The organism is Streptomyces aurantiacus (assembly GCF_027107535.1).
GTDB lineage: Bacteria > Actinomycetota > Actinomycetes > Streptomycetales > Streptomycetaceae > Streptomyces.
Genome location: NZ_CP114283.1, coordinates 8,469,449 through 8,928,706, shown reverse-complemented (window position 1 = coordinate 8,928,706; position 459,258 = coordinate 8,469,449). Strand labels below are relative to the sequence as shown.

Genomic DNA, 459,258 nt, shown 5'->3' with positions numbered 1-459,258 from the left:
GCCGGCCTCCTCGCAGGCGGCCAGGAGCCCGGCGTCGTCGCGCCGACCGGCGTGGAAGTGGTTCTGGACGGCCGCGACGGGTGTGATCGCACGGGCCTCGGTGAGATGGCCCGCGTCGACGTTGCTCAGGCCGAGGTGGCGGATCAGGCCCTCCTCGCGCATCGCGGCCAGCGCCTCGAAGCGGGCGGACACGGACTCCCCCTGCGGCGGGTCCATGAGGCCGATGCGCAGATAGACGAGATCGAGGCTGTCCAGGCCGAGGGTTTCGAGGTTCTCCTCGACCAACGGCCGCAGCGCCGCCGGGTCGTTGGTCTGTGTCACGCCTCCGTCAGGGGTACGGGCCGGGCCGACCTTCGTGGCGAGGACCAGGCCGGCCGGGTAGGGGTGGAGGGCCTCGCGGATCAGGGCGTTGGCACGGACTGTGCCGTCGTCGCTGGTGTAGAAGGCGGCCGTGTCGATGTGGTTCACGCCGAGTTCGACGGCACGGCGCAGGACGGCGCGACCGGTTTGCGGATCGCGGGCCGGCCCCCGGAAGCCGTTCGCGGACAGGCGCATGGCTCCGAAGCCGATGCGGTCGACCGGGAGATCGTCACCGAGAAGGAAGTCGTTGCTCATGAGCCACAGCCTGGGCAGTCAGGCACCCCGGCCGCCAACCCGTGGCAGCTTGCTGCCAGCGGGCACAACGCTCGCAGCAAGGCGTCATGTGCTCACGAGACGGGCCGAGGGCGGTGCCTGTTCTCGCGATCCGACGGGTCATACCAGGGTCTGACCCCGCGATTCAGCTCCTGGTCCGACGCCCCGCAAGGACGCTGAAGGCATCGTCGTCAGCATGACGAACCCGACGACATCCGTGGCCGCCCCGGTCACCCCAACCACCCCGGTCACCCCGATCGGTGTCCGACTGCGTGGCGCGCTGCCTGTGGAGCGGTGGGAGGCCACCGGCTTTCCCGGACGTTGGGTGGGCGGCACCTCCATGGTGCTCGGCCCACTCCTGATGCTGACCGGCGCGCTGCTGCGGGCCCGCTTCCCCTTCTTCTTCCCGGACCAACTCGCCGCGTACGAACACCATCCCGCCCTGATGGCCACCGCGTACGGCCTTTTCGCCGCAGGCAGCCTGATGCTCTGGCCCGCCGTGGCCGTCGTGGCCGCACGGATCGGGGCGCGAAGTGCCGGCTGGGGCCTGTGGGGCGGCGTCCTGGTGATGTTCGGGCTCTTCGCCCGCGCCTTCCACGCCGGGGTGGACCATCTCGCCTTTCAGCTGGTGCGTTCCGAGGGGGCCGGTCCCGCCACCGAGGCGGTCTCCGCCGGCTACGGCGCCTTCCACGTCTTCGCCACGCTGAACCTCGCCGTTCTCGCCGGATGGATCGTCCTCGCCCTCGGCGCCTGGCGCACCCGGGTGCTCGGCCCGGTCCGCGCTGCCGCACTCGCCCTCACCGCGGCACTGCCCCTCGGAGTGCTCAAGGGGACCACACCGCTGTCGCTGCTGGCGCTGGCCGGACTGTGCGCCGCACTGGTGCCGCTGGGCCTGGCGCTGCTGCGCGAGGCGCCCCGCCCCGGCCGGGCGGCGGTGCTGCGCTGGGTGCCGCTGACGCTGGTGACGTTCGCACTGATGCTGCTGCTCGGACAGGCTGGTTGAGTGCGCACGTCCCAGTACGGTCGGACCATGACGCCCAAGCGGCAGCGCCACCTCCAGGCCCTCGACCTCGGCGCGGCCCTGGCCCTGACCGCCGTGTACATCGGCTTCGCCCGGCCGAACACCGACGACGGCCAGCCCGTCTTCGAGGGACCGTTCTGGCTCGGCTGTCTGATCGCCGTCGCGGTCGGCCTGCCGATCGCCGTACGCCGCCGATGGCCCCTCGCGGTCCTGGCAGTCGTCCTGACCGCACTGGCCACGGCATCGCTCCTCGACATCACTCGTGAGCCGTACGCCGCCGCCGGGCTCGCGGCCTACCTCGTAGGACTGGCCGAGCCCGCCCGCCGCTCCGTACCGGCGCTCGCGGTGACGCTGACGCTGGCGTGCGGTGCCGTGTACCTCGGTGAGGCGGTGGTCACCCCCGCCGACGACGGGCGAGGCGCCTTCGGGGTGGCCGGGCTCGTGGCCCTGGTGATCGGCGGGGCCTGGGGCGCGGGGTTCACCGTGCGGGGCCGTCGGGACGAGGCCGCCCGGAAGCAGCGGCGCCGGTCGGAGCGCGCACTGGACGAGGAGCGCCTGCGGATCGCCCGTGAGCTGCACGACATCGTCTCCCACAACCTCAGCCTCATCGCCGTCACGGCCGGTGTCGCCGGGCACGTGGCGGAGGCCGACCCACGAGAGGCGCGGGCCGCCCTCAAGGTCATCGAGGAGACCAGCCGTTCCGCGCTGGCCGAGATGCGGCGCACGCTCGGTGTGCTGCGTACCGAGGGTGCGCCTCTGGGACCCGTACCGGATCTCGACGGACTCGAATCGCTGGCCGCGGAGGCACACCGGGCGGGCGTGGACGTCGACTTGAGGGTGCACGCCGTGGAGGGCCTGGCCGAGGGGACACGGCTGACGGTCTACCGGATCGTCCAGGAGGCCATCACCAACGTGGTCCGGCACGCGGCCCCGACCCGTTGCCGGGTGACGGTCGAGGCGGACGCGCGAGAGGTCCGCATCGACATCGTGGACGAGGGGCCACCGTCCGTACCCAGGCAAACGGCCCGGCAACTACCAGGAGGACACGGTCTTTTGGGGATGCGGGAGCGCGCGATGATGTACGACGGCAGCTTCGAGGCGGGCCCCCGGCCGGAGGGCGGCTTCGCGGTGTCCGTCCGCCTGCCGGCCGAAGGGAACCGACGACCATGACCGACGTGACCCCGGTCCGGGTACTTATCGCCGACGACCAGGCCATGGTGCGCGGCAGCTTCCGCGTCCTCGTCGACCACACGCCCGGCATGACGGCCGTCGGCGAGGCCGCGAACGGAGCGGAAGCCGTCCAACTGGCCCGCCGCGAACGGCCGGACGTCGTACTGATGGACATCCGCATGCCGGACCTCGACGGCATCGAGGCGACCCGGCAGATCTGCCTCGACCCGGCCCTGCCCGGCGTCCGCGTCCTGATCCTCACCACCTTCGACCTGGACGAGTACGTCTACGCCGCCCTGCGCGCCGGCGCCGCGGGCTTTCTCCTCAAGGACACCCCGCCGACCGAGGTCCTCACCGCCATCGGCGTCGTCGCCGCGGGCGAAGCGCTGCTCGCTCCGTCGGTGACCCGCCGCCTGATCGCGGAGTTCGCCCGCCGCCCGGAGCCCGCGCGTCCACCCAGCCGCACGCTGGACGGCGTCACCGAACGGGAGTTGGAGGTACTCGGCCTGATCGCACGGGGCCTGTCCAACACGGAGATCGCAGAACACCTCCACCTGAGCCTGGCCACGGTCAAAACCCACATCGGACGCCTGCTCGCCAAGCTGCACGCACGCGACCGCGCCCAACTCGTGATCGTCGCCTACGAGACCGGGCTCGCGGGCGACCGCGGACGCGGAATGTGAGGAACGGGCTGCGGCATCGCGGGCGTTCACCGCAATCCGGACCGGCGGCCGGCCGGTCATGCCGCTCGGAGCCTCTCCGACACACGACGACGCCGAAGGGCGGCCGGTTTCGGCGGTCCTGGCGTGAACGGATCGGGCCGCCGCTCCGTATCCTTATCCGATCGAGGTGCGTATCGGACGAATCACTCGATCTTCATGGGTTTTGTCCATTACGGGTCGCGCGTGCGGCGGCCACGGGGGATGTGAGGCGACCATGGCGACGGCTGGTGACGCGGTGCGCAGAGGCACCGTTCTTCCGGTGGACGCGGCACGCTGGGCGATGTGGACCTTCGTCATCGTCAACGCGGTGATCGTCGAGACGCTGTTCCTCAGCGCCGGTTCGGGCAAGAACGGGGTGCTCACGGTCGCCAAGTTCTTCGGACTGCACGCGGCCCTGCTGATGGCGTTCCAACTGCTGCTGGTGGCCCGGCTGCCCTGGCTGGACCGCCGCATCGGGATGGACAGGCTCACGGTGTGGCACCGCTGGCTCGGCTTCACCTTGCTCTGGACGGTCCTCACCCACGCCACCCTGGTGATCCTCGGTTACGCGACACTCGACGACGCCTCCATGGGGAAGACGTTCGTCGCGCTGAGCGGGGTGCCGGCCTCCCTGCTGGGCATGCTCGCCGCGGCCGTCATCGTCGTGATCGCCACGATCTCCACCCGGCCCCTGCGCCGGCGCCTGCGGTACGAGGTCTGGCACGGTCTGCACCTGCTGCTCTACGTGGCCCTCGGCCTGTCGTTCGTCCACCAACTGCAGGAGACCACGACGTTCACGTCCTCCGCGTTCGCCGAGGCCTACTGGTGGCTCCTGTGGCTGTTCGCCTTCGGCGCCCTGCTGACGGGGCGCGTCGTCATGCCGCTGTGGCGCAACGCCTACCACCGGTTCCGCGTCACGGCCGTGGTGCCGGAGTCGGACGACGTGGTGTCCGTCTACGTCACCGGCCGACACCTCGACAAACTCCCGGCCCGGGCAGGCCAGTTCTGCATCTGGCGGTTCCCCGGACACCATCACTGGTGGCTGGCCAACCCCTTCTCCCTGTCGGCGGCGCCGGGCCCACAGGGGCTGCGCCTCACGGCCAAGGCGGTGGGCAGCACGAGCGCCGGACTACGGAACGTCCCGGTCGGCAGCCGTGCCTTCGTCGAGGGACCGTACGGGGCGTTCACCTCGCTGCACCGGGCCCGGCCCGGCACCCTCCTGATCGCGGGAGGCGTGGGGATCACACCCGTACGGGCCATGCTGGAGGAGGAGACGACCGGCGACGTCGTCGTGCTGTACCGGGTACGCAGCGAGACCGACGCCGTGCTGCTGAACGAGGTGCGCCACCTGGTCGCGCTCCGGGGCGGACGGCTGCACCTCCTCACCGGCAGAACCGGCGAGGGCGGCGCCCCGTCGTTCGGCCCGGACAGCCTGCACCGGCTGGTCCCCGACATCACCGAACGCGACGTGTACGTCTGCGGCCCGCCCGCCATGACCGCGGCCGTGCTCTCCGGCCTGCGAGACCTACGGGTCCCCGCGCGACAGGTGCACGCAGAGAAGTTCGGCCTGGCTTGACCTGGCCTGGCCTGGCCTGGCCTGGCCTGACAGGGCGGGGCAAGGGACCTGAGGCCGGAGAGAGCGCTTCGACCGCGAGGTCGCCAGGTGCCGGGGACGGCGAAGGGTTGGCGCTCTCGAGTCGCCAGCCGTCCTCCGTGGCGGCCTGACGACAGAAGGTCAGCACGTCGGCTCGCGACGTCGTGAACCGGTAGGACTGCCCGGTGTAGGCGAATCCGTCATCCTCGTCGCATCCGGAGTACCGCTCGTCCTGCGGCCGGGTCCGGCTCGGGTGCGCGTTGAGGATGGACGAGGACGCCAGTGTGGGGGCGAGCCCTTCGTCAGCCTCTAACGTGTCACCAGAGGCAGGCCGGCCGCGGTGGCCGCCACCATGCGCTTCAGTGTCGGGCGAAACGGCGGGAACGCCCCCGCAATTTCCGGCTCGCGCGCATACAGTTCACGCAGCGCCTCGGGCGGGCGGGTGAGGGGAAACAGCTTCGCCACGAAAGCGCTGGCCGTCATCACCAGCGCGGCGCCGTCGGCGGGGGCCAGTTCGGGGCAGGCGACGGAGATGCGCCGGCCGATCGCCCAGTAGGTGTCGATCGCCCACCTCTTGAAGACCTTCAGCACCTCCACGGACACGTTGTGCTCGAGCATCGTCTCCGCGTGTGTGGTCAGATCACAGTAGAGCGGCCGGTCCACGAAGGCATCCGCGAGAACGCCCGCCGTTGCCTCCGTCCCGCTCACCTCCTGCAAGCGGGCATCTACCTCGCTCGCCCACTCAGAGCCTGCGCTCATCAGCAGATGCAGGTAGATCTCCTCGCGCGTGCCGAAGTAGCGCAACACGTTGGACTTGGCGAGTCCGACCGCGGTGGCGATGTCCTGCAGGCTGACCCTGGCCACGCCGGAGCGCTCGGCGAGTTCCCGAGCGGCGGTGAGGATGGCCTCACGGCGCTGGTCCTTCTGATCAGGGCGTCGAGCCCGCTGGAATGGCGCTGACATGAGCGTTCATCCTAGTCCAGAGCTATTAGAACACCCATCTCTTGTTAAGGAACGGGTGTTCTGTTAATGTCCCGGCATCCGCTGACTCCATCGCACTCTGGGAGTGAAAGACCATCTCCGCCACCTCGACCAACCTCAGTCAGACCGTCGACGACTTCGTTGCCGCCTTCAACGAGCCGAACCCCGATCTCGACAAGGTCATGTCCTTCTTCGCCGACGACGCCGTGTACCTGCCCGGCCACCTCCCGGAGCGGCGCGGCACAGAGGCGATCCGCAAAGAGTTCGAACCGCACTTCGCCGGGCGGTACGGCGCCATGCACTTCGCCGTGTACGACAAGATCATCGACGAGCCGAACCGCCGCGCCACGATCCGCTGGGCCTGCCGGCTCGACATGCGCGGAGAGTTCGGCCGCCGTGTACCGCTGCCGCTGCGCCTGTTCGCCCGTGCACGCTACGGCGGCTGCATGCAATGGCACGGCGTGGACGTGTTCCACTTCGACACCGCAGGACGCATCAGCGGCAAGTTCACCTACGCCATGTTCCGGCTGCCGCTGTGGGAGCGAGGCTGACACGGCTCCCCTCGGTGAACCGGCGGAAGGCTGCCACACCCGACAGGCCAAAGCCCGTTGGCAGTTGGTTCCATGTGCAGCCTGAGGTGGCCACAAAGATGATGGCGGCCAGCACCTCACGGTCCCCTCGCCGGCGATGCCCTCCGCCCGGCGGGCGAACCGGCGCCGGCGGCACCACACGCTGGAACAACATCCATGGGTCTTCCGGCGCCATCCGCTCGACAAGCGCAGCAGTCGTCACCCCAGATCGCCGCAAGATCACGCCAACTGAAATGCCGCCTTAGGGGAGCGGCTGGGGAGTGGGGGCGCTGACCTGGAGCTTCGATAGTGGTCAAGCCATCGAGAACTCGACCGCGAGACACCCCCGTTGACCGTGACTGACTCTTGTATCTGGCACGACTGTGGCACGCGGCGAGTAGACGGCTCGGAACCTGGCTGGCTCCGCCGGTGGCCGGTGATCAACCGCCGTAACGGCTGCGCAAATCCTCGGTGACTCGCGACATCAGCCCAATCGAGTCGTCCGGTGGCGTCTCCACCAGCGGACGTTCTGTCTGGGGATCGTAGGCAGTCAGCCCGGTCTCTTTCTCGATGATGGCCGCGAGGGCGGAGACCTGGCCGAGCACGACTGCAGCGTCGTCCCCCGCATGCCAGTAGGGCACAGTGATGGTCACCTCGTCACCGAAGACGGACAGGTCGATGCCGGTGCCCGAGTGGCTCAGGTCCCGTGACTCCTGCTCGTACTCCGTGATCTCTACTTCACCCAGCAAGGTCCGAGCCTGCGGCACTATTTGCTCCCAAGCTTCAAGGAGGTGCGTGGGGATCGGCTCGCTCTCCACGGCTGCGTCCTCCATCACCCCCAGGACCTCATCCCAGGACTGCCCGTCGCGCCGGCTCAAGAAGTAGATGTCGTAGCTCACCGCGCGATCGTAGGCACTTTGAACCTCGCGAGGACGACGAAGGGCCAGCCTGGGAGGAAACCCTCCTGAGCTGGCCCTTTCTCTGTGCCCCCGGCAGGATTCGAACCTGCGACACCCGCTTTAGGAGTTCGATCCGAGCCCGCTGCGGCGGCTGTCGTCGAGTGGTGCGACGGCCGGACAGGGGCGCTGGTGTACGCCCCCGTCCGGCGTCGTTGATGTCAGCCGTGGATGTCAGAAACCTTCTGAACGGTAGGATCGGGCGGACCGTTGAGCGGGAGCTCCGTCTTCCTTCCGACTGCTGACTGATGGTCGTAATCAATGGCCTCTACGTGTCGTCGTTGCCGTCAGGGTTGCCATCAGCTCGAACCAGAGGCAGGCGGCCCAACGAAGGTTGGTAATGGCAGTTCGCGTCAAGGCGGCCCGATCCAGCTGAGCCGGCGCCCCTGCCGCGCGCATAGCGAACAGCCACCGGAGGAAGGTGCAGGTATGTCGCATTTGGGGTGACGCTGCCGCTCACGACTGTGACTGATTGGCCAGGCTCCCGAGAGTGGATCGATTACCTTTGCCAGTCTTCGACTACACGCACGAACTGCACGTCGTGCCAAGGCTTAATCCACTCCGCCATGTACCTGACGTCACTTGACGAGGGGGCCGGGCGCGCCTGCTCCATTACCACTTTCGACGGCATGACCGCAGCGTCCCCCAACAAAAGGGCCTCACCCGAGCTCAATACGGGAAGCGACTCCGTTAGGGGCCCCAGAGAATCCGGCAAGAGACGTTTAACGTAATTTTGATCCTCGGGGTTCGTAAGCCGCATGGCAAGAAAGTTGCTGCATTGGGAGAAAATCGTTTCCGAAATCTCGGCTGGCCTCTGACTCACAATGGCAGCCGTGATTCCATACTTCCTCCCCTCCTTAGCGATCCTTTCGATGGAATTTCTAGATGCACTGAACTTGGCCAATCCGCTCTTCGGTACGTATTTGTGAGCTTCCTCGTAAACGAGCAGGAGTGGCGTCTCCACCAGGGATGAGGCGTTGTTCTTCTTGAAGTAGTACGAGTAGTCAAAGAGCAATCGCGACACCAGCGAAACCGTAATGCTCAAAACCTCAAACGGGACGCCGCTGAGGTCAATCACCGTTACATTGGCGAGCGAGTTCGGGTCATATCCGGTGAACTGGCGAAGAACGGTTTCAAGATTCACCTGCTTCGCTCGGGCCCCCAGCAGAAAATCCATTCTCCTGTCGAGCACGCGATTTTCAAGGCGTGTAATAAAGTTGTCGAGCTTACCAAAAAGCGGACCTGCCCGGTCTGTGGTCTTCCCTGGTGTACCAATGCGCTCGGCGTTTTTCGCCTTAATCGCATCGAGCACTTCTTGGATCTCAAAGAAGATTGGGGACTCGTAGTGGATCAGGTCACGCTTCTCCTCTGACCCCTTGAAGTGCAGCCGCTTGTTCTCCGTAATGGATTTCTTCAAGGTAGCGATCTGATTGTGTGATTGCTCCTCATTACTTTCGATGAAGAGATCCTGAAGTTCCTCCGCATTGAGCAACCAATAGGGCAGAATTAGTGATTCAACGGAAAGGTGATTCGCCTCCGGGAAGGCGGTTTTGTACTCTGAGTGGATGTCGAAAATTACAACATGCGCATTGTTTAGATGATACTCACCATAAGAATCATCTCGAATCTGAGTAGCAGTCTGGATGATCCTCGCAATAGCATGAGACTTCCCAGATCCCGTGGATCCCACGACCGCGATGTGGCGGCTGAAAAACTTGTCTCCGTCAACCGGAACGTCAACAGAAATGTCTTGAGCCAATTGAGCAAAGTGAAATCGCTTCTCGGTTTCCACCGTGTCGTAGATGCGCTGAACTTCATCCTTCACAGCGACTGACACCTTCTTAGGTGGAATAGCGATTCCGCCCCCACCGCGAGAGAATCTCCCATCACCATCAACGAACCCAAGCGGCACCGCTTCGATGACGTATACCTTTTGCCGATCCTCCGCCGCATCTTTGCTCGGTCGGAGCTCAATCGAATAGCTTTCAATAATCGCCACAATGGCGCCCTGAATGCTGTCATAGATTTTAAGATAGGAGCCGACTTCAACAGGATCGCCGCCGGCGAGTTCACCGATGTCGTGAACTGCAATCTTGATGCGGTTTGGGTAAACAGCAACTACTTCCGCACTGGACACTGAAATTCTCCTTATCGGAATACTTCGATCAGGTCACCATGAGATTGCAGAAATACGTGACTGGGACGCGAAACCAGGACCGGAGGCTCATCCTTCTCAACGAGGAAGAAGTCGTGGAACTCCTTGACAGCCACGCTGGTCATCAGCTCCTGCAGCCGCTCCGGCTCCACGATCTTAATGCGAGCGGCACCGAAGGGAGGATTGGTCAGAATGTTCATCCTGAAGGCTCCACCATGATACCCGCGGCCGTCATTGAAATATGCGCCTGCCTCCCACAGGCTTGCCTTTATGGAGCTATCTTCAAATTCGCCGCGGAACGTGAAATAAGGGACCGGAGAGTTTTCTTCGATACGATATCTATCACAGATACTCAGTACCGCCTCCGCAATTTCCTGGGGGTCGGTCTCTTGCGTGCACTCAAAAGAGAAAACCCGTTCGATATTCGGGATGTTCACGCGTCGTGGGAGGTACTGCCTCCTAACCATTTTCAGATATTTCTCGTACCCACAATGGGCCACATAGATCGACGTGAAGATGGCACTCTGTGCCTCCTTAACGGCCTTCTTCAAGTCGTTGAGTCCCACCCAGCGAGAACCCGGGATCTCTGTTAGAACCAAGTTTCTCAGGTATGCGTGAAGAATGGCGTGATAGGAGAGCGCCTCTACAGAATCCCTAGCGGAAAGTTCATCAGCGACACACTTCAAAACATTTTTGAACTGCGATTCATAGTCCTCGGAAAAGCTGATGTAGAAGGACTTCAAGAACTGCAACTTCAATTCTTTCTCAGCCTGATCAAATTGGCCAGCGAGCAAACCGTCCAATTCCTCGGCAGTGAGCGATCTGCAAGTCCCCGGAGCCTGGTCTGCAAAATGACAGTGCAAGATGTAGGAAGCAGAACGACTGCTCGTGAATTGAAGAAACATCTTGCGAACCGCTTTACCTACCACTGATAGGTAGAACCGTCCGGACCGATTCTTGATTTGCATGTGATAGTGCTCGCCACTCAAATCTTGCGCGCCTTCAATCTGAAGCCTCTGCCGCGGGCTCTGAAAGATCTCAATAAGGGTTTTGTCGAATTGGTAAGCAAACCCTTTGATGGCGTCGTGCCCACCGTCGTCCACGGGAAGGGGGCTACTCGCAAGATCGGTCAACAACTGCTCCGTGGTCGAGATAGAGCTGTGGCGCCTGAGGGGTCAACTACTCACAGCGCGCACCCTGGTGCACTTCATGCTAAGTGGTGCAGGTGTCGCCACAGGGGAAAATGATCCGATTGCTCCGACCTCAGTCAACCGCGCTGTCTCCCAACCGGACAGGGACTCCGCGGTGCGTGGCACTCGTACCGCGTCGAGCTACCGCCTGCCTGACCCGGGAGGTTTCGGCGCCCCCATGAGGCAAGCCTCCCGCAGCATCTCGTCAGTGTGACGTAAAAAGACCCGAACTTGCGCTGCCCTCTGCGGCGGTCTGAGATCCTGGAGACCGATCGAGAGGGGCCGCAGGTATGGAGTGGAAGACCCACGGTGAGCGACAGATCTACACCAACCCTTGGGTGAATCTGTGTCTGGTCGACGTCCAACAGCCTGACGGGCGCAGGTGGGAGTACCACGTCGTTCGCCTGCGGCACCTGGCCGTGGCGGCCGTGGTCAACGACCGCCAAGAGGTGCTGATGATGTGGCGGCACCGCTTCATCACGGACTCCTGGGCCTGGGAGTTGCCCATGGGCCTGGTGGAGGAGGGCGAGACTCCTGAAGAGGCGGCGGCCCGCGAAGTCTTGGAGGAGACGGGGTGGCGGCCTGGGCCCATCAAGCCCCTGATCTACGCCGAGCCGGCCAATGGAATCACCGACTCACAGCACCACGTCTTCCGTGCGGACGGGGCGACTTACGAGGGTCCGCCCTCGGAGAAGAACGAGTCCGACCGCATCGAGTGGATACCCCTCAGCGAGATACGGGGGATGATCGACCGCCGCGAGATCGTGAGCAGCGGATCCCTCGTCGGCCTGCTGTACGTGCTCATGGATGAAGCGATCCGCTGACCGGCGGCAGGAGCTCCCGTAGCCGCGCCTCGAAGGCCAGGGCTACGGGCTCCTGCCTGTGTGGGGCCAACTGGTCGTAGAACTCCCTGAGGTGGCCCGACACTCGTTCCGAAGCCACCGCCGATGCGGGCTCCAGGGCTTGCGTGGCCGTGTGGCACGCCTGGTCGAGCTTGCCTTGGTCCAGCTGCGTACGAGCCAGCCAGAACGCGTGAAACGCTCGGCCGCGCTGATTGGTGTGGGCTTCCCGACGCAAGGCGTCCGCGATCAACGGTTCAGCGGTCGCTGCTTCGCCGAGTCGGCCGTGGGCAATGCCGGTGTCCACGATGAGCTTCGGTTCGTTGAAGTAGGCCACCCACGACGGGTCCGGGTCGCTCGCCTGGATCTGCTCGAACTGGCGGTGCGCTTCCGTGATCGCCCGGTGCGTGGACGTCTGGCTGCCGAGCGTGGCATGGGCGAACGCTTCCCGCATGGACAGCATCGACAGAACGCGCGGGGTGGTGTCGATGGCTGAGCGGGCCTGGTCCTGGGCGGCGGTCACGAGTGCCAGGGAATCCGCGGGCTTGTCCTGGTAGGTCGCCTGCAAGCTCATGCAGGCAAGGACGTTGGCCATGAACTGGCGGTCGTCGATCGCCTTGGCGAGTTGCAGGGCCTCGGTGAAGTAGGCGCGGGCCTGGTTGTACTGGCGGGCGTCGAAGTAGATCCAGCCGGTGAGGCGTGCGAGCTCGGCCGCGATTCCGTACAGGCCGTTCTGGATGGCCGGCGGTCGGCTTTCCTTCAGAAGTCCGGCCACATACCGGAGCTGTCCGACGACGGCCGGCCTGAGAGCTTCCCCGCCGTGTTGGTCGTCTCGTCGCCAGTAGTCCTCGATGGATGACCGGAAGGCTGCAAGTGTGGCTGCGCTGAGGTTGGTTCGCGTGGTCAGCGCAAGGATGCTGTCCACGTCGGGGCCCGGCAGAGACGCGGGGGCCTGCTGTTCCGGCTCCGCCCCCTGGGATACCTCGCGCTCGGTGACGACGAGAGCCTGAGGCGTCTCCCACGTGCGCCGGGCAAGTCCGAGCATGTGCCCTGGGATGCGCAGCCCGTCGGCAATGCGCTCGACGACGTCCATGTGGAGCAACTGGCGCCGTCCCGCGATGACTTCACCGACACGGCTCGGCGTCAGCTCGCAGCGCCTCGCGATCATCGAGGGGTAGATGCCCGCTCTGGTTTTCACCAGCCGGAAGACTCTGCCGAAGTCCCGTACCCGGCACGCATTGATCATCTCGGGATCGGTGAGCAGCCGGGCAGGCAACTCCTGCGGCCGGTCGGCGTCGGGCATTGGGCAAGCTCCCACACTGCGAGGGCTACGCAACGTCGCGGATTCTCTACTTGCCGCGATGTTACCCAAGTTGGGTAATCAGCCTGACCTTTTGGCGGGGGTACCCGGCTCGCGATGCTCGTGTGCATGGCGAGCAATCAGCAGACCAGACCAGACATCGGTGAACTGGCGAAAGACAGTGTCACCGGGCATATCGGTGTCGTCATGGGTGAGATCGGTGGCCGAGTGCAGATGCGGCCGGTCCGTGGCGGCAAGGAGTGGGATGCCCTGCCCAGCAATGTGGTGGCACCCAGTGCGCGGGAAGAGCTGAGCGCACGTCTGGCCGCCCGGAACGGCAACAGTCAGGTCCCGCTGTGAAGCGCGTCATCGGCTTATGTGCCAGGGCCTTGTTCTTCCTCGGCGCCAGCCAGTAGACCGGCCGCCCCGAACGGGTGCCGATTTCCCGGCTCCCCGACCCGTTCGGGGCCGGCCTTCAAGCCCGCTTCCCGATCGTCCGCGCGCCGAGCTCGGCGATCAGGACGGGATGTAAGCGCCACGCACCACCTCACCTCAGGAGATGGCACATGACGGCAACGGCGAGCGATCAGAAGACCGGTCGCGCGGTGGCTGGTGAAGAGCTGTTCGAGAGCCTTGCCCGCTTCGTGGCGGTCCACGACGGGCAGTCCCCCGAGCGCGCTGAACGGATCGCGGACCAGGCGGTCGCGTTCCTCGTCGCGGCGGCCACGGCCACCGTGCCCATGGTTCCGTCTGACGACGTGGACCTCGGGCTGCACGCGCTCATCCTGCACACGAAGGAGTACGCCGAGCTGTGCACACAGCACGCGGGCCGCTTCCTGCACCACAACCCGAAGCCGGGCGGAGGAGCGCGCGACCCGGAGAAGGTCGCCGCCTCGGCGCGCGCCATGAAGGCGGCCGGGTTCGTGGTCTTCGATGACCTGTGGACCGTGGACGGCACGAACCTCGCACAGTGCGACTCGGACTGCGGCCGACCGTACGGTCAGGCGTAACCCTCGACAACAGCAACGCGGCCGGCCTCGCCTCGAGGTCGGCCGCGCTCGCCCGGAAGGAGAACAGACCTTGTCCGGCCCAACCCCTGAACTGCCGATCGTGGTGCTCGATGCGCTCATGCCCACGATTCAGCGCCTGGTCATCAACCGCCGGGGCTCCACGGTGTGGGAGGTGGAGAGCCATAGGGGCCACTTCGCCGTGAAGCTGGGCTATCCGATCGAGGCAACGGCCGAGTGGCCTGCCCAGCCCTGGACCGCGCTCGCGCCCGCACGTGAGGGCGCTGTCCTGCATCGCCTCGGCCTCGACGAGATCGCGTACGGCGAATGGGAACACGGCACGTGGAACTTCCAGCCGTGGCACGACGGGCCGGATCTCCACAAGCTGTGGGAGCCCTGCCGCAAGCAGGGCTCGTCCATCAAAGCCAGCACCAGCGTGGCGCTGGGATGCGTCGAAGCCCTGGCCGATCTCCACGTGAGGGGCTGGGCACACGGCGACGTGCAACCCGCCCACTTCATCGTCGGCCCGGAACGAACGCACCTCATCGACCTCGCCCTTGCCCGGGGCGGCCAGGTACCCCAGGGGTACGACTTCCCGTTCCGCGGCTGCCTCGTCCACTACGAGGCACCGGAGATCGCGCGCAGCGTGCTGGACACCGGAGAAGCGGAGCCGACGCAGGAAGCCGACATCTACGCGCTCGGGGCGTCGCTGCTCATCTCCGCCACGGGCTGGCGGGCGGTCGAGTACCCGGACGACGCTCCGCGCCCCGTGCAGCGAGAGGCAGTGGCCAACGGTCGGCGTCGGCCCGTGAAGGTGCCCGGTGAGCTGGGCGACCTGGTCGAAGCGATGCTCAGCCACGCGCCGGGGGACCGGCCCACCATCTACGAGGTGGGCAAAGCCCTGATCTGACCCCGAACCCCAACGGACCCGTCTGGCGCCACCTTCGCGCGGACGCCAACAGCAAAAGACCGGACCACCCCTCAGCCTCGACAGCATTCCGGGTGGTCCGGTCGCGGAAGCCCTGATCAGGACCCCGGTGCCGATGGTACCGGGGCGGTCGGCGTGCTCGGATTCGGGTGCGACTACAACCCCTGTCGGCTGTCGCAGAGTTGGAGAGGAGAGCAGTTGAAGCCCATTCATTGGCAGCGCAGTTCTGGCCTGCGCCACCGAAAGTCAGCCACGGCGGCGAGTGCGCCGAACGAGCACCCGTCACGTGTGTCTCCAGCAACCCCGTTCCGGTATCAGCCACGTCTCCCGCTTTGGGAACGGCGGCCATCTGGACGGCGGGGGCGTGCTGGCGCGGGCTCGGCCTGGACCTGGTCGTGCTCCTGGTGCTCGGGCTGGGCGAGTCACTTCCTGGCCTGGCTGTCTGGCTTGGCGGTACTGCGCGCTGAGTGGCCGGGGGCCGGCGCAGCGGTGGCGGAGACAGGGAGCGGCGGCGGCCCGTGGCCGCCAGCGCGCGCGGACCGCCGTAGGCGGGCCGCCTTGATCCAGTAAAGAAACTCTGAACAGCACCGCAGCGCAGTAGTCGATCAACCTGGGAGAGAAGCGGATGCCGTGGGCAAGTCCCGGCGGTTCGAGCAAGTGCGGCACGGAACGGCGGCACGGCAGCAAGCAGGGAGCGATGACCGAGCACATACCGGACAACGAAATGGGGTCGACCAGCATTCACGTCGGGGACACGGATCAGGTAGTCGCGCTGATCGAGGAGATGCGGGCCATGGTCGTCCGCCTCAGCAGGGAGACCAGGGAGCTGCGAGAGGAAGTGGCCCAGATCAGGACTACGGCTTCGGCTGCTGAGCTGTCTTCAGCTCCTCGACCTCACGTCGCAGTTCCTGATGATCAGCACTGAGAACACGGATCTCGTCACGTAGCGCGGTGAGTGCTTCAGCAAGGGTGGTCCCGGCGCCTTCGGCCGCTTCGGTGGCGTCGGGACCACCCTCCCCCTGCCCTGCCTGGCCGGGCTTCTCGTCCTGGTTCGCCAGGTACCAAGCTGGAGCGGTGTAGTTCGCCGAGAGCTCCCCGCCAGCGCTGTGGTCTGCGACGAAGCTGCCACGTCCATGGATCGTGTAGATCAAGCCCTCATCGCGCAGCACATTGAGTGCGGACCTCGCGGTCATGTTGGCCACGCCGAAGCGTTCTTGCAGCTCGCGAATGGACGGCATCTGCTCGCCCGGCTTGATCCGCCCTTGCAAGATGTCGCGCCGAAGCTCGTCGGCAGCGTGCTGATACGGCGGCCGACGGTCCTGCTTGCTCTCTGGCGCGGGGCTCATGGCCCAAGAGTAGCGATTTCTAGCACCCCTAGCACACCCCACTGACATAGGTGGCCTATGTCAGCTGACACCTAGCTCACCCGATTCACTTGACAGTGCTAGGTCAGCTATGTTCAATGGTGATCACGCCCCACCGCTCCGGTGGAGCGCAACCGAAAGGAATCAACTCCCATGGCACGCATCCGTGTTGGCCTGCTCCCCACCTCGTCGTTCATGGTCGGCACCCTGCCGGTGCCGAAGTACGCGGACCAGGAGAAGACGCAGTTCGCCACCGACCGTGAGACCGGCGCGAAGCTCTACACGATCACCCTCTTCTTCATGGAGGAGGACCGTGCCGAAGCTCTGAAGATCACCGTTCCGGAGACCGGACTGCCCAACGGCCTCCGGCCGGGTGTCCCGGTCATGCCGGTGGAACTGTTCGCCACCCCGTGGGCGCGGATCTTCAACGGCTCGCTCTCGGACGGCATCGCCTACCGCGCGGCTCGCCTGGACCTGGCGGCCCCGGCCGCTGAGGCGGCGTGAGCGTCACCACCTCCCGGTCCGGCGCTGAGCGCAGCTACCCGCTGCCTCACGCCGGGCCGGATGCCCGGTTCACCGAATCACTCGTGAACTCGGTGGCGGCCGTGCTCGTCGGCTACGGCTATCCCCGCCTCGACGTGTCGGCGGATCGGGCGGCCCTCGAATCGGCCCTGGCGGCCTTCCTCTATAACCCGTTGGAGAGCCACACATGAAGGACTCGAACTCCCCGGCGGAAGGGATCTTCGGTCAAGTCCCGCTCGCCGTCGCCCTGCCGCTCGTCGTGCTCGTCGGATGGGCGGCCTGGTGGGTGGTCCGCTACGTTCGCGCCGACGCCATGACCCGGCAGTCCATACGGCAGGCCGTACGCGTGCGTTGGGGCTGGAAGCGGCTCGCACCGATGCTCAAGCTGTCGGCCACGGACAAGACCCCGACCGCCCTGGCGTCGCTGGCGAACACGAACGGCAAGCCCATCAAGCCGCGCGTCCTCATCCCCTCCCTGAAGGTGAAGCACGACGCGTACGGAGTGATCGCGCGGGCCCAGTGCCTGCCTGGTGTTGGACTCCAGCAGTTCCAGAAAGCGGGCCCGCACCTCGCGGACGCCTGGCGGTGCACACGAGTGGCGGTCACCCAGGACAAGCCTGGGCAGGTCCTCATCCGGGGTGTGCGACTGGATCCGCTGAAGTTCCCCACCGAGCACCACCCCACAGGTGAGCCACCGGAGGAGACAGCCCGGTGGGATCTGGGCCTGGACGAGTACGCGCAGCCCGTCTCGGTGAACCTCACGCAGGTACCCGGCGTCACCGTGGCCGGCCTCCCTGGCTTTGGCAAGACCAGCCTGATCAACCGGCTTCTCTCCGACTGGGCACCGTCGCCCGCGGTGCAGTTCGCCTGCGCGGACGGCAAGGTGTCGGCTGCGTACGAAGGCGACTACGCCGACTGGGTCCAACGCATGTTCGCCTTCGTGGGCGATGACCTGGAAGAGGCCAACAAGCTGTTCCGTCACCTGGTGGAGCTCCGCCGCGTCCGCTCGGCTTCGGTGCGCCAGGTGCTCGGGGTGAAGTCGATGTGGGACGTCGGCCCGTCCGAGCATTGGCCCCTGGTCGTGCTGATCGTCGACGAAGCCCACACCTACTTCCGCGACCACAAGGGCAGCGACCAGCAGACGAAGAAACTGGCCGCGCTCGCCGCCGAGAACGCCCGGCTTGTGGAAGACCTGGTGAAGAAGGGCCGGTCCGTGGGACTGCTCGTCATCCTCACCACTCAGAAGTCCACCGGTGACGCGATCCCCACCTTCATCCGCGACGTGTGCCCCGTCGGCCTGAGCTTCGCCCAGAAGACCGCCGAAGCCGCTGTGGCCGCACTCGGCGACGAGATCCGGGAATGGCCGGACGCCAACCCGATCAACCTCCAGGACCCCACCTACGTCGGCGTCGCATCGATGAACCACCAGTCGCAACCCGGCTTCACCCGCATCCGTACGCCCTACGTGCCCGACGCGGAAGCGGCTCGCGTCGCCGAAGAGACGGCAAGTCTCACCGCTGACCCGAACGTCCTCCTGGAAGCCTTCCTCGGCCTTCGTCTGACGGACGTGGACCTCACCAAGCTCGACGCCTGAGCAGCCTGACCCACCGCGCTCGCACGTTCCCGACACCCCAGGAGAGGAGGTGAACACCCATGACAGAGGACCGGATCACTCAGCGCACCATTACCGCCGTCATGATCGTCATTGCCGCGCTGGCGTTCGTCTTCTCCTTCGGCAACGTCTGGTCGCTCGCCCTGCGCCTGGGCGTCCCCGGCCCGATCGCACCGCTCATCGCCCCGATGGTGGACCTGTCCGTGGTCGGCCTCCTGGTCGCCCTGCGCTACCTCTCCCTGCGCGGCCTGCCCGCCGACCAGATGACGGCTGCCACGCGCCTCATGCACTTCTCCGGGCTGCTGACCCTCGCCCTCAACGTCGCCGAACCGATCGTCGCCGGACACTACGGCCGCGCCGCCGTTGACGCGGTGGCTCCACTGCTCCTCCTCGGCTGGGGATCCGTCGGCCCGCAGCTCCTGCGCGCCTTCCACACGGTTGCGCGCCCCGCCGTACCGGCCTTCGTGCCGGACGAGATCGAGTCGGTGCCTGAGACGGCTTCCGACGCCATCCGCCCTGCGGCGCCGCCCACCCTTCCGGCCCCGGCCCCCGTCGCTCCTCACATCGCCCAGGCTGCCCCGGCTCCCGCTTCGCCTGCGGTCAAGGTGCCTGAGCCTCTGCTGACCGAAGCACGCTCCATCGCAACGTCCCACCGCACCGAGCATGGCGAACCGATCACAGCGGCCCAGCTCAAGACGCGACTCGGGATCGGCCTGCCCATGGCCACCGCGCTGCACGCCGCTCTGTAGGGCCACACCTTTCGCCGGCCTCTCCGGCACTTCCCACCACTGCCCACCCCTGGGCCCGCCCTGCCATGCCTGCGGGCAGCAGCCCGAGCGCACTGAATCGCTGCTGCCCGCAGGCTCCCCACCCTCGCGCCAGAAGGGACACCCCGCCACACATGCGCCGCCCCCTCGACCTGCGCCACGTCATCAGTCCCGGCCTGCGGGACCTGGTCGAACTGGCCAACACCGACGACTTCGACCGCGTGACGGAGCAGGTGCGCGACCTTCGAGGCTGCACCAGCCCCGTCAACCTGCACGGCTGGACCGTCACCACCGACCAGGCCACCAAGCAGGTGGTCCGCTCCTACCGCTCCGAAGACGAACCCACCGGCCGCCTTCTCACCACTTGCGGCAACCGCCGCGCCTCCCGCTGCCCGGCCTGCTCCCGCCTCTACGCCGCTGACACCTACCACCTGATCAAGGCCGGACTGTCCGGCGGCAAGAACGTCGCCGAAGCCGTCCGCGACCACCCCCGCGCCTTCGTCACCCTCACCGCCCCGTCCTTCGGCCCCGTCCACAACCGCCCTACCACCGAGATGGGCAAGCCCCGCCCCTGCGCGTGCGGCGAGAGCCACCCCCAGGACGCTCCCGAACTCGGAACCCCACTCCGCCCGGCAAGCTACGACTACACCGGCGCCGTTCTGTGGAACGCCCACGCCGGGGCCCTCTGGGCACGCTTCACCACCTACCTGCGCCGCGCCCTCGCCGAGCACCTCGGCATGACACAGAAGGCCCTCAACGCTGCCCTCCGCGTCTCCTTCGCCAAAGTCGCTGAGTACCAACAACGCGGCCTGGTCCACTTCCACGCGGTCGTCCGCTTCGACGGTCCCGACGGCCACACCACCTCGCCCCCGGCCTGGGCCACCTTCGACGCCCTGCGTGTCGCCGTCGGCCTGGCGGTCGAGCGTGCCCGGCTCTTCGTCGAGTCGGACGCGGTCGGCGAACGCGTCATCCGGTGGGGCGACCGCTTCAAGGTGGACCAGATCTCCGCCTTGGGGGACGGCGAACTCACGGACGCCAAGGTCGCCGGATACGTCGCCAAGTACGCCACCAAGAACGCCGAGGGCGCGGGCACCGTGGACCGCACCCTCATCTGCCGCCCCTGCGCCGGACGCGGCTACGTACGCGGCCCGGACAGCTTTCGCGACCTGTGCGACGACTGCGACGGCACCGGCCAGGCCGAGCCCCTCACGGATCTCCCCGTGCAGCAGCACGCCCGCCAGATGATCCGTACGGCCTGGGTGCTCGGCCACCTCCCCGAGTTCGCCGACCTGAAGCTCTGGAAGTGGGCCCACATGCTCGGCTTCCGCGGCCACTTCTCCAGCAAATCGCGCGCCTACTCGACCACCCTCGGCGCGCTCCGCGACGTACGCCGTGCCTGGCGCACCGCCCAGGCCGAAGCCGCCCGCATCCGCGCCGGCCTGCCCGTGGACGACGAGAACACCACCCTCGTCACCGCCTCCTCGTGGACCTACCTCAGCAGCGGCTACCGCCCCGGCGAAGAACTCCTGGCCGCCCAGGTCCGCCACGACATCGCCCACACCCAACGCGCCAAACAAGAAGGGCTGCTGCCTGCATGACGACGGCCTGGCTTGCCGCATCGCTCGAACCCGCACCGAAACGGAAGGAGGGCCCACCCATGCATGACGAAGAGCTGCTGACGGTCCCGGACGTCATGGCCCGGCTCAAGCTCGGCCGCTCCACGGTCTACGACCTGATCCGATCCCGTCGCCTGCCCTCGCTCACGATCGGCCGGTGCCGTCGTATCCCGGCGCGTGCTGTCCGCGACTACATCACCAACGAACTGGAGGCGGCGGCCTGATGGCCCAGCAACGCAAGCGCAACCCGAACGGCGCGGGCACCATCACGAAGCGCAAGGACGGTCGCTTCCATTGCGCGGTCTACGTGCTCCAGCCGGACGGTACCCGCGCCCGGAAGTTCGCCTACGGCAAGACGTGGGCCGAGTGCGACGCCAAGCGCCGGGAGCTGCTCGACAAGGTGGACCAGGGCGTGCCCGTGCCCACCAAGTCGGCCAAGCTCTCCGAGTGGCTGCCGTACTGGCTGGACAACGTCATCAAGCCCCGGCGGAAGCTCAGCACCTTCGACAAGTACGAGGCGCACGTCCGGCTGTACCTGGTGCCCCTCCTCGGTGCCAAGCGGCTCGAATCCCTCGGCGTCGCCGACGTCCGTCGCTTCCTCGTCCGTCTGGAAAAGGAGACCACTGCCGCAACCGCCAAGGAGTCGCATCGAGTTCTGCGCTCGGCGCTGACGTCGGCCTGCCGCGAGGAGCTCATCGCGCGCAACGTCGCCAAGCTCGTCGAGCCGCCGCGCACGGACACGCCCGAGCTTCATCCCTGGACCCTCGACGAGACGCTCGATTTTCTCGCTGTCTCCCGTAAGGACCCGCTCTACGCGGCCTTCGTCCTCGCCATCGCCATGGGGCTGCGGCGCGGTGAGATCGTCGGTCTCCGCTGGGCAGACCTCGACCTGGAAAACCGTGTCCTCTACGTCCGCCATCAGGTCCAGCGTCGGCGTGGCCTCCTCTACGACGACGACCCGAAGAGCCGTCGTCGTCGAGCCGTCCCGCTGCCCGCCCTCTGCATCGCGCCCCTGCGCTGGCACCGCATGCGGCAGACGGACGCTCGGGTCAAGGCGGGGGAGAGGTGGCAGGAGTCTGACTATGTCTTCGCCACCCGCAACGGTCGTCCCATCGAGCCACGGAACCTGTACCGCTCCTTCACGCGTGTCGCCCAGTCCGCCGGCCTCCGCGTGATCCGGCTGCACGATGCTCGCCATGGCACGGCCACGCTCCTCACAGCGGCCGGGGTCGCGCCCCGCGTCGTGATGGAGATCCTGGGGCACTCGCAGATCAGCATCACCATGAACGTCTACACGCACGTCGTGCAGGACACGCAGCGCGAGGCCATGAGCCACATGGATCGGCTGCTCAGGAGGCGTTCCGGTCGGCAGTAGCTGTCGCCGTTGATGTCAGATCTGGATGTCAGAAGGGGGTCACCTACCGAAATCGGTAGGTGACCCCCTTCTGAACTGGTGCCCCCGGCAGGATTCGAACCTGCGACACCCGCTTTAGGAGAGCGGTGCTCTATCCCCTGAGCTACGAAGGCGGAGCTTGAGCGGGCCCGTGGTGGTTGCTGCGGTGTGGGTGGTGTCGAATTGTGCGTACGCCGCAGCGTCTGCCAGGGACGCTCGGATCACAGCGTACCGGATCAGGGGTGGGGCGGTGAGGCCCCCGTGGGCCGGGCCGGCGGGGGTCGGTGTTCGTGAGGTGCCGGGGTCGGATCGGGCCTGTTCCGCGTGGCGTCCGGGGCGCTGTGCGTCGCCGGGGCCCGGGGCGTCGCGGCCCGGCTCTCCGGCGTCCTTCTGCCTGTCTGCCTGGCCTCCGGCGGTGAGGGCAAGGGCTCGGGGTCGTGTCGGTCAGCGCCAGTCCGGGGTGCCCGATGTCGACGGGAGCACGCTTTCGATCTTCGTGCGCATCTCCCGCATGACCGCGATCACCCGGGTCTCGTGCGCCTCGCTGAGCCTGGCCACCGGTACCGAGCAGCTGATGGCGTCCGTGGCCGGTGTGCCGTACCGCAGGGCGAAGCCGAAGCCCGCGATGCCGGTCACCGTCTCCTCGCGGTCGATCGAGTAGCCGCGCTCGCGTACCTCCGCCAGGTCGGCGAGCAGCGTGCTGCGAGTGGTATGCGTGTTCTCCGTGAGGGCCGCCAACGGGCCCTCGGCGAGGGGGAGTTCGTCGTCGGCGCGTTCGGCCAGCAGTGCCTTGCCGAGGGCGCCCGCGTGGGCGGGGATCCGGCGGCCGACCCTGCTGATCGTGCGCAGGTACTCGTGGGACTCGCGGGTCGCGAGGTAGACGACGTCCGGGCCGTCGAGCCGGGCCAGGTGGATCGTCTCGCCGAGTGCGTCCGAGGCCTCGTCGAGGTACGGGCGCACCACGCGGACGTGGGGATCGCTGTCGAGGTAGCTCGTGCCCGTGAGCAGGGCGCGGATCCCGATGCCGTAGAGGGACCCCGTCGTGTCGGAGCGCACCCAGCCGCACTCGATGAGGGTCTGCAGCAGCTGGTACATGCTGCTGCGCGGTACGCCCAGTTCCTCGGCCAGTTCGTCCAGGCGGGCGGGCCGGTCGCCGCGCGTGGCGAGCAGTTCCAGCAGCGCGACCGTGCGGGCCGCCGACTTCACTCCGCGGACTCCGCTGCTCTCCGGCATGCCCTCATCGTAAATCCGCGGTGCCGCACCCATTGACCATGCCGGTTCACCGACCTAACCTCCGTTCTCATACATGTACGCCATCTGCATATGGAGATGAGATTCGGAATGCGGTTCAGCGCGGATACCGAAGCCGTGGCCCAGCGGCTGCGCGACGGCATGGCGGGCGGAGTGCTGTCCTTCCCCCTGACGAGCTTCCGTGACGACGGCGGACTCGACCTGCCGGCGTACCGGGCCTACCTGACCGCCCAGTTGGCCGGCGGGCCTGACGCGGGAGCCCCGGGCGCCGTCTTCCCCGCCTGCGGAACCGGGGAGTTCTTCTCGCTCGACGAGGACGAGTACCGCGCCGTGGTCCGGGCCACGGTCGAGATCGTCGGCGGCCGCCTGCCCGTCGTCGCCGGCGTCGGCTACGGCTGGGCACAGGCCCTGCGGTTCGCCCGGATCGCCGAGGAGGCCGGCGCGGACGCCCTGCTCGTACTGCCCCACTACCTCGTCGGCGCCCCGCAGGACGGACTGGTCGAGCAGGTGCGCCGGATCGCCGCCGGCACCCGTCTGCCGCTCATCGCGTACCAGCGCGGGCAGGTCACCTTCACCGCCGACGGCCTGCGCCGCATCGCGGAGATCCCCACGGTCATCGGCCTCAAGGACGGGCACAGCGACCTCGACCGCCTGCAGCGCCTCACGCTCGCCGCCCCCGACGGCTTCCTCTTCTTCAACGGTGCCTCCACCGCCGAGATCCAGGCCCGCGCGTACGCCACCGTCGGCGTCCCCGCCTACTCGTCGGCCGTCCACGCCTTCGCCCCCGAGATCGCGGGCGCCTTCTTCACCGCCCTGTGCGAGGACGACGACGCCACGCTCACCAAGCTCCTGCGCGACTTCTACGTTCCGCTGGTCGAGTTGCGCGACCGCGTGCCCGGGTACGCCGTCTCGCTCGTCAAGGCCGCCGCCCGGCTGCGGGGGCTGCCGGTCGGCCTCGTACGGGCCCCGCTCACCGATCCCGGCGACGACGACCTCGCCGAGCTGGAGAGGATCCTCGACGCCGGCCTGGCACTGGTCGGAGCAGTGCGCCGACGCAGCGACGCCTGACACACGGCACCTGCCCCCCGGCACCAGTCACTGCCCCCCCGGCACCTGTCACTGCCGCACGGCACCTGACACGCGGCGCCTCACACACCGCTCGGGGTGCGTTGCGCAACCGTGCCCGCGCCCCCGCCCCGCCCATATCGGAACTCAGCAGCTCAGTACTCAGTAACGGCACAGCTCAACAGTTCAAAGGGGAACTGCCATGCCTCTGCTCGTAGTCGGGATCAGCGTTCTGGTGCTGCTGTTCCTCATGACCCGGACCAAACTCAACGGCTTCGCCGCGCTCCTGCTCGTGGCGGTGGGTGTCGCCCTGGTCAGGGGCATACCGGTGGCCGACATCCCGGACGTCCTCGCGGAGGGCATCGGGGGCCAGATCGGCGACACGATGCTCACCATCGGGCTCGGCGCCATGGTCGGCCGGGTCATGGGGGACTCCGGCGCCGCCCAGCGGATAGCCGGCAAGCTGCTGGACGCCTTCGGACCGCGCTGGGTCCAGGTGGCCATGGTGGTCACGTCCATGCTGATCGGCGTGACCATGTTCTACGAGGTCGCGTTCATCATCATCGTGCCCATCGCGTTCACGCTCGTCAGGGTCACCGGGGCCAATCTGCTGTGGGTCGGCCTGCCGATGTCGATCGCCCTGTCCACGATGCACAGCTTCCTGCCGCCGCACCCCGGCCCCACCGCCGTCGCCGCGACCTTCCACGCCTCCGTCGGACACACCCTGTTCTACGGCCTGTTCATCGCCGTCCCGGCCGGCGCGCTCATCGCCCTGCTGTGGCCGCGGCTGCCGTTCATCAGGGCCATGAACCCGTCCATCCCCAAGGGCCTGGTCAGCGACCGCGAGTTCGAGGACGAGGAGATGCCCGGCCTGGGCTGGTCGCTGTTCGTGGCGCTCTTCCCCGTGGTGCTGATCGCCGGCGCGGCCGTCATCGACATGGCGACCTCGGGCCACAGCCCGCTCCTGAACTTCGTCGCCTTCATCGGCTCGGCGCCGATCGCGCTCATGCTGACCCTGCTCCTGGCGATCTGGGCCTTCGGACCACGTATCGGCCGCAGCCTCTCCGACGTCAACGCGTCGTGCACCTCGGCGGCCCAGTCGATGGCGATGATCCTTCTGGTCATCGGCGCGGGTGGCGCCTTCAAGAACGTCCTCGTCGAAGGCGGGATCTCCGACTACATCAAGGACGCCACCGACAGCTGGTCCATCTCGCCGATCGTCCTGGCGTGGCTCATCGCGGTCATCCTGCGGGTGGCGCTCGGCTCGGCGACCGTCGCCGTCGTCACCGCCTCCGGCGTGGTGCTGCCGCTCCTCGCGGGCAGCGGGATCCACCCCGAGATCATGGTCCTCGCCGTGTCCTGCGGATCGATCGCCTTCTCCCACGTCAACGACCCGGGATTCTGGCTGTTCAAGGAGTACTTCAACCTCTCGGTCATCGAGGCGATCAAGGTACGGACCACCTATACGACGGTGCTCGCGATCCTGGGGCTGGGCGGCGTCCTGGCACTGGAGTGGACCCTCGACGTCCTCAGCCTGTGACGACCCGACCCGACCCGACATGACCGACCCGACATGACCGACCCGCCTCCGGCCGCCACCGCCACCGCCACCGACGCCGACGCCGATTCCGATTCCGGCCCCGCTCCCGCCCTCTCCGACTCCTCCCTGTCTCCCTCCCCGGGGTCTCCCCTCGCCTCCCCTCGCAGCCAAGGACTTCGATACGCATGAATCAGCCGACCGTCACCGAGTTCGCCGTCTACCCCGTCGCCGGCCGCGACTGCATGGAGCTGAACCTCTCCGGCGCGCACGGCCCCTACTTCACCCGCAACATCGTGGTCCTCAGGGACTCCGAGGGCCGTACGGGACTGGGCGAGGTACCCGGTGGCGAGAAGATCACCCGGACGCTGCGGGATGCCGAACCCCTGGTCGTCGGCGCGAAGTTGGGCGACTACAAGCGGGTCCTGCGCGGGATCGGGGACCGTTTCGCCGACCGTGACTCGGGTGGCCGCGGTGCCCAGACCTTCGATCTGAGGACCACCGTGCACGCCGTCACGGCCGTCGAGTCGGCGCTGCTCGACCTCCTCGGCCAACACCTCGGCGTACCGGTCGCGGCGCTCCTCGGAGACGGTCAACAGCGGGACTCCGTACGGGTCCTGGGCTACCTCTTCTACGTCGGCGACCCGGACCGCACCGATCTGGAGTACGTCCGTGAGCCCGACTCGGACGTCGACTGGTACCGCGTCCGGCACGAGGAGGCCCTCACGCCCGAGGCGATCGTCCGGCAGGCCGAGACCGCCTACGACCTGTACGGCTTCCGGGACTTCAAGCTCAAGGGCGGTGTCCTGGCCGGCCCGGCGGAGGTCGAGGCCGTACGGGCGCTGAAGGACCGCTTCCCCGGGGCGCGGATCACCCTGGATCCGAACGGCGCGTGGTCGCTGCGTGAGGCCGTCGAGCTGTGCGGGCCTCTGGTCGGCACGCTCGCCTATGCCGAGGACCCCTGCGGGGCCGAGGGCGGTTACTCCGGGCGCGAGATCCTGGCGGAGTTCCGCCGCGCGACCGGGCTTCCGACGGCCACCAACATGATCGCCACCGACTGGCGGCAGATGACACACGCGCTGGCGCTCCAGTCGGTGTCCATCCCGCTGGCCGACCCGCACTTCTGGACGATGCAGGGCTCGGTGCGGGTGGCGCAGCTCTGCAACGCGATGGGGCTGACCTGGGGCTGCCACTCGAACAACCACTTCGACATCTCGCTCGCCATGGTCACCCACTGCGGGGCCGCGGCGCCGGGGGAGTACAACGCCCTGGACACGCACTGGATCTGGCAGGAGGGGCTGGAGCGGCTCACCGTCGCGCCGCCGCGGATCGTCGACGGAGAGATCGCCGTCCCCGAGGCGCCGGGTCTGGGCGTCGAGCTGGACATGGACCGGCTTCTCGCCGCCCACGACCTCTACCGCGAGAAGGCGTTGGGCGCCCGGGACGACGCCGCCGGGATGCGGTACCTCGTCCCCGACTGGCAGTTCGACGCGAAGCGGCCCTGCCTGGTTCGTTGACCCTCACAGGGAGGGGAGGGGCAGTTCTGGTTCCGATTCCGGCTCCCGTCCCCCCCGTCTGTCGCGCAGCCGATGCGAGGAGGGCCGTTCGGCCGACGGTCAGGTGACCGGAACCCGGGTGAACCGCCCGGCCACACGCAGGTCCGCCTCGATGCGCCCGGCCGTCGCGGCCAGCTCCGGCAGTACTTCGCCGACGCACTGCTCGGCCGTGCGGCGCGAGCTGTGCATCGCCACGTTCACGGCCGCCACGACCCTCCCCGTACGGTCGCGCACCGGGACCGCGATGGATCGCAGACCCTCCTCCAACTCCCCGTCCACCAGGGCGTATCCGGCTTCCCGTACGTGGTCCAGGGTGGCCCCGAGGGCGGCCGGGTCCGTAACCGTGTGCGGGGTCAGCGGGTGGAGGCCGGTCAGGAACGGGGCCCGCTCGGCCGGGGTGAGGTCCGCGAGCATCACCCGGCCCAAGGAGGTCGGGCAGGCGGGCAGCCGTGTGCCGACCGTGATGTTGACGCTCATGATGCGGCTGGTGGCGACGCGGGCCGTGTACTGGATCTCGTCGCCGGCCAGGACCGCCAGGGACGCCGAGTCGTGCAGCAGGTCCGCGAGTTCGGCCAGATGCGGGGCCGCGAGCTGCGGCAACGTCGTACGGGACAGCGGCGGGAAGCCGAGGGACAGGACCCGGGGTGTCAGGGAGAAGGTCCGCCCGTGGGCCGTGACGTGGCCCAGGTGTTCCAGAGTGATCAGCGCTCGCCGGGCCGTCGCCCGCGCGAGGCCCGTCGCCTGCGCCACCTCCGTGAGCGTGAGCGCGGCGCGGCCCTCGCCGAACGCCGTGATCACGGTCAGTCCGCGGGCCAGCGACTCGACGAACTCCCGGCCCAGTTCCTGCTTCGAGGCCCCGGTCCAGGTGGCGAGCCCGGCGGGGGCGGCGGGCGGCTGGGCGGGGGCCTCGCGCAGATCCCGTTCCATCGCCTGTACGGTCGCCCGCAGCCGGGGCAGCAGGGTGTCCCGCAAGGAGTCGGCGGTGTGCCGGCTGGTGTGGCTCACCACGCTCACCACGCAGGCGACGCGTCCACCGCGGTCCCGTACGGGCACCGAGACCGCGACGAGGCCCGGTTCGATCAACTGGTCGTCGAGGGACCAGCCCCGGGCATCCGCCTCCCGTGTGCGCTCCTCGAACTCCTCGTCCCCGACGGGGTGTTCACGTGGGGGCAGTGTCGGGAACCCCAGGTCGTGCGGGTCGGCGGCCCGCCGGTCCCGCCATCCCGCCCAGTCCTCGGGAGTCCACTCGGTGGCGAACAGGGGGCCGGGCGCTGTCCGTTCGGCCGGGAGCAGGTCGCCGATGCGGAAGCTCAGGGACATCGCGCGGCGGCGGGTGGCCTGGTGGATGAAACGGATGCCGTCCCGGTCCGCGACGGCCAGTGACACCGACTCGTCCAGCTCGTCCGCGAGCGCGTCGGCCCGCGTGTCCAGCAGACGGGGCAGCCGCAGGGCGGCCAGGTAGGCGTTGCCCAGCTCCATCAGCCTCGGCGCGAGTACGGCGTCCCGGCCGTCGAGGCGCAGGTATCCCATGCGGGCCAGCGTCGCCGCGATGCGGTCCACCGTGGATCTGGCGAGGCCCGTGGTCCGCTCCAGGCCGCTGAGGCTCGAGGTTCCGCCCGCCTCGGTGAGCCGGCTCAGCACGGTGATGCCGCGCATCAGCGGGATGACGGCCTCGACGGGGACGACTGCGTCGGGCTGGGCGGGGACGACTGCGTCGGGCTCGGCGGGTGTGCGGTGGGTCGGTGGCATGGCTCCCCATTACGGTGTCCGCACCACGGTAATGAATGCGGCGGGGCGGTCGCGGGGTGACGTCGCGGTCCTGTGGCGTGGCCGCGACCGTGTCGGCGCCGGGCCACTGAAGGATTGCGCCGTTCCCCGCGCCCCTCAGAGGGACACGGTCGTATCCGAGCCGCGGGTCCGCTGTGGCTGGTCGCGCAGTTCCCCGCGCCCCTGCACATGTTCGGGGCGCGTCCCGGGGTTGTGGTTCATGATGTTGCCGGGCGGCCGCGGGTTACGTACACTTGGTGGTTTCCCTTGGCGTCGGTGCCCGCGATCGTGATGCGGATGCCGGTTCTCAGGTCCTTGAAGTACTGGCCGGGGGAGAAGGTGGCGTCGGAGAGTTCCGCGTGGACGTTCGGGCTGCGGGTGCAGCCGCCGCTGTCCTTCGTGGAGTCGATCACGGCGACCGGGCCGTGGCCGGTGTCGACGTCCGCGGCCACCTTGTAGATGAGCACGCCCGTCTTGCAGACCGCCTCGTCGTTGCCGGCCTGGGTGCGCAGTTCCACCGCGTACCCCGTCTTCGAGTCGACCGGGACGAAGACCAGTTTGCCGCCGGTGCCGGGCTCGGCCAGCGGGGTCAGTACGTGCTCGGTCGTACCGGGCGCCGAGGCGCAGCCGACCTGCGAGTCGTCGAGCCAGCCGAGCTTCCACTTGTGCCAGCCCAGCAGGTCGTTGTCGGCCCCCCAGTCCTCGCTCATGATGTCCCAGTGCCCGACCGAGCCGCCCCCTTCCTGGGTGTAGAGGTCGGGCAGCCCGAAGACGTGGCCGTTCTCGTGGGGGAGTACGCGGTAGCCGGTCTCCGCGTACGAGCCGGAACCGTCGTCCTGGCGGCTGTAGACGAAGGACGCGTTCGCGACGGGCACTCCGTCCGCGACCGGCGCCTCGGTGTTGCCTGCGAAGGTCACCGACAGGACCGTGTCGAGCGCGGAGGGGCCGGCGTTCGGGGTGATCAGGACGTTCAGCAGGTCGTACTCCCGGAAGTCCACCTTCGGGTCGGCGGTGGCCACGATGTCCTGGACCAGCTCGCGGTAGCCGGGGTCGAAGGGGGCGCCGCGTTCTATCCCGTACGCCTTGAAGGACTTGGGCATCCGCAGCCAGCGGTCCATCGGGGCCTGCGGGCGGTAGTCGAGGCGGCCGTACGAACTGGTGCGGAACCAGTCGGTGGTCTGCGGGAAGAACTCGCCGAAGCGGTCGAGCGCGCTGCCCTGGCCGGGCGCGTCGGAGAAGTCGATCATCAGGTTCAGGGCGCGGACGGTGCCGGTGGAGCGCGCGTAGCCCGCGGGGGTGGGGATGCCCTCCGACATCTGCACACCCAGCGGGCCACTGATCATGCAGGGGCTGAGCGGGGAGGACCGGGCCAGCGCGACGGGTCCCGCCGCCGTCGGCGCGCCTGCCATCAGATGTCCGGACCCGGCGGAGGTGCTGACCGCCAGGGTGAGGAGGGTGACCGATGCGAGGGCTGCGGCGCGGCGGCGCGGGCGTATCCGACAGCGGGTCGGCTGCATGCAGGGGCCTTTCGCTCCAGGCAGCCGGCCGTTCTGGCTGCACCCTGTTCGATCACCCTCTGCCGCCGAATGCGCGGGCGCGCGCTGGAGGAGACCGATCGTGTGGAGGCGGGCCGAACCCTGCCCGAAGCATGTGACTCAGGTCACATGGAATCTTTCCCGGGTCGGGAAATAACCGGGGACCGTTTCCCCGTTTAGCCCTGTGTCCGCAACGAAACGGGGAAAGGGTCCCCGGATCGCGTGGACGTCAGGACCACCGAGAGATCTTCGAAGGAGTACGCCGTGGAGACCGCAACCGCCGCACAGCGCAAGGTGCCCCGCCCGCGGGCCGATGCTCTGCGCAACCGGGAGCGGATCGTCGCCGCCGGGCGAGAGATGTTCGTCGAGTTCGGCGCCGAGGTGCCGCTGGACGAGATCGCCCGCCGGGCCGGCATCGGCAACGCCACGCTGTACCGCAACTTCCCCGACCGGGCATCCCTCCAGCGCGAGGTCGTCTGCTCGGTCATGGACCGTGTCTCCGAACAGGTGGAGCAGATGCTCGCGGAGACCGGGGACGCTTTCGAGGCGCTCTCGCGGTTCGTGCACGCGTCGGCCGACGAGCGGATCGGCGCACTGTGCCCGATGCTCTCCGAGGCCTTCGACAGGGACCACCCGGACCTGGTCGCCTCCCGCGAGCGGGTCGAGAGTCTGGTCGAGGAACTCATGGAGCGTGCCCGGCACGCCGGCCAGCTCCGCTCCGACGTCGCCGTCGGGGACCTCATGGTCGCCGTCAGCCAGCTCACCCGGCCCCTGCCCGGCACCGCGTGCCCGAACATGGACCGCTTCGTACACCGTCACCTGCAGCTCTTCCTGGACGGTCTGCGGGCACCCGCCCGCTCCGTGCTGCCCGGCGAGGCCGCGACCATGGAGGACCTGCGACGAGCGTGACCCACCAGCCCGACCGGACCGACCAGCCCGACCGGACCGCAGAGCGCCGGGCCGACTAAATACTCAGACCTCAGCCACCACCGTCACCACCGTCACCACAGCCACCGGTCGTCACCGACAGGGACGTCGAGGAGGGCGTCGACAACGAAGTCGACGAAGACGTCACCGGCGACGAGCCGTCCCCTTCCGTCACCTTTTTTCGCTACGAAGTCCTGAAGTGGGTATTCCCATGTCTGAAACAGCCCAGGCCACCGCCGCCAAGGCGTCGGCTCCCGACTCCAACCGCTGGAAAGCGCTGACCTTCATCGCGCTCGCCCAGCTGATGGTCGTGCTCGACGCGACCATCGTGAACATCGCACTGCCCTCGGCCCAGCAGGACCTGGGGATCTCCGACGGCAACCGGCAGTGGGTCATCACGGCCTACGCCCTCGCCTTCGGCGGACTCCTCCTGTTCGGCGGCCGCATAGCCGACCTGTGGGGCCGCAAGCGCACCTTCGTCACCGGCCTGATCGGCTTCGCCGGCGCCTCCGCCCTCGGCGGCGCGGCCACCAACGAGGCGATGCTGCTCGGCTCCCGTGCCCTGCAGGGCGCGTTCGGTGCCCTCCTGGCGCCTGCCGCGCTCTCCCTCCTCGCGGTGATGTTCACCGACGCCAAGGAGCGCGCCAAGGCGTTCGGCATCTACGGTGCGATCGCCGGTGGCGGTGGCGCCGTCGGCCTCATCCTCGGCGGTGTCCTCACCGAGTACATGGACTGGCGCTGGACGTTCTTCGTGAACATCCCGTTCGCGATCGTCGCGGCCCTCGGCGCGTACTTCGTCATCCGTGAGCCGCAGGGCGGCCGCAACCGCTCGCCGCTCGACATCCCGGGTGTCGTCCTGTCCACCCTCGGTCTGGTCGCCCTGGTCTACGGCTTCACGCGTGCCGAGTCCGAGGGCTGGAGCGACTCCGTGACCATCGGCATGTTCGTCGCCTCGGTCGTGCTGCTCGCCGCGTTCGTCGTCACCGAGTCCAAGGTCAAGGCCCCGCTGCTGCCGCTGCGCGTCATCACCGAGCGCAACCGCGGAGGCATCTACCTCTCCCTCGGCCTCGCGATCATCGCGATGTTCGGCCTGTTCCTCTTCCTCACCTACTACCTGCAGATCGTGAAGGGCTTCTCGCCGGTCAAGACGGGCTTCGCCTTCCTGCCGATGATCGCCGGCATGATCGTGGGCTCCACGCAGATCGGCACCCGGCTGATGACGCGGGTCCCCCCGCGCATGCTGATGGCTCCGGGCTTCCTGGTCGCCGCGGTCGGCATGCTGCTCCTGACCCAGCTGGAGATCGGCACCTCGTACGCCGGTGTGATCCTGCCGGCGATGGTGCTGCTCGGCCTCGGTATGGGTACGGCGTTCATGCCCGCCATGTCACTGGCCACCCAGGGTGTCGAGCCGCGTGACGCCGGTGTCGCCTCCGCGATGGTCAACACCTCGCAGCAGGTGGGCGGCGCGATCGGCACGGCTCTGCTGAACACGATCGCCGCGTCGGCCACCACGTCGTACATCAAGGACCACATCGGCGGGGCCACCTCCCAGTCCCAGCAGCAGCTCGTCCAGCTGCAGGGCCAGGTGCACGGCTACGCCAACGCGATCTGGTTCGCCGTCGGCATCCTCGTCGTCGCCGCGGCGATCGCCGCGACCTTCGTCAACGCCGGCCGCCCCGACATGAGCGCGTCCGCCGACTCGCTCGACGGGGCCGAGGACGACCTCCGGGTCCCGGTGGTCGCCCACTGACGGCGCCGCCGGAGGTGGGGTCCGAGACCGCGGGTCCGCCCGCGCCCCTTGAGGGCGCGGGACCCCGCCCCACCTCCACCGGCACACCTGACGGGAACACCCACTGACCTCGTACGTACGCGGGGGTGGGGACGCCTTCGTACGTACGGCCGGGATCTGCCCCGACTCCAGAACACCGGAGCCGGGGCAGATCCATGTCCCCCGGGCACCTCGGCGCCTGCTGACCCGCGCCCCGACCCCGCCTCGCACCTGCCGCCCCTCAGCCCAGCGCCCCGGTGGCCAACGGCGCAATCTTTTTAGGGGCGCGGGGAACTGCGCGACCAGCCCCCGCGAACCGGCACCTGAAAACTGCCCCACACCCCGGCGAAGCCAGCCCCCCCCGGGCGCCACCCCCCGGACCAAGCCACCCCGGCCAAGCCACCCCCGGCGGAGCCACCCGGCGGAGCCGACCGTCACCGAAGCCAGGGAAGATCCGCCCCCGCCTCCTCCGGCTGAAGCCCTTCGGCAATGACAAGCATGGCCTGCCCGAGAGCCCTCTGCTGCTCAGGAGTGAGCCGGTCGAACACGGCCTGACGCACGGCGGCCACATGCCCGGGAGCCGCCTGCTTCAGTACCTCCTCGCCCTCGTCCGTCAGCACGGCGAACTGCCCGCGCTTGTCCGAAGGGCAGTCCTCCCGCCGCACCCACCCGTTCTTCTCCAGGCGTGCGATCGCGTGCGACAGCCGAGACCTGGTGATCTTCGCCTGCATCGCCAGTTCGGTCATCCGCAGCCGCCGGCGCGGGGCCTCGGCCAGCTTCACCAGCAGGCCGTAGTAGACGTGCGGCATGCCCGCGTCACGCTGCAACTGGCGGTCGAGATGGTCCTCGAGAAGAGTGGTGGCGTGCATGAACGCACGCCAGGTGCGCTGTTCCTCGTCACTGAGCCAGCGCGGCTCGTCAGCGGATGCCTTGTTCATACACCTACTGTACGAGGCCCCTCCTTGAATCTTAAACAAGTAGGGAGTAAGCTCTGCGACATAAAGCTTGATACTTCAAGCAACAGCTTCGGGCCGAGCCGCCCGGGTCCTCGTCAGACAGGGAGCCGCAGTCATGTCCGCCGCCACCGAGGAACGTGCCGTCGTGGAGCGCATGCCCGCCCTCTACCTCTCGCACGGCGCCCCACCGCTGGCCGACGACCCGCTGTGGCCCGGCCAGCTCGCCGCCTGGTCCGCCGACCTCCCGCGCCCCAAGGCCGTCCTCATGGTCTCCGCGCACTGGGAGGAGGCCCCGCTCGCCCTCGGCGCGACCGCGACCGTCCCGCTGGTCTACGACTTCTGGGGCTTCCCCGAGCACTACTACAAGGTGCGGTACGAGGCTCCGGGCGCCCCCGAACTCGCCGAGTCCGTCCGCAAGTTGCTGCGCGCCCCCGGTATGCCGGTCCAGGACATCCCCGACCGCGGCCTCGACCACGGCGCGTACGTCCCGCTCGTGGAGATGTTCCCCGCGGCCGACATCCCGGTCCTGCAGATCTCCATGCCCACGCTCGACCCGGTCCGCCTCATGGACATCGGCCGCAAGCTGGCCCCGCTGCGCGACGAGGGCGTCCTCATCGTGGGCTCCGGCTTCTTCACCCACAACCTGGCGGCTCTGCGTCAGAGCGGCGTTCCCGGCTGGTCGTCCGAGTTCGACGCGTGGGGCCACCAGGCGCTCGACTCCGCCGACGTGGACGGCCTTCTCGACTTCCTCCGCAAGTCCCCGGCGGGCCGGCTCGCGCACCCGCGCACGGAACACTTCGCCCCGCTGTTCGTGACCATGGGGGCGGCGGACGCCTCCGGCGAACTGGACGCGCAGCGATCGGTGATCGACGGCTTCTGGATGGGACTGGCCAAACGCTCGGTGCAGTTCGGCTGACGGCCGACTGCCGACCTGGCCGGGGTACCGACGGCACTCCGGCCGGCGGTATTCCGGCCGGCGCCCGACGCGCCCCGCTGGCGCGGCGGACGTGCACCCGCTGACGCGACCGGCGGGCGCCGCCCCTCAGAGCTCTTTCTCGTACCAGGCCACGTCCCAGTACCGTCCGAACTTCCGCCCCACCTCCCGGTACGTGCCGACGTGCCGGAAGCCGAACCGCTCGTGCAGTCGCGCCGACGCCTCGTTCGGCTGGGCGATCCCCGCGTAGACGCGGTGGAGGTCCTCGTCCGCGAGCGCCTCGAACAGGGACTTGTAGAGGAGCGTGCCGACACCCCGGCCGCCCGCGTCGGGGGCGAGGTAGATCGCCACCTCCACGGACGTCCCGTACGCGGGCTTCGGACGGAACGCGCTCGACGTGGCATACCCCAGAATCCGTTGTGAGTCCCTGGTCACGGCAACCATCAGCCGGTGCGGGCCGTCTTCAGGGTGGGAGAGCAGCCAGGGGCGGCGCTCCTCGGGAGTGAAGATCACGGTGTCAAATGTGATCGGCGTCTCACGTACATAGTGGTTGTAGATGTCCGTGAGGGCGTCGAGGTCGCCTTCAACTCCCGGCCTGACCTGCACCTCTGTGCGTTCCGACGGCACCATGCCTCCTTTTACGGCGGCACAGGGTACTGCAAGATCAGAAAAATCGAGGGACCCGCCGGGAATTCTGTCCGGATTCCAGTCGTTGTTTCCATCGGAAGCAGGGCACTCGGGAGGGTGTCCGAGCGACCACCAGGACCCGCAAGCCCACCATCGCAAGGGAGCACGCATGGCAACCCGTGCCGTCGCCCGTCGTAAGTCCGCCTCAGGCCGGACCGACGCGGCGCGCAGTGTTCGCGTCGTAGGCGGCGAGATCGCCGACCGCGACCTGGTCGGCATGTATCTCGACGAGATCGCGCGCACACCGCTGCTCGACGCCGCCAAGGAAGTGGACCTGTCCCAGACCATCGAGGCCGGGGTGTACGCCCAGCAGATCCTGGACGGTGACGTCACCGACACCCAGGTGAAGGCCTCCCGTGAGGAGCTCGAAGCGCTGGTCGCCGACTCCGAGCGGGCCAAGGACGTCTTCATCCGGTCGAATCTCCGCCTGGTCGTCGCGGTGGCGCGACGCTACCCCCGCAGTGGCCTGCCGCTGCTGGACCTGATCCAGGAGGGGAACGCAGGCCTGGTCCGCGCGGTCGAGAAGTTCGACTACCGCAAGGGCTTCAAGTTCTCGACGTACGCGACCTGGTGGATCCGTCAGGCCATCACCCGCTCCATAGCCGACCAGTCCCGCACCATCCGCCTCCCCGTCCACCTGGTGGAGGAGCTGGGCCGGATCCGCCGCGTGCAGCGCGAGTTCAACCGCGAGCACGGCCGCGAGCCGGAGCCCACGGAGATCGCCAAGGAGCTCGGCTCGACGCCGGAGCGTGTGGTCGACGTGCTCGACTGGGCCCGCGACCCGGTCTCGCTGAACATGGCTGTCGACGACGACGGCGACACCCAGTTCGGTGATCTGCTGGAGGACACCTCGGCCGTGTCGCCCGAGCAGTCCGTGCTCACGCTGCTGCGCAGCGAGGAGCTGGACGACCTCATAGGCCGGCTCGACCAGCGCACCGCCTCGATCATCAAGATGCGGTACGGAATCGAGGACGGCCGGGAGCGCACGCTCACCGAGGTCGGCAAGGAGCACGGCCTCACCCGCGAGCGCATCCGCCAGATCGAGAAGCACGCGTTGCTGGAGCTGAAGAAGCTGGCCCGGTCCACGGGGTTCGACGCCGCAGCGTAGGCCCTCCGGGCGGCTGCCCGACCCGGCTCACCGGTCCCTTCCGGGGCCGCGCCACAGCTCGGTACGCGGTTTCGTGCCCGCGCCGCCCGCCCGTTACGGCGCGGGGCACCGAGGCCGTGTCACCGCGGCCACGAGGCCGCTTCCGCGGCGTTCCGGCGTCAGGGGCACCCCGTCCGGTGGCCCGGCCCGTGAGGGCTCCGGCTCCGGGAAGTCCGGCTCCGGGCTCCGGCGGCGCCCGTACTCCCTCGCGTGCTTCAGGGCGAGAAAAACTGGTCCTCGTGAGCAGGATTGGGTTCGCATTTCCGGGGCAGCCGACCCTACCCGGGGACGTACCGATGGGGTCGTAGTCGGCCATGCTGCACGGCATGGCTGGTCAGGGCCTCGCACCGGGTCGCACAGAAGTCCGTTTACAGCCGCTTCAACCTGCCGGACCCGGGGCACAAAACTCCAGGGTCCCCCCGGAGCCGAGTCCCGACGCGCTCCCCCCCAGCGCCGGGACTCTTCCAGAGCCGAGCTCCGGCGCCTCCCCCCCTGGCGCCGGAGCTCGGCTCCATCTGTATGGCTGTGTGCTGTGCGGCTGCGCCTTCGCGCGGGCACGGCTGCTGGGCCACCCCGAACCTGAACCCCGGGGTGACCCAGGTGGCACATTGTGCCATGGGGGCACATCCTGCCGAAGCGGCCCGGCAGCACCCCATGCGTCCCGATGCGGTCCGGTCCGGTGCGGCAGGTCAGCGCCCCAACGGGACGCGGGGAACCGCGTGCCGGCCACGGCGGGCCCGCAGTCGAGGCACCGGACGTCCAGCGGAGCGCTCAGCCCCCGGCGGCACGGCTCAGACGGCTGCCCAACCTGCCTACGCAGTCGACGAGTTCGGCCGGCCCGTGCACGGTGAACTCACAGTCCAGCATCGCGAGCCGCACCGCCAGCCACTCCACCGCGTCCCCAACCGAAGCACGCAACCGGCACCGCTCGTCGTCGATCGGCTCGGGCGCCCCGAGCCACCCGGGCAGCCGCGCCGCGACGAACTCCGCGGACGCGGCGAACGTCACCTCGAACTCGTACGTGTCCTGCCGCCGGTACATCGACTGCCGCAGGTACTCGGCCGCGTCCCCCGTCGGCAGCTCGCGCGGCGTGAAACGGGCCCCGGTCGCGAAGGGGTCGGCCACCCGGTCGACCCGGAACGTCCGCCAGTCCGCCCGGTCGAGGTCGTACGCGACGAGATACCAGCGGCGGCCGGTCGACACGAGCCGGTACGGCTCGATCTGACGCCGGCTCTCGGCCCCGTCCTTCGCCCGGTACGCGAACCTCAGCCGCTCCCGGCCCGCGATCGTCGAGGCCATCACCGTCAGAGTCTCGGGCGCGATGCTGGCGCCGTCACCCGTGGTCAGAGGAGTGGTGGCGGCCTGCAGTGTGGAGACCCGGTGGCGCAGGCGGCTCGGCAGGACCTGTTCGAGCTTGGCCAGCGCCCGTACCGAGGCCTCGTCGACGCCCTCGACGGCGTGCCCCGCACCGGCCCGCAGGCCCACCGCGATCGCCACCGCCTCCTCGTCGTCCAGGACCAGCGGTGGCATGGCCTTTCCGGCGACCAGCCGGTAGCCGCCGTCCGCGCCCTTCGTCGCCTGCACCGGATAGCCCAGCTCGCGGAGCCGGTCGACGTCCCGCCGCACGGTCCGCCGCGAGACACCGAGCCTGTCCGAGAGCTCGCCGCCCGGCCATTCACGCGGGGTCTGCAGAAGGGAGAGGAGCTGAAGGAGCCGTGCCGGGGTGTCGGTACTCATGGGGTCTCCCTCTCGTAAGGCTCCCGAGCCCCGTGGGGGGCGCGGGGAACTGCGCGACCGGCCACCACGCGCCCGCACCCTCCGAACGCGCCACGGCCTCTGCCAACGACTTCGAGGATGCCCCAGATGTAGGACACGATCTGACCTACATCCCTCCTACCTTACGAACATGACCTCGCCAAACAGCACCCCCGCACCCCTCGGCCCGGAGGCCGCCCCGACGGCGGACCGCCGCCGCTGGTACGCGCTCGCCATCGTGATGACCGCGGCCTTCATGGACCTGGTCGACGTCACGATCGTCAACATCGCGATCCCGTCGATCCAGCGGGACGCGGGCGCGTCCTTCAGCCAGATCCAGTGGATCACGGCGGGTTACGCGCTCGCCTTCGCCGCGGGACTGATCACCGGAGGGCGGCTCGGTGACATCCACGGCCGCAAGCGCCTCTTCCTCGTCGGCATCGGCGGCTTCACCCTCGCGTCGGCGCTCTGCGGCTTCGCGGTGAACCCGGACATGCTGGTCGCCTCCCGGATCCTCCAGGGCGCCATGGCCGCGCTGATGGTGCCGCAGGTCCTGTCGATCGTGCACGCCACGTTCCCGGCGCACGAGCGCGGCAAGGTCTTCGGACTGTTCGGCGCGGTCGTGGGTCTGGGCGCGGTCTCCGGCCCCCTCTTCGGCGCGCTGCTCACGGAGTGGAACCTGTTCGGTCTCGAATGGCGGCCGATCTTCCTCATCAACCTGCCGGTGGGCATCGCGGGCCTGATCCTGGGCCGGAAGTTCATCACCGAGTCCAAGGCCCCGCACGCCCTGAAGCTCGACCTGGTCGGCGTCGCGCTGGTCACGCTCGGTCTGCTGATGCTGCTCTACCCGCTCATCCGCGGCCGTGAGCTGGGCTGGCCGGCGTGGGGGTACGTCTCGATGGGCGGCGCCCTCGTGGTCTTCGGGGCCCTGGTGGCGTACGAGAAGAGGAAGGCCGCGCGCGACGGGTCGCCTCTCGTCGAACTGTCCCTGTTCAAGGTGAAGAGCTTCGCAGCCGGCATCGCCGTACAGACCGTCTTCGGGATCGGCCTCGGCATCTTCTTCCTGGTCTGGACGCTCTACATGCAGACCGGCCTCGGCTGGTCCCCGCTGCGGGCGGGTCTGACGGGCGTCCCCTTCTCGATCGCGGTCTCGCTGGCGGCCGGGCTGTCGGTGCAGCAGCTGGTGCCCCGGTTCGGCCGGAAGGTGCTCCAGGCGGGCGCGCTCACCATGGCCGCCGGCGTCCTGCTCTACATCTGGGAGTCGGAGCGGTACGGCATGTCCATCGCCTCCTGGCAGATGGCCCTTCCGCTGGTCGTCATGGGCCTGGGCATGGGCCTGATCGTCGCCCCGCTGACGGACGCGATCCTCTCCGAGGTACCGCGTGAGCACTCCGGCTCGGCGTCCGGCCTGATCAACACCGTCCAGCAGATGGGCAACGCCCTCGGCCTCGGTCTGGTCTCCGTCGTCTTCTTCGGCACGATGTCCGACCACCTGGCCGCCCCCGAGGTGGGTCCCGCGTTCGTCGACGCCTTCCAGTACGCGCTGGTCTGGGTCGCCGTGGTGATGACGGCCATCTTCCTCCTGATGTTCGCCCTCCCGAAGCGTCCCGCCCAGCACGTGGAGGGGGCGGAGACCGCCGAGGTCCTGCCCGCCAAGGAGCCCGAACTCGTCGGCTGAGCAGAGCGGTTCACCGACCCGGCGCTTCGAGGCCCGGCCCCTTCCGGGGCCGGGCCTCGCGTCACCTCAGGGCCCGGCTTCGCACTCCGCGGTCAAGCGGCAACCGTCTGATGTCCGTTCATGCCCACTCAATGCCCGAACCTGTTTACTTTCCCGAAATCCGAGCGTAGCCTCCGAGTGAAACCACAGGTTCGGGCACATGGTGGAGGCGAACGGGCATGTACGCACCTGAGCGGCAGCAGGAGATCCTCCGGCTCGCGCGTGACGGTGGCCGCGTGGACGTGGTGTCACTGGCGGAGGAGTTCCAGGTCACGGCCGAGACCATCCGGCGGGACCTGAAGGCCCTCGACCGCGCGGGACTGCTGCGCCGGGTCCACGGGGGCGCCATACCGGCCGGACGGCTCGACTTCGAGCCCGACCTCGCCGAGCGCGAGACCACCGCCGCCGACGAGAAGGACCGCATCGCCAAGGCGGCCCTCGCCGAGCTGCCCGACAAGGGCACGATGATCCTTGACGCGGGCACGACCACGGCCCGCCTCGCCGGGGCCCTCCCGCTGGAGGCCACGCTCACCGTCGTGACCCACAGCCTGCCCATCGCGGCCCGCCTCGCCGACCACCCCGGCATGCAGCTCCACCTCATCGGGGGCCGCGTCCGGCACCGTACGCGCGCAGCCGTCGACGCCTGGGCGCTTCGGGCCTACGGCGAGATCCGCGCGGACGTCGTCTTCCTCGCGGCGAACGGCTTCTCCGCCGAGCACGGCCTGACCACCCCGGACCTCGCCGAGGCCGCCGTGAAGCGCGCCGCCCTCGCCGCCGCACGCCGCGTCGTGCTGCTCGTCGACTCGGCCAAGCACGGACAGGAACACTTCGCACGCTTCGGCGACCTCAGCGAAGTGGACCTGCTGATCACCGACAGCGGGCTGAGCCCCGAAGACGCCACCGCCATCGAGCGCGGCGGCACGGAAGTAGTGCGCGCATGATCCTGACCGTCACCCCGAACCCCTCCCTGGACCGCACGTACGAGGTCCCCTCGCTCGACCGGGGCGAGGTCATCCGGGCCACCGGAGAGCGCATGGACCCGGGCGGCAAGGGCGTCAACGTCTCGCGGGCGGTCGCCGCGGCCGGCCGGCGCACCGTCGCGGTCCTGCCGCTCGGCGGAGCCCCGGGCGCGCTCGTCGCCGACCTCCTCGACGCACAGGGCATAGAGGTCGCGCCGGTCCCGGTCGCCGGGGCCACCCGCTCGAACATCGCGCTCGCCGAGGCGGACGGCGTCCTCACGAAGATCAACGCCCCCGGACCCGAACTGACCCCCGCCGAGGAGGAGTCCCTCCTGGAGGCCGTGCGCGAGCAGTCCCGCGACGCCGACTGGATCGCCTGCTGCGGCAGCCTGCCGCGCGGCCTCGCACCCTCCTGGTACGCGGAACTCGTCGCCCGTGCCCACCAGGCGGGCGCCCGCATCGCGCTGGACACCTCGGGACCGGCACTGCTCGCGGCACTGCGCGAGCGCCCCGACGTCGTCAAGCCGAACATCGAGGAGCTCGCCGAGGCGGTCGGCCGCCCGCTCGCCACGGTCGGCGACGCGGTCAAGGCCGCCGAAGAACTACGGGAGTTGGGCGCGCGCGCCGTGCTCGCCTCCCTCGGCGCGGACGGACAGCTGCTCGTCGGCGAGGACGGCGTGTGGTTCGCGAGCGCACGCGTCGACGTCGTACGCAGCAACGTGGGCGCCGGTGACTCCTCGCTCGCCGGATTCCTCATCGCCGGGGGAAGCGGGCCCCACGCGCTCGCCTCCGCCGTGGCCCACGGCGCGGCCGCCGTCCAGCTGCCGGGCAGCGAGATGCCGAGCCCGTCGGACCTGGACCCGGCCGCGGTGACGATCACCTCGGAAATCCCGGTGGACCGTGTACTGACGGAGCCCGCGCCATGAGAGCCGACGGCGTGAGAGCCGGCGTCGCGGAGAGCCCCCTCGCGAGAAACCGCGACGCGGAGGCCCACCGTCCGGCCGGCGCGAGCGGTTCACGTACAGCCGGCTCGCCGCCGACGACTCTCCAGGTGGACGTGCCGCGTACCGCCCTCCGCCGGAGCACCTCGCGAGTGCCTCTCGGCACCGTCCCGACGCGACGGGGACTCCCCTTACCCGCCGCGACCTCGACCGCGGTGACCGCAGAGGCAACAGCGGTAACAACGGCAACAGCAACAACGACAGCAGCGACCACGGCCGCGCGGGGGAAGGGCCACTCCGGCCCCGCCATATCCACCCACCCCGTATCCCCGCACCCCGCAGCCACCGCAGTCCACGACCGCAGCCTCGGCTGCGGCACCCCCGTCCCCACCCCCACCCCCGTCCCCACCCTCGCCCACAATTCTCCCCGGGCGACACGCGTGCGAAGGAGCCCGCGATGAGCGAGATGATCACCGCGGACCTGGTCGATCTCGACCTGTCCGCCGATACGAAGGAAGCGGCGGCGCGCGCCCTCGCCGAGCGCATGGTGTCCCTCGGGCGGGTGACCGACCTGGACGGATTCCTCGCCGACGTCGCCGCCCGCGAGGCCCAGATGCCGACCGGCCTCGACGGCGGCATCGGCATCCCGCACTGCCGCAGCGAACACGTCACCGAGCCGACCCTGGCCTTCGGACGCAGCGCGGCCGGGATCGACTTCGGCGCCCCCGACGGCCCGGCCGACCTGATCTTCCTGATCGCCGCACCGGCCGGGGCGGACGACGCCCACCTCACCATCCTGTCGTCGCTGGCCCGCCAGCTGATGAACGCCGAGTTCACGTCCGCCCTGCGGTCGGTGGGCGACGCGACGGCCGCGGCGGCCCTCATCCGCGGCGACGAAACCTCCGCAACCGAGGCCGGGACCGGCGCCGAGCCCGACACGGCAGAGGCCGCCAGCGCGGCTGGGACCGGGCCCGAACCCGCCTCGGCCGACGCGGAGCCGACTCCCCCCGCGTCCCCGGCCGCAGCTGCGCCTGCGGCACCGGCGGCACCGGCGGCCACGCACGACGCCCCCACCGCGGCCTCCACCTCCCCAGCCGCGCCCGCCGCATCCGCCGAGCAAAGCGGCGGCAGGCCCTTCCGCATCGTCGCCGTCACCTCCTGCCCCACCGGCATCGCGCACACCTACATGGCGGCCGAGTCGCTGGAGAACGCGGGCCGCGCCGCCGGTGACGTCGAGGTCGTCGTCGAGACCCAGGGCTCGGCCGGCTTCACCCGGCTCGACCCGGCGGTCATCGCCGCCGCGGACGGCGTGATCTTCGCGCACGACATGCCCGTACGGGAGAAGGACCGGTTCGCCGGGAAGCCCACCGTGGACGTCGGCGTGAAGGCGGGCATCAGCAAGGCCGCCGAGCTGATCGCGCAGGTCCGCGACAAGGCCGACCGCGGCGAGGTCACCGCGGCCGCCCGGCCCGGCGGCGGTACGCCCGTGCAGCGCGCCGGCGAACCCGGTGAGGGCTACGGCACGAAGCTCCGCAAGTGGCTGATGTCCGGCGTGAGTTACATGGTCCCCTTCGTGGCCGCGGGCGGTCTGCTCATCGCCCTCGGGTTCGCGATCGGCGGCTACCAGATCAACGAGGCCAAGCCGGTCACCGAAGTGTTCAACTGGGGCCAGATCGACAGCTGGGCCGCGCTGCTCTTCCAGATCGGCGGCGTCGCCTTCGGCTTCCTGATCCCCGTCCTCGCCGGATACATCGCCTACGGCATGGCCGACCGTCCCGGCCTGGTGCCCGGCTTCGTCGGCGGAATGATCTCGGCCAACATCGCCGCCGGCTTCCTCGGCGGCCTGGCCGCAGGTCTGCTGGCCGGCGGGGTCGTCCTCGCCATCCAACGGATCAAGATCCCACCGGTGCTGCGCGGCATCATGCCGGTGGTCGTGATCCCGCTGGTCTCCTCGATCATCGTCGGCTTCCTGATGTTCATCGTGATCGGCAAGCCCATCGCCGAGGCACAGAAGGCCATGACGGACTGGCTCTCCGGCCTCTCCGGCACCAACGCCGTCCTCCTCGGCGTGCTGCTCGGCCTGATGATGTGCTTCGACCTCGGCGGCCCGGTCAACAAGGTCGCGTACGCCTTCGCCACCGGCGGCATCGCGGTCCAGGACCCGAGCGGGTCCGCGATGAAGATCATGGCGACGGTCATGGCGGCCGGCATGGTCCCGCCGCTGGGCATGGCCCTGGCCACCACGATCCGCAAGAAGCTGTTCACCACGGCCGAGCGGGAGAACGGCAAGGCCGCCTGGGTCCTCGGCGCCTCCTTCATCTCCGAGGGCGCGATCCCCTTCGCGGCCGCCGACCCGCTGCGGGTCATCCCGGCCTCGATGGCGGGCGGCGCGGTCACCGGCGCCCTGACCATGACCTTCGGCTCGACGCTGCGCGCCCCGCACGGCGGCATCTGGGTCACCTTCCTGATCGGCAAGCCGTTCCTGTACCTGCTGGCCATCGCGGTCGGTACGGCGGTCACGGCCGGCCTGGTCATCGTCCTGAAGGGCATGCGAAAGCAGGCGCCGGGCGACGGCACGGAGAAGAACCCCGAGGCCCCCACGGCGCCCCAGGCGAAGGAGCCGGTCGCGGCCTGAACGCTCGCTGAGCGCTCAGCGAGGAGCAAGAAACGACTGTGGCCCGGGACTGCGAAGTCCCGGGCCACAGCGGCGCCCCGACAAGGAGAGCGGGGCCCTCCGGCGGAGTCCCGCCTAACCGCCGGAGGCCCTGCGCTCCATGGCCTGCCGTGCGTCCTCCTCCGAGGGATACACCTCGCACATGTGCCGCCCGTCGGGCGTGGCCGTGTGCTCGACCTCCCACAGGGACAGCTCACGGCCGTCGCGGAGCAGGAAGGCGTGCTCGTAGAGCGAGTAGCACAGCCCTCGCCGACCGGCCCGGCACGGCCGCCCGAAAGCCTGCGTGATCTGGTGCGCGAACGCCAGCCGAAGCAGCTCGGCCGTGTCCTCGCCCGGCCGGTCCGTGTTCTCCGCGCGGCGCAGCAGCCGCCGGCCGTGGTCCGCCGAGCCGTCCGCGACATACGAGTGCAGTGGCTCGGCGACGGCCGACAACCGCACCATCACGGGCAGCTCGAAGTCGGGCGCATCCGACGGCAGCGGCAGACGCGCCGTCGCGGTACGCAGCTCTTCCTCGTCCTCGTACACCTCGTGCTGGGTGTCACGGCCCGGCGCGGTGTTGTGGACCAGCTCCCAGAGCGTGGACGCGCTCCCATCGGCGAGCAGCCAGGTATGGCGGTACGTCTCGCGGTGCAGCCCCGCACTGTGGTGCGCGGAGTGCAGTGAACTGTCGTGGGCCAGCGCCCGGTCGAGCCGCCGTATGGTGTCGTCCGACAGCTCGAAGGAGTTCAGGGCGCGACCTAGGAGTCGCGCGAGATGCTCCTCCGGAGACTCGGGCGACTCGGGTGGCTCGTACGCTGCCGTCTCGTACGGAACGCTCAAGGCTTCTCCCGGCGTTGCTGCATGTCACCTTGTGGGTGCATACCGTAGCCCCTCGGTCGGACATCATGCCCGGGAACCGAGAAAACATACGCCCAGAAAACGCCGGGGCCGCGCGACAAGTTCCTACGCGGCCCGACGGAACCTCAAAACCCTGTGGTCAGAGGGCACTTCCGGCGGTCCAGGCACTCCATGCCATGTTCCAGCCGTTGAGGCCGTTGTCCGGCGCCACCGTCTTGTCGGGTGAATTCCTGACCGTCACGACGTCCCCGACGAGCGAGTTGTCGAAGAACCACTTGGCGGTCGTGTCGCCACCGGCCCCCCGCACATCCGCGAGCCCGACGCAGCCGTGGCTGGTGCCCTGCTTCCCGAAGGGCGGATTGCCCTTGTTGTACCAGTAGTTGCCGTGAATGAACGTCCCCGAGGTCGTCAGCCGCATCGCGTTCGGCACATCCGAGATGTCGTACTCCCCGCCGTAGCCGACCGTGGACCCGTTCATCCGCGTCTGCCGGAACTTCTCGGAGATCACCATCTGCCCGTTGTACGTGCTGCTCTCCGGGCTCCCCGCCGAGATGGGGATCGTCCTGACGGCCTTCCCGTCGCGTACGACCTTCATGGTCTGTGTGGCGACGTCGACCGTGGACACCTGCGAGCGGCCGACCGTGAACGTGACCGTCTTGTCCTGCACGCCGTAGACGCCGTTCGCACCCTCCACCCCGTCCAGGTCGACCTTCATCGTGACCTTGGAACCGGCCTTCCAGTACGCCTCGGGCCGGAAGTCCAGCCGCTGCGTGCCGAACCAGTGCCCGACCACCTTCTGGCCGCTGCTGGACGTGACCCGGATGTGCGACTGCACGTCCTTCCTGTTGCTGATCGCCTTGTCGAACGTGAAGGACACCGGCATCCCGACCCCGACCTTCGTCCCGTCGTCGGGCGTGTACGTCCCGATGAAGCTGTTGTCCGTCGACACGGTGGTGAAGATGGAGTTGGCCGCCGCCGTCTCCCCGTCCGCATCCTTGGCGGTGGCGGATATCTGGTACTTCGTCCCCCGCTCCAGCTGCTCCTCGGGCTTCCAGCTCTTCCCGTTCGCCGCGATGGTCCCCGGTACCGCCGTGCCCGTCGCCGACGCCGTCATCTTCACCTCGGTCAGCTTCCCGTCGCTGACCTTCACCCCGGTCGAGTTGATCGACGCCCCGGTCGAACCGTCCTTCGCGGAGATCACGACCTCGGGCGCGGAGGCCCCGGCCCCGCCGGACTTGTCGTCGGTCCTGTTGTCGGCCTTGGCGTCGCCGCCGCACGCGGTGAGGGCCAGGGCGCCGACCATCAGGGCGGCACATGCCGCCAGCGTGCGCCTCGCTGTTGTGTCCGGCGTTGTCACGGGCTGCTCCAGGAAGTTGCGGTTGGGGACGATCCGCTCCGGTCCGTGGAGAAGATTCGTGGAGAAGGAGGGCCACACGCACCGCCCGGGTTCCCTCAACCCGCCCCGAACGCCCTCACGTGACAGAGTCGGGACAATCCCACACCCGGCAACCACCTTGGCCCGGCAGCCCTGCAGCTACGTCTGCCAGCCGGCGCGGCGGCCGGTAGGTCAGCCGGGCAGCCGGCCAACCCGCCCTGTACCTTTCCCCGCCCCGCCCCGCCCCGCCCCCTCTCCTCCCCTTCCCTCCTCCCCTTCCTCCGCCTACTCCCTCCCGTACAAGTCGCGGTGGGCCCTCCACACCCCTCCCGGCCCTTCGGCCGACTCTGCGGCCAGCACCGCTCGCACGATCGCGCGCGTCACCAGGTCCGCGCCCGCCGCGAGGATCTCGTTCAACGCGAGAGGGTCCTCCGCCGCGAGCGGACGCACGCCCGTGGCGAGCGCGAACACCGTGTCGCCGTCATTGAGCAGATGCACCGGCCGGACGGCTCGCGCGATGCCGTCGTGGGCCGTGCCCGCGACCTTCTGCGCCTGCGCCTTCGACAGGTCGGCATCGGTGGCGACCACCGCCAGCGTGGTGTTGAGCGGCGGAACCGTGTTTCTCTTCATGGCCTCGGCCAGCCGCACCTGAGCCGCCCGGTGTACCTCCGTGGCGGGACAGTTGATCCGCCCCTGGACCAACTCCCCGTACAGTGCTCCTGTCTCCGGCTCCACCACCGATCCGGCCGCGTTGGCCACCACGAGCACCGCCACCGTGACGCCCGAGTCGAGCACGGCGCTCGCGGTGCCGACCCCGCCCTTCATCATTCCGACGGCCGCCCCGGTCCCCGCGCCCACGCACCCCTGCGGGACGGGCGCACCCAGCTCGCCGACCGCCGCGGCCTCCACGGCCTCGCGGCCCATCGCCGCGTCGGGCCGGGCCCGGAAGTCGCCGCCCCGGCCCAGGTCGAAGACGCAGGCAGCCGGTACGACCGGCACGACATGGCGCGGATCGGGCCCGACCCGTACCCCACGCCCCCGCTCCTCCAGCCAGGCCATCACGCCCGTCGCCGAGTCCAGCCCGAACGCGCTTCCGCCGGTCAGGACGAGTGCCTCGATCTTCCGCACCACGTTGCGTGGGTCGAGCGCGTCGGTCTCCTTGGTGCCGGGCCCGCCGCCGCGCACGTCCACGGCCGCGACCGCGCCACCTTCGGGAGCCAGGACGACTGTCGTGCCGGTGAGCCAACCGTCGCCGATCCGCGTGGCATGCCCCACGCGCAGCCCGGTCACATCGGTCAGAGCGTCAACTGTCATGCGCCCAGTGTCGACCCCCGGGGCTCCCGAGAACGGGACCCGGGGACGCGGCCCGGGGACTTGGAGGACTGCGGAAACGTGGAGGACTGCGGGAACGTGGAGGGCTCCGGACATCGGGTCTCCGGACATCGGGTCTCCGGCGGGGCCGCCATACTGTGGCAGTGTCCAGGCCCGCGGTCCGCGGCCGAAGCACCGCGATTCGCTGCGCGTACCCTGGAGGTATGAGCGAAGCGCCCACCCCTGAACCGCGTGACCCCAAAACCGCGCTGGTCTTCGACGACCCGCTGAGCCGGCCGTCCGCGGACGACACGGACCGCGGATGGAGCGAGCGGCCGACCGGCGACAGCGCCGCGGACCTGGCCCGCTTCCTCGACGAGAAGCCGCCCCACCACATCTGAGAAGGCCACCGGCCCCACCGCGCAGGCGGCTGCCACCACGCCTGCAGCCCCCACCGCCCAAGAGCCTCGCGCACCCGACGGACAGCGTCCCCTCCTGCTCCTGCCGCTGCTCCCGCTCCAGCTAGTGCTCGTCGTGTCCGGAGCCGCGCTGGGCCACCAGGGCGTCGCGGATCTCCTTCAGAACCTCCAGCTCGGTCACCTCGATGATCTCCTGGGTGCCTTCCTTCGCCTTCTGGCGGGCCACCTGCCGCGCGAGGTACTTGGACATCGGCAGCACCATCAGGAAGTAGACGACGGCCGCGGTGATCAGGAAGGTCAGCGTCGCGCTGAGAACGCTGCCCCACATGATCGGGATGCCGCTCGTCGCGGTCCCCGTCGCCTCGTCGAAGGTGCAGGGGTCCTTCAGACACGAGCTGTACTTGTCGAGGTCCTTGGTGCCGAAGGCGCCGACCAGCGGGTTGATCACGCCCTTCACCACGGAGTTGACGATGTTGGTGAAGGCGGCGCCGATGACCACCGCGACAGCCAGATCGACGACGTTCCCGCGCATCAGGAAGGCCTTGAAACCGTCCCAGAGGCTCGGGCCCTTCTTCTTCTCGCTCACCAGGGAGACCCTTCTCGGTCGCACAGACTGTGGAATGAACAGCTCCGCAACCTACGTCAGGGTGTGGCGGCCCTGTCCAATTCCCTGACTCCGACGAGGGACTTGACAGCCTGACGGCGACTGTCCTGGCCAAGCTCAGCACAGGGTCACCGCCAGGTGAGGTCGCGCCCGCACCGGCCAGGCGCGTCGCCGTCCGACGCGGGACGGACAGGACGACCAGCGCACCACCCTCGGAGACGCTGTCCAGGGACTCGGGAACCTTCGTCACCCGCGCTCCACGCGCCACCACTCGTGCGTCCCCCGCCGCCGACTGCTCCGCCGCGACCACGTCGACCCGGTCACCGGGCCTGAGCAGCCGCACCGTCGCCCCGTCGGCGATCCGCACCGGCGCCGTCACCATCTGGACCGGTGGCCGCTCCCGCACCGAATCCACCACCGGTCGGGCCCGCGGAGGCCCTGTGTCCCGCGCCACGGTGTCCGCCGGCCCCGCCGCGACAAGAGCCGCCGCGGTCACCGCCAAGCCCGCGGCCAGGGCCCGCCTTCGGTGCCGTACCAGCCGCCGCAGCCCGTACCGCCCGCCGCGCACCCGCACGGGAGCGAAGTGCGGCACCTCGCACGTGCCGGGAACGTCCGTGCCCAACGGACGCGGGAAGGAGGAGAGCTGCGACACGGGTACCACCGCCTGGAGTCGAAGACCGGCTTGCACCCCCAGACTGCGCCCTCACACCGATCCCCACCGCGCCCAGTGGACAGCCGCCCGATTGTGGACAACTCACTCACCCGAAGGGGAAGTTCCCCCCCACATACCAAGAGCGGCACCCAACCCAAAACAGGATTACCCCCTGCGACGGGACCGGCGCCTCGCACAACGGGACCGGGCGCCCCCGCACAACGGGACCGGGCGCCCCCGCACAACGGGAGCGGGCCGTGCCGGTACGTCGAAGCCCGCCGCGTAGGGCTCCTCCAGGAAACGACACGTACAAAACCAACAGCAGGACACCCGGCAGCGGCGGGCTCGACGTACCGGCACGGCCCCGACCCCGACGGCACGGCCCCGACCCCGACCCCGACGGGAGACCCCAACCCGACGGGACACCCGACCCCGACCCCGACCGGACCCCTCGACCCCGACCGGCCGCGCGCCCCCTACGGCAGCTCGATCCCCGGATCCATCCCGCCCAACGCCGACGCACACAGACAATCCCGCGCCCCACCGACGGGCAGCCCCGCCACCGCGTCGAACAACACCCCTCGCAACCGGTCCACATTCGCCGCGAACACCTTCAGCACCTCCTCGTGGGAGACGCCCTCCCCGGTCTCGGCGCCCGCGTCGAGGTCGGTGACCAGCGTCATCGACGTGTAGCAGAGCTCCAGCTCACGGGCGAGCGCCGCCTCGGGATGACCGGTCATGCCCACCACGGACCAGCCCTGCGCCTGGTACCAGAGGGACTCCGCACGGGTGGAGAACCGCGGCCCCTCGATCACGACCAGCGTCCCGCCGTCCACCGGCTCCCAGTCGCGCCCGCGTGCGGCCCGGAGTGCGACCTCGCGGCCGACGGGGCAGTAGGGGTCGGCCAGCGAGACGTGGACGACGTTCGGCGTGCTGCCGCCGGCCACCGGCAGCCCGTCGAAGTACGACTGCACCCGGGACTGCGTACGGTCCACGAACTGGTCCGGCACGAGCAGCGTCCCGGGCCCGTACTCGGGGCGAAGCCCGCCCACGGCGCACGGACCGAGCACCTGGCGGGCGCCGACGGAGCGCAGTGCCCACAGGTTGGCGCGGTAGTTGATGCGGTGCGGCGGCAGATGGTGGCCGCGGCCGTGCCGGGGCAGGAAGGCGACCCGCCGCCCGGCGATCTCGCCGAGGAAGAGGGAGTCACTGGGCGGCCCGTAGGGGGTGTCGACCTGTATCTCGGTCACGTCGTCGAGGAACGAGTAGAAGCCCGACCCGCCGATGACGCCGATCTCGACGTGCTCCGTGTTCGCCCCGACGTTCTCAGTGTTCGCCATGAACGGCACCCTAGCCGGGCCGGGAAACGCCGAAGACCCTGCCGTCCGCGACGACAGGGTCTCGTAAGAAAGAGGCGCGAGGAAGCCTTAGGCGGCGTTGCTGCCGGAGGACGAACTCGTGGACGACTTGGAGTCCGAGGACGACTTCGACCCCGAAGACGACTTGGAGTCCGAGGACGGCTTGGAGTCCGACGTGGACGATTTCGAGTCGGACGACGAACCCGACTTCGAGGCCGGGCTGCTGCTCGACGACGAGCCGCGGCTGTCGTTCCGGTAGAAACCGGAGCCCTTGAAGACGATGCCCACGGCGGAGAACACCTTCTTCAGGCGGCCACTGCAGCTGGGGCACTCGGTCAGGGCGTCGTCGGTGAACTTCTGCACCGCCTCGAGGCCCTCGCCGCACTCGGTGCACTGGTACTGGTAGGTCGGCACTTGTCTTCCTCCTGGCACTCTCACTCAATGAGTGCTAACGACGGTCCATAGTGACGTATTCCTCGGGATCAGTCCACTGTCACCGGCACGCGGTGACCCACGCCACGTGCGACGGTCCGGTTCACCACCGGTGGAACGAGCCGCGAGCGCAGGGCGAGCAGGGTCGCGAGGGCGAGCAGGGTGCCGCCCATCGGGACGAGGAAACCGGCGCCGTCCCAGAAGCGGTCCTCCAGCTGTCCGGCGATGGTGACCGCCGCCGCCTGGCCCAGCGCGACCGCGCCGGTCAGCCAGGTGAAGGCCTCCGTGCGGGCGCCCGCCGGAACCAGTCCGTCGACCAGCGTGTAGCCGGTGATCAGGGTCGGCGCGATGCACATGCCGACGAGGAGGCCGACCCCGGCGAGGACGACCACCGACTGCGCGGCCCACAGTCCGGAGGCGGCCAGGGCCAAAGCCGCGTACCCGATGACGAGGCGGCGGCGCGGGGCCACCTTCCAGGCGATCGCGCCGCAGACGATGCCGGAGAGCATGTTGCCCGCAGCGAACGTCCCGTACAGAACGCCGTTCAGGCCGGGCTCGCCGATCGACTCACTGAACGCGGCGAGCGAGACCTGCATGCCGCCGAAGACGGCGCCGATGCCGAGGAAGGCCACGATCAGAACGCGTACGCCGGGGACCGACAGCGCGGAGGCGTGCTTCACGCGCGCGTGCCCGCCGACACCGACGGACGGCTGACTGCCGCGCTGGGCGGCGAACAGCAGGCCGCCCACGAGGGTCAGCGCGGCCTCGGTGAGCAGTCCGGCTGCCGGGTCCACGGCGGTGCACAGGGCGGTCGCCAGAAGCGGGCCGAACACGAAGGTCAGCTCGTCCGTGACGGACTCGAAGGCCGCCGCGGTCGTCATGAGGGGGGAGCCCTGGAGCTTGACGCCCCAGCGGGCACGCACCATGGGCCCGACCTGCGGCACCGAGGCGCCGGTCGGCACGGCGGCGGCGAACAGCGCCCACAGGGGGGCGTCCGCGAGGGCCAGTGCGGTCAGGGAGAGGCCTGCCAGCGAGTGGACGACGACGCCGGGGAGCAGCACGGCTCGCTGGCCGTGGCGGTCGGCGAGGCGGCCGGTGAGCGGCGCGAACAGCGCCATGGAGACACCGGTCGCGGCGGCGACGGCGCCTGCGGTGCCGTACGAGCCGGTGGTGTGCTGCACGAGCAGCACGATGGAGATGGTCAGCATCGCGAACGGCTGTCGCGCGGCGAAGCCGGGGAGCAGGAACGCCCAGACGCCGCGCGTACGCAGCAGCCGGCCGTATCCCGGGCGGGAGGAGACCGGAGTCCTGGCGGACTCCGAGGTGACCGTGGATGCCACGGCCCGTGCCTTTCTGCCGCCTGGTAGCGCGGCCCCATTCGTGGGGCGCGGGGCGCCGAGAGCTGTCCTCTTGCGCGGAACTGCGGTAGATACCGGGCCGCCCACTGCGAGGGGCACCGCGGCCGCCATACGGTCGCGCCAGCACTGCGTCAGGCAGAGTTGGTCGATCAGTGTGCCTTGATGATACAGGGGCGAACGCCAGCCCACCTGTGAAAACCAGCACTCTTTCACCCCCTGCCTGCGTTTTCTCGCCGCTGCCGCTGCCGCTGCCGCTGCCGCTGCCGCTGCCGCTGCCGCTGCCGCTGCCGCTGCCGCTGCCGCTGCCGCTGCCGGCCGGGGTCGCCGGGGCTGCGGCTCAGTCCTCGGCGTCGTTGCCGCCCGTCCCCAGCCAGCCCGCCAGCTTGCCACCCTGCCCGACCGCGCGCAGCCGTCGCTCGGCGGCGTCCCGGACCGGGTCCGTCGCCACGACGAGCAATTCGTCCCCGCGTCTGAGCACGGTCTCAGGAAGCGGAACGAACGATTCTCCGCCGCGTACGACCAGCGTGACCGCGGCGCCCGCGGGCAGCCTCAGCTCGTTGATCTCGACGCCGTGCATCTTCGACCCCTCCGGGATCGCGACGGACAGCAGGTGCCCGCGCAGCCGCTCCAGCGGCGCGGACTCGATCCCCAGGTCGGCGGTCTCCGAGGACTTGGCCAGGCCCAGCTGCCGGGCCAGCCAGGGCAGCGTCGGGCCCTGGACGAGGGTGTAGGCGACCACCAGGACGAAGACGATGTTGAAGATGCGACGGCTGTCCTCGATGCCGCTCACCATCGGGATGGTGGCCAAAATGATGGGCACGGCGCCGCGCAGCCCGGCCCAGGACATCAGGGCCTGCTCCTGCCAGGGCATACGGAACGGCAGCAGGGCCAGGACGACGCTCAGTGGCCGCGCCACCATCGTCAGCACCAGACCGATGACGAGCGCCGGCCAGACGTCGTCGCCCATCTCGTGCGGTGTGACCAGCAGGCCGAGCAGCACGAACATGCCGATCTGCGCGATCCAGCCCAGCCCGTCGGCGAAGCCGCGCGTGGCGGGCCAGTGCGGCAGCCTCGCGTTGCCCAGCACCATCGACGCCAGGTACACGGCGAGGAAGCCGCTGCCGTGGGCGAGGGCCCCGGCCGCGTACGCCGCGACCGCGATCGCCATCACCGCGATCGGGTAGAGGCCGGAGGCGGGCAGCGCCACATGCCGCAGCCCGTACGCCCCCAGGAAGCCCACCGCGAGACCGATGGCCGCTCCGATGGCCAGCTCCAGCGCTATCACGCCGAGCAGGTGGTACCAGTGATCCACCGGACCCGCCGTGGAGAACGCGACGACGAGAATGACCACCGGGGCGTCGTTGAAGCCCGACTCGGCTTCCAGGATGCCCGTCACGCGGGAGGGCAGGGGCACCTTGCGGAGCACCGAGAAGACCGCCGCCGCGTCCGTCGAGGACACCACCGCGCCGATGATCAGCGCCTGCCGCCACTCCAGCCCGATCAGGTAGTGGGCTGCCGTCGCCGTGACGCCGACGCTCACCGAGACGCCGACGATCGCCAGTGAGGAGGCGGCCGCCAGCCCCGGCTTGACCTCTTTCCACTGCGTGCCCAGACCGCCCTCGGCGAGGATCACGACCAGGGCCGCGTATCCGATGACCTGGGTCAGTTCGGCGTTGTCGAAGTGGATGTCGCCGATGCCGTCCTGGCCCATGGCGACGCCGATGCCCAGGTAGACGAGCAGGCTGGGGAGCCCGCTGCGCGAGGAGATCCGAACCGCCGCCACCGCGACGAGCAGAACGAGCGAGCAGACGAGCAAGAGCTGGTTGAGGTGGTGGACAGTCAGCGGCTGTTCCCTTCTCGCCGTTCCTGGTGGATCAGTCTGACCAGTCGGATCACTGTGGCCGATCGGGCCGGTGGCACCGTCGGGTCACCGTGGGAATTCAACTGTGGCCGATTCAGCTGCTCCGATGCTTCAACTACTTCGTTACCTTACCTAACTCTTGACGCTTTCTTGACACTCGGCAAGGCAAGATCGAACTCCCGTCCGCCCGGGTTGCCGACTCCGCGTCAAGTCCGGGTTGGCCCTGCGCCTATGGTTGCTCCAGCGCTCAGTCAAATGGACAAGCCCGCCTGCCGCTCGCGTGAGGACAGCAAGGACAGCGATGCCCCCCAACACCACCGCATCTTCCGGTCAAAAGCCCGGCAAGTCCGGCAGGAAGAAGGGGCGCAGAGCCCGTCTGATCCTGATCGTCCTGGTTCTGGCCATCATCGGCGGCGTCGCCTACGGGGCGTTCTGGAGCATCAGCACCGTCCGTGCCTCCTTCCCGCAGACCAAGGGTTCCCTCACGCTCGACGCCCTGTCGGGCCCCGTGGACGTGAAGCGGGACGGCCACGGGATCCCGCAGATCTACGCCTCGACCGACGAGGACCTGTTCATGGCGCAGGGCTACGTCCAGGCGCAGGACCGGTTCTACGAGATGGACGTCCGCCGCCACATGACCGCGGGCAAGCTCTCCGAGATGTTCGGCGAGAGCCAGGTCGACGAGGACGAGTTCCTGCGCACGCTCGGCTGGGAGCGGGTGGCGGAGAAGGAGTACAGGACCAAGCTGTCCGCGGAGACGAAGAAGTACCTCCAGGCCTACGCCAAGGGGGTCAACGCCTACCTGAAGGGCAAGGACGGCGCGGACATCTCCCTGGAGTACGCGGCTCTGGGCTTCTCCAACGACTACAAGCCCAAGGCGTGGACCCCGGTCGACTCCGTGGCCTGGCTCAAGGCGATGGCCTGGGACCTGCGCGGCAACATGCAGGACGAGATCGACCGCTCCCTGATGACCAGCCGCCTCGGCCCGAAGCAGATCGCCGACCTGTACCCGGACTACCCGTACGACCGGAACAAGCCGATCGTGCAGGAGGGCCAGTACAACAGCGTCACCGAGGAGTACGAGCAGAGCAGCGGCACCGGAACCGGAACCGCTGCGGGCTCCGCGGCCGGCACCGGGCTGGCGAACGGCACCACGGCCCCCTCGGGACTCCAGAGCCAGCTGTCGGGTCTCTACAACGTGCTCGACGACGTCCCCGAGGCCGTCGGCGTGAACGGCAACGGCATCGGATCCAACTCCTGGGTCGTCGGCGGCGAGCACACCATCAGCGGCAAGCCCCTGCTGGCCAACGACCCGCACCTGTCGCCCTCGCTCCCGTCGGTCTGGTACCAGATGGGCCTGCACTGCAAGAGCGTCTCGGAGAAGTGCCGGTACGACGTCTCGGGGTACACCTTCGCCGGCATGCCGGGTGTGGTGATCGGCCACAACGAGAACATCTCCTGGGGCATGACCAACTCCGGCGCCGACGTCACCGACCTGTACCTGGAGAAGCTCACCGGGGACGGCTACGAGTACGACGACAAGGTGCTGCCCTTCACCACCCGCAAGGAGAAGATCGACGTCGCGGGCGGTGAGAGCAAGTCCATCGTCGTCCGGGAGACCAACAACGGCCCGCTGCTGTCCGACCGCTACGACGAGCTCGTGAAGGTCGGCAAGAAGGCCGGTGTCGACAGCGCGGCCCCCGACCGCGGCGACGGCTACGCGATCGCCCTGCGCTGGACCGCCCTGGATCCGGGCACGTCCATGGACGCCGTCTTCGCGATGAACAGGGCCGCGAACTGGACGGACTTCCGCAAGGCCGCCGCCCTCTTCGACGTGCCGTCGCAGAACCTGGTCTACGCGGACACCGAGAACCACATCGGCTACCAGCTGCCCGGCCGGATCCCGATCCGCGGCGAGGGCGACGGCTCGCTGCCGTCGCCCGGCTGGGACTCCGAGTACCGCTGGACCGGTTACATCGATCAGGACGAGCTGCCGTACGAGTACGACCCGAAGCGCGGATACATCGTGACCGCCAACCAGGCCGTCGTCGACAAGGACAAGTACCCGTACACGCTCACCACGGATTGGGGCTACGGCACGCGCAGCCAGCGGATCGCCGATCTGATCGAGTCGAAGATCAAGAACGGCGGCAAGGTCTCGACGGACGACATGCGCCAGATGCAGCTCGACAACAGCAGCGAGATCGCCAAGCTGCTGGTGCCCAAGCTGCTCAAGATCGACGTGGACGACAAGTACGTCCGCGAGGCGCAGAAGCTCCTGGAGGGCTGGAACTACACCCAGGACGCCGACTCGGCCGCGGCCGCGTACTTCAACGCGACCTGGCGCAACATCCTCAAGCTCGCCTTCGGCAACAAGCTGCCCAAGGAGCTGCGGGTCAAGGGCCAGTGCCTGTACGTCGAGCCGACCGACTCCACGGGCCCGGTCGACAACGAGGACGACAAGGTGCGCGAGTGCGGCCAGCGCGACGCGGACAGCGCGCAGCCGGACGGCGGTGACCGCTGGTTCGAGGTGGTCCGCAAGATCCTCGACGACGAGGACAACGACTGGTGGTCGGCGCCCAAGACGCGCACCGACCAGACCGTCGTGGACACGCGTGACGAGCTGTTCGCGCGGGCCCTCACGGACGCGCGCTGGGAGCTCACCGCCAAGCTCGGCAAGGACATCGACACCTGGAGCTGGGGCCGGCTGCACCGGCTGTACCTGAAGAACCAGACGATGGGCATCGAGGGTCCCGGCTTCCTGCAGTACATGCTCAACCGCGGCCCGTACAACATGGGCGGCGGCGAGGCGGCGGTGAACGCCACCGGCTGGAACGCGGCGGGCGGCTACTCGGTGGTCTGGGTGCCGTCGATGCGCATGGTGGTGAACCTCGACGACTTCGACAAGTCCAAGTGGATCAACCTCACCGGTGCCTCCGGCCATGCCTACAGCGCCCACTACATCGACCAGACGGGCAAGTGGGTCAAGGGCGAACTGCTGCCGTGGGTCTCCTCGGACCGGGCGGTCGACAAGGCCACGTCGGACACACTGGTGCTGCAGCCCTAGACGGCAGGTGAAACGGCCCTCCACGCGCGCGTGGAGGGCCGTTCGCGTACCCGGCCGCTCCAGGAGGGTCAGCGGAAGCGGTGTACTGCCGAAGGCGTCACCGCCGCGTGCACCGGCCGGTCGTGCGGCTCCTCGGGGACGCGGCCGACCACTTCGGAGTCGTACAGCAGCACCACCAGGGCCGGATCGGCGGCCGCCCGCTCCAGACGGGTGAGCACCCGGTCGTACGATCCGCCGCCGCGGCCGAGCCGCATTCCGCGCGCGTCCACGGCGAGGCCCGGCAGCAGCACGGCGTCGGCCGCGAGCACGGCCTCCGGGCCCAGCCGGTCGCCCGCGGGCTCCAGGAGCGTCATCCTGCCCCCGTGCCGGACGCCGACGAGCGAGTCCGGTCCGTCGTACGCGCCCCAGTCGAGGTCGTTGTCGGCCAGCAGCGCCGGGAGCAGGACGTGCACTCCGCGCGCGTGGAGCGCGTCGAGGAGCGCGCGGGTGCCCGGTTCACTCCCCACGGACACGTAGGCTGCCACCGTGCGCGCGTGCGCCAGTTCGGGCAGCTCCAGGGCGCGGGCGGCGAGTGCGGCCCCGGTTTCCCGCACGTCACCGGCCGTCAACCGGCTCCTCACCGCGAGGAGCTCCCGCCGCAACCATCGCTTGCCAGACTCGTCTTCGGGTCCCAGGCCGCTCATAGACTTGTTCCGTACCCTTCATAATGCGCTCATATGAGAGCGAATTAACCGGAGCCACAGATTCCCTACAAAGGCACCGGATATGGTGGCGTGCATGACTCAGGCACACCCAAGGATCAGCAAGGCTGTCATCCCCGCAGCAGGTCTCGGCACCCGGTTCCTGCCGGCCACCAAGGCCACTCCCAAAGAGATGCTGCCGGTCGTCGACAAGCCGGCGATCCAGTACGTGGTCGAGGAGGCCGCCTCCGCGGGCCTCGATGACGTCCTCATGATCACGGGACGCAACAAGCGCCCCCTCGAGGACCACTTCGACCGCAACTACGAGCTGGAATCCGCCCTTCAGAAGAAGGGCGACGCCAACCGGCTCGCCAAGGTGCAGGAGTCAAGCGACCTCGCCACCATGCACTACGTCCGCCAGGGCGACCCCAAGGGCCTCGGCCACGCCGTGCTCTGCGCCGCCCCGCACGTCGGCGACGAGCCCTTCGCCGTGCTCCTCGGTGACGACCTCATCGACCCGCGCGACCCGCTGCTCAAGCGCATGGTCGACGTCCAGGAGCAGCACGGCGGCAGCGTCGTCGCGCTCATGGAGGTCGAGCCCGAGCAGATCCACCTCTACGGATGCGCGGCCGTCGAGGCCACCGAGGACGGCGACGTCGTCAGGGTGACCGGCCTCGTCGAGAAGCCCGACCCGGCCGACGCCCCCAGCAACTACGCGATCATCGGCCGCTACGTCCTCGACCCGCACATCTTCGACATACTCCGCAAGACCGAGCCCGGCCGCGGCGGCGAGATCCAGCTCACCGACGCCCTCCAGCAGCTCGCGGACGACGAGAAGGTCGGCGGCCCCGTGCACGGCGTCGTCTTCAAGGGCCGCCGCTATGACACCGGCGACCGCGGCGACTACCTGCGTGCCATTGTCAGACTCGCGTGCGAACGTGAAGACCTGGGCCCGGACTTCCGGACCTGGCTTCGCAGTTACGTCACCGAGGAGATGTAGGAACTTGAGCAGTGCCGCGACCCGTGTCACCGGCCAGGACCACCTCTGGTCGGTGACGGAGCACCTGGAGGACATCCTCGCGACCGTGCGCCCCCTCGAACCGATCGAGCTGCAGCTCCTCGACGCCCAGGGCTGCGTGCTGGTCGAGGACGTCACGGTGCCGGTCTCCCTGCCGCCGTTCGACAACAGCTCGATGGACGGGTACGCGGTCCGGGTCGCCGATGTCGCGGGCGCCAGCGAGGAGTACCCGGCGGTCCTCACGGTCGTGGGCGACGTGGCGGCGGGCCAGTCCGAGCTGCTCCACGTGGGCCCCGGCCAGGCCGCCCGCATCATGACGGGCGCCCCGCTGCCGCCCGGCGCCGAGGCCGTCGTCCCCGTCGAGTGGACCGATGGGGGCCTCGGCGAGGGACCCGTCTTCGGCATGCGCGCCCGCAGCGCGTCCCCCGAGGGCGCGTCGGGACAGGTGCACGTCCACCGCCCGGCGCAGGCACGCGCGCACGTGCGCGCCAAGGGCAGCGACGTGAAGGCCGGCGACCGCGCGCTCTCCGCGGGCACCGTGCTCGGCCCGCCGCAGATCGGGCTGCTCGCCGCGATCGGCCGGGGGACCGTCCGCGTGCACCCGCGCCCCCGCGTGGTGGTCCTGTCCACCGGCAGCGAACTCGTCCAGCCCGACACGGAGTTGGCCACCGGCCAGATCTACGACTCCAACAGCTTCGCGCTGTGCGCCGCGGCCAGGGACGCCGGAGCGATCGCCTACCGGGTGGGCGCGGTCGCCGACGACGCCGACACACTCCGCGCCACCATCGAGGACCAGCTCATCCGCGCCGACCTCGTGGTCACCACGGGCGGCGTCAGCGTCGGCGCGTACGACGTCGTCAAGGAGGCGCTCTCCTCGGTCGGCGACGAGGACGAGGAGGGCGGCGGCATCGACTTCCGCAAGCTCGCCATGCAGCCCGGCAAGCCCCAGGGCTTCGGCTCCATCGGCCCCGACCACACCCCGCTGCTCGCGCTCCCGGGCAACCCCGTCTCGTCGTACGTGTCCTTCGAGCTGTTCGTGCGCCCCGCGATCCGCGCCCTGATGGGCGTCGACGACATCCACCGGCCCACCACCAGGGCGAAGCTCCGCACGGACAAGGCACTCACCTCACCCGCCGGACGCCGTCAATTCCTGCGCGGACAGTACGCGAACGGGGAGGTGACGCCCGTCGGCGGCGCCGGATCCCACCTGATCGCGGCCCTCGCACAAGCCGACGCGCTGATCGTCGTCCCGGAGTCCGTCGAGTCCGTGGAGCCCGGCACCGAGGTCGAGGTGGTCCTGCTCGGCTGAGAGCGCCGACTTGGGGGTACCGTGTCGCGCACAACAGGCCCGACCGGGAGCGCCGCCACAGCATGAGTACGCAGGACCGACTGACCCACATCGACGAGGCGGGCGCCGCCCGCATGGTCGACGTGTCCGAGAAGGACGTGACCGCACGCACGGCTCGCGCGAGCGGCCGCGTGCTGGTCTCGCCCCGTGTGATCGAGTTGCTGCGCGGCGAGGGAGTGCCCAAGGGCGACGCCCTCGCCACCGCGCGCATCGCGGGCATCATGGGCGCCAAGCGCACACCGGATCTGATCCCGCTCTGCCACCCGTTGTCGGTGTCGGGTGTCAAGCTTGACCTGTCGGTCGCGGACGACGCCGTCGAGATCCTGGCCACCGTGAAGACCACCGACCGCACGGGCGTCGAGATGGAGGCCCTCACCGCGGTCACCGTGGCGGCGCTCACCGTGATCGACATGGTCAAGGCGGTCGACAAGGGGGCGGTCATCACGGACGTGCGTGTGGAGGAGAAGACGGGCGGCAAGTCGGGCGACTGGAGCCGGGCATGACGGCGCAGCCCGGGCCGGCGGCCGAAGGCGCGCCGGCCGCCCCGTACAGCGCCCTCGTCGTGACGGCCTCGAACCGCGCGGCGGCCGGTGTCTACGAGGACAGGGGCGGGCCCCTGATCGCTGAGGGACTCACGAAGTTCGGCTTCGCCGTCGACGGGCCTCGGGTGGTTCCCGACGGGGACCCCGTCGAGAGCGCGCTGCTCAGCGGCGTCGAGGCGGGATACGACGTCATCGTGACCACCGGCGGCACGGGCATCTCGCCCACCGACCGCACCCCGGAGGCCACGCGCAAGGTGATCGCCTACGAGGTGCCGGGCATTCCCGAGGCCATCAGAGCGTTCGGAAGGGACAAGGTCCCGACGGCCGCGCTCTCCCGCGGTCTCGCCGGCGTCGCGGAGAGGACGCTGATCGTGAACCTGCCGGGCTCCACCGGCGGGGTCCGGGACGGCCTGGCCGTCCTCGAACCCCTGCTGGCCCATGCCGTCGACCAGATCCGCGGCGGCGACCACCCCAGACCCGGCGGCAGCGGGGGTGCGAGCTGAACACCCCATCCTGGCCGGTCGAGCTGGTGGACGGCGATGTGGTCCTCAGGCCCATAAAGCTGCGCGACCAGCGAGCCTGGCGTGACGTCAACCGGCGCAACCGCGACTGGCTGCGCCCCTGGGAGGCGACCATCCCGCCGCCCACGCCGAGCGGGCCGATCGCCCACCGGCCGACGTACCGCCAGATGGTCCGGCATCTGCGCACCGAGGCGAACTCCGGGCGGATGCTGCCGTTCGTCATCGAGTACCAGGGGCGGCTCGTCGGGCAGTTGACGGTTGCCGGAATCACCTGGGGCTCCATGTGTTCGGGTCATATCGGCTACTGGGTGGACGAGGCGGTCGCCGGTCGCGGAGTGATGCCGACGGCCGTCGCTCTGGCGTCCGACCACTGCTTCCGGACCGTTGGTCTGCACCGCATCGAGGTCTGTATTCGGCCCGAGAACGGACCGAGCCGGAGGGTCGTGGAGAAACTCGGATTCCGCGACGAAGGCCTTCGTCCCCGTTATCTGCACATCGACGGCGCCTGGCGTGACCACCTCGTCTTCGCGCTCACGGCCGAAGAGGTACCCGAAGGACTGCTGGCCCGCTGGCGGCGCACACGGTCGCGGAACACGTCTGAAAACTCACCGCGGGACACGCCCCGGAACACCGCGTAAATGAAATAGGTGTTCGAAAGTGATCGGTGATCGACCATCCTCAGGCATTGATTTCGCACTCCCGGTGGCCTGCTGATCGCATCGGTCACAAAAAAAGCTCGAAATATCAGCCAGATCGTGCGACACACCGGCTCAATTGGCAGATGGCCTCACGCAAACCCCTCTACCGTGTGAGGCGTGAGCAGCAGCGGCCTCATCTACGCAGTCATTGTCGGGGCCTGGGCCGCCTACTTGGTGCCGATGTGGCTCCGTAGGCAGGACGAGCTGAACGAAGCCCGTCCGACGGAACGCTTCAGCACCGCCATCCGGCTTCTCTCCGGACGGGCGGGCATGGAGCGCCGGTACGCCAAGGACCTGCGGGCGCGCTCCACCGAGGAGGGGGAGCAGCGTGCCGACCCGGACGGCGTCACCGACTCGGTGGACGTCCGGGCCTTCGCCATGCCTCCGACCCGCCGTGAAGTACGGGCCGATGTCGGCGATGCCCGGGACGCACGCGATGCCCGGGACGCACGCGATGCCCGGGACGCACGCGATGCCCGGGACGCCCGGGAGGACGCGCGGTCCGAGGCGCAGGCCCAGCAGGCGCAGGCCCAGCAGGCGTCGCGCCAGGCGTCTCGGCAGGCGTCCACGACGGCGCCGAAACCCGGCTCCCAGGCCTCGGCCCACCCGGCGCCGAAGCAGAGCCGTACGACGGGCGGCCGGCCCGTGCCCCAGCAGGGCGCCAAGTCCTCGCCGAACGGATCACCCGCGTCGTCTCCCGCGCGGCGGGCCGCCGCGGCGGAGGCCGCGGCCCGCGCCCGGCGTTCGAAGGTGCTCGCACGCAGGCGGCGTACGACCGTCCTCCTCTTCGCCGCCTTCACGCTCGGCGCGATCGTCGCTGCCGTCGGCGGGCTCGCGTTCTTGTGGGCGCCCGGCGTTCCCGCGGTGATGCTGAGCATCTACATCGCGTACCTGCGCTCCCAGGAGCGCCGGCGCTTCACCTACGTGATGGACCGCAGGCGCGCCGAGGTCGCCGCCCAGCGGCTGCGCGAGCGGCAGCCCCGGAGGCGGCCGCCCGTCGAGCCCGGCACCGCCGACGAACCGGAGGACGGACCCGAGCCCCGGACCGACCCCGGCCTGTCCGCGCTCGCCGCCGACCGCCGTGCCCTCGTCGAGCAGACCGACCATGCCGAGTGGGTCGACCAGCAGCGCGAGCGCCGCCACGGCCCGGCCCGGGGCGAGAGCTGGGACCCCGTCCCGGTGCCCCTGCCGACGTACGTGACGGCCCCGGTCGCCCCGCGCGCCACCTCCGACGTCGACCTCGGCGGGCCCGACGCGTGGAGCTCGGCCCGGTCCAGCACGGTCGAGCCGAACGCGGACTGCCCGACGGACGAGGCACCCGGTGCGGAGGAGGAGCTGGGCGAGCCCGACGAGGACGACAACTCGGACAGCGCCGCGGACGCCCGGCGCGCGGCCTCGGCCCGCCGCGCCCGCGAACGGGGCCGCACCCCCCTCTTCGACCAGTACGAGGACGGCGACCGGCCGCGCGCGGCCAACGAGTGACGACGCCTCAGAAGTCCCCCGGAAGCCCTGCCCCTGACCAGCGGGAGAGCGCCCGGGAACGGATTTCCAAGCACCCGGACGGGGATGCTAGAGTTTCACTCGTTGCAAGGGCCTGTGGCGCAGTCTGGTAGCGCACCTCGTTCGCATCGAGGGGGTCTGGGGTTCAAATCCCCACAGGTCCACGCAGCTCAGAGCCCCAGTCGGTTTCACCGACTGGGGCTCTGACGTGTGTGCGGCTAGTGCGCGTCGACCATCTGCAGGTGGTAGCCGGTGACGCGGACGTTCTTGCCGGAGGGCGGGACGACGGCCGTGGTGATCAGGGAGTTCGTGCGGGTGAGGCCGCTCGTGGTGGACCTGCCGTCGAGGTAGATGTCCGTGACCTCGGGCATGTCCTTGATGTTCAGCTGGGTCGAGCAGCGGGGGCCCTCGGCCTTCGGCCAGTTCCGGTAGTCCACCCCGAAGTCGTACAGGGCGATCGCGCCGCCGTCGGTGGTCCTCAGGCCGTACGCCGTCTCGGCCGCGGTGAAGCCCGTCTCGTACCGCCCGTCGACGCAGCCGTCGTCGAAGGCGGCGCGGTTCGCGTAGGACTTCTTCCAGGCCTTCACCGAGCGGGTGTCCGTGAAGACGGCGTCGGCCTTCCTGCCGCCCGTGACGTAGACGTCCTTCGAGAGGTCGCGCAGGTCGTCGAGCTTTGTCCCGCCCACGGAGTCCGAGGCCTTGAGGATCGTCGCGAAGCCGTCGTCGTCGAGCTTCACGGCCGGCAGTTTGCCGTCGGACTCGCCGACGGACACGGCCTTCCAGACGGCGCCCTTGTTCTTCGCCTTCTCGTAGTCCTTCACGTGCTCGAAGACCAGGAGCCGGCGGCGGTCCTTGCCGATGTCCTCGCCGGTGACCCGGGTGTCGACCATGAAGACCTGCGGCGAGCCCTTGCGGGGGATGTAGAAGCGCGCGCCCTCGACCGGGTAGTGGAAGGGGGTTCCGAAACCGGCCCGCTCCTTCTTCGGCAGGGCCTTGAACTGCGTGAAGGACGCCTGGCTCTGCTGGAGCAGGGCGCCGCCCTCCACCTCGGCGGTCCTGTCCGGGTTCTGCGTGGCGTTGGCCGCGTTGTTGACCTTCGTGTAGTTGCGCAGGACGGTCTGCGCCGACTTGAGGGAGATCACCCCGGCCGTCGCCGGGGACCCGCCCCGGGCGTTCGCGCCGGAGGTGTCCGAGCCGCCCTCGGAGCACGCGGTGAGGGCGAGTGCGAGGGCGGTGGCGGGCACGGCGGCTCGTACGAGTCCGGACGTGCGGTGGCGCGAAGTCATGAGTCCCCTGTCGTGGTTCCGGAGCCGTGCTCCGGTGCCGTGGTGCCGGTGGCGGAGGCGCGGGTCTCGTTCCGGTGTTCCGGTCCCGGCCGATGATCACGACAGGCTAGTGGCCCGGTCCGTGCCGGACCGGCGTCCTCACAGAAGCTTCGCGAAGCAGCGGCTGTCCTCGTGGAAGCGGTAGTGGCCGAACTTGACGCAGGGTTCGTAACCGCTGGACGCGTACAGGGCGATGGCCTCGGGCTGCTTGTTGCCGGTCTCCAGGACCATGCGGGTGCGGCCCGCCGCGCGGGCGTCGTCCTCCAGAGCGGCCAGGATGCGGCGGGCGAGGCCGTTGCCGCGGACCTCGTCGACCACGTACATGCGCTTCAGCTCCGCGTCACCGTCCGAGTAGCCCTCGTCGTTCTCGTCCTGGGTGCGCCAGCCGCCGGTGGCCACGGGGCGGCCCTCGGGGTCGTAGGCGATCAGGTACAGGCCGAAAGGCGGTTCGAACATCGACGCGTCGAGCGGGGTGACGTCGCCCTCGTCGCCGTAGCGCACGGCGTACTCGGCCTGCACCTGGTCGTTGAGCTTGACGGCGTCGGGGTGGTCGAAGGCGACCCGGCGTATATTCATGCTAGTCATCGTACTTCTATGCGTCCGGTGGGATGGAGCGGTTCGGTGTGCTCGTCCAGTGTGCCGGTATCGTGCCCGGGTGCTGACTGTGACCTCTGTGAATGTGAACGGGCTCCGGGCCGCGGCCAAGAAGGGCTTCGTGGAGTGGCTGGCGGGAACGTCCGCCGACGTGCTGTGTCTTCAGGAGGTGCGGGCCGAGCCCCAGCAGCTTCCCGAGGGCGTACGGCAGCCGGAGGGATGGCATGCCGTGCACGCGCCCGCCGCCGCGAAGGGGCGGGCCGGTGTCTCCCTCTACACGCGCCGCGAGCCCGACCGCGTCCAGGTCGGCTTCGGGTCCGCCGAGTTCGACGGCAGCGGGCGTTACGTCGAGGCCGACCTGCCCGGTGTCACCGTCGCCAGTCTGTATCTGCCCTCCGGCGAGGTCGGCACCGAGCGGCAGGACGAGAAGGTCCGGTTCATGGACGAGTTCCTCGCCCACCTGAAGGAACTGCGGGTGCGGGCCGCCGCCGACGGTCGCGAGGTCGTGGTGTGCGGCGACTGGAACATCGCCCACCAGCCGGCCGACCTCAAGAACTGGCGAGGGAACCGGAAGAACTCCGGGTTCCTGCCGGAGGAGCGGGAATGGCTCGGCCGCGTCTTCGACGAGGCGGACGGCGGGTACGTGGACGTCGTACGGGCGCTGCACCCGGATACGGAGGGGCCGTACTCGTGGTGGTCCTACCGCGGGCGGGCCTTCGACAACGACACCGGATGGCGCATCGACTACCAGGTGGCCACGCCCGGGCTCGCGGCCCGGGCCGTCAAGGGGTTCGTGGAGCGGGCGGCGACCCATGAGGAGCGCTGGTCGGACCATGCCCCGGTGACCGTCGTCTTCGACATGTGACGCGGCCCGGACGCGTGACAGGGCCGGGGGCCCGCGGCCTGGCCGGAGGGCTACGGCCGCTTCTGCAGGCGCCGGTCCAGGGCCATCGAGAGTTCCGCCTCCACCACGCTCTTCGCCAGGGGCCTCAGGCGCTGGAGGTCCTCCGGGGTGCGCTCCGGGGTGAGGACGAGACCGGTGAACAACTCGGCCAGGGCGTCGGCGTGTTCGCGCACGCGATGGGCGGCGGCGAGGATGTCCGTGAGGGGGACGCCCTCGCGGACGAGGGCCGCCGAGGTCTCCAGGAGCCGGCGGCTGATGTGGACGAGGTCCGTGCCGTCGGTGGCGAGATAGCCGAGGTCCAGGGACGCGGCGAGGTTCTCCGGTGTCGCCTGGCCCGCGAAGAAGTCGGCCAGTTCCTCGGGGGAGAGGCGGACCGGGGTCTCCTCGGTGGGCGCGCCGAGTCCGAGGAGTTCGCCCACGTCGCGGCCGTGGTCGAAGGCCTCGGCGAGCTCGGCGATGCCGTTGAGGGTGTGGCCGCGCTCCAGGAGTGCGGCGATGGTGCGCAGGCGGGCGAGATGGTCCTCGTCGTACCAGGCGATCCGGCCCTCGCGGCGCGGTGGCGGGATCAGCTTGCGCTCGCGGTAGAAGCGCAGTGTGCGCAAGGTGATGCCGGCCTCCCTGGCCAGCTCCTCCATCCGGTACTCCCGCTTGTCCGCCACACCGGCACCCTATGTCGTACCACCGGTAACTTTCGTGGGCGCAACCCCTACCCATCGGTACGGAGCTGCTCTACGCTCCCCATTGCGCCAGTGTTCACTGGCGCGGTCGTACGCGGCATGGAGGCATCGGGATGACCGAGCACGAGCATGTACGGGTGGCGGTGATCGGCTCGGGTTTCGGCGGCCTGGGCGCCGCCGTACGGTTGCGCCGCGAGGGCGTCACCGACTTCGTCGTCCTGGAACGGGCCGACAGCGTGGGCGGGACCTGGCGCGACAACAGCTATCCGGGCTGCGCCTGCGACGTGCCCTCCCACCTCTACTCGTTCTCGTTCGCGCCCAACCCCGACTGGCCGCGCACCTTCTCCGGGCAGGAGCACATCCGCGCCTATCTGGAGCACGTCACCGACGTCTTCGGGCTGCGGCCGCACCTGCGCCTCAACTCCGAGGTCAAGCGGATGACATGGGACGGCGAGCGGCTGCGCTGGGTGATCGAGACCAGCAGCGGGACCCTCTCCGCCGACATCGTCGTGTCCGCCACGGGGCCGCTCTCCGACCCCAAGGTGCCGGACATCCCGGGGATCGACACCTTCCCGGGCAAGGTCTTCCACTCGGCCCGCTGGGACCACGACTACGACCTGCGCGGCAAGCGGGTCGCGATGATCGGCACCGGCGCCTCGGCCGCCCAGATCGTGCCGGCGATCCAGCCGGACGTCGTGAAGCTCACCCTCTTCCAGCGCACCCCGCCCTGGGTGATGCCCCGCGTCGACCGGGCCATCAGCGGGGCCGAGCGCCTGCTGCACCGGGCGCTTCCCGTCACCGCGCAGCTGCGGCGCGGACTCCTGTGGGGCATCCGGGAGCTCCAGGTCCAGGCGTTCACGAAGCGGCCGGGCGAGCTGGGCCTCGTCGAGCAGCTGGCCAAGCGGAACATGTTCCGCGCCGTCAAGGACCCGGAGCTCAGGGCCAAACTGACCCCGGACTACCGCATCGGCTGCAAGCGCATCCTGCTGTCCAGCACGTACTACCCGGCCCTCGCCCAGCCCAATGTGGACGTGGTCGCGAGCGGGCTCGGCGAGATCCGCGGGTCCACCCTCGTCGCCGACGACGGCAGCGAGGCCGAGGTCGACGCGATCGTCTTCGGTACGGGCTTCCACGTCACCGACATGCCCATCGCCGACCGGGTCGTCGGCGTGGGCGGCAGGACGCTCGCCGAGGCATGGGCGCCCGGCATGAAGTCGCTGCGCGGCGCGACCGCGGCGGGATTCCCCAACTGGATGACGATCATCGGGCCCAACACGGGCCTCGGGAACTCCAGCATGATCCTGATGATCGAGTCCCAGCTGAACTACATGGCCGACTACGTACGCCAGTTGGACGTGCTCGGCGACCGCGCCGCCCTCGACGCGCGGCCCGCCGCGGTCGACGCCTGGAACCACCGGGTCCAGGAACGCATGAAGCGCACGGTCTGGTCCACCGGCGGCTGCAACAGCTGGTACCTCGACGAGAACGGCGTCAACACGACGGTCTGGCCGGGCACCACCACGGAGTTCCGCGGCGCCACACGGCGCGTGGACCTGGCGGAGTACGACCTGCTCCGCGCACCCGCCCCGGCACCGCCCGTGTCGTCCGAGCCGTCCGCCCGCGGTACGAAGAAGAAGGCCGAGGCAGGAGCATGAGCAGGCTGACACGGGTGGCCTTTGGCCCCTACGCCCCGCCCGTCCCCGCGCGCGAGCTGACGGCGGTCTCCGCCGACGGGGCGCGGCTGCACGTCGAGGTGCACGGAACCGTGGACGACGCCACGGCCCCGGCAGTGGTGCTCGCGCACGGATGGACGTGCTCGACCGCCTTCTGGGCGGCGCAGATACGGGACCTCGCCGCCGACCACCGGGTGATCGTGTACGACCAGCGCGGGCACGGCCGGAGCGCCGCGAGCCCCGTGTGCAGTACGGACGGGCTCGCCGACGACCTGGAGGCGGTGCTCGCGGCCACCCTCGCGCCGGGCGAGAAGGCGGTCCTGGCCGGGCACTCCATGGGCGGGATGACGCTGATGGCGGCGGCCGGACGCGCCGGGTTCCGGGAGCACGCGGCCGCCGTGCTGCTGTGCAGTACGGGCAGTTCGCGGCTGGTCGCCGAGTCGCTGGTGGTGCCGATGCGGGCCGGACGGCCGCGGACCTGGCTCACGAAGAGGATCCTCGGGTCCCGGGCGCCCCTCGGGCCGGTCACGCCGCTCGCCCGGCGCATCCTCAAGTACGGGACGATGGGGCCGGGTTCGGCGCCCGAGATGGTCGAGGCGTGCGCGCGGATCGTGCACGCCTGCCCCCGGCGGGTGCGGTACTCCTGGTCGAAGGTGCTCGACCTGCTCGATCTCGACCACGCGGTACGGGAGTTGGCCGTGCCGACCGCGGTCGTCGTCGGCACGGCCGACCGGCTGACGCCCGCCGTGCACGCGCGCGCCCTGGTCGCCGCGCTGCCCCAGTGCGTCGGCGTCACCGAACTGCCCGGGATCGGGCACATGACTCCGGTGGAGGCCCCCGAACAGGTCACCGCCCGGATACGGGAACTCGTCTCCACGTACGCAGTGATCAAGGAGGGCGCATGAGCCGGATCGGTCTGGAAGGGCAGGTCGCCGTCGTCACGGGGGCCGCGCGGGGCGTCGGAGAGCTGCTCGCCCGCAAGCTCTCCGCCCGTGGCGCCACCGTCGCGCTCGTCGGCCTGGAGGAGGAGGCGCTCAAGGGCGTCTCCGAGCGGCTGCACGGCGAGAGCGGCCACTGGTACGCCGACGTCACCGACCACGAGGCGATGGCGGAGGTCGCGCGGGAGGTGAAGGCGCGGTTCGGGAAGGTCGACATCGTCGTCGCCAACGCGGGGGTCGCGAGCGGCGGGCCGTTCGTCGACTCCGACCCGCTGGCCTGGCGGCGGGTCATCGAGGTGAACCTCATCGGGTCGGCCGTCACCGCCCGGGCCTTCCTGCCGGTCCTCATGGAGAGCCGCGGGTACCTGCTCCAGATCGCCTCTCTCGCGGCGATCACGCCCGCGCCGATGATGAGCGCGTACTGCGCGTCCAAGTCGGGCGTCGAGGCGTTCGCGCACAGTCTGCGGGCCGAGGTCGGTTACAAGGGCGTACGCGTCGGGGTCGGGTACCTGTCGTGGACCGACACCGACATGGTCCGCGGAGCCGATCAGGACGACGTCATGCGGGAGTTGCGCCAGCGGCTGCCGTGGCCCGCCAACAAGACGTATCCGCTGGGACCGGCCGTCGACCGGATCGTCGCCGGCATCGAGCGGCGGGCCGGCCACGTGTACGGGCAGTGGTGGCTGCGGGGGATGCAGGGGGTGCGCGGGTACCTTCCGGCGCTCATCGGGACGGTCGGACAGCGGGAGATGCGCCGGTTCGCGCCGCGGCTGGGGAGCGTGGGGACGGGGCTCGTCGGGGCCGGGGGAGCGGCTGACGAGTCGGCGCGCGACACCGTGCGTCACCGACCGTAACTGATCGAAATGCGCGCAATGTCCGTGCGTGTAAGTCTGGTCGAGCCCCGATCCCCTCACCCACAAACGGGAGTGAACCTCATGGGCATGAAGGACCAGTTCCAGGACAAGGCCGAGCGGCTTCAGCAGAACGCGAAGCAGAAGTCCGGCGAGCGGCGCGACGAGGCGAGCGAGCGCGGGCAGCAGATGCCCGAGCGCGAGCGGCCCGAGCGTGACCGTCCGGACCGTGAGCGCCCGGACCGTGAGCGTCCCGAGCGCGAGCGCACGGAGCGGGAGCGTCGGATGCCTGAGGAGTCGCAGCGGACTCAGCAGGACGCGCAGGGTCGGTTCGACCAGGACTTCGACATCTGACGAACGCGCCTGAAGCTCGGCCTTGGCCGGACTTGACGTGGGGTGCCCCTCTTCTCTGAGGGCGCCCCGCGTCTTTTTGTTGCCGCCGCTGCCGCTGCTGCTCCTGCTGCTCCCTGTCCCCTGCTCCCTGCTCCTGCTCCCGCTTCCTCGTTCTCGGGTGCGGGTCGGGTGTGGCTGGTCGCGCGGAACCCCCGCGCCCCTGACGGGGCGCGGGGGTTGGCCTCAGGCGCGTGGGGGGAGTTTCGGGCGGCTTCTGTCCGGGAGGCAGGTGTAGTCCGGTGGGGTGGCCGCCGGGTGGGCCGTCAGGAGGTCCAGGGCCAGGCGGACCGCGTCGTCCAGCTGGGCGTGGCGGCCTTCCGCCCAGTCCAGGGGCGTGCGCAGGACCTCCAGGTCCGGGACGACACCGTGGTTCTCGACCGACCAGCCGTACGCGCCGAACCAGGCCGCGTTCATCGGGACCGTGATGACCGAACCGTCGCCCAGACGGTGGCGGCCGGTCATGCCGACGACCCCGCCCCAGGTGCGCTGGCCCACCACCGGCCCCAGGCCGAGCAGTTTGAAGGCCGCCGTGATCATGTCGCCGTCCGACGAGGTCATCTCGTCGGCCAGGGCGACCACCGGACCGCGCGGCGCGTTCGACGTGTACGACACCGGTTCGGCGTTGCGGGTCAGGTCCCAGCCCATGATCGTCCGGGTGAGCTTCTCGATGACCAGCTCGCTGATGTGGCCGCCCGCGTTGCCGCGTACGTCGACGATGAGGGCCGGGCGCGACACCTCCATGCGGAGGTCGCGGTTGAACTGCGCCCAGCCCGAGCCGCCCATGTCCGGGATGTGCAGGTACCCGCACCGGCCGCCGCTCAGCTCCCGCACGACCTCGCGGCGTTTGGCCACCCAGTCCTGGTAGCGCAGGGGGCGTTCGTCGACGAGCGGGACCACGGCGACCCGGCGGGAGCGGCCCTCGCCGCCGGCCGGGGTGAAGGTGAGTTCCACGGTCGTGCCGCCCGCCGCCGCGAGCAGCGGGTACGGGCCGGTGACGGGGTCCACCGGACGGCCGTCCACATGAGTGAGCCGCGCGCCCTCACGGATGCCCGTACCGGCCAGCGGGGAACGCGCCTTCGAGTCGGAGGAGTCGCCGGGCAGGATGCGCTTGACGACCCAACCCCCGTCCCGGCACACGAAGTTGGCGCCCAGAAGGCCCTGGGGCCGCTGGTAGTGGGGCGGGCCCTCGTTGCGGCGCGCGGCGGAGACGTACGCGTGCGAGGTGCCCAGCTCGCCCAGCACCTCGCGGAGCAGGTCGGCGAACTCGTCGGGGGACGCGACCCGTTCGACCAGTGGACGGTACTGGTCGAGGACGCCGTCCCAGTCGATGCCGCACATGTCGGGTGCCCAGAAGTAGGCGCGGATGAGGCGGCCCGCCTCGGCGTACGCCTGGCGCCACTCGGCGGCGGGGTCGGCCTCGTGCAGGATGCGGCGCAGGTCGATCCAGACCGTCGTGTCGCCGTCACCGGACTCCGTGGAGGGGACCGCGCGCAGGTCGCCCTCGTCGACCACGACCAGCCGGCTGCCGTCACCGCTGAGCGCGAACCAGTCGAGATGGTCGACGAGTTCGGACTTCTTCGCCTTGGTGATGTTGAAGTACTCGAGGGTCGGACGGCCCGACGTGTCGTCGGGGTTGGCGAAGGTCTCCCCGAGCGCGCCCGAGATCGGCCACCGCAGCCAGACGAGGCCGCCGCCCGCGACCGGGTACAGGGCCGAGTACTTGGAGGCCGTGACCGGGAAGGGCGTCACGCGGCTCTCCAGGCCCTCGGTCTCGACGGTCGTCGCGCCCGCCCGGCCGCCCGTCTCGCCGTCACCCGGGCGGGAGGTGCCCGCGTCCGGGTCGTTCTCCGCCGGGTCCAGGCCCCCGGCCGCCGGGCGGCCCTCGGGGGTCAGGGCGAACGGGGACGGCGTCGCGGAGGACAGCGGCACGAGGTACGGGCGGCAGCCCAGCGGGAAGGACAGGTCGCCGGTGTGGACGTCGTACACGGGGTCGAAGCCGCGCCAGGACAGGAAGGCGAGATAGCGGCCGTCCCGGGTGAAGACCGGGTTCTCGTCCTCGAAGCGGCCGTTGGTGACGTCGACGACCGTGCGCGCGCCCGGCCCCTCGATCCGCGCCATCTTGATCTGCCGGAGCGTACGGCCGATGCCCGGGTGCGACCACGTCAGCCACGTCCCGTCGGGGGAGAAGGCGAGGTCGCGGACCGGCCCGTTGGCGGACCGGACGAGCTCGGTGACCTCAGCGTCCGCGGGCCCGGACGCGTCCGCGCCCCCTCCCGGGCCCCCGTCCGAGGCCCCTCCCGCGTCCCCGTCCGCCGTCGCGTCGATGAGGAGGAGCCGGCCGTCGTTGGAGGCGATCGCGAGCCGCTCGCCCTTCGGGTCCGAGACGAGTTCCAGGACGCGGCCGAGCTTCCCCGAGGCCAGCCGGCGCGGCTCGCGCGAGCCCGTCGCGCGCGGCAGGTACGCGATCTCGACGGCGTCCTCGCCGTCCGCGTCCGTCACGTACGCCACCTGCCCGCCCGAGCCGAGCATCTCGGGCAGCCGGACGCGGACTCCCGGGGTGTCCGCGATCGTGCGCGCCGGGCCGTCGCGGTGCGTGAGCCAGTACAGACTGCCGCGTACGACGACGGCGCTGGCCCGGCCCGTCTCGTCCACGGAGATCCCGTCGACGTGCTGGGCGGCCGGCACCTGGTACGGGCGGCGCCCCGCGCGCGGCCCGCCGAGCCGGACGTCGAGGTGGCGGGGCGGCGAGTCCCGGGCCAGGTCCTCGACGATCCACAGGTCGCCCGCGCACTGGTAGACGACGCGGGTGCCGTCGCTCGACGCGTGCCGGGCGTAGAAGGAGTCGTGGTCGGTGTGGCGCCGCAGGCCGGAGCCGTCGTGCAGGCACGAGTACAGGTTGCCGATGCCCTCGTGGTCGGAGAGGAAGGCGATCCGGTCGCCCACGAACATCGGCGAGTCCAGGTGGCCGTCGAGGTCGGCGAGGATGCGCTGCCCGTGCAGCCAGAGCCGCCCGGTGGCGCCGCCCCGGTAGCGCTTCCAGGCGGCGGGCTCGTGCGGGGGTGTGCCGGTGAGCAGCAGCGTCCTGCGTTCGCCGTGGAGGTTCGCGACGGCGATGTCGGAGACCGGGCCCCAGGGGAGCTTTCCGCCGGGGCCGCCGTTCACCGGCACGCTGTAGGCCCAGGTGAAGTACGAGAAGGGCTCGCCGTGCGAGGCGACGGCGAGGATGTCGCAGTTGCCCTCCTTGTCGGGGGGCGACCAGCCGCAGACCTGGGTGTCGGCGTTGCCCCAGTAGGTGAGCCGCCGGGCCGGGCCGCCGTCCACCGGCGCCAGATGGATCTCCGGCACGAGGCTGCGCCAGGTCGTGTACGCGATGTGCCGCCCGTCGGGGGAGAAGCGCGGGTGGCTCACCTTCGTGCGGTCGACGGTGAGCCGCCAGGCGCGGCCGGGCCCGTCCAGGGGTGCCACCCACAGGTCGTCCTCGGCCGCGAAGCAGAGGTGGCCGCCGCCGATATGGGGGAAGCGCAGGTAGGCGGCCGCCCCGCTGTCACCTCCGGCCTCTCCCGGCAGGGGCCCGTTCCCGTTCCTGGTCGCGTTCTCGTGCCTGTCCTCGTCCTGGTAGCTCACCCACCCATGCTTTTCCGGTGGGCGGGGCCCGGCAACTCGTGGTCCGGGGCACGGGAGCGCGCGGTCCGGGGGAGAGCCCGGTGGGAACTCGTGACCTGGAACACGTACGAAACGGTTTCGTTTCGCTTAGTGGTGCGGTACCTTCGTAGACGTACGAGACAGTTTCGTTCGAGTGGAAGAGGTGAGCGGGATGGCTGAGACAGTGACGACGCGTCGCAGCCGGATCACGCCCGAGCGCGAGGCCGAGCTGTACGAGGCCGTGCTCGACCTGCTCCGGGAGGTCGGTTACGACTCCCTGACCATGGACGCCGTGGCCGCCCGCACCCGGTCCAGCAAGGCCACCCTCTACCGCCAGTGGGGCGGCAAGGCCGAACTGGTCGCGAGGGCGATCCGGCACCACAAGCCGGTCGATCTCGCCCAGGTGGACACCGGTTCCCTGCGGGGCGACTTCCAGGCGCTGACGACCCGCCAGGACGACTGCCAGATGGAACAGGACTCCGCCCTGATGCGGGTCCTGGGCACGGCGGCCCACACCAACCCCGAGCTGCTGCGGGCCCTGCGCGAATGGCTGATCGAGCCGGAGCTGGCGGAGATGCGCCAGTTGGTGCAGCGTGCCGTCGACCGGGGCGAGGTCCGTGCGGACAACCCCGCGATCGACTTCGTGCTGCACATGATCATCGGTGCCTTCGTGGCCCGGACGATGATCGACGAAGAGCCACCGACCCAGGCCTTCCTGACCTCGTACATCGACGCTGTGGTCATCCCCGCCCTCGTCGCCTGACCCCCGTACCCGAGCCCGCCCCCGATCCTGACCCCTGGCCCCACCCCTCGAGCCTCCAGCCCCGGGGCTCGACACTCTGCGCACCCCTCCCCAGCTGCACCTGACGCGAACGCTCACGTCGTCGGGCCGATGACCCCTGCCCTGATGCCATCACCGACCTGATCGGGAGTACGCCCTCGTGGCCACGTTCCTCTACAAACTCGGCCGACTCGCCTTCCGGCGACGGCACTTCGTCGCACTGATATGGGTGGCGCTGCTGACGCTCGCGGGCGTCGGTGCGGCGAGCGCCCCCGCCGCCGGCACCACCTCCTTCTCGATCCCCGGCACCGAGGCGCAGAAGGCGTTCGACCTGCTGGAGCAGCGTTTCCCCGGCGCCAGCGCCGACGGAGCGACCGGGCGCATCGTCTTCAAGGCGCCCGAGGGGCAGAAGATGACGGACGCCGGCAACAAGGCGACCGTCGAGAAGACCGTCAGGGAACTGGGCGACGGCTCCGAAGTCGTCTCCGTCACCGACCCGTTCACCACGAACGCCGTGAGCAGGGACGGGACGGTCGCCTACACCTCGGTCAGGTACGACCTCCCCGGCATGGAGCTCGCGGACTCGACCAGGACCGCCCTGGAGAAGGCCGGGGACGAGGCCCGGGCCACCGGTCTGACCGTCGACGTCGGAGGTGACGCGCTGCAGGCCGCGTCCGACCCCGGGGCCGTCGGCGAGATCATCGGCCTCGCCCTCGCCGCGGTCGTCCTCGTCATCACCCTGGGCTCGCTGGTCGCGGCCGGACTGCCGCTGCTGACCGCGATCATCGGCGTCGGCATCGGCGTCTCCACCATCACCGCCCTCGCCAGCGCCCTCGACCTCGGCGACACCACCTCGACGCTCGCGCTGATGATCGGTCTCGCGGTCGGCATCGACTACGCGCTGTTCATCGTCTCCCGCTACCGGGGCGAGCTGGCCGAGGGCCGCGACCGTGAGGAAGCGGCAGGCCGCGCCACCGGCACCGCCGGCTCGGCGGTCGTCTTCGCCGGACTCACGGTCGTCATCGCCCTGGCGGGCCTCGCGGTCGTCAACGTCCCGATGCTGACCAAGATGGGCCTCGCCGCGGCCGGCACGGTCGTGGTCGCCGTACTCATCGCACTGACCATGATCCCCGCACTGCTCGGGTACGCGGGCAAGAAGATCCGGCCCGCGGGCGAGAAGCGCGGCGGCAAGCGCCTCGGCCGTGACAGGCCCGCGCAGGCCGGCACGGCGGGCAAGCCCGCCAAGCCCAACATGGGCACCCGCTGGGCGAGCTTCGTCATCCGCCGCCCGGTCGCCGTACTGCTGCTCGGCGTGGTCGGCCTGGGCGTCATCGCCGTCCCGGCCACCCAGCTGGAACTGGGCCTGCCCGACGACGGCTCGCAGCCGACGTCCACGACACAGCGCCGCGCCTACGACCTGCTGTCGGAGGGCTTCGGCCCCGGTTTCAACGGCCCTCTGATGGTCGTCTACGACGCCGAGGGCAGCGACGACGCCAAGGCCGGCGCCACCGTGGTGACCGACCGGATCAAGGATCTGAAGGACGTCGTGACGGTGACCCCGGCGACGTTCAACAAGGCCGGCGACACCGCGATGATCACCGTGATCCCGGGCTCCAAGCCGTCCTCGGCACAGACCGAGGACCTGGTGCACGCCATCCGTGACGCGGGCCCCGGCATCAAGGCCGACACGGGCGGCCAGGTGCTGGTCTCCGGCACCACCGCCATGAACATCGACTTCTCGCAGAAGCTCAACGACGCGCTGGTCCCGTACCTGGCCCTGGTGGTCGGCCTGGCCTTCCTCCTCCTGATCGTCGTCTTCCGCTCCGTCCTGGTCCCGCTGAAGGCGGCCCTCGGCTTCCTCCTCAGCGTGCTGGCCGCGCTCGGCGCCGTGGTCGCGGTCTTCCAGTGGGGCTGGCTCGCCGGCCTGATCGGCGTCGAGGAGACCGGCCCGATCATGTCGATGATGCCGATCTTCATGGTGGGCGTGGTCTTCGGCCTCGCGATGGACTACGAGGTGTTCCTCGTGACCCGCATGCGGGAGGCGTACGTCCACGGCGAGACGCCGAGCCAGGCGGTGGTGACCGGCTTCCGGCACAGCGCCCGGGTCGTCGTCGCGGCCGCGATCATCATGATGGCCGTCTTCGGAGGCTTCATCGGCGCCAGCGACGCGATGATCAAGATGATCGGCTTCGGTCTCGCGATCGCCGTCTTCTTCGACGCCTTCGTCGTCCGCATGGCGATCGTCCCGGCCGTCCTGGCGCTGCTCGGCAAGAAGGCCTGGTGGCTGCCGAAGTGGCTGGACCGCGCCCTGCCGAACGTGGACGTCGAGGGCGAGGGCCTGCGGGCGCTCGACGACCGGCCGAAGGACTCGGACGCCGACGAGGACCGGGAGCTGGTACGGGTCTGACGTACGCGTCCGACCTGACGGCCGTGCTCGCGCGGCCGCAATGAGAACCAGCCGGTGAGGGCTCCGTGGGGACGGGCGGCCCTCACCGGCTTCGTACGTACGGCGGGTGTGCGCGGGCCGCGACGCCGGAGCGGTGGCCGGCGGGGCGCCCCGGCCAGGGCGCCCCGCCGGGAACGGCGTGCGGCGACCGAGCTCGCCGGTCCGGCCGGGCGGCGGCCGGCCTCGACGCGCAGGGCGCTGTCCGGCGCGCCGCTCGGCTCGCCATCCGGAACCCGCTCGCGTGCCCCGTACACGCACCGCTAGCGTGCCGTGCATGACGACGACCGACGCGCACGACGCCCAGCAGGCCGGCGACTCCGGAGCCCATCCCCGTTTCGCCGAGGCCGTGCGGGAGCTGGGCCTCGACGACCTGCTGCCGCGCATCCGCCGCTTCCCGGACGCGACCAGGACCGCCGCGGAGGCGGCCGCCGCGCTCGGCTGTGAACTCAGTGAGATCTGCAAGTCGCTGATCTTCGCGGCGGACGGTGTCCCGGTTCTGGTGCTGATGGACGGGGCGTCCCGGGTCGATGTCGACCTCGTACGCCGGGAGCTGGGGGCCGAGAAGGTCACGCGGGCCAGGGCCGAGCTGGTCCGGGAGACGACCGGGTACGCGATCGGCGGCGTCCCGCCCTTCGGACACCGCACCAGGACCCGTGTCCTGGCCGACCGTTCGCTCCTGGACCACGACACCGTGTGGGCCGCCGCCGGCACCCCGTACACCGTCTTCCCCATGGCCCCGAAGACCCTGGTCGCCCACGCGGGCGGCACGCTGGTGGACGTACGCGAGCAGAGCGCGTGACGCCCCTGGTCGCCGCGGCGGTCCTGCTCGCCGCGGTGACGCACGCCAGCTGGAACGCCATCGCCCACCGGATCACCGACAAGCTGGTCGGCTTCACGCTCATCGCGGGCGGCGGGATGCTCATCGGCCTGGCGATGGTCCCGTTCGTGCCGGTCCCGGCGGCGGACGCCTGGCCCTACCTGATCGCCTCGGCGGTCATCCACGTCGTCTACTACGTGCTGCTGATGAAGTCCTTCCGGCTGGGGGACTTCGGTCAGGCGTACCCGATCGCGCGCGGCACCGCCCCGCTGGTCGTGACCCTGCTCGCCGCCGTCTTCGCCCACGAGGTGCCGGGCGGCTGGGCGGCGGCGGGCATCGCGGTGTCCTGCGCCGGTCTGACCGGCGTCGCGCTGTGGGGCCTGCGCGGACACCGGCCCAACTGGGCGGCGATCGGCGCCGCGTTGGCGACGGGCCTGTCGATCGCCGCGTACACGGTCGTCGACGGCCTGGGCGTCCGGGCCTCCGGCTCCTCCCTCGGGTACATCGCCTGGCTGATGGCGCTGGAGGGGGTGGCGGTCCCGGCGTACGCGCTGTACCGCTGGCGCGGTGAACTGCTGACCGTACTCAGGCCGTTCGCCGGAGTGGGGCTCCTCGGGGCCACGCTGTCCGTCGCCGCGTACGGCCTGGTCCTGTGGGCACAGACCCGGGCCGAACTGGCTCCGGTCGCGGCGTTGCGTGAGTCGTCGATCATCGTCGGCGCCGCCATCGGAGCCGTGTTCTTCAAGGAGCGGTTCGGGGCGCCGCGCATCGCCGCCGCGGGGCTGCTCGTGGTCGGGATCGGGCTGATGCTGCACGCGGGTTAGGCGCTCGGGTCACCCGGGGGCCGTACCGCCATCGCGTCGACCTCGAACAGCATGCCGGGCAGCGCGAGGGAGGCGACACCGCTCAGGGTCTGCGCCGGCAGACGGTCCCCGAAGCGGGCGTGCAGGGCCTTGCCGAGGACCTCCAGCTTGGCGAGGTCGTGGTCGACGATGAACGTGCCGAGCCGGACGACGTGTTCGAAGCCGAGTCCCACGCCCTCCAGCGCCGACCGCAGCCGCTCGAAGGACAGCTCCACCTGGGCGGCGAAGTCGCCGGGCACGGGGGCGCCGGTGACGTCCGAGGCGTACTGGCCGCCGATGACGACGAGTTCGCCGGGTGCGGAGACGGCGTGGCTGTAGCCGAACGGCGTCGGGTCGTGGAGGGCGGGCGGGTTGGTGATCGTGCGCTGATCGGACGTCATGCCATGGCGAACATCCCCCGCGGGGCGGATCATTCCGCGCGCCCCTGAGCCCCGGTCGCGGGCCCGGCGGGTCCCGCGAACCCCGTGTGATTGACTACGTGTGTGCTGCACGAGTCGGTCCTGCGAACCGTGGATCTGCCGGTGACCGACCGATTCGACGCCTGGACGCAGCAGTTGGGCCGCACGCACGCGCCCATGCAGCTCGCCAGCGACCGCGCGGCGGACTACCGCGGACACCAGCGCCTGATCGGGCTGGGGGACGTGACGGTGTGGCCGGCGACCTTCGACCACCTGGTCTTCCGCCGGACCCCGAAGCTGGTCCGCCAGTCCGACCCCGAGGTCTTCCACCTCTCCCTGCTGCTGCGCGGCGAGGGAGCGGCCGTCTGGGGCGGACAGCAGGCCGCGTACGGGACCAGCGACTTCCACGTCAACGGCTCCTCGCGGTCGTACGAGATAGTCACCGGCCCCGACCCGGTCACCATCGTCGGGGTCGAGATCCCGCGGGAACTGGTGGCACTGCCCGCGGGCCGCGCCGAGCGGGTCATCGGGCGCCGGATATCGGGCCGCGAGGGTATGGGCGCGCTGCTGGCGCAGTTCCTCGTCCAGCTGGCGTCGGACACGGGCCCGTACCGGCCGTCGGACGCGCCCCGCCTCGGCACGGTCGTCACCGACCTGGTCACCGCCGTCTTCGCCCACGCCGTGGACGACGACCTCCGCCTGCCGCCGGACACCCACGACCGGACCCTGGTCCTGCGAGCCAAGGCGTTCGTGCACCGGCATCTGCCCGACCCGGAGCTGACACCCGCCCGGATCGCCGCCGCGCACCACATCTCGCGCAGCCACCTGTACCGCCTCTTCCGGGCCGAGGGCATCTCCGTGGCCGCCTACGTCCGCGACCAGCGGCTGGCGAACGTCCGGCGCGACCTCGCCGACCCGGCCCTGCGCGCGATGCCGGTCCGCGCCGTCGCGGCCCGCTGGGGCTTCCCCCGCGCCGCGGAGTTCACGCGGGCCTTCCGCACCGCCTACGGCGTCCCGCCGGGCGAGTTCCGCCGGCAGGCACTGTCCGCCGGCTCCGGGGCGGCTGCGCGAGGCCGTGGACGCTCCGCCAAGTAGGTGTGGACTGTCGGCCAACGACAGACCCCGCCCCGCCGGGCATCCTTGTGTTCTCCGCGGATGTCGTACGAGCGGGCCGGGGAGCCGGAGGCGAGGTGTGCCAGGACCGTGGGGGAGTCCTGGCACACCTTTGCCATGGCCGGCTCCGGGACCGGAGCGCCCGAACGGCGCGGCGGCTAGGAGGACAGCGCGGTCCGTAGCGCCCGCACCAGTGCCTGTGCCCGTGGGTCCGCCGTCACCGTCTTGCGGAAGCCGTTCGTGACGTAGCCGAAGGCGATGCCCGACTCGGGATCGGCGAAGCCGAGGGAACCGCCGCGGCCCGGGTGGCCGAAGGAACCGGTGCCCAGGAACGGCGAGGCCGATCCGTGGAGCATGTGGCCGAGGCCGAACCGGGTGTTGATCACCAGGACGCGGTCCGGGCCCGCGGACTCCTCGGCGCGGGCCGCCGTCAGCGTCCCGGGTGTGAACAGGCGTGGCCCGCCGTCGGGTTCGCCGATCAGGGACGCGTAGAAGCGGGCCAGTCCGTCGGCCGTCGCGATGCCGTTCGTCGCCGGGAGCGCAGCCGCCCGGTACGCCGGGTCGTTCTGGTCGGGGAACGGGGTGATCGCGGCGAAGGCCCGGCGGGTGAGGGAGGCCGGGTCGTCGTAGGCCTCGGTGACCGACCGCTTCGGGCGGGACCGCAGACCCCCGGAGTTGCCCGGTGTCTCGACGCGGCCCACCCGGCCCACCCGGCCCGCCTCCTCGGCGGGCAGCCCGACCCACAGATCGGCGCCCACCGGCCCGGCGATCTCCTCGGCGATCCAGTCACCGATGCCACGGCCGGTGACGCGCCGTACCAGCTCGCCGACCAGCCAGCCGTAGGTCAGCGCGTGGTATCCGTGATCGGTGCCCGGCTCCCACACGAGGGCCTGGCGCGCGACCGCCTCGGCACCGAGCAGGGGGTCCAGCGCCTCCTCGGGCGTCAGCGGCCGGTCCAGGACCGGCAGTCCCGCCCGGTGCGACAGCACGTGCCGCACCCGCACCCGCTCCTTGCCCGCCGCCTTGAACTCGGGCCAGTACTCGGCCACCGGTGCGTCCAGGTCCAGCCGCCCGCGTTGATGCAGGAGAAGCAGTGCGGCCGCGGCGACACCCTTCGTCGCCGAGCGCACGATCTGGGCGGTGCCCCGCTCCCAGGGTGCCGAATCCGCCGTCCCGTCGACGTCCTTGACGCCGGCCCACAGGTCCACGACCCTGCGCCCGTCCCGGTACACGGCGACGGCCGCGCCCCGGTCCCCGAGCGTCTCGAAGTTCCGTACGAACGCCGCCCCGACCGGCTCGAAGCCCTCGGCCACTGTGCCGTTCACGTCCACGTCCGTGCTCCCGTTCCGCCTGTGCCTGCGACAGGCGGTGCAACAGTCGTGCAGCGCCTGCGATTCCAGGGCTGGGCTAGCCCAGCAGGATCGTGACCTCGATGTTGCCCCGGGTCGCGTTCGAGTACGGGCAGACCTGGTGGGCCGCGTCCACGAGCTTCGAGGCCACGTCCTGGTCGAGGACGGGGAGCGAGACGCTCAGGGCGACCGCGAGGCCGTACCCGCGCTGCTTGTTGGGGCCGATTCCGACCTTCGCCGCCACCGTGGAACCGGTCAGGTCGAAGCCCTCGCGGCGCCCGACCAGGACCAGGGCGTTGTGGAAGCAGGAGCTGAAGCCGGCCGCGAAGAGCTGCTCGGGGTTGGTGCCGTTGCCGTCGCCGCCCAGCGCCGGAGGCATCGCGACCTTCAGTTCGAGCTGGCCGTCCTGGCTGGTCACATAGCCCTCGCGGCCTCCGTGAGCGGTGGCCTCGGCCACGTACATGATCTTCGTGGGACGGCTGTCGAGTTCAACAGCGGCCTCGTTCATGGAACGCCTCACCCCCAGGCTCACGGAAACGCAGAAACAGCGTGCACAAACACATCGCACACAATGTATCCATGGATTCCGGCCACTTATTACCTGGGGGTAGAAACCGCCGGTAACATCGAGGTCAGCCGCCGGAGGTCCTCGCGCAGCCGCTCCGCCTCCGCCCCCGTCAGCCGCGTCCCGGCCAGCAGGGCCGACGGCACGCACTCCGCGCGCTCGCGCAGCTCCTCGCCCCGCCCGGTGACCGCGACGAGCACCGACCGCTCGTCCCGCGCCGAGCGCTCCCGGCGGACGAGCCCGGCCGACTCCAGCCGCTTGAGCAGCGGCGACACCGTCCCGTAGTCGAGCCGCAGGGCCCCGGCCAGCTCCTTGACGGTGAGCTCGCCGCGCTCCCACAGGACGAGCATGACCAGGTACTGCGGATAGGTGAGCCCGAGCGCGTCGAGGAGCGGACGGTACGCGGCGGTCAGGGCGCGCTGGGCCGCGTACAGCGCGAAGCACAGCTGGTCGTCGAGCAGCAGCGAACCGGTCGGCGCGCCCCCTTCGGGCGATCCCGCCGGAAGGTCCTCGGTCCCGTGGTCGTCGTTCGTCACGCGCCCATTGTCACGGAGCGCGGGTCGAAGCCGAAGGGCAACTCGAGACGGTGCTCCCGCATCAGCTCGTCGTCCGACAGCAGGTCGCCGGTCCTGCCGTCCGCCGCGATCACGCCCTCGCCGAGGATCAGCGCGCGGGGGCACAGTTCGAGGGCGTACGGCAGGTCGTGGGTGACCATGAGCACGGTCACGTCCAACGAGCGCAGGATGTCCGCGAGTTCGCGGCGCGAGGCAGGGTCGAGGTTGGAGGACGGCTCGTCGAGGACGAGGATCTCCGGCTCCATCGCCAGGACGGTCGCGACGGCCACCCGGCGCCGCTGGCCGAAGGAGAGGTGGTGCGGCGGGCGGTCGGCGAAGGCCTCCATCCCGACCTGTTCCAGGGCCGTGCGCACCCGTGCCTCCAGCTCCGGACCCTTCAGCCCGGCGGCCGCGGGCCCGAAGGCCACGTCCTCGCGCACGCTCGGCATGAAGAGCTGGTCGTCCGGGTCCTGGAAGACGATGCCGACCTTCCGCCGGATCTCCGCCATGTGCTTGCGGCCGACGGGCAGCCCGGCGACGGTCACGGTCCCCGCGCCGCCGGTCAGGATGCCGTTCAGGTGCAGTACGAGGGTCGTCTTGCCGGCGCCGTTCGGGCCGAGCAGTGCGACCCGCTCGCCGCGGGCGACGGAGAAGTCCACGCCGAACAGGGCCTGATGGCCGTCCGGGTAGGCGAAGGCCAGTCCGGCCACTTCCAGGGACGGGGGCGGGGCCGGGTTCGGCGCCGAGGGTGAGGGCGAGGGCGAGGTCACAGGGTCCATCCCAACAGGCATACGACGAGTGCGGCGAACGGCAGGGTGAAGGCGTACGACCACTGGGCCCGGGACGCCGTCACCTCGTCGATGACCGGCATCGAACCGGCGTACCCCCGGCTGACCATGGCGAGGTGCACCCGCTCCCCGCGCTCGTAGGAGCGGATGAAGAGCGCGCCCGCCGACTTGGCGAGGACGCCCCAGGAGCGGACGCCGCGGGCCTCGAAGCCGCGTGACTCCCGCGCGATCTTCATCCGCCGCATCTCGTCCGCGATGACGTCCCCGTAGCGGATCATGAAGGACGCGATCTGCACGAGGAGCGGCGGCAGCTTCAGCCGCTGGAGTCCGAGGAGCAGTTCCCGCAGCTCGGTCGTCGAGGCGAGCAGGACCGACGCGGCGACGCCGATGGTGCCCTTCGCCAGCACGTTCCAGGCGCCCCACAGGCCGTTCACGCTCAGGGACATGCCGAGTACGTCCACCCGCTCGCCCTGCGCCACGAACGGCATCAGCACGGCGAAGGCCACGAACGGCACCTCGATCAGCAGCCGCTTCAGCAGGAAGCCCGCCGGGACGCGGGCCGCGTACGCGACGGTCGCCAGCAGCAGTGCGTACAGCCCGAACGCCCACATCGCCTCGCGCGGGGTCGACACCACGACGAGCACGAAGGCGAAGACGGCGGCGAGCTTGGTGTGCGGCGGCAGGGCGTGCACGGGTGAGTGCCCGTGCCGGTAGAGCCTGTGCGCGTGGCCGGCGCCCATGTCAGACGGAGTCCCCGACCTGGGACGGCGAGGTCTCGGCCGTACGGCGCCTGCGGACGGCCCAGAAGACGCCGGTGCCCGCGACGACCGTGACGCCCACGCCGATCACGCCCGCGAGGCCGCCGGACATCCGGGCGTCGGTGAGGCCCTCGACGCCGTAGTCGGCGAGCGGGGAGTCGGCGGCGGCGTGGTCCTCGGCCTTGGCGTCGAATCCCTTGTCGGCGGCGACCTTCTCCAGGCCGTCGGGGTTCGCGGAGGCGTAGAAGCTCACGACGCCCGCGAGCACCAGGGAGGTCGCGAGACCCGCCAGCCACACCGTGCGGTGGGACCGGGCGGCGACCGGGACGGGCTCGGCGGCGGGCGTGTCGACCAGCTCGCCGCCGACGCGCAGCTTGAGCGGGGCGCTCAGGCCGCGGGCCCCGTACACGAGGTCCGGCCGCACCGCGATGACGGCGCCGACCGTGAGCGCGGTGATCGTGGCCTCGCCGATGCCGATGAGGGCGTGGACGCCGACCATCGCGGTGAGGACCTGCCCGATCGGGACGTCCGTGGTGCCGCCGATCGCGTAGACGAAGGTGAAGGCCGCGGCGGCGGCCGGCACGGAGAGCACGGCGGCGACGAAGGCCGAGACGGTAATGGACCGGCGCTTGCGGGGCAGGAGTTTTACGAGGCCGCGAAATACGGCGTACGCGACGACCGTGGTGACCACCGCCATGACCGTGATGTTCACGCCGAGCGCGGTGAGACCGCCGTCCGCGAAGAGGATGCCCTGCATGAGGAGCACGACCGAGACACACAGGACCCCGGTGAAGGGGCCCACGAGTATCGCGGCCAGCGCGCCTCCGAGCAGATGTCCGCTGGTCCCGGCCGCCACCGGGAAGTTCAGCATCTGCACGGCGAAGATGAACGCGGCGACCAGACCCGCGAGCGGGGCGGTGCGTTCGTCCAGCTCACGGCGGGCGCCGCGCAGGCTGACCGCGACAGCCGCGGCGGCTACGACGCCGGTGGCCAAGGAGACCGGGGCGTTGATGAATCCGTCGGGCACGTGCATGGAGGGCTCCGCTTCCGGGGGCAGGCCGGCTGGCTATAACCGTTCGATGATAGTGGCTTAATGCGAACGGCTTGCAAGAGCAAGACGACCTCGAACAATCCGGGAGCGCATTGCGGGAAATATGCGACATTGGAGAGGAATCATTTCAAAGAGGGAGCGATCGATGTCCGCCGTCGAGCAGTACGCGCGCGCCCACATCGTGACGGACGAGGCGCAGGATCCGCCCGCCGTTCCGGTGGCCCTTCGCTACGACCCCGAGGCCGACCCCCTCAGCGTGCACATCATGCTGCCCGGTCACCACGAGTGGGTCTTCACCCGCGACCTGCTCGAACAGGGCCTGCGGGCTCCGGCCGCCGCCGGTGACGTACGCATCTGGCCGTGCGGGCGGGTCCAGGCCGTCATGGAGTTCCACTCGCCGCAGGGGGTGGATGTGGTGCAGTTCGAGTCGAAGACCCTGATCCGCTTCCTGCGGCGCACGTACACGGCCACCCCGGTGAGCAACTGACCCGGCTGCCCGCCGTCAGCTGCCCGCCTTCAGCAGCGCGGCCACGATCGGACCGGCAGTCTCGCCGCCGTGGCCGCCCTGCTGCACCACTCCCGCGGCCGCCAGGTCGCCCTTCCAGGCCGTGAACCAGCCGTTCGGCTTCTTCTGGTTGTCGACCTCCGCGGAACCGGTCTTGGCGCCGAAGTCGGGGCCGAGCCCGGCCATCGCCTCGGCCGCCGTACCCGCCGCCGCCGTGTACTGGAGAAGCTCCTTGAGCTGGGCCTGCGTGTCGGCCGACAGCGAGCGGGACGCCTTCGCGAGGGTGCGGTCGTCGACGGTCGGCGAGACCAGATAGGGCTGGTGGAACGTGCCCGTCTTGGCCGTGGCGACGACCGAGGCCATGTTCAGCGGGTTCATCCTGACCCCGCCCTGGCCGATCAACGAGGCCGCCATCTGGGCCTGCGACTGCACCGGCACCGAGCCGTCGAAGGTCGGCACCCCGATGGCCCAGTTGTCCATGCCGAGCCCGAACACCTGCTGGGCCTGCTTGGTCAGGTCGTCGTTGCTCAGCTTCTTGGCCTGGCTGATGAAGGCCGTGTTGCAGGAGCGCGCGAAGCTCGCCTTGAACGTGCCGCCCTTGATCAGGAACTTGTCGTCGTTCTGGAACTTCCAGCCGCCGTACGTCGAGTACTTGGGGCAGGGATGCACCTTGTTCGTCGACGCGAGCCCCTTGTCGATGAGCAGCGAGGCCGTGACGATCTTCATGGTCGAACCGGGGGCCAAGGACCCCTGGAACGCGGTGTTGAAACCGTGCCCGGAGTTCGCTGCGGCCAGGATCTCGCCGGTGGACGGCCGGATGACGACGGCCGAGGACTTCTCCTTCGTGGACACCTGCTGCTCGGCGGCCGCCTGAAGGCTGGGGCTCAGCGTCGTACGCACCGTGCCCGGCGTGCCCTCGCTCAGCGCGAGGAGCGTCTTGTCGGGGTTCTTGTCGGAGGCATTCGCCCGGTCGGTCTTCTTGGTGTTCTTGCCGTCCCCGGCGTCCTCGGACCCGGCGCGGACGACCCGCAGCTCGACGCCCGCCTTGCCGCCGGCCTTCTTGCCGTACTTCTCCCGCAGGCCGTCCAGCACTGTCCCGAGAGAGGGGTACTTGGCCGTGGTCAGCTCGCCGCCGTCCCGGTCCAGGGCCTTGACCGGGGGAGTCCCGGCCGCCCCGGTGACCAGCTTGTCGCCGTCCTCCAGTTCCGGGTGCACGACCGCCGAACGCCAGTCGACCAGCGGTCTCCCGTCCTTGGCGCGGCGCACGACGGTGAGCTCGGACTCGTACGCCAGGGGCTTGGTGAGGCCCTTGTACGCGACCGTGCCCTTGACGGAGAACGGGACGGCGTCGCCCGCGCGCTTCCTGGCGGTGAGCTTCACGTCCTTGACGTGCGCGTCCTTGCCGTAACCGGTCAGCAGGGTGCGCGCCGCCGCGGTGTCGTTCGTCGCGGCGGCGGCCGCCTTGACGTCACCGCTCTGCCAGGCCGTGAGGAACGCCGTGGCCGTGGACCGCACCTCGGTCGCCGACAGAGGGCCGGTCTTCACGGGCTTCGCGTCGGAGGCCGAACCCTTGTCGTCGGCCGCGGCCCCGCCCCCGTACAGCGCGTAGACGCCGAACCCCGCACCGCCGACGACAACGGCGATCATCCCGCCGATGACAGCGGGCCTCGTCCTGCCGCGCTCAGGTGCGCGCCTTCTGTTCCCCACGGCTTCCGTTCCTTCGCTGCTACCCCGATGCCCTCGCGGTCCTCTTCGAGAACGACAGCACCACCCTAGAGTCCCGCCCTGTGAGGGTGAGCTCAGCCACCTGTCCGTAGCACAGCTGCGACAATCGGGCCCGCCGCGTCGCCGCCGTGGCCGCCCTCCTCGGTCATGGCCGCGGCCGCGACATCGCCCCGGAATCCCGTGAACCAGCTGTTGGACGTCTCCTGGCCGTCGACCTCGGCGGAGCCGGTCTTCGCGCCGATGTCGCCGCCGAGCGAGGACATGGCCCGCGCGGCGGTGCCGCCGGTCGCGGTCAGCCGCATCATCTGCTTCAGCTGGGCGACGGTGCCGCCCGGCAGGCCGCGCGCGGTGGCCAGCCGGCGGTCGTCGAGTTTCGGCGACACGAGATAGGGCTGCCGGAACGTGCCGGTGATCGCGGTCGCCGTGACCGACGCCACGTTCAGCGGGTTCATCTGGACGTCGCCCTGGCCGATGGCGTTGGCCGCGCGCTTCGGGCCGCCGGACGCGGGGACGCTCCCGTCGAAGGAGACGATGCCCGTCTTCCAGTCCTTGCCGAGACCGAACCGCTCCTGCGCCTCGGTGGTGAGCGACTCATCGGTGAGCGGGCGCTCGTCGGTGCCGTCGATGAGCTTCACGAAGGCCGTGTTGCACGAACGCATGAAGCTGTTGGCGAGCGTGGCGCCCTCGTCGGGTTCCATGCCTGTGAGGTTCTTGAATGGCACGCTCTGCCAGGTGGCGGTCGCCGGGCAGGGCGCCGGGCTGTTCATCGCGGTCACGCCATTGTCGATGAACATCGCCGCGGTGATGATCTTCATCGTGGAACCGGGTGCGGCCTTGCCCAGGAACGCCGCGTTGAACCCGTCCTCGCGGTGGTTCGCGACCGCCAGCACCTCCCCGGAGCTCGGCTTCACGGCGACCACCGACGACTCCGCGTACTGCTTGACCGCCTTCTCCGCCGCCGCCTGTGCGGTCGCGGAGATGGTGGTGCGCAGCTGTCCCGCCCTGCCCTTGGCGAGGGTCACCAGCGGGGTGTCGCCCGCGCTCTCGCTCTCGTGCCGGATCGCGAGCTCGACGCCGGGCGTGCCGCCCGCCTTGTCGCCGTACCGGTCGCGCAGCGTGTCCAGGACCGGGCCGAGCGAGGGGTACTTTCCCTTGGTCAAGGCGACGCCGTCGCGGTCCACCGCCTCGATGGGCGGGCTCGCCGACTCACCCGTGACCAGCGTGTCACCCGTTTTGAGGTCCGGGTGGACGACGGACGGCCGCCAGTCGACCAGCGCCCTGCCCGTGGTCTTCCCCCGTACGACGGTCAGTTCGCTCCGGTACGAGAGAGGCTTGCTCCTTCCCTCGTACGACACCGTGGCCGACACGGTGAAGGGCACGGTCGTGCCCGACGCCGTACCGGGCTCGATCTTCACCTTGCCGATGTGCGCCCGGCCGGAGTAGTCGGCCAGCAGGGCCTTGGCGACCGTCGCGTTGTTCGTCCGGTCCGCGGCCGTGGCGGCCTGGCCCTTCGCCCAGGCCGCGAGGAACTTCTCGCTGGTCTCCCGGACCTCGTCGTCCGAGGGCGGCCCGGTCTTCGCCGAGGTCGTCCGCGCCGAACCGCCGTCCCCGTTGACCGCGCTCACTATGTTGTACGCGCCGTACCCGGCGCCCCCCACCATCACAGCGAACACCCCGCCCACAATGGCGGCCTTGGCCCCGTTGCGCATCGCGCGCTCCCCTCCCCGTGAACCTTTCTGAACGCGTTCAGAATCTGTCCATCCATCGCACTGTATGCGGGAGGGGTGACGGATGGGGGTGGTGTTCCCTGATTGTTAGACCGAGCCGAACCGTCGGGCGGGGGAGTTACGGCACACGAAACGTTTCGCCGTACATCTCCCACCGCAGCGGCGTGCTCAGGTCGACATTGCCGTCATCGAGGAACTTCCGCAGTGTCGTGTCGATGCGCGTGGTGTCGCGCCGCGGCTCCTTGTACGTCATCGCCTCGCGGTGGACGTCCAGGAAGACGTCGAGGTAGGCCGCCTGCTTGCCACCCTCGGCCGGGGTGTCCGCCTTGGCCATGGCGGTCTCACGCAGGCCGTAGAAGCCACGCGGTCCGGTGCCGGGGCCGTGCAGCACCATCGCGTCGTAGTAGACGAACTGGCCGAGTGTGCCGAGCCCGTCGAGCTTCGCCAGGCGCACGGCGGGGTCGAAGTAGTCGCGGTCGCGCTGGGTGTCCTGGGCCTTGCGGAAGTCTGCCTTCTGCGCCTCCTTCACCCACGCCTCGGTGAAGCCCGGGTCCAGACCCTCGTGGGAGTCGGTGCCGTCGACCTTGCGCAGAGCGGGCAGATAGCGTGCGAGACCGTTGTCCGGATGGCTCTTCGTGTAGCGCTCGACCAGCGTGAGCAGGTCGCTGGTGCCGGTGCAGAAGCCGGCGATGCCTGCCGTGTAGCCGTTGCCGTCGCCGAGGTCCTCGATGTAGTCGTACTGGCCGCGCCAGTCGAGCGTGGAGTGCTCGGCCGTCGCCACGATCTGCTGCGCCAGTTCCTTCTTGCCGGGGGCGGCGAGGCCGGCCGGCAACGTGGCGATCAGCGCGTCGTCCTTCGCACGCTCCGACTCCGACGACGGACCGGCTCCCGGGCGGGACGACCCGGACGACAGGGACCCGTCGCTGCCCGGCGGGTCCGTCAGACCGCAGCCGGTCACGGTGAGGAAAGCGGCCGTCGTGGCCACCGGGGCGACGGCGCGAAGGAGACGACCAGGACGTTTCATGCCGCACAGGTTACGGGCGACCGGAAGCGGTTCGACTGCGGGATGCCCGGTCAGGCCGTGATCCCGGCCGCGGACGTACCCGGCTCGGGCGCCGGTCGGGCGCCGGTCGGGCGCCTGCCCGGCGTGCGGGCCGGGAGCGGGCCTGCCGACTACGACCACGACGGCACGGCGGACTCCCGGGCCGAGCGGGACGAACTCCCGCGCCGGCCCGCTGCGTCCGCCCAGCTAGACCCAGGTGTCCAGCCACATCCGCGACCGCCACGAGTCGATGGGGATCGCCTGGCCCGTGTAGATGGGCCAGAAGTAGATGAAGTTCCAGGCGATGAGGAGGACCAGGACGCCCGCCGTGGCCGCGCCCACCACTCGGCGGCGTTCGTCGGAGCCCGGGGAGCCGAGGATGGCGCCGATCATCATCGTCACCGCAAGGCACAGGAAGGGGAGGAAGACGACCGCGTAGAAGAAGAAGATCGTCCGTTCCTGGTAGAGGAACCACGGGAGGTAGCCGGCCGCGATGCCGCAGGCGATCGCGCCCGCGCGCCAGTCGCGGCGGAAGAGCCAGCGCCACAGGACGTAGAGGACCGCGAAGGCGGCCGCCCACCACAGGAGCGGGGTGCCGAGGGCCAGGACCTCGCGGGCGCACTTCTCGCCCGCGTCCGTGGGACAGCCGTCCTTGCCGGGCAGCGGGGACTCGTAGAAGTACGACACCGGGCGGCCGGTGACGATCCAGCTCCACGGGTTCGACTCGTACGTGTGCGGGGAGTGCAGGCCGACGTGGAACTCGTACACCTGGGTCTCGTAGTGCCACAGGCTGCGCCACCAGTCGGGGAACAGCCACGACCAGTCGCTGGTGCGGCCGTCGGCCGTGGCCCAGTTGCGGTAGTAGCCGCCCTTGCCGTCGGTGGCCGACAGGAACCAGCCGGTCCACGACACGATGTACGTGCCGATCGCGACCGGGACGGTGGAGAGGAACGCCCAGCCCACGTCGTGCTTGAGGACCGCCAGGTGGGGGCGGCGGGCACCCGCCACCCGCCGGGAGCCGACGTCCCACAGGACCGTCATCAGACCGAACGCGACGAGGACGTACAGGCCGTTCCACTTGGTGCCGATGGCGAGGCCGAGCATCAGTCCGGCCGCCAGGCGCCAGGGGCGGCGGCCCAGGAGGGTGTGCTCCGCGATGCGTGCGTCCGGGCGCACGATCCCGTCCGCGTCCGGCGGCAGCGCGGCCGCCAGGCGTTCGCGGGTCTTGTCCCGGTCGATGAGCAGGCAGCCGAAGGCCGCCAGGACGAAGAACATCAGCACCTGGTCGAGCAGCGCGGCGCGGCTCATCACGAAGTGCAGACCGTCCACGGCCATCAGCGCGCCCGCCAGGCAGCCGAGGAACGTCGAGCGGAACAGCCGGCGGCCGATCCGGCACAGCATCAGGATCGACAGCGTGCCGAGCAGGGCCGTCATGAACCGCCAGCCGAACGGCGTGAACCCGAACATCCACTCGCCGAGCCCGATGACGTACTTGCCGACCGGCGGGTGGACGACATAGGCGGCGTCCGCAGGGATTCTGACGTCCCCGCCGTTCTGCAGGATCAGCTCGTTGGCGTCCTTCGCCCAGTTGACCTCGAAACCGCGGTTGATGAGTGCCCACGCGTCCTTGGCGTAGTACGTCTCGTCGAATATCACCGCCTTCGGGCCGCCCAGGTTCCAGAAGCGCATCAGCCCCGCCATCAGCGTGATGAGCAGCGGGCCGCCCCACGCCGACCAGCGGACGACGCGCCCCGCGGCCTCCTGCCGGAGTCCGATCGCCGCCCACAGCCGTGGGCCGGGCTCGGTGTACGCGGGCACGAGGCGGTCGCGGACGTCGTCTCTGGGGCCGGCCGACCAGCCGAACCTGCGCAGTCGCTGCTGCCACGACGGCCGCTGCTCTTCGACGCCCTGTCCCTGCCGGGTGTCCGTGGAGGACGCGGTACTTGTCACCGCGCCATCGTAGGGAACAGGTCTGTGTGAGTCCCGTGGACCGCCCCTGCGAGGATGGAACCGTGACAGGAACCCTTGTACTCGCAGGCACGCCCATCGGGGACATCGCGGACGCCCCGCCCCGGCTGGCGGCGGAGCTGGCGGGGGCCGACGTCATCGCCGCCGAGGACACCAGGCGGCTGCGGCGGCTGACCCAGGCACTGGACGTACAGACGTCCGGGCGGGTCGTGTCGTACTTCGAGGGCAACGAGTCGGCGCGTACGCCCGAGCTGGTCGAGGCGCTGGTGGGCGGGGCGCGCGTGCTGCTCGTCACGGACGCCGGGATGCCGTCCGTGTCCGATCCCGGATACCGGCTGGTCGCCGCGGCCGTGGAGAAGGACATCAAGGTCACGGCCGTCCCGGGGCCCTCCGCGGTGCTCACCGCGCTCGCGCTGTCCGGGCTGCCCGTCGACCGGTTCTGCTTCGAGGGGTTCCTGCCGAGGAAGGCCGGCGAGCGGCTGTCGCGGCTGCGGGAGAACGAGGGCGAGCGGCGCACGCTCGTGTACTTCGAGGCGCCGCACCGGCTCGACGACACGCTCGCCGCGATGGCCGAGGTGTTCGGGACCCAGCGGCGGGCCGCCGTCTGCCGGGAGCTGACCAAGACGTACGAGGAGGTCAGGCGGGGCCCCCTCGGGGAGCTCGCCGCCTGGGCCGCCGAAGGGGTGCGCGGGGAGATCACCGTCGTCGTCGAGGGCGCTCCCGAGAAGGGCGCCGAAGGCCTGGACGCCGACGAGCTGGTGCGCAGGGTGCGGGTGCGCGAGGAGGCGGGGGAGCGGCGCAAGGAGGCGATCGCCGCCGTCGCCGCCGACGCGGGTCTGCCCAAGCGGGAGGTCTTCGACGCGGTCGTCGCGGCGAAGAACGCGACGCGCACGACCCCATGAGCGGGTAAAGGACCGTCTCGAAAAGCAAAGCGCGGACCGCGAACCGAGGGCCGTCCGACAAGGAACTCCCAAGACGGCTCCAACACTCGACAGGTCTGGTGCATTCACGCCCGCGGAGGCGTCCACTGGACACAGGACGTACCCGTCCTCGTCCAGCGGACAAGAGGAGCCGGCATGAGTGAGATCGCAGGGCAGAGCGGCCGGACCACCGGCGCAATCGCCCACCGCACCACGGCGACCGACACAGTCCACGAGTCCTACTCCTTCGCCTGCATGCGCTGCGGGCACGGCTGGGAGCAGTCGTACGAGATCGAGCACCACTTCGACGCCGAGGGCGCCGAGTTCGTGACGTACGTGGCCGACGGCGTGGTCGTGCCGTCGCCGCTGAGCCGGCCCACGTGCCTGAACTGCGACGGCCACGTCGTGCGCATCATGCGCGCCGGCCAGGTGTCATCGGTGCAGAACTCGATGCGTCGGCCGGTCGCCGTACAGCCGAGGAAGACCACCGAAGCCCTTGCGGGGGTGGAGGCGGCGGGGCCGGAGACAACGGCGGTGCCCGAGGAACACCACCACTGGCACCTCTCCGACCTGCTGCACCCGTTCCACCACCGCAAGGCGGGGTGACCTCCGGGCCCCCAGCGCCGGGTCTCACGCCCCACGGCTCCCCCGCTTCCCCGCGGTGACGTGAGACCCGGCGTTCTCGGTCCCCAGAAGCACCTTCGTAGGATCGGGGCATGCCTTCCAACGCCGAAGCCCCGCCCCCGCCGACCCCCCTGCGGGTGCCGGTCGCCGACTCGCACACCCATCTCGACATGCAGTCCGGCACGGTCGAGGAGGCCCTCGCCAAGGCCGCGTCGGTCGGCGTGACGACCGTCGTGCAGGTGGGCTGCGACGTGAAGGGCTCCCGCTGGGCGGCCGAGACGGCCGCCGCCCACGACGCCGTCCACGCGACCGTCGCACTCCACCCGAACGAGGCTCCGCGGATCGTGCACGGCGACCCGGACGGATGGTCCCGGCAGGGGGCCCGGACGGCCGGCGGTTCCGGCGCGCTGGACGAGGCGCTCTCCGAGATCGACCGGCTCGCCGCCCTTCCCCAGGTCAGGGGTGTCGGCGAGACCGGCCTCGACCACTTCCGTACGGGGCCCGAGGGCAAGGACGCCCAGGAGCGGTCCTTCCGCGCCCACATCGAGATGGCCAAGCGGCACGGCAAGGCCCTGGTCATCCACGACCGGGACGCCCACGCCGACGTGCTGCGGATCCTGAAGGAGGAGGGCGCGCCCGAGCGGACCGTGTTCCACTGCTACTCCGGTGACGCGGCGATGGCGGAGATCTGCGCACGGGCCGGCTACTACATGTCGTTCGCCGGGAACATGACCTTCAAGAACGCGCAGCCGCTGCGCGACGCCCTCGCCGTGGCGCCGCTGGAACTCGTCCTCGTCGAGACCGACGCGCCCTTCCTGACCCCCGCGCCGTACCGCGGACGGCCCAACGCCCCTTATCTCATTCCGGTCACGGTCCGTGCCATGGCCGCCGTACGGGGCGTGGACGAGGACGTGCTGGCGACGGCGATCTCGGCGAACACTGCCCGCGCGTTCGATTACTGAGCCATAACGGCCGACGCGCTCCGAGAGGTCCGGCCGGGACCGTTTCGCGACACTGCGTAGCCGCGATGCTTTGGAGAGTGACGAACGCTCCGCTAGGTTCTGTGCGCCCACCCGCCTCCTGCCACCCATCGAAAGAGCCCCGCGGGCGCACCTCTCTCCACCGGCCTTCTGGAGCGTGTCGTCGTGAGCAGTCCGCAGTACGAGACGTACGGCCCGACATACGAGCATCCCGAGCCGTACGGTCACGGACACCCGGACACGTACCGGCCCGCCTACGAGCACCAGCCCGCCCACGAGCACGACCGCGAGCCCGCGTACGGCCACGAGCCCGGGTACAGCCACGAGCCCGGGTACAGCCACGAGCCCGGGTACGGCCACGACTCCGCGTACGGCCACGACTGCGCGTACGAGGGTGAACGCGGCCACGGACGCGGGCACGAGCCCGTCCACGAGGCCTGGCCCCCGGACGCGCCGACCCTCCCGCGGCAGGCGGTGCCCCTCGCCCCGACCGCCGAGCTGCCTCTGCCGGGGGGCCGCGCCGAGGCCCGGCGGGCCGCCCGTCGCCGCAGGAGCGCCGAGCGGCCCGACGTACGGAAACTGTTGCCGCAGGCGCTGGTCGTGGCCTTCCTCGCGGGCGGCACCTCCGCGTTCGTCGCCGACGACAAGGCGATCGAGCTGACCGTCGACGGAAAGCCGCGCACACTGCACACCTTCGCGGACGACGTGAGCGAGCTGCTCGCCGAGGAGGGCGTCCCGCTGGGCGCCCACGACGTGGTGGCACCCGGCCCGGAAGCCGCGCTGGCCAGCGGCGACGAGATCGACGTCCGGTACGGGCGTCCCGTGCGCCTCACCCTCGACGGCCGGCGCAGCCAGGTGTGGACGACCGCCCACACCGTGGACGAGGCACTGCGGGAGCTCGGAGTGCGAGCGGAGGGCGCGTACGTGTCGGCGCCGCGCACCCGGCGGATCGGGCGGGCGGGGCTCGCGCTCGACGTCCGGACCGAGCGGACCGTGACGGTCATGGCGGACGGACGGGCACGGACGGTCCGGACGAACGCGGCGACGGTCCGCGAGACCGTGGAGGAGGCCGGGATCACGCTGCGCGGGCAGGACACCACGTCCGTGCCGCCCGGCAGCTTCCCGCGCGACGGGCAGACGGTGACGGTCCTGCGGATCACCGGTACGAAGGAGGTCCGCGAGGAGCCGATCCCCTTCGACGTGCGGCGGACACCGGACCCCGCGCTCTTCCGGGGCACCGAGGTCGTCGAGCAGGCGGGCCAGGCCGGGCTGCGGCGCGTCACGTACTCCCTGCGGACCGTCAACGGGGTCAAGCAGAAGCCGCGCCGGCTCAGGTCGGAGGTGGTGCACGAGCCGCGGACGCAGGTGGTGAAGGTGGGGACACAGCCACTCCCCACGTCCGTGCAGGGCGCGGACGGCCTGAACTGGCAGGGGCTCGCCCGCTGCGAGTCCGGCGGGCGGCCCGGAGCGGTGGATCCCTCCGGGACGTACGGAGGGCTCTACCAGTTCGACACGCAGACCTGGCAGAGCCTCGGCGGGGCGGGGCGCCCGCAGGAGGCGTCCGCCGCCGAGCAGACCCTCCGGGCCAAGAAGCTGTACGTGCGGCGGGGGGCGAGTCCCTGGCCGCACTGCGGGGGGCGGCTGCACGGGTGAGGGCTGCTCCGGGGCGCCGCTCCGGAGCAGCCGCGGAAGCGTCGGGCAGTGACGGCAGTGACGGGCAGGGCAGGCGCGGCGGGGGTGAGAAGAAGGTGCGGGGCGCGCCACCCGTACCCTTGGGGCGTGACCAGCCCCGCCTCCGACGCCCTCCTGGGCCCCGCCGACATCCGCGAGCTCGCGGCAGCCCTCGGCGTACGGCCCACCAAGCAGCGCGGTCAGAACTTCGTCATCGACGCCAACACCGTGCGGCGCATCGTCCGGACCGCCGGTGTCCGCCTCGAGGACGTGGTCGTCGAGGTCGGACCGGGCCTCGGGTCGCTGACCCTGGGGCTCCTGGAGGCGGCCGACCGGGTCGTCGCCGTCGAGATCGACGACGTCCTCGCGGGCGCCCTCCCCGCCACGATCGACGCCCGGATGCCGGCCCGCGCCGAACGCTTCGCGCTCGTCCACTGCGACGCCATGCAGGTGACCGAGCTGCCCGGGCCCGCCCCGACCGCCCTCGTCGCGAACCTCCCGTACAACGTCGCCGTCCCGGTCCTGCTGCACATGCTCGACACCTTCCCCACCATCGAGCGCACGCTCGTGATGGTGCAGGCGGAGGTCGCCGACCGGCTCGCCGCGCCGCCCGGCTCGAAGGTGTACGGCGTGCCCTCCGTGAAGGCGAACTGGCACGCCGAGGTCAAGCGCGCCGGGTCGATCGGCCGCAACGTCTTCTGGCCCGCGCCGAACGTGGACAGCGGGCTCGTCTCGCTGGTCCGCCGCGCGGAGCCGGTCCGGACGACCGCCTCCCAGCGCGAGGTGTTCGCCGTCGTGGACGCCGCCTTCGCCCAGCGCCGCAAGACCCTGCGGGCGGCGCTGTCCGGCTGGGCCGGCTCGGCGCCGGCCGCCGAGGCCGCCCTCGTCGCGGCGGGCGTCTCGCCCCAGGCGCGCGGCGAGTCCCTCACGGTGGAGGAGTTCGCACGGATCGCGGAGGCTGCGCCATCCCGGGGGGCGACCCCCGAACCCCCGAAGGAGCGGCAGTGAGCGTCACGGTACGGGTTCCGGCCAAGGTCAACGTCCAGCTGGCCGTGGGAGGCGCCCGCCCCGACGGGTTCCACGACCTGGCCAACGTCTTCCTCGCGGTCGGCCTGTACGACGAGGTGACGGTGACCCCCGCCGACTCGCTCCGGGTGACCTGCGAGGGGCCCGACGCCTCCCAGGTGCCGCTGGACCGTACGAACCTGGCGGCCAGGGCCGTGGAGAAACTGGCGGCACGGTACGGGCGCCGGGCCGACGTCCACCTCCACATCGCCAAGGACATCCCCGTCGCCGGAGGGATGGCGGGCGGCTCCGCCGACGGCGCGGGCGCGCTGCTCGCCTGCGACACCCTCTGGGGTACGGGGGCCTCGCAGGAAGAACTGCTCGACATCTGCGCCGAGTTGGGCAGCGACGTGCCGTTCAGCCTGGTCGGCGGGGCGGCGCTCGGCACCGGGCGGGGTGAGAAGCTGCGGATCCTGGAGGTCGGCGGGACCTTCCACTGGGTGTTCGCCGTCGCCGACGGCGGCTTGTCGACGCCGGCCGTGTACGGGGAGTTCGACCGGCTCAACGCCGGAATCGACGTGCCGGAGCCGGTGGCCTCCGGCGGGCTGCTCGGGGCGCTGGCGGCGGGGGACGCCACGGGTCTTGCCGCCGCGCTCTCCAACGACCTCCAGGCCGCCGCGCTCTCGTTGCGTCCGTCACTGGCCGCGACCCTGGCCGCGGGCACCTCCGCGGGGGCGCTGGCCGCGCTGGTGTCCGGGTCCGGGCCCACCACCGCGTTCCTCGTCCCCGACGCGGAGGCCGCGGAGAAGGTCGCCGACGCGCTGGCGGGTTCCGGGACGTGTCGCGCCGCGCGCGTGGCTGCGGGGCCTGTGCCGGGGGCTGTCGTGCTCTGACCGGAGCCGTGTCCGGCCCCCGCTGCCCTGTGCGGCCCACGGCGCACGGCGCCTGCGGCGCGGGGCCTGTTCCCGGGTGCGGGTCGGTGGGGGCTGGTCGCGCAGTTCCCCGCGCCCCTGTCGGGGCGCTGGTCCGTTTTGGGCCGTTGAAAGGATCACCTTTCCGGACGACTACCCTGGAAGGTCGATCGATCCCCCTTGTCAGGAGTGCGATGGCCGTCAATCTGGTCAATGTCGAGGCAGTCAGCAAGGTGTACGGAACCCGTGCGCTGCTCGACGGAGTCTCCCTCGGCGTGTCCGAAGGGGACCGGATCGGGGTGGTCGGCCGCAACGGTGACGGCAAGACCACGCTGATCCGGATGCTCGCCAAGCTCGAGGAGGCCGACACCGGGCGCGTCACGCACTCGGGCGGCCTGCACGTCGGCGTGCTCACCCAGCACGACTCCCTCGACCCGAAGGCCACCGTCCGCCACGAGGTCATCCGGGACATGGCCGACCACGAGTGGGCGGGCAACGCCAAGATCAGGGACGTCCTGACGGGCCTGTTCGGCGGGCTCGACCTGCCCGGCTTCCCGCAGGGCCTCGACACCGTGATCGAACCGCTCTCCGGCGGCGAACGGCGGCGCATCGCGCTGGCCAAGCTGCTCATCGACGAGCAGGACCTGATCGTCCTCGACGAGCCCACCAACCACCTCGACGTCGAGGGCATCTCCTGGCTGGCCCAGCACCTGCGCGAGCGCCGCTCGGCCCTCGTGTGCGTCACCCACGACCGCTGGTTCCTCGACCAGGTCTGCACGCGCATGTGGGACGTGCAGAAGGGAGACGTGTACGAGTACGAGGGCGGCTACACCGACTACGTCTTCGCGCGGGCCGAGCGGGAGCGCATCGCCGCCACCGAGGAGACCAAGCGGCAGAACCTCGTCCGCAAGGAGCTGGCCTGGCTGCGCCGCGGTGCCCCCGCCCGTACGTCCAAGCCGCGCTTCCGCGTCGAGGCCGCCAACGAACTGATCGCCGACGTGCCGCCGCCCCGGGACAGCAGCGAACTGATGAAGTTCGCCTCGACCCGGCTCGGCAAGACCGTCTTCGAACTGGAGGACGTCACCGTCCAGGCCGGGCCCAAGGTGCTCCTCAAGCACCTGACCTGGCAGCTCGGACCGGGGGACCGGATCGGCCTCGTCGGCGTGAACGGCGCCGGCAAGACCTCGCTGCTGCGCGCCATGGCCGACGCCGCCCGCTCCGACGGCGAGAAGCAGCCCGTCGCGGGCCGGGTCGTCACCGGCAGGACCGTCAAGCTCGCCTACCTCTCCCAGGAGGTCTCCGAACTCGACCCGAACCTGCGGGTGCTGCAGGCCGTCCAGGCGGTCCGCGACCGGGTCGACCTCGGCAAGGGCCGCGAGATGACGGCGGGCCAGCTCTGCGAGACCTTCGGCTTCAACAAGGAGAAGCAGTGGACGCCCGTCGGTGACCTGTCCGGCGGTGAGCGCCGCCGGCTCCAGCTGCTGCGGCTGCTGATGGACGAGCCGAACGTCCTGTTCCTCGACGAGCCGACGAACGACCTCGACATCGAGACCCTCACCCAGCTGGAGGACCTCCTCGACGGCTGGCCGGGGTCCATGGTCGTGATCTCCCACGACCGGTTCTTCATCGAGCGGACCACCGACCGGGTCTTCGCGCTCCTCGGCGACGCGACGCTGCGCATGCTGCCGCGCGGGATCGACGAGTACCTGGAGCGGCGGCGCCGCATGGAGGAGACCGCCGCGGCCTCGGCCCCGGCACCCGTCGCGGAGAAGAGCGCCTCCTCCGCCGACGCCCGCGCCGCGAAGAAGGAACTCCAGAAGATCGAGCGGCAGCTGGACAAGATCTCCGACAAGGAGAGCAGGCTGCACACCCAAATCGCCGACAATGCCACGGACTTCGGGAAAGTGGCGAAACTGGACTCCGACCTGCGTGAACTGGCCACTGAGCGCGAGGAGTTGGAGATGCGCTGGCTGGAGCTCGCAGACGACGCGTGAAGAGCGCGTGAAGGAGCGTAACGAGGGCATCACGGGCCGGTCCTCCCTTGGGAACAGGGGAGAACCGGCCCGCTGTTCGAATGCCGCAGGGTGATAGAAAGAGCCGTCTGGGAACAGTCCCAGGCCGTCTGACAACCACTGTGAGTGCATCGCCTGGTGCGGTGCGTACTGCAGGGCATGGCTAAAAATCAGTGAAGAGGGGGAACGCGCTGATGACTCAGCCGCCCAAGGAGCCGCCGCAGGGCGGGTTCGGAGCGCCGCAGGACCAGCCGCCGCAGGGCGGCTTCGGCCCGCCGCAGGACCCGCCGGCGGCCACGCCTGCGCCGCCCGCCCAGCCGCCGGCGGCCCCGCCGCCCCCGCAGGGTGCTCCGCAGACCCCACCGGGATCCGGTTACGGCTACCCGCAGCAGCCGGGCCCGTACGGTCAGCCGCAGCAGCCCGGGCCGTACGCCCCGCAGGGGCCCTACGGCCAGCAGCCGGGCCCGTACACACAGCCCGGCCCGTACGGACAGCCGCAGCAGCCGGGGCCCTACGGACAGCAGCCCGGATACGGGTACCCGACGCAGCCGCAGTTCCCGGGCGGACCCGGCACTCCGCCGGGGGGCGGCTCGCGCAGCCCCTTCAAGGGGAAGCCCGCCGTGATCATCGGGGCGGCGCTGGCCGCGGTGCTCGTCATCGGCGGCACCGTGTGGGCCGTCGCCGGCAACGGCGACGACGACAAGAAGAAGCCCGTCGCCGACAAGAGCCAGGACGCCAAGCCCTCCGGCTCGGACGCGCCGGTCAACCCCGGTGACGGCAACGGTGACGGCAACGCCGGGACCGAGGACCTCAACGAGGGCCGCCAAGCGGGCGAGTCGAAGGTGCTCTGGTACAAGGAGGCGCCCGACGCCCCCGGTTCCGGAGCCGACGCCCCCGGCATGTGGATCACGGACAAGGTCGCCGCGAAGGCCGCGTACAAGCAGCTCTTCGCCTACAACGTCGGTGACGGCGAGGTCAGCTGGCCCGCGATCACCTTCCCGCAGCCGATCTGTGCCGCCTCCAAGCAGAAGACCTCCGACGACAAGGTCTTCGTGGCGTACAAGGAAGGCACCAAGGACGCCGCCGAGTGCAACCAGCTCGTGGAGGTCGACCTCGCGACCGGTGAGAAGGGCTGGACCAAGGAGATCCCGGAGGGGGACCTGTTCGACAGCTCCCTCACCCTCAGCCTGAACATCGTCGGGGACACCCTGATGGTCGGCCGCTCCATGTCCGGCGTCGGCTACGACACGGGCAGCGGCGACAAGCTCTTCGACAAGAAGAAGTATGGTTCCGCCTGCTTCCCGTCGGCGTTCACCGGCGGCTCCAGGCTGCTCTCCCTCGCATCCTGCGGTGCGGGCGGCGACGACGAGCACGACGAGGTGCAGGAGCTCGACCCGGCGACCGGCAAGGCCAAGTGGACCAAGAAGATCCCCAAGGGCTGGCGCGTCGAGCGCGCGTACTCCGTCGACCCCGTCGTCCTCTACCTCACCAACGAGGACAAGAAGCAGTGGAACGTCACCGCGCTGAAGAACGACGGCACGGCCCGTTCGCAGCTCGACGTGGACGAGTCGTTCGCGCCGGAGTGCGGCTGGGCGATCCTCTCGCGCGACCTCCAGGGCTGTGAGGGCGTGACGGCCGACGCCAACACCCTCTATCTGCCGACCGAGGCGAAGAGCGGCGCCAACGAGATCGTCGCGGTCAGCCTGGACACCGGCAAGGAGAAGTGGCGCGCCAAGTCCCCGGCGGCCGAGTCGATGGTGCCGCTGAAGCTCGACGGCACGAACCTCGTCGCGTACGTGCAGCCCTCGTACGACGCGGGCGGGCGGATCGTCTCGATCCCGACCGGCGGCGGCTCGCACACACCGAAGACGCTGTTGCAGAACCCGCAGGGTGCGGCGGACATCGAGAACGGTTTCTTCTCGAAGGCCGTCGACTTCGTGGACGGGCGCTTCTTCCTCTCCACCACCCGGCTGACGGGCAACGACGAGTCGAAGGAGAAGTTGATGCTGGCCTACGGCAAGTGACCGGGCCCGCTCTTCCTCCTCTCCTTCGCGCGCGCCGCGTGCCCGTCCACCCGACCTTCGTCCCCTTCGCATCCGAGGTACTCACGCCATGAGCCAGCCGCCGCCCCCGCCGCCCAACCAGCCGCCCCAGGGAGGCGGTTTCGGCGCCCCGCAGGACCCGCCTCCCGGCGGGTTCGGCCCGCCCACACCGCCGGCCGGTCCGCCCGCCGGGCCCCCGCAGCAACCGCAGCCGGGCTACGGCTATCCGCAGGCCCCGCCGCAGGCGCCCCAGACCCCGCCCCCGGCCGCGCCGGCCGGCCCGCCGCAGCAGCCGTACGGATACCCGCAGGGCCCCGGGGCGCCGCAGGGTGCCCCGCAGCAGCCGCCGGCCCAGCCCGGCTACGGCTACCCGGGCCAGCAGCCCGCGCAGCCCGGCTACGGCTATCCGGGGCAGCAGCCCCCGTACGGCTACCCGCAGCCGAGCACCATGCCGATGCAGCCGCAGGCTCCGCAGGGCAGGCGGAAGCTCAACGCCCAGGCGGCCATCATCGTCGCGGCCGTCGTGGCGATCGCGCTCATCGTCGGCGGCGGCGTCATGTACGCGAAGTCGTCCGACAAGGGCGACGACAAGGACACGTCCGCGGGCTCCGGCGGCACCGAGGGCAAGAACGACAACGAGGGCGGCGAAGACGTCGGCGGAGGCGGCGGGACGGAGAAGGTGCCGTCCAGCACCAGCGCCAAGGTCCTCTTCCAGGTCCCGGCGGCCGAGGTCCCCAAGAAGGACGTCTGGAGCGTCGCGGGCTCCTGGCTGACGGACAAGGTGTACGCCAAGTCGGGCGTCAGCGAGGTCGTCGGCTACGACCCGGACAGCGGCAAGGAGTCCTGGACGCTGCCGCTCTCCGGCCTGACCTGCGCCGGGTCCCCCGAGATCACCAAGGACGGCGTCGCCGTGGTGGTCGCCGAGGACGCCAAGCGCACCAAGGCCAACCCGTACCCGGACTGCACCGAGGTCACCGCCTTCGACCTGGACACCGGCAAGGAGCTCTGGACGAAGTCCGTCGCTCCGGGCGGCGGTGAGAAGACGGCATTCAAGGAAGTCAGCATCACCGGCACCACCGTCGCGGCGGGCTCCGGCCTCAACGGCGGCGCCGCCTTCGACATCAGCAACGGCAAGATCCTGTGGCAGCCGAAGGTCGGCAGCTGCGAGGACGTCGGCTACGCCGGCGGCGAGCAGCTGGTCGCCGTCCGCAAGTGCGGTGACTACGGCAACGAGAAGTACGAGGTCCAGCAGCTGGACCCGAAGTCGGGCACCGTCAAGTGGAGCTACAAGCTCCCCGACGGCATCGACAACGCCAAGGTCATCTCCACCAAGCCGGTCGTCTTCGGCGTGGACTCGGGCGAGATCACCGCGTCCGGCGCGACGGACGTCTTCTCGCTGGACGACAGCGGCAAGCTGCGCGCGAAGATCACGCTGGAGGACGGCAAGTACGAGCACGACTGCGGCGTGAACGCCGTCCACAACTGCAAGGCCATCGCGGTCGGCAACGACAAGCTGTACGTGCCGACCAAGCAGCACGAGGGCGCCAAGCAGTACAGCAGGGTCAACGAGATCGTGTCCTTCTCGCTGGCCACGGGCAAGCCCACGAGCGACCGGGCCGACGCCGGCGAGGGCTACGAGATCTTCCCGATCCGTATGGACGGCAGCAACGTCATCGCGTACAAGAACGGCCCCTACGACAAGGGTTCGCAGGTCGTCTCCATCGATGGCAAGTCCTTCAAGGAGACCAAGCTCCTGGAGACCCCGGCCACCGACCAGGTCCGCAGCGCCATCAGCGGCATGGTGCCGAAGTCCTCGGAGATGCGGTACACCGGCGGCCGGCTCTTCATGGCCGAGGATCTGATCAGCGCCCCGTACTCCGCAGACGAGAAGGACTACGCGGCGATCGGGTTCGGCGCCAAGTAGTCCCGCCGAGGCGCGCGCCGATCAGGCGTTCGTCCGTCGATCACGGCTCCGTCCCTGCTCAGGGGCGGAGCCGTTCTCGTACCCCCCATCACTCGCGAATGCGAGGAATTTCGGTAATCCGGGGCACTTCTCTCCAGTAGGGGAAGCGCAACGTCGAACAAGCGTGTAGCTTCCGGGGGATGGAGAGCCGGGGGGCTCCGATTCCATGGGGTTTCCAGTGGGGAACCGTGGGGGGACTGGGGGGTTGGGCTCGATGGGAGTGCGGCTCATGGTGGTCGACGACCACCGACTGCTCGCCGAGGCACTGGCCTCGGCCCTGAAGCTGCGCGGGCACCGGGTGCTGGCAGCGGCCGCGCCCGCCGCGGGGGCGGCGGAGCTGGTGATCACCAGGGCGCCGGAGGTGTGCCTGCTGGGCACGGCTTCGCCCGCCGAACCGGGCATCTTCGATCCGATCGTGAAGATCAAGCGGGAGCGGCCGCAGGTCGCGGTGCTGGTCCTCGGACCGGTGCCCAACCCGCGGGGCATCGCCGCCGCGTTCGCCGCCGGTGCCTCCGGTTACGTACGGCACGACGAGCGGATAGAAGGGGTCGAGCGGGCCATCATGAAGGCCCGCGCGGGGGAGGCGGCCGTGGCGCCCCAGCTCCTGCAGGGTGCCTTCAGCGAGCTCCTCAACCCGGCCGCGCAGCCCGACGACGAGGGCCAGCGGCTGCTCCAGATGCTGACGCCGCGGGAGGTGGAGGTACTGGTGCGGGTGGCCGACGGCGAGGACACACGGCTCATCGCGGCGGGCATGGGCATAGCTCCCAGCACCGCGCGCACCCACGTACAGCGCGTGCTGATGAAGCTGGGCGTCGGGTCCCGGCTGGAGGCCGCCGCGCTGGCGGCCCGGACCGGCCTGCTCGACCGGGCGGGCCCGGTGCCTTCGCACTCGGTGCCGGAAGCGGGGCCGGGGCAGGACGCCTAGCGCACTCCTGCCCGCGGGGACTGTTCACCGCGGGGCGGGCGTACGTACGGTGCGGGTGATCGGTCGCTCGCTCGCTTCACGCGTGCCCCGACGCGGGCCGAGGGGCCTCGCGCTGTTCGCTGTTCGGTGGTGCCTGCTTCGGTCGGCCGGCGTCGGGCCCCGGCCCGCCCCGGCCCGTCGGCGACCGTTGTCGACACGCTCCGGTCCACGCGGGCCGGCACCGGACGCGGTGGTCCCGGCGACCCTCGCGACGACCCTGGAGACCGCGACACCACCACCCACCTCATTTGGTGTTCTTTGTTTGGTTGTGGTGATGACGGGCGTGGGGATTTGTGGTTTGATGTGTTCGGTTCTGTTTGTTGGTTTGATCGGGTACGGATGGGGAGTCCGGCGTGAAGAAGACCTCGACCCGGCTGGCCGACGGTCGCGAGCTCATCTACTACGACTCGCGCGACGACACGGTGCGCGACGCGGTGGACCGGCGCCCGCTCGACCGGACGGTCACCACCTCGGAGGTACGGCGCGACCCGCTCCTCGGTGACGCGGTGGCCATCGCCTCGCACCGTCAGGGCCGCACCTACCACCCGCCGGCGGACGAGTGCCCGCTGTGCCCCTCCGAAGGCGACCGGCTCAGCGAGATCCCGGACTCCTCGTACGACGTCGCGGTGTTCGAGAACCGCTTCCCGTCGCTGGCCGGGGACTCCGGCCGGTGCGAGGTCGTCTGCTTCACCTCGGACCACGACGTCTCCTTCGCCGGTCTCACCGAGGAGCAGGCGGGCCTGGTCCTGGAGGCGTGGACCGACCGCACGGCCGAGCTGTCCAACCTCCCCTCCGTGGAGCAGGTGTTCTGCTTCGAGAACCGCGGCGCCGAGATCGGCGTGACCCTCGGCCACCCGCACGGCCAGATCTACGCGTACCCCTTCACCACGCCGCGGACGGCCCTGATGCTCCGCTCGCTGGCGGCGCACAAGGAGGCCACGGGCGGGGAGAACCTCTTCGACGCCGTGCTGGAGCGGGAGCTGGCCGGCGAGCGGGTCGTGCTGGAGACCGAGCACTGGGTGGCCTTCGTGCCGTACACCGCGCACTGGCCGTACGAGGTGCACCTCTACCCGCGCCGCCGGGTCGCGGACCTGCTGGGCCTCGACGAGGACGCGCGCACAGAGTTCCCCAAGGTCTATCTGGAACTGTTGAGGCGCTTCGACCGGATCTTCGGCGAAGGTGAGCCTCCGACGCCGTACATCTCGGCCTGGCACCAGGCGCCGTTCGGCACGCTGGAGGAGTTCGACGGTGTGGTGCGTGAGGACTTCGCCCTCCACCTCGAGCTTTTCACCATCCGCCGTACGTCCGGCAAGCTGAAGTTCCTCGCGGGTTCCGAGTCCGGCATGAGTGTGTTCATCAACGACGTGCCGCCGGAGTCCGCGGCCCAGCGACTGCGAGAGGTAGCGAGTTCATGAGCGGGAAGTACCTGGTCACCGGCGGTGCGGGCTATGTGGGCAGTGTGGTCGCCCAGCACCTGCTGGAGGCGGGCCACGAGGTGACCGTCCTCGACAACCTCTCCACCGGATTCCGCGAGGGCGTCCCGGCGGGCGCCTCGTTCGTCGAGGGCGACATCCGCGACGCCGCCAAGTGGCTGGACGACTCCTTCGACGCCGTGCTGCACTTCGCCGCGTTCTCGCAGGTCGGCGAGTCGGTCGTGAAGCCCGAGAAGTACTGGGACAACAACGTCGGCGGCACGATGGCACTGCTCGCCGCCATGCGCGAGACGGGCGTCCGCAAGCTGGTCTTCTCCTCCACGGCGGCGACGTACGGCGAGCCGGAGACGACCCCGATCGTCGAGTCCGCGCCGACGTCCCCGACGAACCCATACGGCGCCTCGAAGCTCGCCGTCGACCACATGATCACGGGTGAGGCGGCCGCGCACGGCCTGGCCGCCGTCTCGCTGCGCTACTTCAACGTGGCGGGCGCGTACGGCTCCTGCGGTGAGCGGCACGACCCCGAGTCGCACCTCATCCCGCTCGTCCTCCAGGTCGCCCAGGGCCGCCGCGACGCCATCTCCGTCTACGGCGACGACTACCCGACGCCCGACGGCACCTGCGTCCGCGACTACATCCACGTGGCCGACCTCGCGGAGGCCCACCTGCTGGCGGTCGCCGCCGCGCAGCCGGGCGAGCACCTGATCTGCAACCTCGGCAACGGCAACGGCTTCTCGGTCCGCGAGGTCGTCGAGACGGTCCGCAAGGTGACCGGGCACGCGATCCCCGAGGTCGCGGCCCCGCGCAGGGCCGGCGACCCGGCGGTCCTCGTCGCCTCCGCGGCCACGGCCCGCGAGCGACTCGGCTGGAACCCGTCCCGCGCGGACCTCGCGGGAATCGTCGCGGACGCATGGGAGTTCGCGCAGCACGTCGCGCAGCAGAGCACCGCGAAGTCGAAGGAGCAGTAGTGGCGGCAGAGCAGGCGGAGCAGCAGGTCCGTGACGGCTTCGAGAAGCTGTACGGTACGGCCCCCGACGGGATCTGGGCGGCCCCCGGCCGGGTCAACCTGATCGGCGAGTACACCGACTTCAACGAGGGCTTCGTCATGCCGCTCGCGCTGCCGCACACCGCGGTCGCGGCGGTCTCGCGACGCGACGACGGCGTGCTGCGCATCCACTCGGCGGACATCGAGGGCCCCGTCGTCGAACTGCACGTCGACGAGCTGGCGCCACTGACGAACACGAGCTGGGCGGCCTACCCCGCGGGTGTCGTCTGGGTCCTGCGCGAGGCGGGTCACGCCGTCACCGGCGCGGACATCCACCTCGCGTCGACGGTCCCGACGGGCGCCGGCCTGTCCTCCTCGGCGGCGCTCGAGGTGGTCACGGCACTGGCCCTGAACGACCTGTTCGGCCTCGGGCTCACCGGCCCCGAGCTGGCCCGCGCCGCGCAGCGCGCGGAGAACGACTTCGTGGGCGTGCCCTGCGGGGTCATGGACCAGACGGCGTCCGCCTGCTGCACGGAGGGCAACGCCCTGCACCTAGACTGCCGCGACCTGTCGATCCGGCAGGTCCCGTTCGACCTGCCGGCCCAGGGGCTGCAACTGCTGGTCGTCGACAGCCGGGTGAAGCACGCGCTGGGCGACGGCGCGTACGCGGAGCGGCGGGAGGGCTGCGAGGAGGGGGCGCGACAGCTCGGCGTCCCCTTCCTGCGGGACCTTCCCCACGAGGACCTCGACGCGGCCCTCGCCCGTCTCTCCGACGAGCGGGTACGGCGATACGTGCGGCACGTGGTCTCGGACGACCACCGGGTCGAGCAGGTCATCGCGCTCCTCGACGCGGGGGACGTCCGTGCGATCGGGCCCGTCCTGACGGCCGGCCACGCCTCACTGCGCGACGATCTGCGCATCTCGTGCCCGGAGCTGGACCTCGTCGTCTCCACGGCGAACCAGGCCGGGGCTCTCGGGGCCCGTATGACGGGCGGCGGTTTCGGGGGCTCGGCGGTCGTGCTGGTCGAGGCCGCGGACGCGGACACGGTCACCAAGGCGGTCGAGGAAGCGTTCGCGGCGGCGGGGTACACCGCGCCGCGGGTGTTCCCCGCGGTGCCGTCCGCGGGGGCCCGGCGGGTGGCCTGACGGGCCGAAGGGTCAGCCCGTCAGTCTCAGGGCAGCCGCTTCGTCAGCGTGTACTCCGTGATCCCCGGCGGATAGTCGGGGACCACGCACACCACCTCGTAGCCCTGTTTGCGGTAGAAGTCCGGCGCCTGGAAGTCCCACGTCTCCAGGCGCACGGCCCGGCAACCCCGTGACGAGTGCGCCAGATCTTCCGCCCGGGACAGCAGATGCGACCCGAGCCCGGACCCGCGATGGCGTTCGTCGACCCACAGGTAGGCGACATGGAGCCACGTCGCCCAGGTGTGCCCGACCAGCCCGCCGGCGACCCGGCCGTCCTCCTCCAACGCCCAGACCTGGAGCGGAACTTCCCGTTCACCAGGCGTTCCGCGCAGCGAACGCAGCACGGGAGAAGCGGCCGTATTGCCCTCCCGCAGCCGTGATCGCAGGAATTGGCTACGCTCTTTGTCGACTTCTGTCTCAATACGAAACATACGGCTCACCATAAACGCGCTGGCCAATCAGTTCTGCAAATCACCTTCCGCTCCCGGCGCCCAGCCGTACTCTGATGAGCAGCACCGGTGGGGGCCGGTGCTGCTCAGGGGGCGAGACAGTCGGGTACGACGCCCGGAGTGGGGGTAGCAGTTCCAGCACGGCGGCGGCCGTGCGGACTGTGCGGTACCCCGTTTTCCGAGTCGACAGGAGGCTCGGGATCACCTCGGGCGCCGTACCCGCGACGGTCCGTCCCCCGACCAGTGGGGGTTTCAGTGGTTCGCATCCGTGTCCTGGTCGTCGACGACCACCGTATCTTCGCCGAGTCGCTCGCAGCCGCCCTGGCGGCGGAGCCCGACGTCGACGTCTCCGCGGCCGGCAGCGGCCCCGCCGCGCTGCGCTGCCTGGAGCGGGCGGTCGCGGAAGGCCGCAGATTCGACGTGCTGCTCGTCGACGCCGACCTCGGCGGCAACGTGCCGGGCGCCCGCCCTGCCGTGCCCGTGCACGACAGCAACGAAGAAGGCCTGGTCGACGGCATCTCGCTGGTGGCGGGCGTCCGTTCGGGCCAGCCCGGCGTCCGTACCGTCGTGCTCGCCGAGAAGGACGATTCGCGCCGAGCGGCACTCGCGCTCCAGGCGGGCGCCTCGGGCTGGGTCGCCAAGGACTGTTCGCTGTCCCGGCTGCTGACCGTCATCCGGGGTGTGCTGCGGGACGAGACGCACCTGCCGCCCGCCCTGCTCACCGGCGTCCTGCGTGAACTGACCGCCGCCCGCAAGCACCGCACCGAGAGCGAGCGGCTGGTGGAGTCGCTGACCCCGCGCGAGCGCGAGGTGCTGCGCTGCATGGTGGCCGGACTCGGGCGCAAGGCCGTAGCCGAGCGGCTGTTCCTCTCCCCGCACACGGTCCGCACCCACATGCAGAACGTGCTGGGGAAACTGGGCGTGCACTCGACGCTGGCGGCCGTGGCGCTGGCCCGCCGTGCCGGGGTCGGTCCGGTCGACCTAACCCGGGATGTTGTCGAACGGGGCGGTCAACTGGCGTAGCAGCCCGGCCAGTTCGCCGCGCTGGCCGCGGCTCAGTTCCGCGAGGATCGCCCGCTCCTGGTCGAGGAGTCCGGCGAGCGCCTGGTCGGCGCGGTCGCGGCCCTCCTCGGTGAGGCGCACGAGCACGCCCCGCCGGTCGCTGGGGTCGGGGAGCCGCTCGACCAGGCCCTTCTTCGCGAGCCGGTCGATACGGTTCGTCATCGTGCCCGAGGTGACGAGGGTCTGGGTGAGGAGCTGGCCGGGGGAGAGCTGGTACGGGGCCCCCGCCCGCCGCAGCGAGGTGAGCACGTCGAACTCCCAGGGCTCCAGGGCGTGCTCGGCGAACGCGATCCGCCGTGCGCGGTCCAGATGCCGGGCGAGCCTGCTCACGCGGCTGAGCACCTCGAGCGGTTCCACGTCGAGGTCAGGGCGCTCCCGGCGCCACGCAGCGACCAGCCGATCGACCTCGTCCTCCATGACGATCAGTGTAGTGGTTGTGTCGACATGAAGTCTCTTGATGTGAAGTCTCTTGACGTCGAGAGAGTTACGGTGTGAGGGTGGACGCATCCCGGCAGGCGCCTGCCCGCCTCACCGGTGGCCGCCGCCGGGACCGCGACCTCGAGGAGGACCCGATGCCCGCCACCACTCCCACCTGGGACCCGGGCCAGTACCTGCGCCACGCGGAGCACCGCGCCCGGCCCTTCGCCGAGTTGCTCGACCGCGTCCCCGTCCTGCCCGGCGATCCGGCCCGCATCGCCGACCTGGGCTGCGGTCCCGGCAACGTCACCGTCCAGCTCGCCGGGCGCTGGCCGGGCGCGCACATCACCGGATACGACAACTCCCCGCAGATGCTGGCAGGGACAGGCGCGTACGCGGGCCCCACGGCCGGCGGCGGACAGCTGGACTTCGCCCACGCGGACCTCACGGACTGGACGCCCACGCAGACGTACGACCTGATCGTCTCCAACGCGGCGCTGCAGTGGGTGCCGGGGCATCTGGACGCCTTTCCCGGCTGGCTGGACGCACTGGCCCCCGGCGGGACCTTCGCCTTCCAGGTCCCGAACAACATCGACGCGCCCCTGCATGCCCTGATGCGCGAACTCGCCGCGTCCGCCCGCTGGCAGGACCGCCTGGCCGGAGTCCTCCGCCGCGAGGACTCGGTCCACGCCCCGCTCGTCTACCTGGACCGGCTGGCGCGCCTCGGCTGCGAGGTGGACGTGTGGGAGACGACGTACCTGCAGCTCCTGGGGGGCGAGGACGCGGTCCTCGACTGGTCCAAGGGTACGGGGATGCGCCCCGTCCTCACGGCTCTCGCCGACGACCCGGAGGCCGCGGACGCCTTCACCGCCGAGTACCGCGACCTGCTCCGCACGGCCTACCCGGCGGCCCCGTACGGCACGGTCCTCCCGTTCCGCCGCCTGTTCGCGGTCGCACGGAAGGCGGCGTGACGCCATGCTCGCTGCCGTCGACCATGTCCAGCTCGCCGCCCCGCCGGGCTCCGAGGACGCTCTGCGCACGTACTACGTCGATGTCCTCGGCATGACGGAGGTCCCCAAGCCGCCGGTGCTCGCGGCGCGCGGGTGTTGGTTCCGGGCGGGAGCGATCCAGCTCCACCTGGGCGTCGAACCCGACTTCAGACCCGCGAAGAAGGCCCACCCGGGGCTGCGGGTCACGGGCATCGAGGCGTACGCGGCCCGCCTCACCGCCTGCGGAGCGGCGGTGACCTGGGACGGTGGGCTCCCGGGGCACCGCCGCTTCTCCTCCGAGGACCCCGTGGGCAACCGGCTGGAGTTCCTGGAGCCGGTCCTCAGGGCGTGCGGCCCAGGTGAGTGATGAGGATGCGGATCACGTCGTTGTCGATGACGTACAGACCCCGGTAGTCACCGATGTGTAGGCGGCCGAGGTCGGGAGAGCCGTATGGAATCGAACCTGCCGGACGAGGATCGTCAGCCAGCTTGTCGATGGTGTCCAGGAGAAGGGCGAGGCCGCTGGGGTCCTCCTTGAGGGACCTGGCTGCGGAGTTGAGGGCGTGCGGGTCGAAGCTGATCTCGTAGGTCACTGCTGTTCGAGCCCCAGCTGCTTGCGTACCTCTGCCATGGGGATGCCGGGTCCAAGCGTCCCCTCGGCCTTGCGCCGCTGGTAGTCGGCGACCGCGAGTGCGTCTTCGAGATCCTCTATCACCTGGGGCGAGACCAGGAGCGCGGCCACATGGCCGTGATCGGTGAGGGCGATGGTCTCGCGGCCGTGCGCCGCGCGCCGGACGAGGTCGCCGAGCTGGGAACGGGCCGCGCTGATCGCAATCTCGGTCTGGGAAGGTGCGCGGACCCGCGCATTCCCGCCGTAGCGCCTGCTAGGCCTTCCGGCGTCCTATCAGCCGCGGCTTCGCCTCCAGGCCGTCCAGGCCGTGCCACGCCAGGTTCACCAGATGGGCCGCCACCTCCGCCTTCTTCGGGCGGCGGACGTCCAGCCACCACTGGCCGGTCAGCGCGACCATGCCGACCAGGGCCTGGGCGTAGAGCGGCGCGAGCTTCGGGTCGAAGCCGCGGCGCTTGAACTCACGGCCCAGGATGTCCTCCACCTGTGTCGCGATGTCCGAGATCAGGGATGCGAAGGAGCCTGTGGACTGCGGGATGGGGGAGTCGCGGACCAGGATGCGGAAACCGTCCGTGTACTCCTCGATGTAGTCGAGGAGGGCGAAGGCCGCCTGCTCGCAGAGCTCACGCGGGTGGCCTGCTGTCAGTGAGCTCGTCACGCCGTCCAGCAGGCGGCGCATCTCACGGTCCACCACCACCGCGTACAGCCCCTCCTTGCCGCCGAAGTGCTCGTACACGACCGGCTTGGAGACGCCCGCCTTCGCCGCGATCTCCTCCACCGACGTCGCCTCGAAGCCCTTCTGGGCGAAGAGCGTACGGCCGATCTCCAGCAACTGGGCCCGCCGCTCCGCACCGGTCATCCGGGTGCGGCGGACGCGCCGCGGCTTTTCATTGCTGGGTGTGCTGGAGTCGGCCACGCCGTCAATCATGCCGCGTCGGCGGCCTCCGCCTTGCGTCGGGCGCCCTTCCCGTCCGGGTTGCGACGGGAATCGATACGCGAGCGTGACGGCCAGCGCACGTCGTACGCCCAGCCGAGCTTCTCGAACCAGCGGATGAGCCGGGCCGAGGAGTCCACCTGTCCGCGCTCCACACCGTGCCGCGCCGACGTCGGATCCGCGTGATGCAGGTTGTGCCACGACTCGCCGCAGGACAGCACCGCCAGCCACCACACGTTGCCCGAACGGTCACGCGACTTGAAGGGGCGCTTGCCGACCGCGTGGCAGATCGAGTTGATCGACCAGGTCACATGGTGCAGCAGCGCCACACGCACGAGCGAGCCCCAGAAGAAGCCCGTGAACGCACCCCACCAGGACATCGTCACCAGGCCGCCGATCAGTGCCGGGAGCATGAGGGACAGTCCCGCCCACAGGAGGAACTGGCGCGAGATCGTACGGATCGTCCGGTCCTTGATCAGGTCCGGCGCGTACTTCTCCTGCGGCGTCTGCTCCTCGTCGAACATCCAGGCGATGTGCGCCCACCACAGGCCCTTCATCAGGGCCGGCACCGTCTCACCGAAGCGCCACGGCGAGTGGGGGTCGCCCTCGGCGTCGGAGAACTTGTGGTGCTTGCGATGGTCGGCCACCCAGCGGACCACGGGCCCCTCGACGGCCATCGAACCGGCGATCGCCAGGGCGATGCGCAGCGGACGCTTCGCCTTGAAGGCACCGTGCGTGAAATACCGGTGGAAACCGATCGTGATGCCGTGGCATCCCAGGTAGTAGAAGAACACCAGCAGGCCGAGGTCCAGCCAGCTCACACCCCAGCCCCAGGCCAGCGGAACCGCCGCGAGGACGGCCAGGAACGGGACGGTGATGAAGAGGAGAAGGGTGATCTGCTCGATCGAACGCTTCTGCTCGCCGCCCAGTGTGGCGGAGGCGAGCGCGGAGTCGTCGTGCGCCTTCGGGGCGTCATCGATCACATCGGAACTCGTGGTCATGGGGCGTCCCCTGTGGGGTCGAGGATTGAGAGAGTGGCCGGTAATCGCACCCGTGGGTAGCCGAAAACAGCACCTACGGGTCCGTAACCTACGGCATCGTAAGTATGGCAGCGCGCCGCCCGGGGGCAAGAGCCCCAGAAACCGCGCGTCCGCACGGACACCTATCCTTGGTCTCGGTCGGACAGCGCGGTCCGCTCTGTTTCATTCCCGGATGCCCGGCCGCTGATGCGGCACTCGCCGCCTCGGGCCGACGGGTTCCCCTCCAGACGAGCTTCAACACTGCAAGGAGCCGCACCTGTGAGCAGTGCCGACGACCAGACCACGACCACCAGCAGTGAGCTGCGCGCCGACATCCGCCGCCTGGGCGATCTGCTGGGCGAGACCCTCGTACGCCAGGAGGGACCCGAACTCCTCGAACTGGTCGAGAAGGTCCGCCGCCTCACCCGCGAGGACGGTGAGGCCGCCGCCGAGCTGCTGCGCGGCACCGAACTGGAGACCGCGGCCAAGCTGGTCCGCGCCTTCTCCACCTACTTCCACCTGGCCAACGTCACCGAGCAGGTGCACCGCGGCCGCGAGCTGCGCGCCAGACGCGCCGCCGAGGGCGGACTCCTCGCCCGTACGGCGGACCGCCTGAAGGACGCCGACCCCGAGCACCTGCGCGCGACCGTGCAGCACCTCAACGTCCGCCCGGTCTTCACCGCGCATCCCACCGAGGCGGCCCGGCGCTCGGTCCTCAACAAGCTGCGCCGCATCGCCGCCCTGCTGGAGACCCCGGTCATCGAAGCCGACCGGCGCCGCTACGACACCCGTCTGGCAGAGAACATCGACCTCGTCTGGCAGACGGACGAGCTGCGGGTCGTGCGCCCCGAACCGGCCGACGAGGCCCGCAACGCCATCTACTACCTCGACGAGCTGCACGCCGGCGCCGTCGGGGACGTCCTGGAGGACCTCACCGCCGAGCTGGAGCGCGTGGGCGTCCGGCTCCCCGACGAGACCCGCCCCCTCACCTTCGGCACCTGGATCGGCGGCGACCGCGACGGCAACCCGAACGTGACACCCCAGGTCACCTGGGACGTCCTGATCCTCCAGCACGAGCACGGCATCAACGACGCGCTGGAACTGATCGACGAACTGCGCGGCTTCCTGTCGAACTCGATCCGCTACACGGGCGCCACCGAAGAGCTGCTCGGCTCCCTCCAGGCCGACCTGGAGCGACTGCCCGAGATCAGCCCCCGCTACAAGCGCCTCAACGCCGAGGAGCCCTACCGCCTCAAGGCCACCTGCATCCGGCAGAAGCTGGAGAACACCAAGCAGCGCCTGGCCCGGGGCACCGCCCACGAGGACGGCCGCGACTACCTCGGCACCGCCGAGCTGCTGCAGGACCTCACCCTCATCCAGACCTCACTGCGTGAGCACCGCGGCGCCCTGTTCGCCGACGGCCGCATGAACCGCACGATCCGCACGCTCGCCGCCTTCGGCCTGCAGCTCGCCACCATGGACGTACGGGAACACGCCGACGCCCACCACCACGCCCTCGGCCAGCTCTTCGACCGGCTCGGCGAAGAGTCCTGGCGTTACGAGGACATGCCCCGCGAGTACCGGCACAAGCTGCTCGCCAAGGAACTGCGCTCCCGCCGGCCCCTCGCGCCGACCCCGGCGCCGCTGGACGCGGCAGGACAGAAGACCCTCGGCGTCTTCGAGACGGTCAAGAAGGCGCTCCGGGTCTTCGGGCCCGAGGTGATCGAGTCGTACATCATCTCGATGTGCCAGGGCGCCGACGACGTGTTCGCCGCCGCCGTCCTGGCCCGCGAGGCCGGGCTCCTCGACCTGCACGCCGGCTGGGCGAAGATCGGCATCGTGCCGCTCCTGGAGACGACCGACGAGCTCAAGGCAGCCGACACCATCCTCGAGGACATGCTGTCCGACCCGTCCTACCGGCGGCTCGTGGCGCTGCGCGGGGACGTGCAGGAGGTCATGCTCGGCTACTCCGACTCCTCGAAGTTCGGCGGCATCACCACCTCGCAGTGGGAGATCCACCGGGCCCAGCGCCGCCTGCGCGACGTCGCCCACCGGTACGGCGTACGGCTGCGGCTCTTCCACGGCCGCGGCGGCACCGTCGGCCGCGGCGGCGGCCCCTCGCACGACGCGATCCTCGCCCAGCCCTGGGGCACCCTGGAGGGCGAGATCAAGGTCACCGAACAGGGCGAGGTCATCTCCGACAAGTACCTCGTACCGTCGCTGGCCCGGGAGAACCTGGAGCTGACCGTCGCGGCCACCCTCCAGGCCTCCGCGCTGCACACCGCCCCGCGCCAGTCCGACGAGGCACTCGCCCGCTGGGACGCCGCCATGGACGTCGTCTCGGAGGCCGCCGAGGCCGCCTACCGCCGGCTGGTCGAGGACCCGGACCTGCCGACGTACTTCCTCGCCTCCACGCCGGTCGACCAGCTCGCCGACCTGCACCTGGGCTCGCGACCCTCCCGCCGCCCCGGCTCGGGCGTCTCGCTCGACGGCCTGCGCGCCATCCCGTGGGTCTTCGGCTGGACCCAGTCGCGGCAGATCGTGCCCGGCTGGTTCGGCGTCGGCGCCGGCCTCAAGGCACTGCGCGAGGCCGGTCTCGACAGCGTCCTGGACGAGATGCACGAGCAGTGGCACTTCTTCCGCAACTTCATCTCCAACGTCGAGATGACGCTCGCCAAGACCGATCTCAGGATCGCCCGCCACTACGTCGAGACCCTCGTCCCCGAGGAGCTCCAGCACGTCTTCGCCACCATCGAGGCCGAGCACGAGCTGACCGTCCGCGAGGTGCTGCGCATCACCGGTGAGGCCGAACTCCTCGACGCCCACCCGGTGCTCAAGCAGACCTTCACCGTCCGCGACGCCTACCTGGACCCGATCTCCTACCTCCAGGTCGCCCTCCTCAAGCGCCAGCGCGACGCCGCCGCGGCCGGCTCCGAGCCGGACCCGCTGCTGTCCCGGGCCCTGCTCCTCACCGTCAACGGCGTGGCGGCGGGCCTGCGCAACACCGGCTGACCCGCACCGCCACGGCGCACGAAGGCGCCTGTCCGGCCCGTACGCAACCGTACGAGCCGGACAGGCGCCTTCGCGTGCGGGGAGAAAACCTCAGAGCGCCAGGAACGCGGCCGTCACCAGCGTCAGACCCGCACCGCCCAGCACCCATGCCGGCCGGCTCAGCCGCAGCCCGCCCGCCACCACCATCGAAGCGAGCATCAGCGCGCCTCCGAGCGGCACCCAGGCATAGAGAAGACCACCGGTGCCCGTGCGGACGACATCGTCACTGCCGGGCTTCACCACCACCGTGTACGTGCGGCCCTTCTCGACGGCCACCTCACTGTCGAGCACGACCAGGTCCCGCGCCGTGGACCCCGCCGACACCGGCCGGTACGGACCCGTGCACCGGTCCTCGGCACACCGGGTGACCGTCATCGTGCCGCGCTCGCGCCCCTTGGTGAGCATCACGTGCTGGGCAGTGCCCCAGGACGCCCAGACACCCGCGATCAAAATCAGCACCGCGACCGTACCCATCGCCGCGAGCCGCCCGAACCGCAGCGCCACGGACGCGTTCCGACGGGAGGCATGGGCAGGCATGGCGGCGATCCTTGGCCATGGCCCCGCGCCCGGTCAACTCCGGTGGGGGACAAGTCCCGCGTTGTACGGACCTTTCAACTGCCCCGGGGCACCCGCCGGGCCCACCCGGGAAGCCGCACGTCACACCTCACGAGTTGTACGTCGACTGCGCCCGCTCCAACCCCTCGATGACCAGCGCCTCCACCGCGTCCGCGGCCCGGTCCACGAAGTAGTCGAGTTCCTTGCGCTCGGCCGAGGAGAAGTCCTTCAGCACGAAATCGGCGACCTGCATACGCCCCGGCGGACGACCGATGCCGAACCGGACCCGGTGGTAGTCCGGGCCCATCGCCTTCGTCATCGACTTCAGACCGTTGTGGCCGTTGTCGCCGCCGCCCAGCTTGAGCCGCAGCACCCCGTAGTCGATGTCCAGCTCGTCGTGCATGGCCACGATGTTCGCCGTCGGCACCTTGTAGAAGTCACGCAGACCCGTCACCGGCCCGCCCGACAGGTTCATGTACGACATCGGCTTCGCCAGGATCACCCGGCGGTTCGCCGGACCCGGCGGGCCGATCCGCCCCTCGATCACCTGCGCCTGGGCCTTGCCCGCCCTCTTGAACTTCCCGCCGATCCGCCCGGCGAGGAGGTCGGCCACCATGAAGCCCACGTTGTGGCGGTTCATGGCGTAGTCGGGGCCGGGGTTGCCGAGCCCCACGATCAGCCAGGGGGCGCCTGGTTCCGTGGTCACGTCCGTGTCTCCCAAGGGTCCTTGACCAGCTGCTCTCGACCAGCGGTCGTCGATCGGCGGATACGCGCAGGCCGCCGCCCCCGGGCCCCGTCGTGACGACAGGGCCTACAGGAGCGGCGGCCGGCGAACAGTGATCCGGTGCGGGATCAGGCCTCGGCGGACTCGTCACCTGCGGACTCGTCCGCGGGCTCCTCGGCCTGGGCGGCCAGAACCTGCAGCACGACCGCGTCCTCGTCGATGGCCAGCGTGGTGCCCTCGGGCAGCGGGATGTCCTTGGCGAGGATGGCGGCACCGGCCTCCAGGCCCTCGATGGAGACGGTGACCGACTCGGGGATGTGCGTGGCCTCGGCCTCGACGGTCAGCGTGCTGAGCACGTGCTCGAGAAGGAAGGCGCCGGGGGCCAGGTCGCCCTCGGTGTGCACGTACACCTCGACGTTGACCTTCTCGCCGCTCTTCACCAGCAGCAGGTCGACGTGCTCGAGGAAGCCCTTGATGGCGTCACGCTGGACGGCCTTCGGGATCGCCAGCTGGGACTTGCCCTCGATGTCCAGGGTCAGCAGGACGTTCGGGGTACGCAGGGCGAGCTGGAGCTCGTGGCCCGGCAGCGTGATGTGGACCGGGTCGCCACCGTGGCCGTACACGACGGCGGGAACCTTGCTCTCACGGCGGATGCGGCGCGCGGCACCCTTGCCGAACTCGGTGCGGGTCTCGGCGGCGAGCTTGACCTCGGACATGTCACTCCTCGTAGTACAGGGGGAAGAAAGTCACCCGGCCACACAATCGGCCTGCTACGAAGAGCGCGTCGATAACGGACCGCCGCACCAAAAGAGTGCGGCCTCCCTCGCCGAGCAACTGTGACAGCTTACGCGGCGGGGAGGCCGTACAAGAAATCGATCTACGCGGACCCCGAGGAGGCCGCGGCCGGACTTGTTACTCGTCGAAGAGGCTGGTCACGGAACCGTCCTCGAAGACCTCACGCACCGCGTTCGCGATCGTCGGCGCGATCGACAGCACCGTGATCTTGTCGAGCTCCAGCTCGCCCGGGGTGGGCAGCGTGTCCGTGAAGATGAACTCACTGACCTTCGAGTTCTTCAGACGGTCCGCGGCCGGACCGGACAGCACACCGTGCGTCGCCGTCACGATGACGTCCTCCGCGCCGTGCGCGAACAGCGCGTCCGCGGCGGCACAGATCGTGCCACCGGTGTCGATCATGTCGTCGACCAGGACACAGACCCGGCCCTCGACGTCACCGACGACCTCGTGGACCGTCACCTGGTTCGCGACGTCCTTGTCGCGCCGCTTGTGCACGATCGCGAGCGGGGCGCCCAGCCGGTCGCACCAGCGGTCGGCGACGCGCACGCGGCCGGCGTCCGGCGAGACGACCGTGAGCTTCGTACGGTCCACCTTGTGACCCACGTAGTCCGCGAGCAGCGGCAGCGAGAACAGGTGGTCCACCGGGCCGTCGAAGAAGCCCTGGATCTGGTCCGTGTGCAGATCGACCGTCAGGAGGCGGTCCGCGCCCGCCGTCTTCATCATGTCGGCGATCAGACGGGCCGAGATCGGCTCACGTCCACGGTGCTTCTTGTCCTGACGGGCGTAACCGTAGAACGGCATGATCACCGTGATGCTCCGGGCGGAGGCCCGCTTCAGAGCATCGATCATGATCAGCTGCTCCATGATCCATTTGTTGATCGGAGCCGTGTGGCTCTGGATCAGGAAGCAGTCGGCGCCGCGGGCCGACTCCTCGTAGCGGACGTAGATCTCACCGTTGGCGAAGTCGAAGGCCTTCGTCGGGACGACCCCGACACCCAGCTGGTGGGCGACCTCCTCGGCAAGCTCGGGGTGGGCGCGGCCGGAGAAGAACATCATCTTCTTCTCGCCGGTCGTCTTGATCCCGGTCACAGCACTGTCTCCTCAGAGGTGTCTCAGCTGGATGTCGAGTCAGTTCTCAGATGCGGTCTCAGCTGGGTGTGCGGGTGTTCGTCTATCACGGTACGCCGAGTCCGGCCCGACGCTTTCCGGTCAGCTTTCGCCGCCCGCCTCCCGGGCGCTCGCCTCCGCGGCCTTCGCAGCCGCGCTCCCCGGACGCTTGCGGGCCACCCAGCCCTCGATATTCCGCTGCTGGCCCCGGGCCACGGCCAGCGAACCGGGCGGCACGTCCTTCGTGATCACGGACCCCGCGGCGGTGTAGGCACCGTCCCCGATGGTGACAGGCGCCACAAACATGTTGTCCGAACCCGTCTTGCAGTGCGACCCCACCGTCGTGTGGTGCTTGGCCTCGCCGTCGTAGTTCACGAAGACGCTCGCGGCCCCGATGTTGGAGTGGTCGCCGATCGTCGCGTCACCCACGTACGAGAGGTGCGGGACCTTCGTGCCCTCGCCGATCGAGGCGTTCTTCGTCTCCACGTACGTACCCACCTTGGCCTTCAGTCCGAGGCGGGTGCCGGGGCGGAGATACGCGTAGGGGCCCACGTTCGCCTGGGGACCGACCTCCGCGCCGTCCGCGACCGTGTTGTCGATCCTCGCGCCCGCGCCCACCCTGGTGTCCTTCAGGCGGGTGTTGGGGCCCACCTCGGCGCCCTCGCCCAGGTGCGTGGCGCCCTGGAGCTGGGTGCCGGGGTGCACGATCGCGTCCTGCTCGAAGGTGACGGTGGCGTCGACCCACGTCGAGGCCGGGTCGACGACGGTCACGCCCGCGAGCATCGCGCGCTCCAGCAGACGGTCGTTCAGGGTGCGGCGGGCCTCCGCCAGCTGCACGCGGTTGTTGATGCCGGCGATCTCGCGGTGGTCGCCCGCCACGGCGGCGCCGACGCGGTGCCCAGCCTCCCGGAGGATGCCGAGGACGTCCGTCAGGTACTCCTCGCCCTGGCTGTTGTCCGTGCGGACCTTGCCGAGCGCGTCCGCGAGCAGCTGTCCGTCGAAGGCGAAGACGCCGGAGTTGATCTCACGGATCGCGCGCTGGGACTCGGAGGCGTCCTTGTGCTCGACGATCGCCGTCACCGCACCCGAGGCGCCGTCCCGGACGATACGTCCGTAACCGGTGGCGTCCGGGACCTCGGCGGTGAGCACGGTGACCGCGTTGCCGTCGTCCGTGTGCGTCGAGGCGAGCTTCTGGAGGGTCTCGCCGGTGAGCAGGGGCGTGTCCCCGCAGACGACCACGACGGTGCCGTCGACGACGCCGCCCAGTTCCTCCAGGCCCATCCGCACGGCGTGCCCCGTGCCGTTCTGCTCGGCCTGCACCGCCGTCCGTACGCCCGGAGCGGTCCCGGCGAGGTGCGCCGTGACCTTCTCACGGGCGTGGCCCACGACGACGACCAGGTTCTCGGGCTCCAACTCGCCCGCCGCGGCGAGTACATGGCCGACGAGGGAACGGCCGCAGATGTCGTGCAGGACCTTGGGCGTGGCCGACTTCATACGGGTGCCCTCACCCGCTGCGAGGACGACGACGGCTGCGAGCGGGGTTCCCCCTGCTCGAGCGGAGCCGAAAGCTTGGGGAAGGTTGGCGCTCACGGGTGTGCCCTTCGGCTTCGGATGACTGGGGTTGCCCTTTGGGGTGTGGACATCCGCAGGATACCGGGGCGTTTCGGGGACGACATGAGAGCGGGCCCTGACAGGGATGTCAGGGCCCGGGGGTGCACGGCTCCCCCATCAGGATTCGAACCTGAACATACGGTACCAAAAACCGCAGTGCTGCCTGATTACACCATGGGGGATGGAACTAGGCTAAACCGGACATCAGGTCAGGTCGCCGAGTCGGCACCCAACACTATGCCGTACCAAGACCCTTCGATGCGACGGTACAAGTCGCCGAAGGCTGTGGCCCTCGCTTCGCAGAGCGATCGCCTGCTCCCGCGACCCTTCGAAGTCCGCGTACTTGCCACATGAATGTTCCATGGGCATACCGTCCGGGCGGAATGAGGCCTTCCGGGGTCGAACGGTCAGCGATTCAGCAGTTCGAGGGATTCCGGGCTGTTTCGCTTCTGTTCGATTGCGCGGAGTGGTGTAGGCCAGTCCGGGAAACTCACCGGAAAAGGGGCGGGGGGCAAACGTAGGCTGGAGTCATGACCACGACGGGGGAAGACCACACCGCGGCCCTGACCGGCCCGTGGTGGTGGGGGAGGTGGCGCAGTGCGGTGCTCGACGGGAGCCTCGCGCTGGTGTCGTCGGTGGAGTGCGCGATCGAGGGGTTCCCGTTCGCGGACGCGGCCGGGATACCGGTACCGGCGGGGATGCTCTTCGGGGCGGTCGCCGGGTCGGTGCTGCTGTTCCGGCGGCGGTGGCCCATCGCCGTCGTCCTGGTGTCGATCGCCATCACACCTGCCCAGATGGGGTTCCTCATGGGGCTCGTCGGGCTGTACACACTGTCGGCGTCCGAGTTGCCCAGGCGGATCATCGGGGCCCTCGCGGGCATGTCGATGGTGGGGATGCTCATCGTCACGTATGTGAGGGCGCACCAGGGGATGGTGCGGGGGGATGTGGCCCTGGGGGACTGGTTCGTGCCCTTCGTGTCGATCACCACCTCCTTGGGGATGACCGCGCCGCCGTTACTGCTCGGGTTGTACGTGGGGGCGCGGCGGCGGTTGATGGAGAGTCTGCGGGAGCGGGCCGACTCCCTGGAGCGGGAGCTGCAGCTGCTCGCGGAGCGGGCCGAGGAGCGGGCCGAGTGGGCGCGCAACGAGGAGCGGACCCGGATCGCCCGTGAGATGCACGACGTCGTCGCGCACCGGGTGTCCCTGATGGTCGTGCACGCGGCCGCGTTGCAGGCGGTGGCCCGCAAGGACCCGGAGAAGGCCGTGAAGAACGCCTCGCTCGTGGGTGACATGGGGCGTCAGGCGTTGACCGAGCTGCGGGAGATGCTCGGGGTTCTGCGTACGAAGGAGGGTGTGGTGCGGGGCGCGGGGGCCTCGTCCGCGTCGAGCGTGCCCCTGGCGGCCGTGGGTGCGGCCGCGGCGGCGGCCGCGTCCCGGGCCGTCGACGACGAGTCGGGGGACGGGCCCTGCATCGATGATCTCGACGAGCTGGTGGGGCAGTCCGCCGCCGCGGGAATGGTCGTCGACCTCTCCGTGGAGGGGGACCCGCGGGCGTACGCGGCTGTGGTGGAGCAGACCGCCTATCGCGTGGTGCAGGAGGCGTTGACGAACGTCCACAAGCACGCGGCGGGGGCGAAGACCCGGGTGCGGCTGGCGCACCGGGGGGCGGAGATCGCGATGCAGGTGGAGAACGGGGCGCCGCCGGAGCCGGGAGCCGCGTCCGACGCCAGGCTGCCGAGCGGGGGCAACGGACTGCTGGGGATGAAGGAGCGGGTCGTCGGCCTCGGCGGGGTGTTCGTGTCCGGGCCGACGGACGCCGGTGGGTTCCGGGTGTCGGCGGTCATTCCCGCCGAGGGGTGAGCCGCGGCTCACCGCTTGCGGCGCCGGACGGGTCCGCTCAGCCGGCCGTCAGGCGTACCGGTTCCCGGCCCGAGATGAGGGTGGTCAGGGCCTGGTCGATGTCCGTGCCCAGGTACCAGTCGCCCGTGTGGTCCAGGGTGTAGACGCGGCCTTCGGCGTCGATGGCCAGCAGGGCTCTGGTGTCGGTCTCCTCGCCGAGGGGGGCCACTTCGGTGCCCAGGGCCCTGCCGAGGTCGGCGAGGGTGCGGGCCATGTGCAGGCCGTGCAGGGGGTCCAGGTGCAGGGGGCACGGGGCGATCTGGCGGCCGGCGACGGTCGTGGTGATGTGGAGGCCGCCGAACTCCGCCCATGCCTCCACGGCCGCCGGGAACACGGCGTGGCGGTGGCCCGCGGGGGACTCGTGGCTGCGCAGGGCGTCGGCCCAGAACTCGGCCTGCCTTATGTCCCACCGGCCCGGTTGCCATCCGGAGGCGCGCAGTACGGCGTCGACCTGCACGGAGAAGCGGGTGGTGGAGGTGGCGGTGCGTTCGGTGTGCATCTGCCCTTCGCGATCGGTCTGAGCTGCCGCTGGGTTTATCGGCCGGCTGCTTCGGGTGGCGCCGGTGGCGCCTTCGTGCGGGTGGGAGGCGGCTGTCAGTTCTCCTGTGCTGTCGGGTCGACGACGCGGACGCCGAAGTGGGCGCTGAGCGCCGTGCAGGAGCGGCAGGGTGGCGCGAAGCTGCCGTGCAGAGGGTCGCCGTCCTCGCGGATGCGGCGGGCGGTGAGTTTGGCCTGCTTGAGGGATTTGCGTGCCTCGCCGTTGGTCATGGGTTTGCGGGCGGCCCGTTTGGAGCGGGCCGCGTCGGCCGCGCTGAGATGGCGGGAGATGAGGATCGCCTCGGCGCAGCGGCCCGTGAAGCGGTCGCGCTGGGCGCTCGTCAGTGTGTCGAGGAAGTCCCGTACCAGGGGGTGGAGGGGCGGCGGCTGGTCGCCGCGGCCCGCCGTGCCCGTGAGGGTGGCGCCTCGTACGGAGAGGGCGGCGGCGATGGTGGGCAGTATGCCGTCGCGGCGGTGGAGGAGGGCCGGGGCGGCGGGCGCCTCGGTGCTGCTCCAGCCGACCCGTGGATCTCCGGACGTACCCGTCTGTGTCGCGCTCATTGTCCTGTTCCCTCCCCTGTAGAGCCTGTGTCTGCACCCCGGCCGGGCGCACGCCGCCCGGCCGGGGTGCAGACACAGGCTCTTACCGCATCCCCCGGTGCTCGGACAGAGTGCCAAACTCCGTGGCTGGTGCGGAAGCTGGGGCGGTGCGACACGCGCGGTCTTCGTCGTACCGTCACGGCGCGATGACGGCAGGTCACGGAACCGGAGGGCCCTTGGCCGGTACGGAACCGGAGGCCCGGTGACCGGTGTCGTTCCACCGCATAGGCTGTCGACATCCGCGATCCATCAGAACGCCGCAGGGGGCAACCGCCATGACGACAGGTCGGCTCGGGCAGCAAGCCGCGCCGCCGAACGCGGCCTATGCCGGGCAGGTGGTGCACTTCCCGGATCCGGTCCGGGCAGCCCGTCACCCGAGAGGGGTACGCGTCGACGACGCCGGCCTTCCCGACTTCGCGCTCTACGCACGGGCGGCCGCGGAGATCGCGGAGCCGCCCGAGGGGTTCGGCGTCGACGAGTTGCGGCTGACCGACTACGTGTCCGCGAACGCCGCCATGGCGGCTTCCGGCCACGACCTGTGGGACACCATCCCGGCGGTCGCCACTCCGCACGGCTGGACCTGGCACCACGTGCCGGCGACGCGGCGGCTGGAGCTCGTGCCGGTCGAGGTGAAGGCGTTGCTGCGGCACCACGGCGGGCTCGCCACCGCGGCGGTCGACCAGGAGAAGCGGGGTACCCGGCCGCTGCAGGAGACCCGGCCCGCGCACTTCGGGCTGCCGAAGGCGGCGGTCGCCGTGACCGAGCAGCAGGTGGTGGGGGTCGAGGAGGATCTCGGGTACCGGCTGCCGGGGGCGTACCGGTCCTTCCTGAAGGCCGCCGGCGGGTGCGCGCCCGTCGGGGCCGCGCTGGACGCCGAGCTGGGGCTGCTGGTCGACCAGCCGTTCTTCACCGTGCGGGACGAGGCCGCCGTCAACGACCTCGTCTACGTCAACAAGTGCCTGCGGGACCATCTCACCAAGGACTATCTGGGAGTCGGGTTCGTGCAGGGCGGGCTGCTCGCCGTGAAGGTGAAGGGCGAGCGGATCGGCTCCGTGTGGTTCTGCGCGTACGACGACGCCCGTGACCAGGACGCGTGGCCGCCCGCGGAGCGCGTACAGCGGCTGCTGTTGCCCTGTGGTGACGACTTCGATCAGTTCCTGTCCCGGCTCGCGGGCAATCCGCCCGAGCTGGAGACGGTGGCGAACCTGATGGTGGACGGCGGCTTCGCGCGGGCCGTGCCGGTGTCCGCCGTGTCTTCGGTGGGGGAGTGAGCGTCCGATGGTGACCTTCGCGCAGGCGCAGGAGCGCGCGGAAGAGTGGATCAACGGGGACCTGCCCGGCTACCAGCACCGTGAGGTGCGGGTCCGGGAGTTCGACCTCGGGTTCGTGGTGTGGGCGGAGGACCGGGCCGACGGTCCGCGTTCCGACGGCGGGGCCCAGCGGCTCGTCATCGCCCGCGACAGCGGGGAGGCCACGCTGTGGCCCTCGCTGCCGGTCGGCGAGGTGATCCGCCGTTACGAGGAGGAGTACGGGTTGTCCGACTCCGTGTCCGACGCGACGCCCGCGCCTCCCGCGCGCGTCGACCTCAACCAGACGTCGTTCCTGCTCACGCCGCCGGAGTGGCTGCAGGAGGCCGCGGACCGGATGGGCATCCCGGATCGCCGGGACAGGACGTCCGGCGGGGCGTCCGAGGGGGCCGGGTCCCGGCCCGCTGCCGCCGTCAGCGACGCCGTCCCCTCCGCGGGCGCCACCCCACCCGTGGATGCCACTCCGCCTGTCCACGCCACCCCGCCCGTCGACGCGGCCCGTGCCGGTCGGGGCGGCGCCGGGGGCGGGAGCTCGATGCCCGAGACGCTGCCGGGACCTCCCGCCGGTCCGGTGGCCTCGTCCGGTGCGGCGGCACCCGCGGCTCCGGGCGGGAGTACGGCATGGCCCGCCGCCGCCGGTGACGCGTCCGCCGGATCCGGTGTGCCCGCCGACGCGACTCCGTGGGCCGGTACCGACACCAACGCGGAGCCGGAGGACGACCGTTCCGTTCCGTTGCCCACGACGGTGTACGCGCCGCAGATACGGGACGTGGGGGACGACACCACGCCGCCCGCGCCCGAGACGGCACCCGAGGCCAGGACCAAGCTGATCTCCGGAGGGAGCCGGCTGCCGAGCACGGCCGTCGCGCCCGCGGTGGACGGGCAGGCCCCGCCCGCCTTCCCGCAGGGTCCGGGGGCACAGGGCCCCGCGCCGCAGGGGGCGGGTGCGCCGGGCACGCCGCCGCCCGCGCACTCCTCGTACGGCCATCCGCAGAACGCCGGGCCCGGCACGCCGCCTCCCGGTGCCCCCGCCTACGGCTATCCGCAGGGCGCCCCGCAGCCGCCCGCCGCTCCCGACGCACCGCAGCAGCCGGCCCCTTCGGGTGCGGCAGGCCGGCCGCTGCCGCCCAACGCCGGTGACATCGCCGACGCCGCGACCAGCAAGGCGCAGGCTCCGCCGCGTGGCGCGCGGGGTGCGGTGTCGCCCGGTACGCCGCCGCCTCCCGGCGCCCCCGGTACGCCGGGCGCGCGGCCCGGCGGCCCGGCTCCGGCGTCCGGTCCGGGTGCGCCCGGCGCTCCGGCCGGCGGGTACGTGCCGACGCAACTCGTCTCGCAGCTCGGCCCCGACGGGCCCGAGGGATCCGCGGGTCCGGGCGCACCGGGTCAGCCGGCCGGCCCCGGCACACCGCAGCCTCCGGGTGCTCCGGGTGGTACGCCGCCCGGGGGTGTTCACCACGCGGCGACGATGTTGGCCGGTCCGGCGGTGGGTGGTCCCGCTGCTCCGCAGCCCCCCGGCGCTCCGGGTGCGCCCGGTGGTCCTCCCGGTGCTCCGGGTGGTACGCCGCCCGGGGGAGTTCACCATGCCGCGACGATGTTGGCCGGTCCGTCGGTCGGTGGTCCGGGCACGGCGCCTCCGCCGCCGCCCCCGGCCCCCGGTGCGCCGGGGATGCCGCCCGGCGCTCACGGAGCTCCCGGCATGCCGCCCCCCGCTCCGCGCGCGCCCGGGCAGCAGCCCTTCCCCGGCCAGTCGATGCCGGGCCGGCCCTTCCCCGGTCAGCCGGTGCCGGGTCAGCAGCCCCCGGCCTACGGCTACCCCCAGCAGGCCCCGCCCACGGTCGGTCCCGGCTACCAGGCGGTTCTGCGCTACCGCGCCCAGGACGGCAGCGAGCAGCAGCTGATCCGGCGGTCCGCGCCGGGCACCCCGCACCCGGAGTGGCAGATCCTGCACGAGCTGCGCGCGATGAACGTGCCGCCGCAGCAGGTGCTGGAGCTGCACACGGAGCTGGAGTCCTGCGAGCTGCCGGGCGCGTACTGCGCCCGGATGATCCGGGAGAGCTGGCCGCAGGCGCGGATCACGAGCATCGCCTCGTACGGCACGGACCATGCGAGCCGTCAGCAGGGCATGGCCCAACTGCTCGCGCACCAGGGCGAGTTGCATCAGGTCGCGGACGGCCCGGCGAGGCCCGGCCCCGTACGGGCGCCGTTGCCGCCGGTGCAGTCCGCGCCGCCGATCCCGCCGGAGGCGATCGCGCAGGAGCTGGCGGCGGCGTTCGGGCCGGGCCTGTTCCGGTTCGACCAGGCCGCCGTGTCCCGGCAGGGCGTGCCGCCGATCGTGGCGCACACCCTGGTGGTGGCCGGGCTGCCCGTCGACATGAACCCGTTCTTCTGGGCGCAGGCCCAGCCGGGCCGTCCGGTGCCGACGCTCGCCGAACTGGCGCAGGAGCGTGGCGTGCAGCCGGGCGCGGACGCGGGCTCGTACCTCGTCATGGGCAGTGACTTCGGCAAGGCGATCTGTGTCCAGTACGGGACGGCGAACATCGTGGCCGTGCCGGTGGAGGCGGGGCCGGGCGGTGCTTCCGTACCGCCGCAGTTCGTGAACACGGGGCTGCCCGAGTTCGCGCGCAGCCTCGCCCTGCTGGGCCGGATGTGGCGTCTGCGCTTCGGGCTCAACCAGGAGCAGGCGGGCCGCTGGACCGTCGACTTCCAGGCGCAGCTGGCCGCGATCGACCCGGCGGCCCTCGGGTCGCCGGAGAGCTGGTGGTCGGTCCTGCTGGAGCAGATGTGGGACGGCCTGCTCTGACGGGGCGTCAGAGCGCTGAGCCCGTGCGGCAGCGACGCGTGTGAGGGCCCGGCCCGGTCGACAGACCGGGCCGGGCCCTTTCCGTCGTGCCCCGGCCGGATGCCCTCCGGGAGGAATGCGCGGAGTGTCGCGTTATGAACACTTCCGTCTGATCCACCAAGATGTGCGGCACATCATGGCGTACGTCGTACGCCGTAGTCGTACGCCAGAGGGGATTCGAGGATGAGCAGCGCATCGGTGTCGTCTCATGGCTTCGAGGCGGTACGGGGGCGTGGTTACCGTCCCGAGCAGGTCGACGCGTACGCCTCGGCGCTCTCGGCGGGGCGTGACGCCGCGTGGGAGCGGGCCGCCCGGCTGACCGTGCTGGCCAGGGAGATGGAGTCCGAGGCGCTGCGGCTGCGCGAGGTCGTGCAGGGGCTCGCCCCCCAGACGTACGAGTCGCTCGGCGACCGGGCTCGCCGGCTGTTCGAGCTGGGCGAGGAGGAGGCCGCGGCGGTGCGCGAGAGCGCACGCCGGGAGGCGCGCCTGGTCGTGGAGGAGGCGGAGGCGGCGGCCGGGCGGGTGCGTGCGGACGCGCGTGCGGCCGCCGACGAGGTGCGCGGTGAGGCCGACGAGCGGGCCCGGCACCGGCTGCTGGCCGCGCAGGCCGAGGCCGACGAGATGCGGATCTCCGCGCGGTGCGACGTGAAGGAGGGCCGCGGTGAGGCGCTGGCCGCGCTGCGCGAGACGCGGCGGCGCGCAGAGGCCCTGCTCGCCGAGCAGGAGAAGGAGCACACCGAGCGCTGGGAGAGGGCCGGGTGCGAGGCCGCCGAGCGTGAGGCCGCGCTCGACGCGCGCCACGAGGAACTCGTCGCGCGCGCCGAGGAGGATCTGGCCGAGGCCGGGCGGGCCCTGGCCGAGGCCCAGGAGTCGACCCGCCACCTCCAGGAGGACGCGGAGGCCCGCGCCGCCGAACTCCTCGCCGAGGCCGGGGTCCGCGAGGAACGCGTCGCCCGCGAGACCGAACGCGTCCTGCGCGAACACAGCGAGGAGTGGGACGAGGTACAGGCCCACATGGACCACGTACGCAGCAGTCTCGCTGCGCTGACGGGGCGGGCGGCGGCGGAGTAGTCCGTGCGGGCCGTCCCCACCGGCCCGCACGTCACCAGTGCCCGCTCACTCCTTGCGCACCGCCCCCGCGAGGATCCAGCCCTCCACGGCCTCGTACTGCTTGCGGTGTTCCTCCGCCTTCTCCCGGCCCGAGGCCACCGTGCCGAGCCAGCCGAGGGCGAAGCCCAGCGGGATGGAGACGAGGCCGGTCGTGGTGAAGGGGAACCAGGTGAAGTCGTGGTCGGGGAACGCGGAGATGGGGGAGCCCGAGACGAGGTTCGTGCCGGTCATCAGGATGAGCGTGCTCAGCGAGCCGCCGATGAGCGTGCACATGAGACCGGCCCGGGTGTAGCGGCGCCAGAAGAGGCTGTAGACCAGCGCGGGCGCTATGGCCGAAGCACCCAGGCAGAACGACAGCGTGACCAGGGGCTGCAGACTGTGGTGCTGGACGAGGGTGGCCAGCACGATCGCCGGGATGCCGACCGCCGCCGCCGACGCCCGGGCCAGCGTCATCTCGCGGCGCGGCGAGAGCTGCTTCCTGCCGTGCGCGAAGACGTCGTGGGCGAGGGAGTTGGCGCAGGCGAGGATCATTCCGGCGACGGACGCGAGCACCGTCAGGAAGATCGCCGCGGTGACGGTGGTGAAGAGGAACGTCTCCGCCGTCGAGACGTCCGCCCCGAACGCGGCCCGCGCGCCCAGCAGGTACGCGGTGTTGCCCTGCGGGTCGGCGACCGCGATGGCCTCCCGCCCGATCAGTGCCGTCGCCCCGAATCCGACGACCGTGATGATGAGGACGAAGAGCGCCACGGCCGGCACCGCCCACGACAGCGACCGGCGCACCTGAGGGGCACTGCCCGCCGTGTACATGCGCATGGTGATGTGGGGCAGGCAGGCCCCGCCGAGCACGACCGTCAGCTCCGAACTGATCATGTCCAGGCGCGGACTGGGCCCGCTGGTGAACTGCAGACCGGAGCTCAGGAACGCGGAGCCGGCCCCGCTGTTTTGAGCGGCCTGGCCGAACAGGCCGCCGAGGTCCCAGTCGAACTTGTTCAGGATGAGCACGGCGATGACGGCGCCCGAGCCGAGCAGCATCACGATCTTCAGGATCTGGATCAGCGCGGTGCCCTTCATGCCGCCGATCGCCGCGTAGCTGATCATCAGGATGCCGAGACCGATGATGCAGCCCGTCTTCAGCCCGTCGCTGGAGAAGCCGAGGATGAACGCCAGCAGGTCGCCGGTGCCGGCCAGCTGTACGAGCATCAGGGGGAGCAGCGCGGTCAGCGTCGCCGCGCACGCCGTGATCCGCACCGCCCGGCCCGGCATCCGCCGGGCCAGTGCGTCGCCCATGGTGAACCGGCCCGCGTTCCGCAGGGGTTCGGCCAGCAGGAACATCAGGAGCATGAGGGACAGCGCGGTGCTCAGGGCGAGTACGACGCCGTCGTACCCGAAGAGCGCGATCACGCCGCCGGTGCCGAGGACCGTCGCGGCGGAGATGTAGTCCCCCGCTATGGCAAGGCCGTTGCGCATCGGGGACAGGCTGCTGTAGCCGGTGTAGAACTCGTCGAGGTCGTCCCGGTCGGGGCCGGTCATCACACAGAGCAGCAGGGTGATGGTGGCCACGACGGTGAACGCCACGAGTGACATCGCCTGGGCGGAACTGCTGAATCCGGTCACCGGCGTGCCTCCGCCCGCTTGGTGTCCAGCTCGGCCTGCTTCCTGATGCGCTCGGCGATCGGGTCCACGCCCCGGCGGGCGGTGTACTCGTACAGCGCGATGGCCCCGCAGGTCACGGGGACCTGGAGCAGGCCGAGGAGGAGTCCGACGGTCAGGCCCCCGGTCACCTCGCCCGCCATCATCGAGGGCGCGGACGCCGACAGGGCGAGGAACAGCGTGAAGTAGCCGAGCGCCGCCAGGGTGGCCACGCGCCGCTGCCACCGGTACGCGGTGCGCAGGACACGGAGGTCGCTGTGCCGGCCGAGAGCGGCGTGGCGGTGGCGCTGCGGCCCGGCGGATTCGGGTTCCGCCTGCTGCGGCGCCCAGGGGTACGTCGGCTGGGTGGGCTCGTTCGGATAGGTGGGGTACGACGGTGAGGAGTTGCGGGGCGGATGGTGCGGTGGAACGGGGTACGACGGGGACGTGTCGTAGGACATCCCGGTTCTCCTTGCGTGGTTCGGGCCCGGGTGCGGACCGCAGGGAGCGGGGGGTGAGCGAGCACGCACGCTACTCGGGGGTAGCCGGGATGCGCGAGGGTTTCGACAAACTGGTTGGTCGGTACGCGCTTGCTTCGTTGACCTGGGGTGTTACCCGCGTTAACCCATGCGTCTGCGTCTCGTACGACCCCTTGTGATCGAAGAGTGAGCAACTTGCTTGCCCCGGTGTGCCGTTGGGGTCGGTACTCTTCGTGTCGACCAAGAAATCGGCACCAAAAACACAAAACCCCTTGCCGCGCGGCCTCGTCGCCGACGGCCGCTCCGTCCGCGGCCGCCGCGCCCGTTGTGGTCGCTTCGACCGGGACAACGGCCAAAGCCGGCGCTGCGGAAGCGACGGTCATCGCTCCGCGCGGCCACCTGCCCCGACGGCGACATCGAGTTCGGCCTACGTCCGCCGTCGCATATGCCGCGAAGGCGAAGCCCGGAATCTGGAGGTGAGCCGGTCTCTTTGATCTGCGGCGGCCGACGCGACGATTTTGAAAGGTCCGATATGGCGGAACGTGACGCCGCGATCGGTGCGATCCGGAAATTCCTCGACGGGTCTCCGCGCGGCTTCGGTCCCGCGTGGGTAATCGAGTAGAGGGAGATGCCACTGTGGGACCCGGCACTGGCGGGGCCCACGGCGGCGACGCGGCGGACAGGTGAAGTTCGTCAGGTTCGCAAGGGCATATTCAGGTGGCCGAGAGCCTCTTGAGCGCCGTCGATCACGCTCACTCCGGTAAGTACAATGACGCGTCGAACTGTCCGGGGCCGGGGAGCTGCTGATGAGGGACGACATCCGTTTTCTGGAGGAACTCGTCGCCACTGTCCCTGAGTTCGCCGAACTCTACGAGATCCATGTCGAGAACAACGGCGAGCCGCTGCCGCACGTCTTCTTCGGGCCCGTCGTGGCGGCTGCGTTCCGGCGGGCCGGCCAGGGGGCGCGGTGAGCATAGGGAGCCGACGGCTGGCGGAACTCATCAGGGAACTGGTGAGCGCCGACGAGCGAGTTCGAGAGTCTGGAAGCGATCGCGTCGCGGACTGGACGAGAAGCTACTCGGCGCGGGAGGGCCACGTCATCGCCGAAGTACTGGCGGTGATGGCGTCTTTCGAGGAGTCCCGAGTATGCCTGGAGGCCCAACTGCACGCGCTGTCCGAACTGGACACCGAGGACAAGATAGGCAATGCGGACCTGGCTCCCCTGCGGGACATCGACGGTGCGGTCATCGGCGCGGAGCGCAGGGAATACCTGGAGTATCTTGAGCTCCGTCTCTGAATCAGTCGGAGTGAAACTATGGGCGTCGATATCCTTCTTGTGAAGGTCCGCAAAGACGGGACAAGTTCCAGGCGCCACCATCGGTCGGTTCTGGAAAATTCTGCCGACCACTCCGATGTCTTTGCCGAGCTTTGTGAGAGCAGTGGCAAGCCGATGCTGAGCAGGGTGGACCGATACGGGTCGCTGCTGCTGACGTCGCTGGACATGCCGCAGTTCATCACCGAGATCGGCCAGGTGCGAAGTGGTGCCGAATCGGCGGAGCAAGTGGCGATGCTGGACGAGATCGGGCGTCTCGCGCGGCAGTGCGGCGAGCACGGAGATCTTGAGCTCCATCTGGAGGGCGACTGACTGTCACTCAGATCGATGCCTCGTCCCCTGAAGCACTGGATGGCCGACGAGGCCAGAAGACAAGGAAGACCGTGAACTCTCCTGCAAGGACCACCGCCACGATGCCCCGGCAGGCGCGTGCCGCGCAACTGCTGTTGTTCGCGCTGGCGTTCTCGGGGCTCGTCGTCATGCTCGCCCTGTCGGACGGGCTGACGTCCTACGGGGTGGGCAACATGATCGCCCCGTGGATGCTGGTCTGGGTGTGCGCTCTGCTCGCCCTGACGTACGACGGCGGCGCGCGCAACGGCGTCCGGCTCACGACGTTCGTGGTGATGCTGTTCGTCCTCGTGGGGTCGTTCAACCAGGCCTTCGACGCCGCGGCGCCCGGAGAGTTCCTGGACGCCGCCCTGCGTATCGCACTCGGGGCACCCGTGATGGTGCTGCTGTTCCTGCCGGAGACCGTGGCCTGGTTCGACCGGGAGAAGTGACCAAGCCGTCGGGGCGGGCCGTTGGTCGTGCTCCGCTGTCGGCCCCTACTTGAGCTGGACCAGCGACACCGATGGCGGTACCTCCTCACCGTCGAGCGTCGCCGTGAACCTCAGGCGCTGGTCGGTCCGGCGGGTGACCCCGCTTGCCGCCGTGATCGAGAACTCCACCGTCGTACGGCCCCGGGGCGGGACCCCGACCCGCGTCGGGCCCTCCGCCCGTACCGACCAGCCTCCGCCGGGGCGTGGCACCCGCACCGTCACCGTCCGCGGGGCGGAGCCGAAGTTGTAGACGTCCAGGGACATCCGGGTGCGGCGCGACAGGCGGTAGCCCAGCGGGGGTTCCGCGTCGCCGTTGTCCTTGTTGGGGGCGGCGTTCCGGGCCGGGTAGCGCTGGCTCAGGACGATGTGTTCGGCGGGGGAGAGAGGGGCTCGGGGGTGAGGGGCCGGGCGGGTCTCAGGGCGGGCGGCCCGGGTGACCGCGTACACCGGGTCGAGGGAGACCGTCACGGCACCCCCGGACGTCGGCACCGGCCCGCCCATGACGTCGTACACGGTCGCCCCCGGCACGGGAACCCGCACCGGCTGTGCCGCCCAGAGCACCCGGACCGACTCGCCCCGGCCCGAGTCGAACTCGAAGCCGGCCGCCCCGGCGGGCAGCCCGCTCACCGGTCCGGCGAAGTGCGCCTCGCCCAGCAGTGATGTCAGTGCCGCGCACGCGCTGTACGCCGGCAACGGATGGAAGTCCCGGGTCAGCAGGCCGAAGTACACGCCGTCGTCGTGCAGCGGCGGGCCCGCGAACCAGAACTGGCGGCTGTTCCCCGCCGCCAGCCCCTCCACCATCGAGCGGACCAAGTAGCGGGCCTGGACCGCCTGTTGGGCGGGCGTGAGATCGACCCCGGGGCGTACCGCGAAGAACGCGCCGCATTCCGTCATCCACCGCGGCACGTCACCCGCGCCGAGCCGCTCGGCCAGTTCGCGCTGCTCGTCGGCCGCTCCGGGGAAGGCCGGCTCACCCTGCTCGGCCGGGTCCGGGTAGCCGTGGAAGGCCCACACGTCCGCGTACCGCACCACGCCGTTCGCCAGCATCAGGTCCTGGAAGTGGCCCGCCTGCGCGATGCCCGGCAGGACGACCAGCGGGCCGCCCGGGGTGTCCGCGATGCCGAGGGCCGCCGCCTTCACGAACGCCGCGTGCGCGTCGCCGGTGCTGCTGGTGACGTCCACATCGGGTTCGTTCGAGAGCTGGATCGCGGCGGGGTGGCGGGAGGCGATGCGGCGGGCGTAGCGGTACGCGTGCCGCAGGTCCGCAGGGAGGGGGAGCGAGGCGTCCGTCATGGCCCACTCGGGGGCCGGCGAGAGGACCTCCACGGGGGAGAGGCCGTGGCGGCGCATCGCCTGCGTGACCCGGTCGTGGTGGGCCGTGTCGTACGCGCCCGGTGCCGGCTCGGCGGCGGGCCAGGACCGGCCGTCCCGTGTCCAGCCCGCGCCCATGTCCTTCATCGCCGCGGCGAAGGTGTCCAGGCGGGAGGGCGGCACGAGGGAGGTGGCCCAGACGTTGACGCCGAAGCGGTTCGCGGGGCCGGACACGGCGGGGAGCGCGGGCAGGCACGCGAAGTGGCCCGTCACAGCGGCGACGGCGCCGACGCCGTCGACGCAGGCCGTCACGCGGTAGTTGCCGGGCGGGAGTTGGGGCAGCGGCACCTTCGTCGCCGTCTCTCCGGCCGGGATCGTCACGTGGCCCGATGACACCTGCTTCCCTACGTGGTCGACGACGGTGTAGCGCACGCTCCGCGGGCGGCCGGGGCGCCCGTCGAGGGTGAGGGTCAGGCTCGCGGTCCCGCCGTGGCGGTACGTGTTCAGCGTCCCGTCGCCCACGGACACCTCGCGCACCTCCACCCCGGCCCGCCGCTTCAGCGTGAAGCGGTCCAGCGCGAGCGCGTACGCCGTCCCGGACTCCAGGACCGCCGGCTCCGTCACGCGGAACGTCAACGTGTTCTCTCCGAGCCGGAGTTCGAGCTCACCGAGGTCGAGTACGGAGAGCTCGCCCCAGGCCGGCTTCGACTCGTACCAGTAGGGCTGGGAGCGGGCGAGCTCGCGGAAGGGGCCGTCGTTCAGGGCGAGTTGGAGATACGAGGCCGTCGCCTCGGTGTGCGGGGTCTCTACCGGGGCCGTAGCGACGGCGGTCAGCGCGTACACGCCCGCCTCGGGGGCCCGGACCGCGTACGTGGCGTACCAGCAGCCCTCCCGGCCGGGCCTCTTCCCTGTCCTCAGGGCCAGGTATCTGCCCCCGGACGCGCGGCGGTCCCGTACGACCGGGATGTTCGTCCGGGCCGCCGCCTCGCCCTGGACCGTGAGTGCCGGGGACGGCGAACTGCCCTGTGGACGCGCCGAGTTCAGGCCCAGTGCCGACACCGCGGCCGTCAAGAGGCCGGCCTTCATCGCCGTACGCCTGTTCAGTCCCATGGGTCCAGGACACCCGGGCGGGGCGGTGCCGGGCGTCCGCCGCGAGGAGGGCTGCACCCCTGACATGGTGTCCGGGATGTCCCTTCGGGGTCAGTCCTCGGGGTTCTTGAGCACCGGGAAGCGGCGTGGTGCGAGCAACAGCAGGACCAGGAAGGCGAGTCCGGCCGCGCAGGCCGCGCCGAAGTAGACGGAGTGCACGGCGTCGGCGACCGCGCGGCGCACGTGTTCGCCGGCGGTGCCGGAGTCGAGGGCCCGGGTCACCGAGTCCAGGTCGCCCGCGCCGCCGAGCCGGGCGGCCAGCACCGAGTTCGCGACCGCGCCGAAGAGGGCGGCGCCGAGCGTCTGGCCGGTCTGGCGGCAGAAGAGGACGGAGGCCGTGGCCGTGCCGCGTTCGGACCAGCCGACGGTCGACTGGACGCCGACGATCAGCGGGAGCTGGAAGAGGCCGAGCGCCGCGCCGAGCAGGAGCATCAAGGCCGTGGGCTGCCAGGCCTCGCCGGGATAGGGGAGGAAGGGGAAGGCGAGCAGGACGAGCGTGGCCGCGCCGATGCCGAGCATCGCGGTGTTGCGGAAGCCGATGCGGCGGTAGACGTGCTGGCTGAGCGCGGCGGACACCGGCCAGCTCAGCGTCCAGACCGACAGCACGAAGCCCGCGGCCGTCGGAGCCAGGCCGAGCACCGACTGCGCGTACATCGGGAGGAAGACCGTGGGGGCGACCATCAGCAGGCCCAGGGCGCCGAGTGCCAGGTTCACGGCGGCGATGGTGCGGCGCCGCCAGACCCAGCCGGGGATGATCGGTTCGGCGGCCCGGCGTTCGATGACGACGAGAGCGGCGACCAGGGCAAGTCCCGTACCGAACAAGGCGATTGAGGGGAGCGAAAGCCATGGCCAGGCCACCCCTCCCTGCACCAGGGCCATGAGGAGTACGCCGCCGCAGGCGAAGACCGTGAGCGCGCCCGCCCAGTCGACGCGGTGGCGCCCGCCGGTCCCGCGGTCGCTTTCGCGCCGGGGTTCGTGGAGGTGACGGACCAGGAGCCAGAGCGCGACCGCGCCGAGCGGCAGGTTGATGAGGAAGATCCAGCGCCAGTCGGCGTAGGCGGCGATCACTCCGCCGAGCGCCGGGCCCGCGACCGCCGACACGACCCACACCGTGGACAACCTGGCCTGGATCCTGGGGCGTTGTTCGAGCGGATAGAGGTCGGCGGCGAGTGTTTGGACCGTGCCCTGGAGGGCGCCGCCGCCGAGACCCTGGACGATACGGAACGCGATCAGCGCGGCCATGTTCCAGGCGAGCGCGCAGAGCAGGGAGCCGACGAGGAAGAGGATCGAGCCGGCGATCAGCACCGGCTTGCGGCCGAAGGTGTCGGAGAGCTTGCCGTACACGGGCAGCGTGACCGTCACGGCGAGCAGATAGCCGGAGAACAGCCACGAGAAGACGGAGAAGCCGCCGAGGTCGCCGACGATCTGCGGGACGGCCGTCGACACGATCGTGGAGTCGAGCGCGGCCAGTCCCATGCAGAGCATGAGGGAGGCGACGACGGCCCGGCGTCCACGAGGGGTCCGGGAGCGGTCCGCCGTCGCCTTCCGTATGCCGGGTGTCGCGCCGTCCACCGGATGCCTCCCCCTGTGTCCCGGACCCGGGTCCTGATTCGTTCCCCTTGCATCTATCTGCCGGTGGACACTCTCCCACTTGAGCCTCACGTGGGGGGAGGGTGGACGCTGACTGGACTCAAGGGTGGAGGTGCCCCTGAGAGGGCCTCCACCGTGGGGTGGACAGCCCCTAGGGGGACCTCCGTACTACGGCTCGGGGAGGGTTCGTACCGCCGGAGGACGAGAAGGCACCTGGGCCGTCCTTAACCTGGCTTTATGCCGCTGAGGGCGGTGTCCCGCACCTTCGGGGGTGGGGTTTTCCCCAGCAGAAGACTGCGCTGAGCACCAGCGCGGGGACAGCCCTCGGCCGCGAGACTTGTGGTCATCACTGCACCGCACGACCGCACCGCTCGGCCGCACGACGTAACCGCACGGCACGACCGCACTCCCGCACGACGCAGGCAACCGCACACCGTCGCTGTCTTTTCAGTGACCGACTTAGGAGACATACCGTGACATCGGCTGTAACCATTCCCAGGCACGGGGGCACTGGAGAGCGTACGGCCGTTGCCGCACGGGCACGGCAGGTCGTGAAGGCGTACGGCTCCGGTGAGACCCGCGTCGTCGCCCTGGACCATGTCGACGTGGACATCGCGCGGGGCCAGTTCACCGCGATCATGGGCCCCTCGGGGTCCGGCAAGTCCACTCTGATGCACTGCCTCGCCGGCCTCGACACGGTCTCCTCCGGGCAGATCCACCTGGACGAGACCGAGATCACCGGCCTCAAGGACAAGAAGCTCACGAAGCTGCGCCGGGACCGGATCGGCTTCATATTCCAGGCGTTCAACCTGCTGCCGACGCTGAACGCGCTGGAGAACATCACGCTCCCGATGGACATCGCGGGGCGCAAGCCGGACAAGGCGTGGCTGGCCCAGGTCATCGAGACCGTCGGGCTCGTCGACCGGCTGAAGCACCGGCCGAACCAGCTCTCCGGCGGTCAGCAGCAGCGCGTGGCCGTGGCCCGCGCCCTCGCCGCCCGCCCCGAGATCATTTTCGGTGACGAGCCGACCGGAAACCTCGACTCCCGCGCCGGCGCCGAGGTGCTGGGCTTCCTGCGCCGGTCGGTCACCGAGCTCGGCCAGACCATTGTGATGGTGACGCACGACCCGGTCGCCGCCTCGTACGCGGACCGCGTGCTGTACCTGGCCGACGGACGGATCGTCGACGAGATGCTCCGGCCGACGGCCGACGCCGTCCTCGACCGCATGAAGGACTTCGACGCCCGGGGGCGCACGTCATGACCGTCTTCAAGACCTCGCGGCGCAACTTCTTCGCGCACAAGGGGCGCATGGCCCTGTCGGCCGTGGCGGTCATGCTGTCGGTGGCGTTCGTGTGCGGCACGCTCGTCTTCACCGACACCATGAACACGACCTTCGACAAGCTCTTCGCCACGACCTCCTCCGACGTCACGGTCACCCCGAAGGCCGCCTCGAACAACGACGATCCGCAGAACGGCAAGCCGGAGTCGCTGCCCGCCTCGGTCATCGACCGCACGCAGAAGGCGGACGGCGTCAAGTCCGCCGAGGGCGCGGTCAGTTCGCTGAACGTGACCGTCGTCAACAGCGACAACAAGAACATGGGGTCCACCACCGGAGCCCCGACGATCGCGGGCAACTGGACGAAGAACGACCTGCGTTCGATGGAGATCACCTCCGGGCACGCCCCGCGCGGGCCCACCGAGGTGATGGTCGACGCCGACACCGCGGACAAGCACGACCTCAAGATGGGTGACGAGCTGCGCACCATCGCCGTCACCGGTGACTTCAAGGCGAAGATCGTCGGCATCGCCACCTTCAAGGTGACCAACCCCGGCGCCGCCGTCGTCTACTACGACACCGCCACCGCGCAGCGCGAACTGCTCGGCGCCACCGGCCGGTTCACACAGATCAACGTCACGGCGGCCGCCGGTGTGACGGACACCCAGCTCAAGCGGAACGTCTCCACGGTCCTCACGGGATCCGACGAGGCGCTCAAGGTCCAGACGCAGAAGGAGCTCTCGGACGAGAACCGCGAGGGCATCGGCGAGTTCATGAACGTCATCAAGTACGCCATGCTCGGCTTCGCCGGGATCGCCTTCCTCGTCGGCATCTTCCTGATCATCAACACCTTCTCGATGCTGGTCGCCCAGCGCACCCGCGAGATCGGCCTGATGAGGGCCATCGGCTCGTCCCGCAAGCAGGTCAACCGGTCCGTGCTCGTCGAGGCCCTGTTCCTCGGCGTCGTCGGCTCCGTCCTCGGGGTCGCCGCGGGCGTCGGCATCGCGATCGGCCTGATGAAGCTCATGTCGGGCATGGGTATGAACCTCTCCACGGCCGACCTGACCGTGAAGACCATGACCCCCGTGGTCGGCCTGGTCCTCGGCATCGTCGTCACCGTCCTTGCCGCCTACCTCCCCGCCCGCCGCGCGGGCAAGGTCTCCCCGATGGCCGCGCTGCGCGACGCCGGGACACCGGCCGACGGCAGGGCCGGCTGGATCCGGGGCATCATCGGCCTCCTCCTCACCGGCGCCGGCACCGCCGCCCTCCTCACGGCGGCGGGAGCGGACAAGGCGAGCGACGGCTCGATGATGCTGGGCGCCGGTGTGGTGCTCACGCTGATCGGGTTCGTCATCATCGGCCCGCTGCTCGCGGGCGGCGTGGTCCGGGCCCTCAGCGCGGTCCTGCTGCGCGGCTTCGGTCCCGTCGGGCGCCTCGCCGAACGGAACGCACTGCGCAACCCGCGGCGCACCGGGGCCACCGGAGCGGCCCTCATGATCGGCCTCGCGCTGGTCGCCTGCCTCTCCGTGGTCGGCTCCTCGATGGTGGCCTCCGCGACCGAGGAACTCGACAAGTCGGTCGGCACGGACTTCATCGTCCAGGGCAACCAGCGGATCGTGCCCCAGGCCCAGAAGGCCATCGAGTCGACACCGGGCATGGCGCACGTCACCAGCTACAAGCAGGTCGAGGCCGAGCTGACCTCGCCCGACGGCAAGACCGAGGACAGCGACGTCACGGCCGCCGACCCGACGTACGCGAGCGATCTGCGCCGCGAGACGATCGCCGGCCGGCTGTCGGCGGCGTACGGCAAGGACGCGATGTCGGTCGGCTCCGACTACGCCAAGAAGCACGGGGTGAAGGTCGGCGACACGATGACCGTCGCCTTCAAGGGCGGACAGACCGCCAAGCTGAAGGTCGCGGCGATCACGGACGACGACGTGGCCATCGACAAGGGCTCGCGCTACATGAGCATCGCCACGATGAAGCGGTACGTCCCGGCCGACAGGATTCCGCCGAACGACATCATGTTCGCCACCGCCGAGGAAGGCCAGGAGAAGACGGCGTACGCGGCCCTGAAGAAGTCGCTGGATCCGTACCCGCAGTACCAGGTCCGCGACCAGACCGACTACAAGCAGGAGCTCAAGGACCAGATCGGCCAGCTCCTGAACATGGTCTACGGCCTGCTGGCCCTCGCGATCATCGTGGCGGTCCTGGGCGTCGTGAACACCCTGGCCCTCTCGGTCGTCGAGCGGACCCGCGAGATCGGCCTGATGCGCGCCATCGGCCTCTCCCGCCGCCAGCTCCGCCGCATGATCCGTCTGGAGTCGGTCGTCATCGCCCTCTTCGGAGCGCTGCTCGGCCTCGGCCTGGGCATGGGCTGGGGCGCCACCGCCCAGCAGCTCCTCGCCCTGGAGGGCCTGAAGGTCCTCGACATCCCCTGGCCGACGATCATCGGGGTCTTCATCGGCTCGGCCTTCGTGGGCCTGTTCGCCGCACTGGTGCCGGCGTTCCGGGCGGGGCGGATGAACGTACTGAACGCCATCGCGACCGACTAGCCGCGCGGGCTGAGCGTCCACCACGGACGGGGGTCGTGGTGGGACGGGGGACGGGGAGCCCGGTGCCGGAGAGTCTGCGGACTCTCCGGCACCGGGCTGTTTGTCGGCTGCGGGCCGGTGGGGGCTGATCGCGCAGTTCCCCGCGCCCCTGAAGACCCAGGAGCGGCGGGGAACTGCGCAACGGGGGTTCGGGGGCGGAGCCCCCGAGTAGTGAAGGGAAGGGCAGGGGCGGCGGGGGCGTCGGAACCCTCGCTGTCCACAGGCGCGGGCGGCGAGGACCCCGGCGTCGTACCCTGGACACCCCCGGCCCGTCAGACGTGTCGGGCGGCTCGCGTTGCCCACCGGCCTCGCCCACCCCGCACCCACTCCTTCAGATCCTCGGACGGAAACCCCTTCATGAGCCTGCACGGTCTGCTCGACGCCGTCGTCAAGGACGCCGCACTCACCGAAGCGGTGAAGGCCGCCGGCGACGGCAACCGCATGCACGTCGACCTGGTCGGACCGCCCGCCGCCAGGCCGTTCGCGGTCGCGGCACTGGCCCGGGAGGCGGGCCGCACGGTGCTCGCGGTGACGGCCACCGGCCGCGAGGCCGAGGACCTGGCGGCCGCTCTGCGGTCGCTGCTGCCGGCCGACACGATCGTGGAGTACCCGTCCTGGGAGACGCTGCCGCACGAGCGGTTGTCCCCGCGCAGCGACACCGTGGGCCGCAGGCTCGCCGTCCTGCGCAGGCTCACCCACCCGCGCCCCGACGACCCGGAGACCGGCCCCGTCTCCGTGGTGGTCGCCCCCGTGCGGTCGGTCCTCCAGCCGCAGGTCAAGGGCCTGGGAGAGCTGGAACCGGTGGCACTGCGGACCGGCCAGAGCGCCGACCTCGGCGACATCGTGACGGCCCTGGCGGCAGCCGCGTACGCCCGGGTGGAGCTGGTCGAGAAGCGCGGCGAGTTCGCCGTACGGGGCGGGATCCTGGACGTCTTCCCGCCCACCGAGGAGCACCCGCTGCGCGTGGAGTTCTGGGGCGACGACGTCGAGGAGATCCGCTACTTCAAGGTCGCCGACCAGCGGTCCCTGGAGGTCGCCGAGCACGGGCTGTGGGCGCCGCCCTGCCGCGAGCTGCTGCTCACGGACGACGTACGGGAGCGGGCCGCCCGGCTCGCCGAGGAACACCCGGAGCTGGGCGAACTGCTCGGCAAGATCGCCGAGGGCATCGCGGTCGAGGGCATGGAGTCCCTCGCGCCGGTCCTCGTCGACGACATGGAACTGCTGATCGACGTACTGCCCAAGGGGTCCATGGCCCTCGTGTGCGACCCGGAGCGGGTGCGCACACGCGCCGCGGACCTGGTGGCGACCTCGCAGGAGTTCCTCCAGGCGTCCTGGGCGGCGACGGCGGGCGGCGGCGAGGCCCCCATCGACGTCGACGCGGCGTCGCTGTGGTCCATCGCGGACGTCCGGGAGCGGGCCCGCGAGCTGGACATGATGTGGTGGTCGGTGTCGCCGTTCGCCGCCGACGAGGCGCTCGCGGAGACGTTCGCCGGTGACGCGGCGGGGGACACGCTGAAGCTCGGGATGCACGCGCCCGAGACCTACCGCGGGGACACCGCGAAGGCGCTCGCCGACACCAAGGGCTGGCTCGCGGAGGGCTGGCGCACGGTCTTCGTCACCGAGGCGCACGGCCCCGCGGCCCGTACCGTCGAGGTGCTCGGCGGCGAGGGCATCGCGGCCCGGCTGGAGTCGGACCTCGGCGCGCTGACCCCCTCGGTCGTCCAGGTGGCCTGCGGCTCGATCGACTACGGGTTCGTCGACCCGGCGCTCGGACTCGCCGTGCTGACCGAGACCGACCTCACCGGACAGAAGGCCGCCGGCAAGGACGGCGCGCGGATGCCGGCCCGCCGCCGCAAGACCGTCGACCCGCTGACCCTGGAAATGGGCGACTACATCGTCCACGAGCAGCACGGCGTCGGCCGCTACATCGAGATGGTCCAGCGGACCGTGCAGGGCGCGACCCGCGAGTACCTCGTCGTCGAGTACGCGCCGGCCAAGCGCGGCCAGCCCGGCGACCGCCTCTACATCCCGACCGACCAGCTGGAACAGATCACGAAGTACGTGGGCGGCGAGGCCCCGACGCTCCACCGCCTCGGCGGCGCCGACTGGACGAAGACCAAGGCGCGCGCGAAGAAGGCCGTCAAGGAGATCGCGGCGGACCTGATCAAGCTGTACTCCGCCCGGATGGCGGCGCCCGGGCACGCCTTCGGCGGCGACACGCCCTGGCAGCGCGAGCTGGAGGACGCGTTCCCCTACACGGAGACGCCCGACCAGCTCACGACCATCGCCGAGGTCAAGGAGGACATGGAGAAGACGGTTCCGATGGACCGGCTGATCTGCGGCGACGTCGGTTACGGCAAGACGGAGATCGCGGTCCGCGCCGCCTTCAAGGCGGTGCAGGACGGCAAGCAGGTCGCCGTCCTCGTGCCCACCACCCTGCTGGTGCAGCAGCACTTCGGGACGTTCGGCGAGCGCTACTCGCAGTTCCCGGTCAACGTACGGGCCCTGTCGCGCTTCCAGTCCGACACCGAGGCGAAGGCGACCCTGGAGGGCCTGCGGGAGGGCTCGGTGGACGTGGTCATCGGCACCCACCGCCTGTTCTCCTCGGAGACCAAGTTCAAGGACCTCGGCCTCGTCATCGTCGACGAGGAGCAGCGCTTCGGCGTCGAGCACAAGGAGCAGCTGAAGAAGCTCCGCGCGAACGTGGACGTCCTGACCATGTCCGCGACCCCGATCCCGCGCACGCTGGAGATGGCGGTGACCGGGATCAGGGAGATGTCGACGATCACGACACCCCCGGAGGAGCGGCACCCGGTCCTGACCTTCGTCGGCCCGTACGAGGAGAAGCAGATCGGCGCGGCGGTCCGCAGGGAGCTGCTGCGCGAGGGTCAGGTCTTCTACATCCACAACCGCGTCGAGTCGATCGACCGGGCCGCGGCCCGGCTGCGCGAGATCGTGCCGGAGGCGCGCATCGCGACGGCCCACGGCCAGATGTCCGAACAGGCCCTGGAACAGGTGGTAGTCGACTTCTGGGAGAAGAAGTTCGACGTCCTCGTCTCCACGACCATCGTGGAGTCGGGCATCGACATCTCGAACGCGAACACGCTGATCGTCGAGCGCGGCGACAACTTCGGCCTCTCCCAGCTGCACCAGCTGCGCGGCCGGGTGGGCCGCGGACGGGAACGGGGTTACGCGTACTTCCTGTACCCGCCGGAGAAGCCGCTGACGGAGACGGCCCACGAGCGGCTCGCGACCATCGCCCAGCACACGGAGATGGGCGCGGGCATGTACGTGGCGATGAAGGACCTGGAGATCCGCGGAGCCGGAAACCTGCTGGGCGGCGAACAGTCGGGCCACATCGCCGGAGTCGGCTTCGACCTGTACGTACGCATGGTGGGTGAGGCGGTGGCGGACTACCGGGCCCAGATGGAGGGCGGGGTCGAGGAGGAGCCGCCGCTGGAGGTCAAGATCGAGCTCCCGGTCGACGCGCACGTCCCGCACGACTACGCGCCGGGCGAGCGGCTGCGCCTGCAGGCCTACCGGTCCATCGCCTCCGTGAACTCCGAGGAGGACGTCAAGGCGGTACGCGAGGAGCTCGTCGACCGCTACGGCAAGCTGCCCGAGCCGGTGGAGAACCTGCTGCTGGTGGCGGGGCTGCGGATGCTCGCGCGCGCCTGCGGTGTCGGCGACATCGTCCTCCAGGGGAACAACATCCGCTTCGCGCCGGTGGAGTTGAGGGAGTCGCAGGAGCTGCGGCTCAAGCGGCTGTATCCGGGAACCGTGATCAAGCCGGCCGCACACCAGGTGCTGGTCCCCCGCCCGAAGACGGCGAGGGTCGGCGGCAAGCCGTTGGTCGGACGGGAGTTGCTGGGGTGGACGGGGGAGTTCCTGGCCTCGATCCTGGGGTCGTGAGACCCCGGCGGGGCGGCGCACCACCGTGGTCACGCCGGTGGTGCTTCACTTGCCCGCCGAAGTCCATGTGACTCGGCCCGCCTGCTGTTCTTGCGCCGATCCCCGGCCAGTACGGTGAGTTCCAGGAATCCGCCCGCTCGGGGCGGCCATGGGCATGCAAGGGGAGGGAGCGCCTGTGACGCTCTGGACCAGGGTCGCCGGTGCCGCGTGCCTGCTGCTCGCCGCGACCGGCTGCACCGCGGAGACGGTCGGATCCGCCGGACCGGAGAAGACCGCGGGCGCGGGCGCGGGCGGGACCGCCCTCACCGCGGTCGACTCACTGACCGTCAAGGGACGGGCCCCGAAGACGGGATACGACCGGGACGAGTTCGGCAGCCCCTGGGCCGACACCGACTCGAACGGCTGCGACACCCGCGACGACATCCTCAAGCGGGACCTGAAAGAGGTGAAGTTCAGCGACGGCGACTGCAGTGTGAGGTCGGGGACGCTCGATCCGGACCCGTACACCGACAAGGACGTCACCTTCGTGCGCGGTGGCCGCAGCGAGGTCGACATAGACCATCTCGTCGCGTTGTCGGACGCCTGGCAGAAGGGCGCTCAGAAGTGGGACGCGAGCAAGCGGATCGCGCTGGCCAACGACCCGCTGAACCTCCTCGCCGTCGACGCCGGCCGCAACCGCAGCAAGGGCGACGGCGACACCGCGACGTGGCTTCCGCCCCACAAGGCGTATCGCTGCACGTACGTGGCCCGGCAGGTGGCCGTGAAGAAGAAGTACGGGCTGTGGGTCACCGCCGCGGAGAAGACCGCGATGAAGCGGGTGCTGTCCGCCTGCCCCGGGCAGCAACTCCCCTCGGGCGGGACCTCCACGCGGGCTCCGAGCCGGTTCCACGCGGGCTGAGCGGGCCGCGCCGCCCGGGCCCGGGCAAAAGCGGTTCGACGGAGGCCGGGTCGGTGCCTACGGTGTCCGGCATGGTGCTGAGAATCGCGAGCCTCGCCGAGTGTCCGGAGATGCACGGCCGGGTGACGGGGATGGCCGACACCTGGCCCGAGTTCCTGCGCAACGACCTCGTCGGCAACGCCCACTACGGCCGGATCGCCAGGGAACTGCCGGAGCATGTGCTGTTCGCGGAGGACGAGCGCGGCGAGGTGGTCGCGCACGCCTACAGCGTGCCGTTCGCGCTCGGGGACGAGGACCGGGGCGAGCTGCCCGCGCGGGGCTGGGACGAGGTGTTGCTGTGGGCGTTCGCCGACCGGCGCTGCGGCATCGCACCCGACACGGTGAGCGCCATCTCGATCGTCGTCGCCCCGCACGCCCAGGGCACCGGTCTGTCGGCCCGGATGCTCTCGGCGCTGCGGGACTCCGCCAGGGCGCAGGGTTTCGACGAGGTCGTCGCGCCGGTGCGGCCGAGCGCGAAGCATCTGGAGCCGCGTACGGCGATGGCGGAGTACGCGTTCCGCACCCGCGGGGACGGGCTGCCGCACGACCCGTGGCTGCGTGTCCATGTCCGGGCGGGCGCACGCGTCGTGGCGGTGGCCCCGGCGTCGATGACCGTCGCCGCGTCGCTCGACGAGTGGCGGGCATGGACGGGGCTGCCGTTCGACGAGGAGGGCCAGGTCGAGGTGCCCGGCGCACTGGTGCCGGTGCACTGCGAGCCCACGCGCGGGTACGCGGTGTATGTGGAGCCCAACGTGTGGGTGAGACACGCCCTGTGAGCCACGCCGTTCGGGAAGCGCCGTTCGAGACGCGTCCTTCGGCGCACGCCGTTCGCGACGGATCCTGGACGGTACGGTCCGGCGGGGAGCGCCCCGCCGGACCGTACCGTCCAGGATCCGCCCTGGCCCGTCAGCCGCCCATCGCGTCCAGGTCTATGACCTCGCCCTTGGGCTTCTGGACCGGGACCGGAGTGTCGAAGTCGCTGAAGGTGACCGTGCCCGGGTCCTTGGCGGACTTGCTCACGACCTTCAGCAGGTAGGGCTTGCCCTCGGTGGCGACGTACAGCGTGTACGTGTCCTTGCCGTCCTTCTCGTGCAGGACGATCGCCGGGGTTCCGTCGACCGTGGTCGCCTTGCCGCGGGTCGCGTCCGAGCTGACGTCCTCGAAGTCCGCGAGGACGGTGTCGAGGTCGCAGAAGCCCGCGACGTCCTTGGCGTCCGAGCCGGTCGCCGACATCTTGGTCCACTTGCCGGCCAGCATGGCCACCACTCCGTCGGTCTCCTCCTTGGGCGCACCGTCGCCCTGGGCGCGCAGGAACTTCTCGTCGTACTTCATGTAGAGGGTGTCGCCGGTCATGAGGAGGTCGGCCCTGCCCTCGCCGTCCGCGCTCATCGTGCCCGCGCACCGGCCCTTCTTGTCGAGGGCCATGTCCAGGTCGATGCGGCTGCCGTCGTCCTGGATGCCGCCCTTCATGCGCAGCGACGAGGCGTTCGACGTGGCCTCCACGGCCCGGTCGGCGATCTCGCCGCCGGTCAGCCCGGCGAACGGGTCCTTCGGCTTGCTCTGGGACGGCTTGCTGTCCGCCTTGCTGTCCGCCTTGTCGTCGCCGGGCAGACAGCCGGTGAGCGAGACGGTGGCGGCGGCGAGGCAGAGAGCGGCAAGTGCGGTACGGCGCATGACAGTTCCTTGGATGTCTAGGTGGAGAAGAGCGGTGGTGGTGGGGGAGGGGACGGTCACGACGATGCTCGCCACGCCCCCGGCGCGGCCTTTCCCTTGGCGCCCATGACGTCTCCTCCCCCGAAGGGCGACGGCCGCCTGCTCCCGGCGGCTGCTCACCCGGTGGGTCAATCACAGCAGAGGCTGTGAACCGAGTCAACACGGTTCACGGGGAAGGTTGCGTACACGGCCGTGAATGGGTAGATCTTGAGTGCGTCGCTATGCTCGGCGTCACATGACAGGACGAAAGGAGCCGGGGCCGGTGCAGGAGAACGGGACAGAGGTCACCGCGGCCGGAATCGCCAGGCTCGCCGGAGTCGGCCGCGCCGCCGTCAGCAACTGGCGCCGCCGGCACGCCGACTTCCCCAAACCCGTCGGCGGCACCGAGACCAGCCCCTCCTTCGCGCTCGCGGAGGTCGAGGACTGGCTGAGCGCTCAGGGCAAGCTGGCCGAGGTCCCCCTGCGCGAGCGCGTCTGGCAGCAGCTCGCCGGGCATCCGCAGGGCCCGGTCACCGCCCTGGTCCACGTCGGCTGCGCTCTCCTGCTCGTCCACGACCGCCCCCCGGTCTGGCTGGAACTGAGCGCGGGCTCCGACGACCGCCTCGCCGAACTGCTGCCCGCCTCCCTCGATCAGGTCCTCACCCCACGCTTCGGCGCGATCCGCAGGCGGGCCGTCGACACACCGGCCGCCGACCGACTGCGGCCGTCCGTACCGCTGTTGCGCGCCGCCGCCGACCTCGCCGCCGAGCTGGGCGCCCGCAAGGCGTACGAGTTCCTGCTCGGCCGGCACCTCGACGCGAACCCGCGCCAGTACACACTGACGCCGACCGGCCTCGCCGCCCTCATGGCCGACCTGGCCGGACCCGCCGTGACCGTCCTCGACCCGGCGTGCGGCACCGGCGCCCTGCTGCGCGCGGTGGCCGCCGCGCAGGACACCAAGGCCACCGGGGAACAGCACCTCCACGGTCAGGACAGCGCTCCCGAGCTGGCGGCCCTGACGGCACTGCGCCTCGCCCTCCACACCCGGGCCACCGTGCGCACCACCGCCGCCGACACCCTGCGCGCGGACGCCCACGGCAGCCTCCGGGCCGACGCCGTCCTGTGCCACCCGCCGTTCAACGAGCGCAACTGGGGCCATGACGAGCTCGCCTACGACCCCCGCTGGGAGTACGGCTTCCCGGCCCGCACCGAATCCGAACTGGCCTGGGTCCAGCACGCGTTGGCCCGTCTCAAGGAGGGCGGCGTCGCCGTCCTCCTGATGCCCCCCGCCGTCGCCTCCCGCCGCTCGGGCCGCCGCATCCGCGCCGACCTGCTGCGCCGCGGGGCCCTGCGCGCCGTGATCGCCCTGCCGCCGGGCGCGGCACCCCCGTACAGCATTCCGCTGCATCTGTGGGTGCTGCGCAGGCCCGCCGTGACGGCCCAGCCCACCCAGCCCGAGGTGCTGCTCGCCGACACCGGCGCCTTTACCGCGGACACCCGCGGCGGCCTCGACTGGCAGGCCGTGCGCACCGCCGTCCTCGACGCCTGGCGCCCGTTCGACCGGACCGGCACCGCGCCGGAGCAGCCGGGCCTCAGCCGCTCGGTACCGGTCATCGAACTCCTCGACGACGACGTCGACCTGGCCCCGGCCCGCCATCTGCCGCCCTCCGAGGCCGGTGGTGCCGAACGGCTCGCGGACGTGCGCGACCGACTGGGCGAGACCCTCCGGCTGACCGGCCGCCTCACCCCGCCTCCCGCCGACCCGCGCGGGCCCACCCGCTGGCCTCTCACCACGATCGGCGAACTCGCGCGCGGGGGCGCACTCCAGCTGCGTACGGGAGGAAACGGCGGCCACGCGCGCGTGCCCGTCCTCACCGACCACGACGTCCTCGCCGGAGCGGCACCGTCCGGAACGCTGCCCGAGAGCGACGAGGAACCCGTGCTCACCGAGCCGGGCGACGTCGTCGTGCCCGTGCTCGGCGGCGGCTCCGTCGCGCGTGTGGTCGACGGGGCGACCGCGGGCGCGGCCCTCGGCCGCAACCTCGCGCTGCTGCGGCCCGACCCGGCCGCGCTCGACCCGTGGTTCCTCGCCGGGTTCCTGCGCGGCACCGCCAACAACCGCCAGGCCAGCAGCTACGCGTCCACCGCGACCCGGCTCGACGTACGCCGTCTCCAACTGCCCAGGCTGCCGCTGGAACAGCAGCGCACGTACGGCGAACGGTTCCGCGCGCTCGCCGAGTTCGAGGAGGCGCTGCGGCTCGCGGGACGCCTCGGGGAGCAGCTGGTGCGCGGCATGTACGACGGCCTGACGGACGGCACCGTCGAGCCCGGCTGAGACCGGTGGGGCGGGCCGGGTGATCAGCACGACAACGGTTCGGTACAACCCGGGACCAGTTGTCCTTGTCGGCCTATACGCTCGGACTCCGCACTCGTACGTCCGTACCTCCGTCCGTCCCCATCAGGCCTCCAGGAGCAACCATGCAAGGCCACGGCCAGGCGCAGCCGGTGAAGCCGCCACCCCCGACCGGGTTGCTGGTCTTCCTGCGCGTGTTCTTCGTGGTGATCTCCGTGTGCAGCTTCGGCCTGCTGGGCTGGACGATGATGCTGCGCCTGGCGCTCGTGACCCGCAAGTCCCTCGACTGGGGCCTGTTCGTGGCCACCTTCGCGGCCGAGGTCCTCGGTCTCGTCCTGATCGGCACCGAGCCCGGCGAGGAGATCCACACGGTGGGCGGCTGGCTGGGTCTCGCCCTGCTCCTGGGCTCGCTCGTGGTCGTGATCTCGTACTACCTCGCGGCGGACATCCGCCACTTCCACCAGCTCGGCTACGCGGCAGCGGGATACGCCCCGCACCAGCAGACCCCGACGTCCACGTACGGCTACCCGCAGTCGCCGTACGCCTCCACGACCGGCCCGCACACGCCGGTGCCGCCGATGGCGCCGGTACCCCAGCCCCAGCCGGCCGCGCCGACCCCGCCGCCGCAGCGCCCCGCGCCCGCCCGTATCGACCAGGTGCGCGCCGAGCTCGACGAGCTGAGCGACTATCTGCGCAAGCACGAGGACGGCAGGTGACCGCGGCACCGGGACGCGTGATCACCGACCGCTACGAACTGTCCACGCTCATCGGGCAGGGCGGCATGGGCCAGGTGTGGACGGCGTACGACCAGCGCCTCGACCGGCGCGTCGCGGTCAAGCTGCTGCGGCCGGACAAGGTCGCGGGCCAGGAGGCCGACGAGCTGCGCCGCCGCTTCGTGCGCGAGTGCCGCGTCACCGCGCAGGTCGACCACCCGGGCCTGGTCACGGTCCACGACGCGGGCAGCGAGGGCGAGGAACTGTTCCTCGTCATGCAGTACGTCGACGGGGCCGACCTCTCCGACCACCTCGCCGAACACGACCCGTACCCCTGGCAGTGGGCCGTCTCGGTCGCCGCGCAGCTGTGTGCCGTGCTCTCCGCGGTGCACGCCGTGCCGATCGTCCACCGCGACCTCAAGCCACGCAACGTGATGATCAAGCAGGACGGCACGGTCACCGTCCTCGACCTCGGCGTCGCGTCGGTGATGGACACGGACACGACCCGCCTCACGCACACCGGTTCGCCCATCGGATCGCCCGCCTACATGGCCCCCGAACAGGCGATGGGCGGCGCGGTCGGCCCGTACACCGACCTGTACGCGCTCGGGGTGCTGCTGCACGAACTCCTCAGCGGGGACGTGCCGTTCTCGGGCTCCACGGCTCTCGGCGTGCTGCACCGGCACCTCTACGAGCCGCCCCTGCCGGTCCGCCGACTGCGCCCCGAGGTACCCGAAGCGCTCGAGGCCCTAGTGCTGCGGCTGCTCTCCAAGGACCCCCAGCACCGCCCGGACTCCGCGCAGGAGACGTACGAGCAGTTGTTGCCGCTGCTCCCCGCGCGCGGGGTCCCGACCGGCGGCCCGCTCGATCCCACCCGCCCCTTCCTGCGCCCGCACGCCCCCTGGCCGGACCGCGCCCGCACGCCCGCGGCGCAGCCGCAGGCCGCGCCCGCCGTCGACAAACCCGATGTCGCGGGAGCCGTCGACGAGGTCAAGCGCCTCCTCGGCGAGGGCCGCATCACCCAGGCCGTCGACATCCTCGGCCAGATCCTCCCGGCCGCCGCCGCCCAGCACGGCGAGCACTCACCGGTCGTCCGCACCCTGCGCAAGCAGTACGCGGCCACGCTCATGGACGACGGCCAGTACCGCCGCGCCCTGCCCGAGCTGCGCCGCCTCGCCGACGAGCGGGCCACCGAGGCCGGCCAGGCCGACCCCCAGTCCCTGCGCTTCCGCTACGAGGCCGCCCAGTGCCTCGAACAGCTCGGCGAACCCGCCGCGGCGCTCGCCGAGTACCGCGCCCTGCTGCCGTACTACGAGAACCAGTACGTCGCCCAGGACGCCGAACTGTCCTTCGAGGTGCGCCGCCGCATCGGACACCTGCTCCTCGCCCTCGGCGACCGGGCCGCCGCCCACGACACCCTGGCCCGGCTCCAGTACGACGTCGAAAGGCTGCGGGGCCCCGGCCATCCACTGGTCGCGGAGATCAGCCGGACCCTCCAGTGGCTTGGCCAGGTCCGGGGCTGACGCCTTCCGCCGGGGCGAGCGGCCCGATCCCGGCCCACGGGGACGCGCCGGTCGAGGTCACCGCCCGCAACCGCCGTGGCGCGTGAGGATGGAGACGACTCCGCAACGGTGCCCGAAGTCCAGGCGAATCGTTGGGTCGAATGGGTGGCCGAGAGCCGGTCCCCTGCCTACCATCGATCACCGCAAGACTTTGTGCACCGCCGCACAATCTCCTACAGGAGGTTCTCCTTGCACCGCCGCCGTCGCACCGCGCTCCTCCTCTCCGCCGCACTCGTCACCGCGGCCCCCCTCCTCGCCGCCTGCGGCAACGACGCGCACCCCGGTGCCGCGGCCGTCGTCGGCGCCGACCGCATCACGGTCTCCCAGCTGGAGAACCGGGTGAACGAGGTACGGACCGCACAGCGGGCCGCCACCACGGGCGAGGCGCAGTACGAGCAGGCCATCGCCAAGTCCGGCGGCCTCACCCGCGACACCCTGCACGGCATGGTCCTCGACCGCGTCCTGCACCGGGCGGCCAAGGACGCCGGTGTGACCGTCACCCGCAAGGAGATCCAGCAGGCCCGCGCGGGTCTGGAACAGCAGGCGGGCGACGCCAAGGCACTGGAGGTGGCCTGGCTCCAGCAGTACGGGGTCCCGCCGGAGCGGCTCGACGACAACCTCCGCGTCCAGATCGAGGCCCAGAAGCTGGCCACCGCGCTCGGCACGGAAACCAGCCGGCCCGCCTTCTGGAAGGCGCTGTCGGAGGCGTCCAAGAAGCTGGGCGTCGACCTGAACCCCCGCTACGGCACCTGGGACGTCGAGAAGAGCAGCCGCGTCGACGCCAAGCTGCCGTGGCTGCGCGAGGTCACGTCGGCGGGAAGCCGGGAATCGGCCTAGCCCCGGGGCGCCCCCGCGCCGTCCACAGTCATGACCATGTTGTCGGCGGCGTGGGTTACGTTCGGGGTGTGAACGCATCCAGCCCGGGGCGCATCGTCCTGCTCACCACCAGCCACCGCGTCGCGCCCGGACTGCTGTCCTGGCCCGCATGGCAGGCGCTGCACGGCGCCGACCGCGTCCTGTGCGCGGACGGCGCGCACCCCCAGCTGCCGTACCTGCGCGAGGCAGGCGTCCAAGTCGACGAAGTCGCGCCGGACGCCCAGGAGCTGGTCGACGCCTGCGCCGGAGGGCACACGGTCGCGGTGGTCGCCACCGGTGAGGGCGAACCGCGCCTGACCGACGGCCTGGCCCGCCTCGCCGGTACGGGCCGCGTCCCGATGCCCGACCTCGAACTGCTCCCCGCCTCCTACGACCTGCCGGGCGCCCGGCTCCTCGACCTCGTCCAGGTCATGGACCGCATCCGCGTCGAGTGCCCCTGGTCGTCCCAGCAGACCCACAAGGGCCTCGCCAAGTACGGCATCGAGGAGGCGTACGAACTCGTCGAGGCCATCGAGGAGGGCGACCGGCACGAGCTGCGCGAGGAGCTCGGCGACGTACTGCTCCAGGTCGTCTTCCACGCCCGGATCGCCGAGGAGGGCAGCCCGGAGGACGGATCGGAGCCCTTCTCCATCGACGACGTGGCGGCCGGCATCGTCACCAAGCTGATCCACCGCCATCCGCACGTGTTCGGCGACGAGAGCGCCTCGACCCCCGAAGAGGTCAAGGAGCACTGGCTGCGCACCAAGGCGGTGGAGAAGCAGCGGACGTCCGTCACGGAAGGCGTCCCCCTCGGCCAGCCCGGCCTCGCGCTCGCCGCCAAGCTGGCGTCCCGCGCCCGCACGGCGGGCCTCGAGGTCGCCCTGCCCCGGGGCGAGGGCGTCGGCTACGAACTGCTGGCCCTGGCGGTGCGGGCCGAGGAACAGGGCGTGGACCCGGAGGCGGCACTGCGCGCGGCGGCGCGGGTCTACCGGGACGCGATACGGGCCGGCGAGGCCTGACCGTCCGGCCCCGGAGGGCGGGCGCGGGCCGTGCAGACGCCGGGCGGGCTCACGTCACCCCTGCCGATACCGTCGAGGGGTGACCGAAACACCTGCCGAGCCGCCCGCGGGGGATCCCGCCCCCGAACTCTTCACCTGGGAGTTCGCCACCGACCCCTACCCGGCGTACGCGTGGCTGCGCGAACACGCGCCCGTGCACAGGACGAAGCTGCCCAGCGGAGTGGAGGCCTGGCTGGTCACCCGGTACGCGGACGCCAAGCAGGCCCTCGCCGACGCCCGGCTCAGCAAGAACCCCGCGCATCATGCCGAGCCGGCGCACGCGAAGGGCAAGACGGGCATTCCGGGGGAGCGGAAGGCCGAGCTGATGACGCATCTGCTCAATATCGATCCTCCGGACCACACCCGTCTCCGGCGGCTCGTCAGCAAGGCGTTCACGCCCCGGCGGGTCGCCGAGTTCGCGCCCCGGGTCCAGGAGTTGACGGACCGGCTGATCGACGGGTTCGCGGAGAAGGGGGAGGCCGACCTCATCCACGAGTTCGCCTTCCCGCTCCCCATCTACGCCATCTGCGATCTCCTCGGCGTCCCGCGCGAGGACCAGGACGACTTCCGGGACTGGGCCGGGATGATGATCCGGCACGGGGGAGGACCGAGAGGCGGCGTCGCCCGGTCGGTCAAGAAGATGCGTGGCTATCTCGCCGAGCTCATCCACCGCAAGCGCGAGGAACTCACGGACCGGCCCGCCCCGGGCGAGGACCTCATCTCCGGTCTCATCCGGTCCTCGGACCACGGCGAGCACCTCACCGAGAACGAGGCCGCGGCGATGGCCTTCATCCTTCTGTTCGCTGGTTTTGAGACAACCGTGAACTTGATCGGGAACGGCACGTACGCGCTGCTCACCCACCCCGAGCAGCGCCGACGGCTGCAGGGCTCACTGGCGGCCGGGCACACGGACCTCCTGGAGACGGGCGTCGAGGAACTGCTTCGCTACGACGGGCCCGTGGAGCTGGCCACCTGGCGTTTCGCCACCGAACGGCTCAGCATCGGCGGGCAGGACATCGCCGCCGGAGACCCCGTACTCGTCGTGCTCGCGGCGGCCGACCGCGATCCCGAGCGGTTCGGGGATCCCGACACCCTCGACCTCTCCCGCCGTGACAACCAGCACCTCGGTTACGGCCACGGCATTCACTACTGCCTCGGCGCGCCCCTGGCCCGGCTGGAGGGCCAGACCGCGCTGAACACGCTCCTGACCCGCCTCCCCGACCTGCAACTCGCGGTGGATTCGGCAGATTTGAGGTGGCGTGGGGGGCTCATCATGCGGGGATTGCGCACGCTTCCGGTGGAGTTCACCCCGGTCGCGAAGTCCTGAGAGGGCCGTCACCGAGCCTGACGAAACATGAGACGCCGTCAACTTTGTGATCTTCACGTTATCCGCCCTGCATCGACTTGTGACAAGAGTTCGAGTGCCTATACGTTCACCCATCAATGCGGCTGGTCCCACCCGTCGCAGCAGTCGCAAACGGCAGCATCCGCTTGCCCTTTGCGCATTCCCTGCTGTCACCTGAAAGGCCATCGCATGCTCTCCGGGAACGGTCGTCACCGTCGCCCCCGCCAGGCTCCGGCGCTCCTCGTCGCGGCGGGCGTGACCGGATCGGCCATCGCGATCCCCCTGCTCGGCGCGTCCGGTGCGAGTGCCGCCAGCGGTACGACCTGGGACGCGGTCGCGGAGTGCGAGAGCGGCGGCTCGTGGAGCGCCGACTCCGGCAACGGCCTCTACGGCGGACTCCAGATGAGCCAGGAGACGTGGGAGGGGCACGGCGGTCTCGACTACGCGCCGAGCGCCGACCAGGCCAGCCGCTCGCAGCAGATAGCCGTCGCCGAGAAGGTCCTCGCGGCCAAGGGGACGAGCGCCTGGGCGACCTGCGGTCTCGTCGCCGGCCTGACGCAGGGCTCCGACTCGGCCGACGTCGACACGGGCCTCGCCGAGGACTCCGCCAGTCCGTCGCCCGACCCGGACGCGACAAAGAGTGACAACAGTACGAAGTCCGACTCGTCCGCCGACAACGGTACGAGTTCCTCGAACGACTCCGGTAGCGACGCCGACGCGGACGCACAGGATTCGGACAGCTCTTCCAAGGGCAGCGCGGCGAACGGTGACGATTCGGACAAGTCGTCCCGCAGCGGCGACGCTTCGGCGGACGCGGGCGGATCCGGCCGCCATCGCGGCGGCAGCGCCGACGACGCCGCCGGTGCCCGCGGGGGCGACTCCACCGGCCGGCACGCCTCCCGCGGGGACAGCACCTCGCGCGTCGCGACCGAGGACGGCTCGTACGGGGTCCACTCCGGGGACAGTCTCTGGAGCATCGCCGACTCCCTTGACCTCAAGGGCGGGTGGCGCGCGCTCTATGCCGCGAACGAGGAGACCATCGGCTCCGACCCGGACCTCATCCTTCCCGGTCAGAGGCTCGACCTCGGCAGTGAGCCCGCGGCGAGCAAGTAGTGACCAAGGCGCCGAATCGGGCGAAAACCAGCGGTAGTTCGCGCTGAATGTCCGGTTTGGTGAAAGTGAGACATGGATCTCAAGAGCCTGATCGTCTTTGAAATCCGGTGGATTCCGTGTCTACGGTCGTGACCGCTCGCCACTCGTGAGCCCCGACGGTCGCAACGCCGAATCCTGCCAACGGCCGTACGGGAACAGTCGTCGCGTCAAGCGCCGTAGGCAGGAGCGGGGGACCCAAGGTAAGTGCCGGGCCCGGTCGTCGAGACCAGGTACGGCTTGGGGTTAAGCCGCGTGACAGCAGTGTCGCGCGGCCGGGCAACTCACTCGGCCCGAACCCGACAGCTCACCTCGCAGGCGTCGGTGAGGGGATCACTTCATGCTGCTTTACCGCAAGGGCAAGCACCGCCGCCCGTCCAAGGCCACCCGCATCGCCACGCTGGCCGGTGTCACCACCGCCGCCGTCGCCGTCCCGCTGATGGGCGCCACGGGAGCCTCCGCCGCCACCGCCTCCGAGTGGGACGCCGTCGCCCAGTGCGAGTCCGGTGGCAACTGGTCGATCAACACCGGCAACGGCTACTACGGCGGCCTGCAGTTCTCGGCCTCCACCTGGGCCGCGTACGGCGGCACCTCGTACGCCTCCACCGCCGACCAGGCCTCCAAGTCCCAGCAGATAGCCGTCGCCGAGAAGGTCCTCGCGGGCCAGGGCAAGGGTGCCTGGCCGAGCTGTGGCGTGGGCCTCTCGGGTGCCTCGACCGGCGGTGGCGCGGCCCCCTCCGGCTCGGGCGACTCCGGCCAGAGCACCTCGCAGTCGCAGCAGCAGGACTCGCAGTCCTCCGAGCAGCGTGCCTCGCGCTCCCAGGAGCGTTCGACCGCGAAGAAGACCGTCGAGACCCCGACCGGCAAGAAGGTCGAGAAGGGCGACGGCGAGTACAAGGTCGTCAAGGGCGACACCCTCAGCGAGATCGCCACGAAGGAGAAGGTCAAGGGCGGCTGGCAGAAGCTGTACAAGCTGAACGACGACATCGTCGACGACGCCGACTTCATCTTCCCGGGTCAGCAGCTCCACCTCAGCTGACATCCGGCGGCCGCGACCCCCACTTCGACCGTGCGGGCGCCCTGTCCCGGCCGAGGCCCTGGCCGCTCAGCCTCGGCCGGAACTGAGGCCCGCCGTCGAATCGCGGCTGAACCACAGCGCCCTCACATCCGTGTCCCCCATAGTGGAGGTCTCGTGAGGGCCACCCCCGTCCCCCACGGGCTCCCCGCCCCGGTGCGTGTTCCCCCGTACGCACCGGGGCGGGGCTTTTTTCGTTCTCGCTTTGTTCCGTTCGGAAACAATTTACTCTCGGTTCTGTCCAGGGGACGGTCGAAGGCCGGTCGATCCCCGGCGGCCGGTTAGGCTCGTCCCGCAGGGCCACCCCAGGCCTGCGCCCAACCGGGCCCCTTCGGCCCGGCGTAGCTTGCGTCACATCCCAGAAGGAGATGCTCGTGCCGTCCATCGACGTCGTCGTAGCCCGGGAAATCCTGGACTCCCGAGGCAATCCCACGGTCGAGGTCGAGGTCGGCCTCGACGACGGCAGCACGGGTCGTGCCGCCGTCCCGTCCGGCGCCTCCACCGGTGCCTTCGAGGCTGTTGAGCTCCGTGACGGAGACCCCAACCGCTACCTCGGCAAGGGTGTCGAGAAGGCCGTCCTCGCCGTCATCGAGCAGATCGGCCCGGAGCTCGTCGGTTACGACGCCACCGAGCAGCGCCTCATCGACCAGGCGATGATCGACCTGGACGCCACCGACAACAAGGGCTCGCTCGGCGCCAACGCCATCCTCGGCGTCTCCCTCGCCGTCGCCCACGCGGCCTCCGAGGCCAGCGACCTGCCGCTCTTCCGCTACCTGGGCGGACCGAACGCGCACCTGCTGCCGGTCCCGATGATGAACATCCTCAACGGTGGGTCGCACGCCGACTCCAACGTCGACATCCAGGAGTTCATGATCGCCCCGATCGGCGCGGAGTCCTTCTCCGAGGCCGTGCGCTGGGGCGCCGAGGTCTACCACACCCTCAAGAAGGTGCTGAAGACCAAGGGCCTGTCCACCGGTCTCGGTGACGAGGGCGGCTTCGCCCCGAACCTGGGCTCCAACCGCGAGGCCCTCGACCTCATCGTCGAGGCCATCAAGGAAGCCGGCTACACCCCCGGCACGCAGGTCGCCCTCGCGCTGGACGTCGCCGCGTCCGAGTTCTACAAGGACGGCAAGTACGAGTTCGAGGGCAAGTCCCGCTCGGCCGCCGAGATGACCGAGTACTACGAGGAGCTCGTCTCCGCGTACCCGCTGGTCTCCATCGAGGACCCGCTGTACGAGGACGACTGGGCCGGCTGGAACGTCATCACCGAGAAGCTGGGCGACAAGGTCCAGATCGTCGGCGACGACCTCTTCGTCACCAACCCCGAGCGCCTCGCCCGCGGCATCGAGGAGGGCTCCGCCAACGCCCTGCTCGTCAAGGTCAACCAGATCGGCTCGCTCACCGAGACGCTGGACGCCGTCGAGATGGCCCAGCGCAACGGCTTCAAGTGCATGATGTCCCACCGCTCCGGCGAGACCGAGGACGTCACCATCGCCGACCTCGCCGTCGCGGTGAACTGCGGCCAGATCAAGACCGGTGCCCCGGCCCGCTCGGACCGCGTCGCCAAGTACAACCAGCTGCTGCGCATCGAGGAGATCCTCGACGACGCCGCGGTGTACGCGGGCCGCTCCGCGTTCCCCCGCTACAAGGGCTGAGTCCGGCCCCGCGACATGGGGTGACAGCCCCGTCGTACGTACGTCCCCGTACCCGGTCCCGTACCGTGTGCGGGGACGTACGTACGTATCGGGGAGGCGGGACAGATGGCTGTGAAGGACCGTGACCGGTTCTCCACCGCGACCAGGCTGCGGGCGCTCGGTGAGCAGACCGCAGCCCGTGTCTACCGCTCCCAGACCAAACGGCAGGCGCACCGCTCACGGCTGACCGGCCGCGCGGCGCTCCTCGCCCTGGTCCTCTGCTCGCTCGTCGTGGCCCTCGCCTATCCCATAAGGCAGTACGTCTCCCAGCGTGCCGAGGTCGCCGACCTCCAGCGGCAGCGCGAGCAGGCCCGTGAGCGGGTCGAGCAGCTGCGTGACCTGAAGGCGCGGTGGCAGGACGACGCGTACGCCGAGCAGCGCATCCGGGAACGGCTGCACTACGTGATGCCGGGTGAGACCGGCTACATCGTGATCGACCCCGACGCGGCGAAGAAGACGCGTACGGATCAGACGGCGGCCGACCGGGCCTGGTACGCCAACGTCTGGGACGGCGTCGACAAGGCCGACGCCTCCGACCAGTGAACTGACCAGAAGGACACAGACCCCACAGCATGGAAACGCCCCCGCAGCCCACTCCGCGCACCGAGCCCACCGACGCGGACGTCGAGGCCTTCAAGCAGCAGCTCGGGCGGCCGCCGCGCGGGCTGCGCGCGATCGCGCACCGCTGCCCCTGCGGGCAGCCCGACGTCGTCGAGACGGCTCCCCGCCTCCCCGACGGCACGCCGTTCCCGACGACCTACTACCTGACGTGCCCGCGTGCGGCCTCCGCCATCGGCACGCTGGAGGCGAACGGGGTCATGAAGGAGATGACGGACCGCCTCGCCACGGACCCCGGGCTGGCCGCCGCCTACCGGGCCGCTCACGACGACTACGTCGCCCGCCGTGACTCCATCGAGGTGCTCGAAGGGTTCCCGAGCGCGGGCGGGATGCCGGACCGGGTGAAGTGCCTGCATGTCCTCGTCGCGCACTCGCTGGCCGCGGGGCCGGGGGTCAACCCCCTGGGCGACGAGGCCATCGCGATGCTGCCGCAGTGGTGGCGCAAGGGCGCGTGCGTGGTGCCGCCGGCGGAGTGAACGCCGGGCCGGGCGGGGCTGGGTGTGCCGGGTGCGGGTCCGCCGTGGCCGGTCGCGCGGTTCCCCGCCCCCCTGGAAAAGGCCGTGCAGCGGGGGGTCGGGGCGGAGCCCTCGACAGGGACGAACGATCGCAACAGGAGACCACGTCATGACACGCGTCGCTGCCGTCGACTGCGGTACCAACTCCATCCGGCTGCTCGTCGCGGACGCGGACCCGGAGACCGGCGAACTCGTCGATCTGGACCGGCGGATGACGATCGTCCGGCTCGGGCAGGGCGTCGACCGGACGGGACGGCTCGCCCCCGAGGCCCTGGAGCGCACCTTCGCGGCCTGCCGGGAGTACGCGGCGGTGATCAAGGAGCACGGCGCGGAGCGGCTGCGCTTCGTGGCGACCTCGGCCTCCCGGGACGCCGAGAACCGGGACGAGTTCGTCCGCGGTGTCCTCGACATCCTGGGAGTGGAACCCGAGGTCATCTCCGGCGACCAGGAGGCCGAGTTCTCTTTCACGGGCGCCACCAAGGAGCTGACGGGCCGCGACGACCTCGCCAGGCCCTACCTCGTGGTCGACATCGGCGGCGGCTCCACCGAGTTCGTCGTGGGCGACGACCACGTGCGGGGCGCCCGCTCGGTGGACATCGGCTGCGTACGGATGACGGAACGGCACCTCGTCCGGGACGGGGTGGTCACCGACCCGCCGACCCAGGAGCAGATCCGGGCGATCCGCGCCGACATCGAGGCGGCCCTCGACCTCGCCGAGGAGTCCGTGCCCCTGCGCGAGGCCCGCACTCTCGTCGGCCTCGCCGGATCCGTCACCACCGTCTCGGCGATCGCCCTGGACCTTCCGGAGTACGACTCCGAGGCCATCCACCACTCCCGGATCTCGCGCGAGCGCGTCCGCGAGATCACCGAGGGGCTGCTCGCCTCCACGCACACCGAACGGGCCGCGATCCCCTCGATGCACCCGGGTCGCGTCGACGTCATCGGGGCCGGCGCCCTCGTCCTGCTCGCGGTCATGGAGAGGACCGGCGCGCACGAGGTCGTCGTGAGCGAGCACGACATCCTCGACGGGATCGCGTTCCATACGGCACTCAAGTCGTGATGATGCGGTAAGTGGCGATCCTCGGTGGAGTCGGGTGGCTCAAGGCGCGCGGGCCCGTGAGGACCCGCGTGCCTCACAAGTTGCGGTAGATGTCGCGGCGGTTGCCCACCTTGACGACGAGGATGACGAGTTCACCGTCTTCCACCTGGTAAGCGACCCGGTAGTTGCCGACCCGGAGCCGGTAGAGCCCCGATGTGCCAGTGAGTTTCTTGACGTCGCCACCCTCACGGTACGGGTCGTCGCCGAGCGCGGTCAGCGCGGTCAGGATGCGCATGGCGTCGAGCCGAGCGATGTCCCTCAGCTGCCGCTGCGCCGCCGCGGTGAACCGGAACGCGTACTTCACGCGGTGCCTTCACCGCGCTCGGTGAACAGATCTGCCAGCAGCTCGGCCATGGTCACGGTGGGGCCGTTCTCGGCCAGGACTGCTTCGGCCTCTCGGGCCAACATGACGTCGGCCGCCTCTTCCAAGGCTTCGAAATCCGCGATCGGTACCACGGCCGCCACCGGAGTGCCGTTGCGAGTGATGACCGTCGGGGTGCCTTCCTCGGCCAGGTTGATGCGGTCCGCGAGATGGGCGCGGGCTTCCCGTATGGTCACGGTGTCCTCGGTCATGACGTCAGTGTACGCGCATGTGTGTACACATGGTCGGGATGAGTCGCGTTCGTGGGACACCCTCGACGGGATCGCCTGGTCCGTCGCCGCTGAGGTCTGAGCAGGTCCGGGCCGGTCTGAGCCGGGCCCTCTTTACTACCCGCTGGTAGCCTCGGCTGAGCAGGTCGGATAACGCATGAGCGCCCCCGGAAGGCCCTGAGAGCACTTCCGGACGCCCCCGGCAACACCCCGCCGGAAAACTTCGTGAAGTTCTTCACAAGAGAATCGGCCCTGATGGGCGATGTTTTCACCCCCGTAGGCCCCATGGGTGGCGCGGGCGGGCCCGGAGCATGATCAACAGGGCGTTCCGCGGGTGCTGCGATCGTATGAAAAAGGGGACTGGTTCAGGGGGTTCGAAGAGGCGGAGCGGCAGCTCACGCGGCATTGACAACGGCCCGAACCGGGCACTGGTTCCCCCGCTTACGCATGACCTGGGTCACGTGAGCGGCGGAGTGTAGCAGATGCTGTGAAGGAGCTTGTGAAGGGGCGCACGAGCGACCCCCCTGAGGCGGGTGGATACTCGATGGCATGAGCACCACGGAGCGTCCCAGGATCCTCGTAGTAGGCGGTGGGTACGTAGGCCTGTACGCAGCTCGGCGCATCCTCAAGAAGATGCGCTACGGCGAGGCGACCGTCACGGTCGTCGACCCCCGGTCGTACATGACCTACCAGCCCTTCCTCCCCGAAGCCGCCGCCGGCAGCATTTCGCCCCGGCACGTCGTCGTCCCGCTGCGACGCGTACTGCCGAAGGCGGAAGTCCTCACCGGCCGGGTCACCACCATCGACCAGGACCGCAAGGTCGCCACGATCTCCCCCCTCGTGGGCGAGGCGTACGAGCTGCCTTTCGACTACCTCGTCATCGCGATGGGCGCGGTCTCCCGCACCTTCCCGATCCCCGGCCTCGCCGAGCAGGGCATCGGCATGAAGGGCATCGAGGAGGCCATCGGCCTGCGCAACCACGTGCTGGAGCAGCTCGACAAGGCTGACTCCACGACGGACGAAGAGGTCCGGCGCAAGGCGCTGACCTTCGTCTTCGTCGGCGGTGGCTTCGCGGGCGCGGAAACCATCGGTGAGGTCGAGGACATGGCCCGCGACGCGGCCAAGTACTACACCAGCGTGTCCCGCGAGGACATGCGCTTCATCCTCGTCGACGCCGCGGACAAGATCCTTCCCGAGGTCGGCCCGAAGCTCGGCCAGTACGGCAAGGAGCACCTCGAAGGACGTGGGGTCGAGGTCTACCTCTCCACCTCCATGGACTCCTGCGTCGACGGCCACGTGGTCCTGAAGAACGGCCTTGAGGTCGACTCCAGCACCATCGTGTGGACGGCCGGCGTCAAGCCCAACCCGGTGCTCTCCCGCTTCGGTCTGCCGCTCGGCCCGCGCGGTCACGTGGACACGCGGACCACGCTCCAGGTGCAGGGCACGGACTACGTCTGGGCCGCCGGCGACAACGCCCAGGTGCCGGACCTCGTCGGCCGCAAGGCCGGCAACGAGAACGCCTGGTGCCCGCCGAACGCCCAGCACGCGCTGCGTCAGGCGCGGGTCCTCGGCGACAACGTGATCTCCGGTATGCGGGGCTTCCCGCAGAAGGAGTACAGCCACGCCAACAAGGGTGCGGTCGCCGGTCTCGGCCTGCACAAGGGCGTCGCGATGATCGTCATGGGCAAGATGAAGATCAAGCTCAAGGGGCGGCTGGCCTGGTACATGCATCGTGGTTACCACGGGCTGGCCATGCCGACCTGGAACCGGAAGATCCGGGTCTTCGCCGACTGGACGCTGGCCGTGTTCCTCAAGCGTGAGGTCGTCTCGCTCGGGGCCATGGAGACTCCTCGCGAGGAGTTCTACGAGGCCGCCAAGCCCGCGCCCGCTCCGGCCGTCGCGAAGACGGAGGAGAGGGCCAAGGCCTCCTGACCCTCCGGTCGCCGCACGCTTCTCCCGAAGGGGTCCCCGCCATCCGTGGTGCGGGGGCCCCTTCGGCGTTCCCAGGAGCGGCAACACGTCCTTTTGCCCAGACATAACCCTTTGGTGGGACTGCGCTCCGGGCCCGTTGGTGTTTACGTGGTGTTGGAGTCTGTGGGTTTCCCCGTCACGGAGGTGTGCCTCATGCAGGACGCGGCGCTGCGGCTCAAGGCGCTGACGGAGCAGTTGCTGGGAGCCCCGCTCCCGGTCCGGATCCGTGCCTGGGACGGCTCGGAATCAGGACCGCCGGGCAGCCCCGTGCTCGTCGTACGGAACCGGCGTGCCCTGCGCCGACTTCTGTGGAAGCCCGGAGAGTTGGGACTGGCCAGAGCCTGGGTCGCCGGGGACCTGACGGTGGACGGCGACCTGTACGCCGTTCTGGAGGTGGTGGCCGGGCTGGTGTGGGAGCGCGGCGAGGACACCAGGAGCCTGGGGGAGGCCCTGCGGGATCCCGGCGTACGGGCCGCCGTGCGCGGGCTCGTCCGGATGGCGGGGTCGCCGCTGCCGCCCGCCCCGCCCCGCGAGGAGGTCCGCGGACGCTCCCATCTGCACACCAAGCGCAGTGACAGACGCGCGATCAGCCATCACTACGACGTCGGCAACGACTTCTACGAGATCGTCCTCGGGCCGTCCATGGTCTACTCGTGCGCCTACTGGGAGTCCCCGGACGGCACACTGGAGGACGCCCAGCGCGACAAGCTCGGGCTCATCGCCCGCAAGCTGGACCTGAAGCCGGGCATGCGGCTGCTCGACGTGGGCTGCGGCTGGGGCTCGATGGCCGTCCACGCGGCCCGCGAGCACGGGGTGAGCGTCGTCGGCGTGACGCTGTCGCAGGAACAGGCCGCGTACGCCCGCAAGCGCGTCGCCGAGGAGGGGCTCACCGACCGGGTCGAGATCCGCGTCCAGGACTACCGCGACGTCACGGACGGGCCCTACGACGCGATCTCCTCCGTGGGTATGGCCGAACACGTCGGCAGTGAGCGCTACCTGGAGTACGCCCGGGTGCTGTTCGGTCTCCTCGGGCCGGGCGGGCGGCTCCTGAACCACCAGATCGCGCGCCGGCCGTGGCGGGACGAGTCGGGGTACGAACTCGACGCGTTCATGGACAGATACGTCTTCCCGGACGGGGAACTGGAGCCGGTCGGCGGGACCGTGAGCCAGTTGGAGAACGCCGGGTTCGAGGTCCGTGACGTCGAGTCGATCCGTGAGCACTACGGGCTGACGCTGCGCCGGTGGGTGGCCAACCTGGAGGCCGACTGGCCGACCGCGGTCCGTCTCACCAGCCCCGGCCGGGCCCGCGTCTGGCGCCTCTACATGGCCGCCTCTGCGCTCGCCTTCGAGCGCAACCGCATCGGCGTGAACCAGGTGCTGGCGGTGAAGACCCGGGACACCGGCACCTCGGGGATGCCGCTGCGCGCCCGCTCCTGGCGGTAGGCCGTACGTGAGTGGGGCCCCGGACGACGCTCGTCCGGGGCCCCAACTCCTGTGCGCACCGCCAGGAACTACTCGCTCTTGATCGCCATCAGCGGGTTCAGCTTCGCCGCGCTGCGCGCCGGCCACATCGCCGCGAGGACGCCGACCAGGCCCGCGATGCAGAGGAAGAGGGCGATCCGGCCGAACGGGATCTCCATGGTGTACGTCTTCACCGTGCCGGAGATGCTGTCGCCCGCCACCCAGCCCATGAAGAGGCCGAGACCGATGCCGAGCACCGCACCGAACAGGGAGATGATGATCGCCTCCAGGCGCACCATCTGCTTGACCTTCGCGCGGTCGAGACCGATGGCCCGCATCATGCCGATCTCGTGCTTCCGCTCGAAGACCGACATGGCCAGGGTGTTGATGACACCGAGGACCGCGATCAGGATGGCCATCGCCAGGAGGCCGTAGAGCATGTTCAGCATCAGGTTGATCGCGCCGGCGATCTCGTTGTTGATCGCATTCTTGTCCTGGATCTTGATGGCGGGGTTGTCGCCCAGGGCCTTGACGATGGCGTCCTCGGCCCGGTCGGAGACACCGTCCTTCATCTTCACCATGACCTGCTGATCGGTGACCTTCGACAGGTGTGGGTCGACCACGGCGAGCGGCGCGAACAGACCGTTGATCATCTCGTTCTGCTCGTAGACGCCGGCGACCTTCAGCCGGGCCGTCTCGCCGTCGTCGAACTTCACGGGGACGGTGTCACCCGTCTTCAGGCCCTCGTCGTCCGCGATCTCCTTGTCGACCAGGGTGGAGGCGCCGGTCAGGTTCGCGAGGGAGCCGCTGGTGAAGTCGAGGTTCACCAGCTTGCCGAAGGCCTTCTCGTCGACGCCGGAGACCTCGATGTACGAGTTGCCGAGCTCGCCGTAGGCCGGGCGCAACGGGCTGCTCGCCTCGACGTCGGAGAGCTTGTCCAGCTTCTCGCGGACCTCGGGGGCCAGCGGCTGGTAGTTCGCCATGGAGACGGTGTAGTCGGCCTTCAGGGAGTCCGAGGCCATCTTGTTGATGGCGCTGCCCATGGAGGTCGCGACCACCGTCATCGCCGTGATGAGGGTCAGGCCGATCATCAGGGCCGAGGCGGTGGAGGCCGTACGGCGCGGGTTGCGCACCGCGTTGAGCCGGGACAGCTTGCCCGTGACGCCGAACGGCTTCAGGAGCGGGGCCGACGCGGCGATGAACGGGCGCGACAGGAGCGGCGTGAGGACGATGACCCCGACGAGGATCACTCCGGCGCCGCCGGCCTTCACGTAGTTGTCGTCCATGAACAGCATGACCGCGCCGAGGGCGACGATGACCGAGCCGAGGGTGTTGCGGACGACGAGACCGCGCGTGGTCGGCGTCGCGTGGACGCTGTTCATCGCGGCGACCGGCGGGATCTTCGCGGCGCGGCGGCCCGGCAGCCAGGCGGCCAGCATGGTCACGACCACACCGATGACCAGCGCGACGACGATCGTGGTCGGGGCGATGACGATCGGCCCGTCGGGCAGGGAGGCGCCCGCGGAGTTCATCAGGGACTCCAGGCCCATGGCCACGCCGATGCCGAGCGCGAAGCCGGTCACCGCGGCCAGCAGGCCCACGAGGAACGCCTCGATGAGCACGGAGCGCGTCACCTGGCGGCGCGAGGCGCCGACGGCGCGCATCAGGGCCAGCTCCCTGGTCCGCTGGGCGACCAGCATGGTGAAGGTGTTGGCGATGATGAAGATGCCGACGAACAGGGCGATTCCCGCGAAGATCAGCAGGACCTGGGCCATCGCACTGGTCTCGTCCTCGATCATCGCCGCCTGGTCGGCGGAGAGCTGGGCACCGGAGAGGGCGACCGTCTCCTTCGGCAGGATCTTCTCGACCGAGCTCTTCAGCGCCGTCTCGGAGGTGCCCGCGGCGGCCTTCACGTCGATCTCGTCGTACTGGCTCTTGCCGAGGACCTTCATGGCGGTGTCGTTGTCGAACACCACCAGGCTGCCGCCCGCGAGGACGCTGCCGTCCTCGGTGTCGAAGACGCCGCTGATCCTCGCCTGCCGCACCGGTCCGTCGGTGGAGTAGCGGACCGTGTCACCGACCTTGTAGCCGGTGCGTCCGGCGGTCCTGGAGTCGAGCGCGATGTCACCGGCGGACTTGGGTGCCGCGCCCTCGGTGAAGTCGTAGCGGGGGTCCTTGCCGTCCTTGCCGGGGTAGTAGTTGGCGCCGGAGGTGCCCCAGTCGCCGCCGACGAGCTTGCCGTCCTTGTCGGCGAGCGCGGTGAAGTCCATGACGCCGCCGATCGCCGAGTCGGCGCCGGGCAGGTTCTCGGTCTTCTTCAGGAGGGCGTCGGTCAGCCGCGGCGGCTTCTTGGCCTCGCCGTCGTCACCGGACTCGTAGTAGGAGCCGCCTTCGGGCTGTATGGCGACCGAGACGTGGTCGAAGCTCTTCGCCGACTTGTTCTTGTAGGCGTTGCCGAAGGTGTCGGTGAAGACCAGGGTGCCGGAGACGAAGGCGACGCCGAGCATGACGGCGAGCACGGTCATCAACAGCCTGGCCTTGTGCGCGAGGACGTTGCGCAGGGCGGTACGGAACATGGGTTTCTGTCCTGGTGGAGGAGGAGGCGGGACGAGACGCGGCGGGGTGCGAGGGCGCGGTGGCGGCTAGCTCGTACGGCCCTTGGCGTCGAAGTCCTTCATCCGGTCGAGGACGCCGTCGGCGGTCGGCGAGAGCATCTCGTCGACGATCCGCCCGTCGGCCAGGAAGATCACGCGGTCCGCGTACGCCGCGGCCACCGGGTCGTGGGTGACCATGACGACGGTCTGCCCCATCTCCCGTACGGAGTTGCGGAGGAAGCCCAGCACCTCGGCACCCGAGCGCGAGTCCAGGTTTCCGGTGGGCTCGTCGCCGAAGATGATGTCCGGGCGGGACGCCAGCGCACGGGCCACGGCGACGCGCTGCTGCTGGCCGCCGGAGAGCTCGGTGGGACGGTGGGAGAGCCGGTCGGCCAGACCCACCATGCCGATCACCCTGTTCAGCCACTCCTTGTCCGGCTTGCGGCCCGCGATGTCCATGGGGAGGGTGATGTTCTCCAGGGCGGTGAGGGTCGGCAGGAGGTTGAACGCCTGGAAGATGAAGCCGATCTTGTCCCGGCGCAGCTTGGTGAGCTGCTTGTCCTTGAGGGAGCCGAGCTCGGTGTCACCGATGCGGACCGATCCGGAGGAGAAGGAGTCCAGCCCCGCGACGCAGTGCATCAGCGTGGACTTGCCGGAGCCGGAGGGACCCATGATCGCGGTGAACTCGGCCTGCCGGAAGTCGACGGAGACCTGGTCCAGAGCGACCACCTGGGTTTCCCCCTGTCCGTAGACCTTCGACAGTTCCGTGGCGCGGGCGGCGACCAGGGTGGTCCGGTCGGCGAGGGGAGTGGTGGTCACGGAAGGGTGCTCCTTGTCGGTACGACGACGAGTGGACGACAGGTTCCATCGTCGACGCTGATCCGCGCCGTGTAGTCACCCGCTGTTCCGGTTCCGAGGGGCGACTCCGGTCGGACCACGCGACGCCGAGTCATACCTGGGGATGACACCCACCCCTGAGTGGGAATCGGCGACGGTTCGTCAGGTCCCGCTCGTTCGGGCGGTGAAATCACGTCATTCCACATAGGCCGTCCGACGTTCGTCGAAGGGCATGTGGCAAGTGCGGATGGCTCGTACCGTGGGCTGATGCACCCTCAGACGTCAATAAAATAAGACAACATCGGTCCGACCTTCCGCTGTTCGGGGGATCTGTCCCGATAGGCTCGGAACACTCGACGCGGAGCCCATGGCCTGCCCGGATGGTGGAATGCAGACACGGCGAGCTTAAACCTCGCTGCCCCTCGCGGGCGTACCGGTTCAAGTCCGGTTCCGGGCACCTCCGACACTTCCGTTCTCCCGGCGTCTCCCGATGAAGGGTGCATCCTTCATTGAAGACTTCACTGCGTGACCGTTGACAGCGGGTCCCACCCGTCGGAAACTCACGTGAGCTAAATGGTGAAAATAACTTCACTCAGCGAACAACGCTGGCGGCGCTCACGGGAGTCGTCGGAGCGCGAAGGAGCGTGTCGATGCGTACCACCGTCGGGATCATCGGGGCCGGACCGGCCGGCCTGCTGCTGGCGAGGCTGCTGCACAACGCGGGGATCGACTCCGTCGTACTGGAGAGCCGCGACCGGGCCTACGTGGAGCAGCGGCAGCGCGCCGGGATCCTCGAGCAGGGGACCGTGGACGTGCTGCGGGCCGCGGGCGCCGGTGAGCGCATGGACCGGGAAGGGCTCCGCCACGACGGCATCGAGCTGCGGTTCGCGCGCAGGCGCCACCGGATCGACTTCCCCGCACTCACCGGCGGGCGGTCCGTGATGGTCTACGCCCAGACCGAGGTGTGCAAGGACCTCATCGCGCTGCAGCTCAAGGAGGGCGGACCGGTGCTCTTCGGGGCGGAGGCGCTGGCCGTCGAGGGGGCCGGCACCGACAGCCCCCGGGTGCGCTTCCGGCACGAGGGGCGCGAGGACGTCCTGGAGTGCGCGTACGTCGTCGGGTGCGACGGTTTCTGGGGTGTGGCCCGCAAGGCGATCCCCGAGGAGCTCACACGGGTCTTCGAGCGGACCTACCCCTTCGGCTGGCTGGGGATCCTCGCCGACGTGCCCCCCTCGCACGACGAGCTCGTCTACGCCCGCCACGACCGTGGTTTCGCCCTGCTGTCCATGCGGTCGCCGACCGTCTCGCGGCTCTACCTCCAGGTGCCCGAGGGCACGGACGCGCAGGAGTGGGGCGACGAGGAGATCTGGGACGAGCTGGAGCGCCGGTTCGAGACCGACGACGACTGGCGGCTCCGCAGGGGCCCCGTCACCGCCAAGTCCGTCACGCCCATGCGCAGCCACGTGCACGAGCCGATGCGCCACGGACGGCTCTTCCTGGCCGGTGACGCCGCCCACATCGTGCCGCCGACGGGCGCCAAGGGGCTGAACCTCGCAGTGGGGGACGTCGTGACCTTCGCGCGGGCGCTGGCGCACGAGAGGGAGACCGGGTCCGGCGAGCTCCTCGACGCCTACTCCGAGACCTGCCTGCGGCGGGTGTGGCAGGCCGAGCGGTTCTCGTACGAGATGACGACCCTGCTGCACCGCTCGCCCGACGCGACGCCCTTCGACGACCGCATCCAGCTGGCCCGGCTGGAGCGGCTCGCCTCCGCGCGCGGCGCCGAGCAGGACCTCGCCGAGGGGTACACGGGCTTCGCCCTGGACTGAACGCCACGGACGGGGGAACCGGAGGGGCCCGTACCGGCGTTGTAACGGTGCGGGGAATGCCAGGTCGAACCCTGGTGTTCCCGGTCACAAGAGGGGAAAGATCCTCCCCAGGCACTAGAGGCTTTCTTTTGCCTACCCATTACTCTTGAGCCAAGGCCACGCACGGTGGCTATGGAGGAGTGAAATGAGGAGCAGCAACCCGGTCTTCTCGCGACGGGGGTTCAGCCGCGACAACGGCCACGCGGGCTTCAACGCCCAGCCGCAGGCCGGGGGCCCCGCTGTCGGAACGCAGGGAAACCCGTACGCACAGGGCACCCCGCAGGGCGGCAGCCCGTACGCGCAGAATCCTTACGCTCAGAACCCGTACGCCCCGCAGGACCTGCAGCACGGCGCACCGCCGCAGGCCCCGCCCGCCGCCGGCCGCATGACGATGGACGACGTCGTCGCGCGCACGGCCATGACGCTCGGCACCGTCACCGTCGGCGCCGTCCTCGCCTGGGTCCTGCTGCCGGTCACGTCGAGCAGCTTCGGCCTGGCGATCGGCTCCGCGCTCATCGCGATGGTCTTCGCGCTGGTGCAGTCGTTCAAGCGCAAGGCCTCGCCCGCGCTGATCCTGGCGTACGCCGCCTTCGAGGGCGTCTTCCTCGGCGTGATCAGCGAGATGTTCAACAGCCGGTGGAGCGGAGCGCCCTTCCAGGCCGTGCTCGGCACCATGGCGGTGTCCGGCGCCACCCTGCTGATCTACAAGGCGGGCTGGATCCGCGTCACCGCTCGGTACGCGCGCATCGGTATGGCCATCGCGATCGCCTTCGTGCTGGTCATGGCGGTCAACCTGCTGCTGGTCGTCTTCGGTGTCGCCGATGACGGCGGCCTGCGCAGCATGGGCCCGCTGGGCGCGATCGTCGGCATCCTCGCGATCGTCCTGGGCGCGTTCTTCCTGACGCTCGACTTCAAGCAGATCGAGGACGGCATCGCCTACGGCGCGCCGCGCGAGGAAGCCTGGCTGGCCGCGTTCGGCCTGACCATGAGCCTCGTGTGGATCTACCTCGAGATGCTGCGTCTGGTCGCCATCTTCAGCGGCAACGACTAGCGGCGGCAACGATCTGCGTCGCTCCGGCGAGGGGCACCCCCTGAGGGGCGCGGGGAACCGCGCGAGCAGCCCCCACCGGCCGGTGGCGCAGTGACAACCGCTCAAGCACGACCGAAGGGCCCGCGAACCAAGGTTCGCGGGCCCTTCGGTATTTTCGGGTGGAGGAGCGGAGCGAAACCGCTCAGAGCAGTTTGCGCGCGGCCCTCCTCAGGTCGTACTCGTGAATGATGGCCTTGGCGTGGCCGTACGCGAGGTCGTGCTCGGCGCGGAGCCAGCTGACCTTCTCCTCGAAGCGGAAGAGAGCGGGGCCTTCGTCGACGGTGCGCAGCCAGTCGGAGATCTCACGACCGGTGCAGTGGGGGATGCGGGCGAGCAGATTGCGATGGGTCTCCGCGGAGAAGACTTGGGACATCGGCGCCTCCGGACGCATGGGATGTAAGCCGGTCCTTCAAATCACCGTGCCTGAGGGGCGGCCCGTTGGCAACAGTCCAGATGAGGCGCGTAGGGTCGGCGCGTGCTTGATACGACGCCTTTGACGCGGGCCGTGGAACATTTCGCCGACCGGTTGCGCGCCGCCCCGCAGAGCCGGCTTCAGCGGGGAGCCGCCGCCGAGGCGCTGGGGCTGGCCAGGGATTTGTCACTGCGTGCCCAGCGGCTGGAGGACCCCACGCGGGACCCCCTGGAGATGCCCGACGCGGGAATGTTCGCCGCGGCGGACCAGGTCACCGTGGCCGGGAACGATCTGGCCGAGGTGCTGACGGCCGAGGACGAGGTCGTGGAGGCGGTGAGCCTCGTGGAGGAGGCGCAGAAGAGGGCGGGGATCTGAAGGCTTCGCGGTCCGGCCGTGGGCGGTCGCGCCCACGCGGCGGAGCCGCGGACGACCGGAAAAAGCGCCCCTCGAAGGGGGCGCTTTCTGTCGGGGCGTGCCGTTACGACGAGGCCGTGACCCTCACAACGAGGCTATGACCCTGTCCGCCAGGACGTAGACGCTCTCCTTGCCGCACTCGAAAGTGAGGGCGTAGGCGCCCGAGACCCCCGAGCCGCCGAGCAGGACCGGCGGGTGGCCGGTGCGCAGCGACTCGGCGAGGCGTTCGGCGGTCTCGCGATGACCCGGGGTCATGCAGAGCGTGGTGCCGTCGGCGAAGACGTACACGTCGAGGGTGCCGAGCGGGCCGGGACGGACGTCCGCCAGCTCCGTGCGGGAGCCGGCGAGGTCCTCCAGGCAGGCCACCGTACGTTCGTGGTCGTTCGCCACGGGTGACTGGACCGGTACGAAGTCGGGGTGCGAGGGGTGGCGTCGGCGGGCCGCGGCCAGCTCGGGGGAGTCCCCGGCGAACTCGTCGGCGTCGGCGGCGGGCTCGGTCACCGGCTCCAGGTGTTCGAGACCCGCGAAGTCCGACTGGCGGGGCAGGAACAGCTCACTGTCGGGCAGACCGAGCAGGGTCGGCGCGTCGGTGACGTCACGCGCCTCCTGGGCGGCCCAGAACGCCCGGGCCTCGGCGAGCTCACGCTCGCGCTCCTCGGCGAGGGCCTCGGCCACGGCCGCGCGTATCTCGTCGGCGTCCGCGGTCCCGCGGGCGGCCGGCGCGAGGCCGCGTACGGCCGTGGCACGGCTCCGGGCGAGCTCGGTGTGCAGGGCGGCCACCTGTCGGCGCAGTGCCAGCAGGGTGCGCAGAACGGCGACGCCCACGGCCGTGGTGGTGGCTGTGGCGAGCAGCAGAGCAAGAGACGTGGTGCTCACTGACGTACTCCCGGTTCAAAGTCGACCCCCGACTTCCTACATCAGCTTGAAGGGCGGACTAACCAGCTGTCAGTGCGTAACGTCACGAAAGGGGCAGGACTTTCGGCCTGGTGTTTAGTCGCGTAACCGCCCTGACCTGCGTAAATCCCTTTCCGGAGGGAGATAGGTCACATCCTGGGGGAGATTGGATCACAAAACGACCCGGAGTCCCGGCGATTGCGGGACTTCGGGTCGTTTCGGTGACTGTGTGTTCAACTCCCGTCACGGAGCGGGGTCTTCGGCTCGGACGTGTTCCCGGGAACTAGCTCAGGCGCTCGATGACCATCGCCATGCCCTGGCCGCCGCCCACGCACATCGTCTCCAGGCCGAACTGCTTGTCGTGGAACTGGAGCGAGTTGATGAGCGTGCCGGTGATGCGGGCGCCGGTCATGCCGAAGGGGTGGCCGACCGCGATGGCGCCGCCGTTCACGTTCAGCTTCTCCAGCGGGATGTCCAGGTCGCGGTAGGAGGGGATCACCTGGGCGGCGAACGCCTCGTTGATCTCGAACAGGTCGATGTCGCCGACGGTCAGACCGGCGCGGGACAGGGCCTGCTTCGACGCCTCCACCGGGCCGAGGCCCATGATCTCGGGGGAGAGCCCGGTGACGCCGGTCGAGACGATCCGGGCCAGCGGGGTCAGGCCGAGCTCGCGGGCCTTCGTGTCGGACATGATCACGAGGGCGGCGGCGCCGTCGTTGAGGGGGCAGCAGTTGGCCGCCGTGACCATGCCGTCGGGGCGGAAGACCGGCTTGAGGCCCTGGACGCCGTCGAGCGTGACGCCGGCGCGCGGGCCGTCGTCCTTGCTGACGACCGTGCCGTCCGGCGTGGTCACCGGGGTGATCTCGCGCTCCCAGAAGCCGTTCTTGACGGCTTCCTCGGCGAGGTTCTGCGAGCGGACGCCGAACTCGTCCATGTCCTGGCGGGTGACGCCCTTGATGCGGGCGAGGTTCTCCGCGGTCTGGCCCATCGCGATGTACGCGTCCGGGACGACGCCGTCCTCGCGCGGGTCGTGCCAGGAGGCGCCCTCGCTCGCGGCGACCTCCGCGGTGCGGGCCTCCGCCTCCGCGAAGAACGGGTTGTGCGTGTCGGGCAGGCTGTCGGAGTTGCCCTTCGTGAAGCGGGAGACCAGCTCGACGCCCGCCGAGATGAAGACGTCGCCCTCGCCGGCCTTGATGGCGTGCAGGGCCATACGGCTCGTCTGGAGCGACGAGGAACAGTAACGGGTGATCGTGCAGCCGGGGAGGTGGTCCATGCCCATCTGCACGGCGACGATGCGGCCGAGGTTGTTGCCCTGCTCGCCGCCGGGGAGGCCGCAGCCGAGCATCAGGTCGTCGATGTCCCTCGGGTCGAGCTCCGGGACCTTGGCGAGGGCCGCCTGGATGATGGTCGCGGTCAGGTCGTCGGGGCGCAGGTCCTTGAGGGAACCCTTGAAGGCGCGGCCGATGGGGGAGCGGGCGGTCGAGACGATCACGGCTTCGGGCATCACGGCTCCATTGGCGTTACGAGGGTGTAGGCGGACCTGACTGGGAAGCTACCCGTAGGTATGGGCGGGGTCACGGGGGTGGGGGTGTGACTCGGGACGCACTTTCCAAGCGCTTGCTTTTTCCTCGCTGCAAGTCCCAGCCCCGGGGGCTTCGCCCCCCCCAGTCCCCCTTGGGCTTTGCCCCAGACCCCTTTGGGCTTCGCCCCGTGAGCCACCTGGGGGTTTGGCCCCAGGCCCCCTTGGGTTTTGGCTGCGGGTTCGGTGGGGGCTGGGCGCGCAGTTCCCCGCGCCCCTGGCGGGGCGGGGTCCCGGGCCCCTGGCGGGGCGGGGTCCCGGGCCCCTGGCCGCCACGCGGTTCCCGCGCCCCTGACGGGGCGGGGGAGCGTGGGGTCAGGCTGATGTGGGGGCCGGGTCTGTGGCTGGGACGCGCCGGCGGCGGCGGCGTTTGAGGAGGGCCCAGGGGCCGCGCGGGCCCGTGGGCATCGCGGCCGCCACCTCCGTGCCCGGCTCCGAAGCCGCCTCCGCGGCGGCTCGTGCCACGGGCAGGAAGCCCTCGCGGCGGGAGACGTCCGGGCGCTCCTCGTCCGCGGGCCACAGGCCCAGCGCGGCACAGACCGAGGGCAGCACGGCCATCGCCGCCGTCGCGTACCCCTCCGCCGAGGGGTGGTAGTTGTCGGGGCCGAACAGCTCCCGCGGGTTCGCCGCGAACTCCGGCCCCAGCAGGTCGCCCAGCGACACCGTCCGCCCGCCCTGCTCGACCGTGCCGATGGTCTGCGCGGCCGCCAGCTGACGGGAGGCGCGCTTCGCCAGCCACCGCAACGGCTGCTGGACCGGCTCGATGGAGCCCAGGTCGGGACAGGTGCCGACGACCACCTCGGCACCCGCCGTGCGGAGTCTGCGTACCGCCGCCGAGAGGTGCCGGACCGACCGCGTCGGCGGCATCCGGTGCGTCACGTCGTTCGCGCCGACCATGATCACGCATACCTCGGGCACCCCGTCCGGGTCCCCGAGAGCCAGGACGACCTGGCGGTCGAGGTCGTCGGACTGGGCGCCCGGCAGAGCCACGTTCCGCAGCCGCACCGGCCGTTCCGCCACCGCGGCGAGCCCGGACGCGATCAGCGCTCCCGGTGTCTGCCGGGCCCGGTGCACGCCCTGCCCGGCCGCCGTCGAATCACCGAGCATCGTCAGGCGCAACGGGCCCTGCGAGCCGGCGTACACATACCCGTACAGTCCGTCCGCGCTCGGCGGACGGGGGCTGTGCCCGTTTCCCACCTGCCGCTTCGCCAGCTGCACCTCGGCCAGCACCACGCCGACCGTCGCCGCGCCCAGCAGCCCGATCCCGCCGCCGCCGTACGCCGCGCCCGCGGCGATCCGCCGTGCCACCCTCGCTCTCGACAAACTCGTCATGCGAAGCCGCCACCTCCTTCTAGCCGTACACCCACTCCTTGCCCCGTACAGACCGTCGGCCAATCTCAACGCGACGTGAACGCCCAGGAGGGGGCTTAGGCTGACGACACCACCCCGACCACTTCTTTTCCAGCTCCGGAGACAACGGTGCAATTCCACGACTCGATGATCAGTCTCGTCGGCAACACCCCGCTGGTGAGGCTCAACAGCGTGACCGCCGGCATCCAGGCGACCGTCCTCGCGAAGGTCGAGTACTTCAACCCCGGCGGCTCCGTGAAGGACCGCATCGCCGTGCGCATGATCGAGGCCGCCGAGAAGAGCGGCGCGCTCCAGCCGGGTGGCACGATCGTCGAGCCGACCAGCGGCAACACGGGTGTGGGCCTCGCCATCGTGGCCCAGCAGAAGGGCTACAAGTGCATCTTCGTGTGCCCCGACAAGGTGAGCACCGACAAGATCAACGTGCTGCGGGCCTACGGGGCCGAGGTCGTCGTCTGCCCCACCGCCGTCGACCCCGAGCACCCCGACTCGTACTACAACGTCTCCGACCGGCTCGTGAAGGAGACGCCCGGAGCCTGGAAGCCCGACCAGTACTCCAACCCCCACAATCCCCTCTCGCACTATCACTCCACCGGCCCCGAGCTGTGGGAGCAGACGGAGGGGCGCATCACCCACTTCGTCACGGGCGTGGGGACCGGCGGCACCATCTCCGGCACCGGGCGCTACCTCAAGGACGCCAGTGACGGGAAGGTCCAGGTCGTCGGCGCCGACCCCGAGGGGTCCGTCTACTCCGGCGGGTCCGGGCGGCCGTATCTCGTCGAGGGCGTCGGCGAGGACTTCTGGCCGACGGCGTACGACCGGACGGTCGCCGACGAGATCGTCGCGGTCTCGGACAAGGACTCCTTCCAGATGACCCGGCGGCTGGCCAAGGAGGAGGGCCTCCTCGTCGGCGGCTCCTGCGGCATGGCCGTCGTCGCCGCGCTGCGGGTGGCCGAGCGGCTCGGGCCCGACGACGTCGTGGTCGTCCTCCTCCCCGACAGCGGGCGCGGCTACCTCAGCAAGATCTTCAACGACGAGTGGATGGCCGACTACGGCTTCCTGGAGGACGAGGGCCCCAGCGCGCGGGTCGCCGACGTCCTCAGCGACAAGGTGCACGGCGCCATGCCCTCCCTCGTCCACATGCACCCGGACGAGACGGTCGGCGAGGCGATCGAGGTGCTGCGCGAGTACGGCGTCTCGCAGATGCCCATCGTCAAGCCGGGCGCCGGACACCCGGACGTGATGGCCGCCGAGGTCGTGGGCTCCGTCGTCGAACGGGAACTGCTCGACGCCCTGTTCACCCAGCGGGCCTCGCTCTCCGACCCGCTGGAGAAGCACATGTCGGCGCCGCTGCCCCAGGTCGGCTCCGGTGAGCCGGTCGGCGACCTGATGACCGTGCTCGGCGGGGCCGACGCGGCGATCGTCCTGGTCGAGGGCAAGCCCACCGGAGTCGTCAGCCGACAGGACCTGCTGTCCTTCCTGGCCAAGGGTGGTCGACAGTAGGAAGTTCCGGTGAACTGCAGGCGTCGGAGGGGAACTTGCGGCGTGAGCGATCACGGTGGAACTTCGCGGAAGTGGTACGAGCACGTCACGTCCGCGCAGCACACGCTTAACACGCGTACGGCAGATTGACGATGTCGGCAAGGGCGGGAGCGGCTCCCCGCCCCGGCCGGCACCGAAACGGCGTCAAGGACCCTCCGGAGCGGCTCCCGGATCTCCATCGACGCCACGGACGCGCAAGCCCGGCCCTGACCCGGCCCGCGTCCCTCGCGGGGACCGCCGTCGTCCCGCCCCCCGGCAACGGGGGTGCGGCGGTTCCCGCGCAAGCTTCACGAAGGGCCCGGTACCCGACTGGTACCGGGCCCTTCGTCACGCCTGGACCGGCGCCGCTCCCGCGGGCGTGGCCGCCCGCCGCCGTGGTTCCTCGGCCGGGGGTTGCGCCGTCATCGCTTCGGGCGGATCAGCCCTCCCACTCGCTGTCCTTGGAGGACTTGCGGCGCCTGCTGAAGAAGTCCGGCGAGAGGCGCGCGGCCTGGACCACGTTGACCCCCACGATGCCCGCCCAGGCGACCAGGAGGCCGGGCAGCTCGGCGACACCGCCGCCGATGGCGGACAGGGGGATCGCGAGGACGAGGGAGACGATGCCGAAGCCGAAGCGCTCGCCCCAGGAGTCCGAGGACCCCTGGGGGGACCGTGCGTCGCGGGCCACCGCCATCTGCTGTTCCGCGAGCTGGCGGCGCACGCGGCGGTCGACCGTGCCGTCCAGGCGCTGCTCGACCTTTTCCAGGAACGAGTCGATCAGCGCGGACTCGTACTCCTCGCCCAGTTCCTTGCGTGCGTGCAAGGTGGCGTCGAGTTCCTTCTTGAGTTCGGCGTCGCGGGCTTCCATACCGGTCATGGTGTCCAAGGTAGGGAGCCGGAGCGCGATTGGCACGGGGGTTAGCCCCCCGGTCCGCACTGGGCTGTTCCCCACCGGGCCGGGCCGCGGCCGACGGGCCCTACGTGATCAGGCCCTTCTCCTTCGCGTACGCGTTCGCCACGTCCTCCGGGTCCTTCTTGTCCTTGTCGACCTTGCGGTTGAGCTCGGTCAGGTCCGCCGTGGTGAGGATGTTGCCGAGCTCGGCCAGGGCCTTGCGGACCGTCGAGTCGGCCTTGCGGTCCGCGATGAGGGGGACGACGTGCTGGCCGGGGATGAGGTTCCTGGGGTCGGTGAGAACGACCCACTTGTTGGCCACGATGTCGGTGTCGGTGGTGAAGAGGTTCGCCACGTCCACGTCACCCTTCTTCAGGGCGCCCTTCACCAGCGGGCCCGAGGAGTCGAGGGACTTGAACTCCTTGAACTCGACCCCGTAGACGTCCTTCAGGCCCACCGCGCCGACCTCGCGCTTCTTCACCTCGGGCGCGGCGCCGATGACGAGCTTCCCGTTCTGCTTCCTCAGGTCGGCGAGGGAGGCCAGGCCGTACCTGTCGGCCGTCTCCCGGGTGACGACGAAGGCGTCCGAGTCCTCGGCCATGCCGTACGGCAGCACCTGGAGTCCGGCGGGCAGTGCCATCGCGAGGGCGTTCTGCATCTCGCCCTCCTCCGTCGCCTTCGCCTTGGGGGAGACGTAGTGCAGGAGGGCGCCCTGGTACTCGGGGAGCAGGTCGATGTCGCCGCCCCTGAGCGCGGGTATGAGGATCTCCCGGGTGCCGAGGTTCGGGCGGACCTTCGTCTTCACACCGGCGGCTTCCAGGACGGCCGCGTAGAGGAACCCGAGGACCTGGTTCTCGGTGAAGTTGGCGGTACCGATGGTGACGCCGTCCTTGCTGGACCCGCCGCCACCGCCACCACCGCCCTCGCCGTCGAGCGAGGTGATCCCGCTGCTGCACGCGGCGAGCGCGGGCACGGACGCGGCGGCGAAGAGCCCGCCGAGGAGGGTACGTCGGTTCATGGGGGAAGCTCCTGAGGGGAGTTGCAGAGGTCTAGGGGGCGCCCTTTCAGGGGCGTGGGGAACCGCGCGGCCGCCACGGCCGGCCCGCAGATCCACGGCTGCACCGGCGAGCGGCGACGCTCACGCGGGGCGGTGCCGGAAGAGGACCCGTTGCAGGCCGCTCAAGGCCAGGTCGAGCACCACGGCAACCCCGGCCACGAGCACCGCCCCGCCGAGCACCTGCACAAGGTCCCGCTGGGCGAGCCCGTCGAACACGTACCGCCCGAGCCCGCCGAAGGACACGTACGCGGCGATCGTGGCCGTAGCCACCACCTGGATCAGCGCGAGCCGCAGGCCCGTCATGATCAAGGGGAGCGCGAGGGGCAGCTCGACCTGGAGGAGGACCTGGTGCCAGCGCATGCCCTGGCCGCGCGCCGCGTCCTTCACGTCCGGGTCGACGGCGGTCATGCCGGCGTACGTGTTCGTCACGATCGACGGGACCGCGAGGGCGACCAGTGCCACGTACACCGGCCACATCGACAGTCCGCTGGCCAGGAAGACGAGCACCACCAGGCCGACGGTCGGCAGGGCACGGCCGAAGGACGCGAGGTTGATGGCGAGGAACGCGCCGCGGCCGGTGTGGCCGATCAGCAGGCCCAGGGGGAGGGCGATCACGGTCGCCACGAGGGTGGCGAGCAGCGAGTACTGGAGGTGCTCGGCGAGGCGGTGGCCGATGCCGTCGGGGCCGGTCCACTGCTCGCCGCTGACCAGCCAGCCGCCGAGGTCCTTGAAGAGTTCGTACATGTCAGGCTCGCCGCCTCTTCCACGGGGTGAGTACGTACTGGACGCCGACCAGCAGCGCGTCCGCGACCAGGGCCAGCAGGAGCGTCAGGACGACGCCGACGACGACCGGGGTCGGGAAGTTGCGCTGGAAGCCGTCGGTGAAGAGCTGGCCGAGGCCGCCGTCGCCGATGTACGTGGCCACGGAGACCAGGGAGATCGACATGACCGTGGCGATCCGGACACCCGCCATGATCACCGGGAGCGCGAGGGGGAGCTCGACGGTGAGGAGGGTGCGCAGGGGGCGCGTGCCCATGGCCTTCGCGGCCTCCTTCGTCTTCGCGGGGACCGAGTCGAGGCCTTCGACCGTGTTCCGCAGGAGGACGACGAGGGTGTAGATCGTCAGGCCGACGACCGTGGTGGTGCGGGTCAGGCCGGAGACCGGAAGGAGGAGTACGAAGACCGCGATCGACGGGATCGTGAAGAGGACGTTCGAGAGGCCGAGGAGCAGGCCCCGCAGTGGGCGGATCCGGTGCGCCACCACGGCCAGCGGGAGAGAGACCAGCAGGCCGAGGAAGACGGCGGACAGGGCCGCCTGGAGGTGGGAGACCGTGAGGGTGGTGAGGTCGTCGGTGTGGTCGCCTATCCACGACCAGTCGATGGTCATGAGGCCACCCTGGCTTCCGTGTGGGCCCGGCCCGCGTGCTGGTGGATCTCGTCGCGCGAGGTCACCCCGGTGAGGGCGCCGTCGGTGTCGACCCGGGCCACGAGTCCGGTCGGGGAGGCGATGGACTCATTGAGGGCGGCGAGCAGGGAGTCGGTGTCGCGCAGGGGGCGTACGGGGAGTTCGGTGTCCCCGGTGCGCCAGTGCAGGGGTGTGCGGGCGCCGTCCAGGACCAGTTCCCAGGTGCCGCCCTCGGGGGCGGGGGCCTGCGGTATGCCCTTGAGCGACGTCAGGGACAGGAGCTTCAGGCCGCGCTCCGCGCCGAGGAAGTCCGCGACGAAGTCGTCCGCCGGCCGGGCCAGCAGTTCGGCCGGAGTGGCGCACTGGACGAGGTGGCCGCCGGTGCGGAAGACGGCTATCCGGTCGCCGAGCCGGACCGCCTCGTCGATGTCGTGCGTGACGAAGACGATCGTCTTGCTCAACTCCTTCTGGAGGCGGAGCAGTTCGTCCTGGAGTTGTGCGCGGACGACCGGGTCGACGGCTCCGAAGGGCTCGTCCATCAGGAGGACGGGAGGGTCGGCGGCGAGAGCGCGGGCCACGCCGACCCGCTGCTGCTGGCCGCCGGAGAGCTGGTGCGGAAAACGCTTCCCGGACTCCGCGGTCAGGCCGACCGTCTCCAGGAGCTCCGCGGCCCGGGCCCGCGCCCTGCGGCGGCCCCAGCCGAGGAGCAGTGGCACGGTCGCGATGTTGTCGAGGACCGTGCGGTGCGGGAAGAGGCCCGACTGCTGGATGACGTAACCGATGGAGCGGCGCAGGTCGGCGGCGTCCTGGTCCAGGACGTCGCGGCCGCCGACCCGGATGGTGCCGGAGGTGGGGTCGACCATCCGGTTGACCATCCGCAGGGTGGTCGTCTTGCCACAACCGGAAGATCCCACGAGGACGGTCACGCCCCCTTCCGGCATCTCCAGGGAGAGGTCGTGGACCGCTGTGGTGCCATTCGGGAAACGCTTGTGGACCGCGTCGAACTGGATCATGAGGTGTCCCTTGCCCGGCTGTATATAGTCATGCAGAGTTCTCTGTACTTGAATGGCTTGTCAACGGTGCGGTGTTAATCGCTGGTTACTTGTGGCCGCCAGGCAAGATCCGATGCCCGGATTGAGGGGAGTTTGCGCTCTATGTCGTCTCGGGATGTGGACCCGCCGCGTGCGGCAGCGACCGGCCTCGTGGTGCTGGACGGCCACAGCACCGGTGTCACCGACGTCGTACGACTCGCCGACGGGTCCGCGCGGCCCGTGCCCGCCGCCGATGCGATGAAGCGTGTCGAGGAGTCCTGGGACGCGGCCCGGCGCATCGCCGCGACCGGCCGCGTGTACGGCCGGTCCACCGGAGTCGGCGCCAACCGGAACGAGGACGTGCCCACCGAGGCGGCCGCCGAGCACGGCCTGCGTCTGCTGCGCAGCCACGCCGGGGCCATCGGGGAGGAACTGCCCGCGCGGCAGGTCCGGGCGATGCTCGCCGTGCGCGCCAACCAGCTCCTCGCGGGCGGGGCAGGCCTGCGCCCCACCGTCGTCACCGCGTTGTGCGAGGCGCTGGAGACCGGGGCGTACCCCGTCGTGAACGAGTTCGGCTCGGTGGGGACCGGGGACATCGCGGCGCTGGCCCAGCTGGGGCTGGCGCTGGCGGGGGAGCACCCCTGGCGGGGGGCGGAGGCGCCGACCGGTGTGCGCGAGGTCGTGGGCGCGGGCGCGTCGGCGGGAGCGGGCGGCGGTGTGCCCGCGGTCGCGCTCACGGGCCCGGCCACGGCCGCGCTCGCCGGTGTGCCGCGCCACGTGGGCGCGCCCGAGCCGCAACCGCTCGACAACAACGACGCCCTCGCGCTCATCAGCAGCAACGCCCTCACCCTCGGCCAGTCGGCGCTCGCCCTGCACGAACTGCGCGGGCTCATCGGGGCCACACAGGTCGTCGCCGCGCTGTCCCTGGTCGCGGTGGACGGCTCGCACGAGGCGTACGCGGCGCCCGTGCACGCCGCCCGCCCGCATCGCGGGTCCACCGAAGTGGCCCGCCGGATGCGGGAGCTGATCGGCGCGGCGGACCGTCCGACACCGCCGCTCGGGCGGATCCAGGACCCGTACGGTTTCCGGTGCCTGCCCCAGATCCACGGTCCCGCGCACGACGCGGCCGACGCCCTGGAGGACGTCCTCGCCGTCGAGATCAACGCGGCCGCCGAGAACCCGCTGATCCGCGCCGAGGACATGGCCGCCTACCACCACGGCGGCTTCTACCAGGCCCAGCTCGCTCTCGCCCTCGACCACTTCAGGCTCGCCCTCACCCAGGTGGCCCGGCTGTCGACCTCGCGCCTGTCCACTCTGAACGAACCCGTCTACACCCGGCTGCGCCCCTTCCTCGCCGACCACGAGCCCGCCTCCTCCGGCGTGATGATCCTGGAGTACGCCGCCGGGGCCGCCCTCGGTGACCTGCGGGCCTTCTCCGCGCCCGCCTCGCTCGGCCACGCTGTACTCTCCCGGGGCGTCGAGGAGCAGGCGAGCTTCGCCTCGCTCGCCGCTCGCCAGACCCTGCGCGCGTGCGACGCGTACCGTCTCGTCGTCGGCTGCGAACTCGTCGCCGCCGTACGGGCGTTGCGCCAGCGCGAGCTGCGTCCCGACCCGGAGCTGCCGGTGGGCCGGGCGCTGGAGATCGCCGAGTCGGTGCTCGACGCGGACCCGGCCGACCGGCCGCTCACGGACGACGTGACGGCGGCGGCCGCACTGCTCGACCGGTTCACGGACATCTGGAGGGGGAGCACGGCATGAGCGTGGACGGGAACACGAGCGTGAATATGGGCATGGACAGGGACATGGACACGGGCCCGGACGGCACAGCGCACACCGACAACGGCGGCACGGGCGGGGCGGACGGCCCCGCCGGACGCCTCCAGGCACTCTTCGAGGGGCACCGGCTGACCCCCACCCAGCGGCGCATCGCGCACAGCATGGTGCGGCGGGCCGCCGAGGTGCCCTTCCTGTCGAGCGTGGAGCTGGCCGAGCTCGCCGGCGTCAGCCAGCCCTCCGTCACCCGCTTCGCCGTCGCCCTCGGCTTCGACGGCTACCCGGCGCTGCGCAAGCACCTGCGCGAGGTCGCACCGGCCGGGCCCGCCGCGCACACCGGCTCGTACAACGAGTACCAGCAGGCCGTCGAGGCCGAGATCGAGAACCTCCGGCATCTTGCCTCCGTGCTGGCCGACCCGCGCCCCGTCGAGCGCGCGGGCCGGCTCCTCGCCGCTTCGCGTCCGCTGCCGGTGCTCGGGCTGCGGGCCGCCGCCGCCCAGGCGTACGGCTTCGCGTACTTCGCGGCCAAGGTCCATCCCGACGTGCGGCTGCTGGACGAGGGCGGGACCATGGCGCACGACCGGATCGACGCGGCGGTGCGGGCCGGGGCCACGACCTTGCTGTGCTTCGCGCTGCCCCGCCACCCGCGGGAGGTCGTGGACACCCTCGCGTACGCGAAGGAGGCCGGGCTGACCGTCGTCACGGTCGCGGACTCCGCGTTCGCGCCCGTCGCCAAGGTGTCCGACCTGCTGCTGCCCGCCGCCGTCGGAACCGGACTCGCCTTCGACACGGCCTGTGCGCCGATGCTGCTGGGGCGCGTCCTGCTGGAGGCGATGTGCGACGGGCTGCCGGACGCCCAGTCGCGGCTGGAGGAGTTCGACGCGCGGGCCGCCGCGCGAAACCTGTTCGTGGAGTAGCGGAGTGGCGGAGTAGCGGAGTGGCAGAGCGGCCGGATTTCTGCGGCGTTCTCAGACGTGTCTCACCTTCGGCCGCTAATCTGCGCGCCACAACAGGCGTCTGGTGAGGAGGCGGATCGTGGCGCGCGGAGGACAGGGACTGGCTCGGGTGGCCGTCGTCGTACGGGCCGGAGCGGCCCCGCTGGGGTGGCTCGGAGTCGTCGCGGCGGGGGTGGGCGCGCTGGTGCCCGGGTTCACGGGACGGCGGATCGGAGTGCTGGCGGGAGCCGCGCTCTTCCTGATCACGGCGGCGGCCGTGCTGCTCGCACGGCGGAAGCGGTACGCGGCGCTCGCCGCCGACGCCGTCCGCGCGAGCAAGCAGGACGTGCTCCAGGACCGCGCCGTGACCGTACGCAACTGGCGCCGGGGACACCGGTGGTGGGTGCTGCTCGCCTTCGCCGTGGCGCTCGGTTCGGCGTTCGCCGTGCCGGCCGCCGGCGGGATGCTCCTCGCGGGCGCCGGGGTGGGACTGCGCCTCAAGGCGGCCTGGATCGGACGGCTGGAGCGGACGGCCGAGTCGCTCCTGTGGGTGCGGGTCGACTGGCTCGGGCGTGGTGCGGGTCCCGCGGGCAAACGCGTCCGGGGCTACCGCGCCACCGGGATCGCCGCGGGCGACGCCGCGCCCGGTGGGGCGCGGCGTCGGGGCGGTGTCCTGGTCTGATCCCTCCCGGACCGCCGGGGTCCCGCTCTCAGACCTCCAGGTCGCTCTCGATCTTCTTCAACTGGTGGCGCGCCATCGCCAGGTTGGACCGCTTGGCGTCGAGCACCAGATAGAGGAAGAGCCCGTTGCCGCCGCGGCCCTTGATCAGCCGGATCAGGTGGTACTGGTCGGAGAGCGTGATCAGGATGTCCTCGATGTCGCTCTTCAGGCCCAGGTGCTCCATCGTGCGGATCTTGGCGCGTACGACGTCGGTGTTGCCGGCCGCCGCGACCGTGAGGTCGAAGCCCTTGCTGCCGCCGATCGTGCCCAGTGCCATACCGCTGGTGTAGTCGACGAGGGCCGCCCCGGTGGCGCCCTCGATGGAGGCCAGGGTCTCTTTGAGTGCGGTCTCGGTGTTGGTCATGGTCGTGCCTGTCCTTTCGTTCGGTGGATCCGGGCTCAACGGCTTTCGCCGGTCGGCCCGGTGGTGGTGCGCGCGGTGCGCGCGGTTCTGGTGCGGGGCGCGGTGGGCTTCGCGGTGGTCCGCGCCACCGGGGCCGGCTGGGCCTCGGCGGCGGCCTCGACGAGCTGACCGATCCGGGTGCCGGAGCGGCGTCCTTCGAGATGCAGCCGGCCGACGTTCGCCCGGTCACCGGCCAGCAGCGTCAGCACGGCGGACGGTCCCGCCACGTAGGTCGCCACGTAGCCGTGTTCGCCGTGCACCAGCAGTTCGCGGAAGTCGCCCTGTCCGGTCGCGTCCGCCATGCGCAGGGCGACTCCCAGTGCGGCGGCGGTGAGCGCGGCCAGCCCCTCCGGCTCCACGCCCGGAGTGTCCTGGGCCAGCACCAGGCCGTCGACGCTGGCCGCGAGCGCGCCCGTCAGCTGGGGCACCCGCGCCCGCAACCGGTGCAGTTCGTCGAGGACTTCGGCCTCGGCCGCCATCAGTTGTCTCCTCTCGGCACGCTGTCGGAGCGCGCGGATCACAAGGCCTCCAAGGCGTCTCTGAGCCGACGCAGCAGGGCGACGTCGGGATCGGCCGACGCCTGCGCGGCCTCCGCGGCCTGCGCGGTCACGGCGGAAACGGGGGGCGCGGGGGCCACGGGGGTCTCCGGAGTCCGGAGTTCGACGGTCCGCGCGCGCGTCGACACGATCCCGGCGGCCGCCAGCCGGCGGACGTCGACCAGGGTGTGGAACCCCGGGCGGCCGAGGACCAGCGAGATGTCGGAGGCCGTCCGCTCCCCGTCCACCTGGTCGAGCACCGTGCGCTGACGCGGCGGGAGGGCCGCGTCCACGGCACGGCCGGTCCGGACGAGTTCCCCGGTGTCGGTGTCCGGCTCCGGCCAGATGCGGTGCAGCAGGGCGCGGCGCCGCAGGGTCTCGCGCTCCACCGCGTCCACGGTCACCGGCCGTACGGGGCCGATCCAGTGCGCGACCCCGTATCGGAACCGGGCCGGGCCGCTGCTCGTGCCGAGGGTGAAGAACGCCGCGTCGTACAGCGCTCCCAGATGGCACAGCTCCAGGGCGCCCGCCGTCAGCCGCCCGCTGTCCACCAGGAACCGTCCGACGCGGCGCTCCGCCCCCGCCTCCGAGACCGCCTCCCACCAGCCCTCGGAACCCAGCGCCCCACGGCTGGTGAGCAGCACGTCGAGGCCGGGCGTCGCGGGGCTCTCGGCATGCACCACCTGCCCCTCCACCAGGTACAGCACGCCGCGTTCCCGCGTCAGGACGCCGGTGGCGCGCTCCTCCGCGAGACGGCTGAGCATGGGGCTGAGCACGGACGGGGCGCCGGACCGCGGGTCCGCGGGGTCCGACGGGCCGCGGTCGGGTCTGTCCGGTCTCGGCAGCGGGCGAGCCTCCATCGTGGTCACCCCACCACCAGCCGTTCCGCCATCTCGCCCAGGCGGATGCGGGCCAGCGCGAGATTGCCGTCCGAACGCCCCAGCCACAGATGCAGGAACACACTGCTGTCGAAGGTCGTCCGGACGAAACGCAGGACGTGATAGCTGTCCTTGTTGCAGATGATGAGGTCCTCCACCGGCGGCTGTCCGCCGGACCAGTCGGCTCCTTCCTCGGGGGCGAAGGCCTTGTGTTCCGCGGCGAGCCGGGCGAGTTCCGCCGCCTCGGCCGCGGTGGCCTCGTGGTCCCCGTTGGGTGAGTCCCCGACCGTGCCCAGAGCCAGTCCGCTGGTCCAGTCGACCACCGAGGCTCCCCGGGCTCCGGGCAGTCTCATGGCCTCCAGCAGGCACTCGTCGATTCCGGGCACGGTGCTTCCCTCCCGCCCGTCGGTTCAGCTGAGTGACGCCGAAGCTACGCAACGTGTGCGCGAGGGGTGAGGGATCCGGCATTTTCCTGAGGAACATGCCAACGGCTGGCTAGAGTTGGTTGATTGGCCTGTCGCTCCCCGGTCCTGCCAACCCTGTCAGGTCCGTGCTCCCGGAGCGGGTCTTCTCAGTCCTCGCCCCGTACACGGAGCACCACTTTGTTCACCGCCCACAGGGCCACGCCGATCGCCAGCAGCACGCCCGCGCGTATGTAGACGTCGGCCGGGCGGTCCGCCAGCGGACTGGCGAGGATCAGCGCCGTGAGGGCGCCGAGCACCGGGAGCACGGTCGGCGCCCGGAAGTGCCGGTGGTCGACGGGGTCGCGGCGCAGCACGAGAACGGCGATGTTGACCACCGCGAACACACACAGCAGCAGGAACGCCGTGGTGTCGCCGAGCCCTTCGATCTCACCGGTGGAGACCAGCCCGATCGCCAGGAGCGTCACGAAGGCGATGCCGACGACGGGGGTGCGGCGGCGGGGCAGGACGCGGCTCATGGCGCGCGGCAGGATGCGTTCGTTGGCCATGCCGTAGCAGAGCCGCGAGGCCATCATGATGTTGATCAGCGCGGAGTTGGTGACGGCGAACAGGGCGATGAGCGCGAAGAGTTCGTGCGGGAAGCCGACGCCGCCCGCCTTCACGACCTCGAGCAGCGGACCGCTCGACCCCTCCAGCACCCGGTGGTCGACCAGGAGCGACGAGATGAGCGCCACGAGGACGTAGATCGTGCCCGTCACCGCCACACCGACGAAGATCGCCCGCGGGAAGGTGCGGACGGGATCCTTCGTCTCCTCGGCCATGTTCACCGAGTCCTCGAAGCCCACGAAGGCGAAGAACCCCAGGGCGGTCGCGCCCAGGATGCCGGTGATCAGGGCGTAGCCGGTGCCGCTCGACTCGAACTCGCCCAGCCGGGACGGCTCCCCGTCACCCGTCAGGACCGCGTACGCGCCGATCGCGAGGATGATCAGCAGGCCCAGCAGTTCGACGAGCGTCAGGACCACGTTCGTCTTCACCGATTCCGACACGCCCCGCAGGTTCAGGGCGGCCAGCAGCACGATGAAGCAGATCGCCACGAGGGTGGGCGGCAGCGCGTCGCCCGTCAGCTCCGCCAGGTAGTCGCCGCTGAACGCGCGGGCCGCGGCGCTCGCGGACGACAGGCCCGAGCACATCACCATGAACGCGACGATGAAGGTCAGGAAGGGGACCTTGAACGCCTTCTGCGTGTAGAGGGCCGCTCCGGCCGCCTTCGGGTACTTGCCGACGAGCTCGACGTACGAGGCCGCGGTCAGGATCGCCACGACGAAGCCGATGACGAACGGCAGCCACAGGGCGCCGCCGACCTTTCCGGCGACCTTGCCCGTGGTGGCGTAGATGCCGGTTCCCAGGATGTCGCCGATCACGAAGAGGATCAGCAGCCTGGGGCCGAGGACGCGCTTGAGCCCCGGGTCCTCGGCCGGTGCCGGTGTACCCGCGGCGGTTTCTGCGGTGGACAAGGGAACCTCCCCCGATCGGTGACCCGACGGTGACCCGTCCGGGGGAGTTCTTCCCGCCGCCGCGCTCCGGATGCCTGTGCGGTTCAGCCCCGCCGCCCTGCCGCCCCGCCGCTCATCCGGTCCGGGCCCGGCGCGGGCGCCTCAGAACGTGCGGGTCAGCGCCTCCGCGTGTGCTCCTCCCGACTCCGCCACGATCTCGTCGAGCGTCTGCGCCGCGCGGACCAGCGCGAACCGCACCCCGCCCGACCCGTCCGGACCGAAGCCGTGGATGCCGGGCCGCGCGAGGGAGTTGTACCCGTAGTGGTGCGCGAAGTAGTACGCCCCCGTGTCCAGGGCGGCCGCGTGGTCGCCCTGTTCGAGCAGCGGCATCGACCGGCCCTCCGCCAGCAGGTCGCCCGCGAAGCAGGCGGGCCCCGCCACGTCCTGCACCACGTCGGGCCCCGTCTTCGGCCGTCCCTCGGCGTCGTACGCGGCCACCCGCAGCGGCCAGGACTCCGGCGCGTACACCGTGCGGGCCGCCACCTGCACCCCCGCGTGCGTCACCGCGATCGCTCGCCCGCCCGCCGACTTCGCGTACTCGACCCGCGCCAGCACCACCCCGTGCTTGGCGAGCAGCGATCGCCCGAACTCCGTGACCAGGCCGTACCGCCCGTCGAACAGTCCCGGCACCGTCGCCGCCAGGAGCCGCGCGTACTCCTCGTACGCCGGGGTGTGGTCGTCCGAGCCGAAGTTCACCGGCAGTCCGCCGCCGATGTCGAGCGTGTCGATCTGCCGCCGCCCGGCACGCTCGTTGATCTCCTCCGCGAGCCCGTACGTCTCGGCCACCCCGCGTGCCATCAGGTCCAGCGGCATCCCCTGCGAACCGGAGTGCGTGTGCAGCCGGGTCAGCCACGGCCGGTCCAGACAGGCCCGTACCACCCACTCGCGGGCTCCTTCGTCCCGCAGTGCGACTCCGAACTTCGAGGTCGCCGTCGCCGTGGACAGCGCGCCGATCGAACCCCCGCCGACCTGTGGATTCACCCGCAGTCCCACGGGCGAGCGGGTCGACGCCGACCTGATCAGCGCGTCGAGGCGCGCCAGCTCCTGGGGGTTGTCCGCGTTGACCGCGATGCCCAGCGCGAGTGCCTCCCGCAGCTCGGAGGGGGTCTTCGCGGGCGAGTCGAGGACCGTGCGGGACGGCGGCACCCCGGCCGCCCGGGCGAGGGCCAGCTCGCCCGGGCTCGCGACCTCCATGCCGATGCCCTCCCGGTGCAGCAGCCGCAGTACCGGCACGAGGGGGGTCGCCTTCACCGCGAACGCGTGCAGGACCGGCGTACCGGGCGCGGTCACCGCGTCGAAGGCGGCCCGCAGGCCGGCCGCGGAGTCGCGGATGCCGGTGATGTCGAGGAGCCCGACGATGGGAGTTGCGGGACCCACCAGTCCTTGTTCCACGGCCGCGCGCACGGCGGCGTCGCGCCGCACGGCCGTGGCCGCGCCCTCGTCCGTCCCCCCGTCCGCACTCCTGCCCGTACTCCCGCCGGTGCCTTCGGCCGTACCCAGGCCTGGATCAACGCTCGGGGTCCCGTGCGGATCCCCGCCCGGCTGTCCGTCCCCCGGATCCGCGTCCCCCGCGCCTGTGTATGCACCCATCCATCAAGCCAAACACCCGTCCGCCGCCCCCGCTGGCCCACGAAGGTATTGACTAGTTCTATTCAGGAGCCCAGGATGTGAATATCCACTGTATGAGTGGCACCGTCCGGAGTGCTCACCAGTCGCCAGGAGGCAGACCATGTCAGGACCCCGCCCCGTCCGAGCACCACGCGGCACGGAACTGAGCGCCCTGGGATGGCAGCAGGAAGCCGCCCTGCGGATGCTGCAGAACAACCTCGACCCCGAGGTCGCCGAGCACCCCGACAAGCTCGTCGTCTACGGCGGCACCGGCAAGGCCGCCCGCGACTGGCGCTCCTTCGACGCCATGGTCCGTACGCTGCGGACGCTGAAGCAGGACGAGACGATGCTCGTCCAGTCCGGCCGGCCGGTCGGCGTCATGCAGACCCACGAGTGGGCGCCGCGCGTCCTCATCGCCAACTCCAACCTGGTCGGCGACTGGGCGAACTGGGAGGAGTTCCGGCGCCTCGAAGCCCTCGGCCTCACCATGTACGGGCAGATGACCGCCGGTTCGTGGATCTACATCGGCACCCAGGGCATCCTCCAGGGCACCTACGAGACCTTCTCCGCCGTCGCCGCGAAGAAGTTCGGCGGGACGCTCGCCGGGACCATCACCCTGACGGCCGGTCTCGGCGGCATGGGCGGCGCCCAGCCGCTCGCCGTCACGATGAACGACGGCGTCGCGATCTGCGTCGATGTCGACCCGCGCGCCATCGAGCGCCGTATCGAGCACCGGTACCTGGACGTGCGCGCCGACTCCCTGGAGCACGCCCTCCAACTCGCCGTCGAGGCCCGCGACGCCCGCCGCCCGCTGTCCATCGGCCTGCTCGGCAACGCCGCGGAACTGCTGCCGCGCATGCTCGCCGAGGGCGCCCCCGTCGACATCGTCACCGACCAGACCTCGGCCCACGACCCGCTGGCCTACCTGCCCGTGGGCGTCGACTTCGACGACATGGCCTCGTACGCCGCCAAGGACCCGGCCGGCTTCACCACCAGGGCCCGTGAGTCGATGGCCCGGCACGTGGAGGCCATGGTGGGCTTCATGGACGCCGGCGCCGAGGTCTTCGACTACGGCAACTCCATCCGGGGCGAGGCCCAACTCGCCGGATACGAGCGGGCGTTCGCCTTCCCGGGATTCGTGCCCGCCTACATCCGGCCGCTGTTCTCCGAGGGCAAGGGCCCCTTCCGCTGGGCCGCACTGTCCGGCGAGGCGTCCGACATCGCCAAGACGGACAAGGCGATCCTCGACCTCTTCCCGGAGAACGAGTCCCTCCACCGCTGGATCAAACTGGCCGGCGAGCGGGTGCACTTCCAGGGACTGCCGGCCCGCATCTGCTGGCTCGGCTACGGGGAGCGGGACAAGGCGGGCGAGCGCTTCAACGACATGGTGGCCAGTGGAGAGCTGCAGGCTCCCCTCGCCATCGGGCGCGACCACCTCGACTGCGGTTCCGTCGCCTCTCCCTACCGCGAGACCGAGGCCATGCTCGACGGCTCGGACGCGATCGCCGACTGGCCCCTGCTGAACGCCATGGTGAACGTGGCGTCCGGGGCGTCCTGGGTCTCCATCCACCACGGCGGCGGGGTGGGAATGGGCAGGTCCATCCATGCCGGGCAGGTGTCGGTGGCCGACGGGACGAAGCTCGCCGGGGAGAAGATCCGGCGCGTGCTGACCAACGACCCCGGGATGGGCGTCATCCGGCACGTCGACGCCGGGTACGACATCGCGGAGTCCGTCGCCGACGAGCGCGGCGTGCGCATTCCCATGCGGGAGGGCGAGTGAACCAGCCGTCGCCCGGCGCGGGCGCTGCCCCCGGCCCCAGCGGGAGCATCCAGCCCCAGACCCCCGACGGGCCCGATCGGCCTCGTCCGCAGACGCCGGACGGGCTGAAGGGGGACTCCTTCCACGAGATGTGGCGGCAGCTGGCGCCCGTCGGACGGCACCCCGGCTCCGGCGGCTACCGCCGGTTCGCCTGGACCGGGGCCGACGCCGACTGCCGGGCCTGGTTCCGCGAGCAGGCCGAGGCGCGCGGGCTCGTCCACGAACTGGACCGCAACGGCAACCAGTGGGCCTGGCTGGGCGACCCCACGGCGGGGGACGCCGTCGTCACCGGGTCCCACCTCGACTCGGTGCCCGACGGCGGTGCCTTCGACGGACCCCTCGGAGTCGTGTCCTCCTTCGCCGCGCTCGACGAACTGCGCGGCAGGAACGCGCGGTTCACCAGGCCCCTCGCCATCGTGAACTTCGGCGACGAGGAAGGCGCCCGCTTCGGACTGGCCTGCGTGGGGTCACGGCTCGCGGCCGGGGAACTCACCGCCGAGCAGGCCCACCGGCTCAGGGACGCGGACGGCACCAGCCTCCCGCAGGCCATGGAGGCCGCCGGCCACGACCCGGACGCCATCGGGGCGGACCCCGAGCGCCTGGCCCGGATCGGCGCGTTCGTCGAACTGCACGTCGAGCAGGGCCGCGCCCTCGACCTGACCGGCGACCGGGTCGGCATCGCCAGCGCCATCTGGCCGCACGGGCGGTGGCGGTTCGACTTCCGGGGCGAGGCCAACCACGCGGGCACCACCCGCCTCGTGGACCGCCGCGACCCCATGCTGTCGTACGCGCAGACCGTGCTCGCCGCCCGCCGCGAGGCACAGCTCGCGGGTGCCGTGGCCACCTTCGGCAAGATCTCGGTCGAGCCGAACGGCGTCAACGCCATCCCCTCCCTCGTGCGCGGCTGGCTCGACTCCCGCGCCGCCGACCAGACGACCCTCGACACGGTCGTCCACGGCGTCGAGAAGGCCGCCCGCGAGTACGCCGACGCGCACGGCGTCCACCTCGACGTCGTCCGCGAGTCGTTCACCCCGGTCGTCGAGTTCGAGCACGCCCTGCGGGACGAGATCGCCCGCATCCTGGGCAGGGAGAAGGACACGGACCTGAGGATCCCCGTCCTGGGGACCGGCGCCGGACACGACGCCGGAATCCTCTCCGCCACGATCCCCACCGCCATGCTGTTCGTACGCAACCCGACGGGCGTCTCGCACTCACCGGCCGAGTACGCCGCCGAGGACGACTGCGTGGCCGGGGTGACCGCACTCGCCGACGTACTGGAAGGGCTGGCCTGCAAGTGAGCTCGCGAGGCACGACGTACTGGCTGGAGCACGCCTGGCTCGACTCCTACGTGGAGCCGGGCGTGGCCCTCGACGTGGACACGGACGGACGGATCGCCGCCGTCCGCACCGGCGCCGAGAGCCCACCGCCCGGCGCGGAGATCCTGCGCGGCCTGACCCTCCCGGGCCTCGCCGACACCCACAGCCATGCCTTCCACCGCGCCCTGCGCGGCACCGTCCAGGTCGGCTCCGGCACCTTCTGGACCTGGCGCGAGATCATGTACTCCGTGGCGGACCGGCTGACGCCGGACACCTACCACGCGCTGGCCCGCGCGGTGTACGCCGAGATGGCCCTCGCGGGCGTCACGGCCGTCGGCGAGTTCCACTACGTGCACCACGCGCCGGGCGGCACCCCCTACGCCGACCCGAACGCCATGGGCGAGGCGCTCGTCGAGGCCGCCGCGGAGGCGGGCATCCGCATCACGCTCCTCGACACCGCCTACCTCGCGGGCGGCCTTCTCGACGCCCGCAGGGGGCAGCCCCCGAACCGCCACCAGCTCCGCTTCTCCGACGGCACCGCCGAGGCCTGGGCGACACGCTGTTCACTTCTCAAGGACCGGGATCACGCGCGGATCGGGGCGGCCATCCACTCCGTACGGGCCGTGCCCGCCGAGCAGTTGGGCACGGTGGCGCGGTGGGCCGAGGAGCGGCGGGCCCCACTCCACGTGCACCTGTCCGAGCAGACGGCGGAGAACGACGCCTGCCTGGCGGCCCACGGCCGCACCCCCACCCGGCTGCTCGCCGACCACGGAGTGCTCGGCCCGCGCACCACGGGCGTGCACAACACCCACCTCACCGACGAGGACATCGCGCTGCTCGGCCGTTCGTCGACCGGCACCTGCATGTGCCCGACCACCGAGCGCGACCTCGCCGACGGCATCGGCCCGGCCGTCGCGCTCCAGCAGGCGGGCTCACCGCTGTCCCTCGGCTCCGACAGCCACGCCGTCATCGACCTGTTCGAGGAGGCGCGCGCCATGGAGCTGAACGAGCGCCTGCGCACCCGCACCCGCGGCCACTGGACCGCGGCGGCGCTCCTTCGCGCCGCCTCCGCCGACGGCCACGCGGCCCTGGGCTGGGCCGACGCGGGCACCCTCGAAGCGGGCGCGCTCGCCGACTTCACGACGATCGCGCTCGACTCGGTCAGAACCGCGGGGCCGGTGCCGCGGCTCGGCGCCGAGACGGCCGTATTCGCCGCGACAGCGGCGGACGTGCGTCACACGGTCGTGGGCGGCCGGCACATCGTGCGCGACGGGGCACACACCCTCGTCCCGAACGTGCCGCGGGCCCTCGCGGACGCCGTCGACGCCCTCCGCGCCTGAACCCCGGCCGGGACCCCGCCCCCGGGCCCGGCCTCGCCCCCGTCGCCCCGATCGCCCCCGAGGACGCCATGAGCAGCACGACCGGCACCACCAGCGGCAGCAACCCCGGCAGCACGACCCTCATCACCAACATCGCCAGTCTGGTCACCAACGACCCCTCCCTGGGTGACGGCTCTCCCCTCGGTCTGATCCAGGACGCGGCCGTCGTCATCGACGGCGACCGCATCGCGTGGACCGGTGAATCAAGAGAAGCACCCGCCACTGACAACCGGGTCGACGCCGGTGGCCGCGCGGTGATCCCCGGCTTCGTCGACTCCCACTCGCACCTCCTCTTCGCGGGCGACCGCACCCAGGAGTTCAACGCCCGCATGTCCGGCCGGGCCTACAGCGCGGGCGGCATCCGCACGACCGTCGCCGCCACCCGGGCCGCGAGCGACGAGGAACTGGAGCGCAACCTCACCCGCTACCTCCACGAGGCCCTCCGCCAGGGCACGACCACGTTCGAGACGAAGTCCGGCTACGGGCTGACGGTCGAGGACGAGGCGCGGGCCCTGCGCATCGCCTCCGCGCACACCGACGAGGTCACCTACCTCGGCGCGCACATCGTCTCCCCGGACCACGCCGACGACCCCACCGGGCCCGCGGAGTACGTCGCGCTCGTCACCGGCGAGATGCTCGACGCCTGTGCCCCGTACGCCCGGTGGATCGACGTCTTCTGCGAGAAGGGCGCCTTCGACGGGGACCAGGCCCGCGCGATCCTCACGGCGGGAAAGACGAAGGGCCTGCACCCGCGCATCCACGCCAACCAGCTCTCGTACGGCCCCGGAGTGCTGCTGGCCGTCGAACTCGACGCGGCCTCGGCGGACCACTGCACCCACCTGACGGACGCGGACGTGGACGCCCTCGCGAGCGGCGACACGGTGGCCACGCTCCTCCCCGGCGCCGAGTTCTCCACCCGCGCCGAATGGCCCGACGCCCGCCGCCTCCTCGACGCGGGCGTCACGGTCGCCCTCTCCACGGACTGCAACCCGGGCTCGTCCTTCACGTCGTCCGTGCCGTTCTGCATCGCGCTGGCGGTACGGGACATGGGGATGACACCCGACGAGGCGCTCTGGTCGGCGACGGCGGGCGGAGCGCGGGCCCTGCGCCGCACGGACATCGGCCGCCTCACCCCCGGCGCCTACGCGGACCTCGCCCTCCTCGACGCCCCCAGCCACGTGCACCTGGCCTACCGGCCGGGCGTACCGCTGGTCGGCCCCGTGTGGCGTCGGGGCGTACGCGTGGCCTGACCCGCCGGGGCACCCCGGGCCGAGCCCGCACCGGTGGCACCAGGACGCGGCCGCGCGGGTGAGGTCACGCAGGCCCCGCGCCCGCCCGCCACCGCTGCTCCGTGCGGCCCGTGTCCGGGGCCAGGTCCAGGCCGTCGTCGCCAAACGGCGTCAGCGCGTGGTCCGGGGCGACGGCCGGGCGGAGCACGCCGGAGGCGGTCACCGCGAACCGCAGGTTCGCGCCGTTGCGGCCGTCGAGCGAGTCGCACTCCCAGACGCCCACGCCGTCGTCGGTCGCGCCGCGGCTGTCCAGGCAGAAGTCGGGGTCCGCGTACGACTGCAGGGCTCCCCGGCCGGCGTCGACGCGCCAGCGCTGGGTGCGGGACGAGGTACAGGGGGCCGTGACGACGTCCGTGCCCTTCTCCAGGCCGTCGTCCGCGATGTCCAGGCAGCGGCCCGTGCCGAGGTTGACCACCTGGGCGTAGCCGTGGCCGGGAGGCGGCGGGGGAGGGGCGGGCTTCGTGCGGGACGGGCTCGGGGACGCCGGCCTCGACGGGCTCGGGCTCCTCGTCGGCTTCGGCGGCCCGGTCGTGCCGGCCGTGGCGGAGGGGGACGGCGCCGTGGGAACCGTGGCCGTCACCGTGACCGGCGGACGCACCGGGGGTCTCGTGCCGGCCGCCCCCTGAGGCCGTGAGCCGTCCGAGGCCACGAGGAGGAGCAGCAGAGGGGCGAGGGCGACTCCGAGAGCCGCCGAGGCCAGCACGAAGCGGCGGGACGGCGGCCAGGTGCCCAGCACCGCCCGGGGCCGCGACGCGGCGGGCGGGTGCGCGTGCGCCCGGCCCGCACCGGCCGTGCCTGCCATGGCGTACGCCGTGCCGCCCCACGGCAGCAGACCCTCGGCCAGTGCCGTGCGACGGTCGTCCCGCAGCGCGGAGAGCTGCCCGTACGCGAGGGCGCAGTGCCCGCACTCGGCCATGTGGGCGCGCAGGTCCGCGCTGTGGCGGGGGCTGTCGGGATGGACCGACTCCTCGATCAGCCGGCGGAAGTCCTGGCAGCGCGGATCACCGGAGGCGGCGAGGTGGGACTGCAGGAAGGCCGTGCGCAACGCCTGGAGGGCCGGCTCCGTCCCGTACGTCACGTCCTCGCGGGTGACGCCCAGGGCTCCGGCCGTCTCGTCCTCGGACTCCCGCTCGACGATCCCGTACCAGAGGAGGCCCTGGACCCGGGCGGGCAGCGACCGGAACGCGTCGAGCATCGGTGGGAGCGGCCCGCCGGGATGGCTCTCGCGCAGCCGCGCGAGCAGCCCGGGGTCGAGCCCGCCCGACCGCTCGTCCCCGGCCCACGCGAGGGCCACCCGCCCGGCCAGCAGCAGGAGTTGATGCCGCCAGGGCCCGCGGGGGTCGACACCGCGCACGGTCTCCTGGGCGGCGAGGGTGAAGGCGTGGGCGGTCAGCTCCCGGGCGGCCGCGTCACCGGTGGTGCACAGCCGGGCGTACGCGAGGACCGCGGGCCGGTGGCGTGCGCGCAGTTCCCGCAGCGCCGCGTAGCCGGTCGAGGCGTCGGCGCGCAGCAGTTCCGTCAGGCGTGCGTCGGACGCCCCCGTGTGCACGCCGCTCCCGGTCCCGCCGTCGTCGCCGACCCCTCTGCCCTCGCCCCGAGCCATGCGTCCGCCTTCCCCGCGCCCCGCGCCGTCACTCGAACACTCCTGACGTACCAGCCAGTTTGCCGGGTGACCATAGTGAGGGAAGGCAACCAGCGGGGAAAGGGGGTTGCCACCGGTAACCCGAGGCGGTCCCGCGGGCGGACCGGGAGTGAATCAAGGGGCCGCAAGGCCAGGGGCGACGAGCGGCCGACGGGCGAAACGCGAGGGGCCGAACCGGACAGTCCGGTTCGGCCCCTCGCATTCACCCGCGCCTGTGTGCGACGGAGGTGTCACTCCTCCACGGTCAGTCCCCTGCGCAGTCGCACCAGCGTCCGCGACAGCAGCCGCGACACGTGCATCTGCGAGATGCCGAGCTCGTCACCGATCTCCGACTGGGTCATGTTGGCGACGAAACGCAGGGACAGGATCTGCCGGTCGCGCTGCGGAAGTTCGGCGATCAGCGGCTTCAGCGACTCGACGTACTCGATGCCCTCGAGGCCGTGGTCCTCGTAGCCGATGCGGTCCGCCAGCGCGCCCTCGGAGTCGTCCTCCTCGGGCTGGGCGTCCAGCGAGCTGGCCGTGTAGGCGTTGGACGCCGCCATGCCCTCGACGACCTCGTCGTTCGACAGCCCCAGACGCTCCGCCAGCTCTCCCACCGTCGGAGCGCGGTCCAGCTGCTGTGCGAGTTCGTCGCCGGCCTTGGCCAGGTCGAGACGGAGTTCCTGAAGGCGGCGCGGCACGCGCACCGACCACGACGTGTCGCGGAAGAAGCGCTTGATCTCGCCGACGATGGTTGGCATCGCGAAGGTCGGGAACTCGACGCCACGGCTGAGTTCGAAGCGGTCGATCGCCTTGATCAGGCCGATGGTGCCGACCTGGATGATGTCCTCCATCGGCTCACTGCGCGAGCGGAACCGGGAGGCGGCGAACTTCACCAGGGCGAGGTTCAGTTCGACCAGGGTGTTACGGACGTACGAGTACTCGTACGTCCCTTCCTCCAGCGACTCGAGCCGCTCGAAGAGGGTCTTGGACAGGGCCCTCGCGTCCACCGGTCCCACCTCGGCGAAGGGGGGTATCTCCGGAAGACCGGCGAGGCCGGGATTCTCGTCGGCGGACTCGTCCGCCAGTTTTTCCGGAGGGCGCGTCGACGTCGCCCTCTGGGTCTGCGATGCGTCGAGCCGGGGTGACATGATGTCCTCCATCGTTCTCGGCATATGGCTGCCGATGCCAATACGTGCACTGCGGTGTGCGGCGCCTCCAAAGCCGGCCGTGTCGAAAACTGTCTCTCCTAGCCCTACCCGCTTTTGTGACTCTCTCGCAAGTGAGATTCACGGTGAAATGTCCGTTTCTTGGCGGTTGTTCGGGTGTCAGAGTGTGCAGGGAAGGCGTAGGGTTCGGGGGCGTCAGGCAACAACGTCAAAAAGCAATCACGACGGTCGGAAGAGAGAGACGGCATGGACCGCGGGACGGTCGGCAGCGCACAGTCGGGCCGGCTTCTGGTCGAGGTGCGGGAAGAGGGCACTAGTGCCGTCATCACCCCGGCGGGTGAGCTGGATCACCATACGGCGGACCTTCTGCGCGAACCGGTCGAGGACTGCCTCGACCGCGGGTTCGCGCGACTCGTCGTGGACTGTTCACGGCTGGAGTTCTGTGACTCCACCGGACTGAACGTCCTGCTCGGTGCCCGGCTTCGGGCCGAGGCAGCGGGCGGTGGGGTCCATCTGGCGGGAATGCTGCCGGTGGTGGCCCGGGTCTTCGAGATCACCGGGGCGGAGGCCGTCTTCACCGTGCACGACACGCTCGAGGCGGCGCTGGCCGGCAAGAGCGGAGCGGACGGCGCCGAGGCGGGTGAATCCGGGGCCACGGAACCCGGGGCCGACTCGTCCGGGTCCGCGCGACCCGCCGTCGACCCGGGTGACTAGTCGACTCGGAGCGGTGTGCTGCGGCACAGTTATGCCTCGGTTGCCTCTGTGTGATCAACGCGTTATCAGAGTCACGACATCCGTGGCGAATAAGTGGGTGTTCTGACGGTTCGGTCGGGCAGGAGACATCCTGAATATGTCAACAGACCGAACGGCAAGCGCGCGGCAGTCCAGGCCGACTCCTGATCCGGAGTGTCCTGAACCTTCCGAGTGTGCTGAATGTGCTGAGAACTGAGTCTTGAATCGTGAACTGGTGAATCGGTGAGGTGAAGCGCTGATGAGCACCACCCGGCCTTGTTCGCCGGGCGACCGCGGCCCGGAACCGGGCGACGGCGGCGCTTCCGGGACGCCTCCGGGCGGTACACCCGCCGGGCGTCGGGCCCGCCGGCTGAACTTCGACGGCGAGAGCGGTGTCGTCCCGATGGCCCGTGACTTCGCGCGGCAGGCGCTGTACGAGTGGGGCTGGCTGCCCGCGGCCTCCGCCGACCAGCGGGCGGCGGCGGAGGACGTACTGCTGGTCGTCTCCGAACTCGTCACCAACGCCTGTCTGCACGCGGAGGGCCCGGACGAACTCCGGATCGCCTACGACAAGAAGGTGCTCCGGGTGGAGGTCTCCGACCGGGGTACGGGCCAGCCCGCCCCGCGGACCCCGCACAGAGCCGGCCGCCCCGGTGGTCACGGCATGTTCATCGTGCAGCGGCTGTGCCTGGACTGGGGCGTGATCCGCACGGCCGGGGTCGCCGGCAAGACCGTCTGGGCGGAGCTCGGAGCACCCGCGTAACACCCGCGGGACGCGCCCTTCGACCCTCATCTCGGGTTACCCGCGGTTCGAACCCTTCTTCGCACATCACTCGACGCGCGTCGGATCCCCACGGATCCGGCGCGCACTTTGTCTTCCCTCGGCAAGGCCCCGGGCGTACCTTGACGGCCGATCTGATGTTCCGTCAGGAACTGTGTCGCGAACGTCTTCAGGAACGCCTTCAGGAATGAGGGGACCGTGTCATACCGGACGTACCAGAAACGAACCGCCGCGCTCGCGTCCGCCGCGGCCCTGGCCGGCTCGGCGGTGCTGATGGCCGCCCCCGCAGCCAGGGCCGACGTGGTGGACGTCAACTACCAGTGCAAGACCCCCATCGGTGACAAGTCCGCCGTCTCGCCCATCGACATCAAGGGCGTCAAGAGCGGCAGCGGCTACCAGCTCACGATGACCTTCCAGAAGGGCGTCTCGTCCAGCCCCGTGGAACTGGGCAAGGGCGCGATGAACCCGAGCGCGGTCATCAAACTCGGCGGCGCCGACAGCGGCACCGTGTCGGTCAAGGGCCCCGCCAACCCGGAGGCGGTTCCCGCCAACACCCCCATCAAGATCACCGACCTGACCGGGACGTACACCCCGAAGAAGACCGGCAAGGTCACCTTCACCCCGGGCGTGCTGACCATCAAGGCCCTCGGTACGACGACCACCTGCACGCCCAGCAACAGCCCGAAGGCCTCGCTGACCCTGGATGTCACGGCGGCCGGCGGCGGCACCACGGGCGGCTCCACGGGTGGCTCCTCGCAGGACACCCCGGCGGGCGGCGAGGAACTGCCGCAGACCGGTCCCGAGGACTCCGCGATCGCACTCGGCACCCTCGGCGGCACGGTGCTGCTGGCCGGCGCGGCCGGCGTGCTGTGGCTGACCAGGAGGAACCAGGCCCGCCACTGAGCCCCCGGCCCGCACACCGGCAGGCCGACCACCGCCCCTCGGCACGGCTCCCCACAGCCGCAAGCCCGGGGGCTCCAGCGCACCGCCCCTACAGCTTCGGAGCCGCCGATGCCGTTCGTCGTCCGTGCCCTCTGTCTCGCCTCCGTGACCGCGCTCGGCGTCGCCCCGGTCTCCGCCGCCGCCGACGACTGGTCCGTCGCGCCCTCGGCAGGCGGCCGGGACGGGCGGCCGTACTTCTACGCGGAAGGCGCGCCGGGCACGGTCCTTCAGGACAAGGTGTCCGTGCTGAACCCGGGCGGGCAGCCGCTGACGGTACGGCTCCGGGGCGCCGACGCCGACAACGGCGGGAGGGGCGCGCTGTCCGTACGGGCGAAGGCGAAGGACACCGGGGCCTGGATCACGTTCGCCGACCGGACGGTGCGGATCCCGGCGCGAACCCGCGCGGACGTGCCCTTCACCGTGAGCGTCCCGCCGGGCACCACACCCGGCGACCACCCCGGCGCGATCCTCGCGAGCGCCGGGAGCCGGACCGCGGCCGTACGGGTCCACCTGCGGGTCGGCGGACCGGCCCTCTCGGCGCTCACCGTCGAGCACGTGAAGGTCCGCGACGGCCGGATCTCCTACGAACTGGTCAACCGCGGCACCACCGTGCTGGCCCCGAAGCTCGCCGTACGCGCCGAGGGCCTGTTCGGAGAGGTGCTCGACCGGGCCCCGCGCGCCCTGCCCGTCGAACTGCTCCCCGGCCGCCGCGTCGCGCTCGACGAACCCTGGCCCGACCCGCCCGCCCTCGACGGGGTCGACGTCGAACTGGCGGTCACGGCGGCGGGCGGGGCGCGGGCCGAGGCGGCGGCCACGGCGTGGTTCGTGCCGTGGACGGCGGTGGCGGGTGCGGTGTCCGGGCTCGTGGTGTGCGCGGGCGGTGCCCACTGGTCCGTACGGCGCCGGCGGCGGTCCCGGCAGGCCGGGCGCACCGGACAGCCGCACAGGGAAGCCGAGTTGACGGGAGCGGTGACGTGAGCGGCAAGGTACGAGTCCCGGCGGTCCTGGTGGTGCTCGCGCTCGTCCTGTTCCCGCTGGCGGGGACGACCGCCTCGGCGGCGGACAAACCGGCGGTCGAGCTGTCCGGATCCCAGGCGGGGACCGGCGGTTCGATCACCGTGAGCGGCACCGGATGGCGGGCGAACGCCCTGCTGATGATGCTGATCTGCGGCCGGTCCTCGACCGACCGGGGCGTGATCGGCGGCACCAACTCCTGTGCCAACGCGGACGGGCGGGCCGTCACCGCCGACGCCAAGGGCAGGTTCACCAGGAAACTGCCGGTCTCCGAACCGCCCGTGCCGTGCCCCTGCGTGGTGCACGTCGCGACGGTCACCGGGGAGAAGGCGGAGGCGGACGCCGCGTTCCTGGTCGCGGGACACGACGTCGAGCCGCTGCCGAAACAGGACAGCGGCGGGCGGCTCTCGGTGCTCACCGACACCCGGCTCGACGGGTCGGGCGGACTGCTCACCTGGTTCGGCGCGCCACCGTCCCGCCGACTCGTCTTCACCGTCGGCAACGTCGGTACCGCCCCCGTGAAGGACCCGGTCTTCCAGGTCGGCACCTCCCACGGCGTGTTCGCCCCGCAGTGGGAGGAACAGCAGTGGCGCGGCACCATCGGGCCCGGCAAGAAGGCACGCATCAGCCTGCCGGTCGAGCTGACCGCCGGTGCGCACGGCGACTACACGGTCTCGCTCAAGTTCGGCGGCAAGGTGCTCGCCGAGCAGCCGTGGGGCGTGGGCCGCCCCTGGGGTGTGACGCTCTTCTGGATCCTGGTCTGTGTCGTCGTACCGGCCGCCCTGTTCCGGATCGGCATGGCCGTGGTGGACCGGATCAGGCCGCGCGGGCCCGCCGGCCGTGTCGGGCGCTTCGGCGCCGGCCGTCCCGGGCGGCCGACGCGTCCCGGGCGTGGCGCGCACGGCGTGCGGCGCGGCGGGCTGCGGCTGCCCGACGTCACCCTGCGGATGCCGAGGCCCGGCCCGGCGCCGGCGCCCCCCGAGTCCGGCGCCGACGACGCCGCGCGCACGGACTCCCGTACGAACCCGGCCCTGCCCTGGTTCACCCCCGACACCGATCCGGGGGCCGCCGAGGCCGACCGGCTCTCCGCACCGCACGAGAACACTCCGACGACCCCCACCAGAAAGGGAAACACGTGAGCACGCAACGGAGAGTCCGGCCGAGAGGCGGCCGGAGAGCGAGCGCGGCCGGAGTCGCGATGATGCTCGGTGGTGCGGGAGTCCTGCTGGGCGTGGCCGCGGCGCCCGCCCAGGCCGCCGAGGTGTCCTACGCGACCGACTGCGTACCGCCTCCGGTCGCCGGGCTGCCGACGGTCAAGGGCACCACCAAGGTGGAGATCACCGCGCCCGCCACGGCGAAGGTCGGCGACGAGGTCGAGGTGGTGTGGAAGTTCACGCAGGCCGCGTCGAAGAATCCCGACCTCATCGATCTGCCCGCCAACTCCGTCCAGCCGTCCGGCACCCTGAAGGCGGCCGGCGCGCAGACCACGTCCGTCGCGATGCAGGGGACGCGCCAGAACCCGGCGATCCCCAAGGGCGGGGCGATGATCCTGTCCGACATGAAGGGCAAACTGAAACTGACGACGGCGGGCGCGGTGACGCTGACGCCGGACGCGTACGCCATCAACGTCATGTCGACGGACACCAAGTGCGCGCCGACGGAGACGGTGCAGTCCGCTGCGACCATCAACGTCACGGCGGGCGGGGGCACTCCGCCCACCAGTCCGCCGCCCACCGGTACCGATCCGACGCCGACCCCGACCCCCACCCCGACGCCGACCGGGAGCGACAGCGGGGGCAGTGACACGGGAGGCTCCACCGGTGGCGGCGGGGAGACCGACTTCACGGGCAAGGCGGTCGAGATCGCCTACGCGTGCAAGACACCGATCGGGGACAAGAACGCGACCTCGCCGGTCCAGATCAACGCCAAGAAGAACGGCGGGAGTTACGACCTCACCGTCCAGTTCAAGGGGTCCGTGATGGACAGCCCCGCCGACATCCCGGCGGACTCGGTCAAGCCGTCGATGGAGGTCGTGCTGGGCGGCGCCGACACCGGAACGGTCCACGTCGAGGGAGCGACGAACGCCGAGGCGATCAAGTCCGGGGATCCCATGGTGATCTCCGACATGAAGGGCACGTACAAACCGGGGGCGGACGGGGAGTCGACGCTGTCACCGGGTGTGCTGACCGTGAAGGCGCTCGGTACGACGACGACGTGCACGCCGACGAAGTCCGCGGTGTCGTTGACGCTGGACACGTCGGCGCAGCCGGGCGGTGCCGCGGGCGGGAGCGGCTCCGCCGGGGGGACCGGTACGTCGGGCTCCGGCTCGGCCGGTGGTACCGGTGGAGGGCTGGCGGACACCGGGGCCGACGACAGTGGAGGGCTGCGGGCGCTCGGGCTCGTCGCCGGCACCGCGATCCTGCTCGGCGGGGCGGTGTTCACGTTCATGCCTCGACGGCAGGGGCGCGCTTCGCGTCGGATGCCGTAGCACTTGGCGGAGGGCGCCGCAGGGGAGGAGCGGCGCGGGGAACCGCGGGTCCGTCGTGGACGGTCGCGCGGTTCCCCGCGCCCCTGAAGAACGGCCTCCGGCCCTTCGGGGGAGCCTTACCGGACGTCGCCCATCAGTGACTTGACCTTGTTGCGGTACATGTAGACCGCGAAGCCGGCGACCACGGCGAGGGTGGCCTCCAGGGCGACGACGCCCATGCCGTTCAGGTCGACGCCCGCGATGGAGAGCAGGCCCGTCGTGGCGTCGCCGGCGGTGACGGCCAGGAACCAGACGCCCATCATCTGGGAGGCGTACTTCGCGGGCGCCATCTTCGTGGTGACGGAGAGGCCGACCGGGGAGACGGTCAGTTCACCGACGGTCTGCACGAAGTAGATGGCGACCAGCCACATCGCGGCGGCCTTGTGACCGCCCTCGGCGATCGACAGGGGAGCCAGGAAGAGGAAGAACGACGCACCCACCAGGACCAGACCCGAGGAGAACTTCACGATCGTGCTCGGTTCCCTGCCGGCGCGGTTCAGCGCCAGCCACGCCCAGGCGAAGACCGGGGCGAGGGCCATGATCAGCACCGGGTTCACCGACTGGTACCAGGAGACCGGGAAGTCCCAGCCGAACACGCTGTTCTCGGCCGACGACTCGGCGAAGATCGACAGCGTGGAACCGCCCTGGTCGTAGATCATCCAGAACACGGCCGCGGCGACGAAGAACCAGATGTACGCGGACATCTTCGACTGCTCGACGCTGTCCAGCGACTTGTCCCGCTTGATACGGGCGATGACCCAGACCGGGATGACCAGGCCGAGGACCGTGAGCGGAATCAGGACCCAGTTCAGCGTGTAGTGGCCGGAGAAGCCGACGACGGCGTAGAAGAACGCGGCGACGGCCAGCCACAGCAGGCCCTTGCGCAGGGTCGTGGCCTTCTCCTGGGCGGACATCGGCGTCGGGACGACGTCGGAGCGCGCGTCGAGGTGGCGGCGGCCCAGGAGGAACTGCGCCAGACCCAGCGCCATGCCGAGCGCGGCGAGCGCGAAGCCGAGGTGCCAGTCGACGTTCTCGCCGATGGTGCCGATGACCAGCGGGGCGGCGAAGGCACCGAGGTTGATGCCGATGTAGAAGACGGTGAAGCCGCCGTCACGCCGCGGGTCGTCCGGGCCGTCGTAGAGGTGGCCGACCATCGTCGAGATGTTGGCCTTCAGCAGACCCGAGCCGATCGCGACGAGACCGAGGCCCGCGTAGAAGGTGCCGGACGAGGGCAGCGCCAGCGTCAGGTGGCCGAGCATGATGACCAGGCCGGCGACGGCGACGGTCTTGCGGGGGCCGAGCACACGGTCCGCGAACCAGCCGCCGGGCAGGGTGAGCAGGTACACGAGCGACAGGTACACCGAGTAGATCGCGGTCGCGGCGGTCGCGCTCAGGTGCAGGCCGCCGGGGGCGACCAGGTACAGCGGGAGCAGTGCCCTCATGCCGTAGTAGGAGAACCGCTCCCACATCTCGGTCATGAAGAGAGTGGCCAGTCCGCGGGGGTGGCCGAAGAAGGTCTTCTCGGAACCGGGGGTGCCCGGAGAGACCGAGTCCTTCGTCAGGCTGGACGCCATGGTCGTTCCTTGCTGGTCGGGACGCGCTTCGAGAGCGAGTGCGCGCCCGGTGGGGGAGGCGGCCGGCACCGGCGGGAGAGCCGTCCCGCCCCACGCCCACGGGGAGTCCGCTCCGGAACTCGGAGCGGCGGACGACGACCACCGGGATCCACGCCCCTCGCGCGTCCTCGCGCTCGGGGCCCGGCCACAGGTCATTCCTTTCAAGGCTGGTGGGCACCAGCCCGCACACAAAAGAGACCTTCAGCATCGAACTCCCGCCAAAGGTCCCCGTGTGGTGCTACAGGCGTCCGGTCACCATAAGGCCCCACGTCATGGCAATGCCGCATATGACCCGACTTGAGAGATGGATCACAGGTATGGATGGAACTATGCATCTGAATCGAAGGTCGTTCATAGATTTACATCCGCAACCCACAGGGTGGCACGGTCCTTTCCCCGCCGGACCATCACGGAGGTCGATCACCCTCACTGCACTGGTCCGCGGCGGACTACCATCACTTCATGACCCGAGTACTGCTCGCCGAGGACGACGCGTCCATCTCGGAACCCCTGGCCCGCGCCCTGCGCCGGGAGGGGTACGAGGTTGAGGTACGCGAGGACGGACCCACCGCGCTCGACGCCGGCATCCAGGGCGGCATCGATCTCGTGGTGCTCGACCTCGGGCTGCCCGGTATGGACGGCCTGGAGGTGGCCCGGCGGCTGCGCGCCGAGGGTCTCACCGTGCCGATCCTCATCCTGACCGCGCGCGCCGACGAGGTGGACACCGTCGTCGGTCTGGACGCGGGCGCCGACGACTACGTCACCAAGCCGTTCCGCCTGGCCGAGCTGCTGGCCCGGGTCCGGGCCCTGCTGCGGCGCGGCGCGGCCGAGCCCCAGCAGCCGCCCGCCACGCACGGCGTGCGTATCGACGTCGAGTCGCACCGGGCGTGGATGGGCGACGAGGAGCTTCAGCTCACGGCCAAGGAGTTCGACCTGCTCCGGGTGCTCGTCAGGGACGCCGGCCGGGTCGTCACACGCGACCAGCTGATGCGTGAGGTCTGGGACACCACGTGGTGGTCGTCCACGAAGACGCTGGACATGCACATCTCGTGGCTGCGCAAGAAGCTGGGCGACGACGCCGCGAATCCGCGGTACATCGCGACGGTACGAGGCGTCGGGTTCCGCTTCGAGAAGAGCTAGCCGTTCCGCTCCGCGGAGTTGGCCGGGGTCGCCCTGTCGCCGGTGTGCCGCGGGCTGCGGGGCGGCTGCGGGCTGATGGGGGCTGGCCGCGCAGTTCCCCGCGCCCCTGAAAGGCGCCCCTCGGGGCGCCTCCCCCGGGCCACACTGGTCCGTCCAAGTTGTCTGCCGGAGGGCCCTGTGCGTCGCCGTCTCATCAACTCCACGCTGGCCGTCGTGCTGGTCGTGATCGCCGTGTTCGGGGTCTCGCTCGTCATCGTCGAGACCCGCACGATCAGCAACAGCGCCCAGGAGCGGGTGGACTCCGAGGCGGTGCGGCTGGTGAGCATCGTCGACAGCCGCATCCTCGGCGACGAGCTCATCAGCGCCGGTGTCCTCAAGGACCAGGTCACGGGCGACCGGTACGCGCGCATCGAGATCCCCGGCCGCGCCGACATCCACATCGGCACCAAGCCCACCGGTGACGTCATCAAGTCCACCCGCAAGGGCGAGCAGCGCGAGACGGTCACCGTCGAGGAGGCCCGCTCCGCGGTCACCCGCGAGGTCGGCCGCACGCTCCTGATCATCGCGGCGGTGGCCCTGCTCGCGGTGGTCGCCGCCGTGCTCCTCGCGGTCCGCCAGGCCAACCGGCTCACCTCCCCGCTGACCGACCTCGCGGAGACCGCCGAGCGGCTCGGTTCGGGGGACCCGAGGCCGCGCCACAAGCGGTACGGGGTCGCGGAGCTGGACCGGGTCGCGGACGTGCTGGACGGCTCCGCCGAGCGCATCGCCCGCATGCTGACGGCGGAGCGGCGCCTCGCCGCCGACGCCTCGCACCAGCTGCGTACACCGCTGACCGCGCTGTCGATGCGGCTGGAGGAGATCACGCTCACCGACGACCCGCACACGGTGAAGGAGGAGGCGACGATCGCGCTGGGACAGGTCGAGCGCCTCACCGACGTGGTGGAACGGCTGCTGACGAACTCCCGCGACCCGCGCACCGGCTCCGCCGTCACCTTCGATCTCGACGAGGTCATCAAGCAGCAGCTCGCGGAGTGGCGCCCCGCCTACCGCAACGCGGGCCGCGCCATCGTCAGCTCGGGCAAGCACCATCTGCAGGCCGTCGGGACGCCCGGAGCCGTGGCCCAGGTCCTCGCCGCGCTGATCGAGAACTCGCTGATGCACGGCGGCGGCACGGTCGCCCTGCGCACCCGCGTCACCGGCAACCAGGCTGTGATCGAGGTCACCGACGAGGGAGCCGGTGTTCCCGCGGACCTGGGCGCCCGGATCTTCGAGCGGGCGATCAGCGGCCGCAACTCCACGGGTATCGGCCTCGCCGTGGCCCGCGACCTCGCCGAGGCCGACGGGGGACGCCTGGAGATGCTCCAGGCGCAGCCTCCGGTGTTCGGGCTGTTCCTGTCGCGTACGCAGCTGCAGCGGTCGCGGGACGGCGGGGAGCCGACGGTGCGCTGAGTGCCCTCGGCCCCCGGCCGACCTCAGCGCACGCGCTGGACCTGGCGGAACTGGCGGGTCGGGATGTCCTCGTCCGGCAGGTAGGCCTGCGGGTGCTCCAGGAACGATTCGGCGCTGGCCACGGCCTCGCGGGCCGGGGCCGCCCGGAAGACCCAGGTGCGGTAGGACCAGAAGCGGAACAGCGTCGCGATACCGATGCCGACGAACTTGAAGACGTTGCTCGCCAGGGCGCTGTCGAGGCCCAGGCCGTACGTGGTGGCGAAGAGGAAGCCGTTCTCGATGACGAGGCCGATCGCGCTGAACAGCGCGAACAGGGTCAGCTCCTTGGTCCGGCCACTCTTGTCGCGGTCACGGTATGTGAAGTACCGGAAACCGATGTAGTTCGAGACGATCGCGACGACCGTGGCGATCACACTGGCCCGGACGACCTGGAGGTCGGTGGTGCTGCGCACCAGGTTGAACGTGATCAGGTTGACGAGCAGGCCGGCTCCGCCGACCGCGCCGAACTTGGCGACTTCCCTGGTCAGCCGGTCGATTCGCATGCGAACGGCGCTCGGTGGCCTGGCATGAGCCCTGCGTTTACCACCTTTGCCCATGGTGTCGCCCAGCCCCCGTCTCGTCGGATACGTCATTTTCGTCAACCTTCGTCGACTCCGCCATGCTAACCAGCGGTTCCCTTCCGTGCCTGGTCCGGACTCGAATATGTGGCCGGGATGTGACGAACATGCGGAACTTTCGATGATCATGCGCGCGACAGGAGTGGCCCGATATGGCCGATACCCTGGGGGTGTGACGTTCCCGGTAGTCGGCATGGTCGGCGGGGGGCAGCTCGCTCGTATGACACACGAGGCGGGCATCCCGCTCGGCATCAGGTTCAAGCTCCTCAGTGACACCCCCCAGGATTCTGCGGCGCAGGTGGTCAGCGATGTCGTCGTCGGCGACTATCGCGATCTCGCCACGCTGCGGGCCTTCGCGCGGGGTTGCGACGTGATCACTTTCGATCACGAACACGTACCCACCGAGCATCTGCGGGCACTGGAGGCGGACGGCATTCCCGTGCGCCCCGGGCCCGACGCGCTCGTGCACGCCCAGGACAAGGGGGTGATGCGCGCGAAGCTCGACGAGATCGGCGTGCCGTGTCCGCGGCACCGGATCGTGAGCGGCCCCGAGGACGTGGCGGCCTTCGCGGCGGAGGGGGACGGCTTCCCGGTCGTCCTCAAGACCGTCCGCGGCGGCTACGACGGCAAGGGCGTGTGGGTCGTACGGTCCGCGGCGGACGCCGAGGACCCCTTCCGCGCGGGCGTCCCGGTCCTCGCCGAGGAGAAGGTCGACTTCGTACGCGAGCTGGCCGCCAACGTCGTACGGTCCCCGCACGGCCAGGCCGTGGCCTACCCCGTGGTCGAGTCCCAGCAGGTCGACGGGGTCTGCGACACGGTGATCGCGCCGGCGCCCGGCATCTCCGAGGGGCTCGCGCTCCGGGCGGAGGAGCTGGCCCTGAGCATCGCGAAGGAACTCGGCGTGGTCGGCCACCTCGCCGTGGAGCTCTTCGAGACCCGTGACGGCCGCATCCTCGTGAACGAGCTGGCCATGCGCCCGCACAACTCCGGCCACTGGACCCAGGACGGCGCGATCACCTCCCAGTTCGCCAACCACGTCCGAGCGGTCCTGGACCTGCCCCTCGGCGACCCGCGCCCGCGCGCGCCCTGGACGGTCATGGTGAACGTCCTGGGGGGCGACTACCCCGACATGTACTCCGCGTACCTGCACTGCATGGCCCGCGACCCGAAGCTCAAGATCCACATGTACGGAAAGGACGTGAAGCCCGGCCGCAAGGTGGGCCACGTCAACACCTACGGCGACGACCTGGACGACGTGCTGGAGCGCGCCCGTCACGCAGCCGGCTATCTCAGAGGAACGATCACCGAATGAGCCCTGTCGTAGGCATTGTCATGGGATCCGACTCCGACTGGCCCGTCATGGAAGCGGCCGCCCAGGCCCTCGACGAGTTCGATATCGCGTACGAGGTCGACGTGGTCTCCGCGCACCGCATGCCGCGCGAGATGATCGCGTACGGCGAGGAGGCGGCCGGGCGCGGCCTGAAGGTGATCATCGCGGGGGCGGGCGGCGCGGCCCATCTGCCCGGCATGCTCGCCTCGGTCAGCCCGCTGCCCGTGATCGGCGTGCCGGTCCCGCTCAAGTACCTGGACGGCATGGACTCGCTGCTGTCGATCGTCCAGATGCCGGCAGGCGTCCCCGTCGCCACGGTCTCGGTGGGCGGCGCGCGCAACGCGGGTCTGCTGGCCGCCCGCATCCTCGCCACGCAGGACGAGGAACTCCTCGGCCGGATGCGCGAATTCCAGCAGGAGCTGAACGACCAGGCCACCGAGAAGGGCAAGCGGCTGCGCTCCAAGGTCGAGTCCGGCACGGGCAACGGCTTCGGCTTCGGGAAGTGACGCGCATGTCCTCCGCCGACGACGCCCGAGCACTTCTCGCCGAGTTCCCCGTGGTCGACGGGCACAACGACCTCCCCTGGGCGCTGCGCGAGCAGGTCCGCTACGACCTCGGCGCCCGCGACATCGCCGGCGACCAGAGCGCCCACCTGCACACCGACCTGGCGCGGCTGCGCGCGGGCGGCGTCGGCGCGCAGTACTGGTCGGTGTACGTGCGCTCGGACCTGCCCGGCGCGGTCACGGCGACACTCGAACAGATCGACTGCGTACGGCAGTTGATCGCGAGGTATCCGGCGGACCTGCGCAGCGCGCTGACCGCCGCCGACATGGAGGCGGCGCGCGGAGAGGGCCGTATCGCCTCGCTGATGGGCGCCGAGGGCGGTCACTCGATCGACAACTCCCTCGCCACGCTGCGGGGGTTGTACGAACTGGGGGTCCGCTACATGACCCTCACCCACAACGACAACATCGCGTGGGCGGACTCGGCGACGGACGAGCCGGCGGTCGGCGGCCTGTCGCCCTTCGGTCACGAGGTCGTCCGCGAGATGAACCGCCTGGGCATGCTGGTGGACCTCTCCCACGTGGCCGCCACGACCATGCGGGACGCGCTGGACACGTCCGTCGCGCCGGTGATCTTCTCCCACTCGTCCTCGCGGGCGGTCTGCGACCATCCGCGCAACATCCCGGACGACGTACTGGAGCGCCTGCCCGCCAACGGCGGTGTGGCGATGGTGACGTTCGTGCCGAAGTTCGTCCTCCAGGCCGCGGTCGACTGGACGGCGGCCGCGGACGAGAACATGCGCGAGCAGGGCTTCCACCACCTCGACACGACCGCCGAGGCGATGAAGGTCCACCGGGTGTTCGAGGAGTCCAACCCCCGCCCCGTCGCGACCGTTTCGACGGTCGCCGACCACCTCGACCACATGCGTGAGGTGGCGGGCGTCGACCACCTCGGCATCGGCGGCGACTACGACGGCACGGCGTTCACCCCCGAGGGCCTGAACGACGTATCCGGCTACCCGAACCTGATCGCGGAGCTGTTGGACCGCGGCTGGTCGAAGCCGGACCTCGCCAAGGTGACCTGGCAGAACTCGGTCCGGGTGCTGGGCGCGGCGGAGGACGTGGCCCGCGACGAGCAGTCCCGCAGGGGCCCGTCCAACGCGACCCCCGAGCAACTGGACGGTTAGTCCTTCGGCATGGCGGGGTGCCCCACGAGCATGGTCGGGGCACCCTGCACCCGGGTGAGGAACACGGTCGCCGAGTTCCGGCCCTGGGGCTTCACCTTGCGCCGCAGTTCCTCCGGCTCGACCGCCGACCCGCGCTTCTTGACGGTCAGGATGCCCACCTCGCGCTGCCGCAGGAGGGCCTTCAGCTTCTTGACGTTGAAGGGAAGCCGGTCGGTGATCTCGTAGGCGGTGGCGTACGGGGTGGCCGTCACCGAGTCCGCGGTGATGTAGGCGATCGTCTCGTCGACCAGCCCTCCGCCGTCCAGTTCCCCGGCGACCTCCGCGACGAGATGCGAGCGGATGACGGCCCCGTCGGGCTCGTACAGATAGCGCCCCACGGGCCGCACCGCGGGATCGGGCAGTCCACGGCCGACCAGGGTGCGCGGCCCGGGCAGCAGGGTCGCGCGGACCGATCCGGCCTCCCGCGTGCCGAACCACAGCACGGCTTCCTTCACGTCCCCGGAGTCCGAGATCCACTCGGCGCCGGCCTCGGCGGGGACGGCCTCGTGCGGAATGCCGGGCGCGATCTTCAGCGCGGCCAGGGGCGCCTCGAGTGCGGCCCGGACGGCCCACGACAGCGGCGGTGAGTACGCCTCGGGATCGAAGACGCGCCCACGGCCACCGCGCCGGGCGGGATCGACGAAGACGGCGTCGTACGCGGACGTGTCGACCTCCGTGACATCCGCCTCGCGCACCTCGATGAGCCCGCCGAGCCCGAGCGCGTGCGCGTTCGCCCGCGCCACGGCCGCCGTCAGCGGGTCCCGGTCGACGGCGAGGACCCGGATCCCGGCCCGGGCGAGCGCGATCGCGTCGCCGCCGATCCCGCAGCACAGGTCGGCCACGGACCGCACGCCGAGCTCCTGGAAACGCGCGGCACGGTAGGCGGCGACCGTCGCCCGGGTCGACTGCTCCACCCCGTTCGGCGTGAAGAACATCCGCTCCGCGTCCACCGCGCCGAACTTCACCGCGGCCCGCTGCCGCAGCCGGGCCTGCCCGAGCGCCGCGGAGACGAGCTCCGCGGGGTGCTCGCGCCGCAGCCGGGTGGCGACGGCCAACTCGCGGGCGGGTTCCGTACCGCGCACCTCGTCGAGCAGGGCGCGCCCGCGGTCGGTGAGCAGGGCGGCGAAGGACGACACAGGAGTGCCGGGCGCATCCCGTAGGTCAGGGACGGGGTCGGCATGGCGGGCGGGAGGATCCAGGTCGTTCACCGCCCCATTGTGGGCCAGTCGGTGGACGGCACGCGCGCGACGGCGGTGTCGGGGCGGGGAGAGGGCCTTGTCCTGGGAGTATCCGGCTCCATGCGACTTGTACGACAAAATGACAGCAACGACGGAGAAAGGGACAGGGGAGACGCCCTCGGGAGGGCCGGGGGAACCGCCGCGCGACCAGCCTTCGCCGGCCCGCGGGTGGGCGGCCGCCCGGCCCACGCGAAGCGGACCGCGCTCCTCCTGCTGACAGCCACCGCACTGGCCGCCGGCTGCTCCGGACCGGGGCCCGGCGCCGGCACCGCCCCGGCCGCGGGCCAGCAGCTCCGCAAGGCCGCCGAGCTCCGTCAGGCACAGCGCGCCCGGGCCGTCGCGGCGAAGAAGTGGGGGCTGGCGAAGGTCCCCCTGCCCGCACCGCCCGCCCCGGCGAAGAAGCCGCGCATCAGCACCCGCAAGGGCTTCGAGGTGGGCGACCACGAGGGCCTGCCCCCCGTCTTCACGACCGTCCCCACCAAGGACAAGGTCGTCTTCCTCACCATCGACGACGGCGCCGAGAAGGACCCCGCGTTCCTGCGCATGACGAGCGACCTGAAGATCCCGTACACCGCCTTCCTCAGTGACTACCTGGTCAAGGACGACTACGGATATTTCAAGAAGATGCAGGCCACCGGCGTGGTCCTGAACAACCACACGCTCCGCCACCGCTACCTGCCACACCTGTCGTACGCCGCCCAGAAGCGCGAGATCTGCGGCATGCAGGACGTGATCGAAGAGCGGTACGGCAGGCGCCCGACGCTCTTCCGCCCGCCCTTCGGCAACTACGACGAGGACACCCTGCGCGCGGCCGGAGCCTGCGGCATCAAGGCGGTCCCACTGTGGAACGAGGAGGTCTTCGTCGACCGCTGGGACTACCGGGAATGGGATCGGGACCTGCGGCCCGGAGACATCGTTCTCAGCCACTTCCGCGGCAGGGAGCACTGGAAGGGCACGATGCCCGACATGATCCGCCGCTTCCTGAAGCTGGTCACCGACAAGGGGTACGCGGTGGCACGTCTGGAGGACTACCTGTGAGGCGGCGGGGGGCCGCGGCGCTGCTCGCCGGCGTGCTCTGCCTCTCCGGCTGTGCCCAGTCCGTCGACCCCATCGAGAGGCTCGGCAAGAAGGCCGCGCAGAAGGTGCGCACGCACGCGCCCGCCGCGGACGCGTACCGGCGCTGGGGCCTGACCGCTCCGCTCGCACCGGCGCCGGCACCGGGCCCGCCCGGCCGGCGGCCCGCCGCACGCGCGGCCGAAGCCGGCCTGCCGCCCGTCGTGGACCGCGTCCCGACCCGCGACAAGGTCGTCTTCCTGACCTTCGACGACGGCGCCGAGAAGGATCCGCGGTTCGTCGACATGGTGCGTGAACTACGGCTGCCGGTCAGCGTGTTCCTCACGGACAGTGTCGTCGGACCGGGGTACGCGCACTTCGGGCGGCTGCGCGCGGTCGGCGCGAGCGTGCAGAACCACACCCTCGACCATCCGTACCTGCCGAGCCTCCCGTACGCGGGTCAGCGGGCCGAGATCTGCGGCCAGCAGGAGAAGATCAAGCAGCGCTTCGGCATCCGCCCCACGCTCTTCCGCCCGCCCTACGGCGCCTACAACGACGACACCCTGCGCGCGGCGGCCGGCTGCGGAGTCGCCGCGGTCGTCCTCTGGCGTGACGAGGGTCCGCTCCGCCCGGGCGACATCCTCCACTGCCCCGAGGGCCGGGGCGGGGCGAGCCTGACACGGACGACGGCCGACATCCTGAAGCGCGTCCAGAGGGCGGGCTTCACCGTGGCGCGCCTGGAGGACTACCTGTAGAGGGCTGCCGGGAGAAGGGCCGATGGCACGGTTCTCAGGGGTGCGCTCCCTGCGTTCCGACCCGCCGAGGACCCCCTGTCCGCCGACGTCGACTGGCACTCCGCTTGACCGAGTGCTAATCGCAGTCATAGTCTCGGCTCTGGCACTCACCACAGGAGAGTGCCAATAGCGACGGGCAGGTCCGGCACCCGCGACGACGGATCCACCTGGTCGCCACCTCAGACAGTTAACCCCGTGAGATCTCCGAAGGGGGAGGTCGGATCGTGACGACCACCAGCTCCAAGGTTGCCATCAAGCCGCTCGAGGACCGCATTGTGGTCCAGCCGCTGGATGCCGAGCAGACCACGGCCTCTGGCCTGGTCATCCCGGACACGGCGAAGGAGAAGCCCCAGGAGGGCGTCGTCCTTGCCGTGGGCCCGGGCCGCTTCGAGAACGGCGAGCGCCTGCCGCTCGACGTGAACACCGGCGACATCGTGCTGTACAGCAAGTACGGCGGCACCGAGGTGAAGTACAACGGCGAGGAGTACCTCGTCCTCTCGGCTCGCGACGTGCTCGCGATCATCGAGAAGTAATTCACCCGGTTTTACCAGCATTGCAGTGAACTGCGCCCCTGGCCCCAGCGAAGCATGAAGCCGGGCGCCGGGGGCGCAGTTCGTTTCACCCACGTTTTCCGAGAGGGCTGAACCGCTCCCATGGCGAAGATCCTGAAGTTCGACGAGGACGCCCGTCGCGCCCTCGAGCGCGGCGTCAACAAGCTTGCCGACACGGTCAAGGTGACGATCGGCCCCAAGGGCCGCAACGTCGTCATCGACAAGAAGTTCGGCGCCCCCACCATCACCAACGACGGTGTCACCATCGCCCGTGAGGTCGAGGTCGACGACCCGTACGAGAACCTCGGCGTCCAGCTGGTGAAGGAGGTGGCGACCAAGACCAACGACGTAGCGGGCGACGGTACGACCACCGCCACCGTGCTGGCCCAGGCGCTCGTACGCGAAGGCCTGAGGAACGTGGCCGCCGGTGCGTCCCCCGCCCTCCTGAAGCGGGGCATCGACGCCGCCGTCGCCGCGGTCTCCGAGGAGCTCCTCGCGACCGCGCGCCCGATCGACGAGAAGTCCGACATCGCCGCCGTCGCCGGTCTGTCCGCCCAGGACAGCCAGGTCGGCGAGCTCATCGCCGAGGCGATGGACAAGGTCGGCAAGGACGGTGTCATCACCGTCGAGGAGTCCAACACCTTCGGTCTGGAGCTGGACTTCACCGAGGGCATGGCCTTCGACAAGGGCTACCTGTCGCCCTACATGGTGTCCGACCAGGAGCGTATGGAGGCCGTCCTCGACGACCCGTACATCCTGATCCACCAGGGCAAGATCGCCTCGATCCAGGACCTGCTGCCCCTCCTCGAGAAGGTCATCCAGTCCAACGCCTCGAAGCCGCTGCTGATCATCGCCGAGGACGTCGAGGGCGAGGCCCTGTCGACCCTGGTCGTGAACAAGATCCGCGGCACGTTCAACGCGGTGGCCGTCAAGGCCCCGGGCTTCGGCGACCGCCGCAAGGCCATGCTCGGTGACATCGCCACGCTCACCGGCGCCACGGTCATCGCCGAGGAGGTCGGCCTCAAGCTCGACCAGGTCGGCCTGGACGTGCTGGGCTCCGCCCGCCGCGTGACGGTCACCAAGGACGACACGACGATCGTCGACGGCGGCGGCGACAGCGCCGACGTGGCCGGCCGTGTCAACCAGATCAAGGCCGAGATCGAGTCCACGGACTCCGACTGGGACCGCGAGAAGCTCCAGGAGCGCCTCGCGAAGCTGGCCGGCGGCGTGTGCGTGATCAAGGTCGGCGCCGCCACCGAGGTGGAGCTGAAGGAGAAGAAGCACCGTCTCGAGGACGCCATCTCCGCGACCCGCGCCGCGGTCGAGGAGGGCATCGTCTCCGGTGGTGGCTCCGCGCTCGTCCACGCCGTGAAGGTCCTCGAGGGCAACCTCGGCAAGACCGGCGACGAGGCCACCGGTGTCGCCGTCGTCCGCAAGGCCGCCGTCGAGCCGCTGCGCTGGATCGCCGAGAACGCCGGCCTGGAGGGTTACGTCATCACCTCCAAGGTCGCCGAGCTCGACAAGGGCCAGGGCTTCAACGCCGCGACCGGCGAGTACGGCGACCTGGTCAAGCAGGGCGTCATCGACCCGGTCAAGGTCACCCGCTCCGCCCTGGAGAACGCGGCCTCCATCGCCTCCCTGCTCCTGACGACCGAGACCCTGGTCGTCGAGAAGCCGGCCGAGGAGGAGTCCGACGCGGGCCACGGCGGCCACGGCCACTCCCACTAAGAGCATCTGCCCGGGCGGTACGTCCGGGCAGGCGCCCCGCGAAGGCCCGGCACCCCGTCTCGGGGTGCCGGGCCTTCGTGCTGCCGGGACCCGCCCGCTCAGACCTCCAGCTGGTCCAGCACCCCGAGCTGGGCCATCAGCCCCAGCCGGTCGTACTGCCACCAGCCCTCGGCGATCCTGCCGTTCTCGTCGAACCGGTGGATGTTCGTGCCGGTCATGGTGACCTGCCTGCCGGTGGCCGGGATCCCCATGAAGTCGCCCTTGTGGGTGCCGCTCCAGGTCCAGCGCGTACAGACCCGGTCGCCGTCGGCGATCTGGTCCTCGATGGTGAACGCGAGGTCGAATCCGGCCTGCCACATCTCCACCTGGCGGCGCATGGCGTCCCTGCCGATCACGTCCTGCTCGCTGGACGGATCGTGGTCGTGGTAGTTCTCCGCGACGATCTCGTCCCACGACGGCAGTGCGCCCTTGCCGGAGATCAGCCCGTAGAGATTGCGTACACCGGCCCGGTAGAGCCGCTCGTCGCGTACCACGTCCAGATCCGTGAACGTCGGCATCTCGTCGCAGAGCGCCACCATGTTGCGGAAGATCCTGTCCGTCTCGGGAAGGTTCGAGTTCCGCATCGCGTCCTCGTACGACGGGAACTCCACGATCTCGATGAAGTGCGACGCGTCCGAGCGGTCCTTGCCGATCACACTGTGCGTCGCGGTCCGCTTGCCCTTGGTCTGCTCGACCCAGGTGTCCATCAGCCGGTTCATCTCGTCGAACCGACTGGTCTTACAGTCGATCAACTGTACGAATGTCATGGCGCCGCCCTCCGACCCCCCAGGTCCGGTAGAATACGACCATATTAGTGAAAATCCCCTCCACCTGTCGGGCGAAGGGGATTCACCGGGGCCACCGCCGGACAGGGCCTAACGGCACCGCCGGGTTCACTTCGGCCCGTACTTCCGGCCCGTCCTCGAACTGATCCCGCCGAGCAGCCCCCGCGGGGTCACCTTCACCACGCCCATCATGACCTTGTAGCGCGGGTCCGGAACGGACAGCGTCCTGCCCCGCGCCAGGTCGGCGAGCGCGGACGTGACCAGCTTGTCGGCGTCCAGCCACATCCAGTTGGGGATGTTGTCCGTGCCCATCCCGGCCCGCTCGTGGAACTCCGTCCGCACGAAGCCGGGGCACAGCGCCATCAGCCGCACACCACTGCCGGCCAGGTCCTTCGCCGCACCCTGCGTGAACTGCACGACCCACGCCTTGGACGCCCCGTACGTGCCGCGGGGCAGGAACGCGGCCACCGACGCCACGTTGACGACACCCCCGCGCCCGCGGGCCCGCATGGAATCGGTCGCCGCCGAGGTCAGCCGCAGCACCGCCTCGCAGTGCACCTTGAGCATCTTCAGCTCGTCCGCCATCGGTACGTCCAGATAGACGCCCTTGTTGGCGAAGCCCGCGTTGTTGATCAGCAGGTCGACCGCGTGCTTGCGGTCCGAGAGGCGGGCGGCCACCGCCTCGATGCCGTCGTCCGTCGCCAGATCCGCGGTCAGCACCTCCGCCTCGATGCCGTGCCGGTCGTGCAGTTCCGTCGCCTGCTCGCCGAGCCGCTTGGTGTCACGCGCCACCAGCACGAGGTTGTGGCCGTCGGAGGCCAGCCGCCGCGCGAAGGCGGCACCGATGCCCGCGGTCGATCCCGTAATCAGAGCCGTTGTCATGGCCCAAGGTTAGTGACCTGGCCCATGCTCTCCGTGCGGCGAGTGACCCGAAAGAGCACCCGTCCGTTGTCCCTTCCCCACAACCGCGAACTGCCCCGCGGCCCCCGGCTCTCGGGGCAGGGCACGGGGCGGGCACAGTGGGGAAGCCTCCGGACCGGCTTCGCCGCCGAGGCGGAACACCGGTGTCACCGCCGCCCGTTCAGCTTTCGCCCCCGCCGTACTTCTCGACGTACTTCCGCGCCACCTCCCGCGCCTCCGGGTGCAGGGCGTCCCCCGCCGCCAACACCCTTGGCAGCAGCGTCCGTTCGAGCGTCACCGCGCGGAACTGGAAGGCGGCCGTCACCTCGTGGTCCGGCCGGTGCACGATCTCGACCGGATCGCCCGCCCGTATCTCCCCGGGCTCGACGACCCGCAGATACGCGCCGGACGCGCCCTTCCGCGTGAACCGCCTGACCCACCCCTTCTCACCCAGGTGGCCCTGGAAGGTGAGGCAGGGAATCCGCCCGGACGTGACCTCGAGCACGACCTCGGAGCCGACCCGCCAGCGCTCCCCGATTTTCGCGCCGGACACGTCGATGCCCTCCGTCGTGAGGTTCTCGCCGAACATGCCGCTGGTCAGAGGCCGTCCCAGCTCGCGCTCCCAGTCGTCCAGGTCCTCGCGCGCGAAGGCGTAGACCGCCTGGTCGTTCCCGCCGTGGTGCCGCAGCTCGCACACGGCGTCCCCGGCGAGACCGCTTCCGCCGACGCCCTTGGGTCCGGGCGCCGCCACCCGCACCGGGCCGTTCACCGGCCGCTTGTCGATCCCGGTCACGCCCTCGGCCTGGTCCGTGTAGCCGACGGTCTTGGGCCGCCCCAGATTCACAGAGAGAAGCTTCATGACGGCACGCTAGGCGATGCGGGCCAAAGCGTCGATGCAGTATTCATCGCCACATCCAAGAATCGCTTATGCTCGAAGGGTGATCGAGGCCCGCCATCTGCGCGTCCTGCGCGCCGTCGCCGCCACCGGCTCCTTCTCGGCGGCGGGGCGCGAACTGGGCTGTACCCAGCCCGCCGTCAGCCAGCAGATGAAGGCTCTCGAAGCCTCCGTCGGCACCCCGCTCCTGATCCGCACGGGCCGCGAGATGCGCCTGACCCAGGCCGGTGAAGCCCTCGTCCGGCATGCCGCGGGCATCATCGCCGGCCTCACCGCCGCGGAGGAGGAGGTCGCCGCGATCGCGGGCCTGCGCGCGGGCCGGGTGCGCCTGGTCTCGTTCCCCAGCGGAAGCTCCACGCTCGTACCGACCGCGCTCGCCGCCCTGCGCGCCGCGCACCCCGGCACACGCGTCTCCCTGGAGGAGGCCGAGCCGCCGCGCTCCGTCGGGATGCTGCGCGAGGGCGACTGCGACGTGACGCTCGCCTTCCGGTACGAGGGCGCGGCGGGCGCCGAGGAATGGGACGACCTGGTGGTCCGCCCGCTGCTCACGGACCGGCTCGTCGGTCTGGTCCCGGAAGGGCACCGACTGGCCCGGGCGGGATCGGTGGCCATCGGCGAGCTCGCCGACGAGCCGTGGATCGCCGGCTGCCCCCGCTGCCGGGGCCAGCTGGTCGAGGTCTGCGAGAGCGCGGGCTTCACACCACGCATCGACTTCGCGACCGACGACTATCCGGCGGTGGTCGGTCTGGTCGGCGCCGGTCTCGGCGTCGCCGTCCTGCCGGAGCTGGCCATCGAGTCCGTACGCCCCAAGGGTGCACGCACAGTGACGGTGGAGCCCGCGCTGCGACGGGAGATCGTCGCGCTCACGCTGCCGGACCTGGCCCAGGTGCCCGCGGTGGCGGCCACGCTGGACCAGCTGGCCAGGGCCGCGGCCCGCTGAGCGCTGTACGGATCCGGCGCGCGGGCGATCGTGCTCCGTCGGGGTCTTCGGGGCCCCTGCGGGGCGAGGGGTATGCCGTGGGGGACGAGAAATAGCCGCACGCGTGCGCGTGCCTGTTCGCAGGAACGTTCCTTCAGCTGTGGGACGGGTCGCCCCCGCTCGACGCCGAGACCAGGCGGTTGCGCGCCCGTCCCATGAGTTCCTCGCGCTCGTCCTCGGTCAGCCCGCCCCACACGCCGTACGGCTCGCGCACCGCCAGGGCATGGGCCGCGCACTCGGCTCGCACCGGACACCTCATGCAGACCTCTTTGGCCGAGTTCTCACGAGCGCTCCGTGCCGCACCGCGCTCGCCCTCCGGGTGGAAGAAGAGCGAGCTGTCGACCCCGCGGCAGGCCGCGAGGAGCTGCCAGTCCCACAGATCCGCGTTCGGTCCGGGAAGGCGGGAGAAATCTGCCATTGCGTTGTCCCCTTGTAGCCGTTTTGGTCGGTTACGTGCCCATGACCGTACATCTACGATCTAAGGAGATGAAAATATGACTCATTGCGAATCTAGCCTCAGACACCAGGAAAGGGGAAGAAAAGCGGCTAAATGGGGCATGGCTTGTGATGAAACCTTGAGGGTCTGTTGTGGGTGTCTGCACCGTGTCCGCCCCCTCACGTAGAGTGCCGAACGTGGCTCGCGGCCCCGTAACTCTTTCGAGTGACCGTCGTTGAGAGTGCGAGGCGGTTGAAAGAACAAGCGCTCGGGCAAACGTCCGAGGCGGTCGACCGCACAGGTGACGATTTCGTACCAGCCTGGAGGCTCAAGGTGACGCGCATCAGCTGCGGAGGACGGCCATGACATCCGTCCTCGTCTGCGACGACTCCCCGCTTGCCCGAGAGGCGCTCCGCCGCGCGGTGGCGACCGTGCCCGGCGTAGAGCGCGTGACCACGGCGGCCAACGGCGAGGAAGTCCTCCGCCGCTGGGGTGCCGACCGTTCGGACCTGATTCTGATGGACGTACGCATGCCCGGTCTGGGCGGCGTGGAGACGGTCCGGCGGCTGCTGTCCGCCGACCCCGGTGCGCGCATCATCATGCTCACCGTTGCCGAGGACCTGGACGGTGTCGCACTCGCGGTCGCCGCCGGTGCCCGCGGCTATCTCCACAAGGACGCCTCCCGCGCGGAGCTGCGTGCCACCGTCACCCAGGCCCTCGCCGACCCGACCTGGCGGCTCGCCCCGCGCAGACTGAGGTCGGCCGAGATGGGCGCGGCGCCAACGCTCACCGCGCGTGAGATCCAGGTCCTGGAGGGCATGAGCCACGGACGGTCGAACGCGGAGATCGGCCGTGAGCTGTTCCTCTCCGAGGACACCGTCAAGACGCACGCCCGGCGGCTCTTCAAGAAACTCGGCGCCTCGGACCGCGCGCACGCGGTGGCGCTCGGGTTCCGATGGGGCCTGGTCCGCTAGGTGAACCGCCGCGGGGGTACGGGTGTCCCCGCCCGCCGGAGGGCGGGCGGGGCCGGGCCCGACGGGAGATCGAATGCGGCCTTTCGGGCGTCCGATCCCCTTTTCCCGGCGGATGCCGCATCCTTGAGGTGTGGAGTTCCTCGGGAACGAGTCGGTCGAGCGGGAGGGGAGGGCGCAGGAGATGAGTTCCGGCGCACCTGCTCATAACGCTTCGGTGCACAACTACGGACGCGGTGCCACGGACAGGACGACGCCAAGGCACCATGGACCGATGCGTGACGACGATGCGGCTCATGCCCAAGGGGCGATCGGTTCGCTCGTTCATCGCGCGGTCGACGGAGACGAGCAGGCCACGCACGATCTGCTCGCGCATGTCCATCCCCTCGCGCTGCGCTACTGCCGCACCCGGCTGTCCCGACTTCCGGGTGACGCACGGCACTTCGTGGAGGACCTGGCGCAGGAGGTCTGCGTAGCGGTGCTGCTCGCACTGCCGCGCTACAAGGACACCGGGCGTCCCTTCGAAGCCTTCGTCTTCGCCATCGCCGCACACAAGGTCGCTGATCTGCAGCGTGCCGCGATGCGCCATCCCGGCTCGACGGCCGTGCCGTCGGACGAGATGCCCGAGCGGCCGGACGACTCGCTCGGGCCCGAGGAGCGTGCCCTCCTCAGCAGTGACGCCGAGTGGGCGAAGAAGCTCATGGCCAACCTCCCCGAGAACCAGCGGGAACTCCTCCTGCTGAGGATCGCGGTGGGGCTCACGGCCGAGGAGACCGGACAGATGTTGGGAATGTCACCCGGCGCGGTCCGGGTCGCCCAGCACCGGGCGCTCAGCCGTCTCAGGGCGCTGGCCGAGCAGTAGCAGGGTCTCCCTCGCGGATGCCGTTCCCTCGCGGGGCGGTGTTCCGCCGGGGCCCCGGACGAGGCGGCACCCGCCGGACGGCGACGAGTCGCCGTCCGCCCTGTCACCCCGCACTCTCACCTCTGCCGGGACGACGCACGATGCCCGGGCCGGACCGCCGGCAGGACATCTTCCGTCAAAGTTTTCCTCCCCCGCGGGCGACCTGCGAGAGGCTGAGGGAGGTGGCGGTGGCGGACGGAGAGCCGGTCGCGGCCCCGCCTCCTGGGGGCTCGGCGCGGGATGAACGGCGAAGGCCGTCCGCCCGTACGAACCTACGAAGCCCAGGGGTGCCCGTAACCGTGGAATGAGAGAGCCATGCTTCCCGTTAGCATGGACATCCGCACCGATCAAGGCCATTTGGGGAAGGTGTCATGACTGCAAACGTCGACGGAGTGCCCGAGAAGTTCGCGACACTCGGGCTGACCTACGACGACGTGCTGCTGCTGCCGGGCGCATCGGAAGTGCTGCCGGGCGCGGTCGACACCTCGTCCCGCATCTCCCGCAACGTGCGGGTGAACATTCCGCTGCTCTCGGCGGCCATGGACAAGGTCACCGAGTCGCGCATGGCGATCGCCATGGCCCGTCAGGGCGGCGTCGGCGTGCTGCACCGGAACCTGTCCATCGAGGATCAGGTCAACCAGGTCGACCTCGTCAAGCGCTCCGAGTCCGGCATGGTCACCGACCCGATCACGGTCAATCCCGACGCCACGCTCGCCGACGCCGACGCGCTGTGCGCCAAGTTCCGCATCAGCGGCGTCCCCGTCACCGACGGCAAGGGCAAGCTCCTCGGCATCGTCACCAACCGCGACATGGCCTTCGAGAGCGACCGCTCCCGCCAGGTGCGCGAGGTCATGACCCCGATGCCGCTGGTCACCGGCAAGGTCGGCATCTCCGGGAACGACGCCATGGAGCTGCTCCGCCGCCACAAGATCGAGAAGCTTCCGCTGGTCGACGACGCGGGCATCCTCAAGGGCCTCATCACGGTCAAGGACTTCGTCAAGGCCGAGAAGTACCCGAACGCGGCGAAGGACGCCGAGGGCCGTCTCCTCGTGGGTGCCGCCGTCGGCGCCAGCCCCGAGGCGCTGGAGCGGGCCCAGGCGCTCGCCGAGGCCGGTGCGGACTTCCTGATCGTCGACACCTCGCACGGGCACAACAGCAACGCCCTCAACTGGATGGCGAAGATCAAGTCGAGCGTCGGCGTCGACGTGATCGGCGGCAACGTGGCCACCCGGGACGGCGCCCAGGCGCTGATCGACGCCGGTGTCGACGGCGTCAAGGTGGGCGTGGGCCCCGGCTCCATCTGTACGACCCGCGTGGTCGCCGGCATCGGTGTCCCGCAGGTCACCGCGATCTACGAGGCCGCCCTCGCGGCTCGTGCCGCCGGTGTCCCGGTGATCGGTGACGGCGGTCTGCAGTACTCCGGGGACATCGGCAAGGCGCTGGCCGCCGGTGCCGACACGGTGATGCTGGGCAGCCTGCTCGCGGGCTGCGAGGAGTCGCCCGGAGAGTTGATGTTCATCAACGGCAAGCAGTTCAAGTCGTACCGCGGCATGGGTTCCCTCGGGGCCATGCAGTCCCGCGGCCAGGGCCGGTCGTACTCGAAGGACCGCTACTTCCAGGCCGAGGTGGCCTCCGACGACAAGCTCGTGCCCGAGGGCATCGAGGGCCAGGTGCCCTACCGCGGCCCGCTGGGCAACGTGCTGCACCAGCTGGTCGGCGGCCTGCGCCAGACCATGGGCTATGTGGGCGCCGCCTCCATCGAGGAGATGGAGACCAAGGGCCGCTTCGTCCGGATCACCTCCGCGGGCCTCAAGGAGAGCCATCCGCACGACATCCAGATGACGGTCGAGGCACCGAACTACAGCCGAGGCCAGTAGCCGTAAGCGTGCTCCACGCGCGCGTGGAGCACGCCCGAGGGCGGTACCGGAGGCTCCGGGACCGCCCTTGTCGTATGCGTCGGGGATACTGGAACGCGCAGAACCGAAGAGGGAAAGGCCACACACGTGACTGAGATCGAGATCGGGCGCGGCAAGCGCGGCCGCCGGGCGTACGCCTTCGACGACATCGCCGTCGTCCCGAGCCGCCGTACGCGAGACCCGAAGGAGGTCTCGATCGCCTGGCAGATCGACGCCTACCGCTTCGAGCTGCCTTTCCTGGCCGCCCCGATGGACTCCATCGTCTCCCCGCAGACCGCCATCCGTATCGGCGAGCTCGGCGGCCTGGGCGTCCTGAACCTCGAAGGCCTGTGGACGCGGTACGAGGACCCGCAGCCGCTTCTCGACGAGATCGCGGAGCTGGACTCCGAGACCGCGACCCGCCGCCTCCAGGAGATCTACGCGGCTCCCATCAAGGAGGAGCTGATCGGGCAGCGCATCAAGGAGGTGCGCGACTCGGGCGTGGTCACCGCGGCCGCGCTCTCCCCGCAGCGCACCGCCCAGTTCTCCAAGGCCGTCGTGGACGCCGGTGTCGACATCTTCGTCATCCGCGGTACGACGGTCTCGGCGGAGCACGTCTCGGGAGCCTCCGAGCCGCTGAACCTGAAGCAGTTCATCTACGAGCTGGACGTGCCCGTCATCGTCGGCGGCTGCGCCACGTACACGGCCGCCCTGCACCTGATGCGTACGGGCGCGGCCGGTGTCCTGGTGGGCTTCGGCGGCGGCGCCGCGCACACCACGCGCAACGTGCTGGGCATCCAGGTTCCGATGGCCACCGCCGTCGCGGACGTGGCGGCGGCCCGCCGTGACTACATGGACGAGTCCGGCGGCCGGTACGTGCACGTGATCGCGGACGGCGGCGTCGGCTGGTCCGGCGACCTCCCCAAGGCCGTCGCCTGCGGTGCCGACGCCGTGATGATGGGCTCCCCGCTCGCGCGCGCGAGCGACGCGCCCGGCAAGGGGCACCACTGGGGCATGGAGGCCGTCAACGACGAGCTGCCGCGCGGCAAGAAGGTCGACCTCGGCACGGTGGGCACCATCGAAGAGGTCCTCGCCGGCCCCTCGCACATCCCCGACGGCTCGATGAACTTCTTCGGCGCGCTGCGCCGCGCGATGGCCACGACCGGCTACAGCGAGCTCAAGGAGTTCCAGCGGGTCGAGGTCACGGTGGCGGACTCGCAGCACAAGCGCTGACACCGCGCTCCGCCCGAGCGGACCAAAGGGGCCCGGCCACTTGGTGGCCGGGCCCCTTCGCGTGTGCGAGTGGCCCGAGGGGGCTCGCTTCTGGATCGTCAGCGGGCGGTGGGCCGCCGAAGGAGACGGATGCCGCGGGCTCCGGACGGTGCGCAGCCGCCCCTGGTTCACAACCTGTGCGCCGCCCCCGTAGGAGTGACCCCACGTGTGTCCAGCAACAGCTGCGCCTTCACCGACAGGCCCTGCAGGTCGTAGGTGCGGTGTTGCTGGAGCAGGATCGTCAGGTCCGCGTCGGCTGCCGCCTCGTACAGGGAGTCCACGCGGGGGACCGGGCGGTCGAGGATGCCCCAGGACGGGACGTGCGGGTCGTGGTAGCTGACGGCCGCGCCCAGTTCCATCAGGCGGGTCGCGATCTCCTGGGCGGGTGAGCCCTGCTGGTCGGCGTGGTCGGGCTTGTAGGTGATGCCGAGGAGCAGCACGCGCGCGCCGCGGGCCGACTTGCCGTGTTCGTTGAGGAGTGCGGCCGCGCGCTGGATGACGTACTGGGGCATGTGGCTGTTGACCTGCTGTGCCAGCTCGATCATGCGCAGCGAGCGGGTCCGCGGGCCCGCGAGGTCCCGGGGGACGGCATGGCCGCCGACGCCCGGGCCGGGGCGGAAGGCCTGGAAGCCGAACGGTTTCGTCTCGGCGCAGCGGATGACGTCCCACAGGTCGACGCCCAGGTCGTGGCAGAGCACCGCCATCTCGTTGACCAGGGCGATGTTGACGTGCCGGTAGTTGGTCTCCAGGAGCTGCACGGTCTCTGCTTCTCGTGGTCCACGCGCGCGTACGACCTTGTCGGTGAGGCGGCCGTAGAAGGCGGCGGCCGACTCGGTGCAGGCGGGGGTGAGGCCGCCGATGACCTTCGGGGTGTTGGCGGGACCGTGGTCGCGGTTGCCGGGGTCGACACGGCTGGGCGAGTACGCGAGATGGAAGTCGCGCCCCGCACGGAGCCCCGAACCCTCTTCGAGGAGCGGACGGAGGAATTCCTCGGTCGTACCCGGGTACACGGGGGACTCCAGGATCACCGTGGTGTGCGGGCGCAGGTGTGCGGCCAGGGTGCGGGCGGCGGCGGCCACCTGCCCCAGATCGAGCGCTCCGTCCGCGCCGCGCGGGGTCGGAGCGCAGATGACGGCGGTGCGTACGCGGCCGAGTTCGCCCGGGTCGGTGGCAGGACGGAAGCCCGTGGAGAGCATTCGGCGCAGGTCGGCGGCGGCCAGCGGAGCGGGGTCGCCGCACTCGTAGCCGAGGGTGGAGATGCCGGTGGTGGCGGCGGCCTGGGCCAGGGGCAGGCCGAGCTGGCCGAGGCCGATGACGGCGAGATCTGCGGGCATGGCGGTGGGCCGTCCTTCCCTGTAGCCGGAGTGGGACGAGGGCGCAAGCCCTGTGGACAGAACGGACGAGCGCAATGTCAGACTAGGAGTAAATATGACCGATTTGCGGGATTGTTCGGTTGTGTTTCTCCGGAAGTCACCGAGAGATATCCACAGGCGGACGGCCGGTGGTGGCCGATGCCGGGCAACGCGGTCAGAATCTGGGCATGGGGGATGTGAGCAGGGCCTCGCCGGACGGGTGAGCCCAGCGCGACGGACAGCGGGAGGCAACGGTGAGGACAGCGACACTGGGACCGGCGGAGCGCGCCGAGTCACTCGCGGGAATGGCCGAGCGCGAGCTGGATGTGCTGGTCGTGGGAGCGGGCGTGGTCGGCGCGGGAACCGCCCTGGACGCCGTGACCCGCGGCCTGTCCACCGGCCTGGTCGAGGCGCGTGACTGGGCGTCGGGTACGTCGAGCCGGTCGAGCAAGCTGATCCACGGCGGCCTGCGGTATCTGGAGATGCTCGATTTCGCGCTCGTACGGGAAGCACTGAAGGAGCGTGGGCTCCTGCTGGAGCGGCTCGCGCCCCACCTCGTGAAGCCCGTCCCGTTCCTGTACCCCCTGCAGCACAAGGGGTGGGAGAGGCTGTACGCCGGTTCCGGCGTCGCGCTCTACGACGCGATGTCGATGGCGCGCGGGCACGGACGCGGCCTGCCCACGCACCGTCACCTGTCGCGGCGTCACGCGCTGCGCGTCGCTCCCGCACTGAAGAAGGACGCACTGGTCGGAGCGCTGCAGTACTACGACGCCCAGATGGACGACGCCCGCTTCGTGGCGACCCTGGTGCGTACGGCGTCGGCGTACGGCGCGAAGGTCGCCAACCGCGCGCGAGTGACCGGTTTCCTGCGCGAGGGCGAGCGTGTGGTCGGTGCCAAGGTGCAGGACGCCGACGGAGGCGGGGAGTACGAGATCCGCGCCAGGCAGGTCGTCAACGCCACCGGCGTGTGGACGGACGACACCCAGGCGATGGTCGGGGAGAGGGGACAGTTCCACGTCCGGGCGTCCAAGGGCATCCATCTGGTCGTACCGAAGGACCGGATCCACTCCACGACGGGGCTGATCCTGCGCACCGAGAAGTCCGTGCTGTTCGTCATCCCGTGGGGGCGGCACTGGATCGTGGGCACCACGGACACCGACTGGGACCTCGACAAGGCGCATCCGGCGGCGTCCAGCGCCGACATCGACTATCTGCTGGAGCATGTGAACGAGGTGCTCGCGGTGCCGTTGACACGCGACGACGTCCAGGGGGTGTACGCGGGACTGCGGCCGCTGCTCGCCGGGGAGTCGGACGCCACGAGCAAGCTGTCCCGCGAGCACACCGTGGCGCATCCGGTGCCAGGGCTCGTGGTCGTGGCGGGCGGCAAGTACACGACGTACCGGGTGATGGCCAAGGACGCGGTGGACGAGGCGGTGCACGCCCTCGACCAGCGGGTCGCGGAGTGCGTCACCGAGGATGTTCCGCTGATCGGCGCCGAGGGCTACCGGGCGCTGTGGAACGCGCGAGCGAGGATCGCCGCACGGACCGGACTGCACGTGGTGCGCGTGGAGCACCTGCTGAACCGGTACGGGGCACTCGCCGAGGAGGTGCTCGATCTCATCGCCGCGGACGCCTCGCTGGGCGAGCCGTTGCCGGCGGCCGAGGACTACCTGCGTGCCGAGATCGTCTACGCCGCCTCGCACGAGGGGGCGCGGCATCTGGACGACGTGCTGACGCGGCGCACGCGCATCTCGATCGAGACCTTCGACCGGGGCACGCGCAGCGCGCGCGAGGCCGCCGAGCTGATGGCGCCGGTCCTGGGCTGGGACAAGGACCAGATCGAGCGCGAGGTCGAGCACTACGAGAAGCGGGTGGAGGCGGAGCGGGAGTCGCAGCGGCAGCCGGACGACCTGACGGCCGACGCTGCCAGGCTGGGCGCGCCGGACATCGTGCCGCTGTAGGGGTTCCAGCCGTTGTAAGGGCTCCGGGCGCCGTGGGTGTTGCCGGAGGCAGGGAAGTGCGACAGGGCCCGAGTTCGTGCGAGCGCGACTCGGGCCCTGTCGGCTTCGCCCGGCGAGGGCCGAGGGGCGAGAGACGAGGGGTCGGCGGCGAAACGTGAGGGCCGAGGGCCGAGGGCTCGGGGGCGAAGGCCGGCGCAGATCGGCGCAGATCGGCGAGTGTCACCCGAACGAGTGTCCTGACCTGGGATCTCTGCTCGGAACCCGCTCGTTCTAAGGGGTGCGGGGGCAGAACTCGGCGGCGAGCAGGGCGGGTTCGACGGAGGGGTCTGCAATCGCGTCCGTGTTCACACGGAAGGTGAGGACACGGCGGCCGTCGGACGTGGCAGCGGTCCGGACGTAGCTGCCGGTGATGCGGCCGTTGTGTCCCCACACCGTGGTGCCGCACGGAAGTTTCACGGAATAGAGGCCCATGCCGTACGAGCCGTGTGCGGTGCGGGTGTCGAGCATCTCGCGCAGTTGGCGGGGCGGCAGCAGATCGCCGCGGAGCAGGGCCGCGTAGAAGCGGTTCAGGTCGGCGAGCGTGGTGACCAGTTCGCCCGCCGCGCCGGCCACGCGAGGGTCCAGGTCGGTGACATCGGTCCCGTCGGCGGAGTAGGCGCGGCCGTGCGGTTCGGGCAGCGCGTGACGGCTGCCGGGGAAGGAGGTGCCTGTCAGTCGGAGCGGAGTGATGAGGCGCCGCTCGGCCTCGGCGGCGTACGAGTGGCCGGTGACCTGCTCGACGACCATGCCGAGCAACACGTAGTTGGTGTTCGAGTAGGCGAAGCGGCCGCGGTCGGCCGGGGGATGGGTGAGTGCGATGCGTACGGCCTGAACAGGCGTGAGGGGGACGGCCCCCGCGGTGTCGGCGGTGAAGTCGGCGAGCCCGCTGGTGTGGGTGAGCAGGGCCCGCAGGGTCAGGACGCGACCGTCGTTGCCGACGCCGCGCACCAGGCCCGGCAGGTGGGCGTCCACCGAGTCGGACAGCGACAGGCGGTGCTCGGCGGCCAGTTGCAGCACGACCGTCGCTATGAACGTCTTGGTGATGCTGCCGGCGCGAAAGTGGTCGGCGCGGTGGAGGGAGGTGGCGGTGGGGGAGCCGGAGACGCGGGTTCCGGTGCGGCGAGGACTCGCGGACGCCGGGCTGTCGACGGGTGTGTTGCCCGCGGTGCCGTTCGTGCCGTCGTCCTCAACGCCGTCAGTGGCGCCGTTCGTCGTGAAGGGCTCGGTGTCGGGAGCGGTCCTCGGAGCTCCCGTCTTCGCGAGGGCTTCCGCGTGGGCGAAGTGGGAGCCGGATCCCTCGTCGGCCAGCAGGGCCGCGGCGGGGGCCCTGCCTTCGGTGACGAGCCGGGCGAGGGCGGTGTCCAGAGCGGAGGGCGCGGGCGCCGAGGAGACGGAGGTCAGGCCGAGGAGGGCAAGGGACAAAGAAAGAGCCGGCAGCGTCCTCAGCGGTGGCATCGAGATCCCCCTCGTCGCAGCTCATCATGGGGGACGGTCCGGTCGGGGCGCCGGTCGGGGGCCGGATGAGGGGCGGCTCGGGGAAGGAATGCCTCCGCGAGGGGCACCCGGGGCATCGGTCGGTGGCCGGGTGGGGGACAATGAAGGCTCTGTCAGGGCGGGTTGCATGAGGGGACGCATGTCGGAGGCGGAGCGGGCGGGAGCATCCCGTCAGGACGAGAGTGAACGTCTCCTCGCCGGGCGGTACCGGCTGGGAGGAGTCCTCGGCCGCGGCGGCATGGGCACCGTGTGGCGAGCCGAGGACGAGACACTGGGCCGTACGGTCGCCGTGAAGGAACTGCGGTTGCCGCCGCGCATCGACGAGGACGAGAAGCGGCGGCTGATCACCCGCACCTTCCGTGAGGCCAAGGCGATCGCGCGGATCCGGAACAACAGCGCGGTGACCGTCTTCGACGTGGTCGACGAGGACAACCGGCCGTGGATCGTGATGGAGCTCGTCGAGGGCAAGTCCCTCGCCGAGGTGATCCGCGAGGACGGGCTGCTCACGCCGAAGCGCGCGGCCGAAGTGGGGCTGGCCATCCTCGACGTGCTGCGTTCGGCGCACCGCGAGGGCATCCTGCACCGCGACGTGAAGCCGTCGAACGTGCTGATCGCCGAGGACGGCCGGGTCGTGCTCACCGACTTCGGTATCGCCCAGGTCGAGGGCGATCCGTCCATCACCTCGACCGGCATGCTCGTGGGCGCGCCCTCGTACATCTCGCCGGAGCGGGCGCGAGGCCACAAGCCGGGCCCCGCGGCCGACCTGTGGTCCCTCGGAGGCCTGCTGTACGCGTCGGTGGAGGGCGTGCCGCCGTACGACAAGGGGTCCGCCATCGCGACGCTCACCGCGGTGATGACGGAGCCGGTGGAGCAGCCGAAGAACGCAGGGCCGCTGGAGAAGGTCATCTACGGGCTCCTCGTCAAGGACCCCGAGCAGCGGCTCGACGACGCGGGCGCGCGGGCGATGCTCACCGAGGTGATCCACGCGCCCGAGCCCAAGGACGACGAGCCGGAGCCGGCGGACGCGACGAAGGTCGTGCCGTTGCCGGACCTCCCCGTGCAGAGCCCGTCCAAGAAGGCGGGTCCGGGCGGCAAGAAGAGTGAGGAGCCGGGAGACCGGCTGCGTGGGGCGCTGCGCTCCGTGCGGAAGGGAAAGGGCGCCGGGGCGGCCGGCGCTGCCGCGGCGGCCGGTACCGCGAAGGCGGTGGACGGACAGGCGGAGGCGAAGCCCGGCAAGGCGGTCCCGGCGGCGGACGCCTCCGTGACTTCCGCGTCCCCGGCCGATTCCGGCTCCGGGGCCGTGGCTCGGTCCGGTTCCGCCGCGGCCTCGGCAGGGGCCGATGTGCCGGGCTCCGCGAAGGGACGGGACACTGCTGCCTCCGCGTTGAACTCCAGTGCGGTGGTTGCTGGTTCGAGTGGTGCCGGCAGGCCGGATGGTGCCGGGGAAACGCATCCGCGAACCGTCGCGCCGAGGGCGCCGCTCACCGATGTCGTGTCCCGGCGGACGATGCTGATCGTCGCCGTCGTCGTGGTGCTGGCCGTGCTGGGCACGATTCTCACCGTCACGCTGAGTGGCGGTGGCGACTCGGGTACCAAGGACAACAAGGGCGGCGGCGACAAGTCGGCGTCCAGCGGGGCGAGCGCGGGAAGCGACACCAAGCAGGACGAGAACAGCGACACGGAGACGGACGGCGGCGAGAAGCCGGACGCCTCCGGCGGGGGCACGGCCAAGGACAGCTCGCCCAGCGCGAGCGCTTCCGGGGAGTCGGACGGATCGAGTGGTTCGAGCGGGTCGGAGGGCGGCTCCGGTGGCGGTTCGGCCGACGGAGTCGTGTCGACGCACAAGGACGGGCAGGGGTTCTCGATCGGGCTGCCCAAGGGCTGGAAGTTCCAGTCGACGAGCGCGGCCGGTGCCCGGTTCTCCGGTCCCGACGGACAGAAGCTGCTGGTCGGCTGGACCACGACGCCCAAGGACGATCCGGTGGCCGACTGGAAGAACCAGGAGCAGTTCATGCGGCGGCCGCAGTACCAGCGGATCCGAATAGAGAAGGTGGACTACCGCGGCTGGAACACGGCCGACTGGGAATTCACCTACGTGGAGAGCGGCACCAAGTACCGGTCCATAGACCGTGGGTTCGTCGTCGACGACAGCCTCGGATATGGCCTCATGTACACCGCGAAGGCCTCGAAATGGGACACCGGTCTCCGTAAAGACACGTGGCGGACGCTGACGAAGTCGTTCGAACCGAAGTCCTGAGGGGCACGAGACAACTGAGATCTCGTATCTCCTCACTGTGGGTTGCCTCCGGCACGTATCGTGAGTGGTTGCGGACCGTACGCAGGCACAACTGCAGCCACAACGGGACGCATGGCGAACGGAATTGACCAACCGGGCGGCCGGGGGAGGCTTCGTGGACGACTATGCGGGACGGGTACTCGCCGACCGCTACCGCCTGCCGCTGCCCCCGTCCGACGAGTTCGAGCTCGCCGAGACGCGCGCCTTCGACACGTACAGCGGGCAGGAAGTCCTGGTCCGTCAAGTGCCGTTGCCCGAGGTCGTCGAGGCGGAGGTGCTCGACGCGGACGGGCTGCCCGACGGTTTCGTGGCGCGGGACGCCGGTGTGCGGCGACCGGCCGCGCGCACCACACGGCGGCCCACCGAGCCCGCCGTGCGGCGGGCGATCGAGGCCGCGCAGGCCGCGGCGCGCATCCCCGACCATCCCCGGCTCGACCAGGTCTTCGACGTGTTCGCCGAGGGCGGGTCGTTGTGGATAGTGAGCGAGTTGGTGCCCTCGCGGCCGCTCGCGGCGCTGCTCGCCGAGCGCCCGCTGAGCCCGTACCGGGCCGCCGAGGTGGCCTCCGACGTGCTGACGGCCCTGCGCGTGCTGCACGCGCACGGGTGGGTGCACCGGAACATCACCGCGCGCACGGTGCTCGTCTGCGACGACGGGCGGGTGATGCTCACGGGGCTCGCCTCGGGAGCCGCGGAGGAGGCGCTGTGCGGGTACGACCCCGTGCCGGCCGCCGACGGCGAAGGTGACACGGACGGCCCCGGAGCGGCCGGCGGTCCGCCGGACCCGGCAGGGCCGGCGGGTTCGGCGGGCGCGCCCGGGCAGACCGGACGGCATACCGCGGCCGGCCAGTTCGGTCAGGCCGGTGCCGCCGGGCGGTCCGGGGCGCAGGCGGTACCCGGCGGGCGTGGGCCGGAGGGCGGTGGCCGTGCCGCGGTCGAGGCCGTGCGCGGCGGCGCGTTGCCTGTCACGCAGGCACAGTCGCAGGCCTCGGACATGGCACAGCGGGCGATGGACGCGGGCGGGGACGTACGGGCCGCGCGGGCCGGTGCCATCGCGGCCTACCGCGCGGGCGCGCGGGCGGCGGCCCGCGTCCAGGAGGAGCAGCGGGGCGGCCGGAGCCCCGCGCTGCCCGCTCCGCGGTCCGCCGGGAGCGATACGGACACCGGGCCGATCTCCGGGCAGATCTCCGGGCAGGGGATGGAGCACACCTCGCCGCCGGGGCAGATCGCCGACCCGTACGGGGTGGGCCTGCCGGGCGCCTGGCACGGTGCGGCGCCGCGCGGCGGTGCGCCCGTGGCCGGAGGAAACGGGCAGGACCGCTCGCCCGCACTGCCGGGCGGCCGCACCGGCGGCAGCGGCGGCAACGGAAACGACGTACCGGGCCGCGGTGACACCACGGGGTTCCAGGGGCACGGGACGGGCCCGGATTACGACGGGAACGGCAACGCGACCGGCGGATGGGCGACGGAGACCGCCGCGTACGGTGCCGGATACGGGTCGCCGACCGGCACGTCTGCGGACCCGGGTACGGGCGAGGCTCCCACCCGGTGGAGCCGGCTCACCCCCGCCCAAGCCCCCGCGTCCCGACGAGGACCGGCCACCGCGCTGGCGGCGGAGCGGGCCCGGCAGGCGCGGATGGCCGTCGTGGGGCCGGTCACCGAGCGCTGGGCGCCCGAGCAGGCCGGTCCCGTGCACGAGAACTGGCAGTTGGCGGCACCGATCGGTCCCGCGACCGACCTCTGGGCGTTGGGGGCGCTGCTCTTCCGCGCCGTCCAGGGCCACGCGCCCTACCCCGAGGAGAACACCGCGGAGCTGGTCCAGCTGGTGTGCGCGGAGCCGCCCGCGTTCGCGGAGGAGTGCGGTCCGCTCCGGCCGGTCGTCGAGTCGCTGCTGCGCCAGGACCCCACCGATCGACTGGACTTCGAGGAGCTCCGGGGCTGGCTGCGTTCGCTGGTGCGGTCGGCGCCCGAGCCGGAGGCCGGCACGTACGTCGTCGCCGCTCCCCCCATGGACCCGACCCGGCTGCCCGTCGTACGCCGTCGGGGCGAGCTCGTCCGCAGGCGCCGCGCCGGGCTGCCGGACACCAGTCCGCACGGCCGTCACAAGCGGGCCAAGCAGGGCAAGGAGGTCAAGCCCCGGCGGCTCGGCCGCACCCTGCTTCTGCTGATCCTGCTCGCCATGGCCGCCGCCGTCGCGTACGCCGTGGCCTTCATGCCCAAGAGTGACTCCGGCGGTGAGCGCACCGGCTCCGCGGGAGACGTCGTCAGCCCCGCCCCCGGTCACTCCGCGGACACCGGCACCGGCACGGACGGGAACAAGGGCAAGGATCCGCAGGACGAGAAGTCGCCGAGCAAGGACAGCAGCCCGTCACGCTCGTCCAGTTCGACGACCCAGACGACCGGACCGGAGCTCCCACAGGGCTTCACGCTGCGCAAGGACACCGAGGGGTTCCGCGTGGCGGTCGCCAACGGCTGGGAGCGCACCGGGAAGAACGGACGCGGTCAGGTCGTCTACTCGCACGGCGGCTTCGAGCTGCTGGTCGTACCAGGACGGGACACGACCGGGGAGTACGGCACCGACCCGATGGCCTACCAGCGCGAGGAGGAGCGCGAGTTGCAGCCGTTCCGCGACTCGACGTGGGCCACGTCCAGCGGGATGCGGCGGATCGACGTGGGCGGACGGGCCATGGCCGAGGGGCAGTTCACCTGGCAGGACTCCGCGGGCCGCGAGGTCTTCGTACGGAATCTCGCGATGATCGTCGACGGGCGGTACCACGTCGTGCAGGTGCGCGGCCCCGAGGCCGAGCGGGACGAGGTGACGCGCCTGTACGAGCAGGCGTCGTCGACGTACCAGGCCACCGGCTGACGTGCCGTTCGGATGCACGGCTCCGACCCGGTTCTCCGACTCGTTTCTCCGACCCGATTCTCCGAGGCGCTCCTTCGACGTGTCTCGCCGAAGCGTCTCGCCAATGCGTCTCGCCATCGTGTCCAGTGACTGACGTGTCCGGCTGATGGGTGTCTCTGATGTGACGTCATGACACTGTCCCGCACCGAAGCCTGTGCCGTCATGACGTCGACTCGGCAGAAGTCGCAATGCGGTCGGGGCGCCGGGGCGGTGGTCGACGCCTGATCACCGGACGGCAACGGCCCGTTCACGTACGCGGCAACCGTCACAGTGCTGTCCCCGTCGGACCCCGCCGGTTCCCTGGGCGCGGACCGGTCCTTAGTCTGACGCTGTCAAGAGCATTGCGGGGAAACGTGAATCAGATGCAGGGCCTGCTTCTGGCGGGCCGCTACCGGCTCGCCGACTCCATCGGCAGTGGCGGCATGGGCCGGGTGTGGCGAGCGCGGGACGAGGTACTGCACCGTGCCGTCGCGATCAAGGAACTGACGGCCGCGCTGTACGTGTCCGAAAGCGAGCGGGCCGTTCTCCTCGCCCGTACCAGGGCCGAGGCCCGGGCGGCGGCACGCATCAACCACTCGGCCGTCGTCACCGTGCACGACGTGCTGGAGCACGACGGCCGGCCCTGGATCGTGATGGAGCTGATCGAGGGGCACTCGCTCGCCGACGCCGTCAAGGAGTCCGGGCGCGTCGAACCGCGGGAGGCGGCCAGGGTCGGGCTGTGGGTACTGCGGGCGTTGCGGGCCGCGCACTCCGCCGGCGTGCTGCACCGCGACGTCAAGCCGGGCAACGTACTGCTCTCCGAGGACCGGCGCGTGCTCCTCACCGACTTCGGGATCGCGCAGGTCGAGGGGGACACGACCATCACGCGCACCGGTGAGATCGTCGGCTCGGTCGACTATCTGGCGCCGGAGCGTATCCGCGGTCAGGACCCGGGCCCGTCCGCCGACCTGTGGGCGCTGGGCGCGACGCTCTACACGGCGGTGGAGGGGAGGTCGCCGTTCCGGCGGACGACACCCCTGACCACCATGCAGGCCGTGGTCGGCGAGGAGCCCGACGAACTGGAGAACGCCGGCCCGCTCGCCTCCGTCATCACCGCGCTGCTGCGCAAGGACCCCGCCCGGCGGCCCGGCCCGGAGGAGGCCGAGCAGATGCTCGCCGAGGCCGCGGAGGGACGCACGCCGAACGCGGCACAGGCCTATGTGCCGACGCAGCACGTGATCAACCCGCACGAGCCCTCGGGCCGGCACGGGATGGAGCCCTCGGGCCAGTACGGGCAGGAGCCTCCGGGCACGCCCGGGCAGGAACCCGCGGGCACGTACGGGCAGGGAGCCGGTGCGTACGGGCCGAGTCCCCAGGGGGCGTACGGACCCGGGCAGGGCGTCGCTCCCGGGCCGCAGGGGGCCGTCCACCACGGCGCCCATGGCCACCCCGGCTTTTACGGGACCCAGGGCAGCCAGGGTCCGCAGGGTGGCTACGGCGGGCCGGGCGCCCACGACACCTACGGCAGCCATGGCGGGCCCGCCGTCGACCCGGCCGTCGCCACCGCGAGCCAGCCGGCGGCGGTGGGGCAGCCCGCCCGCCGCCGGTGGAACACCCTCGCCGTGGTCGTGCTGCTGGCCGCGCTCGTGGGAGGCGGTGGCGCCGCGGCGATGCTGTACGCGAACGGGTGGGGTGCCGGCACGTCGGCGTCCTCGGACCCCTCCTCGTCCCCCACGAAAGGGTCCCCCACGAAACCGACATCCTCGGCGGAGGGGGACGGGAAGCAGACCGGGGAGGCCCAGGCCGGTGGTGTGCCCGACGGCTGGGAGCGGGTCAACGACGTCAAGGGCTTCAGCCTCGTCCTGCCCAAGGGCTGGAAGCGGCAGGTCGACAACGACCAGATCGACTACTCGCCCGACGGCGGGGAGCACTTCCTGCGCATCGCCGTCGACGACGCCCCGGACTTCGACAGCCCGTACCGGCATCTCGTCGACCTGGAACAGCAGTTGCAGCGGCTGACCGACTACCGGCGGGTCGGTCTGGAGGCCAACACCTTCCGGGACCGCCCGGGGGCGCTGTGGGACTTCACCTGGACCGCGCTGCCCAAGGACACGGAGTTCCCCGGCCCGCGCCGGGCCATCGAGCAGGCGTATCTCGGCCGTGACGGGGTCGAGTACGTGATCTACATGTCCGCGCCCGCCGCGGACTGGGACACCGCGAGGGAACAGTTCGACGCGATCCTGCGCGGGTGGCGGCCGCCGGCCGGGGAGTGACGCCGGGGCCGGGGAGTGACGCCCCGGCCGTGCCGAGTCGACTCCGGCAGGGCGGAGGCAGTCCCGGCCGGCCTCCGGTCGCCCCGAAGCCCGGTGGCGGGTACGTCGCTTGTCGGCCACCCCGGACGCGTGGCCCCGGAAGGGTCCCGTCCGGTGCGGCATGATGGGGCGCATGGGGACCGAGGGGGAGAGACCGGAGGACAACGCCCGTGTCATCGCGGGCCGTTACCGCCTGGAGGCCAGACTCGGCCGGGGCGGCATGGGCGTCGTGTGGCGGGCCACGGACCAGTTGCTCGCCCGGCAGGTGGCCGTCAAGGAACTCGCCCTCGACACCTCGCTCTCGGCGGAGGAGTCCCGGTTGCAGCGCGAGCGCACGCTGCGCGAGGCACGCGCGGTCGCGCAACTGCGGCATCCGCACATCGTCGTCGTGCACGACGTCGTCGAGCAGGACGAACGCCCGTACATCGTCATGGATCTGCTCGAAGGGGGCTCGCTCGCCGAGCGGATCTCCCGGCACGGCCCCGTCGGCGCCGTCGAGGCGGCCCGGATGGGGGTCGACCTCCTCGGCGCGCTGCGCAAGGCCCACGGCGCGGGGGTCCTGCACCGCGACCTGAAGCCCGCCAACGTCCTCCTCACCGAGGAGGGCCGGGTCGTCCTCACCGACTTCGGGATCGCGCAGGTCGCGGGCGCGACGACACTCACCGAGAGCGGGTCGTTCGTGGGCTCGCCCGAGTACACCGCGCCCGAGCGGATGGCGGGGTTGCGGACCGGGCCCGAGTCGGACCTGTGGTCGCTCGGCGCACTGCTCTGCACGGCTCTGAGCGGTGAATCGCCGTTCCGCCGCGACTCGTTGGGCGGGATCCTGCACGCGGTGGTGGTCGACGAGATACGTCCGCCCGCCGCGGCCGCGCCCCTGCTCCCCGTCGTACGGGGCCTGCTGGAGCGCGATCCCGAACAGCGGCTCGACGCGGTGGAGGCCGAGAGGCTGCTGCGGGCGTTCCTCGACACGGGCCGCACACCGGCCGTCCCGCCCGGATACACGCCGACACAGCGGGACGTGCCCCGGCGGGAGCCCGGCGCCCCGGCTCCGACGCCACCGCCCGAACCGGCCGGGACACCTCCGCTGAGGCCCGCCGCGGCCGTGTCCACGTCGATGCGCAACGTGCTGATCGCGGCCGCCCTCGTCGCGGCGATGGCCGGGGCGGGCGTGTCCGCGGCCGCGCTGCTCATGCGGGACGACGAGGGCGACGGGCCTGCTCCGCCGTCGAGTTCGGTCTCCTCGCCCCGTACGGCAGCCACGACCACGAGTCCCGCTGCGAGCCCCGCGCCCACCGTCACCGTCACCCGCACCCGGCCCTCCACCTCCACCGGCCGCACCGCGCCCGCGGGATACCGCCTCGCCAAGGACGCGGCGGGCTTCTCGCTCGCCGTCCCCGAGGGCTTCACCCGCGAGGAGCAGGGCGAGCGGATCTTCTACCTGTCGGCGGGCAAGGTCTTCCGCATCGGCGTCAAGACGGCCGACCCGGAACCGGGCGGCCCGCTCGCGGTGATGGGGCGCGCGGACGCCAGAGGTCCGGACACCAACCCCGGCTACCGCGAGGGCCGTGTCACCGAGACCACCCGCTCCGGACGCACCGCCGCGCTCTGGCAGTTCACCTGGAACGGTTTCAGCGAGGCGGAGGGTGCTCGGCACACGTTCGACCTGTGCTGGGAGGAGGACGGCCGGATGTACGACGTGTGGGTGTCGGCCCCGGTCGGCAGCGCGCGGGAGGCGCGGGAGTACTTCGACGTCGCGGTCGACACGTTCGCCCGCACGGATTCCTGAGCCGCGCGAGTTCCTGAACGGCACGGATCGTGAGGCGCGTGAGTTCCTGAGCACCCCGAACTTGTGCGCCGCCGCACGGTCCGTGCGCCGCGTCGACCCGTCAAGCGCACGACGCCGCAGAAAGGCACATGTCGTAAAAGGCGCATAAGGAACGTCGTGCGTCACGGGTCTGTGACCGGAAAGCGCCCAGGGTGGAGCAGAAGCGCTTGCCACGATAAGGATGGTTCCCATGAGCAGCAACGGGGGAGCCCCTTACGGTCCCGACGAACCAACGAGTTTCGGTCTGCAACCGCCGCGCCCGCCGGCCGCCGTGCCGTACCCCGGGAATCCGTACGCCGCACCCACCCAGGTCGTGCCCGAACAGCAGGCGCCCCAGGAACCTCAGGCGCCCCAAGAACCCCAAGAACCCCAAGAACGCCAGGCATCCCAGGAGCCCGGCGGCGGCCGGCTCATCGCCGGGCGGTACCGGCTGCTCGACAAACTCGGCCACGGCGGCATGGGCACCGTGTGGCGGGCCAAGGACGAGACGGTGGACCGGGAGGTCGCCGTCAAGGAACCCCGCGTACCCGACCATCTTCCCGAACGTGAACGAGCCAATGTCTACGAGCGAATGCGGCGCGAGGCGCGCGCCGCGGCGCGGCTCGACCACCCGGCCGTCGTCAACGTCCACGACGTCGCGGTCGTGGACGGCCGGCCGTGGATCGTGATGGAGCTGGTCCGGGGCCGTTCGCTCGGAGCCGCCCTCCAGGAGGGCACGCTCGGCGCGCGCGAAGCGGCGAGAATCGGCCTCGAGGTGCTCGGCGCGCTGGAGGCCGCGCACGCGGCGGGCATCCTGCACCGCGACGTCAAGCCGGACAACGTCCTGCTCGGCACGGGCGACCGGGTCGTCCTCACCGACTTCGGCATCGCCCAGATCGAGGGCGAGACGAATCTGACGGACACGGGCGGCTTCGTCGGCTCGCCCGAGTTCATCGCGCCCGAAAGGGTGTTGGGGCAGCGCCCGGGCCCGGCGTCGGACCTCTGGTCGCTCGGCGTGGTCCTGTACGCGGCCACGGAGGGCGTCTCGCCGTTCCGCCGCAGCAACACGCCCGCGACGCTCCAGTCCGTCCTCAACGCCACGCCGGCGCCGCCCAGCACGGCCACGGGACCGCTCGCCGAGGCGGTCAACGGTCTCCTCGACAAGGATCCTGCCCACCGCCCGAACGCCGCACGGGTCCGCGCGCTCCTGGAGCAGACGGCGCGGCCGCCGCAGCCCGAGCCCACGCGGGTCGTCCGGCCCGAACCGCCCACCCGGAGACAGCTGCGGGTCGGCCGCAAGGGCTGGACCGGCATCGGCGCCGCGGTCGTCGCGGCGGCGGTGGCGGCGTACGTGGTGGTCGCGGACCCGTTCGCCGGGCCGCTGCCGGACGGCTGGAAGAAGGAGGACGTGAAGGCCCTGGGGGCGACGATGGCGGTTCCGGCCGGTTACCAGAAGACGGTGCCCAAGGCCGACGCGCCGGCGGAGGAGCACTGGGTCACGTTCACCGATCTGAGCGGCACCCTCTGGGTCAGTCTGTCGCTGGCCAGGAAGAGCGAGGACACCTCGGGCGAGATCGCCGCGTCGGCGCCGGCCGAGATGTACGACGACGACGCCACCTACAAGAAGAACGGCGCCTACGCCCTCGGTATGGACGCCGATCCGGCGCCGAAGAGCACGCCCGACAACTCCACGTACAAGGACCGCAAGGCGGCCCGGAACACCATCGTCTACTCCAGTCTGGACTCCGACTCCCCGCGTCCGCGCGAGATCCAGCTGCTGTACTACAAGACCAGTTCGGGCGACATGTACAAGCTCATGATCGGCTACCCGGGCAGGGGCGACTTCACCGAGCGGGGACGCGAGGTCGCGAGGACGGCCATCGCGAACCTGGACATCGACAAGCTGTGAACCGATGGATCCGAACCGACGGAGGAACGGATCCGAACCGACGGAGGAGGGAACCGGCGAGGGGACGGGCCGGTGCGCCCGGACCCGCCCCCGCGTCGGTCTCCCTCTTCCGTCAGCCGGCGTCCGGTCAGCCGAGCTTGGCCGTCTGGGCCTTGATCAGGGCAGCCGGCACCGCGTAGTCGGAGACCTTCGCGTCGTCGGCGAAGGCCGCCAGGCTGAACGTGAAGTACGTGGCGACCGTGCTCCCGTGCCGCGCGACCTCCGCGTGCACGACCGGGTCACCGTCGGTGTCCGCGGTCGCCGCGAACGCGAGTGACTCGTCGCCGCTGCCGGACGCCTTCTCACTCGCGATCTTCTTGAACTTCTGGGGCTCGCCCTTCGCCGTCGCCGTGAAGCCGCCGCCGCAGCCGTCGATCGCGGCGGAGACCGAGGCCATGGTCTCCTTGGCGCCGTCCCCCTCGTACGAGGAGAGCGAGACGATGCTCACCGTCGAACCGAGGGCGTCGGTGATCGAGTTCATCGCGTCGTCGAGCTCCTCCTCGGTCATGTCCTCCATGTCCTTGGTGGGGGACGCGCTCGGCTTGGCCGTGGGGTCCTCCTGGGCCATGCGGTTGACGTAGGAGGCCGAATCGCCCGGCGCGAAACCGGTGAGGACGTACACGAGAGGCGCGCACTTCTCGTCGACGACCTTGATGTCCTTCTTGGAGGAGGCGAACTGCTCGGCCCCGTCGGCCGGACCGACCTTGAAGCCCTTGACGTCCGCCGTGGCGATGATGAGCTTCTCCAGCTCACTGTCGCTCAGGACCTTCGCTGCCGCGGCCGGTTCCTTGGCCCCGGCCTTGTCGCCCGAGTCCGACGCGCCGTCGGAGCCGCTGTCGGAACACCCGGTCACCAGGGCGAGCGAGAGGACCGACACGACGGCGGCGGCACCGGTACGCGGCAGCGCGAATCTCTTCATTATTCGAATATTCCTTCGGAGTTATCGGGGTGGAGCTGGAGTCTGTGCGGCGGTCAAGGAAACGTCAAGTCGGGTCAGGGAGGGCATACTGCTGCCCCTGACGTGGAGAGAGGCGGCGGGCGTGGGCCTGGATCTTGACGGGCGGGCGCATGCCCGGCAGCGGTGGGCGGCGCGCGGCGCACTGGCCGCCGCCGGTCTCGCCGTGCTGCTGCCGCTCGGGTACGCGAGGGCCGCGAGCCTGCTGCTCGTCGCGGTCGGGGTGTTCGGCACGGCGGTGACCGTGGCCGCGCTGTGGTGGGTGCTGACCCTGCGGGGGACGGCCCGGGCGGCGGCCGCAGCCCTCGCCCTCGCGACACCCGCGGCCGTCGTCTGGATCTTCGCCGCCGCGAACCTGCTGTGGGTCGTCGTCGTGTCACTGGCGCTGTGGTGTTCCGCCCTGTGGGCCGGGAAGTTCGCGCTCAGCAGCACCAAGTCGCACGCCGTGAGCGTGGCGGAGTACCGGACTCCCGCCCCCACCAGGGCCTTCCTCATCATGAATCCGCGGTCCGGAGGCGGAAAGGTCGAGCGGTTCGGGCTGAAGGAGAAGGCGGAGAGGCTCGGGGCACGTGTCCATCTCCTCGACGCCGAACGGCAGGAGGACGTGACCGAACTCGCCCGGCGGGCCGTCGCGGACGGGGCCGACCTGCTCGGCGTCGCGGGCGGGGACGGTACGCAGGCGCTCGTCGCCGCCGTCGCCGCGGAGCACGACATGCCGTTCCTCGTGGTCTGTGCCGGGACGCGGAACCACTTCGCCATGGACCTCGGGCTCGACCGCGACGACCCGGCCGCCTCCCTCGACGCGCTCACCGATGCAGGGGTCGAACTCCGCGTCGACCTCGGCTTCGCCGACACCTACCCCTTCGTCAACAACGCCTCGTTCGGGGCGTACGCCGTCGTCGTGCAGAGCCCCGCGTACCGGGACGACAAGGTCCGTACGACGCTGGAGCTGCTGCCCGAGCTGCTGACGCACGAGCGGGGGCCCCGGCTGACCGCCCGGGTGGAGGAGGCGGACGGCGCCGCGGCGGCCGTCATCGACGCGCCCCAGGCGCTCCTCGTGAGCAACAACCCCTACCGCATGGACGATCCGGCGGGGCTCGGCTACCGCGAACGGCTGGAGTCCGGGGTGCTGGGCGTCCTCGGCATCCGGGTCGAGAACGCCGCCGACGCCGCCGGCCTGCTGCTGGGGCGCCATTCCACCGGGCTCACGGTGCTGACGGCCCGTGAGGTGGTCGTGGACGCCGACCGCCCCGGGATCGAGGTCGGCGTGGACGGCGAGGCCCTCGTCCTGCCCACGCCGGTACGGTGCCGGATCGAGCCCGGTGCCCTGCGCGTGCGCGTGCCCGGGAACCGCCCCGGCGTGCCGGAGGCCAGGCCGCCCATGGACTGGCGCCGGCTGCGCAAGCTCGCGGCGGCGGTGGGACGCACGGCCCTCCCCAAACACCGGTCGCCGCACAGGAAGGGACCCCTGCCCGGCGGTCGGACCCCTCCCACGGCCTGACACCGACGGGCCCGGCTCGGCCGGCGCGGGATCGTACGGCGGGCCGCCGGCGAGCTGGTGGGACGGGACGCGGCGGTCGAGGGGCGCGGCTGCCGGGGGACCTGGGGGACGGCCCGCGACCGTCTGAGGATCATGCCGTGACCATTCGCACCGATTCGTCGGCCCGTCCCTGATCATCGCCGGACAACACCCTGATCAGGCCATTTATTGCCAGTGATCACTGGCGTCGTGTGTGTACTCCGTGAATCCCTATTACCGCCGGGTACCCAAAGAGGCCGGGCGGGCATACCCTGCGGCTCATGACGGACTCGCAGGCCCCGGTACAGGCCCCGGAAAAGACCGGCACCAACCCCCTCGCGCCCGCCCCCGAGGGCGCCCGCACGGCTGCTGACGTGGTCACGCCGGAGCTGATCGCACAGCTCACGCGTGGCGTCGCAGGTTCGGGCCGGACCGCCAACCACACGCCGTTCACCGGCGAGAAGCTGGCCGACCTGCCCGAGTCCACCCCGGAGGACGTCGAGAAGGCCTACGAGCGGGCCCGCGCGGCCCAGGCGGTCTGGGCCCAGGTACCGGTCAGGCAGCGCGCGGCCGTCCTCCTCCGCTTCCACGACCTCGTGCTCGCCCGCCAGGCCGAGGTACTGGACCTGATCCAGCTGGAGACCGGCAAGGCCCGGCTGCACGCCCACGAGGAGGTCCAGGCGGTCGCCGTCGCGGCCCGCCACTACGGCCGCCGGGCACCCTTCTACCTGCGCCCCAAGCGGCACGCGGGCGCCATGCCGACCCTCACCAAGGTCACCGAGCTGCGCCACCCGCGAGGCGTCGTCGGCCAGATCGCCCCCTGGAACTACCCGCTGGAACTCTCCGTCGGCGACGCGCTGCCCGCCTTCGTCGCGGGCAACGCCGTCGTGATGAAGCCCGACACCGAGACCTGCCTCACCGCCCTGTGGGCCCGTGACCTGCTGATCGAGGCGGGCCTGCCGGCCGACGTCTTCCAGGTCGTCCTCGGTGAGGGACCCGTCGTCGGCCCGGAGGTCGTCAAGCACGCCGACTACGTCTCCTTCACCGGCTCCACCCGCACGGGCCGCCAGGTCGCCCAGGGCGCGGCCGCCCGGCTGGTCGGCGTCTCCCTCGAACTCGGCGGCAAGAACGCCATGCTGGTCCTGGCGGACGCCGACATCGACAAGGCCGCGGCCGGCGCGGTCCGCGCCTGCTTCTCGTCGGCCGGCCAACTGTGCATCTCCATCGAGCGGTTGTACGTCCACGAGTCGATCGCGGACACCTTCGTGGAGCGGTTCGCCGCGCGGACCAGGGCCATGCGGCTCGGCAGGTCCCTCGCGTACGGCGCCGAGATGGGCTCGCTGGTCGGCGAGCGCCAGCTGGAGACCGTGACCCGGCACGTCGAGGAGGCCGTCGCCAAGGGGGCGACGGTCGTCGCGGGCGGTGTCGCGCGCCCCGACATCGGCCCGTACTTCTTCGAGCCCACCATCCTCGACGGCGTCGAGGCGCCGATGGCGGTCTGCGGTGAGGAGACCTTCGGCCCGGTCGTCTCCATCTACCGGTTCAAGGACGAGGACGAGGTGATCGAGGCCGCCAACTCCACGGCGTACGGCCTCAACTCGTCGGTCTGGACGAAGGACGGCCGCCGCGGTGCCAAGGTCGCGGCCCGGCTGCGCACCGGGACGGTCAACATCAACGAGGGCTACGCGCCCGCGTACGGCAGCGTCCAGTCGCCGATGGGCGGCATGAAGGACTCCGGCCTCGGCCGCCGGCACGGCTCCGAGGGCATCCTCAAGTACACCGAGGCCCAGACGGTCGCCCAGCAGCGCCTGCTGCCGATGGCTCCGTCCCTCGGCATGGACGACGAGAAGTACGCCCAGTTCATGAGCCGCAGCCTGCGCCTCATGAAGGCGTTCCGGTTCCGCTAGGCGCGCCGATGGGGCGCGGGGCTGTATCGATTCGCGGCTCCGCCGCGTGAGCGCGAGCAACGGCAAACGACCCGCAGCAAGGAGACGACGTGCGGCAGCAAGACGCGTCCCACGACTACGACTACGACGTCATCGTCGTGGGTTCCGGCTTCGGCGGCTCGGTGACCGCCCTGCGCCTCACGGAGAAGGGCTACCGCGTGGGCGTCCTGGAGGCGGGCCGCCGCTTCACCCGCGGCACGCTGCCCAAGAACTCCTGGGACCTCAAGAACTACCTCTGGGCGCCGAAGCTCGGCATGTACGGCCTCCAGCGCATCCATCTGCTGGGCAACGTCATGGTGCTCGCGGGCGCGGGCGTGGGCGGCGGTTCCCTCAACTACGCCAACACCCTCTACGTACCCCCGAAGCCGTTCTTCGAGGACCCGCAGTGGAAGGACATCACCGACTGGCAGGCGGAGCTGAAGCCGTACTACGACCAGGCGCAGCGCATGCTCGGCGTACGGCTCAACCCGACCATGACCCCCTCGGACGTCCATCTCAAGGCGGCCGCCCAGCGGATGGGCGTGGGCGACACCTTCCACATGGCGCCGGTCGGTGTCTTCTTCGGTGACGGCGAGGACGCCGACGGGACCGTGAAGGCGCAGCCGGGACAGCAGGTCGACGACCCGTACTTCGGCGGCGCGGGCCCGGCCCGCAGCGCGTGCGCCGAGTGCGGCGAGTGCATGACGGGCTGCCGGCACGGCGCGAAGAACACCCTCAACGAGAACTACCTGTACCTCGCCGAGAAGGCGGGCGCGGTCGTCCACCCCCTGACGACCGCCGTGTCCGTCACGGACGACTCGCGGGGCGGGTACGCCGTCTCGACGCTCCCGACCAACCGCAGGCGGAGGGGCGAAGGGCGCGTCTTCACGGCACACCGGGTCGTCCTCGCGGCCGGTACGTACGGCACGCAGACCCTGCTGCACCGCATGAAGGCGGGCGGCCAGCTGCCGTACCTGTCGAAGAGGCTGGGCGAGCTGACCCGTACGAACTCCGAGGCGCTGGTCGGCGCGCAGACCAGCGACCGCCGCTACCGCAAGGTGACCGGCGAGGCGAAGGTCGACTTCACCCGCGGGGTCGCGATCACGTCCTCGATCCACCCGGACGCCAACACCCACATCGAGCCCGTCCGTTACGGCCGGGGGTCGAACTCGATGGGCGGCCTGTCGATCCTCCAGGTCCCCTACACGGAAGGCTCGTCGAGGGTTCTCGGCTGGCTGCTCAACGCGGTGCGGCACCCCGCCCTGGTGGCGCGCTCGCTCTCCAACCGCCGCTGGTCCGAGCGCACGATCATCGGCCTGGTGATGCAGTCCCTCGACAACTCCCTGACGACGTACCTGAAGCCGAAGGGTGCGGGCAAGGGCCTGCTGACGTCACGCCAGGGCCACGGGGCGCCCAACCCGAAGCAGATCAGGGCGGCTTCGGAGGGCGCCTCCGCGATCGCCGCGGAGATCAACGGCTTCGCCGGTTCGAACGTCGGCGAGCTGATGGGCACCCCGCTGACCGCCCACTTCCTGGGCGGCTGCCCGATCGGCGCGTCCGCGGACGAGGGTGTCATCGACCCCTACCACCGGCTGTACGGGCACCCGGGCATCTCCGTGGTCGACGGTGCCGCGGTGACGGCGAACCTGGGTGTGAACCCGTCCCTGACCATCACCGCACAGGCCGAGCGCGCGATGTCGTACTGGCCCAACAAGGGCGAGGCCGACCCGCGTCCGGCGTCCGGAGCCGCGTACGAGCGGCTGAAGCCGGTCGAGCCGCTCTCGCCCGCCGTCCCCGCGGACGCCTTCGGCGCGCTGCGGCTGCCGTTCCTCGGCATGCCGGTGATGCCCCCGAAGAAGTAGCGGCCACGCATCCCCGTACCTCCGGGAAACGACGAAGGACCTGCGCCCCCCTCCGAGTGCAGGTCCTTCGTCTCTTGCGTGAAGCGCTCAGGCCTTACGCGTCCTGCGCGGCCGGCTCCCACCGGCCCGCAGGCGAATCACACGCTCCGAGCGGAGCGCTTACGCGTCGGCGCCGGACTTGCGGCGACGGGCGACGAACACCGCGCCCGCACCGGCGACGAGGGCGACACCGCCGACGAGACCGATGGTCGGCAGGGCGGAGTTGGAGCCCGTCTCGGCGAGGTTGCCGGTCGGCAGCTCGGAGACGTTGCCCTGCGGCTTCTTCACCGGGTCCTTGTCGCCGTCGCTCGGCTTGGCGGTACCCGGCTTCGGGTTGGTGGAGCCGGCCTTCAGGACCTCGAAGTCGTACTGCGCCCAGCCCTCGGCGATGCAGTCCTGGCCCTTGACGTTGTCCAGGTAGGCACCGGAGCCGAAGGAGTACGAGTCGCCGGCCGGGGCGCCCTTGTCGACGCTGAAGCGCAGGCTGACCTTCTCGCTCGCCTTCGCCTTCAGGGACTCGACGTAGAAGAAGTAGTCACCGGCCCAGTTCTCGTCGCCGATCCGCTCCCACTTGCCGGACTCGGTGTTCTTGAACTCCAGCGTGACGTACGGGCTCAGGAACTTCGCCTCGTCGAGCTCGTAGTTCTCGATCTCCGCGTAGAAGGCGACACCCTTGATGTCGGCCTTCGACTCGTTGGTGACGACCAGGTTGAAGTTGTGGAAGCCGTCGCCCGCGACGATCTTGCCGGGCAGACCCTTGATGTCCGCGGACACCTTGGCGTCGCCGTAGTTCTCGTCGACGTCCTCGCAGTACGGGACGTCCGGGTCGGTCGGCTCCTCGCTCGGCCCGGGCGTCGTCGACGGCGTCGTGGAGGCCGTCGTGCCGGCGCTCGGGGTCGGCGTGCCCGAGGGGATCTCGGTGCTCGGCGGCGTCGTCGTGGGCGTCGCGCTGGGCGTCGTGGTCTCGGTGCTGGTCGCCGTCGCGGTCGGCGTCGTGGACGCGGACGACGTCTCGGTGGGCGTGGTCCCGTCGGCGAACGCGGCCGGAGCCGACAGCAGCGCGAGCGGGGCTATGACAGCCGTCGTGGCCGCAGCGGCCATGACACGGCGAAGCTTCATGAAGACCTCGGAAAGTCCGGTGCGCCGCAACGACGCGGCACGAGATTCGGGAGGCCTCCGCGTGCCGGGCACGGGCATGGCCGTTGGTTCCGCAAGTGAGACCTGTGACTCCTGTGAAGGGTTGTCCTCGAACTCACAGAATTCTTATGTGGGGTGGGTCACACCCGGGTTCGACTTGTGAACTGCCCCGCCCACGCCTTAGAACTGACCCTCGTTTGGCTGTCGAGCAGGCCGGACAGCGAGTCGTCAGCAAGCCGGCCCCCGGGCCGACGATGGGGGAGAGGCGCGAGCGCCGTGGCCGAGAAGCCGTCCGAGAAGTCACCCGAGGAGCCCGGGGAGTCCATACCGGACGAGATGTGGGAGCGGTTCGTCCAGGACAGCGAGCGGGACATCCGGACCTCCGAGGCACCCAAGGAGCCCTCGGCGCGCGCCCGCATGGTGACCGAGCGGCTGCGTCAGCAGGAGGCACGCGGCGAACTGCCCCCGGGCTGGCGTACGGGTCCCGCCTGGCAGGAGATGAACGGGCGTGCCGCCCGGCGCCGCAGGATGTGGGCGATCATCGGCATCCCGCTCGCCGTCGTGGTGGCCGTGGTGGCCATGAAGCCGTCCCTGCTGCCGGGCGACTTCTTCGGCACGGACCCGGGCTCGCGGAACGCGCCCCCGCTGCCCGAGGAGACCGCGCCGGAGACCACCGCCCCGGGTTCCGCGCCCGGCACCCCCACCCTGGACAAGCCCTTCGCGGGCTCCCCGGCCCTGCGCTACGCCGACGGCGCAGCCGGGATCGTCCTGCCGGATGCGAGGCCGGTCGGTTCGTTCTCGAAGGACCAGGTCGCCCAGGCCCTGGAGCGGACCAAGTCCCTGCTCGTCGACGCGAATCTGGACCGCGAGACGCTGCTCGGCGGCCGGCCCGAGACCGTGCTCGACAAGGTTCTCGACCCCCAGCAGCCCGAGATGCTCGACGACGCGAAGTCGTGGCTGCGCGAGCCCGGCAAGGACAACGACCCGCTCTGGCTCTTCAGCCGTTTCGACCCGGACGAGGTGCGGCTCGTCGGCGACGTGGTCAAGACCCGTGGCCGGACGACCTTCAAGGCGGGCCGGGACGGATCCGTCGCCATCCACGCCGACTACACCTTCGTCTACGCGCTGGCCCCGGCCGACCCGGACTCCACGGAGGTCACCCGCACCATCGTCCGCCGGGTCCTCGACCTGGAGCTCGCGGACCCGGCGAAGTACCGGGCGACCCCGGGCAGGCTCATGGTCATCCGACACGACCAGGACCTCTCCAACTCCGCCTGCGACGTCTACGACGGCTTCCTGCACCCGCAGTTCGACTCGGCCTCCGCCCCCTCGGGCGCACCGCCGAGCGGGCCCACCACCGACCCGTACGACCGCAGCCGGGACATCGGCGCGTCCGGTTCGGAGTCGTGTGGGACGGTGTCGCGGACATGATGAACAGGATGAGGACAAGGATCGCGCGGCCCCTGGTGGCCGCATCGGCCCTGGCGGCCCTCGGCGGCACCGCGGCGTGCGGCGCGGGCGGTACCGCGGGAGACGGGAAGGCCTCGCCGTCGGCGGCGGGCGAACGGACGGCCGACGCGGGCGAAAAGAAGGCACCCACCCGGCAGGCCGAGGCCGCCCCGGAGTCGGGCAGGGCGGACGGGCCCCTGCGCGAGGCGCAGTTGAAGAAGGCCGCGCTCGTGACGGGTGACGTCAAGGGCTTCGAGGTCAAGGCGTCGGAGGGCGCGGACCTGCTGGGACAGTCCGTCCCGGCGAAACCGGCGAAGTGCCAGTCGGTCGCCGACATGTTCCTCTTCACCACCGACCCCCCGTCGGCCGCCGGAGTCAGCCGTGGCGTCAGCCCGAAGGACGAGACGAACGCCTCGGTGACCACGCTCACCCTCCTGTCGTACGAGCCCGGCGAGGCCGACGAGGTGATCGCGGGGCTGCGTTCGGCGACCGAGAACTGCACCGCGTACCGGCACACCGGCTACGACTACAAGGACGTGAAGGCGCTGGCCGGCCCGGACCTGGGCGACGAGTCCGTCGCGTTCAGGCTGGTCGCCTCGATCGAGGGGGCGGAGGTGCCCGCCGCGTACACGGTCGTCCGGGACGGGACGACGCTGGTGGCCTTCAGCTCGATGAACATGCTGGACGTGGACGAGGTCGAGGTGCCGGACGAACTCGTCGAGGCGCAGCTCGCCAAGCTGGAGAAAGCGGCGGACTGACGGACCCGCCGGGACGGGCGAAGGGCCCCGCGGGACGATCCGCGGGGCCCTTCGTGGTCAGCACCGACGTCAGGGCAGCGCCGGTGCCTTGGAGGCGGCGCCGGGGGGGGTAGCGCCGCTTGGTTGTCTCGTCCGCCGGTCGGCGCCCCGGCGCACGGGGGGCGCGCACGTGGTGTCGACCAATGGCGGTGGGGCGGTGCGATGCGGTGGGGCGCAGGGACTTCGGGTGGTTCCAGGCATCGTGCTCGACGGGCCGCGGCCTCCGCAACCGTTTCGACCGCCCTTGTGCAGATTCCGCCGACCGGCTCCGGGCGTCCCCGGAGCCGGCCGTCTCTTGGGTGACCGGGCTGCTGTCCCCTGCCGACCGGTCACTTCTCTGGAACGAGGTCCCACGGCGTACGTCCGTACGCCTCATCGTCCCAGCGGAGCCACGCGTGGTTCTTCGGGCCCGCCCCTGGCTGACACGGACACCGGGACCAACGAAGCCTCTCGCGGGGCGGTCACGCGTCGTACGGGTGAGAGGGCATGGGCACGTGCGTGCACCGGACGTCCGTCGTACGCGGATGTCGTACCCGGGTGTCGTACGCGCTGCCGCAGGCGGCCTCAGACCCGGCCCCGGCACAGCTCCAGCAGTGTCATCGCGAGCGAGGTGCCGGGCTTGCCCAGGGCGTCCCTGTAGTGGCCGAGCACCTCCATCTCGCGCGACAGGTTCACCCGGCGGCCGCCCGACGTCATCCGGGCCTCCTGGATGACGGCCGAGACGGCCATGCGTTCCTGGACCAGGCCGATGATCCGGTCGTCGAGCGCGTCGATGCGTTCGCGGGCTCCGGTGATCACGCCGGCGGCTTCCTCGGTACGGGCGCCGGTCCTGTCCGTCGCGCCGGCCGGGTCCGTGGTGACTGTGCTCATCTCGTGGGCTCCTCTTCGAGTGGGGTGCCCCGGAGCGGCAAGGTCCGGAAAACGCAGGCGCCCCGGGCCTTGTCGGCCCGGGGCGCCTGGGAAGTCGCTTGTCAGTTGCTCAAGCAGCACGACCATGGCAGCCGGTGGGCCGGTTGCCATAGGTAAAGACGAAGGTCTGGTGCGTGAGCATGGGAGCAGTATGCCCGCGCGGACGGCACGCTCCAACCCGGTTCGGATACTGAGACGCCCTTTTTCACCCGTGGGCGCCTGCCCCGCGGCCCCCGTTAGACTCGGAACCACAGCCCGTTGAACCGCCGGAAGGCAGACCGTGCCAGAAGTGTCCCCCGTCGCCCCCGACACCGTGCTGGTCGTCGACTTCGGCGCGCAGTACGCCCAGCTCATCGCCCGCCGAGTCCGTGAGGCCCGGGTCTACAGCGAGATCGTCCCGAGCACCATGCCGGTCGACGAGATCCTCGCCAGGAACCCCGCGGCGATCATCCTCTCCGGCGGCCCCTCGTCGGTGTACGCGGACGGCGCGCCCCGCCTGGACCGCGCGCTCTTCGAGGCCGGCATCCCCGTTTTCGGCATGTGCTACGGCTTCCAGCTCATGGCGACCACCCTCGGCGGCACGGTCGACAACACGGGCGCCCGCGAGTACGGCCGTACGCCGCTGCACGTCTCCAAGCCGGGCTCGACCCTCTTCGAGGGCACCCCGGACGAGCAGCCCGTCTGGATGTCGCACGGCGACGCGTGCAGCGCGGCCCCCGAGGGCTTCTCGGTGACGGCCTCCACGGACGTCGTCCCGGTAGCCGCCTTCGAGAACGACGAGAAGAAACTGTACGGGGTCCAGTACCACCCCGAGGTCATGCACTCCACGCACGGCCAGCAGGTGCTCGAACACTTCCTGTACCGGGGCGCGGGCCTGACCCCGTCCTGGACCACCGGCAGCGTCATCGACGAGCAGGTGGCACTGATCCGCGAGCAGGTCGGCGACAGGCGCGCCATCTGCGGCCTGTCCGGCGGAGTGGACTCGGCGGTCGCCGCGGCCCTCGTGCAGAAGGCCATCGGCACGCAGCTGACCTGCGTGTACGTCGACCACGGTCTGATGCGCCAGGGCGAGACCGAGCAGGTGGAGAAGGACTTCGTCGCGGCCACCGGGGTCCAGCTCAAGGTCGTCGACGCCGAGGAGCGCTTCCTCACCGCCCTCAAGGGAGTCAGCGACCCCGAGGAGAAGCGGAAGATCATCGGCCGCGAGTTCATCCGGGTCTTCGAGCAGGCACAGGCGGAGATCATCGCGGACGAGGGCCCGGAGGTGGCCTTCCTGGTCCAGGGGACGCTCTACCCGGACGTGGTCGAGTCCGGTGGCGGCACGGGCACCGCCAACATCAAGTCCCACCACAATGTGGGCGGGCTTCCCGAGGACCTCGAGTTCGAACTGATCGAGCCGCTCCGCAAGCTCTTCAAGGACGAGGTGCGGATGGTCGGCCAGGAGCTCGGCCTGCCCGAGGAGATCGTCCAGCGCCAGCCGTTCCCCGGTCCGGGTCTCGGCATCCGGATCGTCGGCGAGGTCACCAAGGAGCGGCTCGACCTCCTCCGCGAAGCGGACGCCATCGCCCGCGAGGAGCTGACGGCCGCCGGCCTCGACCGTGACATCTGGCAGTGCCCGGTCGTGCTGCTCGCCGACGTGCGCTCCGTCGGCGTCCAGGGCGACGGCCGCACGTACGGCCATCCGATCGTGCTGCGGCCCGTGTCCTCCGAGGACGCGATGACCGCCGACTGGTCGCGGCTGCCGTACGACGTCCTCGCGAAGATCTCGACGCGCATCACCAACGAGGTCGCGGACGTCAACCGGGTGGTCCTCGACGTGACGTCGAAGCCGCCGGGCACCATCGAGTGGGAGTAGTCCCGCGAGCCCCGGGGACCTCGCGTCCGCCGGGGCTCCTGCTCCTGCCGGGGCCCGGTTCCGTCTGATCAGGTCCGCTTGAGAGTCCGCACCGGCTCTCCGGGCTGCCAGATCTCGACGACCAGATACGTGTCGTCCTCGACGTGGGTCCGTACGACCTCCGTCAGCTCGGTGCGGAAGAGGTGGAACAGCTCCGGCGGTTCCGCCTCTTCGGCGTACCGGGCCCTGTCCGCCGGGTCGTGGACCTCGACGGCCCGGCCCGCGATCCGTACGTCGCCGCCCCCCATCTCCGTGCCGGGACCCGGGTTCGCCTGCAGGGCGAAGCGCGGGTCGCGGCGCAGGTCCAGCGCCTTGAGGGAGTCCGGCATCATGCCGAGCCACAGCTCCCCCTGCGCGAAACGCACCTCCAGCCCGCAGGTGCGGGGCGACCCGTCCCTGCGCAGGGTCGCCACGGTGTGGTGGGTGAAGGCCGCGAACCGTTCCTCGACCGTCCTGGCGAGGTCCGGTTCCGCGGTGGTGAAGGCTGCCCAGTTCGGCGTCGTCCGAGTCATACGAGGAGTCTGGCGCCGTTACCCGACATCCGCTGTCGCCCTTTCGGCGGGAAAGAGCCTCAGATCAGTCCCGCCGACCGCAGGCGCCGGGCGAGCCGGTCCCTCCGTAACACCTCCAGGCGCAGGACGACCGTGAACACCGCGGCCATGGTGGCGCTCGCGGCGAGTGACGCCCTCCAGCCCGCGGGGATCAGCAGCAGAGCCATCAGGGCCGCGCTGGCGGTCATGAAGACGGCCTTGCGACGCCAGTCGAGGTCGTCGGCCAGGGCGTCGAACTCGATACGGGTCCTGAGCAGCCCCACCGCCGGTGCCACGTCCGGCAGGGGCTTGAGCGTGCCCGGCCGCATGCCCGGGGCGCGGCCCGCGGCGAGCCGGCCGAGAGCCGCCGTACTGCGCTCGCGGGCCTCGGGGCGCGGGTCACGGACCAGCCGGACCTGAAGTGTCTGGCCGAGTCTGCTCGTCTCCTCGTACCGGAAGCCGTACTGGACGGCGATGTAGGTGAGTGCGGCGAGGCGGCGGGGGGACCCGCCGGGGTCGTCCAGGACGACCACGTCGCGGGTGGCGACCTGTCGGAGCATGTCCGCGATGAGGCGCTCGGTTCTCTTCATGGGCGGGCGGGGGATGCGGTCGCGGGGCGCGGTCCGCGCAGCGTGTGGGGGTTACTGCGCAAGGGGGTCCTCCAGGGGGCGTCGGTGCAGGTGCCCGACCGATCGGTGTTCCAGTCAGGCAGACCAGTAACCCCGTACAACGGTTGTGCACTCTCTTCTCCTGCATCTCTGTTTTCCTGCGCGGACCGCCGGTAACTTCCCGCCCGTAACCACGTACGGAGTCCGTTCCTCAGGGCTGGAGGACATATGCACGGGCCCACCCCGCCCCTGCCCCTTCCCACCGACCGGCTGCGGTTCGCCATGCCGCCCATGCACGAGTCGCTCGACGACGAGCGCCGGCACCGCAAGGAACGGCTGGCGGGCGCGCTCAGGCTCTTCGGCCGGCTCGGTTTCGAGGACGGGGTCTCCGGTCACATCACCGCACGCGACCCCGAGTACAGCGACTGCTTCTGGGTCAACCCGTTCGGGATGCCGTTCAAGCACGTCACCGTCGGTGACCTCGTGATGGCCAACGGCGAGGGGCAGGTGCTCGAAGGCCGCTACCACGTGAACCAGGCCGCGTTCACCGTGCACGCCCAGGTGCACGCGGCCCGTCCCGACGTCGTCGCGGTCGCCCACTGCCACTCGGTCAACGGGCGCGCGCTGTCCGCGCTCGGCGACCTGCTCGACCCGATCACCCAGGAGAGCTGCGCCTTCTACGAGGACCACGCGCTCTACGACGCGTACTCGGGCGTCGCCGTGGACGCCGAGGAGGGACGGCGGATCGCCTCCGCGCTCGGCTCGTGCAAGGCGCTCGTGCTGCGCAACCACGGGCTGCTGACGGTCGGCGACTCGGTGGACGCGGCGGCCTGGTGGTTCCTGTCGATGGAGCGGTCCTGCCAGGTGCAGCTGACCGCGTGCGCGGCGGGGCGCCCCGTGCTGATCGACCACAAGCAGGCGGTCGCCACCCGGGAGCAGCTCGGCGGGGATCTGGTCGCGTGGATCAACTACCAGCCGCTGTGGCAGGACATCAGCCGCAGCGAGCCGGACCTGCTGTCCTGACGATGCCGTGAACCGCCCCGAGCGAGCGACCGCCCCGGTCCTAGAACCCGCGCAGCACGGCCGCCTTCGTCGTCGCGAACTCCTCGTCGGTGAGCACGCCGTCGCGGTGCAGTTCGCCCAGCTCCCGCAGCCGGCGCAGCAGGACGTCGTGGTCGTCCCGCGGGGACGGCCGGGACCGAGCGGTGTCGCCGGGGGCGGACGGCAGGCGCGGCGGATCGCCCTGTGCGTGGTCGCCGGCCCGCGTGGACGGGTGCGGGAGACGGGCCATGACCGCGGTGGCGACGAGGGCCGTGAGCAGGTCGCGGCGCGTGCTGCCCCACAGGTCGAGGGCGAACGGGTCCTTCTCCGGCGGCAGTTTGGAGAACACCGAGTCGTGGGTCACGAACCGCAGGAAACCGTCCTCGTAACCGGAGTTGGGCAGCCACTCCACCCGCACGAGATCCGGCAGACCGATGATGCGAGGGCCCGTCGCCCGCTTCACCCGGTCGGAGGTGTCGCTCCAGTCGATACGGACCTGGACGCCGTCGAAGGACACCGTGCCGTCGCTGGAGCGGACCGAGACGGGCACGGGCGGGCCGGGCAGGAGGTACGTCCGGGCGGCTTCCTCGGGGACCTGTTCGAGGAGCAGCGCGTGGCGGATCTCCTCGGCGACGTACTCGGCGACGCCCGAGCGGTCGATGTCCACAGACAGCCGGTACGGATCGGCCGCGTCGGGCAGCCGTCCCCCGGTCGCCTGGAGCAGCGGGTCGGCACCCTCGCGCAGCCTCAGACGCAGGCGGCCGCGCTTGCGTTCGGGCTCGTAGACGACCCCCGAGACCGCTTCGAGGGGCACGGCGACCTCGCCGTACGTCTGCCGGAACAGCGGCACGGAACGGTGCAGGCCCGGGGTGATCCGGACCGTACTGCCGTCGAAGGCCCAGGTCCCGTCGCGCTGGATGATCTCGGCCATACGGAAATTCTCGCAGCCGGGTCAACACGGGGGTGGGCGGTTCACCCGCGCTGACCAGACCTGGCGGCTGCGGGGGGTGTGGGGTACGGCACAATGCGCTGTCGTCACAAGGCGGTTGTGCGGCTGCGCAGATGTGCGGTGGGCGGTTGTACGCCCGATCAGGTTTTCGACGGAGCGGTGCGGAAGGCGGCAACGGGCGTGGCGGTGCAGGAGGCTGGACAGGGCATGGGGCGTGACCCCGGCCGGGGAGCCGGTCGGGGCGCGCACGAGGGCGGCTGCACCTGCGGGGGCTGTCCGCACGGGGCGCGCGAGGGCCATCGGCGGGCCGTCGCCGCGTTCCTCTCCAAGCGCGACGAACTGGCGTCGGGACACGGGCTGCCCGCCGCGGTCGCGCACTCGGCCGGGGCATCCCGGCAGTGGGTGTCCGACGCGCTGACCCAGTCCGCGGACCTCGTCGCCGAGCGTGGACGGGCCGAGGGAGAGGTGTGGCTCGGCCTCGTGTGGCGGCGGACCGTCATGGCCGTATGGGGCTTCGTGGGGATCCTGCTGCTGGTGCAGGCACTCACCGCGATCGGGGCGGGCTGGACGCCCGCGCGCACCGCGGGGCTGCTCGCCGCGGTCGTCGTGGGCGGGCTGCTGACTGCGGCCTCGTGGCTGCACCGGGCGCGCGGCGGGGTGCTGGCACCGGTCATCGGTGAGGACAACCGGCTGTCCACCTCCCGTGTGATGGCCGCCGGCTGGGTCCTGTTCGTCGTCTACGCGGTGTTGCTGCTGGCGGGACGGCTGGCCGGAGCGTCCTCGCACACGGAACGGGACGCCCTGATCGAAGGGCTCGAACTCGCCCGGGGCGCGGGCATCGTGACCGTCCTCGCCGTCGTGTGCGGGATCGCCGTCCTGGTGCGGCGGGTGGTGGGGCTGAGGGTTCTCGGACAGCGGCTGCAGAAGGTACGGGCCGACCGGCCCCGGGCCGCCGACCTGCTGACCGACGACTCCGGCCGCGGCAGTTTCGCGGACACGCAGTACGTCGTACTGGGTGCCGTCGCGCTGGTGTTCGCGGCGGTACGGCTGGCGCGGCGGCCCGACCAACTGCCGGACCTCCCGTGGGGTCTCGCGGTGGTGGTACTGGTGTCGGCCGCCACCTATGTCGCCGGGAAGTACGCCGAGGGCGGGCGGCCGGTGATCCTCTCGGTCGTGCGGGCGCGCGAGGCCGGGGACCTGGACGCGCCGATCCGGACCGGGGACGACATCGAGATCAGGGGCGCCGGGTTCGTGCCGCCCGGGGCGCAGAGCGCGGACCGGCTGTCCCGGATGGTGGTGCGGATCGGCGCGGTGCACGTGCATGTGCCGCTGGTGCCGGTGGCCGGAGGGTTCAGCAACCCGTCCGACGCGGTGCTCACCGTGCCGGTGCCCGCGGACGTGGAACCGGGGCGGGTCGAGGTGCAGGTCGTCACCGCGGCCGGGGTGGAGACGAACCGGGTGGAGATCGACGTGACGGACTGAGGGCAGGTCCCTCGGCCGCCCGGGGACACCCGGCCGGCCCCTCGCCGGGCGACCGGCCGCGTCGGCGGAACTCCCACCGGGCCACCGGGTCATCGAGGCCCAAAAGGGATGTTCGGGCGGACGTGGTGAAAATTTGTGCGTCCTGTCCTGAGCGGAGACTCGCAGTCGTACGTATTGTCTGTTGAGGGGTGAACCGTTCGGCGCGCTCGAGAGGTGGCGGAGGGCTATGGCTCACGGCATGCGGATGGACACACACTCCGGGTACACGGACGACGGCGGCGGCGGTGACTGGCGGGGAACCGCCACCCGGTACGCGCTGCTTCCGCTGAGGGTCTTCCTCGGTGTCACCTTCATCTACGCGGGGCTGGACAAGCTCACCGACAGTGCCTTCATGTCCGACGCCGGGGCGGGCTCCATCGGCGACATGATGCGTGCGGTCCGTGACTCGTCGGCCATTCCCGCCCTCGTCGACCTGTCCCTCAAGAACCCCGTCGGCTTCGGCTATGCCATCGCCCTGGGTGAGCTCGCCGTGGGGATCGGCACCCTGATCGGCCTCCTCACCCGCCTCGCCGCGTTCGGCGGGGCGCTGATCTCGCTCAGCCTCTGGCTGACGGTGAGCTGGGCCTCGGACCCGTACTACTACGGCAACGACCTCCCCTACCTGATGGCCTGGCTGCCCCTCGTCCTGGCCGGCGCGTCGGTGTTCTCCGTGGACGCCATGATCCGCTCCCGGCGCAGGCACCGGACGGGCGCCTACTAGCCACCCGCCCTCGCCGGGGTACAGCATTCCGCACGTCCGCGGCTCAGCCGCGGACGTGCTTGTCGTCCCGCCCGGGCAGCTCGCGGTGGTCGCCGCGCTGACGGCGCAGTCCGTGCGCCGCGCTGCCCGCCAGGGCCGCCAGGCACAGCCCCGCACTGGTGAGCGGGATCACCGCGAACCACGGGGTCTCCCAGAGGCCGCCCGCGTCGCCGGCGTAGACGACCCCCGTGAGGGTGAGGAAGAAGCCCGCGACGAGCCGGCCGGGCTGGAACTCATGACGCAGCACGGGCCACCTCCGCCTGTCCGATTCCGACTTCGAGAGTGAGGTCGAGCGTGCCGCCGTCCTTGCTCCCGTCCGCGGGCGCGAGGGTCAGCTCCTTGTGCTTGCCGGGAGCCACGTCCACGTCCTGCTTGTCGTCACCAGGCAACTGGATGTCACCGACACCCACCTCGATGAGCAGCTTCACCGTCGCGTCCTTCGGGACGACCACCTTGAGCTGCCCCATGCCCACCTCGGCGTTCGTCGTCACCGTCTGGCCCTTCTCCAGGTCGATCCCGCTGAGATCGAGTGTGCCGACGCCCGTGCCGACGTTGTAGTCGTCCAGTACGGCCGACGCCGTGGCCGGTGCCCAGTCCGTGCGCACCCAATGGGTGCTGATGTCCTTCGGCAGTGCCGCCGAACAGGCCAGCAGGGCCGCCGTGACGATCGCGAGGAAGACCGACCCCGCTCCCGTACGCCCGAGGAACGCGCTCACCGCGATGCCCAGGCCGAGCACGGCGAGCGCACAGGCCAGACCGGTCTGCAGACTGGTGCCGAGCGCGTGGTCCTCCCAGGTCAGGCTCGTACCGAGCCCGCCCGCGAGGAGGGCGAGCAGGAACACCCAGCCGCCGATCCAGCGGGAGCCGCGCGGTGTGGCCTCCCGCGACCGCGGATCCCTGCCGGAACCGCCGCCGTGCGCGATGGTGACCGCCGCCGCGATGTCACGCTCCCGCGCGCCCCTGGGGCCCCACAGATAGCCCGTGCCGCCCTCGTACGTGCCGTCCTTGACGATGGGCTCCCGCCACCAGGAGGGGAAGGAGGCGGGCACGGGCGGGGCCTGGGCCTCCGGCGGGGCGTCGGCGACGGCCTGGGCGGCGAGCGGGTCGGGGTCGTGGGCGCCGCGCTGCCGCGACCAGTAGCCGGCGCCCGCGAGCAGCAGCGCGAGCGTCGCCGCGAAGGTCAGCACGCCGCTGTTGTTCAGCATGGAGAGGAACACCCCGCACCCGACCAGGGCGAACAGCACGGCGGCCAGCGCATGGCCGTCCACGCGGCCGGTGAGGAGCTTGCGCACCTCGTTCTCCTCCTCGTCGTCGTAGGCGACGAAGAGCCAGGCGAAGCCGTAGAAGATGAGGCCGATGCCGCCGGTCGCCGAGAGCACCGCGAGCACGATCCGGAAGATCACCGGGTCCATGTCGCACTGCCGCCCGAGCCCCGCGCACACACCGCCCAGCATCTTGTGCCGCCGGTCGCGCCGGAACCCGCGCGCGACCCCGGGCACCTCCGGGTCCCCGCCCTCCCCGCGCTCCCCGGGCGGGCGCGGCCCCCCGCCCGCGGCCGCCGGGGCGCCCGCGGGCACGGCGTCCCGCGGCTCGGCACCCGGGGCCGGGCCCGCCGCGGCGTGCTGCTGATCTGTCATACGTCCATGGTGACGGCCGAGGCGGCCCGGCGGCAGTCGGTACGACCCTGGCCGAACCCTGAGATCGACCCCGGGAACAACCCTCATACGCGGCGTACAGGCCGTCACGGCCCCTCCGGCGCCGTCCGGGAGGCCGGGTTTCGAAGATCAGGGGAGTCTCGGGGGTGGACCCTGATGCCCGGCGGCGCCCGGCATGTGAACATCGATGGCATGCCGGAAGCCGCAACTCTGACCGTCGAGGACCCGCGGCCTCCGCGCAAGCTCTACCGCAGCAGCGACGGACGCTGGCTCGGGGGCGTGGCGCGGGGGCTCGCGGGGCATCTCGGCCTGCCCGTGATCTGGGTGCGGCTGGTCTTCGTGGGCCTGTTCATGGCGGACGGCCTGGGAGCCCTGCTGTACGCGTCGTTCTGGTTCTTCGTCCCGCTCGGCGTCGGCGGCGTGGACGCCCAGCGGCCTCCCGCGCTCGCCACCGAGACGGCGCCCGACGGCCGCCGCAGGCTCGTCGCCCGCAAGCCCGACAAGGGCCAGATCGTCGCGCTGCTCGCCATGGTCGTGGTGGCCATGATCTTCGTCGGGAACGTCGATCTGAGCGGCGGGGCCAAGGCCTACCTCTGGCCCACCGTCCTCGTCGGCGCGGGCGTGGCCCTGGTCTGGCGCCAGGCGGACAATGCGCGGCGGGCCCGCTGGATGGAGGCCGGCCGCCGCAAGCGCACGATCTCACTGCTCCGCTCCGCGGCCGGGGTCCTGCTCGTCGCCGCGGGAGTCTCCGGGATGTTCGTCCTGCAGGGCTCCGCCGCCCACCTCGGTTCGGTGCTGCAGGCCGCGCTCGCCGTCCTCGTCGGGATAGCGCTGCTGGCCGGTCCGTATCTCGTGCGCATGACCCAGGACCTCTCCGAGGAGCGCCTGATGCGCATCCGCGCGCAGGAGCGGGCCGAAGTCGCCGCGCACGTCCACGACTCGGTGCTGCACACCCTGACACTGATACAGCGCAACGCGGAGAACGCGAGCGAGGTCCGGCGCCTCGCCCGCGCCCAGGAGCGCGACCTGCGCAACTGGCTCTACAAACCGGAGGGCACCGGCAAGGACGAGGCGGAGGAGCCCGACACCCTCGCCGAGGCCGTCAAGCGCAGCGCGGCGGAGGTCGAGGACAAGCACGGGGTTCCCATCGAGGTCGTGGTCGTCGGCGACTGCCCCCTCGACGACAGGACCGGCGCCCAGATGCAGGCCGCGAGGGAAGCCATGGTGAACGCGGCCAAGTACGGTGGCGAGGGCGGCGCGGTGCAGGTCTTCGCCGAGGTCGAGGGAAGGACCGTCTTCGTGTCGGTCCGGGACCGCGGTCCCGGATTCGACCTGGACTCGATACCCGCCGACCGCATGGGCGTCAGAGAATCGATCATCGGCCGCATGGAGCGCAACGGCGGGACGGCGCGGCTGCGCGCGGTGCCGGGCGGCGGCACGGAGGTCGAGCTGGAGATGGAGAGGGCGGAGACATGAGCGACGCGAACGAACCGACCGGAGCGGCCGGGCCGGACGCCGGTGCGCCCGGCGCGGGCGCGGCCGGCGCCCCCGATCCGGCCGTCACCGGCCCCGGACGACACGTGCGCGTGGTCCTCGTCGACGACCACCGCATGTTCCGTACGGGAGTCCAGGCGGAGATCGGGCAGACCGAGCGGACCGGCGTCGAAGTGGTCGGCGAGGCCGCGGACGTCGACCAGGCGGTCACGGTCATCACCGCGACCCGCCCCGAGGTCGTCCTCCTCGACGTGCACCTGCCGGGCGGCGGCGGGGTCGAAGTCCTGCGCCGCTGCTCGCCGTTGATGGCCGACGCCGAGCAGCCGGTGCGGTTCCTCGCGCTGTCCGTGTCCGACGCCGCGGAGGACGTCATCGGTGTGATCCGCGGCGGCGCCCGTGGCTACGTCACGAAGACGATCACCGGCACCGACCTCGTCGACTCCGTCTTCCGCGTCCAGGACGGCGACGCGGTCTTCTCGCCCCGCCTGGCCGGCTTCGTCCTCGACGCGTTCGCGTCGACCGACGCCCCGCCCGTCGACGAGGACCTCGACCGCCTCACCCAGCGCGAGCGGGAGGTCCTGCGCCTCATCGCCCGCGGGTACGCGTACAAGGAGATCGCCAAGCAGCTGTTCATCTCGGTGAAGACCGTCGAGTCGCACGTGTCGGCGGTGCTGCGGAAGCTGCAGCTGTCGAACCGGCACGAGCTGACGCGGTGGGCGACAGCGCGACGGCTGGTCTGACGGCAGGGTTCCACCGCACGGTCTGGAAGTCCGTGCGGTCGACGTGCCGACCTGCTCCGCGGCGCGACGCAGGTCGGCCGGGCCGCGGTCCCGGCCGGTGGGGGCCGCGACGCCTGCGGCGAGGCAGGCCCGCTCACGCCACGCGAGTGGCCCCCGCGAACGGCATCTCGTCGATCGGCGCCACCCGCACCGGCGCCGACGGGTTGGGCGCGTGCACCATCTGTCCGTTGCCCACGTACAGCCCCACATGGCTGATGCCCGAGTAGAAGAACACCAGGTCCCCGGGCTGCAGTTCGGACCGGGACACGCGTCGGCCCGCGTTGATCTGCGCGTACGTCGTCCGGGGCAGCGAGAGGCCCGCGGCGCGGTACGCGGCCTGCATCAGACCCGAGCAGTCGAAGGCGGCGGGGCCCGTGGCACCCCACACGTACGGGCTGCCGAGCTTCCCGTAGGCGTAGGAGATCGCCGCCGCCGTACGGGAGTTGGGCGCCTGTGCGGAGCTACCCGCGCCCAGGTCGCGCGGCGCCGGGGCGGATCGTGAGGCGCGGGCGGTGTCCGCGTCGTCCGCACCGATCCGCGCCCGGTCCTCGTCCGACAGCCCCGACAGGAGCCGGCGCGCCTCGCCCAGCTTCCCGGTGACCGTCTTCTTGTGCCGCTTCAGTTCCGCCTGCTGCGCCTTCAGCGACGTGAGCTCGACGTGCGCGGCCCCGCGCAGCTGCTCGATCTCGCGCAGCTGGGTCCGTACGCGCGAAACCGTCGAGGCCTGCCTGTTGCCTGCGCGCTCGGCGAACGCGGCCCCCTCCAGGTACTGGTCGGGGTCCGAGGAGAGCATCAGTGCCAGAGAGGGATCGACGCCCCCGTCCCGGTACTGGGCGGTCGCCAGCGAACCGAGCGCGTCCCGCTCGGAGTTGAGCCGCTCCGTCTTGCGCGCGGCCTCGTCCTGCAGGGTGCCGAGCCGCCCCGCCGCCTTCCCGGACTTCTCCTTCGCCCCGTTGTACTTCTCGGTGGCGACCTCCGCCTCCTGGTACAACTTGTCGACCTTGGCCCTCACCTGAGCCGGCGTCAGCTCGGGCGAAGCGGCTCCGGTCCCGTCGAACCCGGTCGCGCTCGCCGCCCCCGCGAGGGCGATGGTGAAGGCGGTACGGGCCGTACCACCGCCGAGTGAGCGCTGTCTGGGCTTACGGTGCGCTGCCACGTGCGATCCACGTTCCTTCCGTACGGCCGCCGGGACACGATGTGTCCGAGGCGGCGGTTCTCAGGGGCCGGTTGCACGTCCGGCGGCGGCCCGCACAGGGGGAGCGGGACGCCGCCGGACCCTTCTCGGCGGTGGCGCCGGCAGCCGCCCCTGGCCCGGGCGGTTGTGGTGGGAAGCCGGTCACCTCGGGAAGGACGCTAAACCTGGTGATGTGCCCGGGGTAACGGCATGTACGGAAGTGGTGACAGTCGGGCACGGGCTGACCGGATGCGACCGCGATCCGGGCCAGGCGCCACCGACTTGGCGCGATGGGCTGACCGAAGCGCGGATTGCGGGGGAGCGGCACGCAGGACGGTGCTATGGGCTCCGCCAGGGGGTGCCGAGCAGGCTGCCGCAGGGGTGTCCGGACCGGGGTGGTGCGAGGCGGTATCCGGACGTCCGGTTAGGGTCCGGGCTCATGGACGTACTCATTCATGTCTTCGTCGCCCTGCACATCATCGGCATCGCCTCCCTGCTGGGCGGATTCCTCACCCAGATGAGGGCGATGGGCGACGGCACGGCCCGCTTCACCCCCGCGATGCTCCACGGCGCGCTGACCATGCTGGTCACCGGCGCGGTCCTCGTCGGCCTGAACCAGGCCGACGACCAGACCGTCAACAACATCAAGATCGGCGTGAAACTGGCGCTGCTGGTCGTGATCCTCGGCCTCGTCTACGTGAAACGCGACGAGGAGAGGGTGGAGAAGGAACTGTTCGGCCTGGTCGGGGCACTGACCACGGCGAACATCTTCATCGCGGTTCTCTGGACCTGATCTCCGGCCGGGCCTGATCCCGGGCCGGACCGGGGCACGCGCGCGTGCCGTGCCCCCCGTCGTGCCTCCCGCCCCGAGGGCCCCTGGGCCCCCGCCCCGAGCGGCGCCTCTACGCCGGCCGCACCACGCTGTGGATCGGCATGTAGTAGACCGACTCCTCGCGGACGTACGAGCCCGGCTTCGGGGCGTGGATCATCATGCCGTCGCCGATGTAGACGCCGACGTGGCTGATGTCGTCGTAGAAGAAGACGAGGTCACCGGGCTGAGCGCTGTTCAAGGAGACCGTCGAACCGGTCTTGACCTGGTCCCACGTCGTGCGCGGGAGGGTGACACCGGCGGCCTTCCAGGCGCCCTGGGTGAGGCCGGAGCAGTCGTACGAACCGGGGCCGCTCGCGCCCCAGACGTACGGCTTGCCGATCTGGGCACGGGCGAAGGCGAGCGCCTTGTCGGCCTTGGCGGTGGAGGCGGAACCCGGGCCGGCGCCCGGCACGCCTCCCGTTCCCGTGGAGGTCCCCGTGCCGGGCTGGGCCTGTGCGGCCGCCTCCTGCCGCCGGCGGTCCGCGTCGGCCGCCTGCCGCCGGGCCAGTTCGTCGGCCCTGCGACGGGCCTCCTCCTGCTTCTCCCGCTCGATCGCGGCGAGCCGGACCCTCTCCTCGGCGGTCAGCTTCGAGAGGAGCGCGCGGGCCTCGGCGAGCTTCCGCTGGACATCGGCCTTGGACGTCTTCAGCGTGCTCTGCGTCGTGGTGAGCGTCTCCAGCCCCTCGGACGCCTCCTGCCGCTTCTTGGTGGTGGCGGCCTGCTGCGTCGCGTAGTCGTCGACGGCCTGCTGCTGGCGGGCCGTCAGCCGGTTCATCAGCTGGGTCCGGTCGAAGTAGTCCTGCGGGTTGTCCGCGAGGAGGAGGGACGCCGAGTCGGGGGCGGAGGCTCCCGTGCGGTACTGCGCGGAGGCGAACGTCCCGAGGTCCTCGCGGGCGGCGTTGAGCTTCTCCGTGCGCTGCGCCACGTCGTCGAGCAGAGTGCCGACGCGCTTGCGCTGCTTGGTGGTCTTCTCCTTGGCCGCGTTGTACTTCTCGGTGGCCGTACCGGCCTGCTGGTAGAGGTCGTCGATCTTCTTCTGGACCTCCTCCGTGCTCGGCGTGGGCTCCGTGGCCGGCGAGGCGTCCGCCGTCTGGGAGAGCAGGGCCACCGAGGTCAGAGCCGCGGTGGCGAGGGCCGGGGTCCGTATGCCCATGGGACCGGGGGGCCGCGACTTGCGGTGTGGCGCCACGAGGGCGTCTCCTTCCGTGATCCGCCTACCGGGTTAGCTGTCGGGTTCGGGCGGGTGCTTCGGAAGGTTTGCCCTACGGTCCTTGTCCCGCGAGGGAGTCGGACCGATTCACCCCAGGATCGGTTGGGTCCCCGGTTCCGGCGGCCGCGAAGGCGTGCCGGATTCGGCGGAGTCCGCTCGGCCCGGCGATGTTCGCCGGTGCGGGTCGAGCGGCCTACAGGAAAGTTAGCCAATTCGTGTGGCTCCTGTGAAGTTTGATGTGCGAAATGCCCGATACATTTTCGTGACCTCGAAGTTTGATCTTGCCCTCCGGTGTCAATTGTCCCTGATATGTGCTGAGTTGTCCGGAGGGGTGGCTTCCGGTCGGCGAGGGCGTTGGCTTTCAATCAGCCAGAATTGGGCGGCAGCGCCGAACCGTGGAGGCGCGAGCGGGCAGGTGGTTCCACGTCGACGCGCAGGCCGGCTCGGCCCGCTCGGTGACGGAACGCGACTCGGTGACGGAACGCGACGGGCTCGATGGGGAGAGTGAGGGGCCGGGGGTGCCCGGTACCTGTGGGGCTCCCGCGTCCGGGGGGGCGTCGCCGGGTGAGGGCGGCCGCCGCGTTCGGATTCCGCCGAGTTTCCGGGGTGGCGGCGGGGTGTCAGTGGGGGCGCCTAGACTCGGAGAGCGATGAGCAGCCTCTTTGACGACAGCTTCCTGGCGGACCTCAAGCCCTCGCAGGCCCACGAGGAAGAGCCCCCGCCGCCGCCCGAGGACCAGGCGCCGGATCCCGTGCCGGACGACTTGTTCGGCGGTCGCTTCGACGTGCCGCCGAGCAGGGAGGGGTACTACCGGGACGGCGCCTCCAGGCCGCTCGTGGACCCGGCCGCCCTCCTGGACGGGCTGAACGAGAACCAGCGCGCGGCGGTGGTCCACCACGGCTCCCCGCTGCTCATCGTGGCCGGTGCGGGCTCCGGCAAGACGCGGGTGCTCACGCACCGGATCGCCCACCTGCTGGGCGAGCGCCGGGTGCACCCGGGCCAGATCCTCGCGATCACCTTCACGAACAAGGCCGCGGGCGAGATGAAGGAGCGCGTCGAGCAGCTCGTCGGCCCGCGTGCCAACGCGATGTGGGTGATGACCTTCCACAGCGCGTGCGTCCGCATCCTGCGCAGGGAGTCGAAGCAGCTCGGCTTCACGTCGTCCTTCTCGATCTACGACGCCGCCGACAGCAAGCGCCTCATGGCCCTGGTCTGCCGCGACCTGGACCTCGACCCCAAGCGGTTCCCGCCGAAGTCCTTCAGCGCCAAGATCTCGAACCTGAAGAACGAGCTGATCGACGAGGAGGACTTCGCCGTCCAGGCCACCGACGGCTTCGAGAAGACCCTCGCCCAGGCCTACGCGATGTACCAGTCGCGGCTGCGCGAGGCGAACGCGCTGGACTTCGACGACCTGATCATGACGACGGTCAACCTCCTGCGTGCCTTCCCCGACGTCGCCGAGCACTACCGCCGTCGCTTCCGCCACGTCCTCGTCGACGAGTACCAGGACACGAACCACGCGCAGTACGCCCTGGTGCGGGAGCTCGTCGGCACCTCCGAGCACCCGGTCGACGTACCGCCCCGCGAGGACGACCTCCAGCCCGCCGAGCTGTGCGTCGTCGGTGACGCCGACCAGTCGATCTACGCCTTCCGCGGTGCGACCATCCGCAACATCCTCCAGTTCGAGGAGGACTACCCGAACGCGACGACGATCCTGCTGGAGCAGAACTACCGCTCCACCCAGACGATCCTCACCGCGGCCAACGCGGTCATCGAGCGCAACGAATCGCGCCGCCCCAAGAACCTGTGGACCAACGCGGGCGCGGGCGCCAGAATCACCGGCTACGTCGCCGACACGGAGCACGACGAGGCCCAGTTCGTCGCCGACGAGATCGACCGTCTCACCGACTCGGGCGACGCGAAGGCGGGCGACGTCGCCGTCTTCTACCGTACGAACGCCCAGTCCCGTGTCTTCGAAGAGGTCTTCATCCGTGTCGGCCTGCCCTACAAGGTCGTCGGCGGCGTCCGCTTCTACGAGCGCAAGGAGGTCCGGGACGTCCTCGCGTACCTGCGTGTGCTCGCGAACCCGGAGGACTCCGTACCACTGCGCCGCATCCTGAACGTGCCGAAGCGCGGCATCGGCGACCGCGCCGAGGCCATGATCGACGCGCTCTCCCAGCGCGAGAAGATCAGCTTCCCGCAGGCCCTGCGCCGCGTCGACGAGGCGTACGGCATGGCGGCCCGCTCGACCAACGCCGTCAAGCGGTTCAACACGCTGATGGAGGACCTCCGGACGATCGTCGAGTCGGGCGCGGGCCCGGCGACGGTCCTGGAAGCGGTGCTCGAACGGACCGGCTACCTCGCCGAGTTGCAGGCCTCGACCGACCCGCAGGACGAGACCCGCATCGAGAACCTCCAGGAACTGGCCGCGGTGGCCCTGGAGTTCGAGCAGGAGGCCGGTGAGGGCGAGACGCCGGCCGGGCTCTCCGCGTTCCTGGAGCGGGTCGCGCTCGTCGCCGACTCCGACCAGATCCCGGACGAGGACGACGACGGGTCCGGAGTGATAACGCTCATGACCCTCCACACCGCCAAGGGCCTCGAATTCCCCGTGGTGTTCCTGACCGGCCTGGAGGACGGCGTCTTCCCGCACATGCGCGCGCTCGGCCAGACCAAGGAGCTGGAGGAGGAGCGGCGCCTCGCGTACGTCGGCATCACGCGCGCGCGGGAGCGGCTGTACCTGACGCGGGCGTCGATGCGCAGCGCCTGGGGGCAGCCCTCGTACAACCCGCCGTCCCGCTTCCTGGAGGAGATCCCGGACACGCATCTGGACTGGAAGCGCACCGGGTCCATGGGCGCGGTGCCCTCCGGTCCGGCCGGTGGCGTGGCGGCCTCCCTGTCCTCCTCCCGCTCCCGCTCGGCCGCCTCCGGCGCGTCCGGCTTCGCGACACGGCGGGGTGCCGCGGAGAAGCCGGTGGTGTCGCTGGCCGTCGGGGACCGCGTCACACACGATCAGTTCGGCCTCGGCACGGTGGTCGGCGTGAAGGGCACGGGGGCGAACGCGGAGGCGACGGTCGACTTCGGCGCGGAGAAGCCGAAGCGTCTGCTGCTGCGCTACGCGCCGGTGGAGAAGCTGTAGCCCTCCCCCGGGCCCTCGGAGCCGCCCGCGGGACTTGGGCTGCCTGACGGTCCGGGGATGCCGGGAGATCTGCGGGTCGCCTGGCGGTCAGGGGCTCTTCGAGGGCGGGATCGCGAGCCTGCGGCCCGTCCGGGATCCGAGGACGAGGCCGTTCAGACCGATAGACGGGTTCTGGAGGGTGGCGCCGCCGGAGGAGTCCGAGGAGTCCGCACAGTCCGACCCGGCTCTGACGGCCGCCTCGGCGGTCCTGCCGGAGGCCGGCTCAGGTCGGGCTGAGTCCGTGGCTGCGCAGCCACGGGAGCGGGTCGATCGCCGAACCGCCGGCGGGGCGTACCTCGAAGTGCAGATGCGGCCCGGTGGAGTTGCCGGAGTTGCCGGAGTACGCGATGGGGTCGCCGGCCTTCACGACGGTCCCCGAGGCGACCTTGTACGTGGAGAGGTGGCAGTACCAGGTCTCCGTACCGTCCTTGGCCGTCACGATGATCATGTTCCCGTACGCGCTGTTCCACTGCGTACGGACGGTCCCGTCCGTCGCGGCCATCACCGTCGTGCCGTACGAGACGGGGAAGTCGATGCCGGTGTGCACGGACATCCAGTTGATGCCGGCCTGGCCGTAGTAGGCGCTGAGCCCGTGCCGCGCGACCGGCAGCGCGAACTTCGGACGCAGCCGCTCCTTGCGGGCCGCCTCCGCCGCCGCCTTCTGCTTCTCGGCGACCTGCTGGGCCTTCAGGTCGATACGTTCCTGCGTCCGGCTCGCCCGGTCGGCGAAGTCGTCCGCGTCCGCGGAGAGGTTCTCGAGCTGGGTGTCCAGCTGGTTGTTCGCGGCCGACGGCTGCACGGCGCTCACATCGGGTGCGGCGGCTGTCGTCTGCACCTCGTCCTCGCCGCCGCCACCGGTCACGGATGCGGCGGCGATACCGGCGACGCCCATCACACACGCCGACGGAACGGCGATCGTCAGCAGCGCGGAACGCTTGGGCGGGGTGCGGCGGCGCGACCGGGAGGAAGCGGAACGGCCCGCCGCGCGGGACGCGGCACGGGAGCCCGGCGCGGCGGTGGCGGCGGGAGCGGTCTCCTCGGCGCCGTCAGGAAGGGGGGACTCGTCGTGAGCGTGGGTATCAGCGTCCGCGACGTCGTCGGCCCGGTCGGAGTGGCCGAAGTCGTCCTGCGCGGTGGCCTGTTCCTCATACGGAAGCTGCTCGAACGTGCTGGTGGCCTGCTGGTCGAACGGGACCTGACCGTCGTGCGTGTCCTGGTGGTCGTACGACTCGTGGTCCGTCTGCACCGGCTGGTGGACCTGGGTCCGGGTCTGGTGCTGCTCGCCGCCGTCCGAGTTCCAGGCCGTGGCGTCGTAGGTGCCCGTCTCGAAGGTCGGCGCGGTCCACTGCTGGGTGGGGTCGACCGGGTCGGCCTGCAGCCACGCGTTCGCGTCCCACTGCCCGGTGCCGTCCGGGTTCCCGGCCTGTGTCGGGATCTCGCCCAGCTGCTGATAACCGGCATCCGGCCAGACACCGCTCGTGTCATAGCTGCCGGTCTCGTAGGCGGCGTGGTGCTGGGCCGCGTACGGGTCGTAGTTCAGTGTCTGGTGGCCACCGGTGGAATGCGCCCAGCCACCGCCCTGCGACGCTCCCGTCGCGGCGTCGTACGAACCCGTACCGCCGCTTCCGTCGGTTCCACTCCCGTTGCCGGGAAGGTCGCCGAAGAGGGGATCGGTGTCGAACGTGGTCGTCGCGTAGGCGCCCGTTGTGTCGTAACTGCCCGTCGTTCCGTACGAGCCGGACGCGGAGGCATCAAAACCGGTGGCGGGGTACCCGTCGCACATGGTGAAGTCGCCGTACGGGACTCCCTGCTGGCCAGGGGACGCGTAATGCGCCGTGGCGGCTTCGGGAGCCGGAGCCGGGGGAGTTACGGTCCCCGACGGGTGACGGTCGTTCACCAACTTCTCTTTCGCCTCGACGACAGGGGCTGGCAGAGCAGTGCGGCGACTGTACCCGGCGGTATGAGGGCGCGACAATCTTCAGCAGGTTTCCTCTTCTCAGGAAAGGGGCATTCGGATGTCTTTCGGCGGAGGACGGGCACAGCCTTGGCCTTGCGTTCGATGAACGTTCGAAGAAACGGCGTCTCCTGAGCCCGATTCGGCTTCCGCTTACGGCACTTCCCCCCACGTGCCATTGCCCTGCTTCGGGGTGAGCCGTGCCCTGATGCCCGCTTCCGGTTACGCCACCGTCAGGCCGCCGGCATGAGCGGCGACGCGGGCGGTCGTCTCCTCGACGTCCAGGGCCTGTCGTACGCCGAGCGCGACCGCCGGGTGCACCGGCAGGGCGAGATGTCCGATTCCGGTCACTCGCACGTTCTGTGCGAGGAGGTCCGGATGCTCGATGCACGCCGTCTCCAGCGGGTCCATCAACTGGTCGAGGTCGCTCCAGAAACTGACGAACCGCGTGCGGCAGTGGGGGGCCGGCTTGCCCAACTCGTCGAGCACGCCGGAGCCCGGGCGCATCTGCCGGACGATCGGGTGGGCGTTCATCAGCGGAACGACCCGCGTGCCCCCGTGCGGCGTGCCCAGCGTGACGAGGGTCCGGACGCGGACGTCACCCCCGAGGCACTGCACGTAATAGCGCGCGATCAGTCCGCCGAGGCTGTGCCCGACGATGTCCACCTCGTCGCGGCCGGTGCGCTCGCAGATCTCCTCTATGTGCCGGCCGAGCAGCTCGGCCGCGGCCCGTATGTCGCAGGTCAGCGGAGAGTAGTTGAGCGACTCGATCTGCTGCCGGCCGTGCTGGGCCAGCGAGCGGCGCAGCAGCACGAAGACCGAGCGGTTGTCGATGAAACCGTGCAGCAGCACGACCGGGGGCTTCTCCGGGGTGGGGAGCCGGGTGGCGTCCGCGACGGGGACCGCGCCGAGATCGGTGTCGGGCAGTTCGGACAGGGGCCGGGGCGGGACCGGGGACGCGCGGCGCTCCGGGGTGATGCCGGAGGGGTAGAGGAGGAGGTGGCCCGCGAGGATCGCGATCTCCAGGGCCGTCGCCTTCAGCAGAGTCAGTGAGAAACCGGCCAGCCTGTCGGGAAGCAGACGCCGGCACAGTGGAAGCAGGGGCAGTACTGCCCTGGTGACCTTCATGGCCGACCTCCCGTCGGCGCACGGCAGGACCCCTCTGTCCCCCGTGTGCCCTCGTGGGAAGCCGGTGGTGAGAGACGGCGACAGCGCACGTGCGGTGTGGGTGACACCGGTGGAGCGACGGGGTGGCCCGTCGTCGTGCGATCACCGAAGCGCCGCACCACCCCGTCGCGCGTGTGACGGCGCGGAGGTGCGGAGACCTCTTAGCGGCTTCCCTTGCGCTCGTCCCGGGTGCGAACCGTTTGTCGCGGTGTACGGGTCGATGCGCGGCGAACTTGTCCCTTCGTGTGATTTCCCCCTCGGTCTCCACCGCGAAACTGCCGGTTGCGGGATGGTGGAGATAACGTTCGTTCACATTCCCGGACCGGGTGGCGTGAGGCGGCTGTGCCCACGGGGTACATCGGAGGTGGCGCGGCGGCGGTGAACCGCCGTCTCGGTCGCCGGGTGCGGTCGGTCGGTACGGGTGGCAGGTACGGGCAGCCGGTACGTGCGGTCGCGGTACGGGTAGTTTCTGCAGATCGGTGCAGTCGGTTCATGGAGGCAGTGATGGGTGTGGCAGCCGGTCCGATCCGCGTGGTGGTGGCCAAGCCCGGGCTCGACGGGCACGACCGCGGAGCGAAGGTCATCGCGCGGGCGCTGCGCGACGCCGGTATGGAGGTCATCTACACCGGTCTCCACCAGACGCCCGAGCAGATCGTGGACACGGCGATCCAGGAGGACGCCGACGCGATCGGTCTCTCCATCCTTTCCGGCGCGCACAACACGCTGTTCGCCGCGGTCATCGAGCTCCTCAAGGAGCACGAGGCCGAGGACATCAAGGTGTTCGGCGGCGGGATCATCCCCGAGGCGGACATCCCGCCGCTCAAGGAGAAGGGCGTCGCCGAGATCTTCACCCCCGGGGCCACGACGACGTCCATCGTGGACTGGGTGCGCGCCAACGTCCGGCAGCCTGCCGGCACGTAGGGCTCCGCCGGTTCGGCGGGACGTGTGGGGTGGATCGGATCGGTGCGCGTGCGGGCGTGCATGCGTGGGCGGGTGTGGGTCGCCTGTGGCTGGTCGCGCAGTTCCCCGCGCCCCTGGGGAGGCTGGGGCTGGGGGTACTTTCCCTCCGGGCTCGGCCGGTCCCACGCGGGTGGCTGCCGGTGCAATGCGCGGGCGCGGGCAGGCGAGGTACGGCCTCGCGAACATTCCGACGCACTGACGCACTGACGCACTGACGCAGTGCGCGGGTGCCGGCAGGCAAGGTGCCGGCCCGCGGACATCCGGGCGGCCGACTGGTACGAACGCCCACTCGCCCAGCGGCTCGCCCGCGACGAACGCGCGGACGCGGCAGGGCAGGCCGCGTCTCGGGGCGTTCCTGCGGCCTCGGCTCGACCCAGCCGCCATCCGCGCCTCGCGCAGCCCGTACCCCGCAGCCGGATCCCACGCTCACGCCCGCGTGAGTTCGCTCTGCATGGCCTCGCGCAGGCGCAGCGTGGTGACCAGGCGCTGGAAGGATTCGGCCCAGTAGCCTCCGGCGCCGGGAGCCGCGTCCTCCGGCTCGTCGGGGACGGCGGTCAGCGCTTCGAGGCGGACGGCCTCCGCCGGGTCGAGACAGCGCTCGGCCAGGCCCATCACCCCGCTGAAACTCCACGGGTAGCTCCCCGCGTCCCGCGCGATGTTGAGCGCGTCCACCACGGCCCGGCCCAAGGGGCCCGCCCAGGGCACCGTGCACACCCCGAGCAGCTGGAACGCCTCGGACAGCCCGTGCACGGCTATGAACCCCGCCACCCATTCGGCCCGTTCCTCGGACCCCAGCGTGCCGAGCAGTTTCGCCCGCTCGGCGAGGGACACGGCACCAGGCCCGCCCGCCTCGGGTGCCGCGGGTGTCCCCAGCAGCGCTCTGGACCAGGAGGGGTCACGCTGCCGGACCGCCGCGCGGCACCACGCGGCATGCAGCTCGTCCTGCCAGTCGTCGGCCACGGGCAGCGCCACGATCTCCTCCGGTGTACGGCCCCCGAGCCGCCGTGACCACGCGCCGAGCGGTGCCGCTTCCACCAACTGCCCCAGCCACCATGACCGTTCACCGCGGCCGGCCGGAGCCTTGGGGAGCACGCCGTCCCGCTCCATGCCGGGATCGCACTCGTGCGGCGCCTCCACCACGATCGCCGGTGTGTCCTGCGTGCGGTCGACCGCGACGCAGGTCCCCGCTCGCTCCGCCATCCGGCCGGCGAGCGCCGAACCGGGCAGCGCGGACAACAACTCCGCCGCCGTGGCCCGCACATTGCGGCTCCGGTCGGCCAACGCCCGCTCCAGGAACGGCTCGTCGGCCGCGCCCAGCCCCGTCCGCAACGAGTCGAGGAACATCAACCGGTCCTCGGCCCGCTCCGTCGCCCAGGTCGTGGCGAGCAGGTCCCGGGCCGCCGCCGCGTCCCGCGCCCGTATCGACGACAGGAGCGCCACCCGCTCGGCGAACAGCCCCTCCTCCCACAACTCGCGCATCCGCTCCGGCTCCTCGGGCCCGGGCAGGGCCGCACCGCCGCCCGGCGTCGACCGCAGCGCGAACCGCCAGTCCGTGTTCAGCCGGGCCAGCCACAGCGCGCGCGGTCCCGCGAACGCCAGCACCGCCGGCCGCAGATCCGTACGCCCCCGGGCCGCGTCCAGCAGCGCGGGCAGCGCCTGGGGAGGAGCCGCGAAGCCCTGACGGTTCGCCGTGGCCAGCCACTGCGGCAGCAGCTCCATGAGATCGGGGGCCGTCCCCCTGCGCCCGCCGCTCCCCGCTCCCGGCCGGTCGGCGAGGAGCATCGTCAGCCTGCGCGCCGCCGCCGGCGGCAGCGCGGGACGGGCGTCCTCCGCGGCCGGCTCGACCCGGGCCGCCGCCCGCCCCGGCCGCATCCCGGCCCGTCGCCGCACGGTCTCCACGGCTGCCGCGTCCAGCAACGCCGCCGGTGCGTCGCGCCCGGCCGTCACCCCCGGCGGCGTACGCCGAGCTGTCCCCAGCAGCGCCACGGTCACGAGCTCCTCCCAGTGATTTCCCTCGGGTGCCTCAGGGGGAGCGGGGTTCCTGGTCATGCGCGTCCCTTCCACAGGGGCCACAGGGGCCACAAGGGCTTCAGGGGGATGAGAAGGCTGGGTGCGGTGTCCGTCAGCACAGGGTCACCGCCTCGCCCGGGCCCTCGGGCCAGGCCGTGAGCGGGGAGAAGCCGCGGTGGCCGCACTCTCCGAAGACCGTCACCGGCGCACCGCCGGAGAGGGCGACCAGGCGCCACAGACCGGAGCGGGACCGGGCTGCCGGGGTGAGGGGCACGGCGAGCTCCCCGTCGGCGTCCGCCAGCTGCCAGCCGTCGCCGTCCGGAACCGGTACGACACGACCGAGCGTCACCGGGTGGGACTCCAGCCACGGGTCGTCCCGGAGCGCCTCGCCGTACCGGGCCACGGCCCGTGCCACGTCCACGCCGGGCGGCCGGAATTCCGTGGGCGCCGGAGGAGCGAACCGCTCGCCCAGCGCCGCCCGCGACTGCCCCACGCCGGGATACGCGGACACCTCCGCGTCCAGCGCCAGCCCGACGGGCAACGCCAGCTCCGGCGCCCGTCCGGCCGCCCCGTACGACAGGACCAGCGCCGCGCGGCCCGACCCGGCGCCGTACAACCAGATCCGGCGGGTCGTGAGGTGGCTGTCCGAGGTGTCGTACTGGGCCAGGACCAGCCAGTGGTCGCGCACCGGCGGGCCGTCCGCAGAGCCGGGCAGCCCGATCCGGGAACGGACCGTCGCGGCCAGGCCGTCGGGCAGCCGCTCACGGCGCAGCCATCCCTGGTCGAGGAGGTGGAGCAGCGCACACTCCTCCAGCAGCCGCACCGGCCAGCCGGAGCCGGACGACGGTATCGCCCCCAACTCCCGCACGCGCGCGGCCAGTCCCGGTGCCTGCGCGTCGACCATGCGGGCCGCCGTCTCCTCCCACAGCCCGTACCCCGTCTGTTCCGCCGAGGCCAGACCGCCCCGCAGCAGATCGCTCAGCCGCTGCTCCAGCTCGGCCGCCCCCGCGGTGATCCACTCGGCCCGACGCTCCGCCCTGCGCCGCGCCGCCTCCGGATCACCAGAAGGCGGGGAACCGGCCGCGCCCGCCGCCCGTTTGTCGTCCGCGCGCTTCCTCCGGCCCTCGATCCACTCGCCCGCCCACTTCGGCACCTGCCCCCGCGGCACCGTGCCGTCCTCGCCGGCCCAGAGCAGCAGCAGCCCCAGCGCGTGCTTGCACGGGAACTTGCGGCTCGGGCAACTGCACTTGTACGCGGGCCCCGTGGAGTCCGCGATGTCGATCACCGTCCGGTACGGCCTGCTGCCGCTTCCCCTGCACAGTCCCCACACCGTCCCCTCGTCGGAACTGCCCGCCTCCGACCACGGCCCGGCCGCGCCGAGCTTGCTGCCCGCCTTGCGTGACGCGGTGTCAGGCGCCAGTGCCAGCACCTGATCCGCGGTCCAGCGCACCCCCTGCTGAGTCATGTCATCGAAGGTAGATCCCACCACTGACAATCGACCGCGGTCAGTGCATTTCCGCAGGTCAGAGCCGATTGTCAGTGGCGTGGTGCACGGTGGAACCAGATCCGAACCGGCCGAGCCGCAAGGGGGACCGCTCCATGTCCGTGTCCGTCGATCCGACGTCCGTCGACCCGAGCCCGCACCAGTCCGAACCCGCACCCACGAGCGGGGGCGCGGCGGAGGCGGCAGGCGTGCGCACGGCCACGGCCACCGCCCCGTCCGCGCCGGACGCGGGCGAGGAGTTGCGGCCGCACGCCGAGGACGCGTTCGCCGCCGAACTCGCGGCGCTGGCCGCACAGGACGACCGCCCGCGGCCGGCCCGCTGGCGGATGTCACCGTGGGCCGTGGCGACGTACCTGCTCGGCGGCACCCTCCCGGACGGCACGGTGATCACGCCGAAATACGTGGGACCGCGCCGCATCGTCGAAGTGGCCGTCACCACGCTCGCCACCGACCGGGCACTGCTCCTGCTCGGCGTGCCCGGCACGGCCAAGACGTGGGTCTCCGAGCATCTGGCCGCCGCGGTCAGCGGCGATTCCACCCTTCTCGTGCAGGGCACCGCAGGCACGCCGGAGGAGGCGATCCGGTACGGCTGGAACTACGCGCAGCTGCTCGCGCACGGCCCGAGCCGTGACGCCCTGGTGCCCAGCCCGGTCATGCGGGCGATGGCGGAGGGCATGACGGCCCGAGTCGAGGAGCTGACGCGCATCCCCGCCGACGTACAGGACACGCTCATCACGATCCTGTCGGAGAAGAACCTGCCGATACCGGAGCTGGGCTCGGAGGTGCAGGCCGTCCGGGGCTTCAATCTGATCGCGACGGCCAACGACCGCGACCGCGGGGTGAACGACCTGTCGAGCGCCCTGCGCCGCCGCTTCAACACGGTGGTCCTGCCCCTGCCGGAGAGCGCCGACGCCGAGGTCGAGATCGTCTCGCGCCGGGTCGACCAGATCGGCCGCTCCCTGGACCTGCCCGCCGTGCCCGACGGCATCGACGAGATCCGCCGCGTCGTCACCGTCTTCCGCGAGCTGCGCGACGGCGTCACCGCCGACGGCCGTACGAAGCTCAAGTCGCCCAGCGGCACCCTGTCCACCGCGGAGGCGATCTCCGTCGTCACCAACGGCCTCGCACTGGCCGCCCACTTCGGGGACGGCGTCCTGCGAGCCGGTGACGTCGCCGCGGGCATCCTCGGTGCCGTCGTCCGCGATCCGGCGGCCGACCGCGTCATCTGGCAGGAGTACCTGGAAGCGGTCGTCCGTGAGCGCGACGGCTGGAAGGACTTCTACCGCGCGTGCCGGGAGGTGAGCGCGTGAGCGCGCCGGATACGGGGAGCCGGGCGCGGCGGGCGCCCGGGCCCCTGCTGCTCGGGGTGCGCCACCACGGGCCGGGCTCGGCGCGGGCCGTTCGTGCGGCACTCGACGAGGCGAGCCCGCGTGCGGTGCTCCTCGAAGGGCCGCCGGAGGCGGACGCGTTGATCGCGCTCGCCGCCGACGAGGACATGCGACCGCCCGTCGCCCTCCTCGCGCACGTCGTGGACGAGCCGGGACGGTCGGCGTTCTGGCCGCTCGCCGAGTTCTCACCGGAGTGGGTGGCCATCCGCTGGGCCCTGGAGCACGAGGTGCCGGCCCGCTTCATCGACCTCCCCGCCACGCACACGCTGGCATGGGGACGTGAGGAGGAGAACGAGAAGGAGGCGATGGGGGAAGGAGAGGAGGAGAGCGACGAGGAGGGGGCGCGGGACGGGAGCCGTCCGCAAGCCGCGGAAGCCGTGCGGATCGACCCGCTCGCCGTGCTCGCCGAGACCGCCGGGTACGACGACGCCGAGCGGTGGTGGGAGGACGTGATCGAGCACCGGGGGGTGCGGGGAGGCGACGCGTTCGCACCGTTCGAGGTGCTCGCCGAGGCCATGGGGGCGCTGCGGGAGGTCTACGGGGCGGGAGGACACGAGCGGGATCTGGTGCGCGAGGCCCACATGCGCCTCCAGATGCGGGCGGCACAGCGGGAGTTCGGGGACGACGTGGCCGTGGTGTGCGGTGCCTGGCACGTGCCCGCACTACGGCAGCGGACGAGTGTCACCGCCGACCGGGCCCTGCTCAGAGGGCTCCCCAAGGTGAAGACCGACATGACGTGGGTGCCCTGGACGCACCGGCGGCTCTCACGGGTGAGCGGTTACGGCGCGGGCATCGACTCGCCCGGCTGGTACGGGCACCTGTTCGCCGCGGCAGACCGCCCCATAGAGCGCTGGATGACGAAGGTGGCGGGGCTGCTGAGGGACGAGGACCGGCTGGTCTCGTCCGCGCACGTCATCGAGGCGGTGCGGCTCGCCGACACGCTCGCCGCGATGAGGGGCCGCCCCCTGCCCGGCCTCACCGAGACCACCGACGCCGTACGGGCCGTGATGTGCGAGGGCTCGGACGTGCCGCTCGCGCTCGTGCACGACCGGCTCGTGGTCGGTGACGTGCTCGGCGAGGTTCCCGCGGCGGCACCCGCGGTCCCGCTGCAGCGCGACCTCGCCCGGCTCCAGCGACGGCTGCGGCTCAAACCGGAGGCGCAGCAGCGGGAGTTGGAGCTCGATCTGCGCAAGGACACCGACGGCGGGCGCAGCAGGCTGCTGCACCGGCTGCGACTCCTGGGCGTCGGGTGGGGAGAGGCCGTCGCGTCACGCGGCAGCACGGGCACCTTCCGGGAGACCTGGCGACTGCACTGGGAGCCGGAGCTTGCGGTGCGCGTGGCCGAGGCAGGGGTGTGGGGGACGACCGTGGTCGCCGCCGCGACGGCGAAGGCCGAGGCGGACGCCGTCGGCGCCCGCTCCCTGGCCGACGTCACGGGCCTCGCCGAGCGCTGCCTCCTCGCCGAACTCCCGGACGCCCTCCCGGTGGTGATGCGGATCCTCGCCGACCGCGCCGCTCTGGACGCCGACGTGGGCCACCTCGCCCAGGCGCTGCCCGCCCTCGTCCGCTCCCTCCGCTACGGCGACGTACGCGGCACGGGTACACAGGCCCTGGCCGAGGTCGCCGCGGGTCTGGCGGAGCGTGTCTTCGTCGGGCTGCCTCCCGCGTGCGCGGCTCTCGACCCGGAGGCCGCAGAGGAGATGCGGGGGCACGTCGACGCGGTGCACGGCGCGGTGGGGCTGCTGGCCGAGGGCGGCAAGGACGACTCCCGGGCCGGCATCCGCGGCCGATGGCACGCCGTGCTGGGCACGCTCTGCGCGCGGGACACCGTTCCGGGCGTCGTCCGGGGACGGGCCGTCCGACTGCTGCTGGACGACGGGGAGTTGGGGCAGGAGGAGGCGGCCCGGCTCATGGGTCTGGTCCTGTCGCCGGGGACCGCACCCGCGGACGCGGCGGCATGGATCGAGGGATTCGTCGGCGGGGGGTCCGGGGGCGGGATGCTGCTCGTGCACGACGAGCGCCTGCTCGGGCTGGTCGACTCCTGGCTGACCGGGGTGCCGGGGGCCGCGTTCACCGACGTGCTGCCACTCCTGCGGCGCACCTTCTCGGCGTACGAGCCCGGAGTGCGCCGCACCCTCGGCGAACTGGTCCGGCGGGGGCCGACACCACGCGGCGGCCTCGCGACCACCACCTCCGGGACACCCGGCTTCGCGCCCGCCCTCGACACGGACCGCGCCGGCGCCGTACTGCCGGTGTTGCGTCTGCTGCTGGGGCTGGACGAGGCGGACGGCCGCGTCGGCGACGACAACGACCTTGTGGGGGTGGGCCGGTGAGTACGGGAACCGAGAACACGGGAACGGCCGGCCGGGTTGGCGCGTCCGGCCCGGCCGATGCCGTCGACGAACGGCTGCGGCGCTGGCGGCTCGTGCTCGGCGGGGACGACGCGGACGGCACCGGCCACACGCTCACGGGACAGGACGCCGCGATGGACGGGGCGCTCGGCGCGCTCTACGGGAACAAGGACGGAAAGAGAGGCAGGGCGCGGCCCGGACAGGACCGTTCGGCCGGGCTCGGGGCGTCCGCGCCGTCCGTCGCCCGGTGGCTGGGGGACATCCGGACGTACTTCCCGTCCTCCGTCGTCCAGGTCATGCAGCGGGACGCCATCGACCGCCTCGGCCTGTCCACCCTTCTGCTCGAACCGGAGATGCTGGAGGCCGTGGAGGCCGACGTGCACCTGGTCGGCACCCTGCTGTCGCTCAACAAGGCGATGCCCGAGACGACCAAGGAGACGGCACGGGCCGTCGTGCGCAAGGTGGTTCAGGACCTGGAGAAGCGGCTCGCGACACGCACCCGGGCCACCCTGACGGGCGCCCTGGACCGCAGTGCCCGTATCAACCGGCCGCGCCACCACGACATCGACTGGAACCGCACCATCGCGGCCAACCTCAAGCACTACCTGCCCGAGTACCGCACGATCGTGCCCGAGCGGCTCATCGGCTACGGACGCGCCTCGCAGTCCGTGAAGAAGGAAGTGGTCCTGTGCATCGACCAGTCGGGCTCGATGGCGGCGTCGGTCGTGTACGCGTCGGTGTTCGGCGCGGTGCTGGCCTCGATGCGGTCCATCGACACCCGGCTCGTCGTCTTCGACACGGCCGTGGTCGACCTCACCGACCAGCTCGACGATCCGGTGGACGTCCTCTTCGGCACGCAGCTCGGCGGCGGCACGGACATCAACAGGGCGCTGGCCTACTGCCAGTCGCAGATCACCCGCCCCGCCGACACCGTGGTCGTGCTCATCAGCGACCTCTACGAAGGAGGCATCCGGGACGAGATGCTGAAGCGGGTCGCCGCGATGAAGGCGTCGGGGGTGCAGTTCGTGACGCTGCTCGCGCTGTCCGACGAGGGGGCTCCCGCCTACGACCGTGAACACGCGGCGGCCCTCGCGGGCCTGGGAGCACCGGCGTTCGCCTGCACGCCCGACCTCTTTCCGGAGGTGATGGCGGCGGCGATCGAGAAGCGCCCGCTGCCGATACCGGACACCGGGAGCCCTGGGCGGTAGAGGCGCGGGACGAGGGAAAAAACGGACATGCGTATCCATCGGTAACGGGGGACTTGCGCAACCTCGGGAGTCCCGTGCGAGGATCGGCGGGCTTTCGGGGGCGTGCAGCGTTCGGCCGCGCCCCCCAACTCGCCCCACGCACGCCTTTTCACCTCAACACCAGTCACCTCTGCACCAGCTCTTGGCTTCACTCTTTCGTTCCACCGCTCTCGCCCGCTCGCCCGCTCGTCCCTCCGCACGGGAGGCTCTCCCCGCCGTGGCCGTGTCCGCCGCACTTCCCGGTGCCGCTCCGCGCGTGACGCGTACGGCGGCGGGGCGGCGTGCGCTGCACGTGGCACTGCTGGTGGGCGGGTTGTTCGTGCTGGGGCTTGTCTGCGGGGAGCAGGCACGCGCCGCGGACGGTGTCGCGCAGGGCTCGACGACTGTGGGGCTGCTCCGGTCGGTGGTCCTGGACTCCAAGCCCTCGACGGTCACGTCCCCGACCGCCATGGCCTTGAGCGGCAAGCTCCCTGCCGACAGGCCCTCGAACGCCGAGCTCCTGGACGCCAAGCCCGCGCACGGACAGCTCCCGGACGCCGGGCTCCCGAACACCGACGAGGTTCAGCGGGTCGTACGGCCGGTCACCGAGCGGGTCGTACGGCCGGCGGCCGAGCACGTGGTGCGGCCGGTCGAAGACCTCGTGGACCGCATGACCGGCGGGATCGCCGAGCAGCCCGCCCCGCCGCAGTGGTGGCCGCCCGTGCCTCCGCCGCCCACGTTGCCCGGCACTCCAGGGGTTCCGGGGACACCGGGGTTGCCGGAGTCGCCGGGGCTCCCCGGTGTGCCCGCGGTCCCGGGGCAGAGCTCGCCGGCCGGTTCGGCGCCGCGACAGCCGGGCCGGGCGGCGGAGAAGCACGAGAGCGCTGAGACGAAGGCGCGGGGCGAGACGGGGTGGGCGTACGGGCCGCGGCTCCTCGGCGGCTCCGCGGCGGCGGTCACCGTCACGGAGGTGCGTCAGGATGCCGACGCCCACGACGCCCACGACGCGCAGGTCCCGCAGACGCCCGCGCACCGGCTGCCCGATGGAGACCCCACGCCCACGGATGCGCTGGGGCGCCACTGCGCGGCCGACAAGGGATCGTCGCGGCACGGTGACGCGCAGGTCACCGGGTCGCATGAGGGGGTCAGGCCGATACTGGCGCCCGGCCCCACCACGGACGTCACCGCGTCCGGGACCCGGGACCGGTTCCGGGACGTCCCGGCGTCTCCAGGCTGAGGAGGACCTCCCCGGCTGAGACCTGCCCCGCGGAGGCGGAGCGGGCCTGCCGGCCCGGCCCGGACGCCTCGTGGACCTCAGGACACGCTCGTCAGGCCCGACCCCGAACCGGACCCGGACCGAGCTCGAGCCCTGTCCAAGCCCGAATCTGGACTCAGCCCAAGCCCGAGCCCGCCTCCCCGGGAGCAGGACGAAGCTCCGGACCCGGCTCAGGCTGTGGACCCGGGTTCAGGCTCCGGACCCGGGCTCAAGCTCAGGCTCCGCATCCGGGCTCAGCCCGGGCCAGGCGGACGGGAGCCCGGACAGCCGGGTCCAGGCGCAGGATCCGGCCGAAATCGCCGAGTCCTTCGCGGGGCCGCCGACCGGTGACGCGGTCGGCGAGGGCCGGGGCGGTGCCGACTCCGTCGCTCCCTCCGGAGCCGCCTGCCGCCCCTCCCGTGTCGCTTGTCGCCCCTCCTAGCCGTCTGCCGCCCCTCCTGGGCGGCTCCACCCATGGCGTCCGACGACGCCCGTCGTACGACCGAGCCTGACGGCCGGCCGTACGGCACCCTCCGACCCCGCAGGGCGCAGGCCCCGTACGGCCGAAATCCGTCGGTCCGTGCGACTGAAACCCCGCGGTCAGGGCGGAGCGGTCCTCATTGGGGTGGGGACCGTTCGCCCGACGCCCCCTCAGGTCACTGTCAGGGGCTGTTCAAGGGACCTCACCAGGCAAACCCCAGCCTGGTGAGGTCCTTTACACCGGCAATCTGTGACCGTAATCACCGCCCAGGTGTGATCTGCGATTTACGACCCCACGGTGAGCGGGGATAACCTGCGAGGCGGACATGCCGCGTGCCGGCCATCGTGCTCACGCCCTCCTTGTGACCGCGCAGTCACGTTGCCCTCGCGGCACGCCCACGCAGACAACGAACCGCGAATTACCTGATAGGGACGGACGCGCGTGGACCTGTTCGAGTACCAGGCGAGGGACCTCTTCGCCAAGCACGGAGTACCGGTGCTGGCCGGTGAAGTCATCGACACGCCTGAGGCCGCGCGCGCCGCGACCGATCGCCTCGGCGGCAAGTCCGTCGTCAAGGCCCAGGTGAAGGTCGGTGGCCGCGGCAAGGCCGGCGGCGTGAAGCTGGCGGCGGACGCGGACGAGGCCGTCGCCCGCGCGACGGACATCCTCGGGATGGACATCAAGGGCCACACGGTCCACAAGGTGATGATCGCCGAGCTGTCTCCCGAGATCGAGGCGGAGTACTACGTCTCGTACCTCCTCGACCGCACGAACCGCACCTTCCTCGCCATGGCGTCCGTACAGGGCGGCATGGACATCGAGGAGGTCGCGGAGAAGACCCCCGAAGCCCTCGCGAAGGTCCCGGTCAACGCCGTCGAGGGCGTGAACATCGAGAAGGCCCGCGAGATCGTGGCCCAGGCGAAGTTCCCGGCCGACGTGGCCGAGGGTGTCGCCGAGGCCATGGTGACCCTGTGGGACACCTTCGTCGCCGAGGACGCGCTCCTCGTCGAGGTCAACCCGCTGGTGAAAACCAAGGATGGCCGCATCCTGGCGCTGGACGGCAAGGTCTCCCTGGACGAGAACGCCGAGTTCCGTCAGGCGGACCACGCGGCGCTCGAGGACAAGGAGTCGGCCAACCCGCTGGAGGCCGCCGCCAAGGAGAAGAACCTCAACTACGTCAAGCTCGACGGTGAGGTCGGCATCATCGGCAACGGCGCGGGTCTCGTCATGAGCACCCTCGACGTCGTCGCGTACGCCGGTGAGAACCACGGCGGCGTGAAGCCGGCGAACTTCCTCGACATCGGCGGTGGCGCCTCCGCCGCGGTCATGGCGAACGGCCTGGAGATCATCCTCGGCGACCCGGACGTCAAGTCCGTGTTCGTCAACGTCTTCGGTGGCATCACCGCCTGTGACGAGGTCGCCAACGGCATCGTCCAGGCGCTGCAGCTGCTCGCGGACAAGGGCGAGGAAGTCACCAAGCCCCTCGTCGTCCGTCTCGACGGCAACAACGCCGAGCTGGGTCGCAAGATCCTCTCCGACGCCAACCACCCGCTGGTGCAGCGCGTGGACACCATGGACGGCGCGGCCGACAAGGCCGCCGAGCTCGCGGCCGCGAAGTAAGGGACGAGGGAAAACCACAGCCATGGCTATCTTCCTCAACAAGGACAGCAAGGTCATCGTCCAGGGCATGACCGGTGCCACGGGCATGAAGCACACCAAGCTCATGCTCGCCGACGGCACGAACATCGTCGGCGGTGTGAACCCGCGCAAGGCCGGCACGTCGGTCGACTTCGACGGCACCGACATCCCCGTCTTCGGCACGGTCGCCGAGGCGATGGAGAAGACGGGCGCCAACGTGTCCGTCCTCTTCGTGCCGCCGGCCTTCTCCAAGGCCGCGGTCGTCGAGGCCATCGACGCCGAGATCCCCCTCGCGGTCGTCATCACCGAGGGCATCGCCGTCCACGACTCCGCCGCCTTCTGGGCGTACGCGAAGTCGAAGGGCAACAAGACCCGCATCATCGGCCCGAACTGCCCCGGTCTCATCACCCCGGGCCAGTCCAACGCCGGCATCATCCCGGGCGACATCACGAAGCCGGGCCGCATCGGCCTGGTCTCGAAGTCCGGCACGCTGACGTACCAGATGATGTACGAGCTCCGTGACATCGGCTTCTCGTCGGCCGTCGGCATCGGTGGCGACCCGGTCATCGGTACGACGCACATCGACGCGCTCGCCGCGTTCGAGGCCGACCCCGACACCGACCTGATCGTCATGATCGGTGAGATCGGCGGCGACGCCGAGGAGCGTGCGGCGGACTACATCGCGAAGAACGTGACCAAGCCGGTCGTCGGCTACGTCGCGGGCTTCACCGCGCCCGAGGGCAAGACCATGGGCCACGCCGGCGCCATCGTGTCCGGCTCCTCCGGCACGGCCGCCGCGAAGAAGGAGGCCCTCGAGGCCGCCGGCGTCAAGGTCGGCAAGACGCCGACCGAGACGGCCAAGCTGGCGCGCGCCATCCTCGCCGGCTGATTCACCGGCTGATTCACCGACCGACTCGTCGACCGGTTCGCCGAGTGGTCATGCACTGATCCGGTACCTGCGCGGCCCCGCCGCCCGGTTCACCGGCCGGCGTCCGCGGACGGGCCCGCACCCCCACCAGGGGTGCGGGCCCGTCCGCGTGTCCGGCGCCCTCAGCGGAGCTGCGGCAGCAGCCTCTCCGGGCCCTTCCCCCACATCGCGCGGAGCCTGGCGCGCAGCTCGACGTCCTTCCCCGAGAGGGGGCCGGGGCCGGAGCGCGGCGGAACCCCGGGTACCGCCGAGGCCGGCGCCAGCGGGGCCTCGTAGTGGTCCGGGGCCGTACGGAGCGTGAACGCGGTGGAGCCGATGATCAGGACCGTGAAGGCGATGGCCGCGCGGGTCCACCGGCGGGCCCGGCGCTCACTGCCCGAGCGCACGACGACGGGCTTCGCGGCGGCACGCAGCCGGTCCGTGCCGCCGAGCTCCGTGAGCCGCCGCCGCAGTTCCTCCCGCTCCGCCAGTTCCGGGAGGCGCGCGGCGACGGTCGTGCGCGCGTACAGCAGCCGGTTCGCCGCCGCGGGCGTGCTCGCCTCGGTCTCGGCCGCGGTCTCCGGCAGCCCGAGCCCGAGCCCGTCGTGGAGGAGAAGGGTGCGCCGGTACGCGGGCGGCAGACTCAGCAGCACGGACAGCAGCCGGCGGTCGTCCAGGGCGACGGGCGGCGACTCCGGGGCACGGTGGCGAAGCCGTAGCCGGCGCCAGGGGGACATCGCGTACTCGTACGCCGCCGCACGCACCCAGCCGGCCGGATCCCGGTCCACCGCGACCTCGGGCCAGCGCTGCCACGCCAGTTGGAAGGCCCGCTCCACCGACTCCCGCGCCAGCTCACGCCGCCCGGTGAGCAGATACGCCTGCCGTACGAGGGAGGGGGCGGCGAACGCGTAAAGGGCATCGAACGCCTGAGCGGGCGTCAGGATCGGCGCCGTGGTGGAGGCCGGAGCAGGGGCAGCGGTCTTCGTCACCGGGCGCCCCTTCGGACGTAAAAGTACATAAAACGTATATTGGGCGACACATCCGAGCTTCGCCTGTTACGACGGGAAAGCGCGTGTCGTTGGGAGCATGGCGGGCGTGACCCAGATGACCGACCGCAGCCCGGACCGCAGCCCGTCGTTGCCGCCTCCGCTCGCCCGGTTGCGCAAGCGGTCGCCCGCCCTGGCCGCCGGCCTGGTGGGCGGCGCGCTCGCGGCGGGGCTGGGACTGGGCGCGTTCGCCGTCCTCGTGACGGTCCTGTGGATCAGTTCGCCCTATCCGGACAGTGGCCCCGACGGGGCGCTGCACGTCGCCGCCGCGCTGTGGCTGCTCGCCCACGGCACCGAACTCGTCCGCGCGGACACGCTGTCCGGAGTACCCGCACCCATCGGTGTGACGCCGCTGCTCCTGGTCGCACTGCCCGCATGGCTCCTGTACCGCGCGGCACGCGACGTGGCCGACGGCGACGACGGGTCCGCGCCGCCCGCCGTCCGGGCGGCATGGGGTGGGGTCGTGGTGGGCTACCTGACGGTCGGCGCGGCCGCCGCGGTGTACGCCTCGGGCGGTGAGCCCGGTCCCTCGTGGGTGTCCGTCGCCGTGTGGCCGCCCCTGCTCGCGGTGACGGCCGCGGGGGCGGGCGTGTGGACGGCGTACGGGCGACCGCTCGGGCCTCTGCCGCCGTCCCTGCGTGGGGCTCTCGACGCCCTTCCCTTCGCCGCGGGACTCCGGTTCCCGGCCGCCGCGCGCGCCGCGACCGCCGGCGCCGCGGTACTCGTGGGCGGCGGCGCGGTACTCGTCGGCGCCTCGCTGGCCTGGCACGGAGGCCCGGCGCGGCAGTCGTTCCTCCAGCTGACGGAGAGCTGGTCGGGCCGGTTCGCGGTGCTGCTGCTGGCGCTGGCCCTCGTCCCGAACGCGGCGGTGTGGGGGGCCGCCTACGCACTCGGCCCCGGCTTCACGCTCGGGGCGGGGCATGCGGCAGGGCCGTTGCTGTCGTCCCCCGGCTCGCAGCTGCCCGCCTTTCCCCTGCTGGCGGCTGTTCCGGACGCCGGACCCGGAACACCGGTGAACTGGGCGGTCGGGGCCGTGCCCCTGGTGGCCGGGGTGGTGGTCGCCTGGTTCACCGTCAGGGCCGGGGTGCCGGGGCGCAAGAGCGCGGGCGGGGCGGGTACGGGTCCGGCGGCCGGGGGAGCGGATGCCGCTCCGGCGGCCGCCCGGCGTGCCGCGGCCTGGTCGCGTGGCCGGACCGCCGGGACCGTGACGCTCGCTGCGGTGCTGTGCGGCCTGGCCCTCGCCGTGCTGGCCACCCTGGCGGGCGGGCCCCTCGGGGTGGCCGCGCTCGCCGACTTCGGCCCCGTCTGGTGGCAGACGGGACCGGCCGCGGCGGGCTGGATCGCGGCGGCGGGACTGCCGACGGCCCTGGTCCTGCGGGCCTGGCGCCTGCGCGAGCCACGGACGCGTGCGCCCCGCACAGGTGCCTCCGAGGCACGCGCGCTCGGCACCCGGACTCCCTGGGGCCGGCCGTCCGGGCTTCGAGGGCTCGGCGCACGGGGATCCGGCGTACGGGGAATGGGCGTACGGGGACTCCGGGCTCGGCGTGAACGAGCCGATGCACGGTCGGCCGAGGGGCCGGCCTCCGAGGGGGCAGCGCTCCACGAGCGGTCGGCCCGGGAGCAGTCGATCCACGAGTTCCTGGTCCATGAGTCCCCGGCGCCGTGGTCTGCGGCCGCTTCGGCCCACGGTCCTTCGGCCCACGGTCCTTCGGCCCACGGTCCTTCGGCCCACGGTCCTTCGGCCCACGGTCCTTCGGCCCACGGTCCTTCGGCCCACGGTCCTTCGGCCCACGGTCCTTCGGCCCACGGTCCTTCGGCCCACGGTCCTTCGGCCCACGGTCCTTCGGCCCACGGTCCTTCGGCCTCGTCGGGCGCGGCAGTTTCGTCGGGCCTGTCGGGCCTGTCGGTACCGGTGGGTCCACTGGCCCACGACTCTTCGCTGCCGTCGGCCCCCGGCCCGTCCGCCCCCTTGAGCCCTCCGGAGCATGAGGCCCCGACCCCGGCCCCGGACCTTTCGTTCCCTGAGCCCTCGGCGTACGAGCGCGCGTCCTCGGAGCTTCAGTTCCCTCCACCCGCGGTCCGTGAGACCCCGGCCCCGGAGCCTTCGTTCCGTGAGTCCGAGGTCGGTGAGGCCCCGGCCTCGGCGCCGGTTTCGTCCCGGGTGTCCCTCAAGGCCGGGGGAGCGGTGGCCGGCCCCGTGCCGCCCCTCGTCCCCGAGCCGGGGACGGCTCCTCGGACCTCCTGGTTCGCACGGTTCCGGCCCGGGAGGCGACCGCAGGGGGCACCCGGCGCGCCCGCCGACAGTCGTACGATCTCCGATCCCGACTTCGAGCCGTACGACTTCCTGCCACCAGCCGACTCCTACGGGGCCCTCTGGCACGACGACGTCTCGCGCGAGGCCCGCTGGGCCGCGCTGAAGCGGGCGTCCACCCCCGTCGACCGGGTCGATCCCCCGGACTGACGGATCGGCCGCGGTCCGGTCCGGCGGGAAACGGCGGCCACGCGCACGTGCCCGTCCTCACCGACGGCTCAGCGGCGGCGCACGCGGATGCGCCGCTCATCGGCTGGACGCTGCCCGCTGGGGGCGGGGTCCGGCCCCAGCGGGGCGGGCGGCGGTGCCGCCCGTCAGTCGCGCGTACCCAAGAACTTCTGGAGCGCATCCGGGAGCAGCTTGTCGCAGGACTTCTCCGCCGTGTTGGTGAGGGAGTCGTTCACGCACGTGTAGTAGTCGCGGTACACGAGCTGTGCCGTGAACGTCGCCGCGACCAGGGCGAGCGCCAGGGACGCGGTGACGAGGCCGCTGATCGCCGCGGTGGTCTGGGGTTTCGACCCCTTGGCCGCGGCTGCCGGGGTGTCCGGGTCCGACGAGCGCGGCTTGGCACGCAGGGCGCTGATCGCCCAGTAGAGGGCCAGCGCGCCGAGCAGCAGGGCCATGTAGGGCCAGCTGAAGAGAGCGAAGAAGAACGCCCACATGCCGGACAGCAGCGCGAATCTGGCACGCCGCTGCGCGGGGTCGGTCGGGTCCCAGCGGGTACCGCCTCCCGGGCCGCCGGACCCCTCCGGACCGCCCTGGCCGCCGCCGGAGCCGCCCGGGGAGCCGGGACCTGGCCGGTCACCGAAACGACCGCCCTGAGCGGGCCCCGGCTGCCGGTCGCTCCACTGGCTGCCCCAGGGGGAGTTGTCGTCGCCCTGGCCGTCCTGGCCCTGGCCGCCGGCGGGCCGCCGGGGCTGCCACGGCCGGTCGGGGGTGCCCTCCGGGGGCGGGGCGAAGGGGTTGTCGTCCGCGGGGGTTTCCGGCGTCCGGGACGGCTCGGGCCGCTGCCCGGAGGCCGGCGCGCCGGAGCCCTGGCCACCTGTGGAGCCCTGGCCGCCTGTCGAGTCCTGGCCGCCCTCGGGTACGTCGTCGCTCTCCCGCGGCGGAGTGGGAGAGGGGCGCCGCTCGCGCAGCAGGATCGGAGGGCGTCGGAGACTTCGGTCCGGCATCAGGTGTGCGTCTTCCCCTTGGTGGTGTTCGGCGGGCAACGTGTCCACAGAGCTGGCTACGCGTCCGGGCTCGCGCCCGGGCGTTCGTACCCGTCCCTGGTCAACGTCCCGTACGCATAAGGCGTTCCCCTGCGCGGACTGTCTTCCCCGGGCGGATCCTTCCCAGACGCTACCTTCCGGCCGCGCCCCCGTCCCGTGGGGGCCGCCCGGTGTGCCGGTATCGTTGCTGCCGGTCGGCCGCTTCGTAGACTTCCCCGTATCCGAGGGCGCGAAGCATTCGTACGACCATACAAAGGCACTCCCCGAGAAAGGGCCCCGCCGTGGCCAAGGCCAAGCGCCTCGTCGTGCTGGTCTCCGGATCAGGTACGAATCTGCAGGCACTCCTCGACGCGGTCGCGTCGCAGGGGGCGGCCGCCTACGGAGCCGAGATCGTCGCTGTCGGCGCGGACCGCGACGGCATCGCGGGCCTGGAGCGAGCCGAGCGCGCCGGACTGCCGACCTTCGTCCACCGGGTGAAGGACTACGCGACCCGTGACGAGTGGGACGCGGCACTGGCCGAGGCCACCGCCGCGTACGCGCCGGATCTCGTCGTCTCCGCCGGGTTCATGAAGATCGTCGGCAAGGAGTTCCTGGCCCGCTTCGGCGGCCGGTTCGTGAACACCCACCCCGCGCTGCTGCCCAGTTTCCCGGGCGCGCACGGCGTCCGCGACGCCCTCGCCTACGGCGCGAAGGTCACCGGGTGCACCGTCCACTTCGTCGACGACGGTGTCGACACCGGCCCGATCATCGCCCAGGGCGTGGTCGAGGTCCGGAACGAGGACTACGAAGACGATGGTTCCGCTCTCCATGAGCGCATCAAGGAAGTCGAGCGAAGGCTGCTCGTCGATGTCGTGGGGCGGCTCGCCCGCAACGGCTATCGCATTGAGGGACGAAAGGTAGTTATCCAGTGACCGCCGAGAGCACAGGCACGGCCGAGAGCACCAAGCGGGTCATCCGGCGCGCGCTCGTCAGCGTCTACGACAAGACCGGGCTCGAAGAGCTCGCCCGCGGCCTGCACGCGGCGGGTGTCGAGCTGGTCTCCACCGGCTCCACCGCCGCGCGGATCGCCGCCGCCGGGGTCCCGGTCACCAAGGTCGAGGAGCTCACCGGCTTCCCCGAGTGCCTGGACGGCCGGGTCAAGACGCTGCACCCGCGCGTGCACGCCGGCATCCTCGCCGACCTGCGGCTGGAGTCCCACCGGGAGCAGCTCGGTGAGCTGGGCGTCGAGCCGTTCCAGCTGGTCGTCGTGAACCTCTACCCGTTCCGGGAGACCGTCGCCTCGGGCGCCACCCCCGACGAGTGCGTCGAGCAGATCGACATCGGCGGCCCCTCGATGGTCCGCGCCGCCGCCAAGAACCACCCGTCCGTCTCCGTGGTCACCAGCCCCGAGCGGTACGCCGACGTGCTGGCAGCCGTCCGTGACGGCGGTTTCGACCTGCACGCCCGTAAGCGCCTGGCGGCCGAGGCGTTCCAGCACACCGCCGCGTACGACGTGGCCGTGGCCTCCTGGTTCGCGAGCTCGTACGCGCCCGCCGACGAGTCGGGCTTCCCCGACTTCATCGGTGCGACCTTCGAGAAGCGCAACACCCTGCGCTACGGCGAGAACCCGCACCAGGGCGCCGCCCTGTACGTGGACGGGACGGGCGGTCTGGCCGACGCCGAGCAGCTGCACGGCAAGGAGATGTCGTACAACAACTTCACGGACACGGACGCCGCGCGCCGTGCCGCGTACGACCACGACGACCCGTGCGTCGCGATCATCAAGCACGCCAACCCGTGCGGCATCGCGATCGGCGCGAACGTCGCCGAGGCGCACCGCAAGGCGCACGCCTGCGACCCGCTCTCCGCGTTCGGCGGTGTGATCGCCGTGAACCGGCCCGTGTCGAAGGAGATGGCCGAGCAGGTCGCCGAGATCTTCACCGAGGTCATCGTCGCGCCCGAGTACGAGGACGGCGCGCTGGAGGCCCTCACCAAGAAGAAGAACATCCGCGTCCTGCGCGCCCACCAGGGTCCGGCCGCGCAGGTCGAGGTCAAGCAGATCGACGGCGGCCGGCTCCTCCAGGCAGCCGACCGGCTCCAGGCCGACGGCGACAACCCGTCCTCCTGGACCCTGGCGACCGGCGATCCCCTCTCCCCGGGCGAGCTGGACGAGCTGGCCTTCGCGTGGCGGGCCTGCCGGGCCGTCAAGTCCAACGCGATCCTCCTCGCCAAGGACGGGGCGTCCGTCGGCGTCGGCATGGGCCAGGTCAACCGCGTCGACTCCGCCAAGCTCGCGGTCGAGCGCGCGGGCGCCGAGCGGGCCCGGGGCTCGTTCGCCGCCTCGGACGCCTTCTTCCCGTTCCCCGACGGCCTGGAGATCCTGACCGCGGCCGGCGTCAAGGCCGTGGTCCAGCCCGGCGGTTCGGTCCGCGACGAACTGGTGGTCGAGGCGGCCAAGAAGGCCGGCGTCACCATGTACTTCACGGGGACGCGGCACTTCTTCCACTGAGACCCGTCCGCTCGACCGCTCGACTGCCCGCCTGAGGAAGCCCGGCCGGTGCGTTTCCGCGCACGGCCGGGCTTTCTCGTGCCGCCGTCATGTCGAACTGCGCAACGCCGTCCAGGTGTCGGAGCCGACCTTGCCGTCGGGGGACAGTCCCTTGTCGCGCTGGAACGCCTTGACCGCGCTCACCGTGTCCTTGCCGTACCGGCCGTCCACCCCGGCGGCCCCGGTGCTGTAGCCGCGCCGGGTGAGCATGCACTGCACCTGCGTCACCCGCTCGTTCTCGTCACCGCGGCGCGTGAGCTCGCTGCCGGAGTAGTACGTGCACTCGGAGATCCAGGCCGGTGTGGCCGTCCCGGCGGTGGTGTCGGCCGGGGAAGGGCTCGCAGTGGTGCCGCCGCTGCCGCCGCCGGACTCCGTGGTCGCCGCGTCCGTGGGCGTGCCCCCGGCGTCACCTGTGCCACCGGCGGCCCCGGACGCGGACCCGCCGGAACCTTTCGCCTCGGTCGCCTGCTCCGCGTCCTTCTTCTCGGCCTCGTCCTTCTCGCCGCGGGGAGAGGCGGAGGTTCCGTCGGCCGAACCGGGCAGCGGAACCCGCGCCCCTTCATCGGCGGCGGTGGTCCCGGTGGCCGTCGGCGACGGGGAGGCTGCCCGGTCGGAGGGCGGACGGGTGAGCAGAAAGGCGCTCACGGCGACGGCGCACACGGCGAGACCCGCGACGACGGCGAAGTACGCCTTCTTTCTGTCGCGTCCGGCGGCCGGGATGCCGGGTTTGGCGGCCGGTGGACGACCGTCCGCGAGCGCGGGCGGACCGTCGGGTACGGCGACCGCCGGCGGAGCGTACCGGCCCGGTGGCATCGGTGAATCGTGCGTGCCCGGGGCGGGCGGCCCGAGGGCCGGACCCGGGGCGGGCGGGTCCACCCGCCGCGCGGGCGTGTGGACGTGGACGCTCTGCCCGGCGGAGGCGTGCCGCAGTGCGTCGCAGGCCTGGCGCCGCGCGAGCAGCCGGGACTCCAGCGGTTCCTGCCACGACGGTGTACGAGGGTGTGCCGCGGTCGCCTCGACCAGTTGGTGCGGGGTGGGTCGCCCGGCGGGGTTCTTGGCCAGGCATGCGGAGAGCAACTCGGCCACCGAGGCGTCCGCCGCGGCGAGCTTCTCCATGAGTTCGGGCTTGGGTTCCTCGAACGCGACGCGGTGCATGACGTCCACGCCCGTGCCGTTGCCGAACGGCGCGGTTCCCGTGGCGGCGTAGATCAGCGTGCCCGCGAGCGAGAAGACGTCCGAGGCGCTGTCGCAACGACCCTCCCTCAGGTACTCGGGGGCCATGAAGGCGGGAGTACCGACACGGTTGCCGGTCGTGGTGATAGAGCTGCTGTCGAGGGCCTGCGAGATGCCGAAGTCGATCACGTGTGCGCCCTGTCCGGACAGGATCACGTTGGACGGCTTGAGGTCCCGGTGCACGATCCCGGTCGCGTCCAGCACGGACAGGGCCCGGCCGAGCTCCGCCACGAGGCGCCACAGTCCGGCCGGTTCGAGTACGCCGCACTCGCGCACCGCGTCCGTGAGGCTGAGCCCGGGTAAGTACTCGGTGGCCATCCACAGCAGCTCGTCCTGGAACCCGGCGTCCAGCAGTTCCGGCGCGTACGGTGTGCCGACCCGGGTGTGCATGGTGGCCTCGCGCTCGAACCGCCGCCGGAAGTCGGGGTCCTCCGCGTACTCGGGTCTGATCACCTTGACCGCGGCGAGCCCGGAGCCGCCGTCGACGGGACGCGCCAGATAGACCCGGCCCATCCCGCCGCTGCCGAGCCGTCCCAGCGGTGTGTACGGACCGATGACTCCCGGGTCCGCCGATCCCAGCGGGGTGGCGCCAAGCCGCTTCAGCGGGGTGTCACCGGGCACAGGAGACTGCGGTGGCGTGCGCTGCTCGTCCGACACGGGTCCCCCGATGCGCTCTTCATTCGCAGCCGTGTTTCCCAAACTGCTGTTCGGCCACCCCAGTTGGCATGAGGCTATCGCGGCCTCGTGCGTCCCGCAGGTGTCTCGGACGTACGGCAACGGAGGCCGGCGCAAGGGGACTTGCCGGGTACATGTCGCGGCGGCGCCACGGGTCGGGCCCGGGCCGGCCGCCGTACCCGGTCACGGGGTCGGGGGTACGGAAACGCGGCAGGGCCGTGTCCCCCTCGGCGGGGTGAAACACGGCCCATGGCGTGAGCGGCGCGAACGCGCCGTTGCCCGAGGTCAGTACCGGGGGCGGTTGAACCAGGCGGTGGCCGCGCCGTTCACCATCGAGGCGAGGATGATGCCGGCCATGGCGAGTGAGATGAGGCCTCCGAACGTGACCGAGCCGCCCCCGCCCTGAACGGTGTTGACGAGACCGCCGAGGATCATCAGCGACGCGTACACGATCGTCGTGACGCGGATGCCGCTGCCGCCGTTCTTGAACTTGACGCCCAGGAAGATCGACAGGGCGCCCACGCCCACCAGGAACGCCGCGAAGGCGAAGCCCAGCCCGGCGAGGCCGTCGGTCGCGTCACCGCTGCCGACGCCATTCGACAAGTCCTGGGCGGCGCCGACGGCGATGCCCGTGAAGATGCCGAACAGGATCTGGAATCCGGACAGGATGAACAGCAGGACGCGCGCGGTCTTCATCAGACCCGGCATCTCCACCGGCATGTGGTTCCCGCCCGGGTAGCCGGGGTACGCCGGCTGCTGCGGGTAGCCGTAGCCGGGCTGCTGCGGCGGGGCGCCCTGCGGGTAGCCGTAGCCCGGCTGGCCCTGGGGCGGCTGGGGCGGATAGCCGGGCTGCTGACCCTGCGGCGGCGGACCGTAGGGGTTGTTCGGATCGCCGAAACTCATGGCGTCTTTCCTCCGTCGTTGCGTAAGTGCGGGGACGACGCGGCACATTTCGGAGGAAAGTTCAACAGATGCGGTTCGTCCCCCCGGTACTGTCCGCGGCACTGTGTGTTCATCGTCCTTAACGCCCCACTTATTTGTCCAGCCGGATACCGCGTGTGTTGTGCAAGTGCAACATCGCCGATCAGGGCCGAAGCGGCACGGAGAGCCGGGGCGGGGCGTCGGGAGGAGGCCGCGGGGGGCCGGATTGGAACCGGGACCCCGTCATCCGCGAGGATGGGCACATGACCGCCCAGATTCTCGATGGCAAGGCCACCGCAGCCGCGATCAAGTCCGATCTGACCGTCCGCGTGGCGGCCCTGAGGGAGAAGGGCATCACGCCCGGCCTCGGCACCGTCCTGGTGGGCGACGATCCCGGCAGCCAGAAGTACGTCGCGGGCAAGCACCGCGACTGCGCGCAGGTGGGCATCGCCTCCATCCAGCGCGAACTGCCCTCGACCGCCACGCAGGAGGAGATCGAGGCGGTCGTCCGTGAACTCAACGAGGACCCGTCCTGCACCGGTTACATCGTCCAGCTGCCGCTTCCCAAGGGCATCGACGAGAACCGCATCCTCGAACTGATGGACCCGGACAAGGACGCGGACGGGCTCCACCCGATGAACCTCGGCCGCCTCGTCCTGAATGAGCCGGCCCCGCTGCCCTGCACTCCGAACGGCGTCCTCACCCTCCTGCGTCAGTACGGCGTGGAGATCAAGGGCGCGGAGGTCGTGGTCGTCGGCCGTGGTGTCACGATCGGCCGGCCGATGCCGCTGCTGCTCACGCGGCGCTCGGAGAACGCGACGGTGACGCAGTGCCACACCGGTACGCGTGACCTGGCCTCGCACCTGCGCCGGGCCGACATCATCGTCGCCGCGGCGGGCTCCGCGCACCTGATCCGCCCGGAGGACGTGAAGCCGGGGGCGGCCGTCCTCGACGTCGGTGTCTCCCGCAGCGCCGAGGGCAAGATCGTCGGCGACGTGCACCCCGGCGTGGCCGAGGTCGCCGCGTGGATCTCGCCCAACCCTGGCGGAGTGGGCCCGATGACCCGCGCCCAGCTTCTCGTCAACGTGGTCGAGGCGGCGGAACGCAGTGCCGGCTGAGCACGGGCCGGAGACCCCGGCACGCCGGGCGGCCTCGGCTTCGACCTCGACCGAGGGCGAGGCTGCGGACGAGGGCACGGCTTCCGGCGGGAGCGAGGCTTCACGTGAAGGCGCCGCTTCCGGCGCGAACGAGACGTCCGTGGCGAGTGAGGTCCGGGGCGAGGGCGGCACCGCACGTACGAGTGACTCGGAGCCCGGCGCCGTCCAGCCGGAAAGGGAGGAGTCGGACCCGGAGCCGGAGGCCGGAGCCGAGGATTCTGCCGAGCCCCTCGTGCAGGACGGGGAGCTCACCGTCCGCGACGCCGTCAGCGCGCCCGGCCCCGACGGGGAGCCCCGGCGTGTCACGCGGCGCTTCCCGCTCTTCACGCGGGACACCGCGCGGCCCGAGGGCGGCGGCAGGGCGGCCCCCCGTGACGCACCCGCGCCCGCACGTCAGTGGCCGATCCTGGCGGTCACCGGCCTGGTCGGACTCGGTCTGCTGCTGACCGCGCTCGACCAGTTCAAGGTCGGCACCCTGCTGGTCGGCGTCGCCCTGCTCGTGGGCGCCGCGATGCGCTGGATGCTGCCCGACGTGGGCATGCTCGCCGTCCGCTCGCGGTTCACGGACCTCGTCACGTACGGCGTCCTCGGTGTCACGATCGCGCTCCTCGCGATGATGGCGCAGCCCAACCCCTGGCTGGAGCTCCCGTTCCTGGACGACACGCTCCACTTCACGATCAGGACCTAGCGGCGGGCGCACGGCAGGTGCCCGGCAGCGGCCCGGTCCATGAGAGCGGCGCCCGTCCTCTCCCCCGAGCGAGGGCGGGCGCCGCCTGGAACCCAGGGTCACGGAAGTGCCGACAGCGGTTCAATACCTGTCAGTTCCCTGTGGCACGGAGGTGACGGTTCCGGTGCGTCCCGCACGAACCGGCGCGCGCTGCGGGGCGTGTGTCATGCCGCACGCGCCCCCGGGAACCGGCAGGCCGAGAGTGACGCGTGAGATGGCACATGTGTTCCCTGCGTGTCGATGTGTTGACAAGTTCGGGGATGTACGGTGATCACCCCCGACACCGCGGATAACGTGGGCAAACGGGACTCTCCGGGACGTCCCGTGCGCGGGCCGGGAGATCTCGTCGGCCGGGCGGGGAAGTCGGTGGGACACTGGACCGCAGACCGAGGGGCATGCGACGGTGCATGCCCACAGGCCCGAATGCTCCCGTGCGCCCCCATCCCGGGAACTGAGATCCTGCCTGGTCGCATCCCTGTGGGTAGCCAGAGCGGGGACTCGGCAGAGGGCTTCACGCGCGGGAAAAGCCAGCACGTACGGGGGAAAGAGGGGGGTAGCAATGCCTCGTTGGAGGGCCTTGCCGGATGAACTCGATCCGCAGGTCAGGGAGTTCGCCAGTCAGCTGCGCCGACTGGTCGACCGCGGCGGACTGAGTATCGCCGCCGTGGCCGACCGCACCGGATACAGCAAGACGTCCTGGGAGCGGTATCTGAACGGCCGGCTGCTCGCGCCCAAGGGCGCGATCGTGGCGTTGGCCGAGGTGACCGGGACCAATCCCGTCCATCTGACGACGATGTGGGAGCTGGCCGAGCGGGCCTGGAGCCGCTCGGAGGCACGCCACGACATGACCATGGAGGCGATCCGGATCTCCCAGGCGCGCGCCGCGCTCGGAGAGTTCGGACCGACTCCCGCCAAGGGGGGACGGAACGGCAAGCAGGCGCGCGCCGGGGGGAGCACGACGGCCGCGCCCACGCCGGGTGTGGCGGGCCCCGCGGGCGTGGCGCCCACGGTGCCGCCGCAGAGCCCGGTGCAGGGCGACGAGCGCAGGTCGCCCTACGGGGCCGGTGCCGGCGGCGACGCGGGCTCGGGTGCCGGTACGGGTGTGCGTAGTGGCGGGTGGGGAGTCGTCGCCACACCTCCGGGATCGTCCGGGGCCGCAGGGCCCTCGGGCGCCGGTGCCTCCGGCCGCGGACCGTCGGGAGCCTTCGGGCCGTCCGGTTCCGCGGGTCCTTCCGGTCCGGCCGGGGGTCCGCCTCAGGACGCGCGGCCGCAGTCGGGCGGTTCGCCCGACGGGCAGCGGCGCAAGCGCCGGCTCACCATGTTCCTCGCGGGGGTCGTGGGCGCGCTCGTGGTGATAGCCGCGGCCGTGTTCCTCACGAACTCCGGCGGGGACGGCAAGGACAAGAACGAGGCCAGGCCGACGCCGAGCCCGACAGTGAGCAAGGAACTGCCGGCCGGTGTGGAGTGCAGCGGGGCGGACTGCGCGGGCAAGGACCCGGAGGAGATGGGCTGCGGCGGGACGCTGGCGCAGACCGTCGAGAAGGCCGTCGTCGGCACCGCCCAGGTCGAGGTCCGCTACAGCGAGACGTGCGGCGCCGCCTGGGCCCGCATCACGGCGGCCGGCCCCGGTGACACGGTCCGGATCTCGGCGGGCTCGGCTGCCGCCCAGACCGCCGAGGTCGACACGGACACCGACGCCTACACCCCGATGGTCGCGGTGAAGAACGCCACCCAGGCCAAGGCCTGCGCCACGATCCAGGGGGCCCAGGAGGGGTGCACGAAGTAGCCATGGGGGGTCTCCGCTGAACGCGGTCCCTGTGTCGGGCGCCCGGCTCCTCCGAGCCGGGCGCCTGCTTTCCTTCCGAGGGCGTGCGGACCGCGTGACCGGTCCACGAAGGCCCGCGCGTACCCGCCGGTCCGAGCCGTCTGCCGGCTTTTCGAGCCCACCCGCCCGAGCGTGCCGTCCGAGCCCGGCTCCGATCCGCCGGGGCGGGCCCGCCCCGGCCATCGGGCGGCCGCCCGCAGGAATTCGGCCGTAACAGGAATGGCCGGCTCCTGTCGGGGCAGGCGGACCGTACCCCCACGGGAGTCCGGCGTTGTCCGGCAGGGCGTACAGCCCGCCGACCGGCACCCCCACCTGGCGGCCGTCGGCCCTCTCTCCCGGATCGACGGCCGCCATTTTCTGACCCGACGAGGCGGGATCGTGGCCAGGGCCCGGCCTTGTGGGGTGGGCCACATCGGACCCGGCCGTCCGGGATCCCGGATGCGCGATAGCCTGACCGCTGGATCTCTCTTGACGCCAAGAGATCGATCATCGGTACCGGTGATCGATCATCGCGGCGACGGGCGGGGATTCCGTACCCCGGGGCAGGGACGCCCCACCGACAGCTGTCATACGGAGAACGCCATGACCCGCACTCCCGTGAACGTCACCGTCACCGGCGCGGCCGGCCAGATCGGTTACGCCCTGCTCTTCCGCATCGCCTCCGGCCAGCTGCTCGGCGCGGACGTGCCGGTCAAGCTGCGTCTCCTGGAGATCACGCCGGCGCTGAAGGCCGCCGAGGGCACCGCCATGGAGCTCGACGACTGCGCCTTCCCGCTCCTTCAGGGCATCGACATCACCGACGACCCGAACGTCGCCTTCGACGGCACGAACGTCGGTCTGCTCGTCGGCGCCCGCCCCCGTACCAAGGGCATGGAGCGCGGTGACCTCCTCGAGGCCAACGGCGGCATCTTCAAGCCCCAGGGCAAGGCCATCAACGACAACGCCGCGGACGACGTCAAGATCCTGGTCGTCGGCAACCCGGCCAACACCAACGCCCTCATCGCCCAGGCCGCCGCCCCGGACGTACCGGCGGAGCGCTTCACGGCGATGACGCGCCTGGACCACAACCGCGCGCTCACGCAGCTCGCGAAGAAGACGGGTTCGACGGTCGCGGACATCCAGCGCCTCACCATCTGGGGCAACCACTCCGCCACCCAGTACCCCGACATCTTCCACGCCACGGTCGCCGGCAAGAACGCCGCCGAGACCGTGAACGACGAGAAGTGGCTGGCCGAGGAGTTCATCCCCACCGTCGCCAAGCGCGGCGCGGCCATCATCGAGGCCCGTGGCGCCTCCTCCGCCGCCTCGGCCGCGAACGCCGCCATCGACCACGTCCACACCTGGGTCAACGGCACGGCGGACGGCAACTGGACCTCCATGGGCATCCCGTCCGACGGTTCGTACGGTGTCCCGGAGGGCCTCATCTCCTCCTTCCCCGTCACCACGAAGGACGGGTCGTACGAGATCGTCCAGGGTCTGGACATCAACGAGTTCTCCCGCGCCCGCATCGACGCGTCGGTGAAGGAGCTGGAGGAGGAGCGCGAGGCGGTCCGCGCCCTCGGCCTCATCTGAGCACCGTTCGCCGTCCGAACACCGTTCTGCCGCTGATCCCCGGGCGCCCGCCCGGGGATCAGTGCGTTCCGTCCCCGACGACGAGTGCGGCCAGATCGAGGAACGCGCGCGTGCACCGTCGCGTCGAGCAACCAGTCGGAACTGCCGTGGCACAGGGATCAGCCGGTCGGTGAGGCCGGGGCGGACGGCTGGGCCGTCGGCTCAGAAACTGCTCAACTGCCTTGCTCCGCGGGGAGACGCCCGTCGAGCATGGCTCCATGTTCGGACGATCCAGGGAACAAGACCTTCACGTCCTCGTCCTGCGGGACGCCGACGTCATCGCCGCGGCCGTTCGCCGTGCGCTCGAGGAAGCCTCACCGGAGGAGCGGCCCGGGCTGGAACGGGCGGCGGCGCTCGTCGAGCGGGCCGCCGCGACTCCGGACGCCGGTCTGCGGGCCCGCTGGGTGCGGGAGCGGATGGAGGCGGCCGGGATCACGGACTCGTACGACTCCGTCCACGCGATCAAGGCGCTGCGCCGGGAGGCACCGGGGCTCTCGCTCCTCCAGGCCGTGCAGATGGCGAAGGAGGCGGAGGCGGTGCGCTCGGCCGAGTAGGGGGTCGGGCCGACCGCCCGGCGGCCCGGGTCAGCCGCGCAGCCGCTTCTCGAACCAGTACCCGGCGTGCGGGTTGTCGTCGTACGCGGGAATCTCGGCGTACCCGCTCGTGCGGTACATCGCCGCGGCCTCCGTGAGGACCGCGTGCGTGTCGAGGCGTACGACGTGATGCCCGCGCCCCGCGGCCGTGCGCTCCAGGTCGGTCAGCAGCCGGCGCCCGAGGCCGAGTCCCCGGGCGTCCGGATGGATCCAGAGGTGCCGGATCTCGGCCGTCCCGGCGTCGAGCGCGCACAGCGCCCCGCAGCCGACGGCACGCTCCTCCTCGTACGCGACGAGGAGGACGGCGATCTCCTCGGGTGGTACGAGGTCCGCCGTGTCGTATCCCTCCGGGAACCGCTCGTCGAGTTCGGCGGCGAACCCGGCCAGGCAGGCGCGTGCGTCCGCCGACACGGCGTCCACGGCCCTGACCTCGACGGCGGCCAGCCGCAGCAGCCGCTCGGCCACCGCGACCGCCTCGGTCAGCCGCCCGCGCTGCTCCGCGCTCAGCCCGCGGAGCAGGCCCTCGGCCAGCCCGTCGGCCCGTCTGTTCTGCTCCGCGAGCTCCGCCCGCCCGGTCTCCGTGAGCTCCGCGAGTCGCAGCCTGCTGTCCGCCGGGTGCACGGTGACCCGCACGAGTTCCTGCCTCTCAAGCGCGCGCACCATCCGGCTCAGATACCCGGCATCCAGCCCGAGCCGGGTTCTGAGCTCCTTCAGTGACGCCCCCGCCCCGATCTCGAAGAGCAGCCGGGCCTCACCGAGCGGCCGGTCCTGCCCGAGGTAGTGATCGTCGAGCACGCCGATCCGGCGGGTGAAGTACCGGTTGAAGCGCCGCAGGGTCCTCACCTGCGCCGCGGACACCGACGCTGACTTTTGCCTCATGGTTCTTTGACTTTAGTCAAAGGAAAGCGAGGTGTCCATGGGACTGATTCATAGCGGTCGTCTGTCAGTTTTTAGCCTTGTTTCGACTGATTTTTCAGTGATCCCGCGCACTTCTCGTCACGAGGTGTGCATGCATTCCGGACTTGGGGGCATGTGCTCACGGCCCCCGAGAGTGACACGCGTGTGACACAGGGGCACCGCTCAGGAACGGAAGGCAACACCGATCATGTCGGGACACCAGGCGCAGCAGACGATTCATGTGGGCGGAGAGTGGCGTGCGGCCGCCTCAGGAGCCACACGGGACATCCTCGACCCGGCGGACGCGAAGCCGTTCGCCACGGTCTCCGAAGGCGGAGTGCCGGACACCGACGCAGCCGTCGAGGCCGCCCGGCACGCCTTCGACCACGGAACGTGGCCACGGACGCCCGTCACGGAGCGGGCCGCCCTCCTGCGCCGTGTCGCCGACCTCCTCGTCCGTGACCGCGAGCGGCTCGGGCTCCTGGAGAGCCGGGACGCCGGCAAGACGCTGGAGGAGGGGCGCGTCGACATCGACTGCGTCGCCGACGCCTTCCGGTACTTCGCCGACCTCGTCGTCGGAGAGGGCGGCGGGCGGGTCGTCGACGCCGGCTCGGACGACATCCACAGCGTCGTCGTGCACGAGCCCCTCGGCGTCTGCGCGATGATCACCCCCTGGAACTACCCGCTGCTGCAGGCCAGTTGGAAGATCGCACCCGCGCTCGCGGCGGGGGACACCTTCGTCGTCAAGCCCAGCGAGATCACTCCGCTGACCACGGTCGCCCTGATCGAGCTGCTGGTCGAGGCCGGGCTGCCCGCAGGAGTCGCCAACATCGTCACCGGCCCCGGGCACAGCGTCGGCGCCCGCCTCGCCGAGCACCCGGACGTCGACCTCGTCTCCTTCACCGGCGGTCTCATCAGCGGCACGAAGGTCGCGCAGGCCGCCGCCCTCACCGTCAAGAAGGTCGCCCTCGAACTCGGCGGCAAGAACCCCAACGTCGTCTTCGCCGACGCCTGCGCCACGGAGGAGGGCTTCGACACCGCCGTCGACCAGGCCCTCAACGCCGCGTTCATCCACAGCGGCCAGGTCTGCTCGGCGGGCTCCCGGCTCATCATCGAGGAGTCGGTGCGCGACCGCTTCGTCACCGAACTGGTGCGGCGGGCCGAGCTCATCCGCCTCGGACGCGGCACCGAGGAGGGCGTCGAGTGCGGGCCGCTCGTCTCCGCCGAACAGCGCGAGAAGACCGAGGCCTACGTGGCCGCCGCCCTCGCGGAGGGAGCGGTGCTGCGGACCGGCGGCGCCCGTCCCGAGCCGTCCGCCGTCCGCCCCGCCACCGGCTACTTCTACGAGCCGACCGTCCTCGACCAGTGCCACCGCGACATGCGCGTCGTACGCGAAGAGGTGTTCGGGCCCGTCCTGACGGTCGAGACCTTCCGCACCGAGGACGAGGCCGTCGCACTCGCCAACGACACGGAGTACGGACTCGCCGGAGGCGTCTGGACCGCCGACGCGGGCCGCGCCCGGCGCGTCGCCGGACGGCTGCGGCACGGCACCGTCTGGATCAACGACTTCCACCCCTACCTTCCGCAGGCGGAGTGGGGCGGTTTCGGCAAGAGCGGCGTCGGGCGCGAGCTCGGACCCGCCGGGCTCGCCGAGTACCGCGAGACGAAGCACGTGTACCAGAACCTCGCACCGAAGCCGGTCCGGTGGTTCGCGGGCTGACCCCCCGGCCCCGCCCCCCTCCAACCCCCCACCGCACAAGGCACCTTGGAGCGCCACGCCATGCCCGAAAATGAGAACACGTACGACTACGTCGTCATCGGCGGCGGCACCGCCGGATCCGTCATAGCCTCCCGTCTCACCGAGGACCCCGACGTCACCGTCGCCGTCATCGAGGGCGGGCCCAGCGACGTCGACCGCGACGACGTCCTGACCCTGCGCCGCTGGATGGGCCTCCTCGGTGGGGAACTGGACTACGACTACCCGACGACCGAGCAGCCACGCGGCAACTCGCACATCCGGCACAGCCGTGCCCGTGTCCTCGGCGGATGCTCCTCGCACAACACCCTCATCGCGTTCAAGCCGCTGCCGTCCGACTGGGACGAGTGGGAGGCGGCGGGCGCCGAGGGCTGGGGCGCGGCCCCCATGGAGACCTACTTCCCGCGCCTGCTCAACAACATCGTCCCGGTCGACGAGAAGGACCGGAACGCCATCGCCCGCGACTTCGTGGACGCGGCGCAGTCCGCGCTCGGCGTACCGCGCGTGGAGGGGTTCAACAAGAAGCCGTTCACCGAGGGCGTCGGCTTCTTCGACCTCGCCTACCACCCCGAGAACAACAAGCGCTCGAGCGCGTCCGTCGCGTACCTGCACCCCGTCATGGACCGGCGGCCCAACCTCCACCTCCTCCTGGAGACCTGGGCCCACAAGCTGGAACTGGACGGGACCCGGGCCCGCGGTGTGCACGTCCGCACGAAGGACGGCGAGGAACTGCTCGTACGCGCCCGCAACGAGGTACTGCTGTGCGCCGGCGCCGTCGACTCGCCCCGGCTGCTCATGCACTCCGGCATCGGACCGCGCGAGGACCTCGAAAAGCTCGGCATCCCCGTCGTCCACGACCTGCCGGGCGTCGGCGAGAACCTCCTCGACCACCCCGAGTCGGTCATCGTCTGGGAGACCGACGGGCCGATCCCCGAGAACTCCGCGATGGACTCCGACGCGGGCCTCTTCGTGCGGCGGGACCCCGAACAGGCAGGCCCCGACCTGATGTTCCACTTCTACCAGGTCCCGTTCACGGACAACCCGGAGCGCCTCGGCTACGAACGGCCCGCGCACGGCGTCTCGATGACCCCGAACATCCCCAAGCCGCGCAGCCGCGGCCGGCTGTACCTGACGAGCGCCGACCCGGCCGAGAAGCCCGCCCTCGACTTCCGTTACTTCACGGACGAGGACGACTACGACGGCCGCACCCTCGTCGACGGCATCAGGATCGCGCGCGAGATCGCGAAGTCAGAGCCCCTCGCGCACTGGCTCAAGCGCGAGGTGTGCCCCGGACCCGACGTCACCGAGGACGAGGAACTCGGCGAGTACGCGCGGAAGGTCGCCCACACCGTGTACCACCCGGCGGGCACCTGCCGCATGGGCGCGCCGGACGACGAGCTCGCCGTCGTCGACCCCGAGCTGCGCATCCGCGGTCTGGAGAACATCCGGATCGCCGACGCCTCCGTCTTCCCGACGATGCCCGCCGTGAACCCGATGATCGGGGTGCTCATGGTCGGCGAGAAGTGCGCGGACCTGCTGGGAGGTGGTGCGTGATGAGTACGTCCACCGCCCCCGCGCCCACCGCCGACGAACGCACGGGCGACGAGCCCGTCTTCTCCGTCGACGGCCTGTGGAAGGTCTTCGGCCCCAAGGCCGACCGGATCCCCGGCGACCCCGAGCTCACCTCCCTCACCGCCGCCGAACTCCGCTCCCGTACCGGCTGCACGGCCGCAGTCCGGGACGTCAGCTTCGATGTGCGCAAGGGCGAGGTCTTCGTCGTCATGGGCCTGTCCGGCTCGGGCAAGTCCACCCTCGTACGCTGTCTGACCCGGCTCATCGAGCCGACCGCCGGCACGATCGTCATCGACGGCGAGGACGTGCGCGCCATGGACAAGGCCCGGCTGCGCGAACTGCGCCGCCACCGCGCCGCCATGGTCTTCCAGCACTTCGGCCTGCTGCCGCACCGCACCGTGCTCGACAACGTCGCGTACGGCCTGGAGGTCCAGGGCGTGCCGAAGCGCGAGCGCCGGGAGAAGGCACAGGAAGTCGTCACGAAGGTCGGCCTGGAGGGCATGGAACAGCGGCGGCCCGGCCAGCTGTCCGGCGGCCAGCAGCAGCGCGTCGGACTCGCCCGGGCCCTGGCCGTGGACCCCGAAGTCCTGCTGTTCGACGAGCCGTTCAGCGCGCTCGACCCGCTCATCCGGCGCGACATGCAGGAGGAGGTGATCCGGCTGCACAGTGAGGAGGGCCGCACGATGGTCTTCATCACCCACGACCTGAACGAGGCCCTGCGCCTCGGCGACCGGATCGCCCTCATGCGCGACGGCCGCGTCGTCCAGCTCGGCACGCCCGAGGAGATCGTGGGCTCGCCCGCCGACGACTACGTACGCGAGTTCGTCCGGGACGTGCCGCGCGAGCAGGTCATGACGGTACGCAGGGCCATGCGTGCCGCGTCCGCGCAGGAGGCCGGCGAAGGCCCGGCCCTGTCGCCGGAGGCCACGGTCTCGCAGGCCATCGAGGCGGTCGCCCGCTCGGGCCAGACGGCCCGCGTGGTGGACCGGGGCCGCTGCCTCGGAGTCGTGGACTCGGACGCGCTCCTGGAGGTGGTGGCGGGCACGGACGGGCAGTCCACGGGACCGGCCACCGAGCCGGTCTCCGCCACCACCGGACCGGCCGACCCCGCCCACCGCGGATCGCCCGCCCACGCCGGATCGCCCGACCCCGCCCACGACGGATCGGCCGGACCGGCCCGCGAGGGGGTGGCCTGATGGCCACCGTCACCGCACCCGCTCCCCGGACCGCCCTGCCCGGCCTCCTCAAGCACCCGGCCGCCGGCAAGCTCCTCCTGCTCGCCGTCGCGGCAGCCGTCCTCGTCCCGCTGGCCGACGCCCGCTGGGCGAGCGGCGCCTGGCCCAACGCCCTCACCGTCGACCTCTCCGAACCCCTCGGCAGGGCCAGCGACTGGATCATCGACAACCGTGACAGCCACCCGCTGTTCCTCTACTTCTTCGGATACGTCTCCAACGCGGTCGTCCTCTCCGTACGGGCCGTCTACCTCGTCCTGCTCGCCGCGGGCTGGGCGGGCGTCACGGCCGTGGCCGCGCTCGTGGCCTGGCGGGTCGCCGGAGTGCGGCTGGCGCTCGGCACCGCCGTCGCGTTCCTGACCTGCGGGCTGCTCGGCATGTGGGTCCCCACCATGCAGACGCTCGCACTCATGGTCGTCGCGGTCCTCGTGTCCGTCGGGCTCGGCGCGCTGCTCGGCCTCGCCGCCGGACTCTCCGACCGCACGTACCGCGCGCTGCGCCCCGTGCTGGACACCATGCAGGTGCTCCCGGCCTTCGCGTACCTCCTGCCGGTCGTCCTCGTCTTCGGCATCGGCGTCCCGGCCGCGGTGCTCGCCACCGTCGTGTACGCCGCCCCGCCCATGGCCCGCCTCACCGCGCTCGGACTGCGCGGCGCTGACGCCGGAGTGATGGAGGCCGTCGAGTCCCTGGGCACCACCGCCCGCCAGCGGCTCCTCACGGCCAGGCTGCCGCTCGCCCGCAAGGAACTCCTGCTCGGCCTCAACCAGACGATCATGATGGCCCTCTCGATGGCCGTCATCGCGTCCGTCATCGGCGCGGGCGGCCTCGGAGACCGCGTCTACCAGGCACTCGCCTCGGTCGACGTGGGCGCCGCCCTCGCCGCGGGCATCCCGATCGTGCTGCTCGCCGTGGTCCTCGACCGGGTGACGTGCGCGGCGGGGGAGGGGCTCGGCCAGAGCGGTCCCCGCTGGACCGGCTGGGCCTACGCGGCCGTCGCGGCACTGGCCGTCGCGGTCGCCGGACGCCTGACCGGCCGGCTCGACTGGCCCGAGACCTGGGTCGTGGGCATCGCCGAGCCGGTGAACCGCGCCGTCGACTGGATGACCGACCACCTCTACTCCGGCGTCCCCTACGTGGGCGGCACCGCCGACTGGGCGGCCCACTTCACCACCTGGGTCCTGGACCCGCTGCGCGACGGCCTGCAGTGGCTGCCCTGGTGGTCGGTCCTGCTGATCGTCGCCGCGCTCGCCTGGCTGATCGGCACCTGGCGCACCGCCCTGACCGCGGTCCTCGCGATGGCCGCGATCGGCGTGCTCGGCGTGTGGGAACCCTCCCTCGACACCCTGTCGCAGGTCCTCGCGGCGGTCGCCGTCACGCTCGTCCTCGGCTTCGGCACCGCCGTCGCCGCGGCCAGGAGCGAACGCTGCGAGCGGCTCCTGCGTCCCGTCCTGGACGTCTTCCAGACGATGCCTCAGTTCGTGTACCTCATCCCCGTCGTGGCCCTCTTCGGCGTCGGCCGCGCCCCCGCGGTCGCCGCGGCGGTCGTCTACGCGCTGCCCGCCGTCGTCCGCATCACCACGCAGGGCCTGCGCCAGGTGGACCCGGCGGCCATGGAGTCCTCACGCTCCCTGGGCGCGACGAGCTGGCAGCAACTGCGCCAGGTCCAGCTGCCGTTGGCCCGCCCCGCCCTGCTGCTCGCCGTGAACCAGGGCGTCGTCCTGGTCCTCGCCGTCGTCATCATCGGCGGCCTGGTCGGCGGCGGAGCGCTCGGCTACGACGTCGTGTTCGGGCTCGCCCAGGGCGACCTGGCCACCGGCCTGGTGGCCGGCGCGGCGATCGTCTGCCTCGGCCTGATGCTCGACCGGGTGACCCAGCCGACGGACCGCCGAACGAAGAAGGGAGCCTGAGATGCGTACACGCACGAGCGGTGGTAGCCGCACGACCGGTGGTACGCGACTGACGGGCGCTCTGGCCGTCGGCTGCTCCCTGCTGGTGCTGACCGGCTGCGGAGCCGCCGACATGACCAAGCAGGCCTCACCCTTCGCCAACGCGCAGGGCTCGAAGACCGTGACCCTGTCGGTGCAGTCCTGGGTCGGCGCGCAGGCCAACGTGGCCGTCGCCCAGTACCTGCTGGAGCACGAACTCGGCTACCGCGTCGACACCGTCCAGGTCGACGAGGTCCCCGCGTGGGACGCCCTCAGCCAGGGCCGGGTCGACGCGATCCTGGAGGACTGGGGCCACCCCGAGCAGGAGCAGCGGTACATCAAGGACAAGAAGACGATCGAGGACGGCGGCGGCCTCGGCGTCACCGGACACATCGGCTGGTTCGTCCCGACGTACTTCGCCAAGCAGCACCCCGACGTGACGAACTGGAAGAACCTCAACAAGTACGCCGACCAGCTGCGCACCGCCGAGAGCGGCGGCAAGGGGCAGCTGCTCGACGGCTCGCCCTCCTACGTCACGAACGACAAGGCCCTGGTGAAGAACCTGGACCTCGACTACCAGGTGGTGTTCGCCGGTTCGGAGGCGGCGCAGATCACCCAGATGCGGCAGTTCGCCAAGGAGAAGAAGCCCTTCCTCACCTACTGGTACTCGCCGCAGTGGCTGTTCAAGAAGGTGCCCATGACGGAGGTGAAGCTGCCCGCCTACAAGGAGGGCTGCGACGCGGACCCGGAGGCGGTCGCCTGCGCCTATCCGCACACCCCGCTGCGCAAGTACCTCAACTCGGACTTCGCGAAGTCCGGTGGCGAGGCCGCCGCCTTCCTGGAGAAGTTCAAGTGGACGACCGAGGACCAGAACGAGGTCTCCCTCATGATCGCGGACCAGAAGCTGTCGCCGGAGGACGCGGCGCAGAAGTGGGTACGGGGCCATGAGTCGACGTGGAAGTCCTGGCTGGCCGGATAGCCCTCACCGGCCGCCGACCGATGGCCGCCGACCGATGGCCGTCGGCCGAGCAGCCGTCACCGGACGGGCAGACCCGCCGATGTCCGGGCCCTCATGACCGGGGGCCCGGACATCAGTGCGGTCACAGTCGTCCGGCGATCTCCCGGAGCGCCGCGGCCGCCGCGCGCTGGAGGCCCGGCCCGTAGGTGATGCGGGTCGCCCCCAGCTCGCCCCACTCCCGGGCGGAGAGCCCGTCCGGCGTCGCCGACGCGTTGACCGGGCCCTCGACGCCCGCCCGCAGCAACGGGAGCACGTCCGCCGGCACACCGATCGGGTACACGCAGTCGGCGCCGGCCGCGACGTACAGCGCGGCCCGCTCCACCGCCGGTCCCGGATCCGCGATCCCGCACGCGAACGTGTCGACGCGCGCGTTGACGAAGAGCCCGTCGCCCGCGGCCGCCCGCACCTCGGCGAGCCATTCCGCGTGCCGGGCGGGGTCCCGCAGGACGCCGGCGCGGGAGTCCTCCAGGTTGCAGCCGACCGCGCCCGCGTCGAGGAGCCGTTCCACCAGCTCCTTCGGAGCGAGCCCGTAGCCGTCCTCGACGTCCGCGGACACCGGCACCTCCACGGCCCGTGCGATCCGCGCGACCGCAGCGAACATCTCGTCGGCGGGCGTGGCCCCGTCCTCGTACCCGAGCGACGCCGCGACCCCGGCACTGGGCGTGGCGAGCGCCGGGAACCCGGCATCCACGAACACACGGGCGCTGGCCGCGTCCCAGGGGCCGGGGAGGACCAGCGGGTCACCGGGGAGGCGGTCGAGGTGCAGCGCGCGGAAGACCGCGGCCTTGCCCGCCGACGCCCCTGTCACTTGTACTGCCCGGCCGTGTAGTGGCCCGGCGTGAGGCGGCAGGTCACACCGAAGCGGTTCCAGGCGTTGATCACCGTGATCGCGGCGATCAGCTGGGAGAGCTCGGCCTCGTCGAAGTGCCGGGCCGCCGTCTCGAACACCTCGTCCGGGACGAAGCCGTCCGTCAGGACCGTCACGGCCTCGGTCAGCGCGAGCGCCGCGAGCTCCTTCTCCGTGTAGAAGTGCCGGGACTCCTCCCACGCGCCGAGCTGGACGATCCGCTCGACGCTCTCGCCCGCCGCCAGCGCGTCCTTCGTGTGCATGTCGAGGCAGAACGCGCAGTGGTTGAGCTGCGAGGCACGGATCTTCACCAGCTCCTGCAGGACCGGGTCGAGCCCCGCCCGGGCCGCCGCGTCGAGCCGGACCATGGCCTTGTAGACCTCCGGCGCGAACTTGGCCCATTCGAGCCGGGGGGCCTCCTCGGAGGCGTAGGGGGTGTCCTTGCGGGGGCCGCCGTGCGCGGCCCCGGTGGATGTCTGCGTGGTCGTCATGACGTCGACCCTACGAGCGGAGTAGCCCAGGAGTATGGTCCATTTCCATGGCTGGATCTTGGGCCACTTTCGGTGTGGACCTGCATGTCGACCTGTCGCGTACCGGCTCCGGCCTGCGCAGAGGCCTCACGGACGCGTTGCGGGAGGCGGTGCGCGGCGGGCGGCTCGCGCCGGGTACCCGGCTGCCGTCGTCGCGCTCCCTCGCCGCCGACCTCGGCATCGCCCGCAACACGGTCGCCGACGCGTACGCCGACCTCGTCGCCGAGGGCTGGCTCACCGCGCGCCAGGGCTCGGGCACCCGCGTGGCGCAACGGCCGGTGCCGGTCCCTGCCTCCGCCGCCCGGCGGCCGCGCCGGTCCTGGGGGCCCGCGTACGACCTCGTCCCCGGCACCCCGGACCTCGCCTCGTTCCCGCGCGCCGAGTGGCTCAGGGCGTCCCGCCGGGCACTCACGGCGGCACCGAACGAGGCCCTCGGTTACGGGGACCCGCGCGGCCGTGTCGAACTGCGCACCGCCCTCGCGGGCTATCTCGCCCGGGCCCGCGGCGTACGCGCCGACCCCGAACACATCCTTGTCTGCTCCGGGTTCGCCCACGGGCTGATGCTGCTCGGAGCGGTGCTGCGGCAGCGGGGCGCGCGGGCGCTGGCGGTGGAGTCGTACGGGCTCGACGTGCACTGGGGCCTGATCGAACGGGCGGGGCTGGGTTCGGTGCCTCTGCCCTTCGACGAACTGGGCACGCGGACCGCCGAGTTGTCCTGGCTCGGCGCGATGGGCGGCGGCCCGGGGGGCGCGGGAGGGGCGGTGCTGCTGACGCCCGCCCACCAGTTCCCCATGGGCGTGCCGCTGCACCCGGACCGCCGTGCCGCGGCGGTCGACTGGGCGCGCCGCACGGGCGGGCTGATCCTGGAGGACGACTACGACGGCGAGTTCCGCTACGACCGGCAGCCCGTGGGCGCACTCCAGGGCCTCGACCCGGACCACGTGGTGTACTTCGGCACCGCCAGCAAGTCCCTCGCCCCCGGTCTGCGCCTCGGCTGGCTGGTCCTGCCGCCGGCCCTGGCTTCCGAGGTCGCGGCTGCGAAGGGCGGGGCCGACTGGTCGTGCGGCGTCCTGGACCAGCTGACGCTCGCGGAGTTCATCACGTCGGGCGCGTACGACCGTCATGTACGGGCCTCCCGCCTCCGCTACCGCCGTCGCCGCGACCAGCTCGTCGCGGCCCTGGCGGCCCGCGCTCCGTCGGTCACGGCCACCGGCATCGCGGCCGGATTTCACGCGGTGCTCCGGCTCCCGCCCGGCACCGAGCGGTCGGTGGTCCGCGCGGCCGCCTGGCACGGCCTGGCCGTCCACGGCCTCACCAGCTACCGCCACCCCGCGGCCACGCCCCCACCACTGGACGCCCTGGTCGTCGGCTACGGCACCCCCTCGGACAGCAGCTGGCCAGGAGCCCTGGAGGCACTGTGCGGGGCTCTGCCGTGACGGGGCGGGGTGCGGGTCGGTGCACATGGGTGCCGCTGGCATCGGCACGGCCAGTGGGCAGGCGCGACTGATGGAGCGAGGGGCCGACGGGGCTGATGGAACGAGGGGCCGACGGGGCTGATGGAACGAGGGGCCGACGGGGCTGATGGAGCCAAGGACCGAGGGGGCTACGGGCCTGATGACTGGCGAGCCTGTGCACGGTCGGACCAGGCTGCTGCTCCGCCACTACCGCGTGACCGGATCCGACCCCGACCCCGACCCCGACCCCGACCCCGACCCCGACCCCGGCCCCGTCTCCGGTCCTGACTTCTCGGCCGGAGCCTCCCCGAAGCGTGCCAGTGCCAGCGCACCGGCGACCGCGACGGCGAAACCGAGTACGGCCGGCCACGCCAGGCCTTCGCGCGTACGGTCGCCGAGCCAGACGACTCCCACGACAGCGGGCCCGATGGTCTCGCCGATGACCAGCCCCGCCGTGGCCGTCGTCACCGAGCCGCGCTGGAGCGCCGAGGTGAGGAGGAGGAACGCGGAGCCTCCGCCCAGCAGGAGCGCGTACGTCGCCGGGTTGGTGAGGAGCGCCGAGGGGTCGAGGTCGTCGATCAGCCGGACCGACACCTCGACCACGCCGAACCCGAACCCGGCGCCCAGCCCGAGCGCGAGCGCCCGCCCCCGCCCGGACAGCCGCCCGGCCAGCGCCCCGACGAGCAGCACGGCGAAGGCGGTGCCGAGCATCGCGTACTTGAGTGCCGACGAGCCGGCCTTCTCCCCTTCCTCACCAGAAGCGAGCCCCAGCATCGCGAGCCCCGCGCACACCACCGCGACCGCCGCCCACTCGACCCCGCTCAGCCTTACGTCGAGGAGCCACGCCGCCACCACCGCCGTCACCGCGAGACTCGCGGCGAGGGCCGCCCCCACGGTGTAGATCGGCAGCGAGCGCAGGGCCGCGATCTGCAGCAGGAACCCGACCCCGTCGAGCGCGAGCCCGGCGAGATACCGCCACTCGCGCACGGCCCGCAGGAAGAGGGCGGCGTCCACACCGGACGGGCCGGAGGACTCCGTGACCGGCGCGGCAGCCCGCGCGGCCATCGCCTGCAACACCGTCGCCGCCCCGAAGCACACCGACGCACCGAGCGCGCACACCATTCCAAAGAGCACAAAGCGACTGTAGGGGGTGCAAGTTCAGGGCAGCCTCCCGCCCGACCGGGTCACTCGCTCTTCAGGCCCGGAGACCGGGAGGCCTAGAGGCCCGGCGGTCCGGCGGCCGGAAGCCCGGAGGTCCGGTGGCCGGCAGGCCCGGAGGCCCGGCGGTTCGCAGGAGGTCGTCGAGGGCCTCACACGCCCTATCTGTCTTCATCTGTCGTCGCTCGCATGATGGACGGCCGAACCTGTCTCCCGGGTGTGCCCGGTACGCTGATCCACGGGCCGTGACTGGCGCGCTGGGATGGGACCGACCATCGGGGAGCGGCCCAGCAACTGTGTGCCGTGCGCCTGGGCCGAACCGTGAACGCCGAACGCCACGTCCGGAGGCCGTCATGCCCGAGCCCCTTTCCACCGAATCCACCGCCTTCCGCAGCGCCCTCGAAGTGATCCGCGCCGTCGAGCCCCGGGTCGCCGACGCCATCGGGCAGGAAGTCGCCGACCAGCGCGAGATGCTCAAGCTGATCGCCTCCGAGAACTACGCCTCCCCGGCCACCCTGCTGGCGATGGGCAACTGGTTCAGCGACAAGTACGCCGAAGGCACCGTCGGCCGCCGCTTCTACGCCGGCTGCCGCAACGTCGACACCGTCGAGGCCCTCGCCGCCGAGCACGCCCGCGAGCTCTTCGGCGCCGAGCACGCCTACGCCCAGCCGCACTCCGGCATCGACGCCAACCTCGTCGCCTTCTGGGCCGTACTCGCCCAGCGTGTCGAGGCTCCCGCCCTCCAGAACGCCGGCGTCCGCAACGTCAACGACCTCTCCGAGGCCGACTGGGCCGAACTGCGCCGCGCCTTCGGCAACCAGCGCATGCTCGGCATGTCCCTGGACGCCGGCGGCCACCTCACCCACGGCTTCCGCCCGAACATCTCCGGCAAGATGTTCGACCAGCGCTCCTACGGCACCGACCCCGCGACCGGCCTCATCGACTACGAGGCCCTGCGCGCCTCCGCCCGCGAGTTCAAGCCACTGATCATCGTCGCCGGCTACTCCGCCTACCCCCGTCTCGTGAACTTCCGGATCATGCGGGAGATCGCCGACGAGGTCGGCGCCACACTCATGGTCGACATGGCCCACTTCGCCGGTCTCGTCGCCGGCAAGGTCCTCACCGGTGACTTCGACCCGGTCCCGCACGCCCAGATCGTCACCACGACCACCCACAAGTCGCTGCGTGGCCCGCGCGGCGGCATGGTCCTGTGTGACTCCTCGCTCGCCGACCAGGTCGACCGCGGCTGCCCGATGGTCCTCGGCGGCCCCCTTCCGCACGTCATGGCAGCCAAGGCCGTCGCGCTCGCCGAGGCCCGCCGCCCCGAGTTCCGCGAGTACGCCCAGGCCGTCGTCGACAACGCCCGCGCTCTCGCCGAGGGCCTGATGCGGCGCGGCGCCAAGCTGATCACCGGCGGCACCGACAACCACCTCAACCTCATCGACGTCGCCTCCTCCTACGGCCTCACCGGTCGTCAGGCCGAGTCCGCCCTGCTCGAGTCGGGCATCGTCACCAACCGCAACGCCATCCCCGCCGACCCCAACGGCGCCTGGTACACCTCGGGCATCCGCATCGGCACGCCCGCGCTGACCACCCGGGGCCTCGGCGCCACCGAGATGGACGAGATCGCCGGCCTGATCGACCGAGTCCTCGCCACCACGGAAGCGGGCACCACGGCGAAGGGCGCCCCCTCCAAGGCCCAGCACGTCCTGGACCCGAAGATCGCGGACGAGATCTCCCACCGTGCCACCGATCTCCTCACCGGCTTCCCGCTCTACCCGGAGATCGACCTCGGCTGAGGCCGCAGCCCGGCCCCGTCAGACATCTCTCAGCTCCTGGCGGGGCCCCGTCTCCCGCTCCCTCCACTGGCTCAGCCGCCGCACGCCCGGCCATCGTCCGACGAACGGCCGCAGCCCCAGGCCAAGCACAGCTCCCGTCACCAACCCCGGTATCGCCCACCACCAGTCGGTGTCGTCCGCCGTCGCGGCGACGGCTGTGCGGGACTGCTCCGTGGACGCGGGGGCAGGTGCCGCCGAGGCGTCCTCCGATGCCCAGGGAGCCGGATAGGCGTCCCCGACGCCCTTCCCGGACGGTTTGCCCAGCACGCCGATCTTCTTCAGCAGCGCGCGGATCGCGGCTGGTTGCTCTGCCGTGTGCCAGTAGCCGTTCATCGACTTATGGACGTTGGCCGCTGTGTGTATCCAGACCTTCTTGCCGCCACGCGTGTCCGGATAGACGCGGTCGACCCGCCACGGCGACACGTCGTGGAGCATCCAGGTGACATTGATCTGCTGACTGCTGCCCACGCCCAGGCCCGGCGGCTCTTCACTGGTGCCCCTGCCCGGCTGGCCGAGGAGCCGCTCCAACTCCCTGTACTCCTCACTCGTGGTGTAGAGCGCCGTGCTCAGCCCGCTCTCCGGCGAGACCACCAGCACACTCGTCGGGCCGCCGGCCGTGGCGGTCGTGGCGCTCGACACCACCAAGCCGAATCCCAGTACCCATCCCGAGACCGTCGCCCATCCCCGGCCCCCCTTCACCAGTGCTCGGACACTTCGCATCCAGCCCACCCCCAACCGGCCCCCGATGAGGCCGCCCGCACCTGCGTGTCACTTCTGGTACACCGCTCGACCCGCCGGGGTTCCCAACCGGCGCCGACGAAGTATTCCGGCCGTCAAAGCAGCCGAGAACCGTCGGACAGAGGTGCGGCCGCCCTCGCTAGCAGGGAAGCCCTTCAACAGCCCGAGGCACTGCCACCGGCCGAAGCACCCCCACCGCCCGACCGGCAGGCCCGCACCGGATCCCACCCCGGAGCCGGAGGGTCCGCGGCGCGTCCGTCAGGAGGCGGACGCGCCCAGTGACTTCGCGATGCCCACCGCCAGGGACTTCGATTCCACGCCCTCCAGCCTGAGCGTCATGTCGCCGCCGTGCGTCCACAACAGGGTGGGTCCCGCTGTCCGCTCGGTGCGGGTGAACTCGCCGTCCCTGTCCACCAGCCAGAGGCGCAGGAGGTGAGGGGCGGGGAACCACAGCGCGGTCCGCTCGACGAGGTCCGCGTCGGTGCCCAGCGGCACGTACTCCGGCTGTTCCTCCACGAGCTTGGTGAAGCCGGGACTGAGCATCGCCGGGAACTCGTCCAGCCGGACCGTCCGCCCCCGCTCGCGCCAGCACAGACTGATCAGGAACCGTTCCTTCGGCTCGCGGGTCACCGTCACCGCCTCCGGTGTCCCCAGGCCAGGGGGTACGAGGGGTGCGAAGCCCGCTCGCCGGCCGGCCTCCTCCAGCGTGAGGGCGGGTCCGCCGCAGCCGGGCACCTCGGCGCCGTGCGAAGGGGTCGCCGACGGGTCGTACCGCACCTCGACCCCGCCGAAGTCGAACCAGTCGACGACCGCCGCCCGCACCGGAGGCGTGAGCAGGAGGACCGCCAGCAGGGCGCACAGGCCCGTGGTGAGCGCGCGCCCGCGCGCCCGTGTCCAGCGGCGCACCGCCCTCAGCCGCTCCGCGAGTCCGGGCGGCTCGGCCACCGGGACCGGCACCCGCTCGGCGAGTATCCGCTCCAGGACCTGCTCGACCATCGACTCGCCGCCGGCCGCCCCGGGCCTGTCCAGCGAACGCCCGAGCGCCCGCAGCTCCTCGGGCAACCGCGAGCTCCGCTCACGGCCCGGTCCGTCTCCCCGCTCACGACCGGTCCGACCGCGGTCGCCTCCACCACCGGAGGACCGCGTGCCCCGCCCCTGGTCCGGTTCGTGCGGTCCGTGTGCGTCACTCATGCTCGTCACCTCCTCTCCGTGGATCGCGCGTCCTCCGACTCCCCGGCCTTCTCAGTCCGCGCAGCTCTTTCGGGCTCCCCGGCGCTCCCGGCGCGCCCGGATCCTCCGGCCCTTCCGGCCGGTCCGCGTGCTCCGCCGACTCGAAATCCGGCAGCAGTCTGCCCAGCTTCCGCAGCGCGCGGTTGAGCCGGGATTTCACCGTCCCCCTGGGCCAGCCCAGGGCCTGGGCCGTCTCCGGCTCGTCCATCTCCAGGAGATAGCGGTAGGTGACGACCAGACGGTGCTCCTCGCTCAGCCTCTCCAGGGCGGCGAGCAGGGCCGACCTGCGCTCGACCTCCAGGGCCGCGACTGCCGGATCGGCCGATTCCGGTATCCGCGGCTCCGCCTCGACGAGCGCGGCCTCGCGGCCGGCCAGCGTCCGCTGGCGCACCGCCGTCCGCACTGTGTTCCTCGTCTCATTGGCGACGATCGAGAGCAGCCATGGCCTGAAAGCCGCGCCGTCCCGAAAACGCCCCAAGGAGCAGTAGGCCTTGAAGAAGGCCTGCTGCACCACGTCCTCCGCGTCCGCACCCGCCCCCAGCGCCGCGGCCGCCCTGAGCGCGAGACCCGTATGGGCACGCACCAGCTCCGCATACGCCTCCGGCTCTCCGGCGCGCACGCGTGCGATCACCGCGGCCTCATCGACGATGCGGCCCCCCTCCCGCGTCCTCACAGTCTTGTTACACCGCCGGAGGCGGATCGGTTCCCACCCGTGTCACTTCTGTTTCCGACCAGTTCCGGAACGACCCCTGACACCTGAGAGAATGGTGAGCATGGCTTCAGACCGTCCCCGCGTGCTCTCTGGAATCCAGCCCACCGCGGGCTCGTTCCACCTCGGCAACTACCTCGGCGCCGTCCGCCAGTGGGTGGCCCTGCAGGAGTCCCACGACGCGTTCTACATGGTCGTCGACCTGCACGCGATCACCCTTCCGCAGGACCCCGCGGACCTGCGCGCCAACACCAGGCTCGCCGCCGCCCAGCTGCTGGCGGCCGGTCTCGACCCCGAGCGCTGCACCCTGTTCGTCCAGAGCCATGTCCCCGAGCACACCCAGCTCGCGTGGATCATGAACTGCCTCACGGGCTTCGGCGAGGCCTCCCGCATGACCCAGTTCAAGGACAAGTCCGCCAGGCAGGGCGCCGACCGTGCCTCGGTCGGACTCTTCACGTACCCGATCCTGCAGGTCGCGGACATCCTGCTGTACCAGGCCAACGAGGTTCCCGTGGGCGAGGACCAGCGTCAGCACATCGAGCTGACGCGTGACCTCGCCGAGCGTTTCAACGGCCGTTTCGGGCAGACGTTCACCGTTCCGAAGCCGTACATCCTCAAGGAGACGGCGAAGATCTTCGATCTCCAGGACCCGACGATCAAGATGAGCAAGTCGGCGTCCACGCCGAAGGGCCTCATCAACCTCCTCGACGAGCCGAAGACCACCGCGAAGAAGGTCAGGAGCGCGGTCACCGACACGGACACGGTGATCAGGTTCGACGTCGAGAACAAGCCGGGCGTCAGCAACCTGCTGGGCATCTACTCCACCCTCACCGGAACCGCTGTCGCGGAACTGGAGCAGAAGTACGTCGGCAAGGGCTACGGTGCGCTGAAGACGGACCTGGCCGAGGTCATGGTCGACTTCGTGACGCCGTTCCGGGAGCGCACCCAGCAGTACCTGGACGACCCGGAGACGCTCGACTCGATCCTGGCCAAGGGAGCGGAGAAGGCTCGCGCGGTCGCCGCCGAGACGCTCTCCCAGGCGTACGAGAACGTGGGATTCCTGCCCGCCAAGCACTGACCGGTGGTAAGGGAACCCCGTACGGCGGCCGGACGAGACCAGGACAACACCGGCACGACATCCTGTACGGGGCCGCACCGCCGTACAGTCGATAGCCGGACCGGCGCCAGCCTCTGTGCGCCGGGGACAACAGCACGACGGAACACCGACACAACGACAGGAGACGACGTGGGGACCGTAACGATCGGTGTGTCGATCGCGGTCCCGGAGCCACACGGCAGCCTGCTCCAGCAGCGGCGCGAGGGCTTCGGCGACCCCGCGGCTTCCGGCATTCCCACCCACGTCACGCTGCTGCCGCCGACCGAGGTCGACCGGTCGGCGCTGCCCGCGATCGAGGCGCATCTCGTCGAGGTCGCGGCCGCCGGCCGCCCCTTCTCGATGCGGCTGAACGGGACGGGGACGTTCCGTCCGCTGTCACCCGTCGTGTTCGTGCAGGTGGTCGAGGGTGCCGAGGCCTGCACCTGGCTGCAGAAGCAGGTCCGGGACGCCTCCGGGCCCGTGGCGCGCGAGCTGCAGTTCCCGTACCACCCCCACGTCACGGTGGCGCACGGCATCGCCGACGAGGCGATGGACCGCGCCTTCGAGGAGCTCGCGGAGTACGAGGCCCAGTGGCCGTGCACGGGCTTCGCCCTCTACGAGCAGGGGTCCGACGGGGTGTGGCGCAGGCTGCGCGACTACGTCTTCGGGGGCGCCATCGTGCCGCCGCAGGCGTCGCACGTGGAGCGGGGCCCGCTCCCGGCCCGCTGACCGGACCGCCCGCAGGGCCGGGCGGTCGCCGCGGTCCCGGGGCCGGGGACCTGGAGTCCGGTGCACATGGACCGGGCCGCCGGTGGCCGCTCGCACGGATCCCCGCTCTCCTGCCCTCCTGAAGGCGCGGCGCCCCCGGGCCCTCAGACGGGCAGGCGGCGGAAGACCCCCCGCGGTACGTGCCGCAGCGCCGACATGACCACCCGCAGCACCCCCGGCACCCACACCGTCTCGGAGCGTCGGCGCAGGCCCGTCTCGATGGCCGTGGCCACCGCCTCGGGAGTCGTCGCGAGCGGGGCCTCCGCCAGCCCCTCCGTCATCTTCGAGCGGACGAACCCGGGACGCACGACCATCACGTGGACGCCCGTGCCGTGCAGCGCGTCCCCCAGCCCCTGGGCGAAGGCGTCGAGGCCCGCCTTGCTGGACCCGTAGATGAAGTTGGCGCGGCGGGCCCGCTCGCCCGCCACCGACGAGAGCACCACCAGGGAGCCGTGCCCCTGCTCCTGGAGCGCCCGCGCGCACACCAGCCCCGACGACACGGCGCCCGTGTAGTTCGTCTGTGCGACCCGCACGGCGGCGCCGGGCTCGTTCTCGTCGCGCGACTGGTCGCCGAGGACACCGAACGCGAGCAGGACCATGTCGATGTCGCCCTCCGCGAAGACCTTGCCGAGAGCCGGCTCGTGGGCGTCGGGATCGAGCGCGTCGAAGTCGACGGTACGCACGTCCGCGCCGAGCTCGCGCAGCCCGGCGGCGGCCGCCTCCAAGCCGGGCGAGGGGCGGCCCGCGAGCCACACCGTGCGGGTACGGCGGGCGATCAGCCGCCGCGCCGTGGCGAGCGCGATCTCGGAGGTGCCGCCGAGGACGAGCAGGGACTGGGGGAGGCCGAAAGCGTCCTTCATGAAGCGAACTCCTGGGGAGAGGGTGGGAGAACCGGGCAGGCGGGGCGGCTCAGGTCAGAGCCCGAGGCGCCGGGACAGGTCGGAGGTGAAGACGGACCGCGGGTCCAACTCCGCGCGCAGCGCCCGGAACGCGTCGAGCCGCGGATACATCGCCGCGAGCAGTTCCGGCCGCAGCCGGGAGTCCTTGGCGAGGTAGACACGCCCGTCGGCCGCGGCCACCTCCTCGTCCAGCTCGTCGAGGAAGCCGCCGAGCCCCGGCAGGTTCGCGGGGATGTCCAGCGCGAGGGTCCAGCCGGGCATCGGGAAGGACAGCCAGCCGGGGTCGCCCGCACCGAACCGCTTCAGGACGGCGAGGAAGGAGGGGCAGCGGCGCTGCGAGATGCGGTGCACGATCCGGCGCAGGGCCTCCTCCCCGCCGTGTCCGACGACGAACTGGTACTGCACGAAACCGCCGCGCCCATAGATCCGGTTCCAGTGCGGCACGCCGTCGAGCGGGTGGAAGAAGGTGGACATCCGCTGCAGTTCACCGCCGCGCGCGCGGGGCGCCCTGCGGTACCAGAGTTCGTTGAAGAGACCGACCGCCGTACGGCCGAGCAGGCCCTCGGGGACGAAGGAGGGGGCCGCGGGAAGGCGCCCCGGACGGAACTCCAGCGGGGCTCTACGCGCGCGTGCGGCGTCGGGCAGCGCCTCCAGGGGGGCGTGGTCGCCCCGGGTCAGCACCGAGCGTCCCACGGCCGCGCCACGGGCCAGCAGATCGATCCAGGCGACCGAGTAGCGGTAGCGGTGGTCGGAGGCCGTGAGGCGGGCCATCAAGTCGTCCAGGTCCGTGGCCCGTTCCGTGTCGACGGACATCAACGACGTCTCGACCGGATGCAGTCGGACGGTGGCCGTGAGGATGACACCGGTCAGGCCCATGCCACCGGCCGTGGCGTCGAACAGCGGGGTACCGGGGCTCACCGTACGGATCTCGCCGTCCGCGGTCAGCAGCTCGAAGGACAGGACGTGCCGGGCGAAGGAACCGGCCACGTGGTGGTTCTTGCCGTGGATGTCCGCGCCGATCGCCCCGCCGACCGTCACATAGCGGGTCCCCGGGGTCACCGGCACGAACCAGCCCAGCGGCAGCAGGACTTCCATCAGGCGGTGCAGCGAGACACCGGCGTCGCACAGCACGGTCCCGCCGTCCGCGTCGATCGCGTGGACGCGGTCCAGGGCCGTCATGTCGAGCACGGCCCCGCCCGCGTTCTGTGCCGCGTCCCCGTACGCCCGTCCCAGCCCCCGGGCGATGCCCCCGCGGGTTCCGCATCCCCGCACGGCCGCCACGACCTCCTCGTACGTACGGGGGCGCACCAGGCGGGCGGCGGTGGGTGCGGTGCGGCCCCACCCCGTGACGGAAACCGTGTCGGTAGGCATGCAAGTGACCGTATCGACCAAAAGGGACTGTTAGTTCCCTAACATCACTTCTCTCCCCGAAATGGGTGATTAATGGGATGTCGCTCAATATTGCCGGAGTTCCAGCGGTGTTGACGTGAACAGTGAGTCCCCATGGATCACCACGACGAGCTCCCTGACCTGGACCACCGGATCCTCTCGGCCCTCCACGCCCGCGCCGCCGTCCCCAGCGTCGCCGCCGCCGCGCGGGTCCTGTCACTGGCCGGCGAGCACGGTGCGCTGTGGCTCGCGGCGGGCCTCGCGGGAGCCGCCGTGGACCGGGAGCGGCGAAGCGCCTGGCTGCGCGGCACGGCCCTGACCGCGGGCGCGCACCTCGCCGGCATGGGCGTCAAACGACTCGTACGCCGCCCGCGCCCCCAACACGTCGAGCCGCTGGTCCGCACCGCGGGCCGGCACTCCTTCCCCAGCGCGCACGCCAGCTCCGCCGCCGCGGCCGCCGTGGCCTTCGGAGCGCTCGGCGCCCGCGCGGTGCCCCCACTGGCCGCCGCGATGTGCGTGTCGCGGCTCGTCGTCGGCGTCCACTACCCGTCGGACGTGGCGGCGGGCGCCGCCCTCGGCGCGGTGACGGCCCGGCTCGGCGCCCGCTGGATGACAAGGGGCCGCGACCATGGCTGAGACGGCCCTCCTGGAGAGGACACGCGGGAAACAGACCGCTCCGCGGAAAAGTGGCCTCCTGAAGGGGCTGATCAGGACCGCCCGGCCCAAACAGTGGGTCAAGAACGTGCTCGTGATCGCGGCCCCGGCCGCCGCGGGCGAACTCTTCTCACGGCACGCCCTCACTCAAGTCGCGCTCGTGTTCGTACTGTTCACGGCCTGTGCGGCGAGCGTCTACCTGGTCAACGACGCGCGGGACGCCGACGCCGACCGCGCCCACCCGGTCAAGCGCCACCGGCCGGTCGCCGCCGGGCAGGTGCCCGTACCGGTCGCCTACTGCGTGGGCATCGTGCTCGCCCTCGTCGCCCCGACCGCGGCCGCCTTCCTGTGCTCGCCGGTGACCTCGGCGCTGCTGACCGCCTACCTGGGCCTGCAGTTCGCGTACTGCCTCAGCCTCAAGCACGTCCTGGTCGTCGATCTCGCCGTGGTGACCACCGGATTCCTGATGCGGGCCATGATCGGAGGGGTCGCGCTCGACATCCCGCTGTCCCGCTGGTTCCTCATCACGACCGGCTTCGGCGCCCTCTTCATGGTGTCCGCCAAGCGCTACTCGGAAGCCGTCCAGATGGCCGGCAAAGCGGGCGCCACGCGCGCGTTGCTCACCGAGTACACCACCGGCTACCTGCGCTTCGTCTGGCAGCTCGCCGCCTCGGTCGCCGTCCTCGGCTACTGCCTGTGGGCCCTGGAAGAGGGCGGTGTGCCGCACACCAGCGTGCTGCCCTGGAGACAGTTGTCGATGATCGCCTTCATCCTCGCCGTCCTGCGGTACGCGGTCTTCGCCGACCGGGGCACCGCCGGTGAACCGGAGGACGTGATCCTGCGCGACCGCGCGCTCGCCGTCATCGGCGTGGCATGGCTCACGATGTACGGCCTGGCGGTGGCCAACTGGTGAGCCACGCACAGCAGCTGGACGCCCCCCGGCCACGGGCCCGGCGCCCCAAGGCCCCGGAAGTGCTCGGCTTCGCCGCCGCCGGGCTCCTCGCGTACGCCGCCGACCTCGCCCTCTTCCTCTGGTTGCGCGGCCCGGCCGGCCTGGACCCGCTGACCGCCAAATCGCTGTCGTTCGTGGCGGGCTGCTCGGTCGCCTACGCGGGCAACGCGCTCGGCACCTACCGGCACGCCTCCAGGAGCCTCTCCCAGTACGGGATCTTCTTCGTCGTGAACATCGCGGGCGCCCTGGTCCAGCTGCTGTGCATCCTGGTCAGCCACTACGGTCTCGGGTTCACCTCCCCGCGCGCGGACACCGTGTCGGGCGCCGGAATCGGCATGGTGCTCGCCACCGTCCTGCGTTTTTGGGGTACCCGGACATTGGTTTTCCGAGGCGAGGGCAGAGTCGGATCATGGACTGGCTGAAAAAGCTCCCCGGTGTGGGCCCGTTGGTCGCACGGCTGATGACCACGCACGCCTGGCGCTCGTACGAACGACTGGACCGGGTGAAGTGGACGCGGCTCGCCGCTGCGATGACCTTCATCAGCTTCGTCGCGCTCTTCCCGCTGATCACCGTGGCCGCCGCGATCGCCGCCGCGACCCTCGACGAGAAGGGGGTGAAGACGCTTGAGGACAAGATCGCCGAGCAGATCCCCGGCATCGCCGAACAGCTCGACATCGGCGCCCTCGTCGACAACGCCGGCACGGTCGGACTGATCGCGGGCGCCCTGCTGCTGTTCACCGGCATCGGCTGGGTCGGCTCGATGCGCGAGTGCCTGCGTGCGGTATGGGAGCTGCCCGACGAGGAGGAGAACCCCTTCCTGCACAAACTCAAGGACGCCGGCGTACTCGTCGGCCTCGGCGGCGCCGCACTCGTCACGATCGCCGCCTCCACCCTCGCGTCGACCGCCGTGGGCTGGACCACCCGGCAGCTCGGCATCGACGAGGGCGGCTGGGGCGGGGTGCTGCTGAGGGTGGCAGCGTTCGCCGTGGCCGTCCTCGCCGCCTTCCTGCTGCTCCTGTACCTCCTGACGCTGCTCCCCGGCGTCCAGCCGGAGCGGCGACGGCTGATCGTCGCCGCGCTGATCGGCGCGGCCGGGTTCGAACTGCTGAAACTGCTGCTCAGCGGCTATATCCAGGGAGTCGCGGCGAAGAGCATGTACGGGGCGTTCGGTGTGCCCGTCGCGCTGCTGCTGTGGATCAACTTCACGTCCAAGCTGCTGCTCTTCTGTGCCGCCTGGACCGCGACACCGCACGAGGACACGTCCCCACCGGACGGGACGGACGAGACGGACGGGGCCGGCGGGGCGGACGGCTCAGCGGGGGTCAGCGGCGGCGACGCATCAACTCGGGCAGCGGCCAGCGGCGGTTGATCACGAAGACACCGGCGGCGAGGAGCACGAGGACGCCGCCGGTGATCGCCAGGGCGATCCCGACGCCACCGGAACCACTCGTCTCGGCCGAGGCCGCCACCGGCTTCGCCGAGCCCGCCTCTCCGTCGCCCGAACCCCCGGCCTCACCGGAGGCGTTCGCGCCCGGCTGGGAGCCCGTGTCCGCGCTCTTCGGCGGCACCAGCTCGCCCACCGGGTCGACCTTGCCGGACGCCTGGAAACCCCAGTCGAGGAGCTTGGCGGTCTCCTTGTAGACCTCGTCGTGCTCCTCCTTCTCCGGGTTCATCACCGTGACGAGCAGCACCTTGCCGTCGCGCTCGGCAACCCCCGTGAAGGTCGCACCCGCGTTCGTCGTGTTGCCGTTCTTCACACCCGCGATGCCCTTGTAGGCGTCGAGACCGTAGTCGCCGGTCATCAGCCGGTTGGTGTTCTGGATCTCGAAGGACCCGCGGGTGGTCTTGCCCTTCTTGTTCTTCTTGGTCTCGCCGGGGAACTTCGCGCGGACCGTCGAGCAGTACTCCCGGAAGTCCTTCCTCTGCAGGCCGGAGCGGGCGAACAGGGTCAGGTCGTACGCCGACGACACCTGGCGCTTCTCGTCGTAGCCGTCCGGGCTCACCACGTTCGTGTCGAGCGCCTGGAGTTCCTCGGCGTGCGCGTTCATGTCCTTGACGGTCTGGTCGACGCCCTTGTTCATGGCGGACAGGACGTGGACGGCGTCGTTGCCGGAGCGAAGGAAGACGCCGAGCCACAGGTCGTGGACCGAGTACGTCTCGTCCTCCTTGATGCCCACCATGCTGGAGCCCGCGCCGACGCCGGCCAGGTCGGACGACGTGACCTTGTGCTTCTGCGTCTTGGGGAACTTGGGCAGCAGCGTGTCGGCGAACAGCATCTTCAGGGTGCTCGCCGGGGGCAGCCGCCAGTGCGCGTTGTGCGAGGCCAGGACCGCGCCGGACTCGGCGTCCGCGACGATCCAGGAACGGGCGCTCAGGCCCTTCGGGAGGACCGGCGCGCCGGCGCCGAGGTTCGCCTGGGTCCCGGGCCGGCCGAGCTGGGCGCCGCCCACGGTCGACATGTTCGCCGGCGGTGTCGCCGAAGGACTGGTCGACGCGTCGCTCGACGCGCTGCTCGACGGCGATGCCGAGCCCGAGGGTGTCGCCGACGGGGTCGGGGTCGGCTTGTCGTCCGCTGCGGCGGGCCCGGTGGCGGTCACCGTGAGCGCGAGCGAGAACGACAACAGCGTGGCGGAGGTGACCAGCAAGGACGACTTGGCGGTCTTTTTCATGGCGGGCACGGTCGAGAACGTACATGGCGTCGGGCGTGAAGTCGCGCGGCCCTCCTGACCATGGCTCTTTCCGCCACGTTCTTTTCCGCCACGGCTCCGCACACCGTCGTCCTCCCCACCCCGGGCGCCGGTTCCGTTCGACGGCGGCGATACTGAACCCATGAAGCTCAGCCGTCCCGTTTCCTGGTTCCTGCTCGCCTTCGGAGTGTGGAGCTGGGTCATCTGGATCACTTTCGTCAAGAACCTGTGGAAGGACGGCAGCGGGCTCGCTTTCGACGACGCGGGCGACCCGACCGGGTACTTCTGGCTGCATCTGACGCTCGCTGTCGTCTCCTTTGTCTTGGGGACGGTTGTCGGGGGCATCGGGTTGCGCGGTGTCCGGGCCCTGCGCCACACGTCATCGTCATAACGGGGGAGTCACCGCGTGGTCATCGTGTTCCTGGTCCTGGTCCTGGCGGTGTTCGCAGGGCTGCACTGGTACCTCTGGCGCCGGATGGTGCGCGACACCACGGCGCGGCCGGGTGCCGCCAGACGGGTGGGCACGGCCGTCCTCGTGGCCGGGCCCGTACTCATGTTCGCGGGGTTTGCCTCCGAGCGGACCGGTGCGCCGTTCTGGCTGCAGCAGGTGCTGACCTGGCCCGGATTCCTGTGGCTGGCGCTGTCGATCTACCTCCTGCTGGCGCTGCTGGTCGGCGAGGTCGTCCGGCCGCTGCTGCGGAGGGCTCTGGACCGGCGTCCGGCTCCCGCGGCGGACCCGGTGGACGTACGCGAGGCCGCGCCCGTGCCCGCCGGAGCGCCCGCCCGGGAGACCGAGCACCGGTCCGCCGACGAGTCAGCCACGCCTGCCCTCACCTCCACCCCGTCCGGGACCCCCGCCGGAGCCGGGCCGTCGTCCGCGGCCGCGTCGCCGTCCGGCAGCGCGCCCGGGCGCGCCGACGGGCCGGCGTCCGCGACGACGGGCCCCTCGCGCCGGCTGTTCGTGTCGCGTGTGGTGGGCGGGGCCGCCGCGGCCGCCGCCGTGGGCACCGTGGGGTACGGGACGTACGGCGTCCTGCGCGGGCCCCGGGTGAAGCGCGTCACCGTGCCCCTGGCCAAGCTGCCGAGGTCCGCTCACGGCTACCGGATCGCCGTCGTCAGCGACGTGCACCTCGGGCCGGTGCTGGGGCGCGGATTCGCCCAGAAGGTCGTCGACACGATCAACTCCACCCAGCCCGACCTGATCGCGGTCGTGGGCGACCTCGTCGACGGCAGCGTCAAGGACCTCGGGCCCGCCGCGGCGCCGCTCGCGCAGTTGCGGGCGCGGCACGGGACGTTCTTCGTCACCGGGAACCACGAGTACTTCTCCGGTGCCGAGGAGTGGGTCGCGCACGTGCGTGACCTGGGGATGCGCCCGCTGGAGAACGCCCGCACCGAGCTGGCCGACTTCGACCTGGCCGGCGTCAACGACGTGGCCGGGGAGGACGAGGGCGAGGGCCCCGACTTCGTGAAGGCCCTCGGCGACCGGGACCGTGACCGGGCGTGCGTGCTGCTCGCCCACCAGCCGGTGCAGATCCATGACGCCGTGGACCACGGGGTCGACCTCCAGCTCTCCGGGCACACCCACGGCGGGCAGCTGTGGCCCGGCAACTTCATCGCGGACCTCGCCAATCCGACCCTCGCGGGACTGGAGCGCTACGGGGACACGCAGCTGTACGTGTCGCGGGGTGCGGGTGCCTGGGGGCCGCCCACGCGTGTGGGGGCGCCGTCGGACATCACCGTCGTGGAACTGGCCTCCAGGCAGGCCTGAGGCCGCCGGACCCGGCGGGAACGGGCTCGCGGGCACGAACGGGCCCGCGGGCCGGCAGACCCGGTCGCGCGGTTTCCCGCGTCGCTCAGGGAGCGCAGGCCTGCGCCGGCAGCGTCACCGTGACCGTCAGGCCCTCGCCCGGCGCCGTCCGCACCGTCACGTCCCCGCCGTGGGCCGTGGTCACGCCCTGGACGATGGCCATCCCCAGGCCACTGCCCGCGCCGCCGCCCGCCCGGAAGAAGCGGTCGAAGATGCGCACGGCGTCCTCCTCCGCCAGCCCCGGGCCCTCGTCGGCGACATGAAGCCGTACGACTCCGTCGGCCCTCTCCAGATCCAGGGCGACCGGGGTACCGGCGGGGGTGTGCGTGCGGACGTTCGTCACGAGGTTGCCCAGGATCTGCCGCAGACCCGACTCGTCCCCGCGGACGAGGAGGGCTCCCTCGGCGCTCACCGTCACCGGACGGCCGGGCTGCTGGGCCCGCAGATCCTCGGCCGCGTCGCGCACCAGGCGGCTCAGGTCCACGTTCTTGAACCGCAGTTCGGGCCGCTGGTCGAGGCGGGCCAGGGTGAGCAGCTCGTCGACCAGACGGCCCATGCGGTCCGCCTCCCCGGTCATCCGGTCCCAGGCGCGCTTGCGTTCGCCGGGCTCGGACAGCATGCCCTTGTCGTACAGCTGGAGGTAGCCGCGGATCGCCGCCAGCGGCGTACGCAGCTCGTGCGAGGCGTCCGCGACGAAGCGGCGCAGCTGGGCGGTGCTCCGCTCGCGGGTGCGGTACGCCGACTCGACCTGGTGGAGCATCGAGTTGAGGGCGAGCCGCAGCTGTTCGACCTCCTGGGTGGGGTGGTGGCTGGAGGGCACCCGGCGGGCCAGGTCTCCCTCGGCGATCGCCGACGAGGTCTCCACCATGTCCTCCAGGGGCCGCAGCCGCCGGCTCACACTGAGCATCGTCAGCACGGCGAGCAGCCCCAACAGCAGTACCCCGAAGGCCAGATCCAGTTTGAGCGCCTTGGCCATGCCCCGGTGCAGCGCGTCGGTCGAGCCGGCGATCAGGACGACGGCGCCGTCGGGCAGCGCGACACCGACGACCCTGAAGGGGACACCCTCCACGGTCACGTCGAGCGGGTCCGAGTCGCCGGTGAGGGCCCGGGGATCGTCCACGGCGTCCGCGAGGGCACGCTGGTTCGCCGTCGGCACGAGACCGCGGAGCGTGAGGGGGCGTCCCTTCGAGTCGACCAGGGCGAACAGGGAGTCCGCGCTCGGCGGGCCCTGCGCCTCCGGCACCTTCCCGTCGCGGACGAAGGCCAGCGCGCTCAACGAGTCGATCTGCCGCGCGGTCAGCTGCGTACTCCCCAGCGAGTCCCGCATCCGGAGCAGCTCCGAGTCGACCTGGTCGAGCAGGTAGTACCGCATGCCCATGAGGCTCACCGCCGTCGCCATGACGATGCCGAGCGCCAGCAGCGCCACGTTGGCCAGCGTCAGTTTGCCGCGCAGCGAGTGGATGCCATGGCCGGGGCGGTGCCGGAGGATCATGCGAGGCCGTATCCGACACCGCGCCGGGTCGTGATCACCGGGGCGCCGAGGGCTTCGAGCTTGCGCCGCAGATAGCTGATGTAGGTCTCCACGACGGTCGACTCCGCCGAGTGCTCGTACTGCCAGACATGCCGCAGGAGCTGCTCCTTGGGCACGATCCGCCCGCCGTTGCGCACGAGGAAACGCAGCAGGGCGTACTCGGTGGGAGTCAGCTCGACCGAGCGGCCGGCGCGGTGCACCGAGTACGTCGTCTCGTCCAGTTCCAGGTCGCCGTAGCGCAGCGGCGGGCGCTGCGGCAGGACGTCGGCCGGGCGGGTGCGGCGCAGCACGGCGGTGATCCGGGCGGTCACCTCGTCGATGTTGAACGGCTTGGTGATGTAGTCGTCGCCGAAGGCGAGGGCGCCGACGATCTCCGCGGGCGCGTCCCGCGCGGTCAGGAACACCACGGCCAGGTCGGGCTGGAGCGAACGCAGTTCGCGGCCCAGCGCCCGGCCGTCGCCGTCGGGGAGCATCACGTCGAGGAGCGCGGCGTCCGGGCGCGTGCGCTCGGCCAGCGTCAGCGCCTGGCGGACGGTCCCCGCCGTCATCACCTGGAAGCGGTGGTAGCGCAGGGCGATGGTCAGAACGTCCGCGATGCTCGGCTCGTCCTCGACGACCAGGACGGTCGCCCCCTCATGAGCGGTCATGCCCCCAGTATCGGCGCGCGCACCGGCAACGGGGCCGGGTCGTGCTTTGGAGTTCCTTGTGAGTCATGGCCGGGTCATGTGCACGCACCCGCGGCGCACCCGATGCTGAGCCGCAGGACCTGGGGGACCAACCGACCGCGAACTAAGGAGCGTTGAGGCGTGACGACATTGGCACGGTGGTGCTATCGGCACCGGCTGGTGGTCCTGTTGCTGTGGGTGGGGGCATTTCTGGGGCTCGGCTTCGCGGGCTCCGCCGCGGGCACGAACTACGCGGACACCTTCTCCCTTCCGAACACGGACTCCACGCGCGCGTACGACCTGATGGCCAAGGCCTTCCCGGAGAGGTCGGGCGACACCGACACGGTGGTGTGGAAGGTCGACGAGGGAACGGCCCGCGACGCGTCCGTACGCTCCCGGATCGAGCCCGCCCTCGAGAAGATCGGGCGGATGGAGGGCGTCGGCGAGGTCAGCAGCCCGTACGCCGCCCAGGGCGCCGCGCAGTTCAGCGAGAACGGGCGGATCGCCTACGCCCAGATCACCTTCACCGAGCAGGCCAACGGCGTGCCGAAGGCGCTCGTGGAGGACGTCGTCGAGACGGCTCAGGACGCCGAACGCGCCGGGCTCCAGGTCGAACTGGGCGGCCAGGCGATCACCCGGACCCAGGAACCGCCCACCGGCATCGCCGAGATGGTCGGCATCGTGGCCGCGGCGGTCGTCCTCTTCCTCGCCTTCGGCTCGCTGTTCGCGATGCTGCTGCCGCTCGTCGTCGCGATCGCGGCCCTCGGCACGGGCCTGATGGCGACCTCCCTTCTCAGCCATGTCACCGACGTACCCGAAGTGGCGCCGCTGCTCGGCTCGTTGATCGGCCTCGGCGTCGGCATCGACTACGCCCTGTTCATCGTGACGCGGCACCGCCGGGGCATCCTGCGCGGCATGAAGCCCGAGGAGTCCGCGATCACGGCCCTCAACACCTCCGGCCGGGCGGTGCTGTTCGCCGGTGGCACCGTGTGCATCGCGCTCGCCGGGATGCTGGTGATGAACATGCGCTTCCTGGACGGCGTCGTCGTCGCGACCTCGCTGACGGTCGTACTGAGCGTGCTCGCCGCGGTCACCCTGCTGCCCGCGCTCCTCGGGCTGCTCGGCATGCGCGTGCTCAGCCGCAGGCAGCGCCACCGGCTGGCCGCCGCGGGCCCGGAGTCGCATGAGGCGAGCGGACTCGCCGCGCGCTGGTCCATGTACGTGCAGCGGCGCCCGCGGTCCATCGCCGCCGGGGCGCTGGTCGTGATGCTGATCCTGGCGCTGCCCGTCCTGTCGATCCGGCTCGGCGCCACCGACCAGGGCAACCACCAGGACTCCACGACCACACGGCAGGCGTACGACCTGCTGGCCGAGGGCTTCGGGCCGGGCTTCAACGGCCCGCTCCAGGTCGTCGTGGACGGCGGGGACGCGGACGGGCTCGTCGCGGCCATCCGCAAGACCGAGGGCGTCGCCCAGGTGGCCACCGCGCCGCCCGCCGAGGGCATCACGGTGATCCAAGTCGTGCCCACCACGTCACCGCAGTCGCAGAAGACGGACCAGCTGATCGACCGGCTCCGCGACGACGTGATCCCGGCCTCCGGGGCCGAGGCCCACGTGGGCGGGGTGACCGCCGTCTTCAAGGACTTCGCGGCCGTCACGGGGGACCGGCTGCCGTACTTCGTCGCGGCGATCATCTCGCTCGGCTTCCTGCTGCTGATGGTGGCCTTCCGCTCGCTGGTGGTGCCCCTGACGGCGGCCCTGATGAACCTGATCGCGGCCGCCGCGTCCTTCGGGGTGCTCGTCGCGATCTTCCAGTGGGGCTGGGGCACGGAACTCCTCGGCATCGGCAAGGAGGGGCCGATCACGGCGTTCCTGCCGGTCATCATGCTCTCGCTCCTCTTCGGCCTCTCGATGGACTACCAGGTGTTCCTGGTGAGCCGGATGCACGAGGAGTGGGTGCACACGAAGGACAACGCGCGAGCGGTCCGCGTCGGCCTCGCGGAGACCAGCAGGGTCATCAACTGCGCGGCCCTGATCATGATCTGCGTGTTCTCCGCCTTCGTGCTCAGCGGTGACATGGAGGGCGCGATGGCGGGCATCGGGCTCGCCGCGGCGGTGGCGCTGGACGCGTTCATCCTGCGTACGGCCCTGGTGCCGGCCGCGATGCACCTTCTGGGCAACTCCAACTGGTGGCTCCCGGCCGGTCTGGAGAAGCGCCTGCCGCATCTGGCGGTGGAGCCCCGGGAGGAGGAGCTCTCCGAGGTCCACGCGCGCGTGCCCGACAGCGACGGCGGTTCCACCGTGATCCACGGCTTCGTCCGCACCCCGGACGGCGCGCCCGTGGAGGGCGCCGCGCTGACCCTGCTCTCCAAGGGCGGCCGTCAGCTCGACCGGGTGACGTCGCTGGCCGACGGCTCGTACATCGTCTCGGTGCCGTCCGCGGGCTCGTACCTGCTGGCCGTGACGGCCGCCGAACACCCGTCCCGGGCCCGCCACGTGATGGTCGGCACGGAACCGCTGGTGTACGACGTGGAGCTGGCGCAGGACGAGCTGGACGCGGTGAACTGACCGCGCGAGGCGCTACCTCGCGGATTTCCTGCCGGGGTCGGGCAGTGCGTTCGTCATCCCCGGCAGGAAGTCCGTGAACAGTTCGTGCACCTCGCGGACCAGGGGCCGCAGAACTCGGAAACGGGCCAGGGTCACGCCGAGCGAGGTGAGGCGGGCGCCGCGCTCGGCGAGGCGGTAGCTGCGCTCGCGGCCCTCCGTGCGGTCGAAGATCCAGTACAGGACCAGACCCATCTGGGAGAGCCACAGCAACTCGGGAAGGACCTCACGCAGTTCCTCCGGCACCTTCGCCTTCGAGCCGCTGAGCACCTCCCGGCAGACCCCGATGGCCTCCTCGCGCGCGTGCTCCGACTCGGCCGAGAACGGGCTGAGCGGGCTGTCCGGATCGGCGGCGTTCTTGAAGAACTGCACCGCGAACTCGTGGTACGGCTTCGCCACGTCCAGCCATGTCTTCAGGACTCCGGCGATCCGCGCCTCCAGGTCCTTCTCCTGCTCCAGGACCTCACGGACCGCGATCCGGTGCTCGGCCGCGAGCCGGTCGTAGAAGCCCTGGATCAGGTGTTCCTTGCCGGCGAAGTAGTAGTACGCGTTGCCGACGGAGACCCCGGCCTCCTTGGCGATGGCCCGCATCGTCGTCTTCTCGTAACCCCGCTCCTGGAACAGGCGCATCGCCGTCTCCAGGATCAGGGCCCGGGTCTGCTCGCTCTTGGCGGGCGTCCGCGCGGGGCCGGGGACCTCGGGCTCCGCGGGACCGTCCGGGCCGGGGGCGCTGTCATTCGTTGCTGGCACGGGACAGAGCCTAACGAGGCGGGCAGGTGCCGCTGTCGCAGGCGGGCGGATCGTAGGTCCAGCCCACGGCCTGGTCGTACGTCCACCCGTCGGCTGCGACGTACGTACGGCCGCCCCACTTGCCCTCCCAGCGGGCCCGTTGCCCCTCGCGCCACTTGGCGGCGGCGAGCACCGCGCCCCGTGCCAGCCGGGCCCCGGCCGGGGTGCTGAGCCGGTAGGACATCGGGCGGTGGTCGGCGAGCGCCCACAGGGTGACGACCCAGGCGGCGCTGCCCCGGTAGACCTGGCCCGAATCCCCGACCACGGTGATCTCGTCGAGGGTCGCGGCGTGGTCGAGCCCGGGGAAGCGGCGTTTCGCCTCCGTCGACCCGGCGGCCACCAGCTCCAGGCGCACCAACTGCCGCTGCCAGACGAGCCAGTCGCGCAGGAAGGAGCAGAGGGAGCACTGTGCGTCGTACAGGACGGTGAGCCCGCGGACCGGGACGCGCGTGGCGTCCCGGTCCGGGCCGGCGGCGGTGGCCATCGGGGTCACGCCCCGGCCGTCGGGGCGACCCAGCCCTGCGGCGGCACGGGCGGCAGCTGCTCGCGCTCCATGATGCCCCGGCGCCGGATCTTGTTGAGCACGTACACGTTCCCCAGGTGCATGGCGCCCAGCACGAGGAGCACCACACCGAGCTTCGTCGACAGGGCCTCGAACACCCCGCGGGCGTCGGCGATCTCGTCGTCCTGGTTCAGGTAGAGCGCCACGAAGCCGAGGTTCACCAGGTAGAAGCCCACCACCAGAAGGTGGTTGACGGCGTCCGCGAGCTTCTCGTTCCCGTGCAGTACGTCCGACAGGAAGATCCGCCCGTTGTGGCTGAGCGTCCGTGCCACCCAGACCGTCAGCGCCACGCTGACCAGCAGATAGATGACGTAAGCGACGACCGTGAGGTCCATGTCCCCACCCCTTCCCAACTTCTTGAACGCGTTCAAAACGCGCTGTCGAGGAAGAATGTAGACCTGTTTTTGAACACGTTCAAGTCGGAGTCCGCACGCTCTTGTGTGACGTGCGGCTCAGGGGAGGGTGAGGGGCGCCGGCGGACGGTTCAGCCGACGCGGGCCAGCTCCGGCCGCTTGCTGTAGTCCGTGAAGCCGATGACGTTCCCCCAGGGATCGGCGAACTCGACGGTCCAGCCGGTGGACACGGACAGGGGTGCGTCGAGGGGCTGGACGTCCGCGGCCCTGAGGGTGTCGGCCGTACTCCTGGCGTCCCGCACCTCCAGCCACACCCGGGGCGATCCCCACGGTGGCGGCCGGTGTCCGAGCCCTTCCTCAAGGCGCAGCAGCACCCCGGGTGTCTCCTTGCCGACCTTCAGGATGGCGATCCCGGCCTCGTCGAGCCGGAACCCGAGAGCGAAACCGGCCCGCCGGTAGAAGTCCACGGCCTCGTCGAGGTCGCCCACGGGGAAGAGGACGTTGTCGAAGCCGAGCAGTTCGTACGACTCTTTGTCTGACATGTCGTCAGATTAGGTCGCGGGGAGGGGGCACCGGGGGAGGCGGCCTGGCAGTCACCCGTGTGGCGCCGGGGCAGGGATGAGACGGCAGAGGGCCCCGCCCCGGTACGAAACCGGGAAACGGGGCCCACAGTGTCCTGCAGAGGGAGATCTCAGAAGCGGCGCGTGATCAGCGCCCGCTTCACCTCCTGGATCGCCTTCGTGACCTCGATACCGCGAGGGCAGGCGTCCGTGCAGTTGAACGTCGTGCGGCAGCGCCACACGCCGTCCTTGTCGTTGAGGATCTCCAGGCGCTGCTCCCCGGCCTCGTCACGCGAGTCGAAGATGAAGCGGTGGGCGTTCACGATGGCGGCCGGGCCGAAGTACTGGCCGTCGTTCCAGAACACCGGGCACGAGGACGTGCAGGCGGCGCAGAGGATGCACTTCGTCGTGTCGTCGAAGCGCTCACGGTCCTCGGCGGTCTGCAGACGCTCGCGCGTCGGCTCGTTCGTCTCCTTCGTGATCAGGAACGGCATCACGTCGCGGTACGCCTGGAAGAACGGCTCCATGTCCACGACGAGGTCCTTCAGGACCGTCAGGCCCTTGATGGGCTCGACCGTGATGGGCTTCTCGGGGCTCAGGTCCTTGATCAGCGTCTTGCAGGCGAGCCGGTTCTTGCCGTTGATCCGCATGGCGTCCGAGCCGCAGATGCCGTGCGCGCAGGACCGGCGGAACGTCAGTGTGCCGTCCTGGTCCCACTTGATCTTGTGCAGGGCGTCGAGGACCCGCTCCTTGGGGTCGATCTCCAGCTGGAAATCCTCCCAGGTCGCCTCGCCCGAGACCTCCGAGTTGAAGCGGCGGATGCGGAACGTGGCCGTGATGTACGGCGAGTCGGCGAAGCCGGCCTCCGGCTTGCCGGCGCCGTCCGTCTTGTCCAGGGTGGGGGTAGCCATCAGTACTTACGCTCCATCGGCTGGTAGCGGGTCTGGACGACCGGCTTGTAGTCGAGGCGGATCGACTCGGTGCCGTCGTCGCCGACCTCGCGGTACGCCATGGTGTGGCGCATGAAGTTGACGTCGTCGCGGTTCGGGTAGTCCTCGCGGTAGTGACCGCCGCGCGACTCCTTGCGGGCCAGCGCGGAGACGGCCATGACCTCGGCCAGGTCGAGCAGGTTGCCCAGTTCGACGGCCTCCAGGAGGTCCGTGTTGAACCGTTTGCCCTTGTCCTGGACGGACACGTTCCGGTAGCGCTCGCGCAGCTCGGCGATCTTCTCGACGGCCGTCTTGATCGTCTGCTCGGTGCGGAACACCATGACGTTGGCGTCCATGGTCTCCTGGAGCTCGCGGCGGATGTCCGCCACGCGCTCGTTGCCCGTGGACGTCCGCAGCCGCTCGATCTGGCCGACGACCAGCGAGGCCGGGTCCTCGGGCAGTTCGACGTGCGAGGTCGTGGCGGAGTACTCCGCGGCCGCGATGCCCGCGCGCTTCCCGAACACGTTGATGTCGAGCAGCGAGTTCGTGCCCAGCCGGTTCGCGCCGTGGACGGAGACGCACGCGACCTCACCGGCCGCGTACAGGCCCGGCACGACCGTCGTGTTGTCGGACAGCACCTCACCCTCGACGTTCGTCGGGATGCCGCCCATCGCGTAGTGCGCGGTGGGCTGGATCGGGATCGGGTCCGTGTAGGGCTCGATGCCGAGGTAGGTGCGGGCGAACTCCGTGATGTCGGGCAGCTTGGCGTCCAGCTGCTCCGGCGGGAGGTGCGTGAGGTCGAGGTAGACGTGGTCGCCCTCGGGACCGCAGCCGCGGCCCTCACGGATCTCCGTGTAGATGGAGCGCGAAACGACGTCACGGGACGCGAGGTCCTTCATGACCGGCGCGTACTTCTCCATGAAGCGCTCGCCGTCCTTGTTGCGGAGGATGCCGCCCTCACCGCGGGCGCCCTCCGTCAGCAGGATGCCCATGCGCCAGATGCCGGTCGGGTGGAACTGGAAGAACTCCATGTCCTCCAGCGGCAGCCCGCGACGGTAGACGGCCGCCTGGCCGTCACCGGTCAGCGTGTGCGCGTTGGACGTCACCTTGAAGAACTTGCCGGTGCCGCCGGACGCGTAGATCACGGCCTTCGCCTGGAAGATGTGGATCTCGCCGGTCGCCAGCTCGTACGCGACGACACCGGCGGACTTCCTGACGCCGTCGACCTCGGTGATCAGCTGGTCGAGGACGTAGAACTCGTTGTAGAACTCCACACCCTCCTTGACGCAGTTCTGGTACAGCGTCTGGAGGATCATGTGGCCGGTGCGGTCCGCCGCGTAGCAGGACCGACGGACCGGCGCCTCGCCGTGGTTGCGGGAGTGACCGCCGAAACGGCGCTGGTCGATGGTGCCGTTCGGGGTCCGGTTGAACGGCAGGCCCATCTTCTCCAGGTCGAGGACCGCGTCGATGGCCTCCTTCGCCAGGATCTCGGCGGCGTCCTGGTCGACCAGGTAGTCACCGCCCTTGACCGTGTCGAAGGTGTGCCACTCCCAGTTGTCCTCCTCCACGTTGGCGAGCGCGGCGGCCATGCCGCCCTGCGCTGCGCCCGTGTGGGAGCGGGTGGGGTAGAGCTTCGTCAGCACGGCGGTACGGCTGCGCTTCGTCGCCTCGATGGCGGCACGCATGCCGGCGCCGCCGGCGCCGACGATGACGGTGTCGTACTTGTGGATCTTCATGATTCTCGCAGCCCCGTGCCTAGCGGATGTTCGGGTCGAAGGTGAAGATCACCAGCGTGCCCAGCAGGATGGTGAACACCGTGGCGGTGTAGAGCAGGCCCTTGAGCCACAGGCGCGTGTTCGGGCGCTCCGCGTAGTCGTTGATGACCGTGCGCAGGCCGTTGGCGCCGTGCAGCATCGCCAGCCACAGCATCAGCAGGTCCCAGGTCTGCCAGAACGGCGAGGCCCAGCGGCCCGCCACGAAGGCGAAGCCGATCTTGGAGACGCCGCCGTCGAGAACCAGCTGGATCAGCAGGTGCCCGATGACGAGGACGACGAGGACGACACCGGACAGGCGCATGAAGAGCCATGCGGCCATCTCGAAGTTGCCGCGGGTGGACTTCGGGGTCTTGTTCGTCCGCTTGCGCGGGGCCTCGATCAGGGGCGCCGGGTTGTCGACGCTGTAGAGGGACTCACCCTCGACAGGGCCGATGCCGGATGCGGTCTTCTCAGTGGTGGACATTCGCGTCAGCTCCCGAAGACTTCACGAGCGGCGTGGCCGAGTACGGGGTAGAGGGCCCCGATCATCAGCACGACCCAGATGCCGACCACGGTCCAGAGCATCTGCTTCTGGTAGCGCGGGCCCTTCGACCAGAAGTCGACGGCGATCACACGCAGGCCGTTGAGCGCGTGGAAGAGGATGGCGGCGACGAGGCCGTACTCCAGCAGCGCGACGATCGGGGTCTTGTAGGTGGCTACGACCTTGTCGTAGTCCTCGGGGGAGACACGGACGAGAGCGGTGTCCAGCACGTGTACGAACAGGAAGAAGAAGATGAGGACGCCGGTGACTCGATGAGCCACCCAGGACCACATTCCTTCCCGGCCGCGGTACAGCGTTCCAGCCGGCACGGAAGAACCCTCCGGGAGCGGGGATTGGGGCCTGCCGGCTTCGATGTCGGTCGGCCCGGCCGGGTACGGTCCACCGGCCCTGGCCATCGTAGCGACGTGTTGTCGGAACGTTTACGGCGGGCCTACCGATGTGATCGAACTGGCAGGCAAACAGGCTCGTACGGGCTATTACGGGCGGGCCGCGGAGGGCGGGATCGCCGCTCCGGTGCCGGACACGCGGTCGCGGGGCCGGTCACGGCCCCGCGACCCTAAGAGATCGCGCAGTCGCTGCCGGCGGGGCTGAAGGACCGGGCGAGGCGGCCCCTTGCCAGGCGGCGCAGTTCCTCCGCCGTCAGGATCCGCTCCTCGTCGGGATCGTTCGTCAATCGTGCTCGGATACCGGCCAGGACCTGGTCGAGGGCCTCGTCCGGGGCCGTGTCGTCCAGGCAGATCACGAAGACGTGGCCGAAGCGGCTCTCGTACGCCGCGTGGGCCGCGCTCAGGGCGGTGTGGGCCGCGGAGTACGCGCCGTCCGGGAGGAGGGTGAGGGACTCGCAGGCCAGGGCCTCGGCGACATCACCGGGCGTCAGGTCGAACGCCGCCTCGTCGGCCGCGGCCAGCAGGGAGTCCAGGTCGGGGTAGGGGCGGTGCGCGGCGACCCGGCGGGCCCAGCGGTAGCTGCCGCAGCAGGCGAGGAGGGCGCGCTCGGCCTCGTCGGCGGGCAGGGCGTTGAACCGCTCCAGGCCGGTGGGACCCGGTGCCGGGCGGGTCTGCTCCGGCAGCCCCGGCGGTTCGGACGACTCCGGTGTGGCGACGGCCTGGCCGGGGAGGCGGGAAGGACGGTGCGCGGGCAGCGTGGGTTCCTCGGCGGTTCGGCGGCGCCCGGACGGGCGCCGCGCGTGGTTCGGCTGGGGGTCAAGTGAGAGATGTTTCATCACGCTATCGGGGCTTGACCGGAGCTGTCCGACAGATGCCCGATCTTCACTCGCAAGAGAGAGTTTCAGAACGTGACGTGGACGGCGGCACCGGATGACGGGGCTTAGGTTCACAACGGAGCTACAGCGTACGAGGACGGTCCGGAGGGTGAGTGGTCTGTGGTGAACGGGAGCAGGCGCAGGGGGCCGCTGTCGGTCGGCAGGAGGCCCCTGCTGGTCGGCGTGGGTGTGGCGGTCGTGGCGGGTACCGCGCTGACCGTCGGGCTCTGGCCGAGCGGCGACTCGGGCGAGCCCTCGACGCGGCGGCCCTCCGGCGGGAGAAGCGCCCTGGCACCGGAGCCGTCCCCGACCCCCACTCCGTCACCCGGTCGGACGTATCCGCTGTCGAAGGCTCCCCGCACGATCCCGGCCGTACGGGAACACGTACCGGCCCGCGGGCCCGGCTGGCGGCCCGGGAAGGGCGGGCGTGTCGTCGTTCGCGACGAGGCCCTCGCGGACGAGGGGCGGCTGCTCGCCGGGGAACTGGGGCTGACCTACGCGGGCTCCGGCGGGGCGCGGGCCGGGGACGTGGAGCTCGGCCTCACCGACGAGGACGCGAACGCCGAGTCGTACACGCTGACCGTCGGGGACGGGCGGGTGCGGATCACCGGTACGGCCGAGGCGGGCGTCTTCTACGGCACACGCACGCTCAAGCAGGAGGTCCGCGGGAACACCACGGCGCCCGAGGGGGTCGTACGCGACTCGCCGGCGAAGCCGCAGCGGGGGTTCATGCTGGACATCGCACGCAAGCACTTCACCGCCGGGTGGATCGAGGACCGGATCCGTGAGCTGGGCGACCTGAAGTACAACCAGCTCGGGCTGCACTTCTCCGACGACCAGGGCTTCCGGATCGCCTCCGACTCGCATCCCGAGATCGTGTCGAAGGAGCATCTGACGAAGGCGGAGGTGCGCCGCATCCTCGCGCTCGCGAAGAGCCGGCACATCACCGTCGTGCCCGAGATCGACTCGCCCGGCCATCTGGGCGCGGTGCTCGACGCGCATCCGGATCTCCAGCTGCGCAACGCCCAGGGTGTCGTCTCGCGGGGTGCGATCGACATCTCCAAGCCCGCGTCCGCGAAGATCGTGGACGACCTGCTGAACGAGTACGCAGGCCTGTTCCCCGGGCGGTACTGGCACCTCGGCGCCGACGAGTACCGGGCGCTGATGGTGTCGGACCCGGCGGCCTCCTACCCGCAGCTGGCCGCCGCCGCGAAGGCGAAGTACGGGCCGGGCGCCGGGGTCGCCGATCTGACGACGGGCTGGCTCAACGACCGGGCGGACACGATGCGCGGGCACGACCGGACGCTGCGGGCGTGGAACGACGGGTTCTTCTCCGGGGGCACCGTGGCGGCCGCCGACGACATCCACGTCGCGTACTGGACGGGCAAGGAGATCGGCGCACGCCCGCCGGCCGAGTACCTGCGGGCCGGGCGCGAGGTGATCAACTACAACGACGAGTACCTCTACTACGTGCTCGGGCAGCCCAACGCCTTCGTCTATCCGACCGGACAGCGCATCTACGAGCAGTGGACCCCCCTCGTCCTGCGCGGTACGACGCCGGTGCCCCGGGAGTACGGCGACCAGATCCTCGGCGCGTCCTTCGCCGTCTGGTGCGACCTCTCGGGCTCCCAGACCCAGGACCAGGTGGCGGCGGGGGTCCGGATGCCACTGCGGGCGCTGACACAGAAACTGTGGGACCCGCGGAAACCGGCGCTGTCGTGGACGGACTTCAAGGGGCTGGCCGGGAAGCTGGGATGAGAGCCGCCGGCCCCGACGGCCGCCCACCTCGACGGTGGCCGTCCGGGGGCCGGCGGCCGATTCCGAGTGGACGGGCGGGGCGCGTGAAACGTATGTTCCCCAGGCCGCGCGAGACCCCTGGGGAGGGGGCCGCCCGGCTTCTCCTTCCGGGCGCCCTGCCGGGCACCTTGGCCACGCACTTCCGGGGGACCGCTCACCCATGCTCTGCACGCACTGCCGTCAGCTCGCCGCGACGCCGGGGGGCACGCTCTGCCCCCACTGCGCCGGCGCAGTGACACAGGCGGCCCGACCGGGCCCCGCGCCCACGGGCCCGCCGTTCGCCGCCACACCCCCGCATCCGGCGTACGGCGCCGCTCCCGGGCCCGCTCCCGCGCCGGGGGCGTACGGCGGGGCGCCCATGCACCAGCCGCACGGTCCCGCCTGGCTGCGGTCACCCGTCGGGCTCGGGAAGGCGGCCGCCGCGGCACTCGGGGCGGTCGTCGCCACCGACCTCTTCGCGCTCTGGGCCGATCTCACGACGTACGACGTCGCGGACCGGCTGGCGAACGGCGGGTACAGCGCGGCGCTCCAGGCCGACGCCGACCGCGCGGACTCGGTCTACACCGTGGCCGGGCTCGTCCAGACGTCCGCCCTCGTCGTGGCCGTCGTCCTCTTCCTGGTCTGGTTCCAGCGGGCGCGGGTCAACGCCGAGGTGTTCAACCCCTTCGGGCACCGGATGAAGCGCGGCTGGACCTGCTGGAGCTGGTTCGTGCCCGTCGTCAACCTCTGGTTCCCGCGCCGGATCATGGTGGACGTGTGGGACGCGAGCCGCCCGGGCGGCCGGGCCGCGCACGGCCTGGTCAACGTCTGGTGGGCGTTCTGGATCGTCTCGCTGATCGCCGACCGGGCGGGCTTCAAGGCGTACCGCGACGCCGAGACGCCCGGGGAGATCCGGGACGCCGTGGCCCAGGTGATGTTCGCGGACGCCGTCGACATCGTCGCCGCCGTCCTCGCCGTCCTCGTGGTGCTCCGGCTCACCCGTATGCAGGACGACACAGCACGTCACGGGCCCCTGGCCGCCGTGGCGTAGTTGCGGCGGCTTGCCCGTACCGGTGGCGAACTACCGTACGTTTGTGGTGTATTCGGCGCTGGCCGAACCGATACGGCGGGGGGAGCGGCATGGGCTACTGGGGGTATTTCGTCGTCGGCAGGAGCGAGCGGCCGCTCGCGGAGCTCGGCGCGCTGTCGGGGGCGTCGGGCATGACGCTGCATCAGACGGCGGACGACGGCTGGCAGGTGTGGGAGTACCCGAACACTCCCGACGGCGCCGCCGGTGACGTCGGGAACATGAACGACCTGGCGGGGGAGACGGGCGCGCCCGCGCTCTTCGGGTACGTCATGGACAGCGACTGCGTGGTCGTCGAGGCGGCCGCGCCGGGCAGCGGAGCCTGGACGACGTGCCTGGACAGGGAGGCGATGGCCGGGTACCTGGGCGGGAACAAGGACGGGCTGACCGTCGACGACTTCTTCCTGGAACCGCACGACGCCCTCGTACGGGCCGTCGCCTGGGCCGCGGAGTCGGGCCGGGACGTGTCCGAGGAACCGGTCCTCGACGTGCTCACCTCCGACGCGGATCCCTCGGCCGAGATGCTTTTCTTCCGGTTCCTGGACCGGCTCGGCGTCATCCCCATGTAGATTTCGGCCATCTCGCAGTGTGACGATCCGGCCACTGTGCACGCAGTAAGGGGAAGTGCGGGCTCCGCAACCAGCGGCGGCCCCACCGAGGGAGGCGTGATGAGCCTGGTGGAACTGATCGCTCAGGCCGACGAACGAGGCCTGGCGGCCAGCGGTCTGGCGTGCCTGGACAGGTGCGTGCCCCTGTTGGGCGGCGACGACGAGATCCTGCGGCCCCTGTGGGCGAGCCTCGCCGAGCCCGGGCAGGGGGACCGGGACTGGGGCGAGTGCGTCGAACAGGCGCGCGCCGGACTCGACGTTCCCCCGGCCCCCGAGGGCGACCTGTCCGCCGAGGGCCGGGCCACCGTGCTGGCGCACCGCATGCTCGACGCCGCCCCCGTCGAGCGGACCGGCGCGAACCTCCGCGAGTGGGCCGACGCCTGCTCGGTGGCCGCGCTGCAGATCCACCGCCTGCTCGACGCCGCCTCCGACGGCGCGTCCTCGGTGGCGGCCCGGCGCGAGGGCCTCACGCAGGACATGTCACCCCTCGTCGCCGCCGAACTGCGCCGCCAGATCACCATCCTCGAACTGCTGTCGGCCCACGGCGTGGCCGGTCTGCGTCAGGCGCTCGGCCTCTCCACGGAGGGCCGGCGCGTGCTGCGCGCCGTCGTCTCCCGCCGGGCCCGCGGCCGGGTTTAACCCCGAAGTCCCCCCGGGGCGCAGCGAACCGCGTCTTCTGTGACCGTCCCGTGGGTGTCGCGCGAGCGGGCTGCGAGGGCTCTGCGCCCGTCCTGCGGCACTCCGGCGTACCGCCACGAGTCGGCGTGACGAATCCCGTCCGGGGCACGCTCTCGCAGGTGTGGACACCACGTGGACAGTCATGAGAACCACGCCGGCCGTACCGACCAGGCCCGCGGCCGCGACGAAGCCCCTCCGGTGGGCGGCGGACGCGGTCGCGGCGATGCGGGAAGGCGCCGGGCTCCGCCTCGACCACTCCACGCAGAGCCTGTGGAGAGTCGACCGGACGATCGAGGAGATACGCCGGGACGGGGCGCCGTACGCGGCCGTCGAGACCGCGCTGCGCGGCTTCGGCGCGTACGCGGGTGAGGTGATCGCCCGTCACACGGGCGCCGAGTGGCTGGACTCGGGCCAGGGCCCCCTGCTGCGTACCCCCGACGGGCGGATCTGGGATCCGGTGACCGAGGCGCGGCGCTGCTTCGAGGGGGACGGGTCCCTGCGCCTGCTGTGCCGGGACGCGGGCGGCTGAGGAGCACGCGGACACGCGGAAGGCCGGGGCCCTGTTCCGCACAGGGCCCCGGCCTTCGTTCGTCGCTGCTCGTCCGCCGGGCGGCTACGGGGCCAGGACCTGGCCCAGCCGCGCGCCCGCCGCCGTACCCAGCTGGGTCACGCCGTAGTACGCCGACTTGGCGACGGAGACGCCCGAGGCCGTGCTCGGCAGGAAGAGCAGGGTGCCGTTGCCCGCGTCCTCGCCCTCGGCGCCGATGAGCAGGTGGGCGCGGCCGTGGCCGGAGAAGTCCGTCAGTGAGACGGACGAACCCAGCATGTCGTCCTTCTCCGTGGACCCGGCGATACCCGCCGTGTCCTGGGAGAACGAGAGCGAGCCGGTGCCGGTGAGACCGGACGAGATGCCCTTGAGGAGCCAGATCGCGCCCGCGTTGGACCGGTTGCTGGTGCGGGTGATGTCCTCGTTCGGGGCGCCGGTGAGGACGTCCGCGAAGCCGTCGGCGTCCACGTCGCCCACGGAGACGGACCAGCCCATGGCGTCGCCCGACTCGGCGGCGCCCTCCACCCCGGCGGTGCCCTGGTGGATCGTCGTCATCCCGGTGGTGGTGAAACCGGTGGACGTGCCCGGGACCATCGTGACCTGGCCGCCGACCTTGGCGCCGGACTCGGCGGTGTACGGCTGGCCGATGACGATGTCGTCGTAGCCGTTGCCGTTCACGTCGCCCGCGGCGATGGAGCGGCCGCCCTTGATGCTCAGCGTGGACACCTTCACCAGGCCCAGCGACCTGGAGCCCTTGAACCAGGTGACCTTGCCGGCGCCGGACGCGTCGCGGTAGTTGAGCGCCACGTCCGCGTAGCCGTCCCGGTTGAAGTCGCCGGACGCGGCGTCCGCGTACGCGAGGGCGCCGTCGGCGGTGGTGAGGTCGCCGGCGACCTCGTGGCCGTCGTTGAAGCGGGCCGCCCAGTTGCCGCCCGTTCCGGTGGCCGCCGTGAAGACGTCCGCCTTGCCGTCGGCGTTGAAGTCGCCGACCGCCACCGTCGAGCCGAACCGCGCGGCGGCCGGCTCGTAGTCGTCGCCCAGCGCCATGGTGTCGGCGCCGGTGTCGAACTTCGGGCCGTACAGGATCGTCACCGCGCCGCGGTCCGCGTGGCCGGTCGTGTCGTCCTCGCCGGGGGCGCCGATCGCGATGTCCGCGAAGCCGTCGGCGTTGATGTCGCCCCAGGCCGTGGCCGCGCCCCACTGGTCGCCCGACTCGGCGGCGCCCGGGACCTCGGCGCTGCCCTGGTTGAGCTTCACCTTGGCGGCGGAGACGGGGCCATCCAGGCCGCCGGGCACGAGCGTGAGCCAGCCGCTGCCCTGCTTGGCCGTGGCGGCGATGACATCACCGATGCCGTCACCGTTGAAGTCGGCCGTCGGGACCGCGGCGTTCCTGCCGGGGCCGGACGCGTACCGGCGGACCTCGCCCAGCTTCGCGTACAGGTTCTTGCCGGGGCACAGGGTGGCGAAGCCGTCGCGGTGGCCGGAGACGGTGTTCAGCGTGGCCTGTTCGCCCGCCTTCCACACGCCGGTGTCGGCCGCGGCGGTCAGGGTGACCTGGCCGCTCGGATTGCCGCCGTACTGGCCGAGCTTCCACGCGGCGACGCGCGCCACGGACTCCAGAGCCGCACGGGACGGCTTGCCCGCGGGCTTCACCGGAGTGGTCGCGGTCGCGGCGGCACCCTCGAAGTCACCGAGGACGGCGATGCCCGCCGAGTCGCCGTTGAAGCCGTACGTGTGGGCGCCGCGCACCGGCAGGTCGCTGCCGCCCGCGCGGCCCTCGAAGACCCGGCCGCACTTGTCGACCAGGAAGTTGTAGCCGAGGTCGTTCCACTTCTCGGCCTCCACGTGGAAGGCCATGATGCCGCGGACCAGCGCCGGGGACTCGGCGCAGCTGTAGTCGTTCGTGCCGACGGTGTGGTGGACGAAGACCGCGCTGACCTTCTCGATGTACTCCACCGGGTCCTTGACCATCGACTCGTCGGCACCCCACTGGGCGCGCGGGACGATCAACGGCTGCGTCACGGTGGACGGCGGCGGGGACGGGACCGGGTCGGGGGCCGGGGCACTCTCCGAGGTGCTCTCGGTGGGCGCCGCCCGGGTACCGCTCGTGGGCTCCGTGCTCGTCGACTCCGTGGGCGACGGGGAGCCGGAGGCCGGATCCGTCGCGGTCGGGGAGCCGGTCGGGTCCTCGGCGACGAAGGCGGCGTTGTCCAGGGAGGTGCCCGAGGACGTGCCCAGCGCCTTGTTCCTCGCCTCGGCCGCGGTCACGCCGGGATCCACGAGATTGACCTCAAGTCCCTTGGGCAGACCGGAACTCGCCGACCCGTCGGCGGCCACGACACGCGCCTCGACGCCGTCGCTCGGGCCGACCCAGAGCGGATCGGACGCGCCACGCGCCTCCTTGGCGCCCGGCTCCGCCTTGTCGACGGGGTGCAGTTCCAGATCCAGGTTCTGCCAGCCGGTCCAGTCGCCCGTGTCGAGGCTGCGGGTCCGTACCTGGGCGGTGCCGTCGAGCTCGGTCCTCGCACCGGTCCAGGAGATGCCGAGCAGCGAGAACTGCTCGGTGCTCGTCCGCTCCACCTCGCGCCGGTCCGCGCCGTCGCTCCGCATCGCGAGCTCGTGCACCTTCACGGGCCGCTTGCTGCGCGCGGCGTCCACCGACGGGTCGGCGCTCGGGTTCGCGACGGCGTACGTCACGGCACCCGCCCCGCCCAGCACCACGGCCCCAATCGTCAGCCACGCTCTCCGCTTCATACTCAGCGGCTTGTACGCATGGGTCGTCCGGCGACTCAAATACCCCACCCCTAGAAAAGCCTCATAAAAAAACCCACCCGTCACAGGGGTGGCTGTTTAATTCAGCGCTAATTCCTGACTAAACATCACCCAACAGTGGTGTGGGGTACGTCACTTAAGGATGCACAAGACGCTTGAAGGGAGGGGATGGTTGTACGGGTTCCGGCGATTTGCCATGTGACCCTTGTCACTGCGGTGGCGTGTGACGTTCGGGGCGCCCGCCCCGCTTGGTGTTGCGGACCGGCCGTGGCTCTCGCGGCCCGGACGGGACCGAACAGGGGGCGCAAGCGGTGGAGAGGACGAGTGCGGAGCCGGAAGAGCGCACGCGCGCGGGCCGGAGACTGTCGGCCGACCTGAGGATGCGGCGGCACGCGGCGGAGTTCGTACGGGACGTCACGGCGCACAACCGGCTGCCGTTGGACTACTCCGTCGCGAGCCTGCGGGTGGTCGACTTCGTCATCGACGGACTGCGCAAGAGCGGCCGGGACCAGGCGGCCGTGGCCCATGTGCTGTTCGGGCTCGGGGTGTACGCCGGGGAGGTGCTGGTGCGGCGGGCCGGCGCCGAGTGGGTCGAGTTCGACCAGGGGCAGCGGGAGTTGTTCGGCCGGCCGGTGGGCGTACGGATGCCGGACGGGCGGCTGTGGAATCCGCTGGGCAAGGTCGTGAAGCGGTTCGAGCTGGGGGAGCGGGAGTCCCTGCGCACGTTCTATCTGCAGTTGCACGGGCGGGCGCGGGCCCAGGTTGCCGGAGCCGCGGGGGCGGACGGCGCGTCTGACGGGCTGTGACATTTCTGTGTCGCCCGACGCAGAGGGCCTTGAGGGTGCAGAGCACGGCGAGCCGTGACGCGTGGCGCGGACTCGGTACGAACTCGGTGCGAACGAGGACAGTGTTGGGTCAGGGAGGGGAATCCCGCCGCGGGCGGCCGTCCGACGGGGAACTGGGCGCGGCCGTCGCGCGGGCCCAGGAGGGCGACGAGGCCGCCTTCGCGGTCGCGTACCGGATCGTGCAGCCCGGACTGCTCGGGTATCTGCGAGGGCTGGTCGGGGACGACGCGGAGGACGTGGCGTCCGACGCGTGGCTGGAGATCGCCAGGGACCTCGGGCGGTTCCGCGGGGACGGGGCGGGGTTCCGCGGCTGGACCGCGACCATCGCCCGGCACCGGGCGCTCGATCACCTGCGGCGGCAGAAGGTGCGGCCGCGGGCGTCCGCGCTCGAACAGGACCTGCACGACCTGCCCGGCCCCCACAGCACGCACGACCAGGCCCTGGAGTCCCTCGGCACGCAGCACGCCCTCGACCTGGTCGCGCGACTGCCGCGCGACCAGGCCGAGGCCGTGCTGCTGCGGGTCGTCGTCGGCCTCGACGGACCCACGGCCGCCCGTGTCCTCGGCAAGCGTCCCGGCGCGGTGCGCACCGCCGCGCACCGGGGCCTGAAGCGTCTTGCCCGTCGGCTCGGCGCCGAGGGTGTGACGGATGACGGCCCCCGGACGCTGGGGGAGTCGGGATGATCGGCAGGCGGCTCCTGGGCGGCGAGGGTGGAACGGGACATGGGTGAACGAGAGGGCGGCGACGCCCGCCCGGACCGCCGCGCCCCGCACTCCGGGCGGGCCGCCCCGGCCGGGGGCCCCGAAGCGGCCGCCGGGCCGGTCGCGGGCGGTGGATCCGAACAGCCGTGGGGCCAGGGCGTGTTTCCCGCCACCGCCGGGAGCGGTGCGGCGGACCCCGCCGAGGAGCGTGCCCTCGCCGCGTTTCGGGCGGCGCGCGACGCGGGGGCGCACGGGGCGGCACGCACCCGGCGCCGGGACGACTGGCGCCCCCACGCCGAGCGGCGGCACGGGTGGTCGGTGCGGACGACGCTGGTCGCGCTGGCGGCGAGCGTCACGCTCGGCGGGGTGGCGGTCGCGGGCATCGGCTCGGGCGGAGCGTCGCGCGACGTGGGGGAGGAACGGGGCGGGCCCGTACCGGTGAGCAGCACTCCCGCCGACGCCGGCACGGGTGCGGGCCCCGGCAGGGCCTCGCCCGGTCCGTCCGGGTCCGCGCGGGCCGGCGGCTCCGGCGGTGCGGACGACTCATCCGGCCGTCCCTCCGCCGCCGGGGACGCCGAGGCGCACTGCCGCGCGTACGACTCCGTCAGGAAGCGGGGCAAGGCCCTCGACTCGACCGCCTGGCAGCGTCTGGTCAAGGCCGCGGGCGGTGAGGGGAACGTCGAGGCGTACTGCGCGGGCCGGCAGGCCGGGGCGAACGGTGAGAAGGGCGCCGGCAAGGTGAAGCCGGGCAAATCTGCGGGAACGGACAAAACCCCTGGTAAGGGTGCCACCAAGAGTGCGAAAGCCGTGGAGAGTGCAAAGCCCGCGAAGACCCCGAAGGCCAAGAAGGGCTGAGGAGTCGGGAGGGCCGATCACGCCGATGGCAACGACCGGGGCCGCCACCCCCCACAGGAGAGGCCCCGGCCGTCGCGCGGCACGGGCCGCGCGGCGGCCCGTACTTTCCTCAGCGTCGGCGGTGCGTTTTGTGTCACACCCAGGGCCGGGACGAGTTGGTTGCATGTTGTACGGACATGGACGCGCCCCGGTTTCAAGCCGTAACGTGCATTTCGCGCCGGATGCGGGGCAGGACCGCAACCATCAACGAGAAACCACGACAGCGAGAAACCGGTCCGCGAGAGCGGCACCGGCCGGGCACAAAAAGGGGCGCGGTGCTGGGGGACGACGCGGAGCTGACCGCCGCGGTGCTTGCCGCACAGTACGGGGACGAGACCGCGTTCCGGACTGTGTACCGAGCCGTGCACCCACGGCTCCTGGGATACGTACGGACGCTGGTCGGTGAACCGGACGCCGAGGACGTGACGTCCGAGGCCTGGCTGCAGATAGCCCGGGACCTCGAACGGTTCAGCGGGGACGCCGACCGCTTCCGCGGCTGGGCGGCCCGGATAGCCCGCAACCGCGCCCTCGACCACATACGCATGCGCGGGCGCCGCCCCGCGACGGGCGGCGACGAGACCGAGCTCACCGGCAGGGCCGCCGAGTCCGACACCGCGGGCGAGGCCATCGAGGCCCTCGCCACGGACAGCACCCTCTCCCTCATCGCCCAGCTCCCGCAGGACCAGGCGGAGGCCGTCGTGCTGCGTGTCGTCGTCGGCCTCGACGCGAAGACCGCCGCGGACACCCTCGGCAAACGGCCGGGCGCCGTCCGCACGGCGGCGCACCGCGGTCTGAAACGGCTCGCGGAGCTGATCGGCCCGGATCCGGAATCCGCCGGCTCCCTGAGCTCGGTACCCCCGCAGAGACCCCCGCACGCGCAACCGCGTACCCGCGCGGTGACGTCCGCCGGTGTGACGCATACGCGTATCCGGACGCAGAAGGACATGTGATGTCCGACGAGCGCTGCGTCTTCCCGGGGGACGACACCCGGCCCCCCGGCCGGTGGCTGGACCGCGACAAGGCGGAACGACTGCTGCGCGGAGAGCCCGTCGAAGCCGCCGACGCCGCCACCCGCGCCCAGGCCGACCGCCTCGCGCAGGCCCTCGGCACCCTGAGCGCGATGCCCGCCGTGACCGCGCCGACCAGCACCGAACTGCCGGGCGAGGCCGCCGCGTTGGCCGCCTTCCGGAAGGCCCGCACCGGAACGAACGGTTCGCAGGCGAGCCTCGGGCCACCCGTCCGCACGCGCTCCTCGGCACCCTTCCCGCCCCCGGGCGCCTCCTCGGACGCGGGCCTCATCCACCTCGGCCGCCCCGCGCCGGAGCGCCGCGCCCCCTCCTTCTGGGGACGCCCGGTGCGCTACGGCCTCGCCGCCGCGCTGGCCGCCGGGATGATCGGCGGAGTCGCGATGGCCGCCACCGCCGGTGTTCTGGCCTTCGGCGACGGTGAACCGGAACCCGGTGCCTCCCCGACGGTTTCCGTCACCCCGGACCGCCCGCTCCAGTCGCCGCCACCCGACAGGCCCCGGGACGTCCCGCGGCCCGAAGGCAGCGCCGGCGCCCCGGCCGACGGGAACACCGCCCCGCGCGGCGACTCACGCGGGGACAAGGACACGGGCGCGCAGCCCGGCTCCGGCGACGGCCGGCGCGAGAGCCGCCGGGCCCAGCACTGGGCCGCGATCGTGTCGGCCTGCCGGGACGACCTCGACGGCAAGAACCTCGACGCGGAGCGCAGACGCAGCCTGGAGGACGCGGCGCACGGCGCCGAGCAGGTCAAGAGGTACTGCAAGAACCTCCTGCAGAACTGGAGTCGCCGCCAATCCGGCGACTGGGGCGACCCCCGGGCCGGGCACGGCGATCCGGGCAGGGACCACAGCGGCAGGGGCGACGGGCACGGCGATGACGGCGGCGGTGGCCGCGGAGGCAACGACGGCGGCGGTGGCCGCGGTGACGGTGACGGCAGCGACCGCGGCCACACCGGCTCACGCACGCTCCGGGGCGACGGGGCCAGGACCCACCGGGACGACGCGGCCGCCGGGCCCACGGCCTCCGCCTCCGCCCTGCCCTCGGTGCCGCAGGCCCCCGCACGCACCCCGGAACCGCACGTCAGCGCCCTGTCGTAACCTCCGGACCGGTCGGCCTCCGGGGGCGTCCGTGACATCGCCGGTGTGCCCGCGCGACCTCCGCCCCACCCGGTCCGCGTCGGCGGCCCGGCTGCCCCGCGACGGCTCCCAAGGCCCTCGTCGCGTGCCTGAACTGCGGATTCGCCCCGGAGCCCGGCCCCGGCCTCCCGGGTGTGACGTTTTCAGCCGCCCCGGCGCAGTAGTAAGCGAGCCGACTGGTCATCGGCTGTCGCACGAGCCGGGGGTTCCCCCCGTACTCACGGCTCTGTGCACAAGGCGCGGGCGGGACACGTTCCCCCGGTCCCGCCCGCGCCCGCACCCTTCCGGCCGCCGGGCCGTCACCAGTGGACGACGACCTTGTCGCCGTTCCTCACCTGCGCGAACAGCGACGCGATCTTCCCCTCGTCCCGTACGTTCACACATCCGTGCGAGGCCCCGTAGTAGCCCGTCGCGGCGAAGTCCGAGGAGTAGTGGACCGCCTGGCCGCCGCTGAAGAACATCGCGTACGGCATGGGCGAGTCGTAGAGCGTCGACACATGGTGCCGCGACTTGAAGTAGACGTTGAAGACACCTTCGCGGGTGGGTGTGGACCGTGAACCGAAGCGCACGTCCATCGTCGAGACGGTACGGCCGTCGATCATCCAGCGCAGGGTGCGGCTGGTCTTGCTGACGCACAGCACCCGGCCGGTCATGCAGCGAGGGTCGGGCTTCGCGGCCGGCTGGCCGCCGGACGCGTAGAGCTCCCATCTGCCCGGCTCGCGCGTCATCCGCAGCAGCCGCTGCCAGGTCACCGAGTCCGTCTTCCCGGTCCTCGGCAGGCCCCGCTTCCCCTGGAAGCCCTTCACCGCGGTGACCGTCGAGGCGTCGTACGTCCCCGTCGGTCCCTCGAACAGCCACTGGACCTGGCGCAGCCGGGCCTGCAGCTCCCGCACGTCCCTGCTCCGGTCGCCCCGCGACCACAGGACCGTCGGCGCGGGCCGCTCAGCGGGCTTCTTCCGCGCGGGACTCCTCTCGGCCGGCTTCTTGCCGGCGGGCTCCGGGGGTTTCGCGTCGGCGGGGGAGCGGCCGGCCGGCGACGACGCCCCGCCCGGTGACCCGCTCGCCGACGGGTCGACGGTCTGGATGGTGCATCCGCTCACCGCGGCCAGCGCCGCCATCGCCGTCGCCGCCGCGACTGTTCTCCACATGCCTGGTGTACGCATCCGAACCCCCCGCTGCTCACCGAACCGGTTCTCGATGGGCCGTCGACGACGCCGGCGATGTGCCGTGGTGCCACCTGAGATGGTTCCCGCGCGTGCCTGGTTGCGAACTACGCGGCATTGTTGCGGGCGGGGCCCCGTCCACGCCGCGAGGAAGCTCCCCCGTGCGAGACTTCACCTCATGCTGGGCATAACCGACCTCCCCGCCTATCTCGTGGGGCTCGTGCTGATCGTGCTGCTGCCGGGGCCGAACTCGCTGTACGTGCTGTCCGTCGCCGCGCGGCGGGGGATCCGGACCGGATACCGGGCTTCCGCGGGGGTCTGGTGCGGTGACGCCGTGCTGATGACGCTGTCGGCGGCCGGTGTCGCCTCGCTGCTGCAGGCCAACGCCCTGCTGTTCGGGATAGTGAAGTACGCGGGAGCCGGTTATCTGGCCTGGCTGGCCTTCGGGATGCTGCGGACCGCCCGGGACATGTGGCGGAGCCGGCGGGAACCGGGCGGCACGGAGGAGGTCTCCTCGCCGGTCGCCGAGGAGCGGCCCTTCAGGCGGGCGCTCGTCATCAGTCTGTTCAACCCGAAGGCGATCCTGTTCTTCGTCGCCTTCTTCGTGCAGTTCGTGGACCCCGGGTACGCGTATCCGGCCCTGTCCTTCGTCGTGCTCGGTGCCTTCGCCCAGCTGGTGAGCTTCCTCTACCTCAGCGCGCTGATATTCGGCGGGACCCGACTGGCGGCGGCCTTCCGGCGGCGCAGGCGGCTCTCCGCGGGCGCCACCTCCGCCGCCGGCGCACTCTTCCTGGGTTTCGCCGTGAAGCTCTCGGTCTCCAGCTCCGCCTAGGCCCCGCTCCGGGCGAGGCCGCCGAGTCCCACGAGTGCCGCGTACTCCGCCAGCCCGTGTGTGGTCCGGCCCGCCCAGCCCACGTGACCGTCGGGGCGGACGAGGAACACCCCGGTGCCGTACGCCTCGTACGCGGGGATGCGGACCGTTCGGGCGCCGGGGAGGTCCGGCACACCGGTGTCCGTGCCGACGGTGAGCAGTGTCCAGTGCGGGCCGCGGAAGGCGTCGAAGAGGCGTACTTGGGCGCGGATGCCGTCCGGTGCCCGGTCGCCCGCCTGGAGGGCGCCCTCCGGCAGGTCCGTGCGGGTCTCCACCGCGAGCGCGGAGCCCCGGTAGCCGAGGCCGAGCTGCTGGGTGGCCGCGCCGCGCCGGACCTCGCCGCGGTGGACGCCGGTGGAGAGGCCGAGCATCCGCGCGGCGACGGGCAGCCGCTCCTCCTCGTACGAGTCGAGGAGGGCGGCCGGGGCGCCCTCGCGCAGTACGGCCGCGAGCTTCCAGCCCAGGTTGTAGGCGTCCTGGACACTGGTGTTGAGGCCCTGGCCGCCCGCGGGCGAGTGGACGTGGGCCGCGTCGCCCGCCAGGAAGACCCGGCCCTCCCGGAAACGGCCCGCCATCGCGGCACGCGGCCGGAAGCCGGACGCCCAGCGGACCTCGGTCACGTCGTCAGGGGCGAGATGCGTCCGGGTGGCGACCAGCTTGCGGATGCCGTCGAGGGACGGATCCGGCTCGGTGTCCGGATCCGTGAAGTTGCCCACCAGCTGGAAGTCCTGCGTGTGCGGCAGCGGGCAGATCGCCAGGAATCCCTCGCCGTCGGCGGGCGGGAAGACGTGCCAGTTGTCGCGGTCGAGCCCGGTCACCCGGATGTCCGCGACCAGGGTCGGAGCCGGGTCCACGGTCTCGCCGGTCATCGCGATGCCCAGGGCCCGCCGCACGGCCGAGCGGCCGCCGTCCGCGGCGACGGCCCAGCGGGCGCGCACCGGGGCGCCGGAGCCGAAGCGGGCCGTCACACCGTCGGTGTCCTGGTCGACGCCGACCAGCTCCCGGCCGAAGGTGACGCTCCCGCCCAGCTCCGCCAGGCGCGCGGCCAGGATCGACTGCGTCCGCCACTGCGGCACCATCCACGGGCCGCCCGCGTACGGTTCGGCCTCCGTCGCCTCCGTCCGGTCGAACATGCGGTGCTCGCCCTGGCGCCGCCCGTCCTGCCAGACCATTCCGACGGGGTACACGCCGCCCGCCGCCCGTACCGCTTCCAGTACGCCGAGGTCGTCGAAGACCTCCATCGTGCGCGGCTGGATCCCCTTGCCCCGCGAGCCGGGGAAGAGCGCGGCGGACCGCTCCACGACGAGTGCGCGCACCCCGCGCCGGGCGAGGTCGAGGGCGAGCGCGAGCCCGGTGGGCCCCGCACCCACGATCAGGACGTCGGTCGTCGTGGCGTCCGGAACGCCATCCATTTCCTTAACGTCGTTAAGTTTCATGCGCCGAGGGTCCCCTTAACAACGTTAAGCTGTCAAGGGGCAGTCGCCGGATAGGGTGCGACCGTGGCTGTGGGAAAGATCGACCGAGCGCTGGTGGCCGACACGGCGCTGCGTCTGCTGAACGAGACCGGCCTCGACGGCCTCAGCCTGCGAGCCATCGCCAAGGAGCTGGACGTCAAGGCGCCCGCCCTGTACTGGCACTTCAAGGACAAACAGGCGCTGCTGGACGAGATGGCGACAGAGATGTACCGCAGGATGGTCGCCGCTGTCCCGATCGCCCCGGACACCCCGTGGCGCGAGCGGCTCCTGACGGCCAACCGAGGCCTGCGCGCGGCACTCCTGAGCTACCGCGACGGCGCCAGGGTCTTCAGCGGCTCCCGCTTCACCGGCACCGAGCACGCCGTCCAGATGGAGGAGAACCTGCGCGCCTTCCTGGCCGCCGGGTTCACCCTCCGGCAGGCGGTGCGCGCCACCACCACCGCGTATCTGTTCACGCTCGGCTTCGTCACCGAGGAGCAGGGCGTGCATCCCCTGCCGGGGGAGCGCCGTGAGGGGTACGACCTGTCCGAACGTGCCGAACTGCTCGCCGGGTTCCCCCTGTCGGCGGCCGCGGGCGCGGAGATCTTCGAGGGCTACGACGAGCGGTTCGAGGAAGGGCTCATGCTGGTGCTCACCGGAATCGAGGCACGCTGTGGAATCACCTGAGACGCGGCCGCCGGCGGCCGGGGAACCGACGGGGCGGGAACCCTCCGCCGAGGCGCCCGCCGGACGGACCGAGCCGCTCGCCGACTTCGTGCCCGACCCGGCCGCCCGCGCGGAACTCGCCCGCCGGATGTCCGAGCTCGCCGACCTCATCGACGAGGCCGGCGACGCGCTCGGCGAGATCCTGGAGGACGTTCAGCGCGGTTTCGACAGCGCCGAGCGCAGCCGCGGGGTGAAGCGGTCCTCGACATAGCGGTTCAGCAGCCAGGCCAGGACCAGCATCGTCAGGACCGTCAGCGGCATCGTCACGTACGAGGGGATGCCCAGGCCCTGGTGGTAGGCCCTGATGGCGACCCAGCCCAGATGCTCGTGGACCAGGTAGAAGGGGTACGTCAGCGCGCCGGCCACCGTCAGCCACCGCCAGTTCACGCGGTTCAGCAGGCCCAGCGCGATCGCGGCGACCGCCACGAAGCCGAGGGTGACGACGAGGATGATGCCGGCCGAGCTCCGGTTCGAGAAGAACTGCGGGTCGGGCGGGTGCCACAGCTGCGCCACCGCGTAGTGCTGCCCGATCAGCCAGCTGACGCCCACGATGCCCCACGCGTACGCGTCCCGCCGGTCGCGGTGGACCAGGTAGAGACCGATGCCGCCGATGAAGAACGGCGCGTACTCGGGCATCAGGACCAGGTCGAGCAGCGGCTCCCGCGCCTCCTGGGCGATCACCGCGGCGAGCGTCCAGCCCGCGCAGAACAGGATCACGCGCTGCCGCGTCGCGCCCGGCAGGACCACACAGAGCGCGAACAGCGCGTAGAAGCGGACCTCCGCCCACAGCGTCCAGCAGACCCCCAGCACCCGGTCGGCGCCCAGCGGTTGCTGCATGAGCGTCAGGTTCACCAGCGCGTCACTGGGCGACACGGCCTCGTACACGACCACGGGCAGCGCGAAGACGGCCGTGACGAGGACGACCGCCGCCCAGTACGACGGCAGCAGCCGCGAGGCCCGCGAGGCGAAGAACGAACGCAGGCTCCGCCCCCAGCCGCTCATGCAGATCACGAAGCCGCTGATCACGAAGAAGATCTGCACGCCCAGACAGCCGTACGCGAACCACGTGTGCAGCGTGGGGAACTGGATCTGCGGCGAGGAACCCCAGGCCCGGCTCACCTCGCCGTCCCGGCCGCCGTAGTGGTACACGGCGACCATCAGCGCGGCGATCAGCCGCAGCCCGTCGAGCGCGCGCAGCCGCGGCGCGCGCTTCTGGGGAAGTATCCGAGGGGGGACGGGGGGCAGGGTGCCCGCCTCGGCGGTGGACGCCGGAGCGGGCGCCGATTCGACGAAACTCATCCCAGGGTGGCCCTCTTCAGGGAACGGGCGCGTTTGGCCACACGCCGTACGGTCGCGTTGCGCGGGATGAACGCCAGCTGGGCCGGCACCGCCCCGGGCAGCCCCAGCGAGGTGAGCCGCCGTCGCTTGAAGTAGCGCCAGGTGTGGGTGTCCAGACGCCGCGTCAGATAGTGCTCGGCGTCGGACCGCGCGTCCGGGTAGATCTTGGACTGCATGGCGTAGCCCACGGCCCGTACCAGCTCGGACAGTTCGTCCGGGCCCATGCTCCGGCGCTGCTCGGTGACCGCCGCGCGGTCCGTCAGCTCCGGCAGCAGGGCGTCCACGATCGTGACCGGGACGCGGTTGCTGTTCTCGTACGGCGTGAGGCGTTCCAGGAGCGGCCCGGTGCCGATGCGGGCGACGGGCAGGCCGTACAGCGCGGAGGCGGTGAGCAGCGCGGTCGAGAAGCAGCCGACGACCAGCGCGGGACGCATCCGCTGGTAGAGCACCTCGGCGAGGACGGGGGTGTCGAGCACCGTGAGGTCGGCGCCGATCCGCTCGGCCTCCTTCTCCAGGGCGCGCGACCAGCGGGCCGGTGCGCTGGGGTGCGGTTTGAACACCACCCGCTCGTGCCCGAGTTCGACGGCGCCCCTGAGCATCCGTACGTGGAGGTCCTCCTCCTCCTCGGCGGTGAGGATGCCGAGGGCGGAGAGGTACTGGCCGAGCAGCAGGGCCGGTTCGTCGATCGCGGGCAACTCGTCACCGGTGTCGACGAGTTCGGTGAGCACCTTCGAGAAGGCGTCGGTCGGAACGAGCTCCGGCCGCACCCCGAACTCGGTGAGCAGCAGCGGTGTCAGCCCCGGAACCAGGTCGAGGTGGAGGAGACGGTCGATGCGTGTGCCGACCAGCGGGTCGATCTTGCTGCGGGTGGGGCCGTAGCTCATCAGGCCGTCCGCGTAGACGGTGACGGGCGCGCCCGTGAAGATCTGTGCGACGCCGAGCGCCGGATTGACCTGGATCGACTCGACGACCAGCTCGACGTCGTCGTCGCCGAGACCCCAGGCGAGCCGCAGATGCCGCTCCCACAGCGGCACGTCGTCGGGCCGCGGGGCCCAACCGCCCGGGTGGAAGGGGGAGATGGTCTCGTTCCACGAGATCACGTCGTCGAACCGGCCGCGCAGCTGCCCGAACCCGGGCATCTCGTCGACCCCGGGTGTCGTCTCGGGCGTCGCCGAGTTGTTGGACACGAGGAGCACGCGCCGGTCCGCGGGACGGAAGCAGTCGGCGTCGACGGCCGCGGCGAGCGTCGCCGTGCCGTACAGCGTCGACGCCATGAAGATCCGGGTCGTCACGCGGTCACCCCCGCGGCCGCCGGACGGCGGCGCAGCCGGCGCAGCCGCGTCGCGCGCTGTATGTCCATGGAGTCGAGGGCGTCGTCGAGGACATCCTGCGGCATACGCCGCAATGCGACGGCACTCATCGATTTCAGTTTCCGTGCCACAGGTGGCTCGAACCTTTCGATGGATCCCAGATGATGGGAAATAATCGCACAGTAGGTCCGGACGGCTTTCGGCAGGAGTTTATCCGCATCCCGGTCCTGCGCCGTTTCCCTTACCACCTGGTCGAACGCGCGAATGAAATCCAGTTGCCGTACGTCACCGATCTGCGTCAGTGAGGAGGCGACACCGCGCCGGTAGAACACACCGAGCAGTCCCACCGCGGCGAACGATTCCGCCTCCCGGTGCAGCCTCCAGATCCACGGCCGGTCCTCGGCCGTGCGCAGCCCGTCGGTGAAGTGCAGCAGGCCCCGGTCGGCCAGCCGGCGGTGGTAGATGCCCGCCCACGCGTACGCGTAGTCGACGGACGTGGAGCGGTCGGCGGGCAGGATCGCCTCGCGCGGATCCAGTACGACGCCGCGCCTGCCGTGCGGGACACGGTGGACGGTGCGGGCCCGCGCGGTGCACTGGACATGGTCCGTGCGGACGAAGTCGCACCCCAGGTCCTCGATGGAGGCGAGGAGTTGCTCGTAGTACCCGGGGGCGAGCCAGTCGTCCCCGTCGAGGAACGTGAGGTACTCGCCACGCGCCGCGTCGATGCCCGTGTTGCGCGCGGTGGCCAGCCCTCCGTTCTTCTCGTGTCTGACATGCACCGCACCCGGGAGCTCGCGCTCCGCGCGCGCGAGGATGTCCGGCGTCTCGTCGCGGGAGCAGTCGTCGACGAGAATGAATTCGAAGTCGTCGCGTGCGTTCGCACGCAGACTCTTCAGGGTGTCGGGCGCATATTGCTGCACGTTGTAGAACGGCACGATGACGGAGAGCTTGACCACCCACGTGACGTTAGGCGGCGGCCCGGCATTCGTCTTGACCCCCGGTGAGATGCCAGGTGAACGACGCGTGGCGGAATGGTGAACCAGGCCTTTTGGCAAGCCGATCCGGGGCCGATTCGCCATTCGGCGACGTGCTGTTAACCCTTTGTTGCTTTCAGGTTGGGCCGGGGATCGAAATGGCTTCCTAGCGTCTTGGGTGTGCCAGCAAGTACCAAGAAGTCCCTGCGAGTGGCCGTCCTCGCCGATTCCGACACACGGTGGAAATGGGGCGCGCTCACCGCGAACCGTATCGCACCGGCCGATTCGGACATCAGGCTCGACGGCTACCTCCTGCGGGGCCGTGCGACCCCCACCGCCCGCCAGCTCGAAGAGGTCGGCGTCCGCGCGGACTCCCTGCGGGAGGTCACCGCCGCGGAGTTCCTGCGGGAGATGTCCCGCGCACGGTCCTCGTACGACGTCGTCGTGCTCTCCCTCGTCGGAGGCGGCGTCCAGGCGATGCTGCACGGGCTCTCCCACCAGTGGCGGGAGCGGCCCGCGACGGGCGGCGCGAAGCGGCCCGTGGTCGTCACCGGCTATGTCGGCGTCGTCTACGAGAAGCTCGCCGACGGGCTGCTGCTGCGGCACGGCGCGGACCTCGTCCTCGCCAACTCCCGCCAGGACGCGGACCGTTTCACCGCCGTGTACGAGGGAGTGGGCGCCGACGCCTCCTCGGTGACCGAGGTCGCGCTGCCGTTCCTCGGCGGCGACCCGTACGAGAAGCACGACCCGTCTGCGAAGCAAGGGCGCAGGCCCTACACGGTCGTCTTCGCCGCGCAGCCCTCCGTGCCGGAGAGCCGCAAGGACCGTACGTACCTGCTGAACCGGCTCGTGCAGCACGCCAGGCTGCACCCGGACCGCGAGGTCCTGCTGAAGCTCCGCTCCAAGCCGGGCGAGCACACCACGCACATCGAGGAGCAGCCCTACCAGCGCCTCGCGGAGCGGATCCCGGGCGGCCCGCCCGCCAACTTCCGCCTCGTGTACGGGCACATGGGTGAGGTCCTCGACCGCACCGACCTGCTGGTCACCATCAGCTCCACGGCGGCCCTCGAGTCCCTGCACCGCCGGATCCCCACCGTCGTCCTCACCGACCTCGGTGTGCGCGAGTCGCTCGGCAACCACCACTTCGTGGGCTCGGGCTGCCTCGCCTCCTGGGACCAGCTCGACGCCGGGCACGGGCCCCGGCCCGACGAGGAGTGGGTGGCCCGGCAGGGCGTCGCCGCTGGGGGCACCTCCCGGACGGAGTCCGGGCAAGGCTCCTACGAGACGGCCTTCGACGCGGCGCGCGAGCGCATCGCCGACCTGCTCGGCCGGGACGAACTCCCCGGTCTCGCCCCCTACTACACGCCCGCCACCGCGCCCGGCTATCTGCCCGGCATCCTCGCCCGCCACCACCTCGCCCCGGACGGCAGCCCGCTGCCCGGCGCGCCCGACGCCGACCGGGAGCCGGGCCCGGTCCGGCAGATCGTGCGCCGGGCGGCGCGGGGCGCCTACCGGCACGGGGTGCAGCGGGTCGCACCCGTCATCCGGCGGATGGGGGAGCTGTGACGTTCCCCCGCGCCGGAGGTGCCGCCTCCGATGCCGTCCTGAACCCGCGGGTTCGTCGCGGCCCCTCGCGCCCACCCGGCGCAGCCGTCCGCGACACAGCCCCGCGCCCCTTCGGGGCACCACGACCGTCGATCAAGGAGCACAGGTAATGACCAAGTCCGAAGCGGGGCGGCTGAGGCCGGTGCCCCGTGTGCTCGCGGTGATTCCCGCGCGGGGCGGGTCCAAGGGCGTGCCCGCCAAGAACCTGCTCCCCGTCGGCGGCGTACCGCTGGTCGCCCGCGCGGTGCGCGAGTGCCGCGCGGCCCGGCTCGTCACGGACGTCGTGGTCTCCACCGACGACCAGGCCATCGCCGCCGCCGCCCGCGAGGCCGGCGCCGAGGTCGTCCTGCGGCCCGCCGCCATCGCAGGCGACACCGCCACCTCCGAGGCGGCCGTCCTGCACGCCATGGAGGTCCACGAGGCACGGCACGGCTCCACCGTCGACGCCGTACTCCTCGTGCAGTGCACCAGCCCGTTCATCGTCCGCGAGGACATCGACTCGGTGGCGGGCGCGGTCGTGGAGAACGGCGCGGACACCGCGCTGACCGTGGCGCCCTTCCACGGCTTCATCTGGCGGGACGCGGACGACGCCCCGGCCGCGGTCGACACCGGGCGCACCCGGTCCGTCGGCGGCCCCGTGGCCGTCGCCGACACCACGGCCACGGACGGCGGTTACGGGGTCAACCACGACAAGTCCTTCCGCCCCCGCCGCCAGGACCGCCCCCAGGACCTCCTGGAGACCGGCGCCGCCTACGCCATGGACGCGGCCGGCCTGCGCGAGCACAAGCACCGCTTCTTCGGCCGGACCGAACTCGTCCGCACCGACCCCGCGCGGGTCCTGGAGATCGACGACCCGCACGACCTCGCCCGCGCCCGGGCCCTCGCGCCGCTCTTCGACGCGAACCGGCCCGGCACCCTCCCGACCGCCGAGGACATCGACGCGGTCGTCCTCGACTTCGACGGCACCCAGACCGACGACAGGGTGCTGATCGACTCCGACGGAAAGGAGTTCGTCTCCGTGCACCGCGGGGACGGACTCGGCATCGCGGCCCTCCGCAGGAGCGGCCTGTCGATGCTGATCCTTTCCACGGAGCAGAACCCGGTCGTCGCCGCCCGCGCACGCAAGCTCAAGATCCCCGTGCTGCACGGCATCGACCGGAAAGACCTCGCGCTGAAGCAGTGGTGCGAGGAACAGGGCATCGCGCCCGAGCGCGTGCTCTACGTCGGCAACGACGTCAACGACCTCCCGTGCTTCGCCCTCGCCGGCTGGCCCGTGGCGGTCGCGAGCGCCCACGACGTCGTACGCGGCGCCGCACGCGCGGTCACCACCGTCCCCGGTGGCGACGGCGCGATCCGAGAGATCGCCAGCTGGATCCTCGGCCCCTCTCTCGACTCCCTCGACAAGTAAGGAACTTCCTCACCATGAGCACCAACTCCCGTCTGCGCACGTTCGGTTCGAAGACCGCCGGCCCGGGTCACCCCGTCTACGTCGTCGGTGAGATCGGCATCAACCACAACGGCGACCTCGAGAACGCGTTCAAGCTGATCGACGCGGCCGCCGAGGCCGGCTGCGACGCCGTGAAGTTCCAGAAGCGCACCCCGGAGATCTGCACCCCGCGCGACCAGTGGGACATCGAGCGCGACACCCCCTGGGGCCGTATGACCTACATCGACTACCGCCACCGCGTGGAGTTCGGCGAGGACGAGTACCGCCAGATCGACGAGTACTCCAAGAGCAAGAACATCGCCTGGTTCGCCTCCCCGTGGGACACCGAGGCCGTCGCCTTCCTGGAGAAGTTCGACGTCCCGGCCCACAAGGTCGCGTCCGCGTCCCTCACCGACGACGAGCTGCTGCGCGCGCTGCGCTCCACCCACCGCACGGTCATCCTCTCCACCGGCATGTCGACGCCGAAGCAGATCCGGCACGCCGTCGAGGTACTGGGCAGCGAGAACATCCTGCTGTGCCACGCCACCTCGACGTACCCGGCCAAGGCCGAGGAGCTCAACCTCCGCGTCATCAACACCCTCCAGGCCGAGTTCCCGAACGTCCCGATCGGCTACTCCGGCCACGAGACGGGCCTGCAGACCACGCTCGCCGCCGTCGCCCTCGGCGCCACCTTCGTCGAGCGCCACATCACCCTCGACCGCGCCATGTGGGGCTCCGACCAGGCCGCCTCGGTCGAGCCGCAGGGCCTGACCCGCCTCGTCCGCGACATCCGCACCATCGAGGCCTCCCTCGGCGACGGCGTCAAGAAGGTCTACGAGTCCGAGCTGGGCCCGATGAAGAAGCTGCGCCGCGTCTCGGGCGTCGTCGCCGAGGCCGAGATCGCGGCGGCCGCAGGCGAGCCGGTCGCGGTCTGAGCCACTCCCACCCCTTCCGAGTCCAGGGAAGCGACGGTCGTACGTCGATGAGTCCCCGCGCCGGGTCCACCGGCCCCCAGTCACCCGCCACCCTGGCTTTCGTCGAGAGCCCGGTGCAGCTCCTGAACGTCCTGGAGTGGGCGCACGCGCACGCCCTGAGGGCGGCCGCCCTCAGGATCACGGGCGAGACCCCCGGCCTCCCGGGCCCGGAACTGGGGGCCGGCAGGCCCGGCGGAACCGGCAGGTTCGGCCGGTCCGGAAAGCCGGGCGGGGCGGGCAGGTCCGGCAGGTCCGGCGGGGCCAGGCCCGGCGAGGCAGGGGCCGGGCTCACCCTCGTCGTCCTGTCGCCCACCGACCCGATGACCCGCGGCCAGCTCAGGCGCATGGCCGAGCTGGCCCGCGACGAGGGCTACGCGGTGCGGTGGGAGGAGGCGCGGGGCGGTGCGACCGCGCCCTTCCACACGGTCGGCGGGCTCGCGCCCCTGCTGCGGCGCGCGCGGCGCATCGTGATGGGTGACCCCTTCTCGCGGTACGTGCAGCTGCTGCTGAACATCACCGGTGCCCGCGATCTCGTCGTCGTGGACGACGGGACCGCGACCATGGAGTTCGTCGCCCAGCTCGCCCGGGGTGAACGGCTGGTGCGGTGGCACCGGCGCGGCGGGCGTCCGGGAGCCCGGGACCTGGTCTTCGCGCCGGTCTCGGCCCGGGCCCGTCGCCGGCTCACCCCCGGCACCGGACGGCGGGTGGAGGTCTTCTCCTCCATGCCGATCACCGAGAAGCCCGAGGGCGTCACCATCACGGCCAACGACTTCGCCTGGACCCGGGCCCGGTTCGGCCCTCCCCGCATCACGAAGGGCGCCGACCTGGTCGGGACGTCCCTGGTGGAGACAGGGGTGGTGGACCCCGACCGGTATCTCGAAGCGGTGCGGGGGCTGGCCGCCACCCACGGCGCCACCCGGTACTTCGCCCACCGCAGGGAGAGCCCGGAGAAACTGCACCGGCTGGCCGTCGAGACCGGCCTGGAGATCGTCCGGCCGGACCTCCCCCTCGAACTGATCGCCAGGCGGGGCCCCATCGGCCGTACGATCCTGAGCTTCCCGTCGACGGTCGTGCACACGCTTCCGCTCGCGCTGGCCGGTACCGAGGTCAAGGTCGCCGTCTGCGACATCGACCCGGCCTGGCTCACCGAGAGCGCCTCACCGCGCGCCCAGGGTTTCCTGTCGGGCGTCACGGGCTCGGCGCGCGATGTCCACCGCCTGTCGGCGGTCACGGCCACCTGAGGCCCGCCCGGACGGCCGCCGGTCTCTCTCCGTAGTGGTTCGCACCCGTTTCCGTACGGGTCCTGTCCGGCTGGTGAACAAGAACCGGCCGGGGGCCCGTATGCGTGGTATGCGTAGAGAGCCTGTTGCCGGGAATCCGGGAATGGGCGTCGTCATTCGGAGGTTTTCCCGGAAGCGACGCCGGATCCCGGTCCCGCCGGGCCCGGTTCAAGATCCAATAGCCCGGAAAGCCGGGCGAGCTTACCCATCCCAGTCAATATCTATGCGCCACGCGGCCAGGGTTTCTTCCTCAATCGGGTTGAAGTTTTGTTGATCGTGGGTCAGTTGGCCGTCGCGTCGCCCTACCCTTCAGAGGGTGAACCAACTGATGTCCCGAGAGTCCGAGGCCGATTCGCCCGGGGAAGCCGAGCTTCCCGGCGCACTGTCCGAGGCGCTGCGCGCCGAACTGGTCGCGTTCCGGCGTGACTTGCACATGCACCCGGAGCTGGGCAACCAGGAGTTCCGTACCACCGCCGCGATCAAGGAGCGCCTGGAGCGGGCCGGCCTGCGACCCCGCGTGCTCGACACGGGGACCGGGCTCATCTGCGACGTCGGCGTGCCGGACCCCGCGCTCCCGATGCTCGCGCTGCGTGCCGACATCGACGGACTGCCCATCCCGGACATGAAGGCCGAGTGCGCGTACCGGTCGACCGTGCCCGACCGGGCCCACGCCTGCGGACACGACGTGCACACCACCGTCGTGATGGGCGCCGGCCTCGTCCTCGCGGACCTCCATGCGAAGGGCCAGCTCCCGAGGGCCGTACGGCTGATCTTCCAGCCCGCGGAGGAAGTGCTTCCCGGCGGCGCTCCCGACGTCATCAAGTGCGGCGGGCTGGACGGCGTCGAGCGGATCGTCGGCGTCCACTGCGACCCGAGGGTCGACGCCGGGCGCGTCGGCCTCCGTCACGGGGCCATCACGTCCGCCTGTGACCGGCTGGAGGTCTCGTTGGACGGGCCCGGCGGGCACACCGCGCGGCCTCACCTCACCACCGACCTGGTCACCGCGGTCGCCCGGGTCGCCATCGACGTGCCGGCGGTCGTCGCCCGGCGGGTCGACGCGCGGTCGGGGCTCTCCGTGACCTGGGGACGCATCGAGTCGGGCCACGCCTGCAACGTGATCCCGCAGCACGCCGAGCTCTCCGGCACCGTGCGGTGCCTGGACCTCGCGTCCTGGCACGCGGCACCCGACCTGGTGCACGCGGCCATCGACGAGATCGCCACCCTCCACCGGGCCAAGTCCGTGATCAACTACGTGCGCGGGGTTCCGCCGGTCGTCAACGACCCGGACACGACCGACCTGCTGCGCGACGCGATGACCGCCCGGCGTGGCGACCGGTCCGTGGAGGGCACCGAGCAGAGCCTCGGCGGGGAGGACTTCTCCTGGTACCTGGAGCACGTGCCCGGCGCCATGGCGCGTCTCGGGGTGCGCACGCCGGGCGAGCGGACCGTCAGGGACCTGCACCAGGGTGATTTCGACGTCGACGAGTCGGCCATCGCGGTCGGCGTCGAGATGTTCACCGCCGCCGCCCTCCTGCAGGCGCGGAGCTGACGCGCGGCCACGGACGGTGACGAGAGGCCGATCGACTAGGGGTGCCCCGATGGGTACCCCTTCGTCCTCTTGTGTCACTCGCACGTAACCCGCGACGGGCGTTCGTAACCGGTCGTCGGCACGAATCGATAACGGCAGTGAGGAATGGCGTTCCCCTGGACGTCTACGCGCGTTACTGTGCGCCGCAGTCAGCGTCGGCAACGGCGCCGTTGGGGAATGTGTAAGGGGTGCTCTCTCATGCGTCGGATTTCTCGGAGAAACAGGCTTTCACAAGCCGCTGTCGCCGTCGCGGTCGTCGTCGTCGCGGCCGCCGGTTGCGGCGAGACCAGCAACGAATCGTCGGGCAGTGACACCGAATCCGGCTCCGGCTACAAGGGCAAGGGCATCGGCCTCGCCTACGACATCGGCGGCCAGGGCGACCAGTCCTTCAACGACGCCGCCTACGCCGGGTTCGAAAAGGCCCGGAAGGAATTCAAGATCGGCGGCAACGACATCGAGCCGAGCGACGGCGAGTCGGACGCCGACAAGGTGCAGCGCCTGACCCAGATGGCGAAGACCGGCTACAACCCCATCATCGGCGTCGGCTACATCTACGCCCCCGCGGTCAAGGAAGTCTCCGCCAAGTTCCCGGACATCACCTTCGCCGTCATCGACGACGCCCAGGTGCAGGCGAAGAACGTCGCCGACATGGTGTTCGCCGAGGAGCAGGCCTCCTACCTCGCCGGTGTCGCCGCGGCCAAGACCAGCAAGAAGAACCACGTCGGCTTCATCGGCGGCGTGGACATCCCGCTGATCCACAAGTTCGAGGCGGGCTTCGTCCAGGGCGCCCAGTCGGTCGACCCGAAGATCAAGATCGAGAAGCGGTACCTCACGGAGAAGCCCGAGGACGGCGGATTCGCCAACCCGAGCATGGGCAAGGAGGCCGCCAGCGGCCAGATCGAGTCCGGCGCCGACGTGATCTACCACGCCGCCGGTCTGTCGGGCCAGGGCGTCATCCAGGAGGCCGCGGCCGAGAAGGTCTGGGCGATCGGCGTCGACTCCGACCAGTACAAGCAGAAGCCGCTCGCCGCGTCCAAGGACTGGATCCTGGGCTCCGCCCTCAAGGACGTCGGTGGCGCCGTCTACGAGGTCACCAAGTCCGTCGTCGACGGGAAGCCGCTCTCGGGCGAGCACCGCGGCGACCTGAAGTCCGGCGGTGTGGGCTTCGCCGACTCCAACCCGAAGTACAAGGCCATGACCGAGGTCGTCGCGGCCGTCGACAAGGCCAAGGAAGACATCATCAGCGGCAAGGTCACCGTCAAGACCGAGTGACCGCCCGACACCTACTGGCCGGTTGACCCGTCGGTAGACACCTTCGCAGGTCGTACGCCCCTTGCCTCCAGCAAGGGGCGTTCGACGTTCCGTAGTCTGTGCGGCATCTGCGGCCACAGCTCGATAACGGACCGGACAGAAGGGGTTTTCCGTCTGGTCTACGCGCGTTACGCTGCGGCGGAACCAGCGCCTGGTATGGGCGCTTGCACAAAGGAGTCACGTTCCATGCGCCGGGTGTCCCGAATCGCTGTCGCGGGCGTTGCGACCGCTACCCTCACCGCCGCCCTCGCTGCTTGCGGCGGCACGTCCAACGACGCCGCGGACAGCGGCGACGGCAAGAGCAAGGGCATCGCCCTCGCGTACGACGTCGGCGGCAAGGGCGACCAGTCCTTCAACGACGCCGCGACCGCCGGCATGGACAAGGCCGCCGCGGAGTTCAAGTACGGCTCCAAGGCCGTCGAGCCGACCGACGGCGAGTCGGACGCCGACAAGGTGCAGCGCCTGGAGACGCTGGCCAAGGCCGGCTACAACCCGGTGATCGGCGTCGGCTACGCCTACGCGCCGGCTGTCGCCGAGGTCGCCGACAAGTTCCCGAAGACGACCTTCGGCATCGTCGACGACGAGACGATCAACAAGAAGAACGTGGCCGACATGGTCTTCCACGAGGAGCAGGCCTCCTACCTCGCGGGTGTCACCGCGGCCCTCACGACCAAGTCGAAGACCGTCGGCTTCGTCGGCGGTGTGGACATCCCGCTGATCCACAAGTTCGAGGCCGGCTACAAGCAGGGCGTCGCGGACACGAACCCGAAGGTCAAGGTCGTCTCGCAGTTCCTGACCGAGAAGGCCGAGGACGGCGGCTTCGCCAGCCCCGACAAGGGCAAGACCGCCGCCGAGGGCCAGATCGAGGACGGCGCCGACGTGGTCTACCACGCGGCGGGCCTGTCCGGTCAGGGCGTCATCGAGGCCGCCTCCGCCGCGAAGGTGTGGGCGATCGGCGTCGACTCCGACCAGTACAGCCAGGACGCCCTGAAGGCGTACAAGCAGTACATCCTCACCTCGGCCACCAAGGACGTCGCGGGCGCGGTCTACAACCTCGCCAAGTCGGTCCAGGACGGCAAGCCCGCGACCGGTGTCGTGCGCGCCTCCCTCAAGACCGGCGGCGTGGGCCTGGCGGACTCGAACCCCGAGTTCAAGGGCAACGCCAAGCTGCAGGAGGCCCTGAAGAAGGCCACCGAAGGCATCAACGACGGCACGATCAAGGTCAAGACCTCGTAGTAACCGTGGTCAATCAGGCGCTGTAATGGCAGCGTTACGGTCGCGAAAACGGGGTGCGGGAAGGATGGCCTTCTCGCGCCCCGTTCGCGCGGCGGATGATCCGGGTGTACCCGAAAATCAGGGACATGCCTGGAACACTCGACTCCGCAGTAGTTGTTGAAGCAGGGGCGCTACGCGCGTAGATGGCCCCTTTTCCAAGGAGAGTGCGCCATCGACGCGTCCAGCAGCCCTCCGCTCGCCGCCAGTTCGACCGTGTCGGTCGAACTGGCGGGGATCACCAAGCGATTTCCCGGTGTCGTCGCCAACCACGACATCCACCTGTCCGTCCGCAAGGGCACCGTGCACGCCCTCGTCGGGGAGAACGGCGCCGGCAAGTCGACCCTGATGAAGATCCTCTACGGCATGCAGAAGCCGGACGAGGGCACCATCGCGGTCGACGGCGAGCAGGTGAGCTTCTCCAGCCCCGCCGACGCCATCGCGCGCGGCATCGGCATGGTCCACCAGCACTTCATGCTGGCCGACTACCTCACCGTCCTGGAGAACGTCGTCCTGGGCAGCGAGAAGCTCTACGGCATCGGCGGCGGCGCCCGCGACAAGATCAAGGAGATCTCCGAGCGGTACGGTCTCGGGGTGCGCCCGGACGCCCTCGTCGAGGACCTCGGGGTCGCCGACCGCCAGCGCGTGGAGATCCTCAAGGTCCTCTACCGCGGCGCCCGCATCCTGATCCTGGACGAGCCGACCGCCGTCCTCGTGCCGCAGGAGGTCGACGCGCTCTTCGCCAACCTCCGCGAGCTCAAGGCCGAGGGACTGTCCGTCATCTTCATCTCCCACAAGCTGGGCGAGGTCCTGTCGGTCGCCGACGAGATCACCGTCATCCGGCGGGGCACGACGGTCGGCACGGCGGTTCCCGCCGAGACCACCTCGCGCCAGCTCGCCGAGATGATGGTCGGCAGCGAACTGCCCACGCCGGAGACCGCCGAGTCGACGGTCACCGACAAGCCGGTGATCGAGGTCGAGAACCTCACCGTCCACGCCGGCGGCGGCGCCTCCCTCGGTGAGCCGGTCGGCGGCGGGCTCGCCGACGCGGCCGCCGGCGGCGAGGTGAAGCGCGTCCTCGACGACGTCACCTTCACCATCCACGCCGGTGAGGTCATGGGCATCGCCGGTGTCGAGGGCAACGGCCAGACCGAACTGGTCGACGCGCTGATCGGCCTCAAGGACGCCGACTCCGGCACCATCCGCTTCATCGGCGAGGAGATCACCTCCTGGCCCACCCGCAAGCGCCGCGAGCAGGGCGTCGGCTACATCCCCGAGGACCGCCACCGCCACGGCCTGCTCCTCGAGGCCCCGCTGTGGGAGAACCGCATCCTGGGCCATGTCACCGAGAAGCCCAACAGCAAGGGCTTCTGGCTGGACATCAAGGGCGCCCAGGACGACACCCGCCGCATCGTCGAGGAGTACGACGTCCGTACGCCCGGCATCGACGTCACCGCCGCCTCCCTGTCCGGCGGCAACCAGCAGAAGCTGATCGTCGGCCGCGAGATGAGCCACAAGCCGCGCTTCCTGATCGCCGCCCACCCCACCCGCGGTGTGGACGTCGGCGCGCAGGCCGCGATCTGGGACCAGATCCGCGAGGCCCGCCGCGAGGGTCTGGCCGTGCTGCTGATCTCCGCCGACCTGGACGAGCTGATCGGCCTCTCCGACACTCTCCGGGTGATCTACAACGGCAGGCTGGTCGCGGACGCCGACCCGGCGACCATCACTCCGGAGGAGCTGGGTTCGGCCATGACCGGCGCCGCCTCCGGCCACCTGGAGCACGTAGAGGAAGTCCCGGAGGACGACGCCCGATGAAGAAGTTCGACAAGGAGCGGGTGCTCCTCGCGGTGGCCGGACCGGTCATCGCGCTCGTCGCAGCCGTGGTGCTGACGTCGTTCGTGCTGCTCGCCTCGGGCAAGAGCCCGATCGAGCCGTACGCGCTGATGTTCGAGCAGGCCGGATTCGCCGACGTCCAGGTCCTGATCATCAACCAGGCCGGGGTCTACTACCTCGCCGCGCTCGCGGTCGCCGTCGGCTTCCGCATGAACCTCTTCAACATCGGCGTCGACGGCCAGTACCGCCTCGCCGCCATGATGACCGCGGTCGTCGGCGCGCACGTCTCGCTGCCCGCCGCCCTGCAGATCCCGTTCCTGATGCTGGTGGCCATGCTCACCGGCGCCTTCTGGGCCGGCATCGCGGGCGTCCTCAAGGTGACCCGCGGAGTGAGCGAGGTCGTCGCGACGATCATGCTCAACGCCATCGCCACCAGCCTCATCGGCTACCTCACCCTCACCTCGGTCTGGGGCGTGCCGCTCGGCAACAACCAGACCACCGGTGTGATGAAGGAGTCCGGCTGGTTCCCCGGCTTCGACATGGGCGACGCGGGTGAGATCTACGGCTTCACCCTGATCGCCGTGCTCGCCGGCATCCTGTACTGGCTGGTCCTGAACCGCACCCGGTTCGGCTTCGACCTGCGCGCCACCGGCGCCTCCGAGACCGCGGCCGCCGCCTCCGGTGTGGACGCCAAGCGCATGGTCCTCACCGCGATGCTGATCTCCGGCGGCATGGCCGGCCTCGCGGGCCTGCCGATCCTCCTCGGTGACGCCCACACGTACAGCCTGTCCTTCCCGACGGGCCTCGGCTTCACCGGCATCACCATCGCGCTGCTCGGCCGCAACAACCCGGTCGGCATCGCCTTCGCCGCCCTGCTGGTCGCCTTCCTCGACAAGGCCTCACCCGCTCTCGACTACGCGACCCCGGTGGCGTACGACAAGGAGATCGCGGTGATCATGCAGGGTCTCATCGTGATCGCGGTCGTCGTCTCCTACGAGGCCGTACGCGTCTGGGGCCTGCGCCGCCAGCAGCGGCGGGTCGGTGCGGAACTGGCCGCCGCCTCCAACGACAACTCCAAGAAGGAGGTGGCTGCCCGATGAGCACCTCGACCGTCGCCAAGGCGCAGGCGCCGAAGCCCGCCCGGGGCCGCCGCCGTATCTCGTTCCCGGTCCTGCTCCTGCTCATCGCGGGGCTGCTGATCCTGGTCTCCGCCGTCCGGCTCATCACCGACGCGAACGGCATCACCTCGACCGGCCAGATGTCCACCGCCCTGCGCCTGGCCGTGCCGATCGGCCTCGCCGGTCTCGGCGGTCTGTGGGCCGAGCGCGCGGGCGTCGTCAACATCGGCCTCGAAGGCATGATGATCCTCGGCACCTGGTTCGGTGCCTGGGCCGGCTTCCAGTGGGGCCCGTGGACCGGTGTCGCCTTCGGCATTATCGGCGGCGCGCTCGGCGGCCTGCTGCACGCGGTCGTCACCGTCACATTCAACGTCAACCACATCGTCTCCGGTGTGGCCATCAACATCCTGGCCCTCGGCGTCACCCGCTACCTGTCGACCTTCGCCTTCGAGGGCGAGGAGGGCGGCACGTCGAAGCAGTCACCGCCGGTCGACTCGCTCGGCACCTTCGACATCCCGGGTGTCTCGGACTGGCTCCAGACCCTCAACGGCAAGCACTGGTTCCTGGTCTCCGACCTCGCCGGTCTCGTCGGCGGTGTCTTCACCGGCCTGTCGCCGCTCACCGTGGTCGCCGTCGCGCTCGTCCCCGTCACCTGGTGGGTGCTGTGGCGCACCTCCTTCGGTCTTCGCCTGCGCTCCTGCGGCGAGAACCCGGTGGCCGCCGAGTCGCTCGGCGTCAACGTCTACAAGTACAAGTACCTGGCCGTGGTCATCTCCGGCGGCTTCGCCGGTCTCGGCGGTGCCTTCCTGTCGCTGGTCGCCTCCAACATCTACCTGGAGGGCCAGACCGGCGGCCGCGGCTACATCGGTCTCGCCGCGATGATCTTCGGCAACTGGATGCCCGGCGGACTCGCCCTCGGCGCCGGCCTGTTCGGCTACACCGACAGCCTCAAGCTGCGCGGCGGCGGCACCAACGTCCACGCGCTGCTCCTCCTCCTGGCGCTGCTGCTGATCATCGGCGCGGCCTACTTCGTATGGAAGAAGCGGTACGTCCAGGCGGCGATCACCACGCTCGTCGGCGTGCTGGTGTTCCTCTGGTACACCAGCACCAACGAGGTCCCGAACCAGGTCGTCACCGCCACGCCGTACGTCGTCACGCTGCTCGTCCTCGCGCTCTCCGCGCAGCGCCTGCGGATGCCGAAGGCGGACGGCATGCCGTACCGGCGGGGGCAAGGAAAGTGACGTCGGACGGGGCCGAGCCCTTGGCCGTCGACTGGGAGGCCCTGCGGGAGGTGGCCCGCGAGGCCATGTCCCGCGCGTACGCCCCCTACTCGGGCTACCCGGTCGGTGTCGCGGCCCTGGCCGACGACGGCCGGGTGCTCTCCGGATGCAACGTGGAGAACGCCTCGTACGGGCTCGGGCTGTGCGCCGAGTGCGGCCTGGTCTCGCAGCTGCAGAACACCGGGGGCGGCCGGCTCACGCACTTCACGTGCGTGGACGGCCGCGGCGCGATCCTGGTGCCCTGCGGCCGCTGCCGCCAGCTGCTGTACGAGTTCGGGGGACCCGAACTGCTCCTGGAGACCCCGGCCGGGATCGTGCCGCTCTCCGAGATGCTCCCGCAGGCCTTCGGGCCGGAGCACCTCACCCAGTAATTCATGTGCGGCCCCCCGGCGTCCCTGAGCCCCTGTGGCTCCGGGACGCCGGGAGGGCCGCTGCACTTCGGAAGGGAAGCCATAGTCATGGACGCCATCTCCGTCATCCGCACCAAGCGGGACCGCGGCGAGTTCAGCGACGAGCAGATCGACTGGGTCATCGACGCGTACACGCGCGGTGAGGTCGCCGACTACCAGATGGCCGCCCTCAACATGGCGATCCTGCTCAACGGCATGAACCGCCGTGAGATCTCCACCTGGACGGCCGCGATGATCGCCTCCGGCGAGCGCATGGACTTCTCGTCCCTGTCCCGCCCGACGGCCGACAAGCACTCGACGGGCGGCGTCGGCGACAAGATCACGCTCCCGCTGGCGCCGCTCGTGGCGGCCTGCGGCGCGGCCGTCCCGCAGCTCTCCGGCCGGGGCCTCGGCCACACCGGCGGCACCCTCGACAAGCTGGAGTCGATCCCCGGCTGGCGCGCGCTCCTGTCGAACGAGGAGATGCTCTCCGTACTGGACGGGGTCGGCGCGGTGATCTGTGCGGCCGGCGACGGCCTGGCCCCGGCGGACAAGAAGCTGTACGCGCTGCGGGACGTGACCGGCACGGTGGAGGCGATCCCGCTGATCGCCTCGTCCATCATGTCGAAGAAGATCGCGGAGGGCACGGGCTCGCTCGTCCTGGACGTGAAGGTCGGCACCGGCGCCTTCATGAAGACGATCGAGGACGCGCGCGAACTGGCCTCCACGATGGTCGGGCTCGGCACGGACCACGGCGTGCGGACGGTGGCCCTGCTCACGGACATGTCGACCCCGCTCGGCCTGACCGCGGGGAACGCCCTCGAAGTCCGTGAGTCGGTCGAGGTCCTGGCGGGCGGCGGCCCGGCCGACGTCGTCGAGCTGACCCTCGCGCTGGCCCGCGAGATGCTCGACGCGGCGGGCGTCAAGGACGCCGACCCGGCGAAGGCGCTCGCCGACGGCTCGGCGATGGACGCCTGGCGCCGCATGATCTCCGCCCAGGGCGGCGACCCGGACGCGCCGCTCCCCACCTCCCGCGAACAGCACGTGGTCAAGGCCTCCGCGACAGGCGTCCTGACCCGCCTCGACGCGTACGACATCGGTGTCGCCGCCTGGCGCCTCGGTGCCGGCCGCGCCCGCAAGGAGGACCCGGTCCAGGCCGCCGCGGGCGTCGAACTCCACGCCAAGCCGGGCGACACGGTGACCGAGGGCCAGCCCCTGCTCACCCTCCACACGGACACCCCGGAGCGCTTCGCATACGCGCTGGGGGCGGTGGAGGGTTCGTACGACGTGGCGGCGCCGGGCACGGCGTTCACGGCCGCCCCGGTGGTGCTGGAGCGCATCGCCTGACCTGCGGTCTTCTCATGCGGGCGAACGGGATCGGCGGACGGCCGCCGGTCCCGTTCGGCGTGCTGTGACGGAGGTGAGTGGTCCGCTCACCCCAACAACGCCGCGACCACCACCAGCACCGGCACCGCCAGCATCGTCGACAGCAGGATCGACTCGCGGGCCAGTACCTCCCCGACCCGGTAGCGCGAGGCGTACGTGTAGAGGTTCTGCGCGGCCGGCAGGGCCGACGTGACGACCACGTCCAGCAGGGGCGCGCCCCGCAGGCCGAAGACACCCGCCGCCAGGGACCACGCGGCCAGGGGCTGGCCGACCGACTTCAGGGCGACGGAGAGCAGCACCGGGGCCCGGTCGGCGCCGCGGCCCGGCATCGTGCTGCCGCACAGCGAGATGCCGAAGGCGAGGAGCACGGCGGGCACCGACATGTTCCCGATCAGGGTCAGCGGGTCCATGACCGGCCCCGGCACGGTCAGACCGGTCGCCGAGACGGCCACCCCGGAGAGGGAGCCGATGCCGACGGGGTTGCGGACGGGAGTGGTCACCCGCCGCCAGAGGGAGGCCTTCTCGCCCGAGCCCGTCAGGTCGAGGATCGTCAGGGCGACCGGAGTCATCACGATCTGCTGGAACAGCAGGACCGGTGCCACGAGCGAGGCGTCGCCGAGGACGTACACGGCGATGGGGATACCGAGATTGCCGGCGTTGACATAGCTGGAGCACAGGGCGCCGATCGTCGTGCGGCCCACTCCCCAGCGCCGCACCGCACCGACCGTGACGAAGACGCCGGCCACCGCGAACGTGCTGATCGCCGTCACCAGCAGGCGGTTCGACAGGATCACCGACAGATCGGCCTGCGCGAGGGTGGTGAAGAGCAGCGCGGGCGTGGCGACGTGGAACGCGAGCTTGGTCAGTACCTCCCTGCCGTTGTCGCCCAGATAGCCCCTGCGCCCGATCAGATACCCGACGCCGATGACGACGGCGATGACCGCGAAGCCGTTCAGCACCCCCTGCACGGCACCTCCCGCAGCCCCCCGGAGTGCCCGGCGAGGAGCAGGCGGCGGTCCGGTATGCGAGGGGCGGCGGGCGCTGGTTCGTGGGGCATACACCTAACCCTCCGGGGTAGGGCATCCCCTGGTCAATGTGACCTTGCGCGACGGAGCTTCGCGCTCCGCCACGGATCGGCGATGAGTTCCGCGCCGCCGCCCGGTCTACCGCACGTGGACGCCATGACACCCGCCGTACTCGTACTGCCCGGCCCCGTCACCCGAGACGAGGTGCCGAGGCTGTGCGAGGACGTGCGCGCACGCCTGCGGGGCAGCGGAGCCGACGTCGTGGTCTGCGATGTCGCCGGCCTCGGACCACCGGGTCTGACCACCGTCGACGCGCTGGCCAGGATGCAGCTCGCCGCCCGTCGAGCCGGGGGGCGGATCACACTGCGCGATCCGGACCCCGCCCTGCGTGCGCTACTCGCCCTTGTCGGGATTCCCTTCGAGGTCGAGGGGCAGCCCGAACAGCGGGAACCACCGCTTCGTGTCGAGGAAGCAGTGGAATCCGGTGATCCGCCCCTCTGACGTCTCCAGGACCTGCACGGCCCACGCCGTGTAGCCGCCCGTGTCCGGGTCCGGCTTGTACTGGGCGAAGCCCGGCAGGCCGTTCACCGCGACCGGGACCAGGTGGGAGTTCGCGCAGGGCGCGCCGAGCGTCGTCATGAAGCCCGTGATGTCCTCGGGGCCGGTCAGCCACAGGTCGAACGGCGGCATCGTCATCACGGCGTCCTCGTGCAGGAGGGCCGTCAACGCCGTCATGTCGTACCCCTCGAAGGCCGCCACATAGCGCTCCAGGAGCTTCTGCTGCGCCTCGTCGAGGGGGTCGGAGGTGGCGGCCCGGGCCGCGGCGCCGTCGCTCTCGGCGAGCGTCGCCCGGGCCCGCTGGAGTGCGCTGTTCACGGAGGCGACCGTGGTGCCGAGCAGCTCGGCCACCTCGCTCGCCTTCCACGCGAGGACCTCGCGCAGGATGAGCACGGCCCGCTGCTTGGGCGGCAGCTGCTGCAGGGCGGCCATGAAGGCGAGACGCACCGACTCCTTGGCCACGGCGGCCTCGGCCGGGTCGCCGACCGTCGGCAGTACGCGCGCGTCCGGCATCGGCTCCAGCCAGGTGTTGTCCGGGCGCGGGGTCAGGGCCGCCTGCGCGAGGGGGGTCGAGTCCGTCAGGTCCACGGGCCGTGCCCGCTTGTTCCCCGCCGTCAGCATGTCCAGGCAGACGTTCGTCGCGATCCGGTACAGCCACGAACGCATCGAGGAGCGGCCCTCGAACTTGTCGTAGCTGCGCCAGGCGCGCACCAGCGTGTCCTGGACCGCGTCCTCGGCCTCGAAGGACGAGCCGAGCATCCGGTAGCAGTACCCCGTCAGCTCGACCCGGTGCTTCTCCAGCCGGACGTCGAGGTCTTCCACCGTCGCCGTGCCGTCACTCATAGCCAACCCACCCCTGCGGCCTGTCCGTCAGTCGGCACCGCCCCATTGCGACGCCGGCACTCCGGAAGCTACCGCAGCCCACTGACAATGGCCCCCCGAGCCGCAAAAGGTGCAGGTCAGGACAGTAACTGTCCTGACCTGCACCCGTATGTTCGCGAACCGGTCCCCGGTTCGTCAGTGGTGGACGGCCACCAGGCGCCGCTGCGCCCGGGCCGCGTGCGACCCGACCACCGTGATCGCCACGACCCCGATCACGGCGAGCAGGCCGAGCGCCACCGTCCCCGCCCAGCCACCGGAGTGGAAGGCGACCGCGCCGAGCGTGCCGCCCGCGCTGGAGCCCAGGTAGTAGGCGGACTGGTACAGCGCCGAGGCCTGCGCGCGCCCCTCCTTGGCGGTGTGGCTGACCGAGGAGGACGCGACCGCGTGGCCCGCGAAGAAGCCCGCGGTGATCAGGACCAGACCCAGCAGCACCATCGGCAGGGAGTCCGCCAGCGAGAGCAGCAGGCCCGACGTCGTCGTGCCGCCCGCCAGGTACAGCGCACCGCGCCGGCCGAGACGGCCCACCAGCTTCCCGGCCGTCGACGCCGAGACCGTACCGACCAGGTAGACGAGGAAGATCGAGCCGATGATGCCCTGCGGAAGCGAGAAGGGCGCTTCGGTGAGGCGGTAACCGATCACCGTGTAGACGGCGCCGAACACCGTCATGAACAGCGCGCCGATCGCGTACAGCCTGCGCAGCAGCGGGTTCGCCAGGTGGCCGCGGACGGTGCGGGCGAGCACCGCCGGCCGCGGCGAGCCGGCCGTGAAGTGCTTCGGCGCCGGGAGCAGCAGCCGGAAGGCCACCGCGCAGCCCACCGCGATCAGGCCGATGGTCCCGACGGCGACCCGCCAGCCCCACTCCTGCGCGACCCAGCCGGTGATGACGCGGCCGCTCATCCCGCCGACGCTGTTGCCCGCGACGAACAGGCCGATGGCGGTGATCAGTGCCTTCGGACGGACCTCCTCCGCCAGGTAGGCCGTCGCCGAGGCCGGCAGCCCGGCCAGCGCCGCGCCCTGGACGGCCCGCAGCGCGATCAGCCAGCCGATGGAGGGGGCGAAGGGCACCAGCAGTCCGACGGTCACGGCGATCGCCAGGGACGCCGTCATCAACGTACGCCGCCCGAACCGCTCGGAGAGCGCGCTCAGCGGCAGGACGAACAGGGCCAGTGCGCCGGTCGCCGCCGACACCGTCCAGCTCGCCGTGCTCGCCGTCACCCCGAAGTCGCCGGAGATCAGGGGAAGAAGGGCCTGCGTGGAGTAGAGGAGCGCGAAGGTCGCGACACCGGCGAGGAAGAGCGCGAAGCTCGTCCGGCGGTAGCCGGGTCCGCCCGGGGTCAGCCGGGTGTCGACGGGAACGACTTCGGTGGGAACGGCGGCGGAGGAGGCGGCCACGGTGGTGGACGCCCCGGTACTGGCGGAAGGCATGCCTCGAACCTAAGGACCTCCCCTTCATCCGTCCAATGCATGGAATTGCCATAATCGTTCCTGTGATGCATCAGCAGAGGTCAGAGGACCGCCTGTCACCGTCCGGTGACACACAAGACAGTGCGGGCATGTCGAAGCTGCTCGCCCCGCGCCTGGCGTACTTCGCCGGAGTCGCCCGCATGGAGCACGTCACGCGGGCCGCGCAGGAGATGCGGGTACCGCAGTCGACCCTGTCCCGGGCGATGGTCCGTCTCGAACAGGACCTGGGCGTGGACCTCTTCGCCCGTCGTGGCCGCACGGTGTCGCTGACCCCCGCCGGCCGTACGTTCCTCGGTTCCGTCGAGCGGGCCCTCGCGGAGATCGAGCGGGCCGCCGACGAGGTGCGGGCCGACGCGGACCCGGCCACCGGCAAGGTCGCGTTCGGCTTCCTGCACACCATGGGCTCCGAGACGGTCCCCGCCCTGATCCGCGCCTTCCGTGCCGATCACCCGCGGGTCCGCTTCAGCCTCGTCCAGAACTACGGCGAGGCGATGATCGAGCGCCTGCGTTCCGGTGAACTCGACCTCTGCCTCACGTCCCCGGTGCCGGACGCCCCCGACCTGGTGGGCCGCCGCCTGGACGAGCAGAAACTGCGCCTGGTGGTCCCCGCCGACCATCGCCTGGCCTCCCGCCGCCGGGTCCGCCTCGCGGAGGCCGCCGACGAGACGTTCGTGACGCTGGAACCCGGCTACGGCATGCGCCGCATCACGGACGACCTCTGTCAGGAAGCGGGCTTCAAGCCGAGGATCGCCTTCGAGGGCGAGGAGGCGGAGACCCTGCGCGGCCTGGTGGCGGCGGGCCTGGGGGTCGCCCTCCTTCCACCACCGGCGGTGGCCCGCCCGGGAGTTGTGGAACTGACGGTGACGGCACCCCGGGCGGCCAGGGAGATCGGCGTGGCCTGGCTGGACGGCCACCCGGACACACCCCCGGTGGCAGCCTTCAAAAAGTTCCTCCTCTCCAAGAGAGGCAACTTGCTCCCCGACTAGAACCCGCCCCCGTCAGGGCGCGGGGAACGGCGCGCCGAGCCTTCACCGGGCCGGCAGGTGACGACAGTCCCCAGCCCCGTCAGGGGCGCGGGGAACGGCGCGCCAAGCCTTCACCGGGCCGGCAGGTCACGACAATCCCCGCCCCGTCAGGGGCACTCGAGCGCCTCAGCGGCGAAGGGACCGCCCGAAGCCGGAGGCGAGCGGCATCCGCAACCCCAGCGGCGGCGGAGCCGCGAGCGCGTCCTCGACGGGCCGGGCGAAGGCCCGCCCGAACAGCGTCCCCATCACGAAGTCCTCCGCGAGCGCGTGCACCTCGTCCCGGAACGCGTGCAGCGCGTGCCCGTCCGAGTGCACCTCGAACCGGCAGATGTCCCGGTTCGCCTTCTTCGCCCGGGCGGCGAGCCGGAACGACAACTCGGGATCGGTCCGCGCGTCATTGGTGCCGTGCACGATCAGCACCCGCCGCCCCGCCAGCTGCTTCACCGGTTCGGGAGGCGCCGCCACGTCCTCCTCGGGCAGCCAAGGGGCCAGCGCCAGCACCGAGTTGACGGCGGTGTGGCCTCCCGCGTGCACGGCGGCCCGCCCGCCCATGCCCACCCCGGCGAGACACACGGGCACATCCCCGTACCGCCGCACGACCTCGTCCGCGGCCCACGTGGCGTCCCGCGCCAGATGGGCCTCCGTACCGTTCCAGCCCCGAAACCGGTAGTGCACCACGTGCACCACCAGCCCCTCGTCCCGTCCCACGCGGCTGAGCCGGCGCCCCAACGCCCGTACGGACGCGGCCGCCAGCATCGGTGAGGGCCTGCGGGCCGAGGTCTCCTCGCCGCCCGGCAGCAGCAGCACCACGCCGCTCACCGCCGTCGGCTCCGTCCCGAGTGCCCGCCCCAGCCGTGCCGCGCGAACCGGCGTCGCTTGCTGTGCCATGACAGAACAGTGTCAGAAGCGATGGTGTACGCCATCCGTCCACACGGTCACCGTTACATATCGACGGATCCGCACAAGGAGAGATCTACGCGCGTAGGCGTTAGAGTGCGGAAATGACGAGCCAGACCAAGAACACCCCGAGCTCGGAGCAGATCCGCCGGGCGCCGAAGGTCCTGCTGCACGATCACCTCGACGGCGGCCTGCGCCCCGGGACGATCGTCGACCTCGCCCATGCCGTGGGCTACTCCGGCCTTCCGGAGACCGATCCCGACAAGCTCGGCATCTGGTTCCGCGAGGCCGCCGACTCCGGTTCCCTGGAGCGGTACTTGGAGACCTTCGCGCACACCTGCGCCGTCATGCAGACCCGTGAGGCACTGGTCCGCGTCGCCGCCGAGTGCGCCGAGGACCTCGCCGAGGACGGCGTCGTCTACGCCGAGGTGCGGTACGCGCCCGAGCAGCACCTCGAAGCCGGGCTGACCCTCGAAGAGGTCGTCGAGGCCGTCAACGAGGGCTTCCGGGAGGGCGAGCGGCGGGCCCGCGAGAACGGGCACCGGATCCGTGTCGGCGCCCTCCTGACGGCCATGCGGCACGCGGCCCGCGCCCTGGAGATCGCCGAACTCGCCAACCGCTACCGCGGCCCCGGCTCCCGTAGTGGAGTCGTCGGCTTCGACATCGCGGGCGCCGAGGCGGGCTTCCCGCCCACCCGTCACCTGGACGCCTTCGAGTATCTGAAGCGGGAGAACAACCACTTCACGATCCACGCGGGCGAGGCCTTCGGGCTCCCGTCCATCTGGCAGGCCCTCCAGTGGTGCGGTGCCGACCGGCTGGGCCACGGCGTGCGCATCATCGACGACATCCAGGTCCGCGAGGACGGCTCGGTGGAACTGGGCCGTCTCGCTTCGTACGTGCGCGACAAGCGGATTCCCCTGGAGCTGTGCCCCAGTTCCAACCTCCAGACGGGCGCCGCCGACTCGTACGCCGAGCACCCCATCGGGCTGCTGCGACGGCTGCACTTCCGGGCCACCGTGAACACCGACAACCGCCTGATGTCCGGCACCAGCATGAGCCGGGAATTCGAGCACCTTGTCGACGCTTTCGGCTATTCGCTCGACGACATGCAGTGGTTCACAGTCAATGCGATGAAATCAGCATTCATTCCTTTCGATGAACGACTGGCCATGATCAGTGACGTGATCAAGCCCGGTTATGCCGAGCTGAAGTCCGAATGGCTGTTCCAGCAGACCGTCTCCACCAGCGGTTCTGTGAGTGAAGAGGGCTGAATTCGAAGCGCGGGAAGCGGCCGGGTGATGACGACTCGGCCGCTTTTCGATGTTTGCGGGGCGAGCTCGCACGTGATTACCGTTTCGGACCGCTCGAATCCCCGTCACAGCATGCAAGGACGAAGATGAAGCAGTCTGCTGCCAAGACCCTCGGTGTCGCCGCTCTCGGTGCCGCCTTCGCCGCCGCCGGCGCCGGCGCCGCCAACGCGGCCCCGGCGGTCCCGGACGCCGTCCCGGCGCTCGGCACCGTCACCAGCGCGCTGCCGGTGGACGGGGTCACCAAGACCCTGCCCGGCGCGGGCGAGTCGCTCGCCCAGGGGCAGAACGCGCTCGGCAGTGGCGTCGCCGCCGCCCAGCCGGCCGTCGCGAACCTCCTCGCCGAGGGTCCCGCCGCGCCGGTCGCCGGTCTGCTCGGCGGTCTGCCGATCCAGGGTCTGCCCACGCACGGTCTGCCGGTGAACGGTATTCCGCTGGGCTGAGCAGGCTCCCGCACCGTCCTCGTACGCGCCGATGGGGCGCACCCCCGGTCGGGTGCGCCCCATCGGCGTCCGTGCGTGTGGTCACCAGGCCGGACGGGCCGCCTTGCCCTCGGAGGGGAAGAGGAGCCACAGCGCTATGTAGAGCAGGAACTGCGGGCCCGGCAGCAGGCAGGACACCAGGAAGACGACCCGCATCGTGGTCGCGGAGGTGCCGAAGCGCCGAGCCAGCGCGGCGCACACTCCGCCGATCATGCGGCCGTCGGTGGGGCGGGCAAGGCGGTTCATTGCGGCTCCTTCGTGAGCGTCGTCGGGTGGGCCGGGGCTTCCGGTGCGGTCGCCTCGTCTGACATCCAACGTACGGACGCGAAGGGGGCAAAGCGTCGCTCTACGGTGCGATACCGACCCTGGGAATCGTCGGGGTCAGACCCTGAGCCGCCTCCTCCGCCGCTGCCCTCAGGCGCAGTGCGGCGGCCCGGTTGCGCGTCGCGGCCCGGCGGCGCAGCACGGCCCGGGCGGCGGGCACCACGGCGAGGTGGGCCAGCGCCACACCCACGGTGTTCAGCAGCAGTGAGTCGACGTCCACGACCTGGCCCGGCACCCCGGTCTGCAGGAGCTCGATGGCCATCGACAGCAGCGCTCCGGCGGCGACCGTGCGCAGCAGGGACAGCAGCGGGGAGACGGCGAGTCTGCCGCCCGCCATGGGCAGCAGCACCCCGAGCGGGGCGAGCAGCAGCAGGCCCTTGCCGATGGCGCGGGCCGCCGCCTCGGGGCCCAGCGTCAGATCGGCCCTGATGCTGGCGAAAGGACGCAGGTTCGCCGCGCTCACCCAGGGCACGTCCAGGGGCCGCAGCGTGAACCAGGCAACAAGCGCGAGGTGTGCGACGAGGAGGAGACCTCCCGTCACACGGACGCGGTTCACGGCGGTGCCGCCGTTCGAGCCTTGACGCTGCACGAACCCCAAGACGCGACCACCGGCAGGATCGGTTCCGTGTGACGGCGGCGCTTGGTCCGCACGTGTGAGGCGTGCGCCACAGACGGGACCCCGGCCGGGCGCCTCAGCTCCCGTCGACCTCCGTCGACGGTGGGGTCTTCGTGCCCGGGCGGTCGCGCACGTCCTGCGTGCACTCGTAGCGGCGCGGGGCGTCCGTGCCGGGGCCGCCCAGGGTCACCGCGCTGTCGTCGGAGGCCGCCTCCGAGTCGCTGAAGGTGCAGATGATCTGCGCCAGGGCGTACGACGTCAGGTCCGCGGGCGCCGTGCTCAGACGCAGGGCGTCCGCCGGGTCGGAACGCTCCGGGCCACCCACCGACAGGCCCCTCGGCACGCCCGTCGAGTAGTTCGCCTGCCGCTCGGCGTCCGACGGGGGAGCGGAGAGCTCGTCGAGCAGGGCCTGCGCGGCGCGCACCCGGTCCGTCTCGGCGGGCCCGGCCTCGATGCGCACGGTCCGGTCGACCGGCGCGAGCTGGGAGGAGCAGAGGAGGAAGACCTGGACGAGGATGCCGCGCGAGGACTGTGTGCCGTCGTCGGGGCCGGTCAGCGCGCACGGCACCCGGGAGGGCGCGGGCCCGAAGTCGGTCGGCACCTCCGTGGCGCGTATCCCGCACCCGGCCAGCGCCACGGCGAGCAGCGGCACGGCGAGCGCCAGACGGGCCCCGCGCGACGTCCGGCGCACGGCCCGCGCCGGACGGGCCGCCTCCGGCGTACGGACGGCACGCGCCGCGCGTACGCCCCATGCGTCGCGTACGGACATCACACGCCCCCCTCGGTGCGGCCGGCGTCGGCGCCGGCCCGGTCCTCGTCGTCCGCCCCCGGGTCCTTCGGCTCGGAGGAGTCGAGCGGCAGGCGCAGGGTGAAGACGGCGCCGCCCTTCGGCGCGTTCGCGGCGGTGATCTCACCACCGTGGATGTGGGCGTTCTCCAGGGCGATGGACAGGCCGAGGCCGCTGCCCTCGGAGCGCGGCCGGGAGGCGCTCGCCTTGTAGAAGCGGTCGAAGACGTGCGGCAGGACGTCCTCCGGGATGCCGGGGCCGTGGTCCTGGACCTCGATGACCAGGTCGGCGCCCTCCTCCCGTACGCACACGCGCACCGGGGAACCGCCGTGTTTGAGGGCGTTGCCGATGAGGTTCGCCAGGATGACGTCCAGGCGGCGCGGGTCGACGTGCGCCATGATGCCGCGGCGGGCGTCCAGCTCCACCGCGTCCAGCCAGGCGCGCGCGTCGATGCACGCGGTGATCTGGTCGGCGATGTCAACCGTGTCGGAGACGAGCCGGGCGGTGCCCGCGTCGAAGCGGGTGACCTCCATCAGGTTCTCCACCAGGTTGTTCAGCCGCCGGGTCTCGCTGACGACGAGCCGCACCGCGGGCTCGATCATGGGGTCGACGCTGCCGGTCTCGGCGTCGAGCTCCTCCTCCAGCACCTCGGTCACGGCGGTGATCGCGGTCAGCGGGGTCCGCAGCTCGTGCGACATGTCCGCCACGAACCGCCGGGACGCCTCGTCGCGGGAGCTCATGTCCGCGACCCGTTTCTCCAGTGCCTCCGCCGTACGGTTGAACGTCCGTGCCAGGTCGGCCAGTTCGTCCGTGCCCGACACCCGCAGCCGGGTGTCGAGTTTGCCCTCGCCGAGCCGCCGGGCGGCGGTGCCCAGCCGGTGCACCGGCTTCAGGACGGTCGTCGCCGCGGCCTGCGCCAGCAGCGCCGAGCCGATCAGCGCGAGCCCGGTCGCGATCCCCAGCGACCAGGCGAGCGAGTTGAGATCCTTGGCCTCCGGCTCCAGCGACTTGAGCATGTACCCGGTCGGCCCACCGCCGATCACCTTCGCGCCGCCCACCAGATAGGGCTTGTCGCCCTGCACGGTCCGCTGCCAGTACAGGTGGTACGCGTACTTGTTGTTCGAGGAGAGCTCCTGCTCCTTGTTCACCGCTTTCTGCAGGGACTCCGGTACGTCCTCCAGCGTGAAGGTGTCCAGGTCGGAGTTCCCGCGCACGGTCTCGCCGTTCTCGTCCTCGGCGATCAGCAGGACACTGAAGCGCTGGCTGCTGTTCGCCATCTGCCCTGCGGCGCGCTGCAGTTCCTCCTGCGTGGGATGCGGCCGCAGCGTGCTGGCGCGGGTCTGCATCGCCTGCTGGAAGTCACCGAGCACCGCGTCCTGCGTACGGGTGAGGACGGCCTCGCGGTTGAGCCAGTACGCGATGCCGGACGCCGACACCGCGGCGGTGAGCGCGACGAGCCCGAACACCACGACCAGGCGCAGCCGCAGACTGGTGAAGCGCAGCCCCGCCATGACCGTCCTGCGGGCCGCGGCCCAGCCACGGAGCTTGTCCTGCGGTTTTGTCACTGAGGCGAGTCCAGCCGGTAGCCGACTCCACGCACGGTGCGGATCAGCGTCGGCGAGGACGGCACGTCCTCCACCTTCGCGCGCAGTCGCTGCACACACGCGTCGACGAGCCGCGAGTCACCGAGGTAGTCGTGCTCCCACACCAGACGCAGCAGCTGCTGGCGGGACAGCGCCTGCCCCGGCCGGCGGCTCAGCTCCAGCAGCAGCCGCAGCTCGGTGGGCGTCAGCTGCAGATCCTCGCCGTTCTTCGTCACGGTCATCGCGGCACGGTCGATGACCAGCGAGCCGAACGACGCCGCGTCGTTCGCCTCGCGCTCGCCACGCCGCAGCACGGCCCGGATCCGGGCGTCGAGCACCCGCCCCTGCACGGGTTTCACGACATAGTCGTCGGCGCCGGACTCCAGCCCGACCACGACGTCGATGTCGTCACTGCGCGCGGTCAGCAGGATGATGGGCAGTTGGTCCGTCCGCCGAATACGCCGGCACACCTCGAATCCGTCGATGCCTGGCAGCATCACGTCGAGCACGATCAGATCAGGCCGTTGCTCGCGCAGCAGCTTCAGTCCGTCCTCGCCGGTGGCAGCGGTGGCCACCCGGTGTCCCTGGCGCGTCAGCGAGAGCTCCAGGGCCGTCCGGATGGCGTCGTCGTCCTCGATCAGCAACAGGGAAGGCACGGACGTCATTCTGTCCCATGACATGGGCGGGAATCGACTGTTGGAGCGCTCCCACACATGTCCCGCGTACGAGTGCGTGGCGCGTGTGCCGTGAGTAGCCGTACGACGCTTCTCTGTGATCGGTCTGTGAGGTGCCCGGGACGAGCCCCTGTGACAGGCCTGTGACAGTCGGCGGACACGGTCATGAAGTGGCCCCGGCAAGCTTCTCGTCACAAGCAAGGAAGCACCACAGAGAAGTACCGAACAACCGGAACTCCACGACGGGGGGCGCGAGATGAACACGCTGCACAGCACCAGTACTGGCGCAGTTGTCACGCGGCTCCACGACGTCACGAGGAGCACGGAGAAGTCCGGTGCCGTGAGCGGGCGGGGGTGCGCTCGCGGCACCGGGCGTCAGCACACCGGGTCGTACATGACGGTGGTTGACGCACATGCGGGGGGAAGCGGTACGGGGGTTGCCCACGGGGGAACGGGGGCAGCGTACGGGGAGGTCACGGGGGAGCGTCGCTCGGTGTCGGAGGTGGAGTTCACCACCTACGTCCAGGAGCGCCGCGCCTCCCTGTACGCAACCGCCTACCACCTGACCGGCGACCGCTTCGAGGCCGAGGACCTGCTGCAGAGCGCACTGTTCTCGACGTACCGGGCGTGGGACCGGATCAGCGACAAGGCCGCGGTCGGGGGCTACCTCCGCCGCACGATGACCAATCTGCACATCAGCGCGTGGCGCCGCCGCAAGCTGAACGAGTACCCGACCGAGGAGCTGCCGGAGACGGCCGGCGACACGGACGCGATGCGCGGCACGGAGCTGCGCGCGGTCCTGTGGCAGGCGCTCGCCCGGCTGCCGGAACTCCAGCGCACCATGCTGGTCCTCCGCTACTACGAGGGCCGCACGGACCCGGAGATCGCGGAGATCCTCGACATCAGTGTTGGCACGGTGAAGTCCAGCATCTGGCGGTCGCTCCGCCGGCTGCGCGAGGACGACGTCCTCAGCTTCGGCCGTGACGAGGAGGAGTCCTTCGGCGAGCTCGTCGCCTGAAGGCTGGGGGGATGTCCGTCACTCCGGGGGGAGGCGGCGGGCAGTACGGGGGGAGTCCGTCACTTCGGGGGAGGCGGCGGACGGTACGGGGGAGGCCCGCCACTTCGGGGGAGGCGGCGGGCAGCACGGGGGGGAGCACCACCGGGGGGGAGCACCACCGGGGGGAACCACCGGGGCCGGGGGGCCGTGGGGGAAGCACACGGGGGAGCACCAGGAGAAGCGGGACCGGAGGGGCCGGGGGGCCCGTCCGGTCCCGCTTCTTTGTGCGCCGGGGGGCGACTCGACTCCGCGGGCCAGGCCGCGCGGCGGCGTTCCTGGTTAGGAGTGCGGGGCGGTGACGTCGTGCGGCTCCGCGGCGGGGCGCGGCGGACTCCCGGGCACCCGGACGTCACCTATGACCTCCCGCGTGGAGCGCGACGCGTCGGCGAGCCGCTCCAGCGCCTCGTCCCGGTCGCATGCGTAGGCGCCGAGCGCGGTCTGCCGGGCCACGATCGACCGCTCGTCCCGCATCAGCCGCCAGCCCCGCCGCAGCAGGAACGGCACGGACTTGCGGCCCTCGCGCAGATCCCGCAGGAACCGGCGGCGGAACGTGGTCACCGCTCCCCGGCTGAGGCACAGCGCGTCGGCGAGGACCCCGGCCTCCCGGCACCGCTCCACGATCTCCGCCGCGAAGATGCCCTCGGCGATGAAGACCGGGGCCCCCGTGAAGTCGATGTCCTCCGAGCCGGTACGCGCGCTCAGGGAGATGTCGTACACGGGAACGCTCGTACGCCCCGTCGCGCACAGCTGCGAGAGCGCGGCGACCGCCACGTCCGCGTCCCACGACAGCGGGTGGTCCCAGTCGATGTCCGAACTGCCCACCACCTGCGGCAGCGTGGGGTCGTCGCCCTCTTTGTAGAAGTCGTCGAGCCGCAGCACCGGAAGGCCGGAGCGGGCCGCGAGAAGGGACTTGCCGGAGCCGGAGGGGCCGCACAGCAGCACGACGCGGGCGCGTATCGGGAGAGGGGAACTCACGAGACACCAGTGTGCGGCATCCGACGCTCCAGGCAGACCCCGCGGGTCGCCTTTGGAGTGCGCGTCACACCTCAACTACCCTTCGTGTCGTCCTGATTACTTTGCGCATCAGAAGGTGGCAGCAGCGATGGCACGACACTCGGCCTCCCAGAACCCGACCGCCCGGCGCGCGTTGCTGGCCCTCACGACCGCGGGCATCGCGGTGGGCGCGGGTGCGACCTCCGCGGTCGCGGACACCGACCCGGTCCTGGACGTGGTCCGCACCCGGCCCACCTCCATGGGCAACATCGACCCGCAGGCCGGTCTCCAGGCGCTGACCGGGACCGTCGGATACGTGACCGGGCCGGTGGCGGGGCTGAAGCCCAACCCGCTGGCGGGCACGGGCGTCGACCCGCTCGACAACGGACTCGCCACCCAGGTGGCCGACTTCCCGCCGCTGGCGACGACCATGCTGACGGCGCCGGTCGCGCAGGCGCAGTCGCTGGGCAGTGTTCCCGTGCTGGGACCGGCGACGGGACTGCTGCGCTGAACCGCGGTCCCCGCGAGACACGGCAGGAGAGAGCCGCGCTTCCCCCGGACGGAGGGGAAGCGCGGCTCTCCCGTCGGACGGGACCCCTGGAACACAGGTCGGGATCCCTGGCCTCGGCCGCGGCCCGGCGGGGCGCGTACGGCCCGGTGGGCCCGGCGGGTCACGTGCGACGTCGCGACCCGGCCGGTCTCCTGCTACGGGCCGGCGGGGCTCAGTACGAGGAGCCGGACGCGCCCAGCGCACCCGTCGGGTGCCACACCGTCTTCGTCTCCAGGAAGGCCGTGAGGCGCTCGATGCCCGGCGTGTCGAAGTAATCCACAGGCTGTGGACGGACGACCCGCTTGAGGTTGTCCGCGGCCGCGATCTCCAGTTCCTTCGCGAGCGCCTCGTCGGCCCCGGCCAGGTCGATCGCGTTGACGTCCTGGTGTGCGGCCAGCGGGGCCGCGATCTCCGCCGTACCGCCGGACAGGACGTTGACCACGCCACCGGGGAGGTCCGAGGTCGCCAGCACCTCGCCCAGCGACAGGGCGGGGAGCGGGGACCTCTCGCTCGCGATCACGACCGCCGTGTTGCCGGTCGCGATCACCGGGGCGATCACCGAGACCAGCCCGAGGAAGGACGACTCCTGGGGAGCCAGGACCGTCACCACGCCCGTCGGCTCGGGCGTCGAGAGGTTGAAGAACGGGCCCGCCACCGGGTTCCCGCCGCCGACCACCTGGCCGATCTTGTCGGTCCAGCCCGCGTACCAGACCCAGCGGTCGATCGCCGCCTCGACCTGCTCGGCGGCCTTCGCCTTCGACAGGCCCTCGGCGTCGGCGACCTCGTGGACGAACTGGCTCCTGCGGCCCTCCAGCATCTCCGCGACGCGGTAGAGGATCTGGCCGCGGTTGTACGCGGTCGCGCCGGACCAGCCGCCGAACGCCTTGCGGGCGGCGACGACCGCGTCACGGGCGTCCTTGCGGCTCGCGCGCGGCGCGTTGGCCAGCCACTTGCCCTTCGAGTCGGTCACCTCGTACACCCGGCCGCTCTCGGAACGCGGGAACTTCCCGCCGACGTACAGCTTGTAGGTCTTGAAGACACTCAGGCGCTGCCGCTCTGCCTTCTCGGTGTTCTTCGGCTTCTCAGACATCGAGGTACGCCTCCAGGCCGTGACGGCCGCCCTCGCGGCCGTAGCCCGACTCCTTGTAGCCGCCGAACGGCGAGGTCGGGTCGAACTTGTTGAACGTGTTGGACCAGACGACACCCGCGCGCAGCTTGTTCGCGACCGCCAGGATCCGGGAACCCTTCTCGGTCCAGATGCCCGCCGACAGGCCGTACTGGCTGTTGTTGGCCTTCGCGACCGCCTCGTCCGGCGTACGGAAGGTCAGGACGGACAGCACCGGGCCGAAGATCTCGTCGCGTGCGACGGTGTGTGCCTGGGTGACGTTCGTGAAGAGCGTCGGGGCGAACCAGTAGCCGGAGGACGGCAGTTCGCAGGACGGGGACCAGCGCTCGGCGCCCTCGGCCTCGCCCCGCTCGACGAGCGTGGTGATGCGCGAGAGCTGTTCGGCCGAGTTGATCGCGCCGATGTCGGTGTTCTTGTCGAGCGGGTCGCCCAGGCGCAGGGTCGAGAGCCTGCGCTTGAGGGAGTCCAGCAGCTCGTCCTGGATCGACTCCTGGACCAGGAGGCGGGAGCCTGCGCAGCAGACCTGGCCCTGGTTGAAGAAGATGCCCGTGACGATGCCCTCGACGGCCTGGTCGATGGGCGCGTCGTCGAAGACGATGTTCGCGCCCTTGCCGCCGAGTTCGAGCGTGACCTTCTTCCTCGTGCCGGCCACCTGGCGTGCGATGGCCTTGCCGACCGCGGTGGAGCCCGTGAAGGCGACCTTGTTGACGTCCGGGTGCTCGACGAGGGCCGCGCCCGTGTCCCCGTATCCGGGAAGGATGTTGACGACGCCCCTGGGCAGGCCCGCCTGGCGGCAGATGTCCGCGAAGAACAGCGCCGACAGGGGGGTGGTCTCCGCGGGCTTCAGGACGACCGTGTTGCCCGTCGCGAGCGCCGGGGCGATCTTCCAGGCCAGCATCAGGAGCGGGAAGTTCCAGGGGATGACCTGGCCCGCGACGCCGAGGGGCGCGGGGTTCGTGCCGAAGCCCGCGTGGTCGAGCTTGTCGGCCCAGCCCGCGTAGTAGAAGAAGTGCGCGGCCACCAGGGGGAGGTCCGCGTCGCGCGTCTCCTTGATGGGCTTCCCGTTGTCCAGGGTCTCCAGGACGGCCAGCTCGCGGCTGCGCTCCTGGATGATCCGGGCGATGCGGAAGAGGTACTTGGCGCGCTCGGAGCCGGGCAGCGCGGACCACTTCCCGAAGGCCCTGCGGGCGGCCTTCACCGCGCGGTCGACGTCCTCGGCGCCCGCCTGGGCGACCTCGGAGAGGACCTCCTCGGTGGACGGCGAGACGGTCTTGAAGACCCTGCCGTCCGCCGCCTCCACGAACTCGCCGTCGATGAACAGGCCGTAGGAGGGGGCGATGTCGACGACCGACCGGGACTCGGGAGCCGGTGCGTACTCAAATACGGAAGCCATGGTGATCAGTCCACCGTCACGTAGTCGGGGCCGGAGTAGCGGCCGGTGGCCAGCTTCTGACGCTGCATCAGCAGGTCGTTCAGGAGCGAGGACGCGCCGAAGCGGAACCAGTGGTTGTCCAGCCAGTCCTCGCCCGCGGTCTCCTTGACCAGGACCAGGAACTTGACGGCGTCCTTCGTGGTGCGGATGCCGCCGGCGGGCTTCACGCCGATCTGGACCCCGGTCTGCGCGCGGAAGTCACGGACGGCCTCCAGCATGAGCAGGGTGTTCGCGGGCGTGGCGTTGACCGCGACCTTGCCCGTCGAGGTCTTGATGAAGTCCGCGCCCGCCAGCATGCCGAGCCAGCTCGCACGCCGGATGTTGTCGTACGTCGACAGCTCGCCGGTCTCGAAGATGACCTTCAGGCGGGCGGCGCCCGAGGCCTCCTTCACGGCGACGATCTCGTCGTACACCTTCGCGTAGTGGCCCGCGAGGAACGCCCCGCGGTCGATGACCATGTCGATCTCGTCGGCGCCCGCGGCGACCGCGTCCCGCACGTCGGCGAGCTTCACGTCGAGCGCGGCGCGGCCGGCCGGGAAGGCGGTCGCGACGGAGGCGACCTTCACGCCGGAACCGGCGACGGCCTCCTTCGCGGTGGTCACCATGTCGGGGTAGACGCAGACGGCGGCGGTGGTCGGGGCCGTACGGTCCGTGGGGTCCGGGTGGACGGCCTTGACGCCGAGTGCCCGGACCTTGCCCGGGGTGTCCGCGCCTTCCAGCGTCGTCAGGTCGACCATCGAGATGGCGAGGTCGATGGCGTACGCCTTGGCGGTCGTCTTGATCGAACGGGTGCCGAGCGAGGCGGCGCGCGCCTCCAGGCCGACCGTGTCGACGCCGGGCAGCCCGTGGAGGAAGCGGCGCAGCGTGCTGTCCGACGCGGCCACGTCCGTGAGTGCGTGAGCGCTGGGTGTGCCTCCCGCGCGCTCAGCGGCGGCGGAGGTTGCAGTGGTGGGCATGGTCACCAGACGAGCATATCTACGCGCGTAGCGGCTGTACAGCCCCGGTGCTCGTCCCGCTGTCCCGCCTTTCCGCCCCGCCGCCGGCGGCCCGCAGCCGACGTACGACCCCCCGCGGGGCACCGCCCACGAGCGCGTCCCACGGCGTCGGGCAGAATCGGCATCATGACGACCCCGGACCACCAGCCACCCGCACCGGAAACACCGGAACCCCAGTTCAAGGACCGGGTCTACCGGTCGCCCTCCGGCGTCGCGGGCGGTGTGCTGCTGCTCGCGATCGCGGGCTGGCTCGGCATCGACGCGCTGGTCACGGGCGAGGGCCGGGCGCCGTGGCTGGCGCTGGCCACGCTGCTCCTGCTCGTCCCGCTGGTCGCCGCCTTCACCCTGCGCCCGGCCGTGTACGCGAACGAGGAGCGGCTGCGCATCCGTAACCCCTTCCGGGTGATCGTCCTGCCCTGGGGGACGGTCGAGGCGTTCAGGTCCGGCTACTCGAACGAGGTGCTCGACCAGGCCGGCACCAAGTACCAGGTGTGGGCCGTCCCGGTCTCCCTGCGCGCCCGCAAGAGGGCGGCCCGCAAGGAGGACAGGGGTGACGCCGCGCGCACCCGCGGCGGGCAGCCCCGCCACCCCTCACCCGCGCACAACGGGCCCGTACGCGCCCAGAGCGACCAGACCATGCACGAGCTGCGCGAGCTGATGGACGCCCGCGGCAAGGACCCGCGGGCCCAGGGAGAGGTGTCGGTGCGGTGGGCCTACGAGATCGTGGGACCCGCCGCGGCCGGAGCCGTCCTGCTGGCGATCCTGCTGGCCGTGGGCTGACCCCGAGCCCCGCTCCGCACCACCGGAAACCGCGCGCCGACGGCGGGACGTCCCGGGGATCGACGCGCCGGGCTTGAGGCGATGGGCACGTTCGGCCGTACGAGAGGGTGGCACCTCCGTCGGGGCAGGGGCGTCCGCCGGTCGGGGCGGCGCGTTTCGGTCGCTACTGTCACCAGTGCCGCGCCGGTGCCGCCACCGGCGTTCCCACGCGATCCAGGAGTGCATGTGCCGTACGACGAGCCGCTGCGGCTGCCCGCGGCAGCGATACCCGACGACTGCCGGGACTGGACGTCCGGGCGGGCGGCGGGCTGGTCGGCCGCGCTGCCGCCGCGCTGGACGTTCCTGCGGGTGCGCAGGTCGATCGCCGGCGCCGTGACCACCCTCGCGTTCTGCGCGGGCGCCTGGGCCGCGATGCTCGGCGGACTGTGGCCGTTCGTCGCGGCGGGCTTCGCGGTGTACGTCCTGTGGGTGCTCGCGCGGCCCGAACTGGTCTGGGCCGGAGCGCCCGCGCTGCTCCTCGCGCTCGCGATGGAGGCACCGTCGCAGCCGTGGGTCGTGACCGCCGTCGTGGCGTTCGTCGTGGTGGTCTCCTGGGTCGTCGTCGCCGTACGCCTGCGGGCCCGGGGCGCACAGATCGACCAGGCGCTGGACGCCGCCTCAGAGGGCACGGCGCGGACTCCGGACGCGGACGCGAAGGTGCTTCGCGGCCGCTTCCTGCTCCCGCTCGGCCTCGTCGTGCTCGGCCTCGGAGTACTCACCGGCGCCACCGCCCGGCTGTGGGGCACGGCCGACGACCGCCGGGTCTCCTGGGTCCTGGCCTTCTACCTGGCAGGGCTCGGCGTGACCGCCATCGCCTCGGCGTGGCTCGGCCGCCACCGGGCCGTCGCGCTGCGGCGGACCCCCGCACCCGTACTGCGCGTCCTCGTACGCGACGACGCGCAGGGCACCACGGAGGTGTACGCGTCGGACGACCTCGCGGCGCTCCGGCCGCTGTTCACCGTGGACCTGACCTCGTACGACGGTGACGAGGAAGACGACGAGGCCGACGGCGACGACGAGCCGGGCGCCGACGAGGAACTGGAGCGGCTCCTCGACGCGGCCGACGACGACACCCCCGGCCCGGTCCGCGAGGCCGTCCTCTACGGCGCTCCCTTCGACGGCGCCGAGGTCGTGGTCCTCAGCGCCGACGAGGACTCCGACCAGCCGCCGCTGACGGAGTGGTCGACGGGACCGGTCCGGCCGCTGTCGCCGGGCGCCGGCGCCCGGCGCATCGCCAAGGAGAAGGCCCGCGAGGAGCAGAACCGCCAACTGGCCGAGCAGGCGAGGGAGTCGGTCGTGGACCGCGTCCCCGCCCCGGTGCGCCGCTGGAGTGCGGGCTGGCTGGACTGGGTGGCCGCCGCGCTGCTGGTGCAGTGGGGCGGCTGGCTCGCCTGGTCCGGCATCACCGGGTCGGACCTGTCGCTCTGGAAGCTGACCCTCGTCGTCGCGCTCGGCCTCTACGGGGCCGTCCGCGTCCCCGTGAAGCTCGCCTGGCGCATCACGGCGGACCGCTCGGGCCTGTGGGTCACCGGACTCGGCGGCCCCCGGCACGTTCCCTGGGACGACATCCGCTCCGTCCGCCGCCGGTCCTTCGAGCTGAAGCTCCGCTGGCGGGACGACGACTGGTCGGTCGCGGCGCCGCGCTGGGCCTGGTTCGAGCGACGGCGCGGCCTGGTCCACCCGTACGACGCGCTGGCGGCCGAGCTGTCGGCCATGCGCACGGACCCCGCGCTGCGGCCCACCGGGGAGAGCACCGTCCCCGAACGCGGCCGCCCGCTCTGGCCGCTGGCCGTGGTGCTGGCACTGGTGTGGGCGGCGTTGCTGGTCGTGCTGGGCTGACGGGCGCGGTCCCGGGCCACGAACGCCTGCCGGCTCCGGGCGGCGGGCCGCCGCGGAAGTCGCTCATGCGCGGCGGGCAACCCGCGAGGGGACCGGCGGCGACCAGGAGGTGAAATCCCGTCCCCCACCAAGGGAGTTCACCGTGCACAGACTCTTGGCGCGTCTGGCCACCCTGCTCGCCGCCCTGATCGCCCTGGTCGTCGCCCCCGCCACGACGGCGTCCCCGGCGCAGGCCGCAGAGGAGTGGAACCCGCCCGCGAACCTCGTACAGCCGCTGGGCGAGGTGTGGAACCACGTCTCGTCGACCTACCCCGACCTCCACGGCTTCCGCAACTACGGCTGGGACCAGGTCATGGCCAACCGGGGAAGCGTCAACTACTGCGTGCGCTGGGAGTCCGACGCCCCGGTCAGCGCGGCCCTGCGCGACCGGGTCCACACCGCGCTGAAGAAGCAGTTCGGCAAGTGGATGTCGGCCATGGTCGACAACGGCAAGGGCCACAACGCCTGGCCGTACACCAACGTGCCGGTCAACATCGTCGGCTGGGCGGTGAAGAACCGCTCCACACTCCAGTGGACCGACAACTCCGTCGACATCTACGCCGGAAACCTCGACGGGGGAGGCGCCCCGCAGTGCGCACCCGACTGCGGCCGCTTCTTCCACCAGGACGGCAACTACTCCCGCTGTCCGGGCGGCGCGGCCCGCCACTACGACCAGTCCCTCTGGCTCACCAAGGGCTTCCAGGGCGGCGCGGGCGGCGACTGGGGCCAGCGCGTCGGCCAGGAGTACTTCACGAACGCCCTGGCGCAGGAGAACATCCACATCTACCTGCACGAGGTCGGCCACACCTTCGGGCTGGACGACTTCTACGACTGGTCCCCGACCGGCCAGTGCTGCTTCCTCATGAAGGCGGGCAGCGCCGCCCAGATCACCGAGTTCGACAAGTGGATGTTCCGGGACTTCTGGCGCCACCTGAAGAGCCGGTACGGCCTCTGACGGCCGTCCCCCGGCAGGCGGCCGGGGATCGTCCCGGACCGGAGGTACCGGCGGGTGTCCGCGGCGGCGGACACCCGTCGGGCCCTCGGGTGACGCCGGCCGTCAGATGCCCGCCGCCGCCGACAGGTCCCGCTTGACCGCCGCCAGCAGCTCCGCCGCCTTCGCGCGCGCCGCCGGAAGGCCCTCGTGGGTGCCCACCGGCACCACGACCTCCAGGTAGCACTTCAGCTTCGGCTCCGTACCGCTGGGGCGGACGATGACACGGGCGCCGTCCAGCGTGTAGCGCAGCCCGTCCGTGGGCGGCAGCCTGTCCGTCCCCTGGGTGAGGTCCTCGGACCGGGTGACGGGCAGTCCCGCGAGCTGGGTCGGGGGCTGTTCGCGCAGGCGGCGCATCGCGTCCGTGATCAGCGACAGGTCGTCCACCCGGACCGCGAGCTGGTCGGTGGCGTGCAGACCGTGCTCCACGGCGAGGTCGTCCAGGAGGTCGAGGAGCGAGCGGCCGTCCGCCTTGAGCCCGGAGGCCAGCTCAGTGATCAGGAGGGCCGCCGTGATGCCGTCCTTGTCCCGGACGCCCTCGGGGTCGACGCAGTAGCCCAGCGCCTCCTCGTAGCCGTACCGCAGGCCCTCCACCCGGGCGATCCACTTGAAGCCCGTCAGGGTCTCCTCGTACGGGAGGCCCGCCTTCCCGGCGATCCGGCCGAGGAGGGACGACGAGACGATCGACTCCGCGAAGGTGCCCCGTACGCCCCGGCGGACCAGGTGCGCCGCGAGGAGGGCGCCCACCTCGTCGCCGCGCAGCATGCGCCAGTCCCCGGCGCCGTCCTTGACGGCCGCGGCGCAGCGGTCCGCGTCCGGGTCGTTCGCGATGATCAGGTCGGGGTCGGTCTCGCGGGCCTTCGCGAAGGCCAGGTCCATCGCGCCCGGCTCCTCCGGGTTCGGGAACGCGACCGTGGGGAAGTCCGGGTCCGGCTCGGCCTGCTCGGCCACGAGGACGGGCGCGGGGAAGCCGGCCCGCGCGAACGCCGCGAGGAGGGTCTCCTTGCCGACGCCGTGCATCGCCGTGTAGACCGTGCGGGCGATCCGGGGCGAGCCGGGGGCCAGCACCTCGTCCGTGCGGGCCAGGTAGGCGTTCAGGACGCCGTCGTCGAGGGTCTCCCAGCCGGAGTCCGGGCGGGGGACGTCCGCGAGGCGCGCCACCGCGGCGATCTCGGCGGCGATCTCCGCGTCCGCCGGGGGGACGATCTGGGAGCCGTCGCCGAGGTAGACCTTGTAGCCGTTGTCGCGCGGGGGGTTGTGGCTGGCCGTCACCTCGACGCCCGCCACCGCGCCCAGATGCCGTATGGCGTACGCGAGGACCGGGGTCGGGAGGGGCCGGGGGAGTACGGCGGCGCGCAGGCCGGCGCCCGTCATGACCGCGGCGGTGTCGCGCGCGAAGTCGGCGGACTTGTGGCGGGCGTCGTAGCCGATGACGACCAGGCCGCCCGTCTGTCCCTTCGCCTTCAGGTACGCGGCGAGACCGGCGGCGGCGCGGATGACGACCGAGCGGTTCATGCGCATCGGGCCGGCGCCCAGTTCGCCGCGCAGGCCCGCCGTGCCGAACTGGAGGGTGCCGCTGAAGCGTGCGGTGAGCTCCGCGGTGTCCTCGGCGTCGATGAGCTTGGCGAGTTCCTCACGGGTGTCCGCGTCGGGGTCCTCGGCGAGCCATGCCTCGGCCTGCGCGATGAGTTCGTCCTGCACGAGGGTCGACCTCTTTTCGTTCGTCGTACGTGTGGGTGTACCCCGAGCCCGGATTTCTTCGCCCCCGCCGCCCCGCGCTTCCCGTCCCTGGGGGCTGCAGCACCCGAGGAAGTGACGGGAAGGGCAGGGGCGGCGAGGGCGGCGGGGGCGAAAACGCTACAGCCGGCCCAGGACCTGGTTGAGGAGCGCTCCCATGCGCGTCGCCGAGTCGCGACCCGCCTGGAGCACCTCCTCGTGGTTGAGCGGCTCGCCGGTCATACCGGCGGCGAGGTTGGTCACGAGGGAGATCCCGAGCACCTCCGCACCGGCCTCCCGCGCGGCGATGGCCTCGAGGGTGGTCGACATCCCGACCAGGTCCGCCCCGATGACCCGGGCCATGCGGATCTCGGCCGGCGTCTCGTAGTGCGGCCCGGGGAACTGCGCGTACACGCCCTCTTCGAGCGTCGCGTCGATCTCCTTGCACAGTGCACGCAGCCGCGGCGAGTACAGGTCCGTCAGGTCGACGAAGTTCGCGCCGACGATCGGGGACGCAGCCGTCAGGTTGATGTGGTCGCTGATCAGGACCGGCTGCCCGGGGCGCATGCCCTCGCGCAGACCACCGCAGCCGTTGGTCAGCACGATGGTCTTGCAGCCGGCGGCCACGGCCGTACGGACGCCGTGCGCGACGGCGGCGACCCCGCGGCCCTCGTAGTAGTGGGTGCGGCCCAGGAACACGAGCGCACGCTTGTCACCGATCTGGTACGAGCGGACCTTGCCGCCGTGACCCTCGACCGCCGGCGGCGGGAAACCCGGCAGCTCGGTGACCGGGAACTCGGCCGCGGGGTCGCCGAGGGCATCCACGGCCGGCGCCCAGCCCGAGCCCATCACGAGGGCGACGTCGTGGGTCTCGGCGCCCGAGAGTTCCCGCAGGCGCACGGCGGCGGCGTCGGCGGCGACCCTTGGATCTGCTGGGGTGGCGCCCTGGATGTCGTCCGGAAGAAGAGATGCGTTCACGCGCATGAGGGTAGCCGCTCAGGGCCTACGCGCGTAGATGTTGATGGTCACGGGTTTGCGATCGTTGTCTTGTTGTTTCCGCCGAAGGTCCCCGCAGGGCGTCGGCGGGCGCCGGCCCGGGCGCTGACAGGGCGCCGCGCGGGTCAGCAGGGGCGCTTGCGCAGCTCCATCACGTAGTCGTGCGGGGCTCCCGCCGATTCCGCCGCGTCCGCGATCTCGCCGAGGTAGCGGGCCGAGGGGAGCCCTCCCTCGTAACCGTTGAGGACGTACACCCATGCGGGCTCCTCACCCTCCAGGGTGTGGATTCGCACACGCATCCGCCGGTAGATGTCGAGGCCGACACCCTCCCAGCGGTCCATGGACTCCTCGTCCGGGGGAGCGATGTCGTACAGGGTGACGAAGACCTGCGAGCGCGGGGCCTCGACGATGGTCACCAGCGCGCCCTCCCAGCCCATGTGCTCGCCGCCGAACGTCAGCCGCCAGCCGTTGAGCCACCCCGTGGCGCGCAGCGGCGAGTGGGGTGCGCGGCGCGTCATGAGCCGCGGGTCGAGATTGCCGGCGTACGCGGCGTAGAGCGACATGGGACCGAGGGTACGGCAGCCGACGCATGTGACTCTCCCGTAACCGGAGCCCCGGTCCACGCGCCCGCGACACCCCGGGAGAGCCCCCGGGCTGAAGCACCTTCAGGCGTGCGGGACAATGGAGTACGTGACTCGGATCGTGATCATTGGCGGCGGACCCGGCGGATACGAGGCGGCCCTGGTGGCAGCCCAGCTCGGCGCGGAGGTGACCGTCGTCGACTGCGACGGCCTGGGCGGGGCGTCGGTGCTCACCGACTGCGTCCCGTCGAAGACCCTGATCGCGACGGCCGAGGTGATGACCACCTTCGACTCGTCGTACGAGGAGCTGGGGATCATCGTCGCCGACGACACCCCCCACATCGACACGCCCGCGCGCGTCGTCGGGGTCGACCTCGGCAAGGTCAACCGCCGGGTGAAGCGCCTCGCGCTCGCCCAGTCCCACGACATCACGGCCTCCGTGACGCGTGCCGGGGCCCGGGTGCTTCGGGGCCGCGGGCGGCTCGACGGGCAGCAGGCCATGGACGGCTCGCGCAAGGTCGTCGTGCGGGCCGCGGACGGGAGCGAGGAGACGCTCGTCGCCGACGCCGTGCTCATCGCCACCGGCGGACACCCCCGCGAGCTGGCCGACGCGCAGCCGGACGGCGAGCGCATCCTGAACTGGACCCAGGTCTATGACCTGGACGAGCTGCCCGACGAGCTCATCGTGGTCGGCTCCGGTGTCACCGGCGCCGAGTTCGCCGGTGCCTACCAGGCGCTCGGCTCGCGGGTCACGCTCGTCTCCAGCCGGGACCGCGTCCTGCCGGGCGAGGACCCGGACGCGGCGGCCGTGCTGGAGGACGTGTTCCGGCGGCGCGGCATGAACGTCATGGCCCGCTCGCGCGCCGCGTCCGCCAAGCGGGTCGGCGACCGCGTCGAGGTGACGCTCGCCGACGGCCGTGTCATCACCGGCTCGCACTGCCTGATGGCCGTCGGTGCCATCCCGAACAGCCACGGGATGGGCCTGGAGGAGGCCGGGGTCAAGGTCCAGGAGTCCGGGCACATCTGGACCGACAAGGTCTCCAGGACCACGGCCCCCGGTGTGTACGCCGCCGGTGACGTCACCGGGGTCTTCGCGCTGGCCTCCGTGGCCGCCATGCAGGGCCGTATCGCGATGTACCACTTCCTCGGCGACGCGGTCGCCCCGCTCAACCTGAAGACGGTGTCGTCGAACGTCTTCACCGACCCCGAGATCGCCACCGTCGGCTACTCGCAGGCCGACGTCGACGGCGGGGTCATCGACGCCCGGTCCGTGAAGCTGCCCCTGCTGCGCAACCCGCGCGCCAAGATGCAGGGCATCCGGGACGGCTTCGTGAAGATCTTCTGCCGTCCGGGCACCGGGATCGTCGTCGGCGGTGTGGTCGTCGCGCCGCGCGCCTCGGAACTCATCCACCCGATCTCCCTCGCGGTCGACAACAACCTGACCGTCGAACAGATCGCGAACGCCTTCACCGTGTATCCGTCGCTCTCGGGCTCCATCGCCGAGGTGGCGCGGCAGCTGCACACGAGGAAGTCCGCGGGCGAGGGCTGAGCAGAAGGCGGTTCTCCGCTGGTCACGGGGAGTCGCCGGCTGCCGGTCACGGGGAGTTGCCGACCATTCGCGCGGCATACGCGTTGTGATTAGGCGTATACCACTTCCCACCCTGCCATGCGAACAACTTCTGTTATTCGGCGCAAACTGCTGAAAGCAGACGGTCGTTGGGGTTACTGTCAGTTTCGTGTTCGCTGCAGAACGTCGCCAATTGATCCTCGAAATGGTGCGAGCAAATGGAGCCGTGTCGCTCCGTGAGCTCGCCCGCGTCGTCCAGACCTCCGAAGTGACCGTACGGCGGGACGTGCGCGCACTGGAGGCAGAAGGACTCCTCGACCGCCGACACGGCGGTGCGGTATTGCCGGGCGGGTTCACGCGGGAGTCCGGCTTTCCGCAGAAATCTCATCTCGCGACCGCCGAGAAGACGGCCATCGCCGATCTCGCCGCAAGTCTCGTCGAAGAGGGCGAGGCCATTGTGGTGGGGGCGGGAACCACCACCCAGGAGCTGGCCCGCCGGCTCGCGCGTGTCCCCGGACTGACCGTCGTCACCAACTCCCTGCTGGTGGCCCAGGCGTTGGCCCACGCCAACCGCGTGGAGGTCGTGATGACCGGCGGCACCCTGCGCGGTTCCAACTACGCCCTGGTCGGCAGCGGGGCCGAGCAGTCCCTCCAGGGGCTGCGGGTCTCCCGGGCCTTCCTGTCGGGGAGCGGACTGACCGCCGAGCGCGGCCTGTCCACCTCCAACATGCTGTCGGCGTCCGTCGACCGCGCACTCGTCCAGGCGGCCGCCGAGGTCGTGGTCCTCGCCGACCACACCAAGCTCGGCACCGACACGATGTTCCAGACCGTGCCGACCGACGTGATCACCCGGCTGGTCACCGACGAGCCGCCCGCCCACGACGACCGCGCGGCCACCGAACTGCAGGCCCTGGCCGATCAGGGCGTGCAGATCGCGGTGGCCGGAGCCGGCGGTTCGGGCGGCGATACGGTCCCGGCGGGGCGCCAGCCGCCACGCCGGGACGTGCCGCTGCCGGGCCCCCGACGCGGCCAGGCACCCGGCGGAGGACCGCAGTTGCGCAGTGCCGCGGCGGTTCTGGGGGATCAGCCCCAGAGCGAGCGGGCTCGGGTCGCCGACCTGCGCCGACGCTGACAGAGCGGCGCCCCTGCCGACGGACGGCGGTCCAGTCCGTACGTCGGAAGGCGCCACGGCAGTTCGTACGTGCGCCGTGCGGGGCGTCAGGCCTTGAGGCCCCGCAGAGTCAGTGTCAGCAGGCGGTCGGCCAACTCCGGGTCACCGGGGGTCTCTTCGGCGGCCAGCGCGATCGCGTTGGTCAGCTGGAGCAGATCACCGATGGACACACCGGGGCGTACTGCGCCTGCCCGCTGGGCGCGCGTGAGGAGGGCACTGCCCGCCTCACGCATCGGGCCGCTGCATCGCGCGAGCGCCGAGGCGTCGTCGTGCGAGGCCGACATGAGCGCTCGCGACAGCCCGCGATACTCACCCGCATGAGTGATGACGGCGCGCAGCCACGTCACGAGCGCCGTGCACGGCTGCGGGTCGTCGAGCAGTTCGCGTGAGCGGTCCAGCAGATCACTCACCGCGTCCGCGAAGACCGCGCTCAGCAGTGCGTGCCGGTTCGGGAAGTGGCGGTACAGCGTGCCGATGCCCACGCCGGCGCGTTTCGCCACGTCCTCCAGGGAGGCGTCGGCGCCGTGTTCGGCGAACGTGGTCCGTGCTTCGGCCACCAGCCGCTCGTGGTTGCGCCGGGCGTCGGCGCGCATGCGTGTGCCTGCCGGCGGGTTGGACATGTGTCTCACCTGGCCTCTCTCGCCTCCTGCGACCGCCCCCTGGGGGGCCTGGAGCCGTCTCGTCCGCCCCATGATCGCCGTCCGGGCGTGCGGGCCGGATGTGGCTGGTCGCGCAGTTCCCCGCGCCCCTCTGGGGGCTGCGCCCCCAGAGGGGCGCGGTAACCCGAAGCGCCCGACGGACAGGCTGATCCTGTTCGTCGGGCGCTTCGGGATGCGGTGTGCGTCAGTCCTTGATCTCGCAGATCACGGCGCCGGACGTGAGGGAGGCGCCCACCTCGGCGGCGAGGGCCTTGATGGTCCCCGACCGGTGGGCGTTGAGGGGCTGCTCCATCTTCATGGCCTCCAGGACGACGATCAGGTCGCCCTCCTTGACCTCCTGGCCCTCCTCCACGGCCACCTTGACGATGGTGCCCTGCATCGGCGAGGCGAGCGTGTCACCGGAGGCGGCCGGGCCGGACTTCTTGGCGGAGCGGCGCTTGGGCCTGGCACCCGCCGCGAGCCCCGTACGGGCCAGGGACATGCCCAGCGAGGACGGCAGGGAGACCTCGAGGCGCTTGCCGCCGACCTCGACGACGACCGTCTCACGGCCCGGCTCGTCCTCCACCTCCGTGTCCGCGGGAGCGGTGAAGGCAGGGATCTCGTTGACGAACTCGGTCTCGATCCAGCGGGTGTGGACCGTGAACGGATCGGCCGAGCCGGTCAGTTCGGGCGCGAACGCGGGGTCGGCGACCACGGCACGGTGGAACGGGATGGCGGTCGCCATGCCCTCGACGGTGAACTCCTCCAGCGCGCGGGCGGCCCGTCGCAGGGCCTCCTCGCGGGTGCGGCCGGTGACGATCAGCTTGGCGAGCAGGGAGTCCCAGGCCGGGCCGATGACGCTGCCGGTCTCCACGCCCGCGTCCAGGCGCACGCCCGGGCCGGACGGCGGGGCGAAGTTGGTCACGGTGCCGGGCGCGGGCAGGAAGCCCCGGCCCGGGTCCTCGCCGTTGATGCGGAACTCGAAGGAGTGGCCGCGCAGCGGCGGGTCGTCGTAGCCCAGTTCCTCGCCGTCGGCGATACGGAACATCTCGCGGACCAGGTCGATCCCGGCGACCTCCTCGGTGACCGGGTGCTCGACCTGCAGACGGGTGTTGACCTCCAGGAAGGAGATCGTGCCGTCGACGCCGACCAGGAACTCGACAGTGCCCGCACCGACGTAACCGGCCTCCTTGAGGATCGCCTTCGAGGAGGCGTACAGCTCGGCGACCTGGGCCTCGGAGAGGAACGGCGCCGGGGCCTCCTCGACCAGCTTCTGGTGGCGGCGCTGGAGCGAGCAGTCACGGGTCGAGACGACCACCACGTTGCCGTGGGAGTCGGCCAGGCACTGCGTCTCCACGTGGCGGGGCTTGTCGAGGTAGCGCTCCACGAAGCACTCGCCGCGGCCGAAGGCGGCGACGGCCTCGCGCACCGCGGAGTCGAACAGCTCCGGCACCTCTTCGAGCGTGCGGGCGACCTTCAGGCCGCGGCCGCCACCGCCGAAGGCGGCCTTGATCGCGATGGGCAGGCCGTGCTCGCGGGCGAAGGCGACGACCTCCTCGGCACCGGCCACCGGGTCCGGCGTACCCGCCACGAGCGGCGCACCGGCGCGCTGGGCGATGTGCCGGGCCGCCACCTTGTCACCGAGGTCGCGGATCGCCTGCGGGGGCGGGCCGATCCAGACCAGCCCGGCGTCCAGGACGGCCTGGGCGAAGTCGGCGTTCTCGGAGAGGAAGCCGTATCCGGGGTGGATCGCGTCCGCCCCCGAGTCCTTGGCGGCCTGGAGCACCTTGGTGATGTCGAGGTAACTGCTCGCGGGGGTGTCACCGCCCAGCGCGAACGCCTCGTCCGCGGCCCGCACATGCAGTGCGTCCCGGTCCGGTTCGGCGTACACCGCCACGCTCGCGATACCGGCGTCTCGGCACGCCCGGGCGACACGAACAGCGATTTCGCCTCGGTTGGCGATCAACACCTTGCGCACGTTGGCTCCCTCTCCTTGAAACAAGCCGAGTTTAGGGACAGCCGACACGTCGTTTCGACCCGTCCCCGATGGTGAGCTTGCCCACACGGAGCGTGATACAAGGCCTGCTCTCCCGCGAAATCCCTTGTCGCACCTCGGTACGCAGGGGGCTTCCCAAGAACCCTAGTCCTCCGATGTGGTCAAGGTCTCTGTGAGAGGGTGCCGCGCGCCACTCCGTTTCTTTGTGGAGTCCCTACGAATGGCCCAATGATTCTTTGCCCTCCGCAGATCCCTTGTCCCCAGGTTTACCCGTTAGTAGCGTGCACGCTGTCTCGAACTCCAGGTAACAAGGCCCTGCTCGGGCAGTACTCGAAAGTGGGTGGGGGCCGGTGGTCCGCAGACCGGTGGCGTGGGTGACCGCGATCGTGCTCTTCGTGGAGGCGCTCGGCATCGCGCTGGTCAACTGGTTCATGGGGGTCGTCGTCGACCGGCAGGACATGTCCCTGGCGGGGCTCGACCCGGATGTGATGTCCACGTCCTCGAAGGTCGCCGGCCTGCTCTTCGGCCTCTACTTCGCGCTCTGCGGCTTCACCGCGCTGCGCGTCGGCCTGCGCGACCGCGCTCCCGCCGGCCTCGGCCGCATCCTGCTGATCAGCGCGGCGGTGGTGCACGCCCTGCTCGGCGCGTTCACGGTCGGCCTGGTGGGCTGGGGCGCGTTCGCCTTCATGATGGTGGTGCTCGGACTGATCGTGCTCATCTTCATGACGTACGACCGTCACGAGGCCGCGGTGGCCGGCGCGAAGCCGGACGGCGGCCCGGCGGACGGGGACAGCGCCGGGGCGCCCATCGTGCCCTCGCCTCCGGCGCCCTCGGCCACCTGACCGCCCCCGCGCGTCACTTCTCGCGCGGCGTCCACAACTGTGTGATGCCGACGCCCAGTTCGGCCAGCAGGCGGCGTACCAGCGGCAACGAGATTCCGATGACGTTGCCGTGGTCGCCGTCGATGCCGTCGACGAACGGGGCCGAGCGGCCGTCGAGCGTGAACGCCCCGGCGACGTGCAGCGGCTCGCCCGAGGCGACGTACGCGGCGATCTCGGCGTCGGTCGGCTCGCCGAAGCGGACGACGGTGGACGCGACCCCCGACGTGTGACGCCCGGCCGCCGTGTCCCAGACGCAGTGGCCGGTCTGCAGCGTGCCCGCCCGGCCGCGCATCGTCTTCCAGCGCGCGGTCGCCTCCTCGGCGTCGGCCGGCTTGCCGTACGCCACGCCGTCCAGTTCGAGCACCGAGTCGCAGCCGATCACCAGCGCCCCGTCGGCCTCGGGCCGGGCCGCCACCACGGACGCCTTCGCCTCGGCGAGGGCGAGCGCCAGCTCGGCGGGGGTCGGTGCGGTCACGGCGTCCTCGTCGAACCCGCTGACGATGACCTCGGGGGCGAGGCCGGCCTGCCGCAGCAGCGCGAGGCGGGCGGGGGACTGGGAGGCGAGGACGAGCCGGCGGCGTGGCTGATCAGTCATGCGGCCAGCGTATCGGCGGGGCCGGGGCGGCTCGCATCAGCCCGAAAGTCACGGCGGCCCGACGCCACATCGGGCCGGACTCACATCGGGCCGGGCTCACATCAGGCCGAGGATGATCATCGCGAACACCACGGTCACTGCGATGAGGACGCCGAGCCGCCGCAACATGTCCTGCATGTCGCGCAGCTCCTTCGGCGGCTCGTTCTCCGGGTCGGACCACAGCATGTCTCCGATCGTGACTCCGGCGGGCCCCGGGGCGCCTGAGTACGCGTACTCATCCTGACCTAAAGGGTCTGCAGTTCCGTTAGGGGTCGATCCTTGCTACCGTTCCCTTCATCATTAAAGGAACCCTGGTTCCATTAGAGAGGGAAGTGCCGTGTTCACCACCGCTTGGACCGCCTCTCCACAGCTGCCCAGTACCGGCTTCACCCCCAACTGGTCGCAGGAGGGCTTCTGGCGTCACTCCCTGCGCCAGGTCGTCCGCCTCGGCGCGGGCGGCGACCGCGTCCGCATCCGCCTCTCGAACGCGTACGGGACCTCGCCGCTCCGGGTCGCCGGCGCGACGGTCGGCCGTACGGCCCGCGGAGCGGCCGTACGGCCGGACTCGGTGCGGCGGTTCACCTTCGCGGGATCCCCGTCCGCTGAGGTCCCCGCACGCGGGACCCTCACCACGGACGCGGCCGAACTCGCCCTGGAAGCGGGCGAATCAGTGACGGTCACCCTCCACCTGGACGCCGTCACCGGGCCCGCGACGTTCCACGCGCAGGCCTTCACGACCAGCTACCGGGGCGCGGGGGACCTCCTGGAGGACACCGGGGGCGAGGGCTTCGACGAGGCCACCGAGTCCTGGTACTTCCTGTCGGGCGTGGACGTGTCGGCGGGGCGCGCCGACGGGGTGGCGCTCTTCGGCGATTCGATCACGGACGGGTTCGGGTCCACACCGGGCGCGGACCGCCGTTGGTCGGACGCCCTCGCCGAGCGCACCGGGCGGCCCGTCCTCAACGCCGGCATCGGCGGGAACCTGCTCCTCAACGACTCGGCCTGGTACGGGGAGAAGGGAATCCACCGCCTGGAGCGGGACGTGCTCGCCCAAGCCGGCGTCGACACGCTGGTCGTGCTGCTGGGACTCAACGACATCGGCTTCAGCGAGACCGACGAACAGCCCACGTACCGGCCCGCGCCGCGCGTCGAGGTGAGCGAACTCATCGCCGGGCACCGGGAGCTGATACGGCAGGCGCGAGCCCGGGGAGTGCGGGCCGTGGGCGCGACCCTGTTGCCCTTCGGCGGGTCCGACCACTGGGGGGAGCGGGCCGCGAAGGTGAGCCACGAGCTCAACGAGTGGATTCGCTGCTCGGGGGAGTACGACGGCGTGGCCGACCTGCACCGTGCGCTGGCCGGCCCCGGCGGCTCGGACGCGCTGTGCGGCGCGTACGACTTCGGCGACCACCTGCACCCGAACGACGCGGGATACGCGGTGATGGCCGAAGTCGTCGCGGCGGTTCTCCGCCCGCGGGGCGCGTGCTCCTAACGGGGCCAGTAGGTGTGGGCCCACGTCCTCGGGCCCGGTGCCGGCAGGCGGCTCTGGGCCAGCCGGGACGGGTCGGACCACGCGTCCCTTTCCTGGTCCGCGCCGTCCGGGGCCGTCGCCGCCGCCGCGGCGCGGGCCCGGACCACCGCCAGCGCGGCCGCCAGCTCCTCCGGAGTCGGGTTGCCCCGTATGACCTTGATCATGACCGCTCCCGCTCTCGACAGGCGTTCTACAGGGGGATGTTGCCGTGCTTCTTCGGCGGCAGGGACTCCCGCTTGGTGCGCAGGGACCGCAGACCGCGTACGACGTGGGAGCGGGTGTCGGACGGCAGGATCACACCGTCGATGTACCCGCGCTCGGCCGCCGTGTACGGATTGAGGAGCGTGTCCTCGTACTCCTGGATCAGGCGGGCCCGGGTGGCCTCCTGCTCCTCGGCGGGCGTCGCGGCGATGGTCCGGCGGTGCAGGATGTTCACCGCGCCCTGCGCGCCCATCACGGCGATCTGGGCGGTCGGCCAGGCGAGGTTGAGGTCCGCGCCCAGGTGCTTGGAGCCCATGACGTCGTACGCGCCGCCGAAGGCCTTGCGGGTGATGACCGTGATCAGCGGGACCGTGGCCTCCGCGTACGCGTAGATCAGCTTGGCGCCGCGGCGGATGATCCCGGTGTGCTCCTGGTCGACACCCGGCAGGAAGCCCGGCACGTCCACGAAGGTGAGGACCGGGACGTTGAAGGCGTCGCAGGTGCGCACGAAGCGCGCGGCCTTCTCGGAGGCGTCGATGTTCAGGCAGCCGGCGAACTGCGTCGGCTGGTTGGCGACGACGCCCACCGGGCGGCCCTCGATCCGTCCGAAGCCGGTGAGGATGTTCGGCGCGAACAGCGGCTGCGTCTCGAAGAACTCGGCGTCGTCCATGACGTGTTCGATGACCGTGTGCATGTCGTACGGCTGGTTCGCGCTGTCCGGGATCAGCGTGTCGAGCTCGCGGTCCTCGTCGGTGAGAGCGAGGTCCGCCTCCTCGGGGAAGGCGGGCGGCTCACTGAGGTTGTTCGACGGGAGGTAGGACAGCAGCGACTTGACGTACTCGATCGCGTCCTTCTCGTCGCCCGCCATGTGGTGGGCCACGCCCGAGACCGCGTTGTGCGTGCGCGCGCCGCCCAGCTCCTCGAAGCCGACGTCCTCGCCGGTGACCGTCTTGATGACGTCCGGGCCGGTGATGAACATGTGCGAGGTCTGGTCGACCATCACCGTGAAGTCGGTGATGGCGGGGGAGTAGACGGCGCCGCCGGCGCACGGCCCGACGACCAGGCTGATCTGGGGGATCACACCCGAGGCGTGGGTGTTGCGGCGGAAGATCTCGCCGTACATGCCGAGCGCCGAGACGCCCTCCTGGATACGGGCGCCGCCCGAGTCGTTGATGCCGATGACCGGACAGCCGGTCTTCAGCGCGAAGTCCATCACCTTCATGATCTTCTGTCCGAAGACCTCACCGAGGGCACCGCCGAAGACTGTGAAGTCCTGCGAGAACACGGCGACCGGACGGCCGTCCACCGTGCCGTAGCCGGTCACGACCCCGTCCCCGTACGGGCGGTTGTTCTCCAGGCCGAAGTCCGTCGAGCGGTGCTGTGCGAACTCGTCGAACTCGACGAAGGAACCCTCGTCCATCAGCAGCTCGATCCGCTCACGAGCCGTCAACTTGCCCTTGGCGTGCTGCTTTTCGACGGCACGCGCCGAGCCGGCGTGCGTCGCCTCGTCGATGCGGCGCCGCAGATCCGCGAGCTTGCCCGCGGTGGTGTGGATGTCGATCTCGTGCTGCTGTTCCGGCTCGGACATCGGGATGCGGCTCCCTGCCTGCTCAGTGGGGACGTGAGGGTGAGGTGCTCGAAGAGCTGATGCTGAAGAGGTGGTGCTCAGAAGGGGGGATGGCTACTCATCCGTAGCGTAGTGGCGTGCCTACCGTTCGGCAGTGCGGCGTTTACCACACCTAGGGTGGGTTGCATGACGCCGCGAGATGACTCAGACGCGAACAGCAATCGGTGGTCCGACCTGGACCGTCCGCCGCTCAATGCCGTGGCGCTGCGCCGCGCGCTCGTACGCAACGGCGGGCACGACGGACTCTGGTGCGATGTCGACGTGGTGGAGCGCACCGGCTCCACCAACTCCGACCTCGTCGCTCTCGCCGCCGCGGGAAAGGCGGAGGAGGGCGCGGTCCTCGTCGCCGAGGAGCAGGACGCCGGGCGCGGCCGCCTCGACCGCCGGTGGACGGCCCCCGCCCGCTCGGGTCTCTTCTTCTCCGTCCTGCTGAAGCCCACCGGGGTCCCCGTGGAGCGGTGGGGCTGGCTGCCGCTGCTCACCGGGGTCGCGGTCGCGGCGGGCCTCTCGCGGGCGGCGGGCGTGGAAACGGCCCTGAAGTGGCCGAACGACCTGCTGGCGACGGTGGGCGGCACGGAACGCAAGGTGGGCGGCATCCTCGCCGAGCGCGCGGGGCCCGACGCGGTCGTCGTCGGCATCGGCATCAACGTCACGCTCCGCGAGGACGAACTGCCCGTGCCGGGCGCCGGTTCGCTCGCGCTCGCGGGAGCGGTCACCACGGACCGGGACACGATCCTGCGGGCCGTCCTCCGATCGCTCGAACAGTGGTTCGAGAAGTGGCGGCGGGTGGAGGGCGACCCCGCCGCGTCGGGACTCCAGGAGGCGTACGCGGCGGGATGCTCGACGCTCGGGCGGACGGTGCGGGCCGAGCTGCCCGGCGGTGAGTCGATCACCGGGGAGGCGGTGGCCGTGGACCGCGACGGCCGGCTCGTGCTGGCCACGGCGGAGGGCGTGCAGCAGCCCGTGGGCGCCGGGGACATCGTGCACCTGCGTCCGGCGGGATCCCCGGAGAACGAGTGACGGACGGGACGAACGGGGTACGCGGGGTGTCCCGTGCCCGTTCGTGCTGGTGATGAGCAGGGGACGCGCGCGGGCCGTACGACTGGGAGTGGGCCGCCGGACGTACGGGTGCGGAGTGGTCCACGAGCCGTCCGGCCTCGGCACTCGGGAGTGAGCCACAGCACACCTGCCGTAGAGTTGAGGCCGGTCGATACCTGACCGCGGCAGATCGGAAGGGCAACAGGCGTGACCGTCGACGACAGCGGTTCCGGCATGGGTGACCCCGCCTCCGACGGCGAGTCGGGGCGTACCGCCGGGTCTGCCGCCGACACGGCGGCCGCACGGGTCGACCGCGCCGAGGCGCACGCGCGCGTGGAGGAACAGAACCCAGTGAACGCGCAGGACGGCCGGACCGGGGCGATCGACCGGACGGAGACGGCCGGCCGGGCCGAGGGGCCGGACCCGGCCGAGGCGGCCCACCGGGCGGAGGCGGTGAACCGGACGGGAGCGGCCGACCGGGCGGAGGCGGCCGGCCTGGCGGAGCCGCGCGGCCGGACGGACACGCAGGACGGCCGGGCCGAGCTGCCCGGCGACGAGCCCGACGAGGACCCGCTCGCACTGAGGCTCGAACAGCTCATCCTCGGCGCCGAGCGGCGCTACACCCCCTTCCAGGCGGCCCGCAGCGCGGGCGTCTCCATGGAGCTGGCGTCCCGTTTCTGGCGGGCCATGGGCTTCGCCGACATCGGCCAGGCCAAGGCGCTCACCGAGGCGGACGTCCTGGCCCTGCGGCGGCTGGCCGGTCTGGTCGAGGCCGGGCTGCTCAGCGAGGCGATGGCCGTCCAGGTGGCCCGTTCCACCGGCCAGACCACCGCCCGGCTGGCCGAATGGCAGATCGACTCCTTCCTGGAGGGCCTCACCGAGCCCCCGGAACCGGGCATGACGCGCACCGAGGTCACGTATCCGCTGGTCGAGCTGCTCCTGCCCGAGCTGGAGGAGTTCCTCGTCTACGTCTGGCGGCGCCAGCTCGCCGCCGCGACCGGCCGGGTCGTGCAGGCCGCGGACGACGACGAGATGGTGGACCGCCGGCTGGCCGTCGGCTTCGCGGACCTCGTCGGCTTCACGCGCCTGACGCGGCGCATGGAGGAGGAGGAACTCGGCGAGCTCGTCGAGGCCTTCGAGACCACCGCCGCCGACCTGGTCGCCGCGCACGGGGGACGGCTCATCAAGACGCTGGGCGACGAAGTGCTGTACGCGGCCGACGACGCGGGTGTCGCCGCCGAGATCGCCCTGCGCCTGATCGAGACCATGGCCAACGACGAGACGATGCCCGAACTGCGCGTGGGCATCGCCTTCGGCACGGTGACCACCCGCATGGGCGACGTCTTCGGCACGACCGTGAACCTCGCGTCCCGGCTGACCTCGATAGCTCCCAAGGACGCCGTCCTGGTCGACGGGGCCTTCGCGCAGGAGCTCATCCGGACGGGCGACGCACCCGCCTCCGAGGCCGTGGCCCTGGAGGAGGCCGTCACCGCGGAGAAGGAGGGCGAGGAACCCCCGACGTACCGCTTCGGCATCCAGCCGATGTGGCAACGGGCGGTGCGCGGCCTGGGCGTCGTCGAACCGTGGCTGATGAGCCGCAGGAGCTAGTGCCGCGGCACGTCCGGCCCGGACACCCGGGTCAGCGGGCGGCGGGCCCGTCGAGACACAGGCCCACGACCGGTACACAGATGCCGCCCGGTGAGGAGCCCTTGGGAGGACTGGTGGGCGCCACGGTCCGAGCGGGTGCCGACGGCCCTGCCGCGGGCGGCCGGGGTGCCGGTTGCTGGGCCGCTTCGGCGGGGGGCTCGGTGACGGCCGGCCGTGCGCCCTGGAGGGGCCGCGCCGACGTGGGCGCGGGGTGGGCGGCCGCGGGACCGGCGGTCGCCGCGGGCCCCCTCGCCGACGCGCCTGCCCCGGTGCCGGCCGCCCCGGGGGCCGGGCCCGTCCGGGAGCCGCGTCCCGCGGCCGCGGCGGCAGAAGGGGACGCGCTCGCCGCAGGCGCCCCGGCGGCCACCGGCCCGGCTCCCGCTTCTCCTGGCCCTGTCCCTCTCCCCGTCCCGGGTCCTTCTCCTGCCCCGGTGCCGTCCTGTGCGGTGTTCTCGACCGAACCGGCCCCGCTGGGCTCGAGGTCCGTGGCCTCCACGCTCTCGCCGCCGCCCGACGGGTGGGGGCCGGCCACGCGCAGCACGCTCAGCGCGCCCGCGGCCAGGGCGAGACCGCCGACCGCGAAGAGGACGCCGCGCCGGCGGGGTTTGCGGTGGCGGCCCCGCGGGCGGGGGAGAACGGGTTCCGGCAGGGACGGCTCCGATGAGACCGTCTCCCACTTCGTTGCCGTGTCCGGCATGCAGATCCCTCCCCGGGCGAGGGCGCCTCCCGGCGCGCTGTCGCGGTGCGCAGGCTATGCGCGTTCTCGGGAGGTCCGGGCGGTCTGCGGCCGCACATCACCCGAACGGGGAGTTGTGCGCCGAGGCAGGTTTGGCCGGCCTCACGGGGGCCTACGCGGGACTACTCCCCGGGCCACTCCGGGCGGCGCTTCTCGTTGAAGGCCGCCACTCCCTCCGCGCGGTCGCCGGAGAAGGCGACCGAACGCCAGGCCGCGTCCTCGATCTCCAGGCCCGCGCGCAGGTCGAGCCCGTGCCCGAGCCGCAGCGCCCGCTTGGCGGCCCGCAGCCCGACGGGCGAGTTCGCGGCGATGCGCCCCGCGAGGGCCAGCGCCTCGGCGCGGTCCTCCCCGTCGGCGACCAGGCTGTCGACCAGCCCCAGCTCCCTCGCCTCCACGGCCTCCACCCGCCGCGCGGAGAAGATCAGCTCCGCCGCCCGCGCCGCACCGACCCGGCGCGGCAGCAGCTGCGTACCGCCGCCGCCGGGGATGACGCCGACCGACACCTCGGGCAGGCCCACCACGGCCGTACCGTCCGCCACGATCAGGTCGCAGGCCAGGGCCAGCTCGAAGCCGCCGCCCAGCGCGAAGCCGTGCACGGCGGCCACGGTGGGCATCGGGAGCTCCAGCACACCGGTGTACGCCGCCCGCGCGACCGGGCGCTGACGGACCAGCTCGGCGTCCGTGAGGGAGTTGCGCTCCTTGAGGTCGGCCCCGACGCAGAAGGCCCGCTCGTGCGTCGAGGTCACCACCACCGCGCGTACGTCCCGGTCGGCGGCCAGCGCCTCGCACGCCGCGGCGATCGAGCGGGCCATCCCGGACGACACGGCGTTCATGGCCTTGGGCCGGTCCAGGGTGAGCTCCGCGACGTACGACGCGTGGTGCCGCACCGCCACGTACTCCCCGAACCGCTGTTCCGCGCCCTGCTCCGCCATGAAACCCTCCCGGTTAACGTGGGTTAACTTCCGTGGCCCGATCATCGCAGCCGGCCGCCTCCGGGGAAAGGCGCTCCGGGCCCACCCGCGGACCCCTGTTCGCCGCATCAACGGACCAAAACCTCCCAAACCTACCTAACCTGGGGTAATGGGTGGTGACGATGTGCGACTGAGGGCCGTGGTGGCGCTGGCGCAGGGCATGGCCGCCGCGCACGCCCCGCGGGAGTCGTGGCGGGCGGCGGCTGCCGGGGCGTGCCGGGCGCTGGGCGGCAGCTTCGCCGCGCTGTCCGTGTGGGAGCGGGAGCTGGGGCGGCTGCGCGTCCTGGTGAACGTGGGGGAGCGGGCCCGTGACGAGGAGGAGTTCCCGGAGGGCGAGGCGTACCCCGTGCACCAGTTCCCCGAGATCACCGAGTTCCTGCACGAGCGCTGGGTCGGCGGCGGTGAGCCCAACGCGTGGGTGGAGACGGCCGACGGGCCGGCCACGGGGCACGCCGAGTACTGCCACCAGAGGGTCGCCGCGCTCCGGCGGCGCGGACGCGGCTGCTGTGTCGTCGCGCCGATCGTCCTGCACGGGCGGGCCTGGGGCGAGCTGTACGTCGCCCGTCCTGCCGGTGCCCCCGTGTTCGGCCCTGCCGACGCCGACTTCGCGACCGTCCTCGCCTCCGTGGTCGCCGCCGGGATCGCGCAGACGGAACGCCTGGAGGAGGCCCGCCGCCTCGCCTTCACCGACGCGCTCACCGGCCTCGCCAACCGCCGCGCGGTGGACATGCGCCTGGACGAGGCCGTGGAACGCCACCGCGCCGAGGGGGTCGTCGTGAGTCTCGTCGTGTGCGACGTCAACGGCCTCAAGCGCGTCAACGACACCCAGGGCCATGCCGTCGGCGACCGGCTCCTGGAGCGTTTCGGGTCGGTGCTGTCCCTGTGCGGCGCGATGCTGCCCGGCACGCTCGCCGCCCGCCTCGGCGGTGACGAGTTCTGCCTGCTGTCCGTGGGCCCGGCCGCCGACGAGGTGGTCCGTGTCGCCGACGAACTCTGCCGCCGTGCCGCCGAGCTGGAACTGGGTGAAGGGGTGGCGTGCGGTGTCGCCTCGACCGGGGATCCGCTCGGTCCCGTCCGTTCCGCCCGCCGTCTCTTCCGCCTCGCCGACGCGGCCCAGTACCGCGCCAAGGCCGTACGGGCGGCCAAGCCCGTCGTCGCCGGCCGTGAGGGTCCCGACGACCCAGTCGTACGCCTGGCCGACGCGCCCCCGCCCGCGGCGGCCGAACGCCGGAGATTCCGCGGCCGCCGGTAGGGACGCACGCGGAGCGCCGGGCCGGGGTCCCGGGCGGAAATCCCGGGCGGAGGTAAGGACCCGGCCCGGCATCCACTAGTGACACCATCACATTCACTGCGTACGCTCCTGAATATGGATATGCACACTGTGGTGGTGGGGACGACCGGTGTCACCGCGTCCGACGTTCTCGCCGTGGCGCGCGGCGGCGCCCGCGTCGAACTCTCCGGCGAGGCGGTGGCGGCGCTCGCCGCGGCCCGCGAGATCGTGGAGGCGCTCGCGGCCAAACCGGAGCCCGTGTACGGGGTCTCCACCGGCTTCGGGGCACTCGCGACCCGGCACATCAGCCCGGAGCTGCGGGCTCAGCTGCAGCGCAACATCGTGCGCTCGCACGCCGCCGGGATGGGGCCGCGCGTCGAGCGCGAGGTCGTCAGAGCCCTGATGTTCCTGCGGCTGAAGACCCTCTGCTCGGGCCGCACCGGCGTACGGCCGTCCGTCGCGCGGACCATGGCCGACATCCTGAATGCCGGCATCACCCCGGTCGTCCACGAGTTCGGCTCGCTCGGCTGCTCCGGCGACCTCGCACCGCTCTCCCACTGCGCCCTGACACTGATGGGCGAGGGGGACGCCGAAGGCCAGGACGGCGAGATCCGCCCGGCCGGCGAACTGCTCGCCGCACACGGCATCGAGCCCGTCGAACTGCGCGAGAAGGAGGGACTGGCCCTCCTCAACGGCACCGACGGCATGCTCGGCATGCTGGTCATGGCCCTCGCCGACCTCGACACCCTCTACAAGTCCGCCGACATCACGGCGGCCCTCAGCCTGGAAGCGCTGCTCGGCACCGACAAGGTCCTCGCCCCCGAACTGCACGCCATCCGCCCCCACCCGGGCCAGGGCGTCAGCGCCGCCAACATGCTGGCCGTGCTGAAGGGTTCGGAGCTCACGGGCCACCACCAGGACGACGCCCCGCGCGTGCAGGACGCCTACTCCGTGCGCTGTGCCCCGCAGGTCGCCGGCGCCGGCCGCGACACGATGGCCCACGCCCGCCTGGTCGCCGACCGTGAACTCGCCTCCGCCGTCGACAACCCGGTCGTCCTGCCCGACGGCCGCGTCGAGTCGAACGGCAACTTCCACGGGGCGCCCGTCGCGTACGTGCTGGACTTCCTCGCCATCGCCGCCGCCGACCTCGGGTCCATCGCCGAGCGCCGCACGGACCGGCTCCTCGACAAGAACCGCTCGCACGGCCTGCCGCCGTTCCTCGCGGACGACGCGGGCGTCGACTCCGGCCTCATGATCGCCCAGTACACGCAGGCGGCCCTGGTCAGCGAGATGAAGCGGCTCGCCGTCCCGGCCTCCGCCGACTCCATCCCGTCCTCCGCCATGCAGGAGGACCACGTCTCGATGGGCTGGTCGGCCGCCCGCAAGCTCCGCACGGCCGTCGACAACCTGGCCCGGATCGTCGCCATCGAGCTGTACGCCGCCACACGGGCCGTCGAGCTGCGCGCCGGACTCACCCCGGCGCCCGCCTCGCAGGCCGCCATCGCCGCCGCCCGCGCCGCCGGAGTGGCGGGCCCGGGACCGGACCGGTTCCTCGCCCCGGACCTGGCCGCGGCGGACGCCTTCGTGCGCGGCGGCCACCTCGTCGCGGCGGTGGAACCCGTGACGGGCCCGCTCGCCTGACGCGCCTTCCTTTCCGTGCGGGCGGGGCTGTCGTGTCGGTCACAGCGGCCCCGCCTTCTCGTGTGCTAGGGTTCTTAACGAAACGTTTTTGGTACCCATTAACTTGTGCGCCTGAAAGGATTCCTCTCTCAGGCGCGTTTTGTTTTTCCGGTCATTTCCGGATGGGAGCCACACACCTATCCAAGGAGAAATGACATGGCTACTGGCACCGTGAAGTGGTTCAACAGCGAAAAGGGCTTCGGCTTCATCGAGCAGGACGGCGGCGGCGCCGACGTCTTCGCCCACTACTCCAACATCGCCACCTCTGGCTTCCGTGAGCTGCAGGAGGGCCAGAAGGTCTCCTTCGACGTCACGCAGGGTCAGAAGGGCCCGCAGGCGGAGAACATCGTCCCCGCCTAATTCCGGGACGCGCATCACGCGAGCCGGGGTCCGCACCTTCGGGTGCGGGCCCCGGCTTGTGCTGTCCGTGTGTCCTTTGCGCGGGAAACCGTGAGGCCCAGGAAGGAATTCCAGATCCAGCATGACTCGATCCGAACGTCCTGAACGACCCACCGGCGGGCGCCCGGTGAATTCCCGGGGTTCCCGCGGCTCTCGTGGCACACGCGGCGGAAGCCCGGCGGCTTCCGCGAACAACGGCGGCAGGAACGCACGCAAGAAGCCCGCCGCGCAGTCCACCGCGCCGCGCGAGTTCACCCTCCCGCAGACGCTCACGCCCGCACTGCCCTCCGTCGAGTCCTTCGACGCGCTGGACATGCCGGCCGCGCTCACCAAGACCCTCACTGCCCAGGGTGTGACCGAGCCCTTCCCGATCCAGGGCGCGACGCTGCCCAACTCCCTCGCGGGGCGGGACATCCTCGGCCGGGGCCGCACCGGCTCGGGCAAGACCCTCGCCTTCGGCCTCGCGCTGCTCGCCCGCACGGCCGGCCGTCGTGCCGAGTCCAAGGCACCGCTCGCGCTCGTCCTGGTGCCCACGCGCGAGCTGGCGCAGCAGGTCACCGACGCGCTCACGCCGTACGCCACGTCCGTGAACCTGAGGCTCGCGACCGTCGTCGGCGGGCTCTCCATCGGCAAGCAGTCCGGTCTGCTGCGGCGCGGGGCCGAGGTGCTCGTCGCCACGCCCGGGCGCCTCAAGGACCTGATAGACCGCGGTGACTGCACCCTCGCGCAGGTGGGCATCACCGTCCTCGACGAGGCCGACCAGATGGCCGACATGGGCTTCATGCCCCAGGTCACGGCGCTCCTCAACCAGGTCGAGCCGGACGGGCAGCGCATGCTGTTCTCGGCGACCCTGGACAAGAACATCGACAAGCTCGTACGGATGTACCTCACGGACCCCGTCGTGCACTCTGTCGATCCCTCGGCCGGCGCGGTGACGACGATGGAGCACCACGTGCTGCACGTCGCCGACGAGACGGACAAGAAGGCCGTCGCGATGCGGATCGCCGCCCGCGACGGGCGCGTGCTCCTCTTCGTCGACACCAAGCGCTCGGCGGACCGCTTCACCAAGCGGCTGCTCGCCAGCGGCGTACGGGCCTCCGCCCTGCACGGCGGACGCTCCCAGCCGCAGCGCACCCGCACCCTCGACCAGTTCAAGACCGGTCTGGTGACCGCCCTGGTCGCCACCAACGTGGCGGCACGCGGGATCCACGTCGACGACCTCGACCTCGTCGTGAACGTCGACCCGCCGACCGACCACAAGGACTACCTGCACCGCGGCGGCCGTACCGCTCGCGCGGGGGAGTCCGGCAGCGTGGTCACGCTGGTCCTGCCGGAGCAGAAGCGGGAGATGACCCAGCTGATGGTCAACGCGGGCATCAGCCCGCGCACGGCCCGCATCAAGTCCAGCGACGACGAACTCGTACGGATCACGGGTGCGCGGGAGCCGTCCGGCGTCCCGGTCGTCATCCCCGTGCCGGAGCCCGCGGTCGCCCAGCCTTCGCAGGCGAAGTCGCGGAGCCGGCGCGGTGGGGGCGGTGGTCGCGGAGCGGCCGCGGCCGGTACGCGCTCGGGCGGCGGTGCCGGTGGCGGCGGCCGGTCCGGGGCCGGTGGTGGTACCCGTACCGGTGCCGGCGGGGGTACACGCTCCGGATCCGGCGCGGTGGCGGCTTCCCGTGGTCGCTCGGGCGCGGGTTCGCGTACGCGCGGCGGGCAGGGCGGCGGCGGGCGCCGGTCCGCCTGAGAGTTCGTGGGAAGTGGCCGTCGGGCGGCCGCGTGTTCGACGCGGCCGCCCGCGCGGTGCCCCGCGCCCCCTTCGAGGGGGCGCCCCCGGCGGCCCGGCCCCGCTCAGTACTCAGTACAGGGTCGTGCGCTCCCTGCGGATCGAGTAGACGACGAACCCCGCCCCGAGGCCGAGGAACAGGGTTCCCCCGGCCACGTACGGGGTCGTGTTGAAACTTCCCGTGTCGGCGAGCCGGGTGCGGGTGTCCGTGGACGCGCCCCCGGTCGTCTCGGCGGAGGTCTCCTCGGACGCCACGGTGGACGTGTCCGCCGTGGTGCCGAGCATCGAGGTCGTCGTCGTCTGTGTTCTGTACTCCGCGGGTTTGTCGTCCGTCGCCTTGGCGGACGGAACGAACCACAGGGCACCCAGGAGGGTCCCCGCGGCGGTGGCGGTCAGCAACGATCGACGTGCGGACACGGAATATCGATCCCCTTGTGACGCTGGCGAATTGGCCGTGTGGGGCGATGTTAGTGAAAGGTGCGGGTCACGGGAAAGTCACGGTGGCCATGAGCCGTACGCTCCGACGTATGAGCACACCTGAGACATCACGTTTTGTGCGGTTGCGCGTCGAATTGATCATCGAGGTCGAGGACGAGAACACCCTCACCAAGGCGGCGCTGGGGCGCATCGCCGAGGACCCCGAGATCCCGGCCGACGAGCGGACCCACGCCGAGAGCGCAGTGACGGAAGACACGGCCGAGGCCCTGGCGTACCTGGTCGACCCGTTCGACCTGGTCGGGGACCTGCCGGGGGTCGAACTCGCGCAGGCGTCGTGGAGCAGCGAGCGGATCGACTACGACCCCGATTCGCCGGATTGGGATCTCGACGAGGATGATGGCGCCGGAGACGAGGAAGAAGCGACCGGCTGACGCCGCTTGGGAGAATCGTGACCCCGGGCGGCAACCGCCACCCGGGGTTCTGTCGTCTCACAGGACGCAGTGACCGACACCCGCACCAGGCGTATCCCCGTGGATCGACGTGGCGTGCCCCACACCTGTGATGGATGTGGAACGGGACGAACCGGTCGTAGCGTTGACAGGTGTTACGGGGACTCTCGGGCTTTTGGGGAATCGGCGACGATGGAGAAGCGTGTGATGACGGACAGTAAGCGGCGCAAGGGCCTCACGGTCGCGTCCGCACTGCTCGGCGGGGTGCTGGTGCTCTCTGCGTGCAGCGGAGGCGGCAGCGACGACCCGAAGGGTGAGGACGGGGGGAACGGCTCCTCGCAGTCCAAGGTCGACGAGGCGGCGGCCGAGAAGGCCTCCGAGGCCCAGATCAAGATCACACCCAAGGACGGCTCCGACAACGCCTCCATCAACAGTGCCGCCGCGGTCACTGTGACCAAGGGCACACTGACCGATGTGACCATGAAGACGAGCGCCGGTGCGGCGGTCGAGGGCGAGATATCCGCGGACAAGAAGAGCTGGAAGCCCAGCGGCCAGCTGGAGCGCGCCACCGCCTACAAGATCGCCGCGACGGCCAAGGACTCGAGCGGCCGCGCCGCCCACGAGAACGCGTCGTTCACGACGGTCTCGCCGGCCAACAGCTTCATCGGCAACTTCACGCCCGAGGACGGCTCCACCGTCGGCGTCGGCATGCCGGTCTCGATCACCTTCGACAAGGCCATCACCAACAAGGCCGACGTGCAGAAGGGGATCACCGTCTCCTCCAGCAGCGGCCAGGAGGTCGTCGGTCACTGGTTCAACGCCAACCGTCTCGACTTCCGCCCCGAGGACTACTGGCAGGGCAACTCCACTGTCACCCTCAAGCTGAAGCTCGACGGTGTCGAGGGCGCCGACGGCGTCTACGGCGTGCAGCAGAAGACGGTCACCTTCAAGATCGGCCGCAACCAGGTCTCGATCGTCGATGCGAAGACCAAGACCATGAAGGTCACGCAGGACGGCAAGACGATCCGGACCATCCCGATCTCCGCCGGCTCGCCCGAGAACAAGACGTACGAGGGCAAGATGGTGATCTCCGAGAAGTTCAAGGAGACCCGGATGAACGGCGCGACCGTCGGCTTCACGGACGACGACGGCAAGGGCGAGTACGACATCAAGGACGTTCCGAACGCGATGCGTCTGTCGAACTCCGGCACGTTCATCCACGGCAACTACTGGGGCGCCAAGTCCATCTTCGGCAGCGTCAACACCAGCCACGGCTGCGTGGGCCTGTCGGACACGAAGGGCGCGAACGACCCGAACACCCCGGGCGGCTGGTTCTTCAGCCACTCGATCCTCGGTGACGTCGTGGACGTGCGGAACACCGGCGACAAGACCGTGGCCCCGGACAACGGCCTCAACGGCTGGAACATGGACTGGGCGGCGTGGAAGGCCGGTTCGGCCGTCTGACCCGAACACGCCTCGTCCCGAGGGCGGTTGCTCACAGAGCAGCCGCCCTCGGCGTTTTCACAGCGGGCCCAAAGCGTCCACGAGGTCCGCACTCCTTCTCATCCTTCTCTTATGCGGGCCTTATCCCGCCATCACGCGGCGTCCCTAGCTTGCGGCCATGTTCTTCACCTACCTGAGGCGCGAACTGCGCCGCCGCAGAAAGGCGGCGCTCGTCGTCGCCTCCGGACTCGCCCTCGGCATCGCCCTGGTCATCGTGGTCAGCTCCGTGTCGTCCGGCATGGAGAAGGCGCAGGGCAAGGTCCTCCAGTCGCTGTACGGGCTGGGCACGGACATGACGGTCACCAAGGCGGCCCAGGCGCAGTCGAGCACGGGCGAGCGCCCGCGCTTCCAGTTCGACGCCCGGGGCAGTGACTCCGAGGACGAGCAGAGCAGCGACCGCGTCATGGTGCAGGGCTTCCAGACCCTGGCCGCGAGCACCGTCGCCGAGGTCGGTGCGCAGAACGGCGTCGCGGACGCCGTCGGCGGACTCAGCCTCCAGGTCGTCAAGGTCAGCGGCCAGTTCCGCCAGGGCGAGTTCCAGCAGGACCAGCAGCAGAACGGCGGCGGCGGGCAGGGCGGCGGACCCGGCGCCCAGCAGTCCCCGCAGGGCCGTGTCGAGGGCGGCGGCGCCGACTTCGACGTCAACAACTACTCCGTGTACGGCACGGACGTCACCGAGCCCGCGCTCGGCCCGCTCACCTCGTCGAAGATCACCAGCGGCCGGACGTTCAGGACCTCCGAGACCGACGCGAAGGTCGTGGTCGCCGACAGCTCGTACGCCAAGGAGAAGAAGCTGGCGCTCGGCGACAAGGTCACCGTCAAGGGCGTCAAGTACGAGGTCATCGGCATCGCGACGCCCGACAGCGGGGACGCGGCCGCCAACCTCTACCTCCCGCTCAAGCAGGCCCAGACGCTCAGCGACTCCAAGAACAAGGTCACCACGATCTACGTCAAGGCGTCCGACTCGCAAGCGATCGGCACCGTCAAGTCGACCATCCAGAAGAACATCGACGGTACGACGGTGACGACCTCCGCCGACCTCGCCGACACCGTCTCCGGCTCCCTCTCCACCGCCTCCGACCTCGCCTCGAACGTCGGCAAGTGGCTGTCGATCGCGGTGCTCGTGGCTGCCTTCCTGGTGGCGGGACTGCTCACCTCGTCGGCGGTCTCCCGCCGGGTACGGGAGTTCGGCACCCTCAAGGCGCTCGGCTGGAAGTCCGGCCGCGTCACCCGGCAGGTCGTCGGTGAGGCCGTCGTCAACGGCCTCGTCGGCGGCGCCCTCGGTATCGCCCTCGGCCTCGCCGGCGCCTACGCCGTCACCGCGGTCAGCCCGACGCTCCAGGCCGAACTCGGCTCCACGGGCGGGGGACCGGGAGCGGGCGGCCCCGGCGGCGGCATGGGCGGACCGGCCCGGCAGACGGCGTCCAAGGCCCTCGACGTGGCACTGACCGCGCCCGTCGCCCTCAGCACGATCGCCGTCGCGGTCGGCCTCGCCGTCGCCGGCGGTCTGATCGCGGGCGCTTTCGGCGGCTGGCGGGCCTCCCGGCTCCGCCCGGCGGACGCCCTGCGCCGCGTCGAGTAGCCGTAGCCCGAACGCCCCCGACGCGCCGCGCCCCGTCAGGGGCGCGGGGAACAAGCGCGACCGGCCACAGACGGCCCGCACCCCTCGCGCTCGCCCCGCGGAGCGCATCCGCACACCAGACCTCAGGAGTCGCACCATGTACGAACTCACCGGCGTGACCAAGCGCTACAAGCGGGGCAAGGAGACCGTCGACGCGCTCGACGGGGTCGACCTGACCATCGGGGACGGCGACCGTCTGGTCATCCAGGGCCCCACCGGCGGCGGCAAGTCGACCCTTCTCCAGATGCTCGGCGGCCTCGACCGGCCCACCTCCGGAAGCATCGAACTGGACGGAACGGATCTCGCCAGACTGTCCGAGACCAAACTCACCGGTGTGCGCAGCGAGAACATCGGATTCGTCTTCCAGAGCTTCAACCTCATTCCCACTCTCACCGCCCAGGAGAACGTGGAGACCGCCCTCGTACCTCTGCGGACGAAAGTGAAGGAACGGCGCGAACGGGCCGCCGCCGCACTGGAGTCCGTCGGGCTCGCCGAGCGGCTCGGCCACCTTCCGGCCGAACTCTCCGGAGGCCAGCAGCAGCGCGTCGCCATCGCCCGCGCCCTGGTCAAGCAGCCGAAGGTGCTGCTCGCCGACGAACCCACCGGCAACCTCGACGAGTCCATGCGCGACGAGATCATGGACGTACTCGACACCATGTGGAAGGAACACGGGCTCACTTTCATCATGGTCACGCACGATTCCGCGATCGCGAAAAAGGCGCCGAGGGTCGCCACGATCCGGAAGGGAAAGATCACCGTCCGGGAAAATGCGAACTCTTGACTCTCGTCTCACTATTGAGCACCTGTTCACCCCCCGGCATACTGAGTATTCCGGGGGGATGCGCGCGAGCATGCGTACGGGATGTCCCCCGGCCGGATGAACGGGGATTCATCCCGGACCTGATCTCCAGGGGGAGACTTGCGCAGACAAGTGAAAAGAGCGTGCGCGGCCACGATCGCCACGGCGGCGGCCGTGGCGCTGGCGGCGGGCATGACCAGCCCGGCGTCGGCGGAGGCCAAGCGCACTGGTGGTGACGCGGCCCTGCAGACCGTGCCCAAGCACCGCATCACCCTGATCACCGGCGACCGTGTCGTCGTCGACGACAAGGGCCGGGTCACCGGTCTGGAGCGGGCCAAGGGCCGCGAGGGGATACCCGTCCAGATCCGCAAGGCCGACGGACACACCCTCGTCGTGCCGGCCGACGCCGCGCGGCTCATCGCCACCGGCAAGCTGGACCAGCGGCTCTTCGACGTCACCGAGCTCAACAAGTCGGCGAGCCGCAAGGCCCAGAAACAGGGCCTCAAGCTGATCGTCGGCTACCGCGGCGCGGCAGCCGCGGCGAAGGCGGACGTCCGCGAGGCCGGTGAAACGAAGGTCCGCAGGACCCTCAAGTCGCTGAACGCGGACGCGGTGCTGACGCCGAAGGCCGACGCCTCCGACCTCTGGTCCGCGGTCACCGACTCGCAGGGCGGTGACGCGAAGACGGCCTCGGGTATCGCCCATGTGTGGCTCGACGGCGTCCGCAAGGCCAGCCTCGACAAGTCCGTCAAGCAGATAGGCGCCGACAAGGCGTGGGCCGCCGGGTTCGACGGCAAGGGCGTCAAGATCGCCGTCCTCGACACGGGTGTCGACGCGACCCACCCGGACCTCAAGGGCCAGGTCGTCGCAGAGAAGAACTTCTCGACCGCTCCCGACGCGACCGACAAGTTCGGCCACGGCACGCACGTCGCGTCCATCGCGGCCGGCACGGGCGCCAAGTCCGCGGGCAAGTACAAGGGTGTCGCGCCCGGTGCCACGCTGCTCAACGGCAAGGTGCTCGACGACAACGGCTTCGGTGACGACTCGGGCATCATCGCGGGCATGGACTGGGCCGTGGAGCAGGGCGCCGCGGTCATCAACCTCAGCCTGGGCGGCGGTGACACGGCCGAGATCGACCCGATGGAAGCCCAGGTCAACAAGCTGTCCAAGGAGAAGGGCGTTCTCTTCGCCATCGCCGCCGGCAACGACGGCGAGTTCGGCGAGCAGACGGTCGGCTCCCCGGGCAGCGCGGAGGCCGCGCTCACCGTGGGCGCCGTCGACGACGCGGACAAGCTGGCCGAGTTCTCCAGCACGGGCCCCGGCCTCGACGGGCAGATCAAGCCCGACGTGACCGCGCCCGGCGTGGACATCACGGCCGCTTCCGCCCCGGGCAGCGTCATCGCCGACGAGGTCGGCGAGAAGCCGGCCGGTTACGTGACCATCTCGGGTACGTCGATGGCCACCCCGCATGCAGCGGGCGCCGCGGCGATCCTGAAGCAGCAGCACCCCGACTGGACGTACGTCGAGCTCAAGGCCGCGCTGACCGGCTCCGCCAAGGGCGGCAAGTACACGGCGTTCCAGCAGGGTTCGGGCCGGATCCAGGTCGACAAGGCCATCAAGCAGACCGTGATCGCCGAGCCGTCGTCGCTGAGCTTCGGCATCCAGCAGTGGCCGCACACCGACGACACCCCGGTCACCAAGAAGGTCACGTACAAGAACCTCGGGACGACCGACGTCACGCTGAACCTCACCGCGGCCGGCACCGACCCGAAGGGGCAGGCCGCACCGGCCGGCTTCTTCACGCTCGGTGCCAAGACGCTGACCGTCCCCGCGGGCGGCACGGCCTCAGCCGACCTCACGGTCAACACCAAGCTGGGCGGCACGCTCGACGGCGGCTACTCGGCGTACGTGAGCGCGACCGGCGCCGGCCAGAGCGTGCGCACGGCAGCGGCCGTGCAGCGCGAGGCCGAGTCGTACGACGTCACGCTCAAGATGATCGGCCGTGACGGCAACCCCGCGAAGTACTACAACGCCGACCTGACCGGTGTCTCCGGTCTCGCCGCGGAGAAGTGGTTCGAGCCGTACGACGAGTCCGGCACCGTCAAGGTCCGGGTGCCCAAGGGCGGCTTCATCCTCAACTCGGCGTTCTTCGTCGACCCGGAGGACTTCACCAAGGGCGCCGACTGGGTGGCCCAGCCGAAGCTGAGCATCACCAGGAACACCACGATCACGGTGGACGCGCGGACGGCGAAGCCGGTGGACATCACCGTGCCCGACCCGGACGCCAAGTCGGAGTTCGCCTCGCCGGACTACACCGTCGACGTCGGCAACAACAGCTACGGGTTCGGCTGGTGGCTGGACACGTACGCCAACTTCCGTACCGCGCACGCAGGTCCGGAGGTCACCGACGGTTCGCTGTACCAGCAGTGGGGCAGTCACTGGGCCAAGGACGGTGAGGAGTACAACACCGTCGCGGGCGGCAAGGTGAAGAAGCTCGCCACCGGATACACCAAGCACTACAAGGCGAGCGAACTGGCCACGCTGAAGGTCGGCCTGGGCGCCTCGACGAGCGGCAAGAAGGGCGCGGTCACCACCTTGGGCTGGCTGCCGGGCAGCTCCAGCGCCTCCGCGATCGGTGTCCCGCAGACGCTGCCCAGCACGCGGAAGGTGCACGTCTCCACCGCGAACGGCGTGAAGTGGGAGCAGAACTTCGAGCAGCACGGCGGGGTCGACCCGGACGGCTTCCCGATCATCGAGGCCTACTACACGCTCGGCAAGTCGCAGACCTTCACGGGCGGCAAGAGCTACGAGAAGACCTACAACACGGCCGTCTTCGGCCCGCGTCTCGGCTCCGGCTTCGGCCTCCAGCGCGAGGGCAACGACATCTACGGTGTCGTCCCGCTGTTCGCCGACGGCAAGACCCACGCCGGCTCCTCGCTCTTCTCCTCGGTCACCACGACGCTCTACCGCAACGGCACCAAGGTCGGCTCGAACACGGACCCGCTGTTCGGCGAGGGAGTCTTCAAGGTTCCGGCCGGTGACGCCTCGTACAAGCTGACCACCTCGGTCAAGCGCAGCGTCAAGGTCGCGGCGGCCTCCACCCGCATCGACGCCAGCTGGACGTTCCGCTCCAAGAAGGTCGAAAGCGCCAAGCTGCCGGCCTCCTCGGTCCGCTTCAACGCGCCCGTGAGCCTGGACAGCACGGCCCCGGCGGGCAAGAAGGTCTCCGTCCCGGTCACCGTCCAGGGTTCGGCCGCGGGCAAGAACCTGAAGTCGCTCGCGACGTACGTGTCGTACGACTACGGCCAGACCTGGAAGAAGGTCACCGTCAAGAACGGCAAGATCAGCGTGACGAACCCCGCCAAGGGCAAGGGGATCTCGTTCCACGCCAAGATCACCGACAAGAAGGGCAACAAGTCGACGATCTCGATCTACAACGCGTACTACGGGAAGTGAGCCGCCGGGGCCGGCCCCTCGGGGCTGATCCCCTGGTTCGCTGAACGCTGACTTACGCGAACGGCCCGTCGGAAGCAGAGCCTCCGGCGGGCCGTCCGTGTTTGTGTGGGGGCATGACCGCGCACACCGTTGAGTACATCCGGTACCTCATTCCCGAGCAGCAGTCGGCGGAGTTCCTCGCCGCCTACACCCGGGCCGCCGCGCAGCTCGCGGCGGCCCCGCAGTGCGTCGACTACGAACTGGCGCGCTGTGAGGAGGACTTCGAGCATTTCGTGCTCCGCATCACCTGGACGTCCACCGAGGACCACATCGAGGGCTTCCGCGAGTCCGACCTCTTCACCGACTTCGTCGCCGAGATCGGCCCGTTCGTCGGGTCCATCCAGGAGATGCGCCACTACAAGCCGACGACCGTACGGGGCACGGGGGCGTCCGTGCCCACGCTGTTCTCCTGGGCCGGGGGCGCCGAGGCCTTCACACGGCTCACCGAGGTCTTCTACGACAAGGTCCTCAAGGACGACGTCCTCGCGCCCGTCTTCGAAGGGCTCGCCGCCGAGCACGCGTCCCATGTCGCGGCCTGGTTCGGCGAGGTCTTCGGCGGCCCGGCGGCCTACTCCGAGACGCAGGGCGGGCACGGCCACATGGTCGCCAAGCACCTGGGGAAGAGCATCACGGAGGTCCAGCGGCGGCGCTGGGTCAACCTGCTGCAGGACGCGGCGGACGAGGCGGGCCTGCCGACGGACGCCGAGTTCCGTTCGGCGTTCGTCGCGTACGCGGAGTGGGGGACGCGGCTCGCCGTGCACTTCTCCGGACCCGACGCGGCGCCTCCGGCGGAGCAGCCCGTCCCGAAGTGGACGTGGGGCGCCGCCCCGCCGTACCAGCCGTGACCGTGCTCATCGGATGCCGGACGCCGGACAGGCTGAATCCCTCAGCCTGTCCGGCGTCCGGCGTCCGGCATCGGGCGTCCGAGGACGAGCACGGGCGGGCGGCCCAGGCGGGCCCAGGCGGGCCCAGATGGACACAGGGAGAGCTACGCCCGAGGCGTCGAGGACCCCGCCCGGGTGGCGTCCGTGCCCCAGCTGGCGAGCAACCGCAGCCCCTCGGCCGACGGCGACCCCGGCTCCGCGTGATACGTCACCACCGACTGCTCATCGTCGTCGGGGAGCCGGAACGTCTCGAAGGACAGAGTGAGCTCACCCACCAGCGGATGATGCAGCCGCTTCACCCCGTGGCTCTTCTCCTTGACGTCGTGCGTCGCCCAGAGCCGCCGGAACTCCTCGCTCTTCACCGACAGCTCACCGACCAGCGCCGACAGCCGGGGATCGTCCGGATGGCAGCCCGCGTCCATACGCAGAAAACTGACGATGTCGGACGCCTTCTGCTCCCACTCCACGAACAGGTCGCGGTACTCGGGCTTGAGGAACACCATCCGCGCCCAGTTCCGCTCGTGCGCGGGCAGCTCCGCCCAGTCACCGAACACGGCGGCGGCCATCCGGTTCCACACGAGGATCTCGGAGCGCCGCCCCACGACGTACGCGGGCACACTGTCGAACGTGTCGATCAGCTGCCGCATCGCCACCCGCACCTGCTGCGGCCGGGCCGACGGCTTCTTCTTGTGCTGCTTGGGCTTCGCCAGATGAGTGAGATGCGCGTGCTCGGCCCCGCTCAGCCGCAGTGCGCGCGCGATCGCGTCGAGCACCTCCGCCGACACGTTCCGTCCGTTGCCCTGCTCAAGACGGGTGTAGTACGCCACGGAGACCCCGGCCAGCTGCGCCAGCTCCTCACGGCGCAGCCCCGGCACACGGCGGTGCCGCCCGAAGTCAGGCAGCCCCACGTCCTCCGGCTTCAGCCGCGCCCTGCGCGTGCGCAGGAACTCGCTGAGCTCGGCACGCTGGTCCAGCGGCCGCCCCGGCACCTGTCCGGCCGCGCCCGCGGAGTCCTGAGAGGGCTGTTCGTCCATACGTCCAGTATTCACGGTGGTACGCACACGAACCTGCCCCTGCCAGTAGTAGGACCAGCGAACGTACGCAGAACCGTGGTCTGGGTGACGGCCGGGAAAGAGGGCAGGCTGTAGCACGTACCCGGCTGGAAGGCAGGCCGGGCGCAGATCCACCTCTTAGGAGAACCCTCCGCATGACCACTGTCGCCGCATACGCCGCCCCCGCCGCCAAGGCTCCCCTGGAGCGCACGACCGTCGAGCGTCGTCCGGTCGGCGAGCACGACGTCCTCATCGAGATCAAGTTCGCCGGCATCTGCCACTCCGACATCCACCAGGCCCGCGAGGGCTGGGGCGAGGCCATCTTCCCGATGGTCCCGGGCCACGAGATCGCCGGCGTCGTCACCGAGGTCGGCCCCGGTGTCACCAAGTTCACCGTCGGCGACCGCGTGGGCGTCGGCTGCATGGTCGACTCCTGCCGCGAGTGCGAGAACTGCAAGGCCGGCCTGGAGCAGTACTGCACCCAGGGCAACGTCGGCACGTACAACGCCCTCGACAAGAACGGCGAGGTCACCTACGGCGGCTACTCGACCCACATCGTCGTCGACGAGGCCTTCACCGTCCGTATCCCCGAGGGCCTGGCCCTCGACGAGGCCGCGCCGCTGCTGTGCGCCGGCATCACCACGTACTCCCCGCTCAAGCACTGGAACGCCGGCCCCGGCAAGAAGGTCGCGATCCTCGGCATGGGCGGCCTCGGCCACATGGGCGTCAAGATCGCGCACGCGCTCGGCGCCGAGGTGACCGTCCTGTCCCAGTCGCTCCGCAAGCAGGACGACGGCCTGAAGCTGGGCGCCGACCACTACTACGCGACCAGCGACCCGAAGACCTTCGAGGAGCTGCGCGGCTCCTTCGACCTGATCCTGTCGACGGTGTCCGCCACGCTCGACCTGGACGTCTTCCTGTCCCTCCTCAAGACGGACGGCGCCTTCGTGAACGTGGGCGCGCCCGAGGAGCCGGTCTCCCTGAACCTCTTCTCGGTGATCGCCGGCCGCAAGACCCTCGCCGGGTCGGGCATCGGCGGCATCCAGGAGACCCAGGAGATGCTGGACTTCTGCGCCGAGCACGGCTTCGGCGCCGAGATCGAGCTGATCAGCGCCTCCGAGATCAACGAGGCGTACGAGCGGGTGCTGAACAGCGATGTGCGGTACCGCTTCGTGATCGACACCGCGACGATCTAGCTCCACCGGAGTCCGGGCGCCGGGTGCGGTTCCCGCCACGGTTTCCGACCGCGCCTCTGGAGGACAGGGCTGTGCTCTGTCCTCCAGAGGCGTTCGACGGTGCCGTGACCCGTCAGCCCAGCAGGCCGAGGGCCTCGCGGTAGTCGTCATGGGCCTCGCCGTACTGCTTGGCGGCGACAAGGAACATGGAACGGTCGGTCAAGGCCCGCGCCAGCGCCTCCCGGCTCTGCTCCTTGCCGGCCGTGCCGGCCTCGTCGGCTGCGGCTGCGGCTGCGTCGGCCGCGTCGCGTGCGAGCGCCACACCTTCGTCGAAGAGCGGGCGGAGGGGCTTGAGGATGAGGTGGGAGCGGTTCTCCCGGCGGACAGCCGCACGGATGGTGAGCCTCCGGTGCAGGGCCACCGCTTCGGGCAGACGTCCCGACGGCTCTGCCCGGGCGGCCTCCTTCAGTCCGGCGGCCTGTTCTTCGAGGGCGGCCAGGCCGTCGACGTAGGCCTGCTGGACGTCGGGCGACCAGTCGAGGAACGGGGAGCCGAACGGAGGCGCCGGGGACCCGGGACGCGGCGGGGGTTCCGCGGACCGGCCCGACAAGGCGTACAGGGTGACCCACCACGTCAGGATGTTGCTCCAGCTCTCGCGTTCCCCGGTCCTGTCCAGCTCGGACAGGAAGGCGAGGGCCTCCAGTCGGGCGGCCCGTGCCTCGACGCGCTGCCCGGCAGCGTCCAACATCCCTGCACGGTGGACGAGTTGCCATATCAGGATGGCCAACGCGGTGCCGTTCCGGGCGGCCTTGGCGCGGGAGACCGCCACGATGTCCGCGAAGACCTCCAGTGCCGCGTCGTGGCATCCGGCGGCGTCCAGTTCGGCCGCCCATTCGAGCAGCTCCCACGAAGAGGCCTCCGGGGCCTCCGAACTCTCCGAGGTCGCCCGGGATTCCGAGTCCTCTGCCGAGCTCTTCGAACGAGCGATTCGTACCGACTCCCCGCAGAGTTCCGCGGCCTCCCGGTGTCGTCCTTCCTCGGCCAGGACGACAGCCAGCGGTCCCTGCCCGTAGACGGGGCTCGACACCTGGCCGTGTGTGAAACCCCACCGCCCGGCCTCTGCCATCTCCTCACACACGGCGAGGGCCTCCGCCCGCTGTCCGGCGGCACAGAGCTGGCGCCGGTACGTGGACAGAGCACGCACCAGCAACTCGGTCCTGTTGTGTTCGCCCGCGTCGATGCGCCGGGCCGCGGCAGCCGCCTCGGCGTGCCGTGCCAGTCGTACGTCCGGCAGGTCCCGTACCTCCGGCTCGTATCCGTAGGAGAGCAGTGCCTCCGTCAGTTTCGGCAGGTAGGTCAGCGGACTCACCGCCGACAGCACCCGGTAGGCCTCGACCTGCCGGCCGACGTCCGGCCTGCCTGATCCGAGCAGCATCGTCCGTGCGCGCAGCACCGCATCCTGATCGACGTTCTCGGTGTGATCCATGTCGGCGATTCTGAGGGTCCGGTCACGGGCCCAACAAGGCGTGCGAGCTGTGCCGTTGGTCCTACGAAAACAGCCTCTGACCTGTCATGATGGGTACGATATCGCCGGTCGCGCCGCTGTCACGGAAGCGACTGTGAACGCCCGGAGTCCTCGCCTCGTCACAGGAGGCTCTCGTCCCGGACGACCCAGCCCGCGCCCAACTCTCGCCGCAGCGCGCTCAATGCCGCGTGCGCCTGCTGTTTGAAGAGCTGAAGCTCCTCGTCGGACCACGGCGAGGGATCAGGCGGGTAGTCCCAGTCGATCGACGACTGGTACCGCTCGGACAGCCTGGCCAACTCCGCCCGTGTCACCGGGCTGATCGGCAGCCGCTCCAGCCGGCAGGGGTAGCCGTACGGACTGGCCATGTCCTCCGGCCACAACGGCGTGTCCACGCCGGCCTCGAAGAAGAATCGCAGGTAGTGGGTCACGCGGCATTGTCCCAGGCACCCGCGGGCTCTGTACGGACGGAGGCCGCGGAGCGACCCGGTGATCCAGACCGAGTCGCGCTCATAGAACCTGCGGGGCACGGCCACCGCCGCGGACGGCGGCCACCTCCATGTCGACTACTGCCGCAGGCACTTCTACCTCGCCGAAGGATCACTGCCGTCGGTGGTCGGCAGCCCGCACGGAGGCATGCCGACCACCCGGTCACACGCGCAGGCGGGCCAGTACGTCGTCCCCGACGGCGTAGGGACGCTCCTGGGGCAGCAGACGGGCTGCGGAGTCCAGATCGCCGGCACGGACGAGTGCGTGGATCTCGTGGGCGAGCGGAGTCACGTCTCTGATGGCGACCGTCCACTCGTCCGCGTACCGTCGCACGGCCTCGCCGGAGAGACCGAGCTGCAGCGAGCGGTGGGGCAGTGGCCGGAGCCGCAGATCACGCTCGGGATCCCACTGCACCCGCGCCGACGCCTGCCGCAACTGCCGCTTCCAGTCGGCCTGGTCGGCATGCAGCCCGCGGACGTAGTGCGACAGACAGGCGTCACGCAGCGCCCACTCGAACCCCTCCCGGCGGATCTCAAGGCCCAGAACAGTCTCCTGCCCGGCCTTGGCGCCCCAGCCGCAGCGGTACATCATCCACAGGAAGGACGGCTTGATCCATGTCATCCGATCCCGCTTCCACGCCGCGGGGAAGCGTCCGTCCCGGGCCGCGGGCAGGCCGATCTCCGGGGAGTACGCCTGGTAGACGGTGATCGTGGACTCGGTGTGGAGCGCACGGATCATGCGTTGCGGTTCTTCCATGCGGTACAGGGTGGGGCCGGCGGATTCCTGCATGCCATCGGTTTTCGACCGTGTGACCCATCCCGGCAGCGACGGTTCGACGTTCAGCGACCCTGTCGGCGTGAGGGCGGACCACAGGGTGGTGCACTGATCGCGGTGGCCGGTGGTCGCCGGGGCACGGCCGGTGGGGCGGGTACGGAATCGCCTGGAACCCTCACGCGTTGTGGGGAGTGGGCAGGTAGTCGGCGGTGTGCGAGCCGAGAACAGCCCGAGTGACCGAGCTGACAGATATTGGAGGGGCCGCAATGGCTGCGCAGACGCAGAAGGCCGTGCTGGCGGGTGGGTGCTTCTGGGGGATGGAGGACCTGATCCGCCGGCTCCCGGGGGTGACGGCGACCCGGGTCGGATACACCGGGGGCGACGTGCCGAACGCGACGTACCGTAACCACGGTACGCACGCGGAGGCCATCGAGATCCTTTTCGACCCTGAAGAGACCAGCTTCCGCGCGATCCTGGAATTCTTCTTCCAGATCCACGATCCGAGCACCAAGAACCGTCAGGGCAACGACATCGGCCTCAGCTACCGCTCGGCGATCTACTACGTGGACGACGAGCAGAAGCGGACCGCCGAGGACACGATCGCGGACGTGGACGCCTCCGGACTGTGGCCGGGCAAGGTCGTCACCGAGGTGGAGCCGGTCGGCCCCTTCTGGGAGGCCGAGCCCGAGCACCAGGACTACCTGCTGCGTTACCCGGAGGGCTACACGTGCCACTTCCCGCGCTCGGGATGGCGGCTGCCGGCTCGCGCGGAGAGCTGACCGCGCGAGGCGGCCCGGAGACGACCGGGCCGCGGCTCCGCAGCCGGGCCTTCCCGCGCCCGCGGGGCCGGTGGTGACCCGGTGCCGAAGAAGGGCGCCGACCGCGGACAGAGCCGGGGAAGGGCAACAGCGAGTGGATGAGCGCCGTCCGGGGCGGCGGAGGGCGCGCCCCGGGCTCCGCTCAGTGCGACAGCGTGGCCGGGCTGCCGCCGTTCGCCTCGTATCCCGCCACCGCCAGGGCCCGGTACACCGCGTAGTCCGCCGCCGGGTCCGACGTCAGCGTCCAGGGGAGGGCGCCCACGTGGCCGTCGACGTGCACCAGCTGGTTCATCGCCTCCGACCAGCGCTCGCCGCGGACCAGGAAGAAGATCAGCAGATGGCGGACGTGGGCGAGCATCGGGTCGTCGGAGCGGGCCGAATGGACCGCGAACAGCCCGCCGTGGACCGCCTTGGTCACGACCTCGCTCTGGTAGAAGCCGCTGACGAGATTCACCTCGGGCAGGTGCTCGAAGACCGCGAAGAGCGGCATGGCGGCGAGGAGGGACCCCTGGGGGGCGCGCGCCGCGGCCGCCTCCGCGAACGAGTACGCCGTCTCCCGTGAGCCGTGCCACTTCTCGCACCAGTAGTGCAGCGCCGCCAGATGCGCCCCCATGTGCGCGGGCGTCCGGTCGAGGATCTTCAGCCAGAGCTTCTCGAACTCCGGCTGGGAGTACGCGAGCCCGCGGGCCACCGACAGCTCGATGACGTACGGGATCGGGTCGCCCGGCGCCAGCAGTGCCGCCTCGCCGCAGGCCGCCCGCGCCTCCTCCATGATGATCCGGAACTCGTCGGTCCCCGGTGTCGACGTGCGCCACGCCTGCTGCACCAGGAACTCGGCGTGCACGGCGGCGCCGCCCGCGTCCTTGGGCTTCTCGGCACGCCACACCCGCAGCCACTGGCCGCCGGGGCTGTCGCTCACCCCGCCGGGGCGCTGCTGCAGCTCGAGCGAGGCGGCGCCCGCGAAGGCCTGGACGCGCTGCCAGCGCCGCTCGCCCTCCGACTCGGTGCCCGCGAGGAGCTGTGAGGCCGCGCGGTAGTCCTGGCCGCGCTGCACCAGGTCGAGGACCTCCAGCAGATCCTGGTCGGGGCCGGGCATGCGGATGTCCAGCTCCTCCTGGCGCAGGAAGCCGTAGTTCGCCGGGTCGGCGGCGTCCGGGTCGCCGGGGGCGACCTGCGTGATTCCGGCACGCCTGCGCCTCAGGATCGGCCCCAGGGCGAACCCGATCATGAGCAGCGCCATCAGGACCCAGAGAATCTCCATACGACAAGCGAAGCAGACGCCTCCGGCAATTGGCCAACCAGGTCGGCCGCTTCTGTGGAAAACCTTGCCGGAGGGGCGGGAAGGGCGAGGTCGCCGAGCGGTCCGCGGCCCGGTGTCCGGCCGCTCGCCGTCACAATCCCCGCGGGCGCATTACCCTCGGTGCCCATGAGCGACAGGCACATCAGCCAGCACTTCGAAACCGTGGCGATCCACGCGGGCAACACCGCCGATCCCCTCACCGGCGCGGTCGTCCCGCCGATCTACCAGGTTTCGACCTACAAGCAGGACGGCGTCGGCGGTCTGCGCGGCGGCTACGAGTACAGCCGCAGCGCCAACCCCACCAGGACCGCCCTGGAGGAGAACCTCGCGGCCCTGGAGGGCGGCCGCCGCGGGCTCGCGTTCGCGTCCGGACTGGCGGCCGAGGACTGCCTGCTGCGTACGCTGCTCAGCCCCGGCGACCACGTGGTCATCCCCAACGACGCGTACGGCGGCACGTTCCGTCTCTTCGCGAAGGTCGTCTCGCGGTGGGGGGTGGAGTGGTCTGTCGCCGACACCAGCGACCCCGCGTCCGTGCGGGCCGCCATCACCCCGAAGACCAAGGCCGTCTGGGTGGAGACCCCCTCCAACCCGCTCCTCGGCATCACCGACATCGCCGCCCTCTCGCACATCGCGCGTGAGGCCGGCGCGAAGCTCGTCGTCGACAACACCTTCGCCAGCCCGTACCTCCAGCAGCCGCTCGCGCTCGGCGCGGACATCGTCGTGCACTCGCTGACCAAGTACATGGGCGGCCACTCCGACGTCGTCGGCGGTGCCCTCGTGGTGGGCGACCAGGCGCTCGGCGAGGAGCTGGCCTACCACCAGAACGCGATGGGCGCGGTGGCCGGCCCCATGGACGCCTGGCTGGTGCTGCGCGGCATCAAGACGCTCGCCGTCCGCATGGACCGGCACAGCGAGAACGCGACCAAGGTCGCCGAGATGCTCACCCGGCACGCGCGCGTGACGCGTGTCCTGTACCCGGGCCTCCCGGAGCACCCCGGCCACGAGATCGCCGCCAAGCAGATGAGGTCGTTCGGCGGCATGGTCTCCTTCCAGGTCGAAGGCGGCGAGGAGGCGGCCGTCGAGGTCTGCAACCGCGCCAAGGTGTTCACGCTGGGCGAGTCCCTGGGCGGCGTCGAGTCCCTGATCGAGCACCCGGGGCGCATGACGCACGCGTCCGTGGCCGGGTCGGCCCTCGAGGTCCCCGCCGACCTCGTCCGCCTCTCCGTGGGCATCGAGAACGCCGACGACCTCCTTGAGGACCTCAAGCAGGCCCTGGGCTAGGCGACCGCGGCCAGTGAAGCCCGCACGGCCTGCACAGCGCTGACCCGTGGCGTCCTGGGCGGCAGGCAGAGGCACGGGCCTTCGGAGGCCGGCGGGGGCTTCGGCGGGCCTCACCGGTTCGCCGTCGGCCGTCGGTCTCACCAGCCGGTCAGCGGTGGAGTCGTCTCCGACGGCGGCTCCACCCATGGCTGGGCGATCGACGCCCACACCACGAAGGCCACGGCCGCCGCGAGCAGCAGCAGCCAGACCAGCAGACGCGCGGCCCTTCGGCGGCGCAGCATCCGCCCGCCCCTGCGCACGGCCTCCGGGTACAGCTCGGGCGGTACGGGCGGCTGGGGCTCCTCCAGGATGCGCCGGACATCGGCCTCCCTGCGGTTCACCGGGCTCATGACGGCGCCACCTTCGCGATCACCGGGGCGGCCTCCCGCGGCGGATGCAGCAGCGTGGCCATGGCTCGGGCACAGATGGCCCGTACCCGATCGGTGGGCAGCCCCAGCAGTGCCGCGGCCTGCTCCTCGGCGACGCCCTCGTACATGCGCAGCACGAGGATCAGCCGTTCCTGCGGGGTGAGGCAGTACAGGACGCTGCCGTGGTCCGTGCGGCCGCGGGTGTGGGCCCGGCCGAGGCCGCCGTACTGGTGCCAGGCACCGCGCGCGAAGCGCACGGCCAGGTGCTGCCGGGTCCGGTCGTACGGGTCCTCGCCGTGCAGCCGGTCCCAGGTGGCGTACGTGTGGGCCAGGGCCGCGGTGAGCAGGCGCCGCGCGCGCGGGTTGTCGTCCGGGGGCTCCGCGGTGAGCAGCGTCGCGGCATGCAGCAGCCGCCCTCCCGCGCCCGCGACGAATGCCTTGAACTCCCGGGCACGGCGGGCGTTCCGGGACGCCTGCCGCTCTCGCACCGTGCCTCCCGACGGTGGGGAACCGGGCCCTGGATGCGTACGCCGAGGACAGCCGCGTACGACAGGACCCGGTCTCATATGAGGCCAGGCGTGGGCCCCGGGTCAAGAGGCCGGTACGAGACGGCGTGCGACGGCACGGGACGAGGAGGGAAGGCACCGAGGAATCCGCCGGGACGGCGCGGCACGAGCACGCAGTGGCGCCGTTCGAGTGGCCCGAGCCGTAGCCGGGCGCCGAGGCGGGGCGCCGGAACCGGACGGCTGGGCGGGCGCGGTCGCGGGCGGGGCACCGCGCGGCGGGCCGGTCAGGAAGGGGCCGGGGCCTCCACGGACGGCGACGCGGCCATCCGGGTGGAGAGCGCGGTGTTGAAGCGGGTGAGCAGCGTGCAGAAGGCCTCGCGCTCCTCGGGTGCCCACTCCTGGGTCAGTTCGGCCATCAACTGACGTCTTGAGGACCGCACTTCCTCCAGGCGGGACAGGCCGCGCGGCGACAGCTGGAGCACCACGGCACGCCCGTCCTCCGGGTGGGAGGTGCGCTTGACGAGCCCGGTGTCGACCAGCGGGGCCACCTGCCGGGTGACCGTCGACGAGTCGATGCCCATGCTCGCGGCGAGTGCCTTGACGCCCATGGGCCCCTCCTTGTCGAGGCGGTTGAGCAGCAGATACGCGGCGCGGTCCATGGAGTTGCGCACCTGCCCGACCCCGCCGAGCCGGGTCTGTTCGGCACGGCGGGCGAACACCGCGACCTCGTGCTGCAGCGTTTCCAGAAGACCGGTGTCACCGACGGTCGTCATGTCCATCGACATTTCAGGTGTTGTGGGCATGGCCGGGGGCTCTATTCATGCGTGGGGCTGGGTTGGGGGACAGAGTACGCGGACGGGGGGCGGGCCGTACCGGCGCTGAGCAAACCGGTCTCGGACGTTGGTCACGACCGATGTCGCGCGGTGTGAACTGCGAGACTGGTGGTCATGAGCTACCGCACGGCTGACTCCTTGCCGCTGGTGACCCTCGACGACGTACGCGGCGCCCAGAAGATGCTCACGGGCGTGGCGCGGGTGACCGCCATGGAGGGCAGCAGGCACCTGTCCGGTCTGGTCGGGGCCCCTGTCCACTTCAAGTGCGAGAACCTCCAGCGCACCGGTTCGTTCAAACTGCGCGGCGCGTACGTGCGGATCGCCGGACTCCTTCCCGAGGAGCGGGCCGCCGGGGTGGTCGCGGCCAGCGCCGGGAACCACGCGCAGGGCGTCGCCCTGGCCTCCTCGCTGCTCGGTGTGCGCTCCACGGTGTTCATGCCCAGCGGCGCCCCGCTGCCGAAGGTCGCGGCGACCCGGCACTACGGCGCCGAGGTGCGCACGCACGGCACGGTCGTGGACGAGACGCTGGCCGCCGCGCAGGAGTACGCGGCCGAGACGGGCGCCGTCTTCATCCACCCCTTCGACCACCCCGACATCATCGCCGGGCAGGGCACGGTCGGCCTGGAGATCCTGGAGCAGTGCCCCGAGGTGCGCACGATCGTCGTCGGGATCGGCGGCGGCGGGCTCGCCGCGGGCATCGCCGTCGCGGTGAAGGCCCTGCGGCCGGACGTGCGGATCGTGGGCGTGCAGGCGGCGGGCGCCGCCGCCTACCCGCCCTCGCTGGCGGCCGGGCGCCCGCTGTCGGTCGAGAACCCGGCGACGATGGCCGACGGGATCAAGGTGGGGCGGCCCGGGGACGTGCCGTTCCGGATCGTCGAGGATCTGGTGGACGAGGTCCGTACGGTCTCCGAGGACGCGCTGTCCAGTGCGCTGCTGCTCTGCCTGGAGCGGGCCAAGCTCGTCGTCGAGCCGGCGGGCGCGAGCCCCGTCGCGGCGATCATGAGCGAGCCGGACGCCTACGAGGGCCCGGTCGTCGCGCTGCTGTCCGGCGGCAACGTGGACCCGCTGCTGATGCAGCGCATCCTGCGTCACGGCATGGCCGCGGGCGGCCGCTACCTCGCGGTGACGCTGCGGCTGACGGACCGGCCAGGCGCCCTGGCCACACTTCTCGGGGTGTTGTCAGTGGTGGACGCTAACGTCCTCGACGTGAGCCACGTACGGACCGATCCGCGGCTCGGGCTCACGGAGGTGGAGGTCGAGCTGCACCTGGAGACGAAGGGTCCGGAGCACTGCGCCGATGTGAACGCGGCGCTGCGCCAGGCGGGTTACACGGTCATCGGCTGAGGTCGGGCGGCCGCGTGCGGCCGCCGGGACCGGACGGCATCCGGGCGGAGGAGCGGGTACGGAAAACCGCTTGAGGAAACGCGATACATCGCGTTATGGTGTGTCCCTCGTCACTGGACTGCCCGGGGTGCGCCGGATATTCGCTCGCCGTGCGAGGCAGGGCAGGGCAAAACTAATCACTTTCCGCTGGACCCCCAACCCCTTGGGAGACTCACATGCCTGGCGCCATCTACGCCGAAGGCCTGGTGAAGACCTTCGGCGACGTGAAGGCCCTCGACGGCGTCGATCTCGATGTCCCGGAGGGCACGGTCCTGGGCCTGCTCGGGCCGAACGGCGCGGGCAAGACCACCACGGTCCGCTGTCTCACCACGCTGCTCCGGCCCGACCGCGGCAGGGCGGTCGTCGCGGGCATCGACGTGCTCAAACATCCGAACGAGGTGCGGCGCTCGATCGGCCTGTCCGGCCAGTTCGCCGCGGTCGACGAGTACCTGACCGGCCGCGAGAACCTCCACATGGTCGGTCAGCTCTACCAGATGCGGGCGAAGCAGGCGAAGGTCCGCGCGGTCGAGCTGCTGGAGCAGTTCAACCTCACGGACGCCGCCGACAGGCCGGCGAAGACGTACTCCGGCGGTATGCGCCGCCGGCTCGACCTCGCGGCGGCGCTCGTCGTCTCGCCTCCGGTCATGTTCATGGACGAGCCGACGACCGGCCTCGACCCGCGCAACCGCCAGCAGCTGTGGGAGGTCATCAAGCAGCTGGTCTCGGGCGGTACGACGCTGCTGCTGACCACCCAGTACCTCGAAGAGGCCGACCACCTCGCGCACGACATCTGCGTGGTCGACCACGGCCGGGTCATCGCCCGCGGCACCTCCGACCAGCTCAAGGCCCGTACCGGCGGCGAGCGGGTGGAGGTCGTGGTGCACGACCGCGAGCACATCGGGACCGCCACCGAGGTCCTGCGGGGCTTCGGCAAGGGGGAGACCACCGTCGAGGACCACACCCGCCGGCTCACCGTGCCCGTCTCCGGCGGCGCGAAGCTGCTCGCCGAGGTCATCCGCGAGCTGGACGCCCGCGGTATCGAGATCGACGACATCGGCCTGCGCCGCCCCACCCTCGACGACGTGTTCCTGTCACTGACGGGCCACCTCGCCGAGGAGAAGGCCGAGGACAACGGCGACACCGTCGAAGACACCAAGGGTCACAAGCGCAAGAAGGAGGCCGCCAAGTGAGCGCCGTCAGCGATGCCGTGCGGACCGTGGCCCCGGGAGGCTCCCTCGGTCAGTCCGTCCGCGACTCCCTGGTCGTGGCCAAACGAAATCTGATCAGAATGTCCAGAATTCCAGAAATGGTAATTTTTGGGCTGATTCAACCCATCATGTTCGTGGTGATGTTCTCGTACGTGTTCGGCGGCTCCATGAACATCGGAGGCAGCACCGAATCGTCCACCTACCGCGAGTTCCTGATGGCCGGCATCTTCGCGCAGACCGTCACCTTCGCCACCGCCGGCGCCGGGGCGGGCATCGCCGACGACATGCACAAGGGCCTCATCGACCGCTTCCGCTCCCTGCCGATGGCACGCGGCGCGGTGCTGACCGGCCGCACGCTCGCCGACCTCGTACAGACGGCGCTCACGCTGTTCGTGCTGGCCGTCGTGGCCCTGCTGGTCGGCTGGCGTACGCACACCAGCATCGGTGAGGTGCTCGGCGCATTCGGCCTGCTGCTCCTGCTCGGATACGCCTTCACCTGGGTCGGCGCGCTCATCGGCCTGTCCGTCCGCACCCCGGAGGCGGCCACCTCCGGCGGGCTGATCTGGCTCTTCCCCGTCACGTTCGTCTCGAACGCGTTCGTGGACTCCAGCCGGATGACGCCCTGGCTGCAGCATGTCGCCGACTGGAACCCCTTCAGCGCCACGGTCCAGGCCTGCCGTGTGCTGTTCGGCAACCCGGGCGTCTCGCCGTCGGACGCCTGGCCCATGCAGCATCCGGTCTGGGCCTCGCTGATCTACTCCATCCTGATCATCGTCCTCTTCCGGACGCTGGCGGTGCGGAAGTACCGCTCGGCGTCGGCGTGACGCACGGCGAAGCCCCCGGCGCGCGGGCGCCGGGGGCTTCGCCGGGACGACGTGCGGGGCGGGCCTAGGCGGCGTACGGCTTGGCTTCGAGGACCTTCACCGAGGCGAGCTTGCCGTTGGGCAGCTCGTACTCCGCCTCCTCGCCGATCCGCTTGCCGTTCACACCGGAGCCCAGGGGGGACTGCGGCGAGTACGTCTCGATGTCCGAGCTCGCGTACTCGCGCGAGGCGAGCAGGAACGTGAGCGTGTCGTCCTTGTCGCCGTCGAAGGCGATGGTCACGACCATGCCGGGCGCCACCGCGCCATCGGCCGCCGGGGCCTCGCCCACCTTCGCGTTCTCCAGGAGCTGGGTCAGCTGGCGCACCCGGAGTTCCTGCTTGCCCTGCTCCTCCTTGGCCGCGTGGTACCCGCCGTTCTCCCGCAGATCGCCCTCCTCGCGCGCGGCCGCGATCTTGGCTGCGATCTCCGTGCGCGCAGGACCAGACAGGTGATCCAGCTCGGCCTTGAGCTGGTTGTACGCCTCCTGGGTAAGCCAGGTGACGTTCTCGCTGGTCTGGGTCACAGGTGCTCCTCGTAGGTACTGGGAATACAAAGCATCGCCCTACCCAGAAGAATGTTCCTTCTCGGGTGGGCGAAACCACGAGCCTAACAATTCACGACCCGAAGGGGGAGGACATAAGCCATCAGAATTACGTCGACGCAGGTCAGTGGCCAGGTGCCGGGGGTGACATCCGTCAGTGTCGTACGTAGTCCCGGGTAGACGCGGACGCCACCGTCCGGCGGGGCCGGACCCGCGCCCCTCCCGCGGTCAGTCCGCGTGACAGCCGAGGAGTTCCGCGGTCGTGCCGGGGGCCGTCGTGCGGAGCGTGAGGACCTTGTCGACGCGGTTCGAGTCCTGGTCGAAACGGAAGTCCGCGCGGCCCACCTCGGCGCCGTCCTCGGCCTGCGAGCGGATCGTGCAGTAACCCGTCACACCCGAATCCTTGCGGACTTCCAGATGCACCTTCACGGCGCTGCCGGAGGTGTCGAAACTGATGACCTCGGCGCTGATCTTGTTACCGCCCACGTAGTGGAAGGCGAAATAGCCGATCAGGGAGAGCAGTGCCACCCCGAGCACGGAACCGATGATCCTGAGCCTGCGGTCGGCGCGCTCGTCCGCGGAGCGGCCGTACCGGCCCTCGGGCAGCTGCACCGTGCTCATGATCGTCCTCTCCGGAGCGGGTGCGCGGGGCCGGGGCCCGGAATTTTTCACCCGCCGATTCGGTCACTATAGAAGCTCCCACCCGTCACCCGACCGCCGCCCCTCACCGACGTCCCCCGGGGCGACACCTATGGATTTGCGCCGTTTCACATCGGGGCGCCGACTTACTGAGGATTGAGTCTTGACTGATCAGTTGCGACTGATGGCCGTTCACGCCCACCCCGACGACGAGTCGTCCAAGGGCGCGGCCACCATGGCGAAGTACGTGTCCGAGGGGGTGGACGTGCTGGTCGTGACCTGCACGGGCGGGGAGCGCGGCTCCATCCTCAATCCCAAGCTTCAGGGGGACAAGTACGTCGAGGAGCACATCCACGAGGTACGCAAGAAGGAGATGGACGAGGCCCGCGAGATTCTCGGGGTCAAGCAGGAATGGCTCGGCTTCGTGGACTCGGGCCTGCCCGAGGGCGACCCGCTGCCGCCACTGCCCGACGGGTGCTTCGCCCTCGAGGACGTCGACAAGGCCGCCGGCGAGCTGGTCCGCAAGATCCGCGCCTTCCGTCCGCAGGTGATCACCACCTACGACGAGAACGGCGGGTACCCGCACCCGGACCACATCATGACCCACAAGATCTCGATGGTGGCGTTCGAGGGCGCGGCCGACACCGAGAAGTACCCGGAGTCGGAGTTCGGCCCGGCCTTCCAGTCGCAGAAGCTCTACTACAACCAGGGCTTCAACCGCCCGCGCACCGAGGCGCTGCACCAGGCCCTGCTGGACCGGGGGCTGGAGTCGCCGTACGGGGACTGGCTCAAGCGGTGGGACGAGTTCGAGCGCACCGAGCGCACGCTGACGACGCACGTCCCGTGCGCCGACTTCTACGAGATCCGCGACAAGGCCCTCATCGCGCACGCCACGCAGATCGACCCCGACGGCGGCTGGTTCCGCGTCCCCATGGAGATCCAGCGGGAGGTGTGGCCGACGGAGGAGTACGAGCTCGCCAAGTCCCTCGTCGATACCTCCCTCCCCGAGGACGACCTCTTCGCAGGCATCCGCGACAATGCCTGACATGAGCGCGAGCCTGGCACTGACGCACCACCTCGTCCCCTTCGCCAAGGAGGTCGACGAGAACAAGGTCACCCCCGGTGTCCTCGGCTTCATCGTCTTCGCGGTGATGGCCCTGGCGGTGTGGGGACTGATGAAGAGCATGAGCCGGCACATGGGCAAGGTCGACTTCGAGGAGGACGCCGGCCCGGAGGCGGCGACCTCCGAGAAGGCGACGGCCGGCCCCGGGGGGAAGGCCTCGCCCGCCAAGGGCTGAGCCCCGGGCGCGGGCGGACCGGCTCCCGTGCGGCGGTGAGCCCGCCGCGACGGCGCACGGCGGTGTCCTGGTCCGGTGATGCCCCGAAGGCATCACCGGACCACCGGCGCCCCCCTCGGCGCGGCCCGCCGTCCTCACGTCCGCGCGGCCGGTACCGGCACTCCCATGACCTCCCGCGCATGGCGGTTCGGGACCATGCCCAGACGCCAGGCCTGCCAGCCGGACTCCAGGTCCGCTCCCCGTTCCAGGAGGAGCTGGTACGCCTCGATGTAGTCGTCCAGCTTTCCGTCGCGGGTCGGATGGCCGGTGCGCGACAGCTGGGACAGCTCCTCCAAGGCGACGGCGGTGCCCACCTCGACGCCCCCCGGGGAGGCGTACGGCAGGAGGGTGCAGCGCAGGAAGCGGGCCCAGTCCTCGCCGCGGCGGTCGCCGTACGAGGCGAAGAGCGCGGTCGCCTCGTCGCACAGGGCCAGCGCGGGCTGCGTACGGGCGTTGCCCGCGTCCACCACCGCCAGCTCCAGGCAGGTCCAGGCCTCCCCGTGGGCGACGCCGATCCGCTGGAAGTCGGCCCGCGCGTCCACCAGGAGCTGCCGGGCGAAGCCCGAGTTCCGCAGGGAGCCGGTCTGCGCGGCCCGCTGGTCGCGCGTCACCCGGGCCGAGTGGTGGCGGGCGCACGCCAGGCCGTAGACGTCACGGATCCGCGAGAACATCGTCCGGGACCGCTCCAGCTCACGGACCGCCTGGTCGAGACTGCCCGTCTCCTCCAGCGACTGGCCCAGGTAGTACACCGTCCAGGCCTCGCCGCGGGAGTCCTCGTTCTCGCGGTGGCGGGAAGCCGCCTGGCGCAGGCCGTCGACGGCGGAGGACGGGTCGCCGTCGACCAGCCGGGCCCGGGCCAGCTGGGTCAGCGCCCAGGCCTCGCCGCGTGCGTCGCGCGTGCGCCCGTACAGGTCGAGAGCCGAGCGGAGTTCGGACTCGGCGCGCGGCACGTCGCCCATGCGCAGGCCCAGCTGGCCGAGCTGGAAGTGCGCCCAGGCCTCACCGTGCACGGACTCGCCCTCACGGTGCAGGACCAGGGCGTTCGTCAGCAGATCGAGCGCCTCACGCAGCCTCGCCCGGTCCCGCTCCACCGCGGCGAGCGCGTGCATCGTCCAGGCGCGGTCCGCCGCGAGGTCGGGGGAGGCCTGGAGGTCCAGCGCCTCCTGGAGCTTCACCGCCGCCTCGGTGAGGTTGCCCTGGTGGTGCAGGGTGATCCCGAGGGAGCACAGTGCCCGGGCCGCGCCCGCGTCGTGGTGGGCCTCGAAGTAGAGGTCGACCACCGATGTCAGCGTCGTACGGGCCTTGTCGAGTTCGCCGAGCTGACGGGCCGCGATACCCGTGCGCCACTGGACCGAGCGGACGAGCAGCCCCTGGTCGACGGACTGCGTCAACTCGCTGATCTCGCCCAGGCGGTAGAGGTCGCCGCGCAGCAGGCAGTAGTCGCACAGGGCGCCCAGGAGGTTGAGCACCGCCGCCTGGTTCACACCCTCCGCGTGCCGCAGTGCCGCCGTGATGAAGCTCGACTCGTCGTCCAGCCAGCGCAAAGCCGCGTCCAGCGAGGTGAAGCCGTGCGGCCCGAACTGATCCGCGCGCGTGGACGTCTTGCCGTCGACCAGGCGGATCACCGAGTCCGCGAGCTCGGCGTAGTTCACGATGAGACGTTCCTGCGCGGCCGTGCGCTCGGCCGGATCCTCCTCGTCGAGGAGACGGGCCTGCGCGAAGGCGCGTACCAGATCGTGCAGGCGGTAGCGGCTGCCGCGCACATGGTCGATCAGGCCCGCCCGGGAGAGCGCCTCCAGATGGCGGGTCGCCTCCGGCTCGTCCGTCGAGAGGAGGGCGGCCGCCGCGGCCGCGCCCAGCGAGGCGCGACCCGCCAGAGCCAGCCGCCGCAGCAGACGCCTCGCCGTGTCCGACTGGTCCGTGTACCGCAGCCACAGCACCCGTTCGACCGGCTCGACCGGGCCGTACGCCGCCAGGTCGGTGGCGAGACGGCGGGAGGTGCGCGGGCCGAGGGACGAACCCGCGATGCGCAGCGCCAGGGGGAGCCCGCCGCACAACTCCCTCACCTCGTCGGAGGCTTCGGCGTCGTACGGGGCGGAGTCGTCCTGCGCGCAGGCCTTCAGGAGCTCCTCGGCACCCGGCGCGGCCAACGGCTCCACCGCGTGCTGATGCACCCAGGCGGGGAGGTCGGCGGGCAGGTCCAGGGGTTTGCGGGCGGTGACCACGACGAGGCTGTCGGAGCGCTCCGGCACGAGCGTGCAGACCTGCTCCACGTCGTGGGCGTCGTCCAGCACGATCGTCACGGCCAGACCCGTCAGATGCTGGTGGTAGAGCTCGGCGAGCCGCCGGACCTGCTGGTCCTGCGAGGAGCGCTCACGGAACAGGAGCTGCTCGCGGGGCGCGCCCAGCCGGTTCAGCAGGTGGAGCAGCGCGTCGCGGGTGGTCAGCGGCGGCTCCTCCCGGCTGTCGCCCCGCAGGTCCACCACGCACGCGCCGCGGAACTGGTCCTTCAGCTCGTGCGCGGCGCGCACGGCGAGCGTGCTGCGGCCCGAGCCCGGCGCGCCGTGCAGGACGACCACCGTCGGCCTGGTCTCCGTGCTCGCGCGGGCCGCGTGCACCCACTGCGCGATCCGCAGCAGCTCCTGGCGGCGGCCGGCGAACGGCCCGACCGGTTCGGGGAGCTGACCGAAGGACTGCTCCAGGACGCTGCGTCTGCGGGCCGCCGCGCTCTTGTCCGTACGCCGCAGCTGGGGTGCGCCCTTCTTCGCCCCGGTGGCGGCGTTGTAGACCCGCTGCTGGTCGAAGAACGGGCGGATCCCGCGGACCTCGAGGGCGGTCAGCCAGGCCAGCCGCAACTGCTCCGGGCCGCCCGGCTGTCCGAGGGCGCCCGCCCGGCGGCTCGCGGCCGGCAGATGGGAGGCGGTCACCTTCGCCACCGTCGTGGCGGCGCCGGCGACGCCGACGACCGCCCCCGCGCCCACCGCCGCGCCCGCGCCGGTGCCGAGCGCCAGGTCCGCCACCACGGCCGTGAGCGCCGCGACCGCCGCCACCAGCAGGGGAGTTCCGGCGCCCTCGCGCGCGTACCGCTGCCCGAAACTCAGCCGGCCGGCCTCCGCCTCGTCCAGTGCGTGGGTGTAGGCCTCGTACTCCTCGGCGGCCGTCCGTGCCATGGAGTCCAGCGCGGCCCGCGCCCGCGACAGCAGGACGCTCGCGTCGGCCCGGCCGCCCGAGCGCCGGACCTCCTCCTCCACGGCCCGGACCAACAGCCGTTCGGCCTCCGCCCGATGGCTGTCCCGCATATCGGATCCCCCTTTGCCGGTAACGGCTTTCTTGGTCAAGTGTCCTGCGGATGAGCGGGGAAGGCGAGAGAGCCTCTGGCGTGCCCACGCCCGTCCTCGCAGCCCGGACCCGTGACCTACCCCTGTGGAGAGCGGGTGATCCGCCGCGCGTCCCGGTGATCCGCGCCGCCCCGTGGGTACTGCGGCAGGATGGACCCCATGCCGAACCGACTGGCCCACGAGACGTCCCCCTACCTCCTGCAGCACGCCGACAACCCCGTCGACTGGTGGCCCTGGTCGGCCGAGGCCTTCGAGGAGGCGGACAGGACCGGCAAGCCGGTCCTGCTGAGCGTCGGGTACAGCAGTTGCCACTGGTGCCACGTCATGGCGCACGAGTCGTTCGAGGACCAGGAGACCGCCGACTACCTCAACGCGCACTTCGTGAACGTCAAGGTCGACCGCGAGGAGCGGCCCGACGTCGACGCGGTCTACATGGAGGCCGTGCAGGCGGCGACCGGGCAGGGCGGCTGGCCCATGACCGTCTTCCTCACGCCGGGCGCCGAGCCGTTCTACTTCGGCACCTACTTCCCGCCCACGCCCCGGCAGGGGAGCCCTTCGTTCCGGCAGGTGCTGGAGGGGGTGCACAGCGCGTGGACCGACCGGCGGGACGAGGTCACCGAGGTCGCCGAGAAGATCGTGCGCGATCTCGCCGGCCGCGAGATCGGCTTCGGGGACGCGCAGGTGCCGGGCGAGGAGGACCTCGCGCGGGCGCTGCTCGGCCTCACCCGTGACTACGACGCCGCGCACGGCGGCTTCGGTGGGGCGCCCAAGTTCCCGCCGTCCATGGCCGTCGAGTTCCTGCTGCGGCACCACGCGCGCACCGGGGCCGAGGGCGCGCTGCAGATGGCCGCCGACACGTGCGAGCGGATGGCCCGCGGAGGTATCTACGACCAGCTCGGCGGCGGCTTCGCCCGCTACTCCGTCGACCGCGAGTGGGTCGTGCCCCACTTCGAGAAGATGCTGTACGACAACGCCCTGCTGTGCCGGGTGTACGCGCACCTGTGGCGGGCCACCGGGTCCGATCTCGCCCGCCGGGTGGCCCTGGAGACCGCCGACTTCATGGTCCGCGAACTGCGCACGAACGAGGGCGGGTTCGCCTCCGCGCTCGACGCCGACAGCGACGACGGGACCGGGAAGCACGTCGAGGGCGCCTACTACGTGTGGACACCCGGTGAGCTGCGCGAGGTTCTCGGCGAGCAGGATGCCGAGGTCGCCGCCGACTACTTCGGCGTGAGTGAGGAGGGCACGTTCGAGGAGGGTGCCTCCGTCCTGCAGCTGCCGCAGCGGGAGGGCCTGTTCGACGCGGCACGTATCGACTCCGTCAAGGCCCGCCTGAAGGAGGCACGCGACGGCCGCCCCGCCCCCGGCCGCGACGACAAGGTCGTGGCCGCCTGGAACGGACTGGCCGTCGCCGCCCTGGCCGAGACGGGCGCGTACTTCGACCGGCCCGACCTGGTCGACGCGGCGGTAGGGGCCGCCGACCTCCTGGTGCGCCTCCACTTGGACGAGCACGCGCGCCTCGTCCGCACCAGCAAGGACGGCCGGGCCGGCGCCCACGCGGGTGTGCTGGAGGACTACGCGGACGTCGCGGAGGGATTCCTCGCGCTCGCTTCGGTGACCGGTGAGGGTGTCTGGCTGGATTTCGCCGGCTTCCTGCTCGACCACGTCCTCGTGCAGTTCACCGACGAGGAGTCAGGAGCGCTGTACGACACGGCGGCCGACGCCGAGAAGCTCATCCGCCGCCCGCAGGACCCGACCGACAACGCCACGCCCTCCGGCTGGAGCGCGGCCGCCGGAGCGCTGCTGAGCTACGCGGCCCAGACCGGTTCGGAGCCCCACCGTGTCACCGCGGAGCGGGCGTTGGGAGTGGTGAAGGCGCTCGGTCCGCGTGTGCCGCGGTTCATCGGCTGGGGTCTGGCCACCGCCGAGGCGCAGCTCGACGGGCCGCGTGAGGTGGCCGTCGTCGGCCCGGCCGACGACCCGGCCACCCGGGAGCTCCACCGCGTCGCCCTGCTCGCCACCGCACCCGGCGCGGTCGTCGCCGTGGGTGCTCCGGAGAGCGGCGAACTCCCGCTGCTCGCGGGCCGGTCACTGGTCGGCGGTGAACCGACGGCGTATGTCTGCCGTAATTTCACTTGTGACGCTCCGACGACCGATGTCGAGCGTCTCCGGGCGGCATTGGGGCGCTGACCGGCGGAGGGGGGTGTGCGCACTGACCGTTAATGTGCGCACTTGTTCGGTTTCGTCTGACAACCGACCGACCATTCCGAAACACGATATTTATCAGAAGACCTCCCGGGCTTCACAGAACCCCCATAGTCTCTGTCCCGGACACGACAGGAGTGACTCGCTGTCGTGACAGGGGGTTTCGGGGATCCTGGGGGGATCTTTTGCTGACGTCTGTCTTCATCGCTGCCGTTTCGCTTGCCCTTTTCTGGATGGCCGCTTTCACCTTGTGGTGGCAGATGCACGCGTGGCGTACGCCCGAGGTGCTGGCCTCCACCCGGTTCAGCAGTCCGGACGGGGGCGGGCACCTGTCCTTCTCACTGCTGCTGCCCGCAAGGCACGAACAGGCCGTCCTGGACCACACCATCCAGCGACTGCTGGAATCCAGCCACACCGACTTCGAGATCATCGTGATCGTCGGGC

395 protein-coding genes, 5 tRNA genes, 4 pseudogenes and 3 riboswitches (2 of these 407 only partly in view) are annotated in these 459,258 nt (G+C 71.2%); of the genes and pseudogenes, 233 read left to right on the top strand and 171 right to left on the bottom strand.

The features are described 5' to 3' along the window. On the bottom strand, window positions 1-615 hold the 5' portion of the coding sequence (locus O1Q96_RS41345) for an aldo/keto reductase (RefSeq protein ID WP_269252984.1). The gene continues 240 nt to the left of window position 1, outside the view; the window shows 615 of its 855 coding nt (coding positions 1-615); it begins with the start codon at window positions 613-615; its stop codon lies off the left edge, out of view. A gap of 214 nt (window positions 616-829) precedes the next feature. Here O1Q96_RS41345 and O1Q96_RS41340 point away from each other — a divergent pair, with 214 nt between their 5' ends. The 4 genes from O1Q96_RS41340 (at window position 830) to O1Q96_RS41325 (ending at window position 5,101) form a co-directional block, all read left to right on the top strand. Then, window positions 830-1,636, top strand: coding sequence for a hypothetical protein (locus O1Q96_RS41340; RefSeq protein ID WP_269252983.1), 807 nt, complete (start codon window positions 830-832; stop codon window positions 1,634-1,636). 27 nt (window positions 1,637-1,663) lie between these two features. Further along, window positions 1,664-2,824: a sensor histidine kinase gene (locus O1Q96_RS41335; protein ID WP_269252982.1), complete on the top strand. Its 1,161-nt coding sequence runs from the start codon at window positions 1,664-1,666 to the stop codon at window positions 2,822-2,824. Further along, the gene (locus O1Q96_RS41330; protein WP_269252981.1) at window positions 2,821-3,507 is read left to right on the top strand and encodes a response regulator; all 687 of its coding nucleotides are present in this window, start codon (window positions 2,821-2,823) and stop codon (window positions 3,505-3,507) included. Before O1Q96_RS41335 ends, O1Q96_RS41330 begins: the two co-directional genes overlap by 4 nt. 253 nt (window positions 3,508-3,760) lie before the next feature. Next, window positions 3,761-5,101, top strand: a complete 1,341-nt coding sequence (locus O1Q96_RS41325; RefSeq protein ID WP_269252980.1) for a ferredoxin reductase family protein — start codon at window positions 3,761-3,763, stop codon at window positions 5,099-5,101. 327 nt (window positions 5,102-5,428) lie between these two features. Here O1Q96_RS41325 and O1Q96_RS41320 read toward each other — a convergent pair whose 3' ends face one another. Continuing rightward, window positions 5,429-6,082 carry a TetR/AcrR family transcriptional regulator gene (locus O1Q96_RS41320; RefSeq protein ID WP_269252979.1) on the bottom strand — a complete coding sequence of 218 codons (654 nt, stop codon included), beginning with the start codon at window positions 6,080-6,082 and terminating at the stop codon, window positions 5,429-5,431. A gap of 113 nt (window positions 6,083-6,195) precedes the next feature. Here O1Q96_RS41320 and O1Q96_RS41315 point away from each other — a divergent pair, with 113 nt between their 5' ends. After that, the gene (locus tag O1Q96_RS41315; protein ID WP_269253935.1) at window positions 6,196-6,651 is read left to right on the top strand and encodes a YybH family protein; all 456 of its coding nucleotides are present in this window, start codon (window positions 6,196-6,198) and stop codon (window positions 6,649-6,651) included. Window positions 6,652-6,655: 4 nt separating this feature from the next. Here O1Q96_RS41315 and O1Q96_RS41310 read toward each other — a convergent pair. The 5 genes and pseudogenes from O1Q96_RS41310 to O1Q96_RS41290 all read right to left on the bottom strand — a co-directional run. Then, a pseudogene (locus tag O1Q96_RS41310) lies at window positions 6,656-6,865 on the bottom strand (transposase); the annotation flags it as partial. A 244-nt stretch (window positions 6,866-7,109) separates the two neighbouring features. Continuing rightward, entirely contained in the window at window positions 7,110-7,568 is a 459-nt protein-coding gene (locus O1Q96_RS41305; RefSeq protein ID WP_269252978.1) for a hypothetical protein, read from the bottom strand. Window positions 7,569-7,653: 85 nt separating this feature from the next. Continuing rightward, window positions 7,654-7,753 (bottom strand) — tRNA-OTHER (locus O1Q96_RS41300). A 371-nt stretch (window positions 7,754-8,124) separates the two neighbouring features. After that, the gene (locus O1Q96_RS41295) at window positions 8,125-9,762 is read right to left on the bottom strand and encodes an ATP-binding protein (RefSeq protein ID WP_269252977.1); all 1,638 of its coding nucleotides are present in this window, start codon (window positions 9,760-9,762) and stop codon (window positions 8,125-8,127) included. An 11-nt stretch (window positions 9,763-9,773) separates the two neighbouring features. Beyond that, window positions 9,774-10,913, bottom strand: coding sequence for a hypothetical protein (locus tag O1Q96_RS41290; protein ID WP_269252976.1), 1,140 nt, complete (start codon window positions 10,911-10,913; stop codon window positions 9,774-9,776). Window positions 10,914-11,260: 347 nt separating this feature from the next. Here O1Q96_RS41290 and O1Q96_RS41285 point away from each other — a divergent pair, with 347 nt between their 5' ends. Continuing rightward, window positions 11,261-11,794, top strand: a complete 534-nt coding sequence (locus O1Q96_RS41285) for an NUDIX hydrolase (protein ID WP_269252975.1) — start codon at window positions 11,261-11,263, stop codon at window positions 11,792-11,794. Here the strand turns inward: O1Q96_RS41285 and O1Q96_RS41280 are convergent. After that, complete coding sequence (locus O1Q96_RS41280) at window positions 11,772-13,112, bottom strand: helix-turn-helix domain-containing protein (RefSeq protein WP_269252974.1); 1,341 nt, start codon at window positions 13,110-13,112, stop codon at window positions 11,772-11,774. The two genes, O1Q96_RS41285 and O1Q96_RS41280, sit on opposite strands and share 23 nt — an antisense overlap. A gap of 114 nt (window positions 13,113-13,226) precedes the next feature. On the opposite strand from O1Q96_RS41280, the gene O1Q96_RS41275 reads away from it, so the two are divergent. The 3 genes from O1Q96_RS41275 (at window position 13,227) to O1Q96_RS41265 (ending at window position 15,026) form a co-directional block, all read left to right on the top strand. Next, the gene (locus O1Q96_RS41275) at window positions 13,227-13,469 is read left to right on the top strand and encodes a hypothetical protein (protein WP_189920911.1); all 243 of its coding nucleotides are present in this window, start codon (window positions 13,227-13,229) and stop codon (window positions 13,467-13,469) included. A 206-nt stretch (window positions 13,470-13,675) separates the two neighbouring features. Continuing rightward, window positions 13,676-14,119: a glycine-rich domain-containing protein gene (locus O1Q96_RS41270; protein ID WP_269252973.1), complete on the top strand. Its 444-nt coding sequence runs from the start codon at window positions 13,676-13,678 to the stop codon at window positions 14,117-14,119. Window positions 14,120-14,189: 70 nt separating this feature from the next. Continuing rightward, on the top strand, window positions 14,190-15,026 hold the full coding sequence (locus tag O1Q96_RS41265; RefSeq protein ID WP_269252972.1) for a protein kinase domain-containing protein: 837 nt from the start codon (window positions 14,190-14,192) through the stop codon (window positions 15,024-15,026). 872 nt (window positions 15,027-15,898) lie between these two features. On the opposite strand, the gene O1Q96_RS41260 is transcribed toward O1Q96_RS41265, so the two are convergent. Next, on the bottom strand, window positions 15,899-16,390 hold the full coding sequence (locus O1Q96_RS41260) for a winged helix-turn-helix domain-containing protein (RefSeq protein ID WP_269252971.1): 492 nt from the start codon (window positions 16,388-16,390) through the stop codon (window positions 15,899-15,901). 171 nt (window positions 16,391-16,561) lie between these two features. Here O1Q96_RS41260 and O1Q96_RS41255 point away from each other — a divergent pair, with 171 nt between their 5' ends. From O1Q96_RS41255 to O1Q96_RS41225, 7 genes are all read left to right on the top strand, one after another. Beyond that, entirely contained in the window at window positions 16,562-16,912 is a 351-nt protein-coding gene (locus O1Q96_RS41255; RefSeq protein WP_252556006.1) for an SCO3933 family regulatory protein, read from the top strand. Beyond that, window positions 16,909-17,121: a hypothetical protein gene (locus tag O1Q96_RS41250; RefSeq protein ID WP_269252970.1), complete on the top strand. Its 213-nt coding sequence runs from the start codon at window positions 16,909-16,911 to the stop codon at window positions 17,119-17,121. The genes O1Q96_RS41255 and O1Q96_RS41250 overlap by 4 nt, the downstream gene beginning before the upstream one ends. Next, window positions 17,118-18,524 carry an FtsK/SpoIIIE domain-containing protein gene (locus tag O1Q96_RS41245; protein ID WP_269252969.1) on the top strand — a complete coding sequence of 469 codons (1,407 nt, stop codon included), beginning with the start codon at window positions 17,118-17,120 and terminating at the stop codon, window positions 18,522-18,524. The genes O1Q96_RS41250 and O1Q96_RS41245 overlap by 4 nt, the downstream gene beginning before the upstream one ends. A gap of 59 nt (window positions 18,525-18,583) precedes the next feature. Beyond that, entirely contained in the window at window positions 18,584-19,291 is a 708-nt protein-coding gene (locus O1Q96_RS41240) for a DUF2637 domain-containing protein (protein ID WP_269252968.1), read from the top strand. A gap of 152 nt (window positions 19,292-19,443) precedes the next feature. Further along, window positions 19,444-20,907 carry a replication initiator gene (locus O1Q96_RS41235; protein ID WP_269252967.1) on the top strand — a complete coding sequence of 488 codons (1,464 nt, stop codon included), beginning with the start codon at window positions 19,444-19,446 and terminating at the stop codon, window positions 20,905-20,907. 59 nt (window positions 20,908-20,966) lie between these two features. Next, window positions 20,967-21,149 (top strand): helix-turn-helix domain-containing protein, encoded by a 183-nt coding sequence (locus tag O1Q96_RS41230; protein WP_269252966.1) that lies wholly within the window; start codon window positions 20,967-20,969, stop codon window positions 21,147-21,149. Then, complete coding sequence (locus O1Q96_RS41225; protein WP_269252965.1) at window positions 21,149-22,300, top strand: tyrosine-type recombinase/integrase; 1,152 nt, start codon at window positions 21,149-21,151, stop codon at window positions 22,298-22,300. Before O1Q96_RS41230 ends, O1Q96_RS41225 begins: the two co-directional genes overlap by 1 nt. Before the next feature lie 76 nt (window positions 22,301-22,376). Here the strand turns inward: O1Q96_RS41225 and O1Q96_RS41220 are convergent. Beyond that, window positions 22,377-22,452, bottom strand: a tRNA-Arg gene (locus tag O1Q96_RS41220). Window positions 22,453-22,762: 310 nt separating this feature from the next. Next, the gene (locus tag O1Q96_RS41215) at window positions 22,763-23,551 is read right to left on the bottom strand and encodes an IclR family transcriptional regulator (protein ID WP_269252964.1); all 789 of its coding nucleotides are present in this window, start codon (window positions 23,549-23,551) and stop codon (window positions 22,763-22,765) included. A 96-nt stretch (window positions 23,552-23,647) separates the two neighbouring features. Between O1Q96_RS41215 and O1Q96_RS41210 the strand changes: the two genes are divergently transcribed. The 3 genes and pseudogenes from O1Q96_RS41210 (at window position 23,648) to O1Q96_RS41200 (ending at window position 27,688) form a co-directional block, all read left to right on the top strand. Beyond that, complete coding sequence (locus tag O1Q96_RS41210) at window positions 23,648-24,637, top strand: 5-dehydro-4-deoxyglucarate dehydratase (protein ID WP_269252963.1); 990 nt, start codon at window positions 23,648-23,650, stop codon at window positions 24,635-24,637. Between the two features lie 196 nt (window positions 24,638-24,833). Further along, window positions 24,834-26,174: pseudogene (locus O1Q96_RS41205) on the top strand (gluconate:H+ symporter); the annotation flags it as partial. A 185-nt stretch (window positions 26,175-26,359) separates the two neighbouring features. Beyond that, complete coding sequence (locus O1Q96_RS41200; protein WP_269252961.1) at window positions 26,360-27,688, top strand: enolase C-terminal domain-like protein; 1,329 nt, start codon at window positions 26,360-26,362, stop codon at window positions 27,686-27,688. Between the two features lie 99 nt (window positions 27,689-27,787). Here O1Q96_RS41200 and O1Q96_RS41195 read toward each other — a convergent pair whose 3' ends face one another. Both O1Q96_RS41195 and O1Q96_RS41190 read right to left on the bottom strand, forming a co-directional pair. After that, window positions 27,788-29,476, bottom strand: coding sequence for an IclR family transcriptional regulator domain-containing protein (locus tag O1Q96_RS41195; protein ID WP_419587024.1), 1,689 nt, complete (start codon window positions 29,474-29,476; stop codon window positions 27,788-27,790). A 236-nt stretch (window positions 29,477-29,712) separates the two neighbouring features. Further along, a complete protein-coding gene (locus O1Q96_RS41190) occupies window positions 29,713-31,011 on the bottom strand; it encodes a M6 family metalloprotease domain-containing protein (RefSeq protein WP_269252960.1) in 1,299 nt (432 codons plus the stop codon). Between the two features lie 282 nt (window positions 31,012-31,293). Between O1Q96_RS41190 and O1Q96_RS41185 the strand changes: the two genes are divergently transcribed. Together O1Q96_RS41185 and O1Q96_RS41180 are read left to right on the top strand one after the other, a co-directional pair. Then, on the top strand, window positions 31,294-31,938 hold the full coding sequence (locus O1Q96_RS41185; protein WP_269252959.1) for a TetR/AcrR family transcriptional regulator: 645 nt from the start codon (window positions 31,294-31,296) through the stop codon (window positions 31,936-31,938). A 229-nt stretch (window positions 31,939-32,167) separates the two neighbouring features. Then, window positions 32,168-33,706, top strand: a complete 1,539-nt coding sequence (locus O1Q96_RS41180) for an MFS transporter (protein ID WP_269252958.1) — start codon at window positions 32,168-32,170, stop codon at window positions 33,704-33,706. Window positions 33,707-34,158: 452 nt separating this feature from the next. On the opposite strand, the gene O1Q96_RS41175 is transcribed toward O1Q96_RS41180, so the two are convergent. Then, window positions 34,159-34,662, bottom strand: a complete 504-nt coding sequence (locus tag O1Q96_RS41175; RefSeq protein ID WP_269252957.1) for a MarR family winged helix-turn-helix transcriptional regulator — start codon at window positions 34,660-34,662, stop codon at window positions 34,159-34,161. Window positions 34,663-34,795: 133 nt separating this feature from the next. On the opposite strand from O1Q96_RS41175, the gene O1Q96_RS41170 reads away from it, so the two are divergent. Further along, window positions 34,796-35,596, top strand: a complete 801-nt coding sequence (locus tag O1Q96_RS41170) for a dioxygenase family protein (RefSeq protein ID WP_269252956.1) — start codon at window positions 34,796-34,798, stop codon at window positions 35,594-35,596. 126 nt (window positions 35,597-35,722) lie between these two features. Here O1Q96_RS41170 and O1Q96_RS41165 read toward each other — a convergent pair whose 3' ends face one another. Further along, window positions 35,723-36,241 carry a GNAT family N-acetyltransferase gene (locus O1Q96_RS41165; RefSeq protein ID WP_269253933.1) on the bottom strand — a complete coding sequence of 173 codons (519 nt, stop codon included), beginning with the start codon at window positions 36,239-36,241 and terminating at the stop codon, window positions 35,723-35,725. A gap of 169 nt (window positions 36,242-36,410) precedes the next feature. Here O1Q96_RS41165 and O1Q96_RS41160 point away from each other — a divergent pair, with 169 nt between their 5' ends. Beyond that, the gene (locus tag O1Q96_RS41160; protein WP_269252955.1) at window positions 36,411-37,409 is read left to right on the top strand and encodes a sigma-70 family RNA polymerase sigma factor; all 999 of its coding nucleotides are present in this window, start codon (window positions 36,411-36,413) and stop codon (window positions 37,407-37,409) included. Window positions 37,410-38,219: 810 nt separating this feature from the next. Here the strand turns inward: O1Q96_RS41160 and O1Q96_RS41155 are convergent. Further along, window positions 38,220-39,185, bottom strand: coding sequence for a helix-turn-helix transcriptional regulator (locus tag O1Q96_RS41155; protein ID WP_269252954.1), 966 nt, complete (start codon window positions 39,183-39,185; stop codon window positions 38,220-38,222). A gap of 169 nt (window positions 39,186-39,354) precedes the next feature. Between O1Q96_RS41155 and O1Q96_RS41150 the strand changes: the two genes are divergently transcribed. From O1Q96_RS41150 to O1Q96_RS41135, 4 genes are all read left to right on the top strand, one after another. After that, entirely contained in the window at window positions 39,355-40,881 is a 1,527-nt protein-coding gene (locus tag O1Q96_RS41150) for an MFS transporter (RefSeq protein ID WP_269252953.1), read from the top strand. A gap of 218 nt (window positions 40,882-41,099) precedes the next feature. After that, the gene (locus O1Q96_RS41145) at window positions 41,100-41,861 is read left to right on the top strand and encodes a DeoR/GlpR family DNA-binding transcription regulator (protein WP_217458039.1); all 762 of its coding nucleotides are present in this window, start codon (window positions 41,100-41,102) and stop codon (window positions 41,859-41,861) included. Next, window positions 41,858-42,805: a 1-phosphofructokinase gene (gene pfkB / locus O1Q96_RS41140; RefSeq protein WP_269252952.1), complete on the top strand. Its 948-nt coding sequence runs from the start codon at window positions 41,858-41,860 to the stop codon at window positions 42,803-42,805. Before O1Q96_RS41145 ends, pfkB begins: the two co-directional genes overlap by 4 nt. A gap of 472 nt (window positions 42,806-43,277) precedes the next feature. Continuing rightward, window positions 43,278-45,455 (top strand): PTS fructose transporter subunit IIABC, encoded by a 2,178-nt coding sequence (locus O1Q96_RS41135; RefSeq protein ID WP_269252951.1) that lies wholly within the window; start codon window positions 43,278-43,280, stop codon window positions 45,453-45,455. A 114-nt stretch (window positions 45,456-45,569) separates the two neighbouring features. On the opposite strand, the gene O1Q96_RS41130 is transcribed toward O1Q96_RS41135, so the two are convergent. The 3 genes from O1Q96_RS41130 to O1Q96_RS41120 all read right to left on the bottom strand — a co-directional run bounded on the left by O1Q96_RS41130 (window position 45,570) and on the right by O1Q96_RS41120 (window position 49,020). Beyond that, complete coding sequence (locus O1Q96_RS41130) at window positions 45,570-46,313, bottom strand: DUF6227 family protein (RefSeq protein ID WP_269252950.1); 744 nt, start codon at window positions 46,311-46,313, stop codon at window positions 45,570-45,572. A 157-nt stretch (window positions 46,314-46,470) separates the two neighbouring features. Next, a complete protein-coding gene (locus O1Q96_RS41125; protein ID WP_269252949.1) occupies window positions 46,471-47,688 on the bottom strand; it encodes a L,D-transpeptidase in 1,218 nt (405 codons plus the stop codon). Between the two features lie 303 nt (window positions 47,689-47,991). Next, window positions 47,992-49,020 (bottom strand): P1 family peptidase, encoded by a 1,029-nt coding sequence (locus O1Q96_RS41120; protein ID WP_269252948.1) that lies wholly within the window; start codon window positions 49,018-49,020, stop codon window positions 47,992-47,994. A gap of 221 nt (window positions 49,021-49,241) precedes the next feature. Between O1Q96_RS41120 and O1Q96_RS41115 the strand changes: the two genes are divergently transcribed. Next, window positions 49,242-49,418, top strand: a complete 177-nt coding sequence (locus tag O1Q96_RS41115) for a hypothetical protein (RefSeq protein WP_269252947.1) — start codon at window positions 49,242-49,244, stop codon at window positions 49,416-49,418. Window positions 49,419-49,539: 121 nt separating this feature from the next. Here O1Q96_RS41115 and mscL read toward each other — a convergent pair whose 3' ends face one another. From mscL to O1Q96_RS41085, 6 genes and pseudogenes are all read right to left on the bottom strand, one after another. Next, window positions 49,540-50,022, bottom strand: a complete 483-nt coding sequence (gene mscL / locus O1Q96_RS41110) for a large conductance mechanosensitive channel protein MscL (protein WP_269252946.1) — start codon at window positions 50,020-50,022, stop codon at window positions 49,540-49,542. A gap of 135 nt (window positions 50,023-50,157) precedes the next feature. Further along, window positions 50,158-50,701: pseudogene (locus tag O1Q96_RS41105) on the bottom strand (hypothetical protein). A gap of 467 nt (window positions 50,702-51,168) precedes the next feature. Further along, complete coding sequence (locus O1Q96_RS41100) at window positions 51,169-52,032, bottom strand: S-methyl-5'-thioadenosine phosphorylase (RefSeq protein ID WP_269252945.1); 864 nt, start codon at window positions 52,030-52,032, stop codon at window positions 51,169-51,171. A gap of 87 nt (window positions 52,033-52,119) precedes the next feature. Further along, the gene (locus tag O1Q96_RS41095; RefSeq protein WP_269252944.1) at window positions 52,120-52,464 is read right to left on the bottom strand and encodes an FmdB family zinc ribbon protein; all 345 of its coding nucleotides are present in this window, start codon (window positions 52,462-52,464) and stop codon (window positions 52,120-52,122) included. A 68-nt stretch (window positions 52,465-52,532) separates the two neighbouring features. Continuing rightward, the gene (locus O1Q96_RS41090; RefSeq protein WP_269252943.1) at window positions 52,533-53,822 is read right to left on the bottom strand and encodes an MFS transporter; all 1,290 of its coding nucleotides are present in this window, start codon (window positions 53,820-53,822) and stop codon (window positions 52,533-52,535) included. A gap of 355 nt (window positions 53,823-54,177) precedes the next feature. Continuing rightward, the gene (locus O1Q96_RS41085) at window positions 54,178-55,656 is read right to left on the bottom strand and encodes a potassium/proton antiporter (protein WP_269252942.1); all 1,479 of its coding nucleotides are present in this window, start codon (window positions 55,654-55,656) and stop codon (window positions 54,178-54,180) included. Window positions 55,657-56,002: 346 nt separating this feature from the next. Between O1Q96_RS41085 and O1Q96_RS41080 the strand changes: the two genes are divergently transcribed. Continuing rightward, a complete protein-coding gene (locus O1Q96_RS41080) occupies window positions 56,003-58,768 on the top strand; it encodes a penicillin acylase family protein (protein WP_269252941.1) in 2,766 nt (921 codons plus the stop codon). 68 nt (window positions 58,769-58,836) lie between these two features. Here the strand turns inward: O1Q96_RS41080 and O1Q96_RS41075 are convergent, their stop codons facing one another. Further along, entirely contained in the window at window positions 58,837-59,451 is a 615-nt protein-coding gene (locus tag O1Q96_RS41075) for a 5-formyltetrahydrofolate cyclo-ligase (RefSeq protein ID WP_269252940.1), read from the bottom strand. Between the two features lie 94 nt (window positions 59,452-59,545). Here O1Q96_RS41075 and galU point away from each other — a divergent pair, with 94 nt between their 5' ends. The 7 genes from galU to O1Q96_RS41040 all read left to right on the top strand — a co-directional run bounded on the left by galU (window position 59,546) and on the right by O1Q96_RS41040 (window position 65,239). Further along, window positions 59,546-60,448, top strand: coding sequence for a UTP--glucose-1-phosphate uridylyltransferase GalU (gene galU / locus O1Q96_RS41070; RefSeq protein ID WP_269252939.1), 903 nt, complete (start codon window positions 59,546-59,548; stop codon window positions 60,446-60,448). 4 nt (window positions 60,449-60,452) lie between these two features. Continuing rightward, window positions 60,453-61,775 carry a molybdotransferase-like divisome protein Glp gene (glp, locus tag O1Q96_RS41065; protein ID WP_269252938.1) on the top strand — a complete coding sequence of 441 codons (1,323 nt, stop codon included), beginning with the start codon at window positions 60,453-60,455 and terminating at the stop codon, window positions 61,773-61,775. Window positions 61,776-61,837: 62 nt separating this feature from the next. Beyond that, window positions 61,838-62,317 carry a cyclic pyranopterin monophosphate synthase MoaC gene (moaC, locus tag O1Q96_RS41060; RefSeq protein ID WP_143638866.1) on the top strand — a complete coding sequence of 160 codons (480 nt, stop codon included), beginning with the start codon at window positions 61,838-61,840 and terminating at the stop codon, window positions 62,315-62,317. Continuing rightward, window positions 62,314-62,859, top strand: coding sequence for a MogA/MoaB family molybdenum cofactor biosynthesis protein (locus tag O1Q96_RS41055; protein WP_269252937.1), 546 nt, complete (start codon window positions 62,314-62,316; stop codon window positions 62,857-62,859). Before moaC ends, O1Q96_RS41055 begins: the two co-directional genes overlap by 4 nt. Window positions 62,860-62,885: 26 nt before the next feature. After that, a complete protein-coding gene (locus tag O1Q96_RS41050) occupies window positions 62,886-63,515 on the top strand; it encodes a GNAT family N-acetyltransferase (RefSeq protein ID WP_269252936.1) in 630 nt (209 codons plus the stop codon). Window positions 63,516-63,692: 177 nt separating this feature from the next. Further along, on the top strand, window positions 63,693-65,057 hold the full coding sequence (locus O1Q96_RS41045; RefSeq protein ID WP_269252935.1) for a gephyrin-like molybdotransferase receptor GlpR: 1,365 nt from the start codon (window positions 63,693-63,695) through the stop codon (window positions 65,055-65,057). A gap of 108 nt (window positions 65,058-65,165) precedes the next feature. Further along, window positions 65,166-65,239 (top strand) — tRNA-Ala (locus tag O1Q96_RS41040). A gap of 54 nt (window positions 65,240-65,293) precedes the next feature. On the opposite strand, the gene O1Q96_RS41035 is transcribed toward O1Q96_RS41040, so the two are convergent. Together O1Q96_RS41035 and O1Q96_RS41030 are read right to left on the bottom strand one after the other, a co-directional pair. Further along, complete coding sequence (locus tag O1Q96_RS41035; protein ID WP_269252934.1) at window positions 65,294-66,361, bottom strand: DUF8094 domain-containing protein; 1,068 nt, start codon at window positions 66,359-66,361, stop codon at window positions 65,294-65,296. A gap of 138 nt (window positions 66,362-66,499) precedes the next feature. Beyond that, window positions 66,500-66,976, bottom strand: coding sequence for a GNAT family N-acetyltransferase (locus tag O1Q96_RS41030; RefSeq protein ID WP_269252933.1), 477 nt, complete (start codon window positions 66,974-66,976; stop codon window positions 66,500-66,502). A gap of 79 nt (window positions 66,977-67,055) precedes the next feature. Between O1Q96_RS41030 and O1Q96_RS41025 the strand changes: the two genes are divergently transcribed. Beyond that, window positions 67,056-67,859: an exodeoxyribonuclease III gene (locus O1Q96_RS41025; protein WP_269252932.1), complete on the top strand. Its 804-nt coding sequence runs from the start codon at window positions 67,056-67,058 to the stop codon at window positions 67,857-67,859. A gap of 50 nt (window positions 67,860-67,909) precedes the next feature. Here O1Q96_RS41025 and O1Q96_RS41020 read toward each other — a convergent pair whose 3' ends face one another. Next, complete coding sequence (locus tag O1Q96_RS41020; protein ID WP_269253932.1) at window positions 67,910-68,533, bottom strand: MerR family transcriptional regulator; 624 nt, start codon at window positions 68,531-68,533, stop codon at window positions 67,910-67,912. Between the two features lie 155 nt (window positions 68,534-68,688). On the opposite strand from O1Q96_RS41020, the gene O1Q96_RS41015 reads away from it, so the two are divergent. The 4 genes from O1Q96_RS41015 (at window position 68,689) to O1Q96_RS41000 (ending at window position 72,391) form a co-directional block, all read left to right on the top strand. Further along, complete coding sequence (locus tag O1Q96_RS41015; RefSeq protein ID WP_269252931.1) at window positions 68,689-70,230, top strand: flavin-containing monooxygenase; 1,542 nt, start codon at window positions 68,689-68,691, stop codon at window positions 70,228-70,230. Next, window positions 70,227-71,153, top strand: coding sequence for an alpha/beta fold hydrolase (locus tag O1Q96_RS41010; RefSeq protein ID WP_269252930.1), 927 nt, complete (start codon window positions 70,227-70,229; stop codon window positions 71,151-71,153). Before O1Q96_RS41015 ends, O1Q96_RS41010 begins: the two co-directional genes overlap by 4 nt. Further along, window positions 71,150-72,040, top strand: coding sequence for an SDR family oxidoreductase (locus O1Q96_RS41005; protein WP_269252929.1), 891 nt, complete (start codon window positions 71,150-71,152; stop codon window positions 72,038-72,040). Before O1Q96_RS41010 ends, O1Q96_RS41005 begins: the two co-directional genes overlap by 4 nt. An 87-nt stretch (window positions 72,041-72,127) precedes the next feature. Further along, window positions 72,128-72,391, top strand: coding sequence for a hypothetical protein (locus O1Q96_RS41000; RefSeq protein ID WP_331276094.1), 264 nt, complete (start codon window positions 72,128-72,130; stop codon window positions 72,389-72,391). Between the two features lie 222 nt (window positions 72,392-72,613). On the opposite strand, the gene O1Q96_RS40995 is transcribed toward O1Q96_RS41000, so the two are convergent. Next, window positions 72,614-75,997: a S41 family peptidase gene (locus O1Q96_RS40995; protein WP_269253931.1), complete on the bottom strand. Its 3,384-nt coding sequence runs from the start codon at window positions 75,995-75,997 to the stop codon at window positions 72,614-72,616. Between the two features lie 247 nt (window positions 75,998-76,244). Between O1Q96_RS40995 and O1Q96_RS40990 the strand changes: the two genes are divergently transcribed. The 4 genes from O1Q96_RS40990 to O1Q96_RS40975 all read left to right on the top strand — a co-directional run bounded on the left by O1Q96_RS40990 (window position 76,245) and on the right by O1Q96_RS40975 (window position 80,940). Further along, window positions 76,245-76,835, top strand: a complete 591-nt coding sequence (locus tag O1Q96_RS40990; RefSeq protein WP_269252927.1) for a TetR/AcrR family transcriptional regulator — start codon at window positions 76,245-76,247, stop codon at window positions 76,833-76,835. A 178-nt stretch (window positions 76,836-77,013) separates the two neighbouring features. Beyond that, window positions 77,014-79,260, top strand: a complete 2,247-nt coding sequence (locus O1Q96_RS40985) for an MMPL family transporter (RefSeq protein ID WP_269252926.1) — start codon at window positions 77,014-77,016, stop codon at window positions 79,258-79,260. A gap of 313 nt (window positions 79,261-79,573) precedes the next feature. Next, on the top strand, window positions 79,574-80,098 hold the full coding sequence (locus O1Q96_RS40980) for a YbaK/EbsC family protein (protein WP_269252925.1): 525 nt from the start codon (window positions 79,574-79,576) through the stop codon (window positions 80,096-80,098). After that, window positions 80,095-80,940: a DMT family transporter gene (locus O1Q96_RS40975; protein ID WP_269252924.1), complete on the top strand. Its 846-nt coding sequence runs from the start codon at window positions 80,095-80,097 to the stop codon at window positions 80,938-80,940. Before O1Q96_RS40980 ends, O1Q96_RS40975 begins: the two co-directional genes overlap by 4 nt. Here the strand turns inward: O1Q96_RS40975 and O1Q96_RS40970 are convergent. Next, entirely contained in the window at window positions 80,937-81,359 is a 423-nt protein-coding gene (locus O1Q96_RS40970) for a RidA family protein (protein ID WP_269252923.1), read from the bottom strand. The two genes, O1Q96_RS40975 and O1Q96_RS40970, sit on opposite strands and share 4 nt — an antisense overlap. A 102-nt stretch (window positions 81,360-81,461) precedes the next feature. Here O1Q96_RS40970 and O1Q96_RS40965 point away from each other — a divergent pair, with 102 nt between their 5' ends. Next, window positions 81,462-82,472 (top strand): helix-turn-helix domain-containing protein, encoded by a 1,011-nt coding sequence (locus tag O1Q96_RS40965; protein WP_269252922.1) that lies wholly within the window; start codon window positions 81,462-81,464, stop codon window positions 82,470-82,472. A 176-nt stretch (window positions 82,473-82,648) separates the two neighbouring features. Here the strand turns inward: O1Q96_RS40965 and O1Q96_RS40960 are convergent, their stop codons facing one another. The 6 genes from O1Q96_RS40960 to O1Q96_RS40935 all read right to left on the bottom strand — a co-directional run bounded on the left by O1Q96_RS40960 (window position 82,649) and on the right by O1Q96_RS40935 (window position 87,537). Further along, entirely contained in the window at window positions 82,649-83,821 is a 1,173-nt protein-coding gene (locus O1Q96_RS40960) for a serine hydrolase domain-containing protein (RefSeq protein ID WP_269252921.1), read from the bottom strand. Between the two features lie 76 nt (window positions 83,822-83,897). Then, window positions 83,898-84,347: an organic hydroperoxide resistance protein gene (locus O1Q96_RS40955; protein WP_269252920.1), complete on the bottom strand. Its 450-nt coding sequence runs from the start codon at window positions 84,345-84,347 to the stop codon at window positions 83,898-83,900. 89 nt (window positions 84,348-84,436) lie between these two features. Then, window positions 84,437-84,868, bottom strand: a complete 432-nt coding sequence (locus O1Q96_RS40950; protein ID WP_269253930.1) for a MarR family winged helix-turn-helix transcriptional regulator — start codon at window positions 84,866-84,868, stop codon at window positions 84,437-84,439. A 68-nt stretch (window positions 84,869-84,936) separates the two neighbouring features. Beyond that, window positions 84,937-85,737 carry an energy-coupling factor ABC transporter ATP-binding protein gene (locus O1Q96_RS40945; protein ID WP_269252919.1) on the bottom strand — a complete coding sequence of 267 codons (801 nt, stop codon included), beginning with the start codon at window positions 85,735-85,737 and terminating at the stop codon, window positions 84,937-84,939. After that, the gene (cbiQ, locus tag O1Q96_RS40940) at window positions 85,725-86,486 is read right to left on the bottom strand and encodes a cobalt ECF transporter T component CbiQ (RefSeq protein ID WP_269252918.1); all 762 of its coding nucleotides are present in this window, start codon (window positions 86,484-86,486) and stop codon (window positions 85,725-85,727) included. The genes O1Q96_RS40945 and cbiQ overlap by 13 nt, the downstream gene beginning before the upstream one ends. Window position 86,487: 1 nt before the next feature. After that, window positions 86,488-87,537, bottom strand: coding sequence for an energy-coupling factor ABC transporter permease (locus tag O1Q96_RS40935; protein ID WP_269252917.1), 1,050 nt, complete (start codon window positions 87,535-87,537; stop codon window positions 86,488-86,490). Window positions 87,538-87,700: 163 nt separating this feature from the next. Here O1Q96_RS40935 and O1Q96_RS40930 point away from each other — a divergent pair, with 163 nt between their 5' ends. Next, complete coding sequence (locus tag O1Q96_RS40930) at window positions 87,701-88,042, top strand: SsgA family sporulation/cell division regulator (RefSeq protein ID WP_269252916.1); 342 nt, start codon at window positions 87,701-87,703, stop codon at window positions 88,040-88,042. Window positions 88,043-88,057: 15 nt separating this feature from the next. Here O1Q96_RS40930 and O1Q96_RS40925 read toward each other — a convergent pair whose 3' ends face one another. The 4 genes from O1Q96_RS40925 to O1Q96_RS40910 form a co-directional block, all read right to left on the bottom strand. Beyond that, entirely contained in the window at window positions 88,058-89,767 is a 1,710-nt protein-coding gene (locus O1Q96_RS40925; RefSeq protein WP_269252915.1) for a penicillin-binding transpeptidase domain-containing protein, read from the bottom strand. A gap of 92 nt (window positions 89,768-89,859) precedes the next feature. Then, window positions 89,860-91,494 (bottom strand): penicillin-binding transpeptidase domain-containing protein, encoded by a 1,635-nt coding sequence (locus O1Q96_RS40920; RefSeq protein WP_269252914.1) that lies wholly within the window; start codon window positions 91,492-91,494, stop codon window positions 89,860-89,862. Window positions 91,495-91,630: 136 nt separating this feature from the next. After that, a complete protein-coding gene (locus O1Q96_RS40915; protein ID WP_269252913.1) occupies window positions 91,631-92,536 on the bottom strand; it encodes a chitosanase in 906 nt (301 codons plus the stop codon). A gap of 225 nt (window positions 92,537-92,761) precedes the next feature. Beyond that, window positions 92,762-94,504, bottom strand: a complete 1,743-nt coding sequence (locus O1Q96_RS40910) for a dolichyl-phosphate-mannose--protein mannosyltransferase (RefSeq protein ID WP_269252912.1) — start codon at window positions 94,502-94,504, stop codon at window positions 92,762-92,764. Window positions 94,505-94,566: 62 nt separating this feature from the next. Between O1Q96_RS40910 and rsmI the strand changes: the two genes are divergently transcribed. From rsmI to galK, 13 genes are all read left to right on the top strand, one after another. Continuing rightward, window positions 94,567-95,424, top strand: coding sequence for a 16S rRNA (cytidine(1402)-2'-O)-methyltransferase (rsmI, locus tag O1Q96_RS40905; protein ID WP_269252911.1), 858 nt, complete (start codon window positions 94,567-94,569; stop codon window positions 95,422-95,424). 174 nt (window positions 95,425-95,598) lie between these two features. Beyond that, window positions 95,599-96,048, top strand: a complete 450-nt coding sequence (locus tag O1Q96_RS40900) for a hypothetical protein (RefSeq protein WP_269252910.1) — start codon at window positions 95,599-95,601, stop codon at window positions 96,046-96,048. 110 nt (window positions 96,049-96,158) lie between these two features. Next, a complete protein-coding gene (locus tag O1Q96_RS40895) occupies window positions 96,159-97,028 on the top strand; it encodes a TatD family hydrolase (protein WP_269252909.1) in 870 nt (289 codons plus the stop codon). A gap of 183 nt (window positions 97,029-97,211) precedes the next feature. Beyond that, a complete protein-coding gene (locus O1Q96_RS40890; RefSeq protein WP_269252908.1) occupies window positions 97,212-98,699 on the top strand; it encodes a resuscitation-promoting factor in 1,488 nt (495 codons plus the stop codon). Between the two features lie 126 nt (window positions 98,700-98,825). Beyond that, complete coding sequence (gene rsmA / locus O1Q96_RS40885) at window positions 98,826-99,725, top strand: 16S rRNA (adenine(1518)-N(6)/adenine(1519)-N(6))-dimethyltransferase RsmA (RefSeq protein ID WP_269252907.1); 900 nt, start codon at window positions 98,826-98,828, stop codon at window positions 99,723-99,725. After that, window positions 99,722-100,615 (top strand): 4-(cytidine 5'-diphospho)-2-C-methyl-D-erythritol kinase, encoded by an 894-nt coding sequence (locus O1Q96_RS40880; protein WP_269252906.1) that lies wholly within the window; start codon window positions 99,722-99,724, stop codon window positions 100,613-100,615. The genes rsmA and O1Q96_RS40880 overlap by 4 nt, the downstream gene beginning before the upstream one ends. 212 nt (window positions 100,616-100,827) lie before the next feature. Further along, entirely contained in the window at window positions 100,828-102,627 is a 1,800-nt protein-coding gene (locus O1Q96_RS40875) for an ABC-F family ATP-binding cassette domain-containing protein (RefSeq protein ID WP_269252905.1), read from the top strand. Window positions 102,628-102,839: 212 nt separating this feature from the next. Further along, on the top strand, window positions 102,840-104,669 hold the full coding sequence (locus tag O1Q96_RS40870) for an outer membrane protein assembly factor BamB family protein (RefSeq protein WP_269252904.1): 1,830 nt from the start codon (window positions 102,840-102,842) through the stop codon (window positions 104,667-104,669). 88 nt (window positions 104,670-104,757) lie between these two features. Then, a complete protein-coding gene (locus tag O1Q96_RS40865) occupies window positions 104,758-106,611 on the top strand; it encodes an outer membrane protein assembly factor BamB family protein (protein ID WP_269252903.1) in 1,854 nt (617 codons plus the stop codon). Window positions 106,612-106,864: 253 nt separating this feature from the next. Further along, a complete protein-coding gene (locus O1Q96_RS40860; protein ID WP_269252902.1) occupies window positions 106,865-107,575 on the top strand; it encodes a helix-turn-helix transcriptional regulator in 711 nt (236 codons plus the stop codon). Window positions 107,576-107,967: 392 nt separating this feature from the next. Next, window positions 107,968-109,029, top strand: a complete 1,062-nt coding sequence (galT, locus tag O1Q96_RS40855) for a galactose-1-phosphate uridylyltransferase (RefSeq protein ID WP_217452619.1) — start codon at window positions 107,968-107,970, stop codon at window positions 109,027-109,029. Continuing rightward, window positions 109,026-110,015: a UDP-glucose 4-epimerase GalE gene (galE, locus tag O1Q96_RS40850; protein WP_269252901.1), complete on the top strand. Its 990-nt coding sequence runs from the start codon at window positions 109,026-109,028 to the stop codon at window positions 110,013-110,015. The genes galT and galE overlap by 4 nt, the downstream gene beginning before the upstream one ends. Beyond that, complete coding sequence (gene galK, locus O1Q96_RS40845) at window positions 109,958-111,178, top strand: galactokinase (RefSeq protein ID WP_419587023.1); 1,221 nt, start codon at window positions 109,958-109,960, stop codon at window positions 111,176-111,178. The genes galE and galK overlap by 58 nt, the downstream gene beginning before the upstream one ends. A 26-nt stretch (window positions 111,179-111,204) precedes the next feature. On the opposite strand, the gene O1Q96_RS40840 is transcribed toward galK, so the two are convergent. Further along, window positions 111,205-111,660 carry a GNAT family N-acetyltransferase gene (locus tag O1Q96_RS40840; protein WP_269253929.1) on the bottom strand — a complete coding sequence of 152 codons (456 nt, stop codon included), beginning with the start codon at window positions 111,658-111,660 and terminating at the stop codon, window positions 111,205-111,207. A 261-nt stretch (window positions 111,661-111,921) separates the two neighbouring features. On the opposite strand from O1Q96_RS40840, the gene O1Q96_RS40835 reads away from it, so the two are divergent. Beyond that, entirely contained in the window at window positions 111,922-112,689 is a 768-nt protein-coding gene (locus O1Q96_RS40835) for a LuxR C-terminal-related transcriptional regulator (protein ID WP_217452616.1), read from the top strand. On the opposite strand, the gene O1Q96_RS40830 is transcribed toward O1Q96_RS40835, so the two are convergent. Further along, window positions 112,648-113,145, bottom strand: coding sequence for a MarR family winged helix-turn-helix transcriptional regulator (locus O1Q96_RS40830; protein WP_269252899.1), 498 nt, complete (start codon window positions 113,143-113,145; stop codon window positions 112,648-112,650). The two genes, O1Q96_RS40835 and O1Q96_RS40830, sit on opposite strands and share 42 nt — an antisense overlap. Window positions 113,146-113,300: 155 nt before the next feature. Here O1Q96_RS40830 and O1Q96_RS40825 point away from each other — a divergent pair, with 155 nt between their 5' ends. Beyond that, on the top strand, window positions 113,301-114,116 hold the full coding sequence (locus tag O1Q96_RS40825) for a trans-aconitate 2-methyltransferase (protein ID WP_269253928.1): 816 nt from the start codon (window positions 113,301-113,303) through the stop codon (window positions 114,114-114,116). A gap of 4 nt (window positions 114,117-114,120) precedes the next feature. After that, window positions 114,121-114,501 (top strand): VOC family protein, encoded by a 381-nt coding sequence (locus O1Q96_RS40820; RefSeq protein ID WP_269252898.1) that lies wholly within the window; start codon window positions 114,121-114,123, stop codon window positions 114,499-114,501. Here the strand turns inward: O1Q96_RS40820 and O1Q96_RS40815 are convergent. The 4 genes from O1Q96_RS40815 to O1Q96_RS40800 are packed head-to-tail and all read right to left on the bottom strand — an operon-like array spanning window position 114,476 to window position 116,697. Next, a complete protein-coding gene (locus O1Q96_RS40815; protein ID WP_269252897.1) occupies window positions 114,476-114,727 on the bottom strand; it encodes a type II toxin-antitoxin system RelE family toxin in 252 nt (83 codons plus the stop codon). The two genes, O1Q96_RS40820 and O1Q96_RS40815, sit on opposite strands and share 26 nt — an antisense overlap. Then, entirely contained in the window at window positions 114,724-114,969 is a 246-nt protein-coding gene (locus tag O1Q96_RS40810; RefSeq protein WP_419587094.1) for a type II toxin-antitoxin system Phd/YefM family antitoxin, read from the bottom strand. Before O1Q96_RS40810 ends, O1Q96_RS40815 begins: the two co-directional genes overlap by 4 nt. A gap of 49 nt (window positions 114,970-115,018) precedes the next feature. Further along, the gene (locus O1Q96_RS40805) at window positions 115,019-115,690 is read right to left on the bottom strand and encodes a TetR/AcrR family transcriptional regulator (RefSeq protein WP_217452612.1); all 672 of its coding nucleotides are present in this window, start codon (window positions 115,688-115,690) and stop codon (window positions 115,019-115,021) included. Next, complete coding sequence (locus O1Q96_RS40800; protein WP_269252896.1) at window positions 115,687-116,697, bottom strand: acyl-CoA desaturase; 1,011 nt, start codon at window positions 116,695-116,697, stop codon at window positions 115,687-115,689. The genes O1Q96_RS40805 and O1Q96_RS40800 overlap by 4 nt, the downstream gene beginning before the upstream one ends. Before the next feature lie 297 nt (window positions 116,698-116,994). Here O1Q96_RS40800 and ppc point away from each other — a divergent pair, with 297 nt between their 5' ends. Further along, window positions 116,995-119,727 carry a phosphoenolpyruvate carboxylase gene (ppc, locus tag O1Q96_RS40795; RefSeq protein ID WP_269252895.1) on the top strand — a complete coding sequence of 911 codons (2,733 nt, stop codon included), beginning with the start codon at window positions 116,995-116,997 and terminating at the stop codon, window positions 119,725-119,727. A gap of 90 nt (window positions 119,728-119,817) precedes the next feature. Here ppc and O1Q96_RS40790 read toward each other — a convergent pair whose 3' ends face one another. The 6 genes from O1Q96_RS40790 to O1Q96_RS40765 form a co-directional block, all read right to left on the bottom strand. Continuing rightward, a complete protein-coding gene (locus tag O1Q96_RS40790; protein ID WP_269252894.1) occupies window positions 119,818-120,303 on the bottom strand; it encodes a hypothetical protein in 486 nt (161 codons plus the stop codon). Between the two features lie 127 nt (window positions 120,304-120,430). Next, window positions 120,431-121,027, bottom strand: coding sequence for an aminoacyl-tRNA hydrolase (gene pth, locus O1Q96_RS40785; protein ID WP_269252893.1), 597 nt, complete (start codon window positions 121,025-121,027; stop codon window positions 120,431-120,433). 146 nt (window positions 121,028-121,173) lie between these two features. Further along, window positions 121,174-121,761 (bottom strand): 50S ribosomal protein L25/general stress protein Ctc, encoded by a 588-nt coding sequence (locus tag O1Q96_RS40780; protein WP_269252892.1) that lies wholly within the window; start codon window positions 121,759-121,761, stop codon window positions 121,174-121,176. A gap of 196 nt (window positions 121,762-121,957) precedes the next feature. Beyond that, window positions 121,958-122,929 carry a ribose-phosphate diphosphokinase gene (locus O1Q96_RS40775; protein ID WP_200396421.1) on the bottom strand — a complete coding sequence of 324 codons (972 nt, stop codon included), beginning with the start codon at window positions 122,927-122,929 and terminating at the stop codon, window positions 121,958-121,960. Between the two features lie 120 nt (window positions 122,930-123,049). Then, complete coding sequence (gene glmU, locus O1Q96_RS40770; protein ID WP_331276093.1) at window positions 123,050-124,537, bottom strand: bifunctional UDP-N-acetylglucosamine diphosphorylase/glucosamine-1-phosphate N-acetyltransferase GlmU; 1,488 nt, start codon at window positions 124,535-124,537, stop codon at window positions 123,050-123,052. Window positions 124,538-124,667: 130 nt separating this feature from the next. After that, window positions 124,668-124,740: transfer RNA gene (locus O1Q96_RS40765), tRNA-Gln, on the bottom strand. Between the two features lie 348 nt (window positions 124,741-125,088). Here O1Q96_RS40765 and O1Q96_RS40760 point away from each other — a divergent pair. Continuing rightward, window positions 125,089-126,417, top strand: coding sequence for a sensor histidine kinase (locus O1Q96_RS40760; RefSeq protein WP_269252891.1), 1,329 nt, complete (start codon window positions 125,089-125,091; stop codon window positions 126,415-126,417). A 37-nt stretch (window positions 126,418-126,454) separates the two neighbouring features. Here the strand turns inward: O1Q96_RS40760 and O1Q96_RS40755 are convergent, their stop codons facing one another. After that, a complete protein-coding gene (locus O1Q96_RS40755) occupies window positions 126,455-126,955 on the bottom strand; it encodes an SUKH-3 domain-containing protein (protein WP_217452604.1) in 501 nt (166 codons plus the stop codon). Between the two features lie 95 nt (window positions 126,956-127,050). Continuing rightward, complete coding sequence (locus O1Q96_RS40750) at window positions 127,051-127,554, bottom strand: YwqJ-related putative deaminase (protein ID WP_269252890.1); 504 nt, start codon at window positions 127,552-127,554, stop codon at window positions 127,051-127,053. Between the two features lie 314 nt (window positions 127,555-127,868). On the opposite strand from O1Q96_RS40750, the gene O1Q96_RS40745 reads away from it, so the two are divergent. The 3 genes from O1Q96_RS40745 to O1Q96_RS40735 all read left to right on the top strand — a co-directional run bounded on the left by O1Q96_RS40745 (window position 127,869) and on the right by O1Q96_RS40735 (window position 132,810). After that, window positions 127,869-128,864, top strand: coding sequence for an SMI1/KNR4 family protein (locus O1Q96_RS40745; protein ID WP_269252889.1), 996 nt, complete (start codon window positions 127,869-127,871; stop codon window positions 128,862-128,864). Between the two features lie 7 nt (window positions 128,865-128,871). After that, window positions 128,872-131,700 (top strand): SUKH-4 family immunity protein, encoded by a 2,829-nt coding sequence (locus O1Q96_RS40740; protein ID WP_269252888.1) that lies wholly within the window; start codon window positions 128,872-128,874, stop codon window positions 131,698-131,700. Window positions 131,701-131,922: 222 nt separating this feature from the next. After that, complete coding sequence (locus O1Q96_RS40735) at window positions 131,923-132,810, top strand: coiled-coil domain-containing protein (protein WP_269252887.1); 888 nt, start codon at window positions 131,923-131,925, stop codon at window positions 132,808-132,810. A 45-nt stretch (window positions 132,811-132,855) separates the two neighbouring features. Here the strand turns inward: O1Q96_RS40735 and O1Q96_RS40730 are convergent, their stop codons facing one another. Continuing rightward, window positions 132,856-134,433 carry a sodium/solute symporter gene (locus O1Q96_RS40730; protein ID WP_269253925.1) on the bottom strand — a complete coding sequence of 526 codons (1,578 nt, stop codon included), beginning with the start codon at window positions 134,431-134,433 and terminating at the stop codon, window positions 132,856-132,858. Between the two features lie 26 nt (window positions 134,434-134,459). Continuing rightward, window positions 134,460-134,939, bottom strand: coding sequence for a DUF485 domain-containing protein (locus tag O1Q96_RS40725; RefSeq protein WP_269252886.1), 480 nt, complete (start codon window positions 134,937-134,939; stop codon window positions 134,460-134,462). Between the two features lie 824 nt (window positions 134,940-135,763). Here O1Q96_RS40725 and O1Q96_RS40720 point away from each other — a divergent pair. The 4 genes from O1Q96_RS40720 to O1Q96_RS40705 all read left to right on the top strand — a co-directional run bounded on the left by O1Q96_RS40720 (window position 135,764) and on the right by O1Q96_RS40705 (window position 137,069). After that, window positions 135,764-135,928, top strand: coding sequence for a hypothetical protein (locus O1Q96_RS40720; protein WP_269252885.1), 165 nt, complete (start codon window positions 135,764-135,766; stop codon window positions 135,926-135,928). Then, complete coding sequence (locus O1Q96_RS40715) at window positions 135,925-136,254, top strand: hypothetical protein (protein WP_269252884.1); 330 nt, start codon at window positions 135,925-135,927, stop codon at window positions 136,252-136,254. Before O1Q96_RS40720 ends, O1Q96_RS40715 begins: the two co-directional genes overlap by 4 nt. Window positions 136,255-136,272: 18 nt before the next feature. Continuing rightward, window positions 136,273-136,602, top strand: a complete 330-nt coding sequence (locus O1Q96_RS40710) for a hypothetical protein (protein ID WP_269252883.1) — start codon at window positions 136,273-136,275, stop codon at window positions 136,600-136,602. 71 nt (window positions 136,603-136,673) lie between these two features. Beyond that, window positions 136,674-137,069, top strand: coding sequence for a hypothetical protein (locus O1Q96_RS40705; protein WP_269252882.1), 396 nt, complete (start codon window positions 136,674-136,676; stop codon window positions 137,067-137,069). A 45-nt stretch (window positions 137,070-137,114) separates the two neighbouring features. On the opposite strand, the gene O1Q96_RS40700 is transcribed toward O1Q96_RS40705, so the two are convergent. Both O1Q96_RS40700 and O1Q96_RS40695 read right to left on the bottom strand, forming a co-directional pair. Further along, on the bottom strand, window positions 137,115-139,529 hold the full coding sequence (locus tag O1Q96_RS40700) for a hypothetical protein (RefSeq protein WP_269252881.1): 2,415 nt from the start codon (window positions 139,527-139,529) through the stop codon (window positions 137,115-137,117). A gap of 90 nt (window positions 139,530-139,619) precedes the next feature. Beyond that, entirely contained in the window at window positions 139,620-141,140 is a 1,521-nt protein-coding gene (locus tag O1Q96_RS40695) for an MFS transporter (protein WP_419587022.1), read from the bottom strand. Between the two features lie 491 nt (window positions 141,141-141,631). Here O1Q96_RS40695 and O1Q96_RS40690 point away from each other — a divergent pair, with 491 nt between their 5' ends. From O1Q96_RS40690 to O1Q96_RS40670, 5 genes are all read left to right on the top strand, one after another. Continuing rightward, a complete protein-coding gene (locus O1Q96_RS40690) occupies window positions 141,632-142,420 on the top strand; it encodes an ABC transporter ATP-binding protein (protein ID WP_269252880.1) in 789 nt (262 codons plus the stop codon). After that, complete coding sequence (locus O1Q96_RS40685; protein WP_269252879.1) at window positions 142,417-144,990, top strand: ABC transporter permease; 2,574 nt, start codon at window positions 142,417-142,419, stop codon at window positions 144,988-144,990. Before O1Q96_RS40690 ends, O1Q96_RS40685 begins: the two co-directional genes overlap by 4 nt. Before the next feature lie 396 nt (window positions 144,991-145,386). Next, window positions 145,387-148,941, top strand: coding sequence for a transcription-repair coupling factor (mfd, locus tag O1Q96_RS40680; RefSeq protein ID WP_269252878.1), 3,555 nt, complete (start codon window positions 145,387-145,389; stop codon window positions 148,939-148,941). Window positions 148,942-149,095: 154 nt separating this feature from the next. Further along, window positions 149,096-149,839 (top strand): HNH endonuclease family protein, encoded by a 744-nt coding sequence (locus tag O1Q96_RS40675; RefSeq protein ID WP_419587093.1) that lies wholly within the window; start codon window positions 149,096-149,098, stop codon window positions 149,837-149,839. A 71-nt stretch (window positions 149,840-149,910) separates the two neighbouring features. Beyond that, window positions 149,911-150,654: a GNAT family N-acetyltransferase gene (locus tag O1Q96_RS40670; protein ID WP_269252876.1), complete on the top strand. Its 744-nt coding sequence runs from the start codon at window positions 149,911-149,913 to the stop codon at window positions 150,652-150,654. A 130-nt stretch (window positions 150,655-150,784) separates the two neighbouring features. Here the strand turns inward: O1Q96_RS40670 and O1Q96_RS40665 are convergent, their stop codons facing one another. Beyond that, window positions 150,785-151,552, bottom strand: coding sequence for a hypothetical protein (locus tag O1Q96_RS40665; protein WP_269252875.1), 768 nt, complete (start codon window positions 151,550-151,552; stop codon window positions 150,785-150,787). A gap of 274 nt (window positions 151,553-151,826) precedes the next feature. Between O1Q96_RS40665 and O1Q96_RS40660 the strand changes: the two genes are divergently transcribed. The 12 genes from O1Q96_RS40660 to O1Q96_RS40605 all read left to right on the top strand — a co-directional run bounded on the left by O1Q96_RS40660 (window position 151,827) and on the right by O1Q96_RS40605 (window position 165,567). Then, the gene (locus O1Q96_RS40660) at window positions 151,827-153,905 is read left to right on the top strand and encodes an N-6 DNA methylase (protein ID WP_269252874.1); all 2,079 of its coding nucleotides are present in this window, start codon (window positions 151,827-151,829) and stop codon (window positions 153,903-153,905) included. Window positions 153,906-154,048: 143 nt separating this feature from the next. Then, window positions 154,049-154,639, top strand: a complete 591-nt coding sequence (locus tag O1Q96_RS40655) for a hypothetical protein (RefSeq protein WP_269252873.1) — start codon at window positions 154,049-154,051, stop codon at window positions 154,637-154,639. A gap of 38 nt (window positions 154,640-154,677) precedes the next feature. Beyond that, window positions 154,678-156,159 carry a serine/threonine-protein kinase gene (locus O1Q96_RS40650; RefSeq protein ID WP_269253923.1) on the top strand — a complete coding sequence of 494 codons (1,482 nt, stop codon included), beginning with the start codon at window positions 154,678-154,680 and terminating at the stop codon, window positions 156,157-156,159. Between the two features lie 228 nt (window positions 156,160-156,387). Next, a complete protein-coding gene (locus O1Q96_RS40645) occupies window positions 156,388-157,035 on the top strand; it encodes a SurA N-terminal domain-containing protein (RefSeq protein ID WP_269252872.1) in 648 nt (215 codons plus the stop codon). Window positions 157,036-157,085: 50 nt separating this feature from the next. Beyond that, entirely contained in the window at window positions 157,086-158,072 is a 987-nt protein-coding gene (locus O1Q96_RS40640; RefSeq protein ID WP_419587021.1) for a nucleoside triphosphate pyrophosphohydrolase, read from the top strand. A gap of 79 nt (window positions 158,073-158,151) precedes the next feature. Then, the gene (locus O1Q96_RS40635; RefSeq protein WP_269252870.1) at window positions 158,152-159,438 is read left to right on the top strand and encodes a cytochrome P450 family protein; all 1,287 of its coding nucleotides are present in this window, start codon (window positions 158,152-158,154) and stop codon (window positions 159,436-159,438) included. Window positions 159,439-159,645: 207 nt separating this feature from the next. After that, window positions 159,646-160,569 carry a transglycosylase family protein gene (locus O1Q96_RS40630; protein WP_269252869.1) on the top strand — a complete coding sequence of 308 codons (924 nt, stop codon included), beginning with the start codon at window positions 159,646-159,648 and terminating at the stop codon, window positions 160,567-160,569. Window positions 160,570-160,770: 201 nt separating this feature from the next. Next, window positions 160,771-160,941: riboswitch (cyclic di-AMP (ydaO/yuaA leader) on the top strand. 4 nt (window positions 160,942-160,945) lie between these two features. Further along, complete coding sequence (locus O1Q96_RS40625) at window positions 160,946-161,644, top strand: LysM peptidoglycan-binding domain-containing protein (RefSeq protein WP_269252868.1); 699 nt, start codon at window positions 160,946-160,948, stop codon at window positions 161,642-161,644. Window positions 161,645-162,054: 410 nt separating this feature from the next. Next, window positions 162,055-163,335 carry a phosphopyruvate hydratase gene (gene eno / locus O1Q96_RS40620; RefSeq protein ID WP_419587020.1) on the top strand — a complete coding sequence of 427 codons (1,281 nt, stop codon included), beginning with the start codon at window positions 162,055-162,057 and terminating at the stop codon, window positions 163,333-163,335. Between the two features lie 105 nt (window positions 163,336-163,440). After that, window positions 163,441-163,917, top strand: coding sequence for an FtsB family cell division protein (locus tag O1Q96_RS40615; RefSeq protein WP_269252867.1), 477 nt, complete (start codon window positions 163,441-163,443; stop codon window positions 163,915-163,917). Window positions 163,918-163,946: 29 nt separating this feature from the next. Next, entirely contained in the window at window positions 163,947-164,468 is a 522-nt protein-coding gene (locus O1Q96_RS40610) for a DUF501 domain-containing protein (protein WP_269252866.1), read from the top strand. Window positions 164,469-164,616: 148 nt separating this feature from the next. Further along, window positions 164,617-165,567: a Ppx/GppA phosphatase family protein gene (locus O1Q96_RS40605; protein WP_269252865.1), complete on the top strand. Its 951-nt coding sequence runs from the start codon at window positions 164,617-164,619 to the stop codon at window positions 165,565-165,567. Between the two features lie 73 nt (window positions 165,568-165,640). Here the strand turns inward: O1Q96_RS40605 and O1Q96_RS40600 are convergent, their stop codons facing one another. Together O1Q96_RS40600 and O1Q96_RS40595 are read right to left on the bottom strand one after the other, a co-directional pair. Further along, a complete protein-coding gene (locus tag O1Q96_RS40600) occupies window positions 165,641-165,910 on the bottom strand; it encodes a type II toxin-antitoxin system RelE family toxin (RefSeq protein WP_269252864.1) in 270 nt (89 codons plus the stop codon). Further along, a complete protein-coding gene (locus O1Q96_RS40595; RefSeq protein WP_269252863.1) occupies window positions 165,907-166,179 on the bottom strand; it encodes a type II toxin-antitoxin system Phd/YefM family antitoxin in 273 nt (90 codons plus the stop codon). The genes O1Q96_RS40600 and O1Q96_RS40595 overlap by 4 nt, the downstream gene beginning before the upstream one ends. A gap of 567 nt (window positions 166,180-166,746) precedes the next feature. Here O1Q96_RS40595 and O1Q96_RS40590 point away from each other — a divergent pair. Both O1Q96_RS40590 and O1Q96_RS40585 read left to right on the top strand, forming a co-directional pair. Further along, window positions 166,747-168,129 carry an NAD(P)/FAD-dependent oxidoreductase gene (locus O1Q96_RS40590; RefSeq protein ID WP_217452577.1) on the top strand — a complete coding sequence of 461 codons (1,383 nt, stop codon included), beginning with the start codon at window positions 166,747-166,749 and terminating at the stop codon, window positions 168,127-168,129. 192 nt (window positions 168,130-168,321) lie between these two features. After that, a complete protein-coding gene (locus O1Q96_RS40585; protein WP_269252862.1) occupies window positions 168,322-169,611 on the top strand; it encodes a class I SAM-dependent methyltransferase in 1,290 nt (429 codons plus the stop codon). A gap of 68 nt (window positions 169,612-169,679) precedes the next feature. Here the strand turns inward: O1Q96_RS40585 and O1Q96_RS40580 are convergent, their stop codons facing one another. Next, window positions 169,680-172,205 (bottom strand): ABC transporter permease, encoded by a 2,526-nt coding sequence (locus O1Q96_RS40580; RefSeq protein ID WP_269252861.1) that lies wholly within the window; start codon window positions 172,203-172,205, stop codon window positions 169,680-169,682. A 66-nt stretch (window positions 172,206-172,271) separates the two neighbouring features. Continuing rightward, the gene (locus O1Q96_RS40575; protein WP_269252860.1) at window positions 172,272-173,042 is read right to left on the bottom strand and encodes an ABC transporter ATP-binding protein; all 771 of its coding nucleotides are present in this window, start codon (window positions 173,040-173,042) and stop codon (window positions 172,272-172,274) included. Window positions 173,043-173,434: 392 nt separating this feature from the next. Between O1Q96_RS40575 and O1Q96_RS40570 the strand changes: the two genes are divergently transcribed. The 3 genes from O1Q96_RS40570 (at window position 173,435) to O1Q96_RS40560 (ending at window position 175,976) form a co-directional block, all read left to right on the top strand. Further along, a tRNA-Leu gene (locus O1Q96_RS40570) sits at window positions 173,435-173,517 on the top strand. Window positions 173,518-173,710: 193 nt separating this feature from the next. Next, complete coding sequence (locus O1Q96_RS40565; protein ID WP_269252859.1) at window positions 173,711-174,886, top strand: 4-hydroxybenzoate 3-monooxygenase; 1,176 nt, start codon at window positions 173,711-173,713, stop codon at window positions 174,884-174,886. A gap of 184 nt (window positions 174,887-175,070) precedes the next feature. Next, complete coding sequence (locus tag O1Q96_RS40560) at window positions 175,071-175,976, top strand: Bax inhibitor-1/YccA family protein (protein ID WP_269252858.1); 906 nt, start codon at window positions 175,071-175,073, stop codon at window positions 175,974-175,976. A 181-nt stretch (window positions 175,977-176,157) separates the two neighbouring features. On the opposite strand, the gene O1Q96_RS40555 is transcribed toward O1Q96_RS40560, so the two are convergent. Continuing rightward, on the bottom strand, window positions 176,158-176,388 hold the full coding sequence (locus tag O1Q96_RS40555) for a DUF4287 domain-containing protein (RefSeq protein ID WP_217452571.1): 231 nt from the start codon (window positions 176,386-176,388) through the stop codon (window positions 176,158-176,160). A gap of 102 nt (window positions 176,389-176,490) precedes the next feature. Between O1Q96_RS40555 and O1Q96_RS40550 the strand changes: the two genes are divergently transcribed. Then, complete coding sequence (locus tag O1Q96_RS40550) at window positions 176,491-176,802, top strand: hypothetical protein (RefSeq protein ID WP_269252857.1); 312 nt, start codon at window positions 176,491-176,493, stop codon at window positions 176,800-176,802. A gap of 123 nt (window positions 176,803-176,925) precedes the next feature. Here O1Q96_RS40550 and O1Q96_RS40545 read toward each other — a convergent pair whose 3' ends face one another. The 3 genes from O1Q96_RS40545 to O1Q96_RS40535 all read right to left on the bottom strand — a co-directional run bounded on the left by O1Q96_RS40545 (window position 176,926) and on the right by O1Q96_RS40535 (window position 180,646). Beyond that, complete coding sequence (locus O1Q96_RS40545; RefSeq protein WP_269252856.1) at window positions 176,926-177,717, bottom strand: hypothetical protein; 792 nt, start codon at window positions 177,715-177,717, stop codon at window positions 176,926-176,928. A gap of 301 nt (window positions 177,718-178,018) precedes the next feature. After that, window positions 178,019-179,239 carry an acetyl-CoA C-acetyltransferase gene (locus tag O1Q96_RS40540; protein ID WP_217452568.1) on the bottom strand — a complete coding sequence of 407 codons (1,221 nt, stop codon included), beginning with the start codon at window positions 179,237-179,239 and terminating at the stop codon, window positions 178,019-178,021. Between the two features lie 390 nt (window positions 179,240-179,629). After that, window positions 179,630-180,646, bottom strand: coding sequence for an SGNH/GDSL hydrolase family protein (locus O1Q96_RS40535; RefSeq protein ID WP_269252855.1), 1,017 nt, complete (start codon window positions 180,644-180,646; stop codon window positions 179,630-179,632). A 147-nt stretch (window positions 180,647-180,793) separates the two neighbouring features. Here O1Q96_RS40535 and O1Q96_RS40530 point away from each other — a divergent pair, with 147 nt between their 5' ends. Further along, a complete protein-coding gene (locus O1Q96_RS40530) occupies window positions 180,794-182,185 on the top strand; it encodes a cystathionine beta-synthase (protein WP_269252854.1) in 1,392 nt (463 codons plus the stop codon). A gap of 457 nt (window positions 182,186-182,642) precedes the next feature. On the opposite strand, the gene O1Q96_RS40525 is transcribed toward O1Q96_RS40530, so the two are convergent. The 5 genes from O1Q96_RS40525 to O1Q96_RS40505 all read right to left on the bottom strand — a co-directional run bounded on the left by O1Q96_RS40525 (window position 182,643) and on the right by O1Q96_RS40505 (window position 186,570). After that, on the bottom strand, window positions 182,643-183,071 hold the full coding sequence (locus O1Q96_RS40525; protein WP_269253922.1) for a hypothetical protein: 429 nt from the start codon (window positions 183,069-183,071) through the stop codon (window positions 182,643-182,645). Between the two features lie 109 nt (window positions 183,072-183,180). Continuing rightward, window positions 183,181-184,113, bottom strand: coding sequence for an ABC transporter substrate-binding protein (locus O1Q96_RS40520; protein ID WP_269252853.1), 933 nt, complete (start codon window positions 184,111-184,113; stop codon window positions 183,181-183,183). Window positions 184,114-184,233: 120 nt separating this feature from the next. Further along, complete coding sequence (locus O1Q96_RS40515; RefSeq protein ID WP_269252852.1) at window positions 184,234-184,896, bottom strand: ABC transporter permease; 663 nt, start codon at window positions 184,894-184,896, stop codon at window positions 184,234-184,236. Between the two features lies 1 nt (window position 184,897). Beyond that, on the bottom strand, window positions 184,898-185,539 hold the full coding sequence (locus tag O1Q96_RS40510) for an ABC transporter permease (RefSeq protein ID WP_269252851.1): 642 nt from the start codon (window positions 185,537-185,539) through the stop codon (window positions 184,898-184,900). Then, the gene (locus O1Q96_RS40505) at window positions 185,536-186,570 is read right to left on the bottom strand and encodes an ABC transporter ATP-binding protein (protein ID WP_269252850.1); all 1,035 of its coding nucleotides are present in this window, start codon (window positions 186,568-186,570) and stop codon (window positions 185,536-185,538) included. Before O1Q96_RS40505 ends, O1Q96_RS40510 begins: the two co-directional genes overlap by 4 nt. A gap of 141 nt (window positions 186,571-186,711) precedes the next feature. Between O1Q96_RS40505 and O1Q96_RS40500 the strand changes: the two genes are divergently transcribed. From O1Q96_RS40500 to O1Q96_RS40490, 3 genes are all read left to right on the top strand, one after another. Further along, entirely contained in the window at window positions 186,712-188,346 is a 1,635-nt protein-coding gene (locus O1Q96_RS40500) for an aromatic amino acid ammonia-lyase (protein ID WP_269252849.1), read from the top strand. 44 nt (window positions 188,347-188,390) lie between these two features. Continuing rightward, window positions 188,391-189,278 (top strand): MurR/RpiR family transcriptional regulator, encoded by an 888-nt coding sequence (locus O1Q96_RS40495; RefSeq protein ID WP_419587092.1) that lies wholly within the window; start codon window positions 188,391-188,393, stop codon window positions 189,276-189,278. Between the two features lie 118 nt (window positions 189,279-189,396). After that, entirely contained in the window at window positions 189,397-189,978 is a 582-nt protein-coding gene (locus tag O1Q96_RS40490) for a hypothetical protein (protein WP_269252847.1), read from the top strand. A gap of 28 nt (window positions 189,979-190,006) precedes the next feature. Here the strand turns inward: O1Q96_RS40490 and O1Q96_RS40485 are convergent, their stop codons facing one another. The 6 genes from O1Q96_RS40485 to O1Q96_RS40460 form a co-directional block, all read right to left on the bottom strand. Further along, window positions 190,007-190,381, bottom strand: coding sequence for a roadblock/LC7 domain-containing protein (locus O1Q96_RS40485; protein ID WP_217454659.1), 375 nt, complete (start codon window positions 190,379-190,381; stop codon window positions 190,007-190,009). 35 nt (window positions 190,382-190,416) lie between these two features. Then, entirely contained in the window at window positions 190,417-190,899 is a 483-nt protein-coding gene (locus O1Q96_RS40480) for a roadblock/LC7 domain-containing protein (protein WP_217454660.1), read from the bottom strand. 38 nt (window positions 190,900-190,937) lie between these two features. Continuing rightward, the gene (locus tag O1Q96_RS40475) at window positions 190,938-191,720 is read right to left on the bottom strand and encodes a transcriptional regulator (protein WP_269252846.1); all 783 of its coding nucleotides are present in this window, start codon (window positions 191,718-191,720) and stop codon (window positions 190,938-190,940) included. Between the two features lie 101 nt (window positions 191,721-191,821). Next, the gene (locus tag O1Q96_RS40470; RefSeq protein WP_055617535.1) at window positions 191,822-192,220 is read right to left on the bottom strand and encodes a hypothetical protein; all 399 of its coding nucleotides are present in this window, start codon (window positions 192,218-192,220) and stop codon (window positions 191,822-191,824) included. 185 nt (window positions 192,221-192,405) lie between these two features. Beyond that, the gene (locus O1Q96_RS40465) at window positions 192,406-193,770 is read right to left on the bottom strand and encodes an APC family permease (RefSeq protein ID WP_269252845.1); all 1,365 of its coding nucleotides are present in this window, start codon (window positions 193,768-193,770) and stop codon (window positions 192,406-192,408) included. Between the two features lie 141 nt (window positions 193,771-193,911). Then, window positions 193,912-195,399: a type III PLP-dependent enzyme domain-containing protein gene (locus tag O1Q96_RS40460; RefSeq protein ID WP_269252844.1), complete on the bottom strand. Its 1,488-nt coding sequence runs from the start codon at window positions 195,397-195,399 to the stop codon at window positions 193,912-193,914. A gap of 139 nt (window positions 195,400-195,538) precedes the next feature. On the opposite strand from O1Q96_RS40460, the gene hutU reads away from it, so the two are divergent. The 4 genes from hutU (at window position 195,539) to hutI (ending at window position 201,181) form a co-directional block, all read left to right on the top strand. Further along, window positions 195,539-197,197, top strand: a complete 1,659-nt coding sequence (hutU, locus tag O1Q96_RS40455) for a urocanate hydratase (RefSeq protein ID WP_269252843.1) — start codon at window positions 195,539-195,541, stop codon at window positions 197,195-197,197. A gap of 128 nt (window positions 197,198-197,325) precedes the next feature. Beyond that, a complete protein-coding gene (locus O1Q96_RS40450; RefSeq protein WP_269253921.1) occupies window positions 197,326-198,534 on the top strand; it encodes an allantoate amidohydrolase in 1,209 nt (402 codons plus the stop codon). After that, a complete protein-coding gene (locus O1Q96_RS40445) occupies window positions 198,531-199,892 on the top strand; it encodes a formimidoylglutamate deiminase (protein WP_419587019.1) in 1,362 nt (453 codons plus the stop codon). The genes O1Q96_RS40450 and O1Q96_RS40445 overlap by 4 nt, the downstream gene beginning before the upstream one ends. Next, a complete protein-coding gene (gene hutI, locus O1Q96_RS40440; RefSeq protein ID WP_419587091.1) occupies window positions 199,889-201,181 on the top strand; it encodes an imidazolonepropionase in 1,293 nt (430 codons plus the stop codon). Before O1Q96_RS40445 ends, hutI begins: the two co-directional genes overlap by 4 nt. Window positions 201,182-201,245: 64 nt before the next feature. Here the strand turns inward: hutI and O1Q96_RS40435 are convergent, their stop codons facing one another. Both O1Q96_RS40435 and O1Q96_RS40430 read right to left on the bottom strand, forming a co-directional pair. Then, window positions 201,246-202,823, bottom strand: a complete 1,578-nt coding sequence (locus O1Q96_RS40435; RefSeq protein ID WP_269252841.1) for a ricin-type beta-trefoil lectin domain protein — start codon at window positions 202,821-202,823, stop codon at window positions 201,246-201,248. A 269-nt stretch (window positions 202,824-203,092) separates the two neighbouring features. After that, window positions 203,093-204,004, bottom strand: coding sequence for an RNA polymerase sigma factor SigF (locus O1Q96_RS40430; protein ID WP_269252840.1), 912 nt, complete (start codon window positions 204,002-204,004; stop codon window positions 203,093-203,095). A 252-nt stretch (window positions 204,005-204,256) separates the two neighbouring features. Between O1Q96_RS40430 and O1Q96_RS40425 the strand changes: the two genes are divergently transcribed. The 6 genes from O1Q96_RS40425 (at window position 204,257) to O1Q96_RS40400 (ending at window position 209,967) form a co-directional block, all read left to right on the top strand. Continuing rightward, window positions 204,257-204,724: an STAS domain-containing protein gene (locus tag O1Q96_RS40425; protein ID WP_269252839.1), complete on the top strand. Its 468-nt coding sequence runs from the start codon at window positions 204,257-204,259 to the stop codon at window positions 204,722-204,724. 277 nt (window positions 204,725-205,001) lie between these two features. Next, window positions 205,002-205,505, top strand: coding sequence for an ATP-binding protein (locus tag O1Q96_RS40420; protein ID WP_217455433.1), 504 nt, complete (start codon window positions 205,002-205,004; stop codon window positions 205,503-205,505). Between the two features lie 216 nt (window positions 205,506-205,721). Beyond that, window positions 205,722-206,426 (top strand): LPXTG cell wall anchor domain-containing protein, encoded by a 705-nt coding sequence (locus O1Q96_RS40415; protein WP_269252838.1) that lies wholly within the window; start codon window positions 205,722-205,724, stop codon window positions 206,424-206,426. 108 nt (window positions 206,427-206,534) lie between these two features. After that, window positions 206,535-207,443, top strand: coding sequence for a COG1470 family protein (locus O1Q96_RS40410; protein ID WP_269252837.1), 909 nt, complete (start codon window positions 206,535-206,537; stop codon window positions 207,441-207,443). Next, window positions 207,440-208,618 carry a hypothetical protein gene (locus O1Q96_RS40405; RefSeq protein ID WP_269252836.1) on the top strand — a complete coding sequence of 393 codons (1,179 nt, stop codon included), beginning with the start codon at window positions 207,440-207,442 and terminating at the stop codon, window positions 208,616-208,618. Before O1Q96_RS40410 ends, O1Q96_RS40405 begins: the two co-directional genes overlap by 4 nt. Before the next feature lie 62 nt (window positions 208,619-208,680). Continuing rightward, window positions 208,681-209,967: a hypothetical protein gene (locus O1Q96_RS40400; protein WP_269253919.1), complete on the top strand. Its 1,287-nt coding sequence runs from the start codon at window positions 208,681-208,683 to the stop codon at window positions 209,965-209,967. 116 nt (window positions 209,968-210,083) lie between these two features. On the opposite strand, the gene O1Q96_RS40395 is transcribed toward O1Q96_RS40400, so the two are convergent. Beyond that, entirely contained in the window at window positions 210,084-211,580 is a 1,497-nt protein-coding gene (locus tag O1Q96_RS40395; RefSeq protein WP_269252835.1) for an oligopeptide:H+ symporter, read from the bottom strand. 501 nt (window positions 211,581-212,081) lie between these two features. Here O1Q96_RS40395 and O1Q96_RS40390 point away from each other — a divergent pair. Continuing rightward, window positions 212,082-212,759, top strand: a complete 678-nt coding sequence (locus O1Q96_RS40390) for a response regulator transcription factor (RefSeq protein ID WP_053745752.1) — start codon at window positions 212,082-212,084, stop codon at window positions 212,757-212,759. A gap of 177 nt (window positions 212,760-212,936) precedes the next feature. After that, entirely contained in the window at window positions 212,937-214,208 is a 1,272-nt protein-coding gene (locus O1Q96_RS40385) for an ATP-binding protein (RefSeq protein ID WP_269252834.1), read from the top strand. Between the two features lie 23 nt (window positions 214,209-214,231). On the opposite strand, the gene O1Q96_RS40380 is transcribed toward O1Q96_RS40385, so the two are convergent. Next, window positions 214,232-214,804 (bottom strand): GtrA family protein, encoded by a 573-nt coding sequence (locus O1Q96_RS40380; protein ID WP_269253918.1) that lies wholly within the window; start codon window positions 214,802-214,804, stop codon window positions 214,232-214,234. 193 nt (window positions 214,805-214,997) lie between these two features. On the opposite strand from O1Q96_RS40380, the gene O1Q96_RS40375 reads away from it, so the two are divergent. Genes O1Q96_RS40375 through O1Q96_RS40365 form a run of 3 tightly spaced genes read left to right on the top strand, consistent with a single transcriptional unit; the run spans window position 214,998 to window position 217,845 of the window. Then, entirely contained in the window at window positions 214,998-216,137 is a 1,140-nt protein-coding gene (locus tag O1Q96_RS40375) for a 5-(carboxyamino)imidazole ribonucleotide synthase (protein WP_269252833.1), read from the top strand. Further along, a complete protein-coding gene (gene purE, locus O1Q96_RS40370) occupies window positions 216,134-216,661 on the top strand; it encodes a 5-(carboxyamino)imidazole ribonucleotide mutase (protein WP_269252832.1) in 528 nt (175 codons plus the stop codon). Before O1Q96_RS40375 ends, purE begins: the two co-directional genes overlap by 4 nt. Window positions 216,662-216,666: 5 nt before the next feature. Continuing rightward, entirely contained in the window at window positions 216,667-217,845 is a 1,179-nt protein-coding gene (locus O1Q96_RS40365; RefSeq protein ID WP_269252831.1) for a dipeptidase, read from the top strand. Here the strand turns inward: O1Q96_RS40365 and O1Q96_RS40360 are convergent. Beyond that, window positions 217,842-219,020 (bottom strand): THUMP-like domain-containing protein, encoded by a 1,179-nt coding sequence (locus O1Q96_RS40360; protein ID WP_269253917.1) that lies wholly within the window; start codon window positions 219,018-219,020, stop codon window positions 217,842-217,844. The genes O1Q96_RS40365 and O1Q96_RS40360 overlap by 4 nt on opposite strands. A gap of 162 nt (window positions 219,021-219,182) precedes the next feature. Here O1Q96_RS40360 and O1Q96_RS40355 point away from each other — a divergent pair, with 162 nt between their 5' ends. The 4 genes from O1Q96_RS40355 (at window position 219,183) to groL (ending at window position 223,248) form a co-directional block, all read left to right on the top strand. Further along, the gene (locus O1Q96_RS40355; RefSeq protein WP_269252830.1) at window positions 219,183-220,160 is read left to right on the top strand and encodes a polysaccharide deacetylase family protein; all 978 of its coding nucleotides are present in this window, start codon (window positions 219,183-219,185) and stop codon (window positions 220,158-220,160) included. After that, window positions 220,157-220,930: a polysaccharide deacetylase family protein gene (locus O1Q96_RS40350; protein ID WP_269252829.1), complete on the top strand. Its 774-nt coding sequence runs from the start codon at window positions 220,157-220,159 to the stop codon at window positions 220,928-220,930. Before O1Q96_RS40355 ends, O1Q96_RS40350 begins: the two co-directional genes overlap by 4 nt. Window positions 220,931-221,193: 263 nt before the next feature. Beyond that, a complete protein-coding gene (gene groES / locus O1Q96_RS40345; RefSeq protein ID WP_037688098.1) occupies window positions 221,194-221,502 on the top strand; it encodes a co-chaperone GroES in 309 nt (102 codons plus the stop codon). A 120-nt stretch (window positions 221,503-221,622) separates the two neighbouring features. Beyond that, on the top strand, window positions 221,623-223,248 hold the full coding sequence (groL, locus tag O1Q96_RS40340) for a chaperonin GroEL (RefSeq protein WP_269252828.1): 1,626 nt from the start codon (window positions 221,623-221,625) through the stop codon (window positions 223,246-223,248). A gap of 98 nt (window positions 223,249-223,346) precedes the next feature. On the opposite strand, the gene O1Q96_RS40335 is transcribed toward groL, so the two are convergent. The 3 genes from O1Q96_RS40335 to O1Q96_RS40325 form a co-directional block, all read right to left on the bottom strand. After that, window positions 223,347-224,054 carry an ester cyclase gene (locus O1Q96_RS40335; protein WP_269252827.1) on the bottom strand — a complete coding sequence of 236 codons (708 nt, stop codon included), beginning with the start codon at window positions 224,052-224,054 and terminating at the stop codon, window positions 223,347-223,349. A 126-nt stretch (window positions 224,055-224,180) separates the two neighbouring features. Further along, a complete protein-coding gene (locus O1Q96_RS40330; RefSeq protein ID WP_269252826.1) occupies window positions 224,181-224,954 on the bottom strand; it encodes an SDR family NAD(P)-dependent oxidoreductase in 774 nt (257 codons plus the stop codon). Window positions 224,955-225,153: 199 nt separating this feature from the next. After that, entirely contained in the window at window positions 225,154-225,831 is a 678-nt protein-coding gene (locus O1Q96_RS40325; protein WP_269252825.1) for an MOSC domain-containing protein, read from the bottom strand. Window positions 225,832-225,910: 79 nt separating this feature from the next. Here O1Q96_RS40325 and O1Q96_RS40320 point away from each other — a divergent pair, with 79 nt between their 5' ends. Further along, entirely contained in the window at window positions 225,911-226,807 is an 897-nt protein-coding gene (locus O1Q96_RS40320) for a LysR family transcriptional regulator (RefSeq protein ID WP_217457829.1), read from the top strand. 133 nt (window positions 226,808-226,940) lie between these two features. Here the strand turns inward: O1Q96_RS40320 and O1Q96_RS40315 are convergent, their stop codons facing one another. After that, window positions 226,941-227,264: a WhiB family transcriptional regulator gene (locus tag O1Q96_RS40315; RefSeq protein WP_269252824.1), complete on the bottom strand. Its 324-nt coding sequence runs from the start codon at window positions 227,262-227,264 to the stop codon at window positions 226,941-226,943. A gap of 380 nt (window positions 227,265-227,644) precedes the next feature. Here O1Q96_RS40315 and O1Q96_RS40310 point away from each other — a divergent pair, with 380 nt between their 5' ends. The 4 genes from O1Q96_RS40310 to O1Q96_RS40295 all read left to right on the top strand — a co-directional run bounded on the left by O1Q96_RS40310 (window position 227,645) and on the right by O1Q96_RS40295 (window position 232,282). Next, entirely contained in the window at window positions 227,645-228,256 is a 612-nt protein-coding gene (locus tag O1Q96_RS40310; RefSeq protein WP_003948568.1) for a response regulator transcription factor, read from the top strand. Window positions 228,257-228,527: 271 nt separating this feature from the next. Further along, the gene (locus O1Q96_RS40305) at window positions 228,528-229,115 is read left to right on the top strand and encodes a sigma-70 family RNA polymerase sigma factor (protein WP_269252823.1); all 588 of its coding nucleotides are present in this window, start codon (window positions 228,528-228,530) and stop codon (window positions 229,113-229,115) included. Between the two features lie 410 nt (window positions 229,116-229,525). Further along, a complete protein-coding gene (gene guaB / locus O1Q96_RS40300; RefSeq protein WP_269252822.1) occupies window positions 229,526-231,031 on the top strand; it encodes an IMP dehydrogenase in 1,506 nt (501 codons plus the stop codon). A 126-nt stretch (window positions 231,032-231,157) separates the two neighbouring features. Next, window positions 231,158-232,282 (top strand): GuaB3 family IMP dehydrogenase-related protein, encoded by a 1,125-nt coding sequence (locus tag O1Q96_RS40295; RefSeq protein ID WP_269252821.1) that lies wholly within the window; start codon window positions 231,158-231,160, stop codon window positions 232,280-232,282. A gap of 167 nt (window positions 232,283-232,449) precedes the next feature. On the opposite strand, the gene O1Q96_RS40290 is transcribed toward O1Q96_RS40295, so the two are convergent. Beyond that, complete coding sequence (locus O1Q96_RS40290) at window positions 232,450-233,655, bottom strand: nucleotide sugar dehydrogenase (RefSeq protein WP_269252820.1); 1,206 nt, start codon at window positions 233,653-233,655, stop codon at window positions 232,450-232,452. Between the two features lie 272 nt (window positions 233,656-233,927). On the opposite strand from O1Q96_RS40290, the gene O1Q96_RS40285 reads away from it, so the two are divergent. After that, complete coding sequence (locus O1Q96_RS40285; RefSeq protein ID WP_269252819.1) at window positions 233,928-235,634, top strand: glycerol-3-phosphate dehydrogenase/oxidase; 1,707 nt, start codon at window positions 233,928-233,930, stop codon at window positions 235,632-235,634. 270 nt (window positions 235,635-235,904) lie between these two features. On the opposite strand, the gene O1Q96_RS40280 is transcribed toward O1Q96_RS40285, so the two are convergent. Continuing rightward, window positions 235,905-237,128 (bottom strand): serine hydrolase domain-containing protein, encoded by a 1,224-nt coding sequence (locus tag O1Q96_RS40280; protein ID WP_269252818.1) that lies wholly within the window; start codon window positions 237,126-237,128, stop codon window positions 235,905-235,907. Window positions 237,129-237,306: 178 nt separating this feature from the next. Here O1Q96_RS40280 and O1Q96_RS40275 point away from each other — a divergent pair, with 178 nt between their 5' ends. The 5 genes from O1Q96_RS40275 (at window position 237,307) to O1Q96_RS40255 (ending at window position 248,369) form a co-directional block, all read left to right on the top strand. After that, entirely contained in the window at window positions 237,307-239,424 is a 2,118-nt protein-coding gene (locus O1Q96_RS40275) for a serine/threonine-protein kinase (protein WP_269253916.1), read from the top strand. A gap of 154 nt (window positions 239,425-239,578) precedes the next feature. Further along, window positions 239,579-242,326, top strand: coding sequence for a protein kinase (locus O1Q96_RS40270; protein WP_269252817.1), 2,748 nt, complete (start codon window positions 239,579-239,581; stop codon window positions 242,324-242,326). A 401-nt stretch (window positions 242,327-242,727) separates the two neighbouring features. After that, a complete protein-coding gene (locus O1Q96_RS40265; protein WP_269253915.1) occupies window positions 242,728-244,617 on the top strand; it encodes a serine/threonine-protein kinase in 1,890 nt (629 codons plus the stop codon). Between the two features lie 172 nt (window positions 244,618-244,789). Then, window positions 244,790-246,442, top strand: a complete 1,653-nt coding sequence (locus O1Q96_RS40260) for a serine/threonine-protein kinase (protein ID WP_269252816.1) — start codon at window positions 244,790-244,792, stop codon at window positions 246,440-246,442. A gap of 229 nt (window positions 246,443-246,671) precedes the next feature. Beyond that, a complete protein-coding gene (locus tag O1Q96_RS40255) occupies window positions 246,672-248,369 on the top strand; it encodes a serine/threonine-protein kinase (protein ID WP_269252815.1) in 1,698 nt (565 codons plus the stop codon). Window positions 248,370-248,496: 127 nt separating this feature from the next. Here the strand turns inward: O1Q96_RS40255 and O1Q96_RS40250 are convergent, their stop codons facing one another. Next, window positions 248,497-249,327, bottom strand: coding sequence for a hypothetical protein (locus tag O1Q96_RS40250; protein ID WP_269252814.1), 831 nt, complete (start codon window positions 249,325-249,327; stop codon window positions 248,497-248,499). 121 nt (window positions 249,328-249,448) lie between these two features. Between O1Q96_RS40250 and O1Q96_RS40245 the strand changes: the two genes are divergently transcribed. The 3 genes from O1Q96_RS40245 (at window position 249,449) to O1Q96_RS40235 (ending at window position 254,669) form a co-directional block, all read left to right on the top strand. After that, window positions 249,449-250,864 carry a diacylglycerol/lipid kinase family protein gene (locus O1Q96_RS40245; RefSeq protein WP_269252813.1) on the top strand — a complete coding sequence of 472 codons (1,416 nt, stop codon included), beginning with the start codon at window positions 249,449-249,451 and terminating at the stop codon, window positions 250,862-250,864. A 299-nt stretch (window positions 250,865-251,163) separates the two neighbouring features. Next, window positions 251,164-252,789, top strand: coding sequence for a succinic semialdehyde dehydrogenase (locus O1Q96_RS40240; RefSeq protein WP_269252812.1), 1,626 nt, complete (start codon window positions 251,164-251,166; stop codon window positions 252,787-252,789). 89 nt (window positions 252,790-252,878) lie between these two features. Continuing rightward, window positions 252,879-254,669, top strand: coding sequence for a GMC oxidoreductase (locus O1Q96_RS40235; protein ID WP_269252811.1), 1,791 nt, complete (start codon window positions 252,879-252,881; stop codon window positions 254,667-254,669). Window positions 254,670-254,828: 159 nt separating this feature from the next. Here O1Q96_RS40235 and O1Q96_RS40230 read toward each other — a convergent pair whose 3' ends face one another. After that, window positions 254,829-255,827, bottom strand: coding sequence for an LAETG motif-containing sortase-dependent surface protein (locus tag O1Q96_RS40230; protein ID WP_269252810.1), 999 nt, complete (start codon window positions 255,825-255,827; stop codon window positions 254,829-254,831). 294 nt (window positions 255,828-256,121) lie between these two features. Here O1Q96_RS40230 and O1Q96_RS40225 point away from each other — a divergent pair, with 294 nt between their 5' ends. Both O1Q96_RS40225 and O1Q96_RS40220 read left to right on the top strand, forming a co-directional pair. Beyond that, window positions 256,122-257,276, top strand: a complete 1,155-nt coding sequence (locus O1Q96_RS40225) for a hypothetical protein (protein ID WP_269252809.1) — start codon at window positions 256,122-256,124, stop codon at window positions 257,274-257,276. Between the two features lie 8 nt (window positions 257,277-257,284). Next, window positions 257,285-258,052, top strand: coding sequence for a hypothetical protein (locus O1Q96_RS40220; RefSeq protein WP_269252808.1), 768 nt, complete (start codon window positions 257,285-257,287; stop codon window positions 258,050-258,052). Window positions 258,053-258,655: 603 nt separating this feature from the next. On the opposite strand, the gene O1Q96_RS40215 is transcribed toward O1Q96_RS40220, so the two are convergent. Continuing rightward, window positions 258,656-258,961, bottom strand: a complete 306-nt coding sequence (locus tag O1Q96_RS40215) for a chorismate mutase (protein ID WP_217457848.1) — start codon at window positions 258,959-258,961, stop codon at window positions 258,656-258,658. 319 nt (window positions 258,962-259,280) lie between these two features. Here O1Q96_RS40215 and guaA point away from each other — a divergent pair, with 319 nt between their 5' ends. Further along, complete coding sequence (gene guaA / locus O1Q96_RS40210) at window positions 259,281-260,855, top strand: glutamine-hydrolyzing GMP synthase (RefSeq protein WP_269252807.1); 1,575 nt, start codon at window positions 259,281-259,283, stop codon at window positions 260,853-260,855. Between the two features lie 68 nt (window positions 260,856-260,923). Here guaA and O1Q96_RS40205 read toward each other — a convergent pair whose 3' ends face one another. Then, window positions 260,924-261,406, bottom strand: a complete 483-nt coding sequence (locus tag O1Q96_RS40205) for a pyridoxamine 5'-phosphate oxidase family protein (protein ID WP_269252806.1) — start codon at window positions 261,404-261,406, stop codon at window positions 260,924-260,926. Between the two features lie 59 nt (window positions 261,407-261,465). Further along, a complete protein-coding gene (locus tag O1Q96_RS40200) occupies window positions 261,466-262,014 on the bottom strand; it encodes a hypothetical protein (protein ID WP_269252805.1) in 549 nt (182 codons plus the stop codon). Window positions 262,015-262,260: 246 nt separating this feature from the next. Here O1Q96_RS40200 and O1Q96_RS40195 point away from each other — a divergent pair, with 246 nt between their 5' ends. After that, a complete protein-coding gene (locus O1Q96_RS40195) occupies window positions 262,261-263,055 on the top strand; it encodes a class II aldolase/adducin family protein (RefSeq protein ID WP_269252804.1) in 795 nt (264 codons plus the stop codon). Between the two features lie 40 nt (window positions 263,056-263,095). On the opposite strand, the gene O1Q96_RS40190 is transcribed toward O1Q96_RS40195, so the two are convergent. After that, a complete protein-coding gene (locus tag O1Q96_RS40190) occupies window positions 263,096-264,004 on the bottom strand; it encodes a DUF4429 domain-containing protein (RefSeq protein ID WP_269252803.1) in 909 nt (302 codons plus the stop codon). A 198-nt stretch (window positions 264,005-264,202) separates the two neighbouring features. Between O1Q96_RS40190 and O1Q96_RS40185 the strand changes: the two genes are divergently transcribed. Both O1Q96_RS40185 and O1Q96_RS40180 read left to right on the top strand, forming a co-directional pair. Beyond that, window positions 264,203-265,504, top strand: coding sequence for a hypothetical protein (locus O1Q96_RS40185; protein WP_269252802.1), 1,302 nt, complete (start codon window positions 264,203-264,205; stop codon window positions 265,502-265,504). Between the two features lie 226 nt (window positions 265,505-265,730). Further along, entirely contained in the window at window positions 265,731-266,264 is a 534-nt protein-coding gene (locus O1Q96_RS40180) for a DoxX family protein (protein WP_269252801.1), read from the top strand. 43 nt (window positions 266,265-266,307) lie between these two features. Here O1Q96_RS40180 and O1Q96_RS40175 read toward each other — a convergent pair whose 3' ends face one another. Continuing rightward, window positions 266,308-266,550: a hypothetical protein gene (locus O1Q96_RS40175; RefSeq protein WP_269252800.1), complete on the bottom strand. Its 243-nt coding sequence runs from the start codon at window positions 266,548-266,550 to the stop codon at window positions 266,308-266,310. After that, on the bottom strand, window positions 266,537-267,940 hold the full coding sequence (locus O1Q96_RS40170) for a PspC domain-containing protein (RefSeq protein ID WP_269252799.1): 1,404 nt from the start codon (window positions 267,938-267,940) through the stop codon (window positions 266,537-266,539). Before O1Q96_RS40170 ends, O1Q96_RS40175 begins: the two co-directional genes overlap by 14 nt. A gap of 210 nt (window positions 267,941-268,150) precedes the next feature. Between O1Q96_RS40170 and O1Q96_RS40165 the strand changes: the two genes are divergently transcribed. After that, on the top strand, window positions 268,151-269,434 hold the full coding sequence (locus O1Q96_RS40165) for an ATP-binding protein (RefSeq protein ID WP_269252798.1): 1,284 nt from the start codon (window positions 268,151-268,153) through the stop codon (window positions 269,432-269,434). Further along, on the top strand, window positions 269,431-270,192 hold the full coding sequence (locus O1Q96_RS40160; RefSeq protein ID WP_269252797.1) for a LuxR C-terminal-related transcriptional regulator: 762 nt from the start codon (window positions 269,431-269,433) through the stop codon (window positions 270,190-270,192). The genes O1Q96_RS40165 and O1Q96_RS40160 overlap by 4 nt, the downstream gene beginning before the upstream one ends. Window positions 270,193-270,325: 133 nt before the next feature. On the opposite strand, the gene O1Q96_RS40155 is transcribed toward O1Q96_RS40160, so the two are convergent. Then, window positions 270,326-271,387, bottom strand: coding sequence for a C40 family peptidase (locus O1Q96_RS40155; RefSeq protein WP_269252796.1), 1,062 nt, complete (start codon window positions 271,385-271,387; stop codon window positions 270,326-270,328). A 457-nt stretch (window positions 271,388-271,844) separates the two neighbouring features. Here O1Q96_RS40155 and O1Q96_RS40150 point away from each other — a divergent pair, with 457 nt between their 5' ends. Then, complete coding sequence (locus tag O1Q96_RS40150) at window positions 271,845-272,198, top strand: hypothetical protein (RefSeq protein ID WP_269252795.1); 354 nt, start codon at window positions 271,845-271,847, stop codon at window positions 272,196-272,198. A gap of 109 nt (window positions 272,199-272,307) precedes the next feature. Here O1Q96_RS40150 and O1Q96_RS40145 read toward each other — a convergent pair whose 3' ends face one another. Continuing rightward, window positions 272,308-273,465 (bottom strand): C40 family peptidase, encoded by a 1,158-nt coding sequence (locus O1Q96_RS40145; RefSeq protein ID WP_269252794.1) that lies wholly within the window; start codon window positions 273,463-273,465, stop codon window positions 272,308-272,310. Between the two features lie 7 nt (window positions 273,466-273,472). Then, window positions 273,473-273,644, bottom strand: a riboswitch (cyclic di-AMP (ydaO/yuaA leader). Window positions 273,645-274,135: 491 nt separating this feature from the next. On the opposite strand from O1Q96_RS40145, the gene pcrA reads away from it, so the two are divergent. Further along, window positions 274,136-276,622: a DNA helicase PcrA gene (pcrA, locus tag O1Q96_RS40140; RefSeq protein WP_269252793.1), complete on the top strand. Its 2,487-nt coding sequence runs from the start codon at window positions 274,136-274,138 to the stop codon at window positions 276,620-276,622. A gap of 262 nt (window positions 276,623-276,884) precedes the next feature. On the opposite strand, the gene O1Q96_RS40135 is transcribed toward pcrA, so the two are convergent. Together O1Q96_RS40135 and O1Q96_RS40130 are read right to left on the bottom strand one after the other, a co-directional pair. Then, window positions 276,885-278,558: a M23 family metallopeptidase gene (locus tag O1Q96_RS40135; protein WP_269252792.1), complete on the bottom strand. Its 1,674-nt coding sequence runs from the start codon at window positions 278,556-278,558 to the stop codon at window positions 276,885-276,887. Between the two features lie 279 nt (window positions 278,559-278,837). Further along, window positions 278,838-279,743: an esterase/lipase family protein gene (locus O1Q96_RS40130; protein ID WP_269252791.1), complete on the bottom strand. Its 906-nt coding sequence runs from the start codon at window positions 279,741-279,743 to the stop codon at window positions 278,838-278,840. Window positions 279,744-280,286: 543 nt separating this feature from the next. Here O1Q96_RS40130 and icmB point away from each other — a divergent pair. Then, window positions 280,287-280,703, top strand: a complete 417-nt coding sequence (gene icmB, locus O1Q96_RS40125; RefSeq protein WP_269253914.1) for a coenzyme B12-dependent isobutyryl CoA mutase small subunit — start codon at window positions 280,287-280,289, stop codon at window positions 280,701-280,703. A 465-nt stretch (window positions 280,704-281,168) separates the two neighbouring features. Here icmB and O1Q96_RS40120 read toward each other — a convergent pair whose 3' ends face one another. After that, a complete protein-coding gene (locus tag O1Q96_RS40120) occupies window positions 281,169-282,791 on the bottom strand; it encodes a DUF5691 domain-containing protein (RefSeq protein ID WP_269252790.1) in 1,623 nt (540 codons plus the stop codon). A gap of 73 nt (window positions 282,792-282,864) precedes the next feature. Then, entirely contained in the window at window positions 282,865-284,217 is a 1,353-nt protein-coding gene (locus tag O1Q96_RS40115) for an SWIM zinc finger family protein (protein ID WP_269252789.1), read from the bottom strand. 134 nt (window positions 284,218-284,351) lie between these two features. Between O1Q96_RS40115 and O1Q96_RS40110 the strand changes: the two genes are divergently transcribed. The 6 genes from O1Q96_RS40110 to sucD all read left to right on the top strand — a co-directional run bounded on the left by O1Q96_RS40110 (window position 284,352) and on the right by sucD (window position 293,484). After that, window positions 284,352-285,566, top strand: coding sequence for an ATP-binding protein (locus tag O1Q96_RS40110; protein WP_269252788.1), 1,215 nt, complete (start codon window positions 284,352-284,354; stop codon window positions 285,564-285,566). Then, window positions 285,563-287,977 (top strand): DUF5682 family protein, encoded by a 2,415-nt coding sequence (locus tag O1Q96_RS40105; protein WP_269252787.1) that lies wholly within the window; start codon window positions 285,563-285,565, stop codon window positions 287,975-287,977. The genes O1Q96_RS40110 and O1Q96_RS40105 overlap by 4 nt, the downstream gene beginning before the upstream one ends. Next, window positions 287,974-289,203: a VWA domain-containing protein gene (locus O1Q96_RS40100; RefSeq protein WP_419587018.1), complete on the top strand. Its 1,230-nt coding sequence runs from the start codon at window positions 287,974-287,976 to the stop codon at window positions 289,201-289,203. Before O1Q96_RS40105 ends, O1Q96_RS40100 begins: the two co-directional genes overlap by 4 nt. 295 nt (window positions 289,204-289,498) lie before the next feature. Next, window positions 289,499-290,458, top strand: a complete 960-nt coding sequence (locus tag O1Q96_RS40095; protein WP_269252786.1) for a hypothetical protein — start codon at window positions 289,499-289,501, stop codon at window positions 290,456-290,458. Window positions 290,459-291,398: 940 nt separating this feature from the next. Then, on the top strand, window positions 291,399-292,577 hold the full coding sequence (gene sucC, locus O1Q96_RS40090) for an ADP-forming succinate--CoA ligase subunit beta (protein WP_269252785.1): 1,179 nt from the start codon (window positions 291,399-291,401) through the stop codon (window positions 292,575-292,577). Window positions 292,578-292,599: 22 nt separating this feature from the next. Beyond that, window positions 292,600-293,484, top strand: coding sequence for a succinate--CoA ligase subunit alpha (gene sucD / locus O1Q96_RS40085; protein WP_269252784.1), 885 nt, complete (start codon window positions 292,600-292,602; stop codon window positions 293,482-293,484). A gap of 161 nt (window positions 293,485-293,645) precedes the next feature. On the opposite strand, the gene O1Q96_RS40080 is transcribed toward sucD, so the two are convergent. Beyond that, window positions 293,646-294,491 (bottom strand): SigE family RNA polymerase sigma factor, encoded by an 846-nt coding sequence (locus O1Q96_RS40080; RefSeq protein ID WP_269252783.1) that lies wholly within the window; start codon window positions 294,489-294,491, stop codon window positions 293,646-293,648. A gap of 97 nt (window positions 294,492-294,588) precedes the next feature. On the opposite strand from O1Q96_RS40080, the pseudogene O1Q96_RS40075 reads away from it, so the two are divergent. After that, a pseudogene (locus tag O1Q96_RS40075) lies at window positions 294,589-295,989 on the top strand (cell division protein PerM); the annotation flags it as partial. A 1,184-nt stretch (window positions 295,990-297,173) separates the two neighbouring features. Here O1Q96_RS40075 and O1Q96_RS40070 read toward each other — a convergent pair. Then, window positions 297,174-298,031 (bottom strand): hypothetical protein, encoded by an 858-nt coding sequence (locus tag O1Q96_RS40070; RefSeq protein ID WP_269252782.1) that lies wholly within the window; start codon window positions 298,029-298,031, stop codon window positions 297,174-297,176. Window positions 298,032-298,351: 320 nt separating this feature from the next. Between O1Q96_RS40070 and purN the strand changes: the two genes are divergently transcribed. Both purN and purH read left to right on the top strand, forming a co-directional pair. Beyond that, complete coding sequence (gene purN, locus O1Q96_RS40065) at window positions 298,352-298,981, top strand: phosphoribosylglycinamide formyltransferase (protein ID WP_269252781.1); 630 nt, start codon at window positions 298,352-298,354, stop codon at window positions 298,979-298,981. After that, window positions 298,978-300,558: a bifunctional phosphoribosylaminoimidazolecarboxamide formyltransferase/IMP cyclohydrolase gene (purH, locus tag O1Q96_RS40060; protein ID WP_269252780.1), complete on the top strand. Its 1,581-nt coding sequence runs from the start codon at window positions 298,978-298,980 to the stop codon at window positions 300,556-300,558. Before purN ends, purH begins: the two co-directional genes overlap by 4 nt. Window positions 300,559-300,645: 87 nt before the next feature. Here the strand turns inward: purH and O1Q96_RS40055 are convergent, their stop codons facing one another. Together O1Q96_RS40055 and O1Q96_RS40050 are read right to left on the bottom strand one after the other, a co-directional pair. Further along, window positions 300,646-302,487, bottom strand: a complete 1,842-nt coding sequence (locus O1Q96_RS40055; RefSeq protein WP_269252779.1) for a protein kinase domain-containing protein — start codon at window positions 302,485-302,487, stop codon at window positions 300,646-300,648. Between the two features lie 303 nt (window positions 302,488-302,790). Then, on the bottom strand, window positions 302,791-303,408 hold the full coding sequence (locus O1Q96_RS40050; protein WP_269252778.1) for a hypothetical protein: 618 nt from the start codon (window positions 303,406-303,408) through the stop codon (window positions 302,791-302,793). A gap of 281 nt (window positions 303,409-303,689) precedes the next feature. On the opposite strand from O1Q96_RS40050, the gene O1Q96_RS40045 reads away from it, so the two are divergent. From O1Q96_RS40045 to O1Q96_RS40025, 5 genes are all read left to right on the top strand, one after another. Next, window positions 303,690-304,544, top strand: coding sequence for a bifunctional methylenetetrahydrofolate dehydrogenase/methenyltetrahydrofolate cyclohydrolase (locus O1Q96_RS40045; protein ID WP_269252777.1), 855 nt, complete (start codon window positions 303,690-303,692; stop codon window positions 304,542-304,544). Window positions 304,545-304,683: 139 nt separating this feature from the next. Further along, entirely contained in the window at window positions 304,684-305,271 is a 588-nt protein-coding gene (locus O1Q96_RS40040) for a DUF3017 domain-containing protein (RefSeq protein WP_269252776.1), read from the top strand. Window positions 305,272-305,869: 598 nt separating this feature from the next. Continuing rightward, entirely contained in the window at window positions 305,870-307,096 is a 1,227-nt protein-coding gene (locus O1Q96_RS40035; RefSeq protein ID WP_269252775.1) for a helix-turn-helix domain-containing protein, read from the top strand. A gap of 621 nt (window positions 307,097-307,717) precedes the next feature. Beyond that, a complete protein-coding gene (locus O1Q96_RS40030; RefSeq protein WP_269252774.1) occupies window positions 307,718-308,707 on the top strand; it encodes a malate dehydrogenase in 990 nt (329 codons plus the stop codon). Window positions 308,708-308,964: 257 nt separating this feature from the next. Next, complete coding sequence (locus tag O1Q96_RS40025; RefSeq protein ID WP_269252773.1) at window positions 308,965-309,300, top strand: hypothetical protein; 336 nt, start codon at window positions 308,965-308,967, stop codon at window positions 309,298-309,300. 30 nt (window positions 309,301-309,330) lie between these two features. Here O1Q96_RS40025 and O1Q96_RS40020 read toward each other — a convergent pair whose 3' ends face one another. Further along, window positions 309,331-310,218 (bottom strand): GNAT family N-acetyltransferase, encoded by an 888-nt coding sequence (locus tag O1Q96_RS40020; protein WP_269252772.1) that lies wholly within the window; start codon window positions 310,216-310,218, stop codon window positions 309,331-309,333. A 226-nt stretch (window positions 310,219-310,444) separates the two neighbouring features. Between O1Q96_RS40020 and O1Q96_RS40015 the strand changes: the two genes are divergently transcribed. The 5 genes from O1Q96_RS40015 to O1Q96_RS39995 all read left to right on the top strand — a co-directional run bounded on the left by O1Q96_RS40015 (window position 310,445) and on the right by O1Q96_RS39995 (window position 317,700). Further along, the gene (locus O1Q96_RS40015) at window positions 310,445-311,956 is read left to right on the top strand and encodes an aldehyde dehydrogenase family protein (RefSeq protein ID WP_269252771.1); all 1,512 of its coding nucleotides are present in this window, start codon (window positions 310,445-310,447) and stop codon (window positions 311,954-311,956) included. Between the two features lie 60 nt (window positions 311,957-312,016). Next, window positions 312,017-313,546, top strand: a complete 1,530-nt coding sequence (locus O1Q96_RS40010) for a GMC family oxidoreductase (protein WP_269252770.1) — start codon at window positions 312,017-312,019, stop codon at window positions 313,544-313,546. Continuing rightward, window positions 313,546-314,760, top strand: a complete 1,215-nt coding sequence (locus tag O1Q96_RS40005) for a quaternary amine ABC transporter ATP-binding protein (protein ID WP_269252769.1) — start codon at window positions 313,546-313,548, stop codon at window positions 314,758-314,760. The genes O1Q96_RS40010 and O1Q96_RS40005 overlap by 1 nt, the downstream gene beginning before the upstream one ends. Continuing rightward, complete coding sequence (locus O1Q96_RS40000; protein ID WP_269252768.1) at window positions 314,760-316,703, top strand: ABC transporter permease; 1,944 nt, start codon at window positions 314,760-314,762, stop codon at window positions 316,701-316,703. Before O1Q96_RS40005 ends, O1Q96_RS40000 begins: the two co-directional genes overlap by 1 nt. 112 nt (window positions 316,704-316,815) lie before the next feature. Continuing rightward, entirely contained in the window at window positions 316,816-317,700 is an 885-nt protein-coding gene (locus tag O1Q96_RS39995; protein ID WP_269253912.1) for an ABC transporter substrate-binding protein, read from the top strand. Window positions 317,701-317,821: 121 nt separating this feature from the next. Here the strand turns inward: O1Q96_RS39995 and O1Q96_RS39990 are convergent, their stop codons facing one another. Continuing rightward, window positions 317,822-318,547 carry an isocitrate lyase/PEP mutase family protein gene (locus O1Q96_RS39990; protein ID WP_269252767.1) on the bottom strand — a complete coding sequence of 242 codons (726 nt, stop codon included), beginning with the start codon at window positions 318,545-318,547 and terminating at the stop codon, window positions 317,822-317,824. Then, window positions 318,544-319,077: a carboxymuconolactone decarboxylase family protein gene (locus tag O1Q96_RS39985; protein ID WP_269252766.1), complete on the bottom strand. Its 534-nt coding sequence runs from the start codon at window positions 319,075-319,077 to the stop codon at window positions 318,544-318,546. The genes O1Q96_RS39990 and O1Q96_RS39985 overlap by 4 nt, the downstream gene beginning before the upstream one ends. Before the next feature lie 47 nt (window positions 319,078-319,124). Here O1Q96_RS39985 and pdxR point away from each other — a divergent pair, with 47 nt between their 5' ends. Then, complete coding sequence (gene pdxR / locus O1Q96_RS39980) at window positions 319,125-320,552, top strand: MocR-like pyridoxine biosynthesis transcription factor PdxR (protein WP_269252765.1); 1,428 nt, start codon at window positions 319,125-319,127, stop codon at window positions 320,550-320,552. 225 nt (window positions 320,553-320,777) lie between these two features. On the opposite strand, the gene O1Q96_RS39975 is transcribed toward pdxR, so the two are convergent. Further along, entirely contained in the window at window positions 320,778-321,692 is a 915-nt protein-coding gene (locus tag O1Q96_RS39975) for a DMT family protein (protein ID WP_269253911.1), read from the bottom strand. Window positions 321,693-321,963: 271 nt separating this feature from the next. Further along, a riboswitch (ZMP/ZTP riboswitch) is annotated at window positions 321,964-322,050 on the top strand. 31 nt (window positions 322,051-322,081) lie between these two features. On the opposite strand from O1Q96_RS39975, the gene O1Q96_RS39970 reads away from it, so the two are divergent. Then, window positions 322,082-323,527, top strand: coding sequence for a glycine hydroxymethyltransferase (locus O1Q96_RS39970; RefSeq protein ID WP_269252764.1), 1,446 nt, complete (start codon window positions 322,082-322,084; stop codon window positions 323,525-323,527). A gap of 18 nt (window positions 323,528-323,545) precedes the next feature. Here the strand turns inward: O1Q96_RS39970 and O1Q96_RS39965 are convergent, their stop codons facing one another. The 3 genes from O1Q96_RS39965 to O1Q96_RS39955 form a co-directional block, all read right to left on the bottom strand. Beyond that, complete coding sequence (locus O1Q96_RS39965; RefSeq protein ID WP_269252763.1) at window positions 323,546-324,286, bottom strand: hypothetical protein; 741 nt, start codon at window positions 324,284-324,286, stop codon at window positions 323,546-323,548. A 276-nt stretch (window positions 324,287-324,562) separates the two neighbouring features. Next, a complete protein-coding gene (locus O1Q96_RS39960) occupies window positions 324,563-325,495 on the bottom strand; it encodes a hypothetical protein (RefSeq protein WP_269252762.1) in 933 nt (310 codons plus the stop codon). After that, window positions 325,488-326,207, bottom strand: coding sequence for an RNA polymerase sigma factor (locus tag O1Q96_RS39955; protein WP_419587017.1), 720 nt, complete (start codon window positions 326,205-326,207; stop codon window positions 325,488-325,490). Before O1Q96_RS39955 ends, O1Q96_RS39960 begins: the two co-directional genes overlap by 8 nt. Before the next feature lie 100 nt (window positions 326,208-326,307). On the opposite strand from O1Q96_RS39955, the gene trpS reads away from it, so the two are divergent. Beyond that, window positions 326,308-327,321, top strand: a complete 1,014-nt coding sequence (gene trpS, locus O1Q96_RS39950) for a tryptophan--tRNA ligase (protein WP_269252761.1) — start codon at window positions 326,308-326,310, stop codon at window positions 327,319-327,321. A gap of 168 nt (window positions 327,322-327,489) precedes the next feature. Beyond that, window positions 327,490-328,068 (top strand): 2'-5' RNA ligase family protein, encoded by a 579-nt coding sequence (locus O1Q96_RS39945; protein WP_269252760.1) that lies wholly within the window; start codon window positions 327,490-327,492, stop codon window positions 328,066-328,068. Window positions 328,069-328,211: 143 nt separating this feature from the next. Here O1Q96_RS39945 and dprE2 read toward each other — a convergent pair whose 3' ends face one another. Beyond that, a complete protein-coding gene (gene dprE2, locus O1Q96_RS39940) occupies window positions 328,212-328,967 on the bottom strand; it encodes a decaprenylphospho-beta-D-erythro-pentofuranosid-2-ulose 2-reductase (protein WP_269252759.1) in 756 nt (251 codons plus the stop codon). 54 nt (window positions 328,968-329,021) lie between these two features. Further along, window positions 329,022-330,377: a decaprenylphosphoryl-beta-D-ribose oxidase gene (gene dprE1, locus O1Q96_RS39935; RefSeq protein WP_269252758.1), complete on the bottom strand. Its 1,356-nt coding sequence runs from the start codon at window positions 330,375-330,377 to the stop codon at window positions 329,022-329,024. A 132-nt stretch (window positions 330,378-330,509) separates the two neighbouring features. Here dprE1 and O1Q96_RS39930 point away from each other — a divergent pair, with 132 nt between their 5' ends. From O1Q96_RS39930 to O1Q96_RS39915, 4 genes are read left to right on the top strand one after another with little or no spacing between them, the layout of a single operon-like run. Beyond that, complete coding sequence (locus tag O1Q96_RS39930; protein WP_269252757.1) at window positions 330,510-331,031, top strand: phosphatase PAP2 family protein; 522 nt, start codon at window positions 330,510-330,512, stop codon at window positions 331,029-331,031. Continuing rightward, complete coding sequence (locus O1Q96_RS39925; RefSeq protein ID WP_269252756.1) at window positions 331,024-331,962, top strand: decaprenyl-phosphate phosphoribosyltransferase; 939 nt, start codon at window positions 331,024-331,026, stop codon at window positions 331,960-331,962. The genes O1Q96_RS39930 and O1Q96_RS39925 overlap by 8 nt, the downstream gene beginning before the upstream one ends. Next, window positions 331,959-332,423, top strand: coding sequence for a GtrA family protein (locus O1Q96_RS39920; protein WP_269252755.1), 465 nt, complete (start codon window positions 331,959-331,961; stop codon window positions 332,421-332,423). The genes O1Q96_RS39925 and O1Q96_RS39920 overlap by 4 nt, the downstream gene beginning before the upstream one ends. Beyond that, window positions 332,411-333,370 (top strand): YihY/virulence factor BrkB family protein, encoded by a 960-nt coding sequence (locus tag O1Q96_RS39915; RefSeq protein ID WP_269252754.1) that lies wholly within the window; start codon window positions 332,411-332,413, stop codon window positions 333,368-333,370. The genes O1Q96_RS39920 and O1Q96_RS39915 overlap by 13 nt, the downstream gene beginning before the upstream one ends. Here O1Q96_RS39915 and O1Q96_RS39910 read toward each other — a convergent pair. Further along, window positions 333,324-334,679 carry a D-alanyl-D-alanine carboxypeptidase family protein gene (locus tag O1Q96_RS39910; protein WP_331276092.1) on the bottom strand — a complete coding sequence of 452 codons (1,356 nt, stop codon included), beginning with the start codon at window positions 334,677-334,679 and terminating at the stop codon, window positions 333,324-333,326. The two genes, O1Q96_RS39915 and O1Q96_RS39910, sit on opposite strands and share 47 nt — an antisense overlap. Window positions 334,680-334,830: 151 nt before the next feature. Here O1Q96_RS39910 and O1Q96_RS39905 point away from each other — a divergent pair, with 151 nt between their 5' ends. After that, complete coding sequence (locus tag O1Q96_RS39905; RefSeq protein WP_269252752.1) at window positions 334,831-335,079, top strand: SCO4848 family membrane protein; 249 nt, start codon at window positions 334,831-334,833, stop codon at window positions 335,077-335,079. A 15-nt stretch (window positions 335,080-335,094) separates the two neighbouring features. Continuing rightward, window positions 335,095-336,456, top strand: coding sequence for a metallophosphoesterase (locus O1Q96_RS39900; RefSeq protein ID WP_269252751.1), 1,362 nt, complete (start codon window positions 335,095-335,097; stop codon window positions 336,454-336,456). An 85-nt stretch (window positions 336,457-336,541) separates the two neighbouring features. Here the strand turns inward: O1Q96_RS39900 and O1Q96_RS39895 are convergent, their stop codons facing one another. Continuing rightward, a complete protein-coding gene (locus tag O1Q96_RS39895) occupies window positions 336,542-337,987 on the bottom strand; it encodes a sensor histidine kinase (protein ID WP_269252750.1) in 1,446 nt (481 codons plus the stop codon). Then, window positions 337,984-338,673 carry a response regulator transcription factor gene (locus tag O1Q96_RS39890; RefSeq protein ID WP_269252749.1) on the bottom strand — a complete coding sequence of 230 codons (690 nt, stop codon included), beginning with the start codon at window positions 338,671-338,673 and terminating at the stop codon, window positions 337,984-337,986. The genes O1Q96_RS39895 and O1Q96_RS39890 overlap by 4 nt, the downstream gene beginning before the upstream one ends. Before the next feature lie 168 nt (window positions 338,674-338,841). Here O1Q96_RS39890 and O1Q96_RS39885 point away from each other — a divergent pair, with 168 nt between their 5' ends. Beyond that, window positions 338,842-341,259, top strand: coding sequence for an MMPL family transporter (locus O1Q96_RS39885; protein ID WP_269253910.1), 2,418 nt, complete (start codon window positions 338,842-338,844; stop codon window positions 341,257-341,259). 12 nt (window positions 341,260-341,271) lie between these two features. Here O1Q96_RS39885 and O1Q96_RS39880 read toward each other — a convergent pair whose 3' ends face one another. The 9 genes from O1Q96_RS39880 to O1Q96_RS39840 form a co-directional block, all read right to left on the bottom strand. After that, window positions 341,272-342,045 (bottom strand): TetR/AcrR family transcriptional regulator, encoded by a 774-nt coding sequence (locus O1Q96_RS39880; protein ID WP_269252748.1) that lies wholly within the window; start codon window positions 342,043-342,045, stop codon window positions 341,272-341,274. A gap of 10 nt (window positions 342,046-342,055) precedes the next feature. Next, window positions 342,056-342,568, bottom strand: a complete 513-nt coding sequence (locus O1Q96_RS39875) for a thiol-disulfide oxidoreductase DCC family protein (RefSeq protein WP_269253909.1) — start codon at window positions 342,566-342,568, stop codon at window positions 342,056-342,058. Between the two features lie 5 nt (window positions 342,569-342,573). Next, window positions 342,574-342,981, bottom strand: coding sequence for a hypothetical protein (locus O1Q96_RS39870; RefSeq protein WP_217452802.1), 408 nt, complete (start codon window positions 342,979-342,981; stop codon window positions 342,574-342,576). Window positions 342,982-343,130: 149 nt separating this feature from the next. Further along, a complete protein-coding gene (locus tag O1Q96_RS39865) occupies window positions 343,131-343,541 on the bottom strand; it encodes a VOC family protein (protein ID WP_269252747.1) in 411 nt (136 codons plus the stop codon). 149 nt (window positions 343,542-343,690) lie between these two features. Continuing rightward, window positions 343,691-344,470 carry a succinate dehydrogenase iron-sulfur subunit gene (locus O1Q96_RS39860; RefSeq protein ID WP_269252746.1) on the bottom strand — a complete coding sequence of 260 codons (780 nt, stop codon included), beginning with the start codon at window positions 344,468-344,470 and terminating at the stop codon, window positions 343,691-343,693. Further along, on the bottom strand, window positions 344,470-346,224 hold the full coding sequence (gene sdhA / locus O1Q96_RS39855; protein ID WP_217452806.1) for a succinate dehydrogenase flavoprotein subunit: 1,755 nt from the start codon (window positions 346,222-346,224) through the stop codon (window positions 344,470-344,472). Before sdhA ends, O1Q96_RS39860 begins: the two co-directional genes overlap by 1 nt. A gap of 19 nt (window positions 346,225-346,243) precedes the next feature. Next, window positions 346,244-346,726: a succinate dehydrogenase hydrophobic membrane anchor subunit gene (locus O1Q96_RS39850; protein WP_269252745.1), complete on the bottom strand. Its 483-nt coding sequence runs from the start codon at window positions 346,724-346,726 to the stop codon at window positions 346,244-346,246. Window positions 346,727-346,731: 5 nt separating this feature from the next. Further along, window positions 346,732-347,112 (bottom strand): succinate dehydrogenase, cytochrome b556 subunit, encoded by a 381-nt coding sequence (gene sdhC / locus O1Q96_RS39845; RefSeq protein ID WP_149511863.1) that lies wholly within the window; start codon window positions 347,110-347,112, stop codon window positions 346,732-346,734. A 248-nt stretch (window positions 347,113-347,360) separates the two neighbouring features. Then, a complete protein-coding gene (locus O1Q96_RS39840; RefSeq protein WP_331276091.1) occupies window positions 347,361-348,026 on the bottom strand; it encodes a 2-oxo-4-hydroxy-4-carboxy-5-ureidoimidazoline decarboxylase in 666 nt (221 codons plus the stop codon). 162 nt (window positions 348,027-348,188) lie between these two features. Here O1Q96_RS39840 and O1Q96_RS39835 point away from each other — a divergent pair, with 162 nt between their 5' ends. From O1Q96_RS39835 to O1Q96_RS39815, 5 genes are all read left to right on the top strand, one after another. Further along, window positions 348,189-349,823 carry a beta-N-acetylhexosaminidase gene (locus tag O1Q96_RS39835; protein WP_419587016.1) on the top strand — a complete coding sequence of 545 codons (1,635 nt, stop codon included), beginning with the start codon at window positions 348,189-348,191 and terminating at the stop codon, window positions 349,821-349,823. A 397-nt stretch (window positions 349,824-350,220) separates the two neighbouring features. Beyond that, entirely contained in the window at window positions 350,221-350,892 is a 672-nt protein-coding gene (locus tag O1Q96_RS39830) for a DUF4328 domain-containing protein (RefSeq protein WP_269252744.1), read from the top strand. 89 nt (window positions 350,893-350,981) lie between these two features. Next, window positions 350,982-351,497, top strand: a complete 516-nt coding sequence (locus tag O1Q96_RS39825) for a hypothetical protein (RefSeq protein WP_269252743.1) — start codon at window positions 350,982-350,984, stop codon at window positions 351,495-351,497. A gap of 99 nt (window positions 351,498-351,596) precedes the next feature. Continuing rightward, window positions 351,597-352,175: a hypothetical protein gene (locus tag O1Q96_RS39820; RefSeq protein ID WP_269252742.1), complete on the top strand. Its 579-nt coding sequence runs from the start codon at window positions 351,597-351,599 to the stop codon at window positions 352,173-352,175. 181 nt (window positions 352,176-352,356) lie between these two features. Then, window positions 352,357-352,743, top strand: a complete 387-nt coding sequence (locus O1Q96_RS39815) for a hypothetical protein (protein ID WP_269252741.1) — start codon at window positions 352,357-352,359, stop codon at window positions 352,741-352,743. Between the two features lie 84 nt (window positions 352,744-352,827). On the opposite strand, the gene O1Q96_RS39810 is transcribed toward O1Q96_RS39815, so the two are convergent. Next, window positions 352,828-355,515 carry an FG-GAP-like repeat-containing protein gene (locus tag O1Q96_RS39810; RefSeq protein WP_269252740.1) on the bottom strand — a complete coding sequence of 896 codons (2,688 nt, stop codon included), beginning with the start codon at window positions 355,513-355,515 and terminating at the stop codon, window positions 352,828-352,830. A 398-nt stretch (window positions 355,516-355,913) separates the two neighbouring features. Between O1Q96_RS39810 and O1Q96_RS39805 the strand changes: the two genes are divergently transcribed. The 5 genes from O1Q96_RS39805 (at window position 355,914) to O1Q96_RS39785 (ending at window position 360,095) form a co-directional block, all read left to right on the top strand. After that, entirely contained in the window at window positions 355,914-356,339 is a 426-nt protein-coding gene (locus O1Q96_RS39805; RefSeq protein ID WP_269253906.1) for a hypothetical protein, read from the top strand. A gap of 104 nt (window positions 356,340-356,443) precedes the next feature. Continuing rightward, complete coding sequence (locus tag O1Q96_RS39800) at window positions 356,444-357,061, top strand: RNA polymerase sigma factor (protein ID WP_269252739.1); 618 nt, start codon at window positions 356,444-356,446, stop codon at window positions 357,059-357,061. Window positions 357,062-357,100: 39 nt separating this feature from the next. Further along, window positions 357,101-357,934 (top strand): hypothetical protein, encoded by an 834-nt coding sequence (locus O1Q96_RS39795; protein WP_269252738.1) that lies wholly within the window; start codon window positions 357,101-357,103, stop codon window positions 357,932-357,934. Between the two features lie 314 nt (window positions 357,935-358,248). Beyond that, the gene (locus O1Q96_RS39790; RefSeq protein WP_269252737.1) at window positions 358,249-358,923 is read left to right on the top strand and encodes an RNA polymerase sigma factor; all 675 of its coding nucleotides are present in this window, start codon (window positions 358,249-358,251) and stop codon (window positions 358,921-358,923) included. After that, window positions 358,923-360,095: a hypothetical protein gene (locus O1Q96_RS39785; RefSeq protein WP_269252736.1), complete on the top strand. Its 1,173-nt coding sequence runs from the start codon at window positions 358,923-358,925 to the stop codon at window positions 360,093-360,095. Before O1Q96_RS39790 ends, O1Q96_RS39785 begins: the two co-directional genes overlap by 1 nt. Window positions 360,096-360,433: 338 nt before the next feature. On the opposite strand, the gene O1Q96_RS39780 is transcribed toward O1Q96_RS39785, so the two are convergent. After that, a complete protein-coding gene (locus O1Q96_RS39780) occupies window positions 360,434-361,297 on the bottom strand; it encodes a L,D-transpeptidase family protein (RefSeq protein WP_269252735.1) in 864 nt (287 codons plus the stop codon). 178 nt (window positions 361,298-361,475) lie between these two features. On the opposite strand from O1Q96_RS39780, the gene leuE reads away from it, so the two are divergent. Then, entirely contained in the window at window positions 361,476-362,129 is a 654-nt protein-coding gene (gene leuE / locus O1Q96_RS39775) for a leucine efflux protein LeuE (RefSeq protein ID WP_269252734.1), read from the top strand. Here the strand turns inward: leuE and O1Q96_RS39770 are convergent. Then, window positions 362,126-363,580 (bottom strand): FAD-dependent oxidoreductase, encoded by a 1,455-nt coding sequence (locus O1Q96_RS39770; RefSeq protein WP_269252733.1) that lies wholly within the window; start codon window positions 363,578-363,580, stop codon window positions 362,126-362,128. The two genes, leuE and O1Q96_RS39770, sit on opposite strands and share 4 nt — an antisense overlap. 87 nt (window positions 363,581-363,667) lie before the next feature. Here O1Q96_RS39770 and O1Q96_RS39765 point away from each other — a divergent pair, with 87 nt between their 5' ends. Next, on the top strand, window positions 363,668-364,309 hold the full coding sequence (locus O1Q96_RS39765) for a TetR/AcrR family transcriptional regulator C-terminal domain-containing protein (protein WP_269252732.1): 642 nt from the start codon (window positions 363,668-363,670) through the stop codon (window positions 364,307-364,309). Continuing rightward, window positions 364,296-364,559 carry a hypothetical protein gene (locus O1Q96_RS39760; RefSeq protein WP_269252731.1) on the top strand — a complete coding sequence of 88 codons (264 nt, stop codon included), beginning with the start codon at window positions 364,296-364,298 and terminating at the stop codon, window positions 364,557-364,559. The genes O1Q96_RS39765 and O1Q96_RS39760 overlap by 14 nt, the downstream gene beginning before the upstream one ends. On the opposite strand, the gene O1Q96_RS39755 is transcribed toward O1Q96_RS39760, so the two are convergent. From O1Q96_RS39755 to O1Q96_RS39745, 3 genes are read right to left on the bottom strand one after another with little or no spacing between them, the layout of a single operon-like run. Then, the gene (locus O1Q96_RS39755; protein ID WP_269252730.1) at window positions 364,502-365,647 is read right to left on the bottom strand and encodes an acyltransferase family protein; all 1,146 of its coding nucleotides are present in this window, start codon (window positions 365,645-365,647) and stop codon (window positions 364,502-364,504) included. The two genes, O1Q96_RS39760 and O1Q96_RS39755, sit on opposite strands and share 58 nt — an antisense overlap. Further along, window positions 365,644-366,978 (bottom strand): alpha-2,8-polysialyltransferase family protein, encoded by a 1,335-nt coding sequence (locus O1Q96_RS39750; RefSeq protein ID WP_269252729.1) that lies wholly within the window; start codon window positions 366,976-366,978, stop codon window positions 365,644-365,646. The genes O1Q96_RS39755 and O1Q96_RS39750 overlap by 4 nt, the downstream gene beginning before the upstream one ends. Beyond that, the gene (locus O1Q96_RS39745) at window positions 366,975-367,952 is read right to left on the bottom strand and encodes a glycosyltransferase family 2 protein (protein WP_269252728.1); all 978 of its coding nucleotides are present in this window, start codon (window positions 367,950-367,952) and stop codon (window positions 366,975-366,977) included. Before O1Q96_RS39745 ends, O1Q96_RS39750 begins: the two co-directional genes overlap by 4 nt. 198 nt (window positions 367,953-368,150) lie before the next feature. Between O1Q96_RS39745 and O1Q96_RS39740 the strand changes: the two genes are divergently transcribed. The 12 genes from O1Q96_RS39740 to O1Q96_RS39685 all read left to right on the top strand — a co-directional run bounded on the left by O1Q96_RS39740 (window position 368,151) and on the right by O1Q96_RS39685 (window position 383,393). Next, a complete protein-coding gene (locus tag O1Q96_RS39740; protein ID WP_269252727.1) occupies window positions 368,151-369,536 on the top strand; it encodes a DUF6716 putative glycosyltransferase in 1,386 nt (461 codons plus the stop codon). A 148-nt stretch (window positions 369,537-369,684) separates the two neighbouring features. Further along, entirely contained in the window at window positions 369,685-370,983 is a 1,299-nt protein-coding gene (locus O1Q96_RS39735; RefSeq protein ID WP_269252726.1) for an N-acylneuraminate cytidylyltransferase, read from the top strand. Between the two features lie 14 nt (window positions 370,984-370,997). Next, window positions 370,998-371,936: an N-acetylneuraminate synthase family protein gene (locus O1Q96_RS39730; RefSeq protein WP_269252725.1), complete on the top strand. Its 939-nt coding sequence runs from the start codon at window positions 370,998-371,000 to the stop codon at window positions 371,934-371,936. A 47-nt stretch (window positions 371,937-371,983) separates the two neighbouring features. Then, window positions 371,984-373,216, top strand: a complete 1,233-nt coding sequence (locus O1Q96_RS39725; RefSeq protein WP_269252724.1) for a hypothetical protein — start codon at window positions 371,984-371,986, stop codon at window positions 373,214-373,216. A 367-nt stretch (window positions 373,217-373,583) separates the two neighbouring features. Next, a complete protein-coding gene (locus tag O1Q96_RS39720) occupies window positions 373,584-374,804 on the top strand; it encodes an amidohydrolase (protein WP_269252723.1) in 1,221 nt (406 codons plus the stop codon). A gap of 237 nt (window positions 374,805-375,041) precedes the next feature. Next, a complete protein-coding gene (locus O1Q96_RS39715) occupies window positions 375,042-376,115 on the top strand; it encodes a BMP family lipoprotein (protein ID WP_269252722.1) in 1,074 nt (357 codons plus the stop codon). 225 nt (window positions 376,116-376,340) lie between these two features. Continuing rightward, window positions 376,341-377,390, top strand: coding sequence for a BMP family lipoprotein (locus tag O1Q96_RS39710; RefSeq protein ID WP_269252721.1), 1,050 nt, complete (start codon window positions 376,341-376,343; stop codon window positions 377,388-377,390). A gap of 252 nt (window positions 377,391-377,642) precedes the next feature. Further along, complete coding sequence (locus O1Q96_RS39705) at window positions 377,643-379,241, top strand: ABC transporter ATP-binding protein (RefSeq protein WP_269252720.1); 1,599 nt, start codon at window positions 377,643-377,645, stop codon at window positions 379,239-379,241. Further along, complete coding sequence (locus O1Q96_RS39700; protein ID WP_269252719.1) at window positions 379,238-380,359, top strand: ABC transporter permease; 1,122 nt, start codon at window positions 379,238-379,240, stop codon at window positions 380,357-380,359. Before O1Q96_RS39705 ends, O1Q96_RS39700 begins: the two co-directional genes overlap by 4 nt. Then, entirely contained in the window at window positions 380,356-381,618 is a 1,263-nt protein-coding gene (locus O1Q96_RS39695; protein WP_269252718.1) for an ABC transporter permease, read from the top strand. The genes O1Q96_RS39700 and O1Q96_RS39695 overlap by 4 nt, the downstream gene beginning before the upstream one ends. After that, the gene (locus O1Q96_RS39690) at window positions 381,615-382,028 is read left to right on the top strand and encodes a cytidine deaminase (protein WP_269252717.1); all 414 of its coding nucleotides are present in this window, start codon (window positions 381,615-381,617) and stop codon (window positions 382,026-382,028) included. Before O1Q96_RS39695 ends, O1Q96_RS39690 begins: the two co-directional genes overlap by 4 nt. Window positions 382,029-382,109: 81 nt before the next feature. Next, window positions 382,110-383,393 (top strand): thymidine phosphorylase, encoded by a 1,284-nt coding sequence (locus O1Q96_RS39685; protein ID WP_269253905.1) that lies wholly within the window; start codon window positions 382,110-382,112, stop codon window positions 383,391-383,393. Window positions 383,394-383,479: 86 nt separating this feature from the next. On the opposite strand, the gene O1Q96_RS39680 is transcribed toward O1Q96_RS39685, so the two are convergent. Further along, window positions 383,480-384,400: an AEC family transporter gene (locus O1Q96_RS39680; RefSeq protein WP_269252716.1), complete on the bottom strand. Its 921-nt coding sequence runs from the start codon at window positions 384,398-384,400 to the stop codon at window positions 383,480-383,482. A 171-nt stretch (window positions 384,401-384,571) separates the two neighbouring features. Between O1Q96_RS39680 and O1Q96_RS39675 the strand changes: the two genes are divergently transcribed. Further along, complete coding sequence (locus tag O1Q96_RS39675) at window positions 384,572-384,958, top strand: STAS domain-containing protein (RefSeq protein ID WP_269252715.1); 387 nt, start codon at window positions 384,572-384,574, stop codon at window positions 384,956-384,958. Here O1Q96_RS39675 and O1Q96_RS39670 read toward each other — a convergent pair. Both O1Q96_RS39670 and O1Q96_RS39665 read right to left on the bottom strand, forming a co-directional pair. Next, window positions 384,851-385,858 (bottom strand): sigma-70 family RNA polymerase sigma factor, encoded by a 1,008-nt coding sequence (locus O1Q96_RS39670; protein WP_269252714.1) that lies wholly within the window; start codon window positions 385,856-385,858, stop codon window positions 384,851-384,853. The two genes, O1Q96_RS39675 and O1Q96_RS39670, sit on opposite strands and share 108 nt — an antisense overlap. Before the next feature lie 174 nt (window positions 385,859-386,032). Then, the gene (locus O1Q96_RS39665) at window positions 386,033-387,322 is read right to left on the bottom strand and encodes an MFS transporter (RefSeq protein ID WP_269252713.1); all 1,290 of its coding nucleotides are present in this window, start codon (window positions 387,320-387,322) and stop codon (window positions 386,033-386,035) included. A 62-nt stretch (window positions 387,323-387,384) separates the two neighbouring features. Between O1Q96_RS39665 and O1Q96_RS39660 the strand changes: the two genes are divergently transcribed. Next, window positions 387,385-388,347, top strand: coding sequence for a LysR family transcriptional regulator (locus O1Q96_RS39660; protein ID WP_269252712.1), 963 nt, complete (start codon window positions 387,385-387,387; stop codon window positions 388,345-388,347). 165 nt (window positions 388,348-388,512) lie between these two features. Here the strand turns inward: O1Q96_RS39660 and O1Q96_RS39655 are convergent, their stop codons facing one another. Continuing rightward, window positions 388,513-389,274, bottom strand: a complete 762-nt coding sequence (locus O1Q96_RS39655; protein ID WP_269252711.1) for an alpha/beta hydrolase — start codon at window positions 389,272-389,274, stop codon at window positions 388,513-388,515. Window positions 389,275-389,387: 113 nt separating this feature from the next. Between O1Q96_RS39655 and O1Q96_RS39650 the strand changes: the two genes are divergently transcribed. After that, window positions 389,388-390,554 (top strand): adenosine deaminase, encoded by a 1,167-nt coding sequence (locus O1Q96_RS39650; RefSeq protein WP_269252710.1) that lies wholly within the window; start codon window positions 389,388-389,390, stop codon window positions 390,552-390,554. A gap of 125 nt (window positions 390,555-390,679) precedes the next feature. Next, window positions 390,680-391,033, top strand: coding sequence for an ATP-binding protein (locus O1Q96_RS39645; protein WP_269252709.1), 354 nt, complete (start codon window positions 390,680-390,682; stop codon window positions 391,031-391,033). Window positions 391,034-391,114: 81 nt separating this feature from the next. Here the strand turns inward: O1Q96_RS39645 and O1Q96_RS39640 are convergent, their stop codons facing one another. From O1Q96_RS39640 to afsQ1, 5 genes are all read right to left on the bottom strand, one after another. Beyond that, entirely contained in the window at window positions 391,115-391,318 is a 204-nt protein-coding gene (locus tag O1Q96_RS39640) for a PspC domain-containing protein (RefSeq protein ID WP_269252708.1), read from the bottom strand. Window positions 391,319-391,418: 100 nt separating this feature from the next. After that, the gene (locus O1Q96_RS39635) at window positions 391,419-391,985 is read right to left on the bottom strand and encodes a VanZ family protein (protein ID WP_269252707.1); all 567 of its coding nucleotides are present in this window, start codon (window positions 391,983-391,985) and stop codon (window positions 391,419-391,421) included. 103 nt (window positions 391,986-392,088) lie between these two features. Next, window positions 392,089-392,781 carry a hypothetical protein gene (locus O1Q96_RS39630; RefSeq protein ID WP_269252706.1) on the bottom strand — a complete coding sequence of 231 codons (693 nt, stop codon included), beginning with the start codon at window positions 392,779-392,781 and terminating at the stop codon, window positions 392,089-392,091. Then, window positions 392,781-394,364, bottom strand: a complete 1,584-nt coding sequence (locus O1Q96_RS39625; RefSeq protein ID WP_269252705.1) for a sensor histidine kinase — start codon at window positions 394,362-394,364, stop codon at window positions 392,781-392,783. Before O1Q96_RS39625 ends, O1Q96_RS39630 begins: the two co-directional genes overlap by 1 nt. After that, window positions 394,361-395,038, bottom strand: a complete 678-nt coding sequence (gene afsQ1, locus O1Q96_RS39620; RefSeq protein WP_161300939.1) for a two-component system response regulator AfsQ1 — start codon at window positions 395,036-395,038, stop codon at window positions 394,361-394,363. Before afsQ1 ends, O1Q96_RS39625 begins: the two co-directional genes overlap by 4 nt. Window positions 395,039-395,312: 274 nt before the next feature. Here afsQ1 and O1Q96_RS39615 point away from each other — a divergent pair, with 274 nt between their 5' ends. Further along, a complete protein-coding gene (locus O1Q96_RS39615) occupies window positions 395,313-396,074 on the top strand; it encodes a SigE family RNA polymerase sigma factor (RefSeq protein WP_269252704.1) in 762 nt (253 codons plus the stop codon). 318 nt (window positions 396,075-396,392) lie between these two features. Here O1Q96_RS39615 and O1Q96_RS39610 read toward each other — a convergent pair whose 3' ends face one another. After that, window positions 396,393-397,088, bottom strand: coding sequence for a uridine kinase family protein (locus O1Q96_RS39610; protein ID WP_269252703.1), 696 nt, complete (start codon window positions 397,086-397,088; stop codon window positions 396,393-396,395). Window positions 397,089-397,215: 127 nt separating this feature from the next. Between O1Q96_RS39610 and O1Q96_RS39605 the strand changes: the two genes are divergently transcribed. Next, a complete protein-coding gene (locus O1Q96_RS39605) occupies window positions 397,216-397,617 on the top strand; it encodes a hypothetical protein (RefSeq protein ID WP_269252702.1) in 402 nt (133 codons plus the stop codon). A gap of 211 nt (window positions 397,618-397,828) precedes the next feature. Here O1Q96_RS39605 and O1Q96_RS39600 read toward each other — a convergent pair whose 3' ends face one another. From O1Q96_RS39600 to deoC, 3 genes are read right to left on the bottom strand one after another with little or no spacing between them, the layout of a single operon-like run. Further along, on the bottom strand, window positions 397,829-398,746 hold the full coding sequence (locus O1Q96_RS39600; protein WP_269252701.1) for an aldehyde dehydrogenase family protein: 918 nt from the start codon (window positions 398,744-398,746) through the stop codon (window positions 397,829-397,831). Next, entirely contained in the window at window positions 398,739-400,175 is a 1,437-nt protein-coding gene (locus O1Q96_RS39595) for an aldehyde dehydrogenase family protein (RefSeq protein WP_269252700.1), read from the bottom strand. The genes O1Q96_RS39600 and O1Q96_RS39595 overlap by 8 nt, the downstream gene beginning before the upstream one ends. A gap of 5 nt (window positions 400,176-400,180) precedes the next feature. Then, window positions 400,181-401,170: a deoxyribose-phosphate aldolase gene (gene deoC, locus O1Q96_RS39590; protein ID WP_269252699.1), complete on the bottom strand. Its 990-nt coding sequence runs from the start codon at window positions 401,168-401,170 to the stop codon at window positions 400,181-400,183. A gap of 165 nt (window positions 401,171-401,335) precedes the next feature. Between deoC and O1Q96_RS39585 the strand changes: the two genes are divergently transcribed. The 3 genes from O1Q96_RS39585 to O1Q96_RS39575 all read left to right on the top strand — a co-directional run bounded on the left by O1Q96_RS39585 (window position 401,336) and on the right by O1Q96_RS39575 (window position 404,861). After that, window positions 401,336-401,989 (top strand): PH domain-containing protein, encoded by a 654-nt coding sequence (locus O1Q96_RS39585; RefSeq protein WP_269252698.1) that lies wholly within the window; start codon window positions 401,336-401,338, stop codon window positions 401,987-401,989. A 225-nt stretch (window positions 401,990-402,214) separates the two neighbouring features. Continuing rightward, window positions 402,215-403,867: a hypothetical protein gene (locus tag O1Q96_RS39580; RefSeq protein ID WP_269252697.1), complete on the top strand. Its 1,653-nt coding sequence runs from the start codon at window positions 402,215-402,217 to the stop codon at window positions 403,865-403,867. Between the two features lie 142 nt (window positions 403,868-404,009). Next, entirely contained in the window at window positions 404,010-404,861 is an 852-nt protein-coding gene (locus O1Q96_RS39575; RefSeq protein ID WP_269252696.1) for a hypothetical protein, read from the top strand. Window positions 404,862-404,963: 102 nt separating this feature from the next. Here O1Q96_RS39575 and O1Q96_RS39570 read toward each other — a convergent pair whose 3' ends face one another. From O1Q96_RS39570 to O1Q96_RS39560, 3 genes are all read right to left on the bottom strand, one after another. Then, window positions 404,964-406,598: a phospho-sugar mutase gene (locus O1Q96_RS39570; protein WP_269252695.1), complete on the bottom strand. Its 1,635-nt coding sequence runs from the start codon at window positions 406,596-406,598 to the stop codon at window positions 404,964-404,966. Window positions 406,599-406,754: 156 nt separating this feature from the next. Beyond that, a complete protein-coding gene (locus O1Q96_RS39565) occupies window positions 406,755-407,591 on the bottom strand; it encodes a purine-nucleoside phosphorylase (protein WP_269252694.1) in 837 nt (278 codons plus the stop codon). A gap of 143 nt (window positions 407,592-407,734) precedes the next feature. Then, on the bottom strand, window positions 407,735-408,172 hold the full coding sequence (locus tag O1Q96_RS39560) for a gamma-glutamylcyclotransferase family protein (RefSeq protein ID WP_217452856.1): 438 nt from the start codon (window positions 408,170-408,172) through the stop codon (window positions 407,735-407,737). Window positions 408,173-408,290: 118 nt separating this feature from the next. Here O1Q96_RS39560 and O1Q96_RS39555 point away from each other — a divergent pair, with 118 nt between their 5' ends. Both O1Q96_RS39555 and O1Q96_RS39550 read left to right on the top strand, forming a co-directional pair. Further along, window positions 408,291-409,739 (top strand): NAD(P)H-quinone dehydrogenase, encoded by a 1,449-nt coding sequence (locus tag O1Q96_RS39555; RefSeq protein ID WP_269252693.1) that lies wholly within the window; start codon window positions 408,291-408,293, stop codon window positions 409,737-409,739. Between the two features lie 187 nt (window positions 409,740-409,926). Further along, window positions 409,927-410,889 (top strand): DeoR/GlpR family DNA-binding transcription regulator, encoded by a 963-nt coding sequence (locus tag O1Q96_RS39550; RefSeq protein ID WP_217452858.1) that lies wholly within the window; start codon window positions 409,927-409,929, stop codon window positions 410,887-410,889. A gap of 86 nt (window positions 410,890-410,975) precedes the next feature. On the opposite strand, the gene O1Q96_RS39545 is transcribed toward O1Q96_RS39550, so the two are convergent. Next, on the bottom strand, window positions 410,976-411,548 hold the full coding sequence (locus tag O1Q96_RS39545) for a TetR/AcrR family transcriptional regulator (protein ID WP_269252692.1): 573 nt from the start codon (window positions 411,546-411,548) through the stop codon (window positions 410,976-410,978). A gap of 223 nt (window positions 411,549-411,771) precedes the next feature. Then, window positions 411,772-413,544, bottom strand: coding sequence for an acetyl/propionyl/methylcrotonyl-CoA carboxylase subunit alpha (locus O1Q96_RS39540; RefSeq protein ID WP_269252691.1), 1,773 nt, complete (start codon window positions 413,542-413,544; stop codon window positions 411,772-411,774). A gap of 368 nt (window positions 413,545-413,912) precedes the next feature. On the opposite strand from O1Q96_RS39540, the gene O1Q96_RS39535 reads away from it, so the two are divergent. Then, window positions 413,913-414,404: a hypothetical protein gene (locus O1Q96_RS39535; RefSeq protein ID WP_269252690.1), complete on the top strand. Its 492-nt coding sequence runs from the start codon at window positions 413,913-413,915 to the stop codon at window positions 414,402-414,404. Window positions 414,405-414,417: 13 nt separating this feature from the next. On the opposite strand, the gene O1Q96_RS39530 is transcribed toward O1Q96_RS39535, so the two are convergent. After that, the gene (locus O1Q96_RS39530; RefSeq protein WP_269252689.1) at window positions 414,418-415,038 is read right to left on the bottom strand and encodes a Maf family protein; all 621 of its coding nucleotides are present in this window, start codon (window positions 415,036-415,038) and stop codon (window positions 414,418-414,420) included. 96 nt (window positions 415,039-415,134) lie between these two features. Next, window positions 415,135-415,263 carry a morphogenic membrane protein MmpB gene (gene mmpB / locus O1Q96_RS39525; RefSeq protein WP_269252688.1) on the bottom strand — a complete coding sequence of 43 codons (129 nt, stop codon included), beginning with the start codon at window positions 415,261-415,263 and terminating at the stop codon, window positions 415,135-415,137. A 151-nt stretch (window positions 415,264-415,414) separates the two neighbouring features. On the opposite strand from mmpB, the gene O1Q96_RS39520 reads away from it, so the two are divergent. Continuing rightward, the gene (locus O1Q96_RS39520) at window positions 415,415-416,566 is read left to right on the top strand and encodes an SGNH/GDSL hydrolase family protein (protein WP_269252687.1); all 1,152 of its coding nucleotides are present in this window, start codon (window positions 415,415-415,417) and stop codon (window positions 416,564-416,566) included. On the opposite strand, the gene O1Q96_RS39515 is transcribed toward O1Q96_RS39520, so the two are convergent. After that, complete coding sequence (locus O1Q96_RS39515; protein ID WP_269252686.1) at window positions 416,563-416,769, bottom strand: acyl-CoA carboxylase epsilon subunit; 207 nt, start codon at window positions 416,767-416,769, stop codon at window positions 416,563-416,565. The genes O1Q96_RS39520 and O1Q96_RS39515 overlap by 4 nt on opposite strands. Before the next feature lie 26 nt (window positions 416,770-416,795). Continuing rightward, on the bottom strand, window positions 416,796-418,394 hold the full coding sequence (locus tag O1Q96_RS39510) for an acyl-CoA carboxylase subunit beta (protein ID WP_269252685.1): 1,599 nt from the start codon (window positions 418,392-418,394) through the stop codon (window positions 416,796-416,798). Between the two features lie 165 nt (window positions 418,395-418,559). Between O1Q96_RS39510 and O1Q96_RS39505 the strand changes: the two genes are divergently transcribed. Continuing rightward, entirely contained in the window at window positions 418,560-419,453 is an 894-nt protein-coding gene (locus O1Q96_RS39505) for a biotin--[acetyl-CoA-carboxylase] ligase (RefSeq protein ID WP_269252684.1), read from the top strand. 561 nt (window positions 419,454-420,014) lie between these two features. Next, a complete protein-coding gene (locus O1Q96_RS39500) occupies window positions 420,015-421,079 on the top strand; it encodes an adenylate/guanylate cyclase domain-containing protein (protein ID WP_331276116.1) in 1,065 nt (354 codons plus the stop codon). A gap of 31 nt (window positions 421,080-421,110) precedes the next feature. On the opposite strand, the gene O1Q96_RS39495 is transcribed toward O1Q96_RS39500, so the two are convergent. Then, the gene (locus O1Q96_RS39495) at window positions 421,111-421,815 is read right to left on the bottom strand and encodes a hypothetical protein (RefSeq protein ID WP_269252682.1); all 705 of its coding nucleotides are present in this window, start codon (window positions 421,813-421,815) and stop codon (window positions 421,111-421,113) included. A 161-nt stretch (window positions 421,816-421,976) separates the two neighbouring features. Further along, complete coding sequence (locus O1Q96_RS39490) at window positions 421,977-422,786, bottom strand: enoyl-CoA hydratase/isomerase family protein (protein WP_269252681.1); 810 nt, start codon at window positions 422,784-422,786, stop codon at window positions 421,977-421,979. A gap of 148 nt (window positions 422,787-422,934) precedes the next feature. Between O1Q96_RS39490 and O1Q96_RS39485 the strand changes: the two genes are divergently transcribed. From O1Q96_RS39485 to O1Q96_RS39470, 4 genes are all read left to right on the top strand, one after another. Next, window positions 422,935-424,077, top strand: coding sequence for a GGDEF domain-containing protein (locus tag O1Q96_RS39485; protein ID WP_269252680.1), 1,143 nt, complete (start codon window positions 422,935-422,937; stop codon window positions 424,075-424,077). A 120-nt stretch (window positions 424,078-424,197) separates the two neighbouring features. Further along, window positions 424,198-425,736 carry a histidine ammonia-lyase gene (hutH, locus tag O1Q96_RS39480; protein ID WP_269253904.1) on the top strand — a complete coding sequence of 513 codons (1,539 nt, stop codon included), beginning with the start codon at window positions 424,198-424,200 and terminating at the stop codon, window positions 425,734-425,736. Between the two features lie 195 nt (window positions 425,737-425,931). Further along, a complete protein-coding gene (locus O1Q96_RS39475) occupies window positions 425,932-426,135 on the top strand; it encodes a cold-shock protein (protein WP_003969786.1) in 204 nt (67 codons plus the stop codon). 121 nt (window positions 426,136-426,256) lie between these two features. Next, the gene (locus tag O1Q96_RS39470) at window positions 426,257-427,915 is read left to right on the top strand and encodes a DEAD/DEAH box helicase (RefSeq protein WP_269252679.1); all 1,659 of its coding nucleotides are present in this window, start codon (window positions 426,257-426,259) and stop codon (window positions 427,913-427,915) included. A gap of 111 nt (window positions 427,916-428,026) precedes the next feature. Here O1Q96_RS39470 and O1Q96_RS39465 read toward each other — a convergent pair whose 3' ends face one another. Beyond that, complete coding sequence (locus O1Q96_RS39465; protein WP_269252678.1) at window positions 428,027-428,371, bottom strand: LPXTG cell wall anchor domain-containing protein; 345 nt, start codon at window positions 428,369-428,371, stop codon at window positions 428,027-428,029. Window positions 428,372-428,481: 110 nt separating this feature from the next. Here O1Q96_RS39465 and O1Q96_RS39460 point away from each other — a divergent pair, with 110 nt between their 5' ends. From O1Q96_RS39460 to O1Q96_RS39435, 6 genes are all read left to right on the top strand, one after another. Further along, window positions 428,482-428,823 (top strand): hypothetical protein, encoded by a 342-nt coding sequence (locus tag O1Q96_RS39460; RefSeq protein WP_269252677.1) that lies wholly within the window; start codon window positions 428,482-428,484, stop codon window positions 428,821-428,823. A gap of 210 nt (window positions 428,824-429,033) precedes the next feature. Further along, the gene (locus O1Q96_RS39455) at window positions 429,034-430,305 is read left to right on the top strand and encodes a L,D-transpeptidase (protein ID WP_269252676.1); all 1,272 of its coding nucleotides are present in this window, start codon (window positions 429,034-429,036) and stop codon (window positions 430,303-430,305) included. Window positions 430,306-430,462: 157 nt separating this feature from the next. Continuing rightward, entirely contained in the window at window positions 430,463-431,926 is a 1,464-nt protein-coding gene (locus tag O1Q96_RS39450) for an ABC transporter permease (RefSeq protein ID WP_269252675.1), read from the top strand. Window positions 431,927-432,062: 136 nt separating this feature from the next. Continuing rightward, complete coding sequence (locus O1Q96_RS39445; protein ID WP_269252674.1) at window positions 432,063-432,746, top strand: ABC transporter ATP-binding protein; 684 nt, start codon at window positions 432,063-432,065, stop codon at window positions 432,744-432,746. A 150-nt stretch (window positions 432,747-432,896) separates the two neighbouring features. Then, the gene (locus tag O1Q96_RS39440; protein WP_269252673.1) at window positions 432,897-436,220 is read left to right on the top strand and encodes a S8 family serine peptidase; all 3,324 of its coding nucleotides are present in this window, start codon (window positions 432,897-432,899) and stop codon (window positions 436,218-436,220) included. 113 nt (window positions 436,221-436,333) lie between these two features. Then, window positions 436,334-437,104 carry a group II truncated hemoglobin gene (locus tag O1Q96_RS39435; protein WP_269252672.1) on the top strand — a complete coding sequence of 257 codons (771 nt, stop codon included), beginning with the start codon at window positions 436,334-436,336 and terminating at the stop codon, window positions 437,102-437,104. A 143-nt stretch (window positions 437,105-437,247) separates the two neighbouring features. On the opposite strand, the gene O1Q96_RS39430 is transcribed toward O1Q96_RS39435, so the two are convergent. Beyond that, window positions 437,248-438,177, bottom strand: coding sequence for a helix-turn-helix transcriptional regulator (locus tag O1Q96_RS39430; RefSeq protein ID WP_269252671.1), 930 nt, complete (start codon window positions 438,175-438,177; stop codon window positions 437,248-437,250). Between the two features lie 173 nt (window positions 438,178-438,350). Between O1Q96_RS39430 and O1Q96_RS39425 the strand changes: the two genes are divergently transcribed. Further along, on the top strand, window positions 438,351-439,391 hold the full coding sequence (locus tag O1Q96_RS39425) for an NAD(P)-dependent alcohol dehydrogenase (protein ID WP_269252670.1): 1,041 nt from the start codon (window positions 438,351-438,353) through the stop codon (window positions 439,389-439,391). Between the two features lie 112 nt (window positions 439,392-439,503). On the opposite strand, the gene O1Q96_RS39420 is transcribed toward O1Q96_RS39425, so the two are convergent. The 3 genes from O1Q96_RS39420 to O1Q96_RS39410 form a co-directional block, all read right to left on the bottom strand. After that, window positions 439,504-440,856, bottom strand: coding sequence for a hypothetical protein (locus O1Q96_RS39420; protein ID WP_269252669.1), 1,353 nt, complete (start codon window positions 440,854-440,856; stop codon window positions 439,504-439,506). Between the two features lie 158 nt (window positions 440,857-441,014). Beyond that, window positions 441,015-441,323, bottom strand: a complete 309-nt coding sequence (locus tag O1Q96_RS39415) for a hypothetical protein (RefSeq protein WP_269252668.1) — start codon at window positions 441,321-441,323, stop codon at window positions 441,015-441,017. A gap of 220 nt (window positions 441,324-441,543) precedes the next feature. Further along, window positions 441,544-442,137: a DUF4291 domain-containing protein gene (locus tag O1Q96_RS39410; protein ID WP_269252667.1), complete on the bottom strand. Its 594-nt coding sequence runs from the start codon at window positions 442,135-442,137 to the stop codon at window positions 441,544-441,546. 284 nt (window positions 442,138-442,421) lie between these two features. Between O1Q96_RS39410 and msrA the strand changes: the two genes are divergently transcribed. Then, complete coding sequence (gene msrA / locus O1Q96_RS39405; RefSeq protein WP_269252666.1) at window positions 442,422-442,934, top strand: peptide-methionine (S)-S-oxide reductase MsrA; 513 nt, start codon at window positions 442,422-442,424, stop codon at window positions 442,932-442,934. A 181-nt stretch (window positions 442,935-443,115) separates the two neighbouring features. Here msrA and O1Q96_RS39400 read toward each other — a convergent pair whose 3' ends face one another. Further along, window positions 443,116-444,234: a hypothetical protein gene (locus O1Q96_RS39400; RefSeq protein WP_269252665.1), complete on the bottom strand. Its 1,119-nt coding sequence runs from the start codon at window positions 444,232-444,234 to the stop codon at window positions 443,116-443,118. A gap of 165 nt (window positions 444,235-444,399) precedes the next feature. Here O1Q96_RS39400 and O1Q96_RS39395 point away from each other — a divergent pair, with 165 nt between their 5' ends. After that, window positions 444,400-445,554 carry a cystathionine gamma-synthase gene (locus O1Q96_RS39395; RefSeq protein ID WP_269252664.1) on the top strand — a complete coding sequence of 385 codons (1,155 nt, stop codon included), beginning with the start codon at window positions 444,400-444,402 and terminating at the stop codon, window positions 445,552-445,554. Window positions 445,555-445,691: 137 nt separating this feature from the next. Here O1Q96_RS39395 and O1Q96_RS39390 read toward each other — a convergent pair whose 3' ends face one another. From O1Q96_RS39390 to O1Q96_RS39380, 3 genes are all read right to left on the bottom strand, one after another. Further along, window positions 445,692-445,943 carry a hypothetical protein gene (locus O1Q96_RS39390; RefSeq protein ID WP_419587015.1) on the bottom strand — a complete coding sequence of 84 codons (252 nt, stop codon included), beginning with the start codon at window positions 445,941-445,943 and terminating at the stop codon, window positions 445,692-445,694. Then, entirely contained in the window at window positions 445,940-446,449 is a 510-nt protein-coding gene (locus O1Q96_RS39385) for a sigma factor-like helix-turn-helix DNA-binding protein (protein ID WP_269252663.1), read from the bottom strand. Before O1Q96_RS39385 ends, O1Q96_RS39390 begins: the two co-directional genes overlap by 4 nt. Before the next feature lie 302 nt (window positions 446,450-446,751). Continuing rightward, on the bottom strand, window positions 446,752-447,252 hold the full coding sequence (locus tag O1Q96_RS39380) for a MarR family winged helix-turn-helix transcriptional regulator (RefSeq protein WP_217454882.1): 501 nt from the start codon (window positions 447,250-447,252) through the stop codon (window positions 446,752-446,754). Window positions 447,253-447,414: 162 nt separating this feature from the next. Here O1Q96_RS39380 and ilvA point away from each other — a divergent pair, with 162 nt between their 5' ends. From ilvA to O1Q96_RS39365, 3 genes are all read left to right on the top strand, one after another. Beyond that, window positions 447,415-448,644 (top strand): threonine ammonia-lyase, encoded by a 1,230-nt coding sequence (gene ilvA / locus O1Q96_RS39375; RefSeq protein ID WP_269252662.1) that lies wholly within the window; start codon window positions 447,415-447,417, stop codon window positions 448,642-448,644. 215 nt (window positions 448,645-448,859) lie between these two features. Beyond that, entirely contained in the window at window positions 448,860-449,873 is a 1,014-nt protein-coding gene (locus O1Q96_RS39370) for an ATP-binding cassette domain-containing protein (RefSeq protein ID WP_269252661.1), read from the top strand. Then, window positions 449,870-450,715, top strand: coding sequence for an ABC transporter permease (locus tag O1Q96_RS39365; protein ID WP_269252660.1), 846 nt, complete (start codon window positions 449,870-449,872; stop codon window positions 450,713-450,715). The genes O1Q96_RS39370 and O1Q96_RS39365 overlap by 4 nt, the downstream gene beginning before the upstream one ends. Before the next feature lie 64 nt (window positions 450,716-450,779). Here O1Q96_RS39365 and greA read toward each other — a convergent pair whose 3' ends face one another. Next, window positions 450,780-451,277, bottom strand: coding sequence for a transcription elongation factor GreA (greA, locus tag O1Q96_RS39360; RefSeq protein ID WP_269252659.1), 498 nt, complete (start codon window positions 451,275-451,277; stop codon window positions 450,780-450,782). A 246-nt stretch (window positions 451,278-451,523) separates the two neighbouring features. Then, window positions 451,524-451,916, bottom strand: coding sequence for a DUF4307 domain-containing protein (locus O1Q96_RS39355; protein ID WP_269252658.1), 393 nt, complete (start codon window positions 451,914-451,916; stop codon window positions 451,524-451,526). Between the two features lie 181 nt (window positions 451,917-452,097). Here O1Q96_RS39355 and mca point away from each other — a divergent pair, with 181 nt between their 5' ends. Beyond that, window positions 452,098-452,979 (top strand): mycothiol conjugate amidase Mca, encoded by an 882-nt coding sequence (gene mca / locus O1Q96_RS39350; protein WP_217454850.1) that lies wholly within the window; start codon window positions 452,098-452,100, stop codon window positions 452,977-452,979. Continuing rightward, window positions 452,972-453,232 carry a hypothetical protein gene (locus O1Q96_RS39345; RefSeq protein WP_269252657.1) on the top strand — a complete coding sequence of 87 codons (261 nt, stop codon included), beginning with the start codon at window positions 452,972-452,974 and terminating at the stop codon, window positions 453,230-453,232. Before mca ends, O1Q96_RS39345 begins: the two co-directional genes overlap by 8 nt. A 134-nt stretch (window positions 453,233-453,366) precedes the next feature. Here the strand turns inward: O1Q96_RS39345 and O1Q96_RS39340 are convergent, their stop codons facing one another. Next, complete coding sequence (locus O1Q96_RS39340) at window positions 453,367-456,570, bottom strand: tetratricopeptide repeat protein (protein ID WP_269252656.1); 3,204 nt, start codon at window positions 456,568-456,570, stop codon at window positions 453,367-453,369. 198 nt (window positions 456,571-456,768) lie between these two features. On the opposite strand from O1Q96_RS39340, the gene O1Q96_RS39335 reads away from it, so the two are divergent. Beyond that, window positions 456,769-458,799, top strand: coding sequence for a thioredoxin domain-containing protein (locus tag O1Q96_RS39335; RefSeq protein ID WP_269252655.1), 2,031 nt, complete (start codon window positions 456,769-456,771; stop codon window positions 458,797-458,799). Between the two features lie 200 nt (window positions 458,800-458,999). Then, window positions 459,000-459,258, top strand: the 5' portion of a protein-coding gene (locus O1Q96_RS39330; RefSeq protein ID WP_269252654.1) for a glycosyltransferase. It continues 1,028 nt past the right edge of the window; only the first 259 of its 1,287 coding nucleotides appear in the window; its start codon is at window positions 459,000-459,002; its stop codon lies off the right edge, out of view.

Coding starts and splice junctions, on each gene's coding strand:
- O1Q96_RS41340 (WP_269252983.1), top strand. CDS start 830: ATGACGAACCCGACGACATCCGTGGCCGCCCCGGTCACCCCAACCACC.
- O1Q96_RS41335 (WP_269252982.1), top strand. CDS start 1,664: ATGACGCCCAAGCGGCAGCGCCACCTCCAGGCCCTCGACCTCGGCGCG.
- O1Q96_RS41330 (WP_269252981.1), top strand. CDS start 2,821: ATGACCGACGTGACCCCGGTCCGGGTACTTATCGCCGACGACCAGGCC.
- O1Q96_RS41325 (WP_269252980.1), top strand. CDS start 3,761: ATGGCGACGGCTGGTGACGCGGTGCGCAGAGGCACCGTTCTTCCGGTG.
- O1Q96_RS41320 (WP_269252979.1), bottom strand. CDS start 6,082: ATGTCAGCGCCATTCCAGCGGGCTCGACGCCCTGATCAGAAGGACCAG.
- O1Q96_RS41285 (WP_269252975.1), top strand. CDS start 11,261: ATGGAGTGGAAGACCCACGGTGAGCGACAGATCTACACCAACCCTTGG.
- O1Q96_RS41280 (WP_269252974.1), bottom strand. CDS start 13,112: ATGCCCGACGCCGACCGGCCGCAGGAGTTGCCTGCCCGGCTGCTCACC.
- O1Q96_RS41275 (WP_189920911.1), top strand. CDS start 13,227: ATGCTCGTGTGCATGGCGAGCAATCAGCAGACCAGACCAGACATCGGT.
- O1Q96_RS41270 (WP_269252973.1), top strand. CDS start 13,676: ATGACGGCAACGGCGAGCGATCAGAAGACCGGTCGCGCGGTGGCTGGT.
- O1Q96_RS41260 (WP_269252971.1), bottom strand. CDS start 16,390: ATGAGCCCCGCGCCAGAGAGCAAGCAGGACCGTCGGCCGCCGTATCAG.
- O1Q96_RS41255 (WP_252556006.1), top strand. CDS start 16,562: ATGGCACGCATCCGTGTTGGCCTGCTCCCCACCTCGTCGTTCATGGTC.
- O1Q96_RS41245 (WP_269252969.1), top strand. CDS start 17,118: ATGAAGGACTCGAACTCCCCGGCGGAAGGGATCTTCGGTCAAGTCCCG.
- O1Q96_RS41240 (WP_269252968.1), top strand. CDS start 18,584: ATGACAGAGGACCGGATCACTCAGCGCACCATTACCGCCGTCATGATC.
- O1Q96_RS41235 (WP_269252967.1), top strand. CDS start 19,444: ATGCGCCGCCCCCTCGACCTGCGCCACGTCATCAGTCCCGGCCTGCGG.
- O1Q96_RS41230 (WP_269252966.1), top strand. CDS start 20,967: ATGCATGACGAAGAGCTGCTGACGGTCCCGGACGTCATGGCCCGGCTC.
- O1Q96_RS41225 (WP_269252965.1), top strand. CDS start 21,149: ATGGCCCAGCAACGCAAGCGCAACCCGAACGGCGCGGGCACCATCACG.
- O1Q96_RS41215 (WP_269252964.1), bottom strand. CDS start 23,551: ATGCCGGAGAGCAGCGGAGTCCGCGGAGTGAAGTCGGCGGCCCGCACG.
- O1Q96_RS41210 (WP_269252963.1), top strand. CDS start 23,648: ATGAGATTCGGAATGCGGTTCAGCGCGGATACCGAAGCCGTGGCCCAG.
- O1Q96_RS41200 (WP_269252961.1), top strand. CDS start 26,360: ATGAATCAGCCGACCGTCACCGAGTTCGCCGTCTACCCCGTCGCCGGC.
- O1Q96_RS41195 (WP_419587024.1), bottom strand. CDS start 29,476: ATGCCACCGACCCACCGCACACCCGCCGAGCCCGACGCAGTCGTCCCC.
- O1Q96_RS41190 (WP_269252960.1), bottom strand. CDS start 31,011: ATGCAGCCGACCCGCTGTCGGATACGCCCGCGCCGCCGCGCCGCAGCC.
- O1Q96_RS41180 (WP_269252958.1), top strand. CDS start 32,168: ATGTCTGAAACAGCCCAGGCCACCGCCGCCAAGGCGTCGGCTCCCGAC.
- O1Q96_RS41175 (WP_269252957.1), bottom strand. CDS start 34,662: ATGAACAAGGCATCCGCTGACGAGCCGCGCTGGCTCAGTGACGAGGAA.
- O1Q96_RS41170 (WP_269252956.1), top strand. CDS start 34,796: ATGTCCGCCGCCACCGAGGAACGTGCCGTCGTGGAGCGCATGCCCGCC.
- O1Q96_RS41160 (WP_269252955.1), top strand. CDS start 36,411: ATGGCAACCCGTGCCGTCGCCCGTCGTAAGTCCGCCTCAGGCCGGACC.
- O1Q96_RS41155 (WP_269252954.1), bottom strand. CDS start 39,185: ATGAGTACCGACACCCCGGCACGGCTCCTTCAGCTCCTCTCCCTTCTG.
- O1Q96_RS41150 (WP_269252953.1), top strand. CDS start 39,355: ATGACCTCGCCAAACAGCACCCCCGCACCCCTCGGCCCGGAGGCCGCC.
- O1Q96_RS41145 (WP_217458039.1), top strand. CDS start 41,100: ATGTACGCACCTGAGCGGCAGCAGGAGATCCTCCGGCTCGCGCGTGAC.
- pfkB (WP_269252952.1), top strand. CDS start 41,858: ATGATCCTGACCGTCACCCCGAACCCCTCCCTGGACCGCACGTACGAG.
- O1Q96_RS41135 (WP_269252951.1), top strand. CDS start 43,278: ATGAGCGAGATGATCACCGCGGACCTGGTCGATCTCGACCTGTCCGCC.
- O1Q96_RS41120 (WP_269252948.1), bottom strand. CDS start 49,020: ATGACAGTTGACGCTCTGACCGATGTGACCGGGCTGCGCGTGGGGCAT.
- O1Q96_RS41115 (WP_269252947.1), top strand. CDS start 49,242: ATGAGCGAAGCGCCCACCCCTGAACCGCGTGACCCCAAAACCGCGCTG.
- O1Q96_RS41100 (WP_269252945.1), bottom strand. CDS start 52,032: ATGGCGAACACTGAGAACGTCGGGGCGAACACGGAGCACGTCGAGATC.
- O1Q96_RS41080 (WP_269252941.1), top strand. CDS start 56,003: ATGCCCCCCAACACCACCGCATCTTCCGGTCAAAAGCCCGGCAAGTCC.
- O1Q96_RS41075 (WP_269252940.1), bottom strand. CDS start 59,451: ATGAGCGGCCTGGGACCCGAAGACGAGTCTGGCAAGCGATGGTTGCGG.
- galU (WP_269252939.1), top strand. CDS start 59,546: ATGACTCAGGCACACCCAAGGATCAGCAAGGCTGTCATCCCCGCAGCA.
- moaC (WP_143638866.1), top strand. CDS start 61,838: ATGAGTACGCAGGACCGACTGACCCACATCGACGAGGCGGGCGCCGCC.
- O1Q96_RS41055 (WP_269252937.1), top strand. CDS start 62,314: ATGACGGCGCAGCCCGGGCCGGCGGCCGAAGGCGCGCCGGCCGCCCCG.
- O1Q96_RS41035 (WP_269252934.1), bottom strand. CDS start 66,361: ATGACTTCGCGCCACCGCACGTCCGGACTCGTACGAGCCGCCGTGCCC.
- O1Q96_RS41030 (WP_269252933.1), bottom strand. CDS start 66,976: ATGAATATACGCCGGGTCGCCTTCGACCACCCCGACGCCGTCAAGCTC.
- O1Q96_RS41020 (WP_269253932.1), bottom strand. CDS start 68,533: ATGGAGGAGCTGGCCAGGGAGGCCGGCATCACCTTGCGCACACTGCGC.
- O1Q96_RS41015 (WP_269252931.1), top strand. CDS start 68,689: ATGACCGAGCACGAGCATGTACGGGTGGCGGTGATCGGCTCGGGTTTC.
- O1Q96_RS41010 (WP_269252930.1), top strand. CDS start 70,227: ATGAGCAGGCTGACACGGGTGGCCTTTGGCCCCTACGCCCCGCCCGTC.
- O1Q96_RS41005 (WP_269252929.1), top strand. CDS start 71,150: ATGAGCCGGATCGGTCTGGAAGGGCAGGTCGCCGTCGTCACGGGGGCC.
- O1Q96_RS41000 (WP_331276094.1), top strand. CDS start 72,128: ATGAAGGACCAGTTCCAGGACAAGGCCGAGCGGCTTCAGCAGAACGCG.
- O1Q96_RS40990 (WP_269252927.1), top strand. CDS start 76,245: ATGGCTGAGACAGTGACGACGCGTCGCAGCCGGATCACGCCCGAGCGC.
- O1Q96_RS40980 (WP_269252925.1), top strand. CDS start 79,574: ATGACGACGACCGACGCGCACGACGCCCAGCAGGCCGGCGACTCCGGA.
- O1Q96_RS40970 (WP_269252923.1), bottom strand. CDS start 81,359: ATGACGTCCGATCAGCGCACGATCACCAACCCGCCCGCCCTCCACGAC.
- O1Q96_RS40955 (WP_269252920.1), bottom strand. CDS start 84,347: ATGAACGAGGCCGCTGTTGAACTCGACAGCCGTCCCACGAAGATCATG.
- O1Q96_RS40945 (WP_269252919.1), bottom strand. CDS start 85,737: ATGGACCCTGTGACCTCGCCCTCGCCCTCACCCTCGGCGCCGAACCCG.
- cbiQ (WP_269252918.1), bottom strand. CDS start 86,486: ATGGGCGCCGGCCACGCGCACAGGCTCTACCGGCACGGGCACTCACCC.
- O1Q96_RS40935 (WP_269252917.1), bottom strand. CDS start 87,537: ATGCACGTGCCCGACGGATTCATCAACGCCCCGGTCTCCTTGGCCACC.
- O1Q96_RS40930 (WP_269252916.1), top strand. CDS start 87,701: ATGTCCGCCGTCGAGCAGTACGCGCGCGCCCACATCGTGACGGACGAG.
- O1Q96_RS40920 (WP_269252914.1), bottom strand. CDS start 91,494: ATGCGCAACGGGGCCAAGGCCGCCATTGTGGGCGGGGTGTTCGCTGTG.
- O1Q96_RS40915 (WP_269252913.1), bottom strand. CDS start 92,536: ATGAAACGTCCTGGTCGTCTCCTTCGCGCCGTCGCCCCGGTGGCCACG.
- O1Q96_RS40900 (WP_269252910.1), top strand. CDS start 95,599: ATGAGTGAGATCGCAGGGCAGAGCGGCCGGACCACCGGCGCAATCGCC.
- O1Q96_RS40895 (WP_269252909.1), top strand. CDS start 96,159: ATGCCTTCCAACGCCGAAGCCCCGCCCCCGCCGACCCCCCTGCGGGTG.
- O1Q96_RS40875 (WP_269252905.1), top strand. CDS start 100,828: ATGGCCGTCAATCTGGTCAATGTCGAGGCAGTCAGCAAGGTGTACGGA.
- O1Q96_RS40870 (WP_269252904.1), top strand. CDS start 102,840: ATGACTCAGCCGCCCAAGGAGCCGCCGCAGGGCGGGTTCGGAGCGCCG.
- O1Q96_RS40865 (WP_269252903.1), top strand. CDS start 104,758: ATGAGCCAGCCGCCGCCCCCGCCGCCCAACCAGCCGCCCCAGGGAGGC.
- O1Q96_RS40860 (WP_269252902.1), top strand. CDS start 106,865: ATGGGAGTGCGGCTCATGGTGGTCGACGACCACCGACTGCTCGCCGAG.
- galE (WP_269252901.1), top strand. CDS start 109,026: ATGAGCGGGAAGTACCTGGTCACCGGCGGTGCGGGCTATGTGGGCAGT.
- galK (WP_419587023.1), top strand. CDS start 109,958: ATGGGAGTTCGCGCAGCACGTCGCGCAGCAGAGCACCGCGAAGTCGAA.
- O1Q96_RS40840 (WP_269253929.1), bottom strand. CDS start 111,660: ATGGTGAGCCGTATGTTTCGTATTGAGACAGAAGTCGACAAAGAGCGT.
- O1Q96_RS40830 (WP_269252899.1), bottom strand. CDS start 113,145: ATGGAGGACGAGGTCGATCGGCTGGTCGCTGCGTGGCGCCGGGAGCGC.
- O1Q96_RS40825 (WP_269253928.1), top strand. CDS start 113,301: ATGCCCGCCACCACTCCCACCTGGGACCCGGGCCAGTACCTGCGCCAC.
- O1Q96_RS40820 (WP_269252898.1), top strand. CDS start 114,121: ATGCTCGCTGCCGTCGACCATGTCCAGCTCGCCGCCCCGCCGGGCTCC.
- O1Q96_RS40805 (WP_217452612.1), bottom strand. CDS start 115,690: ATGATTGACGGCGTGGCCGACTCCAGCACACCCAGCAATGAAAAGCCG.
- O1Q96_RS40800 (WP_269252896.1), bottom strand. CDS start 116,697: ATGACCACGAGTTCCGATGTGATCGATGACGCCCCGAAGGCGCACGAC.
- O1Q96_RS40790 (WP_269252894.1), bottom strand. CDS start 120,303: ATGCCTGCCCATGCCTCCCGTCGGAACGCGTCCGTGGCGCTGCGGTTC.
- O1Q96_RS40780 (WP_269252892.1), bottom strand. CDS start 121,761: ATGTCCGAGGTCAAGCTCGCCGCCGAGACCCGCACCGAGTTCGGCAAG.
- O1Q96_RS40760 (WP_269252891.1), top strand. CDS start 125,089: ATGACCACGACGGGGGAAGACCACACCGCGGCCCTGACCGGCCCGTGG.
- O1Q96_RS40755 (WP_217452604.1), bottom strand. CDS start 126,955: ATGCACACCGAACGCACCGCCACCTCCACCACCCGCTTCTCCGTGCAG.
- O1Q96_RS40750 (WP_269252890.1), bottom strand. CDS start 127,554: ATGAGCGCGACACAGACGGGTACGTCCGGAGATCCACGGGTCGGCTGG.
- O1Q96_RS40745 (WP_269252889.1), top strand. CDS start 127,869: ATGACGACAGGTCGGCTCGGGCAGCAAGCCGCGCCGCCGAACGCGGCC.
- O1Q96_RS40740 (WP_269252888.1), top strand. CDS start 128,872: ATGGTGACCTTCGCGCAGGCGCAGGAGCGCGCGGAAGAGTGGATCAAC.
- O1Q96_RS40735 (WP_269252887.1), top strand. CDS start 131,923: ATGAGCAGCGCATCGGTGTCGTCTCATGGCTTCGAGGCGGTACGGGGG.
- O1Q96_RS40730 (WP_269253925.1), bottom strand. CDS start 134,433: ATGTCACTCGTGGCGTTCACCGTCGTGGCCACCATCACCCTGCTGCTC.
- O1Q96_RS40725 (WP_269252886.1), bottom strand. CDS start 134,939: ATGTCCTACGACACGTCCCCGTCGTACCCCGTTCCACCGCACCATCCG.
- O1Q96_RS40720 (WP_269252885.1), top strand. CDS start 135,764: ATGAGGGACGACATCCGTTTTCTGGAGGAACTCGTCGCCACTGTCCCT.
- O1Q96_RS40710 (WP_269252883.1), top strand. CDS start 136,273: ATGGGCGTCGATATCCTTCTTGTGAAGGTCCGCAAAGACGGGACAAGT.
- O1Q96_RS40700 (WP_269252881.1), bottom strand. CDS start 139,529: ATGGGACTGAACAGGCGTACGGCGATGAAGGCCGGCCTCTTGACGGCC.
- O1Q96_RS40685 (WP_269252879.1), top strand. CDS start 142,417: ATGACCGTCTTCAAGACCTCGCGGCGCAACTTCTTCGCGCACAAGGGG.
- mfd (WP_269252878.1), top strand. CDS start 145,387: ATGAGCCTGCACGGTCTGCTCGACGCCGTCGTCAAGGACGCCGCACTC.
- O1Q96_RS40675 (WP_419587093.1), top strand. CDS start 149,096: ATGCAAGGGGAGGGAGCGCCTGTGACGCTCTGGACCAGGGTCGCCGGT.
- O1Q96_RS40670 (WP_269252876.1), top strand. CDS start 149,911: ATGGTGCTGAGAATCGCGAGCCTCGCCGAGTGTCCGGAGATGCACGGC.
- O1Q96_RS40665 (WP_269252875.1), bottom strand. CDS start 151,552: ATGCGCCGTACCGCACTTGCCGCTCTCTGCCTCGCCGCCGCCACCGTC.
- O1Q96_RS40660 (WP_269252874.1), top strand. CDS start 151,827: ATGACAGGACGAAAGGAGCCGGGGCCGGTGCAGGAGAACGGGACAGAG.
- O1Q96_RS40655 (WP_269252873.1), top strand. CDS start 154,049: ATGCAAGGCCACGGCCAGGCGCAGCCGGTGAAGCCGCCACCCCCGACC.
- O1Q96_RS40630 (WP_269252869.1), top strand. CDS start 159,646: ATGCTCTCCGGGAACGGTCGTCACCGTCGCCCCCGCCAGGCTCCGGCG.
- O1Q96_RS40625 (WP_269252868.1), top strand. CDS start 160,946: ATGCTGCTTTACCGCAAGGGCAAGCACCGCCGCCCGTCCAAGGCCACC.
- O1Q96_RS40615 (WP_269252867.1), top strand. CDS start 163,441: ATGGCTGTGAAGGACCGTGACCGGTTCTCCACCGCGACCAGGCTGCGG.
- O1Q96_RS40610 (WP_269252866.1), top strand. CDS start 163,947: ATGGAAACGCCCCCGCAGCCCACTCCGCGCACCGAGCCCACCGACGCG.
- O1Q96_RS40605 (WP_269252865.1), top strand. CDS start 164,617: ATGACACGCGTCGCTGCCGTCGACTGCGGTACCAACTCCATCCGGCTG.
- O1Q96_RS40595 (WP_269252863.1), bottom strand. CDS start 166,179: ATGACCGAGGACACCGTGACCATACGGGAAGCCCGCGCCCATCTCGCG.
- O1Q96_RS40590 (WP_217452577.1), top strand. CDS start 166,747: ATGAGCACCACGGAGCGTCCCAGGATCCTCGTAGTAGGCGGTGGGTAC.
- O1Q96_RS40585 (WP_269252862.1), top strand. CDS start 168,322: ATGCAGGACGCGGCGCTGCGGCTCAAGGCGCTGACGGAGCAGTTGCTG.
- O1Q96_RS40580 (WP_269252861.1), bottom strand. CDS start 172,205: ATGTTCCGTACCGCCCTGCGCAACGTCCTCGCGCACAAGGCCAGGCTG.
- O1Q96_RS40565 (WP_269252859.1), top strand. CDS start 173,711: ATGCGTACCACCGTCGGGATCATCGGGGCCGGACCGGCCGGCCTGCTG.
- O1Q96_RS40560 (WP_269252858.1), top strand. CDS start 175,071: ATGAGGAGCAGCAACCCGGTCTTCTCGCGACGGGGGTTCAGCCGCGAC.
- O1Q96_RS40555 (WP_217452571.1), bottom strand. CDS start 176,388: ATGTCCCAAGTCTTCTCCGCGGAGACCCATCGCAATCTGCTCGCCCGC.
- O1Q96_RS40540 (WP_217452568.1), bottom strand. CDS start 179,239: ATGCCCGAAGCCGTGATCGTCTCGACCGCCCGCTCCCCCATCGGCCGC.
- O1Q96_RS40535 (WP_269252855.1), bottom strand. CDS start 180,646: ATGACGAGTTTGTCGAGAGCGAGGGTGGCACGGCGGATCGCCGCGGGC.
- O1Q96_RS40525 (WP_269253922.1), bottom strand. CDS start 183,071: ATGGAAGCCCGCGACGCCGAACTCAAGAAGGAACTCGACGCCACCTTG.
- O1Q96_RS40520 (WP_269252853.1), bottom strand. CDS start 184,113: ATGAACCGACGTACCCTCCTCGGCGGGCTCTTCGCCGCCGCGTCCGTG.
- O1Q96_RS40515 (WP_269252852.1), bottom strand. CDS start 184,896: ATGTACGAACTCTTCAAGGACCTCGGCGGCTGGCTGGTCAGCGGCGAG.
- O1Q96_RS40510 (WP_269252851.1), bottom strand. CDS start 185,539: ATGACCATCGACTGGTCGTGGATAGGCGACCACACCGACGACCTCACC.
- O1Q96_RS40505 (WP_269252850.1), bottom strand. CDS start 186,570: ATGATCCAGTTCGACGCGGTCCACAAGCGTTTCCCGAATGGCACCACA.
- O1Q96_RS40500 (WP_269252849.1), top strand. CDS start 186,712: ATGTCGTCTCGGGATGTGGACCCGCCGCGTGCGGCAGCGACCGGCCTC.
- O1Q96_RS40495 (WP_419587092.1), top strand. CDS start 188,391: ATGGACACGGGCCCGGACGGCACAGCGCACACCGACAACGGCGGCACG.
- O1Q96_RS40485 (WP_217454659.1), bottom strand. CDS start 190,381: ATGACCAACACCGAGACCGCACTCAAAGAGACCCTGGCCTCCATCGAG.
- O1Q96_RS40480 (WP_217454660.1), bottom strand. CDS start 190,899: ATGGCGGCCGAGGCCGAAGTCCTCGACGAACTGCACCGGTTGCGGGCG.
- O1Q96_RS40475 (WP_269252846.1), bottom strand. CDS start 191,720: ATGCTCAGCCGTCTCGCGGAGGAGCGCGCCACCGGCGTCCTGACGCGG.
- O1Q96_RS40460 (WP_269252844.1), bottom strand. CDS start 195,399: ATGGGTGCATACACAGGCGCGGGGGACGCGGATCCGGGGGACGGACAG.
- hutU (WP_269252843.1), top strand. CDS start 195,539: ATGTCAGGACCCCGCCCCGTCCGAGCACCACGCGGCACGGAACTGAGC.
- O1Q96_RS40450 (WP_269253921.1), top strand. CDS start 197,326: ATGTGGCGGCAGCTGGCGCCCGTCGGACGGCACCCCGGCTCCGGCGGC.
- O1Q96_RS40435 (WP_269252841.1), bottom strand. CDS start 202,823: ATGGCTCGGGGCGAGGGCAGAGGGGTCGGCGACGACGGCGGGACCGGG.
- O1Q96_RS40430 (WP_269252840.1), bottom strand. CDS start 204,004: ATGGAGGACATCATGTCACCCCGGCTCGACGCATCGCAGACCCAGAGG.
- O1Q96_RS40425 (WP_269252839.1), top strand. CDS start 204,257: ATGGACCGCGGGACGGTCGGCAGCGCACAGTCGGGCCGGCTTCTGGTC.
- O1Q96_RS40420 (WP_217455433.1), top strand. CDS start 205,002: ATGAGCACCACCCGGCCTTGTTCGCCGGGCGACCGCGGCCCGGAACCG.
- O1Q96_RS40410 (WP_269252837.1), top strand. CDS start 206,535: ATGCCGTTCGTCGTCCGTGCCCTCTGTCTCGCCTCCGTGACCGCGCTC.
- O1Q96_RS40400 (WP_269253919.1), top strand. CDS start 208,681: ATGCTCGGTGGTGCGGGAGTCCTGCTGGGCGTGGCCGCGGCGCCCGCC.
- O1Q96_RS40395 (WP_269252835.1), bottom strand. CDS start 211,580: ATGGCGTCCAGCCTGACGAAGGACTCGGTCTCTCCGGGCACCCCCGGT.
- O1Q96_RS40390 (WP_053745752.1), top strand. CDS start 212,082: ATGACCCGAGTACTGCTCGCCGAGGACGACGCGTCCATCTCGGAACCC.
- O1Q96_RS40380 (WP_269253918.1), bottom strand. CDS start 214,804: ATGGGCAAAGGTGGTAAACGCAGGGCTCATGCCAGGCCACCGAGCGCC.
- purE (WP_269252832.1), top strand. CDS start 216,134: ATGAGCCCTGTCGTAGGCATTGTCATGGGATCCGACTCCGACTGGCCC.
- O1Q96_RS40365 (WP_269252831.1), top strand. CDS start 216,667: ATGTCCTCCGCCGACGACGCCCGAGCACTTCTCGCCGAGTTCCCCGTG.
- O1Q96_RS40355 (WP_269252830.1), top strand. CDS start 219,183: ATGCGACTTGTACGACAAAATGACAGCAACGACGGAGAAAGGGACAGG.
- groL (WP_269252828.1), top strand. CDS start 221,623: ATGGCGAAGATCCTGAAGTTCGACGAGGACGCCCGTCGCGCCCTCGAG.
- O1Q96_RS40335 (WP_269252827.1), bottom strand. CDS start 224,054: ATGACATTCGTACAGTTGATCGACTGTAAGACCAGTCGGTTCGACGAG.
- O1Q96_RS40330 (WP_269252826.1), bottom strand. CDS start 224,954: ATGACAACGGCTCTGATTACGGGATCGACCGCGGGCATCGGTGCCGCC.
- O1Q96_RS40325 (WP_269252825.1), bottom strand. CDS start 225,831: ATGAAGCTTCTCTCTGTGAATCTGGGGCGGCCCAAGACCGTCGGCTAC.
- O1Q96_RS40315 (WP_269252824.1), bottom strand. CDS start 227,264: ATGGCAGATTTCTCCCGCCTTCCCGGACCGAACGCGGATCTGTGGGAC.
- O1Q96_RS40310 (WP_003948568.1), top strand. CDS start 227,645: ATGACATCCGTCCTCGTCTGCGACGACTCCCCGCTTGCCCGAGAGGCG.
- O1Q96_RS40305 (WP_269252823.1), top strand. CDS start 228,528: ATGCGTGACGACGATGCGGCTCATGCCCAAGGGGCGATCGGTTCGCTC.
- guaB (WP_269252822.1), top strand. CDS start 229,526: ATGACTGCAAACGTCGACGGAGTGCCCGAGAAGTTCGCGACACTCGGG.
- O1Q96_RS40290 (WP_269252820.1), bottom strand. CDS start 233,655: ATGCCCGCAGATCTCGCCGTCATCGGCCTCGGCCAGCTCGGCCTGCCC.
- O1Q96_RS40280 (WP_269252818.1), bottom strand. CDS start 237,128: ATGCCACCGCTGAGGACGCTGCCGGCTCTTTCTTTGTCCCTTGCCCTC.
- O1Q96_RS40275 (WP_269253916.1), top strand. CDS start 237,307: ATGTCGGAGGCGGAGCGGGCGGGAGCATCCCGTCAGGACGAGAGTGAA.
- O1Q96_RS40265 (WP_269253915.1), top strand. CDS start 242,728: ATGCAGGGCCTGCTTCTGGCGGGCCGCTACCGGCTCGCCGACTCCATC.
- O1Q96_RS40260 (WP_269252816.1), top strand. CDS start 244,790: ATGGGGACCGAGGGGGAGAGACCGGAGGACAACGCCCGTGTCATCGCG.
- O1Q96_RS40255 (WP_269252815.1), top strand. CDS start 246,672: ATGAGCAGCAACGGGGGAGCCCCTTACGGTCCCGACGAACCAACGAGT.
- O1Q96_RS40250 (WP_269252814.1), bottom strand. CDS start 249,327: ATGAAGAGATTCGCGCTGCCGCGTACCGGTGCCGCCGCCGTCGTGTCG.
- O1Q96_RS40240 (WP_269252812.1), top strand. CDS start 251,164: ATGACGGACTCGCAGGCCCCGGTACAGGCCCCGGAAAAGACCGGCACC.
- O1Q96_RS40230 (WP_269252810.1), bottom strand. CDS start 255,827: ATGAAGCTTCGCCGTGTCATGGCCGCTGCGGCCACGACGGCTGTCATA.
- O1Q96_RS40220 (WP_269252808.1), top strand. CDS start 257,285: ATGAGGACAAGGATCGCGCGGCCCCTGGTGGCCGCATCGGCCCTGGCG.
- O1Q96_RS40215 (WP_217457848.1), bottom strand. CDS start 258,961: ATGAGCACAGTCACCACGGACCCGGCCGGCGCGACGGACAGGACCGGC.
- O1Q96_RS40205 (WP_269252806.1), bottom strand. CDS start 261,406: ATGACTCGGACGACGCCGAACTGGGCAGCCTTCACCACCGCGGAACCG.
- O1Q96_RS40200 (WP_269252805.1), bottom strand. CDS start 262,014: ATGAAGAGAACCGAGCGCCTCATCGCGGACATGCTCCGACAGGTCGCC.
- O1Q96_RS40195 (WP_269252804.1), top strand. CDS start 262,261: ATGCACGGGCCCACCCCGCCCCTGCCCCTTCCCACCGACCGGCTGCGG.
- O1Q96_RS40190 (WP_269252803.1), bottom strand. CDS start 264,004: ATGGCCGAGATCATCCAGCGCGACGGGACCTGGGCCTTCGACGGCAGT.
- O1Q96_RS40180 (WP_269252801.1), top strand. CDS start 265,731: ATGGCTCACGGCATGCGGATGGACACACACTCCGGGTACACGGACGAC.
- O1Q96_RS40170 (WP_269252799.1), bottom strand. CDS start 267,940: ATGACAGATCAGCAGCACGCCGCGGCGGGCCCGGCCCCGGGTGCCGAG.
- O1Q96_RS40165 (WP_269252798.1), top strand. CDS start 268,151: ATGCCGGAAGCCGCAACTCTGACCGTCGAGGACCCGCGGCCTCCGCGC.
- O1Q96_RS40160 (WP_269252797.1), top strand. CDS start 269,431: ATGAGCGACGCGAACGAACCGACCGGAGCGGCCGGGCCGGACGCCGGT.
- O1Q96_RS40150 (WP_269252795.1), top strand. CDS start 271,845: ATGGACGTACTCATTCATGTCTTCGTCGCCCTGCACATCATCGGCATC.
- pcrA (WP_269252793.1), top strand. CDS start 274,136: ATGAGCAGCCTCTTTGACGACAGCTTCCTGGCGGACCTCAAGCCCTCG.
- O1Q96_RS40130 (WP_269252791.1), bottom strand. CDS start 279,743: ATGAAGGTCACCAGGGCAGTACTGCCCCTGCTTCCACTGTGCCGGCGT.
- icmB (WP_269253914.1), top strand. CDS start 280,287: ATGGGTGTGGCAGCCGGTCCGATCCGCGTGGTGGTGGCCAAGCCCGGG.
- O1Q96_RS40120 (WP_269252790.1), bottom strand. CDS start 282,791: ATGACCAGGAACCCCGCTCCCCCTGAGGCACCCGAGGGAAATCACTGG.
- O1Q96_RS40115 (WP_269252789.1), bottom strand. CDS start 284,217: ATGACTCAGCAGGGGGTGCGCTGGACCGCGGATCAGGTGCTGGCACTG.
- O1Q96_RS40110 (WP_269252788.1), top strand. CDS start 284,352: ATGTCCGTGTCCGTCGATCCGACGTCCGTCGACCCGAGCCCGCACCAG.
- sucD (WP_269252784.1), top strand. CDS start 292,600: ATGGCTATCTTCCTCAACAAGGACAGCAAGGTCATCGTCCAGGGCATG.
- O1Q96_RS40070 (WP_269252782.1), bottom strand. CDS start 298,031: ATGCCGGACCGAAGTCTCCGACGCCCTCCGATCCTGCTGCGCGAGCGG.
- O1Q96_RS40050 (WP_269252778.1), bottom strand. CDS start 303,408: ATGAGTTTCGGCGATCCGAACAACCCCTACGGTCCGCCGCCGCAGGGT.
- O1Q96_RS40045 (WP_269252777.1), top strand. CDS start 303,690: ATGACCGCCCAGATTCTCGATGGCAAGGCCACCGCAGCCGCGATCAAG.
- O1Q96_RS40035 (WP_269252775.1), top strand. CDS start 305,870: ATGCCTCGTTGGAGGGCCTTGCCGGATGAACTCGATCCGCAGGTCAGG.
- O1Q96_RS40030 (WP_269252774.1), top strand. CDS start 307,718: ATGACCCGCACTCCCGTGAACGTCACCGTCACCGGCGCGGCCGGCCAG.
- O1Q96_RS40025 (WP_269252773.1), top strand. CDS start 308,965: ATGTTCGGACGATCCAGGGAACAAGACCTTCACGTCCTCGTCCTGCGG.
- O1Q96_RS40020 (WP_269252772.1), bottom strand. CDS start 310,218: ATGAGGCAAAAGTCAGCGTCGGTGTCCGCGGCGCAGGTGAGGACCCTG.
- O1Q96_RS40015 (WP_269252771.1), top strand. CDS start 310,445: ATGTCGGGACACCAGGCGCAGCAGACGATTCATGTGGGCGGAGAGTGG.
- O1Q96_RS40010 (WP_269252770.1), top strand. CDS start 312,017: ATGCCCGAAAATGAGAACACGTACGACTACGTCGTCATCGGCGGCGGC.
- O1Q96_RS40005 (WP_269252769.1), top strand. CDS start 313,546: ATGAGTACGTCCACCGCCCCCGCGCCCACCGCCGACGAACGCACGGGC.
- O1Q96_RS40000 (WP_269252768.1), top strand. CDS start 314,760: ATGGCCACCGTCACCGCACCCGCTCCCCGGACCGCCCTGCCCGGCCTC.
- O1Q96_RS39995 (WP_269253912.1), top strand. CDS start 316,816: ATGACCAAGCAGGCCTCACCCTTCGCCAACGCGCAGGGCTCGAAGACC.
- O1Q96_RS39985 (WP_269252766.1), bottom strand. CDS start 319,077: ATGACGACCACGCAGACATCCACCGGGGCCGCGCACGGCGGCCCCCGC.
- pdxR (WP_269252765.1), top strand. CDS start 319,125: ATGGCTGGATCTTGGGCCACTTTCGGTGTGGACCTGCATGTCGACCTG.
- O1Q96_RS39975 (WP_269253911.1), bottom strand. CDS start 321,692: ATGGTGTGCGCGCTCGGTGCGTCGGTGTGCTTCGGGGCGGCGACGGTG.
- O1Q96_RS39970 (WP_269252764.1), top strand. CDS start 322,082: ATGCCCGAGCCCCTTTCCACCGAATCCACCGCCTTCCGCAGCGCCCTC.
- O1Q96_RS39965 (WP_269252763.1), bottom strand. CDS start 324,286: ATGCGAAGTGTCCGAGCACTGGTGAAGGGGGGCCGGGGATGGGCGACG.
- O1Q96_RS39960 (WP_269252762.1), bottom strand. CDS start 325,495: ATGAGTGACGCACACGGACCGCACGAACCGGACCAGGGGCGGGGCACG.
- trpS (WP_269252761.1), top strand. CDS start 326,308: ATGGCTTCAGACCGTCCCCGCGTGCTCTCTGGAATCCAGCCCACCGCG.
- dprE2 (WP_269252759.1), bottom strand. CDS start 328,967: ATGAAGGACGCTTTCGGCCTCCCCCAGTCCCTGCTCGTCCTCGGCGGC.
- dprE1 (WP_269252758.1), bottom strand. CDS start 330,377: ATGCCTACCGACACGGTTTCCGTCACGGGGTGGGGCCGCACCGCACCC.
- O1Q96_RS39930 (WP_269252757.1), top strand. CDS start 330,510: ATGGATCACCACGACGAGCTCCCTGACCTGGACCACCGGATCCTCTCG.
- O1Q96_RS39925 (WP_269252756.1), top strand. CDS start 331,024: ATGGCTGAGACGGCCCTCCTGGAGAGGACACGCGGGAAACAGACCGCT.
- O1Q96_RS39915 (WP_269252754.1), top strand. CDS start 332,411: ATGGACTGGCTGAAAAAGCTCCCCGGTGTGGGCCCGTTGGTCGCACGG.
- O1Q96_RS39905 (WP_269252752.1), top strand. CDS start 334,831: ATGAAGCTCAGCCGTCCCGTTTCCTGGTTCCTGCTCGCCTTCGGAGTG.
- O1Q96_RS39895 (WP_269252750.1), bottom strand. CDS start 337,987: ATGATCCTCCGGCACCGCCCCGGCCATGGCATCCACTCGCTGCGCGGC.
- O1Q96_RS39890 (WP_269252749.1), bottom strand. CDS start 338,673: ATGACCGCTCATGAGGGGGCGACCGTCCTGGTCGTCGAGGACGAGCCG.
- O1Q96_RS39875 (WP_269253909.1), bottom strand. CDS start 342,568: ATGGCCACCGCCGCCGGCCCGGACCGGGACGCCACGCGCGTCCCGGTC.
- O1Q96_RS39870 (WP_217452802.1), bottom strand. CDS start 342,981: ATGGACCTCACGGTCGTCGCTTACGTCATCTATCTGCTGGTCAGCGTG.
- O1Q96_RS39865 (WP_269252747.1), bottom strand. CDS start 343,541: ATGTCAGACAAAGAGTCGTACGAACTGCTCGGCTTCGACAACGTCCTC.
- O1Q96_RS39860 (WP_269252746.1), bottom strand. CDS start 344,470: ATGGCTACCCCCACCCTGGACAAGACGGACGGCGCCGGCAAGCCGGAG.
- sdhA (WP_217452806.1), bottom strand. CDS start 346,224: ATGAAGATCCACAAGTACGACACCGTCATCGTCGGCGCCGGCGGCGCC.
- O1Q96_RS39850 (WP_269252745.1), bottom strand. CDS start 346,726: ATGTCCACCACTGAGAAGACCGCATCCGGCATCGGCCCTGTCGAGGGT.
- O1Q96_RS39840 (WP_331276091.1), bottom strand. CDS start 348,026: ATGAAACATCTCTCACTTGACCCCCAGCCGAACCACGCGCGGCGCCCG.
- O1Q96_RS39830 (WP_269252744.1), top strand. CDS start 350,221: ATGCACCAGCCGCACGGTCCCGCCTGGCTGCGGTCACCCGTCGGGCTC.
- O1Q96_RS39825 (WP_269252743.1), top strand. CDS start 350,982: ATGGGCTACTGGGGGTATTTCGTCGTCGGCAGGAGCGAGCGGCCGCTC.
- O1Q96_RS39820 (WP_269252742.1), top strand. CDS start 351,597: ATGAGCCTGGTGGAACTGATCGCTCAGGCCGACGAACGAGGCCTGGCG.
- O1Q96_RS39815 (WP_269252741.1), top strand. CDS start 352,357: ATGAGAACCACGCCGGCCGTACCGACCAGGCCCGCGGCCGCGACGAAG.
- O1Q96_RS39810 (WP_269252740.1), bottom strand. CDS start 355,515: ATGAAGCGGAGAGCGTGGCTGACGATTGGGGCCGTGGTGCTGGGCGGG.
- O1Q96_RS39805 (WP_269253906.1), top strand. CDS start 355,914: ATGCGGCGGCACGCGGCGGAGTTCGTACGGGACGTCACGGCGCACAAC.
- O1Q96_RS39795 (WP_269252738.1), top strand. CDS start 357,101: ATGGGTGAACGAGAGGGCGGCGACGCCCGCCCGGACCGCCGCGCCCCG.
- O1Q96_RS39785 (WP_269252736.1), top strand. CDS start 358,923: ATGTCCGACGAGCGCTGCGTCTTCCCGGGGGACGACACCCGGCCCCCC.
- O1Q96_RS39780 (WP_269252735.1), bottom strand. CDS start 361,297: ATGCGTACACCAGGCATGTGGAGAACAGTCGCGGCGGCGACGGCGATG.
- leuE (WP_269252734.1), top strand. CDS start 361,476: ATGCTGGGCATAACCGACCTCCCCGCCTATCTCGTGGGGCTCGTGCTG.
- O1Q96_RS39770 (WP_269252733.1), bottom strand. CDS start 363,580: ATGGATGGCGTTCCGGACGCCACGACGACCGACGTCCTGATCGTGGGT.
- O1Q96_RS39755 (WP_269252730.1), bottom strand. CDS start 365,647: ATGAGTTTCGTCGAATCGGCGCCCGCTCCGGCGTCCACCGCCGAGGCG.
- O1Q96_RS39735 (WP_269252726.1), top strand. CDS start 369,685: ATGACCAAGTCCGAAGCGGGGCGGCTGAGGCCGGTGCCCCGTGTGCTC.
- O1Q96_RS39730 (WP_269252725.1), top strand. CDS start 370,998: ATGAGCACCAACTCCCGTCTGCGCACGTTCGGTTCGAAGACCGCCGGC.
- O1Q96_RS39725 (WP_269252724.1), top strand. CDS start 371,984: ATGAGTCCCCGCGCCGGGTCCACCGGCCCCCAGTCACCCGCCACCCTG.
- O1Q96_RS39720 (WP_269252723.1), top strand. CDS start 373,584: ATGTCCCGAGAGTCCGAGGCCGATTCGCCCGGGGAAGCCGAGCTTCCC.
- O1Q96_RS39715 (WP_269252722.1), top strand. CDS start 375,042: ATGCGTCGGATTTCTCGGAGAAACAGGCTTTCACAAGCCGCTGTCGCC.
- O1Q96_RS39710 (WP_269252721.1), top strand. CDS start 376,341: ATGCGCCGGGTGTCCCGAATCGCTGTCGCGGGCGTTGCGACCGCTACC.
- O1Q96_RS39700 (WP_269252719.1), top strand. CDS start 379,238: ATGAAGAAGTTCGACAAGGAGCGGGTGCTCCTCGCGGTGGCCGGACCG.
- O1Q96_RS39695 (WP_269252718.1), top strand. CDS start 380,356: ATGAGCACCTCGACCGTCGCCAAGGCGCAGGCGCCGAAGCCCGCCCGG.
- O1Q96_RS39675 (WP_269252715.1), top strand. CDS start 384,572: ATGAGTTCCGCGCCGCCGCCCGGTCTACCGCACGTGGACGCCATGACA.
- O1Q96_RS39670 (WP_269252714.1), bottom strand. CDS start 385,858: ATGAGTGACGGCACGGCGACGGTGGAAGACCTCGACGTCCGGCTGGAG.
- O1Q96_RS39665 (WP_269252713.1), bottom strand. CDS start 387,322: ATGCCTTCCGCCAGTACCGGGGCGTCCACCACCGTGGCCGCCTCCTCC.
- O1Q96_RS39655 (WP_269252711.1), bottom strand. CDS start 389,274: ATGGCACAGCAAGCGACGCCGGTTCGCGCGGCACGGCTGGGGCGGGCA.
- O1Q96_RS39650 (WP_269252710.1), top strand. CDS start 389,388: ATGACGAGCCAGACCAAGAACACCCCGAGCTCGGAGCAGATCCGCCGG.
- O1Q96_RS39645 (WP_269252709.1), top strand. CDS start 390,680: ATGAAGCAGTCTGCTGCCAAGACCCTCGGTGTCGCCGCTCTCGGTGCC.
- O1Q96_RS39640 (WP_269252708.1), bottom strand. CDS start 391,318: ATGAACCGCCTTGCCCGCCCCACCGACGGCCGCATGATCGGCGGAGTG.
- O1Q96_RS39630 (WP_269252706.1), bottom strand. CDS start 392,781: ATGTCCGTACGCGACGCATGGGGCGTACGCGCGGCGCGTGCCGTCCGT.
- O1Q96_RS39615 (WP_269252704.1), top strand. CDS start 395,313: ATGAACACGCTGCACAGCACCAGTACTGGCGCAGTTGTCACGCGGCTC.
- O1Q96_RS39605 (WP_269252702.1), top strand. CDS start 397,216: ATGGCACGACACTCGGCCTCCCAGAACCCGACCGCCCGGCGCGCGTTG.
- O1Q96_RS39600 (WP_269252701.1), bottom strand. CDS start 398,746: ATGTCTGAGAAGCCGAAGAACACCGAGAAGGCAGAGCGGCAGCGCCTG.
- O1Q96_RS39595 (WP_269252700.1), bottom strand. CDS start 400,175: ATGGCTTCCGTATTTGAGTACGCACCGGCTCCCGAGTCCCGGTCGGTC.
- deoC (WP_269252699.1), bottom strand. CDS start 401,170: ATGCCCACCACTGCAACCTCCGCCGCCGCTGAGCGCGCGGGAGGCACA.
- O1Q96_RS39585 (WP_269252698.1), top strand. CDS start 401,336: ATGACGACCCCGGACCACCAGCCACCCGCACCGGAAACACCGGAACCC.
- O1Q96_RS39560 (WP_217452856.1), bottom strand. CDS start 408,172: ATGTCGCTCTACGCCGCGTACGCCGGCAATCTCGACCCGCGGCTCATG.
- O1Q96_RS39555 (WP_269252693.1), top strand. CDS start 408,291: ATGGAGTACGTGACTCGGATCGTGATCATTGGCGGCGGACCCGGCGGA.
- O1Q96_RS39545 (WP_269252692.1), bottom strand. CDS start 411,548: ATGTCCAACCCGCCGGCAGGCACACGCATGCGCGCCGACGCCCGGCGC.
- O1Q96_RS39530 (WP_269252689.1), bottom strand. CDS start 415,038: ATGACTGATCAGCCACGCCGCCGGCTCGTCCTCGCCTCCCAGTCCCCC.
- mmpB (WP_269252688.1), bottom strand. CDS start 415,263: ATGCTGTGGTCCGACCCGGAGAACGAGCCGCCGAAGGAGCTGCGCGAC.
- O1Q96_RS39515 (WP_269252686.1), bottom strand. CDS start 416,769: ATGATCAAGGTCATACGGGGCAACCCGACTCCGGAGGAGCTGGCGGCC.
- O1Q96_RS39510 (WP_269252685.1), bottom strand. CDS start 418,394: ATGTCCGAGCCGGAACAGCAGCACGAGATCGACATCCACACCACCGCG.
- O1Q96_RS39505 (WP_269252684.1), top strand. CDS start 418,560: ATGACGCCGCGAGATGACTCAGACGCGAACAGCAATCGGTGGTCCGAC.
- O1Q96_RS39495 (WP_269252682.1), bottom strand. CDS start 421,815: ATGCCGGACACGGCAACGAAGTGGGAGACGGTCTCATCGGAGCCGTCC.
- O1Q96_RS39490 (WP_269252681.1), bottom strand. CDS start 422,786: ATGGCGGAGCAGGGCGCGGAACAGCGGTTCGGGGAGTACGTGGCGGTG.
- O1Q96_RS39485 (WP_269252680.1), top strand. CDS start 422,935: ATGGGTGGTGACGATGTGCGACTGAGGGCCGTGGTGGCGCTGGCGCAG.
- hutH (WP_269253904.1), top strand. CDS start 424,198: ATGCACACTGTGGTGGTGGGGACGACCGGTGTCACCGCGTCCGACGTT.
- O1Q96_RS39475 (WP_003969786.1), top strand. CDS start 425,932: ATGGCTACTGGCACCGTGAAGTGGTTCAACAGCGAAAAGGGCTTCGGC.
- O1Q96_RS39470 (WP_269252679.1), top strand. CDS start 426,257: ATGACTCGATCCGAACGTCCTGAACGACCCACCGGCGGGCGCCCGGTG.
- O1Q96_RS39460 (WP_269252677.1), top strand. CDS start 428,482: ATGAGCACACCTGAGACATCACGTTTTGTGCGGTTGCGCGTCGAATTG.
- O1Q96_RS39455 (WP_269252676.1), top strand. CDS start 429,034: ATGGAGAAGCGTGTGATGACGGACAGTAAGCGGCGCAAGGGCCTCACG.
- O1Q96_RS39450 (WP_269252675.1), top strand. CDS start 430,463: ATGTTCTTCACCTACCTGAGGCGCGAACTGCGCCGCCGCAGAAAGGCG.
- O1Q96_RS39445 (WP_269252674.1), top strand. CDS start 432,063: ATGTACGAACTCACCGGCGTGACCAAGCGCTACAAGCGGGGCAAGGAG.
- O1Q96_RS39435 (WP_269252672.1), top strand. CDS start 436,334: ATGACCGCGCACACCGTTGAGTACATCCGGTACCTCATTCCCGAGCAG.
- O1Q96_RS39430 (WP_269252671.1), bottom strand. CDS start 438,177: ATGGACGAACAGCCCTCTCAGGACTCCGCGGGCGCGGCCGGACAGGTG.
- O1Q96_RS39425 (WP_269252670.1), top strand. CDS start 438,351: ATGACCACTGTCGCCGCATACGCCGCCCCCGCCGCCAAGGCTCCCCTG.
- O1Q96_RS39420 (WP_269252669.1), bottom strand. CDS start 440,856: ATGGATCACACCGAGAACGTCGATCAGGATGCGGTGCTGCGCGCACGG.
- O1Q96_RS39410 (WP_269252667.1), bottom strand. CDS start 442,137: ATGGAAGAACCGCAACGCATGATCCGTGCGCTCCACACCGAGTCCACG.
- msrA (WP_269252666.1), top strand. CDS start 442,422: ATGGCTGCGCAGACGCAGAAGGCCGTGCTGGCGGGTGGGTGCTTCTGG.
- O1Q96_RS39400 (WP_269252665.1), bottom strand. CDS start 444,234: ATGGAGATTCTCTGGGTCCTGATGGCGCTGCTCATGATCGGGTTCGCC.
- O1Q96_RS39395 (WP_269252664.1), top strand. CDS start 444,400: ATGAGCGACAGGCACATCAGCCAGCACTTCGAAACCGTGGCGATCCAC.
- O1Q96_RS39390 (WP_419587015.1), bottom strand. CDS start 445,943: ATGAGCCCGGTGAACCGCAGGGAGGCCGATGTCCGGCGCATCCTGGAG.
- O1Q96_RS39380 (WP_217454882.1), bottom strand. CDS start 447,252: ATGTCGATGGACATGACGACCGTCGGTGACACCGGTCTTCTGGAAACG.
- ilvA (WP_269252662.1), top strand. CDS start 447,415: ATGAGCTACCGCACGGCTGACTCCTTGCCGCTGGTGACCCTCGACGAC.
- O1Q96_RS39370 (WP_269252661.1), top strand. CDS start 448,860: ATGCCTGGCGCCATCTACGCCGAAGGCCTGGTGAAGACCTTCGGCGAC.
- O1Q96_RS39355 (WP_269252658.1), bottom strand. CDS start 451,916: ATGAGCACGGTGCAGCTGCCCGAGGGCCGGTACGGCCGCTCCGCGGAC.
- O1Q96_RS39345 (WP_269252657.1), top strand. CDS start 452,972: ATGCCTGACATGAGCGCGAGCCTGGCACTGACGCACCACCTCGTCCCC.
- O1Q96_RS39340 (WP_269252656.1), bottom strand. CDS start 456,570: ATGCGGGACAGCCATCGGGCGGAGGCCGAACGGCTGTTGGTCCGGGCC.
- O1Q96_RS39335 (WP_269252655.1), top strand. CDS start 456,769: ATGCCGAACCGACTGGCCCACGAGACGTCCCCCTACCTCCTGCAGCAC.